The organism is Streptomyces sp. NPDC058246 (assembly GCF_042881985.1).
GTDB lineage: Bacteria > Actinomycetota > Actinomycetes > Streptomycetales > Streptomycetaceae > Streptomyces.
Map to the genome: position 1 here is coordinate 56,599 of NZ_JBHVWZ010000003.1, position 444,231 is coordinate 500,829.

Below are 444,231 nucleotides of genomic sequence, written 5' to 3' on the forward strand. Positions count from 1 at the left end.
GGCGGAGGTGACCTCGGTCATGCCCTCGCGATAGACGTCGTCGAGGCGCACGCGCGTGTGGAAGGAGATTCCGGCGAGGATCGCGGCCTTGGCGGCGGCGTCGAAGCCCTCGACGTCGGCGGTCGGGTCGGCCTCGGCGTAGCCCAGGGCGGTGGCCTCGTCGAGGGCCTCCTGGTAGCCGGCCCCCGTGGAGTCCATCTTGTCGAGGATGAAGTTCGTCGTTCCGTTGACGATGCCCATCACGCGGTTGATCTTGTCGCCGGCGAGCGACTCGCGCAGCGGCCGGATCAACGGGATGGCACCGGCGACGGCGGCCTCGTAATAGAGGTCCCTGTTGTTCTCTTCCGCTGCCGCGTGCAGAGCGGCGCCGTCCTGGGCGAGGAGTGCCTTGTTGGCGGAGACGACGGAGGCGCCGTGCTCGAAGGCGGTGGTGATGAGCGTACGGGCGGGTTCGATGCCGCCGATGACCTCGACGACGACATCGAGGTCCCCGCGTTTGACGAGCGCGGTGGCGTCGGTCGTGACGAGGGCGGGGTCGATGCCTTCGCGCACCTTGGAGGGCCGCCGGACCGCGACCCCCGCCAGCTCCACCGGGGCTCCGATGCGCGCGGCGAGGTCGTCGGCGTGCGTCGTCATGATGCGCGCCACCTCTGAGCCGACAACCCCACAGCCCAGCAGCGCCACCTTCAGCGGACGCGTACGCATCATCCGACCTCGTTTCCTCATACCGTCTTCGGTTGCACCAGTCTCACTCACCGGACGGGAGTTTCTATCCTTTGTCCGGATCGTGAGACGTTTATTTCATTTTCGCCGGGGTGGAAGACAGGAGATCTTCCACCCCTTTCTTTGAGGCGCTTAAGGCGCTGAGGCGCTGAGGGCCGTCCTGGCCTAAGGCGCTGAGGCGCTTAGAGCCTTCTTGGCCTTCTTGGCTTGGCCTTCTTGGCCTCTCGGGTTACCCGACGTCCAGGCGGAGCAGGTCCTCCTCGGTCTCACGGCGGACGATCACCCGGGCCTCGCCGCCGTTGACGGCGACGACCGGCGGGCGGAGGGCGTGGTTGTAGTTGCTGGCCATGGACCGGCAGTACGCGCCGGTGGCGGGGACGGCGATGAGGTCGCCGGGGGCCAGGTCGGAGGGGAGGAAGGCGTCCTTCACGACGATGTCGCCGCTCTCGCAGTGCTTGCCGACCACCCGGACGAGCATGGGCTCGGCGTCGCTGCTCCGCGACACGAGAGCGACGCTGTACTCGGCGTCGTACAGCGCGGTACGGATGTTGTCGGACATGCCCCCGTCGACGGAGACGTACGTCCGCAGCCCGTCGAGCGGCTTGATGGTCCCCACCTCGTAGAGCGTGAAGGCGGTCGGTCCGACGATGGCGCGCCCGGGCTCGACGGAAATCCGAGGCGTCCGCAGCTTGGCGGCCTCGCACTCCCGCGTGACGATCTCGCTCAGCGCCTTGGCGATCTCGTGCGGCTCGCGCGGATCGTCGTCACTCGTGTACGCGATGCCGAGGCCGCCGCCGAGGTCGATCTCGGGCAGCTCGACCCCGTGCTCGTCGCGCACGGCGGCGAGCAGGGCCACCACCCGCCGTGCGGCGACCTCGAATCCGGCCATGTCGAAGATCTGCGATCCGATGTGCGAGTGGATCCCCACGAGCTCGAGCCCGTCGAGGGCGAGCGCACGGCGCACCGCCTCCGCCGCCTGCCCGTCGGCCAGCGCGATTCCGAACTTCTGGTCCTCATGAGCGGTGGCGATGAACTCGTGCGTGTGAGCCTCGACGCCGACGGTGACGCGGATCTGCACGCGCTGCCGCTTGCCGAAGGACTGGGCGATGTGGGCGACGCGCACGATCTCCTGGAAGGAGTCGAGGACGATGCGCCCGACGCCGGCCTCGATGGCCGTACGAATCTCGGTCTCGGACTTGTTGTTGCCGTGGAAGGCGATGCGGTCGGCGGGCATGCCGGCGGAGAGGGCGGTGGCGAGCTCACCACCGGAGCACACATCGAGGTTGAGGCCCTCTTCGTGCAGCCAGCGCACGACGGCCCGCGACAGGAACGCCTTTCCTGCGTAGAAGACATCGGCGTCGTGCCCGAAGGCGGTGCGCCAGGCACGGGCGCGCTCGCGGAAGTCGGCCTCGTCGATGAAGTAGGCGGGAGTACCGAACTCCTCGGCAAGCCGCGTCACTTCCATCCCGCCCACGCTGACGACGCCGTGTTCGTCACGGGTGACGGTGTGCGCCCAGACCTTCGGGTCGAGGGCGTTGAGGTCGGCGGGCGGGGCGCTGTAGTGGCCCTCCGGGAGGACATCGGCGTGACGGGGCCCGGCGGGGTGTGCGGAACGGCTCATGTCTGTGTGGGCTTTCTGCTGTGTCAGAGATAGTCGGGTGCGCTGATGCCGAGCAGGGACAGGCCGCCGGCCAGCACCGTCCCGGCGGCTTCGGCGAGCGCGAGCCGGGCGCGGTGGGCGGCCGAGGGTTTCTCGTCGCCGCGCGGCAGCACGGTGTGCTGGAAGCCGAGCAGTGCGTCGGCGGTACCGACGAGGTGCCGGGCGAGCCGGTCGGGGGCGCGGTGGGTGGCGGCGAGGCGCAGGACGTGGGGGTACTCAGCGAGGGCGGCGAGGAGGTCGCCCTCGGGGTGTCCGTCGCTGGGACCGTGCAGGTTGCTGGGGTCGCGCATGTCGCTGGGGTCGCGTACGTCACTGGGACGGCGCGCGGCACTGGGACTGAGCGTGTCACTCGGACGGCGCACGGTACTGGGACCGAGCCTGTCACTCGGACGGCGCACGGTACTGGGACCGTGCAAGTCACTGGGGCCACGCAAGTCACTCGGACCGCGCACGTCACTGGGGTCGCTGTCCTGCCCGAGTGCGGCGGCGTTGCGGCTGAGGGCACGGGTGCGGGCGTGGGCGTACCGGACGCGGAAGAGAGGGTTGCTCTCGCGCTGGACGAGGTGGTCGGCGGTGATCCGGGGCCGGTCATGGGGGGCTGGGTGCAGCAGGGCCCAGCGGGCGGCGTCGGGGCCGAGCGGGGCGGGATCCTCCGGCGCCGGTACGGGCCGCAGGTTCACCGGCTCGGCGTGCCGCACCTCGGCGCGGCCGCCCTGGGTGGCGACGATCCGTACGAGCGCATCCGCGATGACCTCGGCACGGGCGTCGTACGGCACCCGCAGCTCGACGACCTGCCCGGCGAGGGTGTCACTGTGCCCGTACCGCGGACCTCGCGTGAGGACGTCTCGTACGAGGGCGGCGGACGCCCCGCCTCCGAGGCGGATGTTCAGGAACCCGGGCCCGGTGATCGCGACGTCGGCGACACCGACGGCGCCGCTGAGGTGCGGCCGCAGGATCTCGGCGACCTCCCTCGGGGGCAGCCCGGCCGGTCGCGCGAGCTGGAGCGCGATGTTCGTGGCGTAGTCCCCACACCCACCCGGCCCCGGCAACGTAACCACGGCCCGTGCGGGCACGGCCACACTCAGCTCTCCCCCGTCGACAGCACGACGCACCGCGCTCAGCACGGTACGGGAGAGCTCGACGGGGGTCACGGGACAAGCCTAGGGGAGGAGGGGGGTGGGCAGGCGAGTCGGTTTGGGGCGGGGTCCGGGATGTGGGACGGGGGTGGGGGGACCGGGCTGGTCCTGCTCACCGACGGCCGCGGTCGTCGCTTCAGTGACCGTCAGTGCCGGCCGATTGCCGTACCCGTCGCCTCAGTGACCGCCAGAATCGGCAGTACCGGCCGACTGCTGTACCCCTCGCTTCAGTGACCGGCGCGCCCGGCGCGCTCAGCTTCTTCGGCCCCGGCCGCGGCCCCGGCGGTGGGGCCGAAGCCACCCTCGGTCCCGAAGCCACCCTCGGTCCCGAAGCCACCCTCGGTCCCGAAGGCAGCATCCTCGAGCGACGGCGAGCCGCCGTCGCCACCCTCCCCAGCGCTCCCGCGGCCCCGCCGCTCCATCAACTGCCGCACGAGCCGCACAAGTTCCGCTGGCTCGAAGGGTTTGGCAAGAAAGGCGTCGACACCCACGTCGAGCCCGCTCTCGACCTCGTACTGCGTGCACGCGCTCACGATGGCGAGCGGAAGATTGCGGGTACGCGGATCGGCACGGAGGCGAGCGGCGGTCCGCAGCCCGTCGAGCCGGGGCATCACCACATCGAGAGTGACCACATCGGGCCGCACCTGATGCACGATGTCCAGGCATTCGGCACCGTCGGCCGCGGTCACGACCTCGAGACCCTCCAGTTCGAGGTTGACCCTGATCAGCTGCCGGATGACCTTGTTGTCGTCCACAACAAGCACCCGACCGGACGCGCCTGGCACAACTCGAGAGTAGGTCCGGACCGGCCACCGCGTCCGGGTTTTCCCGACTTCCACCCTGCGCGGGGGTGACGCCCAGGGACCGCCCGGGCCCCCTCTTCCCCCCTGCCACGCCACGGCCCGCTCCCCGAAAAACCCCCACCACCCCGCCCCTCGAAACCCCTCCCCTCCCCTGCCAAAACCCGTGGCAATCACCCCCGAAAGAGCTGGTAGGGTTCTACCCGTCGCCGCACACACCGCGGCCGACACGCCCCCGTAGCTCAGGGGATAGAGCAACGGCCTCCGGAGCCGTGTGCGCAGGTTCGAATCCTGCCGGGGGCACTCGCCGATAACCAGCACAGATCATGCGCTGACCAGGGCGGATGCCGACATGAAAGAGCGGGACCCAGTCTCATTGGGTCCCGCTCTTTGTCGTTGTATCGCGCTGATCGCGATAGACCTGCGCTAGAGTCCACGCCTACGCAGCGCTACCGGACGTCGCACGCCGGAGGGCACTCGAATCGGTCGATCACGCATGACAAGAAGAGTCGAGCCCTCCTTGTGACTGGTGCGGACCCGCCTAGCCGCCGCGCGGATCTCGGTCTGGGTCATCGATGACGTCGTATGAGCGGCTGTATTCCAGATCATCGACCCCAAGCTGGTTCGCCGCGGCGATGGTGCGTTCCATGCATCGTTCAAGCTCAGCATCAACGTGGTAGATGTCTAGCTTGCGCGAGGAAATACACCTGCGGGTGAACCGCCTGCCCTGGTAGGCGCCCGCCCAAAATTCGGCCAGGTCAATTGAGCCATCATCCTTTAGCAGCACTGCGAGCGAGACATGACGGTGAGGCTCACCATCCTTACCGACGCGATGCCAAGTCCATTGGGTGGAACCGTGATTCTCGGCCGCTGCACTCGTGAGGCCATAGTCATGCTTCTTCAGCAGATCAACCGGAAGGGCGTTGCCTACGGTCTGAATTGTCTCCGCCATCTCACGATCTTCGGGGAGCAGGTCCTCGGTCACGATATCTCCAAGTCGTAGCCCGGGTTTGCGATGGCGTCGAACGGAAATCCAAGCGGAAGCACGTACTCAATCCCAAAGCCGCCCGCTATGGACCTTGGCCCCAATATCGGCCTACTGATCTTTTTCGGGTCGAGAATCAGCACATGCCGCCTCTCCAGCCAAGGCCACTTCAGCGCCAACCACCGGGATGCCTCTTCCGGCGTGTAAGGGGTCAAAGTGACAAACTGCTTCCGCTTGGTGCCGCTACCAAACGTACCCTTCTGATCGTCGCGTATATATCGCAACAGGCACCTCTGGCCGAACTCCTCGACGACATCCGGGATTTCTCTAAGCTTGTCGTCAGGAACTAGCTCGGATTCAATTTTTCCCGCCAGCATCTTGGCGTCCAGGATCGTGGCCGTTCGACTGCACGTCTGCATGGCCCCTCCTCGCGGTCAGGGCCTTCAGTGTGTCGCAGTATGCACACACGAGCCACCGGAGGGTAGGGCATGGATCACACGATCCCGCTGGGCCCCACTTTCAAGAGTTGCCAAGCATCCGTCAGAAAGCTGCAGGAGCACCCGCATTGCCTCAAATGAATCTCGCTACGGAACCTGGGGAAGTGATCCGCCGACCATGATCACATTCGAGAGTTGACCACCCTATTGGCCGAGCCGATCACCGAACCAAACAAAACCCTGCTCCGTCGCTGGCAGGCCCCGGCAGGGGCGCTCCCAGCGAGGGAGCGTTTGCATGCACCAATGAAGCCCAGTGCCCTCAGTCGGGCCAGTCAAGCTCTCTCTCAATCTTCGAGTTCATAAGTTCTTCCTGGCCGTAGATGCACCCCTCGTAGACTCGGTGGATCACCTCGGGCGAGTTCCCAACCCTGCGAGCAACCTCGGCCACGGGCACGCCGGCGTTCAGCCACGTCGTGATGCAGGTGTGTCGCAGGTCGTACGGCCGCCCCCCGAGGATGGACGCCTGAAGGTCCGGCGGGAGCGCGTACTCCCGAGCGTCCCGCCACACGCGCCAATAGGTACTGCTGCCCACAAGACCGCCCCGCTCGTTCGTGAAGAGCCGCCCGTCCTTGGCCGTGCCGAACTCCTTCAGGTGGGCGCGGAGCATGGCCACGAGCGGCGGGGGGATCGGGACCGGTCGGTCTTCCTTGGCCTCCCTCGACTTCAGGCCGCGCTTGTCGTGACGCTCTCCGCTGTCTGTCCACTGCTTGCCCGACACGGGGTGTGTGTCGTGAAGCGTCAGAACACCCCACCCCTTCTCCGGGAGGAAGCAATCAGCCTTCCTGAGGCCCACAGCCTCACTCGGGCGGAGCCCCGCGAAGTACATGACCGCATAGAAGCCCACCAGGCGCCGACCTTTCTTGCGGTCCCATGTCCCAACGTACGAGACCGAGGCGAGGAGTTGACCAGCCTGCGTCTTATTCACAAGAACGCGAGGGTCCACGCGGTCTGATGAAGAACTCTTCACCTTCTTGATAGCGGTGAGCGGGTTCTCCGTCAGAAGCTTGCGCTCGATGGCGTATTCAACTGCAGTGTTGAGCGCGCGCCGACGGCGACGGGAGGTTTCCCCCGCCGCTGGGGTGCCGTCCAGTTTGAAGGAGATCCGATACTGAACATCGCGAAGAATCTTCGGGTCTTCCAGCGAGGAGACGAGAAGCGATTTCTTGGATATCCACCCGTAGGCGTCTTCAAGTTCCTCCGGCCGGTCAAGTTCGGCGTTCTTGGGAATGACCGACCACCGGAAGGCGAGACGCAGCTCTTCCGGTGACGGCATTTTCTGTTCCTGCTCCACCAGCGCCAGCGTCACCGCGGCGAGCCCGTCGGCGATGCCCTCGCGGGTCTTGGCCGCGGCGGTCGGCCAGCGCATAGCCATGTACTCGCGACAGAACGCGAACCAGGGCAGTTCCTCACGGGCTTGCTCCGCACTGGCCTTGGCCCGTACCTCGGATTCAGGCAGACCGTCCGTGATGCGGAACGCCTCGCCACGGCGCATTGCCTGCCACAGATCAGATCTACGGCTATCTGCGAGAGCCATCGTGGCGAAGGTGGCGCTACAGACCTTTCCTCCGACTTTCCAACGGAGTTGGTAGGGACGGGTCTTGCTCTGCGCCTTGGACACCTTCCACAGGCGGACATCGAGCGAAAACCCGTCCGTAGCCGAGCGGTTGTTCTGCTCGGCCCCACTGTCGGTGTCCTTCGTCACGCGCTCTCCTCCAGCGTCTGGAGCCACCGACTCAGTTCGGACCGCCGGATTCGCACCGCGCCGTTCGGGAGCTTGATGGACTTCGGGCCCTTCTTGTACTGCCGCCAGCGGTAGAACGTTGCTCGCGGTACGCCTATCTCTTCGATCACTTCGGGGATGGTGAGCATCTCGTCGCGGGGCTTGGCCACGACTCCTCCTTGGGCGAGAGGGCAAGGGAAGGTGGTGGGACCAGCCGAGAGCCGCCACAGAAACCACGGAATACACAGAAACCCTGGATTGCGGGTCTGACCTGCGGCGATGCCGCATGGTGCGGGCTGCCACAGAAATCGCGGAAAGCTCCACAGAAATAGGCGGCCGGACCGGTGCGGCCGGTGCCCGGGCTATTTCTGTGGCTTCTCGGTTCGTTTCTGTGGCAGCGCACCACGGGCCTCTGACAGGGCCGTCTGTGCTGGTCAGGGGCTTGTCGGGGGTATTTCTGTGATTCTGTGGTTTCTGTGGCGGGGGTCAGGCGGTCTGGTCGGTCAGGCGGGGGTGGACCAGGTAGCGGGGGGAGGGCGGCCGGCCGCGTCCTCCGGTGCGATGGACGGCTTGGGCGCGCACGTAACCGTGGTCTTCCAACAGGGCCAACACCGGGTCCAAGTCGTTGGCGGTGCGGAACTCGGAGCGGGAGAGCTTGACCATCAGGTCGCGCTTGCTGACCTCTCGCCACCCGTGGGTGCGCAGAGCTTCCAGCACGGTGCGGGCCCGCTCGGCGATGCGGTCGGCGCCCATGGAGTCGAACGCGGCGAGGCTGTGGCTGATGAAGTACTCGGCCAGCGCGATCGCGTCGCGCATGGTCGCTTCCGCCACGGGCACGGTGTGCCCTTTGGTGAGGTGTTCGGCGAGGTGGAGCAGGGCGGCCATGCGGGCGGTGGCGCCGACCAGCTTTCCGCCCCAGTCGCCGATCTGGCCCATGATGCCGCCGCGGGCTTCCAGCATCGGTTCCACCCGCGCCTGAAAGGCGGTGAGGGTGGCGACCGCTTCGGGGGTGAGCTGGATGAGGGCGGGGTCGGTCCACTCGGCGAGGAACAGCGTCAGGTCCAGGACGTGGCGCCGGTAGGTCTCCATCACCTGGTCGGGAATGGGGTTCGGCTCGATTTTGCGGCGGCCGACCAGCGACTCAGGGACCGAGTAGAGGAACCTGCCGAGCAGGCCGCGGCCCTTGAACCCGTCTTGACGTCCGATGTCGTCCAAGACCTGCGGCTGCACGCACAACCCCATGGTGAGGGCGGGGTGTTCGATGTATTCCTCGCGGGTCTGCCGGTCGACCTTGAGGCGGTCTCCGGCGTGGCCTTTGAGGAAGACGCCCATGTTGGGCTTGCCGCTGTAGCGTCCGGCGATGATGTCGAAGATGTCGCCCTCAGCGGACATGACGGCGATCCGGCCGCCCTGCTCCGCCATCCGTGAGGTGACGGTTTCGGCGGTGGTGTCGTCGGCGAGCAACTGAGGTTTGGCAGGCACGCTGACGCTGTCCGCGGTCTGCGCCAAGGCGATCGCCGTGGAGACCAGTTCATCCCGCTCGTCCGCGCTCGCGGATGCCGCCTTGGCGGTGGCCTTGTCGGCAGCCTCCTTGGCAAGCCGGGCGGTCATCTCGGCTTCCACGATGGCCGGTTGGGTCAGCGTGCGCAGTTGCTGTTCGGCCTCGTACAGCGGGTCGGTGAGCAGGCCAAACACGGCGGACTTCCGGTTGGCGGGGGGCAGCGAGACGACGACGTAGAGGTTGGTGGGCTCGCGCCAGTGCCCGCGCACCTGCACCACTGCCCTGCCGCCGGCCGCGGTGGCGAGCACGGACAGGGCGATGCATCCGGCGAGGTCGACGGGGGTCTGTGTCTCCTCGGCGACCGCGGCCACGAACTCCCGCAGCCACCCCGGAAGGGAGGCGGTGGGGAAGGGGTCGAGCTTGCGGGGTCCGGCGAGGGGAACGGGGTCCTCCCACACGGGTGCGGGCGGCTCGTCGAGGGTGGGCAGTCCGGCCCACAGGTCGGTGCTGTCCACAGGCTGTGTGGTCATGAGACTGCCCTCCCTTCGGTGGGAACGCCGGTCTGCGGGTCAGTACCAAGTGCAGTGCGGACGCCTTCGGCGACGTACCTTCGGCCGCCTACGATGGCCCGTGGCGCGGTCTGCGTGGCGTTCTGAGGCTGTTTCAGGGGATTGAAGGGCTTATAGGTCATTCGGCACCCCTCTCGGCCGCGCTGAGGCCGTTGATGACCGCGCGGCGGGCATAGCTCTCGGGGACTCCGACCGAGATGGCGGCGGCCACGATCTCTTCCCCGATCACGTCCAATCCGCACGGACCGGGGCACGCGGTGTGCTGTGCGGCGAGGAACCGGGCCGCGCCGAACGCCTGTGACCCCGCGCCGGATTCGACGCGGGAGCGCACGAGGGTGAGGCCCCGTTCCAGGCCGATGCGGACGTAGCCCTCGGTGTGACGACACCCGGTGGCAACCGTCCGGTCCCACGCGGCGCGCTCGGGGAGAGAAGAGACCACCTCCCCGCGGGCGGGGGTGGTCTCTTCCCTCACCACCAGGGCGCGGACGGCCGCCGGCAGGTTCGCCATGCGGCCGGTGCCGGGACCGAGCCAACGGGCGTAGGACATGAGCGACTTGATGTCCACGCCCGGACGGACCGCGTTGTGCGAGCCCATCACCCCGAGGTAGATCCAGTGCTCCCCGCGCGTCGTCGGCACGGTCCGCGTTGCGGGCAGCGCTATGCGCGCCCAAGCAATGGCCGCCGCGTTGTCGAGGTCCACCACAGTCAGCCCGACCCCTCCGGGGTGGTAGCCGACGGCAGCAGCCTGCCGCCACGCAGGGGCCCACGTGCGGGAGGCGATGACGCGGGTGTCGGTGGTGGCAGCGGCCCATGCGTGACACACGTCGGGGCACTGGCAGGGGCCTGCGCGCTTCATATTCGGCCGCCCCCCGCAGGCGTTCTTGGCGCACGCACGGCAGTTGCCGAACGGCACCTTGCCGTCCCGCAGGGGCAACACCGGTACGGCGGCCGTGGCCAGTTGCAGCGCGGCTTGCAGGTGGGTGTTCGTGGTGCTCATGCCGCGGTCCCCCACATCTCCGTGGTGGCGAGGTAGGCGCGGCCGATGAACTCGGTGTAAGCGGGCGGGATGGCCTCGGTCAGCTCCTCGCGCACGTCGGTCCACGTGATGCCCATCGCGGCCTGAAGCTCCGGGACGGACGGCTTGCCCCCACCGCTGCCGTACGCGGCGACGTACGGGCCGTGGAAGTACTCGCCGTGCCGCCACCCGCGCACCCGCCCCCGGTGCGGGACGTGCGCTGGCTGCTCGGTGGTCCAGCCGCCCAACTCGAAGTTGCGGTGACGGATGACCCCGAGCGCGAACATCTCGCCGCACAGGGTGAGATCCTTGCGGATCTCGGCACGGCCGTTGGGCTGTTCGATCACGTACGGCAGGCCGGTCTTGTCGAGTAGGTCGCGAGTGGGCGCCACCAGGTCGACGTGGGTGCGGCCCCATCCCTGGGAAGCGTTGGTGCCCACAGTCAGGGCGCATCCGTGCTGGCACGGCGGGGACGCGTGGACGAACACGTACTGCTCGATCTCGCCGGAGGAGATCAGGGCGGCGAGGTAGTCGAGGGCGTCGCCCTGGTGGCACGGGAAGGGGTAGTTCGGCCGGTGGGCGATGTCGCAGCCGTCCACGGCGAACCCGGCACGGGTGTAGCCCGTGGCGGCACCGCCAGCGCAGGAGAAGAGGTCCAGCAGGCGCGGCCGGAGACGGTCTCGCCTGATGGGGGTGGGTTGGGTCATGCTGGGGGTCTCCTGTTTCTGTCGAAGGGACGGAGAACCGGGGCGGTCGCGGTCTTTGGCGAGAGGCGACCGCCCCAGCCACAGCTACTGCTCGGCGGCGAGCGAGTGCGTGTACTGCTGGCGGACGTAGGTGCGCGGTTCGTAGAACGGGCCCGGCTGGTCCATGTCCAGCAGGAACACGGCCGCCGCGTCGGCGGCCGCGCTGGCATCGCCGTACGGGACGTCGGGCTCGTCCAAAAGCGCGATGCGGTCCAGCAAGGCTGCCTTGCGCAGGTAGAAGTCACGCCCCAGCTCGGTGAAGCACTCGGTGGCGGCGAGGGTGCGCGCCACCCAGCCAATCTCGCTGTTGATGCTGGGTGCGTTGGCGTACGCCTGCTCGGCGGTGGGCCAGGACTCGGCCGGCTCGGCGTCGGTGGGCTTGTACTCGGCGCGGGCGTAGAGGCGGTTCCGCTTGCGGTCGCGGGTGGGGTAGACGCTCACGGTGCCGACCGTGAAGGTGCGGTCCAGTGCGGCGACGATCGGTTCGGTTTCGGCGGGGTCGCAGATGACACGGATCTCGAACACGGTTCTCCCATCGGGGCGTTCAGCCGTTGAAGTGGTTGCGCTTGAAGACGGCCTTGCGGATGTGGAAGGTGTTGCCGCCGCTGTGGCCGCTCGCGCTGAAGACCTGCACGGCGATCCAGCCGCCGAAGATGACGGCGGCGAGGATGATGAGCTGGTGGATGAGCGCGGCGAGGGCGGCGATGAAGGTGGTGAGCAGGACCAGGCCGCCGCACACGGCGCCGAACCCGACGCCTCCGAGGGCGATGTTCACGGCCGTGCGCGAGACGGCCGGCTTGGTCGCGACCGGTTCGGGCTTGGCGGGCTCGATGGCGTAGCCGGTGACGACGCGTCCGTCCGGCAGGACGACGCTCGTCACGGCCGGGATGCTGCTGGGCTGCACGACCGCGAGCGGCGCCGTGCGGGCGGCGGGGGTGATCGGGGTGGGGACGTGGACTTCCACGGCCGCCGGCGCGTGCCCGTTGCGGCCGTAGGTGCTGGGTTCGTTCACGGGCTGTCTCCCTAGTTCCCGAGGGCGGACAGGGCGTCGGCGGACGCCTGCACGAGGTTGTGGATGGGCTCGTACGCGCCGGTCCCGGCGGCGAAGAACCCGAAGAGGAACAGCACGATGGCCGCGCCTCCCCCGGCGGACTTGGTCTTGACGGCGAGGGCGGACGCGGCGCCGAACAGCAGCACGGCGGAGATGCTCAGAACCATCAGGAGTCCTCCGGACGGGCGAGGTTGGCGAACAGGGCGCGCATGTCGGCAAGTGCGCGGTGCAGGTCGGTGAGGCTGACCGGATCGGTTCGGAACCGGTCCCGGACGTCAGCGAAGGGAAGGAAGTCGCTCGTCTCGTCGCGGCAGACGATGACGGGCGGCCGGCGGTGCTCGGGGCTGTGGGGCATGGGTGCTCTCCCGGGGTCAGTCGGCGGTGCCGGAGTGGTAGATGCGGGCCCAGCGGTTGTAGAGCCAGCGGCCGACGCGGATGCGCTTGCCGGTGGCCTTGCAGCGGCGGCAGTCCTTGCCGCGCTTCTGGCGGCCCTTGCGGTCGGTCTTCATCTGGAAGCCCCAGCCGTTGCACTTGCGGCAGTTGCCGAACGGCGAGGCAGCACACACAGCGACGTAACACAGCGTTACGCCAAGCACGAGTGTGATAGCGAGCAGGGCAGGGGTCATGACGGGCCCTCCGGGGCGGCTTTCAGGGTTTCCGCAGGTGGGCCGCTATGCGCTAGCGACCTGATCAGGGCTGGTTTGGGGCGCTAAGCGAGCTGCTAACGCTAGCGGGGTGTGCCGCTAGCGCTAGCGGCCCAAGAGGTCAGCCCGCGTCCCGCTTTCCGTCACGCTCCGCAATCGCTGCGGTGATGTGGGAGCGGTCGACACCGCGCCGGTTGACGACCTTTCCGTCCACCCGGCGGCCCACCTGGATCGTGGACAGACCCCGCGGCTTCAGCGCGGCGGCGAGGGTCTCGGGCTCCCATCCGTCGTAGACCTCGGGGCGCAGTTCGGCGAGCCGTGCAACGACGGTCTCAGACCACACCTTGGTCTCCTTGACGGGGATGACGGCGAGGATGTCGGCGAGCAGGTCGTACGCGCTCGCCACGGTCTCCGGCTCTTCCCCGAGCGCGTGCCCGGAGAGCAGTCCGGCCTTCTCGCGCGCCGTGCGGGCGCGGGCGGCGATGCTGTCGGCGCCGGGGCCGTCCACGTAGACCGAGCCGACGATCCGGGCGTCGGAGCCTTCACCGATGAAGTAGTGAATGCCCTTGTCACCCCAGCTGAACATGGTCGCGCGGACGCCCCGCTTGTAGGCGGACGTGCCGAGGACCATGTCGTTCTCCAGCTGGCCCATGACCTTCAGGCACCAGCGCGCCGACGCGTTCGCGGAAATCCCGGTCGGGAGTGCCTTGGCGTCGGGGCGCTGGGTGGCGAGCAGGAGCACGATGCCGGTGGCCGGACCGCGCTTGACCAGGTCGGTTGCGATCTCCTCGAACTCGTCCTTGTGCTTGGGGTGCTCGAAGAGCACCTGGCACTCGTCCACCCCGATCACGATGGGATGCAGACCCAGGGAGCGCTTGTCGGCGAGTTCGCTGGTCACCTTCGACTCCGGGCAGATGTCCCGCGGAAGCGAGCGGATCATCTTGGTACGCCGGCGCAGTTCCTCGCGCAGCGCCCGGAAGTCGTTGAGCGCGTACTCGATGGCGTCGTCATCGTCGCCCGCAGCGTGCCGGTGCGAGACGGCGTTGCCGACCGGGTCCAGGTCGCCGGTGCCCTTCATGTCGTAGGTGTGCAGTTCCGCCCGCGGGTCCAGCGCAGCGATGAGCAGCAGGAGGCGGAGCAGGAAGGTTTTGCCCATGCGCGGGATGGCGCCGATGATGCCCGCGATGTACATCAGGGTGACCTCGACCCAGCGTCCGCGCTGGTCGGTGCCGTAGGCGACGGGCTTGAACAGGTTGACGCTGCCGCTGGTCAGCAGCGGCCACTTGGGCTTGCGGGAGGTCGACATGTCCTGATCGCCGACCCACAGCACCAGGTGCCCGGTGTGCTCGCTCGGCACTGCCTCGGGCCATACGCAGCCCAGCGGCCGGCGCAGACCGGAGGCGAGCCGGTCGCGCCGCTCGATGACGTCCGTGACCGTGACGCCGTAGGGGAGGTTGCCCTCCGCACGCCAGCCCGGACCGTCGCGGGTGATCGGGGCGGTGAATTCGAAGCCGTCGCGGCCCTTGCCCTGTGCCTGGTTGATGGCGGGGATGCCGAGCGAGCCGAGCGCGCGCAGCACGATGTCACTGGTGAGCTTGACGGCCTTGGGGAGCTCCACCGCGCGGTGAATGACCGGGGCGTCCGCCTTGCGGCCTGCGGACCCGAGCGCCATGACGACCGCGCCGACCGACAGGGCCTGAAGCCAGTCGGGGGCCAGGACATAGATGGCGAGCGCGGAGCCGAGCCCGATGAACATCGCGAGCACGGCAACCAGCGTCCGCAGTCGGACCCGTCCGTCGCGCTGTCGCGACAGCTTCAGGTACTCGGCAGCATCCTCGCGCCGCACCGCCGCCAAGCGGACCGGCTCGCCCTCGCGATCCGCCACCCACCGCATGGTGGCGCCCACGAACTTCGCAGCACCGGACGGCGCCTGAAGCGTGAGCCGTGCGGCGTAGACCGGGGAGCGAAGCGCGTGATAGCCGGCCGAGTGGGCGTAGTGGCGGGCCACCCATCCGGTTGCGGTCTTCAGTTCCGCCACGGACTTCAGCCACAGCGGAACGACCGGACGGCGCTGCGCGGCGAGCAGCCGACCGAGGTAGCCCGGACCGGCCGCCTTGGCGGTCGGAAGGTCGACCAACCGGCGGGCGGTCGGGTCGCCCGACTCGTCATCCGACCGACCGTTGTTGGTGTCGGCCGACGGGTCGGAGTCGGGTCGGGCGGTCGGGTCGGCCGACTCGCCGCGGGCCGACCGTGCCTTGTCGAGGTCGACTACCTCGCCGCCGGAGTCGGCGGCCATGTCGGCTTCGAGGCGGTGGAAGAGTTCATTCTCATCGTCGGGGTGCTTCACTGAAGGTTCCTTCCAATGGGAGGCAGGGCGGGGTCCGGCCGACGCTGTAGGAGGTGGGCGGACGGACCCCGCACGGCAGTGCTACGGGGGGTGGCATGGGGAAATCTGAGGTCACGACGCGGCAGTGCGAGTGGTGCGGCAAGCCGGTACAGCAGCCAGAAAGCCGCTGGCGAAGGCGGCGTTTTTGCAGCAAGGAACACCGCCGCAGGAACCGCATCATGGAGGCTGTCTGGGAGTTCCTGGACATCTGGTAGGTCAAGCGGCGCGCTGTTCCTCGGGGTAGGCGCAGGGCACGCACATGCCGAGCGAGGTGGGGATGGCGTATCCCGCATCCGTGCGGCAGACCGGGCAGGTACGGCGGGCGCGCATCGCCTTGGCGAGCGCGGCCCGCTTGCCGGGCGTCATCGGCCGCACGGGCTTGGCGCGGTCGACGCGGTAGAGATAGGCGACCAGCGGACCGCGCCGGTAGCGCGGGCGCAGCACCTGAGCCGCGATCGGCTGACCGCCCGGGCGTAAGCCGCGGGCGCGCAGTTGGCGGCGCGTGGCGAGCCCGTCGGGGGCGTAGCGCCACGGGTAGGTGGGGATGCCGTACTGGCTGCCGGTCGGGTCGTAGCACTTGCCGAATGCCGCGGGCATCAGGCGGCCTCAGCCTCGGACTCCTCGCCCTCCGCGTCGTCGACGGACTGCAGCGGGCGGCCCTCGGCGCGCTCGGACTTCAACGCGTCGCGCAGCGTGCGGGCGTTGGTTGCCGAGCAGTGCACTTCGGTGCGGATGCGGTCCGCAGTCAACTCGACGTCCGACCACTGTCCGGTGACCGTGCGCGCCTCGGTCAGCAGCTCCTCGAAGGTGCGCTGTGCCTTGACCTTTCCCTTGGCAGGGGTCCGGCGGCGCGGACGCGGCTTGGCGTCGGCCGGGGGCGCCGGCGTGTCCACCGGGGGCGGGGCGAGGGTGGTCTCTTCGGTGGCGGGGGCAAGGTCGCCCATGCGCAGCATCACGCGTTCGCGGCGCGGGGTCTTGGACCGCCACTTGCGGCCGTACTGCTCACGCAGATCCGCGCGAGCCAACTGCCGCTCCTTCTCCCGCGCCAGTGCCTCGCTGTAGGAGGTGACTTCCCACAGCGTCATGCGGCGCCACAGCGCGAAGGTGGAGGGGAAGGCGAGCAGCCAGCGGGAGAACCGGATCTTCTCCATACGGCGGCCGGTGGCTGCGCCGATGCGCACGGCGTAGATGTGCGCGCCGATCTCGGAAAAGACCACCCACAGCAGCGGCATGGTGCCGTGAGCGACCTTGGCCGACAGGGAGTGTCCGGCCGCGATGTTCAACCCGCACGTGATCAGCGTGAGCGCCCAGGGCACGAACCGCACCCACGCGAGCGCCATATCCATGCGGATCAGCAGCAGGTTGGCGACGGTGAACACCGGGATGGCCACGTCGATACCGACCGGCAGCATCCACGGCGAGGCAAAGCCCCAACTCGCCGCGGCAGCAGAGACCGCGTCGAAGGAGGAGATCAGTCCCAGCGCACCGACCGCGGCGGCGGCGAGCGCGCCGATTCCGGCGAGTCCCAGTTCCGGGCGGGTCAGCGGCGGCACTCCGGACGCGGGTGGCTCGGGGGTGGTGGTCATGCTGCTGCCTCCATCCGGCTGGACGTGCCGGGGCGACCGGCGCGGCGATTGTTGACGGTCCCTGCCTGGGGGGTGAGGTCCAGAGCGGTCAGCCAGTCGGCGCCGGAGTTCTTGGCCGCGTACATCTGCTCATCGGCCAACCGCAGCAGCGTGGACAAGTCCACGTCGTCGGCGCGGGGGTCGTAGGCGACCGCGCCAACGGAGGCGCCCACCGTGAGGGGGTGGCCGTCGACGGTGACCGGCTGCTCGATGGCGCGGGTCAACTCGCCCAACGTCCACGACAGATCAGCGCGACTGAAGACGCGAGCCACCGCGGCGAACTCGTCACCCCCCAGGCGCACCACGGTGCCCCCGTTGATGTCGGCCCATTCCGCGAGCCGCCGACCGGTGGCCGCAATGACCGCGTCGCCGGCAGCGTGCCCGTAGGTGTCGTTGATCTCCTTGAACCTGTCGAGGTCAACGACGTAGACCGCGCTGGGACCGCCCGCCAACACCTTCATGGCGCGCTCCGCGAACGCGTCGCGGGTGAACAGACCGGTCAGCGGGTCACGTCGGGCGGTCTCGATACGGCGGCGCAGGCGCAGCGCGTGCAGTGACCATCCGGCCGCCATCGGCACGCCAGCCGCAGCGGCAAACAGCAGCTCACTCATGCCGCAGCCCCCTTGCGCGCCGCACGCTGGCGGGCGGGGCGGACCAAGGGAACGACGTCGAACAGGTCCGGGTTCTCCTCGATGACCTGCGCCGCGATGCGGACCAGGTCGTCGGGAAAGTTCGGGTTGTCGGCGAGGATGTCGCGCGCCGCGTCCTCGCGGGCGGTGCGCTCTTCGTCCGTCTCTCCCTCGACCCCGAGCCACAGCTCAACCGGGGTACCGAGCGCGAGTTCCGCGAAGTCAGCGGCAGAGATGGCCTGTTGGTGGCCGATGTACGTGCGCATGGCAGTTCTCCTGACATCGAAGGGATGCCGGGGCGGTCGCGGTCTTTGGCGAGAGGCGACCACCCCGGAAAGACAAGCCCCGCACCGCAGATGCGGTCGTGGGCGGTACGGGTCAGACGGTGGCGATGATGAGCGCGGCGACCAGGAGCCACAGGTGGTGGAAGGACTGGTCAAGTGCGTAGGCGCCGGTACCGATGTGCGGGTTGTCGTTGTGGCCGGCGCGCGGGGTGCCGAGCCGGTAGAACTCGCCTTTGCCGGTGACCTTGGCCAGCCATGCGAGCGTGCTGCGCCGGTCGGCCCACCAGTGCGTGACCGCGTCGATGCCGAGTCCGGCGACCGTGCCGAGCAGCGACAGGCGCAGGTTCAGCAGCCAGGCGACCGGCAGCAAGACAGCGACCTTGGTGGCGGTCAGGGTGGCGACGTGCCGGGCGTCAGCAAGACGGCCGACCCAGCCGGGGCGGCCTTTGTGCGCAGACTGGTGAGAGGTCTGCACCCAGTGGTCGCCCACGCTGTGAGCGACGTACAGGGCAACGAACCCGGCGGCGAACGTGGCAGCGTCCACGGCGGTCACCGGCTCTCGTCGCGGGACTGGACGAGCTGAATGGCCAGCCGGGCGAAGTGGGCAACGGCGTCGAAGTCGGCGAACGTCACGCCGTAGGTCTCGGCCGTCTGAAGCATGCCGTGCAGGATCGAAGCGGCATCGGCCGTCTGAGCGGCCGTCGGCCGGTGACCGGGGGCGAACTCCATGGCGGCCGACCCGATGCGGTGGGCGATGTTGTCGAGGTCGCTTTGATTCACGGTTCTTCTCCTGGTGTCGAGGGACATGAAGTCGAAGCGGTCGCGGTCCTTGGCGAGAGGCGACCGCCTCGCGGAGCGTGGCGGCGGAGTCAGAGACGATCCCGGCTCCCCTCAGCGCTGCTCGTACGAGACGAGCAGCGGAGGCAACCGGCCGCCGCGCCAGAGCGCGGCGGCGAGGTGAGGTGGTGCGTTGTCTCCTTCATCGCGACCGCGCTCCCGTGTCAGGTAGAGCTGTCCGGCCTCGAAGTAGGCCTATGGAGACGTGACCTTGCGGTCTAAGCCCTCCGGTTAATGCCAAGGCGCCGGGTCGCCTCCCCCCGTCCGATGCGGGGCTCCTGGTCGTGCGCCCGTTCCGGTCGCTGACGCGACCAGAACGAGAGGAACATGTATCACGTGTTCCTCATCTTGCAGAGGGAGGTTCGCCCCGTCAAGCCCTTCGGCTGATGGAGGTCTGCGAGACCCTCGCGCTCGATGTACCTACAGACTGGCGTCGGCGGCGACGACGTTCGACTTCGCGGTTGCGCGGCTCAAGTCGTTCTTAGCTACCGTGAAGTCGAACCAAGTCGTCCCAGGAAGTCGGAGGTTGGCATGGCGAACGAGCGACTGCGCGGCGCGATAGTGGACTTGGGCCTGACGCTCGATGAGGTCGCCGAACGACTCGGGGTCGCGGCCAAGACGGTTGAGCGATGGATCAACGAACCTGAGCGCAAGCCATACCGCCGCTTCCAGTTCGCAACAGCATCGCTGTTGAGGTGCGAGGTGTCGTACCTGTGGCCCGACGAGCGCACGTCAGCTGAGGTCGCGGCCGCTGGCAACGCGGAGTTGGTCAGGCTCTATCCGCACCGGTCCGTCGTGATGCAAAACCTCTGGACGAACCTCTACTCCAAGGCGACCCGTCAGTTTGACCTGTTGGTGTACTCCGGGTTCTGGCTCACGGAAGACGCGTCGTTCCACCGCATCGTGAAAGAGAAGTCAGCCGACGGAGTGCCCATCCGCTTCATCCTGGGAGAGCCCTCGTCGCCGGCCGTGGCGGTGCGCGGCGAGGACGAAGGGATCGGCGGGGCGATGGCAGGCAAGATCCGGAACGCCCTCATCAACTACGGCCCGCTCTTCGGTCTCCCCGGGGTGGAGTTCCGCTTGCACAGTACGACCCTCTACAACTCCATCTACCGGGCCGACGACGAGATGCTGGCCAACGGGCACCTCTACGGCGTCGGCGCCTACATGGCCCCCGTGCTGCACCTGCAACGCGTGCCCGGCGGTGAACTCTTCGACGCCTACGCTGAGAGTGTTGAGAAGGTCTGGGAATCGGCGCGCCCGATCTCTTCACCTGCCGATTGGGAAGGCACTGCCTGATGAGCCGCATCGACTACTTCCGCGACCCGAACGCCCCTCACGCCAACTCGGTGGTGCCCTCGGTCACTGCGGTCGTCCGAGACGACGCGGGGCGGTTGCTGCTTATCCACAAGACGGACAACGATCTGTGGGCATTGCCCGGCGGTGGCCACGACATCGGCGAGCGCATCGGCGACACGGCCGTCCGTGAGGTCGCGGAAGAGACCGGCATCGACGTTGAAGTAGACAGCATCGTGGGGCTCTACACCGACCCTGACCACGTGCTGGCGTACGACGACGGAGAGGTCCGGCAACAGTTCTCCATCTGCTTCCGGGCCCACCCCATCGGCGGTTCCCTGCGTACGAGCAGCGAGTCAAAAGAGGTCCGCTGGGTTGAACCAGCGGACCTTGACGGGCTGGACATTCACCCGTCGATGATGCTGCGCATCCGCCACGGTCTCGACGACTCGCGGCGAGAGCCCTACATCGGCTGATCGTCGGCAGAGACCTCCTCCAAGCGGCCCTCAACACGCTTCGCCGCTGCATGGATCTCGGGGGCCGCGCGCTGAATGAACCGCCCGACGATCGTGTCCGGACCGTACCGCTGCACGATCTCGTCCAGCCTCTCAGCCGACGTGGTCTGCGTCCCGTCGGGTGTCGTCGTCATGTCGCAGTACAGCAGCGCGTCGACCAGGTCCGGCCGCTCAAGCTCGAACTCCCCCTCAAGCTCCTGCCTCAGTCCGCGCTCCTCGGCTTCCAGCAGGGCGCAAGAGTGGTGAGCCACGAGACGAACGACCCGCTCGTCTGCCTTTTCCTGGTCTCGGAGGAACCGCGCACCGTCCAGCGGGTGAAAGCCGGTGGTCGCGATCGCCGGCGAGTACCCGATGTCATGCAGCACCGCGGCAGCTTCCAGCAACTCGGCATCGTCGCCCATGATCGGGCCCAAGGAGCGAGCCCGCTTGGCAACCCCCAACGAGTGCGCCCACCGACGCGGGAGCGGATCGGACAGCAACGATTCAGAGAGCGAGTACGCCCGCTCAGTCATTCCCATGGCGGCCAAGACTACGGCCGGACGGTGGGCGTCGGGAGAGCGCGCACGGTTCGCCCCTTGCCATGAACTGTGGCGAGCAGGCCGTTTCCCTCCATCTGGGCAAGGACACGACGCACAGCGGTACGAGAGGCCCCGAACCTCTCGCAGAGCTTCGCTTCGGACGGGTATGTATCGCCCACTGAGAGCGAGTCTTCCGTGATCACATCAGTCATCCGTTCCGCGAGAGATCGACGGTCGCCCCCACGAGCGACGCGCCACCCGATCCCAGGAGCAGACTCAACAACACCGTCGGCTTCAAGAACCTTGAGGGCGCGGCGGATCGTGTTGCGGGAGACCCCATGCGAGCGCATCAGGTCGGCCTCTGACGGCAGGGTGTCGGTGCCCTCCCCCTCTTGGACCTCGTTCCGCAGCGCCTCCGCAATGACCAAGTAGGTTCCGCGCGGACTGGCCTCCGACACTTCAGCTCCTCTCGCGTCGCTCCGTCGCTCGATGCCAAGGGTCCCACGACTGCGTTGCTAGTGGCGGGGGCCGTCGTTCTTGGCTTGCTGGACTAAGCAGATCACTCATCAGCTGAGGCGATGACCCTCACTTGCCCTTCTCCTGGGTGTCGAACAGTTGAGACCGTCGGGTGACGATAGTCGAACTTAATCCGCGCGAAGTTTCCTTGGTAGTCGTCAGGCAGTTCATTATCAGAGATAATGATTTGCACCGCGCCAGGAGCCTCGTTTACTCCCTTGAGGAGCCGTTTGTAGATGGCCGCACACGTTTCAGTTGCCGTGTTGAGCGCCAAACGTGGTCCGTCAATCATCAGGAGCGACGGGTAACAAGTATCGGTTTCACGCGCCACAGTAATCAACGACGTCCAGTAGGCAATCTGCGTTGCGGTCATGGAGCCGCCGCCGCTCATCAAGGTTTTAGTGAAGACCTTTCCGTTAATCAGTGGCAGGTAGTTCTCTCTATCGAACCCGGCGGATTCCACGGTGGCGATCTTAAGACTTGTAACGGTGCTACGAAACTCTTCCTCGATTCGAGTGAGGACCGACTCCTTATGTGCAGCTAGAGCTGCCCTGCGAACCGCGATGTTCGCCTTTAGGCGCTCTTGCTCTGAGCGATGATTCTTCACCTCTCGTTCAATATCCGCCACGCGGTCCCACTGCTGCAGGGCTACCTCGAAATTCTCCTGTCGAGTTCGCGCGGTAGCCATACGGTCCGATGCATCACTGAATGCCTGAAGCCGGGGCGTAACCCGCTGCGACGTTCGCGTTTCGAGGGTTTCAGTCAGATTTTTGACCAAAGTGTCCCGGTCCACAACCGCCCGCTGTGCCTTCTCCAGTTGCTGCTCTGTCGCCTCAAACTGGGCATCCATTTCGTCCAACTGAAGCTCAAGTTGTCGAAGCTCGTAACTGTCTGCCGCCTGCTCAGGCGAGACAGGATCTGGCTGCAGGCAAAGCCGGCACTGATCCTCTGCCACAGGCCTATTTTTCAGCGACTGCATGCACCGCGGGCAGACTGAAAACTCGATATTCGCCAGCCTGGCTCCGGCGTCGCGCATCCGCTCAAGTCGCGCATGGTCAGCTTTGACACGGCGTTGTTCGAGGGCGATTTCTTCCCGCTCACGGGTCAGGTCTTGAACTGCAGCGCGAGCCTCGGCCAAGGTTCTCTCAGCATCCGTGAGTAGATCCCGGTACACCTGTGTTTGCCGGTCGATTACCGGATCAAGTTCTTCTCGGAGCGAGTTCAATTTTTCCTGCGCGCGCTCTTGCTCCGCAACAGCTTCTTCGAGACTTTGCTCCACCTCCTCCCTAGTGCTCGTGTTGCTGTCGCGCAGAAACGTCAGGATTGCCTCCAGGTTTGCAGCCTCAGCATCGATTTTCCCATTTAGGACGTTTACAGATGACTGCATAGCCAGAATTTCTGGATCCGTCAATTTGAACAGGAGCTCAAAGACCGCCTTCCTCTTCGGGTCATAGTATCCGTCCCGACTATCGGCGATATCCCTATTAACAGCGTACTGCGGAACGTAGACATACTTGAAGATGTCGCCAAATGTCACACGATTTCCAGGCCTACTGCTCTTACTCTTCTGTGCTGCGGCACGAATATCGTCGGGAAGACCCAACTTGCCCAACAGGAAACTATTGAAGCTTAGCTCTCCATCAGTGACGGAATGGTCAGGAAGTCGCTCCCCCGTTCCCATGTCTAGGATGCGTACATTCTTGCTCTTTGCCGCATCCAGGCTGCGCATGATGAGGAACTGCTCGTCACCGATGCTTACATCAATGGCTACATCGTTGACCGCGTCAGTGGCAACCGTCGCGAGACGGGCATCACCAGCTGCGAACCCATACTTGATGAGTTCAAGCAGGGTTGTCTTGCCAACGCCCGTCGGCCCTTCGAGCACGGTGAGATCAGATGCGAACTCGTGCCGCACCTCACCCTCAGTGGTGTGCAATGTAACTGCGTTAAGGCGGAAGTTAATTGTCACCTGATTACCTGCCGATGCGGACGATCCATCAACGATTCCAGCCTTCGATAGATAAGTTCTTTGATGGCGTTTCCAGTCATACCGGATGAGGCATCGGCGATTGCCTCGCTACGCTCGCTCAGTGCTTTCCAGCCGAGTGTCCTACTCATCTCGTCTGCGAGGCGCCTCCCCTCCTTAGTGGTGGCGAGGGCCACACTCCCCTTCCTCCCTCTGGCATACCGCAGGAGTCCGCGTCCAACCAAGGCCCCGATAACCGCGTAGTAGCGGTCGTCCCAGGGGCCGTACTTGTAACGCACCATAGGTGCTTCAACCTCTGTAGGAGTTTCGATGTCCTCCCGAGAGAGATTCAGCCGAGGATCGGATTCCGATAATCCGTCGAGCACCTGCGAGGCTAGTGCTGGATACCTAAGAAGGAAGTCCAACTTTGCCAGCTTCGTCAAGCCGTCGAGTTTGCGTGAATGCCCGGAGGATTTGGTCACGGCGTCTACCAGCAAGAGAATGCGCGCCTGATGGTAAGCCAGGTCTTCTCTGAGCAGTTCCCGTTCTAGGTCCTCGTATGCGATGCTCATGCGGCGCTCCCACGGTTTTCCTCGCGGAGCCGACGGATCTCGCCTTCTACATCGAAACGGTCGCTGAACCAAACTTGGCAGGCGTTCGTCAGATCACTGATGCCACCAAGTAGGAGATCAGCATCCATCCCGACAGGAAGATTTTCTTGCGGGATGCCGTCTAGCAAATCTTGGATGGAGTTCCAAAAATCTGGACCCCATTCACTGTTCGAGCGTACAAGTGGAGTATCCGCCCTGTCGCTTACCCGAAGAAGGAGCCGGCGCAACTTGTCGCGCTCGGCCATCGCAGTGGGATCTCCGGTCAGACGGCCACGCCAATAGCGATGGTAATCCTTCCTGAGCTGTTCACTGCGCTCGATACTGTTGTCTGAGCAGTTCCCTTTCTGCATCTTGACTGCCGCTCGACTCAACCTAATGGGGGAACCGAGTGATTCGTAGGCGGCTGGGTTGGCTACCGCTGTCATGACAGCTATGTCAATATCGTGCATCGTGACGATGCGAGTCGCCAACTCTCGCTCTCTGTCTGCCGATGTAGGCGGACCAGAACCATTAGCGAAAGACAGCACCGGAGAAATGGTTGCTTCAGTCCTGGGGCCAGCAGCACGCATCCGCGTGAAGAAAAGCCCGTAAACAGCATTCCAAACGGCTTCACATGGAACATCGTATCCAAGATGTTCAATGACAGGCTTCGCAAACTTGGTTGGAGCCGCAAACCCAATATCAGCCCGTCGCGTTAGGCTGTGGTGAATCTTTAGCATGGAGAGAAAGCGAGCGACTTGCTGTCGCTGTTTTTCCTCTGCCACTTCACCTTCGCTGCCTTTGACCCAGTCGTCGGGTAGGTGCTTTCCACTGTGGGTGTGGATGGCTGAATGAAGCTTTGCAACAGACGGCAGGTAATCGTTGTGAAGAATCACCTCACGCCCTGTCTGTCGCACCTCTCGCAATGTGTTCGTCGCCGCTTCGAGATCCTGTGGGTCTCCGCTAGCAATTCCGCCAGTCGTTGTCAGCCTGCAAGTCGGCTTTTCTTGCAGAGCACGCCAGCGGAGGAAGAGATGCGCGAGGCCTCCGTCATCAGCGAGCTGGTTGACTGTGCGATAAGCGTCTACAGATGGGTCTCGGTGCTTGGCAGAGACGAGCTCTGCGGCATCACCGTCAAGTGCTACCCAGTCTTCGTGGTACTCGCAGAGAATGCGCCTACCTTCGTCATCCCGGAGGCGCTTATCAGGGCCCAAAGCGTCAAGATACATCTGCAAGCCATCCGCGGCGGCCATAGATGCTTGCCAGTCGTAGCGATCGAGTGTGTTGGCCCCGGCGTCATCGGGTTGCGGCACCGTTACAACTAGCTCAGCGGCCGTCAGCTCCGGTTGTTCAGACAACGTGCCCCCACCCTGTCTCGCTCTGAACCGTTCGTAGATCTTGGCACGAGAGCCCCGCATGCGCAGCAGTGCTGACATAGCGGCTCAAGGCTGTCTGGCACGCGGTCTGCCAGTTCTACGGCGCGCTCCCCTGTGCCCGAGCCGCGCTCAGCAGGGGCAGCGTCAAGGATTGACACAAGTCAGCCGCTGCCGTCTGCCTCGCTACCGCGGCCCGGACTAGCCTTTCGCTTAGGGCCTACTTGCCAGGGCCGGTCTGCGAGAAGGCGGACATCAGCAGGTACTCCTTACCGCCGTCGCTGGTCGGCAGGTGAAGCTTGGGCGGCTCCTGTGAGGTCGCAAACAGCTGCACCTGCTGCGGGCAGATCTGGGCGAAGTCGCATCCACCGCACTTCCGTGCCGAGGCGCGCTGAGGGAAATCTCCTGCCATGATTCGGTCCACCGCCCAGTCCACGTTGGCAACCGCCGCGTCGATGGCGTCGCTGTCGACGGGAACCGACACCCGCCGGCCGTCCTTGAGAAGGTGTACGGCGCCGGTTCGGGCGTGCATCCCGTACACCTGGACAGCGCCACGTGCATAGAGCTGAACCTGCAGGGAGAGGTCCTCCCAGTGGAGGTCGGGGTTGTTGATCGGCTCGGGGCCCCCCTCCATGGTCTTGAAGTCGATCACTGACGCTTCGCTGATCTGGTCCGAGTCGTCAAGACTGAGGAGCAGGTCGATGGCCCCGGAAATGACCGCTCGATTCACAGGCACCTCAAAGGGAAGCTCTACCTGCCGCTTCCGCTCGAAGTCCTTTGAGTACTGGTCGACGTATCCAGCCACGATGTTCGCCGAACTCTGCTTCGCCCGCTCAAAGGCGCCTGGTCGGTTCACCGGATCCTGGCTCGGGGCGACGTGCTTGAGGTGGAAGAGGTCTTCGGCCACGGTCTTCGCCTCGACAGAGCTAGGCGCTTGGTCCTTGTAGAGCTGGTGAACTTTGCCCACTGCCGCATGGACCGCGCGTCCAAAGCCGAAGAGCTCCGTGATTGGCGGGGCGAACCCATGCACCACGCTCAGCTTGTATGCATGGGGGCAGCGCATGTAGGTGTGAATCTGGGAGTACGTGGTGGGCAACACGGACTCGTCGCCTCGCCTGGACGGAACGGCGGGCGAGGGCATCACCCGCGGTGGGGCGGCCGGGTCGAGAAGATCGCGACGGATTTCGGGATGCGTCAGAATGGCCGCGTACGGGGAGACCTTCTTCGCCTGCGAACCTCCGGGCATCCACTCTGACCCCGTGACGTAAAGGAAGCGTTCGGCGCGGGTGATGGCCGTGTAGAACAGCCGGGCCTCACTGGGCCGTTCCGTCTTGTAGCTGCCCTTGCTGAGCGCCTCCTGCACCAGCGGAGCTGGAATCCACCCCTCGTATGAGCGCTTCCTCCCGGGAAAGCGATCGCCCGTGACATCCACCACGAAGACGACTGGAAACTCCAGGCCCTTTGCCCTGTGGACCGTGGAGACCGTCACTGCGTCCGGTCGGGCCATCATCTGATTGTCGGTCTCGTAGCCCTTGCCGGCCACGTTATCCAGGAAGTTCAGAAGCTCTCCGAACCGGGCCTTGCCATCGACTGAGAGGTACACCGACTCGAAGTCTGTGAGGATCTTGCTGAAGGTGCCCAGATCCGACATGACGCCGTCGCCGAACCCACTGACGGCGATGCCAAAGGCCTCCAACAGGTCGTGTAGCAGCTGCTGGGGGAAGAGTCGTTGCCGGGGGACCCCCGGTGCGACTGGAGCGTGAATGCGGCGACCCCAGTCGGCGAAGACCTGCCTGCTCCGGCCTAGATCGGCGCAGGGGAATGCAGCGCTCAAGCCGGCGTTGAAGAGTCCGTCCACTTGTGTACGGTCTGGGTTCCCGTGACGCAGTAGCTTGAAGGCGGCGAGCACGGCTGCGGGCTGGGCCCGGTCGAAGAGCTGGCCTCCTGCATTGAGGGCGTACTCGATGCCCCGGGTTTCGAGGGCGCTGATGAACGCGGTGTGGCGTTTGGTCCCGTCGGTCTCGGACATGTTCGTCGACCGCATGAGAATCGCGAAGTCGGCGGGGGTCAGACCGCGCACGGTCCCGTCTGGCTCCTCGTAGCGAGTCCCGAGGAGTTCCTTGATCCGGTCACCAACGAAGGCCGCCTCCTCCATCCGTGTAGAGAACCGCAACACGCCGAACTCACGTGGGTCGCGGTCCACAGCGGCGGTCAGTTGCTTCTGCAGCCGGGTGGCGCCCAACTCCTGCCCGGCGAACGTGCTGGCGGCCTCGACGATGGCCGACGTGGACCGGAAGTTGGTGAGCAGCGGGTGCACAGCTGCATTCGGGTAACGCTGGTCGAACTCCTGGATGTTCGTGATGTCCGCACCACGCCATCCGTAAATCGCTTGATCATCGTCACCCACCACAAAGAGGGTGTCCGACTCTCGGTGCATCAGCTCGATCAGACGCTCCTGCACGACGTTCACGTCCTGGTACTCATCCACGAGGACGTGCTGGAGAGGGGCAAGCGCCTGTACCGCCCCGGCTTCCTTACCCTCAAGCGCCTCGACCACGAGGCGCTGCATCAGCGAGAAGTCGATGAAGTTGTCGCTCTCCATCTGTGCCCGAAGACGCTCCAAGGCGTCGCCCAGCACAGCGTCTTCGGCACCAATCTGCGCGGGATCGAGCAGTTCGTCGTTCATCATCGTCCAGGCACTACTGACCTGCTTGAGCGTCTCGAAGTATCCACGCGGCGTGCCCTTCTTAGTGCTGTGCTGTGCGCGCAGTGGGTGCAGGTTGAGCTTGGGGTAGCGAGACATTAGGTACATCTGAAGCTGCATGGCGTCGAGGACGTCGAACTGCCGGTACTTGGCATCCATGTCACCGAGAACGCGACGGCACCAAGCGTGGATGGTGCCGATGTACATGCCGCCCACCAAGAGCGGGTCCAGGCCGCACACCCTGAGCGCCTGCGCCACCCGGTCCTTGATTGTCTCGGCTGCCTTGTCGGAGAAAGTGAAGGCAACCAGCGATTCTGGGAGTGCCCCAGAGGCCACGAGGAAGGCTACTCGGGCAGCAAGCGTTCGCGACTTACCAGACCCAGCGCCAGCCAGCGCGAGAATCTCAGGGCTTGTCGCAATGGCCGCGGGGAGCTGATCTGGGGTCAGCCACCCGCTCAGCGCCTGCTTGACGTTCAACGGGAACTCCACTGTTCGGACGGGTCGTTGCGTCTGAACACCCTGTCAGGTGGGTCTGACATCGGAGGCGGGTTCGTGGAGACTTCGTGAGTACCGCCGCGATGTTCCGTCGCCAGCTTCCGTGCTCCGATACGGCCACACCGGGCGCTGAAGCGAGCAGGGCGCGCGTCCATCGCACACTCAGCGGCCCACGGCCGCGGGGCCCGTCCAAGGCCTCCGCGCACGGTATGCGATAGAGATTGCCCCCACTCCGGGACAGTCGCAGGGAACGCACAGGTCAGGGCCGGTCTCCCCGATCTTCAGGGCATGTCCTCCGGAGCCGCTGCACTACAGCAGCGAAGTACGGCAGCCACCGCAAGGCCACGCGAGCTTTCGTTGCTTGGGCGTCAGCCCCCGAGCGGCCGATATGACGGACCGCTGAGCGTGACAGTGTCGGAGCGGGGGTCGCTCATGTGCATCCGGCGTCGTTTTTCGGCCGCAGGCCCGGATCGCGGACCATCGCGGTGATCTCGGCGGCGGCACGCTCAGCACGGCCTGGGCGGCGCAGTCGTCGCTCCAGCGGCGGGAAGCCGACACTGCCGACGGGGGCGTCGTCAACGTTGGTGCGGCAACGGACGATCAGCTCACCTTCGGGGGTGTAGACAGCGCGGATGACATCCGCCCACGGGAGGTGGGCAGTACGCCACAGGCCGCGAACGTGCAGTCCATTGGAGTCGGCGGTGATCCGCCAGATCATCATCCGGAGGCAGACGCTCACCCAGTACAAACCACCTAGCGACCAGATGGGCAGCTGCCACCACGTAGGGGAATCCGTGAAGAGCGTCCCCAGCAGCATGATGGCCACGACGAGGAGCGCCGCTCCGACGGAGCGCGCCACCGGGCCTGCCTGCCACCGGACCGGTCCCGTGGTCGGGGTCATCGTGGCGAGGGCGTCTTGGACGCGGGCCTCAGCGGCCCGGCGGTGTGCGGCCGTGCGTGCTGTGCCGGGACGGTGTACCCCGGGCTTGCCCGTGCCGTCGGGAGAACCGTGCCGTATCGGGGACGCGGTCCCCTCGACGAGCCACTGCCCCGACTCCGTTGCGCTCGCCAGAATCAACTCACCTCCCTCGCGAGGTGCACCGTAGAGCAGGGCTTGGCGCAGTGCCGTGCGGGTGCGGGTGTGGGGCTCGTAGCTCAGCACCGGACGCAGGGTGGCGGTGTCGTCGGCGGCGAATATCTCCGTACGCCCCTGATCGTGACGGGTCAGGACGCGCAATACCGGGACCGGGGCGCGGTGCAGCGCCACCGCCCGGCGGCGGGAGAGCAGGCCCGAGCCAAGCACGGTGACACCGAGCCCGGCGAGGACGAGTGCCAGCGCCTGACGGCCGGTGCGGTCGCCGTAGGGCTCAGTGGCGAGCCGCATCCAATCGCCGTGCATCAGCACCGGCACGCTACTACCGACCCGATAGCTGCCCTGCGCGTCGAACCTGTGTCGTGTGTTATCGGAGAGGCGGACGGTGACGGTGTAGTCGTCAGTGTTGTAGGCCACGACTCGGGCGTTCTCCGACGTGGCGGTACGAGCCAGGCGGTCGTCTGCCCAGTCGTCCACGACGACGGTCGTAATCAGGGCACCGGCCACCGCGCACAGGATCGCCCCCGCAATGCCGCGGACCAGGCCCCGGCGCCAAGGGCGGACGTCGTCCGTCGCCGGGGCAGGCACCGTGATGCCGCCGGCCGCGTCGAGCACGAGCGAGCGTTGGCGGCCGCGCGCCCGCAGCCGCGCCACGACGGCCGCCCAGCCCCAGCACAGCCCCGCCACAACGACGGCGTCCGCGATCTTCTCGGCCGGCCCACCCAGCCAAATATCGGGATTGCTCATCCAGATCAGCAGCAACGGAGCGGATACGAGCGCGAGTTCCGGTAGCACAAACAACCACACCAGGTGCGGCAGGAAGAGCATCGATCCGGCCGCATCGAGCCAGTCCGCCCCACAAGGCGCTGCCACCGTGCACATCGAGTCGGGCGAGAAGATCACCGCCGCCATGGCCACCGCCACCAGCAGCACCACAGCCGGCCCCACCGGCCGCGCCCACGCGGGCACCCGGACGTCCGCCCACCGCCTGGCATCGGCGGACACCCAGGGGCGAGCGGGAACATCCGCATACGGCACTGAACTCGTCGTCACCCGCGCATTATTCGTCACGGTTGTATGCCCCCTGCGCCTGGGGCCACCCCGAGTAGTACGCCCGGTGGCGAGCGCCGATCGATACTGCCGTTGGTCTCAGTTCCGGTCTCATTCACTGACGATCGCGAGTGTTCGCGACCGTTCGCCGCTCCCACGCGCTCCTCACGCGCGGACGGGCGGCACGTCGGGGGCTGTCGCCCCAGGACAGCCACACTGGACGAGTCCGGCCCAAGTTGCTTGGGGACAAGGCAGTCTCTGGCCCACGGCGCCCAGAGTCTTTGTCCGCACGTGGGAATGGGCCAGCACAGCGTCCAGTCGTGGGCTCGCTGCGACACAGCTCCGACACAGTGTGTGTATCCGTACCACAAGGGACTGGCTCCCGCGCAGGTCAGGCGGGGCGCGAGGCTCGATCGGCGCAATCACTCCGGAATCACGAACAGCCGCGAACTCGCTGCCGAGAAGAAGCATCGCTACAGCTCTGAGCCAGCCGCTCAGGAGTATCAGGCACGTCTGCGCGCGGTCAGCCAAGAGAAGCCCGGCTTCCTGCCTCAGTAGCGAACTCAGGTGGCTGAGTACGCTAGGTGGCCGCCGCGCACCCCAGTTGGCCCATCCGGTGCTGCCGACGGTTCCCGCTCCTTGGTCGAACACCAGGCGCAATATCCATATCCTCCGGCCATGAGATTCTTCCGACCGCGCGCCAAGCGGACGACTGAACCCCCTGTGTCGCGGGCCATGGCCCTGTACAGGGCCGGGCGCTACGCAGAGGCGGTGACCGAGGCCCGTGCCGTGGCCCGGTCGCTGCCACACGATGACACGTACGCCCCGCTGGCATGGAGCATCGTCGCAAACGCGACGGGCGCCCAGGGCCGCGACGCCGACGCTCTCGCCATATACGACGAAGTGCTGCCGGCCGTCGGAAAGACTTTCGGAGCTGATCACTGGCAGACCCTGAAACTGCGCTCCGACCGTGCCCAGACGCTGGCCAAGCTCGGTCGGTACGCCGAGTGTGAGGCAGAGTGTGCGGCCGTCGCCAAGACCGCGAGCGGCGGTACAGGGGAGTTGCAAAATGTAGTAAGGGCCGCCAGTAACGGGCTGGTCTTCGCGCTCAGCGCGCAGGAGCGCCACCCGGAGGCCGAGGCACACGCCCGCGAGATCCTGGCCGCCTATCCTGAACCGGACCGGCTGACTCTGGCATTGCGGCTCGGCCTGGCACGCAGCCTCAACGGTCAAGCCCGCCACGAGGAGGCCCTCGTCGAGGCGCAGGGCGCCCGTGAGCTGTGCCGCAGCCTGCCCGCGGAAGAGATCCGCCCGGAGACGGGCGCCATCGAGCTGGCCGTGGCCACCGCCCTCGTGGGGCTACGCCGCGGCGCCGAAGCTCGCCTTCAGGCCGCAGCTGTTCACGATGCCTGTCTGGCCTCATTCGGCCCGGACCATCACCGCACAGTCGAGGCTCAGGCCCTGCTCGACCGAATCGACGGCGCCTGATCGGACGGGCACCGCGACTCCGAACAGGGGTGTCCCCGGTGTCCGACTGTCCGGTTATGGCCCTCATCTGCACAAACAGCCCGGACAGCTCAGGGTGGCGGTGTCAGGGCTGTCCGGTCACAGACGGGCTGTAACACCCACGGGGGTGTTACAGCCCGTCGGCGGAGCCGACCTCTTCAATGGGCGCAGGAGCCAGAGGCGACTTCCGACTTCGCACTATCTGCGATACACGAGGGCACCAGACGCCTCCGGAGATCAAGGAACCCGCTGATCAGAGCCGATTCGCAAGCCGAACTCTGATTGTGCTCCGGAGCCGTGTGCGCAGGTTCGAATCCTGCCGGGGGCACTCACATACCACCTACCAAAATTGGTACGTGACCAGGGCGGATGCCGACGTGAGAGAGCGGGAGTCAGTCTCACTGACTCCCGCTCTTTCTCGTTGTCTCTCGGTATTCGCGACACACCTCCGACACACCATGGGTACCGTCGCCCTGAGGTGCGAGCGGGTGCCAATGCGAGCGATCAGGGAAATGGATGGCTCAGACGACGGGGCGGCCGCTACGGTCTGCGTATGGACGAAGCCCTCTCGTTCGGCAGTTTCCTTGAGGGTGCGCAGAAGAATGCTCACAGGGCCATGGCGGATCATGCCCGCGGCGAGTATCCACGATGCTGTCTCGCTGACGGCGATCGCCGGCCAGGGGCAAGGCGGAAGCCTCGACCCGCTCCCCTAACGACACGTTGATGGCGCCAGCCAGCTGGTGGTCGTTCTGAAGCTCTGTTTCGAGAAGGACGTCGCCCCCCTCTTCGGCTGACCTTGACAGTCCGCCGTGGCCACGAGCCATGAGAGGACCTTGAGCGATAAAAACCCGACAAGGTCCATTGCTGTCCGAAACTGATCGTTGGCGGCGTGATCATGTCGTGATTCGGTGGCCCGGAATGACAGGCCCGATCAGCAAAGTGACATGGGGGGAACTTTGCGCAGCATAAATAAGAGACCTCTGGGAGTGATTGCGGCGTTAGTGGTCGCGCTACTTTCTCCCGGCACCGCTCACGCCGACAACAGCGTCTTCGAAACAGTCGATAGGCGCGGTGGCAGATGCAGGACGGGCGAGAGGAAGTGACGTTCAGCGAGAACTCCGCAGTCAGCCGTCAGACTTCCAGAAGCTTCCCGTAGTGAATCAGGCGTCCTCAGAGTCTGACTGCGCTGAGACGAGGCGCAATCTCGAGGCGCTCAGGGAAGCGGGACAGAGGCGGGCCGTTTGCGTCGAGTGGCAGACGCCGCAAGAGATGGCGAAGACGCAGGGAGTGTCACGTGCGTCTGCGGCAGGTGTCGTGTGGTGTGGAACGCAGGCGCGGAACCAGGTGTACGTGACCCGCTATTCTATTTGCTCGATACGCGGCGTCGTCATCGTCCTTATGGACACGACCAGACACGACCACGGGCATGATCTTCGGGAAGGCCTACGGCACCGTAGAGCAGGAGATCGATACGCAGAACGCGATCCCCGATTTCTTCGAGTACATGAACTTTAGTCTCACAAGTGCCGACGTCGGGACTTCCGGGATGACAGTGCAGGTGGACTCGACTTGCTCGCTCGACTCTAGCTGCAAGGAGACCTCGGGGCCTTGGACCACACCTCGACCGATTACGGTCGGTGGCTCGATCGACGGCGGCATCACGCGTTCGTGGACCGGGGCCCAGACACATGGGGCCGAAAAGGCCTTCCTCATCAGCTACGAGCTGACCGTCAATGTCGGAGGGCTTAGTGGCTCTACTAGCTGGGGAGGCGATGGCGAGCCTGGCGACGGTCAGTACTGGGTGCGCTGCGACTTCAAGGTAAGCGCCCGTGCAGGTTGCGTCGCCTCAGCATTCACCCCCACCTTCGAGGTGAGCAAGCAATACTCGGAGGCTCGCCAGTACATCGGCATGGTCCAAGCGAGCATGTCTACCCATCCGGGCTGGGAAGGTCGCGGTCAGCCGCTACACCGTGAGTCGAACGAGGCAGAGGCGACGAAGAACCGCAACGTCGTCTGCGACAACACGTTCACCGCCAACAGGAGCACCCCTCCGCCGGCGCAGTGTGATGAGTGGCCGTTCGCCAAATCGAAGGAGAGCGGCAGGCAGCTTGGGGTCAGAACTGGAACGGAGTGTCAGCAGTACTTTGTCGGCTCTGAGACCATCGACGGCAAGGTGCACCTGTATCTCTCATGGCCTGGAATGAACCAGGGAAAGATGCCTCCCGCGGCGGCAAAGTGTGCCCGCGCTAGCATGCCGAAGGACCAGAATGAGGGCGTGGGCGGCGATCTCGGGCGGTTCACGACAGAGCAGCGTCTCCTTGGGAAGGACCCATACTGGGTAAATGCTGGACAGCCCGTAAACGCTGGATAGCCTAGCAAGCGCACCGCTGCGCGGTTCGGCCCGTGATTCTGCGGGCCGGGTCGTGCTTTTCCAGGTAATCGATCGAGGTGGCCCATGAGCACTGAGATATTTCCGAACACACAGCTTTACGGCGCAGGGTATTGCGTCATTTTCGCGCGGGAAATTTCCCCGGTCGAGCTGCTTTCCAGGGTGTCGGAAGGTCAGATTGATCCAATCTACTTGAGTAGGCTCGATGCAGAGGCCATCAAGGCGTTCGGAGAGGAAATCGACGAAGAGGATGTTCCTGATCTGGATTTTGATGCGCTGCAAAGCAGTGGCATGCTTGTTAGCGGCGGGCCACTCTTGCGTGCCGGTGCCCACAATGACTGGGCATTCGTTGTCGAATCCGAAGGCCCATACCTCGCAAAAGAGGGAATTCTGAAGTCTGCATCCCGCGGCACTGTTGCTCTCTCTGTGCAGCTGAGTGAGACAACGGCTGCATGGATCTCGTATGCGGAAAATGGTGAGATCCTCTCGTCCTTCGATCCACTCTTCCCCGAGAATGACTACGGGAAGGAACCGTCTACCCTTGAGGAACTCACCGGATACCGGGAAGCCATCAGCGGCGGGGACCGTGCGGAATCCTACGAAAACGCCCTTCGGAAGATTCAAGAGGCACTGCAATGCGCAGTACCTCAGGAAGCAGATGCTGCTCGCCTACTAGCGGTTCGTATCGCTGGTGGATACTGAACAGGGAGGCCTGCGTCAGTTCCAGACCCAGTTGTCATATGCCGCCGATGCGCGCTTAGAAGCCATCTCATTTGGATGACTCACTCTCGCAACCTTGAGGCTGTAGCACCATCTTCTGCGAGTATCTGAGCAATCTGCGCGTTGGCAGCTGCCTCATGGCCGTCGATGCAGCCGTGGTATCGGCGATGGATAACCTCAGGAGAATTGCCTACGCGGCGGGCAACTTCCGCGATTGGGACCCCTGCGTTCAGTCACCGCGTGATGCACGCATGCCGCAGGTCGTACGGGCGTCCGGCGAGCGGCGATTCGACACGACCCGGCGGGAGGGCGTACTCCCGTGCTTCCTCCCACACTCGCCAGTACGTGGATGAGCCGACGACTGCCCCTCGCTCGTTCCCGAACACCCGCCCCCTCCTTGGCAGTCCCGAACTCGTCCAGGTGCGCTCGGAGGATGGCGACAAGGACCGGCGGAATGGGAACCGGGCGGTCCACGGCTGCCTCTCGCGCTTTCAAGCCCCGGCGGTCGTGCCGCTCCCCCGAGTCCGTCCACTGCTTGCCAGAGACGGGACGCGTCTCACGCAGCGTCAGCGTTCCCCAACCTTCTTCGGGCAGGTGGCAGTCCGACAGACGGAGCCCGACCGCCTCAGAGGGCCGGAGGCCCGCGTAGTAGAGCACCGCGTAGAACGCGACCAGGCGCCGACCACGGTTGCGCCCCGATGACCCGACGTACGAGACAGCGGTGAGCAATTGCCGCCCCTGTACGGCGTTCACGAGAACGCGCCTGTCCACCACATTGTCCGAGCCCATGCGCTTCCTGCGGGCCCGCTGGAGTGGATTCTCCGCGAGCTCCCCGAGGTCCACCGCATGTTCGAGGGCGGTGTTCAGCGCGCGGCGCCGCCGCTTGTACGTCTCGCCTGCCGCGCGGATGCCGTCAAGCCTGTAGCTGAGGCGGTACTGCACATCCTCAATTACCACCGCGTCGGCCAGGTCGAGGACCGGGCGGTCCGACGTCGTCAGCCACTCGTATGCGGCCCTTAACTCCGCCGGCGGCTCCTCCCCCGCGTTCGCGGGCACGATGCCCCATCGGAACGCGAGCCGGAAGTCCGTGTCTTGCGGAATGCCCTCTCCACGCTGGACCATGGCGAGGGCTACGGCCGCGAGCCCGTCCGCCATGCTCTCGCGCGACTTGGCCCCGCTGGTGCGCCACCGGCCTGCGATGTACTTCCGGCAGAACTCGCACCATCGCAACGGCGGCTTAGCGTCCCGATCGCCGATCTCGGGATCGTCGGCTTGGCGTCTTTTGCTTCGGCAGGACCTGCACGTGCCCGGAACTGTGGCTTCCATCATGGCGAATGTGATCTTGTCCTGGTGAGATCGCCGGATGCTCGGTTTCCTCCTCCGTCTCCTGCCGTTCTGGGTCCGCGAGCCCCTGCTCATCGCGATCGGATCTGTCCTCGGCGTACGCATCATGTATCTCGCCGTCCGCGATCACGATCGGGGTGCGGCCGGTCTCGGCGTGGTGTTCCTCGTGTTCACCGCCATACGCGTCTACGTGGTGATCCGGGCCCTGCGCGCACGCCGGAACCCGAGCCCGACAGCCTCCGCAGACGGGGCGGCAGTCGATGCTGCCGCCCAGCCCCAGCCCCAGCCCCAGCCCCAGCCCCAGCCCCAGCCCCAGGCCGGAACCGGACCGCATCCCAGCCCGGGCACTCCGGAGAAGGAGCACAACGCATGGAGCCAGGCCGTCGCGGCCGTGGCCGTGTTCGGGGCACTCGCGGCCGCGCTCTGGTTGGCCCCACGCTTCATGCCGTCCGACGCCAACGTCCCGCAGCCCGCCTCGTGTTCGGGCGGAGCACACGAGGAGCTTCCGAAGGCCTACAAGGGCACGCCCCGGCCTGTGACCGGTGAAGAGCTGTGCAAGGCGCTCAACCGGCCAGACCTGGCCAAGCTCCTTGGAACGCCTGGAGAGACCGCGACCACTGCTTCCAGCACCAACAACACCGCTCCTCTGACTGATGGGAAGGTGGCCGCACCGGAGGCCGAGGTCACGTTCGACACGTACACCGTGAATGTCTCGGCCACTTACAACCACCTGTCGACCGACCAGTACGTGAAGCTGATGAAGTTCGGGGATGAGAAGGACATCAAGACGCTTACGGTTCTCGGTCGGCCCGCGGTCCTCTCCTCGGATCACACCATGAAGCTCGAGATCAATCTCGGGAGTGGCGGATCCGGCGGACCGGTCGAAGAAGGCCCCCTGGCCAGGACGCTGACCATGGCCCTGGACCGTAATGACCGAGGCGGCTACTGCGACATCACCGTGTGGAGCACGTCCGGAGCCCTCCCGAACGACAGCGCTCTCCTCAACATCGCCGAGAAGGTTCTTCCGAGGATCCCCGAACGACCTGTCCGATGAGACGCCGAAGACATCTCGGCGAAAAGATCGGTCCAGTCGCGCCGCAGGCGACGGCATCAGTCTTGTGACGGGATACGTGCCGCAATCTCCTCGGCTCAGCGCCCGGCCGACGGCCAAGGGGCACTGCCAGTCCCAACCTGCGGTGACCTGCAGCCGAGTGACTGGTCAGACGAGCCCAGCCATGGCCGCCGCGGACGAGTGTCGACCGGAGAGGCACCCGCCTCGCGGCGCAGCGCGCGGTCCGGATTCACCGCGTGCGGATATCCGACGGACACCAGCGTCGGCAGGTCGGTCGCCGAAGCGCTGCGCGTAGCAGCGCGCGAGGTCGTACCCCTCGGAGGCGGCCAGTTCCTTGGTCGTCTCCGCCTTCGTCGGTCCGTAGGCGTAGTACTCCACCTCGCGGGTGATGCAGCCGTCCTCGCCCACGATCATGCGCGTCGCCACCACGCGGTCCGTGCCGAGCAGCTCGCGGATCGGCTCCACCACCTCGCCCGACGTGGACACGATCACGACATCGCGTCCGGCCGCGTGGTGCTCCTCGATGAGGGACGCCGCTTCGTCGTAGATGATCGGGTCGATCAGGTCGTGCAGCGTCTCGGCGACGAACTCCTTGACCTGCCGGACGATCCAGCCGCGGCACAGCGCGAAGGCTCGCGGCGGGTGGCGGAACCTGTGCAGGAGCGCGAAGGCGGCTTCGACGACCCGGCCGGCGATGGACACCCCCGGGCTGGTGCCGTGCTCGGTTGCGCGGCGGGCGGTGACCGGCCGGATGCCCAGGTGCCGTAGTCGGCGGCGGTAGGTGCCGTAGGCGCGGGCGTGGGCTCTGACTCTGTAACGTCACGCCAATGCCAGGAGGGACTGCAGGACGGCGCCCACGTCGCGGCTTGTGTGGTCCGTCGGCTTGTCTCTCACGTTGTCTGGGGGACCGGATGGGATGCCGCCTTGCTGGACGCTATGGCCACCCGCTCAGCTAGTGGCCGGTGCCGCGAGGCGGCTCGGACGGCGGCGAGCGCTAACGGGAACGGCGTCGGAACACGCCGGTGGATGACCCTGCGTGAAGGATGGGTGCCCGCTTCGTAGCATGAGCCGATGATCACGTCCGGTGGAGAGCGCCCCCAGCAGCGGCGCGAGCGGCAGAAGGCGGTGCGCCGTCACCGCCTGTTCGCCCTCGGCCTGGTCGGGACCGGTGTGGTGGTCGGTCTGGCGGTCGTTGCGGCGTTCGTGTTCCGCGCCGGCTCCGAAAGCGCAGCCTCCGTGGGTTCCGAGGGCGCAGCCTCCATCGGCTCCTCCCATGCCGCCCTACGGGCGACCGGGATCCCGGCGTCCGGTGCACCAGCGGCGCCGCGCCCTACAGGCAACGTGCGGATCGCTGCCGTGGGGGACATCGTGATGGGCTCGCTGCCGGACGACCTGCCGCCGGATGGCGGCGCCTCATTCTTCGACCCGGTCGACGACCTGCTCACCGGTGATGTGGTGCTCGGGAACCTGGAGGGCACTCTCACCACCGGCGGCCCCAGCAAGTGCGAGGACAACGACAGCCCGAACTGCTTCGCGTTCCACGCCCCGCCGTCGTACGGCCGCTGGTTCAAGAAGGCCGGGTTCACGGTCATGAACGTGGCGAATAATCATATCGACGACTTCGGGGCGGAGGGACGGCGCGAGACGTTCGCCGCCCTGCGCTCCGTGAACCTGCCGTTCACCGGCCGCCTGGGCCAGATCACCATCCAGCGGGTAGGCGGCATCCGGGTCGCACTGATCGGGTTCGCTCCCGACCGAGGGGCGAACGACCTCACGAACATCCCCGCCGCAAAGCGACTCACCGCCCGCGCCGCGACGATGGCGGACATCGTGGTCGTGACGATGCACGCCGGCGCGGAGGGCTCGGACCGCACCCACGTAGAGCCCGGCACCGAGTACTTCCTCGGCGAGGACCGCGGCGACAGTTACCGCTTCAGCCGTGCGGTGATCGACGCCGGCGCCGACCTCGTCGTGGGCAGCGGCCCGCACGTGATGCGGGGAATGGAGTTCTACAAGGGCCGACTGATCGCCTACAGCCTGGGCAACTTCACCGGCTACAAGGTGCTCAGCCTCGGCGGCACACTCTCGACCAGCGGCGTGCTGCAAGTCACCCTCCGCGCCGACGGCACCTACGCGTCCGGGCGCCTGCGCCCGACACAGATCGTGGAGCCCGGCACGCCGGAGCCGGGCGGCGAGGCGATCGATCTCGTCTCCGGCGTGTCGGAGGAGGACTTCGGCTCGCACGCCGCCCACATCTCGGCGGACGGGACGATCCGGCGCCCGTAGTCGGGTGCCGTGGACGGCTGCCTCGCCGAGCCCGGCCTGAGCATCAGAACGTGAACATCAGAACGTGAGCATCAGAACGCTCGACGTCTCAGTGCCGATGTGGCGGCACGCATACGAGCCGCAGGGCCCAATGGCTGCTGGACCTTATCGATGGCTCGGCCCCGATATAGAATCGAATTGTGCGCGGTGAGCAGGGCGAGAACCTTTACGACGTCTCCCTGAAGGACTGACGCGCCCGCGAAGTGGTGAACCACTGCCGCTGACGCAGGCCCTGGCGTCCGCCGGGAACTCCGGCTCTGATGAGGGCCGCGCAAGGAGTTCGTATGACCAGTCCACACGAGATCGATCCGCGCGCATTCGACGATCCGCGCAACGTCTTTCCGACCGACGAAGAGTTCTATGCGAGCGGGCGCCCGGCCCACCCCGTACTGCCGGAGGACCGGCCCCGGGGAGGCGGGCCCGCGACGCCGCTGAAGCAGCGGGGAACATGGGCGACCGTCGCGCTCATCGCCGGCATCATCCTGCTGGTCCTCATCGGGATCGCGTTGTTCCCGTGAGTGATCGAAAGGAACGAAAGGCATCGATGATCATCCAGGGCCATCGACAGTCTCGCTAGCCGTCACTAGTCGTCGCAGGTCATTAGCCATGGATGGTCATCGGTAGTCATCGGTAGTCATCGAGAGTGACTCAGAGCCACCGTCTTCTTCATGAATGAGGTGGTGCGTATCTCGCCACGCAGGACGCGCTCACAACTACTCACAGGACACGCTTCACCACTACTCATGGCCGATCATGATGGCCGATCATGACGCGAGCCCCGGATCGCTCCTGGGCTCGCGTTCCCTTTGTTGAGTTGTTGGAGATCCGGCGCATTCTCCGCCGTGAGCCGTGACAACCAAGGCTGACCTCTGGCATCAAAGGGGAGGCACACCAGCGCCCCCGCGGCGCGCACGACGCCCGCAGTTCGCATCGACGAGGAGTCGCCATGGTCAGCGCAGTCGCCGCAGTGACGGCGGTCAGCAGCACCGATGACATTCGTGCGCGGGCGGAGGCCGCTCTGGCGCGCTGTGGGGTCGAGCTCGCCGCGGTCAAGGGGGACGGCCTCGGCGCTCGTACGCCCATCACGGGCGCGGAGTTGTTCCGGTTGCGCGCCGACACCCCCGAGAGTGTCGATCGAGCCGTCGAGGCTGCGCACGACGCGTTCCTCACGTGGCGGATCACCCCGGCTCCGGTACGGGGTGCGCTGGTCAAACGGTTCGGGGAACTGCTGGCCGAGCACAAGGCGTACCTCGCCGATCTGGTCACCGTCGAGGCCGGCAAGATCCGGTCCGAGGCGCTTGGCGAGGTGCGGGAGATGATTGATGTCTGCGACTTCGCGGTGGGGCTGTCGCGGCAGTTGTACGGGCGCACGATGCCCTCCGAGCGTCCCGGGCACCGGCTGATGGAGACCTGGCATCCGCTGGGCGTGGTCGGTGTGATCTCCGCCTTCAACTTCCCCGTCGCCGTGTGGGCCTGGAACACCGCGGTGGCTCTGGTCTGCGGCGACACCGTGGTCTGGAAGCCGTCCGAGCTCACCCCGCTCACCGCGCTGGCCTGTGCCGCCCTCCTCGACCGCGCCATCGCCGAGAGCGGCGCCCCCGCCCACCTCAACCAGGTCGTGCTCGGTGCGGCGGAGACGGGCGAGCGGCTGGTGGACTCACCGCTGGTGCCGTTGGTCAGCGCGACCGGTTCGACGCGGATGGGGCGGGCGGTGGGGCCCCGGGTGGCCGCCCGGTTCGGCCGCAGCATCCTGGAACTCGGCGGGAACAACGCGGCCGTCGTGACCCCCTCCGCGGACCTCGATCTCACCGTGAACGCCGCCGTGTTCGCCGCCGCGGGCACGGCGGGGCAGCGGTGCACCACGCTGCGCAGGCTGATCGTGCACGCCGACGTCGCCGATGCGGTCGTGGCGCGGCTCACCGCCGCCTATGGGCGGCTCCCGATCGGAGACCCGTTCCAGGAGTCGACCCTTGTCGGGCCGCTCGTGAACGAGGGTGCGTACATGAGGATGCGGGGTGCCCTCGAGCGCGCGGTCGAGGAGGGCGGCACCCTGTGCGTCGGCGGCGAACGGGAGTTCGCGGACGCGGTACCGGGCGGTTACTACGTCCGGCCTGCCCTCGTACGGATGCCCGCGCAGACCGGCGTCGTCCGCGAGGAGACCTTCGCGCCCATCCTGTACGTCCTCACCTACCGCGACCTCGACGAGGCGATCCGGCTGCACAACGACGTACCGCAGGGGCTGTCGGCCGGGATCTTCACCGGCGACCAGAGCGAGGCCGAGCGGTTCCTGGCCGCCGACGGCGCGGACTGCGGGATCGTCAACGTCAACATCGGGACGTCGGGAGCGGAGATCGGCGGGGCGTTCGGCGGCGAGAAGGAGACCGGCGGTGGGCGTGAGTCCGGTTCCGACGCCTGGCGGGCGTACATGCGCCGGGCCACCAACACCGTGAACTACTCGGGGCGGGTGGCGCTGGCGCAGGGGGTGGACTTCTCGCAGTAGCCCAGCAACCCAACAATCGCCGATAGCCCGGCAACCCCCCAGTAACTCAGTAGCTCCGTAGGTCCGTAGCTCCGTAGCTCCGTAGCTCCGTAGCTCAACGGTGGGCAGCGAACGGGTCGGCGTCAGGGACGGCCCGTTCGGACCGTCCCTGATTGCGTGTCAGCAGACTTCCGTGTCAGCAGGCTTCAGTGGGTCACGCCTTCGCCGCGGACGTCTCCGGCGCGGCGTCCGGCGCTCCGGCCGGCGCGGTGTCCGGCGTCTGCGCGGTGGCGTTCGCCGGGCGGACCGGGATGAAGGAGGCGACGGCGGCCGCCACGAGGCCCACGCCGCAGCCGATCAGCATGGCGACGCGGAAGCCGTTCTCGGACGGCAGGGAGTAGGGGCCGAACCTGGTGGTCATCTGGGCCAGGACCACGCCGATCACGGCGGCGGACACCGAGCTGCCGATGGAGCGCATCAGCGTGTTGAAGCTGTTGGCCGAGGCGGTCTCGGACTGGGGTACCGCGCCCATGATGAGGGCCGGCATCGCCCCGTAGGCGAAACCGACACCCGAGCTGCCGACGATGGTCACGACCAGCAGGCTCCAGGGGGAACCGGAGCTGATCAGCGGCAGGGCGATGCCGTAGCCGAGGGCGATGACGAGGGCGCCGACGATGAGGGTGACCTTGGGTCCCTTCGCGGCCGACAGCTTGGCGCCGACCGGCGAGATCAGCATCATCATGAGGCCCGCCGGGGCCATCCACAGGCCCATGGCCAGCATGGACTCGCCCAGTCCGTAGCCGGTGGCCTCGGGCAGCTGGAGCAGTTGGGGTACGACGAGCGACTGGGCGTACATCGCGAAGCCGACCAGGATCGAGGCCGCGTTCGTCATCAGCACCTGCGGGCGGCCGGTCACCCGGAGGTCGACCAGCGGGTCGGTGATCCGCCGCTCCCACCAGCCCCACGCCAGCAGTACTAGGACGGCGGCCGCGAACAGGCCCAGCGTGGTGCCGCTGCCCCAGCCCCAGTCGGCGCCCTTGGAGACGGCGAGCAGCAGACAGACCAGCGCGGTGCCGAGACCCAGCGCGCCGAGCAGGTCGAAGCCGCTCGACGCGGGGTTCGCGCGGTCCGCGGGAACGAAGATCCAGATCAGCGTGGCGACTGCGAGGCTCAGCACGGCGACCACCCAGAACAGCACCCGCCAGCTGGCGTTCTCGGCGATCGCCGCGGAGAACGGCAGGCCGAGCGCGCCGCCCACGCCCATGGAGGCGCTCATCAACGCGATGGACGCGCCCAGCTTCTCCGCCGGCACCACGTCGCGCAGCAGGCTGATGCCGAGGGGCACCACGCCCATGCCCATGCCCTGCAGTCCGCGTCCGGCGATCATCGGGATCACCGAGGAGGACAGCGCGCAGACCACCGAGCCGAGGACGAGCGGGACCAGGGAGGCCAGCAGCACGCGCTTCTTGCCGTACATGTCCCCGAGGCGGCCGGCGACCGGTGTCATCACCGCGGCGGCCAGCAGCGTGGCGGTGATGACCCACGAGGCGTTCGAGGCGCTGGTGTCGAGCAGGGCCGGCAGTTCGCCGATCAGTGGCACGACCAGCGTCTGCGTGATCGCGGCCACGATGCCCGCGAAGGCGAGGATGCCGACGACCCGGCCGGGTCCGGGGCCGCTCCTGGGCTCGGTATCGGTCGCGGGCTTGGAACTGTCCACAGGTACTCCCTCGTACGGTCAGGGCGACATGCATCACGCACGCGACGCGCATCGGCACGCGACCGCGCATCAGGCACGCGACGCGCATCGGGCGCTCGTGCGGCGCCCAGTCGTGTGCGGCGACCACTCGCGTACAGCGCCCACGCGCGTGCAGCGCCCGCACCGCGATGTGCGTCTCACCACCCGCCACCCGCCACCCGCCACCGGCCACCCGCGATGTGCATTCGCCACTCGATGTGCATAAACCACGTGATGTGCATCCACCACCTGATGTGCATCATGCACATCCATTGCATCATACATACGCGTGGTATATCTACAGGTAGGTGGCCTCCCTGAGAAGGAGTGCGGGAGGCCGGCCAGGAGCCGAAGGAAGCACGCGTGGACAAGCCCCTTGATCAGATCGAATTCGAGACCATGCTGCTCGGGCGGTACATGCACCTGCTGACACCGCGCCTGCGGAACGGCGACCGGCGGCTCGACCGCAGCGCCTACCTGCTGCTCAGCCGTATCCAGGTGGACGGCCCGATGTCCATCGGTCAGCTCAGCGAGGCCTTCGGCCTGGACACCTCCACGCTCAACCGGCAGACCGCCGCCATGCTGCGGGCCGGGATCGTCGAGCGCATCCCCGACCCCGAGGGCGGTATCGCCCGCAAGTTCGCCATCACCTCCGAGGGCGAACGCCGGCTGGCCGCCGACCGCTCCGAGAACCTGACCGGCCTGGAGAAGGTGATGGAGGACTGGACACCGGGCGAGGTGGCCGAGTTCGCCGCGTACCTGGGCCGTCTGAACCGCGACATCGAGCGCCTGGACGGGCGCCCGTGGCCGCGCCGCCAGGCCTGAGAACACCGCCTTCGATATCCCTTTTCCCGAGCGGGAATTGGGAGACGCTTTCCGTGACATTGCGCACTCATCGGGGGGAAACCTAGGCAACTGGTGATTTGTCGTCGACAGTTGAGCCTGGCATTCCCCCCACCCCCATGCACCGAAGGCTCATGCCCCATGCGCAATTCGTCCGACGTCCCCGTACAGCCCCACGCCGTCACCGTCGCCGAAGTGATTCCGGGTGATCTTCTCGCCCTCTCGGAACAGGACGTGGCGGAAGACAAGTGGTACGTGGTGATGCACACACTTCCTGAGACTCCGCACACCATTCGAATGACCTTGCGACCGCCACTCGGCGGAATGGATCACGACGAGGTATTCGAGCGCGGCCATCAGGTGACCGTGGGCTGCCGGCGCATGGATGTCGCCGGAATTCCCGAGGTCGCCCCCGCCGATCTGGCGAGCGTCGAATTCCGCGACGGCGACCGCGTCACCTCGCTGCGGGCCGTCGACCCCCAGGCCGTCGAGGAGTTGTACACCCGCCGTTGGGGCCGCTGGCACCGCGACCTGGAGAGCCGGGCCGAGGAGACCGTCTCGGACGCCGGGCTGCGCGAGCGGGTCGCGCATGCCGTGGAGGAGGGGCATGTCGTACGGCATCTGCCGCGGCCGCGTCGTACGGCCGTCCCCGCCGCACCCCGACGGGTCGTCGTCACCGGGCTCGGAGCCGTCAGCCCGCTCGGCGTGGGAGTGGACGAGCTCTGGCAGGGGCTGGTGGAGGGCCGCTGCGGGATACGGGAGTTGGACGGCGAGGAGTTCGCCGACCTGCCCGTACGGGTCGCGGGCAGCGTGCCCGTCAATCCCACCGAACTGCTGCCGAGGCAGCAGGCGCGGCGGATGAACCGGTCCGCGCAGTTCGCCGTGCTCGCCGCGCGCGAGGCGTGGCGCGACGGCGGGTTCGACGTGGCCGGTACGGCCGAGAGCGGGCTCGACCCCGAGCGGGTCGGCGTCAGCGTCGGCGCCATCCTCGGCGACGCCTCCGTGCTCGTCGGCGGCGACCGGAAGCTGCGGGACAAGGGACCGCGCGCGGTCTCCCCTCTGACCACCCCGATGACCGTGCCCTCGCAGGCCGCCTCCCAGGTGTCGCTCGCGCTGCGGATCACCGGCGAGGCGCGCACCGTGACCAGCGCCTGCGCCTCCGGCACCGAGGCCATCGGACAGGCCATCGACCGCATCCGGTACGGGCGGGTCGACGTGGCCCTCGCCGGCGGTGCGGAGGCCGTGGTCACCCCGGCGATCATGGCGGCGTTCGCCGCGATGCGCGCGCTGTCCACGCATGAACTCGGGTCCACCAGTCCGTCGCGGCCCTTCGCCAAGGACCGAGACGGCTTCGTGAACGGCGAGGGAGCGGGCTTTCTGCTGCTGGAGTCGGAGGAGCACGCGCGGGCCCGCGGGGCCCGTATCTACTGCGAGGCCGCCGGCTGGGGTCTGTCCGCCGACGCCCACCACATGGCCGCGCCCGACCCCTCCGGCAGCGGAGTCGCGCTCGCGCTGCGGCGGGCGGTACGGGACGCGGGCGCCCACGTCGTGGACGTCGTGCACGTCAACGCCCACGCCACCGCCACCACCGACGGCGACCTCGCCGAGGCGCGCGCCCTGCGCGCCGTGCTCGGTGACGACGTCCCGGTGACCGCGCTCAAGGGCCATCTCGGCCATCTCCAGGGCGCGGCGGGTGGCGTCGAGGCCGTCGCGACGGTGCTCACCCTCCACCACGGGCTCATCCCGCCCACCATCGGCTGCGACGACCAGGACGACGCCATCGCCCTCGACGTGGTCACCAAGACCCCGCGCCCACTGCCTGCCGTGGGCGACCTGGCCCTCAGCAATTCCTTCGGATTCGGCGGCCACAATGCGGTGTTGGCGTTGCGTCGGACTGCTTGAGGGGGGCGGCTCGCGCGGGGCGCAGGGTACGGGCTCGCGCGAGGTACGGGCTCGCGCGGGGCGCGAGGTACGAGTTCGCGCGGGGCGCGAGGTACGAGTTCGCGCTGTGGCTCGTGCGGTGGCGCGGGGGTGCACCCCGGACACGGGGGGCGTGCCGGACACGGGAGCTCGCCCGGCGCGGGGGCCTGCCATGCGAAGCGCTGCCCCTCGCACGGCGTGCGGATAGTCGCAGCGGGGGCGGCGCCTGACGTACGAGGTGCCGCCTCACTTCGCACGACGCCGCGGGCGCGCCGGGGGTGCGTGGGGAGCCGCCTGATGGACGAGGTGGCACCCACGCATGCGGGTGCCGTCCGACATACGGCGCCCCCTCCCGCACGAGGTCGCCCGCGAGCTACAGGACCGCCTTTCGCGCGGGGTTGCTCGCAAGATACGGAACCACCTCGTGCACGAGGCCCCGCCGGACGACGTACGAGTTGCCGCCGGCGCGTCGGGTCGCCGCCCGGCGTACGTGGTACCGACTCCCCCACGGGGTTGCCCCCGAGATACGGGACCGCCTCCCCCACGGGCCTGCCCCGAGATACAGGAAAGGACCACCTCCCGGACGGGGTTGCCCCCAAGACACGGGACCACCCCCGCACGGGGGTTGCCCCCGCCGTACAGGTGCCGTCTCGCGGGCGAGGTGGCGGCCGTGCGGGGGATGTCCTTCGGTGCGGGTGGGGCGCCGGTGCGTGTGGTGGTCAGGCGGACGCTCGTTTGCGGGGGGCTGCCTTCTTTGCGGGAGTCTTCTTCGCGGCCGTCTTCTTCGTCGTCTGCTTGGTGGCCGTGCTCGCGGCCGGCTGCTTGGTGGCCGACTTCTTTGTCGTGGTCTTCTTCGCGGCGGTCTTCTTGGCCGCCGCGGACTTCTTCGCGGTGGACGTCGACTTCTTGCCGCCGACCTCCTTGGGGGCCGTACGGGCGGACTTGCGGGCGGCCGTACGGCGGGCCGGAAGGGGCGTCACCTCGGCGGCTCCGCCGCTTTCCTCCGCGGCTCCGCCGGTTTCCTCGCCGCGGGACTCCTTGGCGTCGCGCACGCTCTTCTCCAGCGCGGCCATCAGGTCGAGCACCTTGCCGCCGGCCCGCTCCCCCGCGGGGGCGGCGGGTGCCTCGACGCCGGAGGCCTTGGCGGCGATGAGTTCCTCGACGGCCTCGCGGTAGTCGTCGTGCAGGTCGGTGAGGTCGACCTCGCCGAGGGTGTCCATCAGGGCGTCCGCCAGGTCCAGTTCCTTCTCGCGGACGGTGACGCTCGTGTCCGGGGCGACCTCGTCCGTGGCGCGGATCTCGTCCGGCCACAGCAGCCCGTGCAGGGCGATGACGTCGTCGACCACGCGCAGCATGCCGAGCCGCTCCCGCCCGCGCAGCGCGAACTTCGCGACGGCGACCTTCTGGCTGCGCTTCAGGGCCTCGCGCAGCAGGACGTACGGCTTGGCGGCGGGGACACCGTTCGCGGAGAGGTAGTACGCCGTGTCCATCTGGAGCGGGTCGATCCGGTCGTCCGGCACGAAGCCCACGATCTCGATGGTCCGTGCGGTCGGGATCGGCAGCGAGGCCAGGTCCTCGTCCGTGATCGGGATCAGCGTGCCGTCCGCGTCCTCGTACGCCTTGCCGATCTCGGCGGTCGTGACCTCGCGGTCCTCCAGTTCGCAGACCTTGCGGTAGCGGATGCGGCCGAGGTCGTCGAGGTGGACCTGGCGGAAGGAGATCGTGTGGCTCTCCGTGGCGTTCACGAGCTTGATGGGGATGCTGACCAGGCCGAAGGAGATGGCGCCGTTCCATATGGATCGCACGTGCAGCACCCTTCCGATCGCTCTGCGGGGTCCGATTCCGACCCAGTACCTCGATACCGGTACCGATATCCGATATCTGCCGGTTTCATGGGATTCTCATCGTATGACGCCGATCACGGAGGTGGAGGGGCGAAGGCTCGCGCTCAGCAATCTGGAGAAGGTGATCTATCCGGCCACCGGCTTCACCAAGGGTGAGATGCTGCACTACTACGCGACGGTGGCCGACGCGCTCCTCGCGCACCTCTGCGACCGGCCCGTCTCCTTCCTCCGCTACCCGGACGGCCCGGACGGGCAGCTCTTCTTCGCCAAGAACGTGCCGCCCGGTACGCCCAGCTGGGTCAGGACGGCGGAGGTCCCCCGATCGGAGGGGCCCGCACGGATGGTCCTGGTGCAGGACCTGGCCTCACTGATGTGGGCGGCGAACCTCGTCACCGAGTTCCACACACCACAGTGGACGATCGACGCGCCCGGAGTCGCCGACCGGATTGTCTTCGATCTCGATCCCGGGGCGCCCGCGACGGTCGTCGAGTGCTGCGAGGTCGCGCTGTGGCTGCGGGAGCGGCTGGCCGGGGACGGGATCGAGGCGTACGCGAAGACGTCCGGGGCGAAGGGGTTGCATCTGCTGGCCGCCGTGGAGGCGACTCCGTCGGGGGAGGTCAGCTCGTACGCGAAGGAGCTTGCCGTGGAGGCCGAGCGGGAGATGCCCGGGCGGGTGACGCACCGGATGACCAAGAGTGTCCGGGGCGGGAAGGTGTTCGTCGACTTCAGTCAGAACGCGGCGCGGAAGACGACGGCCACGCCGTACACGTTGCGGGCGCGGCCCGAGCCCGCCGTGTCCACGCCGGTGACCTGGGACGAGGTCGCCGCCTGCCGTCGCCCGGGGCAACTCCTCTTCCTCGCGCCGGACATCGCTCCCCGCCTCCAGCGGTACGGAGATCTGCTGGCGCCGTTGTTCGATCGCGGGGGGCCGCTGCCGTGATGCCGTGCGGGTGGGTGGGCAGACGGGGGCCCTTCGCCCCCTCCGCCCCTACCCTCACCCTCCCTCCGCCCTTACCCTCACCCTCCCGCCAAGCTCTCGCCCCTCCCCCAGGCTCTCGACCCTCCCCATAGCTCTCGCGCCTCCCCCAAGCTCTCGGCCCTCCACAAGCGCGCGGCTTCGCTCGAGCAGGGGCACCCCCATCGCCCCTAGGGGCTCCGTTACACCCGGGACCACGTACGGCGGTCCCGGGCCATGGCGTGGAGGGCCTCGATGTCCGCTGGTTTCAGGGTGCCGCCGAGGCGGGCGAGGGAGGCGAGGTCGGTGTCCTGGAGGACGCGGACCTCGCGTGGGGGTGACAGGACGTCGAGGTGCGCCGGTTCGGTCACCGCGAGGACCGGACGGACCTCGGCGGTGAGGGCGTACGACGCCCGGTCGGCGTCGGCACGGACCCGGCGCAGCAGCGGCTGCGGTTCATGACGGCCGACCGTGACCATCGGATCGGTCACGAGAACCCGCTGCTTGCGGGCGTACAGCGCGCACACGGAGAAGAGGCCCCCGGGGCCGATGATCAGGTGATGGATGCGGTCCCCGCCGGGGAGCGGGAGCGAGTGGAGCGTGTGCCAGCCCGCGCCCTCCAGCTGGTCGAGGGCCTCGCCGACCGCCTGCTCGGCGGCGAGTGCGCGACGCCGCGGGTCCGGACGCAACCGGTGCGCCGGGCCCGGATCGCGGTCGAGGGCGATCATCAGCGCCTCGCCAGGCCGGTTCGGCGCCAGGTCGTCGTCCGGGTGGAGACTGAGGCGCGCCAGCTCCGCCGGTGTCGGGACGGGCGGCGGTCCCACCGTCACCGGGCCCGTCAGGAACGGGCCGAGGACATCGAGCACGTCCTCGCGCCGGTCCTCGCTGAGCAGATGGACGCGGGCCGCCTCGCGGTCGTACCAGGCGACGTTCCTCCCGTCCGCCAGACAGACGTACAGCCGCTCCTGACCGTGGCGCCAGGTCGGTATGACGCGCAGTCCGTTCATGCATCATCACCCCTGACCATGGGAACAGGCGGGGTGCTCCAGGGGCAAGAACCCGGATACCTTTGGGAGGAGTTGGGGGACTTGGGGATTGGGTGGGAGGCGCCCGTTGCTCAATCGCAGGAGACCACCCGATGTGCCGGCCCCGGACAGCCCGTGGAGCGAGATCGTCCCCGGCCTGTGGATGGGCGGACACGCCTTCGCGGGCCGCTCCGGGCAGGCCGAGTTCGCCGTCGTACGCGACGAGTTCGACCTGGTCCTGACGCTGTTGCGGCTGCCGGGACACGGGCCGGACCCGGGCGTGGAACACCATGTGTGGCCCATTCCGGACGGCCCTCTCGACGGTACGCAACTGGCGGGGGTGATGCGACTCGCACGGGCCGCCGACGACGCCCTGGAGGACGGCCGCCGGGTGCTCGTACGGTGCTATCACGGGTACAACCGTTCGGGTCTGGTCGTCGCGCACGCGCTCGTCCTCGCGGGTCACTCCACCGAGGACGCGATACGGCTGATACGGACCCGGCGCTCCCCCTGGGCCCTGCACAACGAGCTGTTCGTGGAGTACCTGCGGGCGGGGCTGGCCACGGCCCGCCTCCTCGAGGAACTCGCGGAGCCGTAGAGCGACCGAGCTTCCGGAGGAAGCACCGCCCCCGCCCCCGCCCCCGCCGTACCGCCCGCCTCGCCGTGGCCGCCGCGCCGGCCACGCTGCCCGGCGTCGGTCCGGTCGCCTGCGGCGGGGACACTGTCGAGGTGCCGCGCGTGGACGGGTCCACGGCGGTCTTCACGGTCCGCGAGACCAGCAGGTGAACAAAAAGGACTTCCCTACGAATAATGTGTACGGGCGACCGACCGTCCGGAGCTGCGCCTGATCACCAGTGGCGGGCCCCCGGTGGCCCGTCATCGCGCCGACAACATCATTCTTCACGCCGACCTCGTGCAGTAGCGCCTGCGGACCGGGGGCGGCCCGGACGCAGGAGTGCAGTGACCGCCAGCCGCCCCAGCCGCCGCGCGCGTGCGCTCGGCGCCGCCGTCGTCGCCGTCCTGGCGGCGGCCCTGGCAGGCTGCGGCGACAGCGGCGACCTGCGCGCCGCTGGGGCCACGCCCACCGCCATCGGCCCGACCAGGCTGTGGCCCCAGCTGCCGCCCGCCTCGACGCCCGCCCTCGACTACGGCGAGGCGGACACCGAGACCGTCAAGGGCATCCAGTCGCCGGGCGACGACATCCACCGGGTGGATCCGGTCGCCGTCGTACGCGCCGAAGTGGCCGCGCATCCGAAGGACTACACCGGTCCCCACGCCATGTACGCGGAAACGGTCCAGCAGCTCAAGGAGTGCGGCAAGAAGGGCGCGCTCGGCAGGAAGTGCCCGATCCTCCAGGCGTACTACCGCGATCTCACCGGCGACGGGAAGGACGACCTGGTGCTCGGCATCCGCTTCCCGGCGGACCAGCTGGCGGTGCGCGTGTACACGTTCATGCATCACAGGCTGGTGCAGGTCATGGGCACCTCGGACAGTGTGGTCAGCGTGGAGCTGGCGGGCCGTGACGTGATCATCCGCTCGCCCTCGACCCTGCCGGGATACGAGTTCCGTACGGTGTGGACCTGGGACCCGCACCAGAACGCGATGCTGGCGACGCGCGACGAGATCCTCCGCGTCGGCACCGCCTCGCACCCGCCGACACCGGCGCCGTCCCCCTCGCTCTCGCTCTCCTCGACCTTGGTCCCGTCACCGTCGCTCTCCCCGACGCTGCCGCCGTCGCCGTCCCTCTCCCCGTCCGCGAGTGGCTCATGAGGCGGACCTTCCGGCGCCTGCCCCACTGGACCGCCACCCTGACCTGGAAGGCGGCCGCCTTCATCACGGTGATGTGCTGCGGCCTGGCCGCGCTCCTCGGCGTCCTCGTGCATGTCTCGGTGACCGACCAGACCGTCGGCGAGGCACGCGGGCGCGCGCTCGACCGGCTCGCCGAGGTGACGACGGAGTACGAGGCCGGAAACCGGCTGCCGCCGGGCGCGGGCGTCGATCTGCCCGGGCTGCCGGCCCCGCTGCGCGAGCTGGCGGCGGACGGGAAGCGCGGCACGATGGTCGGCGACCAGGGCGCGCCCCCCACGATGTGGGCGGCCGGCCCCACGGACGACGGGCGCGCGCTCGCCGTCCAGTACGACTACGCGCAGGGCGCCCACACCATCGACGCCCTGGACCGGGCGATCGTGTGGTCGTCGGCGCTGGCGATCGGCGCGACGCTGCTGGTGGGCACGTTCGCGGTGACCCGGGTGACCCGACGGCTGCACGCGACGGCGCAGGTGGCGCGGCGGATCAGCGCGGGCGCCCTGGACGCCCGCGTCAACGACCCCCGCGCGCAGGACCCGACGCGCCCCCAGGACGAGGTGGCCGCGGTCGCCGGGGCCCTCGACACCATGGCCTCCTCGCTGCAGAGCAAGCTGCTGAGCGAGCAGCGGTTCACCGCGGACGTGGCGCACGAGCTGCGCACCCCGCTGACCGGGCTGCACGCGGCGGCCGAGCTGCTGCCGCCGGGGCGCCCGACCGAGCTGGTGCGCGACCGGGTGGCCGCACTGCGCACGCTCACCGAGGACCTGTTGGAGATCTCCCGGCTGGACGCCCGGAGCGAGCGCCTCGAGCTGGACTCGGAGGCGCTGGCGCCGCTGGCCGAGCGGGTGGTGCGGGCGTCGGGGACCGCCACCGACGTCCGGGTCGTACGGGACGTGCGGGTGGAGACCGACCGGCGCCGGCTGGAGCGGGTGCTCGGGAATCTGGTGGCGAACGCGCACAAGCACGGGGTGGGGCCGGTGGTGCTGACGGTCGACGGGCCGGTCGTCACCGTGCGGGACCACGGCGACGGCTATCCGGAGTACCTCGTGGAACACGGGCCGCAGCGCTTTCGCACGGAGGGCGGTTCGAAGGGGCACGGGCTCGGACTGACCATCGCGCTCGGCCAGTCGGAGGTACTGGGCGCACGGCTCTCGTTCGCCAACGCGCCCGAGGGCGGCGCGGTGGCGACTCTGACGCTCCCTCATCCCGACCGTTCCGAAGGACCGTCCGGAGCAATCTGAAGGACCGTCCGGACGGCCATGAGCTGCTCCGCCTCCCCGATGGCTCAGTGCGACCTGCGCGCGCCTGCCCCGGCTCCTAATGTGGCGATAAGTCAGGTTCGCCCCCTTCTTGGAGGAGCCCCCCATGTCCCTGCGATCCACCTGCGCGCGTCTCGGTATAGCTCTCACCGCCGGCAGCCTCGTCGCATTCGCCGGCTCCACGCCTGCCCTGGCCGGCGGTGACTCGAATGCCAATGCCGGCGGCGGCTCCAGCGTTCCGCTGGTCGGGGTGGGGATTGGCGGCGTCAACAACGGCTTCGGTCTCAACAACGGCTTCGGCCTCAACAACGGCCTCGGCTTCAACAATGGCCTCGGCTTCAACAATGGGTTCAACAACGGCTTCGGCTTCAACAACGGGTTCAATAACGGCTTCGGCTTCAACAACGGGCCCAACAACGGGCGCCCCTTCAACAACGGATTCAACAACGGATTCGACAACAGACGCGGCCTCAACAACGGATTCGGCAACGGGCGCGGCCCGGACAACGGGCGCGTCTCCGAGAATGGACGCGGCCCGGACAACGGGCGCGGCTTCGAAAACGGGCGCGGCCCGGACAACGGGCGCGGCTTCGAAAACGGGCGCGGCCCGGACAACGGGCGCGGCTTCGAGAACGGGCGCGACTTCGACGACCGATTCGAGAACGGGCGCGACTTCGAGGACGAATTCGAGGACGGGCACGACTTCGACAACGGATTCGACGACGGATTCGACGACGGGCGCGGTGAGGGCGATTCCGAGGATGCCCGCACGACCAGGGGCACAGTCACCCGCGAAGGCGGCCTGGCCCTGCGCAGCCGTCCGGATCGCGGCAGCCGGCTGGTCCGTGTCGCGCGACGCGGCGAGACCGTCCGCATCCTCTGCAAGGCCTCGGGCGAGTCGGTGAACGGCAACCACATCTGGTACCTGCTGCGCGACGGCACCTCGGCCTGGGGCCCCGCACGCTCCATCGACACCCTCGGCGAGACGCCCCGCTGGTGCTGAGACCGCAGGCACCGGCCCGCTGGAGCCGGCTCCGCACAAGGTGTACCGCAACAGCCCGTTTATCACTAGATAACGGGACATCAGGTTCCCCGCTTGCTACGTTCCGGACATGATGCAGCCCGGAATGCCCGGAACGACGCTGGCGGCGGACCCGTCCCCGCCCGCTGTTCGCCTCCCCAGGCGCCGTGGCATCGAGTTCACCCTCATCGTCGTCGCCGTCCTGCTCTGCGTGTACGGCTACTGCGCTGTCGGTGTCGCGAAGAACGGCACCGTCCCGCCCGGCGCCGCCGGTTACGGCGCCGGGCTCGGCGTGCTCGCGCTGTGCGCGCATCTCGCGGTGCGGATGCGGGCCCCGTACGCCGATCCGCTGCTGCTGCCCATCGCCGTACTCCTCAACGGCCTGGGTCTGGTGCTGATCTACCGGCTCGACCTGGAGACCCCGGGCGCCCGGGCGGCTCCCACCCAGCTCATCTGGTCGACGCTCGGTGTCGCCCTCTTCATCGCCGCCGTCCTGTTCCTGCGCGACCACCGCGTCCTCCAGCGCTACACCTACGTCTCCGTCGTCACCGCCCTGGCGCTGCTGGTCCTGCCGATCGCCTTCCCGTCCGTGAACGGCGCCCGCATCTGGATCCGGATCGCCGGGTTCTCCATCCAGCCGGGCGAGTTCGCGAAGGTGCTCCTCGCGGTCTTCTTCGCCGGGTATCTGGCCGCGAACCGCAGCGCGCTGGCGTACGCGGGCCGCCAGATCTGGAGGTTCAAGCGGCTCCAGCTGCCCACCGGCCGGGTGCTCGGCCCGATCGTCACCGTCTGGCTGCTGAGTGTGCTGGTGCTGGTCCTGGAGCGGGACCTGGGGACCTCGCTGCTGTTCTTCGGCCTGTTCGTGATCCTGCTGTACGTCGCCACGGGACGCACCGGATGGATCGCGGTCGGGTTGCTGCTGGCCTGTGTGGGGGCCATGGCCGTCGGCTGGCTCGAACCGCACGTGCACAGCCGGGTGCAGGACTGGCTGCACCCCTTCGCGTCGATCGACGCGGGCCAGGGGCCGAACCAGATCGCCCAGTCCCTCTTCGCCTTCGCCGCGGGCGGGATGCTCGGCACCGGCCTCGGGCTCGGCCATTCGATCCTCATCGGCTTCGCCGCCAAGTCGGACTTCATTCTGGCGACGGCGGGCGAGGAGCTCGGCCTGGTCGGTCTGTCGGCGGTCTTCCTGCTCTACGCCCTCCTCGTGGAGCGCGGCTACCGGGCGGGCCTCGCCCTGCGCGACCCCTTCGGACGGCTCCTCGCGATCGGCCTCGCGTCGATCGTGGCGCTCCAGGTCTTCGTGATCGCGGGCGGGGTGACCGGCCTGATCCCGCTGACCGGCATGGCGATGCCCTTCCTCGCGCAGGGCGGCTCCTCGGTCGTCACCAACTGGATCATCGTGGCGCTGCTGATCCGCATCAGCGACTCGGCACGCAGCCAGTACGACGGGACGGCGGCGCCGTGAAGTACCCACTGGACGGCGGGGCCGTGACCGTCCGGGAGGTGGTCTCGAGGTGACCAAGTACATCCGCAGGGCCGCCGGTCTGTGCGCCCTGCTGCTGGTGGCCCTCCTGGTCAACGCCGCCCGCGTCCAGGTCTTCGAGGCCGGGTCGTACGACGACAACTCCGCCAACCGCCGCCGGACGATCGCCCGTTACGAGCAGCCGCGCGGCGACATCGTCGTCGACGGCAAGCCGGTCACCGGCTCCCAGGACTCGGGTGAGCAGCTCCGCTATGAACGGACGTACCGCGACGGCCCGTTGTACGCGCCCGTCACCGGCTTCGCCTCACAGCTGTACGGCACGACGTTCCTGGAGAACGCCGAGGACTCCATCCTCTCCGGCACTGACCCGATGCTCGCCCCGCTCCCCCTGTGGAACGACATCACGCGCGCCCAGAACCCCGGCGGCAAGGTCGTCACCACGCTCAACGAGGCCGCGCAGCGGGCGGCGTACGAGGGACTCGGCTCGCGGCGGGGCGCGGTCGCCGCGATCGAACCGGCCACGGGGAAGATCCTGGCGCTGGTCTCCACACCTTCGTACGACCCCGCGGAGCTGTCCGGGACGGGCTCCGCGGTGACGCGGGCGTGGGCGCGGCTGAACGGGGCGGCCGACAAGCCGATGCTCAACCGGGCGATCCGGCAGACGTATCCGCCGGGGTCGACGTTCAAGGTGGTGACGGCCGCGGCGGCGCTGGAGGCGGGCGTGGTGAAGGACGTGGACACGCCGACCACCTCCCCGGACCCCTATCGGCTGCCCGGCACCACGACCTCGCTCACGAACGAGATCGAGGGCTGCGAGGACGCGTCACTGCGGTACGCCTTCGAGTGGTCCTGCAACACGGTCTTCGCGAAGCTGGGCGTGGACGTGGGGCTTTCCGACATGGCGAACACGGCGGCGAACTTCGGCTTCAACGACCGGAAGCTGAGGATCCCCTACTCGGTCGCGCCCAGCAACTTCGACCTGCGGCTCGACAAGGCGCAGCTGGCCCTCTCCTGCATCGGGCAGTTCAACACCCGGGCGACTCCCCTCCAGATGGCGATGATCTCGGCGGCCGTGGCGGGCGGGGGCTCGGTCAAGACGCCGTACCTGGTGGAGAGGACGACGTCGAAGGGCGGTGCCACGCTGTACACACACGGTCCGAGCACCCTCCACCAGGCGATGAACCCGACGACCGCGCTGCGCATGCGCGAGCTGATGGCCGACGTCGTGACCGAGGGCACCGGCACGAGGGCGGCCATCCCCGGGGCCACCGTCGGCGGCAAGACCGGCACCGCGCAGCACGGCGTCGACAACTCCGCTCTGCCGTACGCCTGGTTCATCTCCTGGGCCCAGGCCGACGACTCGATGGAACCGGCGGTCGCCGTCGCGGTCGTCGTCGAGGACGCGGCGGCCCGGCGCGGCGACATCAGCGGGGGAGGCGACGCGGCCCCGATCGCGAAGGCGGTCATGGAGGCGGTGCTCGGCTCCTGAGGCGCCCGGTGCGTGAGACGGGGGATGTGGGAGTCCGGCCGGCCGACCTATCGTTCGGTCATGACTCAGCCCGTAGCCGCGTACGAACTCGCCCAGGTCAACATCGCCCGTCTCAAAGCCCCGTTGGACTCCCCTCGGCTGAAGGACTTCGTCGAGGCCCTCGACCCCGTGAACGCCGTCGCGGACGCGGCCGACGGATTCGTCTGGCGCCTCCAGAGCGACTCCGGCAACGCGACCGACGTCCCGGTCTTCGGCGACGACTGGCTGATCGTCAACATGTCCACCTGGCGCGACACGAACGCACTGACGGCCTTCATGTACCAGGGGCGCCACCGGGAGCTGCTGGCCCGCCGGCGCGAGTGGTTCGAACGCCTGGAGGAGGCGATGACGGTGCTGTGGTGGGTCCCGGCAGGGCACCGGCCGTCAGTGGCGGAGGCGGAGGGACGGCTCCTGCACCTGCGGGCGAACGGGCCGACGCCGTACGCCTTCACCCTGCGGACGTCGTTCCCTGCGCAGGGTGGGCTGCCGGTCGCCGGGCCGGTCGCCGGGTCCGGCGCGCACGCGGCCGAGGATCTGGGGTGCCCGGTCTAGGTTCCAGGCCGCGCTTCCGGGCACGGCCTCGCGGCGCCTCAGCCACTCCTGCGGCACGCCTTCCGAGGCGCGGTGGTGAAGGGCACGTCGGCGGCGCGTACGGGTCCCTCGCGTACCGCGCTGTCCGGGGTCAGTGCCGCCACCGCGTCCAGGGTCGGCTCCCGCCGGGCGGAGAGCGCGGCCGCCACGGCCACGGCGACCGCGCCGGCGATGCCCTCCGGGTGGGCAGTGACCTGGGCCGCGACGGGACGTCCGTACGGACTCGGACGCAGTGAAGGCATGGACACGCCAGCACGCTACTGCCCAGGGGTGAGCCTCACGGCTCCTCCGCGGCGCCCGCCTCGGCGAGCCCCAGGACCTCTCTGCGGCGCCCGCCTCTGCGAGCCCCAGGCCCCCTCCGCGGCGCCCGCCTCTGCGAGCCCCAGGCCCCCTCCGCGGCGCCCGCCTCTGCGAGCCTCAGGACCCCTCCGTGGCGCCCTTCTCGGCGAGCTCAGGACCCCTCCGTGGCGCCCTTCTCGATCGCGTCCCGCACCTCGGCGACCCGCTCCTGTTCCTCCGTCGCGAACCGCTCCGCGTCGAGCTGTTCCGCGATCTCCTCGTCCTGGGCCATCAGGAGGTCGAGGTTGGAATTGCCCATGTCGAAGACGCCCATGTCGACGTAGGCCTGCTGGAGGCGTTTGCCCCAGAGGCCGATGTCCTTGACGCAGGGGACGATGCGGCTGAAGAGCAACTGGCGGAAGAGGGAGAGGAATTCGGACTGTTCGCTGAATTCCTCGGCCTCCGCCTTCGGGATGCCGAAGTTCTCCAGCACCTCGACGCCGCGCAGCCGGTCCCGCATCAAGTAACAGCCCTCGATGACGAATTCCTCGCGTTCGCGGAGTTCGGCGTCGGAGAGCTGCTTGTAGTAGTCACGCAGGGCCATGCGGCCGAAAGCGACGTGCCGCGCCTCGTCCTGCATCACATACGCCAGGATCTGTTTCGGGAGCGGCTTGTCGGTGGTGTCCCTGATCATGCCGAAGGCCGCCAGGGCCAGGCCCTCGATCAGGACCTGCATGCCCAGGTACGGCATGTCCCAGCGCGAGTCGCGGAGGGTGTCGCCGAGGAGGGACTGGAGGTTGTCGTTGATCGGGTAGAGCATGCCGATCTTCTCGTGCAGGAAGCGCCCGTAGATCTCCGCGTGCCGGGCCTCGTCCATCGTCTGGGTGGCCGAGTAGAACTTCGCGTCGAGGTCGGGGACCGATTCGACGATGCGCGCCGCGCAGATCATGGCGCCCTGCTCGCCGTGCAGGAACTGGCTGAACTGCCAGGAGGCGTAGTGCTTGCGCAGTTCCCCCTTGTCCCGGTCGGTCATCTTCGCCCAGTACGGCGTCCCGTAGAGGGTCATCGCCTCGTCGGGGGTGCCGAGCGCGTCGTACGGGTCCACTTCGAGGCCCCAGTCGATGCGCTTCTGGCCGTCCCACTGCTTGTCCTTGCCCTTCTGGTACAGGGCGAGCAGCCGGTCACGACCGTCGTCGTACTCCCAGCTGAAGCGTGCCGCCCCCGAGGCCGGCACCTGCCAGTGGGGGTCTCCGGAATCCATGGCGTACAGCTCATGCGTCGGCATACCTCGCAGGCTCACACGGGGTAGACGCGTCGTCAACAAGTCGGACGCAGGGGATTGACGGGCTTGCTGACAAGCAGTCTCATAAGTGGTGACCGCCGGTAACCCCTGGAGTAATCCCGTACGACGAGGTGGGAACAGCCATGACGACGGTGACGGAAGCGGATGTGCTCCGCGACGCGCTCGGTCTGCTCAAGGACCGGGAGCAGGTGGCCGAGCGGCTGCTCGACTCTTCCGCCAGGCACTCCTTCGATCCGGACAAGGAGCTGGACTGGGAGGCGCCCTTCGAGGAGGGCAAGTGGTTCTGGCCGCCGGAGCTGGTGTCGCTCTACGACACCCCGCTGTGGCGCCGGATGGGCGAGGAACAGCGGATCGCGCTGTCGCAGCACGAGGCCGCGGCGCTCGCGTCGCTGGGCATCTGGTTCGAGATCATCCTGATGCAGCTGCTGGTGCGGCACATCTACGACAAGGCGGCGACCAGCGCGCATGTGCGGTACGCGCTGACCGAGATCGAGGACGAGTGCCGGCACTCGAAGATGTTCGCCCGGCTGATCTCGAAGGGTGACACGCCGTATTACCCGGTGAGCCGGGTGCACCTGAATCTCGGCCGGCTCTTCAAGACCATCTCGACCACCCCGGGCTCCTTCACGGCCACGCTGCTCGGCGAGGAGATCCTCGACTGGATGCAGCGGCTGACGTTCCCGGACGAGCGGGTGCAGACCCTCATCCGGGGAGTCACCCGCATCCACGTGGTGGAGGAGGCCCGGCATGTGCGGTACGCGCGGGAGGAGCTGCGGCGGCAGATGGTGACGGCACCGCGCTGGTCCCAGGAGTTCACCCGGATCACGTCGGGCGAGTTCGCGCGCGTCTTCTCCGTCGCGTTCGTCAACCCCGAGGTCTACACGAACGTCGGGCTCGACAAGCGAGAGGCACTGGCGCAGGCCAAGGCGAGTGGGCATCGGCGGGAGGTCATGCAGACCGGGGCGAAGCGGTTGACCGACTTCCTCGACGAGATCGGGGTGCTGCGGGGGGCCGGACGGCGGCTGTGGAAGGCGTCGGGGTTGCTGGCCTGACGTTCCGGGCGGGGTGGGGTGGGGCCGGGCGGGGTGGGGTTTCTCGCCCCCCGGACCGCCCGCTTTCGGCCCGGACGGCCTCCTCCTCGAACGCCGGACGGGCTGAAACACCAGCCCGGCTACGCTGCCCACATGACCTCCGCCGCTCCCACCCCCGCCTACCGCCGGCTCAGCGTCGAGGAGCGGCGCAGTCAGCTGCTCGAAGCGGCGCTGTCACTCTTCGCGCACCGTATGCCCGAGGAGGTCTCGCTGGACGACGTGGCGGAGGCGGCGGGGGTGTCGCGGCCGCTGGTGTACCGGTACTTCCCGGGCGGCAAGCAGCAGCTGTACGAGGCTGCCCTGCGGTCCGCGGCGCAGGAGCTGGAGCACTGCTTCGCGGAGCCCCCCGAGGGCCCACTCACCCAGCGGCTGTCCCGCGCCCTCGACCGGTACCTCGCCTTCGTCGACCAGCACGACGCCGGCTTCAGCGCCCTGCTGCAGGGCGGGAGCGTCGTCGAGACGTCCCGGACGACGGCCATAGTGGACGGGGTGCGGCGGGCCGCCGCCGAGCACATTCTCGATCATCTGGCGGTCGACGATCCCGGGCCCCGGCTGCGGATGACCGTACGGATGTGGATCACCGCCGTCGAGGCCGCTTCGCTGATCTGGCTGGACGAGGACAAGGAACCGCCGCTGGAGGAGCTGCGGGACTGGCTCGTCGAGCAGTTCGTGGCGGCGCTCGTGGCGAGCGCGGGACGGGATCCGCGGGCCGCGGCGGTGGTGCGGGCCGCGCTCGCGCTGGAGACGCCGGACGGCATCGTGGGGACCCTGGTCCGCCGTGTGCTGCCCGTTGTCGGGGACGCGGCGCACCTGCTGTGACACTGGTCCGGTGAAGAGCGAAGACACCCCCTTTGTCGGCGGCCCCCTGGACGGACGCGTGCTGCCCGTCCTGCTCGGGCTCACCGGGCATCCGCCGAAGACGTACCGGATCCCGCTGCCCGACCCTGAGGGCGGTCCGCCCACCGTCCTCGTCTACCGGCGCGTTCAGGCGAGCCGCAGCATGGGGGTCCCCCCGCGCGAGCGAAGCCGAGCGTGGGGGAGGCTCGGGCTGCACCAGGGGTGGAAGTACGAGTACGACCCCGAGGGGAAGCCGGACAGCGGCCTGAAGTGGCCCTGGTCCAAGACCGACGCCCCACGCGACGCCACGCCGGACTCCCGCCCCGACGAGTGACCTTCTTGGGCCGAACCGGTCAGTCGGCGCGCGCTCGGCGTGCGCCCGCCCGATCCTGCCGGTGCGAGGTGGACGGACCACCCCGACACCGGAGGTGATGACGTGTCAGGAAGCCTTCTGCGTCTGGTCTGTACGGCGGCGGTGGCGGCCGGGGCGCTGCTCGCGCCGTCGCCCGCGGCAGCCGTCCCGGATCCGGGCCCGACAACCGGTGCGGCGGCCGGTGCGGGTGGCGCGGCGGCCGTCGGCGACCCCGGACAGCGGTCCGTCGCCGCGTTGCTGACGGATCTTCAGAAGCTGTACCGGGACGCCGAGAGCGCCACCGAGAAGTACAACGCGACCGCCGAGAAGCTCGAGAAGCAGCGCGCCGACGTCGCCCGGCTCGACGCCCGCCTCACCCAGGCCCGCCTCTCCCTGCGCGACAGCCGCGGCGCCGCGGGGCGGCTCGCCCGGCAGCAGTACCAGAACAGCGGCGAGATCTCCTCGTACGTACGCGTGCTCCTCGCCCGTGATCCACAGCACGCCCTCGACGAAGGGCACGTGATCGGGCAGCTGTCGCAGGAGCGCGCCGAGACCGTGGAACGGGTGGCCGGGACCGAGCGGAGGACCGACTCGCTCGCCCGGGCGGCCCGCAGCGCACTCGACGGTCAACTCGCCCTCGCCGCACAGCAGAAGAAGCAGCGCGACGACGTACGCAAGCGGCTCGCGGATGTCGAGGAGTTGCTCGCCTCGCTGACCGTCGACCAGCTCGCCGAACTGGACCGGTTCGAGAAGTCGGGGGCGGCGAAGGCGCAGCAGCAGTTCATGGCCTCGGGCGCGCTCAGCAGCGAGCGGCCGCCCTCGCGGGAGGGCGAGGAGGCACTGCGGTACGCCGTCGGGCAGATCGGGAAGCCGTACCAGTGGGGCGCGGAGGGCCCGAAGTCGTACGACTGCTCGGGCCTCACCTCACAGGCCTGGCAGCGCGCCGGACAGCCGATCCCCCGCACCAGCCAGGAACAGTGGGCCCAGCTCCCTCGCATCCCCCTGAGCAAGCTCCGCCCCGGCGACCTGGTGATCTACTTCCCCGAGGCCACCCATGTCGCCCTGTATCTGGGCGACGGAATGGTGGTCCAGGCCCCGAGACCGGGAACGAAGATCAAGGTCTCCCCCATCGCCGCGAACCCGCTGCTGGGCGCGGTGCGACCGGATCCCGGAGAGAAGCCGCTGCGAAGCTACACACCGCCGAAGCTCCCCGAGGGAGCGCCCCTTTAGGCGCGCGGGCCGGGGGCATCGAGCGGATCCTCCGCGTGGGTGCGATCCGCCTGTCGCTTTCTTCGGCGACACCCGGACCACTCCGGCCGCAAATTCAACGTCCAATTGTACTGTTATCGCCCATGAAGACCTGGATGCCGTTGTCCGCCGTGCCTCGGCTTGCCGGTGCGGCGGTCTTCGGAGTGGCGGTGGGCGTGGCCGTGGGCTTCCTTTCCGATGTCCCGCTGGGTGTTCTCGCGGGGATCGCCGCCGCCGAGACGGTCTTTGTCGTGGCGGGTCTGAAGGTGTTGTGGCCCATGGACGCGACCGCCACTCACCGCAATGCCCAGCGCGAGGACTTCCGCCCCCTCACCGAGGAAATCATCGTCGTCACGGCCGCGGTGTTCGCGCTGCTCAGCATTGTCGTCCTGCTGCTTCGCGGGAAATCCGCGGAGGGTCACGCGGCGGCCGCGACAGCGCTCGCGGGCGTGTTCATGGGCTGGGCATCACTGCACCTGATGTACTCCACCCGCTACGCCTACCTTTTTTACGCCAAGCCGGCCGGCGGCATCGACTTCAACTCCGCACGCCCGCCCGCGTACGCCGACTTCCTCTACTTCAGCTACAACCTCGGCATGACCTACCAAGTCTCCGACACCAGCGTCTCAAGCGCACGCATCCGTACGGTGGTGCTCCGGCACTGCCTGCTGTCCTATGTCTTCAGCACCAGCTTCCTGGCCACCACGATCAACCTGGTGACCGGAATCGTCAGCAGCTGACCGCCTCGCTCTTGAATACTCCCGGCTGCGGGCTAGCCGGACGGTGACGGGGGAAGGTCGTTGAGGAAGTTCACGGACGGGACATGGAAAAGGGAGCCGGTGACTGCCGTCGAGAAGTCGAGGATCCGGTCGTGGATCCCGGGACGGTCGCCGAGGAACATGTTGCGCAGCATCCGTTCGGTGACCGCGGGCGTGCGCGCGTAGCCGATGAAATAGGTGCCGAACTCCCTTTTGCCGATCGTGCCGAACGGCATGTTCTCCCGCACGATCTTCTGCTCGTTGCCGTCCTTGTCCGTGATGACGTTGAGGGCGACATGAGAATCCGGGGGCTTGACGTCGTCGGGCATTTCGATGTTCGCCAGCTTGCTCCGGCCGATGGCGTTCTCCTGCTGCTGTGTGGTCAGCGCGTTCCAGGCCGCGAGATCGTGGAGGTACTTCTGGACGATCACGTAGCTACCGCCCTTGAAGGGCTCGTCCTCTGCGCCGACGAACACCGCGTCGACGGCCACCTGTTGTCCGGGGTTCTCGCTGCCATCGACGAAACCCAGCAGGTCGCGCTCGTCGAAGTACTTGAAGCCATGCACTTCGTCGACCATGGTGACCGCTCCGGCAAGCCGCTCGGCGATCACCCGGGCCAGTTCGAAGCAGAGGTCCATCTCGTGGGCGCGCAGATGGAAGAGGACATCCCCTGGCGTCGACGGAGCCCTGTGGCCGGCGCCTTCCAACGGCACGAAGGGATGCAGGTCACGAGGGCGCGGACCGGCGAACAGCCGGTCCCAGGCGTGGGAGCCGACGCCGACGACGCAGCTGAGCTCGGCGTAAGGGGCCCGGTAGCCCACCGATCGCAGCAGACCCGCCACGTCTTCGAGCAGGTCACGGACGGTGGCCTCGCCGCCGGGGTCGATCGTGCCCACGAGGAAGACGGCGGTCCTGGCCGGCGGGGCGATCACGCACTGCGACTCGATCACGAAGCCTGCCTCCTGCCTGTCGCGACGGCGACGTACGCCTGCCGGTCTGTCGCCGAGCGCCTCGCTCGCACCCGGGGTGGTCCCGTCACTTCCAGTGTGCGACGAAACTCCCTCGACGGCTTCCTCGCCGTTCCCTACGACATCCCGCGCGGCTGCGCGGCCGGCTACATGCCGGAGATGAACGTCCTGTGCGCGATTGGCGACTACAGCGTCCAGAGCGACCAGGCGCTCATGAAGCACGTCAAGGTGACCATCACCTGCGCCGCCTGAGCAGGGCGGGGCGCGCCGGCTCCGGGACGGAGCCGACGTGCCGAGGCGGCCGCCCCCACTGGACAGCGGAGACGGCCGCCTCGTCGCTCTTCGGCGACGGCAACGGCGACGGCGACAGCGACAGCGGCGACGACGGGTCGGATCGCCGGCGGTCGCGTTACGCTCCGGCCACCGAAGCCAGGTACGCCTCCGTCTTCTCGGGCTCGAAGAAGAAGTTCTCGAAGTCGGCCGGGTCGTTGAAGCCGTTGGCGAACCGGTCCGCCACCGAGGGGAGCTGCCCCGCGGCCCCGATCAGGTTGAGAACGTGCTCCGGCGGAGCGCCGAGCATCGCGTTGGTCCACTTGGTGACGTGCTGCGCCGTCTCCCAGTACCGGTCGAACGTGGCCTGCATCCACTCCTCGTCGAAGGGCTTGTCGCCCTGTTCGAGGATGGCGGCGAGGTAGGCGGCCGCGCACTTGGCGGCCGAGTTGGAGCCCTGCCCGGTGATCGGGTCGTTCGCCACGACCACGTCGGCGACGCCGAGGACCAGGCCGCCGCCGGGGAGACGGCCGATCGGGTTGCGGACGGTGGGGGCGTACCGCCCCGACAAGGTGCCCTGCGCGTCGGTCAGTTCGACCTTCGTGGCCCGCGCGTACTCCCACGGCGTGAACCGCTCCATGAGTTCCAGGGTCAGGGAGAGGTGTTCGTCCGGGTCCTTGACGCCGTTGAAGACGTCGAGCGGGCCGCCGGGTATGCCCTCCCAGAACAGGATGTCCGCGCGGCCCGAGGTGGTCAGGGTCGGCATGATGAACAGCTCGCCGACACCCGGTACCAGGTTGCAGCGGACCGCGTCGTACTCCGGGTGCTCGGGGCGGGGACCGAGGCCGTGCACATACGCGACCGCGAGGGCGCGCTGCGGCTCGCTGTACGGGGAGCGGGAGGCGTCGCGGCCGAACATGGAGACCAGCTCGCCCTTGCCCGCCGACACCAGTACCAGGTCGTACGTACGGGAGAAGTAGTCGAGGTCGGAGACCGCGGCGCCGTGGATGACCAGTTGGCCGCCGCGCTGCGCGAACGTCTCCATCCAGCCGGCCATCTTCACCCGCTGGTCGACCGACTGCGCGTACCCCCCGAGCTTGCCCACCCAGTCGATCGCGCGCTGCGAGGGGCCCGGGTCGAAGGAGCCGGGGGCGGCGACCGAGACGCCGAGTCCTTCGATCTTCGGGGCCTGGGACTCCCAGAAGTTCAGCTGGAGATCGCGCTCGTGCTGGAGGGCCGTGTCGAACATGCACTGCGTCGACATGACACGGCCGGTACGGATCTCGTCCGCCGTCCGGTTCGACATCAGGGTGACCTCGTACCCGTGCGACTGGAGTCCGAGGGCGAGCTGGAGTCCGGACTGGCCGGCTCCCACGACGAGTATCTTCCGCATGCGCGTCCTAACTCTGCGTACGTCTTATTCGGGGCTCACGTCGAGCGCGTGCCCCACCAGCGCGAGCAGGGTCTCGACAACCGAGATCCGGCGCCTGGCGTCCATGATCATGACAGGTATGTGCGTGGGCACCGTGAGGGCCTCGCGCACGTCCTCGGGCTCGAACCGCTCGCTGCCGTCGAAGTGGTTGACGGCGACGACGTACGGCAGTCCGCAGCTCTCGAAGTAGTCGAGGGCCGGGAAGCAGTCCGACAGACGGCGGGTGTCGGCGAGGACCACCGCGCCGATCGCGCCGCGCACCAGGTCGTCCCACATGAACCAGAACCGCTGCTGCCCCGGCGTACCGAAGAGGTAGAGCACCAGGTCGTCGTCGAGCGTGATGCGGCCGAAGTCCATGGCCACGGTGGTGGTCAGCTTCTCCGGCGTGCCCGTGAGGTCGTCGGTGTCCTCGCTGGCCTGCGTCATCAGCGCCTCCGTCTGGAGGGGCGTGATCTCCGAGACCGCGGTGACCAGCGTGGTCTTGCCCACGCCGAAGCCGCCGGCCACCACGATCTTCGTCGCGATCGGGGCCCGGGTGCGGTCCGTCTGCCAGGCCTGGAGGTTTTCGTCCGCGTCCGGCGCGGCGATGACGTCAGAGACGACGGAGTCCACTCAGCACCCTTTCCAGCAGAGCGCGGTCCGGCTGTCCCGGGCCGTGACCTGTTCCGTACACACGGATCTTCCCCTGGTCCGCCAGGTCGCTCAGGAGGACGCGGACCACGCCGAGCGGCATCCTGAGCAGGGCGGCGACCTCGGCCACCGTACGCATCCGGCGGCAGAGTTCGACGATGGCCCGCATCTCGGGCATGACCCGGTTGGAGAGCGACCCGTTGGTCAGCTCCCTGCGCTCCTCGGGGGCTTCGAGCGCCGCCACGAACGTCTCGACGAGCAGTACGTGCCCGAAGCGGGTGCGGCCGCCGGTGAGCGAGTAGGGGCGTACGCGGGCGGGCTTGCGGTCGCCGCCGCGGACGGGAAGCCTGACCGGCACACTCGACGTGCCAGACGTGTTCGGCGTGCTCATCGGGCGCTCCCCGTGGACTCGGACTCAAGCGATTTTCGTAGCTCGCTACGGAGTTCGGGGGTCAGCACATGTCCGGCGCGGCCGACGAAGAGCGCCATGTGGTACGCCACCACGCTCATGTCGCAGTCCGGGGAGCCGTGCACGCCGAGCAGTGAGCCGTCGCTGATCGACATGACGAAGAGACTGCCCTCGTCCATCGCGACCATCGTCTGCTTGACGTTGCCGCCGTCCATCAGCTTGGCGGCGCCGATGGTGAGGCTGCCGATGCCGGAGACGATGGTGGCGAGGTCGGCCGCCGACCCCTTGGGGCCGGTGGGGTGCTCCTCCCGGGCCGTCCGTGCCTCCGCGTTCCGGCCGGGGTCGGAGGAGAGCAGCAGCAGGCCGTCGGAGGAGACGACCGCGACCGACAGGAGGCCCGGCACCTCCTCGACGAGATTCGTCAGCAGCCAGTGCAGGTTACGGGCTTCACTGCTCAGGCCGAAGGTACTGGGCGCGGTCAACTGCTTGCCTCCTCGACTGTGCCCCCCGATGCTTCTACGTCCTGTGCGTTGCCCGTGTGCGCGGTGGTCGGGTGCGCGGTGGGCGTCTGTGGCGCGTCCAGCTCGGCCGTCTGTTCGGCGATCTCCGCCTCCACGTCGCGGCGGCCCTCCTTCGCGCCCCGGTGGAATCCGCCGAGCCTGCGGCGCAGGGCGTCGGCGTCCACACCGCCCGTGCGCTGTTTCGGAGCCGGCGCGGGCGCGGATATCCTCGGCGTCCGCTTGGGCAGGCCCTTGTCGGTGAGCCGGGGGCGCTCGTCCGGGACGCGTTCGTGGCTGTCGGGGCCGATGGCGTACGGGTCGGTGCTGGCCTGAGCGGGAAGGACCACTTCCGGAGCGGGCTCGGGAACAGTCCCCGGGGCAGGCTCGGGAACGGCCTCCGAGGCACGCTCGGGAAGGACCGCGTCCGAAGCAGGCTCGGGAACGGTCTCTTCCTGAGTGGGTTCGGGAACCGTCTCGTCCGAGGGGGCCGGTTCGGCCGCGAGGTCCGGGAGCAGGAGCTCCATGGTGGTCTCGGGGGCCGACTCGGGGCCGGGCTTCAGCTCGGGCCCGGGCGTGAGCTCGGACCCGGACGCGAACTCGGACCGGGGCGTGAGCTCCGGCTCTCGCGTGGACTCGGCCTCGGGCGTCAGCTCGCGCTCCAGCTCGGGCGTCGACTCGGCCTCGGGCTTCAGCTCGGGCCCAGGCTTCAGCTCGGCCTCGGGCGTGGACGCGGCCTCGGGCTCGGCCTCGGGCGTCAGCTCGGGCTCGGCCTCGGGCGCCGGAGCTGCCGCCTCCGGTTCCGTCGGAGGCCCGGAAGCCTCCCGTACCGCCTCCTCAGCCGCCGCGATCAGCGGATCCGCGTCCGCCGCGGGCTCCGCCGCCCTGAGGGCCGAACGGCCACGCAGAACATTGGAGTTGGCCTCGGCGTCCGCGCCGGCCAGCGTCACCGAGGACGCGCCGCCGACATGCCGGGTGGCCGTCGGGACCGTGGCCGCGGGCGCGGCGGCGAGCAGCGTCTTCGGGAGGACGACCACGGCGGCGACACCGCCCTGCTTCTGCTCGCGCAGCTGCACCCGTACTCCGTGCCGGTGTGCGAGCCGGGCCACCACGTAGAGGCCGAGCCCGAGACCCTCGCCGCTCTCCAGGTCCGCGTGATCCTCGGGGTCGAAGCCCGAGAGGCGGGAGTTGAGCTGCTTCATCCGCTCGTCGGTCATGCCGATGCCCTCGTCCTGCACGGAGAGCATCACCTCGCCGTTCTCCAGGAGCCAGCCGGAGACCTCGATGGGGAGATCGGGCGGCGAGAACGAGGAAGCGTTCTCCAGGAGTTCGGCGACCAGGTGCGAGATGTCGTCGGCGGCGAACCCGGCGAGGTGCGCGTGCGGCGGCAGCGCGGCGATGCGGACCCGCTCGTACCGCTCGATCTCGCTGACCGCGGCCCGTACGACGTCGACGAGCGGGACGGGACCGGCGTGGTGCTGGACGTGTTCGGCGCCCGCGAGGACCAGCAGGTTCTCGCTGTGACGCCGCATGACGGTCGCGAAGTGGTCGAGCTTGAAGAGCGTGGCGAGCCGGTCGGGGTCCTGCTCGCGCTCCTCCAGGCCCTCGATGACGCCGAGTTGGCGCTCGACGAGGCCGAGCGTGCGCAGCGCCAGGTTCACGAAGGTGCTGTGGATACTGCCGCGCACCTGCTCCAAATGGGCGCTGGCGTCGGCGAGTTCGGTGCGCAGCCGGTCGCGCTCGTCGGCCATCAGCCGGCGCTGCCCGATGAGGTGCTTGCGGTCGCCTTCGAGGGTGGCGAGCCGCTCGTGGAGCGCGGCGGCGTGCGCGTGCAGTGCGTTGACGGAGCGGACGACCTGGGCGAACTCGTCGTTACGGCCGGTGAACCTGACCGGTTCCTCGGCGCCCGGGTCGGCGGCGAGCCGGGCCGATCCGATCCGCAGCACAGCCAGCGGGCGGGTGAGGCCCCGGGCCATGCCCATGGAGACGCCGACCGCGACGAGGAGCAGCGCGCCGATGAGGGCGATCCGGATCTCCAGCGCGGTGACGTCGTCGTCCCGCAGCTGTTCGAGATCCTTGGTGCGGTGGTCGTTGAGGGAGGCCTCGGCGCCGCGCATCAGCTCGACCCGGGCCGACAGGGCGGCGTCGAGCTTCTTGGTGCTGGTGCCGAGTTCACTGTCGGAGAGCGTCGGCTGGTCGGTGAGGCTCGCGAGGTACTTGTCGGCGCTGCCGGCCTCGGGTCCGGTGACCGTGGAGTCGTACGAGTCCACGGCGGCCTTGGGCGCGCTCTCGCGGAAGTCGGCGAGCGCCGCGTCCGAGCGGAGCCGGGCCTGCTGGGCGGCGGCGGTGAGCGCGTCCCGCTGCTTGGTGTCGGCGTTCGACGAGGTGCTGCTGGTCGTCGGCAGACCGGTGACCGGGTTGATGGTGGTCTGGGTGGTGCGCGGGATGGCGAGGGCGGCGAGCAGCAGGCCGCGGGCGGCGGCGGACTGCTGGACCGCGGAGTCCAGCTCGGCGAGGGCGTGTGCGCCGGAGCCCGCGCGGGGCGGCAGCCGGTCGGCCAGGTCCTCGGCGAGGGCGTGGAGTTCGGTGATGGCGGCGGAGTACGCCTGGTGCGTTTCGAGAGCGGTGCTCTTTCCGGTGAGCGCGGCTCTGCGCAGGGAGGCGATGGAGTCGAGATCCTTCAGCAGCGAGGCGGGGGCGTCCTCGTCCGCCCGCAGCTCCTCGGCCTCCCGGTCGACGCGGGCGCTGCGCTGCTCGGCGGGCGCCTTGGCCTTGGGACGTCCCGCGGCGATGTACGCGGTGACCTCGTCCCGCTCGTCGGCCAGTGAGTGCGCGAGGGTCAGCGCCTGCTGGGTCCGCTCCGCGAGCGTCACCAGGTTCTGGGAGTCGTTCAGCTGTTCCGAGGCGGCCAGCACCGTCGGGGTGCCGGCGCCGGCGATGGCGGCCGCGACGACCGCGACGGCGACGATCAGCCGGTTGCGTACGTGGGTGGGGCGGCCCCTGCCCGCGGAACCGGTGGCGTCGCCGATGGGACCTCCCGTGGTGGAGGCCGTCTGCTTGCCTGTGCGCCTCGGCCTCGTCTTCTGCACCGGTGCTCGCATTCTGACTCGTGTACCCATGGGCCCGGGTGACGTCCCGTCAACGGGGCGTCGACCGTCCCTCAAGCTTTCGACTTCGCTCCACCAGGGGGACCCCCCTATCGGCTCCCGACCCTCCCAGTGCCGGTGGGCAGTGGTCCCGCATCGTCTGGCCCGCCACCCGAAGGAGTGAACCCCGGACGGGAGTTGGCGGGCAAGTTCCGCCGGCTCGTGCGACGGCCCTGTGCGGTGGGCCGGTTGGACGTCGGCGACGCGCTTTGGCAGTATTCGCCGCCACGCTTCACCGGAGCCGATCATTCCATGCCAAACCCGGCGCCTGAGCTGCTGGTCCGCACTACTTCGGCGACCGATGCCAGCCTTTCGTGGACCTTGTGAAGGGCTCGTGCAGACTGGCGGGATGCGCACTGAACTCGTCTCGGAGCCCGGCGACCCGGACCGCCCCAATGAGGACTTCGCATCGGTCGGCCTTCCCGCCTCAGGACAAGGGGGTTCACTCGTCGTCCTGGACGGCGTGACACCCCCTCGGGGCGACTACGGCTGCCTGCACTCCGTCGCCTGGTTCTCCGCACACCTCGGCGGAGCCCTGACCGAACTGTCCCTTTCCCGCCGGGATCTGACGCTGACGGAGATCCTTTCCCACGCGATCGCGCGCACCGCGGACACCCACGCCGACACCTGTGACCTTTCTCACCCGCGCACACCCCAGGCAACCGTGGTCCTCGCGAGGTGGTCCGCGGCCGAGGTCGAGTACCTGGTCCTCTCGGACTCGGTCCTGCTGGTGGAGTACCCCACGGGCGAGGTGACGGCCCTCCTGGACGACCGCCTCTCCCGCCTCCCCCGCTCCGCCCTCGCCACGGACGCCGTCGTCGACGCGACCGTCCGCAACAAGGAGGGCGGCTTCTTCACGGCGGCCGCGGATCCCTCGGTGGCCTCCCGGGCGGTGACGGGCATACTGCCGCGCGTCGAGGTCCGCGCCCTCGCCGCCCTCACGGACGGCGCCACCCGCTGGGTGGAGAAGTTCCAGGAGGGCGACTGGAGCGGCCTGTTCACCCTCGTACGGAAGGAGGGCCCCCAGGCCCTCGTCGCCCGCGTACGGGCCCTGGAGCGCGCGGACGCAAAGGAGCGGCTGCATCTGCGGCGCAGCAAGACGCACGACGACGCGACGGTCGTGTACGTGGAGGTGTGAGGGCTCCGGCCGGGGCCGCCGAACCGGGTGTACCGGGACCGGGGACTTGGTGCGCGGGATGTGCGACCCACGCGGCCGATGGGCGTGCGGCCACACACGCGGCGTGCGCGGCCACGCATGCGGCGGGCGCGGCTACACATGCGGCAATGCGGCGGGCGCGGCCACACCCGGCCGGCGGGTGCGGCCGATGCGGCGTGCGCAGCTACGCATGGGCGGCGTACGGGGCTGCACCCGCGGCGTGTGCGGCTACTTCTCCATGCCGCGGTTCAGCTCGTGCAGCAGCCGGGCCAGTTCCGCGACCTCGTCCGGGTCCCAGTGGGCGAGTTGCCGCACATAGCGGGCACGACGTGCCTCGCGCACCCGGGTGACACGGCTGCGGCCCTCGTCGGTGAGGTGGACGAGCCAGGCGCGCCCGTCGGCCGGGTCGGGTTCGCGGGCCACCAGGCCCAACTCCTCCAGGGCGCGCAGCTGGCGGGACATCGTGGCCTTCCCGACGCCGATGTAGGCGGCGAGCTCCGTGGCACGCTGACGGCCGTACTCCTCCAGGCGTACGAGGAGGCCGTACGCGGCGGACTCCAGGTCCGGATGGACCTCGCGGGCCATCTCGCCCTGGTTGGCGCGGGCGCGACGCAGGAACACGGTCAACTCGCGTTCCAGGGAAAGGAACTCCCGGTCCCCCGGGCCGTGCGCGGCGGGCCGGTCCACACCACGTCCCGACGCGTCGGATCCGACCGGACGCCCCCCGCCGTTTCCGTCCTCGTGCACGTCAGCACCCCTGACTCGGTTTCCCGATCCTGAAAGTTTCCGCCAAAAATCGCCATTACCGCAGCTCCGCCAGTATTTCGCAGGCGTAGACCAACGGCAGCCTCCGACCCCTCTTCCCACGCCGTCGTCTACGTGCGTAGCTTCTTTACCAGGCAATTACTGGCATGCGCACGCCGACGAAGGTCGACGAGGACCTGACCACCCCCCACCACGGCGCGCATGCCCGCGTATTCCCCCCACCGAGCCCCATCGAGCCCGCCGGAGCCCCACCGAGCCCCACAGCGCTCCGCCGAGCCCGCCGACCCCGTCGGAGGCACGCAATGCCCGTGCACAGATCCGGAACGGCCCACCGCCTGCGCCCGCTAGCGGTAGGAATCCTGCTCGCCGCCTTCTCGCTCCTGTCCACCCTCCCCTCCTCGGCTGCCGACACCCCCGCTCGCGGCTCCGCCCGCATGGGCATGGGTGTCATCGCCCACGACGGCCAGGACGGCACCCCCTCCAGCGGTGACGCCACGCAGACCGAAGGCGTGGACGTCTCCGGCTATCAGGGCAATGTCGCCTGGTCGACGCTGTGGAGCAGCGGAGTCAGGTGGGCCTACACCAAGGCGACCGAGGGGACGTACTACATGAATCCCTACTTCGCCCAGCAGTACAACGGCTCATACAACGTCGGCATGATCCGCGGCGCGTACCACTTCGCGACGCCCGACACGACGACCGGCGCCACCCAGGCGAACTACTTCGTGGACCACGGCGGCGGCTGGTCGAAGGACGGCAAGACGCTGCCGGGCGCGCTCGACATCGAGTGGAACCCGTACGGCGCGGCCTGTTACGGCAAGACGCAGAGCGCGATGGTCAGCTGGATCAGCAGCTTCCTCAACCAGTACAAGGCGCGCACCGGCCGCGATGCCGTGATCTACACGGCGACCAGCTGGTGGAGCGACTGCACCGGTAACTACGGCGGCTTCGCGGCCGCCAACCCGCTGTGGATCGCGCGGTACGCCTCCGACCCAGGCACCCTGCCGGCCGGCTGGGGCTACTACACCATGTGGCAGTACACGTCGTCCGGACCGACGGTCGGCGACCACGACAAGTTCAACGGCGCCCTGGACCGGGTGCAGGCACTCGCCAACGGCTGACAGGCCCGTTCCCTACGGCCGACGACTGACCGGGTACGAAACGGACACCCGGACACCCGGACACACGGATACGGCGAAGGCCCGGGCCTCCCTCACGGGACCCAGGCCTTCGCTTCTTCCGGTAGGCGTCCGTCACGCCGCCACCGGAACCTCCGGCGTCGCGCCGTTCGTCGCCGGCGACAGCGCCAGCTCCAGGACCTGGCGGACGTCCGTGACGGCGTGGACGTCGAGCTTCTCCAGGACCTCGGCCGGGACGTCGTCCAGGTCGGCCTCGTTCCGCTTCGGGATGATGACCGTCGCGACACCCGCCCGGTGCGCGGCGAGCAGCTTCTGCTTCACCCCGCCGATGGGCAGGACACGACCGGTCAGCGAGACCTCACCGGTCATCGCCACGTCCGTGCGGACCAGCCGGCCGGACAGCAGCGAGGCCAGCGCCGTCGTCATCGTGACGCCCGCGCTCGGGCCGTCCTTGGGGACCGCGCCCGCCGGGAAGTGGATGTGCACACCCCGGTCCTTCAGGTCGCCGACCGGCAGTTCGAGCTCCGCGCCGTGCGACCGCAGGAAGCTCAGCGCGATCTGCGCCGACTCCTTCATGACGTCGCCCAGCTGACCCGTCAGGGTCAGGCCCGCCGCGCCCGTCTCCGGGTCGGCCAGCGACGCCTCCACGTAGAGGACGTCGCCGCCCGCGCCGGTGACCGCGAGGCCGGTGGCGACACCGGGCACCGCCGTACGGCGCTCGGCCGGGTCCTGGGCGGACTCGGGCACATGGTGCGGCCGGCCGATGAGCCCGCGCAGGTCAGCCTCGCCCACCGTGAACGGCAGCTCCTGCCGGCCCAGTTCGTGCTGGGCCGCGACCTTGCGGAGCAGCCGCGCGACGGCCCGCTCCAGGTTGCGGACGCCGGCTTCCCGGGTGTACTCGCCGGCGAGCTTGCGCAGCGCGCTCTCGTCCAGCGTGACCTCGTCGGGCTGCAGACCGGCCCGCTCCAGCTGGCGCGGGAGCAGGTGGTCACGCGCGATGACGACCTTCTCGTCCTCGGTGTAGCCGTCGAGGCGGACCAGCTCCATACGGTCGAGCAGGGCCTCCGGGATGGCTTCCAGGACGTTCGCCGTCGCGAGGAACACGACGTCGCTGAGGTCGAGTTCGACCTCCAGGTAGTGGTCGCGGAAGGTGTGGTTCTGCGCCGGGTCGAGGACTTCGAGCAGGGCCGCGGCCGGGTCGCCCCGGAAGTCGGAGCCCACCTTGTCGATCTCGTCGAGCAGGACCACCGGGTTCATGGACCCGGCCTCCTTGATGGCGCGGACGATCCGGCCGGGCAGCGCGCCGACGTACGTACGCCGGTGGCCCCGGATCTCGGCCTCGTCCCGCACGCCGCCGAGGGCGACGCGGACGAACTTGCGGCCCATGGCGTGCGCGACGGACTCACCGAGCGAGGTCTTGCCGACACCGGGCGGACCGACCAGCGCGAGCACGGCACCGCCGCGCCGCCCGCCGACCACACCGAGCCCGCGCTCGGAGCGCCGCTTGCGCACCGCGAGGTACTCGGTGATCCGCTCCTTCACGTCTTCAAGACCGGCGTGCTCGGCGTCGAGGATCGCCTGGGCGCCGCGGATGTCGTACTCGTCCTCGGTCCGCTCGTTCCACGGCAGCTCCAGGACGGTGTCGAGCCAGGTCCGGATCCAGCTGCCCTCGGGCGACTGGTCACTGGACCGCTCCAGCTTCTCGACCTCCTTGAGCGCGGCCTCGCGGACCTTCTCGGGGAGGTCCGCGGCCTCGACACGGGCCCGGTAGTCGTCGGACTCCTCCGCGTCCGAGGACTCGCCGTTCAGCTCGCGCAGTTCCTTGCGCACGGCCTCCAGCTGGCGCCGCAGCAGGAACTCGCGCTGCTGCTTGTCGACGCCTTCCTGGACGTCCTTGGCGATGGACTCGGCGACATCCTGCTCGGCGAGGTGCTCGCGGAGCAGCTCGGTGGCGAGCTTCAGCCGGGCGACCGGGTCTGCGGTCTCCAGCAGCTCCACCTTCTGTTCGATGGAAAGGAACGGTGAGTAACCGGAATTGTCGGCAAGGGCGGAAACGTCATCAATCTGCTGTACGCGGTCCACGACCTGCCAGGCGCCGCGCTTGCGCAGCCAGCTGGTGGCCAGGGCCTTGTATTCCTTCATAAGGTCGGCGACTCGACCGGGCAGCGGGTCGGGCAGGGTCTCGTCGACCCGGGTGCCCTCGACCCACAGTGCGGCACCGGGACCGGTGGTCCCCGCGCCGACCTTCACGCGCCCACGCCCGCGGATCAGCGCGCCCGGGTCGCCGTCGGCCAGCCGGCCGACCTGCTCGACGGTGCCGAGCACACCGGTGCCCGCGTACGTCCCGTCGATGCGTGGCACCAGCAAGACCTGCGGCTTGCCCGGCGTCGAACGGGCGGCGGCCTGGGCGGCCTCCACCGCGGCGCGTACATCGGTGTCGTTCAGGTCCAGCGGAACCACCATCCCGGGCAGCACGACCTCGTCGTCGAGTGGCAGCACGGGCAGGGTGAGCGGTGTGGACGTCGAAGCCATGATCTCCCCTTCGGCAGTCAAGTTGAGCTATGCCGACTCAATGCTTGCGGGGCTCGGATTGTTCCCAGGGATCCGTTCGCTCTCAGCGATCACCTCCGCGAGTGCCGCACCCGCGAGCGCGGGCCGCGGCCCTCGGTCGGGAATGAACGCCGCGCAGGCCCCGGGCGTCCCAGGAGCGGCGTCGGATTCGACGCCACTTCACCGTCGGCCTCCGGGGGGCACACCATGCGACCCGCTCGATCCGTCAAACCCTTCGTCGTCAAACCCTTCGTCGTGCTCGGCCTGGTCGCCGTCGCGGCCACCGCATGCGGTGCCGGAACGACGCCGGGCGGCGGCAAGGTCCGTGACAGCGGCCGCGGCGCCGACCAGGGCCGCGCCCGTCAGGTCGCCGCCGCCTGGGAGGGATCCGAGGCGGCTCGGGTGTGGCGAGATGGCTACCACCCCCTCGGCGATCCCGTTCAGCTGCCCGAAGGGGCCTTCCACGACGACGCCGACAAGCGCGCGTACCTCACCCAGAACTTCGAACTGCGCGGGTCTCTTCCCGACGCGCCGCAGAAGAAGGCGAGGATCCGGTGGCCGGGCGGCGACTCGCTCACCTCCGCGCGAGCGGCGTACGAGCAGCTCGACCGCGGGAACGCCGGTCCCGCCCTCACCGTGACCGGTGCCCGGCTCGGCGACATGACCCTGCTGACCAGTCGGGGGCCGGCGAAGGTCCCGGCCTGGCACTTCACGGTCGAGGGCTACGACACCCCGCTCAAGCGCGTCGCGGTCGCCCCCTCGAAACTCCCCGCGCCCCCGGTCAAGGCCGTATCGCGGCAGACGGACGAGTTGGGGCCGCTCGCCGGGCCGGCCACGGTGGCGGACGACAACCGGACGGTCACCCTGCGCGCCGGGCACGGATCATGTGACGACGGGCCGGCCGTCGACGTGCTGGAGACCGGGGGCAGCGTGGTGTTCTCCGCCTCGATCCGCGGCGTGTCCGACGGCCCCTGTACGGCGGACCTGCGCATAGAGAAGGTGACGGTGAAACTCGACCGCCCGGTCGGCGACCGCATGCTCCTCGACGCGTTCACGGGCAGGCCCGTGCCCTACGAGCAGCCCGGCTCCGCCTCACCGTCCCGGAGCTGACCACGCCGTGCCGCAGACCGCCGCCACGCCTCGGCCAGGGCACGCGACCGGACTCAGGAGCAGCGACTCGGCATGCCGGAGCCGGCCGGGCGACTCGCGGCGGCCCGGCCCGGCCGGCCGCGGGATGCGCCGCGCGCCGCCTGCCGGCGTCGCACCAGCGGCCAGGTCGAGACCCCGAGCGCCAGGGACATCAGGTGCCCCCAGTCGGTCATCGGATCGGTGAAGGTGAGGAGGTCGCCGACGAGCATCGTGCCGAAGCCGACCAGCAGCGGCCAGCGCAGCCAGGGCGTCAGCAGTCCCGCGAGCGCGCCGACGCTGGCGGCGACGCCGAAGCTGATGCCGTAGTCGAGGCGGTGCAGGGAAGTGTCGGGCAGGTCCCCGGCCAGCACCGAGAGGCCGACGGGCACCTCGGTGGCCAGCGTGGCGACGACATGGCCGAGCAGGAAGACACCGGCCGCCCGCAGGCCGCCTATCCGCCGCTCCAGCGCGGTGAGGACGAGGAGGAACCCGACCGCGTACGGCGAGGTGATGCCGCCGGCGATCCACAGCGCGCTGGCGATCAGCACCAGCACCGGGTGCCGCACGAGGTGTGCGACATCCGTGCTGGAGCCCTGGTGCAGCGCGTGCACGACCGAGGGATCGGCATGCTCGGCGATGACCGACGTGACGGCCAGGACAGCCGCGTAACCGAAGGTGAAGGGGGTCCCGGCAGGACTGGGGAACAGCCGCCAGGGGCGCAGGACACGCAGGTGGCGGAGGGCGAGGGCAAGAACACCGGAGCCTGAGCCGCTCGCGGCACCCCGGCCGGCGACAGGCACGGTGCCCGGCTCGGGCATCGCGCCCGGTTCGGGGGCCCCGGCCGGAGCCAGTACCGCCCCGGCCGGAAGAGGCGCAGCCGCGGAGCCGCTCCGCTGTCTCGGCATCCCCTCCAACAAGGGCGCACCCGGCTGCGGGTCCGCGAGCGTGGCGTCAGCCCGCGCGGTGGTGCTCCGATCCACGGTGAGGCGCTCCTTCCGTCGCGCCCCACACTTCGTGCCCCACGCGCCGCTGTCTATGACCGACGCCACGCGAGAGCCGATTCACAGCAACTTCCAAGGTGTTTCACGCGTCCGGGGGAAGACCCCGCCCCTCGGCCGTGATCGAGCGCAGCAGCCGGTCGGCGTACGCCCGGAAGCGTCCAACCATGTCGAAGCCCTGCGGATCGAGCACCCACTGGACCTGGAGTCCGTCCATGACGGCGGCGGTCTCCTGCGCGACGGCCACGATGTCGGTGCCGGGCTTGAGCTCCCCGCCCTCGACGGCACGCCGCAGCGGTCCGGACATGTGCTCGACGAGGTCCGCGTACCGCCGGGTGAAGTACGCGTGCGCCGGGTGCCCATCGTCGCCCCCGCGTTCCTCGCTATCGGCGGCGGCGGCAACTACGGCGCGCTGTTCCTCTTCGGCGCGGTCGCCGCCGTACTGGGCGCGTTCGCCGTCCAGTTCATCCGCTCGGTCAGGTAGCCCCCGTACAAAGGAAGCAAGGAAGCCGGGATGACCACTCCCACGTACCGCGATCCGCACCGCCCCGTCGACGAGCGCGTCGAGGACCTGCTCGCCCGCATGACCCTGGAGGGGAAGGCGGGCCAGCTCTTCCACTCCATGCTCGGCATGAACGCCGACGGCACCTTCGCCACCGAGGGCCCGTTCGTGCACGCCGCCACCCCCGAGCTGATCGAGGGCAAGGGGCTGACCCACTTCAACACCATCGGGCAGTACGGGGTCCGGGAGATGGCCCAGTGGGTCAACCGGATCCAGGAGCTCGCGGCGGGCACCCGTCTGGGCATCCCCGTCACCCTCTCCACCGACCCGATCCACGCGTTCACCGACAACCCGGGCGCCTCCTTCGACTCCGGTGCCTTCTCGGCCTGGCCCGAACCGCTCGGCCTGGCCGCGATCGGCGACCCGGAGCTGGTGGAGCGGTTCGGCGACACGGTCCGCCGCGAGTATCTGGCGGTCGGCTTCCGGGTCGCCCTGCACCCGCAGATCGACCTCGCGACCGAGCCGCGCTGGTCCCGCCAGAGCGGCACGTTCGGCTCGTCAGCCGATGTCACGAGCGAGCTGGTGCGGGCGTACGTACGCGGTCTCCAGGGCGCGAAGCTCGGCCCCGACTCGGTCGCCGCCATGGTCAAGCACTTCCCCGGCGGCGGCCCGCAGAAGGACGGCGAGGACCCGCATTTCGCGCACGGCAAGGAACAGGTCTACCCGGGCGGGATGCGCGACTACCACCTCGCGCCGTTCAAGGCGGCCATCGAGGCCGGCTGCTCGCAGATGATGCCGTACTACGGACAGCCGGTCGGCACCGACTGGGAGGAGGTCGGCTCCGGCTTCAACCGCGACGTCCTCACCGGCCTCCTGCGCGGCCGGCTCGGCTTCGACGGCATCATCTGCACCGACGGGGGCCTGCTCAACGAGGCGCCCGTCCTCGGCGAGCTGTTCCCGGCCCGCGCCTGGGGCGCCGAGCACCTGTCCGTCGCCGAACGGGCGGCGAAGGCACTGGACGCGGGCAGCGACCAGTTCGGCGGCGAGCAGTGCCCCGAGGTGATCGTGGAACTGGTGCGCTCGGGCCGGATCACCGAGGCGCGGATCGACGCGTCGGTACGTCGGCTGCTGCGCGGGAAGTTCGTGCTCGGCCTCTTCGAGAACCCCTGCGTCGACCCCGGCCGGGCCGAAGAGATCGTCGGCGCGAGCGAGTTCACCGCGCTCGGCGAGGCCGCCCAGCGCCGCTCCCTCACCGTCTTGACCAACCAGGACCTGCTTCCGCTCCAGGGCCGCCCGAATCTGTACCTGCGGGGCGTCAGCGAGCGGGCGGCGCGGCGTACGGCAACGTGGTCGCCGACCCCGCCGACGCGGATCTGGCCGTGCTGCGGCTGCGGACCCCGTACGAGGAGCGGCCCGGGCTCTTCGAGTCCTTCTTCCACTCCGGTTCGCTCGCCTTCCCCGAGGACGAGTTGAAGGAGATCCTGCGGCTGCTCGACAGCACGCCCACGCTGGTGTGCGTCCATCTGGAGCGACCCGCCGTGCTCCCGAGATCGCCGCGAAGGCGGCCGCCCTGGTCGCCGACTACGGCGCCTCGGACGCCGCCCTGCTGGAGGTCGCCTTCGGCCGGGCGCGGGCCGAGGGACGCCTGCCCTTCGAACTGCCGCGCTCCATGACGGCGGTGGCGGCCTCCCGGCCGGACGTGCCCGACGACACGGAGGACCCGGTGTTCCCGTACGGGCACGGAGTGGCGCTCCAGGGCTGAACGGGACGGCATCCAGGGATCAATTCGGCCACCCGTCCTGGTGAAACTGCCAGGATGGGGGTCATGACTGCTTCGTACGACACCCCCGTGGTCATCGACCGCCGGGAAGGCCCGTACGGCGAGGTCGTGCTGCGGCGGCACGGCGCGCTGCTCCAGATCATCGCCAACGGGTGCTTCCTGATGGACACCTCCGACGGCCGCTCGGAGCGGCTGCTCGTCGACGCCGCCTACGACGCGCTGGACGGGCGCCCGGCACCGAGCGTGCTGATCGGCGGCCTCGGCGTCGGTTTCTCACTCGCGCACGCCGCCGCCGACCCGCGCTGGGGACGCATCACCGTCGTCGAGCGCGAGCCGGCCGTCGTCGGATGGCACCGCGACGGGCCCCTGGCCGAGCTCTCCGCTTCGGCCCTCGCGGACCCGCGGACCCACATCGTGGAAACCGACTTGCTCGCCCACGTCAATGAGACATCCGCCACGTACGACGCGCTGTGTCTCGACATCGACAACGGGCCCGGCTGGACCGTCACCGAGAGCAATGAAGGCCTCTACTCGATGGCCGGACTGACAAGCTGCGCAAGGGCGTTGAGGCCCGGCGGGGTGCTCGCGGTGTGGTCCGCGCAGCCCTCTCCGGAATTTGAAGGAACCTTGTGGAATGCCGGGTTCCAGCGGGTGCGTACCGAAGAGATCCCGGTTGCCCGGGGCGTTCCGGACGTCGTACACCTCGCGGTGAGGCCTGGATAGCCGCGGCACGGTGCCTGCCCGTACCCTGCTTCCCTGACGCAGATCATTCAAGCGTCAAGGGCAGTCATGGGATCACCCCACGGATTCCGGAAAGCACACCTCAGGGGCGGGCGATGGAGCAGACACACACCTCCCAGAACGGCACGGCCGCGACGCCGGGCGCTCAGCGCCGGGTCTTGGTGGTCGAGGACGACCCGACGATCGTCGACGCCATCGCGGCCCGCCTGCGCGCGGAGGGATTCCTGGTGCAAACCGCGGGCGACGGTCCGGCCGCCGTCGACACCGCCGAGGCCTGGCAGCCCGACCTGCTGATCCTCGACATCATGCTGCCCGGTTTCGACGGCCTGGAGGTCTGCCGCCGCGTGCAGGCCCAGCGCCCGGTGCCGGTGCTGATGCTCACCGCCCGCGACGACGAGACGGACATGCTGGTCGGGCTCGGCGTCGGCGCCGACGACTACATGACGAAGCCGTTCTCCATGCGCGAGCTGGCCGCCCGCGTGCACGTCCTGCTGCGCCGGGTCGAGCGCGCCGTCGTGGCCGCTTCGACGCCGCGCAGCGGCATCCTGCGCCTCGGCGAGCTGGAGATCGACCACGCGCAGCGCCGGGTGAGGGTGCGCTCGGAGGACGTGCATCTGACGCCCACCGAATTCGACCTGCTGGTCTGCCTCGCGAACACCCCGCGTGCCGTACTCTCGCGCGAGCAGCTGCTCGCCGAGGTGTGGGACTGGGCGGACGCGTCCGGGACCCGGACCGTGGACAGCCATATCAAGGCGCTGCGCCGGAAGATCGGCGCGGAGCGGATCCGTACGGTCCACGGTGTGGGCTACGCGCTGGAGACCCCGACTCCCTGAGCCGGGCCTGCCGGTGCCGGGCCTTCGCCGGGAGCTTCGTGAGCTGCGCCTTGGAAGCTTTCGTGGACGGCACCTTCGTGAGGGGGCTGATGTGATGAGCGGGCTCGGGGAGCGCGGCGTCGGCGGGCGTGGATTCGCGGAGCGCGGCGTCGGCTCGCGGGGCTCCGCAGAGCGCGGCACCGGCTCACGGGGTTCCGGGGAGGAGCGTCGCGGCGCGAGCCCCTGGGGTGGCGTCCGGCCCTTCTCGATCAAGACGAAGCTCGGCTTCCTGGTCGTCGTCTCGGTCCTCATCACCACCGGTCTGCTGATGATCGCGGTGCGCACCGAGACCGAGCTGCGCTTCATCACGGTCTTCTCGATGATCGCGACACTCCTGATAACGCAGTTCGTGGCGCATTCGCTCACCGCCCCGCTGGGCGAGATGAACGCGGTGGCCCGCTCCATCTCGCACGGCGACTACACACGCCGGGTGAGCGACAGCCGGCGCGACGAACTGGGCGACCTGGCCGGGACGATCAACCTCATGGCCGACGAGCTGGAGGCCCAGGACCGCCAGCGCAAGGAACTCGTGGCGAATGTGTCGCACGAGCTGCGCACCCCCATCGCCGGCCTGCGCGCCGTCCTGGAGAACGTCGTGGACGGCGTCTCCGCCGCCGACCCCGAGACGATGCGTACGGCCCTGAAGCAGACGGAGCGGCTCGGCCGGCTGGTGGAGACGCTCCTGGACCTGTCCAGGCTGGACAACGGCGTCGTACCGCTGCGCAAGCGTCGTTTCGAGGTCTGGCCGTACCTGTCGGGGGTGCTCAAGGAGGCCAACATGGTCGCCTCCGCGCGCGCGGGCATCGCCTCGGGCTCCGGCAGCCACACCCGCACCGACGTCCATCTGCACCTCGACGTGTCCCCGCCGGAGCTGACCGCGCACGCGGACCCGGAGCGGATCCACCAGGTCGTCGCCAATCTCATCGACAACGCGGTCAAGCACAGCCCGCCGCACGGCCGGGTCACGGTGAAGGCGCGACGGGGCGACTACCCGGAGTCGCTGGCCCTGGAGGTCCTGGACGAGGGGCCCGGCATTCCGAAGTCGGAGTGGCACCGGGTCTTCGAGCGGTTCAACCGGGGCGGGGTGCCCTCGCCGCACGGTCCGGGCAGCGACGGCGGTACGGGTCTGGGCCTGGCCATCGCGCGCTGGGCGGTCGATCTGCACGGCGGCCGGATCGCGGTGGCCGAATCCCAGCGGGGTTGCCGGATCCAGGTCACCCTTCCGGGGCTTCCCTCTCTGCCAAGTTGACGTAAAGTTCGAACCGGAGCCACAAGATCCACGCGTGTCGCCACTGACGGACACGTGTGATCAGGCAGAGGGCCGCGTGCGTCGTGCCGCGACCCCGCCCGCGCATACCCGTTCCGGCCGCTCCCGATGCAAAACCACGCTTGTTTCCCGCCATTTCCACAGCCGAAACACGGTTTCCGATGTGATGTGCGCGACGTTGGACAGGCCCGACCTGACCTTCCCGGCGCGGGAGGCGTAGCCTTTATTCCCGCTGTCCATCACCTTGTGAAGCGGAAGAGGGCGGTTGCCGCCGTGTCGCCACAGTCCCCCAGTAACTCGAGCATCTCGACCGAGGACCAAGCCGGGAAGAACCCCGCCGCCGCCTTCGGTCCCAATGAGTGGCTCGTCGACGAGATCTATCAGCAGTACCTCCAGGACCCGAATTCGGTAGACCGAGCCTGGTGGGACTTCTTCGCCGATTACAAGCCGGGGGCGGCTGCCGCCTCGGCTCCGGCGGGTACTGCGGCCGCGGGGGCCGCAGAGACCACCACGGCGGCCCAGGCCGCTCCAGCAGCCCCTGCCGCGCCCGCGGCGCCCGCAGCCCCGGCTCAGGCCGCTCCCGCGGCTCCTGCGGCTCCTGCCGCCGCGGCGCCCGCTCCGGCCGCCGCGCCCGCGGCGAAGCCCGCTGCCGCCCCGGCTCCCGCGAAGGCCGCTCCGGCCGCCGCCAAGCCGAAGGCCGCGTCGGCCACCGAGTCCCCGGAGAGCCCCGAGTTCTTCCCGCTGCGCGGCCCCGCCGCCGCGGTCGCGAAGAACATGAACGCCTCCCTGGAGCTGCCCACGGCCACGTCCGTGCGCGCGGTCCCGGTGAAGCTGCTCTTCGACAACCGCATCGTCATCAACAACCACCTGAAGCGCGCCCGGGGCGGGAAGATCTCCTTCACCCACCTCATCGGCTACGCGATGGTGCAGGCCATCAAGGCCATGCCCTCGATGAACTGGCACTACGCGGAGAAGGACGGGAAGCCCACCCTCGTCAAGCCGCCGCACATCAACTTCGGCCTCGCCATCGACCTGGTGAAGCCCAACGGCGACCGCCAGCTGGTCGTCGCGGGCATCAAGAAGGCCGAGACGCTGAACTTCTTCGAGTTCTGGCAGGCCTACGAGGACATCGTCCGCCGCGCCCGTGACGGCAAGCTGACGATGGACGACTTCTCCGGTGTCACGGTCTCGCTGACCAACCCCGGCGGCCTCGGCACCGTCCACTCGGTTCCCCGCCTGATGCCCGGCCAGTCGGTCATCATGGGCGTCGGCTCCATGGACTACCCGGCGGAGTTCCAGGGCACCTCCCAGGACACCCTGAACAAGCTCGGCATCTCGAAGGTCATGACGCTCACGTCGACCTACGACCACCGGGTGATCCAGGGCGCCGCCTCCGGCGAGTTCCTGCGGATCGTGGCGAACCTCCTCCTCGGCGAGAGCGGCTTCTTCGACGAGATCTTCGAGTCGCTGCGGATTCCGTACGAGCCGGTCCGCTGGCTCAAGGACATCGACGCGAGCCACGACGACGACGTCACCAAGGCCGCCCGCGTCTTCGAGCTGATCCACTCCTACCGGGTCCGCGGCCACGTCATGGCCGACACCGACCCGCTGGAGTACCGCCAGCGCAAGCACCCCGACCTGGACATCACCGAGCACGGGCTCACGCTGTGGGACCTGGAGCGCGAGTTCGCGGTCGGCGGCTTCTCCGGCAAGTCGATGATGAAGCTGCGCGACATCCTCGGCGTGCTGCGCGACTCGTACTGCCGCACCACCGGCATCGAGTTCATGCACATCCAGGACCCGAAGCAGCGCAAGTGGATCCAGGACCGTGTGGAGCGCCCGCACTCCAAGCCGGAGCGCGAGGAGCAGCTGCGCATCCTGCGCCGGCTGAACGCGGCGGAGGCCTTCGAGACCTTCCTGCAGACGAAGTACGTCGGCCAGAAGCGCTTCTCGCTGGAGGGCGGCGAGTCGGTCATCCCGCTGCTCGACGCCGTCATCGACAGCGCCGCCGAGTCCCGTCTCGACGAGGTCGTCATCGGCATGGCCCACCGCGGCCGCCTGAACGTCCTCGCGAACATCGTCGGCAAGTCGTACGCGCAGATCTTCCGCGAGTTCGAGGGCAACCTCGACCCGAAGTCGATGCACGGCTCCGGCGACGTGAAGTACCACCTGGGCGCCCAGGGCACCTTCACCGGCCTGGACGGCGAGCAGATCAAGGTCTCGCTGGCCGCCAACCCGTCCCACCTGGAGACGGTCGACCCGATCATCGAGGGCATCGTCCGCGCCAAGCAGGACATCATCAACAAGGGCGGCACGGACTTCACGGTCCTGCCGGTCGCCCTGCACGGTGACGCGGCCTTCGCGGGCCAGGGTGTGGTCGCCGAGACGCTCAACATGTCGCAGCTGCGCGGCTACCGCACGGGCGGCACGGTCCACATCGTCATCAACAACCAGGTCGGCTTCACGGCGGCTCCGGAGTCCTCCCGCTCGTCGATGTACGCGACGGACGTGGCGAGGATGATCGAGGCCCCGATCTTCCACGTGAACGGCGACGACCCCGAGGCCGTCGTCCGCGTCGCCCGCCTGGCCTTCGAGTTCCGCCAGGCGTTCAACAAGGACGTCGTCATCGACCTGATCTGCTACCGCCGCCGCGGACACAACGAGTCCGACAACCCGGCGTTCACGCAGCCGCTGATGTACGACCTGATCGACAAGAAGCGCTCGGTGCGCAAGCTCTACACCGAGTCCCTGATCGGCCGCGGCGACATCACCCTCGAAGAGGCCGAGCAGGCGCTCCAGGACTTCCAGGGCCAGCTGGAGAAGGTCTTCACCGAGGTCCGCGAGGCCGTCTCGCAGGCCCCCGAGGCCCCCGCCCCGGAGGAGCAGGCCGAGTTCCCGGTCGCCGTGCCCACCGCGGTCTCCCAGGAGGTCGTGAAGCGGATCGCCGAGTCCCAGGTCAACATCCCCGACCACGTCACCGTGCACCCGCGTCTGCTGCCCCAGCTGCAGCGCCGCGCGGCGATGATCGAGGACGACACGATCGACTGGGGCATGGGCGAGACCCTCGCCGTCGGCTCGCTGCTGCTCGAAGGCACTCCTGTCCGCCTCTCCGGCCAGGACTCCCGCCGCGGCACCTTCGGCCAGCGCCACGCGGTGCTGATCGACCGGGTCACGGGCGAGGACTTCACCCCGCTCCAGTACCTCTCGGACGACCAGGCCCGCCTGAACGTCTACGACTCGCTGCTCTCCGAGTACGCGGTCATGGGCTTCGAGTACGGCTACTCGCTGGCCCGCCCGGACGCGCTGGTCATGTGGGAGGCGCAGTTCGGCGACTTCGTCAACGGCGCGCAGACCGTCGTCGACGAGTACATCTCGGCGGCCGAGCAGAAGTGGGGCCAGACGTCCGGCGTCACGCTCCTGCTCCCGCACGGCTACGAGGGCCAGGGCCCGGACCACTCCTCGGCCCGCATCGAGCGCTTCCTCCAGCTGTGCGCGCAGAACAACATGACGGTCGCCCAGCCGACGCTCCCGTCGAACTACTTCCACCTGCTGCGGTGGCAGGTGCACAACCCGCACCACAAGCCGCTGGTGGTCTTCACCCCGAAGTCGATGCTGCGCCTCAAGGCCGCCGCGTCGAAGACGGAGGAGTTCACGACGGGTGAGTTCCGCCCGGTCATCGGCGACGAGTCGGTCGACCCGGCCGCCGTCCGCAAGGTCGTCTTCTGCGCCGGCAAGCTGTACTACGACCTGGAGGCCGAGCGGAAGAAGCGCGGCGTCACGGACACGGCGATCATCCGCATCGAGCGCCTGTACCCGCTGCCGGGTGCCGAGCTCCAGGCGGAGGTCAACAAGTACCCGAACGCCGACAAGTACCTGTGGGCCCAGGAAGAGCCGGCGAACCAAGGCGCCTGGCCCTTCATCGCCCTCAACCTGATCGACCACCTCGACCTCGCGGTCGGCGCCGACGTCCCCCACGGCGAACGCCTGCGCCGCATCTCGCGCCCGCACTCCTCGTCCCCCGCCGTCGGTTCCGCCAAGCGGCACCAGGCGGAGCAGGAGCAGCTGGTGCGGGAGGTGTTCGAGGCGTAGGTCTCGGCGGGCGGTCGCGTACGACAGTCTCCTGTACGACGTCGGAGGCCCGGTTCCCCTTTGAGGGGCCGGGCCTTCGGCGTGTGCGGGAGGGCGGGGGGCCGCTCGGGTTCAGGTCGTGAGGGGTTCGAAGTCCCAGTAGGGGCGTTCACGGGATCGGGCGGCGCGGGTGCGGGGATGGTCGGAGCCGAGCGTCGCCACCAGGTCGTCGAGGGCGGCCTCCTCCAGCCGCTCGGCCTCCCTGCGGTCGCCGGTGGCCCGGAGGTCGGCGGCGAGGGCGATTCGGGCGGACAGCGTCAACGGATGTACGGCACCGAGGACTTCGTCGGCCTCGGCCCTGGCTGCCGTGTCCAGGCTCATCGCGAGAGCAGCCGCGCTATCACCGGCGAGGGCAGCCGCGGCGGAGGCGTTGAGAGCACAGCCGAGCGCCCAGGGGTGGCCGGGCCCCACCGCCCGCTCCATGTCGGCATGTGCTCGGTCGGCCAGGAACCGGGCTTCGTCCCGTTCGCCGACGGCCTGGAGGACGAGGGCCTGGTTGGCGTGGACGCCGGCGACGTACGGGTGGGCACGGCCGAGCATGCGCTCGTAACGGGCGACGATCGGCTCACCGATCTCCCGCGCCCGGTCGAGGTCCCCGTACTCCCGCGCGAAACAGCTGTAGGAGGCGGCGAACATCAGGCACAGCGGGTCGTCCTCGCCGACCACCCTCTCGCCGCGTTCCAGGACCGAGGCGAACCGGGTCCATGCCTCCCGGTACTCCCCGGCCTGATAACGGCACAGGGCCAGGTTGTACTCGGCGTGCAGGGTCTGCGGGTGGTCGGGGCCCAGCTGCGTGTGGTGGCGTGCCACGCCGGCGGCCTGGACCGAGGCGGCGTCCCGCGGGTGGCCGAGCAGGCGCAGATCGGTCGCGTAGTGGATCTCGGAGAGCAGCGTCCACGGGTGACGGGAGCCCAGAACACGGTCGCGGGCATGCAGGACGGTCCGGTCCGTGTCCCGTGCGCGCCGGTAGTCGCCGAGCAGCCGCAGCGACATCGCCAGGTTGTTCCGCGCCGCGAGAACAGCCGGGTCGTTCGCATCGCCCATGAGCTCCTCGTAGGCGTCGTAGATCTCCTGCGAGAGTCCGTGGGCCTCCTGGTAGCGGCCCAGCGCCCGCAGGTCTGCGGCGAGGCCGCTCGCGGCGCGCAGGTACAGACGTCGGCGGTCCCGGCGACCGGTGGCGGAGTGCCGCTCGGCCGCGGCGCGGCTGACGGCCTCGCTGTGCCGGTAGTCGCCGACCGCACGCAGCAGGTTGGCGTAGTGGTGTCCGAGGTCCCACAGGGCCGGATGGCCGGAGTCGAGGAGCTCCTCCCAGACGGGGATGGTCTGTTCGGCGAGGCGAAGGCCGGTGCCGTACTCGCCGGCGAGGTAGAGGTGGCGCAGGCAGTCGAGGACGAGGTTCTGCACGGCCGGGTCGGTGTCATGCAGCGCGTCGGCGTACTCCAGGTGCGGGACGATCCCGGCGTAGGCGGGCCATGTCTCCGGGTCGCCGGGCCTGCCCGGGGCGGCTGCGGCGAGCGCGGCGCGGGCCGCGGCGGCGTACTCCCGGGCGTCGTCCTCGGGGATGTTCTGGCGGACGATCTGGTGCACCATGCGGTGCAGGTACACGGCCGCCCCGCCGGATTCCAGGCGGATCACCGAGTACTGCGCCAGCCGCTGGAGCGCCCTGTCCCACGACTCCTGATGCCCCATCAACCGGCTCAGGGATTCGGGCCGTTGCGGGGTCGCCGGCATGCTCCTGAGGAGTCGTACGGGAATGGAGCCCGGCGAGAAGAACGTGCACAGGCAGAGGAGGTCGACGGATTCGGGGTCCGTCTCGCGCAGCCTGTTCAGCAGGATCGCCCAGGCGGTGGGGAAGCTGAGCGGGAAGTCCTCGGAGACCGTGACCGCGTCGTACTCGCCGCCGCTTTCCAGCTCGGCGATGTACTCGCCCACGGACATGTCGGAGTCGCTCAGCCAGGCGGCCGTCTGAGCGAGTGCGAGCGGCAGGTCGCCCAGCGCCTCGGCCAGTCGGTCCGCCTCGGCTGCGGTGAGGCGGGGTGCGCGGCGGCGGATGAGGGCGACGGATTCGGCACGCTCGTAGAGCGGGACTTCGAGCAGTGCGGCATCGTGCCGCTCCCAGTCGGCGTTGCGGGTCGTGATCAGAACATGGCCGGTTCCGCTCGGTACCACGTCGGCGACGAATTCCGGGTCGTCGGCGCCGTCCAGGACGAGCAGCCAGCGCCGGTACGGCACGCCCCGGCGCAGCGCCAGGTGCACCGCGCGGATGCGTTCGCTGACCTCCTGGCCGGTGCTCAGCCCCAGCGCCGGGGCCAGTTGGGCGAGACCCTCCCGGTAGGTGGCGCGTTGATCGGCGCTGACCCACCACACGACGTCGTACGCGGTCCCGAACCGGTATACGTACTCGGTGGCCAGCTGGGTCTTGCCGACGCCCGGCATGCCGCGCAGCGCGGCCATGCCGGGTCCCGTGCCATGGAGCAGCCGGTCCACCTGTGCGAGCAGCGCTTCGCGGCCGGTGAATCGGGTGTTGCGGCGCGGCACCCCGCCCCATACCTCGGGGGCGTCCATCGGGAAGCGGGGACGTGAGCGGCCGGAGTCCGCCGGCAGGGGCGCTGTCGGCAGGCCGAGCCGGCGCAGCAGCCGTCGTTCGGCCTCCTCGGCGTCCAGGCCGGACAGATCGGCGGGCCGGAGGACCACGGTCGCGGACGGCAGGGGGGACGAGGTGATACTGACGGCCACGAAGCGGTCGGCGTTAGGGACGACAACCTCGCGCAGCCCCTCGTTCCAGTCGTCGTGGCTGTGCGGACCCACCTGGAAGTACCCCTCGCTGAGGACCAGGAGTACGGGGCCCGGCGCCGAGAGGAGGTCGCGCAGCAGGTCCCCCGCGGAGATGTCCTTCGGCGGGTCCCGGCGCACCAGCGCGACGGATCGGCCGCGCCGCTCCAGGCGGTCCGTGATCCACGCCGCCCAGGCCCGGTCGCGGCCGGCGAAGCTGATGGTGACGGTCTGACCGGTGACGGTCCGACCGGTGGCGGTCCGACCGGTGGCGGTCTGACCGGTGGCGGTCCGACCGTCACCCCGCTCGGGGGCAGGCATCGGCGGGGTCGCGTGGGTGGAACGCGGCTCCGGCGGTCGCGGCCTCGGCGGGGCGGGGAGCGAGGCCCGGCTCCGTACCACCTCCGCGAGCTGCGCCGCCGGTGCCCGCCCCGGTTCCCGTTCCCTGATCTCCGAGCGCAGTTCGGCCTTTCGGACGGGCACCCCCCACTGGTTGCTGACCGTCAGCCACAGCGCGGCGGGCCCGGAAATGGTGCCCGTGGTGACGCGGAAGGAGGCGGGGCCGTAGGTGCCGCCGAATCGGTGCAGGACGACGCTGGGTTCGTCGAGGGCCGTACAGACGAAGTGCGGGGAGCCGTCGAGGGCCACGGTGAAGGTGAACTCCTCGTCGGGGTAAGGCCATTCGGGCTCGCCACCGTCCGGCGCCAGCGGTCCGCGCAGATCGACCGTGACGAGATAGTCGCAGTCCGTCTCGGCGCGGTGCGGCCAGGCGACGACCGGTTCGATGAAGAGGGGTGCCTCCTCCGCCACAGGGGCCGCCTCCGCCGCGAAGCGTTCGTCGGGGGACGTCATCGCGTTCCCCCCTCCTCGGCGTTGCGGGGTTCCCGGGCCGCGAGCCGCAGCGTGGTCAGCGGGTGACCGTAGTAGTGGAACATGAACGCGTACAGCAGCCTCAGGACCCGTTTCTGGCCCAGCTTGTCGACCTTGCCGTCGTCGTCGCGGATCGGCGGGACGGCGGAGGGCGCGCCGAACTCCTCGGCCGCGCGGGCCCGGAAGGCCAGCAGGGTCCGGGTGACGGGGCTGTGCGGGTGCTCGGCCACCTGCTCGACGAGACCGCGTACCAGGGCGCGGGCCTCCTCGTCGCCGACCTGGCCCACGGTCACGATGCAGCCGCCGGCCCCTTTTCGCAGGAAGAGTTCGGCGAAGCCGCGCAGGGCCTGCTCTCCCTGAGCTCGGTTGAGGACGGCTCGCCCGGAGTGGCAGGCATTGAGGCACACCAGGGAGCGGTCGGTGCGCAGGGTGTCCATGGCCTGGCCGTCCAGTTCGGCCCAGGTGCGGTTACCGAGGGTGAGGCGCGGGACGCTGTCGCCGTAGGTGCCGTGGCAGCCCATGTAGACGAGGCCGGTGGGCTCGCCAGGGGTGTCGAGGTCCTGGAGGAACGCCGTCATTTTGGCGTGAAGTTGGTGGGCGTAGGGGTGGAAGACCCGCCCGTCGTCGGCCATTTCGTGGTGGAGGTAGCCGAGCACCCGCCCCCGGCAGTCCGTCGTCCCGCGCGGCAGGTCGTGGCCGCTGTCGTGCACGGTCGTCCACCGGGCCGTCACGACCTGCGCGCCCAGCCAGGCTTCGTGGAAGCCGCGCGCGGCGTCGGCGGGCAGCAGGAAGAGCTCCCAGGGGAGTTCGTAGCCCGTGTCGTCCCACACGAGGAGCCGCAGGGCGGCGCCGTGCCTGGCTCGGATGTCGTTGAACCAGGAGCCGAGTTCACGCTGGTTGCGCGACCACAGATGGATGCCGTGCAGGATGTCGGCGGGGTACTCGCCGTCACGGCGGGCATTGCCGAGTCCGACCCCCGGAGCGCGCAGGCGCGGGGACTCGGCCGCGCTGCGGACCTTGAGGTCGCCGCACCAGCCGGTCACCCGGTAGGCGTCGTGCCCCGCGCTGTCCTGGGCACGGACGACGTACAACAGGGCGTCGCCGTCCTGGAGACGCTGATACGGGTGGGCGGCGGCGCCTCCGACCCCGGACGCGGCCTCGCGCGGCCGTCGCAGGTTGCGCAGCGAGGCGGGGGCGCGGCGGGCCGCCTCCTTCAGGCCGGGCAGCGACGCCCGGCGCACCATGGGTCCTGTCCCGGACAGCCACCGGGCGCCGTACTGCGCCTCACCCCCCATGGCCGTCCCGTCCCTCGACGACGGTGGCGCCGAGCGTCTCGGCGAGCGCGAACGGCAGGTCCCCGTACGGCCTTCGGGCCGCGTCGACAACCGCCACGTGCAGCCTGCCGCGGTCCAGGGCGGCGATCGAAGCGGCCGCGGTGAGGCCGTCCTCGATGCCCTGCGCGGCCACGGGTCCGTGCAGACGGCCGGTGTGGCTGGCCCGCAGCGGAATGTTGCCCCGTCCGTCGGTCACCACGACCAGCCAGGCCTCCGCGAGGGCGCTGCCCTGCCTGCGGAACGCCTGCCGCAGCACCTGTCCTGCCTGTTCGATGCCGTGGGCGAGCGGTGTGGCCCGCCCCTTGGGCCGGTACAGGGCGGCGAGGACACGTGGATCGAGCACACTGCGCGCGCCGAACGACTCGGACCGCAATTCGTCCGCCGCGTCGGCGCCGCCGACCGCGATGACATGGACGGCGGCCCGCGCGGTGTAGGCCCATTGGAGAAACGGGGTGAGGGCGTCCTGCCAGTCCCAGTCGCCGCGGCACGTGTGGTCGAGGAGGAGGGTGAGCAGGCGCTCGGGGGCGGGTGCGCGGATATTGCTGTGCAGGTCGACGGGTGCGACGGCGAACTCCGTGTTGCCCCGGACCCGTTGGTGCACGGCTGCTTCCCGCACGGTGCGGACGATCGCGATGTCCCGCAGGTCGCGGGCCCGCCGGGTGCCCACGACGGTTCCGCGCGCCGAGGCGGGCCCGGAGCGCCGCTGCCAGGGGTTGCGCAGCGGCATGAACTCGCGCAGGGCCACGGCCTCGTCCTCCGGGTACGGCATGCCGAGGGTGGCTCCCGGCGCGGGGCCGACGCCTTCGGCGGGCCCGGAGGCGAGCAGCGGCAGCTCCTCCTCCGTGCGGCGCCGCTTGGCGGGCCGGCCCCCGCCGCGGCCGGTGTCGCCGGGGCGCGGCGGCGGAGGGGGCGAGAGGGCGGGCGGCTCGCCGTCCGCACGGTCGGGGGGCGGCGCCGGATCGGTCACGCGCAGTCCGATGAGCCGCGCCGCCTCCTCGCAGTGCCGGACCGTCACCTCCCGCTGCCCGGCGAGGGTGGCGAGCGCCCGCGCGAGCCGCGCGAGGGCCAGGCTTCTGCGCGGGTCCGCTCCGGGCCCGAGGATCTGCTGGACACGGGTGACGGCCTCGTACGTGGTGGTGGCGAACGTGCCGTCGGGCAGCGGCGGCCCGACGAGGAGCTCCTCGGGGACCGTACGCAGCCCGGGCACGGCGAGCCGGACCGCGAACCGGTCCAGGAGGTGCGGGGTCACCCGCCCCGCGTCCTCGGAGCGGCACACCGCGAGCCATCGGCCCCGTGGCCGGTGGTGCACAAGGCGCAGTCCCGGCTGTTCGACGGAGAGGACGTCGGCGCCGAGGAGCTGCACGGCCGCCCGCATCCCGGCGACGCTGAGATTCGCCAGGTCCGCGACGACGGCCAGGGGCGGTGGCCCCGCACGGTCGACGAGGGGGCCGGGTTCGACGGTGAACGCGAGCCCGTCCCGGTGCTGTTCGAGTCGTGAGCTGCTCCACAGCTCCTCCTCGCGGGTGGCCGCGCCGAGCGGGATCCGGACGGCGGGCGGGCCTGCCGGGCCACCGAGGACCGCCGCGAAGAGCCGGGAGACGGATTCGATCAGGCGTGGCTCCAGGTCGAAGAGGAGCACCCCGGCGAGGGCCGGGTCGAGAGCCGCGCACCGGAAGGCGCGCTCCAACCGCCGTGCGTCGTCGAGCGGTTCGGGGTCCGGGGTCGCGTCGGTCATGAGGCCGGCTCAACCCGCGTCGAAGAGGTCCTTGATCCGGGCATGGTCGTCGGGTCCCCAATCGAACGTCCCGCCGTGTGCCGCCTCGGGCCTGCGATGGCGCAGCGCGAGGGGCAGGGCCCGGAGAAGATGGCGCTGCTCGACCCGGGGGACGCCGTCCAGGGCGGCGAGGGCGCGGGCGGCCTGGGTGGCGACGATCTCGCCACGCTGTCCGACGGCGTCGAGCTGCCCGGCCGCTTCGGCGCACCGGCGCAGCACGCCGTCGGGGACCTCGACCTGCGAGAAGCGCTCGCGGGCGGCTTGGAGACGGTCACGGACGGCGGCGTTGTGCCGTTCGGCCTCGTCCAGCCACTCGGACGTGTCCCGGGTCCGCTCCTCCTCGAAGGCGAGGACGGTACGGATCATGCGGTGGCGGGCGTCGGTGTCCAGGTCCGCGGCGGTGACCATGAGCCCGAACCGGTCGAGCAGCTGTGGCCGCAGTCCGCCCTCTTCGGGGTTCATGGTGCCGACGAGTCCGAAGGAGAGCTGCTTGGCGCTGGCGAGCCCCTCACGCTGCACGGACAGCACGCCGGTCGAGGCGACGTCGAGAATGATGTTGACGACGTGGTCGTCGAGAAGGTTCACCTCGTCGACGTAGAGCAGGCCCTTGTCGTCCGCCTCCTCCAGGAGCCCGGGCTGTTTGCGGGTCTGTCCGCGCATCAGGGCGTCGAGCTGCCAGCCTCCGACGACACGGTCGTCGGTCGCGTTGATGGGCAGGGTGACCGGCAACTCCCCGTACATCATCAGGGCGAAGGCGCGGACGATCGTGGACTTGGCCGTGCCGCGCTGCCCCGCGATGAGGACGCCCCCGATGCGGGGCGCCACATGGTTGAGCTCCAGGGCCAGCTTCAGATCGTCCTGTCCCACGACACGGCTGTACGGGAGGATCCACGCCCCCTGCGGTGTGCGGCTCACGAGGCGGCTCCGGGCGCGCTCCCGGCCGCGTCCGAAGTGCCGGAGGTCTGCCAGCGGAAGGTGATCTGGAGCTGGGCCTCGGCCCCGCTCTTGACCAGCGCCGCCACTCCCGCGTCGACCTTGATGGAGAGCTGCATCTCGATCTCGTCGGGCCTCAGGCCCTCTTCCAGCTCCTCGAACCGCCGTACGGCCTGTGCGGCGCACCGGCGCGCCAGGTCCAGTCCGTCGGTGTAGGCGTCGCGGGCGACCTCGACGACACGTCGGGCGGCTCCTTCCCTGGTGTTCTCGTCTCCGTAGACGAGGTCCAGGCCGTCGGGGACGGTCGGATCCAGGTCCGTGTCGACTTCGACCGGGATGGGTCCGTCCGCCCCCTCCGGGGCAGGCCCCACTAAGATCACCACGCGTCCCCCTGGTTCAACTCTCTTGTCCTGCACGGCTGTTGAGAGAGACCTGGGTCATTCCCCGGCGCGCGGAGGGTTATGCGCACCGGGGCGGGCGTCCCGGGGATCAGGTCGACAGGGGTTCGAAGTCCCAGTAGGGACGGTTGCGGGAGCGGGCCGAGATGGTGTGGACGTGCCGGGGGCCCAGCGTGGCGTCCAGGTCGGAGAGGGCTTCCTGTTCCGTCTTCTCGGCCTGGCGGCGGTCCCGGACGGCCCGTAGGTCGGCGGCGAGGGCGATGCGGGCGGAGAGCGTCAGCGGGTGGGTGCGGCCGAGGGTCTCGGTGGCCCGGGTGACCGACTCCTGGCTGAGCGCGGCGGCCGACTCCGGGTCGCCGACGAGGTTGCGCAGGGCGGCGGCGTTGATGGCGCAGCCCAGCGTCCAGGGGTGGTTCTCCCCGACCGCCGCGGTCATGTCGGCCAGCGCCTGTTCGATGACCACGTGGGCCTGGTCCCGTTCGCCGACACTGCGCAGCACCAGGGCGTGGTTGGCGCGGACACCGGCGATGAAGGGGTGTCCCTCGGCGAGCATCACCTCGTAGCGGGCGACGACGGATTCGCCGAGCTCCCGCGCCTGGTCGATGTCGCCGTGCTCACGCGTGAAACAGCTGGTGGTGGCGGCGAACCTCAGGGTCTGCGGGTCGGTCTCCCCCAGGACGCGCTCACAGCGCTCCAGCACCCGGGCGAGCAGCGTGCCCGCCGCGGCGCGGTCTCCGCTGCGGTAGTGGCACAGGGCCAGGTTGTGTTCGGCCTCCAGGGTCTGCGGCGCGTCGGCCCCCATGACGAGACGGTGCTCACGCACGTTCCTGGCCTGGATCGACTCGGCCTCGGTGTAGCGGCCGAGGAGACGCAGATCCGTCGCGTAGGACCACTCGGAACTCAGCGCCCACGGATGCCGTGCCCGCAGCAGCAGTCTGCGTGACTCCAGAGTCCGCCGGTCGATGTCCAGTGCCTCCTCGTAGCGGCCGAGCAGCCGCAGCGACACCGCAAGGTTGTTCTGGGCTCCCAGCGTGCGCGAGTCCTGTTCGCCGAGGAGGTCGCGGTAGGTCACGACGAGTTGCCGGGAGCGATCCAGCGCCTCGTCGTAGCGGGCGAGGCCGCGCAGATCGGCGGCGAGTCCACCGACCGCGCGCGAATAGTCCAGATCCTGCTCACCACGCTGTTCCCGCAAATGCTCCACCGCGGCCCGCTCGATGGTCTCGGTGCGTTGGTAGTCGCCGACCGCGCGCAGCAGGTTGGCGTAGTGGTGGGTCAGTTCCCAGATCCTGGGGTGGTTCTCGCCGAGCAGCGCCCGCCAGGCCTTCAGTGCGCGTTCGCCGAGCTTGATGCCCGAGCGGTACTCGCCCGAAATGTACATGTAGCGCAGGCAGTTGAAGACCAGCGTCTGCACCGCCGGGTCCTTGCTCTTCAGGACGTCCGCGTACTTCAGGTGCGGAACGATCTCCGCGTAACCGCTCCACAGCCGGGTGTCCGTGGGCCGCCGGGGATCGGCCGCCGCCAGCGCCCGGCGGACCACGTCGATGAACTCCCGGCGGTCCTCGTCCGGCATGTCCTTGTGGACGATCTGGTGGACCATGCGGTGGAGGTAGAGGGACTCACCCGAGGACACGGTCTCGTCGGTGGCCGTCTCGTGGGACTCCAGGCGGACGACGGAGTACTGGCGGAGCTGGTTGATCGCCTTGTTCCACAGCAGCGGGTCGTTCAGGAGGCCGGCGATCTGTTCGGGCAGTTCGTCGTGCGGCATCTCCTTCAGGAGGCGTACGGGGATGAAGCCGGGCGCGAAGAAGGTGCACAGGCGGAGCAGGTCGACGGATTCCGGGACGGTGTCGCGGAGTTTGTTCAGCAGTATCGACCAGGCGGTCTGGAAGGCGACCGGGAAGTCGCTGGAGATCTTGACGACGTCCTGGTCGATGCCGCCCTCCAGCAGGGCGATGTACTGCTCGACGGAGAGGTCGGAGTCGTTGAGCCAGCCGGCCGTCTGGTCGAGCAGCAGGGGCAGGTCTTCCAGGGCCTCGGCGAGTTGGTCGGCCTCGGGCTCGTTGAGGCGGGGCGCCCGGCGGCGGATGAAGGCGACCGACTCGTCGCGGTCGTACACCGGCACTTCCAGCAGTTTGCTGTTGTGCTCGCTCCACTCGGGGTTGCGGGAGGTGATCAGGACGTGGCCGGGGCCGGTGGGCACCAGGTCCCAGATCTGGTCCGGCTCGTCCGCGCCGTCCAGGATCAGCAGCCAGCGGGCGTACGGGTCGCCGCGCCGCAACGCCTCGCGCACGGCACGGATGCGCTCGCCGTACTCGGCGCCCGTGGACAGGCCCAACTGCGGGGCGAGTTCGGCCAGTCGGCGCCGGTAGTTGACCCGTTTCTCGGCGTTGACCCACCACACGACGTCGTATTCGGAACCGAACCGGTACACGTACTCGGCCGCCAGTTGCGTCTTGCCGACGCCCGACATGCCGTGCAGGGTGACCACGCCCGCGCCCGGCTCGGCGCCCTGCAACAGGTGGTAGGCGTCGTTCAGGAGCGGTTCGCGGCCGGTGAAGCGGGTGTTGCGGCGGGGCACGCCGCCCCAGACCTCGGGCATCGACGCCGGGAAGCGGGGGCCGAGGCGGACGCCCTCGGTCGACTCCGGCAGGGGTTCGGCGGGCAGGTCGAGGCGGTCCAGCACACGCCGTTCGGCCTCGTCGGCGCCCATGTTGGTCAGCTCGACCGCGGCGAGCACCGCGGCGGCGCTGGGTACCTGGGCCGTGGTGACCGAGACGGCCGCGAAACGCGCCGGGTCGGGGCCGACGACCTCGCGCAGCGCGGTGTTCCACTCGTCGTGGGTGCGCGGGCCCAGCTGGAAGTACCACTCACTGACGACGATCAGGATCCGGCCCTGGGCGAGCTTCAGGTCGCGCAGCAGGTCCACGAGCGGTACTTCGGCCGGGGAATCCCAGCGCTGGTACACGACGCGATGGCCACGCCGCTCCAGACGGTCCCCGATCCAGGCCGCCCAGGCCCGGTTGAAACCGGCGAAGCTGATCGTGACGGTCTGCTTCGCGGCCCCCCTCTCGGTTGGCCCGACCGGCGTACGAGCTCCAGACATGCAGCGGCCTCCCCGCGCGAGATTTTAGAACCTGTGCGAGGTCCGGCGATAGGCACCGACACGTACCAGTCCCTTTGCTCCTCGGTTCCCTTTCGACTCCAATCGACGATCTTGGCGCACCGACCGTCCCGCGTCCGGGAACCGGGAACTTTCACCGGGGGCATGACTCATTCGGACGGCGCATGGCGCTGCGTCCACAGCGCACGGGCCGCCCGTACGTACGCCTCCGCGCGCGCAGCCTGTCCGCGCGGCGCCGGATGTTCGGCCAGCCGTTCGTACACCGCGACCATCTGGTCGACGAACCGGCGCCCCTGCGCGGTGAGATCGCCCGATCCGACGAGGGTCGGCAGGACGGCCCCGACCTGCTCCCGGTAGCGCGCGTGCTGGGCCCAGGCGGACTCCCGGCGGGCCGGGTGCGGGGTGGCGAGCGCGCAGCGCTGGAAGAAGTCCGCCAGCGCGAGGTGCGAGTACGCGCCGTGCAACAGGCCGTCGTACGGGCGCGGGTCGGGACGCCACGGCGCGAAGTGGCGTGCCTTCGGGCCAGCGTGGTGGAGCGTCAGCATGTCGCTGAGCGCGGCCAGTTTGGTGTGCTGGAGCTCGTGCACCAGCGTTGCCGCGAAGGTGGTGGCGGTGGGCGGGGTGCTGCTGAGGAGAGCGCCGAAGGCCTCGCGCCGGGTGCCGCTGCAACTTCCGCCGGGCACCGAACCGGGCGGCGCGGACAGCGGCACCAGGCAGCGCAGCAACGCGACCGCCTCCGTGACACGGTGCTCGCCGCCGAGCCGGAGCACGGACGCGATGCCCGACCAGGACTGGAGCCAGCGTTTGCGCTCCGCGTCGTCCAGGGTGACGGGTCCGCTGAGATCGTGGTGGCGGGGTCCGCCGCGCGCAGTGCGGTACGGGTCGAGGTCGTCCAGGGGTACGGGCCCGGAGCCGGGCAGCAGACCGGGCAGCGCGTGCGCCGGGGCCCAGGCGGCGGAATCGGACCACGCGCCTACACCGCCGCTCTGCAGCCGTACGACGATGTCCTTCTCGCCGGGCCGGCGCAGGGTCAGGCTCTGCCGGCGGTGCACGACGTCGACCGGGGTGTCCCCGGGCGCGGCCGTGCGCAGGGCGCCGAGCGAGGGCAGCGTCAGCACGCCGTCGCGGGCGGTCAGCCGTACGGCGTAGGGCACCCCGGCGCGGGCGGCGGCCACCGCGGCGAGCGCCCCGAAATAGGCGAGGTCGCGGCCCAGTTCCCGCGCGTCCCGCTCGCCGCGCGGTCCCGCCGCCGCTCCGAGTCCGCGCAGACAGTGCCGGGCCCAGGGACCGATGAAGGGGTTCAGCAGGAGGGCGCGTACGGGCGGGAGAGGGGGGCCGACGAGCGTGAGCCCACTCCCTGGCACGGGCGTCGAGCCGCCCCGGCCCTCGACGGGCTCCCGCGCCTCGACGCGCCCGTACGCGGCTGACGCCGACGCGCCGCCCTGGCCGCCCTGACCGCCCGCGGGCGCGAGCCCCCAGCCGTCTCCGTACACCTGCGCTGCCGACCCGACGTGGACGCCGGTGCCGGTCTCGATGCCGGTGCCGGTGCCTTCCGGATATGTGGGCGCCGCGGCACGGCCGTACAGGGCCGCCGCCGGAGCGGCACCGGAGCCTTCCCGATAGGTGGGCGCCGCGGCACCGCCGTACAGGGCCGCCGCCGGACCGGCACCGGTGTCGCCCGTGGGCGTCGGCGCCGTACCCGGCCGGTACGTCCGAGCCGTGGCCCGGACGGCCGTGTCCACCCGGTCCGCCTCCTCCACCAGCGCCCAGGCCTCGCGCAGCCGCACCCGTACCGCCGCGGAGCACACCGCCGGATCGGCGCTCTCCACGGCGTCGAGTACCGCGCGGAGCAGCAGGAGACGACGGGTGTGCTGGTCGCGCAGGAGAAGGCTCAGGGTCTCGGGGCCGCCTTCGGTGCGGCCGAGTTCGGTCAGAGCCTGGTCCGTGACCGGCGGGAGGATCATGGGGTGCCTCCTTCGCAAGAGGCCGGTGTGGGGGCGGGGACGGGGGCGGGGACAGCGGTGGCCCCGGCGAGACGCTCCGCCACATGGTGGATGAAGCGCTGGAGGTCGGCGCAGTAGACGGAGGGGTTGGCGAAGCCGTGTCCGGCGCGGTAGCGGTGGGCGTAGTGGCCGCCGCCGCAGACGGAGAGCAGCGGGCAGCCGCGGCAGCGCTCGGCCAGCGACGCCGCGCCCGCCTGCCGGGCCGCGACGCCGGGGTGGCCGAGGGCCTCGTCGAAGCCGTGCCGGAAGACGTCGAGGCCGGTCTCCGCCGCCCCCTCGTAACAGGACTTCAGGGAGTCGACCTGCTCGATCGAGCCGTCGGTCTCGACGACCACGGCGTCGAAGGGTGCCAGGCCCAGCGACTCGGTGGCGGCCGGCAGTCCGAACAGCAGTGCGACGCACTCCTCGAAGAGCCGTACCCGGGTCTCCCGCCGTCCCGCCCCCCACCAGCGGTCGAAGACGGCGCACAGCCAGTCCCCGTACGGCACGCCGCCGGCGTCCCAGTGGGGCGGCGGCGCCGACCAGTTGCCGTGCGGCAGCAGCAGGTCGAGGGCCGGTGGCCGCAGGGCGAGCAGGGACTCGTACAGCTCGACCGGGTCGGTCGTGGGGTCCACGACCGTGAGGATCCCGGCGTACGCCTCGGGGAAGCGGTCGGCGATCAGGCGCGCGCCGCGCGCGGCGGCCGGCCAGGACGGGCGCCCCGCGTGGTCGAGGCGCAGCGTGTTGTGGGCGGGCAGACCGCCGTCGAGGCTGATGCCGACGCGGATGCCGTGCCGGGCGAGCACGGCGAGCCGCGCTTCGGTGAGCAGGGTGGCGTTGGTCTGGACGGTGGCATGGACCGTGCAGGTGTCCGGGACCCGTTCGCGTACGAGATCGGTGAAGCGGGCGAGTGTGTCGGCGCCCGCGAGCAACGGCTCCCCGCCGTGCAGGACCAGGGAGAGTGCCGTCATGGCGTGGGCGCGCGCGTGTTCGCCGATCCGCGTCGCGGTCCGGGCCAGCACCTCGGGCGGGGCGGCGGCGGGGCGGGAGCGCCAGGAGCGGTCGGGGCCCTCGTAGAGGTAGCAGTAGCGGCAGGCGAGGTTGCAGCGGCCGTGCGTCTTGACGATGAACTGCCGGAAGGGGAACGGCGGTTCGAGTGGTACCGGCGCGGCTGCGGACCGTGGGAGCCGCAGCGGGATCGCGGAGGTCACCTCTCCAGACACTCCGGCACCCCCATGCTGTACGGCCCGCGATCCCACGGTACGGCCCGCGTCACGGCCCCCTGCCCGTACGGGGCGGCATTCCCTGGCGGGGGCCGGACGCAAACGCGACACGATCGAACTTGTCCGGTTCAGCCACAGCCCGGACCGGAATTGACGCCCATTGAGCGAAGACCGACCGTTTCAAGGTCGCTCCGTCCACGCGTCGGCTCCGCCCCTCAGAAGGCGTTGTTGAACCCCCAGAGCATCTCGCTCGGCCGCCCGGCCCGTTCCCTCAGTTCCTCCAGGACCTCGGTGAGCACAGGGTGTTGAATCGTCCTGAGGTCGGCGAGGTCCAGCTCCAGCAGATCCGGCAGATCCGGCAGGTCCGGCACGTCCACCCGGCCTGTCGGGCGCTGCGCATGCGGCGCGTCCGGCACGTCCTGCGCGTCCGGCAGCAGCCCTGTGGCATCCGTCGGCTCCGGCAGCCGCCCCGTGGCGACGTCGGATTCCAGTGCGTCGTCCCGTACACCCATGGTCTCCCCCTGTTCCTTCACTCCGCCCCGGCGACCGCCGGCGGGCGCTCCCTCACTCCAGCTCGGCCAGCCGCTGTGCCGTCTGCCGGGCCGTCGGCTCACCCATGCGCACGGCGCCGTCCGGCAGCCTGGACCACTCGGTCCGGGCGGCCCGGTAGGCCTCGCGTGCGGCACGCGGGCGCGCCGCCGCCTCGTAGGACATACCCCGCCAGTGCTGCGCCTGCGCACCCAGCGCCACGGCCTCCTCGCGCCGGCGGTCCGTCTCCGCCTCCTCCTCGGCGTCGCGCGCCGATTCGGCCGCGGCGCGGAAGGCGTCGACCGCCTCGTCGAGCCGCGCGGGCCGGCCGAGGCTCTGGTACGCCTCGAACTGCGCCTGCCCCAGCTCCAGCCAGCAGCGCGCCGCCATCAGCGGCTCCCCCGCCTCCAGCGCCGCGAGCCCGAAGAGGTGCTCGGCCTCCCGCAGATCCACCCGGTCGCCGCGGGCGCGGTAGCGCAGCATCAGGGCGCGGCCGAGCAGCAGCAGGCGGTACGCCAGCTCCCGGCTGCCGGCGGGGGTTTCGGTACGGCAGTCACGCAGCACCAGGATGGCCTCGGACAGCGACTCGCGCGTACCGGGGCCGGCCGTCGGCACCGCCCTGCGCAGCAGCACTTCGCCCCATTCGGCGAGGACGTCCGCGTGCGCGGGGGCGTCGCGGGGCACCCCACGGGCGGCCTGCTTGAACCGCTCGGCGGCGTCCTGGAGTTCATGCGGGTCGCCCGACTCGGCGTAGTGCGCCACCTTGATCCGTCCGGCGCGCACCAACAGCTCGGCGCGCAAGCCCTGTTCACGGGTGAGCCCGAGGGCCTCGTCGACGTACCTCTGGGCCTCGTCCAGTGGGCCGCCCGACCTCAGCAGCGCGTCGACGAGGTCGAGCAGGATGCGCACGCGGGACGGCTCGCCGGCGGCGGGAAGCGGGGGCTCCGGACCGGTTTCCAGTGCGGCGCGCAGGGAGTGCGCGCCCTGCTCGGCGTACAGCCGGGCCTGTTCGTCGTCGGCGGTGGCGCTCGACAGGCGCAGCAGGACCCGGCCGTGCGCCAAGGGGAGTTCGGGTGGGCGGTTGCGGCTGTCGGGCCACGCGTCGGCGAACGCCTCCAGCATGCCGACCGCGCCCTGGAGCAGCGCGCTGTCGCCGCCGAGGCGCCACTGGGCCTCCAGCGCCCGCACCCGCTCCAGGGTGAGCGACAGGGCTTCCCGGTCGTCCAGTTCGGGCGCGGCACAGGCCACCGCGTACTCGCGGTCGGCGCGCCGCAGCAGGTCGAGCGCGCCGCGCCGGTCGCCGCGCCGCCTGCGGTCGGTGGCTGCGGCATGCAACACCCGTGCCAGTACGGCCCGTTCGCGCAGAGCACGCGGGTGCGTCACGGCCCGCTCGGCGGCCCCCTCCGCCTCGCGCAGCAGCTCGACGCCGCCCTGCACCTCCCACAGCCGCAGCAGGCAGTTGGCGTACTCGGCCCACAGCTGCGGGTCGGTTCCGGCGGGCCGTCCGTGCTCGGTGGCGCCGCGCAGCAGCTGCACGGCGTCGATGAGGTCCTGCACCATGCCGTCCGTGTCGAACTGCCCGACCAGGGAGCGGGCCCGGACCACCGCCGCGTGCGTCGGCCGCCCGTCGGGAAGGTCCGTGCGGCCCCGGTCGGCGACGAGCGCGAACTGCTCCGGCAGCGGCATGAAACGCTCCAGGACACGCGCGGCGACCTCGGCGAAGGGCTGCGGGACCAACGTGGCACCGCCGTTGTCGCCGTTCTCACCGGGGTATCCGGCACCGGGCGCGTACGGCCGTCCGATACCGCCCCCACCCCCGCCCTCCCCCTCGCCGAGCTGGGCGAGGGCCAGAGCCGGGAAGTTGGGGCCCCCCTTGCCGAAGCGGTACTCGATGTACTCCGAGCAGTGCTTGAGCACCAGCATGGCCTCGTCGCGGCCCAGCGGCGACAGCAGCGCCTCCTGCACGCCGGGCGCGAACTCGTACCACTGGGCGCCGTCCGCCCCGTAATCCTCCGCCTTCGCGCGTGAGACCAGGCCGCTGAGCAGGACCTCGGCCAGTTCGGACGGTCCGGAGTCGGGCAGCATGGTGCGCTGCACGAGCTGCATCACGGGCAGGCACAGGGGCGCCGCCGCCAGATAGCCGGCCAGGCGTCCGGCGGCCTTGGAGGCGTTGGAGCGGAACCGGCTGACCAGTTCGAGCGCGGACAGCCGGCGTCCGGGGCGGCCGGCCCGGGCGGCCGGATGGTCGTGGCGCACCCAGCCCACCGCTCCGGCCACGGGCCCCGCGCCGGCCCCGGACAGCAGCCGCGCCCAGGCGCCGAGCGCGGCGGGTTCCGGAGGCAGTACGGGCACCGCGAGCGCGCCGGATCGGGCCTCCGGCGGGGTGCCGGTCGGCAGCCGGACCTTCAGCGTGGCCGCGCCCGCGAGCGCCTCGCCACGCGTCAGCTCGCCGTACGACACCGGAAGCCGGGTGCGGTTCCACATGCGCTGCGGCAGCGGCTGGAGTACGGCGGCGGGGCCCAGCCGGGACAGATGGTGCAGCAGCCGGTGGGCGTGGCCGCTGTGCCACAGCGGGCCCGCGCAGTCACTGACCAGGAGAGTGATCCGGCGGCCCGTGGGATCGCTCAGCCGGTCGGCGGAGTGCAGCGGGGCCGCGCTCGGCTCGGGGCTGCGGCTGACGGCGGGCTCGCCGTCCGGGCCCTGGTGCAGATGGCTGACCTCGATGTCCCAGAAGGCGCCCAACTGGCCGAAGACCTGCTCCAGTTCGGTGAACATCCGGTCCCACACCCGCATCGACGACGAGGCGTCCATCACCAGCTGGAGCGCCGCGTCGGCCCGGGTCACCCCACGGAACACCGGCAGGACCAGGCCGCCCGCCCGGGCGCTCAGCTCCGCGGTCGCCGTCTCGTCGAGGGTGGTGCGCAGCGGCGGTGCGGCGGTCCGGTAGCCCTGCAACGGCCGTAACGCGCGCTGGAGTTCGAGCGGGGCCGGGAACGCGGGGGCGGCGGGCACCCCGATCGGCAGCACCGTCGCACGGCCCTGCCCGTACCCCCGCGGCGAGCCGTCCCGCGGCACCGGGTACAGCGTGACCCGCCGCTGGTCGGCTCCCCCGCCACTGGGCGGCTCGGGCCGGTCGTCCGGCCGCACCTGAGCGGTGCCGGCCGGGTTCTCGCGGTCCGGGACCGGATCGCGCCCGGCCCCGGGCGGGAGGCCCCGGCGCGCGCCCGGGTCCTCCGGCGGCTCGACCGCGTCCGTCGGGCGCGCCCAGCGGGCCAGCCACAGGCTGTCGCACAGCTGCTCGGCGTCGGGGTCGAGCCCGATCCGCCGCATCCGGGCGATGAGTTCGGCGATCGGGTCGCCGCCGGGCAGGGCGGTGTCCCTCGGCTCACCGGGGGTGTCGGGACCGTGGCGCGCGGAGGCGTCGGGCATCAGCGCGTCACCTCGGGCGGTCGAGTCGCTGGATGAGCAGGTCCGCGAGACGGTCGCGACTGGGCGGGGTGGCCGCGTCGGTGAGGTAGATGGCGTTCAACAGCTGGTCGGCGGCGACCAGTTCGCTGCGCGAGCGCTCCAGGAAGTGCCCGATGAGATCGTCCCCGGCGCGCGCGGCCTCGTCGCCGAGATGGGCGCGTACGAAGGTGGCGAGCCGCTTGTGGTCCGGGCGGCCCAGTTCGAGGTGGATGCAGCGGCGCATCAGCGGGGCCGGGAAGTCGCGCTCCCCGTTGCTGGTGAGCACCACGAAGGGGAAGGCACGGCAGCGCACCCGGCCGTCGCGCACCCGCGCCTTGGTGCCGTCGGCGGTGAGCACCTCGGCCTCCCCGCCGGGCAGCCGGTCGGCGACGCGCTCCAGCTCCGGAATCGCGAACTCACCCTCCTCCAGAACGTTGAGGAGGTCGTTCGGCAGGTCGATGTCGCTCTTGTCGAGCTCGTCGATGAGCAGCACGCGCGGGGTGTCGGACGGCAGCAGCGCGGTACCGAGGGGGCCGAGGCGGATGTAGCTGCCGATGCCCTCGACGGAGCCGGGGGCGCCGGGAGTGGCGGGATCGGCGCCCTGGGGAGCGGCGATCTGCACGTCCTGGAGCCGGGCGATCGCGTCGTAGTGGTAGAGCCCGTCCTGGAGCGTGGAGCGGCTGACGATCGGCCAGCGCAGCACATTGCCCAGGCCCAGTTCGTACGCCACCGAGTGCGCGAGCGTGCTCTTGCCCGCGCCCGGGCTGCCGGTGACGAGCAGGGGGCGGCGCAGATAGAGCGCCGCGTTGATCATTTCGAGTTCCTCGGCGCCCGGCCGGTGCAGCTCGGCCAGATGCCGGTGCGCGCCCAGCCTGCGGTCCTCGGAACCGTCCGACTCACCGTTCCTCCCGGCCGCGTCCCGGCCGGCGAAATCGCGCCAGGGGGGCGGGGCCGGAAGGCGGCCTATGCCGTCGTGCGGTTCACCGGCGCCTCGGTAGATGAGCCACTCGCTGGATTCGGTCATTGCCCAGTCCTCGTCGTCACTCGTCCACCACGGCAGCCGTCGAACGTGCATCACCGTATCGACCCTCGGGAGGCCTCGTAAGGGCCCGGAAGGGGCTCCTGACGGGGACCTGGCACGGCGTCACACCGGGCCGTACGGTCAGGGTGATCATCGCGCCTCCGAGTCGTGCGGTCGTGGCGGTCGGGGGGTCGGCGGGCGTCCGAGTCGTACGGTCGCGGCGGTCGCGGCGGTCGCGGGGCGTCCACGCCGTACGGTCGCGGCGGTCGTGGCGCGTCCACGCCGTACGGTCGCGGCGGTCGGCGCGCCCCCAAGTCGTACGGTCACGGCGCCTCCAAAAGGTCCCCGGTCCCGGGAAGGGGCCGGTGCGGATCGTCGTAGAACAGGGCAATTCCATCGGCCCAGAAGGTCTCCGGCCGGCCCGCGTGCAGGCCGGCGCGCAGCGCGTGCACGAGCTCGGGGAGCCGGTCGGCGCTGCCCGCGCCCGCCACGGTGTCGCCCGCCCCGCGGTGGAACTCACCGCAGACCGCGTCGGGTTGGCCCCGCCAGCGCCGCCACAGCGCGACGCCGTAGCCGCCGTGCACGATCCGTACGAGCGCCACCGGGTCGTCCTCGAAGCGGTGGTCGCCGTAGCGGCAGAGCACCGGGACCGTGCGGTGCGGCAGTCCGCGCAGAGACTCCGTGGGCGGGACGGGTACCCGCAACCCGTCCTCGCAGTCCACGACTTCGGCCCGCGCCGCGCGCGCGTGGATCCACCGCCAGCGGGCCTCGCGCTCGCGCCGCTCCTCGTCGTCGAAGTCGTCGAAGTCGTCGAAGTTTTCGGAGCCGCCCGAGCCGCCTGGGTTGCCGGAGTTGCCCAGGCCGCCTGGGTTGCCGGAGTCGCCGGAGTCGCCGGAGCCGAGGGGTTCCGCGGAGCCTTCGGGGCCCGCGGGGGCGGTGAGGTCGTCAAGGCCGTCGACGGGGGGCTGCTCGGCGAGGTCGAACGAGGCGTCCCCGTCGCTCAGTTGGTCCCGGTCGGCACAGCGCACGACGACGGGCCGGTGCGCGCCGAGCGGCGGCTCGCCGGGGCCGAGCCGCCATTCGTCGACGGCGAGACCGAGCAGCAGATGGGGCAGCGCGACCTGGAGGACGGCGGGCCGCCCGGGTTCGTCGCACTGGCGGAAGGCCTCCGCGAGAGGTCCCGCCACAGCGGCGGGGAGGTCGGCCAGGAGGGTGTGTTCCGCGTCGCGCAGGCGCATCACCTCTCCGGTCGGATGGCTCACGGAGACCCGCCAGTCGCAGCGGTCCGGTTGCCAGGGCAGCTGCACCAGTTCGAGCAGGGCGAAGGGGCGGGGCGCACGGTCGGCGGCGTGCGCCGTCCGTGCCTCCGGCGGCGACGGCTCACGGTGCGGCAACCGGAGGCTCTCGATCCACTGCTGCCCGAGGCGATGACGGTACGCGGGTCCCAGGCCGCCTTCCGCGATCTTCCGCAACGACTCCCACAGCGCCCGCTCCGCCTGCTGCGTACCCGGCGTGACGAAGGGGCGTTCGGCGGTCGCGACCCGCATCAGGTAGTCGAAGACGAGTTCCAGCGCGCCGCCCCGGCGCGAGCTCTCGTACAGCGCCCCGAGACCGTCGCGCCAGCCGCGCGGCGCCGGGTGCGGGATCGCGGCCTGACCGCCGAGGAGGGGTTCGAGGATGTCCAGCAGTCCGCGGGTGCTGACCGGAGGCGGGAGATCGGCGAGCCTGCCGAGCAACTGGGCCCGCTCGTCCGGGCTCAGCGCACGGCCCGGCCGGGCGCCGAGCTGGTTCTGGACGTCGGCCCAGGTGCTGCGGTCGGAGTCGGGATGGCGCTGCCGGTCCCGGTGATAGCGGTCGTGGGCGTGGAAGACGGCCTGGTAGAGATCGTCGTGCTCGGCCCCCAGCCCACCGGCCGGGACCGGCAGGGCACGCAACTGCTCCACACCGGTGCAGGTGCCGCCGAGCCCCCGGTCCGCCTGCGCCTTCAGGACGCCGACGACCTCTCCGCGTACGGGGTCGACCACCGGGCCGCCCGAGACGCCGGGTGGCAGCACGTCGCCGCCCAGCCGGATCTGCTCGTCGTCCGACCAGCCGCCGAGGGTGCCCTGCACCGTGCAGGTCCCGTTCAGCCGGCGCAGCTCCCCGCCGACCACGGACCAGCCGGAGTAGTAGACGACCGCCTCTCCGTAGTACGCCGCCGGTCGCTCGGTGAGATACGCGCAGTCGTGGTCCACGGGCTCGCGCAGCCGCACCAACGCGAGGTCGGGGGCCGGCCAGCCGCCGCGTACGGGAAGCTCGACCTGGTCCGGGAGCGCCGTCGCCACCTCGCCGGCGACGGCGGACGTACCGCGGCCCGGCCCTGTCTCGTAGACCACGGTCACCTCGCCCCCCTCCCCGCTCCGTGCCACATGCGCACAGGTCAGAACCCAGTTCGGAGCGACGAAGAAGCCGCTCCCGAGGAACGTGCCGGGTTCGTCCTGGGCATACCCGGCCCCCGCGCGATGGATGCGCACCGTGGCCGCCATGACGAGATCACGCAGCGCACGGTGAGCGTTCCCGGGCCCGCCCGGTGCGCCCGGGGCGTGCCCGTCCGTCATACCCCGCCTCCGACGGAGGCAGCAGCGTCCCCACCGTGCGCCGGGGCGCCGGGGGACGCGCCGTCGTGCGTGCCGGTCGCCGGATCCGGCTGACCAGTGCCGCCCCCGCCGTGCGGAGCGACCGCCGAACCCGGCTGACCAGAGCCGCCCCCTTGCGCAGCCGCCGACGTATCCGGCCGGCCGGTGCCGCCCCCGCCGTGCGCAGCCGCCGACGTATCCGGCCGGCCGGTGCCGCCCGTGCCCCCGGCGGCCGGGGGTGCCGCGTCGAGGTCCGGTGGGCCGCCGTTCCAGGTGAGGGTCACCGTGATGCCGGCCTTGGCCTCGCCGTCGGCGAGGAGACCGACCACCTTGCCGGCCTTGGCCGTCAATTCGATGCCGAATTCGACGCTGACCTCGTCGGGCCGTACGGCGCGCAGCGGGTCGGCCAGCGAGCGAGCGACGCCGACGATCACCGACCGCAGGCTCTCGACCTGCGCCTCCACCCGCTCGCCGAACCCCGTGTCCGTGTACGACAGCTCGCCGGAGAGCGCCTCCAGCTCCTCGGCCCCCGAGATCCGCGCCCACACCGGCGTCCCGTCCGGCATCTCGACCCGTGCGATCCGGGTCACTGCGTCACCCATGGCATCCCCCGTTCCCCCACGCCCCCGTGGTACCGCCGACCTTGCAGGCTAGCCGCAGGGGGGCGTCCACGACAGAGGACCTCCGGCCGCCATGCGCCCCGCCTATCCTTTTCCCAGCGTTCCACTTCACTTTCACCGACGGAGCACCATCCATGTACTTCACCGACCGCGGCATCGAGGAACTTGAGAAGCGGCGCGGCGAGGAAGAGGTCACCTTCGAGTGGCTCGCCGAGCAACTGCGTACGTTCGTCGACCTCAACCCGGACTTCGAAGTGCCGGTGGAGCGGCTGGCGACGTGGCTGGCGCGCCTGGACGACGACGAGGACGACGACGAGTAGGACGAGGACGGCAGGACGGCAAGGACTGCGAGGACGGCGACGCACAGGACGGGCGGAGTAGATCGCCGCCTCCCTGAGCGAGTCGGTCGAAGGTCCTGTGCGAGCCAGTCGAAGTCGAAGGCCCTGTGCGAGCCAGAAGGTCCTGTGCGAGTCAGTCGAAGGCGCGCAGATGGTCGTACGCCAGCCCGAGGGCACCGTGCAGCGTCAGGAGCGCGCCGGCCACGATCCACCCGCCACTGCGCCGACGTACGCCCCAAGCGGTGAGCGGGAGACCGGCGGCCAGCTCGGCCGCGGCGAGGGCACCGGCCTTCGGGCCGCGGAGCCAGGACTCCGGGCCGCCGCCCTCCACGGCGTCGAGTTCGGCGCGGACCGAGGCACGCCAGCCGGTCCACTCGATCTGCTCGGCACCGGGCTGGATCCGGGCGACCTCACGGAGCCGGTCCGCGGGCTCCCCCGGGTTGAGGCCGGCCGGAAGCATCACCCCCGCGCGCGTGAGGACCGCGAGCAGCCCCCGCATGCGCGCGCGTGCGTCCGCCCCGGGCTCGGGCTTCGTCAGCTGCTCCAAGGGCTGTATGTCCAGCACGGGGTCGAGACCGAGCCGCGCGGCGAAGGTGCGCATCGCCTCGTCCTCCCCGACCGGGGTGCCGTTGGCCAGCCAGTCGTACCCCACGGTGCGCCGGAAACCCGAGGCCAGGGTGTAACCGCTGTGCTCGGCGTCCCACCAGAGGGCGAGGACGGGCCAGGGGGCGCCGACGGCGAGGGCCGTGGCCCACCCGGTGAGCACGCGGTCGACGGGTTCCGCGCCCTGCCGCCAGGCCTTGCCCTCGGGAACCAGCACGCTCCACTCGGCACCGGCCCCGGTGAGCAGCATGTGCTCGCGGAGCAGCTGGGCGGCGGGACCGACCGACTCGGGGTGCGCCCGGCACAGGAGCAGGGCGCCGGGAGCCGTGACCGAAGCACCGCCGGACGCAGTCGACATAGTCACACTTTAGGGCGATTTGCTCACATCAATCCCTCGATGATCCCCAGAACGGGTGTCTTGACTTTCCGTATCCGCGATATATCGTGAATGGCGGAAGACGCGATATGGCGCGTCGAGTTCGGACTCGAGTCGAGGGTCCGGTCCGGTCGAGGAGGTCTGCACCATGTCCGAGTGGTCCGTCGCCGAGCCCAGGAAGCTCACCTTCGACGACCCCGTCACGACCCTGCACGTACGCGTCGTCAACGGAACTGTGAACGTCGTGGGCACCGACGAGGGTTCCGCCCGGCTGGAGGTCTCCGCCCTGGAGGGCCCCCCGCTCCAGGTGACCCAGGAGGACGGCACCCTCACGGTGGCGTACGAGGACCTGCCCTGGAAGGGCTTCCTCAAGTGGCTGGACCGCAAGGGCTGGCGGCGGGAGGTGGTGGTCTCGCTGGCCGTGCCCACCGGCACCCGGGTCGAGGTGGGCGTGGTCGGCGCGGCCGCCGTGGTCTCCGGTATGGATGCCCGCGTGGAGGTTAAGGGCGTCACGGGCGACACGACCCTCGTCCGCGTCGCCGGTCCGGTCCGGGTGGACACGGTGTCGGGGAATCTGGAGGCCCAGGCCGTCACCGGCGACCTCCGCTTCAACTCCGTCTCCGGCGACCTGACCGTCGTCGAGGGCTCGGGCTCCTCCGTGCGGGCCGACTCGGTGAGCGGCTCGATGATCGTGGACCTCGACCCCACGGGCACTCCGACGGACGTCCGACTGACGAACGTCTCCGGGGAGATCGCCATCCGGCTCCCGCACCCGGCGGACGCGGAGGTGGAGGCCAACACCGCGAGCGGCACCGTCTCCAGCGCCTTCGAGGACCTCCGGGTGACCGGTCAGTGGGGCGCCAAGAAGATCACCGGCCGACTGGGTGCGGGCAACGGAAGGCTGAAAGCGATGACCGCCTCCGGCTCCATCGCCCTGCTGCGCAGGCCCCCGACGGACGACGAGCCGTACGGCGACGCTCCTGAACCGCCCGCCGCACCCCCGGCCGAGAGTTCTCCCGAGGCCCCGACCGACAAGAAGGTGCTCTGAGATGGCCCCCGTCTTCGCCCACGGCCGCCTTCGCCTCTACCTCCTCAAGCTGCTGGACGAGGCGCCGCGCCACGGGTACGAGGTGATCCGGCTCCTGGAAGAGCGCTTCCAGGGCCTGTACGCGCCCTCGGCGGGCACCGTCTACCCCCGGCTGGCCAAGCTGGAGGCCGAGGGACTCGTCACCCACACCACCGAGGGCGGCCGCAAGGTGTACGCGATCACGGACGCGGGCCGCGCCGAACTCGCCGACCGCAGCGGTGAACTGGCCGACCTGGAGCTGGAGATCCGCGAGTCGGTGGCCGAGCTCGCGGCGGAGATCCGTGCCGACGTACGGGGCGCGGCGGGCGACCTGCGCCGCGAGATGCGCGCGGCGGCCACGGAGGCCCGGCGGGGCCCCAAGGCCGGCACCGGCGCGAAGGAACACGAGGCCGCCCCGGGCGAGTTCGACGGCCTCGGCGACTACCGCGACAAGGAGTCGTGGCGGGCGGCGAAGGAGGAGATGCGGCGCGTCCGGCAGGAGTGGAAGGAGCAGGCCCGCCGCGCGAAGGACGAGAGCCGCCGGGCCCGCGACGAGGCCCAGCGCGCCCGCCGCCAGGCCAAGGAGGCCCAGGAGCGGGCCCGCGCCCAGGCCCAGGAGGAAATGCAGCGCATGGCCAGGCGGGTCCAGGACCAGGTGCAGGACCACTTCGCACGGGGCGACTGGCCGACGGGCGTCCGCGAGGGACTGACCGAACTCGCCAAGGAATTCGGCGACTTCGGAAAGAACTTTGGCAAGGACCTGGGCAAGGACTTCGGCTTCGGCCGCACCGACCAGGCCACGGATCCGGCCGCCCGGCCGGAGTACACGGTCACCCCCGAGGACTTCCCCGCCGACTATGAACCCTCCTGGGCCCACGATGACTCCACCGGCCACCCCGCCCGCGACCTCGACCGCCTCCTGGACCGCTTCCGCGACGACATCCGCGACACGGCCCGCGACCACGGCGTCACAGAAGACCAACTACGCGAAGCCCGCCACCACTTGTCCACAGCAGCGGCCCACATCGGCGCGACGCTCCGAAGGAGCTGATTCCAGCCCGTCCGAGGAGTGAGGACGCGGCCGTTGAGGCCGAAAGCGGGGCGTGGGGGGGCGGCAGGCCCCGGGGACGATGGGGGTTCCCCCTGCTCGGGCGAAGCCGAGGGCTCGGGGGAGGGTAGGCAGGGAGGGCGCGAAACACTGCGCACCCCGGGCACCTCACCCAGCCTCGGCCACGCCCCCGCCTCTCTCCCCGTCCCCGGCCCCAGCCCCGTACAGCACCCGAGTCACCGCCTCGTACGTCACCCCGTGATCGGTCAGCACCTCCGCGGCCACACCACCCCGCACGGTGAACGCCAGGAGCAGATGCTCGTCACCGATATGCCGGTCCCGACGGGCGACGGCGACCCGAAGGGCCTGGGTCAGCACGTCCTTGGCGCCCTGGGCAAAGGGCCGGCGCTTGGACCGGCGAGCACTCCCGCCCCGACTGCCCGCCTCCAACGCCCCTTGCCCGTGCGCCTCTTCCACCCGGGAGACGATCTCGGACAGATCGATACCGAGCCCGGAGAGGGCATCCACATCGGCGCGGGAGAGCCCACCGCGCCGCCGCGCCTCGGCGAGGTCCCGCTCCACCGACTCCCGTCGGCCGGCCAGTCCGAGCGAGGCGAGGGCGAACGAACCCCGGCTGCCCTCCCGGTCGAGGAGGGCGAGCAGCAGGTGCTCCGCCTCCACGGTGTCGGCGCCCGCCCGCTCGGACCGGAGCACCGCTCCCTCGACAACCGCCCGCGCGTCCTTCGTGAACCGCTCGAACATCACTGCCTCCCGTACTTCTTGTGCACGGCCTGCCTGCTCACTCCGAGTTCCGCGGCGATCTCCTGCCACGACCAGCCCTGATTGCGCGCACTGCGCACCTGCACCGCTTCCAACTGCTCCAGCAGTCTCCGCAGCGCGGAGACGGCCCGCAGCCCGATCCGCGGATCGCGATCACCCGCGCGCTCGGCCAGATCCGTTGCTTCGGTCATGATGTCAACTTACGTTGACAGAGCAGCCCTTGTCAACCACGGTTGACACGCGAGACGAGGCGAGACGCCGCGGGGGACGCCGCAGGACGCGGCGAGACGGCACGCCATGACACGACGACACGGCAACGGCCGGCCCGGAAACCCGGACCGGCCGTGAGAGCGGAAGGAAGGAAAGGTCAGCCGTTGGTGAGCACGATCTTCCCGAACTGGTCGCCCGACTCCAGCCGTTCGAACCCCTCTCGGGCCCGGTCGAGGGGAAGCACCTCGTCGATGACGGGCCGTACACCGGTGGCGGCGCAGAAGGACAACAGGTCCTCCAACTCGTCCTTGGTGCCCATGGTGGAGCCGACGACCTTCAGCTCCAGGAAGAAGACGCGGGTCAGTTCGGCGTGTGCGGGCCGGTCACCACTGGTCGCGCCCGAGATGACCAGCGTGCCCCCGGGCCGCAGGGACTTGATGGAGTGCGACCAGGTGGCGGCCCCCACCGTCTCGATGACCGCGTCGACCCGCTGCGGCAGCCGCGCCCCCGACTCGAGGGCCTCCACGGCACCCAGCTCGACGGCCCGCTTCCGCTTGGCCTCGTCGCGGCTGGTGGCGAACACCCGCAGCCCGGCGGCCTTCCCGAGCACGATCGCGGCGGTGGCCACGCCACCGCCCGCACCCTGTACGAGGACCGAGTCACCGGGGCGCACCCCGGCGTTGGTGAAGAGCATCCGGTACGCGGTCAGCCAGGCGGTGGGCAGACAGGCCGCCTCCTCGAAGGACAGCTCCTTGGGCTTGGGCAGCACATTCCACGTCGGTACGGAGACCTGCTCGGCGAAGGTGCCCGGGTAGCGCTCGGTGAGAATGGACCGGGGCTCCTTGGGGCCGACCCCGTGCCCGCTCTGGCCGATGACGGAGTGCAGCACCACCTCGTTCCCGTCCTCGTCGATTCCCGCGGCGTCGCAGCCGAGGATCATCGGGAGCTTGTCCTCGGCGAGGCCGACTCCGCGGAGGGACCACAGGTCGTGGTGGTTGAGCGAGGCGGCCCGTACGTTCACGGTCGTCCAGCCCGGCCTCTGCTCCGGGGCCGGGCGCTCCCCCAATTCCAGGCCGTTCAGCGGCTGGTCACGGTCGATTCGGGCGGCATAGGCAGCGAACATGACCTTGACGATAGGCGTCACCCTCCACCGGCGGAACCAGGTCCCCCTGTGACACGCGTCCCGCACCCCGGTGCCGGGGCCCTTCCCGCACCCCGGTGCCGGAGCCTTCCCGCATCCCGGGCCGGGGCCGGGGGCCCTCAGCCTCAACCCGTCCGGCATTCGAGGACGAGGCCGTCCAGGCCGAAGCATGGAATCTCGGGGCGACAGCCCCCTCCCCCTCCCCCCAAGAACCCCCGACCACCCACCCACACAAAAAACGGCCCCGCCGGGCAACCACCCGGCGGGGCCGCAACACTCACACCGCGTCAGCGGCGGGCAACCCCCTCGGCCCGGGCAGCCGCGGCCACCGCCGCGGTCACCGCAGGAGCCACCCGCTCGTCGAACGGCGAGGGAATCACGTAGTCGGCGGCGAGATCGTCCCCGACGACCGCGGCCAGCGCGTCGGCGGCCGCGATCTTCATCCCCTCGGTGATCCGAGACGCCCGCACCTGCAGCGCGCCCGCGAAGATCCCGGGGAACGCCAGCACGTTGTTGATCTGGTTCGGGAAGTCGGACCGCCCGGTCGCGACGACGGCCGCGTACTTGTGGGCGATGTCGGGGTGCACCTCGGGGTTCGGGTTGGCCATCGCGAAGACGAAGGCGCCCTCCGCCATCGAAGCCACCGCGGGCTCCGGCACCGTACCCCCGGAGACCCCGATGAAGACGTCCGCGCCCGCGAGAGCCGACTCCAGCGACCCCGAGAGGCCGGCCTTGTTGGTGATCTCCGCGAGCTCGCGCTTGACGTCCGTCAGGTCGTCGCGGTCCTTGGACACGACGCCCTTGCGGTCCGTGACGGCGACATCCCCGAGCCCCGCCTCCAGCAGGAACTTGGCGATGGCGACCCCGGCCGCACCGGCGCCGGAGATGACCGCGCGCAGGTCGCCCAGCGACCGCCCGGTCAGCTTCGCCGCGTTGCGCAGCGCCGCAAGCGTCACGACCGCGGTGCCGTGCTGGTCGTCATGGAAGACGGGAATGTCCAGGCGCTCCTGGAGCTTCCGCTCGATCTCGAAGCACCGCGGCGCCGAGATGTCCTCCAGGTTGACGCCACCGAAGGACGGCGCCAGCCGGGCAACGGTCTCGACGATCTCGTCGACACCCGTGCAGTCGAGCGCGATCGGCACCGCGTCGACGCCGCCGAACTGCTTGAACAGGATGGCCTTGCCCTCCATGACCGGAAGGGAGGCCTCGGGGCCGATGTCCCCCAGCCCCAGAACGGCCGTCCCATCCGTCACCACAGCCACGACGGACGACTTCCATGTGTAGTCGTGGACGAGCTCGGGCTGCTCGGCGATGGCGCTGCACACCTTCGCCACGCCGGGCGTGTACGCCAGGGACAGGTCGTCCTTGTCACGGACGGGCACGGTGGCCTGCACGGCCATCTTGCCGCCGCGGTGCAGCGCGAATGCCGGGTCGAAGGAATCGAGGGGCTCGCCCCCGGCTTCCTGATCCGTACTGCTGTCGCTGCGAGGATTGACGATCTCCGCTGCCACTTTGTTTTACCCCTTAAGTCTTCATTGTTTGAGGGTGACCACTCCTGGTTGAGGGGTGGGCGGGCACCGCGCAAGCCCTGCCGCCGTGGTTGCGTACGGGCGGATGCGCGACGGGCGCGCCGCACACGCGCCCTGAGCCCCGGATGAGGGGTGTAAAGAACCTTCTTACCGGACGGATGGTGCCGACGACGAGTCCATAACGCGAAGGTCACACGCCGGTGACATGACTCATAGCCGAATATATGGACAAGTCCACGACTTGCCCTCATGTCACCGCAAGCGCGGAGTAGCGACCGCCCGCATCGTGAGATGCGCCGAAGATCTTCCGGCCGGAGGGGGTGATTCCCGCATAAGGTCCGGCCTTGATGTACCGGCCCCTAGCGGTTCGGGGGTCACCCGTTATCCGATTTTGACATAGCGGGCCCCCTGAACAGAGCAATCCGAATGGCAGGATGCCGTCATCACAGGAGGTCGCAACACCCGAAGGTGTGTGTTCTCGTCGACCTATCGGTACTCCCTCATCCGCCGGAGGAACCCAACATGACCGCAGGCTCCACCCGTCGTACCACCGCCGCGAAGTCCAGGACAGCAGCGGTCGGCGCGATCGCGGTCGCAGGCGCCCTGATCCTCACCGGCTGCGGTGACCAGACGAACAGCGGAGGTGGCGGGTCCAGCACGACCGCCAAGTCCAACAGCGCCCCGCTCTTCTCCAAGCTGCCGAAGAAGATCCAGGACGCGGGCGTCATCAAGGTCGGCACGAACGCCGAGTACGCCCCCATGGAGTCCACCGAGGGTGGCAAGATCGTCGGCGTCGACCCCGACCTGGCCGACGCCCTCGGCAAGCAGCTCGGCGTGAAGTTCCAGTTCACCTCCGGCTCCTTCGACGGCCTGATCACGGCCGTCAACTCCGGCCGCTACGACATCGCGATGTCGTCCATCACGGACAACAAGCAGCGCCAGGAGGGCCTGGACGACAAGGGCAAGAAGCTCGGCGAGGGCGTCGACTTCGTCGACTACTTCACGGCCGGTACGGCCATCTACGTGAAGAAGGGCAACCCCCAGGGCGTCAAGGGCATCGAGGACCTCTGCGGCAAGACGGCCGCCGTGCAGCGGGGCACCACGTACGAGACGGCCCTGCAGGACCAGTCCAAGAAGTGCAAGGACGCGGGCAAGAAGGCCATCAACATCGAGTCGTTCGACAACGACACCGAGGCCCAGACCCGCGTGAAGTCCGGCGGCGCCGTGGCCGGCATCAACGACTACCCGGTGGCGGTCGACCTGGCCAACAAGGCCGACGGCGGCAAGGCCTTCGAAGTGATCAACAAGCAGTACGACGCCGGCCCGTTCGGCATCGTCCTGAGCAAGAAGAACACCGAACTCCGTGACGTACTGAAGGAAGCCGTCGACGCGATCATCAAGGACGGCTCGTACCAGAAGGTGCTGGAGAAGTGGGGCGCCCAGACCGGCGCGATCGAGCAGTCCGCGATCAACGGCGGCAAGTAAGCCGAGCGCACCACTGAAGGGCAGTCACGTGACTGACAATCTCGACAAGTCCCCCGCGGACGCCCCGCCCTCGGGCGGCACGGTGTCCAAGAGCGGGGCATCCGGGCCGTCCCCGGAATCCATCAAGGCGATCCCCGTCCGGCACTACGGCCGGTGGGTCAGCGGCGTCATCGTCGTCGCGCTGCTGGTGGCGCTCGGCTACGCGTTCTCGCAGGGCGACATCCAGTGGCACACGGTCAGCGACCAGCTCTTCGTGTCCAGTGTCGTCCAGGGCGCCGGCCGCACGCTGCTGATCAGCGTGCTCGCCATGATCGTGGGTGTGGTGCTGGGCATCGTCCTCGCGGTGATGCGGCTCTCGAAGAACCCGGTGACCAGCACGGTCGCCTGGCTGTACATCTGGTTCTTCCGCGGCACGCCGGTCTACGTCCAGCTGCTGCTGTGGTTCAACCTGGCGCTGATCTTCCCCATCCTGAATCTCGGTCCGATCTACAAGAACGAGATGACGGACGTCATGACTCCGTTCATGTGCGCCCTGCTGGGTCTCGGTCTGAACGAGGCCGCGTACATGGCCGAGATCTGCCGCGCCGGCCTGCTGGCCGTCGACGAGGGGCAGACGGAGGCCGCGCACGCCCTGGGCATGAGCCACACCAAGACGCTGCGCCGGATCGTGATCCCGCAGGCGATGCGCGTCATCGTGCCGCCGACCGGCAACGAGTTCATCAACATGCTGAAGACCTCGTCGCTGGTGTACGCGGTCACGTACAACGAGCTGCTGCGTTCCACCTCGGCGATCGGCTCCACGTCGTACGCCGTGATGGAGATGCTCTTCGTCGCCTCCATCTGGTACCTGGCCATGACCAGTGTGTTCAGCGTCTTCCAGTACTACCTGGAGCGCTACTACGCACGCGGTTCCAGCCGCAGCCTGCCTCCGACCGTCTTCGAGAAGATCAAGGCGAACTTGCTTTCGCTGGGCAGCGAAAGGGCCAAGGGATGACCGCGATGGTGAAGGCCGAGGGCGTCCACAAGTCCTTCGGTCTGGTAGAGGTCCTCAAGGGCATCGACCTGGAGGTGAACTCCGGCGAGGTGTTCTGCCTGATCGGCCCGTCCGGCTCCGGCAAGTCGACCTTCCTCCGGTGCATCAACCACCTGGAGAAGATCAACGCCGGCCGCCTGTACGTCGACGGCGACCTGGTCGGCTATCGCCAGAAGGGCGACAAGCTGTACGAGCTCAAGGACAGCGAAGTCGCCCTGAAGCGCCGGGACATCGGCATGGTCTTCCAGCGCTTCAACCTGTTCCCGCACCTGACGGCTGTGGAGAACGTCATGGAGGCGCCGATCCAGGTCAAGGGCGCGAAGAAGTCGGAAGCCCAGCACCGTGCGATGGAGCTGCTCGAACGCGTCGGCCTGGCCGACAAGGCGCGCAACTACCCCTCGCAGCTGTCCGGCGGTCAGCAGCAGCGCGTGGCGATCGCCCGCGCGCTGGCCATGGACCCGAAGCTGATGCTCTTCGACGAGCCGACCTCGGCGCTCGACCCGGAGCTGGTCGGTGACGTCCTCGACGTCATGCGCGACCTCGCCGAGTCGGGTATGACGATGGTCGTCGTCACCCACGAGATGGGCTTCGCCCGCGAGGTCGGCGACTCGCTGGTCTTCATGGACGGCGGTGTGGTGGTCGAGTCCGGCCACCCCCGCGACGTTCTGACGGACCCGCAGCACGAGCGCACGAAGTCGTTCCTGTCCAAGGTGCTCTAGCCGCACCCGAGCGGGAACGCGAAGCGAGGAAGGGGCGGTACGGGTCTCCCGTACCGCCCCTTCCGCATGTCCTGCCGGGGGCCTACTTGACCGCGAGCACCAGCGCGTCCGACGGTGAGCGCCACACCGGCCGGGCCTCGCCGAAGCCGGCCTCGCGCAGCACGCGCGCGTGCCAGTCGGCGGACGGGGTGTCGCCGTCGGCGTGCTCGCCGTAGATCTCGAAGCGGCGGGCGGTGGGCGCGGCGAGGACGGGGTCCTGGGCGGCCAGCTCCCACCATTCGGCCCAGTCGAGGGCGCCGTTCTTCTTGGCCTGATCCATACGGGTGTGCCGCTGGGCCCGCTCGGCCGCGTTGATCCGGGGCGTCGTCTCGTCGATCATGTGGTCGGCGTTCATGAAGACACCGCCGTCGCGGACGAGTCCCGCGATCTGACCGTAGAGGGCCGCGAGGGGTTCGCTGTGCAGCCAGTGCAGGGCCGTGGCGGTCAGGACGGCGTCGTACGAGTCGTACGGCAGCAGCGTGGGCCACCGCGGGTCCTTGAGGTCCGCCGTGACGAAGGAGACCCGGTCGTCGGCCGCGAAGGTGCCCTCGGCGATGGTGAGCAGCGCGGGGTCGAGGTCGACGCCGGTGCTGGTGGCGTTCGGGAGACGGGCGAGCAGCCGGGCCGTGATGGTGCCGGTGCCGCAGGCCAGGTCGAGGACGCGCGGCGCGGGCCCGGCCAGGGCCTCGACCATGTCGAGCATCACCCGGAAGCGTTCTTCGCGGTCCGGCATGTACCACTCCTGCTGCCGGTCCCAGCTCTCCTGCCAGGCACGCCAGTCGGTTCCGCTGCTGACGGTCGCCATGTAAGCCCCTTACTTCGCTCACCTACGTAATACCCTGGAAGCACGATCATCTCTTACCTGACCGCAGGCACGACGATAGAACGCCCTCCGTAAGGACTACAAGTGGAACTGGCCTATTACTCGGATTACGCCGTCCGTCTCGTCAACAGCGAGGAGCCGGCCCGGGGCAAGGACTCGCTGACCTCGGTCGAGGCCGTCCGCGACCTCTTCGAAGGGAACTCCTCGGCGGCCCGCCGCGCCACGGACGCGGACGTCACCCGCTTCCGCTCGGTACGGGGGCGGCTGCGCGCGGTCTTCGAGGCGGCGGACGGCGGCGACGAGACCCTCGCCGTGGACCTGCTGAACTCACTGCTCCTGGAGTTCCCGGTGAGCCCGCAGATCTCCGGGCACGACTACCGGGACGACGCCGGCCACCCGCTGTGGCACATGCACCTGGCCGAGCACCCGTCCAACGCGACATCGGGCTACGCGGCGATCGCGGCGATGGGCCTGGCGTTCCACCTGACGGAGTACGGCGTCGACCGTTTGGGCCTGTGCGAGGCCGCGCCCTGCCGCAACGCCTATCTGGACACCTCGACGAACCGCTCCCGGCGCTACTGCTCGGACCGCTGTGCGACCCGCGCCAACGTGGCGGCCTACCGCGCCCGCAAGCGCCTGGAGGCGGACCGGTCGGACAACACGGGCCTGGCGGCCCCGAGCACCCAGCGGACGACGGCGACCGGCGACCGCTGACCGCCCTTCAGGGGCCGGTAGCGGAACCGCACCTTCCCGAGGACGAGTTCCTCGGGCACGGTCCCGTAGTCCGTGCTGTCGCCCCCCGCGAACGCGTTGTCCCCCAGCACCCACCAGCCCCCCTCCCGCCGCTCCGCGACACGCTTGACGACCAGCAGGTCCTGCTGGAACGGATGACGCAGGACGACGACGTCACCGGGACCGACCCTGGCCCCCCACTGCACGACGAGCCGATCCCCGTGCTGGAGCGTGGGAACCATGGACGCTCCCGTCACCTCGGCCGCCCCGAACGGCAGGAGCGCCCTCCCCTGCTCGGTCTCCTGCGACAGTTCCGGCATCACCGCCACCTCCCCGGTCCTATCCTCCACCAGTCCCAGTTTCACCCTGGACTTTTGTCCTAAGCCCATGGGGGCACTCGCGAAAACCCGTCTCCTACGGAGTAATGTCCCACCTGAGAAGACGATCACGAGGAAGGACAGCTCAATGCTCTCCCGCCTGTTTGCCCCCAAGGTCAAGGTCAGCGCACACTGCGACCTGCCCTGCGGTGTCTACGACCCGGCCCAGGCCCGCATCGAGGCGGAGTCGGTGAAGGCCGTCCAGGAAAAGATGGCCGGCAACGACGACCCGCACTTCCAGGCTCGCGCCACCGTCATCAAGGAGCAGCGCGCCGAGCTCGCCAAGCACCATGTGTCGGTGCTCTGGAGCGACTACTTCAAGCCCCCGCACTTCGAGAAGTACCCGGAGCTGCACCAGCTGGTCAACGACACCCTGAAGGCCCTCTCGGCCGCCAAGGCGTCCACCGACCCGGCGACGGGCCAGAAGGCGCTGGACTACATCGCCCAGATCGACAAGATCTTCTGGGAGACCAAGAAGGCCTGACACTCCGTCAGCCTCCGTGGACCGGCGATCGGTGCACCATCGCAGGTCCCTGGGCACCCCGAAGGGGCCCGGCCGACTCACCGGCCGGGCCCCTTCGGCAGTTCCTCTCCCAGCTCCGGGGCGCACCCCGGCCCGACGTGGCCGAAGCGCACGCGCAGCTGCGCGGGCGGCCGGAGTTCCTTCAAGAGCCGGCGACCTTCTGCTACGACGGTGACCCTCCGCTACGCCGGTGACCGGCCGCCCAGATGATTCCGCCACGCTCGAGCAGGGCGTGAACGAACGGCGAGGAGATCCGCACATGCTTGCGTCCTGGTACGACGGACAAGGCCCGGCGGCAGACGTGCTCCGGGTGGGTGAGCTCCCCGATCCGGAGCCCGGCCCCGGCGAGGTTCGCGTCCGCGTCACCGTCTCGGGCGTCAACCCCGGCGACACCAAGAAGCGAGGGGGCTGGCTCGGCTCGTCGATGCCGTACCCGCGGGTGATCCCGCACAGCGACGCCGCGGGAGTGGTCGACGCCGTGGGCGACGGGGTCGACGGACGCCGCGTCGGGCAGCGGGTCTGGGTGTACGGCGCCCAGTCCTACCGGCCCTTCGGCACCGCGGCCCAGTACACCGTCGTACCCGGCCATCAGGCCGTCCGCCTGCCCGACCACCTCACCGAGGACCTCGGTGCGAGCCTCGGCATCCCCGGGATCACCGCCCACCGCACGGTCTTCGCCGACGGCTCGGTCGACGGAAAGCTCGTCCTCGTGCACGGCGTCCTCGGCGGGGTCGGCTCCCTGGCCGCCCAGCTCGCGCGCTGGGCCGGTGCCACCGTGCTCGCCACCGTCCGCCGCGGTGCCGACCTCGACCGCGTCGACCCGGCCGTCGTCTCCCACGCCGTGGCCCTGGACCAGGAGAACCCGGCGGCGGCGATCCGCGGGTACGCGCCCCAGGGCGTCGACCGGATCATCGAGGTGGCCCTGTCCGACAACGCCGACCTCGACAACGCCGTCGCCGCCGACGACGCCGTCATCGCCGCCTACGCCACCGGCGCCGCCCGCACCGAAATCCCCTTCTGGCCGCTGCTGTTCCGCAACGTCACCCTGCGGCTGCTCGGCAGCGACGACTTCCCGGCCGAGGCCAAGCGGCAGGCCGCTCGCGATCTGACCTCCGCGGCCGCCGTCGGCGAGCTCACCGTCGACGTCGGCGACCGCTACCCGCTGGAGGACATCGCCCGGGCCCACGACCGCGTCGATGCGGGAGGCCGCGGTCGCGTCCTGGTCACCGTCCCCCGCTGACCGGAAGGTCGGCTCGGCGGTCATTCGAGCAGGTCGGCGAGCGCCGGTGCCGTGGTGTGCGGGACGAGGGACCGCTCGGTGTCGGTGCCCCGTGCCATCCTGAGGGGGTGACCGACAGCAGAGCCCTGGAGGACCTGGTCCGGCTGCGCCAGGCCCGCGACCGGATGGACCGTGAGTTCGCGGACCCACTGGACATGGCCACGCTCGCGCGCAGCGCGCTGATGTCGCCGGGGCACTTCCAGCGGAGCTTCCGCGCGGCCTTCGGCGAGACTCCGTACACCTATCTCATGACCCGCAGGATCGAGCGGGCCAAGGCGCTGCTGCGCCGGGGCGACCTGACGGTCACCGAGGTCTGCTTCGCCGTGGGGTGTACGTCGCTGGGCTCGTTCAGCTCCCGCTTCACGGAGCTGGTCGGCGAGACCCCGAGCGCGTACCGGGCCCGCCCGCACGATCACGGCGCCCCCATCCCGTCCTGCGTCACCCGCCACCTGACCCGCCCGCCCCGTCACCCGAACCCGGAGGCGGAGCCGGGAACGCGGCTCTAGCGTGGGGGCCATGGACGTAAAACTCTCCCAATGCTTCATCGCCGTGGACGACCACGACAAGGCGATCGCCTTCTACCGGGACGTGCTGGGCCTGGAGGTCCGCAACGACGTCGGGTTCGAGGGGATGCGCTGGGTCACGGTCGGCTCGCCGCTCCAGCCGGACGTGGAGATCGTCCTGGAGCCCCCCGCGGCGAACCCGGACGCCTCCCCCGCGGACAAGCAGGCCATGGCCGAACTGCTGGCCAAGGGCATGCTGCGCGGCGTCATCTTCTCCACCGCCGACTGCGACGCCCTCTACGACCGCGTCCGCGCCTCCGGCGCCGAAGTCCTCCAGGAACCCACGGACCAGCCCTACGGCCTCCGCGACTGCGCCTTCCGAGACCCCGCGGGCAACCTCCTGCGCTTCACCGAACGGTCCCACTGAAAACCCCGTTGCGCGGGCCGATCCGGCGGGAGACGGTACGAGCCGTACCGACCGTCTGACAGGGAGCGGCCCGATGAGCGAACCGATCCGGTGGACCTGTGCCTTTGTCGATCGTCCGATGAAGGAGTTCGGGACGGCCACCGACTTCTGGACCGCGATCACCGCGACGCGTCTGTCCGAACCCCGTGGCGACCAGGGCGAGTTCGTGACCCTGCTGCACGACGGCGCCGACGCGGCCGTGAAGGCGCAGGGCGTCGAGGCGGGCGACGGCGGCGCGCATCTCGACCTCGCCGTCGAGGACGTACGGGCGCTGGTGGAATCGGCGCTGCGGCTCGGCGCCGAGGTCGCCGCCGACCACGAGACGTGGGCCGTGCTGCGGTCACCCGGCGGACAGTTGTTCTGCGCGGTCCCGTGGCGCGGCGAGTCGAGACGTCCCCCGGTGGTCGAGGTGCCGGGCGGCGGCGCGACGAGCCGGCTCGACCAGGTGACCATCGACCTCGCGCCAAACGTGTACGACGCCGAGATCACCTTCTGGAGCGAGCTCACCGGCTGGGCGTCCCACCCCGGCGCACTCCCGGAGTTCCACCTGGTCCAGCCCCCCGCCACGCTCCCCTTCCGCATCCTCCTGCAACGCCTCGGCACCGGCCGTCCCACCTCGGCCCACCTCGACATCGCCTGCTCGGACATCGAGACGGTCCGGGCCCGGCACGAAGACCTGGGTGCGCATCTTGTGGGCCGGGGAGCACGCTGGGCGGTGATGCGGGACCCCGCGGGCGGCACGTACTGCCTGACACCGCGCGATCCCGGGACGGGGAGCCTTCCTGGCTGACATTTCAGCTCCTGGCGGTCACGCCGCGTCCCACGCCTCCACGTCCACGACTGCCTCCACCGGGATCGGCCCGTACACGTGCGGGAACTCCTCGCCTCCGGGCTTCATCGCCTCGTAGCGGAGCGGCGCCCCGAGCCGTTCGGGGTCGATGACGAGGACCACCAGGTCGTCGGGGCCGGTGTAGGAGCCGTACAAGAAGGAGGCCACGCCCGGGAGTTGGTGGCGCAGGGAACAGTGGATGAAGCCCTCCTCCTGGAGGGTGCGGCCACGGGTGGACATCTCGTACGCTCCGGAGGCGCGGGCCGCGTCCCACAGGGAGCGCTCGGTGATGTGCAACAGGGGTTCTGACATGCCGCAAGCCTAAGGAACGCAACGCCGCCGGCAACGCCACGGCATCGGCATCGGCATCGGCTGCCGAATCGGCAAGGCTGCGGAATCGGAATCGGGATCGGCATCGGCGCGGCTTCAGCGACGCCACGGCCAGTGACCCTGGGGCTCCAGTGACGCTACGGCTCCAGTCTTGCCGCCCGCGCCCGCAGATAACGTTGCTCCGGAAGGCTGAGGGTCTTGCGGGCCGCCGCTTCGTACGCGGCCCGCGCCGCCGCCGGGTCGCCCGCGCGTTCCAGCAGATGGCCGCGGACCGCGTCCAGCCGGTGCCCGGCCGCCAACTCGTCCTGCAGCAGGTCGAGTTCGGTCAGACCGGCGCTCGGCCCGTGCACCATGGCCACCGCCACGGCCCGGTTGAGGTGTTCGACGGGCCCCGGGACCCGGCGCACCAGCACGTCGTACAGGCCGAGGATCTCGCGCCAGTCCGTCGCCTCCGGGGACGCGGCCTCGTCGTGCACGGCGGCGATGGCGGCCCGCAGCTGGTAGGGCCCGGCGCTCTGCCGCGACAGCGACAGCGCCTCGGTCACCAGCGCCGCGCCCTCCTCGATCGCCGCCTTGTCCCACCGGCCGCGGTCCTGCTCGTCGAGCGGCACCAGTTCGCCGTGCGGGCCGGTCCGCGCGGTGCGCCGGGCGTCGGTCAGCAGCATCAGCGCCAGCAGGCCCGTCACCTCGCGGTCAGCGGGCAGCAGCCGGTGCACCGTTCGCGTCAACCGGATGGCCTCGCCCGCGAGTTCGGCCCGCTGGAGCACCGCCCCGGACGTCGCCGTGTAGCCCTCGTTGAAGATCAGGTACAGCGTGTGGAGGACGGCGGGCAGCCGCTCCCCCCAGTGGTCCGGGCGTCCGAAACGGACCCCCTTCAGCCGTTGCTTGGCCCGGCTGATCCGCTGGGCCATCGTCGCCTCGGGCACGAGATACGCGCGGGCGATCTCCGCGGTGGTCAGACCGCCGACAGCGCGCAGGGTGAGCGCGATCTGTGCGGGCGCGGTCAGGTCCGGATGGCAGCAGAGGAAGAGGAGGGACAGCGTGTCGTCCTCCGACGGGGCACGGCCGGCCCCGGGCGGCGGCGCCGTGAACGCGTCCCGTGGCGTCAGCGCCGCCGCCCGCTCCTCCCGCAGCCGCCGCGCCTCCTCCGCGCGCAGGGCGTCGACCAGCCGCCGCGAGGCGACCTTGATCAGCCACCCGCGCGCGTTGTCGGGCACCCCTTTCAGCGCCCACTGCCCGGCCGCCGCGAGCAGCGCCTCCTGTACGGCGTCCTCGGCGGCGTCGAAATGCCCGTACCGGCGTACGAGCGCGCCGAGGACCTGCGGCGCGTGCCGGCGCAGCAGATCCTCGACCTCACGCGTACCACTCGTCACGACTCATCCGACTCGACTCATCCGGCTCATCCGACTCGACTCGTACGACGCCGTACGACTCGTACGACTCGTGCCGCTCACTCCGGTCAGATGTCCCCGGCACCGTCCAGGATGGGCCGGATGACCACCGGATAGTTCGTGGCGCCCGCCGGGCCGGGGCACCGGGTCACGCGCTCGGCGATCTCGGTGACCCGCTCGAGGCTCTGGCACTCCAGGACCCAGTAGCCGGCCATCACTTCCTTGGTCTCGCCGTACGGCCCGTCGGTGATCACGGCCTTGCCGTCCGGCCCGGCGGTGACCAGCCGGGCCTGCGCGGGCTCGGCCAGCCCCTGCCCGTCGATCAGCTCACCGGTCTCGGACAGGTCGTCGTTGATCGCGCCCATGTAGGCGTACATGGCCTGCAGTTCCTGCCCGCTCCAGGCCGGGGCCTGCGCGGACTCCTTGCCGCGCATCCCCTCGTAGTCGGCCTGGGTGCCCTGCACCATCACCAGGTATTTCATGAGTCCGCTCCTTCGGCTCCCGCCGCCCACGGTGGGCGACTCCACAGGAGACGTCGGAGCCGGCCCGTCGTTCTCTACACGGCCGCGCGCATTCGGCCGGGATTTCTCCGCAACCGGTGGTCAGGATTTCTCCCCGACCCGCTCCCCGGGCTCGCCGGGCGCACCGTGCGTGCCGTGCGGGTCGTGCGCGCTGTGTGTGCCGGGCGTGCCGTGCGTGCCGTGCGACTGCGCCGTGGACTCTCCGACGTACGCCTCACACTTCGGATTCCGGCAGGGCCCGGGTCCCCAGTGGGGGACCCATGCGCCCAGGGTCTTGTGCCGCCGTACGACCGTGGCGACCGGCTGCCCGCATTCGGGACATACATGCTCATCGGTGCCCATGCCTTCAGGGTAGGGCGGCGAGGCGTCCACCGCTCCCCGCTGGACTGGACGGGCTTCAGCGCTTCCCGGCGGTGGATCACGGACGCTTTCGGCTGTACGTCCTCACGAGCACCCCGTTCTTTCCTCACGAGCACCCCGTTCTTGAAGACCCGCACCCCGTCGAGCGCGAACTGGGCGACGTCGAACCCGGAGCCGAACATCGGCATGCCGGAACCCAGCACCACGGGGTAGGTCTTGATGACGAGCTCGGGAGAGGGCGGCCTCAGGTCGGAACAATCGGAACCAGAGGAACGCACAAACGCGGCATCCGGGCGGGCATCGCCGTCCCCCGCGGGCCGGCGGGCGCGCGGCCGGACCGCACGTCGTCGCGGGCACCGGTCAGCGGGATGACCCGGACGAAAGGACCTAGGCTTCCCGCCCGGTCCGGGGCTCGCGCCACATGGGCCACATCCGCGGCCCGTCCGGCAGTTCGAGGGGACGCCCGACGTCGTCGAAGCCGAGGCGCTCGTACAGCTTGCGGCTGCGGGCGCTGCTCGCCTCCAGGTACGCGGGCAGCCCCTCGCGGTCGCAGCGGTCCAGGACCGACTGGATGAGCGCGGCGCCGAGCCCCTCGCCCTGCCGCTCCGGCGCCACGGCGATCATCCACAGGTACTCGTGCGCGCGGCCCGCCGGGTGAATGTCCGCCGTCAGCCGGCCGATCAGCTCGACGCGCTCGTTCTCCGGATCGACAGCCTCGCGCAAGTGCGCGGGCCCCTCCTCGTCGGCGTGCTCATCGGCCGTTACCGACAGCCACAGCGCGCATGCGGCGCCGTCCTCCACAAGATCGACCCGCCCCTCGGCGAGCGTGACGTCGAGGAAGGCAGCCATCAGCTTGTGGTGCGTGGCCCGCCGGTGCGCCTCATCCGGAAAGACCCACCCACTGACGGGATCCCCCTGAAAGGCCTCGTCCAGCAACCGCACGACCAGCCCGCGGTCCCCCTCACCGGCCGCCCGGATCACCACACCCATGTCCCCACCCCTTCACCCCAACTGACGCTGATCATACGGCGATTGCGCCACACCCTCAGCCCGTCCGGCACGCTTCAGCCCGTCCGGCCCCCTCAGCCCGTCCGGCGTTTGAGGACAAGGCCGTTCAGGCCGAAAAGCAGGGGAGCCTGGGGGCGGCGGCCCCCGGATACGGGACGGGCAGGGGCGGAGGGGGCGAAAAAAGGCGAGCCCCGCACACCGTGGGGATGTGCGGGACCCGCCGGCCGGAGCCCGGCCCCGTACGGAGGTCAGGTGCCGTACGGAACCAGGACGCCGGGGTCTTCCCCGGAAGATCCGGGTGCCGGGCTAGGTGCTGCGTCGCGTCACGAACTCCGCCAGCGCGAGCAGCCCACCCGCCGCCTCCGGATCCGGCACCGCCCGAGCCAGCTCATGCATCGCCCGGGCCATCCGATCGGCCGCCTGGACCTGCGCCCAGTCCCGCCCACCCGCCCGCTCGACGGCGAGCACCGTGCGCTCCAGCTCCCCGGTGTCCCCCTGTTCGTAGGGCACTCCGTACAACTCGGCGAGTTCGGTCGCCGCCGGGGTGCCCGAGGCGAGCGCGGCGACCACGGGCAGGGACTTCTTGCGGGCGATGAGATCCGCCCCAACCGGCTTGCCGGTGCGGCTCGGGTCCCCCCAGATCCCGATCACGTCGTCGATCAGCTGGAACGCGAGCCCGGCCTCCCGGCCGAACGCGTCCAACGCCTCGACGTCCTCGTCGTCCGCCCCCGCGTAGAGCGCCCCGAGCGCACAGGCGCAGCCGAGCAGCGCGCCCGTCTTCGCCTCGGCCATGGCGAGGCACTCGTCGAGGGTGACCTCTCCGGGGCCGCGTTTCTCCATGGACGTGTCCGCGTGCTGTCCCGCGCACAGCTCGACGACGCAGGACGCGAGCCGGGCGGCGGCGGCCGAGGACGCCGGGTGCGGATCCTCGGCGAGCAGCCGCTGGGCCAGCGCCTGGAGGGCGTCCCCGGCGAGGATCGCGTCGGCGTCGCCGAACACGGTCCACGCGGTGGGGCGGTGTCTGCGGGTGGTGTCCCGGTCCATGACGTCGTCGTGCAGCAGGCTGAAGTTGTGGATCAACTCCACGGCGGCGGCCGCCCGTACGGCCGTGGCGTGCTCTCCGCCGAGCGCCCCGGCCGCGGTCAGGACGAGCGCGGGGCGGATCGCCTTGCCCGCGTTGCCCGCCGCCGGAGTGCCGTCCGCGTGCTCCCAGCCGAAGTGGTAGAGCGCGATCCGGCGCATCGAGCCGGGCAGCGAATCGATGGCCCTGCGCAGTTCGGGGTCGACGGACGCCCGGACGCACTCCAGGATGGCCGCCGCTTCCCGCCCTCCCCCGCTCTCGGCTTCGCCCGAGCGGGGTGACCCCCACCGCGAGCTCGGCGGACCCTGCCGCTCGCTGGGCTCCATGGGCCTCCCGATGGGGCTCCGCCTTTCCAGGATCTCGGTCGGGCTCCGCTTCGTCTCCGTCATGAACCCACCCGTGAAGTCGCCGCCCACCCGTGAAATCACCCGGGAACTCCCCTCGGTGTACCCGCCCCGAAGGGCGGGAACACGGCGACCGCCGGCGCGCGGAAGATCACCGCCAGCGGCCGATCTCGACGTTCTCCAGGATTCCGAGGGCGTCCGGCACGAGCACCGCGGCCGAGTAGTACGCCGTCACCAGGTAGGAGATGATCGCCTGCTCGCTGATGCCCATGAAGCGCACCGACAGGCTCGGCTCGATCTCGTCCGGGATGCCCGCCTGCTGGAGCCCGATCACGCCCTGCTCGGCCTCGCCGGTACGCATGGCGATGATCGAGGTCGTGCGGGTGTCGCTGACCGGGATCTTGTTGCACGGGAAGAGGGGCACCCCGCGCCAGGTCGGGATGCGGTTGCCCGCGATCTCGATGCTCTCGGGGACGAGACCGCGCTTGTTGCACTCGCGGCCGAACGCCGAGATCGCGCGCGGGTGGGCGAGGAACAGCTTGGTGCCGCGCCGGCGGCTGAGCAGTTCGTCCAGGTCGTCGGGGCTGGGCACGCCGTCGTGCGGTTGCAGCCGCTGGTCGTATTCGCAGTTGTTGAGCAGTCCGAACTCCCGGTTGTTGATGAGCTCGTGCTCCTGGCGCTCCTTCAACGCCTCCACGGTGAGCCGGAGTTGCTGTTCCGTCTGGTTCATCGGCTGGTTGTAGAGGTCGGCCACGCGTGTGTGCAGGCGCAGTACGGTCTGGGCGATGCTCAGTTCGTACTCGCGCGGCGAGGCCTCGTAATCGACGAAGGTGCCGGGGATGTCCGGCTCTCCGGTGTGGCCGGCCGCGAGGTCGATCTCCTTCTCGCCGTACTTGTTGGTGCGCTGGGACGGAATGGCGCGCAGCTGCTGGAGGTGCGTGCGCAGCGACTCGGAGCGCTCCGCGACCTGTTCGAGGTCCTGGCGGGGCAGCGTGAGCACGGTGCACGCGGTGACCGCGCGGGCCGTGTACTCCCAGATGGCCTCCGGGTCGATGAGCGCCTGCTCCCCGAAGTACGCGCCGTCGGCGAGGACACCGAGCACCGCGTCGTCCCCATAGGGACCCGTGCCGATCTTCTCGACCCTGCCGTGCGCGAGCAGGAACACCTCGTCGGACTGGCTGCCGAACGAGGCGAGCACCTGCCCTGGCGCGAACTCCCGCTGCTGGCAGCGCTGAGCGAGCTCTCCGAGTACCTCCTGATCCTCGTACGACCGCAGTACGGACAGCTCGCCGAGTTCCGCGGGGATGACCTGGACACGGTCACCGGTCTTCACGAACGTCACGCGGCCGTCGCCCACGGAGTAGCTGAGCCGGCGGTTCACGCGGTACGTGCCACCCTGCACGTTCACCCACGGAAGCATGCGCAGCAGCCAGCGGGAGCTGATCTCCTGCATCTGGGGTGCGGACTTGGTGGTGGTGGCCAGGTTCCGCGCGGCGGATGTGCCGAGACTCTGCTGCGGCCTGCTCTGCTCGGCGCGGACCTCTTCGCCTACCGACATGAAAATTGCCCTCCCGGTCGTGCACTGATCTGCGGGGATCACCCTTCCATCACGGAGCGTGCCGGTGCTATTACACGAATGAGCGGGAATGGATCAGGTGGGGAATGGGCACACATGGGAATTCTGTCCAGGGAACTCCAAGATCCGGCCAACCGTTTGACCCCACGACGGACAACGACAGGAGACGGCAGTGGCAGGCTTCCTGGACCGTGCCAAAGAACAGGCGCAGCGCGGCCTCACACAGGGCAAGCAGAAGATCGACGAGGTGCAGGCGCAGCGAGCCGGCGGCGACCTCCTCAAGAAACTCGGCGCGGCGTACTACGCGGAGCGGCGCGGCAGCGGCTCCCCCGAGGCGACCCGACAGGCCCTGCAGGCCTTGGAGAACCACATAGCCACACACGGGGACGCGTTCCTGCGGGCCTGACCGATTCGCCCCCTCCTCCCCCATACGGCCCCTCCTGGCCCCCTTCCGTACGACCCCTCCCGTGCGACTCCTCCTGACCGGTTCCTCCAGACCTGTCCGGATCGGCTCGCACGCTGTGCGAACGAGTAGGCCCGGCCGCCCCGTTACGGGTACAAGCTGCGTTACGAGACGGCTACGCAAGGTGGTCGACGTGCAGCGCGAAGGAGGCGGTCATGGCCCCACCCTTGTCCGCGGGCAGTTTCCTGGACCGGCTCAGGGAGGAAGGCGTCACCGTCGTCGAGGTCGGCGACTGGGAGCATCACAACCGCAATCACAAGGGCCCCTGGGGTCCGGTGTACGGGGTGATGATCCACCACTCGGTGACCTCGGGCAGCGAGGCAACGGTCGCCATCTGCCGCGAGGGCTACGCGACCCTGCCCGGCCCGCTGTGCCACGGCGTCATCACCAAGGACGGCGTCCTCCATCTCGTCGGCTACGGCCGGGCCAATCACGCGGGCCTGGGCGACGACGAGGTCCTGCGCGCCGTCATCGCCGAGAAGGCGCTGCCGCCGGACAACGAGGCGAACACCGACGGCAACCGCCACTTCTACGGCTTCGAGTGCGAGAACCTCGGGGACGGCAAGGACCCGTGGCCCGAGGCCCAGCTGGAGACGATCGAGAAGGTCGCCGCCGCGATCTGCCGCCATCACGGCTGGACGGAACGCTCGGTCATCGGCCACCTGGAGTGGCAGCCGGGCAAGGTGGATCCAAGAGGCTTCACGATGGCCGCCCTGCGGGAGCGCGTCCGCGACCGTCTGAAGTGACGAGCGGCCACGGGTGGCGGGCGGCGCATGCGCACCCGTGCCCGGCGGCGCGCCCGCCCGGTGTCCGGCGGCGCACCCGCACCCATGTCCGGCGGCGGACGTATGTCCGACAATGGAGGGGTGACCAGCCCCGATGTGCCCGACGTCCCCGGAGCGCTCGGCCCGGCCGGCCTGCGGGCGCGACTTCCGTCGCCGCTGCGGGAGGCCGTGGACGAGCGCTTCGCGCGCCACGGCGTCCGGCTGCTGCTCAAGCGGGACGATCTGATCCACCCGGAGCTGATCGGCAACAAGTGGCGGAAGCTGACCCCGAACCTGGAGGCGGCGGCGGGCCGCACGGTGGTCACCTTCGGCGGGGCGTACTCGAACCATCTGCGCGCCACCGCCGCCGCGGGCCGCATCCTCGGTCTGCCCACCCTGGGCGTGATCCGCGGCCAGGAGCTGGCCGACCGCCCGCTCAACCCCTCGCTCGCCCGGTGCGCGGCGGACGGCATGCGCCTGCACTTCGTCGACAGAGCGACGTACCGCCGCAAGACCGACCCGCGGACGCTGGCCGGCATCCTGCGCGCGGCAGCCGTCGAGGACGCGTACGTGGTGCCCGAGGGCGGCAGCAACTCCCTTGCCGTACGCGGTTGTCAGGAGCTGGGCGCGGAGCTGCGCGGCCACGCGGACGTCGTCGCCCTCGCCTGCGGTACCGGCGGCACCCTCGCCGGTCTGGCCGCAGGTCTCGCCCCCGGCCAGCGCGCCCTCGGCATCCCCGTCCTCAGGGGCGGCTTTCTGGGCGGCGACATACAGGCCCTCCAGCAAGCCGCCTTCGGCGCGCGCCGCGGCACCTGGTCCCTCGACGACCGCTTTCACTTCGGCGGCTACGCCCGCACCACCCCCGAGCTCGACGCCTTCGCCGAGGACTTCGCGCACCGCCACGGTCTGCCAGTGGAAGGTCTCTATGTCGCCAAGATGCTGTACGGACTTGTCGCCCTCGCCCAGGAGGGCACGTTCCCGCGCGGGACGACGGTGGCGGCCGTCATCACCGGAGCACCCTTCGTCTCACGGAGCGGCTAGGGTCGGGGGACGCCAACAGGGGCGGCACAGAGGGGAGGCCGTGTGTTAGCGGCCCAGCGGATTTCCAGCCGGAACGCCCGTTTCCAGCAGTGGGAGTCCTTCCTCACCAACCGGAACAAGCGCACCCGGGCCAGGCAGTTCCTGGTACAGGGAGTCCGGCCGATCTCCCTGGCCGTGGAGCACGGCTGGACCGTGCGCACGCTGATCTACGACGCCCAGCGCCCCCTGTCCCGGTGGGCGGAGAACCTGCTCGGCACGGCGAAGGCCGAACGCGTGGCGATGGCCCCCGGTCTGCTGGCCGACCTGGGCGAGAAGACCGAGGACGCACCCGAGGTCGTGGCGGTCGTGGACATGCCCGATGACGATCTCGCCCGCATCACCGTGGGCGACGACTTCCTCGGCGTCGCCTTCGACCGGCCGACGAGCCCCGGCAACATCGGGAGCATCATCCGCTCCGCCGACGCCTTCGGCGCGCACGGGCTGATCGTCGCGGGCCACGCGGCCGACGTGTACGACCCGAAGACCGTACGGGCCAGTACGGGGTCGCTGTTCGCCGTGCCCTCCGTCCGGGTTCCGGCACACCGTGACGTCGTCGCGTGGACGCGGGCCGAGCGCGCCCAGGGCACTCCCGTCGTGATCGTCGGCACCGATGAACACGGTGACTGCGATGTCTTCGACTTCGACTTCACCGGGCCCACGCTGCTCGTGATCGGCAACGAGACCTCGGGGCTCAGCAACGCCTGGCGCGAGGCGTGCGATCACCTGGTGCGCATCCCGATGGGCGGCGCCGCGAGCTCGCTGAACGCGGCCAACGCGGCGACCGCCGTGCTGTACGAGATCTCCCGCCAGCGCATCGCCGCCCACCGTCATGCGACGAACCGTCACACGATCCACCGTCAGGCCGCCTCCCGGTAGGCCGCCGCCTCCTCCAGGTCGAGTCGGCGCAGCAGGGTCCGGAGCATCTCGTCGTCGATGTAGCGCAGGTCCCGGAGCCGCACGAAGACCTCGCGCTCGGCGCCGATCATCTCGCGGGACAGCCGCCGGTAGGTGTCGTCCGCGGTCTCGCCGGACACCGGGTTGACGGCCCCCAGGCGCTCCCATACGGCGTTGCGGCGCCGCTCCAGGACGGAGCGCAGGCGGTCGGCGAGCGGCGGCGGCAGGGCGTTGCGCTCGTCGGCGAGGAGCTCGTCGAGGCGTCGTTCGGCGGCCCGGGAGGCCTGCGCCTGGGCGTTCGCCTCGGCGAGCGTCTCGGCCTGCGGGTCGCGCCTGGGCAGCTTCAGGAGACGGATCAGCGGGGGCAGCGTCAGCCCCTGCACGACCAGGGTGCCGATGACCGTCGTGAAGGTCAGGAAGAGGATCAGATTGCGATCGGGAAAGTCCCCGCCGCCGTGCACGGTAAGAGGGATGGAGAAGGCGATGGCGAGCGACACCACGCCCCGCATACCGGCCCAGCCGACGATGAACGGCGCCTTCCAGGTGGGGTTCTCCTCCCGCTCCCGGACCCGCGCCGACAGCAGTCGCGGCAGAAAGGTCGCCGGGTACACCCACACGTACCGGGAGACCACCACGACGAGGAAGACGGCCACCGCGTACCAGGCGGCGTCCGTGACCTTGTAGTGGCCGAGTCCCTTGAGGACGACCGGCAGTTGCAGCCCGATCAGCGCGAACACGGCGGACTCCAGGATGAAGGCGACCATCTTCCACACCGCCTCCTCCTGGAGCCGGGTCGCGAAGTCCACCTCCCAGGAGCGGTGTCCGAGGTAGAGCGCGACGACGACCACCGCGAGCACCCCGGAGGCGTGCACCTGCTCGGCGATCCCGTACGCGACGAAGGGGATCAGCAAGGAGAGGGTGTTCTGGAGCAGCGCCTCCTTCAGGTGGGTGCGCAGCCAGTGGAGGGGGAGCATCAGGACGAGCCCGACGGCGACGCCGCCGACCGCCGCGAGCAGGAACTCTCGGACCCCTCCCGCCCAGGTCGCGCCCTCGCCGACCGCCGCGGCGAGCGCCACCTTGTAGGCGGTGATCGCGGTCGCGTCGTTCACCAGGGACTCGCCCTGGAGGATGGTGGTGAGCCGCGAGGGCAGCCCCACCCGCCGCGCGACCGCCGTGGCCGCGACGGCGTCCGGCGGCGCCACCACCGCCCCGAGCACCAGCGCCGCGGGCAGCGGCAGGCTCGGCACGATCAGATAGGCGGCCCAGCCGACCACGAGGGTCGCGAACAGGACGTACCCGACCGACAGCAGCGCGACGGGTCGCAGTTGCGCGCGCAGATCGAGGTACGAGCTGTCGGCCGCCGCCGTGTACAGCAGCGGGGGCAGCAGCAGCGGGAGGACGACCTCGGGGTCCAGTTCGTAAGGGGGCACGCCGGGGACGTACGAGAGCAGCAGACCCACCGTGACGAGCAGCAGCGGTGCGGGGACCGGAGTACGGCGGGCCGCCGCGGCGACCGCCGCACTGCCCGCGACCAGCAACAGCAGTGGCAAAATGTGCATCGTCTTGCGCCCGCCCTCGTTTTCGCGCGGCTACCCGCACACCCGACGTAACCTGGCAATCATGAAACAGTGCACGCACGCCGACGCGCTGCCGCACCCCGAGCCCGCCCCGCTCAGCGAGACCTGCCTGGAGTGCCTGGCCGCCGGCACGCACCCGGTGCAGCTTCGCCTGTGCCTGGACTGCGGGCACCTCGGTTGCTGCGACTCCTCGCCACTACGGCACGCGACGCAGCACTACAAGGACACCGGACATCCGATCATGCGCACCTTCGAGCCCGGGGAGAACTGGCGTTGGTGCTTCGTCGACCACGTACTCGTATGACGCGTCGATCACGTAGTCGTGCGACCCTCGATCCGGACGGTTCGACGGTCTGACGCCTGGGTACGTCAACCCGGCGCGCGCTCTTCCGATTTGGGCCCCGCAGACCCCTAGCCACTGTCCGTACTCATAGGCTTACTATGAGTGACAGCAAGGGACGGGGTCCCCAGGACAGGAAACTTGGGAGCGCGGTAGCGTCACCGCTGAACCACGTAGCGCGTTACCCGGGGGGCGACCCTCGGCCCCGAGAGAGCTCGAAAGAGCTTGTACCACCATGGAGGTGAGGGTGTCCCAGATCGCAGGCGAGCCCGCGACCAAGGACTTCGTGGAAGTCCGGCTGCCGGCCGCGGGTGCCTACCTGTCGGTGCTGCGCACGGCCACGGCCGGGCTCGCGGCCCGTTTGGACTTCACCCTCGACGAGATCGAGGACCTGCGCATCGCGGTGGACGAGGCCTGCGCGATCCTGCTCCAGCAGGCCGTTCCCGGCTCGGTGCTCAGCTGTGTCTTCCGGCTCATCGACGACTCTCTGGAGGTCACGGTCTCGGCCCCGACCACGGACGGTCACGCCCCTTCCCGGGACACTTTCGCCTGGACCGTCCTGTCGGCTCTCGCCGGCAAGGTCGACTCGACCGTCGCCGAGGACAAGACCGTTTCGATCAGCCTCCACAAACAGCGCGGCGCGGGACCCGGGCCGGCGTGAGGAACGGGGACGGGCCGGTGCGGGACGAAGAGCGCGGCACACGGGAGCTTCCCGCCGAGCGTGTCGACGGCCTCGGCGGGCCGCGGCGCATGACGGACGGCGTCGACGGCATCCCCGAGCAGGCCCGGCCGCACCCGGAGGACGACAGGGCGTCCGGAGCCGAGCCGGCCGCCTCCGACCGACAACGGGATGCGGAGGGTGCCGCGCTGAGCACGTCCTCGGAAGGGCGGCGGCTGGTGACGGGCGGGACTATGAGCGAGCACGAGCAGCAGAGCGAGCACGCGCAGAACGAGCACGAGCAGCAGAACGAGCACGAGCGGCAGAGCGAGCACGAGCAACACGACAAACCAGGGGTGCAGAGCGTGCAGGGCGCGCAGCACGGGCCGAGCGCCCAGCACATCCAGCACGACCCCCAGGACCGCAGTGGGGCCCGGGCGATGTTCATCGAGCTGCGCAAGCTGAAGGAGGGCAGCGCCGAGTACGCGGAGCTGCGCAACCAGCTGGTCCGCATGCACCTCCCGCTCGTCGAGCACCTCGCGCGCCGCTTCCGCAACCGCGGCGAGCCGCTGGACGACCTCACACAGGTCGCCACCATCGGCCTGATCAAGTCGGTCGACCGCTTCGACCCGGAGCGCGGCGTCGAGTTCTCGACGTACGCGACCCCGACGGTGGTCGGCGAGATCAAGCGGCACTTCCGCGACAAGGGCTGGGCGGTGCGGGTGCCGCGCCGGCTCCAGGAGCTGCGGCTCGCGCTCACCACGGCGACCGCGGAGCTCTCGCAGCTGCACGGCCGCTCCCCCACGGTCCACGAGCTGGCCGAGAAGCTGGCCATCTCGGAGGAGGAGGTCCTGGAGGGCCTGGAGTCCGCCAACGCGTACTCCACGCTGTCCCTGGACGTCCCCGACACGGACGACGAGTCCCCGGCCGTCGCCGACACCCTGGGCGCCGAGGACGAGGCGCTCGAGGGCGTCGAGTACCGGGAATCGCTGAAGCCGCTGCTCGAAGACCTCCCGCCGCGCGAGAAGCGGATCCTGCTGCTGCGCTTCTTCGGCAACATGACGCAGTCGCAGATCGCGCAGGAGGTCGGCATCTCGCAGATGCACGTGTCCCGGCTGCTGGCGCGCACGCTGGCCCAGCTCCGGGAGAAGCTCCTCGTGGAGGAGTGAGACCGGTTACTTCTGGTCTTGTACGTCCCCGCCGGGCCCTCGGATTCCGAGGGCCCGCGTCGTCGCCGGGTTCACGAGCAGCACCAGCGCCGCAACGGCGACGACCGCCAGGGCGATGCCTCCGGGGATCGCGACGCTGTCGGCCTGGAGCAGGTTGTAGGCCACGGGCAGCGCCATGATCTGGGTGATGACGGCCGGTCCCCGGCTCCAGCCGCGGCGCAGCAGCAGTCCGCGGGCGGCCAGCAGCGGCAGCAGCGCGAGCACGATCAACGTGATACCGCCGGTGACGGCCTGCTGCCGGTCGTCGGGGTTGCCGGTGACCCCGAGGACGAGCACGTACACGCCGCCCGCGACCAGGGCGAGCCCCTCCAGCGCGGCCAGTGCCGCCGCGGCGGTCAGCCGTCCGGGGCGGGGTTCTGCGGTGGGGGCGTCGGGGGTGGGGTTCTGCTCAGGGCTCACCCCTGAAGGGTAGCCTTCGGCCCCCGACCACCGACCGCGCCGGGGGCGCCGGGGCGCCGCCGTTGCCGCCCCGGGCGGCCGCGCCCACTTCACCGGCGCGCACTCGCCTCACCGAGCGACCGGACTCACTTCACCGGGTGGTCAGACTCACGTCCCCATCTCTTACCCGATCCCTACCTCGGTCTGGGATGAGTACCACCCAGTAGGTACGCTGCATCGCATGCGTGCACTTCTCGTGGTCAATCCGGCAGCAACCACCACAAGCGCGCGCACACGTGACGTACTGCTGCACGCGCTCGCCAGCGAGATGAAGCTGGAGGCGGTCACCACCGAGTACCGCGGGCACGCCCGGGACCTCGGCCGGCAGGCCGCCGAGAAGGGCATCGATCTCGTCGTGGCCCTCGGCGGCGACGGCACGGTCAACGAGGTCGTGAACGGTCTGCTGCACGAGGGCCCCGATCCGGAGCGGCTGCCCCGCCTCGCCGTGGTCCCCGGCGGCTCCACCAACGTCTTCGCCCGCGCCCTGGGTCTGCCCAACGACGCGGTGGAGGCCACCGGCGCCCTGCTGGACGCGCTGCGCGAGGACCGGGAACGGGCGATCGGGCTGGGCCTGGCCGCGGGCACTCCCGGTACCGAGGACGAGGCCGTGCCCTCCCGCTGGTTCACCTTCTGCGCCGGACTCGGCTTCGACGCGGGCGTGGTCGGCCGGGTGGAGCAGCAGCGCGAGCGCGGCCGACGCTCCACGCATGCGCTGTATCTGCGCCAAGTGGTACGTCAATTTTTGGACGAACCTCACCGCCGGCACGGAACGATCACACTGGAGCGCCCGGGGCAGGACCCGGTCACCGATCTGGTCCTGTCCATAATCTGCAACACCTCGCCCTGGACGTTTCTCGGCAATCGTCCGGTGTACGCGTCGCCTAAGGCATCGTTCGATACCGGGCTCGACGTACTCGCTCTCAGCCGCATGTCGACGACCTCGGTTGCCCGGTATGCCACCCAGTTGCTCACTTCGTCCCCCGAGCGTGGACCCCATGGCAAGCACGTGGCATCGCTGCACGATCTGACGGACTTCACCTTGCATTCGAAGGTGCCGTTGCCCCTTCAGATGGACGGCGACCACCTAGGGCTGCGCACCAGCGTGACGTTCACAGGCGTACGCCGTGCACTGCGTGTGATTGTGTGAGCGGAAGGGGCCAAAGTCCTTTCACTCGAACGTTTAGGCCAGGATCCACCCCATGGAAGTACGGCTGTGACCTAGTCGACACCGAGGAATCAAAAAAAACTTTCCAGAAGGGGTTGTATCCGCCGCTGAGGTTTGCGAGTCTCTACGTGGCGCTCGGGACGGCCCGCAACATCGGCCACCACAGAGAGCCAGAACCCCTCCTCACATCAAGGACCACGCCAGTCCGTCTGGTAGTCGGCCCTTCACTTGTTGAGGGATTCGTGAAAGCGTTCACATTCACAAGCAATCTGCATGTAATACCAAGGAGAGGTAGCAGCCATGGACTGGCGTCACAACGCCGTTTGCCGCGAGGAAGACCCCGAGCTCTTCTTCCCCATCGGCAACACCGGTCCTGCGCTGCTGCAGATCGAGGAAGCCAAGGCCGTCTGCCGCCGCTGCCCCGTCATGGAGCAGTGCCTGCAGTGGGCGCTCGAGTCCGGCCAGGACTCCGGCGTCTGGGGTGGCCTCAGCGAGGACGAGCGCCGTGCCATGAAGCGTCGCGCCGCCCGCAACCGAGCCCGTCAGGCCTCCGCCTGACGCCCCACCCCGCACGAGCCTGAGCTTGGCGGCGCGTACAGCGAGTACGCATCTCCCGCCCCCGAGCCGCAGCGCGCAGTACCCCCGATGCGCATAGCACGAGCTATCAGCCCCGGACCACCAGTGGTCCGGGGCTCATTGCTGTTTGCGTCCGCGTGGATTGCTTGCGCGATGCGGCAGTTGTGGACGCCGACTCCCGGTACGTCGGCGCCGACTACTTGTGCGCCCGTACCGGGATGTCCAGGATCACCTGCGTACCGCGCTCCGGAGCCGCGACCATGTCGAACGTGCCACCCAACTCCCCCTCCACCAGCGTCCGTACGATCTGCAGGCCGAGATTGCCCGAGCGGTGCGGGTCGAAGCCCTCGGGGAGACCGACCCCGTCGTCCTGGACGGTGACCAGAAGGCGGGCGTCCTTGGTGGTGCCGCCGCGGACCGCCGAGACCTCGACCGTGCCGCGGTCGCCCTCGCGGAAGCCGTGCTCCAGGGCGTTCTGCAGGATCTCCGTGAGGACCATGGAGAGCGGGGTGGCGACCTCGGCGTCCAGGATCCCGAAGCGCCCGGTGCGCCGGCCGGTGACCTTGCCGGGCGAGATCTCCGCGACCATGGCGAGCACCCGGTCGGCGATCTCGTCGAACTCCACCCGCTCGTCCAGGTTCTGAGAGAGCGTCTCGTGCACGATCGCGATCGAACCGACCCGGCGCACGGCCTCCTCCAGGGCCTCCCGGCCGCGCTCGGAGTCGATGCGCCGGGCCTGGAGGCGCAGCAGCGCCGCCACCGTCTGGAGATTGTTCTTCACCCGGTGATGAATCTCCCGGATGGTCGCGTCCTTGGTGATCAACTCACGCTCACGGCGCCGCAGTTCGGTGACATCGCGGAGCAGGACGAGGGAACCGACGCGGGTGCCCTTGGGCTTGAGCGGGATCGCGCGCAGCTGGATCACACCGTCGCCGCTCTCGATCTCGAACTCGCGGGGAGCCCAGCCGCTGGCGACCTTGGCCAGCGCCTCGTCCACGGGGCCGCGGGACGGGGCGAGTTCGGCGGTGGTCACTCCGAGGTTGTGGCCCACCAGGTCGGCGGCCAGGCCGAGGCGGTGGTACGCCGACAGCGCGTTCGGAGAGGCGTACTGGACGATGCCCTCCGCGTCGAGGCGGATCAGTCCGTCGCCCACCCGCGGCGAGGCGTCCATGTCGACCTGCTGGTCCGGGAACGGGAAGGAGCCGGCGGCGATCATCTGGGCGAGGTCCGAGGCGCTCTGGAGGTACGTCAGCTCCAGGCGGCTCGGGGTGCGCACGGTGAGCAGATTGGTGTTGCGGGCGATGACGCCGAGGACGCGGCCCTCGCGTCGTACCGGAATGGACTCGACCCGGACCGGAACCTCCTCGCGCCATTCCGGGTCGCCCTCACGCACGATCCGGCCCTCGTCGAGCGCGGCGTCCAGCATGGGGCGCCGGCCGCGCGGGACGAGGTGGCCGACCATGTCGTCCTGATACGAGGTGGGGCCCGTGTTGGGCCGCATCTGGGCGACGGAGACGTAACGGGTGCCGTCGCGCGTGGGGACCCACAGGACGAGGTCGGCGAAGGAGAGGTCGGAGAGCAGCTGCCACTCCGAGACCAGCAGGTGCAGCCACTCGAGATCGGAGTCACCGAGAGCGGTGTGCTGGCGTACGAGGTCGTTCATGGAGGGCACGTGTGCGAGCGTACCCGGCGGATACGACAGGCCTCGAAATCAGCTGCTCGCACGGGCTCCGCGGGGACTCGCGCGGGCCCGGAAGACACCCGCGGGCCGCGGCGCCTGGGAGGGACCCTCAACCCTCCCGGCACCGCAGCCCGGAGCAACAACGGCCGCGGGGTGTGCGGTCCCGGTCGGCCGAAGAGAGGAGCCGGAGCAGTCAGGGCAGAGAGCGCCGGTTCCTCGGTCCGCCTTCCTGTGCGGGGAAGACGGAGGCTTGTTCAGTTGAACCCGTGCGTACGTCGTGTGATGTCGTACGTACGTTGTCCCGCCAAGCATTGTGGACTAGACCATGCTCCTGCGTCCATGCGCCATCTGTCCATGCCTCGACGGATGTTTGTTGTTGTCCGCTTATCCAACATGCAACGGCATCCACCACGCAGACTAACCCGCTTCGGTTCATGAACGGGCGGGATTGGCGGATGAGCCGGGTCCGATGAGCCCTTGACGACCGCCGGCCCGGTTCACGGCCGGGGCCAGACGGCCATGGCGAGTTCGGCGAGGGCCTCCAGTTCCTGCTGGGTGGCGCCGTCGCGGGCCTGCTGGGACATGCCCTGGACGATCGCTCCGGTGTGCCGGGCCAGAGCCGCCGCGTCGGTGCCGGCGGGCAGCTCGCCCGCGGCGATCCCCGCTTTTATACGACTCTCGAAGGCGGCGATGTTGGCGTTGCGCCGCTCGCGCAGGGACTCCTCGACCTCCGGCGAGGTGCAGTTGGTGGCCGCGTGGATGACCAGACAGCCCTGCGGGTGGCCCGGGTCGGTGTACTCGGCCGCGGCCTCGCGCAGCAGCCGCTCGACCGCGCCACGGGCCGTGGGCTCCTCTGACAGCGCCCGATCGCCGAACGAGCCGTACTTCACGCCGTACACGCGGACCACCTCGTCGAACAGCGACCGCTTGTCGCCGAACGCCGCGTACAGGCTCGGGGCGCCGATGCCCATCACGCGGGTGAGGTCGGAGACGGAGGTCGCCTCGTACCCGTGCTCCCAGAACGCCAGGATCGCCTTCTCCAGGGCGGTCTCGCGGTCGAAGGAACGGGGGCGCCCGCGCTGCTTGGCCACGGTCGCGCCGGCGGCCCTGCGTGCGGCGGCCCCCAGCTCTGTTTCCGGCTCCGCTCCCGGCTCTGTTTCCGGCTCCGCTCCCGGCTCTGTTTCCGGGTCGGTCCCCGGGTCGGTCCCCGGGCCGGTCTGCTGCCTGCCCGCCTGCCTGTTCACCATGGGGTGGATTTTATAGCGGGTGCTAGAGAAATGTCGGTGGGCTGTTGTACGGTTTTTTCTGTAGCGACCGCTAGCGAAATATGAAGGGGGCGCCGACATGGGCGTGCTCACGGGCAGGACGGCACTGGTCACGGGTGGCGGCAGGGGGATCGGGCGGGGCATCGCCGAGCGGCTCGGCAGGGACGGCGCGCGGGTGGCCGTGCACTACGGCGGCAATGCGGCGGCGGCGAAGGACACGGTCGACGCGATCGAGGCGGCGGGAGGATCGGCCTTCGCGATCGGGGTGGAGCTGGGGGTGCCGGGCGACGCCGAGGCCCTGTGGGAGGCCTTCGACCGGCACGCGGACGGGCTGGACATCCTGGTGAACAACGCGGGGATCGGCACGTCGCGGTCGCTGGAGGAGATCTACGAGGCGGAGTACGACAAGGTGTTCGCCGTGAACGTGCGGGCGCCCCACTTCATCGTCAAGCACGGCCTCGCCCGCCTGCGCGACGGCGGACGCGTCATCAACATCTCCTCGGGCCTGGCCCGCAACGCCGTGATGCCGGACAAGATGGCGTACGCGATGACCAAGGGTGCGCTGGACGTCTTCACCCGGGATCTGTCCAAGGTGCTGGGCCCCCGCGGGATCACCGTGAACTCGGTGGCGCCGGGCATCATCGACACCGACAACACCGCCGAGCTCCTGCACGGGACCGAGGAAGGGTGGGCGCAGGCCTCGGCGATATCGGCGCTGGGCCGGGTGGGGATGCCGGCCGACGTGGCGGACGTGGTGGCGTTCCTGGCGTCGGACGACGGGCGATGGATCACCGGGAGTTGGGTGGACGCGACGGGAGGTTCGCTGCTGTAACGGGGGGGCCGCCAACGCTGGGCCACCGCGCTCCAGGGCCTGGACCGACCGGGCGGGCCCGCGCCTCAGCGGGTCTCCGTCACCTTGACGAGGGCGTGCGGTGCGTCCGGGCCGGGGCCGCCGTCCTTGCCGTCGGTGACGACCGCGATGCGTAGGGCGTTCGGGACGACGAGAGGGTGACGCTCTGCTAGATTGGTCTATACCACATGCCCTTCGGGTTCCAGTTGAGTCCCCTGAATCCCCTGAGTCCCCTCTCCAGATCGGCAGGCCCAGCGTGGAAGTTGTCATCGTCCCGGACGCCAAGGCGGGCGGCGAGTTGATCGCCGAGGCCATGGCGGAGCTGCTCCGGCGCAAGCCCGACGCCCTGCTCGGCGTGGCCACCGGTTCGACTCCGCTGCCCATCTACCAGGCGCTGGCTGCCAAGGTCGGCTCCGGTGCCGTGGATGCCTCCGGCGCGCGGATCGCGCAGCTCGACGAGTACGTGGGGCTGCCGGCCGAGCATCCCGAGTCGTACCGTTCCGTGCTGCGGCGCGAGGTGCTCGAACCGCTGGGCCTCGGTATGGACGCCTTCATGGGACCGGACGGCACCGCGGAGGACGTGCAGGCCGCCTGCGCGGCGTACGACAAGGCGCTGGCGCAGGCCGGTGGGGTCGATCTCCAGCTGCTCGGGATCGGGACGGACGGGCACATCGGGTTCAACGAACCGTGCTCCTCGCTCGCCTCGCGCACCCGGATCAAGACGCTGACCGAGCAGACCCGCGTCGACAACGCGCGGTTCTTCGAGGGTGATATCGAGCAGGTGCCGCACCACGTCATCACCCAGGGCATCGGCACGATCCTGGAGGCGCGGCATCTGGTGCTGCTCGCGACGGGTGAGGGCAAGGCGGACGCCGTTGCCGCGACTGTGGAGGGGCCGGTTGCCGCGGTGTGTCCGGCCTCCGCGCTGCAGCTCCACCCGCACGCGACCGTCGTCGTCGACGAGGCCGCCGCCGGCAAGTTGAAGCTCGCGGACTACTTCCGGCACACGTTCGCCAACAAGCCTGACTGGCAGGGGATTTAGGTCGGCCGGAGACAACCGGAGGCGCCGGGTGCCCCTTCTTGGGTGCCCGGCGCCTCGCTCGGTTCCGGCCCGCGGTCGCTGAGCGGATGCCGCCCGGTGGGCTGGTGTGTGCGCACCCTCTCCCCTGCGCTCTGGCCCCCCGCGCTCTCGGCTTCGCTCGAGCAGGGGACCCCCGTCGCCCTGCGGAACGCCTGCCCCAGACCACGGCATGTCCACACGGCACCGCACCCGTCGCAAGCGCATCCGTGGCCGGCGCCTCCGTGCCGTCGGCCACGGATGTCACACGCCCGCGATGACCTCCGCCGCCGCCCGGCCGCAGACGCGGGCCGCGCCGTGGGTGGTGATGTGGAGGGCGCCGCGGGGTGGGGACTGGGGGACGCCCATCTCGACGACGATCGTGTCGGGGCGTTCCCGCAGCAGGGCGTCGAGGGCCGAGGCCATCCAGGGGTGCCGGTGTTCGTCGCGTACGACGGCGACGACCCGGCGGGGGCCCGCGGCGGCGAGGGCCGAGGCGCCCGCGTTCTCGCCGGTGAAGCTGCCGGTCTCGGTGCCGGGGAGCAGGCGCGCCAGTTCGGCCGCCACGCCCCAGGGGGTCTCGTCGCCGACGGCGATGTTCGCGACGGGGGTGAAGGCGGCGACGTACGGGGCTTCGCCCACCGGGTCGTACGACGGCCCGTACGTCACCGTCATGGCGCGCCGGGCGGCGACGAGCCCCACGTCGGTCCGCTCCTCGCCCGCGTCCTCGGGGGCTGCCGCGGCCGTCCAGCGAGCCAGCGCCCGTACCCGGTGCGCCGCGTCCGCGAGTCGCTCCTCGGGCAGTTCACCGGCGCGGACGGCGGAGACGAGGGCGTCGCGCAGGCGGCGCACCGTGTCGTCGTCCGCCAGCCCCCCGCCCACGCAGATCGCGTCGGCGCCGGCGGCGATGGCGAGGACGCTGCCGCGTTCGATGCCGTAGGTCGCGGCGATGGCCTGCATCTCCATGCCGTCGGTGACGATGAGGCCGTCGTAGCCGAGTTCCTCGCGCAGCAGGCCCGTGAGGATGCGGCGGGAGAGGGTGGCCGGGCGCTCGGAGTCCAGCGCCGGGACGAGGATGTGCGCGCTCATCACGGCGCGGCTTCCCGCGGCGATCGCGGCCCGGAACGGGGCGAGTTCGCGCGACTGGAGTACCGACTCCTCGGCGTCGATGCGCGGCAGCGCGTGGTGCGAGTCGACCGCCGTGTCGCCGTGCCCCGGGAAGTGCTTGGTGCAGGCGGCGACGCCGGCGGACTGGAGCCCGGTGACGTAGGCGGCCGTGTGCCGGGCCACCAGGTCGGTGTCGGCGCCGAAGGACCGTACGCCGATGACCGGGTTCGCGGGGTTCGAGTTCACGTCGGCGGACGGAGCCCAGTTGAGGTTCACTCCGCAGGCGGCCAGGCGGCGGCCGAGTTCGAAAGCGACCTCCTGTGTGAGCGATACGTCGTCGACGGCGCCCAGCGCGTGGTTCCCCGGGAACGAGGACCCCGTGCGCACCTCCAGGCGCGTGACGTCACCTCCCTCCTCGTCGATCGCGACGAGCACGTCGTCGCGTTCGGCGCGCAACTGGGCGGTCAGGGCGGCCAGTTGCGCGGGCGAGGCGATGTTGCGGCCGAACAGGCCGACCGAGGCGAGGCCTTCACCGAGGCGGCGGAGCAGCCAGTCGGGGGCCGTGGTCCCGGTGAAGCCGGGTTGGAGGACGGTGAGCGCGTCGCGCGTGATGGTGTCCGTACCACTGGCGAAAGTCGTCATCGGGTGGCGTTATCCCTTCACGGCGCCCGCGGTCAGCCCCGCGGCCATCTTGCGCTGGACGATGAGGAACAGGGCGACGATCGGCACGGCCATCATGGTGGCGCCGGCCATCATCGGGGCGTACTCGGTGCCGTGCAGGGTGGTGAAGTTGCCGAGCCAGACGGTGGCGGTCTGGTTCTTCTGGCTCATGAGCATCAGGGCGTAGAGGTATTCGTTCCACGCCTGGATGAAGCCGTAGACGGAGGTGGCGACCAGGCCGGGGGCGAGGAGCGGGAAGACCACGCGGATGAAGGCGCTGGTGCGGCTGCAGCCGTCGACCATCGCCGCCTCCTCCAGCTCCTTCGGGATGTTGACGATGAAGCCGCGCAGCGTCCACACCGTGAAGGGGAGGATGAAGGTGAGGTACGTGATGATCAGGCCCGTGAGCTTGTCGTACTGCCCCAGGTCGTTGAGCAGCAGGAAGACCGGGATGATCATGGCCACCAGCGGGACCATCTGGACCGCGAGGATGCCGACGATCACGATCTTGCGGCCGCGGAAGGCGAAGCGGGAGATGGCGAGCGCGGCGAGCATCCCGACGACGATCCCGATCACGACCACCGACAGGGACACGATCAGGCTGCGGCCGACGGGACCCCAGAAGTCCGAGATGTCCAGGGCGCGACGGAAGTTGTCGAGCGTCAGGCCGGTGGGGAACAGGCTCGGGTCCGGGTCGATGGCGTCCTTGGCCGGCTTGAACGCCGTGTTCAGCATCCAGTAGACGGGGAAGCCCGCGGTGACGAAGACGAGCAGGCCGAGCGCGTTCCAGCCGAGCTTGGACCTGCGGCGTCCCGAGGGCGCGCTCCCGGCCGAGGACGTACGCCCCGACGTGGCGATGGCGCTCATTCGACCTCTCCGATCTTGAGCATCTGACGCATGTAGACGGCGACCACGCCCAGCAGGAGGAGCACGGTCAGCAGGGCGATCGCCGAGCCCTGCGCGTAGTCGTTGACCACGAACGCGCGGTCGTACGAGTACGTGGTGAGCAGTTGGAACTCGGCCTCCGGGTGGCCGCCGCGCATCACGAAGACCTGCGGGAAGACGCCCATGTCCCAGATGACCGAGAGCGTCGTCAGCATCACGACGATGGGCTTGAGGACCGGCAGCGTGACGTAGCGGAAGACCGCCCAGGCGCCCGCGCCGTCGAGGCGGGCCGCCTCCTCCAGCTCCTTCGGCACCTGGGTGAGTCCCGCGCTGAGCGTGATGACGACGAACGGCACCGCGCCCCAGATCACCAGGAGCATGATCACGGCCAGCCCCTGGGGGCCGCTGGCGAACCAGTTGTGGCCGATCATGTCGACGCCTGGCAACTTGCTGAGCAGCGCGTTGAAGACGCCGTAGTCGGAGTCGAAGAGCCACTTGAAGACGGTGGTGGCCACGATGATGGGCATGCCCCAGCTGGCCACCAGCACGATGTTGATGAGCATCTTCACCCAGCCGGAGACGCGCTGGAGGAGCAGCGCGATCAGCATGCCGATGACCATCGTGAAGATGACGGAACCGGCCGCGAAGATGATCGTCCGGACGACCACCGCCCAGAACTCGCTGTCCCCGAGCACCTTGCTGAAGTTGTCGAAGCCGACCGACTCGGGGGGCTGGAAGCCCCAGAGCTGGGACTGCCCGAACTTCTGGAAGGAGAGCGTGACCAGGCGGACGAGCGGATAGCCGAGGACCAGCGCGAGGATCAGCAGGCAGGGCGCGAGCAGCGCCCACGGGGCGGCCGCGCCGCCCGCGGTCCGCTTTCTGCGCGGCGCCTCCGGGACGGCCGGTGGCGGCGCCTGCCGCGGTGGCGGCACCTTTGCGGGGGTGGTCGTGTCTGCGGCACTCATCGCGCGCTCCTCAGCGGTCCCTCAGGTCGTACGAAGGCGAAACCCCGCACCAGCGGGCCGTACGGGGCGCAGGTCCCGCCCCGGCCGGGTGGTACGGACAGCAGGGCCCCGCCGACGACGGGGCCCTGCTCTCAGGTCACTTGGTGTTGATGACCTTGTCGATCGCGGCGTCCGCGTCCTTCGCGGCGGCCTCGACCGACTTCTTGCCGGTGCCGATGTTCTGCAGCATGGTCTGGAGGACCTGGGCCTTCTCGACCTGACCCCAGCCCGGCGCCATCGGGACGAACCAGTTGGACTCGGCCGCGGTGGCCGGGACCGCCGTCGCCGGGTCGTTCTTCAGGGTCGCGAGGTCGGTCTTGTTGTTGGGCAGGTTGCCCTTGGCGATCAGACCCTTCTGCCCCTTGGCACCCGTGAGGGCGTTGATCCACTCGGCGGCGACGCCCTGCGCCTTCGACTTCACCGGCACGGCGAGGTCGGAGCCGCCGAGGAAGACGGGGAGGTTCTTGCCGGACGGGCCGGGCACCACGAAGTTCTCGAGGTTGCCCTTGAGCTTGCCGGTCTTGTCGTTCTTCGGGTCCTCGGAGGTCGCGCCCTCCCAGGCCGCGCCGAAGATCATGGCGGACTTGCCCTGGCCGTAGACGATGTAACGGTCGGACTCGTCCTTGGTCTTGTCGCCGTGCATGTACTTGTCGACGACGTTCTTGAACTCGGTGAGGCCCTTGATGGACTCGGGCGAGGAGAGGTTGGCCTTCCACTGGCCGCCCTCCTCCTTGGCGATGGAGCCGCCGGCGTCGTACACGAAGGACATCGCGGCGTACCAGTCACGGGTGGGCTGGTACCAGGCGCTGAACTTGCTGCCCTCCTTCTTCTGGATCTTGTCCAGGTCGGAGGTGAGCTCCGCGTACGTCTTCGGGGTGGACTTGACGCCCACCGAAGCGGCGACGTCCTTGCGCCAGTTGCCGACGCGGCCACCGGCGTAGTACGGCACGCCATAGGTCTTGCCGTCGTAGGTGACGGAGGCCTTGAGGCCGTCCAGCCACTGGTCCGAGTTCTCGAACTTCGACGTGTCGAGAGGAGCGAAGGCGCCCTTGACCATGTAGCCGAGCATCTCGGTGTTGCCCATCTCGACCACGTCGGGAGCCTTGTCGGTGGCGAGGACCGCGTCGAGCTTGGTGTTCTTGTCCGGCCAGCCGTAGTACTCGTGGTTGATCTTGATGCCGGGGTGCTTCGCCTTGACCGCCGCGTCGGCGGCCTTGACCAGTTCGGGCCAGTTGTTCTGCGCGTCGACCGTGAGCCAGACCGTCAGCTCCTTGGCGTCCGCGCCCTTGCCCGACCCCCCGGACTTGTCGTCACTGCTCCCGCACGCCGCGATGGAGACCATCATGCCCGCGATACCGATCGCGGCTATCAGCTTGCGCTTCACGCCACCCTCCTCAGGGATGCCACAAACCCCCCTGGCTCCCCGCGGTGACATACGACGTGTACCGCCCGTGGGGCCGGGACTGGACCAATGGTGTAGACCAGTAGGGGGGAGCTTGGCCTAGACCTAGAGGGGTGTCAAGGAGTTCGCATGCCCTCCGACCGTCCGTTATGGGACCTACATATGCAGGGACCTTTAAGTAGGTAACCGGCATAATCCGCGGCGCCGTTCACGCGCTCCCGGGTGGACCACTTCAGCGCGGTGGACTAGACCAACGCGTACGCCGACGGTATATAGAGGGGATCACGGAGCGTACGAGGGAGCTCGCACAGAACGTGCGGGGGACACTCGTACACGAAGCCGTGCCACGATGTGAGCCGTGGCCGATGGGATGTCGGTCGCTTCGGCATCCGGAGCCGGAAAGGCAGCGCATGAGTACCGACGTCAGCAGTGCGGAGAACGAGGGTGGGGCGACCATCCGTACCGCGCGCGTCCCCAAGTACTACCGCCTGAAGAAGCATCTGCTCGACATGACGGAGACGCTGCCGCCCGGCACACCGGTACCGCCCGAGCGCACCCTCGCCGCCGAGTTCGACACCTCGCGCACCACCGTGCGGCAGGCCCTCCAGGAGCTGGTCGTCGAGGGCCGCCTGGAGCGCATCCAGGGCAAGGGCACCTTCGTGGCCAAGCCCAAGGTCTCCCAGGCGCTGCAACTCACCTCGTACACCGAGGACATGCGCGCCCAGGGCCTGGAGCCCACCTCGCAGCTCCTCGACATCGGCTACATCACCGCCGACGAGACCCTCGCCGGGCTGCTCGACATCTCGGCCGGCGGCCGGGTGCTGCGCATCGAGCGGCTGCGGCTGGCGAGCGGTGAGCCGATGGCCATCGAGACGACGCACCTGTCCGCGAAGCGCTTCCCCGCCCTGCGCAGGTCGCTCGTCAAGTACACCTCCCTCTACACCGCCCTTGCCGAGGTGTACGACGTCCATCTCGCCGAGGCCGAGGAGACCATCGAGACCTCGCTGGCCACCCCGCGCGAGGCCGGACTGCTCGGCACCGACGTCGGCCTGCCCATGCTGATGCTCTCCCGGCACTCGCTGGACAAGCAGGGCGAGCCGGTGGAGTGGGTGCGGTCGGTGTACCGGGGCGACCGGTACAAGTTCGTGGCGCGGCTCAAGCGCCCGCAGGAATAAGCCACTTGGGCTAGTGCGAGTCCCATAGTTGCTCTACGTTCCTCCCGTCACCGCATGGACGGGAGGACGAACGGTGCGTACCGGCAAGCCTCGAACCATCGTCATCTGGACCCTCGTCGCCCTGGTCGGCGCGGCGGGCTGGTCCGTGCTCGCGCTCTCCCGGGGCGAGAACGTGTCGGCGGCCTGGATGGTCGCCGCCGCGCTCGGCTCGTACGCGATCGCCTATCGCTTCTACGCGAAGTTCATCGCGTACAAGGTGCTCAAGGTCGACAAGACCCGGGCCACCCCGGCGGAGCGGCTGAACAACGGCATCGACTTCCATCCGACGGACCGGCGCGTGCTGCTCGGCCATCATTTCGCGGCGATCGCGGGCGCGGGCCCGCTGGTCGGCCCGGTGCTGGCCGCGCAGATGGGCTATCTGCCCGGCACCGTCTGGATCATCGCCGGCGTGATCTTCGCGGGCGCTGTCCAGGACATGGCGGTCCTGTTCTTCTCCACCCGCCGGGACGGGCGCTCGCTCGGGCAGATGGCCCGCGAGGAGATCGGGCCGTTCGGCGGGGCCGCGGCTCTCCTCGCCGCCTTCGCCATCATGATCATCCTGCTCGGTGTGCTCGCGCTGGTGATCGTGAACGCGCTGGCGCAGTCGCCGTGGGGCACCTTCTCCATCGGGATGACGATTCCGATCGCCCTGCTGATGGGCTTCTATCTGCGCGTGCTGCGCCCGGGCCGGATCACCGAGGTCTCGCTGATCGGCGTGGCCCTGCTGCTGCTCGCCCTGGTCGCAGGGCGCTGGGTCGCCGAGTCCTCCTGGGCCGACACCTTCACCCTCGCCCCCTCCACCCTGGTCGTCTGGCTGGTGGCGTACGGCTTCATCGCCTCGATCCTGCCGGTGTGGATGCTGCTCGCCCCCCGCGACTACCTCTCCACCTTCATGAAGATCGGCACGATCGCGCTGCTGGCACTCGGCGTGGTCATCGCGCTGCCGACGCTGAAGATGGACCCGGTCACCGACTTCGCCCGGCAGGGCAACGGGCCGGTCTTCGCCGGCTCGCTCTTCCCGTTCGTCTTCATCACCATCGCGTGCGGCGCGCTGTCCGGCTTCCACTCGCTCATATCGAGCGGCACGACGCCCAAGATGATGCAGAAGGAGACGCAGGTCCGGATGATCGGATACGGCTCCATGCTGATGGAGTCGTCGGTCGCGATCATGGCTCTCGTCGCCGCCTGCGTCATCGACCCCGGCCTGTACTTCGCCATGAACGCACCCGCCGGTGTCATCGGCACCACCGTGGAATCGGCCTCGCACGCGGTCGCGAACCTCGGGTACACCATCTCCCCGGCGGACCTCGCGAAGGCCGCGCACCAGGTCCAGGAGCAGAGCCTGCTCTCCCGCACCGGCGGCGCGCCCACCCTCGCGGTCGGTGTCTCGGAGATCTTCTCGAAAGTCACCGGCGGCAGCCTGCGCGCCTTCTGGTACCACTTCGCGATCATGTTCGAGGCGCTGTTCATCCTGACCGCGCTCGACGCGGGCACCCGCGTGGGCCGGTTCATGCTCCAGGACACGCTGGGGAACGTCTACCGGCCCTTCAAGAACGTGAGTTGGAAGCCCGGCCTGGTCATCACCAGCGCGATCGTGACCGGACTGTGGGGCTACTTCCTGTGGGTCGGCGTCCATGAACCGCTCGGCGGCATCAACCAGCTCTTCCCGATCTTCGGCATCTCCAACCAGCTGCTCGCGGCGGTCGCCCTCGCCGTCTGCACCACCCTGCTGGTGAAGTCCGGGCGCCTCAAGTGGGCCTGGATCACCGGGATTCCACTCGTCTGGGACGCCACGGTGACGCTCACGGCCAGCTATCAGAAGGTGTTCTCCAGCGATCCGAAGGTGGGCTTCTTCCAGCAGCGGTCGGTGTACCAGGACGGCATCGACGCCGGAAAGGTCCTGCCGCCCGCCAAGAGCATGGACGACATGCACACCGTGGTCACCAACTCCACGGTGGACGGCGTACTTTCGGCCGTTCTCGCGGTCCTCGTCGTCGTGGTGATCGTGGACGCGGCGCGGGTCTGCGTCCGGCACATCCGCCGCCCCGCGCTGTCCACGCTCAGCGAGGCGCCGTACGTGGAGTCGAAGATCGTCGCTCCGGCCGGGCTGATCCCGACCGAGGAGGAGAAGGCGGAGGAGCGCGATGCGGTCGGCGCTGCGCCGGACAGCTAGGGGAATCCGCTGGTACGTAAGGGAGTTGACGGACGAATCCGCGTACGACCGCTATGTCGCGCACGTACGGAATGACGATCCGGGCGCTCCCGTACCCTCGCGCCGGGAGTTCGAGCGGGCGCGTGCGGACCGTCAGGAGGAGGACCCGCGCCAGGGGTTCCGCTGCTGCTGACGGCGCCTTTCGCGGACACACGAACCCTCCACATCCGCTATCCGGACGGGGGTTCCATAAAGCGGAACCGTCGCCTAGATTGCCTGCGCGTTACACAGGTGATCAGTGAGGGGACGGAGCCGTCATATGTCAGATGTGCCTGAAGTGAAGCCACCGGTGGTGACACCGGTTCGCGTCGTGATCGCCCTCTGTCTGATCGCGCCCTTCGTGGCGATGCTGTGGGTCGGCTCGTACGCCAAGACCGACCCGACCTTCATCGGCATCCCGTTCTTCTACTGGTACCAGATGCTGTGGGTGCTCATCTCGACCGCCCTCACGATGACCGCGTACAAGCTGTGGCAGCGCGACCAGCGTGCCCGTGCAGGGGGTGCGTCCAAGTGAAGGACGGCGTGAACGGAGTCGCCCTCGGCGTCTTCATCTTCTTCTTCCTGGCCGTCACGGTCATGGGCTTCCTGGCCGCACGCTGGCGCAAGGCGGACGACGAGCAGAGCCTCGACGAGTGGGGCCTGGGCGGACGGTCGTTCGGCACCTGGGTCACCTGGTTCCTGCTCGGCGGCGACCTCTACACGGCGTACACCTTCGTCGCCGTACCGGCCGCCATCTACGCGGCGGGCGCGGCCGGCTTCTTCGCGGTGCCGTACACGATCCTGGTCTACCCGCTGATCTTCACCTTCCTGCCCCGCCTGTGGTCGGTCTCCCACAAGCACGGGTACGTGACGACCTCGGACTTCGTGCGCGGTCGCTTCGGCTCGAAGGGCCTGTCGCTGGCGGTGGCCGTCACCGGCATCCTCGCCACCATGCCGTACATCGCGCTCCAGCTGGTCGGCATCCAGGCCGTGCTGGACGTCATGGGCGTGGGCGGCGGCGAGAACACCAACTGGTTCGTCAAGGACCTGCCGCTGCTCATCGCCTTCGGTGTGCTGGCCGCGTACACCTACTCCTCGGGTCTGCGCGCCCCGGCCATGATCGCGTTCGTGAAGGACACCCTGATCTACATCGTGATCGCGGTGGCCATCATCTACATCCCGATCAAGCTGGGCGGCTTCGACGAGATCTTCAAGGCGGCGGGCGACAAGTACACGGCGGCCGGCGCGGGCGGGGTCGTGCCCGCCGAGGCGGGCCAGTGGACGTACGCCACCCTCGCGCTCGGCTCGGCGCTCGCGCTGTTCATGTACCCGCACTCGATCACGGCGACGCTGTCCAGCCGCAGCCGTGAGGTGATCCGCCGCAACACCACGATCCTGCCCCTGTACTCGCTGATGCTGGGACTGCTCGCGCTGCTCGGGTTCATGGCGATCGCGGCCGGGGTGAAGGTGCAGAACGGCCAGCTGGCGATTCCGCAGCTCTTCGAGAACATGTTCCCGAACTGGTTCGCGGGCGTGGCCTTCGCCGCGATCGGCATCGGAGCGCTCGTCCCCGCGGCCATCATGTCCATCGCGGCGGCGAACCTCTTCACCCGCAACATCTACCGGGACTTCATCAAGCCGGACGCGACCCCGCAGCAGGAGACCAAGGTCTCCAAGATCGTGTCGCTGCTGGTGAAGGTGGGCGCGCTGGTCTTCGTCCTGACGATGGACAAGACGGTCGCGATCAACTTCCAGCTGCTCGGCGGCATCTGGATCCTGCAGACCTTCCCGGCCCTGGTCGGCGGCCTGTTCACCCGCTGGTTCCACCGCTGGGCGCTCCTGGGGGGCTGGGCCGTCGGCATGCTCTACGGCACGCTCGCCGCGTACGGGGTCGCCTCCCCGACGCAGAAGCACTTCGGCGGCAGCTCGAAGGAGATCCCCGGCATCGGGGAGATCGGCTACATCGGTCTGACGGCGTTCGTACTGAACGTGGTCGTGACCGTCGTCCTCACCTTCGCCCTCCGGGCGTTCAAGGCGCCGGAGGGCATCGACGAGACGTCCCCGGAGGACTACACGGCGGACGCGGGGGACCCGGGCGTCGCGGTGGAACTGCAGGTCACGGGGCACTGATTCCGGCCCGGTCCACGATCCGCGGCGCCCTCTCGATCGGCGGGCGCCGCGGACTTTTCTCCGGGGCGCGTGTTCACTGCGCTCTCGGAGTCGGAGTCGGAGTTGGAGCCGGAACGGAGCCGGAACGGAGCCGCTGGATCGTAGCCGGGGAAAAATCTCCCCGCCCGTGTCCGCCGGTCCCGCAGACTGACTCCATGGACATCGTCATCCGGCCGGCGAGGCCCGAGGAGTACGAGCGCGTCGGCGAGATCACCGCGCAGGCCTATATCGGGGACGGGCTGCTGGACTTCGGGGAGAGCGACGAGTACCTGGGCGAGTTGCGGGACGTGGCGAAGCGGGCCGCCGCGGCGGAGGTCCTCGTCGCCGTCGGCCGGGACCGCTCGACAGGCGACGCGACCATCGGCCGCGCGATGACCGTCGGCCGCGCGACGAGCGACGCCACCGTCGGCAGCGCGTCAGGCCGCGAACCGGGCGCCGCGGCCGTCGACCCCGAACCCGACGGCGCAACCGTCGACCACGAACCCGGCCACGCAACCGTCGGCCCCGAACCCGGCCACGCGACCGAATCCGACGACGCGACCCCCGACCCCGCATCCGCATCCGCATCCGCACCCGGCCCCGGACCCGACCCGGACCCGAGGACGTAAGCGTCGACCGTGTGCTCGACCGCGTGCTCGGCGGCGTGACCTTCGTGCCGGACGGCGGCCCCATGGCGGATATCGCGCGGCCCGGTGAGGCGGAGATCCGGATGCTCGCCGTCGCGCCCGACGCCCGCGGCCGGGGTGCCGGCGAAGCCCTCGTACGCGCCTGCGTCGACCGGGCGCGGGCCACGGAGGGCTGCGTACGCGTCGTGCTGTCCACCCAGCGCACCATGCACACCGCCCACCGCATCTACCAGCGCCTCGGCTTCACCCGCGCCCCCGAGCGCGACTGGAACCCGATCCCGCACCTCGACGACATCCTGCTGCTCACCTACGAGTTGACGCTCCGGCACACTCCGTAGCGCTCTCCGGCACCGACGCGACACAACATGTGGGGGTGCTCCCGCAACCCGGCACAAGATGTATGCTCATGCTCGCTGTCGCCGCAGGGGAATCCGGTGCGAATCCGGAACTGTCCCGCAACGGTGTACTTGTGCGTGTTCGCGTACCCGCTGACACGTACGGGCTTCAGTCCGAGGACCTGCCGACAGCGCGCCCCGGCCACCCGGCCCGGGTGCCGACGACGTCCGGGCCTCGTGGAATGGGCTGGTGGACGCGACGTACCGCTGCCCGAATGCGTGCGCTCGTGTGCTCCGCGCTCTCCTCAAGGCCCCGTGCCGAGCGAGGGAGAGCCCCCAGTGACCATCGCGCCAGCCGATCCGGCTTCAGCTGCCGTTTCCGCGAAGCAGGCCCCGGTGGAGACCGACGGTCCCGGTACCGCGCTGCTGCGGACCCTGACCGACCTCACCGCCGACCTCCCCGACGCCGACCCCGGCCGGGTCGCCGCGGCCGCGCTGCGCGGCCGGTCCGCCCGGGCCGACGAGGCGGAGCTGCGCGAACTGGCCACGGAGGCGGCCGCGGGCCTCATCTCCGAGGACCCCGCCTACTCGAAGCTGGCCGCCCGGCTGCTGACGGTCAGCATCGCGGCCGAGGCCGCCTCACAGGGCGTCACCTCGTTCTCCGAGTCGGTCACCGTCGGCCACCGCGAGGGCCTCATCGCGGACCGCACGGCCGAGTTCGTACGGCTGCACACGGCCCGCCTCGACGCGCTGATCGCCGCCTCCTTCGCCGAGGGCGCCGACGACCGCTTCGGCTACTTCGGCCTGCGCACGCTGCACAGCCGTTATCTGCTCCGGCACCCGATCACCCGTCGTGTGATCGAGACCCCGCAGCACTTCATGCTGCGGGTCGCGTGCGGCCTCGCCGAGGACGACACCCGGCGGGCGCTGGACGAAGTCACGGACCTCTACCGGCTCATGAGCCGCCTCGACTACCTGCCCTCGTCCCCCACGCTCTTCAACTCCGGTACGCGGCACCCCCAGATGTCGTCCTGCTACCTCCTCGACTCCCCGCTGGACGAGCTGGACTCCATCTACGACCGCTACCACCAGGTCGCCCGGCTCTCGAAGCACGCGGGCGGCATCGGCCTCTCGTACTCCCGGATCCGTTCGCGCGGTTCGCTGATCCGGGGTACCAACGGGCACTCCAACGGCATCGTCCCGTTCCTGAAGACGCTCGACGCCTCGGTCGCCGCGGTGAACCAGGGCGGCCGGCGCAAGGGCGCCGCCGCGGTCTACCTGGAGACCTGGCACTCCGACATCGAGGAGTTCCTGGAGCTGCGCGACAACACCGGTGAGGACGCCCGCCGTACGCACAACCTGAACCTCGCGCACTGGATCCCGGACGAGTTCATGCGCCGGGTGAACGAGGACGGCGTCTGGTCGCTGTTCTCGCCGTCCGACGTGCCGGAGCTGGTCGACCTGTGGGGCGACGCGTTCGACGCCGCGTACCGCAAGGCGGAGGAGGCGGGCCTCGCGAAGAAGTCCATCCCGGCCCGCGACCTGTACGGCCGCATGATGCGCACCCTCGCGCAGACCGGCAACGGCTGGATGACCTTCAAGGACGCCGCCAACCGCACCGCCAACCAGACGGCGGAGCCGGGCCACACCGTCCACTCCTCGAACCTGTGCACCGAGATCCTGGAGGTCACGGACGACGGGGAGACGGCGGTCTGCAACCTGGGGTCCGTCAACCTCGGCGCCTTCGTCGTCAACGGCGACATCGACTGGGAGCGGCTGGACGCCACCGTCCGCACCGCCGTCACCTTCCTCGACCGGGTCGTCGACATCAACTTCTACCCGACCGAGCAGGCCGGCCGCTCCAACGCCAAGTGGCGCCCGGTGGGCCTCGGCGCGATGGGCCTCCAGGACGTCTTCTTCAAGCTGCGTCTGCCCTTCGACTCGCCGGGGGCCCGCGCGCTCTCCACCCGGATCGCCGAACGCATCATGCTCGCCGCGTACGAGGCCTCGGCCGACCTCGCCGAGCGCAACGGCCCGCTCCCGGCCTGGGAGAAGACCCGTACGGCCCGTGGCGTCCTGCACCCCGACCACTTCGACGTGGAGCTGACCTGGCCGGAGCGCTGGGCGGCCCTGCGGGAACGTATCGCCGCGGTCGGCATGCGCAACTCGCTGCTGCTCGCCATCGCGCCCACCGCCACCATCGCGTCGATCGCGGGCGTGTACGAGTGCATCGAGCCGCAGGTGTCGAACCTCTTCAAGCGCGAGACGCTCTCCGGCGAGTTCCTCCAGGTCAACTCCTACCTGGTGGACGAGCTGAAGCAGCTCGGCGTGTGGGACGCGCAGACCCGGGAGGCGCTGCGCGAGTCCAACGGCTCGGTGCAGGGCTTCACCTGGGTCCCGCAGGACGTCCGCGACCTGTACCGCACGGCGTGGGAGATCCCGCAGCGCGGCCTGATCGACATGGCCGCCGCCCGCACCCCGTTCCTGGACCAGGCCCAGTCCCTGAACCTGTTCCTGGAGACGCCGACCATCGGCAAACTCTCCTCGATGTACGCCTACGCCTGGAAGTCGGGCCTGAAGACGACGTACTACCTGCGCTCCCGCCCGGCGACCCGGATCGCCCGCGCAGCACAGGCGCAAGCACCGGCGCAGACGCCCATCCCCGTGCAGGCGACTCCCGACGAAGACGCCGTCGCCTGCTCCCTTGAGAACCCCGAGTCCTGCGAGGCCTGCCAGTAATGTCCACCCCGAACACCGAGAAGGCCGTGGCCGACAAGAACCTGCTCGACCCGGGCTTCGAACTCACCCTCCGCCCCATGCGCTACCCGGACTTCTACGAGCGCTACCGGGACGCGATCAAGAACACCTGGACCGTCGAGGAGGTCGACCTCCACTCGGACGTCTCCGACCTGGCGAAGCTGACGCCTTCCGAGCAGCACCTGATCGGCCGGCTTGTCGCGTTCTTCGCGACGGGCGACTCGATCGTGGCGAACAACCTGGTGCTGACGCTCTACAAGCACATCAACTCCCCCGAGGCGCGGCTGTACTTGTCGCGGCAGCTCTTCGAGGAGGCCGTGCACGTCCAGTTCTATCTGACGCTGCTCGACACCTACCTCCCCGACCCGGAGGACAGGGCGGCGGCCTTCGACGCCGTGGAGAACATCCCCTCCATCCGCGAGAAGGCCGGGTTCTGCTTCAAGTGGATCAACGAGGTGGAGAAGCTGGACCGCCTCGAGATTAAGGCCGACCGGCGTCGCTTCCTGCTCAACCTCATCTGCTTCGCCGCGTGCATCGAGGGCCTCTTCTTCTACGGCGCCTTCGCGTACGTCTACTGGTTCCGCAGCCGGGGTCTCCTGCACGGCCTCGCCACCGGCACCAACTGGGTGTTCCGCGACGAGACCATGCACATGTCCTTCGCCTTCGAGGTGGTCGACACCGTCCGCAAGGAGGAGCCGGAGCTCTTCGACGACGAGCTTCAGCGGCAGGTGACCGACATGCTGCGGGAGGCCGTCGAGGCCGAGCTGCAGTTCGCGCGCGACCTGTGCGGCGACGGACTGCCGGGCATGAACACCGAGTCGATGCGGCAGTACCTGGAGTGCGTCGCCGACCAGCGCCTCCAGCGGCTGGGCTTCGCGCCGGTGTACGGCTCCGAGAACCCCTTCTCCTTCATGGAGTTGCAGGGTGTCCAGGAGCTGACCAACTTCTTCGAGCGGCGGCCGTCGGCGTACCAGGTGGCGGTGGAGGGCTCGGTCGACCTCGACGAGGACTTCTGACGAGGACTTCCAGCGAGGACTTCCAGCGAGGACGGTTGTGACGAGGAGGGTTCTGACGATGCGTCACGGATGACATCTCAGGAATGACGTACCCGGAATGACGTCTCAGAAGTGACGTACCGGTGATGCCGGGCCGCGAGCGCGGCCCGGCATCGCCGCGTCTCGTCCATGGACCGTCCATGGGCCGTCCATGGACCCCCTATGGAGCGGCAAAGTTCTTCGGGCACGCCTGTTCCCGCGTCATCGGACGGGACTACGTTCTGGCCGTCCCGCCACGTCACGCACATGCGGCATGACAGGACGCCTAATTTGGCATGCCCATGACGTATACCCGCGCGGCGACACTACGCGCGTCACGGGCCCGCCACGCAACGCCGAGAAGCCCCACTTCCGGCTGTGGAGCCGCGTACGGCCCTACCCAGGCCCGCGCGGCACCGGCCTCAAACCGATGGAGGCAGCACCCCATGCGTGAGACACGTTCCCCCCGGAGACTGCGAAGACTTCTGACCGCCGCCGTACCCGCTCTCACCCTCACCGTCGCCGGTCTCATGGCGGCCCCCGCCGCCGGGGCCCAGACGGCACCGGCCGCCGGTCACTCCTCCCGCGTCACCCAGAACGCGAAGGCCCTGACCGACCCGGCCGCACAGGCCGTGCACTCCACGGGCAAGGCCGGCCAGAAGGTGCCCACCACGCACCTGTGCGGCGCTCCGACGCCCGGTCACGCCGCCTGCTTCGCCCAGCGCCGCACCGACATCAGGCAGAAGCTGGCCGCCGCGATATCCCCGAACGCCGCCGCCGCGGTGTCGGGCCTGAGCCCGGCCAACCTGCACAGCGCGTACAACCTGCCCTCGACGGGTGGCTCGGGCCTGACGGTCGCGGTGGTCGACGCCTACAACGACCCCAACGCCGAGTCGGACCTGGCCACCTACCGCTCCCAGTTCGGCCTGTCCGCCTGTACCAAGGCCAACGGCTGCTTCAAGCAGGTCAGCCAGACCGGCTCGACCACCTCGCTGCCGACGAACGACACCGGCTGGGCGGGCGAGGAAGCGCTCGACATCGACATGGTCAGCGCCGTCTGCCCGAACTGCAACATCATCCTCGTCGAGGCCAACTCCGCGACCGACTCCGACCTCGGCACTGCGGAGAACGAAGCCGTCGCGCTGGGCGCGAAGTTCGTCTCCAACAGCTGGGGCGGCTCCGAGTCCTCCTCGCAGACCACCGAGGACACCCAGTACTTCAAGCACCCGGGCGTCGCCATCACCGTCTCCTCAGGTGACTCCGGCTACGGCGCCGAGTACCCGGCCACGTCCCAGTACGTGACCGCCGTCGGCGGCACCGCGCTGTCGACGTCCTCCACCTCCCGCGGCTGGAGCGAGTCGGTCTGGAAGACCAGCAGCACCGAGGGCACGGGCTCGGGCTGCTCCGCGTACGACGCGAAGCCGAGCTGGCAGACCGACACGGGCTGCGGCAAGCGCATGGAGGCCGACGTCTCCGCCGTCGCCGACCCCGCGACCGGCGTGGCCGTGTACGACACCTACGGCGGCTCCGGCTGGGCGGTCTACGGCGGTACGAGTGCCTCCGCACCGATCATCGCGGGCGTCTACGCGCTGGCCGGCACCCCGGGCTCCAGCGACTACCCGGCGAAGTACCCGTACTCCCACACCTCGAACCTGTACGACGTCACCAGCGGCAACAACGGCTCCTGCTCGACCTCGTACTTCTGCACCGCGGCCACCGGCTACGACGGCCCGACCGGCTGGGGCACCCCCAACGGCACCACCGCCTTCACGTCCGGCACCAGCACCGGCAACACGGTGACCGTCACCAACCCGGGCAGCCAGTCCACCGCGACCGGCAGCGCGGTCAGCCTGCAGATCTCGGCGAGTGACAGCGCGGGCGCGACCCTCACCTACAGCGCGAGCGGTCTGCCGACCGGGCTGTCGATCAGCAGCTCGACCGGCAAGATCACCGGCACCGCGAGCAGCGCGGGCACCTACAGCGTCACCGTGACCGCGACCGACAGCACGGGCGCCTCCGGCTCGGCCTCCTTCACCTGGACCGTCAGCACCTCCGGCGGCGGCACCTGCACCCCGGCGCAGCTGCTCGGCAACCCGGGTTTCGAGTCGGGCAACACGACCTGGACCGCGAGCAGCGGCGTCATCACCAACTCCAGCGGTGAGGCGGCGCACGCCGGTTCGTACAAGGCCTGGCTGGACGGCTACGGCTCGACGCACACCGACACGCTCTCCCAGTCGGTGACGATCCCGTCCGGCTGCAAGGCCAGTTTCACCTTCTACCTGCACATCGACACGGCGGAGACGACCACCAGCAGCCAGTACGACAAGCTGACGGTCACCGCCGGATCGACCACTCTGGCGACCTACTCCAACCTCAACAAGGCCACCGGGTACGCCCAGAAGACCTTCGACCTGTCCTCGTTCGCCGGCTCGACCGTCACGCTGAAGTTCAGCGGCGTCGAGGACTCCTCCCTCCAGACCAGCTTCGTCGTCGACGACACCGCCGTGACGACCAGCTGACTTACGCGGGCCCTGGCCGCCGTCGCGGCCAGGGCCCTTTTCCTGCCCCGATGGGGATTCGGCCAGGGCCTTCCCGCTCCGATGGGGATTCGGCCAGGGCCTTGCCGCTCCGATGGGGACACGGCCAGGGCCTTCCCGCTCCCATGGGGATCCTGATGCGGGGGTGACACGTCCAAGCTGCAAGGAGGTCACCCCATGCACCGAACGACCCATCACCGGACCGTCGCCCTGGCGGCGCTGACCCTTCTCCTCGCGGCGGGCTGCGGCACACAGAGCGGCGACGGCGCGGGCGGCAGCGGCACCGTGTCGCCGTCCCCCACGACGAGCCACCCGGGCTGCGCCGCGGCCAAGGCGGAGCTGGGCGCCGCCGACACCGGCCACACGTTCTGCCTGACGACGGGTGACGTGATCCGTATCAACCTGGACGGCACCACCAGCAGGCCCTGGGCGCCCGTCAAGCTCGGCGGCAGCGGCCTCGAGGCCACCAACAGCGGTGTCGTCCTCCAGGCGGGCGACGCCTCCTCCGCCTTCAAGGCGGTCTCGGCCGGAACCACGCAGCTCACCTCGTCGCGCCCGCTGTGCCCCAGCGACCCGGCGCGGGTCTCGTGCAAGGGCCTTCAGGAGTGGACGGTCACGGTGGTGGTGACGAAGGCGTGAGAGCGCGTGGGGCCCTCGGCGTCCGAGGCTTTCGACGGCTGCTCGCGGGAGGCGCGGGCCGTCCTGAGCTGACGGTCGACGCGCCGCTCGTGCGCCAGGCCGACCAGTGACGGGAAGGCCACGACCGCGAAGATCCCAAGGACGGTCAGGAGGCCGACGAGGTTGTCCATGAGTGTGTTCATGGACACCACTGTCGCGCCGATTGCTCCTTACCGTCAGTGGCAGGACTGCCGCACACCCTCGAATTACTGCCACTGACGAGGCACACTGGACGGCATGCTGACGAACGTGGCCGCAGTCCTGCTCGACGGTGTGCATCCCTTCGAACTCGGTGTCGTCTGCGAGGTCTTCGGCCTCGACCGCAGCGACGAGGGCCTTCCCGTGTACGACTTCGCGATCGCCTCGGCCGAGGGGCCGACGCTCGGCACCCATGTCTCCGGGTTCACGGTCTCCACGCCGCACGGCCTCGACCGGCTCGACGCCGCCGACCTGGTCGTCGTCCCGGCCGGCGACACCTATGCCGTGCGCGGATATCCGCCCGAGCTGCTCGACGCGCTGCGCCGGACCGTCGAGCGTGGCGCCCGGGTGCTCAGCGTCTGCTCCGGCGCCTTCGTGCTGGGCGCGGCCGGGCTTCTGGACGGGCGGCGCTGCGCGGTGCACTGGCACCACGCGGAGGCGCTCGCCCGGCAGTATCCGCGCGCGATCGTCGAGCCGGACGTGCTGTACGTGGACGCGGACCCGGTGATCACCTCGGCGGGCACCGCCGCCGGGATCGACGCCTGTCTCCACCTTTTGCGCAAGGAGCACGGGCCGGAGGTGGCCAACGCCGTCGCCCGCCGCATGGTGGTACCGCCGCACCGCGACGGCGGCCAGGCCCAGTACATCGAACGCCCGCTGCCCCGGTCCCGGTGCGACACGGTCGGCGAGGTGCTGGTGTGGATGCAGCGGCACCTCGACGAGGAGGTGACCGTCGAACAGCTCGCGGCCCGCGCCCATATGTCCCCGCGCACCTTCGCGCGCCGCTTCCAGCAGGAGACGGGAACCACGCCGTACCGCTGGATCCTGCGCCAACGGGTGCTGCTGGCACAGGAGTTGCTGGAAGGCACGGACGAGACGATGGACGCGATCGCGGACCGCACCGGGTTCGGCAACGCGGCGGCGCTGCGCCATCAGTTCGTACGGAGTCTGGGGACGACCCCGCAGGCGTACCGGCGCACGTTCAGGGGCCCGCAGGCGGCCTGAACGTGCGCCAGTAGGCGCGCGGGATCAGCGCGGCTCGGCCTTCAGCAGCAGCTTGTGCGGCCGCAGGGTGATGCCGACGCGGGTCGCGTCGTTGGAGCCGGACACCTGCCGGAAGCGCCAGCGGGATGCCACGGTCGCGGTGATCAGGCTCAGCTGGGCCATCGAGAAGTGGTCACTCGGGCACTTCCGGTTGCCCACGCTGAACGGGCGCATCGCGTACTTCGGTATGTCCTTGGACCGTTCCGGAAGCCAGCGGTCGGGATCGAAAACCAGGTGCTCCTGGTACGACCGGGGATCGTGCTGGATCGCGTACGGGCTGTAGACGATGTCGGCTCCGGCCGGAATGCGATAGCCGCCCAGCTCGGTTTCGGTCACCGCGCGCCGCGTCAATATCCATACGGCGGGACGCAAACGCATCGTCTCGACGACGAGATTGTTCGTGTGCGACAGCTTCCGGACGTCGCCGAATCCGACGGGCCGGTCGCCGGCGACGGATTCGACCTCCTTGCTCACCTTGTCCGCCTGTTCCGGGTGTTCGGTGAGTACTTGCAGGAGCCACATGATCGTGGACGCGATGGTTTCGCTGCCGGGGGTGAGTATCGCAACGACCTGGTCGTGGATCTCCTGTTCGTCGATGGGGTCGCCGTTGTCGTCCTTCGCTGCCAGCAATGCTGTCAGCAAATCGTCCGGCTTTTGACCAGATGCCCGCCGCTCGTCGATGATCTCGTCGACGAGGTCATGCAAATCGGCCAATGCGCGGTCGAATTCGCGGTTCGCCGGAAGCGGCAGCCGATAGAGCGGTCCCGCCGGGATCACCATGCGCCGGTACATCCCGCGGAACACGGCGCCGAGCGCGATGCTCAGCCGCTCGGCGCGCTCGTCCATGAACTGGCCGCGCAGCAGACAGCGGGCCGCGATGCGCACGGCGACCCGGAACGACTCCGAGGTGCAGTCGATCGTCTCGCCCGGCACCATCCGCTCCGCGAACGACCGGGCCTCCTCCTCCATGATCGGCCCGTACTCGTGGATGATGTCGGCCCGGAACGCGGGCTGGATCGTCCGCCGTTGACGCCGGTGCTGCGGCCCGTTGGCCGTGGCGACCCCCTTCTTGCCGAGCAGCCCTTCGAGGGACTCCCACAGCGGGCCGCCGATCTCGTAGTCGGGGTTGAGCGCCAGCGCCCCGGTGAGTTCGGGGGTGGTGACGGCGTACACCGTCTTCGGGCCCAGTTTCAGCCGGACGACGTCGCCGTGGTCGCGCAGCTGGGCCAGGAAGCCCAGTGGGTCGCGGACCAGTTTCCAGCCGTGGCCGAGGCCCGGCACACCGCCTCCCGCGAGGGGCGGGGCGGACAGTTCGAGTGCCTGGGGTATCGCAGGCCGTACTGACTCGACGGTCATTTCTCACCTGCCGCTTCATTGTTGACGTACGGGGGTGTGGAGCGGTCGTCCCAGCTGTCGACCATGTACCGGCCCGACTCGTGGTGGAACCAGTACACGGAGCTGAACCAGTTCCGCATATTGCCGAGACATGCCTTCACGGCGATGCTGCGTTCTTTGCCCCGCACGGTCCCGTCCGCGAGGGTTTCCGCGAGGTATAAGACGTCCTTTTCGGTGACGAGGAATTCATTGATGCATTCCTCGACCCGCCGCCGTATTTCTGTCACGGCCTCTTCGAGTGTCAGCCCCTCGTGGTGAATGAGGCTGATTCCGAGATTGTGGACTTCATCGCCCGCGATTTCCTTGGGGAGCGAACACAGGTCGTTGTACCAGGCCGCGAATTCCTGGCTGAGCAGTGCCGCCCGCTGATATGCGGGGTGTTTCCGCACCACGGTGGGGAGTTCACATCCCGCGCTGGGTTCCAGGAGGTCGGTCCAGATCCAGTGTGCGAACGTGAGCCGACGGAGTTCGAGATATTCCGCGACCGTGGGCACGGTGCCCGAGACGCGGTTGCGGAACTCGCTGTCGTACGCCTCGATCACCGCGTGGAAGTGGAGCGCGAACCGCTCGTTCCACTTCTTGCCGAGGAACGAGTACAGCCGCACCATGCTGTCCGCGAACCCCGCGACCAGCGGGTCCTGGTGGTGCAGATGGTCCCTGGGTGAATCGAGGGCCGCGTGCAGCCGGAACCTGAGCCTCCGCCAGGCGTCCTTACGGCCGTGGATGACGTCACGGTCATGACGGTCGTCCCAGACGAAGAACCATGCGCTGTAGTCGGCTATCGCCTGCATGACCTCGTCGGGAGCACCGATGTAGTAGCCCGCCATGAGGTCCGTGTAGCACAAGCCGTCGGCATATTCCTCGACCTTGTCCGCCGGCATGAGCCGCTTTTCGAGGAGCCAGGTCCTGGTGTTCTCCTGGAGCCTCGGCCAATACGGGTGCAGTTGACGGGGAAACTCTGCCTCGATCACCGGGAGAGAGAGCGCCGGTGGAACCGCGACCGCTGTTGGTGTCGATGAAGTGCTCTGTGAGAAAGCATGCACGGACAAACCCCTCTCAGCCGCCTGTTGGCGCTACACCCCTCCCGCCGTGCCGGGCGTGCGCCGTTGCGTATCCCCGCACTTCCCATTCAGCACCACAACTGACCGTTCTGGGAACGGATTTGCTCCACTCGCTACCTCAAGGTGCCGAGAATCTCCCCTTGTGTGACTGAATCTGGATCACTACGGGAGCACAAGGGATCGAACGTGCGACGTACACACGAACGGCGCCTGGTCAGGAGGGTCCCTGACCAGGCGCCGTCGGCGCGGGCTCACAAGTGATCGTGAGCCCCAACTGTCGTTTTTTGACTCAGTCGTTGGCGACCACGGGGTAGCGGGGCTCGTTCTCGGCCATCTGCCGCAGCGCGTCCTTGCGCTCGCGCTTGGAGAGCCGGTCGATGTACAGGTATCCGTACAGGTGGTCCGTCTCGTGCTGGAGGCAGCGGGCGAAGTAGCCGGTGCCGCGCACCTTGATCGGGTTGCCCTTCTCGTCCTGCCCGGTGACCTCGGCGTAGTCGGGGCGGGCCAGCGGCGCGTACGCGGTCGGCACCGAGAGGCAGCCCTCGTTGCTGTCGTCCAGACGGCGCTGCTCTGCCGGCAGCTCGACCAGCACGGGGTTGCAGACGACACCGACGTGCCGCTTGCCCTCGTCGTCCATGCAGTCGTAGACGAAGACCTTCAGGTCGACGCCGATCTGATTGGCGGCCAGGCCCACGCCCTCCGCGGTGCGCTGGCTGGCGAACATGTCGGCCACCAGCTGGTCCAGCTCGCCGCCGAACTCGGTGACGTCCTTGCACTCCTTGTGCAGCACCGGGTTCCCGACGACCGTGATCGGCCGCGAGGTGCCGCGCTCGCGGAAGGCCGCCTCGCGCTCCTCGCAGTCCTCGGTGTCGATGACGAAGCCCTCGTCGTCCACGGGGAGCACGCCCGCGTGCTGCTGATCGGTGTCCTGCTGCGCCATGACCGACGTATGCCTTCCTGGAATCCATGAGTGTGGTGCCCATACAGCCTACGGGGGCTGCGGGACCGCTCAGCAGGCCTCCGCGCTAACAGACCTCTTCGAGGTCCCGCCAGTCCCTGGAGTCAGGGCTGTCCGCGACCCAGCCGTCGAGCAGGCCGCGCACCAGAGAGGCCGGCGCGGCGATCCCGCACTCCCGCTCGGGCACCCACAACTGCCCGTCCGTGCGGTGGCCGAGCGGCCCCGGATGGCCGGGCTCGCTGTGGTCGTGCGGGTCGAGGTGCTCGCCGTCACCCTCGTCGGAGGGCATCCGCGACTCGGAGCACATCCGGCACAGCAGCCGTACGGACGACGACCAGTCCTCGGCGGCGAAGCCGGCGTCGGCCGCGAGCTGCTCCAGGGCGTCCCGGTCGTCCTCGGTGGCCGCCTCGAGGAGGACCACCCAGGTGGGCACAGGTGACGGCGCCCACAGCTCGATCTCGTCGAAGACGGGGTAGGCGTGCCCGGCCGCGGTGGTCCGCTCGCCGTGCGGGACCCCGTCGTGCAGCACGACCTCGCCCCAGCGGCGCCCGGAGGACGGCAGCGGAATGGACAGCACCTCGATGCGGGCGGGGTCGAGCCTGCGCCCCCACACCACCTCGGCCTCGCCCTCGGGAGACAGCCGTACGGCCGCACTGCCCAGGTCCATGCCCACGGGCTCACCGGAGACGGCGGCGCCGCCCGGCACCCGCAGCCCGTACGCCTGCCAGGCGCGCCGGGCCAGCGGCCAGTCCTGGAGCGCGGTGGCCGCGATGCCCACGTTCCACCAGTCAGGTGCTCCGGCCTCCCGGTCGAGCAGCGCGACGGCCCTGAGACCCGCCGCGCGGGCCTGCTCCCAGTCGTGCCGGAACTTGTGCAGCAGGGCCAGGTTGAACCAGGACTCGGACAGCCACGGCTCCAGGTCCGCCGCGCGCGTCAGCAGCGCTCCCGCGTCCTCGTACCGGCCGTCGCCGATCAGCGTGAACGCACGGTCGGTGGCCTGCCGCCATGAGGCGGAGGGCCGGTGTCGTCCCTTGCCGAAGATCCTCACGATTCCCGCCTGCCAGTTCCTTGCGATTCCCGCCTGCCGGTCCTTTGAAGAGTCCCTTGAAGACAGTGCAGCCACGAGCCGGCCCGTGCCCCCGAACACCCTCTCCCTGGCATCCAACCACGGACGGTCGGACGGGCGCTCATTACCCATGGGTTACCCAGCCGAAGGCAAGGTCAGACCGGGCCGCGACAGGACCCTGGCCAGGGACTCCACGACCTCTGGCTGATAGTCGCGGGCCGTCCCCAGCCGCAGCCGCTCCAGGGCGGTCAGCGGCCCTCCCGGGCCTGCTTCCCTGGCCATCTCCTCGTATGCGTTCACGACCCGCACGATCCGCGCGGTGACCGGCTGCTCCCGGTACGGGTCGGCCTGCCGCTCCACCACCACGGCCACCTCGGCGTCCACCCCGGTCTGACGGACGACGGCGCCGCCGAGGAGCGCTATCCGGCGCTGCTCGTCGGCGGAGAGCGGGGAGGTGGCCCCGGCGGGGACGGGATCGACCAGGCTCAGCTGTCCGATGTCGTGCATGAGGGCCGCGTACTCCAGGACGGTCAGATCGGGCTCCGACAGGCCCAGCTCCCGACCGACCTCCCCGCTGAGGACGGCCACCCGCCGGGCATGGCCCGCGGGGGTGTACCCGGCGATCTCGGTCGCCCGTGCGAGGGAGGCGATGGTCTGCCGGTAGGTGACCCGCACGGCCGCGTACCGCCGGAAGGACAGCTGCGTGAGAAGCAGGGGCAGTGAGAACACGGGCAGCGCCCAGAGCCCGACCACCGCCACGGCGAGCGACATCACGGCCCCGGTCGCGCACACGGCCGACCCGATCCCGAGCAGTGCCCGCAGTTCGTCCCGCAGCAGCGGCCCGAACGGCCACCGGGTCCGCGCGTGCGCCATCGCCGCTGCGAGCACCGCGTCGCACAGCGCGGTGAGCATCAGCAGCGTCACCACCAGCAGCGCGTACGCCGGACCGCCCCACTCCTGGAACCTGCCCTGGTTGTAGAGGGGCTGGAAGCAGACGGCGGCGAACGCGACGGTCAGCACCCGTCGGGTGAGGTGGTCGACGGTCGGTCCCCGTCCGCCGGCCACGTGCGGCACGCATCCCAGCAGCGCGGCCGCGGCGACGACGGCGACGACCTGCAGAACCCCGTGGTGCGTGGGCTGCCCGGCGCTCTCCCCGAGCAACGCGTAGGACAGCGCCCCGGCGGCGCCGAGCGGCGCCGACTCCCGCTCCTCGGCACCACTCCAACGGGTGAGCTCGCCGAGAGCGATGAGGAGCCCGAAGGCAAGGGCGGTCCCACGCTCGTCGAGGCCGTGCCAGAGGGTGTCGGCGAGGGCGAGGAGGGTGAGGAGAAGGGTGAAGGCACGGACGGAGGTGAGGATTCCGGGTGCCCTCGCGGCCAATCGGAAACGGGCGGAGCGAGCGGGTAACCCTCGCGGCGAAGCGGCGCTGCTCATGTCGGACGCCCTTCCAGCCGACCGGGAAGGGGCGGAGCGGGCGGGTAGACCTCGTCGCGAGGCGGCGTACAGCTGTCCGCCGTGACGGCGGGACGCCACCCCCACCGCGACAAGGCCCGCGCCAGCGCCCGCACCATCCCGGGATCGAACTGGGCCCCGGCACACCGCTCCAGCTCCTCCAGCGCGGCGGGCACCGGCCGAGCCCGCCGGTAGGACCGCGTGGACGTCATCGCGTCGAACGCGTCGGCCACGGCCACCACCCGGGCGAACTCCGGGATCTGCCGCCCCACCAGCCCGTACGGATATCCGCTCCCGTCCAGCCGCTCGTGGTGATGGAGGATCGCCGACCGGGCCTCCCCGAGGAATCCGATCCCCCGCACCATCTCGTGCCCGTACTCGGGATGCAGCTCGATGACCCGCCGCTCCTCGGGGGTCAGCGGGCCGTCCTTGCGCAACAGCCGCGTGGGGACGCCCAGTTTGCCCACGTCGTGCAGAATCCCGGCGAAGCGCAGCACTTCGACGCGCTCGTCGTCCATGCCCAGTTCCCGGGCGATCATCATGGACGCCTGCCCGACCCGCTCGCTGTGCCCGCGGGTGTATCCGTCCTTGATGTCGACGGCCTGGACGAGCGCGCGAATGGTGGCCTGGTGGGCGGCCCGCTCCCGGTGGTACTGCGCGAACACCCAGCAGGACACGTACATCGGCAACAGCACGAGCAGCGCGGCGACGGGCCCGTAGGGGCTCCGCCACAGCACCGCCATCATCAGGCCGGCCAGCCCGTGCACGGCGACGGGAGCGAGGGAGCGCGCGAAGAGCCCGCGCCAGGCGCTCCGCACCGGCACCCGCTCGGCGAGCGCCAGGATCCCGCCGTCGAGGACGGCCAGCACCAGGCAGAACGTCAGCACGGCGGCCCCGGCGGGCAGCAGCGCGTACGGAAAGTGCGGCGCGACCACCGCGTTCCGGCCGTCCAGCGCCCAGTGCACCCGGGAGGCCGCCCAGATCGCGACGGCGAGCTGAGCCGCACGCCAGACCCTGCGCAGTCGGCGCGGCCGCTGTTCGACCCGGGTGAGCAGGGCCCCGGGCAGGGCGACGAGCGCGGCGGCGGGGGGCGGCAGCAGAAAGGCCCCGGCGAGCAGCACGGGGAGGAAGGTGCCCATACCCCTGGGGGCGTCACCGACGTCCCGGCCGGGGGCGCCCGCTCCCCTGGGCCCACGGGGCAGCGTGATCCGTTCGCACCCTGCGTACAGCACGGCGAGCAGTGCGACCACCCACCACGGAACGCGGAGGTGCGGCAGGGGAGCCAGACAGGCGAGGGCCCCGAGAACGACACAGGCCACGTACACCCGGGCCCCGGCCGGCACCGACCCCATCTCCTCGTCCCCTCCCCGACATCAGGCTCCGGAGCCTAGGACGGCGGGGGCGGCACGGGGACGGGTATGGCCGAATCCGCGGGGTCAGAGCCCGCGGATTAGCACGTTCGGGTGATAAGCGGACGATCCGCAACCGGAGTTGGGGAGCCCCGCGCCGGCTTCAGGACTCGTGTGCCGTAGCCGTCACGTCATGCTCCGGCACGACCTGTCCGGAGCGGATCAGATCGATGCGGCCCATGACCTTGGCGCGCAGATCCGTGGGCACGTCGTCCTGCCCGCAGCAGCGCTTGACCAGCTTCTTCACGGCCTGCTCCAGGCCGTACTTCTCCAGGCACGGGGAGCACTCCTCGAAGTGCACCTCGAACTTGGTGCAGTCCGCGTCCGGCATCTCATGGTCGAGGAACTCGTAGAGGTGGTCGAGTACCTCACTGCAATCCGTCTCGTGCGGCTCTCCGCAGCTCATGAGCCCGAGCCTTTCGCTTCGTTCGACTCTCCGGCGCCGGCCGGAACCAGCCCGCGGTCACGCGCGTAGTCCTCGAGCATGCCGCGCAGTTGGCGACGTCCACGGTGGAGCCGGGACATCACCGTACCGATGGGTGTCCCCATGATGTCCGCGATCTCCTTGTACGCAAAGCCCTCGACGTCCGCGAGATAGACGGCGATGCGGAATTCCTCGGGGATCGCCTGCAGCGCAGCCTTCACGTCCGAGTCAGGCAGGTGGTCGAGCGCCTGCGACTCGGCGGAGCGCAGACCCGTCGACATGTGCGACTCGGCACGCGCCAGCTGCCAGTCCTCGATCTCCTCGGCCGCGCTGCGCTGGGGTTCGCGCTGCTTCTTGCGGTACGAGTTGATGAAGGTGTTGGTGAGAATGCGGTACAGCCACGCCTTGAGGTTGGTGCCCTCGCGGAACTGGTGGAAGGACGCGTACGCCTTCGCGTACGTCTCCTGCACCAGGTCCTCGGCGTCGGCCGGGTTGCGCGTCATGCGCAGGGCGGCCGAGTACATCTGGTCGAGGAATTCGAGCGCGTCCCGCTCGAAGCGCGCGGTGCGCTCGGCGGACGACTCCGTGCTCGTGCCCTGGCCCTCGGGCTGCTCCGCCTGGCCGTGTTCGGTCCCTGCGTCGGTCCCAGTGACCGGACCCACCTCCTCCAGCGTTGTCGTGAGACCGAGACCGGTCCCACTGGAATCGGAGGATAGACGAACATCCGGTCCACCCGCCGCCCGAATAGGGGCGTTCTTGGCCGCGTGCAGCACCGTCCAGTCCAGGTCAGCGCGGCTACTGCGGCTCGGGCAGATGGTCGAACCCATGCGGCGGACTTCCTCTCGTACGAACGGTCCAGCACGCTCCGTGCTGTCTGCTCGGCACAACAGATGTCCGTCACTCCACATTCCCGGGTGTCACCCGAGTGACGCGGTCCACTTCACGACACCGTCGGTGATGATCGTCAGGGCCTCGTCCTGCCCGATCGGGGCCCTTTTCGGAACGGCGAAGCCATGATCGCCGTACGGCACCTCGATCAGTTCGTACGCCCCCTTCGGGAACTCCTCCGGCTTCCCGAACGGATCATTGCCTCCCTGTACGACCAGCGTAGGCACCCCGGCCCCGAGCAGCTCGTCGGCGCGGGACTTCTCGGGCTTACCGGGCAGATGCAAGGGAAAGCTGAGCGCGAGGACGGCGACGGCACCGAGTTCGCCGGCGGTCCGGCAGGCGACCCGCGCCCCGGCACTCCGCCCGCCCGACACCACCGGCAGCCCGGGCTTCACCAGCGCGGGCCACACCCCCCGCCAGCCCACGTCCAGGGTCTTCGGCGCGGGCGCCACCTTCTTCCCGGCCACCCGCCAGGGCTGCTCGACGAGAGCGACACTCACGCCGTGACCGGGCATCACCGCCGCCAGCGCCTGAAGATCCCGCGCCTCTACACCGCCCCCGGCCCCATGACCGACGGCAAGGACAAGCCGCGCCTTCTCGGCGGCGTGCCAGGTGACACGGGCGCTCCCCGCGTCGGTTTCGACTGTCTCGGTGTGCGTCACACAACCATGGTGTCGCAGCCGTCGCGGCTGTGGGCCATCGCGCCCCTGGGGCGGCACGGATGGGTACAGGACACCCCGAACCGTGCCGGGCACGCGCCCCACCCCGACTTCAGGCCCCACGCCTACGGCGACCCGCACCCTCAGAACAGCGTCCCCGCCTCCGGCCCCTCCAGCTCCTTCAGAAGCTCCGGCCCGTTGTTACGGACGTTGCTGACCGCCGTGGAGACGGGGTACGCCCGCATCAGTCCGGCAGGGGGCGCCACAAGCAGCCCACGGAGGTCGTCGACGTCCGTGCGGGAGGGATCGAGCCACGCGTCCCACCGGTCCGGTGTCAGCATCAGCGGCATCCGAGGATGAATGTCCGCCAAGGCATGCGGCCCCTCCGCCGGCGCCACCGCGAGCGGCGACGTCTCCGCCTCGGTCGTGATCACCGAGCACGTCACCCACCACGCCCCCGGATGATCGTCGGGCAGCGTCCGGTCCCGCCAGAACTCGTACAGGCCGGCCATCGCGAAGACCGAACCGTCCGCAGGCGTCACGAAGTACGGCTGCTTGCGCGGCCGCTTCTTCTTGCCCTCGACCTCCAGATCGCGCTCGTCGGCCCCGGTGACCCACTCGTAATAGCCGTCGGCGGGGATGATGCAGCGCCGGGTGGAGAAGGCCCGGCGGTACGAGGGCTTCTCGTGCACGGTCTCGGCTCGGGCGTTGATCATCCGGGCGCCGCCCTCGGGCGTCTTGGCCCAGGACGGGACGAGCCCCCACTTGAGCGTGCGCAGCTGGCGAACCGGCTTCGGGCTGTCCGCGTCCTTGAGGGGGCGGTCGAGGACGGCGTAGACCTCTTTGGTCGGGGCCACGTTGTAGTCGGGAGCCAAGGTCTCTTCGGGCTCCCACTTCTCGACCTCAAAGATTCCTGCGAGATCCTCGGGCCCACGACTCGCTGCATACCGTCCGCACATACGTGCCACACTGCCAGATTCCGCGACCACAGAGGGAGCCACCGACGACAATGGGCAGCACCGCATCCACCTCGCTGGCGAGCCTCTGGGACCAGGTCTCCGGCACTCAGCCGGACCCCGACCTGTGGGTGGTGATCGCCACCATGGTCGCCGCGCTCGCGGTGATCGTCCCGCACGGCGTCTGGCGCGTCTCCCGCAACGCCATCACCATCGCGCACGAGGGCGGCCACGGCCTGGTCGCCCTGCTCACCGGTCGCAGCCTCAGTGGCATACGGCTGCACTCGGACACCAGCGGCCTCACCGTCAGCCGTGGCAAGCCCACCGGCCTCGGCATGATCCTCACCGCCGCCGCGGGCTACACCGCTCCCCCGCTGCTCGGCCTGGGCGGCGCGGCCCTCCTCGGCGCGGGCCGCATCACCCTGCTGCTGTGGCTGGCCACGGCCCTGCTCATCGTGATGCTGGTGATGATCCGCAACGCGTACGGGGCACTCACCGTGATCGTCACCGGCGGCATCTTCCTCTTGGTCTCCTGGCTCGCCGGTCCCCAGGTGCAGGCGGCGTTCGCGTACGCCGTGGTGTGGTTCCTGCTGCTCGGAGGCGTCCGCCCGGCCTTCGAACTCCAGGCCAAGCGGATGCGGGGCGGCGCGGGCGACTCGGACGCGGACCAGCTGTCGCGCCTGACGCACGTACCGGCGGGGCTGTGGCTGTTCCTGTTCCACGCGGTGTCACTGTGTTCGCTGCTCGGTGGGGGCAGGTGGCTCCTGGACGTCTGAGGCGCCCCGCACAGGAACGCCCCGAAGGGGCGCGGGGCTGCGGCACACGCGGCTACGCCGCGCAGCCGCGACCAGCCGCACGCGACCAGCCACGACGGACCGGCGACCAGGAAACGCCCCCCGTTCCGCGACCAGCCACAACGGACGGGCGGTCAGGAGATGCCGCCGGTCCCCGACCAGACACAACGGACACGCGACAGGAAACGCCCCCAGTCCCCGACCAGCCACAACGGACCAGCGGACAGGAAACGCCCCGGTTCCCCCACCAGCCACAACGGACCAGCGGACAGGAAACGCCCCGGTTCCCCCACCAGCCACAACGGACCAGCGGACAGGAAACGCCCCCGTTCCCCCACCAGCCACAACGGACCCGCGCCCAGGAAACGCCCCCGTTCCCTGTCCGGACACAGCGGAGCGAGCCGCCGAGCGAACCCCCACTAAAGTGGGGCCCATGACCGCGAACCCCGCCCACACCGCCCTCTGGCCCGCCCCGCACGCGAGCGGAGCCGTCGACGCGACGGTCCACGTGCCGGGTTCCAAGTCGGTCACCAACCGGGCCCTCGTGCTGGCCGCCCTGGCCTCCGAGCCCGGCTGGCTGCGCCGCCCGCTGCGTTCCCGCGACACGCTGCTGATGGCGGGCGCGCTGCGCGCGATGGGCGTGGGCATCGAGGAGACCGTGGCGTCCAGCTCCACGGTCGCGGTGGGCCCGGACGCCTCCGGCGAGGCCTGGCGGGTCATCCCCTCGGGTCTGCACGGCCCGGCCACGGTCGACGTCGGCAACGCCGGCACCGTGATGCGCTTCCTGCCCCCGGTCGCCGCGCTCGCCGACGGCCCCATCCGCTTCGACGGCGACCCGCGGTCGTACGAGCGCCCCCTGAACGGCGTGATCGACGCGCTGCGTCTGCTCGGCGCCCGGATCGACGACGACGGCCGGGGCGCGCTGCCGCTGACCGTGCACGGCGGCGGTGCCCTGGACGGCGGCCCGGTGGAGATCGACGCGTCCTCCTCGTCCCAGTTCGTGAGCGCCCTCCTCCTGTCCGGACCGCGCTTCAACCAGGGGGTGGAGGTCCGCCACATCGGCTCCACCCTTCCCTCCATGCCGCACATCCGGATGACGGTCGACATGCTGCGCGCGGTCGGCGCCCAGGTGGACACCCCGGAGTCGGGCGGCGAGCCGAACGTCTGGCGGGTCACACCGGGCGCCCTGCTCGGCCGCGACCTGATCATCGAGCCGGACCTGTCGAACGCGCAGCCGTTCCTGGCGGCGGCCCTGGTGACCGGCGGCACGGTCGTCGTCCCCGACTGGCCCGCGCGCACCACCCAGCCCGGTGACAAGCTGCGGGAGATCTTCACCGAGATGGGCGGTTCCTGCGAACTGACCGACAGCGGACTGGAGTTCACCGGTTCGGGTGCGATCCACGGCATCGACGTGGACCTCGGCGAGGTCGGTGAGCTGACCCCCGGCATCGCGGCCGTCGCGGCGCTCGCCGACTCCCCGTCCACCCTGCGCGGCGTGGCCCACCTGCGCCTGCACGAGACGGACCGGCTGGCCGCGCTCACCAAGGAGATCAACGAGCTCGGCGGCGACGTCACCGAGACCGCCGACGGCCTGCACATCCGCCCGCGCCGGCTGCACGGCGGGATCTTCCACACGTACGACGACCACCGCATGGCCACCGCCGGCGCGATCATCGGCCTGGCGGTGGAGGGCGTACAGATCGAGAACGTGGCGACGACGGCGAAGACGCTGCCGGACTTCCCGGACATGTGGGCCGGAATGCTCGGGAACTGACGGGCGGACCGGGATCATGCGCCGTTACGGCAAGCACACCGACGAGGACGACATCCGCCAGCGCCCCAACCGCAAGGGCAACCGTCCGCGTACGAACATCCGCCCCAAGCACGAGGAGGCGGTCGAGGGCATGGTCCTCACCGTCGACCGGGGCCGTCTGACCTGCCTGGTCGACGACCGCGTCGTGATGGCGATGAAGGCCCGCGAACTGGGCCGCAAGGCAGCCGTGGTCGGCGACCGGGTGGCCATCATCGGGGACCTGAGCGGCAAGAAGGACACCCTCGCCCGCATCGTCCGCATCGAGCCACGCACCTCCGTGCTGCGCCGCACGGCCGACGACGACGATCCGTACGAGCGCGTGGTCGTCGCCAACGCCGACCAGCTCGCCATCGTCACCGCGCTCGCCGATCCCGAGCCGCGCCCTCGCCTGATCGACCGCTGCCTGGTCGCCGCGTACGACGGCGGCCTCAGCCCGCTCCTCGTCCTCACCAAGTCGGACCTGGCCCCGCCCGACGAACTCCTGGAGATGTACGGGGCGTTGGGCGTCCCCTACGTCGTGACCAGCCGCGAGGAGCTGGAGAGCGGCGAGGCGGTGGAGCGCGTACGCAAGCAGCTGGACGGCAAGATCACGGCGTTCGTCGGGCACTCGGGCGTCGGCAAGACGACGCTGGTCAACGCGCTGGTCTCGCTGGACAGGCGGCGCAGCACCGGAGTCGTCAACGCCGTCACCGGGCGCGGCCGGCACACCACCACGTCGGCGCGCGCGATCCCGCTGCCCGAAGAGGCCGGCTGGGTCGTGGACACCCCGGGCGTCCGCTCCTTCGGCCTGCACCACGTGGACCCGTCCCGTGTCATCAAGGCCTTCCCGGACCTGGAGCCCGGCACCGAGGGCTGCCCGCGCGCGTGCAGTCACGACGAGCCGGACTGCGCGCTCGACCAGTGGGTGGCGGACGGTCACGCGGACCCCGCCCGCCTCTACTCCCTGCGCAGGCTGCTCGCGACGCGGGAGCGGCACGAGGGCGACTGACACCGACTGTCTCCGCCTGACCTCCGCGTTGTTTGCGTCCGCCGCCTGTCGGTAAATGCATAATCGCACCAAGCCGGACCGAGGCCAGAGGCAAAAGACCAGAGCCAGACGAAGCAGTCGACGTGCGGACGCGGGAGGACAAGACATGGCGTGGCTGCTGGTCGTTGTGGCGGGACTGCTCGAAACCGGCTTCGCCGTCTGTCTGAAACTCTCGCACGGCTTCACCAGACTCTGGCCGACGGTCGCGTTCTGCGTCTTCGCGCTCGGCAGCTTCGGTCTGCTGACCCTCTCCCTGAAGAAGCTCGACGTCGGCCCGGCGTACGCCGTGTGGACCGGCATCGGCGCGGCCGGCACCGCCATCTACGGCATGATCTTCCTCGGCGACCTGGTGTCGACGCTCAAGATCGTCTCGATCAGCTTCGTCATCATGGGCGTCATCGGGCTGCAGCTGTCGGGTTCCGCCCACTGAGTCCGCTGGACACGGCTGGACTCGGCACGCCGACGCCGCATCAGATCACCTCCCGTACCTGCGGGAAGTGGCACGCCGCCCCGTCCCCTTCGAGGACGGGCACGTCATGGACGCACCGCTTGCGCTCGCCGTCCGCGAGTTCGGCGTACAGCGGGCAGCGCGCCCGGAACGGGCACCCCTCGTGCCGCTCGGTCGGACTCGGCTGGTCCCCGGCTGGCGAGGGTCTCCCCGCGCCGGATGTCGAGGTCGACGCCGTCGACGGCGTACACACTGCCGACCCGCCGCTTGAAGACGCCACCCTTGAGGAGCGGGAAGGTCTTGGTGAGCCCGCGCACCTTCAACACCGGCTCGCCGGGGGGAAGTTCGGCACGGGGCCGGGCGTCGTCCAGCCGGGGCACGGCGCCGAGCAGCTTCCGGGTGTACGGCTCCCGGGGGTGGCCGAAGACGTCGACGGCCGCCCCCGACTCCACCACCTTGCCCTCGTACATGACCGCCACCCGGTCGGCCGTCCCCGCGATCGGAAGATCCCGGTCACCGGAGCCGCCTTCAGGATCTCCTCGTACGACAAGACGGCCCAGACGATCACCGCGGTCCCCGACCCGAACTGGTGGGGTACGAAGCCCAAGCTGGACTCGATCGTCTTCCGCGCCCTGGACTACACGGCCTGGACGGACGCGTACCTCAACAAGGAGATCGACTACGCCTCCGCGATCCTCCCCGAGGACTACAAGCGGCTCGCGAAGGCCGTCGGCACGGACATCCGCACCGGCGCCCGCTGGGACGAGGTGCACATCACGCTGAACGGCGCTCGCGGCCCGCTCAAGGACCTCCGGGTCCGCCAGGCGATCCAGCACGCCATCGACCGCAAGGCCGTCGCCACCGCCTTCGGCAAGGACCTCCCGGACCAACTGAAGACGTACGGCAGCCACTTCTTCATGCCCAACCAGGCCGGCTACCAGGACAACTCCGGGAAGTACGGCACGTACGACACCGCCGCGGCCGGCAAGCTCCTCGACGAGGCCGGCTGGAAGCTGAAGGGCGACACACGCGCGAAGGACGGCAAGCAGCTCGCCCTCACCTACACCCTCAGCGCGGGCAGCACCTCCGCCCAGGAGGACCAGGCCGAACTGATCCAGGCGCAGCTCGCGGCGGTGGGCATCACGATCTCGATCAAAAAGGTCCCGTCGAACGACTACTTCTCCAAGTACGTCACCATCGGCAACTTCGACCTCGTCAGCTTCCGCTGGGTCGACCAGGTCTTCCGCTCCGAGGCGTACCCGATCTACCGCCAGGCCGCGGGCAAGAACCTGTACGAGAACTACGGTTCGGTCGGCTCACCGGAGATCGACGCCCTCCTCAAGCAGGCGGGCGAGATCACCGACCCGACCGAGCAGGCCAAGCTCTACAACCAGGCCGACACCAAGATCTGGGCCCTCGGCCACTCCATCCCGCTCTATCAGCGGCCCCAGGTCCTCGCCGTCCGCTCGAACCTCGCCAACTACGGCGCGGGCGGGCTCGCCGACGACGCCTTCACGAAGGTCGGCTGGCTGAAGAAGTGAGGCGGTGAGTTCAGACGCTTCAGACGCCCCAAACGCCTCAGACACCGAGCCGGCGGGGCGGGGGCAGCGCGGCCTTCACCAGGTCCGTGACCCCGCCCTCACTCGGCGGCGCCGCCACACAGGACAGCGCCAGACGGACGACGAGCTCGCAGGAACGGGCCAGTTCCGCCCCGTCCGCCGTGGACGGGGCGAGCGAGGCCACCGCCCGGTCGCGCACCAGTGCCACGAAGTCGGCAGGCGACGGCAACGGCCCGTCGGCCCGCCGCTGCGCGGGCACCGCGGACGAGGACGGCACCGGCGAGAGCGTCGGCGACGGCAGCCGCTCGCTCCAGCAGCCGGTCAGCATCGCACGTACCAGCGCATTGCTGCGCGCCGCCGAAGCGGTCCACTCGGCGGTCGCGACCAGCCGCTCCCGCGCGTCGGCGTGCGCGGCGAGCGCCCGCTCGACCCCCGCGATATAGGCGTCGGCCTCCCGCCGCACCAGGGCCCGCGCAAGCCCCTCTTTACTCCCGAACTCGTTGTAGAGCGTCTGGCGTGACACTCCGGCCACGGCGGCCACATCGACCATCCGCACCGCAGACCACGCCCGACGCGCAAGCGCCGTATAGGCGGCGTCCAAGAGGGATTCCCGCGCTGCAGGCATCATCGCCTCCCTGGGCGAGCGACTCTGCAGCTCAGATTTGACGCGCACAGAGTCACTGTCAAGGGTTCGCGGCGTCACGGAGGGGCGTACGCCGGGCCGCGCGCGCGGCCCGGCCGCCCCGAACCGGCCCCGCGAACGTGTCCAGGATGATCCCGAGGCCGGCGGCCCGTGAACGCGTCCGGGACGATCCCGAGGCCGTGCGCCGCGAGCACGCGGTCAGGACGATCCCGAGGCCGTGCGCCCCGCGAACGTGCCCTGGATGATCCCGAGGCCGTGCGCCCCGCGAACGTGTCCAGGATGATCCCGAGGCCGTGTGGCCGTGGCGTGAGCCGGGCAGATACGGTTCACTCATGCCCGACTATCGCGATGACCTGCGCCTCGCCCATGTCCTGGCGGACGCCGCCGACGCCGCGACGATGGCCCGGTTCAAGGCACTCGACCTCAAGGTCGAGACCAAGCCGGACATGACGCCGGTGAGCGAGGCGGACAAGGCCGCCGAGGAACTCATCCGCGGCCAGCTCCAGCGAGCGCGCCCCCGCGACGCGATCCTCGGCGAGGAGTACGGCATCGAGGGCACGGGCCCCCGCCGCTGGGTCATCGACCCGATCGACGGCACCAAGAACTACGTACGCGGCGTCCCCGTCTGGGCCACGCTCATCTCCCTGATGGAGGCGAGCGAGGGCGGCTACCAGCCGGTCGTCGGCGTCGTCTCCGCCCCCGCGCTGGGCCGCCGCTGGTGGGCCTCGAAGGGGCACGGCGCGTTCACCGGACGCAGCCTCTCCTCCGCGTCCCGCCTCCAGGTCTCCCGTGTCTCGCGGATGGCCGACGCGTCGTTCGCGTACTCGTCGCTCTCCGGGTGGGAGGACCAGGGCCGCCTCGACGGCTTCCTCGACCTCACGAAGGCCGTCTGGCGCACCCGCGGATACGGCGACTTCTGGCCGTACATGATGGTCGCCGAGGGCTCGGTCGACATCTGCGCGGAGCCCGAGCTCTCGCTCTGGGACATGGCGGCGAACGCGATCGTCGTGACCGAGGCGGGTGGCTCCTTCACCGGCCTCGACGGCCGCCCGGGCCCGCACAGCGGCAACGCGGCCGCGTCGAACGGCATCCTCCACGACGAGATGCTGGGTTATCTCAACCAGCGGTACTGAGGGCAGCGGTACCGAGCGCGAAACGCGGCTCGGTCTCAGCGCCGAGCGGGTCGTACGCGTTCACCGCCGAGCGGGTCGTACGTGCTCACCGCTGTGCGGGTCGTCCTGCGTACTCAACGCTGAACGCGACCTACTCGGCACTGAGCGACGTTTGATCAGTACTGACCGCGACGAGACCGGCAACTGATCGCGACGAGACCGACACCGATCGCGACGAACCGCACAGGGGCCTCGTGAGCACCCCCCACTGACCTGCGGCTCCTGAGTAACCCCCGCACGCCCCCGAAGTCACCGCACGCGCCCCCTTGTTGACTCTCCCTTTAACTGCGACCCTGAAAGTCCCCCCACTTGTGAACTTGTGAATCGCTTCTCTTGGCGCTTCACCAAGGAGGTGGCTCCAGCCCATGCTCGTCCGCGACGCCATGAGCACGGTGGTCCTCACCATCGGCCCGGCACACACCCTCCGCCAGGCGGCCTGCCTGATGTCCACGCGCCGCGTAGGCGCGGCCGTCGTCTACGACGAAGACTCGTCGGGGCTCGGCATCCTCACCGAACGCGACATCCTCAACTCACTCGCCCTGGGCCAGAACCCCGACACCGAGACAGCAGGCACCCACACGACCACCGACGTCGTCTTCGCCGCCCCCGCCTGGACCCTGGAGGAGGCCGCGACGGCGATGTCGCACGGTGGCTTCCGCCACCTGATCGTGCTCGACGGAAGCGGCCCGGTCGGCATCGTCTCGGTCCGCGACATCATCCGCTGCTGGGCACCGGTGCGGCAGCACGTACCGGCCTGAGCACGCCGGCCGGCCTGGTCACGCCAGGCAGTCCGAGCACGCCGGACTACCGGACCATCTGAGCACGCAAGCGGGCCGGAATCCCGAGGGATCCCGGCCCGCCACCTACGACAAGCGTTCCAGCGTTCCGGTGCCGGATGTCAGCCGCGCAGGGCCTGGACCGCGGCCTCCAGCCGCTTGCCGAAGTCACCGTCCGCCTGGCGGAAGTTGTTGATCGCGCGGTCGGCGATGTCATCGCGAGAGACCTTCGCGATGAAGCCCGCCAGGTTGTCGATCAGACGCCCCTGCTCGTCCTCGGACATCAGGCGGTAGAGGTTGCCGGCCTGCACGAAGTCGTTGTCCTCGGCGTGGACCGGCGCCGCGGTGTCGCCGGTGACACCGGTGACCGGGATCGGCTGCCACAACGGCCGGTCCGTCTGGAACGGGCCACCGAAGCTGTTCGGCTCGTAGTTCTTGGCGCCCTTGTGGCGGCCGTCGTACAGGAAGCCGTCCCGTGAGTTGGTGCGCGCCTCGGTGGCGTGCGGGCGGTTCACCGGCAGATGGTCGGCGTTGATGCCGACGCGGTAGCGGTGCGCGTCCCCGTAGGCGAAGAGCCGGCCCTGCAGCATCTTGTCGGGCGAGGGTCCGATACCCGGCACGAAGTGCGCCGGCGAGAAGACGGACTGCTCGACCTCGGCGAAGACGTTCTCCGGGTTGCGGTTGAGCTCCAGCTTGCCGATCTCGATCGGCGGGTAGTCCTCGTGCGGCCACACCTTGGTGAGGTCGAACGGGTTGAAGCGGTAGTTCGCCGCCTCGGCCGCCGGCATGATCTGCACCTGCACGGTCCAGGACGGGAAGTCGCCCCGGTCGATGGCCTCGCGGAGGTCACGCTGGTGGCTGTCCGGGTCCTCACCGGCGAGGACGTTGGCCTCGGCCTGGGTGAGGTTCTTGATGCCCTGGTCGGTCTTGAAGTGGTACTTGACCCAGAAGACCTCGCCGGCCTCGTTGTTCCACTGGTACGTGTGCGAGCCGTACCCGTTCATGTGGCGGTACGAGGCGGGGATGCCGCGGTCGCCGAAGAGCCAGGTCACCTGGTGCGTGGACTCGGGCGACAGCCCCCAGAAGTCCCACACGTTGTCGGCTTCCTGCGAGCCGGTGTACGGGTCGCGCTTCTGCGTGTGGATGAAGTCGGGGAACTTGATGGCGTCCTTGATGAAGAACACCGGGGTGTTGTTGCCGACGAGGTCGTAGTTGCCCTCTTCGGTGTAGAACTTCAGCGCCCAGCCACGGGGGTCACGGACGGCGTCCGCGGAACCGAGGTTGCCGGCCACGGTCGAGAACCGCAGGAAGGTCTCGGTCTGCTTGCCGACCTCGGAGAGGAAGGTGGCGCGCGTGTACTTCGTGACATCGGCGGTGACCGTGAAGGTGCCGTAGGCGCCCGCGCCACGGGCGTGCACGACGCGCTCCGGAATGCGCTCACGGTTGAAGTGGGCGAGCTTCTCGAGAAGCAGCTGATCCTGAACGAGCACCGGGCCGCCGACGCCCGCGGTCTCGCTGTTCTGATTGTCGGCAACCGGCGCGCCGGCCTCCGTCGTAAGCGGTCCCTGCGTCACGTGCGCCTCCTGCGTCATTCGTGCAAGTCCTGTCCTCGGCCAATGCCGAACTCGATCCTACAATGGACTTTGTCTAAGTCAAGTACAGCTCCAAAGTCACACCCATTCGGGATCTGGTCCCCTTGCTGTTAGGCTGGTCTGTATGAGTGACCTGTTGGAACGACTGCGCGGACGCGGATGGCGCATGACCGCACAGCGGCGTGTCGTGGCCGAGGTCCTCGACGGCGAGCACGTCCATCTGACGGCCGACGAGGTGCATGCGAGGGCCGTGGCCAAGCTGCCCGAGATCTCCCGGGCGACCGTCTACAACACGCTGGGTGAGCTGGTCTCGCTCGGCGAGGTGCTGGAAGTGGCGACGGACAAGCGCGCCAAGCGGTACGACCCGAACGCGCACCGCCCGCACCACCACCTGGTCTGCGCCCAGTGCGGCGCGATCCGCGACGTCCATCCGAACGGCAACCCGCTGGCCGACCTCCCCGACTCGGAGCGCTTCGGCTTCGCGGTCAAGGACGTAGAGGTCACCTACCGAGGCGTCTGCCCGAACTGCGCAGCAGCGTAAGACGCGGGCGCGGGAACCACGAGAAAGCTCCGGCATCCGAAGATGCCGGGGCTTTTCACTGCCGCCGCCGGCTCCGTCCGCACACCGACACTGCCGGTGCCACTGCCACTGCCACTGGCACCGGCACCGGCACCGGCACCGGCACCGAACATGCCGAAGGCCCGGATCCATGATCAGGATCCGGGCCTTCGGTTTCAGTAGCGGGGACAGGATTTGAACCTGCGACCTCTGGGTTATGAGCCCAGCGAGCTACCGAGCTGCTCCACCCCGCGTCGACAAACTGAACACTACGTCAACCGTGCCGACCAGCGCAAATCCCTTGAAGCCCGTCCAGTGACGCCCGTCCGGCACCTGAGGACGAGGCAGCCAGGCCGGCACGGGGGCCCGGGGGCGGAGCCCCCAGACACGGGACGGGAAGGGGCGGAGGGGGCGAACAACCCCAGCCCCGACCCCGACCTCAGCTCAGCCCGGCCAGCCAACCTCAGCTCAGCCCCGACCTCAGCCCGGCTCAGCCCCGACCAACCTCAGCCCGGCTCAGCCCAGCTCAACCCCGCCCCGCACCCAGCGCAGAGCAATCGTCACGCCGACAGCTCCTCCCGCAAGGCATCCCGCAGCCGAGCGGCCCGCTCAGCCACCTCGGCAGGCCCGAGCGATACGGCCCGGTCAGCCCATCGCTGCCCCTCCGCCAGCTCCCCCCGCCGCGCGTACACCAGCGCCAGCCGAAGCGCCGCACGCCCGTGCCCCGCGTCCGCGGCCCGCGTCCACCACAGCGCGGCCTCGGGCTCGCTCCCCTCCCGAGCCAGCAGCAGCCCGAGGTTGAACGCCCCGTTCCGGGACCCGGCCTCCGCCGCCTCCCGGTACCACCGGGCAGCCTCCACGACATCGCCCCGCGCGGCGGCGAGCATTCCGACCCGCACCTGCGCCCGCCGGTGCCCCTGGGACGCCGCCCGCTCGTACCACTCCTCGCACTCGCTCTTCTCCTGTGCGGGCTCCCCCAGCTCATGCGCGGGCGCCGGCGGCCGGCGCGCGTCGAGCACAGCGGCGAGCCGGTAGGCGGCCTCAGCGCTGCCACCCCCCGCCGCGCACCGCAGATGCCGCTCGGCCGCCGCCTCGTCCCCCTCCCGCAGCAGCGCGATGGCCACCTGGAGGGCCGCTTCGGTGTGCCCGTCGGCGGCGGCACGCTCGTACCACCGCAGCGCGGCCGCGTCGTCCTCCTCGGTCCCGCGTCCGGCGTGCAGGATCCCGAGGTTGAACGCGGCGTCGACGCTCCCGGCCTCCGCGGCCTTGGAGAACCACGGCTCGGCCCCGGCCGAGTCCCCGACCTGAAGCAGCAGAATGGCCAGCGCGTTCGCCGCCTCCCGGTGCCCCGCGTACGCGGCCCGCCGGTACCACTGCTCAGCCTGCGCGGTCCGCCCCTGCTCGGCACAGAGCAGCCCGAGGTTGTACGCCCCGTTCACATCGCCCGCGTCCATCGCGGCCCGGTACCAGCGCTCGGCGGTCTGCGTCTCACCGCGCTCGGCGTGCAGCGCCCCCAGCGCGTTGGCGGCGTTGCCGTCACCGTGCTGGGCGGCCCGCAGCCACCACACGGCCGCGCTCTCCGTGTCCCCCGCGTCCCGCAGCAGGAACCCGAGCGCGCACGCGGCCCGCGCCTCGCCGTCCTTGGCGGACGTCAGATACCAGCGGCCGGCCTCCTTGAGGTGGCCGCGCTTCTCCAGGATCGCCCCGAGGTGCAGCGCGGCCCGCCGGTGCCCGCGTGCGGCGGCCTGCCGGTACCACTGCTCGGCCTCTTCACCGGCGGCGCCGATGACACCCATGACACCGTTGTCGGCACCGGTCGGCCCCGCGTCCGCGGCCTTGCGATCAAGCGTCCGCGCCAGTCGGTAGGCGGCCTCGCGGTGCCCGCGCTCGGCGGCGGCCCGCATCCACTGCTCGGCGCCCACGTCACTGCGGTGCTCCAGCAGATCGGCGAGCGCGTACGCGCCGAGGGCGTGCCCCTGCTCGGCGGACTGGCGCAGCCAGTACTCGGCGGCCGGTTCGTCGCCGCGCTCACGGTGGTGCCGTCCGAGCGCGTGCGCGGCGGCCGCGGAGCCCGCGACGGCGGCGATCCGCCACCACCCGGCGGCCTCGTCGGGGTAACCGCGCTGGTGCAGGAGGACACCCAGATTGTTGGCGGCGGCGCGGTCACCGGCGGCGGTGGCCGCGCGCAGCTGGGGCTCGGCTCCGTCGAGATCGCCGCGGCGCAGCAGCATGGCGCCGAGGACGCTCATCGCCTCGACGTCGCCGGCTTCGGCGGCGAGCCGCTGGCGTGCTTCCTCGGCAGCCTCGCCGGTTTCGTCCCGGTCGGAAGGCTGCGTGAGATCCGCAGGCTGCACAAAGTCGGCAGGCTGCGCAAACCGCCCTGTATCCAACAGAGTTGCCTTGTCCCCCATAACGTCCATCGTCGCACCACCTGCAACCTGGGTACACCTGGTATACCGCAGTCAGTGAGGTCACTTCAGCGTTTTGTCGACATGCCCACAGAGAGACAAGTCAAACACAGATCACCCAACTCCCCCCGCATGAAACAGCACTTCACATGAGTCGCCAGGTCACCAAGGGTGGCTCGGCGCGTCGTTCGCACATGCCGAAGGCCCGGATCCTTGATCAGGATCCGGGCCTTCGACTTCAGTAGCGGGGACAGGATTTGAACCTGCGACCTCTGGGTTATGAGCCCAGCGAGCTACCGAGCTGCTCCACCCCGCGCCGTTGTGTTGCAACCGTACCACGGCGCGGGATGGCTCCTGACTCAGCCGCCGCCGGAGCTCTTGTCGCTGGACTTGCTGTTGCCGCTGCCACCGTTTCCGCTGGTCTTGCCGGCCTTGGCCTGCGCGTCCTCGGCCCGCTTCAGCGCGTCCTCAAGATCCTTCTGCGCCTGGCCGTACGCCTTCCAGTCGCCCTTCTTCAGGGCTTCCTGTCCCTGATCGAAGGCCTTCTGGGCGTCGGTCAGCGCCTCTTGGACCGTCGGGTTGCTCGACGTGGGTGGATTCTTCGTGCCCTCGTCGGCCGGCGGGCTGGTCGAACTGGTCGTCCCGAAGACCTTGTTGAGCGCCTCGTCGAGCGTGCTCTCGAAGGCCGTACTGCCGCCGTAGGTGACCAACACCTTGCGCAGGAGTGGGTACTTGAGGTCACCACCGCGTACGTAGACGGGCTCCACGTAGAGCAGTCCTCCGTCGAGGGGAACCGTCAGCAGATTGCCGTACTCGACCTTGGAGTCGCCTCTCTCCAGCAGGCTGATCGATTCGGCGATGGACGGCTCGGAGTTGAACTGGCTGGCCACCCGTTTGGGTCCGTCGATGGTCTTGCCCGTCGGCAGCTTCAGAATGGTGATCTTGCCGTAGTCGCTCGTGCCCGCCTCGGCGTTGACGGACATGAAGGCGCTGAGGTTGTCCCGGCCGTTCGGCGTCATCGTCGTCGTCAGCGAGAAGACCTGGGACGTCTCGCCCGGCAGCTTCATGCTCAGGTAGTACGGCGGCACTGCGTCGCCCGACTTGTTGGTCGGGTCGTCCGGGATCTGCCACACCTCACTGCCGCTGAGGAACGTCTGGGCGTCCTTCACGTGATAGCGGGTGAGCAGCTCGCGCTGGACCTTGAACAGGTCCTGCGGGTACCGCAGATGGGCCATCAGCGCCGGTGAGATCGAGCTCTTGGACTTCACCGTGTTCGGGAACGCCTTCATCCAGGTCTTCAGGACCGGGTCCTTGGTGTCCCACTGGTAGAGCTTGACCTCACCGGTGTACGCGTCGACGGTCGCCTTCACCGAGTTGCGGATGTAGTTGACCTGGTTCTGCTGGGCCACCACCGCGCGCTGGTTGTTGTTGGCGGTCAACGAGTCGGCCGTCGTGTCGCCCAGGGTCGTACGGGAGGCGTACGGATAGCCGTTGGTGGTGGTGTAGGCGTCGACGATCCACTGGATCTTCCCGTCGACCACGGCCGGGTAGGCGTCGCCGTCGATGGTGAGCCAGGGGGCCACCGCCTCGACCCGCTCCTTGGGGGTGCGGTTGTAGAGGATCCGCGAGCCCTCCCCGATCGCGCCGGAGTACAGGATCTGCGGCTCGCCGAACGCCACCGCGTACGCGGCCCGGTTGATCGGGCTGGAGAGGCTGATCCCGCTGTTGCCCTTGTAGCTGGTGGTCTTCTCACCGCTGTCGTCGGAGTAGTCGATCTCCTTCTGGGGACCGCCGACGATCGAGTACTGGGTGGTCTTCTCGCCGTAGTAGATCTGCTGCTGGTACGTGCCCAGGTCGCCCTTGGACGGCAGGTTGTACTCGGTGAAGACCGGGCGTCCCTCGCTGTCGGCCGTGGTGCCCTTGGCCGCGACGACGCCGTATCCGTGTGTGTAGCGGAAGTGGTCGTTGATCCAGTTGTTCTTCGGAATGCCGGCGAGGTTCAGCTCGCGCAGTCCGATGACCGTGTCCTGGTCCTTGCCGTCCTTGGTGTAGCGGTCGACGTCCAGGTTCGACGGGAAGCCGTAGTAGTTCCGCACCTGCTGGAGCTGCTGGAAGGTCGGCGACACGACGTTCGGGTCCATCAGCCGGATGCTCGCGGCGGTGTCGGCGTCGTCGCGCAGCTTGGTCTTGTCCGTGGTGTCGCTCGTGCCCGAGTAGTCCGTCACGTCGGTGCCGTCGATCCCGTACGCCTCGCGGGTCGCCTTGAGGTTCTTCTCGACGTACGGCGCTTCCTTGGCCTGCTCGTTCGGCTGGACCTGGAACTTCTGGACGATCGCCGGGTACAGACCGCCGATGAGGATCGCCGAGAGCACCATCAGGCCGAAGCCGATGACGGGCAGCTGCCAGGTGCGCCGCCACAGGGTGGCGAAGAAGAGCAGCGCGCAGATGACGGCGATGCAGAACAGGATCGTCTTGGCCGGCAGATACGCGTTCGCGTCGACATACCTGAGGCCCGTCCAGTTGCCGGTCGCCTTGAAGTCACTGGACTTCACCGCGAGTCCGTACCGGTCGAGCCAGTAGGCGACCGCCTTCAGCGCGACGAAGATGCCGAGGAGCACGGAGAGATGACCGGTGGCCGCCCCGGTGGCGCGCGCCCCGGGGCTGGTGATCCGCAGTCCGCCGTACAGGTAGTGGGTGAGCGCGGCGGCGATCAGCGAGAGCACGGCGGCGGCGAAGCCGAAGCCGAGCAGGAACCGGTACCAGGGCAGATCGAAGGCGTAGAAGGCGACGTCGAGGTGGAATTGGGGGTCCTTCTGGTGGAAGGGCACCCCGTTCACCCACATCAGCCATGTGCGCCACTGGCCGGAGGCGGACGCGCCGGCGATCAGCCCGACCAGGGAGGTGATGCCGAACAGCAGCCACCTCTTGTAGGGCGCGATGCCCATCCGGTACCGGTCGAGGCTCTGCTGCTCCATCGACATGGCGCTCAGCGGCGGGCGGAGCCGGTGCGCCAGCCAGATGTTCACGCCGACCGCCGCCGCCATCAGCAGACCGAAGACGAAGAAGAGCCCGATCTTGGTCCAGAGTGTGGTGGTGAACACGGACGAGTAGTGAACCGACCGGTACCAAAGCCAGTCCGTCCAGAACCCCGCGAACATGACGAAGGCCATGGCCAGCACGGCCAGCACGCCCAGTGTCATGAGCAGGGTCCGGACCCGCCGGGACGGTCGGCCCACTCTGATCCGTGGCCCCGTCGGGCCTCCGCCGCGGTCCGGCATCTGGAAAGCCAAGGTGCGCACCTCGAAGTTCGCTGTTGATCCGTCAGGTCCCCGTGATGGTGGACCGTCCGTAAGGCTCCGTGATCGTGGAGCCTCATCTATGCAACTTACTCACGCTTTACTCGGTTCCCGGTTCCGGGTACGAACGAGGCAGGATTGTGACCATGTCCAACACTCCCATGGCAGCGAGCCCGCTCACCCGGGCCGTACTCGAGATCGACGAGTACGCCTCCGGCCTCGGCTGGGACCAGCCCGCTCGCCTCTTCGCCCTCGTAGACACCGCACGGCTGCGGGCCCAGGAACCGGGCCTCGCCGCCCAGCTCGGCCTGCAGGACGAGCAGGAGACCACCGGTCTCACCCCCATCGAGCAGGACGAGATCCCTGCAGACAAGCCGCTGGACGAGTTCCTCGGCACCATCGCCTGGCCCGACGCCGTGGTCGGCTGCGCGCTCACCGTGGAGCGGCTGATGCTGCCGCCGTCCGCGGAGGCCTCCGTCCCGGAGGGCCTGAGCGACAAGAAGCTCGCGCGGTGGGTCGCCGAGCATCCGGACCGCCAGGAGGTCCGGATGACGGTCGGCGTGCTGCGCGACGGCACCCGCGACTCGGCGCTGCGCCTGCGCGAGAAGGACGCGCCGACCGAGGTGCTCACGGGGTCGGAGCTGGTGCCGGGCCTGGCGGAGGCGCTGTCGGCGACGTTCGCGGACTGACTTCTGCGGCTACGTCGAGGGGGGCGCGCCCGTTTTCGGACGCGCCCCCCTCGACGTGCGAGCGGCTCGGCTCAGCCTAGGACGTGCACTTCGGCAGATCGGCCGTCTTGCCGGCGCTGATGTCCTTGAGGGCGCTCATCGCGTCGTCGATGGTGTCGACCTTGACGAGCGTGAGGCCCTTGGGGGTGTCCTTGGCGGCGGCGGAGCAGTTGTCCTTGGGCGTCAGGAAGTACTGGGCGCCCTTCTCGCGCGCGCCGACGGTCTTCATCTCGATGCCGCCGATCGGGCCGACCTTGCCACTGTCGTCGATCGTGCCGGTTCCGGCCACGAAGTGGCCGCCGGTGAGGTTCCCCGGCGTGAGCTTGTCCACGATGCCGAGCGCGAACATCAGGCCGGCGCTCGGTCCGCCGACGTCGGCGAGCTTGATGTCGATGCCGAACGGGAACGTGTGGTCGGTCCCGGCCGAGATCCCGACGATCGCCCGGTCCGTACCGCCGTCGCTGGACTTCGTCGTGGTGATCGCGACGTCCTTGGTGGCGGTCGCCGTCTTGTTCTCCTTCTCGGCGGCGGCCTGGTCCTTGGCGGGCACGATCGTGAAGACGACCTTGTCGCCCGGCTTGTGCTTGGTGACCAGCTTCGCGACGTCGCCGGGCGCCTTCACCGTCGTACCGTCGACGGCCTTGATGACGTCTCCGGCGTGCAGCCTGCCCTCGGCCGGGGAGCCCTTGAGGACGGTGGAGACGATCACCCAGGACTTCACCGGGATGTTCAGCTCCTTCAGAGCGGCCACTTTCGCGCTCTCCTGGGACTGGCTGAACTCCTCGGCGTTCTCCTGCGTCGACTGCTGTTCGGTCTTGCCGTCCGGGTAGAGGGTGTCGTGCGGCACGACCTTGTTGTCGTGCGCGAGCCATCCGTACACGGCCTCTACGAGGTTCATGTTGTAGTCGGCACTGGTGACCCGGACCGTGGTCATGTTCAGGTGGCCGGTGGTCGGATACGTCTTGTGCCCGGAGATCTGCAGCACCGGCTCGCCGTCGTGCTCGCCCAGCGTGTTCACCGTGGGACCCGGTGACATCTCCGAGTACGGCACTTTGATGAACACTCCCGCGCACAGAAGCGCGATCAGGATCAGAGTGGAGGCGAGCATCGTCGCGGTGCGGCGTGGCATGGAACGACAGTACGGGACGGTGCTGTCAGCGCACCGTCCGGGCCGTCCGTACGGGGGCCCACGGGCCGTGCGCGCAGGTCGGAGGGATGCCTCGGCTCGGGACCGTAGCGCGGGAGAATCGGACGGCGTCGAACACGAGGGTCAGACGGGGTCGAACACGGAGCTCAGACGGCCTCGAACACGTTGGCTCAGTCGGCGTCGGACACGGAGCTCAGACGGCCTCGAACACGGTGACTAGGTCAGCGTCGGACGCGGAGCTCAGACGGCGTCGGAGGGGGACTTCTCCCTGTCCGTGGGTCGCCTTTCCATGGACTCGGACCTCTCCATGGCTTCGCGGAAGCGGGTGTACCCCGCGAGCTCCACGCCGTCTCCCGCCGCCTTGCGATTCCGGCCGGCCCAACTGCCCCACAGCCCTGCACCGATCGCGGCGATAAGCGGAATCAGCAACCAGGCGAGCGCCGCCATGTCGACCTCCCAACCCCAAGAGCGACCGCAACTGACTGATCAGCAGATTAACCATCCGCAGTGTTAACGCTCACGGCAGGGCCCCGGTTACGCAACCGGAGGCCAGGTGAGAGGTTGGTTAACCCTCAAGGCCCAATGCCCGGCGGATTCCTCAGGCCGAAAGACGGGCCGGACCCTCACACCGAATGCCCGGTCGACCGACCAGCACACCGAAGACCTGGTCGGCCCTCACACCGAAGACGTGGTCGGCCTCAACAGGCTCCGACCCACTCCTCCGAACCGTCGGAGAACTTCTGATGCTTCCAGATGGGCACTTCGTGCTTGAGATCGTCGATGAGCTTGCGACACGCCTCGAAGGCCTCACCACGGTGCGGACACGAGACCGCGACGACCACAGCGAGGTCCCCGATACCAAGGTCACCGACACGGTGAACGGCGGCCAGCGCCCGCACCGGATAGTCGGCGACCACCTTCTCGGCGATCCGCCGCATCTCCGCCTCGGCACTGGGGTGGCACGAATACCCCAGCTCGTCGACGTCGGCACCACCGTCATGATTTCGCACGGTCCCGACGAACAGCGCCGTCCCTCCGGAGGCGTCGTCCCCCACGGCCTTGAAGACCTCGTCCAGGGACAACGGCGTCTCACGGATGGCGATCAACTTGATCGCGTCCTGCGCCGCCTGCTCACCGGGATGGTCGTTCATGGGTGCCATGCCCCCATCGTGCCCCACACCACTGACAACAAGAAATAGACCATTCCCCCGGCACACGCGCGTGCAGCTTTGGAGCCTCCTACAGCCGGCAGCCGCCCGGCGCTTGAGGACGAGGCCGTCCCGGCCGAACCGGGGGACTTGGGAGCGGCGTCCCCAGACCGGGACGAGTAGGGGCGGAGCGGGCGAAAAGGCCGCGGTGCACACCGGCGCCGGGTGCCCGGGAACAGGGGGCGGCCCGGCAACGCCCCCCCCGAACGGGCGCCGGCCCTGGCAAGGCTCTGGCAAAGACGCTCAGATCCGACGCCGCGCCTTCCGCGCCCGCCGCACCACGGCAGCCGCACCCAACAGAGCGACCGTCGCCCCCGCGGCTCCCGCCGCGGTCGCGTCCTTGCGCCCCAACCGCCGCCCCACGACCGTACGCCGCCCGGCGACCTCCTCCAGCAGCTCCGCGAGAACCTCCTCGTTGGTCCACTGCGGCCGCCACCCGGCGTCGTGCAGCCGGCTCCCGCTCACCACCCAGGGGTACATCGTGTACGCCAGATCCCCGGCGGGCGAAGGAGTGAGCCCAATCCGGTGCAGCCGAGCGGCCGCCCCCAGGGCGACGGTGGACGGCAGCTCCATCCGCCGAATCCCGCTCAGCTCCTCGACCTCCTCCTGCTCCAGCCACCCGTCGCATCCGACGGCCAGCTCCCCCTCCACCTTCTCCACGACGGCGTACTCCAGAGCACTGCACAGATCCTCGACGTGGCAGAACTGCCAGGCGGGCCGGGACCCCGCCACCACCAGCAGCCGCGGGGACTCGAAATACCTGGTCAGAGCCGTGTCGGTACCGCCGACCAGCACAGCGGGCCGGACAACGGTGACATTGAGTCCCGGATGCGCACGCGGCGCCCGCCGGGCGAGCCGCTCGATCTCCAGGAGGTCACCGACCCCCGTGGCCTCGGCCGTCGCCCGCAATTCGGCGTCTTCGGAGAGGGGCAGTTCGTTGTCGGGCAACGCCCCGTAGACCATCGCCGAGGTGCACAGCACGACCCGGTGCACCCCGGCCGCGGCGGCGGCCGTGAGCACGGTCTGCGTCCCCCGGACGTTGTACGCCGTGCGGGCCGCCGCGTCCGTCTCCAGATCCAGGTCGAGCGCGAGATGCACCACGACGTCGGCGCCGCGCAGCTTCTCGGCGATCGCCGGATCCCGTACGTCGAGGATGTGCCACTGGGCGCCCGCGCACTCGCCCCGCCGCTCGTCGATGGCGATGACCTGCTTGACCGCCTCGGACGCGGCGAGCCGCTCGGTGAGCAACGCGCCCACGCCGGACGCGGCGCCCGTGACCGCGACGACGGGCCCGCGCAGGGGCGAGCTGGTTGAGTGGTTTCGCGCTGCGCGAACCTGCGGATCTGGGGAACTCACCGGGCGTCTCCAGCGGTTGTCTTCAGTAACGGACGCCCGTGAGGCGTACGTACCAGGTGGCATCCATCCTGCCGCAGGCCAAGTGTCGGCGAAGCACCGAGGCCCGATCGGGCTGTGGTGTCTACGCTGGTGGTGTTGTCGGGCAGTCGCCGTCGGAACGAACCGGCGGCCTTACCAGCCGAGGAATCCCGTGAGTGACACCCCATTCGGATTCGGCCTTCCGCCGGAGGAGCCGGAGAACGGCGACGAGGGCAAGAAGAAGGACCAGGAGAGCGGCGGTGGTCAGGGACCGTTCGGTTTCGGGCTGCCCGGCGCCGGTGGTCCCGGAGCCGACAATCCGCTCGCAGCCATGTTCGGTTCCATGAACCCCAATGACCTGGGCGCCGCCTTCCAGCAGCTGGGCCAGATGCTCTCGTACGAGGGCGGCCCGGTGAACTGGGACATGGCCAAGCAGATCGCCCGCCAGACGGTCTCCCAGGGCACGTCTGACGGCACCAAGGACGCGAGTGTCGGCCCCGCCGATCGCACCGCGGTCCAGGAGGCCGTGCGCCTGGCCGACCTGTGGCTGGACGACGCGACGTCGCTGCCGTCCGGCGCCGGCTCCGCCGTGGCCTGGAGCCGCGCGGAGTGGGTCGAGGCGACCCTGCCTGTGTGGAAGGAGCTCGTCGACCCGGTCGCCGAGCGCGTCGGCGCGGCCATGGGCGACGTCCTGCCGGAGGAGATGCAGGCCATGGCGGGCCCGCTCATCGGCATGATGCGCTCCATGGGCGGCGCCATGTTCGGCACCCAGATCGGACAGGCCGTGGGTGTGCTCGCGGGCGAGGTCGTCGGTTCGAGCGACATCGGCCTGCCGCTCGGCCCGGCCGGCAAGGCCGCGCTGCTGCCGCTGAACATCGAGTCGTTCGGCAAGGACCTGGGCATTCCCCAGGAGGAGGTGCGGCTCTACCTCGCCCTGCGCGAGGCCGCCCACCAGCGCCTCTTCGCGCATGTGCCGTGGCTGCGCTCGCATCTGTTCGGCGCGGTGGAGGGCTACGCGCGCGGGATCAAGGTCGACACGGCGAAGCTGGAGGACGTGGTCGGCCAGTTCGACCCACAGAACCCCGAGGAGCTGCAGCAGGCGCTCCAGCAGGGCATGTTCCAGCCGGAGGACACCCCGGAGCAGAAGGCCGCGCTGGCCCGCCTGGAGACGGCGCTCGCGCTCGTCGAGGGCTGGGTGGACGCGGTCGTGCACTCGGCGGCCAAGCCGCGTCTGGCGTCCGCGGACGCGCTGCGCGAGACGCTGCGCCGCCGTCGTGCCACAGGCGGTCCCGCCGAACAGACCTTCGCCACGCTGATCGGTCTGGAGCTGCGCCCGCGTCGGCTGCGGGACGCCTCGCGCCTGTGGGCCTCGCTCACCGACGCGCACGGTGTGGACGGTCGTGACGGTCTGTGGGCCCACCCGGACATGCTGCCCACCGCGTCCGACCTGGACGACCCGGACGGCTTCGTGCACCGCGAGCAGCTGGACTTCTCCGAGATCGACAAGATGCTCGGCGAGGCGGCGGGCGGCTCCGCCGAGAAGCCGAACCTGACGAAGGACGACGCCCCCAAGGACGACGACAAGGGCGACGACGCCGAGTGACCCTCCACGACGACGCGGTCCTCGTACTGAAGAGCTACGAGGACCAGGAAGAGCTGCGCCAGGCGTATCTGGACCACCTCCAGGCGCACCCGGACGGCACATGGAAGGCGTGCCACTCGGGGCACATCACGGCGAGCGCCCTGGTGATCGACCCCGAGCGCGGACGGGTGCTGCTGACGCTCCACAAGAAGCTGCGCATGTGGCTTCAGATGGGCGGCCACTGCGAGCCTGACGACGCGACCCTGGCGGAAGCGGCCCTCCGGGAAGGCACCGAGGAATCGGGCATCCCGGGGCTGACCTTGCTGTCCGGCGGTCCGGTGCGCCTCGACCGGCATCACACACCGTGCGCCTGGCACTTCGACGTGCAGTACGCGGCGCTCGCCCCGGCCGGGGCAGTCGAAGCCATCAGCGACGAGTCGCTGGACCTGCGCTGGTTCGCGTACGACGAGGTGGCGGACGTAGCCGACGCCTCGGTCGTACGACTCATGGAAGCGACCCGCGCACGGCTGTGAACGTGTAAGGGGCGACCGCCGCAGCGGTCGCCCCTTACGTTTGCGTCCTGGACCGTCACCCGGTCAGCTCCAGACGTTGCCCTGGTTCTGCGCATGCGCGCCGTGCTGGCCCATGCCGTACTGGGCGCGCAGGCCCTGGCCGATGACGGCGTTCTGCGGGGGCAGCAGTTCGCTGGGCTGGACGAGCGCGTAGCCGTTGCCCATGAAGCTGAGTTCCCAGCCCTCACCGGTGTTGCCGCGGCGCCGCCACACCCCGGAGGAGTGGGTCTGGGCCTGCATCTGCACGCGCAGGCTGGTGGACCACGCGACGATCGCGTCGGCGTCGCAGTTGACGTACCGGTCGGGCGTGACCTGCATCATCAGCGGCATCCCGGAGGTCATCAGCGCCACCTTGCCGCGCCCGGTGATGTTGAGCTGGTACTTGCCGGAGCCGGAGATGCCGTACTGGCTGTCGACGGCGATGACCTCATGATGCAGCGCGGAGTCCATCGCGAGGACGTAACTGCTGTCGACGGTGAGGCCGTCCTGGTCCACGTCGACGACGTGGACATGCTGGGCGAGGTTGGCCAGGTAGACCGTCCCCTGCCCGTGACAGCGCATCAGGTCGAGACCCTCGCCGGTGTAGGCACGCGCGCGGTGCTGGCTGGTGTTCTGGTACTCGGCGTCGAACTCGACCAGCCCCTGGTACGCGACCATGGTGCCCTTGCGGGCGAGGATGTCGTCGTGACCCTCGAGGACCACGCGCAGCATCTGCGAGTTCTGCAGGCTGTAGCGCTCCTGCGTCTGCTGTTCGTTGTAGCCGAAAAGCGGGCTCTGCATGGTGTCGTACTCCCCCTCAGCCCCGGACTCGGATGCGGTCGGTGCTGTCCTCGCTGGGCTGGACGACGACGATGCCCTGCCCGGAGAACGCCATCTGGTACGCCTCGCCGCTGCCGCGTCCGATCAGCGACTGTGCCTTGAAGCTGCGCTTGCCCTTCACCTTGAGGTTCGGCGACCAGGCGACGAGCGCGTCCGGGTCGACGTACGTCTCGTCCTCACCGCCGCCGCAGTCGACGACGATCGGCTTGCCCCGTGAGGTCAGCGCCACCCAGCCCTGGCCGGAGATCTTGGTGTTCCACAGACCCTGCCCGGCGAACTTGGCAAGCCCCTTCACCCGCTCGACGCCCCAGGTGAGGTGGGCGTCGAAGGCGAGCAGGTTGGTCGCGTTGACGGAGATCGCGTCCCCGTTGAGGTTGATGACGACGACGTTCGCCCCGTAGTCGGCGAGGTAGAGCAGGCCGTCACCTGAGCACTTCATCAGGGGCGCGCCCTCGCCGGTGACCCAGTCGCGCGCGATCTGGCGTACGGCGGGCGGATTGGGCTCGTACTGGACGAACCCTTCGTAGGCGACCATCGACCCCACGCGCGCGAGGAGGTCGTTTCCGGTCTGCATGGCGACCTTCAGCATGTGGTTGCCGTGGTTCTCCATGCGGGCGGTGACGGGTGCCGGGGCGAAGCCCGCGAGTGGCTGGTTCATGACGGGCTCCCTCAGACCTCGTACGGCTGAACGACGATGAAATTGCCGGGCGCGGCGCGGAACTGGAGGTTCACGCTCTCTCCGGTGTCGCCCGGGTAGGCGTTCCGGCGCATCCGCACCTGGCTGGAGACGATCACCTGTGCGGCCGCGGACCAGGCGACGACGGCGTTGCAGTCAGCGAACGTGGTGGGCGTCACCGGCAGTACGACGGGGGCACCGTGGGTCTTCACGACGATCGTGCCGGTCCCCTGGAACTGCATCGTGAACAGCGCGCCCCCGGGGATGCCGTGCCCCTCGATCCGGCGCACCTCGTACTGGAGCGACTCGTCGAAGGCGAGCACGTTCTCCGCGGAGACACAGATCGCGTCGCCCTGGAGCTCGATGGGGTGCACATGGGTGGCGTTCTCCGCGAGGAACACCTGGCCCTGGCCGCTGCAGCGCATCAGCTGCATCTCCTGGCCGGTCGCGTTGCCCACGATCCGGCCGGCGAAGCCCGCGCCCTTGTAACTGAAGTCGACCTTGCCCTGGTAGAGCACCATGCTGCCCTGGCGGGCCAGCACGGGCTGGCCGCCGATGCCGAGGTCGACGCGGATGAGCTTCTTGTTCTGCTGCGTCCAACGCTGACCGGTGGGCGTCTCCTTGAAGGCCCCCAACGCGGCGGCCACACCGGCACCCCCCTGCGGGGCGCCCTGCGGTGCGCCGTACGGCGAGGGCGCGGCGGGCTGCCCCGGGTACTGCCCGGGCGCCTGGCCGTACGGCGGCTGCTGACCGTATCCGGGGGGCGCGGTCGGCGCCTGCTGCCCGTAACCGGGAGGCGCGCTCGGCGCCTGCTGGCCATAACCGGGCGGCATCGGAGCTGTCTGGCCGGGAGGCTGCTGGCCGTACCCGGGCGGCGGACCGGGCGGGCCGGGCGGGCCGGGCGGCTGCGCGTACGGCGCGGGGCCCGGCGGGTGGACGGTGCCGCCCGGTGGAGTGTGCAGCGGCGCGACGATGGTCGGCGCGGCGTGTACCGAGGGCGCGGCGGGGGCCGGGGCGGGCGGCGGCGTGGCTCCGGGAGGCGGCGCGAAGCCCTGCGCGGCGGGCTGCGGAGCGGGGGCCGGGGCGGGAGCGTGGGCCGGGGCACCGAACGCGGGCGGCGCGGTTGCCTGGGCCGGCGGGGCGAAGGACGGTGCGCCGGCGGCCTGCGGCTGCTGCGCGGCGGGCTCCTCCTCGGCGACCTCGCCACCGAAGTACTTCAGCAGCGCGTCGAGGCCGCCGTCGAAGCCCTGTCCCACAGCGGCGAACCGCCAGACGTCCTTCAGGTAGAAGTCGCCCAGCATCACGGCACGTTCCGTGGAGAACTCCGCGCCGCTGAACGAGTACCGGGCCACCTCCTCGCCACCCGCGACGATCCTGAGGTAACCGGGAGCGATCTGCGACATCTGCCCGGCGCCGTCGATGGTCGCCGTGAACGACAGCTTGTGGATCTGTGCCGGAATCCGGTCGAGCGTGACACGGAAGGACTCCGTGTCACCCGACTGGGCACCGAGGAGCTGAACGGACTCCTCCGGAGTCTTCGGCTGGTTGAAGAAGACGAAGTACCGGTCGTCCGACAGCCGTTCGTCGGCGTCCAGACCGAAGCAACTGATGTCGAAGGTCAGTCCGGGGCCGGTGATCTGCACGCCTACGTACAGATCGGTGCCCGCGGTGAGGTCACTGATCTTGGCCTTGTGGCCGCGTTGGAATTCCCTGGCCATGCGTAACGACCGTCCCCCATCCCGAATGCGATTGCGTCGCGTCAGGCTAACGGCAAACTCTGGGAGTGGACGAAGCCGGTACAGACCCGGTACACAATCGCTCTGAGGAGGACGGAACGCCGCTACTCGTCGCGCCCGGCGGGCAGATGGGGCAAGCGGTCGGCGGCGACGACCCCTTCGAGGTAGCCGCGGGCACGTTCGGTCCGCGGATACGCCTCCAGCAGCCGCCAGAAGCGCGGCCCGTGTCCGGGCACCAACAGGTGGGCGAGTTCATGGACGAGTACGTAGTCGACCACGTACTCCGGCATGCCCTGCAACCGGTGCGACAGACGGATGCTGCCCTCGGACGGCGTGCACGAGCCCCAGCGCGTGTTCTGGTTCGTGACCCAGCGCACCGATGTGGGCCGGGCCCGGCCGTCGAAGTACTGGTCCGAAAGCCGCTCCGCACGCTCGGCAAGCTCGGCGTCGCCGAGCACCCTCTTGCTCTCCTGGGCGGCCAGTTTGTCGAGCATGACGGTCACCCAGCGCTGCTCCTCCGCCTCGGACATCCGGGCGGGGATGAGCACGACGGTGCGATCGCCCTCGCGGTACGCGGAGACCGTTCTGCGCCGTCGCGCGCTCCTGCGAACCTCGATCGCGCTCGCCCCCGAGCCGCTTGGCGGCGGGCTCGTCGTACTGCGCAGTGGTTTTCCGGCGCGGTGCAGTGGGTCGGCGGGCACGCCCCGACGTTACCCGCTGCACATGGGGGAAGTCCCGCCCCCGGGACGGTTCGATGCCGATCCGCACTCCGTGCGCTTGATTTGTACGACGAACGGTGCAGCCTGTGGACAACTTTCGGCACGGATCGGCCGGGACGGGCATGCTGGCATTCGATCGGCGGTGCGGGACGCACACCCGCCGACACACGGGGACGTTCTACGGGCTACGGGGGCACGTCATGCATCCGATGGTGAAACCCGCGCTGCGGCGCGGCTGGCGGGATCTCAACACCGTGCAGTTCGGGATGGCGCCCGCGCACGCGATGGTGCTGGGCCCGATGGACACGGCGACGGGCAGCTTCCTGGACCTGCTCGACGGGACTCGCGGGATGCCACTTCTGCGCAAGGAGGGCCGCGAGATGGGACTGCCCGACGGTCATGTCGACGCGCTGGTGGAGCGGCTGGCCCGGTCGGGCCTGCTGGACGACACGACCGGAGGTGGCCCGGCTGCGGACGCGTTGCGCGAGAAGAAGGAGGTCCTGGACCGGCTGCGCCCCGACCTCGCCTCACTCTCCCTCGTCGCGCCCGCGCCGGGCGCCGCCATCGAGCGCCTGGCCGCCCGCCGCTCACTGCACGTGCAGGTGCGGGGCGCCGGCCGGGTGGGAGTCGTCCTGGCCGCGCTGCTCGCGGGCGCGGGTGTCGGCGAGGTCGAGGTGCGCGACGTCGGCTGCGTCGAGCCGTGGGACGTGGCACCGGGCGGGCTGCCCGTCGAGTCCATCGGTGAGCGCCGCGCGGAGGCCGCCCGCCGGGCGGTGCGCCGAGCGGCCCCGGACCGCCCGCCTCGGACATCCTCGAAAGCGAAGGAGAAGGAGAAAGAGAGGCAGAAGGTGCGGGAGAAAGGGGCGGAGGAGGTGCGGGGACTGTCTCTGGTGATCCTCACTCCGCGGGACGGCGTCGCCGTCCACGCACCCGATCCGGCCGCGGCCGAGAGCCTGATCGCCTCAGGGACACCGCATCTCTACGCGGGAGTGGTCGAGGGAACCGGTGTCGTCGGGCCACTGGTCCTGCCCGGCGACACCGGCTGCGCGGGCTGCCTGGACCAGGGGCGCGTCGACCGGGATCCGACCTGGCCGCGTCTGGTCGCACAGTGGCGCTCCGGGCAACAGCGTCGGGTATCGGCATGCGACCTCACGCTGGCGGCCGGCGTCGCCGGAGTGGCCGCGGGCCATGCGCTCGCCTTCCTGGACGGTGTACTGCCCTCCAGCGCCGGGGCACGCTGGGAGGCGTCGGTACCGGGATTCGACTGGCACGCGAGGCCGGTCTGGTCGCATCCGGCATGCCCATGCGGCGCCGCGGAGAGAGCTAAGGGGGAGCGCGCCTCGGACGACGGCGAGCCGCACGAGACAATGGCCGGGCAACAGTCGTACGCGGCACGGCTGTCTGGGACTTGGAGGGCTCATGTCTGATCTTCCCCGGAAGGCGGTCACCCGTACCGCCAAACTCGCCGCGCTACCACTCGGCTTCGCCGGGCGGGCGACGTGGGGACTCGGTAAACGGATCGGCGGGAAGTCCGCGGAGATCGTGGGCCGCGAGCTGCAGCAACGCACGGCGGAGCAGCTGTTCAAGGTCCTCGGCGAGCTCAAGGGCGGCGCGATGAAATTCGGGCAGGCGATGTCCGTCTTCGAGTCGGCGCTGCCCGAGGAGGTCGCGGGGCCCTATCGCGCGGCACTGACGAAGCTGCAGGAAGCGGCACCTCCCATGCCGACGCGCACCGTTCACTCCGTGCTGGAGGAGCGGCTGGGCGAGGACTGGTCCGAGCTGTTCCTGGAGTTCGAGGACAAGCCTTCTGCGGCGGCCTCGATCGGCCAGGTGCACCGGGCGGTGTGGCACGACGGGCGCGACGTCGCCGTGAAGGTCCAGTACCCCGGGGCGGGCGAGGCCCTGCTGTCCGATCTGACCCAGCTCAGCCGATTCGCCAGACTCCTCGGCCCCCTGATCCCGGGCATGGACATCAAGCCGCTCATCGCGGAACTGCGCGACCGAGTGTCCGAGGAGCTCGACTACGGACTGGAGGCACAGGCTCAGACGGCCCACGCGGAGGAGTTCGCGGGCGACCCGGATGTCGTCGTACCGGCGGTGGTCCACCAGTGCGACCAGGTCCTGGTGACCGAGTGGATCGACGGGACGCCCTTGTCCGAAGTGATCACCGGAGGCACCCAGGAGCAGCGAGACCGTGCCGGACAGCTGCTGGCCCGTTTCCTGTTCTCGGGTCCCGCCCGCACCGGCCTGCTGCACGCCGATCCGCACCCGGGCAACTTCCGCCTCCTGCCGGACGAGAAGAACGGCTGGCGACTGGGCGTCCTGGACTTCGGCACGGTCGACCGCCTGCCGGGCGGACTGCCCCTGCCGATCGGCGACTCCCTGCGTATGACCCTGGACGGCGATGCCGAGGCGGTCTACGAGCTGCTCTGTACGGAGGGCTTCGTCAAGGAGTCCATAGACCTCGAACCCGACGCGGTCCTTGACTACCTCGTGCCGATCATCGAGCCCGCCCAGGCCGACGAGTTCACCTTCACCCGGAGCTGGATGCGCAGCCAGGCCGCCCGAGTGGCCGACCCGCGCTCCCCCGCCTACCAGCTGGGCAAGCAGCTCAACCTGCCCCCGTCGTACCTGCTGATACACCGCGTGACCCTGAGCACCATCGGTGTCCTGTGCCAACTGGGCGCGACGGTGCGGCTGCGGGACGAACTGGAGGAGTGGCTGCCGGGATTCCTGCCGGACGAGGAACTGCCGGACGAGGAACTGCTGGACGAGGAGGAGTCGGTGGTGGAGGCGTGAGCGGGCGGGCCTGCCGGCCTACCACCACGCCGAGTCCAGGCGGCCCTCGATCGCTCTGAGGTGGGTGCGGGCGCAGCTGTCGCAGAAGTAGTGGCGGTTGCCGTTCTCCATGGAACAGGTCCAGGTCGGCCGAGGGTCGTCGGCCGGAGTGCCGCAGCGGGCGCACACGATGTGCTGGGCCTCGATGCGCTGGGCCTCCTCCGCGCCGGACCGCGGTACGGAGCCGGTGTGGTCACTGTCCCCGGAAAGACTCGTCACTCCGCGACGATATCCCCGTCGTCCGCGGTTCGCCCGGCACAACGCACCGCGGGGGCCGGTCCGTTCGGACCGACCCCCGCGTGGATTCACTGGCTGGTAGTGCCGCGACTGCCGTCGGCTACTGCATGACCGCCATGGCCAGCGCGCGCCGGGCTCGCATCGAGGCGCGCTCGGCCCGACGCTGCATCCGGCGGGCGGTCGCCAGGCGCACGGCCCGGCGTTCCCGCTCGGCCTCGTGCAGTCGCTCGTGCATATGCGCACGAGCCAGGGCTTCTGGGATGAGTTGCATCTCTCGGGTCCTGTTCTGACGCGAGTCGTTCGCGCCGGTGGTGGTGAAGTCTGGGATCGCGGAGCCTGCGGGCTCGCTGGTGGACGGCTTCATCGGGGCCTGCTTCTTGGGGTCGTTCGTCAGGGGGCGGTCGATCGTTCCTCGGATGTTCATGCCGCAACCGGGTTCTTGCGCGGGCGGCCACGCGGCCGCTTGCGGGCCACGACGACACCCTGGACGAAGAGCTCGCCACCCCAGACGCCCCAGGGCTCACGCCGCTCCTTGGCGCCGGCGAGGCAGGCCTCGATCAGCGGGCAGGTGCGGCAGAGGGACTTGGCGTACTCGACATCGGCCGGCGACTCGGCGAAGAAGACCTCCGGGTCGTAGGAGCGGCAGGGGACGGGTACGCCGAGGTTCTCGATGGCGTCGTCGAGCGCGGTGAGCGCAGTGAGCGGAATCAAGGTGGAGTCCTCCGTGAGGCCGGGCGGGGGGATCGTTTCGGAAGGCGGTACGGACGGGGCGTGCGCTTCGAGTTGCACGGTTCGTCTTCCTCGTCTGGTCGTGCCGGCCGGTTGGCCGGTTGGCGGCTGGTACCGGGTTCTTTTCTTGTCCCGAGGCCCCTTCGCTCTGCCGTCCCCGGTCGGGGACAAACAGAAGGGCCGCGGATCCCGGGTGGGGTTCCGCGGCCCTGAAGGCGCCGGCCTGATCGAGGATCAGGCTGGATCACTCCAGGGTTCAGGCCCACGGAAGGCCCACATCGTGTGGTGGTGCTGCGTCGTCTGCTTCAGGGCTCCGGCACCGGCTGCCGCAGAGGCATAGGCCTGTGCCTCTGCCACTACTGCTGCTTCCAGTGCCTCGATCGGTCGCTCATTGCGCTCACGGATGGGAAGACCCGCGAGAGACACGGAGGACGCCGGACGGACGGCAGGAATGCCGGACAGACCGGTGCCCAGGTTCGAGACGCCGAGCAGGCACGTGGAGACGACCGAGCGATCGGTCATTTTGACGGCGTTGATGGAGCTGGCGTTGATGCTGATCACTGGAATCGCCTCCTCTCGGCGTCTAGGGGGACCGGGGTCAACCAGTCCGACGGTTATTAAGTACAGCACGGAACCAGGGCCTTGGAGAAGGCCGCCGTTTCCGTGCTTAGAACCTATGGGGATCGCTGGGGCATGCGCAAACTATTTTCTCGACGAGTTTGTATCAGTCGCCTTCGTCGTCTCCTCCAAGCTCCTGGCCTGCGCAGATGGCCAGAACAGCGGTTCCGAAACGGTTGAGCTTGCGTACGCCGACGCCGGGGATCCGTGCGAGCTCGCGCTCGTCCTCGGGCACGGTCTCGGCGATCGCCATCAGTGTCTTGTCGGTGAAGACGCAGAACGCGGGCTGCCCACTGCGCTGCGCCTGCACCGCCCGCCACTCGCGCAACCGCTCGTAGAGGCCCTCGTCCATGTCGGAGGGGCAGGCCTCACAGCGCATCAGCTTCATCTCGCCGGCGTCGGTGAGGGTGCGGCCGCAGACCCGGCAGCGGGCCGGGGTGCGACTCGTCCGTCGTACGAGGGTGCCGCCGCTGCTTCCGATGCCGCGCTCGATGCCTCCCGCACCCCCTCCGCCACCGCGGCCCGCGGTGGCGACGGAGCCGGGGCGCAGCCCGTCGAGGAAGCGGCTGGGCCGGCGGTTGGGTCTGCCGCCCGGTGAGCGGGACAGCGCCCAGGAGACGCAGAGGTGCTCTCTGGCGCGGGTGACACCGACATAGAGGAGGCGGCGCTCCTCCTCGATCTGCTCGTCGGTCTTTGCGTAGGTGATCGGCATCATCCCCTCGGCGACACCGACCAGGAAGACGACGTCCCACTCCAGTCCCTTGGCGGAGTGCAGCGAGGCGAGGGTGACGCCTTGGACGGTCGGGGCGTGCTGGGCGCTCGCCCGCTCGTCGAGTTCGGCCACCAGGTCGCCGAGGGTGGCCCCCGCCTTGGCGGCGGCGAAATCCTGGGCGAGGTTCGCCAGGGCGGCCAGCGACTCCCAGCGTTCCCTGACGGCGCCGGAGCCGGCCGGGGGCCGGCTGGTCCACCCTTCGCCGGACAGCACGGCGCGGACCTGGGAGGGCAGGTCGACGGTGTCGTCGAGCAGCGAGTCGTTCCCCCCGAAGCGGGCCGCGGCGCGCAGGGCGGCGCCGGCCTTGCGCACCTCGGGGCGGTCGAAGAACCGCTCGGCGCCGCGCAGTTGGTAGGGCACTCCGGCGTCGGCGAGGGCCTGTTCGTAGATCTCGGACTGGGAGTTCGTGCGGAAGAGGATCGCGATCTCGGCCGCGGGGACGCCGGTGGCGATGAGGTCGCGGATGCGTCGGGCGGCGCCCTCGGCCTCGGCGGGCTCGTCCGTGTACTCGGCGTAGACGGGCTCGGGGCCCGGGCCGCGTTGGGAGATCAGCTCCAGGCGGTGCTCGGCGGCCCGGCCACGGGCCTGGGCGAGCAGACCGTTGGCGAGGTGGACGACTTGGGGCGAGGAGCGGTAGTCGCGGACGAGCTTGACGACCGTGGCTCCGGGGTGGCGGGTGCGGAAGTCGAGAAGGTGGTCGGGAGTTGCACCGGTGAACGAATAGATCGTCTGGCTGGCGTCACCGACGACGCACAGGCTGTCGCGCTCACCGAGCCACAGCTCGAGGAGGCGCTGCTGCAGAGGGCTGACGTCCTGGTACTCGTCGACCACGAAGTGCTGGTACTGGGAGCGGACCTGCTCGGCGATGTCGTGCCGGTCCTGGAGGATGGCGACCGTCAGCAGTAGCACGTCCTCGAAGTCGATGACCGCGCGGTCGCGCTTGAGGTCCTCGTACGTCCCGTACACCTGGGCGATCTCGGCCGGGTCGCGGGGGGCTTCGCGGCCGGCCTTGGCGGCGGCGGCCGCGTAGTCGGCGGGGATGGTCTGGGTGACCTTGCACCACTCGATCTCGCCGGTGACATCCCGCAGTTCGCCGCGGTCGAGGCGGATGCGGCAGGCCGCCGCCGCGTCGGCGACGAGCTGGACCTTGCGGTCGATGATCCGGGGCAGGCTGCCACCGACCGCTTTCGGCCAGAAGTACTGGAGCTGGCGCAGCGCGGCGGAGTGGAAGGTGCGGGCCTGGACGCCCCCGGCGCCGAGCTGGCGGAGACGGCCGCGCATCTCGCCCGCGGCACGGTTGGTGAAGGTGACGGCCAGCACACTGGAGGGCTGGAGGATCCCCGCGCGCACCCCGTACGCGATGCGGTGGGTGATCGCCCGCGTCTTGCCCGTGCCGGCGCCTGCCAGCACGCACACCGCACCGTGCAGGGCGGTGGCGACCTCGCGCTGCTCGGGGTCGAGCCCGTCGAGCACCGCGTCGGCCGTGTCCGGAACCTGCGGGAAGAGGGTGGAGTGCGTTGCTGTTGTCACCCCGCCATGCTGCCAGGTCGCCCGGGGCGGATGAGCCGGTTGTCCACAGGGAGGCACCCGCAGTCGCACTAATGCGGCAGGTGTCACGTCCCGCTGATGCGGCAGGCGTCACGTCCCGCTCATGCGGCACGCGTCACGTCTCGCCCGGCACTCGGGTACCCCCTACGGGAATGGCAGCCAGGTCACATACGTTGCATTCCCAGCGACCACGCACCCCGAAGCCGTGAAGGAGCGCAAACGACATGCAGGACACTGTGACGATGTACAGCACCACGTGGTGTGGCTACTGCCGTCGGCTGAAGAGCCAGATGGACCGCGAGGGCATCGCGTACACCGAGATCAACATCGAGCAGGACCCGCAGTCGGCGGCGTTCGTGGAGAAGGCGAACGGCGGAAACCAGACGGTCCCCACCGTTCTCTTCCCCGACGGTTCGACGCTCACCAACCCTTCGCTGGCGCAGGTCAAGCAGAAGATCGGCGTCTGAGCGACGTCAGGCGGCAGCCCCGCGTATCGGCAGGGGCTTGCCGTACCAGAGCTCGATGAGGCGGGCCGCGATCGAGATTCCGTAGGGAGGCAGCACCTCCCCGGACTCGAAGGCGGCCCGCAGGTCTTCCCGGGAGAACCAGCGGGCCTCGTGGATTTCCTCCCCGTCGACGTTGATCTCGTACGAGGTGGCGCGGGCCATGAAGCCCAGCATGAGGCTGGAGGGGAAAGGCCAGGGCTGGCTGGCAATGTACTCGACCTCACCGACCGTGACGCCCGCCTCCTCGAAGACCTCCCGGCGCACGGAGTGCTCGATGGACTCGCCGGGCTCGACGAAGCCGGCGAGCGTGGAGAAGCGGCCCTCGGGCCAGTGCACCTGGCGGCCGAGCAGGATGCGGTCCTCGTCGTCCGTGACGGCCATGATCACGGCCGGGTCGGTGCGCGGGTAGTGCTCGGCGCCGCAGGCGGGGCAGCGGCGGATGTGGCCGGCCGCCGCGATGACCGTGCGCTCGCCACAGCGCGAGCAGAAGCGGTGCAGCCGCTGCCAGTTCTCCAGGGCGACCGCGTGCACCATCAGTCCCGCGTCGCGGGGTGAAAGCAGCAGCCCGGCCTCGCGCAGGCCCGCGGGGCGCGCCGACTGGTCGATCCGGCCAGGAAGGGCGTCCTTCTGAAGTGCGAAATAGCTCACACCGTCGTCGTCCGTGCCCAGGAAGTAGCGGTGCGCCTCCGTGAGGGGGGCCTCGAAGGAGGGGGTCATCACGAGTTCGGTGGTGCCGTCCGCCGTCTCGTCGATGAGCACCTGACCGCCGGAGACCACGAAGACACGGGTGGTGGGGTGGCTCCAGGCCGCCGCGAGCCAGGCCTCGTCGAGCCGGTGGTGGGCGGCCCGGTCGATGCCGCTCGGGGCGGTGAGCGAGAGGGGACGGTCGGCGCTGTGGTCGGTCCAGGTGGTCACGGGTGCTTCCAACTCCCCCGGTGGAACGGTTATTTCGGCGGGCGGTTCAGCAGGACGTACGGCGGTGCGGCTGTGCGGGGCGCTCTTCAGGGCGGGGATCGCCTTCTTCGGGGATGACCTTTTCAGTGTGCCTCGCGCCAGTTCTCGGCCAGATCGCCCCACAGGTAGGCGGTAGTTTCGACGCCCTTCATGAGGAGATCGAGTTCGACCTTCTCGTTGGGGGCGTGCCAGCCGTCGGAGGGGACGGAGATGCCCAGGAAGAGCACGGGGGCGCCGAGCACCTCCTGGAGGTCGGCCGCGGGCCCCGAGCCGCCCTCCCGGGTGAAGCGGATGGGCTGCTCGAAGGCGCGGCCCATGGCGCGCGCGACGGACTGCAGGGCCGGGTGGTCCAGGGGCGTCAGGCACGGGCGGGTGGCCGCGCTGAAGGTGATCTCGTGCCGGATGCCCGCGGGCAGCTGCTCGGCCGCCCAGGCCCGTACGACCTTCTCGATGTGGTCCGGATCCTGTCCGGCGACCAGCCGGAAGGAGAGCTTCACCATGGCCGAGGACGGAATGATCGTCTTGCTGCCGGGGCCCTGGTAGCCGCCGCCGATGCCGTTGACCTCGGCGGTCGGGCGGGCCCAGATGCGCTCCAGGGTGGTGTGTCCGGCCTCTCCGTAGGTGGCCGTCGACTTGGCCGTACGCAGCCACCGCTCCTCGTCGAAGGGCAGCTCGGCGAAGAGCGCGCGCTCCTGGTCGGTGAGTTCGGTGATGCCTTCGTAGAAGCCGGGCACGGCCACGCGCGCGTGCTCGTCGTGCAGGGCCGCGACGAGTCGGGCCGCCGCGGTCGCCGGGTTGGGCACGGCGCCGCCGAAGGAGCCGGAGTGGATGTCCTGGTCGGGGCCGTGCAGCTCGATCTCGCACTCGGCGAGGCCGCGCATGCCGGTGCACACCGTGGGGGTGTCCTCGGACCACATGCCGGTGTCGGAGACGATCACGGCATCGGCGGCCAGCCGCTGCGCCCGCCCTTCGACGAGGTCACGGAAGTGCGGTGAGCCGGACTCCTCCTCGCCCTCGATCAGCAGCTTGAGGTGTACGGCCGGGGCGGTGCGCCCGGTGGCGGCGAGGTGGGCGCGGACGCCGAGTGTGTGAAAGAACACCTGGCCCTTGTCGTCCGCCGCCCCGCGCGCGTGGAGACGGTTTCCGCGGATCACCGGCTCGAACGGCTCGGTGTCCCAGCCGTCCTCGAGGGCGGCGGGCTGCACGTCGTGGTGCCCGTAGACGAGGACCGTGGGGGCTCCGGGGTCCTCGGAGGGCCACTCGGCGAAGACCGCCGGGGCGCCCGCCGTCGTCCAGACCTCCGTCGTCGGGAAACCGGTCTCCTGGAGCTTGGCGGCAAGCCATTCGGCGCTGCGCGCCACGTCCGAAGCATGGTCGGGCTGAGCCGACACCGAGGGGATGCGCAGCCATTCCGCGAGGTCGTCGAGGAAGGCCGTGCGGTGGTTCTGGATGTACGTACGGACGGTGCTGACGGCGTTGTCAACGGGCTTGCTCATGCTGACGAGCCTATCCGCCCACGGAGGCGTGTTCGTCCGGCGGTTCCCCGGGAGCCTCTTCCTGTGGGCCTGCTGGGTCCTCCGTGAGCAGCCGCTCCAGTGCGGCACGCCCCGGGAGGTGGTCCGGCCGGACCACCTCGCCGCTGCGGACGTACAGGAACGCGGCCTTGACGGACTCCAGGGGCACGCCCTGCTGCTCGGCCCAGGCGAGGCGGTAGAGCGCGAGCTGGAGGGGATCGGCGGTGCGGCCCCGGCTGGTCTTCCAGTCGACGATCTCGTACGTCGTCCCGTCGCCGTCGCCCTCTCTGTAGACGGCGTCGATGCGGCCGCGCACGACGCGTCCCGCGACAGCGAGCTGGAAGGGCGCCTCGACGCGGTAGGGGGTGCGGTGCGCGTACGGAGTGCGTTCGAAGGCGTCCTTGAGGGCCTCCAGGTCGCGCTCGTCGGCGATCTCGGCCTCGCTGCCGGGCAGCTCCTCCGGCTCCATCATGGGCAGCCGCAGCTCCTCGAAGCGGGACTCGACCCAGGCGTGGAAGCGGGTGCCCCGGCGTGCGGCGGGCTGCGGGGGCCGCGGCATCGGGCGTGCCAGCTCCTGCGCGAAGCCGTCCGGGTCGGCGGCCAGGCGCAGCAGCTGCGAGGCGGTGAGCGATGCGGGCAGAGGTACGTCCGTGACGCTCGCGCGGGCGCGCAGGAGCTCGCCGGTCAGCGCGTCCAGGTCGCGGTCCCAGGAAGCGAGCGTGCGGGCTTCCTCGGGGGTGAGGTCGGCTTCGGCGGGATGCCGGCGGGCATGCGGGATCGGCAGCCCTCGCGGGTCGCCGTCCGGTCCCCCGGCGAGCGGCACGCGCGCGTGATGCGTCGGTACGGGGCGGGTGGGCCGCTCCGTGGTCCACGCCTCCCAGTCGGAGCCGGCGTCGTGGGGGAAGCCGGGCAAGGCGTCATCGGCGTCGGCGAAGTGGGGTGACTCGGCGTCGACGGGAAGGGCGGCCGACTCGGCCTCCGGGGGAAGGGCGGCCGACTGGGCGTCGTCCGGGAAGAAACCCTCCTCCTCGTAGGGCGGTTCGTCGTCCTCCGGGGGAGGTGGCCATTCCGGGTCGTCGAACGAGGCCGGGTCGTGCGTGGCCGCGGGCCGACCGCCCTCGGCCGCCGAGTGAGCCTCCTCGTGCGACGCCACCCGCTCCAGGTGGGCGAGCACGGTCTCCGCGGCTGCCCGGCGGCGGGCGAGTGCCGCGTCGTCGAGCGGGAGCGGCCAGGCGTGGTCGGCTGCCGCCTCCCGCAGGGCGGGGTTCTCCTCGTCCTCCGCCGGCTCGTCCGCCCAGACCTCGATCTCCCCGTGTCCGGACGCGCAGTGCTCGTACAAGGCGTGCAGGAAGTCCGAGGGGCCGCGTCGCTTCTTCTGGGAGGGTCCCCACCAGTGACCGGAGCCGAGCAGCAGCGAGCGGGGGCGGGTGAAGGTGACGTAGCCGAGGCGGAGTTCCTCGGTGTGCTGGTGGTCCTTCATGGCCTCGTGGAAGGCCTTGATGCCCTTGGCGTCCCAGGCGTCGATGTCGGGCAGCGTGTCGGCGTCGCCGCGCAGCTCGTGCGGCAGGACCTTGCCCTGGGCGGTCCATTTCTCCCGGCCCTGGCTGCTGGGGAAGGTTCCGGTGACGAGGCCGGGGACCGCGACGACGTCCCACTCCAGGCCCTTGGACTTGTGCGCGGTCAGCACCTTGACGGTGTTCTCGCCGCCCGGGAGGGCGTTGTCGAGGCCCTTCTCGTACTGCGCGGCGGTGCGCAGGAAGCCGAGAAAGGCCAGCAGCGTCGCCTCGCCGTCGCCCGCGGCGAAGGACGCGGCGATGTCCAGGAAGTTCGAGAGCGTCTCCCGGCGGCGGGCGGCCAGCGCGTGCGGGGACGCGGAGAGCTCCACCTCCAGGCCGGTGACGGCGAGCACCCGGTGCAGGACGTCCATCAGCGGGTCGGCGAGCGAGCGGCGCAGGTCGCGCAGTTCGGCGGCGAGCCGCGCGAACCGCACGCGCGCGTCCGGCGAGAAGGGCAGCCCGTCGTCGTCCCCTTCGGCCTCGATGGGCATCTCCAGGAACGTGTCGAGCGCGTCCGCGAGCGATATCACCTCGGCCGGGTCGGCCCCTTCGACGGCCGCCGCCAGCCTGCGGTCCGGGTCGTCGTCGGCGCCCGCGCGCGCGTGGGACACGAGCAGGCGGGCGCGCCGCCCCAGGAGGGCGAGGTCGCGCGGGCCGATCCGCCAGCGCGGGCCGGTGAGGAGGCGGACGAGCGAGGCGTTCGCCCCCGGGTCCTGGAGCACCTCGCAGACAGCGACGAGGTCGGCGACCTCGGGGAGGTGCAGCAGCCCGGACAGTCCGACCACTTCGACGGGGATGTCGCGGGCGACGAGGGCGCCCTGGATCTCGGCGAAGTCGGTGGCCGTACGGCACAGGACCGCGATCTCTCCGGGCGCCTTCCCGGTGCGTACGAGATGGGCGATCGAGTCGGCGAGCCAGTCGATCTCCTCGGCGTGGGTGCGCAGCAGCGCGCAGCGGACCACACCGTCGCGCTCGGCTCCGGGAGCGGGGCGGAGGGCCTCCACGCCCGCGTGCATGGCGCGCAGGGGCTCCGCGAGGCCATTGGCGAGGTCCAGGAGACGGCCGCCGCTGCGGCGGTTCTCGCTGAGTGCCTGGCGGGTCGCGGGGCGGCCGTCGGGGTGCGCGAAGTGCTCGGGGAAGTCGTCGAGGTTGGCGACGGAGGCGCCGCGCCAGCCGTAGATCGCCTGGCAGGGGTCGCCGACCGCGGTCACGGGGTGGCCTGTTCCGCCGCCGAACAGCCCGGCGAGCAGGACGCGTTGGGCCACCGAGGTGTCCTGGTACTCGTCCAGCAGGACCACGCGGAACTCGTCGCGCAGGATCTCGCCGACCTCGGGCCGGGTGCGGGCGAGGGTGGCCGAGAGGGCGATCTGGTCGCCGAAGTCGAGGAGGTCGCGCTCGCGCTTGGCCGCGCGATAGCGGCCCACCAGCTCGGCGAGTTCACGCCGGGCCGCGGCCGCCTCGGGGACCTTGCGCAGGTCGGCGTTGGTGAGTCTGGCGCCCTCCAGGGAGCGCAGCAGCTCCGCGTCGTACGCGCGCAGGTCCTCGGGGCGTACGAGGTGTTCGGCGAGCTCGGAGTCGAGCGTGAGGAGGTCGCCGACGAGGTCGGGGAAGGAGCGGGTCAGCGCCGGGTACGTCCCTGGTGCCTCGCGCAGGACGCGCGCGGCGAGCTGGTAGCGGGTGGCGTCCGCGAGCAGACGGGACGTCGGTTCGAGCCCGATGCGCAGCCCGTGGTCGGTCAGCAGGCGGCCCGCGAAGGCGTGGTACGTCGAGATGACGGGCTCACCCGGCGGGTTGTCGGGGTCGATGACGTCCGGGTCGGTGACACCCGCGTTGATGAGGGCCCTGCGGACGCGCTCGGCGAGTTCGCCCGCCGCCTTGTTGGTGAACGTCAGGCCCAGGACCTGCTCGGGGGCGACCTGACCGGTGCCGACCAGCCACACCACGCGCGCCGCCATCACCGTCGTCTTGCCCGAACCGGCTCCGGCCACGATCACCTGCGGGGCGGGCGGTGCGGTGATGCAGGCCGTCTGCTCCGGGGTGAACGGGATGCCGAGGAGCTCCTTGAGCTGCTCGGGATCGGTGATACGGGCGGGCACGTCAGAGAGGCTAGCGGCGCCCACTGACAGTGGGGGCCACTTCGGCCGCCGGGGCGGAAGAACCGCTGGTCAGCACACGTGGTGCCGTACATCACTCGATTCCGTTGCGCCCCTTGGGCTTCTCACTCGCCCAGTCGTGGCGCCCCGTGGGCGTCTCGCTCGCCCCGCCGTGGCACCCCGTGGGCGTCTCATCCGCCCCCGTGCTACCCCCTGGGGGTGTTACTCGACAACGTGCCGCCCCTCCGGCCGGGCGCTGCACGATGCCCGGAAAGCGCAGTGCGTGCAGTGTTGTCCCGTGGTCGGCGAGAACCGCTCGTCGAGAACCTTGCCGGCGGCGGTGGCGAGCAGGTCGCCGACCCACTCGCCCTCCAGGGGCCCCTGGGCCTGCACCTTGGGGAGGGTCTCGCCGCCGTTCTTCTTGGCGGCGCCCTGACGCAGCTGGACGAGTTCGGCGCCGCCCGGTTCGGGGCGTACGCCGTCGAAGGCCTCGTCGACGGCACCCTCGCGGACGGCGAGCTGGTAGACGGCGAGCTGCGGGTGGTGTGTCACCTCGGCGGCGCTCGGCGCCTGCTTGCCTGTCTTGAAGTCGACCACGTAGGCGCGGCCTTCGGTGTCCGCCTCGACGCGGTCCATGGAGCCGCGGATGCGTACTTCGTAGGAGCCCGCTTCGAGGGTCACGTCGAAGTCGTGCTCGCTGGCCACCGGCGTGCGTCCGGTGCGGTCCATGACGTGCCACTTCAGGAAGCGTTCGAGCGCCACGCGCGCGTGCTCCTTCTCCTGCGCCGACTTCCAGGGCGCGTCGAAGGCGAGCGCGTTCCACACGGAGTCGAGGCGCTCCATCAGGACGGCGAGGTCGGCGGGAGTGTGCCCGGACGCGACCTCGTCGGCGAGGACGTGCACCACGTTGCCGAAGCCCTGGGCGGCCGTCGCGGGCGCGTCGGCCTTCACCTCGCGGCCCAGGAACCACTGCAGGGCGCAGGTGTTGGCGAGCTGGTCGAGGGCGCTTCCGGAGAGCACGACGGGCTGGTCGCGGTCGCGCAGCGGGACTTTGCTCTCCGTCGGCTCGTACATGCCCCACCAGCGGTAGGGGTGCGCGGAGGGGACCAGGGGGCGGCCGTCCTCGTCGGCGAGCGCGGCGAGGCGGGCGAGTCGGCGGGCCGCGGCCTGCCGGAGGGGTTCCGAGACACGCGGGTCGACGGTCGTGGCGCGCAGCTCGGCGACCAGCGCGGCGACGGACAGGGGGCGGCGCGGGCGGCCCGTCACGTCCTTGGGCTCGACGCCCAGTTCGGTGAGGAAGCGTGAGGGCTGGTCGCCGTCGTCGGCTGGGGCCTTCACGGCGGTGACGACCAGGCGTTCACGCGCGCGCGTGGCGGCCACGTAGAACAAGCGGCGCTCTTCGGAGAGGAGCGCGCCGGGTGTGAGGGGTTCGGCGAGCCCGTCGCGCCCGATGCGGTCCGCCTCCAGCAGGGAGCCGCGGCGACGCAGATCCGGCCACAGGCCCTCCTGGACCCCCGCGACGACGACGAGGCGCCACTCCAGGCCCTTGGAACGGTGCGCGGTCATCAGACGTACGGCGTCGGGCCGTACGGCCCTGCGGGTGAGCGTGTCGGCCGCGATGTCCTCGGCGTCGATCTCCTCCAGGAAGTTGAGGGCGCCACGGCCTCCGGTGCGCTCCTCGGCGCGGGCCGCGGTCGCGAACAGCGCGCACACCGCGTCGAGGTCACGGTCGGCGTTGCGCCCGGCCGCGCCGCCGCGTCGTGCGGCCCGCTCCAGGCGCTGCGGCCACGGTGTGCCCTCCCACAGGTCCCAGAGCGCCTCCTCGGCCGTCCCGCCGCCCGCGAGCCGCTCCCGTGCCGTGCGCAGCAGCGCGCCGAGACGCTGGGCGCCTCGGGCGTACGCCGGGTCGTGTGCGACGAGCCGCTCCGGCTCGGCCAGCGCGCGGGCGAGCAGGTCGTCGGACGGCGGCGGTACGAGGTTGCCGGCGGCGCGCTCCTCCTCGCGCAGCGCGCGGCCCAGCCGCCGCAGGTCGGCGGCGTCCATGCTCGCCAGGGGCGAGGCGAGCAGGGTGAGGGCGGTCTCGGTGTCGAGCCAGGGAGCCTGTTCCGCGGGCGTTTCGGAGGCGGTGCCCTCTTCGGGGTCCTCGGCACTGGCAGTTACACCTGCACGGGCACTGGCACTGGCACCGGCACCGGCACCGGCACCGGCACCGGCACCGGCACCGGCACCGGCACCGGCACTGATATCAGCACCGGCACGGGCACCAGCACCAGCGGGATGGGCTCCGGCGCCGTCACCCTCGCCTCCGCCGTCACCCTCACCTCTGCCCTCGCCTTCGCCCTCCGCCGATACGGCCGGTTCGACATCGAAGTCCTCCCCCAGCTCCGCCTGTGCCACCGCCCGCAGTGCGGTCAGCAGCGGTGCGACCGCCGGCTCGTGCCGCAGCGGCAGATCGTCGCCGTCGATGTCGAGTGGCACCCCCGCCGCGGTGAGCGACCGCCGGATCGTCGGAATCGTGCGGGAACCCGCGCGCACCAGGACGGCCATGTCGCCCCACGGCACGCCGTCCTCCAGATGGGCGCGGCGCAGGATGTCCGCGATGTTGTCGAGCTCCGTGCCGGACGTCGGATACGTGTAGGCCTCGACACGGCCCCCGTCCCGTACCGCCGACAGCTCGCGGTGGGCCCGCACCTTCTCCGCGGGGAGGCGGGTCAGCGGCATGCGCTGGGTGAGCAGGCGCGTGGCGGCCAGCAGGGCGGCTCCCGAGCGGCGGGACGTCCGAAGGACCTCGACGGGCGCCGGGCGGCCGTCCGCGCGCGGAAAGGCGTCGGGGAACTCCAGGATGCCGTTCACATCGGCACCCCGGAATGCGTAGATCGACTGGTCGGGGTCGCCGAAGGCGACGAGGGTGCGCCCGCCGCCCGCGAGGGTGCGCAGCAGCCGCACCTGTGCGGGATCGGTGTCCTGGTACTCGTCCACGTAGACGGCGTCGTACTGGGCGGCGAGGCGCTCGGCGACCTCGGGGCGCCGGGCGAGCAGCACCGCGCGGTGGACCAGTTCCGCGTAGTCGAGCACTCCTTGCAGGTCGAGCACGTCGAGGTACTCGGCCAGGAAGGCCGCCGCCGCGCCCCAGTCGGGGCGGCCGATGCGCCGGGCGAAGGCGTCCAGGGCCTTGGGGGTCAGCCCCAGTTCACGGCTGCGGGCCAGGACCGCGCGGACCTCGTCGGCGAAGCCGCGGGTGGTCAGGCAGGCGCGCAGTTCGTCCGGCCAGCGCACATGGGCGAGACCGAGCCGCTCCAGGTCGGGCTGACCCGCGAGCAGCTCGCGCACCGCCACGTCCTGTTCGGGTCCGGACAGCAGCCGCAGCGGCTCCACGAACAGGTCGCTGTCCTGGTGGGCGCGGACCAGCGCGTAGCAGAACGAGTGGAAGGTGGTGGCCTGGGGGGCGCGGGCGGCGCCTATACGCAGCGCCATGCGGTCGCGCAGTTCGACGGCCGCCTTCCTGCTGAACGTCAGCACCAGGATCCGCTCCGGGTCGCCGTCCCGTGCGATGCGGGCGGCCACGGACTCGACGAGCGTTGTCGTCTTGCCGGTGCCCGGACCTGCGAGAACGAGCAACGGACCGGTCCCGTGGTCAACCACCGCGCGCTGCCCCGCGTCCAAACGAGGGGGATCCACCCGGGCCGGCGGGGTACGCACCAGTCGGTACGCGCCGCGGGTCCCCTGACGCACCTGGGGGTGCGTCAGGCGCCTGGTGGAAGAAGAGGAGCTCACGTGGTTCGCCGGTCCTGGTGGTTGTGCGGTTTGTCACTGTCGGCGCCGAGCGCCGTCATCGAGGGGTGGTGGTCGGGCGACGGGCGGGAGGACCGCCGCGTGTGGAGAGTGGTGGTCACGGGGTGACAGGGATGCGCGCCGACGACGCTACGCCGGTGACCTTCATGGAAGGAGGGCTTCCCCTTCTTCCCTCAGGCCACGTGCGTCCCCCGCTCCACGAACGTACGGCATGTCACGGATGTGCCTCGTTTCCCTCGTACGGGCCACAGGTTCCCCTTCCGCCCGCCCGATGGCGGAAGCTGTCAGGTGTGACCTTCCGCGCGCTCGCCGTCCCATCGCGCTCGTCTCATGTCGACGCGCGGCAGATGCCCCTCGGAGGCTCGGCTCGCCTCCTTCAGAGGCGTGCCCTCGTCTCGGTAGTGGGCCAGCGCCGCCAGTTCGTGGCCCGGGAGCAGCACGCCGTCCACGCGCATGACGCGCCACCATGGAACCGCCCCTCCGTAGAGGGCCATGACGCGGCCCACCTGGCGGGGGCCACCTTCCTCCAGCCATTCGGCGACGTCGCCGTACGTCATGACGCGTCCGGGCGGGATCAGCTCGGCGACCTCAAGGACCCGCTCCGCGTACTCCGGCAGGGCGGCCGCCGGAAGGTTCTCCTCGCTCATCCGCCCCATCCTGCCCCACCCCACCGACAACGTGACGCGGTGCCGACTGTGCGTATCCCTCGCCCCGCTGCGACGCTTGGTGCAGACTGTGCGCCCCCGCATTTGCACCCTGATGCCCCCGTGTGTCGGTCGGGCATGCCACCATCGTGCGGGCGGTGACTGGTGATACGAGATCAAGAAGAGACTATGAGGCAGCAGGGCGTGCACCCCGAAGACGCGGAGGGCACCTCCGAAGCCTCGTCACGCCCGGACACCGACGGAGTCGACAAGAAGGACGCGGACGAGAAGACGAGCGGCTCCGCGACCGGGGCAGCCGAAGAGCCCGCTCCTGAGACGCACGGGTCGGCCCCAAAGCCGCACGAAATCGAGAAGCAGCAGGTCAAGTCGGACGAAGACTGCGCCGACGAAGCCCACGCAGACGAGGTCGAGGGCGACGAACCACTGCTCCCCGCGCGCGTGCACCGTCCGTCCGACCTGATGCGACTCATGGTCGGCGTCCTCGCGATCGCCGTACTCCTCGCCATCGCCGCGTTCGCGCACGGCACCACTTCCGGGCTCGAACAGGACATCAACAAGGGCACGGGGCAGGCACCCGATCTGCTGATCAAGATCGCGGGTCTGGCGTCGAGCATCGCGATCCTCCTGGTGCCCGTCGCCTTCGCCATCGAGCGGCTGATCAAGCGGGACGGGCTGCGTATCGCCGACGGCGTCCTCGCCGCGGTCCTGGCGCACGGGGTGACACTGGCCACGGACCTCTGGGTCGCGAAGGCCGCCCCGGACTCCATCCAGGAGGCCCTCACCCAGCCCTCGCCGGGTGACATCCACGCCCTCACCGACCCCGTGCACGGGTATCTCGCCCCGGTCATCGCGTACATGACGGCCGTCGGCATGTCCCGCAGACCGCGCTGGCGCGCGGTGCTGTGGGTGGTGCTGCTCCTCGACGCCTTCTCCATGCTCGTCACCGGCTACACGACGCCGTTCTCGATCATCCTGACGGTGCTGATCGGCTGGACCGTCGCATACGGGACCCTCTACGCGGTCGGCTCACCGAACGTACGGCCCACCGGGCGGACGCTGATGGCGGGCCTGCGGCATGTCGGCTTCCACCCGGTGAGCGCGGCCCGCGAGGAGGCGCCCGAGGCCACGGAGAACGGCGACCGCGGCCGACGCTACTTCGTCACCCTGGAGGACGGCCCGCCCCTGGACGTCACGGTCGTCGACCGCGAGCAGCAGGCGCAGGGCTTCTTCTACCGCGTGTGGCGCCGGCTGACGCTGCGTGGCATCACCACACGCCGTAGCCTCCAGTCGCTGCGCCAGGCACTGGAGCAGGAAGCGCTCCTCGCGTACGCGGCCATCGCGGCCGGGGCCAACGCGCCCAAGCTGATCGCGACCTCCGAGCTCGGTCCGGACGCCGTGATGCTCGTCTACGAGCACACCGGTGGCCGCACCATCGACTCACTGCCCGACGAACTCATCACCGACGCTCTGCTGCGTGACACCTGGCACCAGGTGCAGGCGCTGCAGTCCCGGCGCATCGCGCACCGCAGGCTCGCGGGCGACGCGATTGTGGTGGATCGTTCCGGCACGGTGATCCTCACCGATCTGCGCGGCGGCGAGATCGCGGCCGGCGATCTGCTGCTGCGCATGGACATCGCCCAACTGGTCACCACCCTCGGACTGCGCGTCGGCGCGGAACGCGCGGTGGCGTCGGCGGTCGGTGTGCTCGGCCCGGACGCGGTCGCCGACTGTCTGCCGATGCTCCAGCCGATCGCGCTGTCGCGCTCCACGCGCGCGACGCTGCGGAAACTGGCCCGGGAGCGCGCCGAGCGCGAGCGCAACGCCGTCCTGGATGCCTCCCGGCAGGACAAGCTCGCCCGCGCCGAGGAAGCCGAGGAAGACCACACCGGGGTCGTACTGGAAAAGCCCGGCAAGAAAGCCGTACGTGCCGAGCAGCGGGCCGAGAAGCGGGCGATCGGCGAGGCTCTGGACGAGGCGCGCGAGGAGGACCTGCTCACCCAGATCCGCCACCAGGTGCTGCTGATCCGACCGCAGGCGCCGGTCGAACCGGCCCGCCTGGAGCGCATCCGGCCGCGCACCCTGATCAGTTTCATCGCCGGCGCGATCGGCGCGTACTTCCTGCTGACGCAGCTCACCCACATCGAGTTCGGAACTCTCTTCTCCAGCGCCGAGTGGGGCTGGGTCGCCGCGGCGGTGCTGTTCTCGGCGGTGAGCTATTTCGCGGCGGCGATGAGCCTGCTCGGCTTCGTGCCCGAGCGGGTGCCGTTCCTGCGGACCGTCGCGGCGCAGGTCGCCGGCTCGTTCGTGAAGATCGTGGCGCCCGCCGCGGTCGGCGGTGTCGCCCTCAACACGCGCTTCCTGCAACGCGCCGGCGTGCGCCCGGGGCTCGCGGTGGCGAGCGTCGGCGCGTCACAGTTGTTCGGGCTCGGCTGCCACATCCTGATGCTGCTGTCCTTCGGCTATCTGACCGGCACCGAGAAGACGCCCTCCCTGTCGCCGTCCCGCACGGTCATCGCGGGTCTGCTGACCGTCGCGGTGCTGGTCCTCGTGGTGACGTCGGTGCCGTTCCTGCGCAAATTCATCGTCACGCGCGTGAGGTCGCTGTTCGCGGGCGTCGTGCCGCGCATGCTCGATGTGCTGCAGCGGCCGCAGAAGCTCGTCACCGGCATCGGCGGCATGCTGCTGCTGACCGCCTGCTTCGTGATGTGCCTGGACGCGTCGATCCGTGCGTTCGGCCACGAGGAGACCACCACGCTCAGCCTCGCCAGCGTCGCCGTCGTCTTCCTCGCCGGTAACGCGCTCGGCTCCGCCGCGCCGACCCCCGGCGGTGTCGGCGCGGTCGAGGCGAGCCTCACCCTCGGTCTGATCGCCGTCGGGCTCCCCAAGGAGGTCGCGGCACCCGCGGTACTGCTGTACCGGCTGCTGACCCTGTGGCTACCGGTGCTGCCGGGGTGGCTGTTCTTCAACCATCTGACCCGCAAGGGCGCGCTCTAGCTTCGCGCGCGGGGCGGCCTCTCGTACGAGCACGGTGCGTTCTGGGCCCACGTACAAACCCTCTCGTACGAGAAGAGCCGGGGCGCGCTCCAGAGCCGCCCACGAGCTCTCTCGTACGAGCGCCTGGGCGCCCGGCCGGTCCCGGCTGCCCCGTACCGGCCGGACGCACCGGGGCGCACCGGGTCGCCCCCTCACCCGCACGGCTCGCGCCCCGAGCGCCCCGCCCCGCGCGACCGCAGGATGGGGAACATGCCGAACCGTCCCTCCCTGCACGCCGCTGCCCTCACCGTCACGGCCGTCCTGCTGTCCTCCTTGATGGCGGGGTGCAGCGACGGCTCCAAAGGCGAGGATCTGACGGCACAGAAGCTGACCTGGAAGGACTGCCCGGCACCCTCCGAGTCCGAGGGCGGAGGCAACGCTCCCTCACCCCTGCCGGGCGGTGCGGAGTGGAAGTGCGCCACTCTGAAGGCGCCCCTCGACTGGGCCAAGCCCAAGGGCGACACGATCGGGCTCGCGCTGATCCGGGCCACGACGAGCGGCGACCAGAGCAAACGCATCGGCTCGCTCATCTTCAACTTCGGCGGCCCCGGCGGCTCGGGCGTCACCACACTGCCCGCCTTCGGCCAGGACTACGCCACCCTGCGCACCCGCTACGACCTGGTGAGCTTCGACCCGCGCGGGGTCGGCCGCAGCGCGGGCGTGAAGTGCGAGAACGACCAGCAGCTCGACGAGTACTTCCAGCAGGACGCCACCCCGGACGACGCCGCCGAGCGGCAGAAGCTCCTGGAGAACACCAAGGCGTTCAACGAGGCCTGCGAGAAGAACTCCGGCAAGATCCTCCCCCGTGTGCGGACCACCGACGCGGCCCGCGACATGGACCTGATGCGGCAGGTGCTCGGCGACCACAAGCTGCACTACTTCGGCATCTCGTACGGCACCGAACTGGGCGGCGTCTACGCCCATTTGTTCCCCAAGAACGTGGGACGCGCCGTCTTCGACGCGGTCGTCGACCCGACGCAGAACCCCGAACAGAGCTCACTCGGGCAGGCCCAGGGGTTCCAGCTCGCGCTCGACAACTTCGCCGCCGACTGCACCTCGAAAACCGACCCCTGCCCGATCGGCGACACCCCACAGGACGTCAAGGACCGCATCGCCAAACTCCTGAAGGGCCTCGACAGCAAGCCGATCCCCGGCGTCTTCCCCCGCGAGCTCACCCAGACCGCCGCGACCAACGGCATCGCGCAGGCCCTGTACTCCAAGGACTTCTGGGAGTACCTGACGGAGGGCCTTCAACAGGCGTACGAGGGTGACGGCAAGGTGCTGATGCTGCTGTCGGACTCGATGAACGGGCGCAGCGAGAACGGCCAGTACAGCAACATCACCGCAGCGAACGTCTCCATCAATTGCGCGGACGAAAAACCGCGCTACACCGCGAACTTCGTGGAGTCGAAGCTTCCGCAGTTCCGGGCCGCCTCTCCGCTGTTCGGCGACTATCTGGCCTGGGGCATGATCAGCTGCACCGACTGGCCCGTGGCGGGCGCCGCCGACCACCCGGACGTGAGTGCCCCCGGTGCGGCGCCGATCGTCGTGGTCGGCAACACCGGCGACCCGGCCACACCGTACGAGGGCGCGAAGAAGATGGTGGACGCGCTGGGCAAGGGAGTCGGCGTCGAGCTGACGTACAAGGGCCAGGGACACGGGGCCTACGACAGCAAGAACAAGTGCGTGCAGGGCGCCGTGAACGGCTATCTGCTGGAGGGGACCGTGCCGTCGGCCGGTACGGTCTGCTCCTAGAAACGGAGCCGTCTGCTCCTGGAAACGGGGCCGCCAGCTCGTATGGACGGGGCCGTCAGCCCGCAGATATGGGACCGTTCATTCCGGGAAAGCTGCAGGTCAAACGGTTATCCACAGGGCTCGACGGCGGCTGAGCCCTGACGCCTAATATGGCCTGCATGTGATCCGCGACTTCGGGCGGATCACGGGCGAGGGGGAAGCTCATGACGCGTTTCGCACGGTGGACGGCCGCGGCGGCCGCCACGTTGCTGGTGGCCGGCTGTAGCAGCGGCTTGTCCGGGGACGGCAAGGGCGAGGGGAAGAACAGCGATACACCCTCCGCCGCGTCCTCCTCCGGCGCCACGTCCTCCTCCGGCGCCGGCTCGGGGTTGCCCGCCTCACTCACCTCGCAGCGGCTCGACTGGGGCCGATGCAAGGGGACTTCGGACTCACCCGCGCCGGGCGGCGGCTGGCAGTGCGCGACGCTGAAGGTGCCGCTGGACTACGCGAAGCCCGAGGGCGAGACGATCGGCCTCGCGCTCATCCGCTCGAAGGCGACCGGCGGCCAGAGCAAGCGCATCGGGTCTCTCCTGTTCAACTTCGGCGGCCCCGGCGGCTCGGGCGTCTCCACGATGCCCGCGTACGCGAGCGTCGTCGGCCCGCTCCACGAGCGGTACGACCTGGTCAGCTGGGACCCTCGCGGTGTCGCCACCAGCGAGGGCGTGCGCTGCCGCAGCGACAAAGCGATCCAGGCCTCCGAGTCGGTGGACGCCACACCCGACGACGCGGCTGAGGAGGCGGCCTACTTCAAGGACGCCGCCGACTTCGGCAAGGGCTGCGAGAAGGCGGCCGGAAAGCTGCTGTCCCACGTCTCGACGACGGACACGGCCCGCGACATGGACCTGATGCGCCAAGTCCTCGGCGACCGGAAGACGCACTACTTCGGCATCTCGTACGGCACTGAACTGGGCGGGGTGTACGCCCACTTGTTCCCCCAGAACGTGGGGCGCCTGGTGCTGGACGCCGTCGTCGACCCGAGCGCCGACACCGTGGGCCACGCCAAGAACCAGACCCTGGGCTTCCAGCGCGCACTGGACGACTACCTCAAGTCCACCGGCCAGGACCCGAAGCAGGGCTCCCAGAAAATCGTGGACCTGCTGAACCGGATCGACGCGAAGCCGCTGCCGACGGCCGGCGGCCGCAAGCTCACCCAGACACTCGCGCTCACCGGCATCGTCCTGCCGCTGTACAGCAGGGAGAGCTGGCCCCGCCTGACCAGCGCCCTCAAGGCGGCCGAGGACGGGGACGGTTCGGACCTGCTGGACCTCGCCGACGGCTACAACGACCGTGACTCCTCGGGGCATTACGGCACGACGACGCATTCCCAACGGGTCATATCGTGCTTGGACGACAAGCAGCGGCCGACGCCCGAGGAGATGAAGAAGCTGCTGCCCGAGTTCGAGAAGATCTCGCCCGTCTTCGGGGACTTCATGGGCTGGGACACGGCGGGCTGGTGCCACGACTGGCCGGTGGCCGGTCAGTACGACAACCCGGAGGTCGGCGCGCCGGGAGCCCAGCCCATCCTGGTGGTCGGCAACACCGGCGACCCGGCGACGCCGTACGAGGGCGCCCGCAAGATGGCCGACGAGCTGGGCAAGGGCGTCGGAGTCGAGCTCACCTGGAAGGGCGAGGGCCATGGGGCGTACGGGAGTGGGAGCGACTGCGTCGACTCGACCGTGAACAGCTACCTGCTGGAGGGGACGGTGCCGAAGGACGGCAAGGTCTGCGCCTCGTAGACGTCAGAGGGCAAGGTCTGCGCGTCGTGGACCTCATCGGCGGCGCCCCGGGAGGCCGGGGCCGACCACGTCAGCCCCGGCCTCCCGGGGCAACGGAAAGGGGCCCGGCACACGAAGTGCCGAGCCCCTCCACCGAAGAAGGCGTACGCCTGGTCGACCGGCGAGTCCGGTCAGTACACCGGCTTGTCCGGCTCGATCTGGTTGACCCAGCCGATCACGCCGCCGCCGACGTGGACCGCGTCCGAGAAGCCCGCGGACTTCAGGACGGCGAGGACCTCCGCACTGCGGACACCCGTCTTGCAGTGCAGGACGATCTTCTTGTCCTGCGGGAGGGTCTCCAGGGCGGTGCCCATGAGGAACTCGTTCTTCGGGATCAGCTTGGCGCCGGGGATCGAGACGATCTCGTACTCGTTGATCTCCCGGACATCGATGATCTCGATGTTCTCGCCGTCGTCGATCCACTCCTTGAGCTGCTTGGGAGTGATCGTCGAGCCCGCGGCCGCCTCCTGGGCCTCCTCGGAGACGACGCCGCAGAAGGCCTCGTAGTCGATGAGCTCGGTGACGGTGGGGTTCTCGCCGCAGACGGCGCAGTCGGGGTCCTTGCGGACCTTGACCTGGCGGTACTGCATCTCCAGGGCGTCGTAGATCATCAGGCGGCCGACCAGCGGCTCGCCGACGCCGGTGAGGACCTTGATCGCCTCGGTGACCTGGATGGAGCCGATGGACGCGCACAGCACGCCCAGGACGCCGCCCTCGGCGCAGGAGGGGACCATGCCCGGCGGCGGGGGCTCCGGGTAGAGGCAGCGGTAGCAGGGGCCGTGCTCGGACCAGAAGACGGAGGCCTGTCCGTCGAAGCGGTAGATCGAGCCCCACACGTACGGCTTGTTGAGGAGCACGCACGCGTCGTTGACCAGGTAGCGGGTCGCGAAGTTGTCCGTGCCGTCGACGATCAGGTCGTACTGGCTGAAGATGTCCATCACGTTCTCGGCCTCGAGCCGCTCTTCGTGAAGGATCACGTTCACGTACGGGTTGATGCCCAGCACGGAGTCGCGCGCCGACTCGGCCTTGGAGCGGCCGATGTCCGCCTGGCTGTGGATGATCTGGCGCTGCAGGTTCGACTCGTCGACCTCGTCGAACTCCACGATGCCGAGCGTGCCCACGCCCGCGGCGGCCAGGTACATCAGCGCCGGCGATCCGAGGCCGCCGGCGCCCACACAGAGCACCTTGGCGTTCTTCAGCCGCTTCTGCCCGTCCATGCCCACGTCGGGGATGATCAGGTGGCGGGAGTACCTGCGGACCTCATCTACGGTGAGCTCGGCAGCGGGCTCAACCAGGGGTGGCAGCGACACGGGGACTCCGTTGGTCGGTCAATCACTACAGTTGTTCTCCCCGTAACACTGCCACGCCCTTCTTCATTCCGAGACACCCGTTCCGATCCGCGAGACGATTTCGTCCCAGTAACCGGGCATCGTCTCCCAGGGATCGGCCCGTCCGCCCTGGTCGGTGCGGTTGGTGAAGTAGATCGTCGAGGCGCCCTGCCAGCGGGCGATGCGCAGTGCCTCGTCCAGATGGCCGCGCGGGACACTGTGGACGAAGTGGCAGAAGCGTTCGGGCGGATAGTCGGCCGTCCATTCGGCCACCTGCGACCAGCGGTAGTCGCTCCAGGGGCCGGCGAAGGTCACCAACTGATCGGCGTTCTCGGCATACCCGGGGTGAGGGTGGCCGCCATGTCCCAGCACGATGTGCGCGCCGTCGCGGAGCGCGCGCAGCGTGGTGACCGTGCGGCGGACCTCCGGGAGCGCGGCGCGCTCGGTGGGGCAGCGGTCCAGGAGGAAGCCGTCGACCAGGTACCAGTCGAGATACCGGTGGGCGTCGGAGATCAGTTCGCCGAAGCCGCGTGCGCCGTAGGTGGTGTCCAGGCGCCCGAGGACGCGGACCCCCGCGTTGCGCAGCCGTCCGGCGGCCTCCAGACAGTGCGGGTCGGGGCGCGTGCCGGGACCGTTGGCCACGTTCAGGACGACCCAGTGCAAGGGGGTGCCGGGGCGGGTGAGCTCGCCCCACTCCGCGGGAGCGACGAGGGGGTGCGCATAGCCGGGAATGCCGAAGCCGGTCCTTAAGTCCGTGCTCGCGGTGCCGGCTGCGGTGCTGGTCAGATGCGGCATGCCGCCTCCATCCAGATGTCGGCGAGGGATTCCTCGAGGTTGATCCGGGGCCGCCAGCCGAGCCGGTCGCGTGCGGTGCGCACGTCGGCCTGCTGCCAGCTGCCGCAGCCGTCCGGATAGGGGTAAGCGGCCGGGGACGCGTGGTCCGGTTCGAGGCGGGGATGGCCGATGACCGGCCTCATCGGTCCGGGTGGGCCGTCGAGTTCGTGCAGGGCGCCGCCGTAGCCGGCCACCCGGGCGAGGACGGCGGCGGCGTCTCGGAGGCGTACGGCACGGCCCGAGCCGATGTTGATCACGCCTTGCGCGGCGGAGAGCGAGGCGGCGTGGACGGCGCGGGCGACGTCGCGGACGTCGATGAAGTCGCGTTGGACGCCGAGGCCGCCGAGTTTGAGTTCACCGTCGCCGGACTGCATGGCGCGACGCAGGGCCTCGGCGAGGCGGCCGAGCGGGGATCCGGCGGGCGTGCCGGGGCCCGCGGGCGAGAAGACGCGGAGCACGACGGCGTCCAGGCCGGAGCCCAGCACCAGTTCGGTCGCGGCGAGCTTGCTGACGCCGTACGGGCCGCCCGGGCGCGGCACGGCGTCCTCGGCGGTGGAGGAGCCGGGCTGGCTGGGCCCGTACTCGGCGCCGCAACCGATCTGGACGAGCCGTGCCCCGCAGCCGCTTCGGCGCAGGGCCTCGCAGACGGTGGCGACGGCGACGGTGTTGTGCCGGGCCAGTTCGCGGGCGCCGCCGCGGGTGGCGCCCGCGCAGTTGATGACGACGCCGGGGTGCACCGCGTCGAGGAAGCGGGTGAGCGCGCCGGGGCTGCCCGAGGCGAGGTCGAACCGTACATCGGCGTCGTCGCCCCGGCCGAGTGCGGTGAGCTGCACGGCCGGATCGGCGAGCAGTCTGTCGGCGACGAATCGGCCGAGGTATCCGTTGGCTCCGATCAGCAGGACCCTCATCGGGCGGCTCCCGGGGCGGATTCTCCGGTTCGGGAGGTGATCATCTGGAGTTCTCCTTCGAGGTGATGCCGTAGGTCGGGGATGAGGGCCCGCGGTGTCGGCCCCGCGGGAGTAAGGGGCCCGTGCCAGGGGTCCTGCCCCTGGCGCCGGGTGCGGCTCGAGATGGCGGTGGGGCGCCGCGGGCCGGGGCTCGGGGCGCGGTTCACGTCTCCCCACAAGGCAGGGAGTGGGCCGAGGCCCGGGTCAGGGTGCGCGTCGCGTGGACGAGGAGGACGAGGGCGGCCGCGCCGCACGCCAGGGCCGGGACGGCGCCCGCTCCCCAGGCGTCGGCGAGGCTCTCGACGGGGGTGGCCAGGAACGAACAGCCGGGGAGGCGGCCCGCGAAGACCGTGGCGAGGGCGGTCGCCTCGGCCGCTCCCGCGACGGCGAGCACGACGGCCGGGGCGTGGGTGAAGCCGCGCGCGGTCAGTAGCCGAGCGAGCAGGAGGAGCGCGCCGAGGGAACCGGCACCGGCGTACGCGGCGGGCTCGCCCAGCGCCGTCCCGCACAGCGCGAGCAGCCCGCCGAGGGCGCACAGGAACAGCCCGAACGCCGCGAGGAGCAGGGGCTGCGCAGAGGCGGCGAACTCCTCCAGGCCACGGCTCGCGGTCAGCTTGCGGCGGGCTCGTATGGCGAAGAGCTGGGCGCACCAGGCGGCCGGAGCGCAGGCCAGGGCGAGAGCCAGCACGGGGGCGGTGGCCAGGGGCCAGGGGCCGTCGGGGCCACCGTCGAGGCCGGCGCTCAGCAGTCCGTCGCCGAGGAGGGTGTATGCGACGAGCCAGCACGTCCACGCGCGCGTGGCGGCGCTCGTGGTGCGGTGGCCGGTGCTCAGGGGGCCGCGACGGAGAGCGACGCGCAGGCCGAGCGAGACGGCGAGGGCGCCGCCCGCGGCGACCGCGAGGCGCGGCTGTCCGTCGGTGAAACGCAGCCCGACCACGGCGGCGGCGCAGAGGGCGCCCGGCAACAGGGCGAGCGCCGCCCAGTCGGCGCGCGCGCCGGGGCGCGCGGAAGTCACCGGGCGGGGTGCCGGCTCCCCGTCGCGCGGCACGCGCGCGTACATCTCCTCGGCGAGCGAGAACACGTCACGGTGCCGGAAGCGCGCGGCGGTCCGGTCGGTCACCCCGTGTGCCTCCAGGCTCGCCGCGATCTCCAACGGGTCCACGGCCCGCTCGCAGAGCTCGCGGTGTCGGTGCATCAGGGCTTTCACGGGGTCCACGGCACCCCGTCGGCCGGAGGAGCCGGAAGAACCAGAGGAGCCAGAGGAGCCAGAAGCACCGGAGGTGCCAAAAGAACCGGGGGTGGAAGAACTGGAGGTGCCGCTGGAGCCGTCGGGCAGGCGCGCGCCACCCCCAGCGCGGCCTGCACCACCAGTACGGCTTGCGCCGCCGGAGCCGCCGGAGCCGCATGCGCGGCCCGCGCCGCCTCCCCGGTATCCCCTTTCTCCCTCGCCGAACGAATCACCCTCGCCGCCGTACGAGCCACGCGCGTCACCCGTACCAACCGCGCCGCCCACATCACCCGCGCCGGCGCGCACGCCGCCCGTTTCGGCGCTCGCCTCTCGGTACGTGGCCCCGGGCCCACTGAAGCTGTCGTACCCCTCCGGCGCCTCCCCTTCGGACACGCCGTGCGCCTGTACGTCCATCTCCCCGACCCCCGTCACAAGCCACTCGTCCGACCGCTCGTCCCAGGCGCCAGGGCTGCTGGGTCTCCCCGGCCGGTCCAGTTCTCCGAGTTCGCTCATCACGCGCCCTCCCCCGCGGGAACGGAAAGCGTGGCCCGTACGGGCGCCCCGGCCGCCCAGCGCGGACGGCCCGTGGCCATGAGACGGGTCTCGGTCCAGCGACCGGGTACATGGGCCTCCGCTGGGACTCCGAAGGGCAACGGCTCCCCCTCGTCGTCGACGACCACCCGCCGTACCGGAGAGTGCGAGACGATCTCCAGGTAAATGCCGTGAAATGCCGCGATGTTCTGCTCGACGGTGAAGAGTTCGAGGGCGCGTGCGCGGGAGGCCGCGCCCAGGCGCTCACGGCGCTCGGGGTCGCGCAGCAGCGCCACGCACGCCTCGGCGAGCGCCCGCGGATTGCGCGGCGGTACGACAAGGCCCGTACCGCCGATGACTTCGACGACCGCGCCCACGTCCGTGGAGACGGTGGCGCGGCCGCAGAACATGGCCTCCACGAGACTGATCGGGAAGCCCTCGACGACGCTGGACAGGACGATCACCGCTCCGGAGGCGTACGCCTCCGCGAGGCTCGGGACCTCGGGGCCGCCGATCTCCTCGAAGGACACCGGGTTGTCCCCGACCGCGTGCACGCCCTCCGCCTCGTCGGGAAAGAGTTGGGCGGCCAGTGCCTTGCAGTGGGCGAGATAGGTCGCGCCCTCCGGGCCGTCTGCGGGCGCGCCGATGATCCGCAGCCGGGTCTTCGGTTCGTCCTTGCGGATCTCCGCGAAGGAGTGCAGCAGCGAGATCAGGTCCTTGGCCGGTTCGATGCGTCCGACCCACACGAGCGTGTCCGGGTCCGCGCACCCGCTGCCCTCGGCGCTCTCCCCCACCTCCGCGAAACGGGACGCCTCCATGCCGGGGTAGACGGTGCGCAGCTTGGCGCGGTCGGCGCCGCAGCGCTCCTGCCAGCGGCGGGCGTGTGTGTTGCCGGGTGTGATGAGCGCGGCCGCGCGGTAGACCTCGGAGGCGAGCCTGCCGTGGAAGGCGGCGAGCAGCGCCCGTACGGCGGGAGCCTCCTCGATGGACGCGGACGCCAGGTAGTGCGCCCGCAGCTGTACGCCGTACTCCGTGACCAGCAGCGGGACCCCGGAGAAGTGCCGGGCGAGCAGGCCGGGCAGCGCCGCCGCGCCGCCGGCCGCGGCGTGGCACAGGTCGACCGAGTCGAGGCCGTCGTCCTCGTACCAGTCCAGGGAGAGGGGACGCAGCGCGCGCTCGACGTGGGCGGCGACGGCGAGCAGGTCGGGTACGCGCGCGGTACGGGCGGCACGGAGTGCGCCCGGCGCGCGGCAGGCGCGTTCGAGGGCGCGCACGGCGCCCTCGGAGCGCAGCGCGCCGACCAGGCCGCCCTCGTCCCGGGCGAGTTCGGCGAGCCCGTACAGCGCACTGCCGAAACGGTCCGCCTCAACACCGTCGGAGGCCGCCGCACCCTCACGGGCCCCGGGACCCCCCATGGCCCCCGAACCGCCGGAAGTCCCCGCGCCGCCGGCAGTCCCCGACCCGCCGGAAGCACTCGCGCCGCCGTCGCGGCCGCCGGGCCCCTCGCACATCGCCGCGGCCAGTTCCCCGTACGCGTCCGCGAACCGTCGCCGGGCTCTCCGGCCGTACACCACGCCGTCGTCACCGGCCGTCCACAGCGGTGCCGTCCGTACCCGGCTGACCTGGGGTGGCAGCTGGATCCAGCCCTCGTCCTCCTGCCGCTGGCTGCGGCTGAGCGCGTAGATGTCGAACTCGTGCTGCCCAAGCCCGCGCACGAGCCGGTCGCACCAGAGTCTGGCGTCACCGCTCACATACGGATAGCCACCCTCTGTAAGCAGTCCGATGCGCACGAGTACACCCCCGATCTCCCGTATGGGGAGCCGCCGTTGACCCGGCGGCTCGCAGCGGGACGAACGTATGCGGACAAGGCGGTGGCGCGACGGACGGTTGTCCATCACGCCACCAAAAGGGGTGAACGCTCGTAACTTTCCCGCGCAGGTCGCGTTCTGTCGCGCTAAGGGATCAAGCAGTTACGTTTCGTTAGGCTCTGGGCATCCGTAGGCCGGGGCTGTCCGTAGGCCGGGGCTTTCATGGCCCCGGCCTACCGGCGTACCCGCACCGCTCACACCGCGGCCAGCTCCCGCCGGGCGGTTCGGCGCTGTGCCGCGACCTTCGGGTCGAGCGCGGGTACGGCGGCCAGCAGCTGCTTCGTGTAGGGATCCCGGGGGGATTCGTACACCTCGTCCGCGGGTCCGTACTCGACGATCCGGCCACGGCGCATCACGGCCACCCGGTCGCTGACCTGGCGTACGACCGCGAGATCGTGCGCCACGAACACCAGCGCCAGGCCGAGTTCCCGCTGCAACTCGCCGAGCAGGGCGACCACCTGGGCCTGGGTGGTGACGTCGAGCGCGGAGACCGGCTCGTCGCATACGATGACGCGCGGTTCCGCGGCGAGCGCCCGCGCGATGCCGACGCGTTGGCGCTGTCCGCCGCTGAACTCGTGCGGGTAGCGGTCGTAGTGCGCCGCTTCGAGCCCCACGCGCTCCAGCAACTCCCGTACGCGCCCCCGAACGCGCCTCTCGTCCCGTTCCCCGCGCGCCCGCAGCGGGTCGGCGATGGACTCGCCCACGCTCCGGCGGGGGTTGAGGGAGGAGACCGGGTCCTGGAAGACCATCTGCACGGAGGGGCTCACGCCGGAGTGCGCGCGCCCTTCGTACCGGACCGCGCCGGTCGTGGGCTCCGTGAGCCCCACGAGCATCCGGCCCAGTGTCGTCTTCCCGCTGCCGCTCTCACCCACGATGCCGAGGGTCTCGCCGCGGTGAATCGCCAGTGACACGTCGTCGACGGCCGCGATCCGCCGCTTGCCACGGCCGAATTCGCGGCAAAGGCCTACCGCTTCGAGGACGACCTCCTCCGACCCGGATCCAGCGGTGGTACGCGCCGCGTTCACGCGCGGCACCGCACCCAGCAGTTTCTGCGTGTACGTCTCCCGGGGCGCCCCGAGGACCGCGCCTACCGGTCCGTGCTCGACCGCGCGGCCGTGGCGCATGACGAGGATCTCGTCCACGCTCTCCGCGGCGACTCCGACGTCGTGGGTGACCAGCAGCAGGCCCATCCCGGTCTCCTCGCGCAGGGTGTGCAGCAGGTCGAGGATCTGGGCCTGGACGGTCACGTCGAGGGCGGTGGTCGGCTCGTCGGCGATCAGCAGGTCGGGTTCGCAGGCCAGGGCCATGGCGATGAGGGCGCGTTGGCGCATGCCGCCGCTGAACTCGTGCGGGCGCGCGCGGGACTTGCGTACCGCATCGGGAATCCCGACGCGGTCGAGTACCTCGACGGCACGCGCGCGTGCCGCTCGCCGGGACGCCCTCACATGCACCCGGTAGGCCTCGGCGATCTGGTCGCCGACCGCGTAGTACGGGTCGAGGGACGACAGCGGGTCCTGGAAGACCATGGCAGCCTTTCCGCCGCGCAGCCGCCGCAGTTCGTCGTCGGACGCCGTCTGTACGTCCACGCCGGCCACCCGCACCGCACCACCCACGCGCGCTCCGGTGCCCCGGTGCAGGGCCAGCAGGGCGGACGCCACGGTGGACTTGCCGGAGCCGGACTCGCCGACCAGACCGAGCGCGGCGCCCTTCTCCAGCCGGAAGGAGAGGCCGTCGACGGCGCGCAGGTCGCCGAACTCGACCGACAGATCCGTCACTTCGACCAGACTCATGCGAGCACCACCCGTCGGTCGGCCACCGCGTACAGCACGTCCGCGACGGCGTTGGCGAGGACCACGAAGAAGCCGATGACCAGCACCATGCCGACGACCACCGGCAGGTCGACGACGTTCACCGCGTGCACCAGTTCCTGTCCGATGCCGGGCAGTCCGAAGAGCGTCTCGGTGAGCACCGCGCCGCCGACGGCCGAGCCGACGTTGTTGGCGTTCAGTGCGATGACCGGCGCGAGCGCCCCGCGCAACGCGTGCCGGCGGATGATCGCCCGCTCGCCGACGCCGTACGCCCGGAAGGTCCGGATGTGATCCTCGGCGAGCGTCTCCAGCATGGACGCCCTGGTCAGCCGGGCGAACGCGGCGGCCTCGACGAGGGCGAGCGACAGCCAGGGCAGCAGCAGGTTCCAGGCCCACTGCTCGGGGTCGTCGGTGAACTTGACGTACTGCGGGAACGGCAGCAGTTGCAGCTGTCCGCAGACGATGATCATCAGGATCAGGCCGATCACGAAGACGGGAGTGGCCACGCCCGTGAGCGTGATGCCGGTCAGCAGGCGCTCGCTCAACCGGCCGCGCCGCCATGCGGAGAGCACGCCGGTGCCGACACCGAGGATCAGCCACAGCACCATCGAGCCGAGCACCAGCGACAGGCTGACCGGCAGCTTCGTCAGGATCAGCTGGGTGACCTGCTGGTCGGTCTGGTACGACAGCCCGAGGCAGGGCGCCGAGCAGTGCTCCGTCGACGTACCCGTGGAGTAGTCCTGACCGACGAGGATGCCCTGGAAGAAGTGCCAGTAGCGCACGTACAGCGGGTCGTCGAGGTGCAGTTGCTGGGCGACCTGGTGGACCTGGACGGGCGAGCAGCGCGGGCCGCAGGTGATCTGAGCGACGTTGCCGGGAGTGGCGTAGAAGACGAGGTAGACGATCACCGAGATGGCGAAGAGGGTGACGACGGTGCCGAGGGCGCGGCGCAGCACGAAGCCGGCGAAGCCGTTCATCCCTTGACCTCCTTCGTCGCGCTCGCGTCCACAGCCGACGCGCCGGGACCGGCGCCCGCGTCCACCGCCGTCACTCCGGCGCCCGCTCCCCCGCCCGCGCCCGCGCTGGCGCCCGCTCCCGCGCCAGCGCTCGCGTCCGCCTTCGTCTCGCGCCTGCGCCCCGTGCCGACGCGCAGGCGCGAGGCCGCGCGCGGGTCGAGTGCGGTACGCACGCCGTCGCCGAGGACGGTCAGGGCGAGGACGGTGACGAACAGCGCACCCGCGGGCAGCAGCAGGTACTGCGGCGCCGCCTGGTACCAGACGTCGGCGGCGGTGAGCATCTGTCCCCAGGACGGCGTCGGCGGCTTCACACCGACCCCGAGGAACGACAGGGCGGCCTCGATGCTGATGTTCTGCGGCACGAGGAGGGCGGAGTAGGTGATGACGGGCGCGGCAAGGCCGGGCAGCAGCTCGCGGCGGGCGATGCGCCAGATGCCCCAGCCGCTGAGCCGGGCGGCGGAGACGTAGTCGAGCCCCTTCAGGGTGAGCGTCTGGGCGCGCACGATCTTCGCGATGTTGCCCCAGGCGATCAGGCCGATGACCATGGCGACCAGAACGGGCCGCGGAAAGCTGCTGGGCACGATGGCAAGCAGCGCCAAAGACATGATCATCAGCGGCATCGCGACGATGATGTCGGTGGCACGGCTCAACAGTTGATCAACCCATCGGTTGCCCAGCCCGGCCGCGACACCGACGACGAACCCGATGAAGACCTGCACCAGCGTCGCCGCCAGCGCGACACCCAGGGAGACCCGGGCGCCGTACACAAGGCGTGCGAAGAGGTCGCGCCCGGTCTGCGGTTCGACGCCGAGCCAGTGATCGCCACTGATGCCGCCGAGCGATCCCACGGGGACGCCGCCACGCGCCGAGTGGATCAACGAGGGGTGGTACGTGGTCGGGTCCTGGCCCTCGATCGCCGTGAGCAGCGGTGCGGCGAGCGCGATCAGGACGAGCAGTGCGACGATCCCCGCCGCGACGAGGGCGGCGCGCTGCGCACGCAGCCGCCGCCAGAACTGACGAGCCCCCGAGGCCCCCGGGACGGATGTGTCCGTCCCGGGGGCCTGGGAGGCGACAAGTGCCTCACTCACGGGGCTACTTCACCGCGACCTGGGAGATGTCCAGCACGCCGGTCCAGTCGCTGATCACGACGTTCTTGACCGCGCTGCCGTACAGCCGCTTGTAGACGGGGTGGAACAGCGGGACGGTCAGGGCCTGCTCGCCGATCTTCTTGTCCAGTGCACCCCAGCGCTGGGCAGCCTCGTCAAGATTCGTCAACTTGTTGATCGCGTCAATCTCGTCATTGACGGACTTGTCGTTGAGGAGGCCGGTGTTGAAGTTGGCGCCGCCCTTGACGATCTGCCGGCCGTCGAAGATCGGGGCCAGGAAAGGACCACCGGAGGGCCAGTCGGCGCCCCAGTGGGCGAGGAAGAAGCCAGGCTCGGTCTTGACGCTGTGGATCTTGTCCTTGTAGTCGTTGATCTCCAGACCCTGGAGCTTGACGGTGAACCCGGCCTTCTTGAGCGCGTCCTGGATGGCGGTCGCGATCTCCGGGCTGGTCTCGAAGTCCTTTTCGTTGGAGTGGGTGAGCGTGATGGTGAGCCCGTTCGGGTAACCGGCCTCCTTCAGCAGCTCCTTGGCCTTGGCCGGGTTGCCGGACTTACCCGCCGGGAAGTGGTCGTACGGCGTGTAGCCGAAGGACTTCTGGTTCGGCAGGTAGGTGGTCGCGGCCTCGGCCAGCGACGAGCCGCCGGCTGCGTTGATCACGGACGTGCGGTCGATGGCGTACGAGATCGCCTGCCGCACCTTCGGATTGTCGAACGGCTTCACCTTCGGGTTGAAGGCGATGTAGTCGGTGTAGCCGAAGTGGCCGGTGCCGACGCGTGAGGCCAGTTCCTTGTCGCCCGTCACCTTGGCGAGTTCGGCGGGCCCGAGGTTGGTGTCCGTCGTGACGGCGGCGGCGTCCGCTCCCTGGGACGCGGAGAGCCGCTGGTTGATCACCGACGAGTCCAGACCCGACCGTACATCGATCTTGTCCGGGTAGGCCTTGCGCTCGGCGTCGGTCGACGCGGACCAGTACGTGTTGCGCTCCAGGGTGAGCCGCTCGCCGTCGTTCTCGTTCTTGACGACCTTGTACGGGCCCGAGGAGATCGGGTGCTCCTCGTACTTGGTGCCCTTGTCCTTGGCCTTCGGGACGGGCGCGAACTGCGTCTGCGTGGCGAGGTAGGGGAACTCACCCTCGGGCTTGTTCAGGTGGAAGACGATGGTCAGGTCGTCCGGGGTCTCGATCGAGTCGAGGCCCTTCTTGTCCTTGTAGGGCCCCTGGTAGTCGGCGCCGCCGATCAGCCAGTCCCTCAGGTAGGGGGCACCGCCGGAGAGTTCGGCCGCGAAGGAGCGCTCGATGCCGTACTTGATGTCGGCGGAGGTGATCGGCGTGCCGTCCTCGTACTTCAGGCCCTTCTTCAGGGTGTACGTCCACACGGTCGCGTCCTTGCTGGGGCGGCCGGTGTCCGTGGCGAGGTCGGGGACGACCTTGGCGCCCGCGGCCCCGTCCTCGCGGTTGCGCGTGGTGAGCGTACGGAAGACGAGCGAGGGGACGTTGCCGCCGCCGGAGGTGTAGAGGCGCGCCGGGTCGAAGTCCTCCAGCGGGCTGGAGTTCAGGACGGTGAGCGCGCCGCCCTTCCGCGGCTTGGAGTCGCCACCGGAGCTCTTGGCATCGTTGTCCTTCGGCCCGCAGGCGGCGGCACCCGCTGCCACGACCAGGCTGACGGACACCGCGGCCACGCGGCGCGCTATGAGGGACGGTTGACGCATCGGAAGACGACCTCTCGGATGGTGAGACGGATTGACGCAGAGTGAGACGACGAAGAAAAGAGTTCACCCAAGGCGTCAGGCGTCGGCATCCGACCGGACCGGAAGAGGCACGGGCGCACGGACGGAATGGTCACGGGCGCACGACAACAAAACGGGAGGAAAGCGACGCACTCGCCAGGGGCGGGCGTCAGCGACAGTGAATGTCGGCCACGCAGAGCGCGGTCACGCCGATGAGCGCCAGCTCAATGGCGGCGCGAGCGGAGACGTGACGAGGCGACATGCGGAGAAATATGAACGAACTTTTGCCGCATGTCAACGTGACCTGTGGGGACCCTGTCAACTCTCGGGATACGGCCAGGGGTTGGCCCGGCAGTGGATCCCGTCGTGGTCGAGGAACTTGGTCTGCTGCTGCATGACGGGGGCGAGTTCGCCGTCCTTGTCGCAGGTGACGTGCCCGTATCCGAGCCGGTGGCCGACCTCGTGGTTGATCAACATCTGCCGGTACGCGTGAATTCTGTCACCGTAGGTCGTGGAGCCCTGCGCCCAGCGGTACGCGTTGATCATGACGCGATCGGTCGACGCCGAGTCGCACGACACGTTGTCCTCTGTCGTGTCGAGCCCCGACTTGGCACACCATGTGGCGGTGGTGCCCGGGGTCGCCAGCGTGATCACGAAGTCGGGCTTCCCGGACGAGATCCGCTCGAAGGTACGGCCGCCGTTGTGGGCCCAGCTCCGGTCGTCGTTCAGGGTCTTCTGCACGGCCTGCGCGAAGAGCTGCGCGTCGAGCCCCATCCCCTGCTCCACGTCGACGCGGTAGGTGTACTTGCGTCCCTTGCCCGGCGCCTTGTCGAAGCCGAGCACCGCGTCGAACTTCCCCGACCCGGCGAGCGTCGCGCCGAGGGCGTACCGCTTGCCCATCTTCTGGTCGTACGTCAGTGTCGTCGCGGTCGTCGCGGTGGGGGTCCCCGACTGGGCCGGCCGGCCGTCTCCGCGCGAGGCGGAGTCGTGGGTCTCGCGACCACTGCCGCCTGCCGACCGCGCGCTCGCGTCGGCGTCCTGCCGTCCGGTGACGACCTGCCCGGCCACGACGACGGCCAGCACCGTGGTCACGGCTGCCGCCGCGATCCCGGTGAACGCCCGCCCCTTGCCGCCCTTGCCCTTCGCCGGCTCCTCGCTCTCCGGCAACGGCGTCTCGTCGGTCCCCGGGGCGACGCGTTCGCGATGCGGTGCGGTGCCGCCGGGCGCGGTGCCGCGAGGCGCGAAGACGTCGTCGTCCTCGTCGAGGTCGAAGGCGTCGACATAGGCCTGCCGGGGGCCGCCCTGCGCGGGCTCCCGCCGCTGCCGCGGGATCCGGGGCCCGGGAGGCACGGGTGCACCCGCAGGCGCGCCCTGCGGCACACCACCGGACCTCGACTCACCCCAGCCACCGCCCGCTTCACGCTGCTCGGGGTGCCCACCGCGCACCCGGGGAACACCGCCGACAGGAGTCCCGTCAGGAAAGCGCGGCACACCGCCGGCAGGCGTCCCGTCAGGAAAGCGCGGCACACCGCCAGCAGGCGTGCCGTCAGCAAAACGCGGCACACCATGCGCCGGAGTCCCCTCAGCCATACGCGGGATACCGTGCGCCGGAGTCCCATCGGGATAGCGCGGCACCCCCCGAGGCGGAGTCACGCCCGCCGGCGGATACGGACCCAGGGCGCCGGGAGGCGGAGTCGCCCCCCGGTGAACGAAGCCGGGGCCAGAACCCGCCCCCGGTACAGGACCGGAGCCCCCACCCAGTACGGGACCGGAGCCCCCACCCGGTACGCGGCCAGAACCCGCCCCCGGCACGGGGCCGGGGCCCCTGCCCGGCGCCGGGATCCTCACTTCTTCCGGTTCCGGCACCGCACTCGGTGCCGGAACCACGGGTATCTCCGAGGTGTCGGTCTTGCCGGCCCGCCCCCGACGGCTGTGTCGTCCCACGCCCCGCCTCAGCTCCCCGCGCCCGTGGCGGTGGCCGGCGACGTCAACCCGTCCGTGTCCGCGAGGAGTTCGCGGAACGCCGTAGCCACCGTCTCCGGGTACTCCATCATCGCGACATGCCCCGCCTCCGGCAGCGAGAGCAGCCGGCAGTCGCGGAAGGCGCGGACCGCACGCTGGGCCATGCGGTAGCCGACGAGCTGGTCGCGGCCGCCGTAGACGAGGAGCGTCGGCGCGAGCACCCGCTCGGCCTGACGCCACAGCCCGTGCTGGCCGCCCAGCGTGTACGCGTTCACGAGACCGCGCGCGGAACGCGTCATGGCGTCCCAGAAGTAAGGAAGGGCGAGCCGTCGCTCCATCTCCTCGACCGCCTCGCGGAACCCGTCGGGCGTCACCATGCCGGGATCGCCGTAACAGAGCGCCATGACGCCACGGACGCGCTGCTCGGCGTTCCAGTCCTTGGTGAGCCTGGTGAACAGCCGTGCCACACCGGGCACCGAGAGCAGCGCGGTCGGCCACGCGGTGCGCTGCGCCCGGAGCTCCGGCAGCGCGGGCGAGATCAGCGTGAGCGTGCGGACGAGATCCGGTCGTACGGCCGCGACACGCGTCGAGACGGCTCCACCGAGCGAGTTCCCGAACAGGTGTACGGGACCGCGCTCGGCCGCGTCGAGATAACGGATGACCGCGCGCGCGTGGCCCGTGACCGAGTAGTTGCCGTCGTCCGGCGGTGGCGAGTCCCCGAAGCCCGGCAGGTCGAGGGCCTCGCTGTCCACGAGACCGTCGAGCAGCGACATCAGCGCCGACCAGTTCTGTGAAGAACCGCCCAGGCCATGCACGTACAAGGCGGGCGGCACTCCCTCACGCGCGGGCGGTCTCGATCGCACGGTCAGCGTGACCCCCGGCAGTCCGACCGATCGCAGCCGCTCCCCCGGCGCGACCCGGACGGTCCCGACCCTGGGCGTGACGGTGGAGGCCAGCGCGGAGGGCAGCTCGGTCGAAGACATGCGGCAATGTTACGAGACGATCACGCAGTGGTTCATGTGTTCGCGGTCACAGATGGTACGCGGATGGCATAGCGCCGCGATCGGGTGTCTCCTAGGCTTCAAACGAGGGCACTCGGTACGTACCCAGGAGCACTCGGTACGTACAAGAGGGGCGCTCTCGTAACCCTCGGGAAGAGGAACCATGACAGTCGACCCGGCAGACCCCGAGACCTTCGACGACCAGTTCCGGGAAATCCTCGACACGGAGGCCCCGGAGGCCGATGCCGCCGAGCAGTTCACCGAACTGGACCCCGCGGAGGACGTCGACCCGGAACCCCCCGGCGACCCCCTCAACGCCAATGAGGCGGACCTCGCCGAGCAGGCCAGGGTCGTACGACTGAACGAGGACGACTACAGGTGACGGGACGCCGCTGATCAGGGCCGTCGGACGGCATGGCGTCCGCCTCGCCCCTATTCGGCACGCTTCGCGCCGCTATCGCCCGCGTCCGGTCCGTGAAATTCTGCGCTCGCACCGCGCACACCAGGGTTACCGAAAAGTACGATGGCCGCGCGGCGCACACCGCATGTGGACAATTTTGGGAGGCGGCGTGACAGCCATCGAGCAGACAGAGGCGGCACGCCCGCGGGGCACTCGCCTGCCGCGCCGTGCCCGACGCAACCAGCTCCTCGGCGCCGCCCAGGAAGTATTCGTTGCGCAGGGGTATCACTCGGCCGCCATGGACGACATCGCCGAGCGCGCGGGCGTCAGCAAGCCGGTCCTCTACCAGCACTTCCCGGGCAAGCTCGACCTGTACCTCGCCCTGCTCGACCAGCACTGCGAGTCCCTGCTGCAGTCCGTTCGTACGGCGCTCGCGTCGACCACGGACAACAAGCTGCGCGTCCGCGCGACGATGGACGCCTACTTCGCGTACGTCGAGGACGACGGCGGCGCCTTCCGGCTGGTCTTCGAGTCGGACCTGACCAACGAGCCCGCGGTCCGCGAGCGCGTCGACAAGGTGACGCACGAGTGCGCGGAGGCGATCTGCGAGGTGATCGCGGAGGACACCGGTCTCTCGCGCGCCGAATCGATGCTCCTCGCCTCCGGCCTCGGCGGCCTCGCCCAGGTGGTGGCCCGCTCCTGGCTGCACAGCGACCGCAGCGTCCCACGCGACCAGGCGGTCCAGCTGCTGACCTCACTGGCCTGGCGCGGCATCGCCGGCTTCCCGCTGCACGGCACCGATCACCACTGACGTACGACCGATCACCATTGGCGTACGACCGATCACCACTGACGTACAAGGGTCACGTCACCACTGCCGTACAGGGTCACGTCACCGAGACGTACGAGGGTCGCGCCACGGACGTACCGCTGACCGCCACTTTGTTCCCACCCATTGTTCGCTCCTGGCGTTCTCGGGCGGAGCGTGTACGTCCCCTCACCGGGCTAATGTGTGCTGCGTACGGCGCGGAAACACGCGCACATCACTGACCGTCGGAGGGACAAAGCCGTGGAGGTCAAGATCGGCGTGCAGCACGCGCCCCGCGAGATCGTTCTGGAGAGCGGTCAGACCCCGGAAGAGGTCGAGCGCGCGGTGTCCGAGGCGCTGGCCGGCAAGTCGCAGCTGCTCAGCCTCGTGGACGACCACGGCCGCAAGGTCCTGGTTCCGGCCGACCGCCTGGCGTACGTGGAGCTCGGCGAGCCCACGCAGCGCAAGGTGGGATTCAGCGCGCTGTAGAGCGGCTGTGCGGTGCGGTGCGGCTGCTGCAGGGCGATCGCTGTGAAGCGATTGCCGTGAAGACAGCGGAAGGGGCCCGGTGGCACTGCCACCGGGCCCCTTCGCATGCTCGGCCGCACGCACCCGGCGTACACAGCCACACGCCCCCGCCGCACGCAGCCGCACGCCCCCGCGGTACACAGCCGCACGCCCCCGTCGTACGACGTACGCAGCCGCCCCCCGTACACAGATGGACCACAGATCGATCACAGAGGAGGATTGCATTCCGCACGTCAGGGGTAGGACCGGCTACGACCGATTTGCCCCGGCCGTGCGGGAGGGACCCCCACCATGTTCTTGGAAGCGCTCGGCTCCGCGATCCTCGGTCTCGCCTTGGCGTGGGCGGCGGTTCACCGCCTGCCCCACCGGCTGCCGGCGCGCAGCCTGGTCCTGTCGACCGGACTGGCCGGAGCCCTGTTCGGTGCCTTCCTGACACACACCGCGCTGGGCTCCGGTCACTTCCTGGTCATCCTCCTCGGGGCCGCCGCGGTCTCCGCGGCGCTGCTGTCGCTGCTGCTCCGCCCGGAGGAGCGGTTTCGCCGCCGCTCGGCGACGGCGTAACCCGTTCCGCAGTTCGCGCGACTAGGGGCCCCAGGGGGCTCACACTCAGGGAACTCAGGGAACCCAGGGAACTCAGGGGTCTTGGGGCCGCCTTCCGGCAGCCCCGCGGTCAGGCCGCCAGCCCCAACGCGGCCATCCGCTTGGTGTGCGCCTCGGTGATCCGCGAGAACATCCGGCCGACCTCCGCGAGATCGAAGCCGTCCGCCACGCCGCCCACGAGCATCGTCGACAGGGCGTCGCGGTCGGCGACCACGCGCTGCGACTGGGACAGGGCCTCGCCCATCAGGCGGCGCGCCCACAGCGCCAGCCGGCCGCCCACGCGAGGGTCGGCGTCGATCGCGGCGCGCACCTTCTCGATGGCGAAGCTGGCGTGCCCGGTGTCGTCGAGGACGGCGAGGACGAGCCCGCGCGTGTCGGAGTCGAGCCGCGCGGCGACCTCCCGGTAGAAGTCACTGGCGATCGAGTCGCCGACGTACGCCTTGACGAGCCCCTCCAGCCAGTCCGAGGGCGCCGTCTGCCGGTGGAAGCCGTCGAGGGCGGCGACGAAGGGGTCCATCGCCTGCGTCGGCTCGGCGCCGACCGCGGAGAGCCGGTCCCGCAACTGCTCGAAGTGGTGGAACTCGGCGGACGCCATCTTCGCCAGCTCCGCCTTGTCGCTGAGCGTCGGCGCCAGCTTGGCGTCCTCCGCGAGCCGCTCGAACGCCGCGAGCTCGCCGTACGCGAGCGCTCCGAGGAGATCCACGACCGCGGCGCGGTACTGGGGGTCGGCGGAGGCCGTGTCCCAGTCCTGCGCGGCGACTCCGGTGGCCGCGGGAGCGGTGTCGGCGGCGGCTTCGGCGGGGGTGTCAGCGGCGTTGTCAGGCGTCGTCATGAAGCGCACAATAGCCCGCTCGTCGCAAGACGGAAGTCCCTGGTCAACCAGTGTGACGACGAGTACGTGACCAAACCGGCCATCGCATATGCGCGAATCCGGGGTATGGTGGTAATGCGCCCGGCGAGTATGTGCCGGGCCGCACGAATGAGGATGCCCGGTCGGTGGCCCGATCGGCTCCGACCTGACAGCCCTCCTCGTCCGTACGGCACATTGCGTATGGACGATACGGAGGGACCCTCAGCGGTACGAGCGCTCGAGCGTCGGCAGTGGTCCCATGCCACCCGGCCCGCCCGTCAAGAGCGGCCGATGTCCCCGGCACGGTCCCGACACGACCCCCGCGCTCGCCTCGCACCGCGTACACAGAAGAGGCAGCACCCTGACTACGACTTTCCGAGGTCTCGGGATCCTTCCCGAGACGGCCGAAGCCCTTGAGGCCGTCGGCATCATCAGTCCCTTTCCCATCCAGGAGATGACGCTCCCCGTTGCCCTGTCCGGCAGCGACGTCATCGGCCAGGCCAAGACCGGCACCGGCAAGACGCTGGGCTTCGGCCTCCCGCTCCTGGAGCGCGTCACCGTCCCGGCGGACGTCGAGGCGGGCCGGGCCAAGCCCGAGCAGCTCACCGACGCCCCGCAGGCCCTCGTCGTCGTCCCGACGCGCGAGCTGTGCACCCAGGTGACGAACGACCTGCTGACCGCGGGCAAGGTCCGCAACGTACGCGTTCTCGCCATTTACGGCGGCCGGGCGTACGAGCCGCAGGTCGAGGCCCTCAAGAAGGGCGTCGATGTCATCGTCGGCACCCCCGGGCGGCTGCTGGACCTCGCGGGCCAGAAGAAGCTCAACCTCAAGCACATCAAGGCGCTCGTCCTCGACGAGGCCGACGAGATGCTCGACCTGGGCTTCCTGCCCGACGTCGAGAAGATCATGAACATGCTGCCGGCCCGCCGTCAGACGATGCTGTTCTCGGCGACGATGCCCGGCGCCGTCATCGGTCTGGCCCGCCGCTACATGTCACAGCCCACGCACATCCGCGCCACCGCGCCGGACGACGAGGGCGCGACGGTCCGCAACACCGCGCAGTTCGTCTACCGCGCGCACAACATGGACAAGCCCGAACTCGTCGCCCGCATACTGCAGGCCGACGGCCGGGGCCTGGCCATGGTCTTCTGCCGCACCAAGCGCACCGCGGCCGACCTCGCCGACCAGCTCCAGCAGCGCGGCTTCGCCTCCGGCGCGGTCCACGGCGACCTCGGCCAGGGTGCCCGCGAGCAGGCGCTGCGCGCCTTCCGCAACGGCAAGGTCGACGTCCTCGTCTGCACCGACGTCGCCGCCCGCGGCATCGACGTCGAGGGTGTCACCCACGTCATCAACTACCAGTCCCCCGAGGACGAGAAGACGTACCTGCACCGCATCGGCCGTACGGGCCGCGCGGGCGCGTCCGGTACGGCGATCACGCTCGTCGACTGGGACGACATCCCGCGCTGGCAGCTGATCAACAAGGCGCTGGACCTCGGCTTCGGCGACCCGCCGGAGACGTACTCCACCTCCCCGCACCTCTTCGAGGAGCTGGGCATCCCGGCCGGCACCAAGGGTGTCCTGCCGCGTTCCGAGCGCACCCGCGCCGGGCTCTCGGCCGAGGAGGTCGAGGATCTCGGCGAGACCGGTGGCCGTGGGCCGCGCGGCCGCGGTGGCCGCTCGTCGGCGCCCGCCGCCTCGTCCGCGCCGTCCGCCGAGCGCGAGCGCCCTGCGCGCACGCCGCGTCGTCGCCGTCGTACGCGCAACGGGACGCCGCTGGAAGAGACCAGTGGTGCGTCCACGCCTGTCGCTACGCCCGCGTCTTCGTCCACGTCCGCGGCTCCCGCCTCGGCTCCGGAGGTGACCGAGTCCGCCTCCGCCGGGGGCAACGAGGTCGTCGAGCCCCGCACGCCGCGGCGTCGTCGCCGTACGCGCGGTGGGGCGGGATCGGAGGCGGCCGCCATCGTGGAGCCCTCGGTGACCGAGGCCGCGGAGGCCGCGGAGGCCGCTGTGGTGACGGCCGAGGGTGTCGTCGACGAGCCGGCGGCTGCCAAGCCGCGTCGGCGTCGGACCCGGAAGACCGCGGAGGTCCTGGAGTCCCCTGAGGTGACCGTGACGACGACCGAGGCCGTGGTCGAAAGCGTCGCCGCGGAGGTCGTCGAGGCTCCGGCCAAGCCTGCGCGTCGTCGGACCCGCAAGGTCGCAGAGGTCGCCGAGGCCGCCGAAGCTGTCGCCGACACGGTCGAGGCCGTGGCGGAGGCGCCGGCCAAGCCGCGGCGGACCCGCAAGACCGCCGCTGCCGTCGTCGAACCGGCCGAGGGCGCCGAAGCCGCTGAGGCCAAGCCCGTGCGTCGGCGGACCCGCAAGGCCGTCGCCGATGCCGAGATCCCGGCTCAGACGGCTGCCGATGACGCCGAGGCCAAGCCTGTGCGTCGCCGGACCCGTAAGGCCGCGGTGGCTGCCGTGGAGCCCACGGAGGGCTGATTCCCGCGCGATGGCCCGGTCCCACCTTTCGGTGGGGCCGGGCCATTCCTTTTGCGCCCCCTCCGTCCCCGCTTGTCCCCCTAAGGGGCGAAGCCCAGCACAGGACGGGCAGAGGGCGGAAGGGGCGAAAACCCCCAACGGGCCTCCGCCCCGATACCCTCAACTCATGAGTAGGCCCTACACCTTCGTCCCGCCCGCCGGAGTCCGTGCCTACCGGCTGCCCACCGCACGGGGCGAGTTCGCCGTGCTCGACGCCGCCGCGCAGGGTCAGCCCAGGGGAACCGCGCTCCTGCTGCCGGGATTCACCGGAAGCAAGGAAGACTTCATCGCGCTGCACGAGCCCTTGGCGGCCGCGGGGTACCGGACGGTCGCCGTGGACGGACGGGGGCAGTACGAGACCGAGGGGCCGAAGGACGACGAAGCGCCCTACGCGCAGGCGGAGTTGGCACGTGACGTGCTCGCCCAGGCCGCCGCCCTCGACACGCCCCTGCACCTCGTGGGCCACTCTCTCGGCGGCCAGATCGCCCGCGCCGCGGTGCTGCTCGACCCGTCACCGTTCGTCTCGCTGACGCTGATGGCCTCGGGCCCGGCCCAGATCTCCGTCTCCCAGCAGCAGCGCGTGAAGCTGCTGCGGGACGCGCTCGCCGTGATGACCATGGCCGAGGTGTGGGAGGCGATGCGGTCGATGGAACCACCGGAGGAGACCGACGCCGGCGACCTGGACGCGGGGCTCGACGACCTCGACGACCTGCGGCGCCGCTGGCTGGCCAACAGCCCCGCCCAGCTCATCGCCACGGGCCGCCAGCTGTGCGCCGAACCCGACCGCGTCGACGAGTTGGCCGCCCTCGCGCTGCCCACGCATGTGCTCTCCGGCGAGTTCGACGACACCTGGCCGGTGGCCCTGCTGGACGAGATGGCCGTACGGCTCAACGCCCGGCGCACGATCGTACGGGGAGCGGAACACTCGCCCAACGCGGATCGGCCGCTGGAAACGGCTCGCGCCTTCGCCGACTTCTGGGACCACGTGGGCGACTAGCGGGCACCTGCCGTGCACCCACCCACCGGTCCCCGCCGCGCATCCGCTCCGCCCCAGGGTTCACACAGCCGCACCCAGGACCGCCAGTACTGCCAGCACCTCACCCGGTAGCGCCAGCACTGCTGGTACGGCTGGTACGGCTAGTACTGCGCCTGCAAGTGCTCCCAGAAGCCGTCCCGCAGCGCGCGGCGCAGATCCGCCTGCCCCCGTAGGGAGTACTGGAGAAGCCCCTCGGCCTCGACCAGCAGGTCCTGGTCGACCGAGCCGGGGAGGTAGGGGTGCCCGGGCAGCAGTTCCACGAGCGATTCCCGGCCCCGCGCGGCGAGCCACTTCGCGGCGACCTGCGCGCCCACGAAGCGCACATCCTCCCGGGTGGGCCGGGCCGCCGCCATCGCGTCGTACACGAGGCCGGTCCGCCGTGACACGTACGGCTTGAAGAAGTCGAGGTCGAAGGTCCGCTGGCTGTCGACCTCCCACAGCAGCGGCTCCGCCTGGTTACGGCCCTCGGGTGCCTCGATCCCCCAGAGGTGGACCCGGGCCCCGTACCCCTGCGCCGCCTCGACCGCCGAGACCAGGTCCTCGTCGCCGCCGAGCAGCGCGGCGTCGCTGATGGCGCGGTGCCGGGCCAGGGACTCCAGGTCCGACCGGATGAGTGAGTCGACGCCTTTTTGCTGGTTGTTGGCGTTGAGGTTGCCCAACCGCACCTTCACGTCCGGGAGTTCGGCGATCGCCTGCTGTTCCGCGGTGTGGATGCGGCGGCGGGCGCCGTCGTACCAGTAGACGCGCAGCAGCCTGCTGTCCGCGAAGATGGTGCGCGCCCGGTCGATGAGTGCTTCGATGAGACCCTCGGTGTCCAGCTCGAAGGAGCGGCGGTCCTCGGTCCCGGCGACCAGCCGTCCCGCCGCCGCATACAGATATCCGGCGTCGACGAAGATCGCGTGGGTCGAGGGCGTCTTCGCCACCTCGGCGAGCATGCGCTGCAGCAGCTCGTTCGTGCGGTCGATGCGGGCGCCGAGCGCCGCGAGGTCGTCGTTCATCGCCTCTATTGTCCCGGCGGTCACGCTGCGAACACAACTGGCCCCGTTCAGTCTCCGCCACCCTGGCCGACCCGGCGCCACACTGCTTACCAGTCGGTAATTAGGTTCTCGAAAAATTTCCTTAGCGTAGGGAATGTTTGTAACACGCACCCCGTTGAATACGTACGGAAGCGGGTGCACAGACGCCTCGCGCCACACACAAGTAGTTCTCCGCAGGAGGATGACCAGACGAAGGGAGAAGCCCATGCGCTTCGAAATCATGCGACTCGACGATGTCGACGGCACGCCCGTGGACAGCACTGTCGTAGACGCCGCCTCCGTCAATCGGATCGTTCAGCAGGCCGCCGCCATCGGGCAGCGACTGTGGATCCGCCCGGCCGACTCGTCCGCTTCGTAACACCGCGGACGCATTTCAGACTTCAGAGCCCCGCACGGCAACCGATGCCGTGCGGGGCTCTGCGCGTGTGCGAGGGGCGGATCAGCTCCCGTGGATCACCTGCGTGACGCCGTTGATGATCTGCTGCACGGCGATCGCGGAGAGCATCATGCCCGCGAGGCGGGTGACCAGGACGACACCGCCGTCCTTGATGACGCGGATGATCAGCAGCGAGTAGCGCATGACCAGCCAGAGCACGACATGGATGGCGAGGATCGCGGCCCACACGGACACCTGCGTGGCGACCGAGTCGGCCTTCTGCACCGCCAGGATCACGGACACGATCGCGCCGGGACCCGCGAGCAGCGGCATGCCCAGCGGTACGAGGGCGACGTTCACGTCCTTGGTCTGCTTCGGCTCGTCGGTCTTGCCGGTCAGCAGGTCGAGGGCGATCAGCAGGAGCAGCAGGCCGCCGGCGATCATCAGCGCGGGCACGGACACGTGCAGGTAGTTCAGGATCTGATGCCCGAGCAGCCCGAAGACCGCGATCACGCCTCCCGCCACACAGACGGCCTGGAAGGCCATCCGCTTCTGCACCTTGGCGGGGCGTCCGGCGGTGAGCGCCAGGAAGATCGGGGTGATCCCGGGGGGATCCATGATGACGAAAAGGGTGAGGAAGAGGGAGCCGAAGACGGCGACGTCGAACACGGTGAGCCTTGCGAGGGTGGTGAGAGCAGCAGGACGACAGCGGGTGCCGCTACCGCTGTGGGCAGGCGTTCCGCGGGGCGGAACAGATATTCCGCGCGGCGAAACAGATGGGCACAGGCGACAGCGCCCGATGCCTGAAAACAGGTCAGAGACGAGAAGCGTGAGCCTCAGGCTCCGCCGGCCCCCGGCACCGGAAAGGCGCCAGTAGCCCGCCGAGTGATCTCCCCGTACACCTCGGGATCCGTGGTGTACTCCCCGAGCACGCACGTCTTACGACTGCCGTGGTAGTCGGACGACCCCGTGGCGAGCAACCCGAGCTCGCCCGCGAGCCCGCGCAACCGCGCCCGGGTCGCCGGCTCGTGGTCCATGTGGTCGACCTCGATGCCGTCGAGACCGGCGGCGGCGAGTTCCGCTATGGCGGATTCCGGGACCGTACGCCCCCTCTTGGCGGCGGCCGGGTGCGCGAAGACGGCGACGCCGCCCGCGCTCTTGATCAGCCGGATCGCCTCGAACGGGTCGGTCTCGTGCTTGGGGACATAGGCGCGGCCGCCATCGGCCAGCCACTCCTCGGTGAAGGCGTCGGAGACGCTGTCCACGACCCCGAGCTCGACCAGCGCGGACGCGACGTGCGGCCGGCCCACGGAGCCGTCGCCGGCGATGCGCGCCACCTGCTCCCAGGTGATCGGCACGCCGAGCTCCTGAAGCCTGGCGATCATGCCTTGGGCGCGCGGTACGCGGTCGTCCCGCACCAGCTCGCGCTCGGCGAGCAGCTCGGGCTCCTCGGGGTCGAACAGGTAGGCCAGCAGGTGCATGCTGATGCCGTCGATACGGCAGGAGAGCTCGGCGCCGGTGACGAGGGTGAGCCCCTCGGGCAGTGCGGCGACCGCCTCGGCGTGTCCGCGGGTGGTGTCGTGGTCGGTCAGCGCGACGACGTCCAGACCGGCGGCGTGAGCGTTGCGCACCAGCTCGGCCGGGGCGTCCGTACCGTCGGAAGCGGTGGAGTGGGTGTGCAGATCGATGCGCACGACGTGACTCCAGGCGGGTGACGGGACGGGTGGGGTCGCTCAAGGATAACGGGAATCCGAGGGCCCCCTGTCACACCCACTCCAGAGGAGCGCCCCCTACGAGATCCCTGTGCGGGACCTTCGCGCCAGGCCCTGGCACGCCGCCACGCCTGGCCTTGCGGGCCAACACGCCAGGCCTTGTGGGCCAACACGCCAAGCCTTGTACGCCGCCACACCAGCGCCTCACGTGTCGCCGCACCAGGCCTTACACGCCGCACCGCGCCGCACTCGACCTCACGTGCCTCCGCGCCTGCCGTGACACGCCTCCCGCCCTGCGGGCAACCCTCTGCGGGCACCCCTCGGCGCACACGCCTACGGTTCGAGAATCCGCGGCGACAACGCCCCGCACGGCAGCAGGTCCACCTCGGCTCCCGCATCCCGGAGATCCGTCAGCACCAGCTCGTCGTACATCAGCAGCCCCGACTGCTCGGGCCACACCACCGCCCACAGCCACAGTCCGAGTGCCTCGCCCGCGAAGACGGCGCGGTCGTCGGGGGCGCCGGCGACGTGCCAGAGCGGGGTCGGGCGGCCGGCCGCGAGGACCTTCGCCTGGGGCGGTTTCTCGACGCTCATGTACGGGCCGGGGTCCGGCCCGTCGATCCCCGCGTACCGCGCGCCGAGGCCGACGCCGAGCTCCTCGGCGATGAGCAGCAGCTCCCCCATGCCGCCGAGCGGCCCGGGACCCGAACAGGCGACGGCGGTCGCACGGCCGCCGCTGCGGTCGTCCCCGGCGAACGTCGCACCGGTGAACAGCCAGCCGACCGGCAGCGGCCACGGCATCCACACCGGTACCCGGGCGTGGTGCACCACCACACCTAGGGCCTCGACGCTGGGCGGGATCACGGGCTGCAGCGGATGCACGGACCCGTGCACATCACACTGCCAGGAGTCGGCAAAGAGGCCGGGAGCCCTGACCCGGCCACCACACTTCGGGCAACTGGGTTCGCCCCTCATAGGGCCCAACGGTCCTCCCCGTCCTTCGCCGCGTCAAGGACGATCACCCGTCCGGCGTGTGCCTGTCATGTCGGAATTCCGCTCGAAAAGTAGATGCAGCTTGCATTAATTAGCCCACCTAACTTATTATGTGTATACGTCAACGATCTCGGTCGTGCACAGCAGTCGCGCAGTGAGGAGCGAGCATGAGCAACAGCACGGGAGGTCCCGCAGCGGGGGACACGTTCGACGCGGGTGCGGGCGGCATCCTGCGTCAGCCGAAGGCCGTCTGGGCTACCGCGGGTGCGTCCGTCGTCGCCTTCATGGGGATCGGGCTCGTCGATCCGATCCTGCCGTCCATCGCCAAGGGCCTGGACGCCACGGCCGGCCAGGTCTCACTGCTCTTCACCTCGTACTTCCTGATCACCGCCGTCGCGATGCTGGTGACGGGCTTCGTCTCCAGCCGCATCGGCGGCAAGAAGACCCTGCTGCTCGGCCTCGCGCTCGTGGTGGTCTTCGCGGGGCTCGCGGGCACCTCCGGATCGGTCGGCGAACTGGTCGGCTTCCGGGCCGGCTGGGGCCTCGGCAACGCGCTTTTCGTGTCCACCGCCCTGGCCGTCATCGTCGGCGCGGCCGCGGGCGGCAGCGCCGCGGCGATCCTGCTGTACGAGTCCGCGCTGGGGCTCGGCATGGCGTGCGGCCCCCTGCTGGGCGCGCTGCTCGGCAACGCCAGCTGGCGCTACCCGTTCTTCGGCACCGCGTTCCTGATGGCGGTCGGCTTCCTGTGCATCACCGCGTTCCTCAAGGAGCAGCCGAAGCCCGCGAAGAAGACCTCACTGCTCGACCCGATCAGGGCACTCGGCCACGGCGGTCTCGCCTCGGCGGCCGTCTCGGCGTTCTTCTACAACTACACGTTCTTCACCGTGCTGGCCTTCACCCCGTTCGTGCTGAACATGACCCCGTACAAGTCCGGCGCCGTGTTCTTCTGCTGGGGCCTGCTGCTCGCCGTCTTCTCGGTGATCGTGGCACCGCGCATGCAGCGGCGGTTCGGCTCGCTGAAGGTGCTCGGCGGCTCGCTGGTCCTGCTCGCCGTCGACGTGCTCGTCCTCGGATACGGCAACCACACCGCGGCCGTCGTCTGCACGATCCTGTCCGGCGCCTTCATCGGCGTGAACAACACCGTCTACACGGAGCTGGCGCTCGGGGTCTCCGACGCGCCCCGCCCGGTGGCGAGCGCGGGCTACAACTTCGTGCGCTGGTTCGCGGCGGCCGCCGCTCCCTACTTCGCGCCGAAGATCGAGGAGTGGAGCGACATCCACATCCCGTTCCTGGTGGCCGCCGTCACGGCGGTGGTCGGGGCCGCGGTGGTCTTCGTACGGCGAGCCGCGCTCACCCACGAGGCCGCGGAACTCCAGCCGAGGCACGCCACCGAGGACAGCGTCACGGTCTTCGCCAACTGACCGTCGGAGACCGGAACTGAGTCAGCCTCAGACGGCCGGAAAAGGACCGCTCAATCCAACGGGACGGACTTGCGCACAGGATCACGCAGGTCCGTGCCGCCGTTCAGCCAGCGCTCCTGGAGGGCGCCCGCGCCGTGCACGCGCTTCCACGCGGCCTCGTTGGGCGTCATCGGGAGCAGTGGCAGGAAACGTACGGGATCGGCGGGCGCGTCCAGCTCCAGGTCCTCCACCAGGCCGCCGGACTCCGCGACCAGGACGGAGCTGAACGGTGCGCCGGGCCACAGGGGTTCACCCACGTCGAGCGAGGCACCCGGCGCCACGACCAGGCCCTCCACCTGCGGGGACGCGGCGAGCACGGCGAGGGGGCGGAGCACCTTGTCGGTGTCGGCGCCGCCCGGGCGGACGGACAGGATCAGCTCGGCGCGCGGACCCTTCACCGGGTCGGCGAGGACCGCCGTGGGGTCCGCCATCGGCTGGGCGGACATGCCGAGCGTCGCGTAGCGGACGATGTCGCCCTCTGTGAAGCGCAGGACTTCGATGCGATCGGTGCCGAGGAAGGTGACCGCGGCGCGCGCGTCGGGTTCGCCCAGCGCAGAGCGCAAACGGGCCTCGACCAGAGGAAGAACATCAGCCATGCGCCGAGCATAGGCCGCGTCAATTCCGAAGGAGAGCACCGGACCCCGCGGTCAACAACGGGCAAAGCGGCGCCTTGACGCATCGGTGCGCTGATAGTCTTGGCCGCTGGTCGGGGCAGCACGCAGAAGCGTCGCTCTCGAGCTCCGACGCACTGACACTGATCTGACTCCCCTGTGGCGGGAGACAGACTCCCCTTCGGGGGATGGATCGTCCCCCACGGGGGACCGGCCGGAGGAGGTGGGGCTGCAATGGACCGAAGTCGACCGTGCAGTACCACCCGCTCTTCCGGTCGCTGAGTTCCGTAGCTGGTTCCGCTGGTTTCCCAGCTCTGCTGGCTGCTGCCTCCCGCAAACGTGTGCATACGTGTCAGCGTTGTCCCGGTGCACCACGGAAGAGCGCTTCGTTTCCGCCTGATCTGTCTGATCTGAATCAGTAGCGAAGCTGCCACCGCGACGGTGCGGTGCTCCCCGCTTTGTGGACGTGCCAAACATCCGCAGTCAGGACGTCCCCATTCCGGGTAGTTTCAACCGTCGCCGGCCGCCTCCGTTGCGAAGGAGCCTGCCATGTCGATGATCCGTGACCTGCGAGCCGCGGTCCGCCCCCGTCCCTCGCTGCGCAAGGACAGTGGCTCGTACGACACCACCCGCGACCCCGCGACCCCGTCCGCCGTGGTCGACTGCGCCGTCTACCGCGACGGCGCCCGCGTCGAGACCCGCGAGCCGCTCACCCCGCAGGAGGCGATGCGCCAGGTGCACCGCGACGGCGGCTTCGTGTGGATCGGTCTGCACGAGCCGACCGAGGCCGAATTCGCCGGTATCGCCCGCGTGTTCGGGCTGCATCCACTGGCCGTCGAGGACGCCGTGCAGGCCCATCAGCGCCCCAAGCTGGAGCGCTACGACGACTCCCTCTTCACCGTCTTCAAGACGATCCACTACGTCGAGCACGACCAACTGACCGCCACCAGCGAGGTGGTGGAGACCGGCGAGGTGATGTGCTTCACCGGCCGGGACTTCTTCATCACCGTCCGGCACGGCGGGCAGGGCTCGCTGCGGGCGCTGCGGCACCGGCTCCAGGACGACCCCGAGCTGCTCGCCAAGGGCCCCTCCGCCGTGCTGCACGCGATCGCCGACCACGTCGTCGACGGCTACATCGCGGTCGCGGACGCGGTGCAGGACGACATCGACGAGGTCGAGACCGAGGTGTTCTCGCCGGGCCGCAAGGGCACGCCGCGCGGTACGGACGCCGGCCAGATCTACCAACTCAAGCGCGAGGTGCTGGAGTTCAAGCGGGCGGTGTCGCCGCTGCTGCGCCCCATGCAGCTGCTGAGCGAGCGGCCGATGCGGCTGATCGACCCCGACATCCAGAAGTACTTCCGTGACGTGGCCGACCACCTCGCCCGCGTGCAGGAGCAGGTCCTCGGCTTCGACGAGCTGCTCAACTCGATCCTCCAGGCCAACCTCGCCCAGGCCTCCGTCGCGCAGAACGAGGACATGCGCAAGATCACGTCCTGGGCCGCGATCATCGCCGTACCGACGATGGTCTGTGGCGTCTACGGCATGAACTTCGACCACATGCCCGAGCTGCACTGGAAGTACGGCTACCCGCTGACGCTCGGCGTCACGGTCGGCATCTGCCTCTCGATCCACCGCATCCTCAAGCGCAACGGCTGGCTCTGAGGCCCTTTGATCCTCAAGCGCAACGGTCGGCTCTGAGGTCCCTTGCTCCTCAAGCGCAACGGTCGGCTCTGAGGCCCCCGATCCCCAAGCGCAACGGTCGGCTCTGAGGCCCCCGCCCGCTCCTGGATAGTCTTGGCCCATGACGGAACAGCTGCTCCAACGGGCCCTCGTCGAGGAGGCCACCAAGAAGTCCGGGCTGATCTGGGTGCGGAGCGGCGGCCCGGCGGCGCCCCAGGGCCACGAGATGCCCACCCGGGCGCTGTGGCACGTGTGGCACGACGGCGCGGCGTGTCTGGTCGGCGACGGGCCCGGCGAGCAGCCGCTGCCGGGTCTGGCCGACGGGGGCGACGCGGTCGTCACCGTACGCAGCAAGGACAAGGGCGGCCGTCTCGTCTCCTGGTCCGCGAAGGTCGTGGAGCTGCCCCCCGGCTCCCCGGAGTGGGAGGCGGCCGTCGGCGAGCTCAAGGGCAAGCGCCTGAACGCCCCCGACGGCGAGGCCATGCCGGAGCGCTGGGCCCGCGAGTGCCGGGTGCTGCGCCTGGAGCCCTCGGGCGCCACCGCCGAGCTGTCCGACGGCTCGCTGGCCGCGCCGCCGCTGCCGAGCCCGGCGACGACGCGCCAACCGATCCCGGCCGGCCTGCCGCGCCTCCTCCTCAAGAAGAAGCGCAAGCGGCGCCAGGGTTGAGAGCCGCGAGGCCTAAGAAGTGGGCAGCTGCTTCCCGTAGTCCACGGTCTCGTTCTTGGCGGGCTCCTCCAGCGCGAAGTCCTTGCCCCAGTCGGTGAGCCGGAGGGTCCCGGCGTTGCCCGCGCGGACCAGCAGGAGGGGGTACGGGGTTCCCTTCAGGGAGACGTCGAGGGTGCCGCCGGAGCCCTTGTCGCCGGTGATGCGGATGGTGCGGACGCCGGACTGCTCGTGATGGCCGTCCGTGGCGAGAGTGCCGTGCAGGGCGAGCAGGCTTTCGAGGAGGACGTCCTTGTCGGTGAAGCCGCTGAAGCGCTTGTAGGCGGGGTCGCCGGTCGGCACCTTCACGTACATGCCCTCCAGCTTCTTGGCGGCGGCCGTGTCGGCGGAGGTGCTGTCGCTCTTGCCGCCCTGATGGGTCCAGAACTCGGCGTCGGCCTTCAGGAAGAGGTGCTCGCCGACCCGCAGCAGCCTGAAACTCGCCCCCTTCGAGGTGACGGAGCCGGTGCCGCCGTCGGCCTTGAGGCGCATGTCGAGGGTGTACGTGGTCCCGTTGGACACCACGGTCCCGGAGAGCCGTACGGTGTCCGCGGCCTCGGCCGCCTTCTTCGTCTTCGTCTGGATGGTGGCGGCGGGCAGCTTGCCCACCCCGTTCGTGCCCGCGTCCGGGTCCTCGCTACCGCACCCCGTCAACCCCGTCCCCGTCACGACCAGGGCGCACATCGCGCTCACCACTGCGGCCCTGTGGGTACGGCCCTGGGGAATTGCAGTCACAGGTGGGGCTGCCTTTCGTGCGGGGGTCCTCAAACGGCGTACGGCAGCGTACCGGTGCCGCCCGGGCCCGGCGGAAGCAGTCCGTCCGGACCGCTCACCAGGGCGTATCCGACCGGGACGGGCTAGCCTGAAGCCCACCCGAGCGGACAGGACGGGACAGAACGCGCGTACGGACCGTGCGCGGCGACGTCGTACGGAGTGCGCGTACGCGGACCCGCGCGCGAACACGGAGAGCGCGTACGCAGACCGCGTGCGCGGGCATGGAGAGCGCGTACGCAGACGCGTGCGCGGGCACGGAGAGCGCGTACGCGGCCGCGTACGCAGACAAGGAGGCGCGGGCATGGCCGCAGGCGCCCCCCGGATCTTCGTCTCGCACCTAGCCGGTGTCGCCGTCTTCGACCCGAACGGCGACCAGGTGGGCCGGGTGCGGGATCTCGTCGCCATGCTGCGCGTCGGACGGCGGCCGCCCCGGCTGCTCGGCCTGGTCGTCGAACTGTCCACGCGGCGGCGCATCTTCCTGCCCATGACCCGGGTGACCGGCATCGAGTCGGGCCAGGTCATCACCACCGGCGTGCTCAACGTGCGCCGCTTCGAGCAGCGGCCCACCGAACGGCTCGTCTTCGGCGAACTGCTCGACCGGCGTCTGCACCTCGTCGGGACCGGCGAGGAGGTGACCGTGCTCGACGTGTCGATCCAGCAGCTGCCGGCCCGCAGGGACTGGGAGATCGACCGGGTGTACGTCCGCAAGGGCCGCAGTGGCGCCTTCCGGCGCGCCAAGGGCGAGACGCTGACCGTCGAGTGGTCCTCCGTCACCGGGTTCTCGCTGGACGAGCACGGGCAGGGCGCGGAGAGCCTGCTCGCCACCTTCGAGCAGTTGCGCCCGGCCGACCTCGCCAATGTCCTGCACCACCTGTCCCCCAAGCGGCGCGGTGAGGTCGCGGCCGCGCTCGACGACGACCGGCTCGCCGACGTCCTCGAAGAACTCCCCGAGGACGACCAGATCGAGATCCTCGGCAAGCTCAAGGAGGAGCGCGCGGCCGACGTGCTGGAGGCGATGGACCCCGACGACGCGGCCGACCTGCTCGCCGAACTGCCCACCGAGGACGTGGAGCGGCTGCTGACGCTGATGCGGCCCGACGACGCGGCGGACGTGCGGCGCCTGATGGCGTACGCGGAGCGGACCGCGGGCGGTCTGATGACGACCGAGCCCATCGTGCTGCGGCCCGACGCGACGGTCGCCGACGCGCTCGCCCGGGTCCGCAACCCCGACCTCTCCCCCGCGCTCGCCGCCCAGGTGTACGTGTGCCGCCCCCCGGACGAGACGCCGACCGGCAAGTACCTGGGCGCCGTCCACTTCCAGCGGCTCCTGCGCGACCCGCCCTACACCCTGGTCAGCTCGATCATCGACGACGATCTGCAACCGCTGGACCCGGACGCCGCGCTGCCCGTCGTCGCCGGGTTCTTCGCGACGTACGACATGGTCGCGGCGCCCGTCGTCGACGAGAGCGGGTCGCTGCTCGGCGCGGTGACCGTGGACGACGTACTGGACCACATGCTGCCCGAGGACTGGCGCGAGACGGAGTTCCACCTCGAGGACGAGGAGGAACCCCATGCCACCTGAGCGCGATCCCCGCGAACGCCCTCCCTCCGGGGCGACCGCCACCACCCGGCCGCGCACCCGGCTGGACCAGCCGAAGCCACCTCGGCGCAGACTGCTGCCCGAGTGGGACCCGGAGGCCTTCGGACGGCTCTCGGAGCGCATCGCCCGCTTCCTCGGCACCGGACGGTTCATCGTCTGGATGACGGTCGTCATCATCCTGTGGGTGGTGTGGAACGTCTCCGTGCCGCGCGACCTGCGCTTCGACAACTACCCGTTCATCTTCCTGACCCTGATGCTCTCGCTCCAGGCCTCCTACGCCGCCCCGCTGATCCTGCTCGCGCAGAACCGTCAGGACGACCGCGACCGGGTCAACCTCGAACAGGACCGCAAGCAGAACGAGCGGTCCATCGCGGACACCGAATACCTCACCCGCGAGATCGCCGCGCTGCGCATGGGCCTCGGCGAGGTCGCCACCCGCGACTGGATCCGCTCCGAACTGGAGGACCTGGTCAAGGAGCTGGAGGAGCGGCGGGTGGGCGGCCATGTCGTATTCCCGGCGGAACGGTCGCAGGGACGTGACGTAGAAGACCGGTGACGGGGCTTTCCGGGCCCCGGGCCCGTCGCCGTACCATCATGCTTATGGCTACGGAAGACGCGGTGCGCGAAGCACTGGCGACGGTGAACGACCCCGAGATCCAGCGACCCATCACCGAGCTGGGGATGGTCAAATCGGTGGAGATCGGTACGGATGGTGCGGTCGCGGTCACCGTCTATCTGACCGTCTCCGGCTGCCCGATGCGCGAGACCATCACGAAGAACGTGACGGAGGCGGTCTCGGCGGTCGAGGGCGTCACGCGCGTCGACGTGACCCTGGACGTGATGAGCGACGAGCAGCGCCGTGAGCTGGCGTCCGCGCTGCGCGGCGGCCAGGCCGAGCGCGAGGTGCCCTTCGCGAAGCCGGGCTCGCTGACGCGCGTGTACGCGGTCGCCTCCGGCAAGGGCGGCGTCGGCAAGTCCTCGGTGACGGTGAACCTGGCTGCGGCGATGGCGGCCGACGGCCTCAAGGTCGGCGTCGTGGACGCCGACATCTACGGCCACTCGGTGCCGCGCATGCTGGGCGCCGACGGGAAGCCGACCCAGGTCGAGAACATGATCATGCCGCCGTCCGCGCACGGCGTGAAGGTCATCTCGATCGGCATGTTCACCCCGGGCAACGCTCCTGTCGTCTGGCGCGGCCCGATGCTTCACCGCGCCCTCCAGCAGTTCCTGGCGGACGTGTTCTGGGGCGACCTGGACGTCCTCCTCCTCGACCTCCCGCCGGGCACGGGCGACATCGCCATCTCGGTGGCCCAGCTGGTCCCGAACGCGGAGATCCTGGTCGTCACCACCCCGCAGCAGGCGGCCGCCGAGGTCGCCGAGCGGGCCGGCTCCATCGCCGTCCAGACCCACCAGAAGATCGTCGGCGTGGTCGAGAACATGTCCGGCCTGCCCTGCCCGCACTGCGGGGAGATGGTCGACGTCTTCGGCACGGGCGGCGGCCAGACGGTCGCCGACGGCCTGACCCGGACCACCGGCGCCACGGTCCCCGTCCTCGGCTCCATCCCGATCGACGTCCGCCTCCGCGAGGGCGGCGACGAGGGCAAGCCGGTCGTCCTCACGGACCCCGACTCCGCGGCCGGCTCCGCCCTGCGCGCGATCGCGGGCAAGCTCGGCGGCCGCCAGCGCGGCCTGTCGGGCATGTCGCTGGGAATCACGCCGAGGAACAAGTTCTGAGGCTCTCCTAAGGTCTCGCACGAGGAAGGGGGCGCCGTCGATCAAGACGGCGCCCCCTTCCTCGTGACCCGCCGGCTAGGCGTACGCCCCGATGTCCTTGATCATGGCGAACCCCAACCCGTACGCGCTCATCCCCCGCCCGTACGCCCCCACATGCACGCCCTCCTGGGTGGACCCCGCGAGGACCCAACCGAACTCGGACTCGCGGTAGTGGAAGGGCGTCGGAACCCCGTCCACGGGGAGGGACAGCGTGGACCAGTCGGAGCCGTCGAGGTCGTCCGCGAGGACCCACGCCGTCTCGGTCTGCTGGTCCAGCCAGTCGTCCCGCAGGGTGTGGTCCATCTGACCGGGCCAGGTGAAGGACAGCAGCCCCACACCGGCCAGCCAGGCCGCGGAGGAGACCGAAGTGGCCTCCAGCAGGCCCGTACCGTCCGCACTGCGCCGTACGGGGCTGGCCGCGACGGTGACCACCACCGCGAACCGCTCCTTGTCCTCGGTCGAGTCACCCCGCACGACGGGCTCGTCGCCGTGCCCGATCGAACCGTGCTCGACGGCACCGTCCGCCGAGGTACCCACCTGCATCAGCCAGCGCGGCCCCGTGAAGGCCTCGTCGAGGCCGTACCACGGGAAGGGCGCCAGCAGGTAGCCGTCGACCGTACGCCGGGCGGAGGGGACCTGTTGCCCGCCCTCCGCGGCCGGTGCCTGCGCGCCTACCCGACTTGTCGTCTCCATCTGCCGGACGCCTCCTTGCTCTCGTCGGACCGGGCGGCCCGCCCCCCTCGGGCGTCCTCAGCAGTCCGCACAACAACTGGGCAGCATAGCCACACCGCTCCGAGCAGCAGCGAAAGCGCCCGGCGCGTGGGGCGCGAAAGCGTCGTTTTCTGCCCGCGCGGGACGCGTGCTCAGCGCATGCTCCGGCGTACGTCTCACGCCTTCGGCGCATGCGCCGACCGCCGCGTACGCCGGCTGCCGCGTACGCTCGTTACCGTCGAACGACCGGCACCGTCGAACGACGATCACCGTCGTACGACCGTCCTCGTCCGCGTACGGCTCAGGTGGCGTCGGCGTCGTAGGGCGGGCGCTCGTCCGGGTCGAGCTTCTCGCGCTTCTTCGTCATGTCGACGGAGCCGCCGGCCGAACCACTGGAGGCGGACGACGAGGATTCGGACTCTCGGCTGTGGACCGCGTCCGTGACCTCGGCCATCTCCTTCTTCAGGTCGAAGCCGTTACGGATCTCCTTGAGCCCCAGCTCGTCGTTGTCCAGCTGCTTGCGGATGAACGTCTTGGGGTTGAGGTCCTCGAACTCGAAGTCCTTGAACTCCGGGCCGAGTTCCTCGCGAATGTCCGCCTTGGCGCTCTCCGAGAACTCGCGGATCTTGCGGATGGTGCGCGTGACGTCCTGGATCATCTTCGGGAGCTTCTCCGGGCCGAAGACGAGCACGGCGAGGACAACGAGCGTCACCAGCTCGAGTGGTCCTATGTCATTGAACACCTGAAGCTCCTTGCGATGTCCTCGGTCCTCGGCCCTCGGCGGGTCTTCCGTGGTCCAGGCCGGGTCCACGGTACCCGGCGATCCTGTCCGTCCGGAACTGTGCCGGGGCTTCCGGGTTCATGTACACGGCGGGTTTTCCGCGTTGTTTGCCGTTCGGAGCTGGCGCGTTGTGTCCGGCTGTGAACTTCATGTCAGGCGGCGCCGGTCCTCCGCCGGCCCCTGCCGACCGGCTCAGTCGCCGTCGGCGGACCCGAGGACCAGAGTGACCTTCTTCTCCGCGCCGCCCCGCCGGAGGGTCAGCCGGAGTCGGTCGCCGGGGCGGTGCGCGCGGGTCTTCACGATGAGTTCCTCACCGGAGTGGACGCGCTGCCCGTCGACCTCGGTGATGACATCGCCCGCCTTGATGCCCGCGTCGGCGCCGGGGCCGTGGGAGGTGACCGGCGGACCTCCGCCGGTCCCCTTCGTGCCGACCCGGGCGCCGTCGCCGGCGTAGTTCATGTCGAGTGTGACTCCGATCACGGGGTGGGTGGCCTTGCCGGTGTTGATGAGCTCCTCGGCGACGCGCTTGCCCTGGTTGATCGGGATGGCGAAACCGAGCCCTATGGAACCGGCCTGGCCGCTCTCCAGGTCGGAGCCGCTGTCGGCGGAGCGGATGGCGCTGTTGATGCCGATCACGCGGGCCTTGGAGTCGAGGAGGGGTCCCCCGGAGTTGCCGGGGTTGATCGGCGCGTCGGTCTGCAGGGCGTCGACATAGGAGACATCACTCCCGTCGCCCTTCTCCCCGCCCGCCGTGATGGGCCGCTCCTTGGCGCTGATGATGCCGGAGGTGACGGTGTTGGCGAGGTCGAAGGGGGCGCCGATGGCGACGACGGGGTCGCCCACCTGGACGTTGTCGGAGTTGCCCAGCGGCATGGGGTCGAGTCCACCGACGCCGGAGACCTTGACGACGGCGAGGTCGTAACCGCTGTCGTGGCCGACGACCTTGGCCCTGGCTGTCTCGCCGCTGCTGAACGTCACGGTTATCTCGCCGCTGCCGCCTGCCGGTTCGATGACGTGGTTGTTGGTGAGGATGTGCCCCTGGCCGTCGAGCACGAAGCCGGTGCCTGTGCCCTCCTCCTGGGACCCGCGCACATGCAGGGTGACGACGCTGGGCAGTGCGTGAGCGGCGATCCCCGCCACGCTGTCCGGGGCCCGCCCCGGCGCCTCCTTCGCCGCCTGCGGCAGCTCGACGTCCGCCATCCCCCCGTTCCGCTCCAGGTACGCCCCGACGGCCCCGCCCACGCCCCCGGACACGATCGCCAGTACGACGGCCCCGAGCACCAGTGACTTCTTCGCCCGCCCGCGCCGCTGACTCGCGGTCGCCACGGCCGCACCGTTCTGCTGAAGTGGCCCCGGGGCGGCCCAGGGGTCGTAGTTCTGCCAGGGGGTGGGGGGCTGGGCGCCCTGCGGGGGAGCTTCGTGAGGGGCACCCGCGCTGCCGTTGACCGGAGCCTCGAAGGCCGTGCCCGGGGCCGGCGTGCCCAGGGGTATGTGCGCGTCCTGGGACGGCGTGCCCGCAGGTACGTGTGTCCCGTGGCCCGGCGTGCCCGCCGGTGCGTGCGTCCCGTGGGCCGGCGCACCCGCCGAGGGGTGTGCTCCGTGGGGTGGCTCCTCGGGCGGCAACGCGTTCGCCGGGGCGGGGGCGCCATGGGCCGACGTACCCCCCGGGGCGGGGGCACCATGGGCCGACATACCCCCCGGGACAGAGGCCCCCTGGGCCGACGGGCTCGCCGGGACGTGCGTCCCCTGCGCGGGTGTGGCCGCCGGGTGCTGGACCGGCGGGGCGGGCGCCCAGGGGCCGGGCTGCCCATAGGGCGGAGTGCCGTAGGGGTCGGGGTCGTGCAGGGGCTTGGGACGGTCCGCGGGGACACCGGAACGGGTGCCCGTCGCGCCCTGGGCCACGTCTGGGGCCGCCATGACCTGCACAGCGGGCTCCCCGACCTGCCCCGCGACCTCGGCGATCTCGGCGCCTTCGGCGATCTCGGGGACCTCGGCGACCTGGACGGGAGTCTCTCCGCCCTGCCCGGGAGCATCCGCAGCCTGCGAGAGATCTGCCCCGGCCTCCGTGGGGACCGTCGGCACGCTCGCCCGCTGAACCGGCGCCGGCCGCTCCAGCTCGAAGTCGCCGTCAGGGCCGGTCCCGGAGCCACCCGCGGCGGCAGCCACCGCGGGCCGCTCCAGCTCGAAGTCACCTCCGGAGTCGCCGGTGCCGCCGACCGGGTGCCCCTCACCGCCAGGTGTACGGACGTCGGTGTCGCCCCCAGGCCCGTCGGCGTCCTCGGACGAGCCCACCCCGGCATCCCCCAAGGGGACCGGTCGGGGTCGGCTCCACCACTTCGCCTTCGTGGGCTTCCCCTCGTTCATGCTCTCCCCACACCTGGCCCGCGGCACAACTCGCCGACGGTCACCGCAGATTGTCGACTCCGCGTCCGGGATCCCTCCTGCGGACGCGGCCCACCCTGGATTCAACCAGGTTCGCGGGCCGCCGCGCAGCGGGCGGGGTCAGCGGACGATACGGGAGGAGGGGGAGCTCGGGGTGGGGGTGGCGGAGGAAGAGGGGGACGAGGGGGACGGAGTGGCCGCGGGAGCGGCCAGCAGGCCCGGGGTCATGAAGTCCGGGGCCGCGGACCACGAGGTCAGCATGAGCGGCTGGGCATCGGTGAGCGGGCGTATCAGCGGGGACATCGCGGCGGCACCGGCGACCACCGGGGTCGTCAGGGTGTGCATGACGTCCTGCGCGCGGCCCGGAGCGGGGACTCCGGGCAGCAGCGGCGCGGACACCGCGGTCGACGCCACCGGACCGGCGCCCAGCGCCCGCTCGCCCTGGGCGAGCAGCGGCCCGACGGACCGGCGACGCTGCGTCTCGGGAGCCGCCGCGGCCCCCGTGCCCTGCGAGCGCATGGGCGTCACATTGCTTCCGGTCCCGGAACCGCCGCGCGCGTCCGCACTGGTGTCGGTCGGCACACCGGTCGACACCCCGCCGAGCGCGACCGCGGCCAACGAGACCGCGCCGGCGGCGGCGAACGCGAACCGCAGTCCGCGCGAGGCGGATCGCTCGGCCTCGTGACGGCTGACGTCATGGATGCGGAAGCCGCGCCCCGCGGAGGGGGGCAGCACATCGGCGTGCGGCCCGGCCGGGACGTACCCGAAGGGTTCGCCCCTCACTCCGAAGAGTCCGGTGACGCCGGAGGTCCGGTCGGCTCCGGGGAGTGCGCCGCCGAATCCTCCCCTGCCCAGTCGCGAGCCACCGTCGTCGGAGTCACCTCCCCCGGGAAGCCCCTGGAGGCGTGCCAGGAAGCTCTCGGAGGGCGGCGGCGGGGCCACTTCCGCGAAGACGTTCTTCAGTCGGCGCTGGGCGTCCGCCTCGGCCTTGCACTTCGCACAGGTGGCGAGGTGGGCCAGGACGCGCTCGCGCGACTCATGACCGAGCTCTCCGTCGACGAGGGCGGAGAGTCGGTCGCCGAGGTGCTGCTCAGCGGGCGTAGGACGGGATCCACTCACGCGGTCGCGCCCCCTCCCCCCAGCACGGGCACGCGGGCCGCGAACGAGCGGCGCTCGGCGCGGGCCTCGGGAGACCGGTGGGCGAGGGCCTTGCGCAGCTGGGAGCGGCCGCGGTGGATCCGGGAGCGGACCGTGCCGAGCTTGACGCCCAGGGTCGCGGCGATCTCCTCGTACGACAGTCCTTCGATGTCGCACAGGACGACGGCGGCACGGAACTCGGGCGCGAGGGTGTCGAGGGCCTGCTGGACGTCGGCGTCGAAGTGCGCGTCGTTGAAGACCTGCTGCGGGGACGGCTCGCGGCTGGGCAGGCGCTCGGCCGCGTCGTCGCCGAGGGCGTCGAAGCGGATGCGCTGCTTGCGGCGCACCATGTCCAGGAAGAGGTTCGTGGTGATGCGGTGCAGCCAGCCCTCGAAGGTGCCGGGCGTGTAGGTCGACAGCGAGCGGAAGACGCGGACGAAGACTTCCTGGGTGAGGTCCTCGGCGTCGTGCTGGTTGCCCGTGAGGCGGTAGGCGAGGCGGTAGACCCGTCCGCTGTGCGTGCTGACGATCTCCTCCCAGGTGGGCGGAGTCCACGCCTGTGACTCCGCGTCGGTGGTGAACGTCGCGGTCTGCGCAGGGGCAGCAGCGTGGAACTTGTCAGCGATGTCGGTCACGGATTTCGGCTCACCCGCCGATCTGAGTAGGCGCCGCAGCACCCCTCCCCGATCCACAGGCGCAGCCGCACCTCCCCTGTCGGCTCTGGTGGTGTCCAGTGGAGCCCCTACCCTAGCCACCTCGCCCGTTAGCTCCGGATAAGCGGTTTTACGAGAAATTGATACGCGCTCATATGGCTGCGTCAGCACGTGTCCGGCACCCCGCTCCGCGTCCCGCTCCGTGTCCTGATCCATCCGCTTCCCCCCGGTCTGTTTCCCCACCCCTCTAAACGCCCGGTCCCATCTGCGGGTTCCCGGCCCCAACGGATACAGTCACGCCCAGGCAACCACGGGGACAGGAGAGGGTCATTACCGGCAACCGGCAGACGAGCTGGGCGTTCGCCGACGCCTTTGTCGCCGAGGACGAGGCGCTGCGCTGGGCCCGCGACCGGGCCCGCGAGGCAGGGCTGCGCTCGGTGTCGCCCGGCACGGGCGCCGCGCTGCGGTTGCTCGCCGCCACCGTGGACGCGAAAGCGGTGGCGGAGATCGGGACCGGGACCGGCGTCTCCGGGATTCATCTGCTGCACGGCATGCGGCCGGACGGGGTACTGACCACCGTCGATCCCGAGCCGGAGCGCCAGCAGTTCGCCCGTCAGGCCTTCCGCGCGGCCGGTTTCGCCAGCAACCGCGCCCGCTTCATCCCCGGCCGCGCGCTGGACGTGCTGCCTCGGCTCGCGGACGCCGGCTACGACCTCGTCTTCTGCGACGGCGACCGTCTCGAATGCCTGGACTATCTCGCTGAATCGTTGCGCCTGCTGCGGCCGGGCGGGCTCGTCGTCTTCGAGGGCGTCTTCGCGGACGGCCGCACGGTGGACTCGGGACCGCAGCCCGCCGAGGTCGGCCGGCTGCGCGAACTGCTGCGCGCGGTGCGCGAGAGCCAGGACCTGGTGCCCTCCCTGCTGCCGGTGGGCGACGGCCTGCTGTGCGCGGTCAAGCGCTGACCGAGGGGCGTTCCGCACCGGCTCTCACGCGTTCAGACCCCAGCCTTTACGTGTCTGACCTGCACACATACCAAAGGGGTACGTCGATGACGTACCCCTGGAAAACCACCGCCCCGGCACCGATTACGATGCCGGGGCGGCTGAAAAGGTATGGTCGCGTTCCGCGTCAGCCGACGACCTTCTTGAGGGCGTCGCCGAGCGCGTCGGCCTCGTCAGGGGTCAGCTCGACGACGAGCCGACCGCCGCCTTCGAGCGGAACGCGCATGACGATGCCCCGCCCCTCCTTGGTCACCTCGAGCGGGCCATCGCCCGTCCGCGGCTTCATGGCCGCCATGCTCGTTCCCCTTCCTGAAACCAGCTCATCGTCGCCGACGGCCCCCTTGAAGGGCACGCACGTCCCCTCATAGGACACACGTCACCGGCATCGAACACATTGCTTCCAGGCCATTATCCCGCATCTCAGGACCCGATGACCAACATCAGTCGGCATCGCTTGCGCAACGCGCTTGAGCAAAACCACTCAATTCGGCGATGTGACTGCGATACTGCGCCGCCGCATGGACTTCCATGGCACGGAATTCTTTGACGCAGCTCACATGTCCGGTCCGGTCCCCGGACGGTGATCTCCGCCATGCTGTCATCTGACACAGGACGTACTGACCGGTACGTCGGAGCCGCGACACCGGAGGGGACCCACCATGGCCGACACCGTGCTCTACGAGGTGAGCGACGGACTTGCGACGATCACGCTGAACCGCCCCGAGGCGATGAACGCGATGAACATCGAGACCAAGGTCGCCTTCCGGGACGCGGCACAGGCGGCCGCGGCGGACGGGGACGTACGGGCGATCCTGCTGACCGCCGCCGGTGACCGGGCGTTCTGTGTCGGCCAGGACCTCAAGGAACACATCGGTCTGCTGGCCGCCGACAAGCAGTCTTCCGGGCGGACGATGAGCACCGTGCGCGAGCACTACAACCCCATCGTGCGAGCGCTGACCGGTGCGGCGAAGCCGGTCGTCGCCGCGGTGAACGGCGTCGCGGCCGGGGCGGGCTTCGGCTTCGCCCTCGCCGCCGACTACCGGATCGTCGCCGACACGGCAGCCTTCAACACGTCCTTCGCCGGGGTCGCGCTGACCGCCGACTCGGGGATCTCCTGGACGCTGCCCCGGGTCATCGGGGCCGGGCGCGCCGCCGATCTGCTGCTCTTCCCGCGCAGCATCACCGCGCAGGAGGCGTACGAGCTGGGGATCGCGAACCGGCTGGTGCCCTCGGGCGAGTTGCGCGCCGAGGCGGAGAAGGTGGCCCGCGGGCTGGCCTCGGGGCCGACGGTCGCGTACGCCGCCCTCAAGGAGTCCCTCGCGTATGGGTTCTCCCACTCCCTGGACGAGACCTTGGAGAAGGAGGACGAGCTGCAGTCGCGGGCGGGGGACTCGGAGGATCACACCATCGCCGTGCAGGCTTTCGTGAACAAGGAGAAGCCGAAGTACCTGGGGCGGTGACGCTCCGCCGGATTCGGCGGCCGTAGGCCGGTGGGAGACCGCGGGCCGACTTTGGCCCGGCCCCCGGTTCCCCGCCCCTTACGGGGCACTCCTCCGGGCCGTGCAGTCCGACAAGTGGTCGTTGACCAGGCCGCACGCCTGCATCAGCGCGTACGCCGTCGTCGGGCCGACGAAGCGGATGCCGCGCTTCTTCAGCGTCTTGGAGAGAGCCGTCGACTCGTCGGTGACCGCCGGGACGTCGGCCAGTCTCTTCGGGGCCGGCCGGGTGGCCGGGTCGGGCGCGAAGGACCAGATCAGCTCGTCCAGCTCGCCCGGTGCCCAGTCGGCCAGCACGCGCGCGTTGGCGACCGTCGCCTCGATCTTGGCGCGGTTGCGGATGATGCCCGGGTCGGCGAGCAGGCGCTCCTTGTCGGCGTCCGTGTAGGCCGCCACCGAGGCGATCTTGAAGTCGGCGAAGGCGGCGCGGAAGCCGGGGCGGCGGCGCAGGATGGTGATCCAGGACAGGCCGGACTGGAAGGCCTCCAGGCACAGCCGCTCGTACAGCGCGTCGTCGCCGTGGACCGGGCGGCCCCACTCCTCGTCGTGGTACGCCACGTAGTCCTCGGTCGACAGGGCCCAGGGGCAGCGCAGCGCGCCGTCCGGGCCCGCGAGGGCGTCGGTCACTGGGAGTCCTCCCCGTCGTCGTGCTTGCGCAGCGAGGGGGTGGCGCTCGCGCGGGCGCCGGCGAGCGCGGACTCCAGGTCGGCGATCCGGGCGTCCCGCTCGGCGAGCTCGGCGCCGAGACGGCCGAGCGCGTCGTCGACGTCGGCCATGCGATAGCCCCGTACGGCGACGGGGAGGCGCAGTGCCTCCACATCCATGCGGCTCACCGGTCGGTCGTACGGCAGCGGGTCCGCGAGGCGCTCGGGGACGGCCTCGGGAAGGGGGGCGCTCTCGCCGCCGCCCACCACGGAGAGTGTCACCGCGGCGACCACGACGGCGAGCGCGACGACCAGGAACAAGAACATGAACATCGCTGAGGTCCCCACGCTCTGGTGCCGACGCGGAGCGCGTCGGCGCGGATAGTGATGAAGCGGATAGTGCTGAAGCGGACAGTGGTGAAGCGGGTGGTGGTGAAGCTGGTGGTGAAGCCAAAAGTGTCTGGGTCCGATCGTGCCATGGGACGCTGACAGTTAAGGTCGCAGGCGGCTTATCGGCGGGACTTACTGGGAGAGGTCATAGGGGATGCTCAGGCTGGGCAGGCGGGAATTCGACCCGCACGAGCCGGTGATCATGGCGATCGTGAACCGGACCCCGGACTCCTTCTACGACCAAGGAGCCACCTTCCGCGACGAGCCGGCGCTCGCTCGCGTGGAGCAGGCGGTGGCGGAGGGTGCCGCCATCGTCGACATCGGCGGGGTCAAGGCCGGCCCGGGCGACGAGGTGTCCGCCGAGGAGGAGGCGCGCCGGACGGTCGGTTTCGTCGCCGAGGTGCGGCGGCGCTTCCCCGACGTGATCATCAGCGTCGACACCTGGCGGCACGAGGTCGGTGCGGCGGTCTGCGAGGCGGGCGCGGATCTGCTCAACGACGCGTGGGGCGGGGTCGATCCGCGGCTGGCGGAGGTCGCGGCGCGGTATCGGGTGGGGCTGGTGTGTACGCATGCGGGGGGCGCCGAGCCGCGGACACGTCCGCATCGGATCGCGTACGACGACGTCATGGCCGACATCCTGCGGGTGACCCTCGGGCTCGCCGAGCGGGCGGTGTCGCTGGGGGTGCCGCGGGAGTCCGTGTTGATCGACCCCGGGCACGACTTCGGGAAGAACACGCGGCACAGTCTGGAGGCGACGCGGCGGCTGGGCGAGATGGTGTCCACGGGGTGGCCCGTGCTGGTGTCCCTCTCCAACAAGGACTTCGTGGGCGAGACGCTGGACAAGCCGCTGAAGGAGCGGGTGGTGGGGACGCTGGCGACGACCGCCGTCTCGGCGTGGCTGGGGGCGCAGGTGTACCGCGTCCACGAGGTCGCGGAGACCCGCCAGGTCCTGGACATGGTGGCGTCCATCGCGGGGCATCGACCGCCCGCTGTGGCCCGGAGGGGGCTGGCGTAACCAACTGGCGCATGGGTTTTTCCCCGCGGGGGTTTCACCCCCGCCGCCCCTGCCCTCCCCCCGGGCCGGCTTCGCTCGGCTTTCGCTCGAACAGGGGGACCCCCGTCGTCATCATGGGGCTGAGCCCCCGGACGACGATGGGGCCCCCTGAGAGATTGCGCGGTCCCCCGCGCCCTTGTTCAGGGCGCGGGGAGATCCAACCCGCCTACCGGCCCGCCTCCTTCGAGACCAGGGCCACCGCCTCCTCCACCTCGTCGGTCAGGTGGAACAGGAGGAGGTCCTTCTCGGAGGCCTTGCCCTGGGCGATCAGGGTGTTCTTGAGCCAGTCGACGAGACCGCCCCAGTACGCCGTGCCGAACAGGACGATGGGGAAGCGGGTGACCTTCTGGGTCTGGACGAGGGTGAGCGCCTCGAAGAGTTCGTCGAGGGTGCCGAGACCACCGGGCAGGACCACGAAGCCCTGCGCGTACTTGACGAACATCATCTTCCGGACGAAGAAGTACCGGAAGTTCAGGCCGATGTCGACGTACTGGTTCAGGCCTTGCTCGAAGGGGAGCTCGATGCCGAGGCCGACGGAGATGCCCTTCGCCTCGCAGGCGCCCTTGTTGGCGGCTTCCATCGCGCCGGGGCCGCCTCCCGTGATCACGGCGAAGCCGGCCTCCACCAGCCCGCGCCCGAGGGCGACCCCCGCCTCGTACTCGGGCGAGTCCACCGGCGTACGGGCCGAGCCGAACACACTGATCGCGGGCGGGAGTTCGGCCAGCGTGCCGAAGCCTTCGATGAACTCCGACTGGATGCGCAGGACCCGCCAGGGGTCGGTGTGCACCCAGTCGGAGGGGCCGCCCGCGTCGAGGAGCCGCTGGTCGGTGGTGCTCGCCTGTACCTGGTCCCGCCTGCGCAGCACCGGGCCCAGCCGCTGCTCCTCCGGTGGCCGCTTCTTGCCCTCGGGGTTGCCAGTAGCCATGTGCGCTCCCTCCGCTTGCAGGTGTTCCACCCCAGCGTAGGTCTACGCGGGTTACGGAGGGGGGACGTGAGGATGTCCGCCCTGAACCGCCACGCGATACGGCTCAGCCGGTCAGCCAGGCGCGCAGCCGCTCCTCGCCCGCCAGGATCTTCGCCGTCTCCACCCGCTCGTCACGCTTGTGCGCCAAGTGCGGGTTGCCCGGGCCGTAGTTGACCGCCGGGATGCCGAGCCCGCTGAAGCGGGAGACGTCCGTCCAGCCGTACTTGGGCAGCGGGGTGCCGCCGACCGCGTCGATGAAGGCGGCGGCCGCCGGGTGGGAGAGGCCGGGGAGCGCGCCGCCGCTGTGGTCCTCGACGACGAACTCCTCGACACCGCAGTCGGCGAACACCTCACGGACGTGGGCGATCGCCTCCTCCCCGGTGCGGTCGGGCGCGTAGCGGAAGTTGACGGTCACGACGCACTCGTCGGGGATGACGTTGCCGGCGACGCCGCCCGAGATGCCCACCGCGTTCAGGCCCTCGCGGTATTCGAGGCCGTCGATGACGGGGTAGCGCGGCTGGTACTCGGCCAGCCTGGCCAGGATGGGGGCCGCCGCGTGGATCGCGTTCGAGCCCATCCAGCCGCGGGCTGAGTGGGCGCGCTCGCCCTTCGTCTTCAGCAGCACCCGCAGCGTGCCCTGGCAGCCGCCCTCGACCTGGCCGTCCGAGGGCTCCAGGAGGATCGCGAAGTCGCCCTCCAGCCACTCGGGGTGGGCGTCGGCCACATGCTTCAGCCCGTTCAGGTGGGCGGCGACCTCTTCGTTGTCGTAGAAGACGAAGGTGAGGTCGCGGTTGGGGGCGGGGACCGTGGCCGCGATACGGAGCTGGACGGCCACGCCCGACTTCATGTCGCAGGTGCCGCAGCCCCACAGCACCCCGTCCTCGTCGAGCCGGGAGGGGACGTTGTCGGCGATGGGGACCGTGTCGATGTGGCCGGCGAGGATGACGCGCTCGGCGCGGCCCAGGTTCGTCCGCGCCACGACGTTGTTGCCGTACCGGTCGACCGTCAGATGCGGCAGAGCGCGCAGGGCGCCCTCGACGGCGTCCGCGAGCGGCTTCTCGCTGCCGCTCTCCGAGGGGAAGTCGACGAGCCGCGCGGTGAGCTCGGCGGCGTCCAGGGTGAGGTCAAGGGGTGTGTCGGCCATGCCGTCGACCCTAGCGCCCCGGGGCGCCTGGGCCCGTCCGTGACGGGATGCGTACGGCCCGCACGGGCGGCGGCCCCCGGGCGGCACGAGCAGCCGACCCCCGGCGGCACGAGCAGCCGACCCCGCGGGTGGCAGAGGCGCTCGGCCACGGGCGGCACGGGCTCGTCCCCGGCGGGGCTCTTGTTGTCCACAGCCCCACACTCCGCCGACAGACGGCTCCAGTACCTTGTACGACGTGTCAGAGCCGTCCCCCACTCCCACCCGGCGCGGCCGCCTCCTCCGTTTCGGAGGGGCCGTCGTGGTCCTGCTCGCGCTCGCGGGCTATCTCACCGTGCAGTACCTCACCGGAGGCACGGGTGCGCCGAGATGCAAGGTCGTCTCGGGCAAGGGCGACGGGGCGTCGTACGAGTTCACCCCCGAGCAGGCGGTGAACGCGGCGACGATCTCGGCGGTCGGCACCACCCGAGGCATGCCCGAGCGCGCCGTGACCATCGCCCTCGCGACCGCCCTCCAGGAGTCGGGGCTGCGCAACATCCAGCACGGCGACCGCGACTCGCTCGGCCTGTTCCAGCAGCGGCCCTCGCAGGGCTGGGGGACGACGAAGCAGATCATGGACCCGACGTATGCGGCGGGGGTGTTCTACGAGCACCTGGCCAAGGTGCCCGGCTATTCGCGGCTCCCCCTCACCGTCGCCGCGCAGCGCGTGCAGCGCAGCGGCTACCCGCAGGCGTACGCGAAGCACGAGCCGGACGCCACGCTGCTCGCCGCGGCCCTGACCGGCCGTGCGGCGGCCACGCTGACCTGCGAGGGGCGCCCCGCCGCGACCCCGGCCGGCGGCGCGGACTCGGTGCGGGCCGCGCTCGTACGCGACTTCGGGCGCGACGTGCTTCAGGAAGCCGGGGCCGACGTGGCGTCCGCAGGTGCGTCCGCCTCGCCCACGGCCTCCGCCGACGCGTCCGCCTCGCCCGCCACCGCGGGCGCCGGGAGCCGGACCGTGACCGTCCCCGTGCGCGAGGAGGCCACCTCCGGGACCAGTGCCCAGCAGCGCGGCTGGGAGCTGGCGCACTGGGCCGTGGCCAACTCTTCCACGCTGCACATCGAACGGGTGTCGTACGCGGGGCGGGAGTGGACGGCCGGAGACACCGACAGCGCGTGGCGTAGCGCCGACGCGAAGGGGGGCCCGGCCGCGGGGAAGTCCGCCGCCGAGGTCCACATCGTCACTGGACAGTAGTGCGAGCCCTCCCCCCTCGGAGGGACCCGCGCCGCCCGGTGTCGACGATGTGCGCAGGTTTTCGCGCACTCACTCCCGCATCCGCCAAATCCCTTGAGAACAAAGGGCCGTAAGGATTCAGCAGACTTTCCGACCGGGTGTTTTTTGCCCGTTTTTATCCGCAGCTGATAATGCGACGCATTACCAACTCTTTACGTCGGGCCACCGCAACCTTCGCGGGCTTCGAGCGGTAGTCACTGCGTCTACGCAACGGAACGATCACCGGCAGCCAGCCGGCTGCAACTCCCGGGGCGCAGTCGGATACTTCACCGTTTCCTCCCGTCTAAGGAGCATCATGTCCCTCCCCCTGACCCGCCGGATCGCCCGTGCCGCGCTGCTCGTCGCAGCGGGAGCGGCAGCCGGGGTCGGTGCGGCCGGCTCCGCCAGCGCTGCGGCCGAACTGCCGGCCACCCCCGACCTCGGCGGCCTGACCGCCCTGGACGGGGCGAGCGTCGGCAACACCGTCGACGGTGCGGCTCAGAACGTCACCGGGCTGGCCGGCGACACCGGCAGCAAGGCGGTCAAGAAGGCCGTGCCCTCCGCGGGCAAGACCGGTGGGAAGGTCGCCAAGACGGCGACGCCGGCCGCCCAGAGGGTGGCCGGGGGTGTGGCGGGGCAGGCCGGGGGTCTGCTCGGTGACACCGCGAAGACCGCCACCGGGGCTGGGCTTCCGACGGACTCCGTGACCAAGGGGGGGCTGCCCACGGAGCAGCTGCCGCTGAAGGGTCTGCCGCTCGGCTAGTCGCCGGTGCTGTACGGGCGAGGGGTCCAGGGAGTTTCCCTGGACCCCTCGCCCATGCTGTTTGAACGTGCGGGTCGCGAGGAGGGCTGGTCGCGCTGTCTCCCGGAGCCCCTTACGGGGCGCTCAGGCGCTCTACCGCTGCCGCTACGCGTTCGTCCGTGGCTGTCAGGGCCACGCGTACGAAGTGGTTGCCCGCTTCGCCGTAGAAGTCGCCGGGGGCGACGAGGATGCCCAGGTCGGCCAGGTGGGCCACGGTGGCCCAGCAGGACTCGTCCCGGGTGGCCCAGAGGTAGAGGCTGGCCTCGCTGTGTTCGATGCGGAAGCCGTGGGCGAGCAGGGCGTCGCGGAGGGCCGTGCGGCGGGCGGCGTAGCGCTCGCGCTGTTCGCGGACGTGGGTGTCGTCCGACAGGGCGGCGACCACCGCGGCCTGAGTCGGCGCGGACGTCATCATGCCGCCGTGCTTGCGGATCTGGAGCAGGTCGCCGAGGACCGCGGGGTCGCCCGCGAGGAACGCGGCGCGGTAGCCGGCCAGGTTCGAGCGCTTCGAGAGGGAGTGGACCGAGACGATCCCCTCGTACGAGCCGCCGCACACGTCAGGGTGCAGCACCGAGACCGGGTCGGCCTCCCAGCCCAGCTCGATGTAGCACTCGTCGGAGAAGACGAGGATGCCGTGCTCACGGGCCCAGGCGACGATCCGGGTCAGCTCGTCCTTCGACAGCACCTTGCCGGTGGGGTTCGAGGGCGAGTTGAGCCACAGGAGCTTCAGGCCCTTCGGGTCCAGCTGCGTGGGGTCGTCGTAGACCTCGTAGTCCGCGCGGGCCAGGCGGGCGCCGACCTCGTACGTCGGGTAGGCCAGCCGCGGGTAGGCGACCTTGTCGCCGGGGCCGAGGCCCAGCTGGGTGGGGAGCCAGGCGACCAGTTCCTTGGAGCCGACCACCGGGAGTACGTGGTGGTGGGTGACGTCGCGTGCGCCGAGCCGTCGCTGTACCCAGCCCGTGACCGCGTCCCGCAGTTCGGGCGTACCCCACACCGTGGGATAGCCCGGCGAGTCCGCGGCCGCGACCAGAGCTTTCTGGATCAGCTCGGGCACCGGGTCGACCGGGGTGCCGACGGACAGGTCGACGATGCCGCCCGGGTGAGCGGCGGCCGTCGCCTTGTAGGGCTCCAGCTTGTCCCAGGGGAAGGTGGGAAGCCGGTCGGAGACTGCGGACACGGGATCTGGCTCACTTTCTCTGTACTCGCCGGTACGGCAAACGCCTCGGTCCCGTACGGCAGCGATCAAGGTGATCAGGCCGTACGGGACCGAGGCGGCGCGTGTGCGGGCCGCTTACTGGTTCTGCGGCGGCAGCGCTGCGATGAAGGGGTGGTCGCGCTCGATCAGGCCGAGCTTGCTGGCACCGCCGGGCGAGCCGAGCTCGTCGAAGAACTCGACGTTCGCCTTGTAGTAGTCCTTCCACTCTTCGGGAGTGTCGTCCTCGTAGAAGATCGCCTCGACCGGGCACACCGGCTCACAGGCTCCACAGTCGACGCATTCGTCCGGGTGGATGTACAAGGACCGGGAGCCCTCGTAGATGCAGTCGACCGGGCACTCCTCGATGCACGCCTTGTCCTTGACGTCGACACAAGGCTGCGCGATGACGTAGGTCACGCTGTCGTTCCTCCTCGATAGGGCGCTGGCGGGCCTCCATAGGCTCCGCCGCCTGGCGCGCGGGAGCGCGGCGTCGTCGATGCCCGCCCCTAGTATCTCCGTTCTTGGGCATGATCCGAACAGGAGGGGTGAACTGACCTGTGGAAATCTCTGCGGCCGGCCGCCTTGAGGTCCGTATCACCGCTGCTGACGTGGGAAAACGTGTCTCTGTTCGGCAGCAGATCGAAGATGCCCGCGAGGGTGAGTTGTTCACCGACACGGTTGGCGTTCTCACATCATGGGACGACGGTGTGCTGCTGATCACACGACGGACCGGCGAACGTGTCCGGATTGCGGAATCCGCGCTGGTCGCGGGCAAGGTCGTGCCGGCCGCTCCGGCGCGTCGGCGGGGCCCCGCGGCCTCGTACGAGGAGCTGGCACGGGTCGCGGCGCGGGCCTGGCTGCCGGTGCAGAGCGAGCGCCTCGGGGAGTGGGAGCTGCGTGCGGCCTCCGGATTCACCCGGCGCGCCAACTCCGTCCTGCCGCTCGGGGATCCCGGCGTGCCGCTGGACGAGGCGCTGACGTACGTACGGGACTGGTACGCCGCCCGTGACCTGCCCGCGTACATCCAGACCGCGACCGGCGCCGAGGGCACGCAGGAGCCGCTGTGCGCCGAGCTGGAGGCGCGTGGCTGGGCGCGTGAGGTGACGGCCGAGCTGTGGATCGGCTCGCTCGCGCCGATCGCGGACCGGGAGGCACCGGAGGTCGTGCTCTCCCGCGAGGCGGACGACGCGTGGCTGGGCCGGTACCAGCGCAAGGGACTGAGCGAGGTGGCCCTGAAGGTGCTGGGCAGCGGCCCCTCGGTGTGGTTCGCGACGGTGCCCGGCCCGGAGGGGGAGCCTCCGGCCGCGATCGGACGCTGCGTGGTCGACGGCCGCTGGGCCGGTTTCGCCGCCGTCGAGGTCGCCCCCGCCGCCCGCCGCCAGGGCCTCGCCACCGCCGTCATGGCCTCCCTGGCCCGCCAGGCCCTGGCGGAGGGCGCCTCGGCCGCCTGGCTCCAGGTGGAGACGGAGAACGCCGAGGCACGGGCAATGTACGCGGGGATGGGCTTTGGGGTGCATCACACGTATCACCACTACCGCTGGGCAGCGGGCCCGGGTGACGGGAGCGGTAACGCCGACGGGGGCAGCACCGACGCGGGCAGCGCCAACGCAGGCAGCGCCGACGCAGGCAGCACCGACGCAGGCAGCACCGACGCAGGCAGCACCGGCACGGGCAGCACCGGCACGGGCAGCACCGGCACGGGCAGCGCCGACACGGGCAGCGCCGACACGGGCAGCACCAACGCAGGCAGCACCAACGCGGGCAGCACCGGCACGGGCAGCACCGACACGGGGAGGGGCAACGCAGCGAAGGCCGGAGGCAGTGGTGCCGGGAGCGGGGGTGCGGAGGCGGGCGTCGCCGGGCGGTCGGGCGGGCAAGCGCTCGGCCGGCTCATCGGTGGGACGGGCGGACCGGCCGGTCCCACCAGTGAGCGCGACGGCAGGTCGGCCGGCTCCCGTCGTGGGGAGAGTGGCCCTTTCGGGGGCGACGGCTCGTATCGGTCGGTGTGAGGGGGCACGAGGCAGTCATGCGTGGTCCTCAGCCACCGGAGCCGGAGCGGGCCGCCGAGGTGCGGCGGCAGTTCGCCGATGAGGCGCGGGCCGAGCGGCCCGACCTCGCGGTGCTGTGTCTGCTGCTGGGGGCCGCGGCGGACGGGACGCTGGACGAGGCCGGGATGGACGCGGCGCAGATCGAGCTGGACCGGCTGGCGGGGCAGGTGCCGTTCCGCCCGGGCGGCCCGCGGTCCTGGGCGGTCGCGCTCGCGGAACTGCTCGGCGGGCGCTGCGGCTTCCGTGGCTCGCCGGCCGACTACCAGCGGCTGGAGTCCTCGCTGCTGCACGAGGTGCTGCTGCGGCGGCGGCGCGGGTTGCCCATCCTGCTCTCCGTGGTGTGGATGGAGGTCGCGCGGCGAGCCGGCGCGCCGGTGTACGGGGTCGCCCTGCCCGGGCATTTCGTCGTCGGCTTCGGGCCGGCCGAGGAGCAGGTGCTGGTCGACCCCTTCGACGGCGGGCGCGTGCTCACCGGCTCGGACGCGGAACTGCTCGTCGCGGGCGCGACCGGCGCCCCGCTCGACCCGTCGATGCTCTCCCCCGCCGACCCGCTCGACGTCGTCCTGCGCATTCTGAACAACATCCGCGCCTGGGCGGCCGCCCGCCCCGAGCGCTCGGATGTGGCGCTGTGGGCCATCGAGCTGTCCCTGCTGCTGCCCTCGCATCCGGCCCGGCTGCGCTATGAGCGGGCCCAACTCCTTGTCCACCGGGGCGACTTCCTCGGCGGTGCCGCCGAACTCGACGCGTATGCGGAGGTGGTGGGCGCCGTGGACGAGCCCGCGGCGGACCGTGTGCGGCAGCAGGCCCGGGCCGCGAGGGCGCGGCTCAACTGACCCGTCTCGCGGGGCGATCGCAGTCCACCCCAGCCCCTGCAAGATTGCGCAGTTCCGCGCGCCCCCGGGGGGCTACAGCCAGCCTTTCTCCCGTGCCGTGCGGACTGCCTCCGCGCGGTTGCGGACGGCCAGTTTCTGTATGGCTGTGGAGAGGTAGTTGCGGACGGTGCCCTGGGACAGGTGCAGGGCGGTGGCCAGCTCCGCGTTGGTGGAGCCGTCGGCCGCCGCGCGCAGTACCTCGCGTTCGCGGTCGGTCAGGGGGTTGGCGCCCCCAGCGAGGGCGGCGGCAGCGAGGGTGGGGTCGATGACCCGCTCGCCGGCCAGGACCTTCCGTACGGCTTCGGCCAGTTGGGCCGCCGGCGCGTCCTTGACGAGGAAGGCGTCGGCGCCGGCCTCCATCGCGCTGCGCAGATAGCCCGGGCGGCCGAAGGTCGTCAGGATGACCAGCTTCAGGGCGGGGAGCGCCTTGTGGACTTCGGCCGCCGCCTCGATGCCCGTCTGCCCCGGCATCTCGATGTCGAGCAGCGCGACGTCGACGTCGTGTTCACGCGCCGCGGCCAGTACCTCGTCGCCGCGCGCCACCTGGGCGACCACCTCGATGTCGGGTTCGAGGCTCAGCAGGGCGGCCAGCGCCTCGCGGACCATCGACTGGTCCTCGGCGAGCAGGACCTTGATCGTGCGGCTCATGCCCCGGATCCTACGGGGTGATCCGCGGCGTCGGCCGGGGCTCCCGTCGATACCCGGGCGACCAGCCGGAACCCGCGCTTCACCCGCCCGGCCTCCAGTGTTCCGCCCGTCTTCTCCAAACGCTCGGTGAGCCCCGTCAGACCGTTGCCGGCGGTGCCCCCCGCCGAGCCACCCGAACCGTCGTCCTCCACGGACAGTTCGAGCACCGGGCCGTCCAGTGTCTGGCGGTGTACGAGCTCCACCACGCAGCGCCGGGCCCCGCTGTGCCGTACGACATTGGTGATCGCCTCGCGCAGTGCCCAGGCGAGTGCCGACTCGCTCTCCTCGGGGACGCCGGTGAGGTCCGGTTCGGCCGGCAGCTCGGCGGTGACCCCCGCCGCGGTCAACGCGACCTGCGCGCCCGCGAGTTCGCCGGACAGCCGGGGCCGCCGGTACCCGGTCACCGCCTCCCGTACGTCGACGAGGGCCTGGCGGCTGACCTGTTCGATGTCCGCGACCTGCTGGGCCGCCTTGTCGGGGTGGTCGGGGAGCATGCGTCCCGCCAGCTCACTCTTCAGCGTGATCAAGGAGAGCGAGTGGCCCAGCAGGTCGTGCAGGTCTCTGGCCAGCCGCAGGCGCTCCTCGTTGGCGGCGAGTTGGGCGACGGTCGCGCGGGCCTCGCGCAGTGCGATGGTCGTCCGGACCAGCTCGCGTACGCCCGTCATCGCGAACCCGCCGAGGAACGCCGGGATGAGGAGCCCCGCGAGATACGCCTTGCCGCCCGGGACGATCAGGGCGAGCGTCGTCAGCGCCGCGGCCACGGCCGGGATGGTCAGGCGTGCCAGCTGCAGCGGGAGCGCCGCACCGGACGCGATCGCGACGTACACGAACAGGACGAGCCATTCCCGTCCCAGGGTGAGGGAGAGGACGGCCGCCTGGGTCCCGAGGACCGCCAGCGAGCCGAGGACCAGGCCGTTGGTCTCGCCGCGGCCCGTGCGGAAGAGCAGCACGCCGTACCACGCGACGAAGGCCGCCAGGCCGATCCAGCCGAGGACGACGACACCGGTGCTGTGCCCACCGTGCACCAGGTCGCTGACCGGCGCGCTCAGATAGACGAGCCAAATGCCGGTCCACAGGGCCTTGACCATCTTCTGCTTGCGGTTCTGCGGGCGCTGCCCGATGCCGACGCTGCTCACGCCTTCAGCGTGTCCTTCCGGTACAGCCAAGCCGCGCCGCCCGCGAACAGGACGAAGGAGACGGCGAGGATGGCGAGGTCCTTCGCATGCGGGGCGTCGCCCAGTTCGATGGCCTGCCCGAGGGCAGCGTACGCGTGTGTGGGCAGCCACTTCGCTATGGACTGCAACCAGTCGGGGAAGGTCGCGGTCGGCATCCACAGGCCGCCGAGGATCGACAGACCGAAGTAGACGATCATCGTGATCGGACGGACCGCGTCACCGCTGGCCAGATAGCCGATGGCGACGCCGAGCGCGGCGAAGACGAGGCTGCCGGCCCAGATGGCGCCGGTGAGCGCGAGCCACTGCCAGGCGTCCAGGCGTACATGCTTCACGGCTGCCGCGACCACGAAGACGATCACGATCGAGGGCAGGCTGATCACCGCGGCGCTGGCGGTCTTCGCCAGCACATAGCCGCGCCCCGGCAGCGTGGTGAGCCTCAACTGCCGTACCCAGCCGCTCTCCCGCTCCTTGGCGATGCGCTCGCTGTTTCCCATCAGGACGGCGGTCAGGGCCCCGAAGGAGGCCATCGAGACCATGAAGAAGGTCGGGAGGGTGAGCCCGGTGCCGTCCACCTCGGTCGTGCTGTCGGCGCTGCCCGCGATCAGCAGGAAGAGGGCCGAGGGGTAGATCACCGAGAAGAACAGAAACTTGCGGTTGCGCAGGGCGCGGGTGATCTCCAGCTTGATGAGGCTGTTCACTTCGACTTCGCCTCCTCGGCGACGGTGTTGGCCTCTTCGGCGGCGGTGTTGGCCTCTTCGGCCGCGGTGATGGCGACGAAGGCCTGCTCGAGCCCGAGCCCGGCCACTTCGAGATTGCGGGGGTAGAGGCCGAGCCCGTACAGCGCGTGTACGGTCGCGTCGGCGTCGGACGACTGGATGCGGACGGTCTGGCCCGACACGTCCACGGAGGTCAGGAAGGGCAGCGCGCGCAGCGGGGCCTCGTCGATCGGGCCGTGAAGGTCGAAGGAGACCCGGCGGGCGCCGGCCTTCGCCTTGATCTCGGCGGCGGTGCCGTCGGCCAGCAGGCGCCCCCGGTGCAGGACCAGGACGCGGTCCGCGATCGCGTCGGCCTCCTCCAGGTAGTGCGTGGCGAACAGGACCGTACGCCCTTGGTCGGCCTGCTCGCGCATGGTGGCCCAGAAGGCCTGGCGGGCGGAGACGTCCATGCCGGTGGTGGGTTCGTCGAGGACGATCAGGTCGCTGTCACCGGCCGTGGCGAGGGCGAAGCGGACCCTCTGCGCCTGACCGCCGGAGAGCTTGTTGACCTTGCGGTCGGCGATCTGGGTGATGCCGGCGCGGGCCAGCACATCGGTGGCGCGGAACGGCTTGGGGTGCAGGTCGCAGGCGAGCTTCACCAGCTCGCCGACCGTGACCTCGTCCATCAGGCCGCCGCTCTGCAGCATGGCGCCCACCCGGCCGCCGATGATCGCCTCGCGCGGGCTGGTGCCGAACACCCGGACCGCGCCGCTGTCGGCGTGCTTGAGGCCGAGGAGCAGATCCAGCGTGGTGGACTTGCCCGCGCCGTTGGGGCCCAGCAGGGCGACGGTCTCGCCCGGGTGCAGATCGAGCGTCAGCCCGTCCACGGCCCGCACGCTCCCATAGCTCTTGGTCACCGATTCGAACCCGACCACCGATGTGGTGGCCGCCGCAGTCGTTGTCATGTGATCCATCGTGGCGGCGGAGGGGGTCGCGTCGGCAGTGCGGTGTGTCCTCAGTCGCGGATGACAGATGTCATACCCACCGCCGCGCCCTGAGGACGAAAGGGCGTCCGGCCGCGGAAACCATGGCGAGACGACGTAAGGGCGCCCCGCCGCGGAAACCATGGCGAGACGACGAAAGGGCACCCGCCGCGGACGCGGAAACCCCGGCAAGACGACGAAAGGGCACCCGGCCGCGGAAACCACGGCCGGATGCCCTCCGGAGAGCGAAGCGCGAGCGCGCCCGCTAGTTGGGGTTGGTGGGGATGGTGACGATGCGCTCGGCAGCCGTCTTCCCGAGCAGTGCCTGCCCGAGAGCCGAGGCCACGTCCTCCGGGCTCACGGCCTTCTTGCTGCCGTCGCCCTTGGTGATCGTGACCCCGTTGAAGGCACCGCCGTACAGCTCTTTGAGCACCTTCAGGTCGTAGTGCTGGACGAGCTTGCCGTTGACCGCCTGCACGCTCAGGAACTTCCAGATGGACTTCTGCGGGCTGAACGAGATGGTGTGGACGGCGTCCGTGCGGACCGTGACGTTCGCGGACATCGCCGGCTTCGCGAACTTGGTCATCATCCGGTCGACCTCGGCGTTCGCGACCGTCGGCCGGCGGGTCTTGGTGGCGACCTTGACCGGGGTGGTCGTGCCGGTCTCCACCTGGGCGCGGTAGGCGTCCTCGACGGCCTGGGTCGAGGAGGCGACGTCGATGCCCTTGCCCTCCTTGCCGTACACGGCGACGGCCTTGCCCGGCTCGAACTTGATCGTGCCGTCGCTCGCCGACCCGGACCCGCCCGCGGCGCGCTCCAGGGCCGCCTGCAGTTTCTCCTCGTCGACCGGCATCACGGGCTCGACGACGCGTTCCTGGCCGAACAGCGAGCCGATCACCGAGACGGGGTTGTAGTCACTGCCCGCGGCGGCGCGGACGGTGGCCTGGCTGTCGAGCTGGAGCCCGGCCTGGTCCGGCTTGAGCGAGACCGTGTCGCCGTCGACCGACAGCTGGAGCGCCTTGTTCGTATGGGCGCCGAAGGCGTCGTCGAGCTTCTTGGCGGCCTCGTCCCGGGTGCCGCCGCCGATGTCGACGCCGAGCACGGTGGTGCCCTTGGGCACGTCCGAGTGGTTCATGAGCAGCCCGGCACCGTAGGCGCCACCGCCGATGACGACCACGCCGGCAACCAGCAGCTTCAGCTTGCTGCGGCCGCCCTTCTTCTTCGCCGGCTTCGACGAGGCGGCCGGCTGCTGGACCGGCTCGGGCAGCTTCGGCGGGGTGTGCGGCAGCGGGCCGTCGGTGTGCGCGCCCGGCCCGAACGGGGAGTTCTGGGCGGACGGCACGACGGGGATGCCGCTGGTCAGGGTGTGCCCGGAGACATTGTCGCCGGGGCCGCCGTAGCCACCGGCACCCGGGTCGGGCGCGGGCTTCTGCGGGGTGAGGATCGCGGTGTCGTCGCTCAGACCACCACTGAGACCGCCGCGCGGGGTGACGCCCGGAGCGCCGCCGGGAGCACCGGGGGCGCCGCCCCCGGGGTATCCCATGCCCGGCCCTGCGGCCAGGCTGCCCGGTGCCGCGCCCGGACCGGTCGGCGGCACCAGCGGGCCGTCTCCGGTGACCGGACCGCCGGTCGGGCCCGCGGGGCCGCGCTGCCCGCCCTGACCGCCTTCGGCGAAGTACGGAAGGTCGTCGCGGCGCGGTTCGCCCCCGTTGCCGGATCCGCCGGGCGGACCGGCGTGCGATCCGACGGCCGGGAAGGACCCGGTGTTGCCCAGCGCCGCGGAGACGTCGAAGGATCCGGTGCCACCGCCGTGGCCGGGCGCCACGGGTCCGGCGCCGGTGGCACCGGGCAGCCCGGCACCGTTCGTACCGCCACCGCCCGCACCGGGGCGGGGCGCGTTCGGGCCCCCGGTCCGGGCGCCGCCCGGACCGGCGCCGTTCCCGGAGCTCGGGCGCGCGCCGCCGCCCGGGGCGCCGGGGCGTCCGCCCTGCGCCCCCGAGGAGCCGGCCGCACCGGCCGCGCTCGCGGGGCCCGAACCGCCCGGCAGGCCCGCACCATTGGTGGCGCCGCCTCCCGGCCCGCCCTTGGGCGCACCGGACTTGCGCGGCGCGAACCAGTCGCTCGTCTTCTCCTCGGCCCCGGCGGGACCGTCCGCGGACGGGGACGGGGCCGTCGCGGTGGGTGCGGCCATGGTGGTGGACGCGCTCATGGGCGAACTCACGCCCAGCGGCGGCTCCGCGCCGGTGCCGACGCCGTCGGCGCCCTCGGCGGGCGACTCGGTGTCCGCGACCGGCGTACGGACGACGACGGGCGGGATGGGCCGCGATCCGGGGATGTTGATCCGGATCCGTGTCGTCAGCGTGGTCTCGGTCTTGCGCTCCTCCGGCGGGTTGCCGGTGGCCGAACGGCCGGCGTCGACACCGCTTTCGGAAGCCGCGGGGGTCCCGTACGGCGGCGTCCCCGACGGGTACGCGGCTCCACCGCGCCCGTTGGGCCCGGAGGACGAACTGTCAGTTTCACGACTCAAGGCAGGTTCTCCCGGTTGGCTCCGCCGCCCGTTTCCTCGACCTCATCTCGGGCAGCTCGGCGGCGCGCACCACCATACTGGCCGTGTCCCTCGCGCAAACCTCGCCCGCGAAGGAAACCCCCACGGGACCCCCACCTGTTGGATACGGCGAAGTGGTACGTCACTTGCCAAGTCGGACTCCTGAGCGGTCCGGTTGCCGCCCCTGGCCGAGGGTGGCGCACATCACAGCGACGGCCATACCGCCGAGCAGGAAGAGGTAGGAGCCGAGTCCCGCGCCGAAGAGGAAGTCCCCTTCAGGGCGACTGGCGGTGAGCAGGACGACGGCGACCATCCAGCCGACCGCGGGCGAGACCGCCCCGGCCCGGGAGTCCGTCGCCAGCCCGCCGCCCAGGAAAAGCCCGGCCGCGCCCGCCAGCGCGAGCAGCAACCCGCCCGGGAACCAGGCGGATTGCATCAGCGCCCCGGCGGCCCCGACCACCGCGCCCAGCAGGAAGAGTCCCAGGTAGGTGGCGATCCGCCCGGCCGAGGGCGGCGCCAACGGCTCGGCGAGCATGCTCCCCCGCTGCCCCGACGTACTCATCGCGCACCCACCCCTCGAAAAGTCGTACGCATGGCGCACCCACCCGTCGCAGGGCCGTATTCGTCGGCCACCCGCCCTCGCGGAGTCGCACTCATCACATGCCCGCCTCTCCGGCTCCTGGGATGCCCGCGAACAGGTCCGTCTCGCGTCCTACGGGTCGTTCGCCGCGCACCAACTCGTAGTACTCGGTGGTGAAGAGGGGCTGGGCCAGCTCGTTCGAGAGGATGAACCAGGACCCGTCCACCGTGATCTGGGTGGCGTGCGCCCGCATCGCGGCGGCCTTGGCGGCGGCGTACGCGGTGCCGTCGATCTCGGTGGTGATCACCGAGTCGTCGACCACGCCCGGTACGTCGTCGACGGCGGCGGACCGGCTGAACGGCAGCTCCGGGAGCATCTCCCGCAGCCGCGCGAACGCCTCCTCGGCGACCGGGCGCGGCACCCGGTTCCAGTAGATCTTGGAGATCCGCCAGGACTCGCCGAGATCCGGGCGGAAGGCGGCCTCCTCGGCCAGCTCGGCCGCACGCATGGCGACGCGGTGGGCCTGGATGTGGTCGGGATGCCCATAACCCCCATCGGGGTCATAGGTGACGAGCACGTGGGGTCGTACCTCGCGGATCACTTCTACGAGGTGTTCGGCGGCCTCGTCGAGGTCGGCGGACCAGAAGGCGCCCGTGCGGTGGTTCTGCTCGACGCCCATCATCCCGGAGTCCCGGAAGCGTCCGGGGCCGCCGAGGAAGCGGTGATCGGTGACGCCCAGCTCCTTCATGGCGGCGGCCAGCTCGCCGATCCGGTGCGGGCCGAGACCGCCCTCGCGGTCGGGCGCGAGGTACCCGAGCTCCGGCGGAATGACCTCGCCCTCCTCGCCGAGAGTGCAGGTCACCAGCGTCACCTGGGCGCCCTCGGCCACGTACTTGGCCATGGTCGCGCCATTGTTGATCGACTCGTCGTCCGGGTGCGCGTGCACCAGGAGCAGACGCCGGTCGGGCAGTTCCGTCATGGAGCCACCCTACGAGGTGACAGCCCTCCCCTCACCGGCTCCCCAGCCGCCTGTCACTCCTCGTCGTCGAGCACGTGGGCGATTGCGAGCGTTTCTTTCCACTCTGGCGAGGAAGTCGGCCGGAGCGGTACGAGCGGCTTCCTCCGCGCCGAAGGCGTACTCCCACTTCCAGCTCACGCGCGGACTGCCTTCATGGCCTCGTCCAGGACGGAGGTCAGTTTTCGCAGGGCCTCCTGGGCGGTGGCCGGATCTTCGTGTTCCAGACGGCTCTTCGCACGGGAGTAACGGGCGGACAGATCCGGGCGGCGCGCGATTTCGATGTCCCTGGCCCAGGTCAGGACCCAGCTCTGCACGGGGCTGACTGACTGCCACTCGACCGCCTTGGCGAATGCCTCGTCCTTCTTGGCCTGCATCTCGCCCAGACGGCCCGGGTCGACGACGGCGAGGGCCGCCCTCAGGGCGTCAGGGGTGTGCTCGGGACGGGGGATCAGCTCGTGTCCGTGATCAGACTGGGTGCTCATCGTCCTCCTGGGGATGCCCCCGCCAGGGTATCGAGCCGGGGCGGCAGCCGAGCCGGCCTCGGGAGGAGGCAGGAAGCGCGTCGGCGGAGGTTCCGTCCACGGGTGGGGAGCTGACCATGGTGGGGCCCGGAGCCTTTCGTGTCGCGGAGCCGGTGATCTGAACAGGCGTGTGTGTCAGGCGGCCGCGGGAACGTCCACCCGACAGTCACGGCAGCGGCCGGGGGCGGGTGCGCGGAAGGCGCGGTCACAGCCGTCGCAGGTCTGGAGCGGGTGCCGGGTGTCCGGCGGTGGGGTGGGTGCGCGGAATGGGGGTGGGGGCGGCAGCTGGGTGGTGAGGCGATGAGCCAGGAGGGCTGCGGGCCGTCGTAGCCCCTCGGGCGGGAGGTCGGCGGTGAGCGCCCGTCGTACGGCGATGGCGCTGACGTCTCGCTCCAGCCAGGCGGCTACGCCAGGGGCGAGGTGGGCCGTGTCGCAGGCGGAGAGGAGGAGGCGGGGGTCGTGACGGCGGAGGTCCGCGAGGAGGTCGGCAGCGGCCTGGAGGAGGGCGGGGGCGGGGTACGCGGGGCGCGGGACGGCGAGGAGGGGCTTGCGGGGTGCGCGTTGCGTCAGCCGCGTCGGCTGCATCGGCTGCGTCGGCTGCATCGGCTGCGTCGGCTGCGTCGGCTGCGTCGGCTGCGTCGGGGATACCGGGCCGTGGTCGACAGCTGCCTGGCGGTGGTGGCCGGGCTGGTTGCAGGAGATCGTGCGGGTGACGATGCGACCGCCGGGGATGCGCTGACGTTCACGGCGCAGGTAGCCGTGGGCCTCCAGTTCGCGCAGGGCAGCGGCGATACGGGTCGCGCCCTCGGGGAAGCGGGCCGCGAGGGTCTTGATGTCGACGCGGGCGCCTGCGGGGAGGGACTGGATGTGGACGGCCAGTCCGATGGCGAGGCCCGACAACTCCGGGTGCTGGGCGAGGTGGTTGCCGATCACCGTGAAGCGGGTGGCGTGGCGGGCGTTGTCGTGAGTGAGGCCGCCGTGGCCGGTGTCTCGGGAGTCTCCGGAGCGGGGATGGCGCCGGTTCGGGTGTTTGTCGGCGGCATGCCGGGACTGGGCGCGCGGAGGCACGCTAAGGTCTTGCGTATCCATCAGGAAGGTCCGATCTTCCTCGGTGGTCAGGCCCTCGCACTGGGATTGCAGTCCCGGCGAGGGCCGTCGCCTGTCTGCGGTTGTGTTGTGTCGCGCCGAGCGTAGGGCAGGCAAGGGGCCGGAAATCCAGCCGAGTTGGTGATGTTCACTCGCGCGAGTGAGGGGCATGCCGACGTGCGCGGGAGGGTGGGGTGGGGCTTGGTGGGGGCCTTTCACCCTCGTGGTTCTTTGGGAAGAGCGCCCCTGGCACCGGAGCACGGGCGACCGGGTTCCGGTGGGAGAGCACGAGGTTCAGTTCCGCCCAGACCGTCTTGCGTGGGCGTGGGCGTGGGCGTGGGCGTGGGCGTGGGCGTGCGTGGGCGTGGGCGTGGTCCCTGGGTCACGCCCCGCTGGTCGGCGAGCGCCTCGACGAGGACGAGACCCCGGCCGGACTCACCGTCGGGGTCCAACGGGATTCACCAGGCGCGGAGTTGCTCGGTGGCGAGCAGGCGGGCGAGGCGGACGAGCCGGGGTGGGAAGTGGACTGGACCCGGCCCGGCTACTCGACCTCGGGCTCCGGGCGGTCGTCTCCCGGAGCCGGCGTTCGGCGCGGCTCAGAACTTGATGCTGCCGATCATGCCCGCGATGTTGGTGGTCAGCTCGCTGATCGTGGGAGCGACCGTGGAGGAGGCGAGGTAGAACCCGAGCAGCATGCACACGATGGCGTGCCCGCCCTTCAGTCCTGACTTCTTGATCAGAAGAAAGACGATGATCGCCAGCAGCACCACCGCCGAAATCGAGAGTGCCACGGCGGCTCACCTCCAAAGATCCCAGGGACATGGGGGGTCGGACATGGGGGTCGGTAAATCCATACAGCGGGCAGCAGGTTGATACCCACACAGCGCTAGTGATCATAACTATCCGTACGCGCGCATCGATCGGCGCACGGCCGCACAAGGGGGCGCATGGCCAATATGGTCGAGGCATGACGACCGAGCCTCTTTCCTTCCCGCGCCGGTACGCGCGCACGCAGCGGTTCACCTCCGGCGCGCCGCGCGCGTTCACCGTGTCTCCCGACGGTTCCCGCGTGGTGTTCCTGCGGTCCCCGTCCGGTACGGACCGGGCGAATCAGCTGTGGGTTCTCGATGTGGCCGAGGCGGCGGAACGGGTGGCGGCCGATCCGGCGGCACTGCTCGGGGGCGCCACGGAGCACCTGTCGGCCGAGGAGCAGGCACGCCGCGAGCGCAGCCGCGAGGGCGGCGCCGGGATCGTCGGCTATGCCACCGACACTGCGGTCGAGTTGGCCTCTTTCACCTTGTCAGGGCGGCTTTTCACGGCCGAGCTGCGGGCCGGCACGGCACGGGAACTCCGTGTCCCGGGACCGGTGATCGACCCGCGCCCCTCGCCCGACGGGCGGCTTGTCGCGTACGTCTCCAAGGGCGCCCTGCGCGTGGTCGGCGCCGAGGGCGAGGACGACCGGGCGCTCGCGCAGGCCGAATCGGAGTCGGTTTCCTATGGATTGGCTGAGTTCATCGCGGCCGAGGAGATGGGGCGTTCGCGGGGCTTCTGGTGGTCGCCGGAGGGGGACCGGCTGCTCGTCGCGCGCGTCGACGACACGCCCGTACAGCGCTGGTGGATCTCCGATCCGGCGCATCCGGAGAACGATCCGCAGCGGGTCGCGTATCCGGTGGCGGGCAGCGCCAACGCGGAGGTACGGCTCTTCGTCATCGGCCTCGACGGGGCGCGCACGGAGGTCGTCTGGGATCGCGCGCACTATCCGTATCTGGCGCATGTGCACTGGTCAGCGGCGGGGGCGCCGCTGATCCTGGTGCAGGCGCGGGACCAGCGCAGCCAGCTGTTCCTGGCCGTGGCGCCGGACACCGGGGCGACCCGGATGGTGCACGCGGACGAAGATCCACAATGGCTGGATCTTTTCGCCGGCGTTCCCTGCTGGAGCCCCGGCGGACAGCTCGTACGGATCGCCGACGAGGGCGGCGCGCGCGTACTGGAGTTCGGTGAACGGCCCCTGACCGGACCGCAGTTGCACGTGCGGGCGGTGCTCGACGTCTCGGACGACGACGTGCTCGTCTCGGCGTCGGCGGGCGAGGCAGCGGCCGCCCCGGAAACGGGCGAAGTGCATGTGTACCGCGTCAACGAGCTCGGCGTGGAGCGCGTATCGCAGGAGCCCGGCGTGCACTCGGCGGTGCGCGCCGGGGGCGTGACCGTTCTCGTCTCCTCGGTGCTCGACCAGCCCGGCGCCAAGGTGCGGGTGCTGCGCGGGGAAAAGCGACTGGCGACGATCCCCTCGTACGCCGAAAATCCTGGTTTGTCCCCGCGCGTGACTCTGACACAGGGGGGCGCACGGAAAATCCCATGCGCCGTGCTTATGCCTACGGACTACGACGGGGACACTCCCCTGCCGGTCCTCATGGATCCCTACGGCGGTCCGCACGGCCCGCGCGTGCTCGCCGCACACAACGCGCACCTGAGCTCGCAGTGGTTCGCCGATCAGGGTTTCGCGGTGGTCGTCGCCGACGGCCGGGGGACCCCCGGCCGCTCCCCCGCCTGGGAGAAGGCGGTCCGCGACGATTTCACGCTCTCCCTCGACGACCAGGTCGACGCGCTCCAGGGGCTCGCCAAGACCTTCCCCCTCGACCTGTCCCGGGTGGCGATCCGCGGCTGGTCGTACGGCGGCTGGCTCGCGGGCCTCGCCGTGCTGCGCCGCCCCGATGTCTTCCACGCGGGCATCGCGGGCGCTCCGGTCGCGGACTGGCGGCTGTACGACACCCACTACACGGAGCGATATCTGGGCGATCCGACGGCGAACCCCGAGGCGTACGCGAAGAGTTCGCTGATCACCGGCGAGGGGCTCTCCGCGGCCGCCGAGCCGCACCGGCCGCTGATGATCGTGCACGGCCTCGCGGACGACAACGTGGTGGTGGCGCACGCCCTGCGGCTCTCCTCGGCCCTGCTGGCCGCCGGCCGCCCGCACGAGGTGCTCCCGCTGTCGGGCGTCACGCACATGACCCCGCAGGAACAGGTCGCCGAGAACCTGCTGCTGCTCCAGGTGGACTTCCTTCGGCGCTCGCTGGGACTCGCGTAGCCGGTACGGCAACGGACCGGGGCGACATGGCGCGCCCCGGTCCGTTTACGGCACCCGCACGGCCGTACGTTGTTCAGATTGACGCGTCCGTATATCGAGACCGGGTCGGCCGAGTTGCCTGCGTGTAAACGCAGTTGGTGCATCTATGTACGACTATGTCCCCCGGGCATCGTGATCGTCCGACGGCTCCTGAGGCGGTGCGGCGCGCTGCTCCTCCGGCGGAACAACCTGCTTCTCCTCCGCGAAGTGGCAGGCCGAGTCGTGCGCCGCCGGGCCCTCGGTGAGCCGGAATTCGGCGGGCACCGCGAGCAGCGGCACCTCCAGCGCGCAGCGCTCCCGCGCCTTCCAGCAGCGGGTGCGGAAGCGGCACCCGGACGGGATGTTGGCCGGGGACGGCACATCCCCGGCGAGGATGATCCGCTCCCGGTGTTCGCGGGCCTCGGGGTCGGGCACGGGCACGGCGGAGAGCAGGGCCTGGGTGTAGGGGTGCGTCGGATGGTCGTAGATCTCGGCGTCCTTGCCGGTCTCCACGATCCGCCCCAGGTACATCACACCGACCCGGTCGGAGATGTGCCGCACGATCGAGAGGTCGTGCGCGATGAAGACGTAACTGAGGTCGAACTCGTCCTGGAGTCTGTCGAGCAAGTTGATCACCTGCGCCTGCACGGACACGTCGAGCGCGGAGACCGGCTCGTCGGCCACGATGATCTCGGGGCGCAGCGCCAACCCCCGTGCGATGCCGATGCGTTGGCGCTGGCCGCCGGAGAACTGGTGCGGATAGCGGTTGATGTACTCGGGGTTGAGTCCGACCACGTCCAGCAGGTCCTGAACCCGCCTGCGCCGGTCGCCCTTCGGCGCCACCTCGGGGTGGATCTCGTACGGCTCTCCGATGATGTCGCCGACGGTCATCCGCGGGTTGAGCGAGGTGTACGGGTCCTGGAAGACCATCTGGATGTTGCGGCGCACGGCCTTGAGCGCCTTGCCGGAAAGACGGGTGATGTCCTCGCCCTTGTACGTGATCGTCCCGGCCGTCGGCTTCTCCAGGTTGACCAGCATCTTGGCGACCGTCGACTTGCCGCAGCCGGACTCGCCGACGATGCCGAGGGTCTCGCCCCGGCCGAGGTGGAAGTCGACGCCGTCGACGGCCCGGACCGTGCCGACCTGCTTCTTGAAGAGGATGCCCTGGGTGAGCGGGTAGTGCTTGACCAGCCCGCTGACCTCGAGGAGCGCCTCAGGCATCGGGTCCCCCAGCGTCACTTGAGCCGTCAAGGCACTCCCGCCAGAAGAAGCAGGCGCTCCCGCGGACCCCGTCCGCGCCGTCCACCTCCGCGAGCGGCGGCACCTCGGTCCGGCAGATGTCCTGGGCCATCGGGCAGCGCGGGTTGAAGGCGCAGCCGGGCGGGATGTGCATCAGGTTCGGCGGCAGGCCCTTGATGGCGTAGAGCTCCCGGCCCTTCTGGTCCAGGCGCGGGATCGACTCCAACAGGCCCTTGGTGTACGGGTGTGCGGGCGCCTTGTAGATGTCGTGGACCGGCGCCGACTCGACGATCCGGCCCGCGTACATCACCGCGATCCTGTCGGCGACGTCCGCGACCACGCCGAGGTCGTGGGTGATGAGGATCAGCCCCATCTGGAGCTCGCGCTGCAACTCGGCGAGCAGGTCCATGACCTGGGCCTGGACGGTGACGTCGAGCGCGGTGGTCGGTTCGTCGGCGATGATCAGCGCGGGTTCCAGGGCCAGCGCCATGGCGATCATGATCCGCTGGCGCATACCGCCGGAGAACTGGTGCGGAAAGTCGCGCACCCGGTCGGCGGCGGCCGGGATGCGCACCCGGTCCATCAGCTCGATCGCCTTGGCGCGGGCGTCCTTGCGGGACATCCCGCGGTGCACGGTGAACATCTCGCCGAGCTGGTCGCCGACGCTGAGCACGGGGTTGAGGGAGGACAGCGCGTCCTGGAAGATCATCGCCATCTCGGCGCCGCGGACCTTGCGCCGCTCGTCCTCCTTGAGCTTCAGCAGGTCCCTTCCCCGGAAGAGGATCTCACCGCCGGTGATCTTTCCGGGCGGCATGTCGAGGATGCCCATGACGGCCTGCGCGGTCACCGACTTGCCGGAGCCGGACTCGCCGAGCACGGCGAGCGTCTCGCCCTCGTCCACGCTGTAGGTGACACCATTGACGGCCTGGGCGACCCCGTCCCGCGTCCTGAACTCCACGTGGAGATCGCGCACTTCGAGCAGCACGGCCGTCACCTCAGCTTCGGGTCGAGGGCGTCGCGCACCGCGTCGCCGAGCATGATGAACGCGAGCACGGTGATCGCGAGGGCTCCGGCGGGCCACAGCAGCATGTGCGGGGCCTGCCGGATGTACGCCGAGGCCGAGGAGATGTCGATGCCCCAGCTGACCGTCGGGGGCTTCAGACCGACGCCGAGATAGGAGAGTGTCGCCTCCAGGGAGATGTACGTACCGAGCGCGATGGTCGCCACCACGATCACCGGCGCGACCGCGTTGGGTGTGATGTGCCGCAACAGCAGTCGCAGGTTCGAGGCGCCGAGCGCCCGGGCCGCCTGCACGTAGTCGTTCTGCTTGATGGTGATGACGGAGCCGCGCGCGATACGGGAGATCTGCGGCCAGCCGAGCAGCACCATGAACCCGATGACCGGCCAGACCGTCGTACTGGTCACCACCGAGAGAAGGACCAGACCGCCGAGGACGACGGGGATCGCGAAGAAGATGTCGGTGATCCGGGACAGGAACGAGTCCCACACCCCGCCGAAGAACCCGGCGAGCCCGCCGAGCACCGAGCCGAGGACCGCGACGCCGAGCGTGGCGCAGACACCGACGGAGATGGAGACGCGCGTCCCGTACACCGTCCGCGTGTAGACGTCGCAGCCCTGCCCGTCGAAGCCGAAGGGATGTCCGGGCTGAGAGCCCTCCTGGGCCTTGGCGAGGTCGCACTGGAGCGGGTTCCCGGAAGCGATCAGCGAGGGCCACAGCGAGATGACCACCAGGAAGAGGATGACGAGCCCGGAGATGATGAAGACGGGATTGCGCCGCAGGTCGCGCCAGGCGTCGGACCAGAGCGAACGCGGCTTCTCCTGGGGGCCGGCGCCTTCCGGGCCCCCAGGGGCCCGTCCGCCGGAGGCGGCTGACGGAGACTGCTCGAGGGTCGCCGCCTCGCTGGTGGCGAGGTCCATGGCGCCGCCCATACCGGTCGCGGCGATGGCGCCGTCTCGCTCGTAGGGCTCCTCAGGCATAGCGGATCCTCGGGTCGAGTACGGCGTAGAGGAGGTCGACGAGCAGATTGGCGACCAGGAAGACGATCACGAGGACGGTCACGAAGCCGACCACGGTCTGGGTGTTCTGCCGGAGGATGCCTTGGTAGAGCTGGAAGCCGACGCCGTGGATGTTGAAGATCCGCTCGGTGATGATCGCGCCGCCCATCAGCGCGCCGATGTCGGTGCCGATGAAGGTGACCACCGGGATCAGCGAGTTGCGCAGCAGATGCCGGGTGATCACCCGGTGCCGGGGCAGGCCCTTGGCGACGGCCGTACGGACGTAGTCGGACCGCTTGTTCTCCGCGATGGAGGTCCGGGTCAGCCGGGTCACGTAGGCGAGCGAGACGGAGGCCAGCACCAGGCCCGGCACGATCAGTTCGCCGAAGGCGGCGTCCGAGGACACGGACGGTTTGATCCAGCCCCACTCGACGCCGAGCAGCAGCTGGAGCACCAGACCGGTGACGAAGACCGGCACCGAGATGACGACGAGGGTGATCAGCAGGACGCCGGTGTCGATGGGCCGGCCCCGGCGCAGGCCGGTGACGACGCCGAGCGTGATGCCGACGACGATCTCGAAGAGGATCGCGACGATCGTCAGCCGGATGGTGACCGGGAAGGACGCGGCCATCAGCTCGGTGACCTTCTGTCCGTTGAAGGCCGTGCCGAAGTCACCGGTGAAGACATGGCCCATGTACGTCAGGTATTGCTGCCAGACGGGCTTGTCGAGGCCGAACTCCTTGCGCAGCTGGGCGGCCGTCGCCGGGTCGCACTGCTTGTCGCCGCACAGGCCCGCGACGGGGTCGCCCATCACGTTGACCATCAGGAAGATCAGCAGTGTGGCGCCGATGAAGACCGGGATCATCTGCAGCAGACGCCGGATCACATACCGTCCCATGGGGCCTCCGGAGGTGGTGGGACAGGCGTCCTGGAACGGCTGCCCCCGCGGCTCAGCTGACCTTGATCTCGTTGTAGACGGGCACGCTGAACTGGTTGAGCGCCACGTGGGAGATCTTGTCCGAGTAGCCGGCGCTGCCGTTCTGGTACCAGAGCGGAATGGCGGCCATGTTGTCCCGTACGACCCCTTCGGCCTGCTGGAAGAGCTTGACGGCCTTGGCCCGGTCGGTCTCGGCGTTCGCCTGGTCGACGAGCTTGTCGAAGTCCTTGTCGGACCACTTGCCGTCGTTGGAGGAGGCGTTGGTGTAGTAGAGCGGCTGGAGGAAGTTCTGGATGAGCGGGTAGTCCATCTGCCACCCGGCCCGGAACGGGCCCGGCATCTTGTGCCGGCCGATCTGGGTGCGGAAGTCGGCGAAGGTGCCGATCGGGTTGCCGACGCAGGCCTTGTCGTTGCCGAGCGCGTTGTTGATGGAGTTGCAGACGGCGTCGACCCACTCCTTGTGGGAGCCGGTGTCCGCGTTGTACGAGAGCTTGAGCTGTCCGCCGGGCAGGCCGCCGCCCTCCTGGATCAGCTTCTTCGCCTGGGCCGGGTCGTAGGTGCAGGAGGCGCCGCACAGCCCCTTCTGGAAGCCGCCGTCCGTGCCGAGCACCGGTGAGGTCCAGTCGCCGGCCGGGGTGCGGGTGTTCTGGAAGATCGTGTTGGTGATCTGGTCGCGGTTGATCGCCATGGACAGGCCCTTGCGGACCTTCTCCGACCCGCTCTTGTCCCAGTTCTTGTCGTAGAACGGGAAAGCGAGCGTCTGGATGATTCCGGCCGGTGTGTTGATGTACCGGTCGCCGAGGTCGCTCTTCACGTTCTTGAGCTGAGAGGCGGGCACGTCGTCGACGAGGTCGAGGTTGCCGGCCATCAGGTCGGTGTAGGCGGTGTTGTTGTCGGTGTAGACCTTGAGGTCCACCCCGGCGTTCTGGGCCTTGTCCGTGCCCGGGTAGCCGTCCCACTTCCGCAGGGACATCACCGAGCCCTTGGTGTAGGAGTCGATGGTGTACGGGCCGTTCCCGACCGGCTTCTTCACCCAGCCCGCGTGGTCGCTGAAGAACGCCTTGGGCAGTGGTGAGAAGGCGGCGTAGCCGAGGGTGTCGGGGAACGTCGAGAACTTCTGGTTGAGCTTGACGGTGAAGGTGTCGGTGCCGGTCACCTTGAGCCCGGAGAGGGTGTCGGCGCTCTGGCCGCCCGAGTCCGGGTGGACCTTGTCGTAGCCCTCGATGTACCCGAAGAAGTACGCGTTCTTCTGGTTGTTCTTCAGGCTCGCCCCGTAGTTCCACGCGTCGACGAAGGACTGCGCGGTGACGGCCTCGCCGTTGCTGAACTTCCAGCCGCCCTTGACGGTGATGGTGAAGTTCTGCGAGTCCGTCGTGTCGATCTTGTCGGCCAGCATGTCCTCGGCCGCGCCGGTCTTGGCGTCGTACCGCTTCAGGCCGCGGAAGACCATGTCGAGGACCTTGCCGCCCTGCACCTCGTTGGTGTTGGCCGGTTCCAGCGGGTTCTGCGGGTCTCCCCACGAGGAGGAGACGATCCCGGAGCCGTTGCCGCCACCGCCGCCGCTCCCTTGGCCCCCGCAGGCGGTCGCCGCGAGGGCTGTCGCCGCCGCGCACGCGACCCATGTGGCGGGCCTGGCTCCACGCATGGCGTGCCTCCTCAAGTGCGCTGTGCCGCCGGCGCCGCGGCGCTGTCCCCTTACCGGCCAATATCGACCGGTAATGGGCACAGCGCACATTCAGCCCACCCGTACGGGGAGTGGGGCATCCGGATGCGCCCTGAGGGTCCCGCGTCCGTCAGTCCGCCCGGGCCACCAACTCCACCTCGAAGCCGTCCGCGTTCTCCAGATACGCGGCGCGGTGGCCCGGGCCCCCCGCGTACGGGTACCGGTCCGGGAAAAGAGGGGACCAGCCGTGCCCGGGCGCCTCGGCGACGAGCCGGTCGAGTTCGGTCCGGTCCGCGACGTGGAAGGCGAGATGGTTCAGGCCGGGACGCAGGCGGTCGTGGGGGCCCTCCCGCAGCGCGGGGGACTGCTCGACGACCAGATAGGTCTCGCCGCTGCGCCAGCTGCGGCCGTGGGGCCATTCCTGGTACGGCTCGCAGCCCAGGCGCTCCAGCAGCCAGCCCCAGGACCGGACCGCGCGTGCCAGGTCCGGCACCCACAGCTCGACGTGATGCAGCATCTCCCACTCCCCCGTTCGTCGGCCGAGCCCTCACAAAAAGCCGGTTCCCGGCACCGCGGTGGCGGTGCCGGGAACCGGCCGGGTCCTCAGGCGCACGGCTCAGGCCGCGTGCACGACGTCCTTCTCCTCGGCGAAGTGGCACGCCGACTCGTGGGCCGCCGGCGAGTCCACGCTGACGAAGACCTCGGGCACCGCGAGGATCGGGGTCTCCTGAGAGCACTTGTCCTGCGCCTTCCAGCAACGGGTGCGGAAGCTGCAGCCGGACGGCGGGTTGGCCGGGGACGGCACGTCACCGGTCAGGATGATCCGCTCGCGGCGCTCACGGGCCTCCGGGTCCGGCACGGGCACGGCCGACAGCAGCGCCTGGGTGTAGGGGTGCGTCGGGTGCTCGTAGATCTGCTCGTCGGTGCCGATCTCGGCCATCTTGCCGAGGTACATCACGCCGACCCGGTCCGAGATGTGCCGGACGATGGACAGGTCGTGCGCGATGAAGAGGTAGGAGAGGTTGAACTCGTCCTGCAGTCGCTCCATCAGGTTGATGACCTGTGCCTGCACCGACACGTCGAGGGCCGACACCGGCTCGTCGCAGATGATGATCTCGGGGTTGAGCGCGAGACCGCGGGCGATGCCGATGCGCTGGCGCTGACCGCCCGAGAACTGGTGCGGGTAGCGGTTGATGTACTCGGGGTTGAGGCCGACCACGTCCAGCAGGTCCTGGACCTTGCGCCGCCGGTCGCCCTTCGGTGCCACCTCGGGGTGGATGTCGAAGGGCTCCCCGATGATGTCGCCCACCGTCATACGCGGGTTGAGCGAGGTGTACGGGTCCTGGAAGACCATCTGGATGTTGCGGCGCACGGCCTTCAGGGCCCGTCCGGACAGCTTGGTGATGTCCTGGCCCTTGTAGAAGATCTCGCCCGCGGTGGCCCGCTCCAGGTTCATCAGGAGCTTGGCCACGGTGGACTTGCCGCAGCCGGACTCGCCCACGATGCCCAGCGTCTCGCCCTGGTGCAGGTCGAACGAGACACCGTCGACGGCCTTCACGGCGCCGATCTGCCGCTTGAACAGGATGCCCTGGGTGAGCGGGAAGTGCTTCACCAGGTTGCGCACCTGAAGGATCGGCTCGCCCCGGTCCACCGGCGCCTCGATCGCGGCGACCGCCTCCGTCTCGGAGTGGGCGTCGACGACCTCCACGTCGGAGACGTTCGGGGTGGCCTCCTGCTCGTCGTTCTTGCTGAGCTCAGCCATGGATCGTCTCCTTCCAGAAGTGGCAGGCCGAACCGCGGCCGACCAGCTCGGTGCCGTCCTGCTCACTCACCGGGAGCAGCCCCGGCACCTCGGTGCGGCAGATGTCCTGGGCCTTGGGGCAGCGCGGGTTGAAGGCGCAACCGGTCGGAATGCGCAGCAGGTTGGGCGGCAGACCCTTGATCGCGTACAGCTCCTGGCCCTTCTGGTCCAGGCGCGGGATCGAGTCCAGCAGTCCCCTCGTGTACGGGTGCGCCGGGCGCTTGTACAGCTCGTGGACCGGGGCGCGCTCCACGATCCGGCCCGCGTACATCACCGCGATCTTGTCCGCGACGTCGGCGACGACGCCGAGGTCGTGGGTGATCAGGATCAGACCCATGTTGTACTCGCGCTGAAGGTCCGCCAGCAGGTCCATGACCTGCGCCTGGACCGTCACGTCGAGCGCCGTGGTGGGCTCGTCGGCGATGATCAGGTCCGGCTCCAGGGCGAGCGCCATCGCGATCATGATGCGCTGGCGCATACCGCCCGAGAACTGGTGCGGGTAGTCGTTCACGCGGGCCGCGGCGGCCGGGATGTTCACCCGGTCCATCAGCTCGATCGCCTTGGCCTTGGCCTCCTTCTTGGAGAGGCCCTGGTGCACCCGGAACATCTCGCCGAGCTGGTAGCCGACGGTCAGGACCGGGTTGAGCGAGCTGAGCGCGTCCTGGAAGATCATGGCGATCTTCTGGCCGCGGATCTTGCGGCGCTCCTCGCCGGACATCTTGAGCATGTCCTGGCCGCGGAAGAGGATCTCGCCCTGCGGGATCCTCGCCGGCGGCATGTCGAGGATGCCCATGATCGCCTGCGCGGTCACGGACTTGCCGGAGCCGGACTCGCCGAGCACGGCGAGCGTCTCGCCCGCGCTGACGCTGTAGTTGACGCCGTTGACCGCCTTGGCCACGCCCTCGCGGGTGTGGAACTCGACGTGCAGGTCACGCACTTCGAGCAGCGGCCCGTCGTCGGCGCCGCCCTCACGCGGGGCGGGCACCGGGACGGAGTCTTCGATGATGGTCACGTAACGCCTCCCTCAGCGCAGCTTCGGGTCGAGGGCGTTGCGGACCGCCTCACCGAGCATGATGAACGCCAGCACCGTGATGCTGAGCATGATCGACGGGTACAGCATGATCCACTGCGCCACGCGGATCTGGTTGCCGCCGTCCGAGATGTCGTTGCCCCAGGACACGCCGTTGAGGCCGAGACCCAGGAAGGACAGGGTCGCCTCGGCGGAGATGTAGACACCGAGCGAGATGGTGGAGACGACGATCACGGGGGCGAGAGTGTTCGGCAGGATGTGCCGGAACATGATCCGCGGGGTGCCCGCGCCCAGTGCCTGGGCGGCGTGCACGTAGTCGGACTGCTTGGTGGTGATCACCGCGCCGCGCATCACACGGGCGATCTGCGTCCAGCCGAAGGCACCCAGCGCCGCGATGACGACCCAGGTCGTGCGGTCCGGGAAGGAGGTCAGCACGACCATGGTGGCGAGCAGGAACGGGATACCGAAGAACACGTCCGTCAGCCGCGACAGGACCGAGTCGACGATGCCGCCGAAGTAACCGGCGATCATGCCCACCAGACCGCCCAGCAGCGTCACCACGAAGGTGGTGCCGAAGCCGACGGCCACGGAGGCCCGGGTGCCGTAGATGACACGCGCGTAGACACTGCGGCCCTGCTGGTCGTAGCCCAGCCAGTCCGCGGAGAAGACATGGCCCAGCTTCGGCTTCTGCAGGAAGTGCTTGGCCAGGTCGCCCTTGACCGGGTCGGTGTCGGTGAACAGCCCCGGGAAGAAGGTGATCGTCAGCAGGATGAGGATCAGCACCGCCGAGACACCGAAGATCCAGCTGTGCCGGAGGTCGTTCCAGGCATCGCCCCACAGGCTGCGGGACTTCTCCGGCTTGCCCGGCTGAGGGGCGACTTCGGCGACGACGGTCGCGTTCAGCGCGTCGACGGCAGCGGTGGTCACAGGGGTGTCAGGCATAGCGAATCCTCGGGTCCAGGACCGCGTACAGCAGGTCGACGAGCAGGCTGGCGAGGAGGTAGACCAGCACCAGGATGGTCACCAGACCGACGAGCGTGGTGCCTTCGCGGCGCACGATGGACTGGTAGATCGTGCCGCCGATGCCCTGGATGTTGAACAGGCCCTCGGTGACGACGGCTCCGCCCATCAGCGCGCCGATGTCGGTTCCCAGGTAAGTGATCACGGGGATCAGCGAGTTGCGCATGAGGTGGACGCCCACCACACGGCTCCTGGGCAGACCCTTCGCGACGGCCGTACGGATGTAGTCGGCGCGCATGTTCTCGGCGACCGAGGTACGGGTGAGCCGGGTCACATAGGCCAGTGAGGCGGTCGCGAGGACGAACGCCGGCATCAGCAACTCGTTGTAGTTCGTGGAGTCGTTCACGTTCGGCGGCAGCCAGTTGAGCTGGAAGGCGAAGACCACCTTCAGGATGAAGCCGAGGACGAACACCGGGACCGAGATCAGCAGCAGCGAGACCAGCAGGATCGCGTTGTCCGCGAACCGCCCGGCGCGCATGCCCGCCCAGACGCCGAGGGCGATGCCCAGGACCACCTCGATGGCGAAGGACAGCGAGGCCAGGCGGAGGGTCACCGGGAACGCCTCACCGAGCACGTCCGTGACGGGGCGGCCGCTCGCGATCTGCGTGCCGAAGTCGAAGTGAAGGATCATGTCCTTCATGTAGTGGTAGTACTGCACCAGGATCGGCTGGTCCAGGCCGTACTGATGTCTCAGTGAGGCGATCACGGCGGGGCTTCCGCCCTTGTCGCCGAACAGGCCTCGCACGGGGTCGCCGGGCAGGGCGTAGACCATCAGAAAGATCAGCAGGGTCGTCCCGATGAAGACCGGGATCATCTGGAGCAGTCGTCGTGCGACGTAGCGCCCCATCGTGCCTCCATGTAGTTACTACGGCGACAGCCGACGGGCCCTTTCCCCGCGCACCCCTGAACGATGCGTACGGAAAGGGCCCCCCGGCCGCTGCCGTCCCCCCGGGTGCGGCGCACGAGGCGGCGCCGCACCCGGGATCACGGGCTGATTGCGGTTACTTCTTGACCTGAACGCCGGTCAGGATCGGGTCGCCGTCCTGGGCGTACGCGACGCCGGTGACCTTGTCCGAGTAGCCCGCGTTGACCTTGTAGTACCAGAGCGGAATGCTCGGCATGTAGTTGACGAGCTGCTTCTCGATCTCCTGGTACTTCTTCTCGGAGTCCGCGAGGGAGCTGGCGGTGTCGGCAGCGTCGATCTCGGAGTCGATCTTCTTGTTCGAGAAGCCGCTCTGGTTGCCGTCCGACTTGCTGCCGAACAGGTCACGGATGAAGTTGGCGTTCATCGGGAAGTCCAGCACCCAGCCACTGCGGTACATGGACTTGACCTGCTGGGCGTCACGCGCGTTGAGGTCGGCCTGGAAGTCGGCCTTGGAGTCGCCGGTGCACTTGACACCGGTGGCGTTGGTGATCGAGTTGCAGACCGCCTCCACCCACTCCTTGTGGCCACCGTCCGCGTTGTACTGGATGGAGATGGCGTTGCCCGGAACGCCACCACCCTCCTTGATGAGCGCCTTGGCCTTGGTCGGGTTGTACGTGAAGACGTCGCCGCCGGCGTTCGGCGTGTAGCCGAGGACGCCCTTGGCGACCCAGCCGGTGGCGGGCTCACGGGTGCCCTGGAGCACCGTCTTGGTGATGGTGTTGCGGTCGATCGCCATCGACAGGCCCTGCAGGACCTTCGGGTCGATGTCCTTCCACTGCTTGGTGTAAAAGGCCGGCGTGATGGTCTGGATCGCCGAGTACGCCTTGTCCACGGCACGGCTGCCGAGGTCCGCCTTGTAGACCGGCAGGTCCTTCGGGGCGATCTGGCGCAGGACGTCGACGTTGCCCGACTTCAGGTCCTCGTAGGCCGTCTCCAGGCTGGTGTAGTTCTTGAAGACCACACCGCCGTTCTTGGCCTTGTCCGGACCCTGGTAGCCGTCGAACTTGGTGACTTCGATCTGCTTCTTGTGCTGCCAGCTGACGAACTTGTACGGGCCGTTGCCGATCGGGTGCTCGCCCGCGGCCTTCGGGTCCTTGTAGAAGGACTCCGGCAGCGGCGAGAAGACCTCGTAGCCGAGCTTGTAGACGTAGTACGGGATCGCCTTGGTGAGCGTGATGGTGAAGGTGTTGTCGTCGACCACCTTCAGGCCGGACATGCTCGTGGCCTTCGGCTTGCCCTTCGCCGGGGCGACGTCGTCGTAGCCCGCGATGTCGGAGAACCAGAAGCTGTTGGTCTGCTTGTTCGCCGGGGCCGCGGCCCAGTTCCACGCCTTGACGTAGGAGTCGGCGGTCACCGGGGTCCCGTCGTGGAACTTCCAGCCCGACTTCAGCTTGACCGTGTAGGTCTTGTTGTCCTTCGTGTCCACCGACTTGGCGTTCACGTAGACGATGTTGCCCTTCTCGTCGTAGCTCACGAGCTGCGAGAAGAGGGACTTGACGACGATACTGCCGTTGGACTCCATGGTGTTGGCCGGCTGCAGCGGGTTCTGCGGCTCGCCCACCTCGACCGAGAACTTACCGGCCGGGTCGATGGCGGCCTTACTGCCGCTGCCCTTGTCGCCACCGCCACCACCACAGGCGGTCGCTCCCAGCGCCACAACCGCGGCTATCGCGACCCACTTGGCGCTCTTGGCACCGCGCATGGGTTCCTCCTCATGAGTCCATTGGTTCACCGCAAAAGGGAGCACTAGTCACACTGCCGACACTTCGGACGGAGAAAGTGCTGGTGCCCCCTGCGCTCGCGAGCCGACGCCACCTGAAGGCGTTTGGCCCGTTGAGTCCGAGCTCTACGCGCCTAACTATCTGCCATGGGCCAGAGCCCGACCACACTCACAAGGTCTCGGTTCGATCACACCTGTCGCCCACTTCTTCCAAAATCCGGACAAAGGGTTTGCTGAAAGATCCCTGCGAAACGGACTTGTTACACATCTATCGGGTCCGACTGTCCGCATTGCGGACGCAAGGGGTGGGAAAACCAGTTGCGGCTACCGTGAGCGCCGTGCGGGGGTCCCGTCGGCGTGCCCACCAGGCCCGGACCCGCGGGGGCGGCGACTGCCCCTCACACGGTCAACGTACTTGCACCGCAGAGCCGTTCGGCGATCGAGCGCCTACGCCCCTGACGGTGCGACAACGACACCGGGGCGTGCTGCGCGGCCGGGCTCCATGTGCAGTGCAGGGTAGTGCGATTCAGCCAACTTGGACGACTGCTCCTGCGTAATCAAGGGTTTTCCCTATCCTCTCGGCCGCGCCCGCACAAACAGAACGGGCACCCCGCGAATGCGAGGTGCCCGAAACGGCTGTGGAACGGTGAGGTCAGCCGTGCTTGGCGCGGCTGGCGGTGCGACCGCGCTCCTTCTGGTCGAGGACGACCTTGCGGATGCGCACGGCCTCCGGGGTCACCTCGACGCACTCGTCGTCGCGGCAGAACTCGAGGGACTGCTCCAGGGAGAGCTTGCGCGGCGGGACGATCGCCTCGAAGGAGTCGGCCGAGGACGACCGCATGTTCGTGAGCTTCTTCTCCTTGGTGATGTTCACGTCCATGTCGTCGGCACGCGAGTTCTCGCCGACGATCATGCCCTCGTACACCTCGGTGCCGGGGTCGGTGAACAGCACACCGCGCTCCTGGAGGTTCGTCATCGCGAAGGCGGTGACGGCGCCGGCGCGGTCGGCGACCAGCGAGCCGTTGTTACGGGTCGTCAGCGTGCCGAACCACGGCTCGTGGCCCTCGTGGATGGAGTGGGCGATGCCCGTGCCGCGCGTGCCGGTCAGGAACTCGGTCCGGAAGCCGATGAGGCCGCGGGAGGGAACGACGAACTCCAGACGGACCCAGCCCGAGCCGTGGTTCGACATGTTGTCCATGCGGCCCTTGCGGACGCCCATGAGCTGCGTGACCGCGCCCATGTGCTCCTCGGGGACGTCGATCGTCATGCGCTCGACCGGCTCGTGGACCTTGCCGTCGATCACCTGGGTGACCACCTGCGGCTTGCCGATGGTCAGCTCGAAGCCCTCGCGGCGCATCTGCTCGACCAGGATGGCGAGCGCGAGCTCACCACGGCCCTGGACCTCCCAGGCGTCCGGGCGCTCGGTGTCGAGCACGCGGAGGGAGACGTTACCGACCAGCTCGCGGTCGAGACGGTCCTTGACCTGGCGGGCGGTGACCTTGCGGTCCTTGACCGCGGCCTTGGCGTCCGCGCCCTTGCCGGTGCCACCACGGCCGACCAGCGGCGAGGTGTTCGTACCGATCGTCATCGAGATCGCCGGCTCGTCCACCGTGATCAGCGGCAGCGCGATCGGGTTCTCGGGGTCGGCAAGGGTCTCGCCGATCATGATCTCCGGGATACCGGCGACGGCGCAGATGTCACCGGGGCCCGCCACCTCGGCGGGCTTGCGGGTGAGCGCCTCGGTCATCAGCAGCTCGGTGATGCGGACGTTGGACATCGTGCCGTCGCGCTTGATCCACGTGACGGTCTGGCCCTTGCGCAGCTCGCCCTGCTCGACGCGGAGCAGCGCGATACGGCCGAGGAAGTTGTCGGCGTCCAGGTTGGTGACGTGCGCCTGGAGCGGGGCGGACTCGTCGTACGACGGCGCCGGGACGGACTCCAGGATCGTGGTGAAGAACGGCTCCAGGCTGTCGCTGTCCTGCGGGACCGTGCCGTCCTCCGGCTTGGTCAGCGAGGCGACGCCGTCACGCGCGCACGCGTAGACGATCGGGAACTCGATCTGGTCCTCGTCGGCGTCGAGGTCGAGGAAGAGGTCGTACGCCTCGTTCACGACCTCGTCGATGCGCGAGTCGGGGCGGTCCGTCTTGTTGATGCACAGGATGACGGGCAGGCGGGCCTGCAGCGCCTTGCGCAGCACGAAGCGGGTCTGGGGCAGCGGGCCCTCGGAGGCGTCGACGAGGAGGACGACCGCGTCCACCATCGACAGACCGCGCTCGACCTCGCCGCCGAAGTCGGCGTGGCCCGGGGTGTCGATGATGTTGATGGTGATGGCCTCACCACCATCCTTCGGGTGGTACTTCACGGCCGTGTTCTTGGCCAGGATCGTGATGCCCTTCTCACGCTCCAGGTCGTTCGAGTCCATCATGCGGTCGTCGAGCGACTCGGCGGCGTGCGCGGCGAAGGCACCGGCCTGCTTGAGCATGGCGTCGACCAGAGTGGTCTTGCCGTGGTCGACGTGGGCGACGATGGCAACGTTGCGGATGTCGTGGCGCGTGGCCATATTGAGGCGCTTCTCCCGGAGTGAGTGGACGGCCTGCGCGTACGTCAGTGCTACGCGGACCCTGCCGGGCTGGACACGCCACGGCCTTACCCCATGGTACGTGGCCCAGCCGGACCCGACCTCCGCAGCCCCGGACGGCCGCCGCGGCCGCGATCATGCCCGCCCCGCCGCCGGCCGTCGTCGTAGCAGGTCAGTGCTGCGACGGGGTCGCCGAAGGCTTGGCGCCCTTCTTCAGGAAGCCCATGTCCTCGTAGACCGGGGTCTGGAAGCCGAAGGAGCCGGTGTTGGCGAGGTTGGCGCGGGCGGCGGTGAGCTGAGGGCGCTGGTAGAGGGGAATGGAGCCGGCGGCGGCCCAGATCCGGGCGTCTGCCTTGCGCATCAGCGCCCGCGCCTCGTCCTCGTCCAGCTCGGCGATAGCCTGATCGAACAGTTGATCGACCTGGTCGGTCCCGACGCGCGTGTAGTTCTGCTCGACGGTCAGCGAGCCGTCCGCCCCCGGCACCGGCTTCGCGTAGATCGGCCGTGCGTCGGTGGCGGGGAAGGCGGACGCGGGCCAGGAGTACAGCGCCAGGTCGTACTGACCCGAGGCAATGTGGTCCTTGAAGTAACTGTCGTCCGAGACCTTGGACACCTCGGTACGGATGCCGATGCGCTGCAGCATCTGCGAGATGCGGTCGGCGACGGCGCGCAGCGGCTCGGAGCCGGGCCCCGAGGGCAGCACGAAGCGGAGCGTCAGCGGCTTGCCGTCCTTGGCGAGCGCCGCGGCGGCCGCCGCCGCACCCGCGGGCGCGGCCGTGCCCTTGGGCGCGTACGCCCCCGACGCCCCGCCGTGCTTGACGAACTGCTTCCCGTCCAGGTGCTTGCCGGCCTGCTCGTCCGCGTGCTTCTGCTGCTCCTTGTGCGGATCGGAGTGCTTCTCGGAGTGCTTCTCCGAGTGGTCCCTGGGGTCCTTCTTCTCCCGGTCGGCGTCGGAGGGCTTGTTGTCCTCGCCGACGATGTACGTCCCGTCGTCGTCGGAGTCCTCGGACGCCTTCTTGCCCTTGGACCCGGCCGCCTTCTCCGTCTTCTTCTGTTCCTTGACCGGCCCTCCGGGCACCCATCCGGCGTCGGCGAGCAGCGCCTGCGCCTCGGCGGTGTCCTGGCCGCCGAGGGCGCCGCTGCCGTCGGCGTAGGCCTGCTGGCCGGCGAGGGCGAGGTGGCTGCCGACCGGCTCGGCGGGCAGGCCCAGCGGCTTGAGCACCACCTGGGCGAGTTCCTGGCGGTTGAGGGCGCGGGCCACGGCGCGGCGCACGCGCTCGTCGGCGAGCGGGCCCTCGGAGCCGTTGAGGGCGAGCTGGGTGAAGGCGGGTTCCAGGGACTTGCGGACCACGAAAGCGCCCAGCGCGGACTGCTGGTCGGGGACGCCCGCGGGCGCCTTGCTCCCCTTCTTCTCGCGCGCCTGCTTCTTGTCGTCGGCGGCCGCGCCGTCGGAGCCGTGCGCGGCGGCCGAGGAGGGCGATGCCGTTGCGGGAGTGGCCGAAGCACTGGCGCCCTGGAGCGGGGTGCTGCCCTTGTCGCGGGCCGCGAGCGTGATCCGCTCGGCCTCGGGGGGGTCGATCTCGGCCAGGTCGAGCCGGTCGGCGGCGAGCGCGGCGGCGCGCTGGTCGCGGGGGACGGCCAGCAGATCGATCTCGGCCAGCTTGGTGGGGCGGCCCCACCAGCGCGGGTTGCGGGTGAGGACGACCTCGCCGCTCTTGTGGTCCACCGTCTGCAGCGCGAAGGGCCCGGCGGTGACCTTCAGCTTCCGTCTCGCCCCGTCGTTGAAGGTGTCCGGGGTGCCCATGACGTCCTTCGGGTACAGCGGCGAGAACAGCGACTTCCAGTCGGCGTACGGACGGCTGAAGGTGACCCTGACCTCCAGGTCGTTCTTGCCGCGTTCGATCTTCTCGATACGGTCGTAGCCGGCGTTGCGGGCCGTCCAGTACGCGGAGTCCTTGCCGGACAGGGCGCGCCACTGGGCGGCGAAGTCGGCGGCGCCGATCTCGCGGCCGTCGCTCCAGACCGCCTGCTGGTTGAGCTTGTAGAGCACGACCTGCTTGGGCTCGCTCTCGATGACCTTCGCGGACTCCAGGAAGTCGTGGTTCTCCTGCGGGCGGCCGTTCGCGTCGAGCCGGAACATCGACGGCAGTACGGCACCGGCGACGCGGGACGTCGCGGCGTCGGCGTCCGCCTGGAACGTGTTCAGCGTCTCCGGTACGGCGTCCACCGCCCAGCGCAGGGTGCCGCCGTCGGCGATCAGGTCACGGGACGCGGGCGCGATGTCCTGCGCGGCGAGGGGCTTGCTCGCCTCCTCGTCGGCGCTGCAGGCGGAGAGGGCGGGTACCGCGAGCGCGCCCGCGGTGAGGAACGCGACCGAGCGCATCACCGCGCGCAGTCCGACGCCGTCGTGGGACATCACTGGTACCTCCGGGTCACCGCTCCGCTAGGGGGCGGGGTCGGCTCTGATCACGTTTGGCGGTATATGGAGCTGATCAGATGTATGCGCCCACTGAAGGGGAGCGGTGTCGTCTCCGGGCGGCGACACGGCGGGGTGGCCGCGAACCCCACCCGTGCGGCGCAATGCCCCCGGCGGCGGGGGCCGCTCTCCTGAGCTTTTTGCCCCCTCCGGCGGCCGGGGCCGCTCTCCGGAGTTTCTTCGCCCCCTCCGCCCCTACCCGTCCCTTGTTCCTGGGGGCTGCCGCCCCCAGACCCCCGCCTTCGGCCTGAACGGCCTCGTCCTCAAACGCCGGACGGGCTGAAACGGCCTGAGCGGGATCGTCCTCAAACGCCGGACGGGCTGAAACGGCCTGAGCGGGCTCGTCCTCGGACGCCGGACGGGCTGAAACGGCCTGAGCGGGCTCGTGCTCAAACGCCGGACGGGCTGTGTCACCCGCGTGCGAGGGGCGCGTTCTCGGTCGTGCGAGCCCCCAATCCGTGCACACGGGTTCCCACCGGTAGGTGTGACGCGCAACACTCGCAGGCGCATGAACGTTGCCGCCTTGGACCACAGCGTCCGCGGAAGTGAGGGCAAGTCATGTCCGTGCACGACGATCTGACATCAGTCCAGCGCTGCCTCGACGACCTGCACAGGTCGCTGGGCCGCCTGGAGCAGCAGATGGGCGGCGGCGGCCTGGAGATACGCCGGGTGCGTACCGACGCAGACCACCTGCGCGAGAGCGTCGCGCTGCTGCGCGAGGCCGCCCCAGGCCTGGCGGGGACACGCCGGCCCGACCTGGTCTCCATCCCCGACACCCCCTACGACAGCTCCCTGTGGACGGACTCGGACGACGAGGGACTCGGCGCCCGCGACCGCCACGCCCCCTGAACCCGACCGGAGTCATGAGTTGGCCACTGGTACGGAACCCCATCTGAACAGCGGCGGCGTACGCACCGGTACGCGCGCCGCGATCGCCGCCCCGCATCTGCGGACGGACCGCTGGTGGCTGGCGCCCGCCGTCACGGCGGCCGGGCTGCTGGCCTTCGTCGTGTACTCGACGTGGCGGGCCTTCGCGGACACGGACTACTACGCGGCGCCGTACGTCTCGCCGTTCTACTCGCCCTGTCTGGCGGAGCGGTGCAGAACCATGCACGCCGGACCGAACGCGGACCTCTTCGGGAGCTGGTGGGGCATCTCCCCCGCCATCATCATCCTGATCTTCCCGCTCGGCTTCCGGCTGACCTGCTACTACTACCGCAAGGCCTACTATCGCGGCTTCTGGGCGAGCCCGCCCGCCTGCGCGGTCGCCGAGCCGCACAAGAAGTACACGGGTGAGACCCGCTTCCCGCTGGTGCTCCAGAACATCCACCGGTACTTCTTCTACGCGGCGATCGTCGTCGCCGGGATTCTCACGTACGACACCGTGCTGTCCTTCCGCGACGAGCACTACCGGTGGGGCCATATGGGGCTCGGCACCCTGGTCTTCCTGGTCAACATCACGCTGATCTGGGCGTACACCCTCTCCTGCCACTCCTGCCGGCACATCGTCGGCGGGAAGCTGAAGCACTTCTCCAAGCACCCGGTGCGGTACCGGATGTGGCAGTGGGTCGGCAGGCTGAACGCCCGTCACATGCTGCTCGCCTGGGCGTCCTTGGTGAGCGTGGCACTCGCCGACTTCTACGTGTACCTGGTCGCGTCCGGCGCCTTCGCCGATCCGCGCTTCTTCTGAGTGAGTGGGGCCTTCTGATGTCCGTGGTCGATCGGCAGGAGTGGGACGTCGTCGTGGTCGGGGCCGGGGGCGCCGGACTGCGTGCCGCCATCGAGGCGCGGGAGCGCGGCGCCCGTACGGCCGTGATCTGCAAGTCGCTGTTCGGCAAGGCGCACACCGTGATGGCCGAGGGCGGCATCGCGGCCGCCATGGGCAACGTCAACTCCGGCGACAACTGGCAGGTCCACTTCCGCGACACCATGCGCGGCGGGAAGTTCCTCAACCAGTGGCGGATGGCCGAGCTGCACGCCCGCGAAGCACCCGACCGGGTATGGGAGTTGGAGACCTGGGGCGCCCTCTTCGACCGCACGAAGGACGGGCGGATTTCGCAGCGCAACTTCGGCGGTCACGAGTATCCGCGGCTCGCGCACGTGGGCGACCGGACCGGGCTCGAGCTCATCCGGACCCTCCAGCAGAAGATCGTCTCCCTCCAGCAGGAGGACATGAAGGAGACGGGCGGCTACGAGTCCCGGCTGAAGGTGTATCAGGAGTGCACCGTCACACGGGTCTTGAAGGACGACGGCGGCCGCGTCTGCGGGGTCTTCTGCTACGAGCGCGAGTCCGGGCGCTTCTTCGTGCTCGAAGCGCCCTCTGTCGTCATCGCCACCGGCGGCATCGGCAAGTCCTTCAAGGTGACGTCGAACTCGTGGGAGTACACCGGTGACGGGCACGCGCTCGCGCTCCTTGCCGGGGCGCCGCTGCTGAACATGGAGTTCGTGCAGTTCCATCCGACGGGCATGGTCTGGCCGCCGTCGGTGAAGGGGATCCTGGTCACCGAGTCCGTGCGGGGTGACGGCGGGGTGCTCAGGAACTCCGAGGGCAAACGGTTCATGTTCGACTACATCCCGGACGTCTTCAAGGAGAAGTACGCGCAGTCCGAGGAGGAGGGCGACCGCTGGTACGAGGACCCGGACCACAACCGGCGTCCCCCCGAACTGCTGCCCCGCGACGAGGTGGCGCGGGCCATCAACTCCGAGGTGAAGGCGGGACGCGGTTCGCCGCACGGCGGTGTCTTCCTGGACGTGTCCACGCGGATGCCCGCCGATGTCATCCGGCGCCGGCTCCCCTCCATGTACCACCAGTTCAAGGAGCTGGCGGACGTCGACATCACGGCGGAGGCGATGGAGGTCGGCCCGACCTGTCACTACGTGATGGGCGGCATCGCGGTCGACTCGGACACGGCGGCGGCACGCGGCGTACCGGGTCTCTTCGCGGCCGGTGAGGTCGCGGGCGGCATGCACGGCTCCAACAGGCTCGGCGGCAACTCCCTCTCCGACCTGCTGGTCTTCGGGCGGCGGGCCGGGCTGCACGCGGCCGAGTACGCGGCCGGCCTCGCCGAGGACCGCCCCGCCGTGGAAGAGATCCAGGTCGACACGGCGGCGGCCGAGGCACTCCGGCCCTTCTCCGCGGAGGGTCCGGAACCGGGCGCGGAGAACGGGCGCCCGCCCGAGAACCCGTACACCCTCCACCAGGAACTCCAGCAGGCCATGAACGACCTGGTCGGCATCATCCGCCGCGAGGCGGAGATGGAACAGGCCCTGGAAAAGCTTGCGGACCTGCGCGTACGGGCACGCAGGGCGGGAGTCGAAGGCCACCGGCAGTTCAACCCCGGCTGGCACCTCGCCCTCGACCTGCGCAACATGCTGCTGGTCAGCGAATGCGTGGCACGGGCGGCCCTGGAGCGTACGGAATCGCGCGGCGGCCACACCCGTGAGGACCACCCCACGATGGAGCGGGCCTGGCGCCGTATCAACCTGCTGTGCCAACTGACCGACCCGACAGGCGGCTTGGCGGCCACCGACCCCGTCGCGGGCCAGATCGACCTCGTACGAGAGACCACCGAACCCATCCGCCCCGACCTGCTCGCCCTCTTCGAGAAGGAGGAGCTGGTCAAGTACCTCGCCGAAGAGGAGCTGTACGAGTGAGCAGCTATGAGGCCCGCTTCAAGGTGTGGCGCGGGGATGTGAAGGGCGGCGGCCTGGAGGACTTCAAGGTCGAGGTGAACGACGGCGAGGTGGTGCTCGACATCGTCCACCGCCTCCAGGCGACGCAGGCGCCCGACCTGGCCGTGCGCTGGAACTGCAAGGCGGGCAAGTGCGGTTCGTGTTCGGCGGAGATCAACGGGCGGCCCCGGCTGATGTGCATGACGCGGATGTCGGTGTTCACGCGGGAGGAGACGATCACCGTCACTCCGCTGCGCGCCTTCCCGGTCGTACGGGATCTCGTCACGGACGTCGGCTTCAACTACGCGAAGGCGCGCGAGGTACCAGCCTTCGTGCCGCCCGCCGGTCTGGGGCCCGGGGAGTACCGGATGCAGCAGGAGGACGTCGACCGCTCGCAGGAGTTCCGCAAATGCATCGAGTGCTTCCTGTGCCAGGACACCTGCCATGTCGTCCGCGATCACGAGGAGAACAAGCCGGCCTTCGCGGGCCCGCGTTTCCTGATGCGGGTGGCGGAGCTGGACATGCACCCCCTGGACGCCGCCGCCGAGTCCGGCCTCGACCGCAAGCGCACCGCCCAGGAGGAGCACGGCCTCGGCTACTGCAACATCACCAAGTGCTGCACGGAGGTCTGCCCGGAAGGCATTCACATCACGGACAACGCGCTGATCCCCTTGAAGGAAAGGGCCGTTGACCGCAAGTACGACCCGCTGGTGTGGCTGGGGTCGAAGATCAGGAGGCGGGAGAGCTAGGGGTATCAGGGGGGCGGGAGAGCCAGGAGGATGGAGTGAGGAGGATCAGGAGGCGGGAGAGCCAGGAGGAGTGGAGGGGCCGCGGCGGCGGTCGCGGCTGGCGCGGAGCCCCAGCACACAGCTGGTGATCAGTCCGGCGCCGCTCACCAGGGCGCCGGCGAACTGGAGGGGGCCGGGGCCCAGCACGGCCAGGGTCAGCGACTGCAGCGCGACGGACGCCGTCAGCAGCAGGAGCGCTCGGCCCCACAGCCGGGGCCGGACGACCTGGCCCCGCGCCCGCACCCACCTCGGCAGCCGGCCGTCACGTACGGCGGCCGTTCCGACGGCGGCGGCCAGGCCGAGGGCCACGCCCTCGGCCAGCCCCAGCCCGAAGCGCCAGTCGGCCGTCATCGCTCGTCCGCCGTCATCGCCGTTCTCTCCGTCATCGCTCGTCTCTTCGTCATCGCTCGTCCGCCGGTGTCCGCGGGACCGGGCGGCCGGGACGGCGGGACGCGATCTGGAAGGCCGAGCCGAACAGGGCGACGGCCGTGCCGGTGAGCGCGTAGGGCGCCATGCCGATGTCGGGGCCGTGGAGCGGGCCGAGGAACAGGAACAGCGCCAGGCCCACGGCGCTCAGCACCGCCCCGTACCCCCACAGGGCCGGCCGCAGGACGGAGCCGCTGCCGAGCGGTGGCAGCCGGCCCGTCGTGATCGCGGCGACACCTGCTCCCGCCAGTGCGAGCAGAGCCCCCACGCCCGCCACCGCCATGTACGAGTAGTGCATCAGTCCCCCACTCCCGAGGCGTGCCGGGAACGGCATGCCGTGCTCAGATGATGGCACGCCCTCCCCCGCTCCGGCCCGGGTGCCGTCATCGGACCCAGCCCTCCCGATAGGCGGTCCAGTCCGCTTCCATGGCGGCGAAGTCGACGTACAGCGCGACGCCGAAACGCTCGCGGGTGCGGTCCGTGCGGGAGAGGCCGAGGCGGGTGCCGCGCACGGCCGCCGCGACCGTCTCCGCGGATGCGTAGTGGCCCCCTGCGGTCTCGTGGAAGAACGGCAGACCCATCCCCCGTGTCCGTCGCCCGGGCTTCCGGCACCCGCCCCGGTATCCCCGCGCTGCCCCCGGAGGCGGAATGCGTGCGCCCTGTTTCCATCCCCCGTGCCCCTCCCGTACGGCCCCGTATCCCCCGTACCTTGGGCGGCCCCATCTCGGCGCACGCCCGGTCGCGTCGGCGTGCGCGGGGTCATACGCTCCCAAATGTGACGTCGCCCCAGAGCCGGAACCGGTCGCGCCGAGCCACGTCCCACATAGCCGTGCGGGTGGCGCATGTCGTGCTCGGCGGGCTGGTGGCGGTGGGGTGGCTGGTGCTGCCGCTGGCGGGGATGGGGGCCCGGGACCCGATGACCGTGGCGCGCGTCGACGAGACGGTGGCGGCGGCCAAGCACACCACCGCCGACCCCGGCCAGGGCGGGACGTCCGCCGGGGATCTCGCGCTGCCCGTCGTCGCGGTGGGCGCCGCGGTGGTACTGGCGGCGTACGCGTCCGTGCGACGGACGCGCCGGGCGAGGACGCGTACGACACCGGGCGGCTCCGGCCCGCGCGTCGAACCGGTCCACGAACTCGACCGGCGGACCGGGACGTCACTGGTCGAGATCGACGACTGCGTTCGGACCAGTGCCGAGGAACTCGGTTGTGTCGCCGCCCAGTTCGGCCAGGCGGCGGTCAAGCCGTACGCGGATGCCCTGGCGTACGCGAAGTCCGAACTCGCGGCGGCCTTCCGGCTGCGGCAGCGGCTCGACGAGGCGGCCCCGCAGGACGCCCGGGGCATGCTGGAGGAGATCGTCCTGCGCTGCACGGAGGCGGGACGGCGGCTGGACTCGGAGGCGGCCGGCTTCGACCTGCTGCGCGCCCTGGAACGGAACACGGCCGCCGCACTGGACCACGCGGAGACCCGTTTCCGGGAGCTCGCCGCGCGCGCCCCGGCCACCGAGACGACCCTCGGCGACCTGCACAAGCGGTACGCGCCCTCCGCGTCCTTCCCGGTCGCGGGCCACGTCGAACACGCCAAGGACCGCCTCGTGTTCGCCACCTTCCATCTCAACCGGGCTCGGCAGGCCCTCGACCGGGGCGCCGACGGAGAGGCGGCCGCGTGTCTGCGCGCGGCGGAAGCCGCCGTGGACCAGGCCGGCGTCTTCATGGAGGGCGTCGACCGGCTCGCGGCCGAACTGGTCTCCGCCGCCGAGCGGTTGCCCACCGCACTGGCCGGAGTGGAGACCGACCTCGCCGAGGCCCACCGGCTGTCGGCGGCGGAACGCGTCGGTGAGCTGCCCGGCCATGTCGCGCACGCCGAGTCGCTGCTCGCCGGCGTGCGCCGGGACATGGCCGGCGGGCCGCACGACCCCCTGGACGTCCTGCGCCGCGTCGCCGAGGCGGGGGCGGTGCTCGCCGACGCGCAGGGCGGTTCCCCCTCCGACGAGCGTGCCCGTGAACTCCTCGACCAGGCCCTGCTTCCGACCCGCAGTGCTCTCGCCGTCGCGACGGGTTTCGTCACGACGCATCGCGGGGCGGTGGGCAGTGCTGCCCGCACGCGGCTGGCGGAGGCCGGACGCCGGCTCGACCTCTGCGAGATGGGGCCGGCCGACGCGCTCGCCCGGCAGGGGCGGGAGCTGGCCGAGCGGGATGTACGGACGTACGGGCATCCGTCCGGGGAGGACGAGGGGGCGGGCGGTGCCCTGCTGGGCGGGATCCTCCTGCCGGGCGGCGCCGCCGCGAGCTTCGGCGGGCCCCGAACGCGGGGGCGACGGGCGCTGCCGCCCGACTGAGGACTCCTTCGCCCCGGATACGGGACGGGTGGAGGCAGCCCCCGGATACAGGACGGGGGGCAGCCCCCGGGTACGGAACGGGCGGGGGTAGCGGGGCGGGCAAGGCCATCCCTCAGAGCAGGCTCACCTTCAGAGCAGGCTCACCTTCAGAACAGACTCACCTTCAGAACAGACTCACCCTCAGAACAGGCTCACCCTCAGAAGAGACTCAGCAAAGCCTCCGCCGGGTCCGTCAGGCCCGTCTCCCCGTCCGGCAGCGGGAGTTCGAACCAGACCGTCTTCCCCCGGGGGGTCCGGCGCGACCCCCAGGCCGCGGACAGCAGCCCGACGAGCTGCAACCCCCGGCCGCCCTCGTCCGTGTCACGGGCACGACGCCGCCGCGGCTGGACGAGCCCCGCGTCCCACACCTCGCACACAAGCGTCCGGTCAAGCAGCAGCCGCAGCCTGATCTCGCCCTCCCCGTACCGCAGCGCATTGGTCACCAGCTCGCTGACCAGGAGCTCGGCCGTGTCGACGAGGGGTCCAAGTCCCCAGGACACCAGCTGCGTACGGGCGTATTCGCGGGCACGTCCCACGCTGCGCGGCTCCCGCGGCAGCGTCCAGTCGCCGACGGATTCCGCGGGCAGCCCCTGGACTCGTGCCATCAGCAGCGCGATGTCGTCCTCGCCGTGGTGGGTGTCGAGGGTGCTCAGGACGTGGTCGCAGACGTCCTCCAGCGGGCTGGAGGGGTCCGTGAGGGCGCCGACGAAGGCCTGCAGGCCCTCGTCGAGGGGATGGTCGCGCGATTCGACCAGTCCATCCGTGTAGAGCGCCAACAGCGCACCTTCGGGTAGTTCGACCTCCACCTCCTCGAAGGGCTCGCCGCCCACCCCGAGCGGCATCCCGGGCGGCACGTCGAGCATCAGCGCGCTCTCGCCGGGCTCGACCAGCACGGGCGGCAGATGGCCCGCGTTGGCGAAGGTGCACCGGCGCGTCACGGAGTCGTAGACGGCGTACACGCAGGTCGCGAGGTACACCTCGGAGAGGTCGGCGTCGCGGGGCTGGCGGGCCGTGCGGGTGGCCTGCTGGACCCCGCCGGGTGTGCCGAGGCCGCGCGCGATCTCGTCCAGGGCGGAGAGGACTTCGGCCGGTTCCAGGTCCAGGAGCGCCAAGGTCCGTACGGCCGTGCGGAGTTCCCCCATCGCCACCGCGGCGCGCAGGCCACGCCCCATCACGTCCCCCACCACCAACGCCGTGCGGTGGCCGGGCAGTTCGATGACGTCGAACCAGTCGCCGCCGACCTCGGTGGCGGCGTTTCCGGGGAGGTAGCGGCAGGCGATGTCCAGGCCGGAGGCCTCCGGGTCGCCCGGCGGCAGCAGGGACCGCTGCAGGATCAGCGCGCGCTCGTGCTCTCGGCGGTACAGGCGCGCGTTGTCGATACAGACTGCGGCGCGCGCGGCCAGCTCCACCGCGAGCGCCCGGTCGCGTTCCCCGAACGGCTCGCTGCCCTTCGTACGGGAGAACTGGGCGAGCCCGACGACGGTGTCGTGGGCGACCATCGGGACCGCGAGGGTGGACTGTATGAGGCCACCCTCTTCGGCGGGGATGTGCTGGGGGCGGGCGGTGCGCAGGGCGTCCGCGCAGGGCGAGTTGAAGGGGTAGTGGTGGACCGCGCCCACGGCGACCGGTGCCGGTCCGCCGACGAAGGGCGCGTCGGAGACGGCGCTGGCGAACGCGACGCGGCGGAGCTCGGCGCTGCCGTCGGCCAGGCCCGGCGGGGTCTCGTCGCCGGCCAGCAGGCCCTGGTACAGGTCCACCGTCGCCAGATCGCAGAAGCCGGGGACGACGACGTCGAGGAGTTCGCGGGCGGTGGTCTCCAGGTCGAGGGAGTTGCCGATACGGGCCCCTGCCTCGTTCAGAAGGGCGAGATTGCGCCGCGCGGCGGCGGCCTCGCGGGCGGCGGCGCGGCGGGCCGTGATGTCGGTTCCGAGCCACGCGATGCCGATGGGGCGGCCGCTTCCGCTGTGCACGCGGTAGAGGTTGATGGACCAGTGGCGACGCTCGTCGGAGCCGGGCGCATGGCCCGTGACGTGCATGTCCGTGATGGAGTCGCCGGTTTCCAGGACGCGCCGCAGCGTCGCCGAGACCCGCTCGGCCTCCGCACGCGGCAGATAGTCGTGGACGCCCTTGCCCCGGTGGTCCTCGACGCTGCCGCCGAATGTCGAGGCGAACCGCTGGTTGGCGCGGCGGACCCGCAGTTCCGTGTCGATCAGCAGGAAGCCGAACGGAGATTGACCGAAAATCGCCTGCGAGGCGGCGAGGTCCGTCTCGATCCGGCGCAGTGTGCGGACGTCCACGACGATGCATACGGCGGCCCGCTCGCCGTCCTCCGTGGTGGTGGGCATCACATAGACCTCGGCGAGCCCCTCGGTGCCTTCCCCGCCCTCACCGCCCTCGCCGCCCTCCTCGGGCGCGGGCATCCGGAAGGGAACCACACCGGTCCACTCCCGGCCGTCCAGGATCTCCGCCATCTTGCGCTGCCCGAACTCACGCCGGTCGGGGGCGACGAACGCCTCGATGGGGTCCATGCCGACAGCACGCTCGGAGGAGATGCCGAAGAGCTGCTCGGCCCGCAGACTCCACTGGTCGACGAGCCCGTCGGCGCCGATGGAGAACGAGGCGACCTTGATGTAGTCGTAGATCGAACCGGGCGGACTGCTCTGCCACATCGCGTCGCCCGCCGCCTCACCGGCCATGCCGTCGGCGATGCCGCCCGTCGCCCCGCCCACGGCGGACTCGCCCAGGGCCTCAGCCCTCGCGCCGTCCGACGGGTCCTCGGACTCCGCGCCCTTCGCTGGTATCTCGCTCACGCGAACCGTCCCCTCCAGCTCACCGCGTCCGGCACCGGTCACCGGGGGCGGCTGCCCGCAGTATCCAGCACTACGGCGCCGCACAACACGGTGTTCACGATCACAGCACGGTCCCGATGGTTTTTGGACCGGCCGCGACATACTTCCAGTCTTCTAACCAGGTGGCACCCCGTCGAACCAAAGAGTTCGGCTGCCGCCAGTGGCCTGAACCAATCGGTTAATGCGTGCGGTACCTCAACCCGGCACCGCCAGCTCGAACCAGACCGTCTTTCCGGTGTCTCCGGGGCGTGTGCCCCAGCGTCTGGACGAGCTGGCCACCAGCTGGAGTCCACGCCCGCTTTCGGCGTCGGCGTCGGGGGCGCGTTCGCGGGGCGGGTCCGGCAGCGGGTCGGAGACCTCCACCAGCAGGGCGCCCGACAGCCTGACGGGACGTACCAGCCGTACGCCGATGGGGCCGGTGGCGTGCCGCAGGGAGTTCGTCACCAGCTCGCTGACCAGCAGCGCGGCGATGTCACCGAGGGAATCCAACTCCCAGCTGCGCAGCTGTCCCCGGACGACGGCGCGGGCAGTACGGACGGCACCTGGCTCCGCGGGAAAAGTCCACTCGGCGCAGTCGCCTTCGGTGTCGATCAAGCCGATCACTTCCCAGACCAGGAACCCACCCATGCCCGGTTTCGGGGGGTTAATGGGCACATACCCGATATCCGGGGCGCCTTACCGCTCACGATGGCGCACTGTGGCACGAACGGCGTACGCACCCCCCGAACCCGGCGCACCCCTCCACCTCGCAGGGCTTCCCTGCGCCCCGCAGCGCTTCGCCACACCCACAAGGCTTTCCCTGCGCCCCGCAAGGCTTCCTCACGCCCCGAGGGCTCCCCCCTCCCGGACACGTTCGCGGGCGGGACCTCCTGGAGCGGGGCCCTACGCCCCCGCGTCCAGCCTCAGCAGCGCGCCCTTCACCGCCGGTACGTCCTGGTCCAGCCAGTCCACGTCCCAGACCTCACCAGGGGTCAGCCAGCGCAGTTCGTCGTGGTCCTCCAGGGGCTGCGGCTCCCCGGAGATCAGCCGGGCGGTCCACACCCGCAGCACATACCCCCGCTTCAAGGGCCATTCACCGGGGACCCGCTCCAGCGGCTCCGCCTCGACGCCGAGTTCCTCACGCAGCTCTCGTACGAGGGCGTGCTCAGGAGTCTCGCCCGGTTCGACCTTGCCGCCCGGGAGCTCCCAGCGCCCGGCCAGCTCGGGAGGCGCGCTGCGGCGGGCGGCGAGCAGCCGGCCGTCGCTCATCAGGGCGGCTCCGACCACCACGATCCGTTCCGTCATGCGCCGGAGCCTACGGGACCGCTGCGGGACCACCTCGGACGGCCGACAGCCCGGCATCGGGCCTCCGCCTGTCCGGATGTCAGCGCGTCACCGGGCCCCCGCCCGCCCTGATGTCAGCGCGTCACCGGGCCCCCGCCTGCCCTGATGTCAGCGCGTCACCGGGCCCCCGTGCGCCCGATCACCTGGTTCCGTTCTGCGCGATCCGCTCGACCCAGTAGAGCTGCTTGTGCCCGCGGTCGTCGAGGCTGTCCGCGATCTTCTGCGCCTCGGCCCGGGTGGCGTACCTGCCCACGCGGTAGCGATTGCCGTTGTCGTCCTGCCGTATGACGAGCCAGGGAAGAGTGATCGTGCCGTCGTTCATCCCGCCCCTCCACTTCCCGCCCCGGGCCCCCGTCGTACCGCGCTCTCTAAGGAAACCGCAATCCGCATATGCCCGAGCCTACGCCTAACCTTCACGCAGCGAATACGGCTTTTCACAAAGAGGTACGCAAGAGGTACGCAAAGGGGTGCGCAACCAGCCAGGACCGGAGGCTCCCCACGCCGTCGAACGCGCTGTCGACCGCCCTCCGTGCGCCCCGCAAGCAGCGCGAAGTCCGGCGCGGACAGGGGACTTGAGAACGGCCAGATTCCAACCGGGCTTCGGGGCCCGCTACTTCACCGGCAGGTGATACGCGATCCGGTACCGGTCCGCCGGCACGACGACGTCGGCCGTCTCGACCGGCCGCCCCGACGCGTAGAAGGTGCGCTGGATGACGACGACGACATGGCCGGGGACGCCGCCCAGCGCGAGGAGTTCCTCGGCGAGGCCCGGTCGCGCGCCCACCTCCTCGGTGACGTTGTCCACGATCACGTCGATGGCCGCCATGCGCTCGACGACGCCCATGCCGCCGAGCGGGCCCTCCTCGGGGAGCATGACCGGCGTACGGCCGGTGACGGCGAGGGGCTCCCAGGAGGTGGAGAGCATCATCGCCTCGCCACCGTCCCGGTAGACGTACTGCGTGCACATCACGCGGTCGCCGGGGCGCAGGGACAGGCGTTCGGCGATCGCGCCGCTCGCCTCGACCTGCCGGCTGTGGGACTCCCAGGTGCCACGCGCGGACGCGTCGGCCTGCTCCTGACGGAACGGGGTCGCGCCGCTGTCCGGGCGATACCCGGAACGGGCCACCCGGCGCGGCACCGGCCGCTCCCGTACATACGTGCCCGACCCGGAGCGGCCCTCGACGAGCCCCTCCGCCATCAGCACCTTTCGGGCCTCCAGGGCGACCGTGTCCGAGACGCCGTACTCCTGGCGGATGCGGGCCTGTGAGGGGAGGCGGGTGTGCGGTGGCAGCGAACCGTCGACGATCTTCTTGCGGAGATCACCCGCGACGCGCAGGTACGCCGGCTGCTCACCGAAAGTCACTGGCCGCTCCCATCAGGTTGTACAGACAGCAACAGCGTGGCAACCGTGGGTTGTGCCATGCAAGCAAAGGCCAAAGAATCACTCGATGTGATGACTTGCGGCCCCCCAAGGCTTTACGCAGGCACTTTCTCCCCGCTATAGCCGCCGTCACACCTCGATACCGGTGTCGCCTCCTCCGGATTCCTGTCCGCCGTCGTTCCCGTCGGACGACGGCGGGGTGACGGCGAGACCCAGAGCCTTGCGGGTGGTGACCGTCTTCTTGGGATCGATCAGCTTCATGCCCTTCTCGTAGTGGGTATAGAAGGTGTCCGCGTCCGACGCGACCGCCGCCTTCACCCACTCCTTCCGGGACAGGTCGATGTCCTTGACCAGGACATCGACCCGCCGGCGGACAGCGGGGTCGAACGCGTGGCCGCGCAGCACGGCCGCCTGCGACGTGAGCGCGTCCGACATCCTGGTCGCCCACTTCTTGTGGCCGGCCAGATCGTCCTCGACGTAATCCGCGTCGGGCGCCGAGCCCATCGCCCTGTTGATGATCCGCGCCGCCCGCAGATAGGCGAGCTGGTCCGCTCCGAGCGTGGTCTCGTCCTTGCGCAGCGAACCCGTCAGGCTGCCCTTCTCGTCGGTGTTCCCGAACATGCAGGTGATCTCTCGGTCGCCGAGGCGCCAGCTCTGCCGGGTCGGCGTGAAGTAGTACACGTCGACATTGCCCGGGACGGCCCAGGCGTCCATCGCGTAGGTGTCCTGGAGCGCGTAGCACTTGGTGTCGGCGGCGTCGGTGATCGCGCTGTCCCCCGGGTAACCTCCGCCCCTCATCTTGAAGTCCGCGAACACCTCGGCGTCGTGCCTGCCCTCGCACGACACCTTGTCGACGTCGTACGCCATGCCCTCCAGGGCGCCGCCCGGTGCGTCGAAGCACTCGCCCTTCTTGAGCGAGAAGGTGGCGCCCCCGCCGCCCGAGTCGTTCGCCGCGTCCCGGAAACCGTCCCAGAAGTCGCGGGCACCGCCGGTGGCGACCATGACCGCGAGCAGCACGATGCCGATCGACGACATGACCATGCCGCCCACCGCCATCCCCTTGCCCCGCTCGCCGCGCCTCTTGATCTGCGCGAGCGCGACGATCCCGAGCACCAGGCCCACGGCGGGCAGAAAACAGAGGATCCCGAGCACGAGCGCGGAGATCGCGAACCCGTTGACGGGCGCCGGGCGGTTGTACGGGGAGTAGCCCTGGCCCCAGGGCTGGTACGGCCCCGGATAGGGGGTCTGCTGGAACGGGTACGCGCCCGGCTGCGTCCCCGGAATCCCCGGGATCCCGGGCGGCGGCAACCCCGGCGTCCCCGGCGGCGACCCTGGAGGCGGGTACTGGCCCTCGGGCTGCTGGGGCCCGGGCGGCGGGGGTATGGCCACGAGTACCTTGCTCCTAGTCCAGGGAGGGAGAACCTACGTGCGACTGCCATGAGGCTGCGCGCATCGTAAGCGCCCCACGGCGGGGCGCGATGAGGGTCCCCCCTGATCGAGATCGAGCGGAGCCGAGATCTCGGGAGAGCGGGTCATGAACCCGGTGATTCGGACGGCCGAGGGCCGAGGGTCGACGGCCTGACGGCTCGTCGGATGGACGTGACGTCCGTGGCGTCCGTGACGTCCGTGGTGTCCGTGGTGTCCGTGGCGTCCGTGGCCGCGTCGCGCGTCTTGTCCTCGCGGCCGGCCGGGTCACGGACCCGGAGCCGTACCGCGAGGAGAAGACGGGCTACTGACCCTCGGTCAGAACTGGAGCGCCCAGGAGTCGATCTTCCCGGTGTCGAGCGCCGCGTTGTCGCTCACGCGGAGCTTCCAGGTGCCGTTGGCGGCCTCGGAGGAGGCGTTCACGGTGTACGTGGTGTTGATGTTGTCGGTGCTTCCGCCGGTGCCGTACGACTTCAGCGTGTACGCCGACCCGTCGGGGGCGATCAGTTGCACCTGCAGATCACCGATATACGTGTGAACGATGTTCACAGGCACACTGAGTGACGACGGCGCGTTCCCCGAGACCCCGCTCACGGTGACCGGCGACTCGACCGTGGAGTTGTCGTTGATCGCGTAGTCCGTGGTGTTCTCGAAGCGCGGTCCGGGCGGAGTCACCGTGCCGGCGCCGACCTGGAGCAGGCGGTTAGGCGAGCCGGTGCCGGGGCTGGTGACGACTCCGGTCGAGGCCGCGGCGACCAGGCCCGAGGCGACCTGTGCGGGCGTGGAGCCGGGGTGGTCGGCGAGATAGACCGCCGCCGCGCCCGTCACGTGCGGCGTCGCCATCGACGTACCGGAGATGGTGTTGGTGGCTGTGTCGCTGGTGTTCCACGAAGACGTGATCGAGGAGCCCGGGGCGAAGATGTCCAGGACGGACCCGTAGTTGGAGTAGCTGGCGCGGGCGTCGCTGCTGGTGGTCGCGCCGACCGTGATGGCCTCGCTGACACGGGCGGGCGAGTAGTTGGAGGCGTTCGCGTTGTCGTTGCCGGCCGCGACCGCGAAGGTGACGCCGGAGGCGATGGCGTTGCGGACGGCCGTGTCGAGGGCGCTGTCCGCACCGCCGCCGAGCGACATGTTGGCGACGGACGGCCCGCTGTGGTTCTGGGTCACCCAGTCGATGCCCGCGACGACCTGGGCGGTCGTGCCCGAGCCCGAGTTGTTGAGCACCCGGACAGCGACGATCTTGGCCTTCTTGGCGACGCCGTACGCGTTGCCGGCCACCGTGCCCGCCACATGCGTGCCGTGGCCGTTGCCGTCCTGCGCGGTGTTGTCGTTGTCGACGGCGTCATAGCCGTACGAGGCACGGCCGCCGAAGTCGCTGTGCGTGATGCGTACGCCGGTGTCGACGATGTACGCGGTCACGCCCTGCCCGGCCGAGTCCGGGTAGGTGTACTTGCTGTCCAGGGGCAGGCTCTTCTGGTCGATGCGGTCCAGGCCCCAGGAGGGCGGGTTGGTCTGGGTCGCGTCGATGTGGAAGGTGCGGTTCTGGACGACGGAGGTGACGGCGGGGTCCGCGGCGAACCGTTTCGCCTCGGCCGCCGTGGCCTCGATCGCGTAACCGTTGAGGGCCTTCTTGTACGTACGCGCGATCGTGGCGCCGTACTCCTTGGCCAGGGCCTTGCCCTTGGCGGACGTGGACTTCGCGACATGCGCGTCGAGAGTCACGATGTAGCTGTTCGCGACCGCGTTGGACGCGCCGGCGTACTGGATGTGGCCCACACGCTGGGGCGCGGCACTCGCGGCGCCGGCGGGGAGCGCGGAGACGACGCCGAGGACGAGGGCCGCCGTGGCTGTGCCGGCCAGTCTTCGCCGGGCATGGCGGGCAGGACGGACAGCAGGTATCTCTGCCATCTGAGGGATCCTTCTCATTCGGTGGTGCGCTGGTGGGGATGGTGCACGAACCGAGAGATCGACGGACAGGTTCCTGTCCAGCGGCCGGGTGCGAGCCGTTCGCCCGCCACTCGGCTGTGAGAATCCTGTGCGTCAGCCGAAAGATTGAGGCCTCCAAAGGAATTGCACAAGGGCCCTGCGAGGCCGTAACACGGGTGCCATCCGCCAGCCATGACGCAACGTCACCAACCGGCACCTTTAACCTGCGCACATGACACCCTTGCCGGATTGTTTCTGCCCCGTGGACGGCACCCGCGTCCCGGCCGGCTCGCTCGCCTGGTGCTGTCCGGTCTGCCGCGGCCCGCTCGATCTGGACTTCGCACCGACGCCCGCCACCCTCAAGTCCCTCGCCGGACGGGTGAATTCGCTGTGGCGGTACGCCGAGTGCCTGCCGTTGGCGGCCCCGACCATCAGCCTGGGAGAAGGCCGCACCCCGCTGGTCCCGCTCCGCGACGGCATCGCGGCGAAGCTCGACTTCCTGATGCCGACGCTGTCGTTCAAGGACCGCGGGGCGGTGCTGCTGGCCGAGCTGGCGCTGCGGCTGAAGCCCCGGCAGGTGCTCGCGGACAGCAGCGGCAACGCGGGGACGGCGATCGCCGCGTACTGCGCACGCGCCGCGCTGCCCTGCACGGTGTACGTCCCCGAGGGCACGTCGCCGAAGAAGCTGGAGCAGATCGAGGCGCACGGGGCGCGGCTGCGGGTGGTCGAGGGCGACCGTGAGGCGGCGGCGCGGGCGGCGCGCGAGGCCGCGGACGAGGAAGGTGTCTTCTACGCCTCGCACGTCCTCAACCCGTACTTCCTGCACGGCACGAAGACCTACGTCCACGAACTCTGGGAGGACCTGGGCGGACGCCTCCCCGACGTCCTGGTCGTCCCCGTCGGCAACGGCACGCTGCTGCTCGGCGCCGCCCTCGCCGTCGCCGAACTGCACTCCGCCGGCTTCATCGATCGCCGCCCCGCCCTGTACGCCGTCCAGTCGGCCGCGGTGGCTCCGCTGGCCCACGCCTGGTCCGAGGGCGCGGACGACCTCGTCGGCGTCACGCCCATGGCGCCCACCTTCGCCGAGGGCATCGCGATCCCCCGGCCGGCGCGGGCGCGGCAGATTCTGCGGGCGGTACGGGATTCCGGGGGCACCTTTCTGACGGTGACAGAGGACCAGATCCGGCACGCGCAGGCCGACTTGGCCTCACAGGGGTTGTATGTGGAGTCGACGGGAGTGGCTTGCTGGGCGGCTGTTCGGGAGGGCGCGCTCGGGGAGCGGTCGGGGGTGGTGCCGTTGTGCGGGGCGGGCGTGAAGACGGGGCTGGCGCGGGGGTAGGGACGGAGGAGGGCGGAAGCGGCGGAGGAGGGCGGGAGCGGCTGGGGAGGGCGGGAGCGGCGGAGGCGAGGAGGGGGGCGGCGCTGCGGAGGGCGGGAGCGGTGGAGGGCGGGGGCGGGAGCGGCGGGCGCGAAGAAACTCAGCACCCGCACCGGCGCGCGTACCCGTCTCCGCCGGAGCGCCGTCGCACGATCGCATCGTGATCGCCCGCCTCCGCAGCGCCGCCCGCCTCCGCAGCGACGCCCCCCTCCGCGGTGCGGCCCGCCTCCGCGGTGCCGCCCGCCTCCGCAGCGCCGCCCGCCTCCGCAGCGCCGCCCCCATCCTCGCCTCCGCCCTGCTCCTCGCCTCCGCCCTGCTCCTCACCGCCGCCCTGCTCCTCACCGCCGCCTTGCTCCTCCCCGTCGCCCCGGCGGTCGCCGCGTCCGGGCCCCCGGGCTGCGGCGACGGCGATCCCACCTGGTCGCCCACCGCGACCAGGATCGACGCCACGGGGACGTACCACCCCTACGTCGGCAACGGCTACGTCGGCACCCGAGTCCCACCCACCGGCGCGGGCTACGCGGCCCCCGGCGAGAAGACGGGCTGGCCGCTCTACACACCCCGCTACGACGGCGCCTTCGTGTCGGGCCTCTACGCCCGGGGCCCGGAGAACACGGCCGGCCGCGAGGCCCTCGCCGCGCTGCCGACGTGGACAAGCCTCGACATCCGGGTCGGCGACGAGACGTACGGCAGCCGCAGCCGGATCTCCCACTACCGCCAGACCCTCTCCCTGCGCTGCGGTGACGTCCGCACCACCCTGACCTGGACGACCGCCGACGGCCGCCGCACCGACCTGACGTACGACGTCCTCGCCTCCCGGGACACCCCGCACACCGGTGCCGTACGCCTGCGTCTGACCCCGCACTGGGACGGCGAACTCACCGTCACCGACCGCATCGACGGCCGGGGCGCCCGCCGGGTCACACAGACGGACGCGGGCCGCGTCGGCGACCGCACGGTGGGCGTGGCGTTCCGCACGGACGGCACGAAGGTGGACGGCGCGCTGGCCTCCACCCTGGACGCGCCCGGGACACCCCGAGACGCCCACCCGAGCGACACACTGAGTGCCCGTCAGTCGTCGGCCTTCCAGGTGCGCGCCGGACGTGGCTACGACGTCACCAAGTACGTCGGCATCGACACCGCTCTCACCGCACCCGACCCCCGCAAGGCCGCCCGTACGGCCTCCCTGCGCGCAGCGGAGCGCGGCTGGCAGGCGCTCATGGCGGCGCACACCGCGGCCTGGCGCGCGCTGTGGAGCGCGGACATCGAGGTGCCGGGGCGTCCTGACATCCAGTTGTGGGCGCGTTCGGCGCAGTACGGGCTGCTGACCGCCCTCCGGCCCGGCGCCCGTGACAGCGTCGCGCCCGCCGGTCTGACCAGCGACAACTACGGGGGCATGGTCTTCTGGGACGCCGAGACGTGGATGTTCCCGTCGCTGCTCGCCACCCGCCCCGAACTCGCCCGCCCAGTCGTCGAATACCGCTTCCGCACCCGGGCGGCGGCGGCCGACAACGCCCGCATGACCGCCGTCCAGGGCCTCTTCTACCCCTGGACGAGCGCGAGCCTCGGCCGGCTGTGGACCGAGTGCCAGAGCTGGAACCCGCCGCACTGTCTCACCCAGAACCACCTCCAGGGCGACATCGCCCTCGCCGCCTGGCAGTACTACCTCGCCACCGGGGACCGGGACTGGCTCCGCACGCACGGCCGGCCGCTCCTCAACGGCCTCGCGGAGTACTGGATTTCGCGGGTGACGAAGAATCCCGACGGTACGTACTCCATCAAGGGGGTCGCCGGCCCGGACGAGTACAGCAACGGCGTCGACGACGGGGTGTACACCAACGGGGCCGCGGCGACCGCCCTGCGCGCGGCGACCCGTGCCGCGGTGGTCCTGGGCGCCCCCGCCGACCCCCACTGGGCGGCCGTCGCGGGCAGGTTGCGCATGCCCTACGACCCGAAGCGCAAGCTCTTCCTCCAGTACGCGGGCTACGGCGGGCCCCTGATCAAGCAGGCGGACGCGGTCCTGCTGATCTACCCCCTGGAGTGGCCGATGCCCACCGGCGCCGCCTCCGCGACCCTCGAGTACTACACCGGGCGCACCGATCCGGACGGCCCGGCCATGACCGACTCCGTGCACGCGATCGACGCGGCCGCGATCGGCGAGCCGGGCTGCGCCACGTACACCTTCCTGCAGCGCGCCTACCGGCCCTTCTCCCGGGGCCCGTTCGCCCTCTTCTCGGAGGCCCGCGGCGACAAGGCTGGCGCGGGCGACGCCCTCGCGGGTTCCCCCGCCCAGGACTTCCTCACCGGCAAGGGCGGCTTCCTGCAGATCTTCACCCACGGTCTGACGGGTCTGCGGCTCCGCGAGGACGCCCTGCACCTCGACCCCCTGCTGCCGCCCCAACTGGCGGACGGCGGCGTACGGTTGTCCGGGCTCCGGTGGCGCGGACGGACGTACGACCTCCACATCGGGCCCACGACCACCACCGTCCACCTGCGATCCGGCGCCCCCTTCGCCCTGGAGACCCCCGCGGGGCGTGTCATGCTCACCGACACCGCCACCCTCAGGACCCGGCGCCCCGACCTGACCCCGACCGCCGACCTCGCCCGCTGCCGGGCGGTGACCGCCACCTCGTCGGAGCCTGGCCTCTACCCGGAGGCCGCCGTGGACGGCAACCGCGCGACGGCCTGGTCACCTACGAGCGAGCGCGCCTCCCTGACGGTCGACCTGGGCCGGAGGGCGGGTCGGAACGGTCGCGCCGACGTGGACGACACGGCCGGTGTCGGCCACGGTCGAGGTCTCGACGGACCGGCGTGACTGGCATGCGCCCAACGGCGCGGCGGCCCGGTTCGTACGCGTCGGCGTCGTGGGAGCGGCGGCCCTCACCGAACTCGACGTACGGCGCTGATCAGGCCCTGGGCCGGCCCACTTCGAAGAGCGATCGGGCCCGGGGACGACAGCCCTTTTCGAGGGGCGATCGGGCCTCAGGGTGGTCCCGTTCGAGGAGCGATCAGGTCTGAGGGCGTTCCTTTTCGAGGAGCGCCACACATCGGCCGAGCAGTCCGACCAGTGCCGTGCGCTCCTCGTCCGTGAACTCGGCGGCGAGGGCGCGCTCGACCCGTACCGCACGGGCGTCGGCGTCGGCCATGACGGCCCGGCCCTCGGCGGTCAGCCGGGTCTCCAGGACGTTCTTGTGCCACTCGTGGGGGGTGCGCTCGATGAGACCGCGGTCCTGGAGGTTCTTCAGGACCGTGTTCATGGTCGGGGGCGTGACCACGCAGAGCCGGGCGAGGGCGGCGGCCGAGATGCCGGGGTTGGCGCTGAGGTGGAGCAGTGCGGAGTACTGAGCGACGGTCACGCCCGCCGGTCTGAGGACCGCGGTCTTGGTCGCGTTGAGAGCCTGCTCGGCCCGCTTGAGGTGGGAGCCGAGGCGCTCGGACACGGGCATGGACGTCATCTGCGCATGGTAGCCGCGCAGGGAACGTAAATACATTGACGAGGATTAGAGCTCTAACTTAGATTCGTACACGTTGCACGTCGAAGAGAACATGCCGATGAGAAGCCGACCGAGAGGCACCGTCGTGTCCCGTTCGATCCAGCGCCGCACCTTTCTGACCGGCGCCGCCGCCCTGGCCGTCGCGGCGACCGCCGCGGGCGCACCACCCGCAACCGCCGCACCCCGCGCCTCCGCCGCAGCTACCTCCACCGCAGTCTCCGCAGCTACCTCCACAGCTGCCTCCACCGCTGTCTCCACCGCCTTTGAGCTCCCTGACGACCGCGCCTACCCCGAGGGCATCGCGGCGGACCCGCGCACGGGCGACCTGTACGTGGGCTCGTACACCACCGGCGCCGTCTACCGGGCGACACCCGGCCGCCGTACGGCCGAGGTCTTCCTGCCCGCGGGCGCGGACGGCCGGAGCACCGCCAACGGTCTGAAGGTCGACAGGGCCGGCCGCCTCTGGGTGACCGACTCGACGTCCGGGGTCGACGTCTACGACCTGCGCACGCGCGCCCTGCTGGCCCGCTTCGACGTCCCCGGGGACGCGCCGCGCTTCGTCAACGACCTGGCGGTCAGGGCGGACGGCACCGTGTATCTGACGGACAGTGTGCGGGAGGTCGTCTACCGGGTGACACCCGCGCAGCTGGCGGCGGCCCGAGGTGGTCGCGCCACGCTCACCACCGCCTACGACCTGAGCGGCGTCGTGGCCCCGCACCCGTCCGGTGCGTACACCCTGAACGGCATCGCCGCCCAGGACGGTTACCTGCTCACCGTCGACATGACCGCGGGCGCCCTCTACCGGGTGGACCTCGCGACCGGTGACATACGCCAAGTCGCGCTGTCCGGCGGTGACTTGGTGAACGGCGACGGTCTGGAGCTGGTCGGCGGCAGGCTGTGGGCCGCCCTCAACGGGACCAACACCGTCACCCGTTGGCGCCTGTCGGCAAACGGCACCGCGGCCCGTCTGGAGAAGAGCGTCACGGACGCGGCACTCCAGATCCCGACCACACTCGTCCGCCGGAACGGCCGGACCCTCGTCGTCCGCTCCCAGTTCGACAAGGGCGGCCCGATGGGGCCCGGGACCCCCGAGACGCCGTTCACGGTGGCGTGGGTGCACGGGATCTGACGCACCCCGGGCCCGTGTTCAGCCCTGGGCGGCCGGGCGGCGCTCTTCGGCCAGCCGCTGCTGTTCCTCCTCCACGATGCGGCGGGCGAGCCCTCCGTCCGAGACGTCGACCGCGTCCGGGGTCGCCTCCGCCGTGTCGCTGCGGCGGGCGTAGGCGTCGAAGAGGCGGTCCTTGTTCCGCAGGATGCGCAGCAGCCGGTCGTCCACGCTGTCCGGGGCGAGCAGGCGGTGCACCTGGACCGGGCGGACCTGGCCCATGCGGTGGGCGCGGGCCACGGCCTGGTGCTCCAGGGTCGGTTTGACCTGGGGCTCGCAGAGGATGACCACGGACGCCGCCTGGAGATTGAGGCCGATGCCACCGGCCTCGATCTGGCAGAGCAGCACCGCGTGTCCGTCGGCCGCCGTGAACTCGTCGACGAGACGCTGGCGGTGGGCGGCGGGGACGGATCCCGATATCGGCCCGAACACGCCGTTGCCCGTGCCCCTGCCCTTCCCCTCGCCGTTGCCCGTGCCCTTTCCCTCGCCGTTGCCCTCGCTCAAGGCCTGTCGAACGGGGATTTCCAAGGCTTCCTGGACCGTGCCGAGCACATCGCGGAAGTACGAGAACACGACCACCTTCAGCCCGTTCTCGGCCGCCTCAAACACCAGCTCGCGCAGACGCTGGAGCTTCGCGGACTTCTCCGCGTCGGCGTACCCGGCCCGGCGCATCGCCATGAAGTTCCCCGCCTCGACCGCCTCGCGGTAGGCCTCCTGGTCGGCCGCGCTGAACTCCTCCCACTCGTCGACCTGGAGCAGCGCGGGGAGTTCGGTGAGGACGTCCCGCTGGTTACGGCGCAGATAGGCGGGGGCGACGGAGGTGCGGAAGGCGTGCGGACCGGCGGCCGCGCTGCTGTTGTGGATCCGTGGCAGCAGCTCGGGGCGGAGGTAGCGGACGAGGCTGCGGAACTCCTCGACACGGTTCTCCATCGGCGTACCCGTGAGGAACAGGACGCGGTCGCAGCGGTCGGTCCAGGCCGCGACCGCCTTGGAGCGGCGGGCTTCGGGGTTCTTCACGTAGTGCGCCTCGTCGACGACGAGCAGCGCGGGGGCGGCCCCGCCGGGGTGGGCCGGCAGGGTGTGCAGGACGTCGAAGGTGGTGATCGCGACGCCGCCGCGCTCCCGCCACTCGGCGTACGCGTCCTGCCGGTCGGCGCCGTGCACCGGCAGGGCCCGCAGGGTGCTGCGGGCGCGGATCTCGCGGGTCCAGTTGATCAGCACGCTGGCCGGGCACACCACCAGGAAGTGGCCATGCCCCTCGGCCGCGAGGTGGGCGAGCACCGCGATGGCCTGGACGGTCTTGCCGAGCCCCATCTCGTCGCCGAGCACGACCCGGCGCTGGGCCAGGGCGAACCGGGCGCCGAAGGACTGGTAGCCGCGCAACGATACCCGGCGGTGGGTGTCGTCGAGGGTCTGCCCGTGGACCCGCTCGGCGACCTCCGACGGCAGGAAGCCCTCGGCGGCCTCGACGTCCGCGGTGTCCTTGTGCTCACTGACCTCGGCGAGCTGGCTGTAGTACTCCGTGGAGCGCAGCTCGAAGTCGACCCACGCCTCGATGTCGGAGGCCGGTTCGCGCAGCAGGTCCGTGGAGGCCTGCGCGAGCAGCAGTCGTACGTCCCTGGTGGCCGCGTCGGCGGTCAGCTCGCGGATCCCGGTGACCGCCGCGAACGCGCTCCGCCGCCGGCGCCGTGGGGTCACCGCCAGGCGCAGCCATCCCGTGGCCGGACGCGCCGCCGGCAGCAGCGCGCCGAGCCGCTCGTCGAGCTGCCGGGCGGCGTCCACCGCGCGGCGCAGCTCGGGGCCCGCCTCGACGAGTCTGCGCAACGCGACGACCAGGGCGGTGGTCCGGGGTTCCGGATGGTCCACGTCGATGCGTACGGAGACGGTCTCCTCGACCGCGCGGGCGATCTGACGCGCGGCGGCGAGCGCCTGGTCGGCGGTCTGGGCACCGACACCGGGGATCTGCCGCAGCTCGTAACGGCTCGCCTCGTACACCGCGCGCACGGAGCCGAGCCCGGCCGCCTCGATGGCGCCGAGGCGCAGCCGCCCCTCGGTGACGTCCTTCAGCCGTGCGACCGGGATGGACTCCAGTTCTTTGGCGACGAGTTCGGCGTGGAGCGGCGCCAATGCCGTACGCACCGCTTCGAGGGCGCGGGCGTGATCGGTGAGCACCAATCGCGCGTCCTCGTGCAGCCGCGCGGCCTGGGCGAGCAGGGCCCGCGCCTTCCGCCCGACGAGCGCGTCTTCCGTGCCCGGCCCGCCTCCGAGCACCCGGGCCGATGGGTCCACCGCCTCCTCGACTCCCGCCATGACACCCCCTCATGTGCCGCCCGTACCGCCCGCGCCGGCCGGGCAACCGGTGCTACCCGTGCCGTCCCTGCCACGCCGTCCCTGCCATCCGTACCGATGCGCGCATCCTTCCACGCGGCACTGACAGTCGGCGTCGAGGACGACCGCTGCCCCCGTACCCCACCGGCGCCGGGCACACGAACGGGGACCAGGGACCCGAACGGGGACCGGGGACCCGAGGCGCCCGCAGGTCGAACGGGTCGTCGACGTCGAGGCCGGGGCCTGGGGGCCGGGGCCGGGCATGGTCACGGTGGTCCTCAGGCACCTCGTTCGATCTGCGTGAGGATGGACGGCAGCGCGACGTCCGGCGCCAGGCCGTGGCCGGGCACACCGCGTTCGATGAGCTGCCCCGCGGTGATGCCCTGCCGCGCGGCCGCCGTCACCAGCGCGGTGTCGAGCTGCTTGCGAAGGGCCCGGTGCCTGATCCGGGACCGCAGCCGCCACAGGGCCTCCAGGGCGGCCGGATCGTCCACCTCGGCCAGGGCGTTGATCGTCGCGCCCGCGAGCTTGAGGTCCTCCGCCACGTCGCTTCCGGGTCCGCCGGTGCGCAGGGCCAGGGCATCGAGGTACGGCACCGCGGCCGGCCCGGCGGTCAGCGCGGCCGTCCAGACGATGCCGCATGCCAGGTCCCCGTCGTTCTGGTGGACGAGGTAGTGGTGAGGGAAGTCTCCGAGGAGCCAGCCCCTGTGCGGACCGTGTCCCCTGCTGCACTCCGGCTCGCCCTCGGCCAGCGCCCGCAGGACCTCGGCCACGAGGTTCCGCCCCGACACCGCGTCCGTGAGCGCGAGGCTCGTCCGCCGCCAGCGTTGCGGGGGACGCGGCCCCGACAGGCTCGCCAGGTGCCGTACGAACTCGGCCAGTTCCGGCGTCGGGCCGGTGTTCGCCCGCTCGCGCAGAGCCCCGGCCCAGGCGGCGTACGCGGGGATCAGGCCCTCGGGGATGTGCGCCTCGTCCACGCTCGCGAGCAGCGCACGGAGCCGCTTGGTGAGCGGTCCGCGCAGGCGCGCGTCGAACTGGGAGTCCATGACTTCCGCGTGGGCGTGCCGCAGCCGGGGCGCGACCGCACGGCGGCCGTCGGCGCCGAGCCGCTCGGCGGCGTTCAGCGCCAACCCCAGCGATATGGCGAACTGGTAGCCCATGTCGTACTCGGTGACACGGAGCAGCATCACCGCGACCTCGTCGGGCGTCCAGCCGCGCACCCGCGAGATCAGAGCCTTGATCTGGGAGTCGTACTCCCAAAAGCCCGTGTCGTCGAAGCAGGTGGCCAGCATGAGGCACAGGACCGCGGCCCGGCCCTCCTCGTCCGGGAGGGCCGCGAGCCACCCGTCGATCTCGTCCCAGGTCGCCGCACTCGCCGCCTGGAACCCCTCGTAGTCCTGCCCCGGCTCCCAACCCGGCTGAGCGCGCTGCCGTTCCAGAAGGCCGACAAGCGGGCGCACACGGCCGACGGCAGCGCAACGCACATCGTCGAGCGGGTCGTTCCTACGGGATGCGGCCACCAGGGCGTCGTAGAACATGGCCGGGATGATGGCAGACCGGACTGACAGGACGACCGGAGACTGCGACGCCCCTGCGGCTCCGGCTCTTGGCTCCGGAGGGCCGGGTGAGCTGTTCCTGTTCACGAGTGCGCCGCGAGCACCAAGAAACCATCGTCAGATCGGTTGTGGGGTAGCTCTCAGTTTGATCGTGAGGAGGAGTGGAACCAGCCTTCCGCTCCAGCATCCAGCATCCTCCGCCTTCCCCTCTGCCTCACAGGAAACACACAGGTGACCTATGGGCTGCGCGCCTGGTCTGCGCATTCCGGATCACCGCCACTGCCGAAGTCGTTTTCGCGCCAGGCCCGGCGTAGCTCCCTCTTTTGCCCTTGACCGCCATGTTCATGCTGTGGCTAGGGTTGTCGGGCCGCGGATGAATGGATCAGACCAATCCATGCTCCAGCGGCTGGTTTTACGCGCCGGGGAGCGTGTCCGCTTGATCATGCCCCTTTCCCGGATGCGTTCTCTTCGTTCAAGAAGGGGGAAGCTCTTTGCGTCTTGCGCGATCCGCCGCCGCTACCGCTGCCGCCGTAGCTCTCGCCGTCGGCGTTCTCGCCACCGCACCGCCCGCCGCCGCCACTCCGACCTCGTACGTCAGCGACGCGTGCAGTTCGTCCGGGAACAAGTACTGTTTCCGCCTCCACTACAACTCGCGGTCGTCCCAGACGTGGGTGTCGCACAGTTCGTGCTTCATGGCCAACAAGTCGGTCCCGAACGCGTGGGGTTATTCGCCCAACGGAGGGGCCTCGGTCGTCCGCTATGTTTTCGGCTTCTTCACGTCGGCGTGCTACGACGGCGGGGGCACGGGAGACGCCATTTACCACAAGGCGGCATCCGGATCCAACGACGACCCGTCGCACTCGTACCACGTGTTCTCCGATACGAACTACTACGGGTATTCGACCTATTTCCCCCGCAAGGACGGCATCGCCCACAACCTCGAGTCGAACGTCAAGAACAAGAACGAGTCCCAGCGGAGGAACTGATGGGCAGTGGGAATTCGTTACGTGCATTGATGGCCGCTGCCACGTGTGTCACGGTCACCGCGACCGCTGCCTACGCCAGCGCCGCACACACCGCCGGCGGCGACCGAAGCCGCCCCGCGGCGGCTCAGAGCCGGAGTGCGCCGTCCGCCGTGTGGCCGAAGAAGGTCCCTGACCGGGGCCTCGTGAAGGGCAAACGGCTGCCGCTTGAGACCTACATGCTGTCCTCCCCCGACATCGCCGACATCGAGGACGCACGCTCGGCGGTCGAGTCGGCGTGCATGAAGGAGCACGGGCTCACCTTTAACCCGCCCTCCGCCCGCAGCACTGTTCCGGTGGGCTTCAACGCGGCGAACATGGAACGCCGCTACGGCCTCACCGACCCGGATGCGGCCCGCACCCACGGCTACCAGCTGCCCTCCGAGCTGACACCCGAACAAGAGCAGGAGGAGGCGGACGCGGAGGAGAAGGCGGAGGGCCGCACCGAGGTATGGGACGACATGCTGGCCGGCGCGTGCATCCCCGAGGCGAACCAGAAGATCGGCATCATCAACCCCACCGATCCCGTCGGCGACCTGTCCGCCCAGTCGTTCGAGGCGACGAAGAATCAGGCCACGGTGGCGAAGACCATCACCGCATGGTCGGCGTGCATGAACGACCACGGGCATAAGGCGCGGTCTCCACTCGACGCCGCGGGTGCCTTCCCCCAGGCGCGGTCCGCCACGCCCGCACGGGCGGAGGTGGCAGCGGCCGTCGCGGACGTCGGCTGCAAGAAGTCCACGCAACTCGTCGACATCTGGTACAAGGCGGAGGTTGCCTACCAGAAGAAGCAGATCGCCTCCCACAAGAAGGAGTTGGAGGCGGCCAAGGTCCGCAACACCAAGCTGATCGGCAACGCTCGCGCCGTTCTCGCCAGGACAAGCAACCGCTGAAGGGCTTGTCAGCCCCGTAGTCGACCATCCCGCGCTCGTGTTCAGCCCGACCGGGGGCGCGACGGTTTGTGAGGACCCCCATGCCCAGCAGAAGAACCCTCCTCGGTTGGCTGGTGATCGTCGTTCTCGTCCTCGGCGCAGCGGCCTGGTACATCGAGGACCAGGTCAACGCCGATGCCGGCGCGAAGCCCGCCGTTGAGACAGCGGAGATCGAGGTCACCGGGTCCGGCCTCGAGTACGACCACGGACACATGGCGGCGGTGGCCGAGTACGTCATCCACAACACCAGTCCCGGCCCCTTGGACTACACCGTGACCTTCGGCTTCGGCCGCATGGACGACTCCGGCGGCATGGAGGCGACGAAGACCGTCACGCAACACGTCGAGGCCACTCGCAGCTACACCGGCAAGGTCAGCGTGCCGTGGGCCAAGGCGAATTCGTTCGAAGGCGTTCGCGTCCTCGACACGCAACGGGAGTAACCGGCCGGTCCCTTCTCAAGCCCCGCCGCGTGCCCTGACTTCCTGTACCAGGGGGCGGGTCGAGCCATGCCCTGCCACATGGCGTACGGAAAACCCATCACAAGAAATCGGGGAACTTCTCACTTGAGACTCAGAAGACGACCACACATACCCCTGGCCGCCCTGGTGGCGTGTGCCGCGCTGACCAGTGGCCTGCTGCAGGTCGCGCCGGCCTCCGCCCATCCTGGCCACAGCGACGGCGAACAGGCCTCCGCGCCCGCGGCGACGGGTGGGGTGAAGAACCCGGACCAGAGGCTCGGGAAGGGGTGGAAGTCCTCCACCGACCGAGCCGTCACCTCCGCCGCCGACACAGCGGGGTTCAGGATCCTCGTCGCCGACAGCGCCAAGGCCTACGCCTGGCAGACCCAGGCCACCCTGGCGGAGCCCGGTATTCCGGCCGATTCGTGGATCGGCAACCAGTGCGTCATGGACCGCGACCATGCCGCCGTCGTGTATGCGCCACGTGCGTACACGAACAAGCCCGATCTGATGCAGGGCGGCGCGTTCACCGCAATCGTCGACCTCCACACCGGCCAGGTGACGAAGCTGGCGTTCACGGCGTCGCTCGCCTATTTCGACCCGTCCTGCAACCCGCAGACCCACACCGCCACGTTCTCCGCGTACCGCGACGACAAGACGCGTCTGGTCACCGTCGACACGCGCGGGAAGACCGTGGCTGATGCCGCCGCCGTCGGCCAGATCACCTCCGGGGTTCCCGTCGAGGACGGCGCGGTCGGGGCACGCGGCCATCACCTCGTGCACATCGACAAGTCGGGGACGGTGAGGGATCTCGCGGCCACGAACGGTGTGCCGTACGAGATCCGGCCCTCCGGCAAGGGGCGGGCGGCGTTCCTCGATCCCGGCAGGACCACGGCGCAGGTGAAGCTGTGGCGCGGCCGCGGCAAACCGGCTGTCGCCGCCTCGGGCAGACTCGGCGACCTGTCGTTGAAGCAGGGTGAGGCGCACCGGGTGTTCCTCACCGGCCACCCGGACGGGCAACGGCACACGAACGGTACCGGTGTCACCGTGCTGAACGCCCCCGCGGAAGCGGATGTGTCCACCCTCGGGCGCCTGGCCGTCGACACGGTGCTCACGCCCGGCGTGAAGGCGGGCCTCGCCCGTATCAACAACGCGGGTAAGGGGTTCACCAAGGCCGAGCCCGCCCCGGCGCAGGCTCGCACCCACGGGAACGGCGGTGCAGCGGAGCCGGTGATCGTCACCAGCACCGCGACGGCCACCGGGCAGAAGGTCTCCCAGTCCGTCACCCGGGCTGGCACCAGGCGGGGCGACCAGGCCCTGTCCCCGTCCCTCTCCGCCAGCACCTCCACGGCGCACACCTCGCGGGCCGCGGCAGGCTCCGGCGTCTCCCACAACCCGGTCGACACCGACCGCTGGTGTTCGGTCCCCCGCAACGATGTCAACGCGCAGGCCCTTCAGCCGACCCCGAACCAGGTCGAGTGGGCGATCGACCTGGCCGTCCGCGGTGAACTGCGCGCCAAGTGGGTCAACCAGGGTGGATGGCGCTCCCAGACCGGCCTGGGCACCATCGACCCCCAGGGGATGTTTCCGCCGCCCACGCTGAAGGGCGGCGGACGCATCCCCGCCCAGGTAATGCTCGGCGTCCTCGCCCAGGAGTCGAACTTGTGGCAGGCCGAACCTGGTGTGATCCCCGGCCAGATGGGCAGCCCGCTCGCCGCCACCGCCGGTTTCTACGGCCACAAGGGCAGCGACCCGGCCGACTACTGGAAGATCCACTGGGACAAGTCGGACTGCGGCTACGGCGTCGGGCAGGTCACCGACGGCATGCGCCTGGCCGGGCACGAGAAGCCCGGCGAGACCAGCCTGCCTCCGGCCACGCAGAAGGCCGTCGCGCTGGACTACTCGGTGAACGTCGCCGCGTCCATGTACATCCTGGCCGACAAGTGGAACGAGCTCCACACCAGCGGGCAGACCATCACGGTCAACAACGACGACCCTTCCAGGCCGGAGAACTGGTTCGCCGAGCTGTGGAACTACAACCTCGGCTTCAACCGGGTGTCGGACGCGTCGAAGAACAACGGGCATTGGGGTCTGGGCTGGTACAACAACCCGGCCAACCCCTTCTACCCAGCGTCTCGGCTGCCGTTCATGGACACCTCCGTGGACCCGAACGCCAGCCGTGACGCCGCCCATCCGCAGGACTGGCCGTATGAGGAGAAGGTGATGGGCTGGTCCGCCTGGTCCATCGACACCGGCCACTCCTACTCGACCGATGGACGGCAGGACTGGCCCGGAGAGTCCGGGTTCTCCTCCGCCGGTTTCCGTCCCTCCTGGTGGGTCGACGCGGGGCAGCGCAGCAAGATCAAGCCTCCGCTGGACGCGTTCTGCAACACAGCCAACCACTGCAGCGTCTCCAGCCCGCCGGATTGCCCCGACGCCGCGTGCTACCAGCAGTACTGGTGGAACGGCTCCAATGTGACGTGGAAGAAGGACTGCGCCACCACCTGCGGCCACGAGGACATAAAATACGCCACGCTCCGGGCCGAGCCCGGACGGGGATACCGGCTCCAGTACGGCACCCCCGTCTGCTCCGGGGCACCGTCGGGATCCCTGGTCGTGGAGTCCGATCCGGCGGGCACCGACACCTGGAGCGACTGCGGCAAGACCAAGACGGACGGTAGCTTCGAGTTCACCTTCCGCCCCGACTCCGACGGCCAGTACGAGGCCAAGGGAGACCTGTTCCAGATCGGCGGCGGCTACCAGGGCCACTTCTGGTACGCCCACGAACGCGACAAGGACCATCTCGGCGGACCGACAGGCCCCTTGACCGTCCTCGGCACCTGGAGGCTGAACAGGGCCGTGGCCGAGAAGCAGGCCAAGGTCTACGTGCACATCCCGGACACCGGGGCGCAGACGAAGCAGGCCGTGTATGAGATCGACACCGCCGAAGGCATCGTGAAGAAGACGATCGACCAGAGCGCCAACGAGTCCCACTCCTGGGTGTCCCTGGGCGCCTACCGCTTCAACGACAAGACACCCCAGGTCAGGCTCTCCAACACCACCGGCTCGGGCACCGCGGACAAGGACATCGCCTGGGACGCGGCCGCCTTCGTGCCCGGCGACTACGGCATACCCGACGCCGGGGTCGGTGGCCTCGTCCTCCCGGACGCCGACGACAACGCCGAGGACGTCGACTTCGTCGACGACGACAAGGAGAAGCAGCCCAACCCCGACGGTGTCATCACCACACCCCTGCCCGGCCTGATACGGAGCGCCGAAGGGGGCAAGGCACAGCACTGCGTGACGAAGGACGGCCTGCGGGAGTGCGTCACCAACACGACCGCAGTCGACCCTTCCCTGTTCGCCCGCGCTCCTCGGCTCGCTCCCGGGGTCGCCGGACCGAACGGGACCCTGGTCACCTGGTGCGGCACCGATCCCTCCGTCAGCGGCTACACGCTCGAACGGCGCGAGGCCTGCCTGATGTTCGCCGTGCTGATCAGCGTCGACCGGGTCGACAACGGCAAGGTCACGCACATCGGCGATGCGACGTTCCTCGTCCGCCATGAGACGAAGCTGGCCAACAGCTACAAGAACACGATGCGCGAGATCCTCGCCGTCAGTGCCCTGACGATCGATTCCACCCTGGGAACCGTATCGCTGGACTCCTGGAATTCGGACTGCGCACCGAACTGCAAGGTCGAATACTCGTCCTCCTGGGATGGCTCCACGACGTGGACAGGGCTGCCCGACCACCACTGGGCGGCGGCAAGCAAGACGACCACCTGGACGAAGCCGGACGAGGGAACGGAGCAGACCTTCGACCGGAAGTTCTGGCTGGACTTCAAGCCGTCCGCCGCGACCGGGTCACTGAAGATCACCCAGCCGACCGTCACTTACTTCAGCCAGGTCAGGTGCGACAACTCGGTGTACGTCAACAACTCGACGGGTTGTGTGTTCGAGAAGCACATCCCGAAGTTCACCCTCAACACCGCGAAGTACCCGGTCGCCGCCGCCTACTACTGGCTGCTGCGGGAACAGCTGCCCTCTCATCCGGGCAGCGAGAAGGAGAAGAAGCCGCTGCACCGGGAGATCGACGATTCCGTGCGCAGGTCGAACCGGAACACGATCTGTCCCACGTCATGGCAGACGAACAGCAAGGCCACACCGGAGATCACCAAGCCGGGCACGTCGGGCGTGGACTGCGACGAGTTCCCGTTCGCCGCCACCAAGGAAAGCGGCGGCCGGTTCGTTCAGAATGGCGAGGAATGCGTCCAGCTGTACGCCCAGAAGAGCACCGACGGCAAGTGGCGCCTGTACTACGACGAGCGGTATCCCGACCCCACATGGAAGGAGTTGTGCGGTCGCGCATCCATGTCGGCCAAGCAGAACCAGGGCCTCGGCGGCCGGCTGGGGAACTTCTACTCGAAGGCGCGGGTCGCGGACGATGACGCGTTCTACATCGAAGCGCCGGGACTGGAGGGGTGCGCCATCGGTGAGGTGTGTGAGGTCCGCCCGTAGCTGATACGACGGACCGAGAAGAGGCCGGCGAGGATATCCGACTCGTCGGCCCCTTCTGCATGTCGGCGCCTAGCGGACGATCTCCCAGTCGAGAGCGCCGTCAAGGACTCTCGACACGTATGCCACCGTTCCCAACGTGATCGGCCGCGCCGTCTCCAGCGCTTCGATCACGGAGGTGAACATGGCGCTCACGCTGGGCCACACCACAGCACTCGGGTCCACAGCGTCCGGCTCGATCCTGCGTACAGCCCCGTGCGTCGGCCCTCGCCGGTGGTCGACGATCAAGTCGTGTCCGGATTCCGTCGAGGATGCGAACGGGACCCACCGGATGTGGCAGGTGGTGGGAGCCGGTACGAGTCCCAGGTCCTCGGTCGAGTAGACAGTCGTTCCGTCACCGATGATGTCGAGTTCGTGCCCGTCCTCGACGGTGAACCAGTGAATCTCGCCCTCGTCCTCCTCGTCGAGGCTCCACGCGACCTTCCGTTCCATCTCGCGCTGGCCGGCATTCATCCCATCGGCGGTGTTCGGGGCATAGCCGCCCGGCAGAAGGAACCCGGCAAAGGAGGAGCCGGTCGCGGCTGTGACTCCGTCGTGCCGCTTCAGCCAGGTGACGACGTCGGGGTGCAGCTCGATCAAGTACTCACCGATCTTGCTGATGTCACCTTGCGAGGCAGGGGGGTTCAGTGCCGCGTGGTCGGCCGGCGCGTTCGCTTCGAGCCAGGCGTCGAGCCGTTCCAGAACGCGGGGGAGATGGTCATCGGTCATGCCGACGAGCCTATGGCCGGCCGCCACCGAAACGGTGGCCTCCGGCACATCAACCAGAGGCGCAAGACGCGGACGAGCCATGGGGGCTGAACTGCACCAAGGTTCGTAGAGTCCGGTGATCTTGCTCCAGGCGGACTGCGGAGCTCGGGACCGGCTCCGCCAGCAGCCGCGTTCGCACTCGGCAGGTGGCATGTAATCGAGGGTCGAGTGGAGCCGTTCCCTGTCTTGAGGCTACCGCGGAGGACGACAGTGAATGGTCAGCACCGAGTTCGAACAACCGGCATCGTCACCCGCATTCACCGCTGAGATCTCATGCCGCCTTCACCGGGGCCGCCCTGCGTCGGGGCGTGGTGGTTGTGGCGTACTTCTCAAGCGGCCATGGCGCGAGTCCCGTTCCGTCGGCCTCCGATCAGCAGTGCGACCCGGCAGGTGTTCGGGCCGGTATCCAGCCCTCGGCCAGGGAGCGCAGCTAGCCAACTCATGGGATAGATCACGCCACTTCGCCCCATACCGCGTTGCGCCTGCAACTGGTGACGCGAGAGGATGTTCGACGCGCTGTGAGTCGTGCGTGACGCACGGGTACACCGGGGCGATCAGGTAGTGGCGATACACAACACACTTACGGGGGCGGGTGGATGAAGTTCGACATGGGGTCGTCGACCCTGGCGGATCTCGGCAAGAGCACGGTCGGGTCGACCGAGGACCTGGGCACGCTGATCCGGTGGCTGGTGCAGGCGGCGGAGCCGCTGGAGGGGAAGTTCAACGGCGCGGGCAAGGCCGCGTTCGACTCCTTCAAGTCCCACACGGACGAGATAACCAACGCGTTGAACGGGTCGCTCGGCGCGATCCTGGGCGGCCAGTCCGGCATGGACACCGCGTTCGGCTCCGGTGACCTGGAGCAGGAGGACAACGCCCACCAGAACATGGGCCAGTCCAACTTCGACGCGGCCCGCTTCGGCGTCCGATAGCAAACACGCAGGGGGACTTGACCATGGGTCAGAACCAGGACCGCCGCTCGTACGACACCGGCGCCTCCAGCGAGGTGCAGGGCAGCCTCCAGGGCATCATCGGCCAGCTGGAACGCGTCCTCGGCGACCGCGACCGAGCGGTGCAGGCCGCGATGGCCGACTTCACCGCCGACGGCGTCGCCGACGAGTACCACGGCAAGGAAAAGCGCTGGAACCACGCCGCCAACGAGGTCCGCGACATCATCCGCCTCGTCCGCACCACGCTGGAACAGAACGACGGGACCGCGCAGTCGACCATGGCCAAGGCGCGCGCCGCGGTCGACAACATCGGCTGAGTCCAGCAGCTACGGGGCACTGAACCGCGGCGGCGAGCTGCGGTTTGACGTACGGGAATACGGGGGCTTTACGTGACGGCTTGGGATATCTCCCCTTCGGGGGTGCAGGGCGTCCTCACCAACACCGCTACGGCAGCCGAGGGACTGTCGAACACCGGCAAGGCGCTCGAGAAGACCGTGCCGAGTGCCGCGAAGTCGGCGGGCACCATCGAGAAGGGCGGCGTGGAGAAGAGCGGCACCCAAGGGCCGGTGGCCGCTGCGCTGGGTGAGTTCTTCAACGCGTACCAGAAGGACCTGATGTACGTGGCGGAACGTACATCGGACTCGATGACCGGGGCGGCCACAGCCACCAATTACTACGTCACGGGCGACCTGGAGATGGCCGCGAAAGCCCAGCAGGAGGCCCTCAAGGAGCCCAAGATCGACCTGCCCGGGGCAGGCGGGAAGCAGGGCACGAAGTGAGCGGCCCGGATCTGATAGACCCTGCAGAGATTCCTCAGTTCACCGGTGACATCGAACAGCTGGGCCTGGACGCGGTGACCCTGGGCGCCGAGGCGTCCATCTTCCGGCTGTCCGGGGCGAACGTGCACTCCACATTCCAGGGGCTGTCGGCGTTCTACGCGGCCCCGGAAGCGGACCAGTTGTTCGCCACCACTGCACCCGTGGCCACCAAGTCGGACGCATTCGCGGATGACTTGGAGAAGGTGGGCGCTGCTTTGAGCGCCTACGAAGACGAGATCCGTCCGCTGGTGACCAAGCTCAAGAGCCTCAAGGAGCGGGCCACTACATTTCGGGCGCACATCGCGGGCGACGACCACTGGCGCGAGGACGACGACAACGTCTCGCTCAACAACGACCTGGTGCACGACGTCAACACCACCACAGCGGCCTTCTGGCAGGCCGAGGTCACCTGCCACAACAAGATCACCGCGCTGGTCGGCGGCACCACCCTGATCATCGAGGACGGCGCCGCCAAGCGATGGCTGAACCGGGACCAGTCCCTGTACGGCTTCACCGCCGATGTACTCGAGCAATCCCAGGACCTGCCCTGGGGCAAGACGGTCGAGAAGGAGCGCCACGGGCTGGACTGGCTCGGTCACGAGATGGCCGAGTTCGGCAAGGGCTTCGTCATCGACGGCGTGTGGGGCACCATCAAGGGCCTCGGCACGCTCGTCGGTGTCGACGGCCTGGACGCCATGGGCAAAGCCTGGGACGGGCTGGGCAAGCTGGCCACCGGCGTCCTCATCAGCGCCACCCCGCTCGGCTACGCCTACTGGATGCTCCCCGACGACAAGCTCCCCACCTATCTGCAGGAGTCCCGCGACACGGTCATCGAGACCGGCAAGGCGCTGGTCGCCTACGACCAGTGGGGCACAAACCCGGCACGCGCCTCCGGTGCCGTCACCTTCAACGTGCTGACCACCGTCTTCACCGGAGGTGCGGGAGCCGCGGCCAAGGGCGGCGCCGCGGCCCGTACGGTCGCCTTCCTCGGCAAGGCCGGCAAACTCGTCGACCCGATCACGTACATCGGAAAGGCCGCCAAGTTCGGCACGGTCAAGGTCGCCGACCTGTTCACCAGCCTGAAGGGCATCCGCGCCGGCGCGTACACCGACATCATCACTGGCGCAGGCAAGGTCCAGCCCGACGGCAGCATCCTCAAGGCCGCCGCCGACGTTCCGGTCGTGGTCGGAAACCACATCGAGTGGCCCGACGGCTCCCGGCTCAATCTCGACGACGGTTCTGTCATCAAGGCGGACGGCACCAAGGCAGCAGCCCACGTCGAGCTGTCGGCCGCCGACCGAACCATGCTCGAAAACAGCCTCGCCCACCGCGATGCGCCCCTGGTCGCCGCGCACGGCGGTGGCGATGACATCGGAGCTGTCGGGCGGACGGGAGACGCTGTGCCCGGCGGGGCGAACAGCCTTCCCCGCGAATCGGGCAGCCATGCACCTGGCGCCGCCGCTCATGATTCGGGACACGTTCCGTCCGCAGGCCACGAATCATCTGCCGACTCGGCACGCGGCGCCACCCCCTCCCACGGCGAGGGGCCGACCGGTGGCGGCATGGACAGCCCCACCAGTGGGCATAGCCACGAACCTACAAGTGCCGGCCACGACGGACCGACAGGCAGCGGGGATCAGGACCCACCGCACGCCGGACACACAGGGCCCGCCGGTACGCCGCGCACCCCCATCGACGAGATTGCCCCGGAGCGGTACAGCAGGGGAACGGGGACTGCGGGTTCGCCCTCCGAGCCGATGCGGCCCGAGCAGGAACCAGGACTCATCGAGGAGCTCAGCCGAGCAAAGATATCCCCGCAGGACCAGGCTCGTGTGATCCGCACCCTGAGCAAGGAGCCGTTCGGTGCCGATGTCGCGGACCTGATTTCTCGTGGGCATCTGAGCGGGGTAAAGAACTACGACGAGATCCTCAAGATGTGCAAGCAGGGCGCCAGCAAGTCCAACAAGAGCATGGTTCCTGCCGCCTACATGGCTTTGAACCAGGCAACAGAACTGCAGAGTCGCGGTTTCTCCCATCTCGCGTTCGAGCTCAAGGACGATGCGACCGGGCTCGATCTGGACGTCACCACGCTCCACTCCGACGGGACACCGCATTACGGCTACCAACTCAAGGACGTCGACAACATCGAGGGGATCAAGAGCGCGACCAAGAAGGCTGCCACCCAGCTCAAAGGCGGTACGGCCGATGCGAAGATCGCCATCTTGGATGTACATCAATCGATTGCAGATCTCAACGCTAAGATGTTCAAGGAAGCTGAGTTTCAGGCCAGGAGAGCAGGGGCCACGTTCCACCTGCGCTTCATTGACGGATCCGTCACTGTTCCGCCCAACGGCCCCGTTTTCCCGTAAGGAATCTCCATGTCGACTCTTATGCGCGCTCCGCGTGAATGCGGCTCCTGGTTCTGGGACCTCGACGAAGTAGCCCCCCCTGGCCTGGAATCCGCACTGGCGGTGGCGGCGAGAATGTCAGAGATCCTCAGAAAGCATGAACTCCTGACACCGCACAGGCTCGAATACGACTGGTATGTACTCGACTCTGGTGGCATCGACATCACGACCAGTCTGGCGTTGACCGTTCCGCTTGGGGACCCTCGTCTCCCGGACCGAGTACTCAACAGTCGGCCTTCGGGATTCCCGAACGCCGAGGTCGATGACATTCACATCGTGGGGTCGGGGACCTGGATCGACGCCGAAGGAAACAGCCATCGCGAGCCTCGGTTGGTCGACCTGTCGGTCTCCCCCGCCCCTGTGGGCCTATCTGCCGAGCTTGCCGTCCACCACGACATCTGGGGCTGGTTCGACTTCGCGGGCCGACCCCACCCAGATGTGTACCAACACAATGCTCCGCGGCTGGCGGCGGCTTTGCAGGACCTCAATTCAATGCTGGGGGCGAAGGGCGAACCAGGCGAAGTCACATACTTCGGTTTTGCGACAGAACTCGGTATCGGGACTCCCGACGCGCTCGACGACGGTTCCGGCCCCGACGTCACGGACAAGCTCTGAATGAAGACACAGTCAATGCCGACGAAGATCTCTCGCCCGCCCTACCAGGGCAGTGCCGACCCAGAGGGGCACCTGGGAAGGGCCGATGCCCGCACGATCGAGCAGATCCAGTGCCTTGAAACGGCCCCTGAGATGTTCGGGCTGTCCTTCAGCGGCGTCTTGGGCAGGGCTCAACTCCACTGCCTCTACGACCCCACCGCAAACAAGAGCGGGACCTGGGAGGCATGGGTCGCGGCCATGCAAGTCGGCTCCGCGCTCTTCGCCTCGGCGACCGCGCCCGAAGGGACGACGGTCGAGTGCATGATCGCCCACAAGAAGCGGACGATCCCCGCCTGCGGGGTGAAGCACTTCGTGGACGCCGGGACGTGGCTGGAGGCGTTCTGGCTGGCGGTCATCTGCCGGGACCAGGCCCGCATGACACAGCTCTGCAACGTCCCGATCGAGCTGCTGCGCGCCTCAGGTGCGGTGTTCGAGGAGTACATCTACCACTGGGTGGACGCGCTCCAGACGTACTGGCTGGAGCGCCCCGGCCTGGGCGAGAAGCTCGTCGCCGCGTTCGACGGGACCGACCCCGACACGCTTCGGTTCATCGACCGCGAGATGATGCTCAAGGTCCTGTATCCGCCGCTCAACCTCTTCTACCGTTTCATCAGCCAGGACCCGGCCAAGTTCAACGAGGCGCTCGTGCAGGCCGTTCAGCTGCACAAGGAGTACTGGACGGCACAAGAGGAGCACGAGAGCCTCACCAGTGACGTCGCGCTCGCCCCCCTGGCCATCGCATGCCTCGCCTACGACGCCGGACGTCCCATCGAGGTGGAGTCCGAGTACCTGCCCGAGAACCTTCTCGACCGCAGCTGGCTCGGCGAGTTCGAGACGTGACATGACGGCTCAGGACTACGACAGCCAACTGCTGGAGTCGGTGTCGGTACGCCGTCGGCGGCTGCGGGATGCCCTGCTGTTCGGGGCGCAGCGCCAGCGGCGGTCGGTGGACGAGCGGCTGGGGAAGGTGTTCGCCGGGATCGTGATCGCGGCCGTGTTGTGCGCTGGGTGCGTGGGGTGGTCGTTCGTGTCGCATCGAGTGATCGGGAAGAGCCCGTACGGGAGGTCTACCCAGCCCTCGCTCGGGCCTTCCCCGCTGCCGTCTTCACCCTCCGTAACTCCTTCGTCTCGGTGATAGGTTCGAACGCGTGATAGCTGCGGGGGCCATGAGTCGTACGACGACCGGTGGGCGTACGGCGTTGAGCCGGGTCACTCTGGTCGGGGAGCGGCGGCGGGTCGACCTCGTACTGCCGTCCCAGGAGCCGGTCGGACTGCTCCTGCCGGAAGTCATGCGGCTGTTGGACGACCAGGTGGCAGGCAGCCCCGAGCTGCGGCATCTCGTGACCGCGGACGGTTCCGCGCTCGCGCACGACAGCACGTTGGAGTCGGCTGGTGTCCCGGACGGCGCCGTGCTGCGGCTGGTGCGGGCGGAGGATGCACCCTCGGCGCCCGTGGTGCATGACGTCACCGATGAGGTGGCCGAGGATCTGGATGTACGCGCCTGGCGGTGGCGGCCGGCCTCGCGGCGAATCGTGGCAGGGCTTGCGACCATTGGATGGGCGGCAGTCGGTGGGCTCTTCGCCCGGGCCGAGTGCGGGCACACGGTCGTCGGCGGAGTGCTGCTCGCCGTCGCCGCGGTGTCGGCGCTCGCCGGCGCTCTACTCGGGCGCGCTGGGCAGCGCGGTCTGGCCACCACCCTGATCGCCGTCGCCGGGGTGCTGGGTGTACTCGGCGCGTGGACGCTGGCCGATGCGCACGCCTGGTCGGGCTCGGTGCGGCTGGCGGGCGCGGCCGGGGCTGTCGTCGTGATGCTCGTGCTGCTCGGCTGGTTCACGCCCTTGGGGCGCGGGGGGCTGGTCGGCGCCGTGGCCGTAACCGGATGCACCCTGTGCTGGCAGGCCGCCATAGCGCTGCAGTCGGGTGCGGGGACGGCGGCCGAGCAGGCCCGCGCCGGGGCACTCGTCGTGGTCGTCTCGGTGGTGGTGCTGGGTGTGCTGCCGCGGCTGGCACTGATGGCCTCAGGGCTGTCCGGTCTCGACGACCGGCGGTCGAGTGGTGTCTCGGTCAGCAGGTATCAGGTGTCCGCGGCCCTCGCCGCCACGCATCGGGGGCTGGCGCTCGCCACGATCACGGTGGCCGTTTCGGCGGCCACGGCGGGCGTGCTCGCGCTGCGGTCCCCGTCGGCGTGGACGGTGCTGCTGGCCGCCGTCACGACCGCGGTGCTCGCGCTGCGGGCGCGCGCCTTCCCGCTGGTCGCCGAGGTCGTGGCACTCCTTGCTGCAGGAGCCGTGCTCGCCGTGCAACTCATCTCGGTGTGGCTGGAGCGTTCGACCGCAGCGGGGCCGCTGGCTGTGCTCACTGTGCTGGCGGCGGGGCCGTTGGCGGTGCTTGCGGTGCAGCCGGCCGAGCATGTGCGCGTGCGGCTGCGACGCGTGGGGGACGTACTCGAGTCCGTCGGTGTGATCGCCCTGTTCCCGCTGCTCCTCGGGGTGTTCGGCGTGTACGGGCGACTGCTCGACACCTTCGTCTAGGGGGCGGATATGGCGCAGGAAGGGGACTGGCAGCGGGACGTGCTGCGCGAGTTGGGGCAGCCCGATGGCCTGGCCCGCCCGGCGGAGCCCCCGCTGCGACTCGTACACCCCGCTCCCGCTCCTCCCGCCGATCCGCGTCTCGGCCTTGCCGGCGCGGCATCGGGGCAGCACCTGGATCCCCCGGCGCGACCTCCGAGCTCCGCCCCCGATCCGCGGCCCGCGGTGCGCACTCCGCGAGACCTCCGCCTACCCATGCCCACCCCGGAATCCGTCCCCACCCTCGATCCGCGCCTCTCCCACGCCCTGGGCAGCCCCCAGCACGGCGACTCTATGGCCCGGCGCACAGGCCGCTCGATACGCAAGCTCACCGCGTCGGCAGCGCAGGATGTGGCCGAACAGACACGGATCGCACGGGAGTTGCAGCAGCCGGTCACCACGGGACGGGTGATCGCAGTGACGTCGATCCGGGGCGGAGTGGGCAAGTCGACCGTCTCCGCCCTGCTGGGCCGAACCTTCAACCACTACCGACACGATCCGGTGCTCACGCTGGAGGCCGATGCCGCACTCGGCACCCTCCCCGTGCGGATGGGCGCGGAGTCGGTGCGCTGGTCCTGCGCCGATCTGGCACAGATACTCACCCCGGCGATGCAACTCACCGATGTCACCGGCTACCTGGTTCCCGTGACCGACGGCGGCTGGCTGCTGCCCGCGAGTCAAGGACACGTCGGCGCCCCGCTGGACATACGCACCTACCGCACCGTCACGCTGGCACTGCGGCGCTATTTCGCGGTGACGGTCGTGGACTGCGAGTGCCTGCCCGGCGAGGTGGCGCGTACTGCCATGGACACCGCCCACGCCCGTGTCGTGGTCGCTCCGACGACCGCCGAGGGCGTCAACGGCACGCGCCTGGTCCTGGACTGGCTGGCCCAGCTGCCGCACTCGGCCCTGGCCTCGACCGTAGTCGCCCTCACCGCTAACTCACCCGACCTGATCCTCGACGGGAAGGCAGCTGCCGCGCACCTGCGGGAGACGGGAGTCACCGTCGTGCCCCTCCCTTACGACCGTCATCTTGCCGGAGGCGGCCCGATACGTACCGAGATGCTCGGTGAGGACACTCGCGACGCCACGGTCCGGCTCGCCGCGGAGGCGATGCAGCGTGCGGTGAGGGTTCGATGACCCCAAGTCAGGCTTCAGGACCCGTACGAGAAAGGGTCCGTCCGTGACCCAGCGCCTCATCCACCGGCCCGCGCGCTCCACCCGCCCCCTCGCCCCCGCCCAGCCGCGCACGATCGAGCCGCCGCCGAACCTGCCCGAGGGCAAGCTGGGAAACGCGGCGACCGCGCTGCTGCCCATGGCCGGTGTCATGGGCTCGGTCGTGATGATGACCATCATCCGCAACAGCCAGTTCGCAGCCCTCGGCGCGATCGTGCTGGTCTTCGCGCTGCTCGGTGCGGTGGCACTGTTCCTGTCCCAGCGGGGCAAGGCGCAGCGCACCCGGCGCACCCAGCGCGAGCGGTACTTGGAGTATCTGGAGGAACTCCGCGAGGAGTTGGGCACGGGCGAGCGGGAGCTGCGCCGACAGTCGCGAGTCCTCAACCCTCCGCCGGAGGCCCTGTACGACCTCGTACGCGATCCGGCGCGCCTGTGGGAGCGGCGCCGCCAGGACGCGGACTTCCTGCGGGTACGGGTCGGCACGGGCGATGTCCCGGTGCAGGAGCTGGTGGTCGGCCAGAACAGCGCGGGCGGGGTCCTGACCCCGCCGGACCCCTTCATGCTCAACGAGGCCCGTGCCCTGCAGAACCGGTTCGCCACGGCGACGGACTTCCCGCTCACCGTGCCGCTGGACCGGGCGGGCAACGTCAGCGTCGTCGGGGACCGCGAGGGAGTACTGCGGGTCGCCCGCGCGCTGCTGATCCAGACCGCGGTTACGCACGCCCCCAACGATGTCGCCGTCGCACTCGGCATACCCGGCGAGCAACTGGCCGAATGGGAGTGGGCCAAGTGGCTGCCCCACGTGCTCGATCCGTCCGAGCACGACGGGCCGGTCGCCGCCCGCCGGATCGCCCCGAGCCTCGCCCAGTTGGCGGCGCTGTGCCGGCATGATCTGCGGCAGCGTGCCTCGTACGCGGCGGAGGTGCGGCGCGGGCTGTCGGACCGAGGCGCGCTGCGGCTGACCGGTCGACTGCTGGTCGTCAGCGACGAGTACGGCGAAACATCCGCCGAGCTGCCTCGCCCGGACCCGGCAGTTGACCTGCCGGACATGGGCATCACCGTGCTGCACCTGCTGGAGCAGCAGGTGCACGAGCCGGACCAGGTGACCGTCCGCATCACCGTCGACGGCGACCGGATCGCTGTGGAGGATCTGCGGTCGGCACCCGTCGCCCACGGAACGTCGGACGCGGTCAGCACCCCGGGCGCCGAAGGGATCGCCCGACTGCTGGCCCCGCTCAGGTTGTCGGCGGAGTCCGCATCCGAGGGCACCCCGATCTCCGGGCCGGTGGACTTCCCCGGCCTGCTGGGCATTCAGGACCCGGCCGCGCTCGACATATCCCGGCTCTGGGCGCCGCGCAGTGAACGTGAATTCCTCCGCGTCCCCATCGGCCTGACGGACCGCCACGAGCCGGTGCTGCTGGACCTGAAGGAGTCCTCCGAGCTGGGCATGGGCCCGCACGGGCTGTGTGTGGGGGCGACCGGCTCCGGCAAGAGCGAGCTGCTGCGCACTCTCGTCCTCGCGCTCACCGCTACCCACTCTCCCGAGGACCTGGCTCTGGTCCTGGTGGACTACAAGGGCGGCGCCACCTTCGCCCCGTTCACCGACCTCCCGCACGTGGCCGGTGTGATCACGAACCTGGAGAACCAGGCCGGACTCGTCGAACGCGTCCACAGCAGCCTCGCCGGCGAGGTCAAGCGCCGTCAGCAGGTGCTGAAGGACGCGGGCAATGTCGCCGACATCGGGCACTACGCAGCCCTGCGCGCCGCCCATCGCCCCGACCTGGAACCGCTGCCGCACCTGTTCGTCGTCATCGACGAGTTCGGCGAACTGATCACCGCCAAGCCGGACTTCATCGACCTGTTCCTGTCCATCGGCCGCATCGGCCGCTCTATCGGCGTCCATCTGCTGCTGTCCAGTCAGCGCATCGAGGGCGGCAAACTCAAGGGCCTGGACACCTATCTCTCGTACCGCCTCGGACTGCGTACCTTCTCCGCCGACGAGTCGCGCACCGTACTGGACACCACCGACGCCTTCCATCTGCCGCCGCTGCCGGGATTCGGCTATCTGAAGGTCGACACCTCGACGTACGAGCGTTTCAAGGCGGGCTACGTCTCCGGCGCCTACCGCGGCCCGGCCCTGCTGGAGGACGCGGGCGACGAGCCGCTCGCCTGGCCGTATCCCACCTTCAACACGCTCGACGCACCCCACGGCGAGGCCGCGGAGGAACCCGCCGCCGCCAAGCGCGAGAGCGGACCGACCGTCATGTCGGTCATGGTTGACCAACTAGCCACCGCCGCACCGCCAGTGCGCCGAATTTGGCTTCCGCCGCTGCCCAACGCCGTCACGCTGGACGCCGCCGCAGGGCCGATACAGGTGTCGGAGCGCGGGCTGCACCTCGCCGGGCGGGCGGAAGCGATGCAGGTTCCGCTGGGCATTCTCGATGATCCGGCCACGCAGTGGCAGGGCCGGTGGCTGCTGGATCTCACAGTCGCCGGCGGCCACGCTGCGGTGATCGGCGGCCCGCAGTCGGGCAAGACCACTCTCCTGCGAACCCTCGCGCTGTCGCTGGCCACGGCCCACACCCCGTACGACGTCGCCGTCTACGGCCTCGACCTGGTCGGCGGCGGCCTGTCCGCACTGGCCGGTCTGCCGCACGTAGGCGGTATCGCTGGACGCGCCGACCACGAGCGGGCCGCCCGGACCGTCGCCGAGGTCCGCACCATGCTCGCCGAACGCGAGGAACTCTTCCGCGCGCACGGCATCGACTCCGTCGATCAGTTGCGCCGCCTGCGTGCCCAGGGCAAGCTGCCGCAGCTCGGCTCGACCGACATCGTGCTGCTCATCGACGGATTCGGCGCGCTGCGCGACGAGTTCGCCGAACTCGACGACACCGTGGCCGACCTCCTCAAGCGTGGCGGCGGCTATGGCATCCACATCGTCGCCGGGATGCTGCGCTGGAACGACGTGCGCATCGCCACCCAGTCCATGTTCGGTACCCGCGTCGAGCTGCGCCTGAACGACCCGGCCGACTCCTCCATCGACCGCAAACTGTCCCAGACGCTCTCCCCCGACACCCCGGGCCGTGTCCTGACCGACGGCAAGCTGTTCGCGCAGGTCGCACTGCCCCGCATCGACGCATCCCCGTCTACGGGCGACCTCGGCCCGGCGCTGGAAGAGGCCGCACGGACGATCCGGGCGACCTGGCACGGTGAACTCGCGGCCCCTGTACGGGTGCTGCCGACCCGACTGCCCGCAGCGCAACTGCCGTCCCTCGTCACCGAGCCCCGCCGTGTGCCGCTCGGCGTCGACCAGGACGCGCTGGCCCCAGCCCTGCTCGATCTGTTCGGAAGCGACCAGCACCTGCTGATCCTGGGCGACAACGAGTGCGGCAAGACCAATCTGCTGAAACTGATAACCCGCCAACTCATCGACCGGTACGGCGACGAGGAACTGGTCTTCGGCGTCTTCGACCCACGCCGGGGCCTGCGCGGTACGGTCCCCGAGCCCTACCGCGGCGGCTACGCCCACAACGCCAAACTCGCCGCGGCCCTCGCCACCGGCATCGCGACCGAGCTGGAAAAGCGCCTGCCGGAGACGGCGGACCCCGACTCGACCGGTACGGAGCCCACGTTCACCGGGCCGCGGATCGTGATCCTGATCGACGACTACGACATCCTCACCACCGCAGGCCAGCAGCCCCTGGCCCCCTTCCTGCCGTACATCTCCTCAGCCCAGGACATCGGCCTGCACTTCGTCGTCGCCCGCCGCGTCGCCGGGTCCTCCCGCGCCCTGTACGAACCACTGCTGACCACCCTGCGCGAGACCGGCACCACCGCCCTCCTCATGACCGGCGACCGCACCGAGGGCCAGCTCTTCCCCGGCCTGTACGCTTCCGCACAACCGCCCGGCCGCGGCACCCTCATCCGCCGTGGCCGCCACCACCAGCTCATCCAGACCGCCCTGACCGACGAAGAGATCGAGCAGTAGTGACCAAGGACGTCATCGCCCTCACCCCGAAGATGCCCGACGCCTGGGCCCTGCTGGCCGGGCTGTATGCCAGCGGGCCCGGGTCGGACGTTTCGGCGGCGGCCGACGGCGCGGTCATCCAGCTGTGCGGGCCCGGCGGACGTCCCCTCGTGTCCGTCGAGGCGCCGGTACTCGTACAGGTGCCGGGCGAGGCCCTCCGTCTCCTCGGCAGTGATGTGCCCGTGCCGTTCTGGTGGACCGAGGCCCGCGCCTCCACCGCGGTCCCCGAGGCCGAGCGCCTCGCCGGATCCGTGTGCGGGCGACTCAACGCGCTGCTGGGCGGCACTACTTGGCCGCCCGAAGCGGCCACCACCGAGGTCGTCGACACCAACGCCGTACCGGCACCCAGTGCCGGTGAACCCGCCGTGGACGTGCTGACCGACAGCACCGCCGTCGTCCTGATCGACCGGCCCGTGGTCGCGCTGACCTCCTGGCTCTCGGACGTCCTGCGCGTCACGTCCGCGGCCGGCCGCGCCCTGCAGATCGTCACCCCGCCCCACGTACGACTGAGCCTGCCCGCCCGCACCACACTCGCCCACGTCCCCAACCGCTGGGTCGTCCAGGACCGGGACTGCGGCTACTACGACGGACTGTCCGGTGCCGCACTGCGCTGGCAGAACGGCACCTTCGCGCCCGACCTCACCGCGGACGGCAAACCGACCGTGGCCGAGACGTTCGCCGACGTCACTCCGTCCACCGAACGCCAACTCATCGTGGCGTTCCGCACCCTGCATCCCGCGGACGAGTACCTGCTCCTCGGCCGCGCACTGGAAACGGCCTGGAAGACCCTGACCGGAGCCCCACCCGCCGGCTGGGGCACGGCGGAGCCTGTCAACCTGCCTTGGTCCCCACGCCAGTTGACCGACCTCGCCCGCGACCGAGCTCCTCAGCCGACACACGTGATCGCAGTCGGCCACCCCGACCGCCCGGCGATGGCCACCACGCGCGTGACCCGCACGGCGACCGGCGTGGAGGAGGACATCAAACTCACCCTCGGCTACGGCGAGAACGAAACCCCGCCACTCGAAGCGATCGAAGCCCTTGCCGAGACGCTGGTCACCGACCACGGCCTCGCCACGATGCTCACGTCCCTGCGCCCGGCCCGCCGCGACCTCACCACGCCCCCGCGCCTGGAGGCCCCGCCCATCCCCCACTCCTTCACCCTGGGCCCCGACGACGTACGCACCATCGGGCTCGCCCACGCACGCCGGCCACCCATCAACGTCCGACCGGCTCAACTGGGCCCCGAGGCCAAGCCCGCGTTGCTCTACCCCCTCGGTGACGGGATCAGCCCCCAAGCCTGGACCACCCTTCAGCAACTCGCAGCCCACCTCAAGGCTGCTCCAGGAACAACAAAATGACGGATCCGACGACCCGAAGAAGAGCGGAGCGAGCGCCGAGGCCGGTCGGCAAAAGCCGAGTTCGAGCCAGTCCGCCACACGGACCGTGATCGAGCGGGCAACCGGCTCCTGGGAGACCATCCTCAACACACCGTCCGGCAACACCCTCAAGACCCTGACCGTCTCCGACGGCGACGTCACGGCCAAGGGCAGCAAGCTCGACTGCACCGGCACGCTCAAGCCTGGAAAGACAGACGGTAAGGAGACTCCGACCCTGACCTTGTCGTGCAAGAGCGGCAGCGACGGCGGCCGAGGCAAAGGCACCCTCCACATGAGGGGCGAGGACGCCCTCGCCCTTGACTGGAAGGGCCCCGAAGGCGGCTCGGGCGGCCCCGTCGACAGCTTCCGCAGAACCAGCAGCTGAGGCAGTCGGCGCTACGCCCACCCCCTTCGAGGGATATCGCCGCGTAGCCACCTACTCAGGTGAAGCGATCAACGCCTGCCGAGATCGCTCCTCGGGAGGGGCACACGACAGACCTGCGGTTCGGTGGACGGACGGTCCCGGCGCGGCTTGCGAAACGCCGTGCGGCTGGGGTGCTCGTCCTCGCCTGCGTGGCCGCTTGTTGTGCGGTCTAGGTCCTCCTCGGTGTCGGCAGCCGTCCCTCCCCCGAGAGCTGGACGCCGCCCACCGCCGAGTCTCTTCGCGCCGACGAGTTCCTGGCCTCCCGGTTCGCAACCGGTGAACCTCATCTGGCCCTGGTGGCGACCTCTTCCGGGTCGGTCGACGGGCCCGCGCGGAACTCGGTTTCGTTCCGTCGATCCCACTGGCCGAGGGAATTGCCGCCACCCTCAAGGGCTGAGCGCTCCGGCGGCGCGAGGCCGTCCGGAGAGCCCCTACGCGTCACAGTGCCGCGCGCCATTTCAGGGCCGGGAGCGCCTCATGCGGCGGGCCAGGAGGACGGCTCCCGTACCGGCGATCAACGAGCCGACGGCGATCCCGGTGAGCGCGGTCTCGGCCCGGGCGTCTTGGGTGGTGCCGGAGGCGGCCAGCGCAGGCCGGGCGGAACCGGCCGCCGTGGCGGCTTGGACGAGGAGGTCGGTGACCGCGTCGGGGTGGGAGACCATGGCCACGTGGGAGGAGTCGATCTCCACCGTGTGGGAACCCGCGCGTTTCGCCTCGAAGCGTTCCTGGTCGGGATTGATGGCTTTGTCCTGCTTCGCGACGAGGAACCACGACGGGATGTGCTTCCAGGCGGCCACCTTGGCCGTCTCCGAGAGCGCAGTCGTCGCCGCGGGTCGTTGGGTGGCCGCCATGACCCTCGTGGTGCTTTCCGGCAGGTCGGCGGCGAAGACCGGGTGGATCCTGTCGGGCTTGAGGTACAGGTCCGTCCCGCTGACGCCGCCGGCCCGGTAGGGAACGGACTTCGTGGCGGTGCCGAGTTCGCTGGGGAACTTGGCCCCCAGGGACATTCCGCTCTCGCCCACGTCGAGCATCAGTGCCGATACGTACACCAGGGACTTCACCCGAGGGTTGCCCTCGGCGGCCGTGCTGATCACGGCGCCGCCGTAGGAGTGACCCGCCAGCACGAGCGGGCCCTTGACGCTGTCCAGCACGGAGGCGATGTAGGTGGAGTCGCTGTACAGCCCGCGCAGCGGGTTGGCGGGAGCGATGACGGTGTAGCCACGGCTTTCGAGCCGTTCGACCACCCCGTTCCAGCTGGAGGCGTCCGCGAACGCCCCGTGCACCAGCACGATGGTGGGTTTGGTCGTGGTCGTGGTCGTGCCGACGTCCGCGGCGACGGGGGCCGCAAGGGCCGTGCACATGGCCACGGCGCACCCGGCCGCCATGACGTGTGCGCGACGTATTCGGCGCCGTGAACCGAGGACCGGAGATGCGGCCATGCCGTTCTCGCTTTCCGTGAGATCCATGACACGGAGTGTTCACGCGTCCGCACCGGCAGGCTCGGCGAGCACTCCAACCGGGTGATTTCAGTGGGCCCTGAGAGTGAACGCCGGAGGCGACGGGTGTCCGGAACCTACGTCGCACCCCGTGCGCATTCCGATGACCGCCCAACGCCACACGCAAGCACTGGCCCGACTGGCGGCGGACCTGAGGAGTGAATCGCGCCGACGGGGGCGACGCGGACTGGGGCCGTGCCCTGGCCCACCATGCACTGCGGGATCCGATGCAGAGAACCGCTGCCACCCGCCAACTCGCCCCCGAGCGGGTCCCTTTCACCGCGACCCTGCGTTCCGCTCGCCGTGTGTTCAGCGCCCTCCAGCCCCGATCCAGCCGGCACGCGGAGAACGACGAACCTTCCGGCCCCGCCGAGGCACGCTTCCTCACCGCCGAAGACGTGCTGGACGGGCGCCCCGCAGCTGGCATCGGGCCCGCCCCCGAGGATCCCGTGCGCTGTCCGCCCGTGCGTGAAGGCGACATCCTGCTGCCGACCGTCGCCCGTGAGATGCAGGCCCGTGTCGCCACCGACGCGGATGCGGGGGTGTTCCCGACGGCGGGCCTCCACCACCTGCGGGTCACCGATCGGGAACTCGTCGACCCCTGGTACCTAGCCAGCTATCTCTCCAGCGCCGAACAAAGGGAGATCACACCGCCACGAGCCGGACGCGATCGCCGCAGAGCTTGGTCATGTCGTCGATATCGGAGGTCAACATGACCACGGGGCGGTGCTGTCGCAGCGCGGCCTCGGCGACCGCCGCGTCGATCGCGTACTTGCGCCCGTGCAAGCCGGCATTCATCAGCAGCTTCGAGGCCGCCCTCGCCTCCTCGTCGCCCACCGGAACTACGCGCAGCCCGGAGAGCATCCAGTTCAGGCGAGACTTGTTCGTACGCGCGTGGACAGCCTCAATGATGGTGAGCGCACTGATCACGACCTCCATGCCGCGCGAGCGTGCCTCAGCGACCAGAGCCACCACCTGCTCGTCGTCGGCGAGCAGCTTTGAGAGCCCTTCGCTGTCGAGGACCAGAGTTCCCTCGTGACTCAGCCTGCGGCGGGCCACTCGGCCTCCTCGGCGAACACCTCGTCGAAGACCTGCCGCGCCCGCTGACGAGCCTGCTCAGAGACCGGCCCCTTGCGGCTCTCGTAGTCCGCCAAGTACTCGTCAAGGACCTGGCCGCGCAACTCACGCTCGACCGCCCCGGCAATGAACGCGGAGAACTCCCGCTTGCCCACCCGCGCCCGGATCGCCTCTGCGGTCCCCTCCGGCAGCGACAGGCTCACCCGCGTCGCCGGCCCTTCCCCGATGCTGTACGTCGTCTCACCCATGCCTCGAGTGTGTCAAACGAGTAGGAAAAGTGCCACGGTCGGTGCCGCCCGCAAGCGCCGAACAGTGCACGTCCCAGTACGGGCGTTCTCATCCCATCCCAGCACCATCCCAGCACGGGAAAAAACAAAGGGCCCGACTCCGAAGAGTCGGACCCCTCCTGACCTGCATATGTGCCAGATCAGCGTCAGCCGCTACACATTGAACCGGAACTCCACCACATCGCCGTCCTGCATGACGTAGTCCTTGCCCTCCATGCGGGCCTTGCCCTTGGCGCGGGACTCGGCGACCGAGCCGGTCTCGACGAGGTCGGCGAAGGAGATGACCTCGGCCTTGATGAAGCCCTTCTGGAAGTCGGTGTGGATGACTCCGGCGGCCTCGGGGGCGGTGGCGCCCTTCTTGATGGTCCAGGCGCGGGATTCCTTGGGGCCTGCCGTCAGGTAGGTCTGGAGGCCGAGGGTGTTGAAACCGACGCGGGCCAGGGTGGTCAGGCCGGGCTCCTCGGCGCCCACCGACTCCAGGAGCTCCATCGCGTCCTCCTCGTCGAGCTCGGCGAGGTCCGCCTCCAGCTTGGCGTTGAGGAAGATCGCCTCGGCGGGGGCGACCAGGGCGCGCTGTTCGTTCTTGAAGTCCTCGTCGGTCAGCTCGTCCTCGTCGACGTTGAAGACGTACAGGAACGGCTTGGTGGTGAGCAGGTGCAGGTCGTGCAGCAGCTCCTCGTTGCCGGAGCCCTGGACGATGCCCTGCGAGAAGAGGGTGTCGCCCTTCTCCAGGATCTCCTTCGCCGCCTCGACCGCCGCGACCTTGGGAGCGATGTCCTTCTTGATGCGCGACTCCTTCTGGAGGCGCGGCAGGACCTTCTCGATCGTCTGGAGGTCGGCGAGGATCAGCTCGGTGTTGATCGTCTCGATGTCGTCCTTGGGCGAGACCTTGCCGTCGACGTGCACGACGTTCTCGTCCCTGAAGGCTCGGATGACCTGGCAGATCGCGTCGGACTCACGGATGTTCGCGAGGAACTTGTTGCCCAGGCCCTCACCCTCCGAGGCGCCCTTCACGATGCCCGCGATGTCGACGAAGTCGACGGTCGCCGGGAGGACGCGCTGCGAGGAGAAGATCTCGGCCAATTTGGTGAGGCGCGGGTCGGGGACGCCGACCACGCCCACGTTCGGCTCGATCGTGGCGAACGGGTAGTTGGCCGCGAGCACGTCGTTCTTGGTCAGGGCGTTGAACAGGGTCGACTTGCCGACATTCGGCAGACCGACGATTCCGATCGTGAGCGACACGTTGCGACTTCCCGTACGTGAGGATGGGCGAGGGGCCCTCGGAGAGCGCGGGCCGATCCACCAGTCTACGGCGTGCCCGGGCGCGCCCCGGCGACGTATCGAACGCTTGGCCAAGCTCTGCCCAACGGCGCTTCTTCAGCTCGTCTGCGCTTGTCCTCGCTTGTCTTCGGCTTGTCCTGCGGCTCGTCTTCTGGCTGGTCTTCGGCGTGTCTGAGGGGCTATTCCACACATAAACCGACCTAAGTTGGTCCGGTGGAGCAACACAGGACGCGTCCCCCTCAGTACCGACCGCGACGCGGCATGCCCGTTCCCGCGCAGGGCGGCCGGCGCGTGGGCGCCGATGTGCGGCGGGGTGCCCCGGCGGCACGGCGGCCCGCGCCGCCGCTGGTCCGGGCGGCGCGGCGGATGCCGAATCCCCGGCTCACCGGGCTGGGCAGCGGGCTGTTCTGCGGGGCGTCCATGTTCGCGCTCGCCTGTCTGGACCAGTTGCTGTTCGGGGCGTCGCTGGTGGTGTACGGGGTGCTGTTCCTGCCGGTGTGCGCGCTGACGGCGGTGTGGGTGCGGCGGGGTGACCTGGTGACCGTGCCCGTGGTCGTACCGATCGCGTTCGCCTTCGGGCTGCTGCCGGTCGCCGACAGCAGCGGGGGCGGCGTCGCGGGCCGCGCGATGGGGCTGATCACCGCGCTCGCCCTCCAGGCGGGCTGGCTGTACGGGGGGACGCTGATCGCCGGTCTGATCGTGACCGTCCGCAAGCTCCGCCTGATGGCCCGTCGAGCGGCCCAGCGCCGAGCCGCAGCCGCCGCTTCCCGACGCCCCCTCCCACCCGCCCGTCCCTCTCGCCCGACGGGATAACGGGATAGCCGGACCCGAAACACTCGGGCCAGGCCAAGCCGGCGCCCCAGGGACGTAGCGGGACCCAAGGAACACAGGGACCCACGGCAGACAGGGACCGACCGCAAACAGGGCCCCAGGCAAACCAGGGCCCAGGAAAGCCCGAGCCCAGAAGTGGGCCCGCGCCCCCGTGGCAAGGATTACGTCGCGGACTTCGCCGCACGCATCGCCGCTCCCACGATCCCCGCGTTGTTCTGGAGCTGGGCCGGGACGATCTCCGCCTTGATGTCCTGGATGAGGGGGAGGAATTTGTCGGCCTTGCGGCTGACGCCGCCGCCGATGATGAAGAGTTCCGGGGAGAAGAGCATCTCGACATGGGCGAGGTACTTCTGGACGCGGTTGGCCCAGCGCTCCCAGGACAGCTCGTGGTCCTCCTTGGCCTTGGTGGAGGCGCGCTTCTCGGCCTCGTGGCCGCCCAGCTCCAGATGGCCCAGCTCCGTGTTGGGGACCAGGTCGCCGTCGATGAAGAGGGCGCTGCCGATGCCCGTGCCGAAGGTGAGGAGGATGACCGTGCCCTGACGGTCGCGCCCGGCACCGAACTGCATCTCGGCGACGCCCGCAGCGTCCGCGTCGTTCAGCACGGTCACCGGGAGGCCGCCCAGCCGCTCGCCCAGCAGAGCGCGCGCGTCGGTGTCGATCCAGTTCTTGTCGACATTGGCCGCCGTCCGGATGGTGGCACCGCCGGTGACCACTCCGGGGAAGGTGATGCCGACCGCCCCCGTCCAGCCGAAGTGGCCGACGACCTCCTTCACGCCGTCGGCCACCGCGTCGGGCGTCGCCGGATGCGGAGTGAGCACTTTGTAGCGCTCCTGGGCCAGGTCCCCGCGATCCAGGTCCACGGGGGCACCCTTGATCCCGGATCCGCCAATGTCCACGCCGAAGATCTGCATGGCCCTACGTTACGTCGTACGACGGACAGTCACTCAGCGGACTGAGCGGTAGCCGTCCGCTGCTCGACCAGCGCGGCCGCCTCCGCCCGCAGGTCACGGCGGAGTTCCTTCGGCAGCGAGAAGGTGATGGACTCCTCGGCCGCCTTGACGAGCTCCACGTCCTCGAAACCGCGCCGCGACAGGAACTCCAGGACCTGCTCGACCAGGATCTCCGGGACGGACGCGCCCGAGGTGACGCCGACCGTCGTCGCTCCCTCCAGCCACGCCTCGTCGATCTCGTCGGCGAAGTCCACGAGGTACGCCTCGCGCGCACCCGCGAGCTTGGCGACCTCGACGAGCCGCTTGGAGTTGGAGGAGTTGCGGGATCCGACCACGATCACCAGGTCGGCCTCCGCACCCATCTGCTTCACGGCGAGCTGACGGTTCTGTGTGGCGTAGCAGATGTCGTCGCTCGGCGGGGAGATCAGCTGCGGGAACTTCTCCTTCAGCGCGTCGACCGTCTCCATGGTCTCGTCGACCGACAGCGTGGTCTGGGAGAGCCAGACCACCTTGGACGGGTCGCGGACCTCGACCTTGGCGACGTCCTCGGGGCCGTCGACCAGGGTGATGTGGTCGGGCGCCTCGCCGGAGGTGCCGATGACCTCCTCGTGGCCCTCGTGGCCGATGAGGAGGATGTCGAAGTCCTCGTTCGCGAAGCGGACGGCTTCCTTGTGGACCTTGGTGACCAGCGGGCAGGTCGCGTCGATGGTGGCGAGCTTGCCGGCGGCGGCCTCGTCATGGACGACCGGGGCGACCCCGTGCGCCGAGAACATGACGATGGAGCCCTCGGGGACCTCCGCCGTCTGCTCGACGAAGATCGCCCCCTTCTTCTCCAGGGTCTGCACGACGTACTTGTTGTGAACGATCTCGTGACGGACATAGATCGGGGCCCCGTACTGCTCAAGGGCCTTCTCGACGGCGATCACGGCGCGGTCCACGCCCGCGCAGTAGCCCCGGGGGGCGGCGAGCAGGACACGGCGGCCAGGCGAAGCAGTCATGCACCCCATCGTAAGGCCGCGCTCGGCGGGTCAAAGATCGCCTCCTTGGGGAGACTGAGGGGGAGCTGGGAGGGGTGGGGCCCCGCGCGACCCCCGGGAGGCACGATGTCCGACACGGAGCCCGCGACAGACGCCGCGGGCACGACCGCCGGCTCCGCCGAGGAGCACTCGCTGCGGCGCAGCCTCGGCTTCCGGGACCTGGTCGTCTACGGGCTGCTGTTCATCGCCCCGATGGCGCCGGTCGGTGTCTTCGGGACCCTCGACGCCAAGTCGCACGGGGCGGTGGCGCTGGTCTATGTCGTCGCCACGGTCGCGATGGCGTTCACCGCGTTCAGCTACGCGCAGATGGTCCGCGTGGTCCCTCAGGCGGGTTCGGTGTTCGCCTACGCGCGCGTGGGGCTCGGAAACGAGGCCGGCTTCGTCGCCGGGTGGATGGCGATGCTGGACTACCTGCTCATCCCGGCGGTCGCCTACCTCTTCTCCGGGATCGCGATGAACTCCCTGGTCCCGGGGGTCTCCCGGTGGGTGTGGACGACGCTGGCCGTGGTCGTCACGACCCTGCTGAACCTGTGGGGCGTACGGGCGGCGGCCCGAGTCGGCTTCCTGGTGCTCGCGATGGAGATCGTGGTCCTCCTTGTCTTCGTCGTCTCGGCCCTCGTCATGCTGGCGCGCGACGGGGCTCACCGCGGCTGGCTGTCCCCGCTGTCCGGCGACGGCTCGCAGGGCGCGTTCGCCCTGTCGGCGGTGATCGGCGCCGTGTCGATCGCGGTGCTGTCGTATCTGGGGTTCGACGCGATCGCCTCCTTCGCGGAGGAGGTCACCGGGGGTTCGGAGAAGGTGGCCCGGGCGGTGCTGTTCTGTCTGGCGCTCGCGGGTGTGCTGTTCGTTGTCCAGAGCTATCTGGTGGCGCTCCTCGAGCCGCTGTCGTCCGCGCGGCTGGCCGCGGATCCCGGCAGGCAGGGGTCGGCCTTCTACGACGCCGTGGACTCCTCGGTCGGCCCCTGGCTGCACAATCTGGTGGCCGTCAGCAAGGCGATCGGGGCGGCGTTCGCCGCGCTCGCCGGGCAGGCCGCGGCCGGGCGGCTGGTGTTCGCGATGGCCCGCGACCGGCGGCTGCCGCGGGCGCTGTCGCGGACCGACTCCGGGGTGCCGCGGGCGGCGCTGCTGTGCGCGGCGGTCATCACGTTGGTCGCCGCGGTGTGGGCGGCGCGGCGGGACGACGGTCTCGACAAGCTGGTGTCGGTGGTCGACATCGGTGCGCTGACCGCGTTCACGCTGCTGCACGCGAGCGTGGTCGGGTGGTTCGCCGTACGGCGTCGGGGTGGGCCGGTGGTGTGGTGGCGGCACGTCCTGATCCCCGTCCTCGGCGCCGCGATCACCCTCGCGGTGATCGTGGAGGCGTCGGGAACGGCCCAGGTCGTGGGCGCGATCTGGCTGGTGGTGGGGCTGGTGGTGCTGTTCGCACAGCGGGGGCGCGTCACCCCTGCCCGCTAGCCGACCTGCGTTCGGGCCGGCCGGGCAGGTTTTCGCCCCCGCTGCCCTCCGCGTCCCCTACCTGGGGACTGCCGTCCCGAGACCCCCGCATCGGCCTGAACAGCCCCGTCCTCAAACGCCGGACGGGCTGAAAGCTCCCGCTGTCAGCCCCGGCCGTTACGCTCGGGCGCATGGCTCTCAACACGTCCGCGGACGCCCCGCTGCCCGTCGGTGAGGTGTCGCGGCTCATCGGCGGATGGATCGACCGGCTCGGCGCGGTGTGGGTCGAGGGGCAGATCACCCAGTTGTCGCGGCGGCCGGGCGCGGGTGTGGTCTTTCTGACGCTGCGCGATCCGTCGTACGACATCTCGGTGAGCGTGACCTGCTACCGGCAGGTGTTCGACGCGGTCGCGGACGTGGTGAGCGAGGGCGCCCGTGTCGTCGTCCTCGCGAAGCCCGAGTGGTACGCGCCGCGGGGCCAGCTGTCGCTGCGGGCCACCGAGATCAAGCCGGTGGGGGTCGGTGAACTGCTCGCCCGGCTGGAGCAGTTGAAGAAGTCGCTGGCGAGTGAGGGGCTGTTCGCGGCCGAGCGCAAGAAGACGCTGCCGTTCCTGCCGCAGCTCGTCGGGCTGGTGTGCGGGCGGGCGTCGGCGGCCGAGCGCGATGTGCTGGAGAACGCGCGGCACCGCTGGCCGGCCGTCCGCTTCGAGGTCCGTAACGTCGCCGTGCAGGGCGTGCACGCCGTGCCGCAGGTCGTGCAGGCGGTGAAGGACCTGGACGCGCTGGACGACGTCGACGTGATCATCGTGGCGCGCGGCGGCGGCAGCGTGGAGGACCTGCTGCCGTTCTCCGACGAGCAGCTCGTACGGGCCGTGGCGGCATGCCGTACGCCCGTCGTGTCGGCCATCGGGCACGAACCCGACAACCCGCTGCTCGACCACGTGGCCGACCTGCGCGCGTCCACCCCGACCGACGCCGCCAAGAAGGTCGTACCGGACGTCGGCGAGGAGTACGAGCGGGTGCGGTTCCTGCGGGACCGGGCGCGGCGCAGCGTGCGGTCCTTCATCGAGCGGGAGGAGCGGGGCCTCGCGCACGCGCTGGCCCGGCCCTCGATAGAGGATCCGCACCGGATGGTCGACGAGCGGGCGGACCAGGTCGCCGCCCTGCTGGACCGCGGTCGCCGCACCCTCGGGCACCTCCTCGACCGCGCCGACTCGGAGCTGACGCACACCCACGCGCGCGTGGTCGCCCTCTCCCCCGCCGCGACCCTCCAGCGGGGGTACGCGGTGCTGCAGAAGGCCGACGGCCATGTGGTCCGGGGTCCGGACGAGGTGACGGCGGGCGACGAGCTGCGGGCGCGGGTCGCCGAGGGTGAATTCACGGTTCGAGTCGATGCATAGGGTGGGCGCATGACCAGCAAGGTGGACGAGGCGCTCGGGTACGAGCAGGCGCGGGACGAGCTGATCGAGGTCGTACGCCGCTTGGAGGCGGGCGGCACGACCCTGGAGGAGTCCCTCGCGCTGTGGGAGCGGGGCGAGGAGCTGGCTAAGGTGTGCCGGCGCTGGCTGGAGGGCGCGCGGGCGCGTCTGGACGCGGCGCTGGCCGAGGAGGACGAGGGCGAGGGCGAGGGCGGCTCGGCCGACTCCGATTAGAGCCCGGGCACCGGTTAGAGCCGGGCACCGTTAGAGCCCCGGGCACCGATTAGCGCCCGGCACCGGTTAGGACCCGGCCCCGGTTAGAGCCCGGGCACCGGTCTGCTCGCGCGGGCGGAGCCGGGCCACTACAGTCCTTGAAAGTTGAAGTATGTGTGAAGTGGATCACGTAGGCGCGGTTTTGGTTGAAGCTTAAACCTTCCTGTCGTACTGTCGAGACCGCAAGCCGGTCCCCCGGATCCCCGCTCGTCCCGAGAAGGTTTCACCATGTCCCTCGTTCTTGACCCCACCGCCCAGGACCTGCTCTTCCGCGAGGCCCGCACCGCGAACTCGTTCACCGACGAGCCGGTGACCGACGAGCAGGTGCAGGCCATCTACGACCTGGTCAAGTACGGCCCGACCGCCTTCAACCAGTCCCCGCTGCGCATCACCCTGGTCCGTTCCGCCGAGGCCCGCGAGCGCCTGGTGCAGCACATGGCCGAGGGCAACCAGCCGAAGACGGCCACCGCCCCGCTCGTCGCGATCCTCTCCGCGGACAACGAGTTCCACGAGGAGCTGCCGGCCCTCTTCCCGCACTTCCCGGCCGCCAAGGACGTCTTCTTCGCGGAGCGCCCGGCCCGTGAGGGTGCCGCCGCCCTGAACGCCGCGCTCCAGGCCGCGTACTTCATCATCGGCGTCCGCGCCGCCGGCCTCGCCGCCGGCCCGATGACCGGTCTCGACTTCGCGGGCGTCCAGAAGGAGTTCCTGGACGACGACCACACCCCGCTGATGGTCGTCAACATCGGCAAGCCGGGCGACGAGGCCTGGTTCCCGCGCTCCCCGCGCCTGGAGTTCGACCAGGTGGTCACGACCGTCTGACCCGCACACCCGCGAGTCCGACCCCCGCACGTACGAGAAGGGCCCCCGTCAATGACGCCGGGGGCCCTTCTCGTGCACACCAACGCGTGAGCGCGCCAGGACCGTACGGACGCGTGAGCGCCGCGACCGTACGGACGCGTGAGCGCGCTACGACGTCTTCAGCGCCTCGGCCATCTTCGTCAGCTGGGCGAACGACGCCGTGCCGGTCACCACCGTCGTGGAGCCCTTGGCCTTCAGCACGAGGGCGTCGTAGCGGCCCCCGGTGTAGCGCTGCCACGTCTGGTCGCCGATGTGCTGGGTGTCCTTGGTCGCGTTGGCGCCCTGACTGGCCGTGTCGATGAAGACGGCCGGCTTCTGAGTGGACTGCTCGACCGCCACGTACTGACCGTCGGGGTCGTGGAAGCCCAGGTGCCAGGCGTCGAATTCCGAGCCGTCGTACCGCACCGACGTGGCCTTCCACGCCTGGGGCAGACCCTCGGGCGCCGCCACGGGATAGCTCGCCGCGCGGCGCGCCGTGAGCAGCTCGACACGGTAGTCGACACGCTTGAGCGGAGGCTTGGAGTCGTCATGCGGGATGAAGATGTAGATGACGCCCGCCATGAGCCCGATGAGGCCCAGGGAGAGAATCATGTCCCGGACCGACTGCTTACCTTTCATACCTGCCACGTACCTATCGTCGCAGGTGCCCTGGCCTGCTCATCCGTGGGGCCCCCTGCTCATTTTGTCGGCCTGGCGATAGAGTCGGGACACACCCTCATCCGGCCGTCGTCGTATCAGAAAGGTGCGCTCCGATGACCGAGCATCATCTGCCGTCCGAACTCGAGGTCCCTTCCGAGGCCCCCGACCGAAATCTCGCCCTGGAACTGGTCCGGGTCACCGAGGCCGCCGCGATGGCCGCGGGCCGCTGGGTCGGCCGCGGCGACAAGAACGGCGCCGACGGCGCCGCCGTACGGGCCATGCGGACCCTCGTCTCCACCGTCTCGATGAACGGCGTCGTCGTCATCGGTGAGGGTGAGAAGGACGAGGCTCCGATGCTCTACAACGGAGAGCGCGTCGGTGACGGGACCGGCCCCGAGTGCGACATCGCCGTCGACCCGATCGACGGGACCACGCTCACCGCCAAGGGCATGACGAACGCGATCGCGGTGCTCGCCGCCGCCGACCGCGGCACCATGTTCGACCCGTCCGCGGTCTTCTACATGGACAAGCTGGTGACCGGCCCGGAGGCCGCCGACTTCGTCGACATCAACGCACCCGTCTCCGTGAACATCCGGCGGGTCGCCAAGGCCAAGCGCTCCACGCCCGAGGACGTCACCGTCGTCATCCTCGACCGGCCGCGCCACGACGGGATCATCAAGGAGATCCGGGAGACCGGCGCGCGCATCAAGCTGATCTCCGACGGCGATGTCGCCGGCTCGATCCTGGCCCTGCGCGAGGGCACCGGCATCGACCTGCTGCTCGGCATCGGCGGCACGCCCGAGGGCATCATCTCGGCCTGTGCCGTCAAGTGCCTCGGCGGCACCATCCAGGGCAAGCTGTGGCCCAAGGACGACGAGGAGCGGCAGCGGGCGATCGACGCCGGTCACGACCTCGACCGCGTGCTGACCACGAGTGACCTGGTCTCCGGCGAGAACGTGTTCTTCGTCGCGACCGGCATCACCGACGGTGAGCTGCTGCGCGGAGTGCGGTACCGCGCCGAGACCGCGACGACCGAGTCGATCGTGATGCGGTCCAAGTCCGGTACGGTGCGGCAGATCCGGTCCGAGCACCGGCTCAGCAAGCTGCGGGCGTACAGCGCGATCGACTTCGACCGCGCGAAGTAGCTCCGCCGGGTCCGCCGGGTAACTGCGGACCCGGCCCAGCTGCGGGAAAGGGGCGCCCCCTGTGCGGAGGGGGCGCCCCTTTCCCGTGCGTTCCGGTCAGCCGGCCGCCGCTATCGTGCCCCGTGCGGCCTTCTTCAGTTCCAGTTCGCGGCGGCGCCTGCGGGCGAGCACCACGCGGCGTTCGGCGGCGGTGAGGCCGCCCCAGACTCCGTACGGCTCGGGTTGCAGCAGCGCGTGCTCGCGGCACTCGACCATGACCGGGCAGCGGGCACAGACGCGCTTCGCCGCCTCCTCACGGGACAGCCGGGCGGCCGTGGGTTCCTTGGAGGGGGCGAAGAACAGGCCGGCTTCGTCTCGTCGGCACACCGCCTCGGTGTGCCATGGGGCCTCCTGTTCCCTGTCCCGCACTGGCGCCCGCTGGGCCGGAACGGCAGCTACCTGCAGGGACTGATGCGGCGGTTGCAGCACGGTCTACTCCTGACGACGGCTTCGCGAGCGTGCCGGGCACCGCGGAAAGTTCCACAGCGCCCTCCAAGAGACGATGCAGCAAGGCCTACCCGCTGTGCGCGCGCCTATGCACTGTGTTCCGAAGCCCTGGAATTCTCGTGCGCCGCCGGGCTCGTACAACTGGACCAATTCGCCGGCAGGGCCGCCGAATTCACAAGCGTCAATGGTCCAGGTGTTTGCGCAAACTCCGGTCCACCCGGTCGGACACGCGCTCGGTCACCCGGCCCGTCACCCGGTCGAGAATGTCCGCGATCAGCTTGCCCCGCTTGGGCCTTGCCTCGACATTGCCCAGCACCGACAGCCCGTCGACATAGACGACCGGCGCGTGGGGGTCGCCCGAATCCAGTGTGTCCACCTCGAAGTTGCCGAGGACCGCGCCGCCGCTGCCGCGCAGCGAGACGTTCTCCGGGACGCGGATCTCCACGCTGCCGAAGACCGAGATGGCCTTGATCACGACGTGCTGGTACTCGAAGATCGCCTCGCTGAGGTCTATCTCGACGCTGCCGAAGACGGAGTACGCGTGGATGCGGCGTCCGGCGCGCCAGCGGCCCTTGCGGACAGCGGCGCTGAAGACCGCCACCACGTTCTCGTCGGCCTCCACGGGGATGGCGTCCGCGGCGGGGCGGCGGGGCACGGAGGTGTAGGCGGAGGTCGCGCGGCCGGTGTGGGCGGCGGGCAGGTCCCGTACGAACTGGTCGAGTTCGCCGACCGTCTTGGTGGCCAGCACCCCCTCCACCCGCTCGGCGTGCTCCTCCGCGGTCAGGCGCCCCTCGGCGAGGGCCTCGCGCAGGATGTCGGCGATCCGGTCGCGGTCGGCGTCGGAGGCGCGCAGCTCGGTCGGCGCCGCCGCCGTGGTCGTCGCGGTCGGCTTCGCCGGCGTGGGCGCGGTCGGGTCGGGGCGCTTCTGAAGGTCCACGGCAGCAGCGTACCCAAACGCGATAGATCGCGACTACCCCTTCGCCCGACCTGTGGAAAACCCGTCCAGCACACCAACTGAGCCTTACCTCACAGGCTCGGTGTCCGTGGCAGGTTCTACGCTGGTGGGCGCTGCCAATGGAGGCACGCCGCTGTCTGTCGAGTGAGGAATGGGCGAGATGCCTGAGTTCGCGTACACCGATCTGCTCCCCCAGGGAGAGGACACCACCCCCTACCGGTTGGTGACCTCCGAGGGTGTCTCCACCTTCGAGGCCGACGGGCGGACGTTCCTCAAGGTCGAGCCGGAGGCGCTGCGCAAGCTCGCCGAAGAGGCCATCCACGACATCCAGCACTACCTGCGGCCCGCTCACCTGGCACAGCTGCGGCGCATCATCGACGACCCCGAGGCGTCGAACAACGACAAGTTCGTCGCGCTGGACCTGCTGAAGAACGCGAACATCGCGGCCGCGGGCGTCCTGCCCATGTGCCAGGACACCGGCACCGCGATCGTCATGGGCAAGCGCGGACAGAACGTGCTCACGGAGGGCGGCGACGAGGCGGCCCTCTCGCGCGGCATCTACGACGCGTACCTGAACCTGAACCTGCGCTACTCGCAGATGGCTCCGCTCACCATGTGGGAGGAGAAGAACACCGGCTCGAACCTGCCCGCCCAGATCGAGCTGTACGCGACGGACGGCGGCGCCTACAAGTTCCTCTTCATGGCCAAGGGCGGCGGCTCGGCGAACAAGAGCTTCCTGTACCAGGAGACGAAGGCCGTTCTGAACGAGGCCTCCATGATGAAGTTCCTGGAGGAGAAGATCCGTTCGCTCGGCACGGCCGCCTGCCCGCCGTACCACCTGGCGATCGTCGTCGGCGGTACGAGCGCGGAGTACGCCCTGAAGACCGCGAAGTACGCCTCCGCGCACTACCTGGACGAGATCCCGGCAGAGGGCTCCGAGCTGGGCCACGGCTTCCGGGACAAGGAGCTGGAGGAGAAGGTCTTCGAGCTCACGCAGAAGATCGGCATCGGCGCGCAGTTCGGCGGCAAGTACTTCTGCCACGACGTGCGGGTCGTGCGCCTGCCGCGGCACGGCGCGTCCTGCCCCGTCGCGATCGCCGTGTCCTGCTCCGCCGACCGCCAGGCCGTCGCGAAGATCACCGCCGAGGGCGTCTTCCTGGAGCAGCTGGAGACGGACCCGGCGCGCTTCCTGCCGGAGACCACGGACGAGCACCTCGACGAGTCGGGTGACGTGGTGAGGATCGACCTCAACCAGCCGATGGACGACATCCTGGCCGAGCTGACCAAGTACCCGGTCAAGACCCGGCTCTCGCTCTCCGGCCCGCTCGTGGTGGCGCGCGACATCGCGCACGCCAAGATCAAGGAGCGGCTGGACGCGGGCGAGGAGATGCCGCAGTACCTGAAGGACCACCCGGTGTACTACGCCGGTCCGGCCAAGACGCCCGAGGGGTACGCGTCCGGCTCCTTCGGCCCGACGACGGCCGGCCGCATGGACTCCTACGTGGAGCAGTTCCAGGCGGCGGGCGGCTCCAAGGTGATGCTGGCCAAGGGCAACCGCAGCAAGCAGGTCACGGACGCGTGCGACGCGCACGGCGGCTTCTACCTGGGCTCGATCGGCGGACCGGCGGCCCGGCTCGCCCAGGACTGCATCAAGAAGGTCGAGGTCGTCGAGTACGAGGAGCTCGGCATGGAGGCCGTCTGGAAGATCGAGGTCGAGGACTTCCCGGCCTTCGTCGTGGTCGACGACAAGGGCAACGACTTCTTCCAGAACCCCGCCCCCGAGCCGACGTTCACCCACATCCCGGTCCGGGGCCCCGGGCTGGCCTAGGGCCTGTCCGGCCGGCCCAGGGCCTGTCCGGCTGGTAATGCCGGACAAGCCCTGGCGTCCCGGGACGCCGTACGGCGTCGACTCGCCGATGGATGCTGTCCCACTTCGTCCCAGGAACATGTGGGACAGCATCTTTGCGAGCTTTGCCGGAAAAGCTCCGTGCTGACTGGATCACAGCCTGTGATCCGCAGGTCAACTCGGAGGGAAATCCCATGATTCGACGCACCCTGCGCAACGGCCTCGTGGCCGCGGTCGCGGCCGTCGCCGTCTTCCCGGTGACAGCCGTCGCCTCCGCCGCTCCGGCAGAGGTCACGGCGGTCGCCCCCGCCGCCCTGGCAGCGCACGTGCCCAGCTGGGCCACCCCGGTCTCGACGCCGAGCTGGTACCCGACGATCCCGCAGTCCGCGCTTCCGGGCCACCCCGGCGCGCGGCACATCCTGCCGAAGACGCCGAAGCACCACGCCCGGCGCCACGTGGCGACCCACGTACGCCACCACGTGGCGGCCCCTGCCTGGCGGCACACCAGGACGCACGCCCGGCGGCACGTCGTCAGGCACACCCGGCACCACCTCGCGAGCCACACCTGGGGCCGCGTGACCACCCACCACCTGCGGCTGAACGTCCGGTCCGGACCTGGCACCGGCTACCGGGTGATCGGCTCGCGGCCCATCGGCCACGTCATGGGCATCACCTGCAAGAAGCGGGGCTCCAGCGTCCAGGGCAACCGGCGCTGGTACAAGCTGGCCCACCACAAGGGCTACGTCTCCGCCCGCTACGTGCACAACCGCAGCGCCGTCCGCTGGTGCTGACGGGCTCGCCGCCGCACCGCTTCTGACAGCCGGCACCTCCTGACGGGGCCAGGTGCGCCCCGACGCCCAGGGCGACGGGCACCACCCCGTCAGGAGGTGCCACCGGACGTACGACCGGTCGGATCAGCCGATCACACCGCCCCCCGATGGCGTAACGGCAGGTCAACACCCCTTCATATTCCGGCGATCGTGGTGTGGCGCGGCGCCGCCCACGGGAACGCATCAGGGCGGTCACCCCCGGCACGGCGAGGGAGCACGATGGAAAGCCATGTGACGGTCAAGAGGCAGCCGAGTCAGCCGCTGCCCGACCCGTCGGACGACGCGGGGCAGCTGCTGGTGGAGCGGCTCCGCATCCTCAAGCAGCGGACGGGGCTGAGTCTGGCCGCACTGGCCACCGCCACCCCGTTCAGCAAGTCGACCTGGCACCGCTATCTGAACGGCGACCAGTTCCCGCCGCGGGCGGCGGTCGAGGCGCTCGGCCGGCTCGCCGACGCCGACCCCGGTGCCCTGCTCTCCCTGTGGGACGCGGCCGCCCGGGAGCAGTCCAGGTCGGCGTCCACCGTGCCGCCGCAGCCGCCGGCCCCGGCCGCACCTGTACGGGGCCGCCGCCTGCGTCCCTCGAGTCGCGCCCTGGTCACACTCGCCGCGATGGCCGCCACGGTGGCGGTCACCGCGGGGGCCGCGGACGTCCTCGACCACGACGAGGCGGCGGTGTTCCACGCGACCACCTCCTGCCGGGGCAGGAGCTGTGAAGGGCAGTTCCCGACCGCCGAGACCTGCGGCCGGGACGCGCGTACGGAGAGCGTCGTCGCGCAGGCCGCCCAGGTGGTGCTGCTGCGTTTCTCGCCGTCCTGCGCCACGGTCTGGTCCGAGCTGCACACCAGGACCGGCGGTGCGCGGGAGATCTCGATCAGGGCGGGCCTGGACGAGCTGTCGGCCACCTACCAGGGCGACAAGGCGGACGGATACAGCAGCCCGATGCTGGCCGCGTCGAGCCCGCGCGGCGCGCAGGCGTGCGCCACGGTGGGCGGAAAGCCCGCGTGCACCGGCCTGTTCGGCGTTCCGCGCCCCTGACTTCCCGTGGGAGGAGGCACAGGACACTCCGTTGCCGTCGTCTGTCGCGGGAACACGGGACATGTCCGCGATGCTGTCTCCACTGGAGGTGATCGGCGATGGCCGATGAGCAGGCAGAAGTCCCGTACCGGATCGAGCACGACTCCATGGGTGAGGTCCGGGTGCCGGCGGACGCGAAGTGGCGGGCCCAGACCCAGCGAGCCGTGGAGAACTTCCCGATCTCGGGACAGCATCTGGAGCGCGCCCACATCGAGGCCCTCGCCCGGATCAAGGCGGCGGCCGCGAAGGTGAACGGCGAGCTGGGGGTGATCGACAAGGACATCGCGGAGGCGATCCACGAGGCGGCCGGCGAGGTCGCCGAGGGCCGTTGGGACGCGCACTTCCCCGTCGACGTCTTCCAGACCGGATCCGGCACGTCCTCCAACATGAACACCAACGAGGTCATCGCCACGCTCGCGACCGAGCGGCTCGGCAGGGACGTCCACCCCAACGACCATGTGAACGCCTCGCAGTCGTCGAACGACGTCTTCCCCTCCTCGCTGCACATCGCCGCGACCGCCGCCGTCACCCGGGACCTCATCCCCGCGCTCGAGCACCTCGCCGCCTCGCTCGCGCGGAAGTCCGAGGAGTTCTCCGACGTCGTGAAGTCGGGGCGTACGCACCTCATGGACGCGACGCCGGTGACGCTGGGCCAGGAGTTCGGCGGGTACGCGGCCCAGATGCGGTACGGCGTGGAGCGGCTGCACGCCTCGCTGCCCCGGCTCGCCGAACTGCCGCTCGGCGGAACGGCCGTGGGGACCGGCATCAACACCCCGCCCGGGTTCTCGGCCGCCGTCATCGAGGAGGTGGCCGAGGCGACCGGGCTGCCCCTCACCGAGGCCCGCGACCACTTCGAGGCGCAGGGTGCGCGCGACGGCGTCGTGGAGACCAGCGGGCAGCTCAGGACCATCGCGGTCGGCCTGACGAAGATCGCGAACGACCTGCGGTGGATGGCGTCCGGGCCGCGCACCGGGCTGGCCGAGATCAGTCTTCCGGATCTCCAGCCGGGGTCCTCGATCATGCCGGGGAAGGTGAATCCCGTCATCCCCGAGGCCGTGCTGATGGTCGCCGCCCAGGTGATCGGGAACGACGCCACCGTCGCCACGGCCGGAGCGGCCGGGAACTTCGAGCTCAACGTCATGCTGCCGGTCATCGCGAAGAACGTCCTGGAGTCGATCCGGCTGCTGGCCAACGTCTCCCGGCTGCTCGCCGACCGGACCGTCGACGGGATCGTCGCGCACCGCGAACGGGCCCGCGAGTACGCCGAGTCGTCCCCGGCCGTGGTCACCCCGCTCAACAAGTACATCGGCTACGAGGAGGCCGCCAAGGTCGCCAAGAAGGCGCTGGCGGAGCGCAAGACCATCCGTCAGGTCGTCCTTGAATCGGGGTACGTGGACCGGGGCGACCTGACGCTCGAACAACTGGACGAGGCGCTGGATGTCCTGCGGATGACGCATCCGTAACGGGCTCCGCCCCTCGAAAAACGCCTGATGACGGCTCCGTAACGGCATGGGGCCGGTGGTGCGAACCGTGACGCGCACCGCAGCGTCGTATGCCCGGGGCACCTAATATCTGGTCATGGCAGACGGTGGAGCGGTGAGAGACGTGGAAACGGGCGGGTCGACGGCGCACTGGGCCCCCGGGAGTCACATCCTGTGGCGGTACCGGGAGAACGCCGGCGAGCGCTTCCACATCTGCCGTCCCGTGACCGTCGTACGCGACGACGACGAGCTGCTCGCGGTGTGGCTGGCTCCGGGCACGGAGTGTGTGAAGCCGGTGCTCGCCGACGGGACGCCGGTGCACGGGGAGCCGCTGGAGTCGCGCTACACCAAGCCGCGCGCGGTGCGGCGCGGCCGCTGGTTCGGCACCGGGGTACTGAAGTTGGCGCGGCCCGGCGCCCCCTGGTCGGTGTGGCTCTTCTGGGAGCCGGGCTGGCGTTTCAAGAACTGGTACGTGAATCTTGAGGCGCCGCTGGCCCGTTGGGAGGGCGGGGTCGACTCCGAGGATCACTTCCTGGACATCTCCGTGCATCCGGACCGCAGTTGGCGCTGGCTCGACGAGGACGAGTTCGCGATGGCGCAGCGGGCCGGTCTGATGGACGCCCAACTCGCCGCCCGGGTAAGGGAAGCGGGGTGGTCCGCGGTGGAGACGATCCGCGCCTGGGGCGCGCCGTACTCGGACGGCTGGCAGCACTGGCGCCCGGATCCGTCCTGGCCGATTCCCGCCTTGCCGGATGACTGGGACCGTACGCCCGCGTACGTGTCCTCATGAGACCCTTGATGCGCCCCCGTGGTACAACCGTAGGATCGTCCTCCGCAAGGGCACACAGCAGCAACTCCCGCAGCATGCGCTGGGCTTGACCATACGTCACCGAGGGGCGGCAGGACGTGAGCGAGGGGTACGAGGGGCACGGCGGCGCGGCGCGCAGACGGCCGGACGGGCCGTGCGGGCTCGCCGCGGCATCCGCGCCGACGACGGTGTTCCTGGCGGCGCGGGCCGTACCCGGCCCTGACGACGCGCAGATTCCGTTCCTGGGGCGCACATTCCGGGTATCGGGGCTGCGGGACGAACTGCGCGCACGGCGCGCAGCCCCGGACGGATGGATTCGACACGCGTGACGGAGCACCCCACCTCGCACGAGCGCCGCCAGCCCGGCGCCGGCCGGCCGCCCTCCCCCGCGGACCCCCGCGGGGCGCTCCTGCGTACCCCGGAGCAGCCGACTGTGCCGCCAGGCGCCGCCGCGTTACCCGTTCAGGCCCGCTCCGGCGACGTACCGAACGGTTCAGGTACGGCGGTCCCGTGCGGCAAGCACGGCCCCACCGGCGGTCAGGTCTCCGCCGGCACCGGCATGCCCGCGTCCGCCGGATCCGCCGCGTCCTCCCCGGGCACCGGCGCGTCCACCCCGCCGCCCGGCTCCTCCGGACCGGGCGCCGAGCACTCCCAGCCGTCGGCCGCCGAGTCCGATCCGCACCGCCCGCGCCCCGCTCCCGAGAGCATCCCGGCCCAGCCGGCCGCCGATCAGGACCGGACCTCGCGCAGCCCGGGCGGCAAGGAGCGGCGTACCGGCCAGGGCCTGCCGCAGGGCGGCCCGATGCCGATGCGGCGCGACGGGGACCGGCTGCGTTTCGTGGGCGCGGCGACCCGCAGGATCGCCCGGGGCATCGACCTCGACGAGATCGTGATGGGCCTGTGCCGGGCCACCGTGCCGACCTTCTCGGACGCGATCCTCGTCTATCTGCGCGATCCGCTGCCGGTCGGCGACGAGCGGCCCACCGGGCCCCTCGTGCTGCGGCTGCGGCGCACCGACCGGATTCCCGAGGACCGGGACACCGAGGGCGGCTTTCTGCCCGCGCTGCGGCCCGAGCCGAGCGAGTTGCAGGCGATGACCGCCGAGCTGTGCGAGGTGCGTCCCGGCGGTGCCCTCGCCGAGGTGCTGCGCGGTGTACGGCCCGTCTTCGCGGACGCGCCCGCCGCCCGGGCCGCGCTGCCCGAGCTGCTCGGCGAGGACCTGTTCGTGCCGAGCGGGCAGCGCGCCATCCTGGCGCCGTTGCGCGGTCGCCGCCGGGTGATCGGCGCGGCGCTGTTCCTGCGCCGCCCGGAGCGCCTCGCCTTCGAGGCCGACGATCTGCTGGTCGCCGCCCAGCTCGCCACGCACAGCGCGCTCGGCATCGACAAGGCGGTGCTGTACGGCCGTGAGGCGTACATCGCCGACGAGCTGCAGCGCACCATGCTGCCCGAGACGCTGCCGCGCCCCACCGGCGTACGGCTCGCCAGCCGGTATCTCCCGGCCGCCGAGACCGCGCGCGTCGGCGGCGACTGGTACGACGCGATCCCGCTGCCGGGCAGCCGCGTCGCCCTCGTCGTGGGTGACGTCATGGGCCACTCCATGACATCGGCGGCCATCATGGGCCAGCTGCGGACGACCGCGCAGACCCTCGCCGGGCTCGATCTGCCGCCGCAGGAGGTGCTGCACCACCTCGACGAGCAGGCCCAGCGGCTCGGCACCGACCGCATGGCGACCTGCCTGTACGCCGTCTACGACCCGGTGGCACACCGCATCACCATCGCCAACGCGGGTCATCCACCGCCGGTGCTGCTGCACCTGGGCGGCCGGGCCGAGGTGCTGCGGGTGCCGCCGGGCGCCCCCATCGGTGTGGGCGGGGTGGATTTCGAGGCGGTGGAGCTGGACGCGCCCGCGGGCGCCACGCTCCTGCTGTACACGGACGGTCTGGTCGAGTCCCGCCTGCGGGACGTGTGGACCGGGATAGAGCAGCTGCGGGAGCGGCTCGCGGCCACCGCGCAGCTGACCGGGCCCGACCATCCGCCGCCACTCGAAGCGCTCTGCGACGAGGTGCTCGACATGCTCGGACCGGGCGACCGGGACGACGACATCGCGCTGCTCGCCGCCCGCTTCGACGGGATCGCGCCGAGCGACGTCGCGTACTGGTTCCTGGAGCCGGAGGACGCGGCCCCGGGGCGGGCCCGCCGACTGGCCCGGAGCGCGCTGTCCCGCTGGGGCCTGGAGGACATGACCGACTCCGTGGAGCTGCTGGTCAGCGAGGTCGTGACGAACGCCGTGCGCTACGCGTCACGGCCGGTGACGCTGCGGCTGCTGCGGACCGACGTGCTGCGCTGCGAGGTCGGTGACGACGTGCCGCAGCTGCCGCGGCTGCGGCAGGCGCGCGCCACGGACGAGGGCGGCCGCGGGCTCTACCTGGTGAACAAACTGGCCAGACGGTGGGGCGCGACCCGGCTGAGCACCGGAAAGGTGGTCTGGTTCGAGTTGAACCGGGGCTGAGGGGGTACGCGGTCCGCCTCACCCCGGCCGGCTCGACTCGGATGCGAACCGGATACGTACCGGTTTTGGACCCAGTCCAAATGTTGCCGACATCCCGTCGGCGGAGTTGACTGCTGGAGTGAGCGAAGCGACCTAAAACACCCTCTTTCGACGGGAGGACGCTCGTGACGCAGGCACCCCAGAAGGCTCCGTACACCACGAACAACGTCGGAATTCCGGTGGAGAGCGACGAACACTCGCTCACCGTCGGCCCCGACGGCCCGATCCTGCTCCAGGACCACTACCTCATCGAGAAGATGGCCCAGTTCAACCGGGAGCGGGTCCCCGAGCGGGTGGTGCACGCCAAGGGCAGTGGCGCGTACGGATTCTTCGAAGTCACCAACGACGTCAGCCAGTTCACCAAGGCTGACCTGTTCCAGCCGGGCAAGCGCACGGAGATGCTGGCCCGTTTCTCCACCGTCGCCGGCGAGCAGGGTTCGCCCGACACCTGGCGCGACCCCCGCGGTTTCGCGCTGAAGTTCTACACCGAGCACGGCAACTACGACATGGTGGGCAACAACACCCCGGTCTTCTTCGTCCGTGACACGATCAAGTTCCAGGACTTCATCCGCTCGCAGAAGCGCCACCCGGTCACCGGGCTGCGCAGCAACGACATGCAGTGGGACTTCTGGACGCTCTCGCCGGAGTCGGCGCACCAGGTGACCTGGCTGATGGGCGACCGGGGCATCCCGAAGACGTACCGCAACATGAACGGCTACAGCTCCCACACCTACATGTGGATCAACGGCGCCGGTGAGCGGTTCTGGGTGAAGTACCACTTCAAGACCGACCAGGGCATCGAGTTCCTCACCCAGCAGGAGGCCGACGAGCTCGCCGGTTTCGACGCGGACAAGCACCGCCGGGACCTGTTCGAGTCGATCGAGTCGGGGAACGCGCCGACCTGGACCCTCAAGGTCCAGATCATGCCGTTCGAGGACGCGGCGGACTACCGTTTCAACCCGTTCGACCTGACCAAGGTCTGGCCGCACGGGGACTACCCGCTGATCGACGTAGGCCGGATGACCCTCGACAGGAACCCCGAGGACTACTTCATCCACATCGAGCAGGCCGCCTTCGAGCCCTCGAACCTGGTCCCGGGCATCGGCCCCTCACCGGACAAGATGCTGCTGGGCCGGCTGTTCTCGTACCCGGACACCCACCGGTACCGGATCGGCCCCAACTACGCGCAGCTGCCGCCCAACCGGCCGCACGCCCCGGTGAACTCGTACGCCAAGGACGGCCCGATGCGCTATGTGCCGTCGAACGCGGCGAGGCCGTACGCGCCCAACTCCTACGGCGGTCCCGCCGCCGACTACGAGCGCTTCGGCGACCCGGCGAGCTGGGCGGTCACCGGTGAGCTGGTGCGGGAGGCGACCAAGCCGCACCGCGAGGACGACGACTGGATCCAGCCGGGCACGATGGTCCGCCAGGTCCTCGACGACGCGGCCCGCGACCGTCTGGTCTCGAACGTCACCGGACACCTGAAGGCCGACGTGTCCCGCCCGGTCCTGGACCGCGCGCTCCAGTACTGGCGCAACATCGACAAGGAGATCGGCGACCGGATCGCGCACAACGTCAACGGAGGCTGAGCAGCGGAACCAGAGCAGGGTGCCCGGGGCGAGACGGCTCGCCCCGGGCACCCTGCCGCTGTGTCACTACCGCCGTACCGGCCCTGCTACTGACCGTTCGGATTCAGCGGATCGTTCGGGATCTTGTCGGTCGGGGTCGCCGTCGTAGTGGTCGGCCTCGTGGTGGTCGGGGTGCTGCTCGTCGGCGGCTCGGACGTCGGGGTCGGCGGGCTGCTGCTCGTCGGCGGCTCGGACGTCGGCGGCTCGGTGGTCGGCGACGACGTGGGGGTGGACGAAGGCGTCCATGTGGGCGTGGGCGTCTCGGTGGGCTGCACCGCGGCCCCCGACGTGGTGTTCAGGTCGAACTTGCTGACCTTGCCCATCGCGTCGAAGGTGTACGCCGCCCAGATCTGCGCCGGGAAGCCACCGCCGTTGACACGGCCGTTCTCCGCGACCAGGCCCGTGGCGCCCTTCATGGAGACCTGCTTGCCCGCGTTGGGCGTGCCGATCGCGCCCTCGCCGAACAGGCCTACCGAGGTGACCAGGTTCGGCGTGTAGCCGGTGAACCAGGCCGACTTGTTGTTGTCGGACGTACCCGTCTTGCCGGCGACCTGCTGACCGTCACGGGCCGGGTTGTCCCGCACCGCGACGCGGGCCGTACCGTCGTCGACCACACCGGTCAGCACCGAGGTGACCGTGTCAGCGGCCTCCTCGCTGATGACCTGGCCGCCGATCGGGTCGGGCAGTTTGACCGTACGGTCCTTGTGCTCGACCTTGGCGATGATGGCCGGGGTGACCTTCTTGCCGTGGTTGTCGAGCGTGGCGTACACGCCCGCCATCTCCAGCGGGCTCGCGCCCATGGAGCCGAGGGTCTGCGCGGGCACCGCCTGAAGGCCCTTGGTGTCCATGCCGAGGTTGCCGGCGACCTTCAGCACCTCGTCCATCCCGACGTCGACGCCCATCTGCGCGAAGACGGAGTTGATGGACTTGTTCGTCGCGGTCTGGACGGTGACGTTGCCGTAGCTGCGCTCGTCCTCGTTCGGCGGGGCGAAGCCGATGTCACTGCCCACGACCGGGCGCCGGTTCGTACCGTCGTAGATCGTGTTCGCCGTGATCGGTTTGCCGCTCTGCGTCTTGGCCTGCTCGTCCAGGGCCGCCGCGAGGATCAGCGGCTTGAAGGTCGACGCGACCTGGTAGTCACGGCGGGTCGCGTTGTTGTAGTAGTGCTTGAAGTAGTCCTTGCCGCCGTACATCGCGAGGACTCTGCCGGTCCTGGGGTCGACGGACACGGCACCGGCCTGGATGTCGGCGTCGACCTTGCGCTTCTTGGGGTCCAGCTTGCTGGTCAGCTGCGCCTTGACCGTCTTCTCGAGCAGCGCCTGCTTCTTCTTGTCGACGTTGAGCGTGATGGTCCAGCCGCCCGCGTCGATCATGGCGTGGGCGTCGTTCGAGTCGGCCGCCGTGCCCTGGGAGACGAGCTGTTTGGCCAGCTCGTCCTCGGCCGCCTTCACCAGGTAACCGGTCTGGCCCTCCATGCCGGGCGCACCCTGGGGGTCCTTGGGCGTGGGGAACTTCATGGTCTTGCGCTCGGCCGGGTCCAGCCAGCCCTGCTCGACCATGTTGTCGAGGGTGTAGTTCCAGCGGGCCTTGACGAGCCTCTTGCCGGTGTCCGTGGCGTTCGCCCAGTCGTACTGGCTCGGGGCCTGGAGCAGCGAGGCGAGATACGCGCCCTGCTCGACCGAGAGTTCGCTCGCGTCGACGCGGTAATAGGCCTGCGCGGCGGCCTGGATGCCGTACGCGTTGCGGCCGTAGTAGCTGGTGTTGATGTAGCCCGCGAGAATGTCGTCCTTGGACTTCTGGCGGTCCACCTTCAACGAGATGACCAGTTCCTTCAGCTTGCGCGTGACGGTCTGGTCCTGGTTGAGGTAGTAGTTCTTGACGTACTGCTGGGTGATCGTCGAACCACCCTGCTTGCCCTTGCCGGAGAGGGTGTTGATCAGGCCTCGGGCGGTGCCCTTGAGGTCGACACCCGAGTCCTTGTAGAACGTTTTGTTCTCGGCGGCGACGAAGGTCTTCTGGACGCCCTTGGGCACCTGGGACAGGTCGACGATCTCGCGGTTGACCTCGCCCTTGCGCCCGAGCACCTTGCCATCGCTGTACTTGTATATGTTGCTCTGCTGCTTCGCGGCCGCGTTGCCCTGGGGTACGGACACGACCATGTAGAGCACGATGAAGCCGCCCATGCCGAGCAGGCAGAGGCCGAAGAACGTACCGAGGATCGTCTTCCAGTTGACGAACCGGCGTATACCGGTGCGGCGGGACTTCTTCCCCGTGCGGCCGGCCTTGCCCTCGGTCGAAGCACCGGCGGACGCGTTGGCCGTCGTTGCGGACGACGCGCCGGCCGTCGTCCCGGACGAGCGCTTGGGCGCTGCGCGGCGGCCCCGTGCCTGCCGCGCTCGTCTCTCTTCCGCTCGTCCCATGGGTCGATCCGCTCCGCTTCACTCTCGTGTGTCACACAGGTTCATCGCTCAGGTCAGCTCAGAAAGCTAACACCGCGCGATATGACAAAGGGCTGCCGATCCGGTCTTTTCCGGACGTGACAATCAGCACGCCGTGCGCACCGGTCCCAACGAAACCGACGACCGAGAGGGGTGGAAGGTTGCCGGGCGGGGTAAAGTGATATCACTTAGCTAGACCAAAGCTAAGTGGCAGAACGATCGAAACGGGGGACCACCTATGTCCACGCACGACACGCGCGACGGGCACGACGCACACGACTCCTCACCCACCGCCGACCTGCCGGAGATGCCCGCTCCGCGCGTCCGCGAGTTCGCCGCGCACAGCATCGGCGGCGGACTCGCGCTGCTGCTCGGACTGTTGGGGCTGCTGCTGGGCGCCGGGCTGATCGCGGGCGGGACCACCGTCACGGCCACGGGCGCCAAGGCCGCGCTGATCATCGTCGGCGTCCTGGTCGGCATCGCCGCGTTCTTCGCGATGTGCGGGCTGAACACCGTGGCGCCGGGCGAGGCCCGCGTCGTGCAGCTCTTCGGGCGCTACCGGGGGACGATCCGCCAGGACGGGCTGCGCTGGGTCAACCCGCTCACGTCCAGGGCCAAGATCTCGACGCGGGTACGCAACCACGAGACCGCCGTCCTCAAGGTCAACGACGCGTACGGCAACCCGATCGAGCTCGCCGCGGTCGTGGTGTGGAAGGTCCAGGACACCGCGCAGGCCACCTTCGAGGTGGACAACTTCCTGAAGTTCGTCGCCACCCAGACCGAGGCGGCCGTGCGGCACATCGCCATCGAGTACCCCTACGACGCCCACGACGAGGACGGTCTGTCGCTGCGCGGAAACGCCGAGGAGGTCACCGAGAAGCTCGCCGTCGAGCTGCACGCGCGCGTGAAGGCCGCCGGGGTGCAGATCATCGAGTCGCGCTTCACGCATCTCGCGTACGCTCCCGAGATCGCCTCCGCGATGCTCCAGCGCCAGCAGGCCGGAGCGGTCGTCGCGGCCCGGCGGCAGATCGTGGACGGTGCGGTCGGGATGGTCGAGGCGGCGATCGCCCGGATCACCGAGCGGGACATCGTCGAGCTGGACTCGGAGCGGAAGGCGGCGATGGTGTCGAACCTGATGGTGGTGCTGTGCGGGGACCGTGCGGCGCAGCCGGTCCTGAACACCGGGTCCCTCTACCAGTGACGGCTCCTTCGGAGGGAACGCAGTGACGGCTCCTTCGGAGGGAACGCCCCCCTCCCCCTCTTCCCGGCGGCAGCCGCAGCAGCGCAAGCAGGTGCTGCTGCGGCTGGATCCGCAGGTGTACGAGGCGTTGGCCCGCTGGGCGGGGGACGAGTTGCGCTCCGCGAACGCGCAGATCGAGTTCCTGCTGCGACGCGCTCTCGCCGAGGCGGGCCGCCTGCCCGGCGGTGCTGGGCCGATCCCTCGGCGGGGGCGGCCGCCGGCTTCCGGCGACCCGGAGCCCTAGCCACCCGGGGCTCCGCCCCACACCCCGTTCGCGCAGTTCCCCGCGCCCTGTTCAGGGGCGCGGGGAACTGCGCGATCTTTTCGGGGCTGGTGACGGAACCGTGACAATCGGGCCTGACCTGCGGATCCGTACACCACACCATGATCTATTCGTGGCGTGTATACGCGAGGTGTATACGCCGTGTGTAGAGTGCTCCGCATGTCCATCGGTCACACTCTTCTAGGGCTCCTGGAGTCCGGCCCCCGGCACGGTTACGACCTCAAGCGGGCCTTCGACGAGAAGTTCGGTCACGATCGGCCGCTGCACTACGGCCAGGTCTACTCGACGATGTCGCGACTGCTCAAGAACGGGCTCGTCGAGGTCGACGGGATAGAGGCCGGCGGCGGCCCCGAGCGCAAGCGGTACGCGATCACCGAGGCGGGGATCACCGACGTACAGCGGTGGCTCGCGACGCCGGAGAAGCCCGAGCCGTATCTCCAGTCGACCCTCTACACCAAGGTCGTCCTCGCGCTGCTCACGCACCGCAACGCGAGCGAGATCCTCGACACGCAGCGCTCGGAGCACCTGCGCATGATGCGCATCCTGACCGACCGCAAGCGCAAGGGCGACCTCGCGGACCAGCTGATCTGCGACCACGCCCTCTTCCACCTGGAGGCCGATCTGCGGTGGCTGGAGCTCACCGCGGCGCGTCTCGACAAGCTCGCCGAGGCGGTGACGACCCGATGACTCCTCCCCCCGGCTCCCTGCTCGCCGCGTCGGAGCTTCGCAAGACCTATGGACCGACCACCGCGCTGGACGGCGCCGAGTTCTCCATTCACCCCGGCGAGGTCGTCGCCGTGATGGGTCCCTCCGGCTCCGGCAAGTCCACGCTGCTGCACTGCCTCGCCGGGATCGTGCCGCCCGACGCGGGCTCGATCACGTACAACGGCCGGGAGATGGCCGGTATGAGCGACGCCCAGCGCAGTGCGCTGCGGCGGAGCGAGTTCGGGTTCGTGTTCCAGTTCGGGCAGCTCGTGCCCGAGTTGACCTGCGTCGAGAACGTCGCGCTGCCGCTGCGGCTGAACGGCACCGGGCGCAAGGACGCCGAGCGCGCCGCCCTGTCCTGGATGGAGCAGCTGGAGGTCGACGACCTCAAGAGCAAGCGGCCCGGTGAGGTCTCCGGTGGTCAGGGGCAGCGCGTGGCCGTGGCCCGTTCGCTGGTCACCAACCCGCGTGTGCTGTTCGCGGACGAGCCGACCGGCGCGCTCGACTCGCTCAACGGCGAGCGTGTGATGCAGCTGCTGACCGACGCGGCGCGTTCCACCAACGCCGCCGTCGTGCTCGTCACGCACGAGGCACGGGTGGCCGCGTACTCGGACCGCGAGATCGTCGTACGCGACGGGAAGTCCCGGGACATGGAGCGGATCGTATGAGCGTCCGCCCTTCACCCGCGGGAACCCCGCCCGAGGCGCCTCGCACCGCCGCCACCGTCCTGCCGCAGTGGGCCCGTGACTTCGGCATGGGCGCCAAGTTCGCGGTGACGGGCGGCCGGGAGGCCTGGGTGCGTGTGCTGCTCACGGCCGTCGGGGTCGGTCTCGGGGTGTCGCTGCTGCTGCTCACCACGGCGATACCGAGCGCGCTGGCCTCCCGGCACGATCGCGAACGGGACCGCAACGACGTGACGTACCAGTCCGTCGTGCAGAAGAAGTCGGACCGCACGCTGCTCATCGGCATCACGGACACCACCTTCCACGACCTGGACGTACGGGGACGGGTGCTGCAACCCGAGGGGGCGCGGGCGCCGCTGCCGCCGGGGGTGAAGAAGTTCCCCGCGGTCGGCGACATGCTCGTCTCGCCCGCCCTCGACCGGCTGCTCAAGTCCTCCGACGGCAAGCTGCTGCGTGAGCGGCTGCCCTACCGCGTCACCGGGACGATCGCCGACGTCGGTCTCGTCGATCCGCACGAACTCGCCTTCTACGCGGGGACGAAGGACCTGACGGCGACCACACACACGACCGGCCGGGTCGAGCGCATCGACTCGTTCGGGTCCAGCGGCCAGTCCGGCGAGACGATGGACCCGGTCCTGCTCCTGCTGGTGCTGATCGTCTTCGTGGTGCTGCTGATGCCGGTCGGCGTCTTCATCGCCGCGGCCGTGCGCTTCGGCGGCGAGCGGCGCGACCGACGCCTGGCGGCGCTCAGGCTGGTCGGCGCGGACGGGCGGATGACCCGGCGGATCGCGGCCGGTGAGGCGCTGGCCGGAGCCCTGGTAGGGCTGCTGCTGGGCGCCGGGTTCTTCCTGATCGGGCGTCAGCTCGCGGGCATGATCTCGGTGTTCAGGATGAGCGTGTTCCCCAGTGACCTCAATCCGGCGCCCGCCCTGGTGGCACTGGTCGCCGTGGCCGTCCCCGCCGCCGCGGTCGCGGTGACGCTCTTCGCGCTGCGCGGTGTCGTCATCGAGCCGCTCGGCGTGGTCCGCACGGCCCGGCCCTCGCGGCGCCGCCTGTGGTGGCGGCTGCTGCTGCCGCTGGCCGGTCTCGCGATGCTCTACCCGATGATCGGGCAGGGGCGCAGCAACGGGAACTTCAACGAGTACCTGGTCATCGGCGGCGTCATGCTGCTGCTCGTCGGCATCACCGCGCTGCTGCCCTGGGTCGTCGAGGCGGTCGTCAACCGGCTGGACTCCGGTGGCGTCGCCTGGCAACTGGCCATCCGCAGGCTTCAGTTGAGCAGCGGCAGCGCGGCCCGCATGGTCAACGGCATCGCGGTGGCGGTGGCCGGCGCGATCGCCCTGCAGATGCTGTTCGCCGGGGTCGACGGCGACTACACCAAGGCCAGCAGGAACGACCTCTCGCGTGCGCAGATGTCGATCCGGGTGCCGGACAAGGTCCCGATGAGCGAGGCCGTCCGGCAGTTGTCCGCGACCAGGGGAGTCACGCGCACGACGGCGCTGAGCACCGGTCAGGTGGGCGACGGGAGGAACGAGCCCGAGCACCAGGCGACCGTGACCGTCGGCGACTGCGCCGCGCTGCGCGAGGCGGCCAAGCTGCCCTCCTGCAAGGACGGCGATGTCTTCGCCGTGGAGAACGCCCAGTGGGACACGTACACGTCGAGCCTGGACAAGGTCGGCAACAAGCTCTACATCGACCCGTCCTACGGCGCCTCCAACAAGGGCAAGGAGGTCGCCTGGACGGTGCCGGAGGGCATCAGGACGGCGGACTCGCGCGAGGATCCGTCGGGCGACGAGCGCGGGGGCTTCCTCTTCACGCCCGGCGCCCTGCCCGCGAAGGCCGCGTCGACCGTGTACGGGTCGGTCTATCTCCAGCTCGACGAGTCGGTGCCGGAGGTCCGTGAGCTCGTACGCAACAGCGCGGCGAAGCTCGACCCGCTCGCGGACCCCGAGAACTGGACGGCCACGACGCAGTCCCAGAAGTTCACGTCCATCCGCACCGGCCTGTTCGTCGGCGCGACCTGCGTGCTGATCCTCATCGGCGCGAGCCTGCTGGTCTCCCAGCTGGAGCAGTTGCGCGAGCGCAAGAAGCTGCTGTCGTCGCTGGTCGCCTTCGGCACCCGGCGCCGCACGCTGAGCCTGTCCGTGCTGTGGCAGACCGCGATCCCGATCGCGCTGGGCCTGCTGCTGGCGTCGATCGTCGGCCTGACGCTGGGCGCGGTCCTGCTGAAGATGACCGCCACACCGGTCGGCGTGGACTGGGCGAGCGTACTGTCGATGACCGGCATCGGCGCGGGCGTCGTGGTGCTGGTGACGCTGCTCAGCCTGCCGCCGCTGATCCGCCTGATGCGGCCGGACGGGCTGCGCACGGAGTAGCAGGCCCCGAGGAGTCCGTCACAGGACTCGTACGGGCAAGGGCCGCAGCGCTTCGCGGAGCGCTGCGGCCAGTTCCTCGTACTCGGCGCCGCGCGCCGCGCCCGCCCGCATCGCGAGGGCGATACGCCGGGTCGGCGCCGGATCCGCGAAGTACCCGGTGAGGAGCTGGTTGCTGCGGGTCGTCTCCACCTTGACGGCGGTGCGCGGCAGCAGGGTCACGCCGAGGCCGCCGGCAACGAGTTGGACGAGGGTGGACAGACCGGCGGCGGTGGTGGTGACGGGCGCGTCCGCGCGGCCCGCCTCGCGGCAGATGTCGAGGGCCTGGTCGCGCAGACAGTGCCCCTCGTCGAGCAGCAGGAGATTGAGTTCGCGCAGGGCCTCGCGGGGGATGCCCTCCCGGCCGCCGAGCCAGTGGTCCAGCGGGGTCACGAGCACGAAGTCCTCGTCGAACAGCGGCAGTTCGGTGACGGTGGGCACACCGAGCGGCACGGCGAGGAGCAGCAGATCGAGCCGTCCGACGGCCAGCCCCTCCAGCAGACTGGCCGTCTGCTCCTCGTGCACCTGGAGGTCGAGGTCCGGGTAGCGGTCGTGGACGAGCTTGAGGACGGTGGGCAGGAGGTAGGGCGCGACGGTGGGAATCACGCCGAGACGAAGGGCTCCGGTGAACGGAGCCCGTACCGCCTCCGCCTCCTCCAGCAGCGCACCGACTTCCTCCAGCACCGCCTTGGTGCGTACGGCGAGACGCTCGCCGGCGGGCGAGAGCAGCACCTTGCGGGTCGTCCGCTCCAGCAGGGTCACCCCGAGCGTCTCCTCCAGGGCGGAGACCGCACCCGACAGCGCGGGCTGGCTCATACCGATCGCGCCCGCCGCGTCACGGAAGTGCAGATGCTCGGCCACGGCGGCGAAGGCGCGCAGTTGGGCGAGGGTGGGCTGGCGCCGCCCGTTCCCCTTGGAACTCGCCTTGCCACCCAGGGGGCCTGCCATGGCCGTACCTCTTACTCATAGTCACTGATAGTCGTAGCCGATCAACGCGACCAAGTGTAGCTATTTCCCTAATCAATGCAGCTTGTGCCAACATCAAGTTCGTCCAACCCATGGAAAAGGCCCCCAAAAAGGGCGTTTCCTCGCTGCAAGGAGAGCGTGTGCTCACTGTCGGTGACAAGTTCCCCGAGTTCGATCTGACCGCCTGTGTCTCGCTGGAGAAGGGCGCGGAGTTCGAGCAGATCAACCACAAGACCTACGAGGGCAAGTGGAAGATCATCTTTGCGTGGCCCAAGGACTTCACCTTCGTGTGCCCGACCGAGATCGCCGCTTTCGGCAAGCTGAACGACGAGTTCGCCGACCGTGACGCCCAGGTGCTCGGCTTCTCCGGCGACTCGGAGTTCGTGCACCACGCCTGGCGCAAGGACCACGACGACCTGCGTGACCTGCCCTTCCCGATGATGGCCGACTCCAAGCACGAGCTCATGCGTGACCTCGGCATCGAGGGCGAGGACGGCTTCGCCAAGCGCGCGGTCTTCATCGTCGACCAGAACAACGAGATCCAGTTCTCCATGGTGACCGCCGGCTCCGTCGGCCGTAACCCCAAGGAGGTCCTGCGGGTCCTGGACGCCCTGCAGACCGACGAGCTCTGCCCGTGCAACTGGACCAAGGGCGAGAACACCCTCGACCCGGTGGCGCTCCTGGCGGGTGAGTAACCCTCCATGGCCCTCGACGAACTGAAGTCCGCCCTGCCGGACTACGCCAAGGACCTGCGCCTCAACCTCGGCTCGGTCATCGGCAACTCCGAACTCCCGCAGCAGCAGCTGTGGGGCACGGTGCTGGCGTGCGCGATCGCGTCCCGCTCGCCGCGGGTGCTGCGCGAGCTGGAGCCCGAGGCGAAGGCTCAGCTCTCCCCGGAGGCGTACACCGCCGCCAAGTCGGCCGCTGCCGTCATGGCGATGAACAACGTCTTCTACCGCACGCGGCACCTGCTCTCCGACCCGGAGTACGGGACGCTGCGCGCCGGTCTGCGGATGAACGTCATCGGCAACCCCGGTGTGGAGAAGGTCGACTTCGAGCTGTGGTCGCTGGCCGTCTCCGCGGTGAACGGGTGCGGGCAGTGTCTCGACTCCCACGAGCAGGTGCTCCGCAAGGCGGGCGTCGACCGGGAGACGATCCAGGAGGCGTTCAAGATCGCGGCGGTCGTCCAGGCGGTGGGCGTCACGCTGGACTCCGAGGCGGTCCTCGCGGAGTAGGCTCCGCGGACTGTCCTTCTTGGGCCCCGTTCACCTCATTTCCGGGTGGGCGGGGCCTTGGGTTTTTCGCCCCCTCCGCCCCTGCCCGTCCCGTATCCGGGGGCTGCCGCCCCCAGGCCCCCGCCAAAAGATTGCGCAGTTCCCCGCGCCCCTGGGCAGGGCGCGGGGAGCTACGGTGTCGGCCGGTGAGCCGGCGAGGCGTCCAGGGCTGTGGCGCCGCGGGGCTCCGGGGAGTGGCGCAGTCCGGCGGCCTCGCGGGCGTACGAACGCAGGTACACCACCACCGTGTTGGTGACCGCGACCAGCGGAACCGCCACCACCGCGCCGCCGATCCCGGCGACCATCCCGCCCGCGGCGACGGACAACACCACCGCCAGGGGGTGGACCCGTACCGCCCGCCCGAGAATGAACGGCTGCAGGATGTGGCCTTCGATCTGCTGGACGGCGAGGACCACGACCAGCGTCATCACCGCAGTGAACACGCCCTGCGTCACCAGCGCGACCACCACCGCCAACGCCCCGGAAATCACCGCACCCACCAGCGGAATGAACGCCCCGAGGAAGATGAAGACGGCCAGCGGCACGGCCATGGGGACCTTGAGGAAGTAGATGCCCAGGCCGATGAAGATCGCGTCGATCAGGGCCACTATCACCGTGCCCCGGACGTACGCCGTCAGCGTCCGCCACGCCCTCGGGCCCGCGCCCGCGACACCCTGCCGGGCGGCGGCCGGGACGAGCTTGAGCGTCCATTCCCAGATCCGCTTGCCGTCGTAGAGCAGGAAGAGGGTCGAGAACATGGTCAGGAGGATGCCGGTCAGCGCTTCGATGATGACCGTCACGCCCTGGAGGCCCGCCGACGTGATCTGATCCGTGTTCGCGCCGATCGCGTCCCGCAGGTTCTTGGCGATCTGGTTGATCTGCTTGTCCGTCACATGGAACGGGCTGTGGAGGAGCCACTTGCGCAACTCGTCGATGCCGTCCTGGATTTGGCCGGAGAGATTGTCGATGTTCTCCTGGACCTGCCAGACCACGAACCAGCCGACCAGTCCCATGATGACGAAGCCGAGGATCGCGGTGAGCGCGGTGGCGAGCCCGCGCGGCACCCCGTGACGTGTCAGCCGGCCCACCGTCGGCTGCAGCAGCGCGGTGATGAGCAGCGCGGCCACGAAGGCCAGGACCACGAGCTGTACGGCGCTGATGACCCGCATCAACACCCATAGCGTGCCCGCGAGTACGAGCAGCCGCCAGCCGGCCTCGGCGGCGACCCGCACACCCCACGGCACGGCGAGCGCGGGATCGGGTCGCTGGGCCTCCACGACGGGCAGGTACACGGCGGGTGGTGCGGACACCTCCTCGGGGGGATGCTCCGGGCGGCGGCGCTGGGGACGGCTCTTGGGACGGCTCTTGGGACGGTGTTCGGAACCGTCGTCGGGACGGCTGTCATCCGGACGGCTGTCATCGGGGCGGCCGTCGTCGGGACCGCCGTCGGCCGGAGGCCCGGATACGTCGGTGTCCCCGGCCGCGGCCTGCGCCGCCGAGCCCCACGGTGACCCGTCATGGCGCGGATCGAGCGCGCGCTCGGAGTCGAGGGAGCCCTGGGACTCCTTCTCCACCTCGGCGCGGCGCTCGTCCAGCCGCTCCCCCAGCTCGGTCAGTCCGGCGCCGAGCCGACTGAGCCACCCTGGCACTCTCGACATGATCCGTCCTCTTCCCCCGTTGCCCCCCCACCACTCCCCCCTGGAGTCGTCGGTTCCGACCGTACATGGCCGAAGCCCCTCACCCTAGGACGGGGAGGGGCTTCGGAAGGTTGAGCGGCCGGTACGGGACGAGGGGCTCAGTACCAGCTGTTGGCCTGCCAGAAGGACCAGGCCTCGCACGGGCTGCCGTAGCGGCTGTCCATGTAGTTGAGGCCCCACTTGATCTGGGTGGCCGGGTTCGTCTGCCAGTCGGCGCCGACGGACGACATCTTGGAGCCGGGCAGGGCCTGGAAGAGACCGTAGGCACCGGAGGAGGCGTTGACCGCCCGGTAGTTCCAGCTGGACTCGTGGTCCACGATGTTGCTGAAGCACTGGAACTGGCCGCTCGGCACCATCTGGCGCGCCATCGCCTGGATCTGCGCGGTGGTGTACGAGGCCTGGACGGAGAAGCTGGAGGCGTCACGCGTCGCGGAGCGGCTGGCCGCTTCCTGCGCCGCCTTGCGCGCCTTGGCTTCCTTCTCGGCCTTCTCGGCGGCCTTCTGCTTCGCGACCGCGTCCTCGGCTGCCTGCTTGCGGGCAGCTTCCTCCGCGTCCTTCTTGGCGCTCGCGTCCGCGGCGATGGCCTGTGCGTCGGCCTGCTGCGTCAGGGACGCGGTCTGCACCTGGGCCTGCTGGCCCGCAGGTATGTCCGCGAGGAGGGTCGAGTCACTTGCCGTCGCCTCGGCATCGTTCGGCTGGGCGGTGCTGCCCGAGGCAACTCCGACGACGCTTCCGACAGCGGTGACCGCGGTGGCCGAGGCCACTGCGAATCCCCGGACCGAAATCCGGCTCACACGGTTTCCTTCCAGCATCGCCCGCTTAGGTGACCCTCGCGGACGCAATCGTGCCCCTTGGCGCTGGCCTCCCAACTGCGGGGTCACGGGAGGCGCGGGCCCGGTGGGCAACTCCCCGAAGAGGAGCGCCGCGTGGTGCTCGGGCGGCATACGACGGCTCTATGGAGTTCTGAGGTTCCTGTGGTGCCGTACCGCTGGGGGTACAGGTGTGTCGTATGCGGGGCCTGACAGGAGTGAGACTCTGCCGTAACCCGACGCCGCAAGGCAATTCTCCGTTGCGTGTGAAAGCTCACACCTTGTTTGCCTCAGCTGTTTTACGGAAACGAGGGCGCAGCAAGACGCCGCCCGGCTAGGCTCTTCGCCTTTGCCGGACGGCGCCAACTACCGTGTATCCGCCACCCTTTGACCAGGTGGGGCGAGCGGTGTCAGATCTGACCTTCCTCCAGCATTTCGGTCACAAGGGCAGCAATCTGGGACCTCTCGGACCGGTTGAGCGTCACGTGCGCGAAGAGCGGATGGCCCTTCAACTTCTCCACGACGGCGACCACTCCGTCATATCGGCCGACGCGCAGATTGTCCCTTTGTGCCACGTCATGGGTGAGAACCACCCGTGAATTGGCGCCGATTCGGGACAGAACGGTCAGCAGCACATTCCGTTCCAGCGACTGGGCCTCGTCCACGATCACGAACGCGTCGTGGAGGGAACGGCCGCGGATGTGGGTGAGCGGCAGAACCTCCAGCATGCCGCGCGAGGTGACCTCTTCGATCACCTCACGGCTGGTGACCGCGGAGAGCGTGTCGAAGACCGCCTGCGCCCAGGGGCTCATCTTCTCGGACTCGGAGCCGGGCAGATAGCCGAGCTCCTGCCCGCCCACCGCGTACAGCGGCCGGAAGACCATCACCTTCTGGTGCTGGCGGCGCTCCAGGACGGCCTCCAGGCCCGCGCAGAGCGCGAGCGCGGACTTGCCGGTGCCGGCCCGGCCGCCCATCGACACGATCCCGATGTCCGGGTCGAGGAGAAGGTCCAGCGCGATACGTTGCTCGGCGCTCCTCCCCTTGATGCCGAACGCCTCCCGATCGCCGCGTACGAGGCGGACGTTGCCCTCGGACGTCACGCGTCCCAGTGCCTTGCCGCGCTCGGACTGGATCGTCAGGCCCGTGTGCACCGGCAGGTCGGCCGCCTCGGGGACGTAGGCGTGGCCCACGTCGAAGAGGACGTCCACCTGCTCGCCCGCGAGGGTCAGCTCGGACATTCCGGTCCAGCCGGAGGAGCCCGTGATGGCCAGCTCGGCGCGGTACTCCTCGGCGAGGAGTCCGACGGACGAGGCCTTGATCCTCAGCGGCAGGTCTTTCGACACGACCGTGACGTCGTACCCCTCGGCCTGCAGATTGCGGGCGACCGCGAGAATCCGGGAGTCGTTGTCCCCCAGCCGGTAGCCGCTGGGCAGCACACTGGGGTCCGAGTGATTGAGCTCGACGCGTACGGTCCCGCCGAGGTCCCCGATCGGGATGGGAGAGTCGAGGCGGCCGTGCCGCACCCGGAACTCGTCGAGCAGGCGCAGGGCCTGCCGGGCGAAGTAGCCGAGTTCGGGATGGTGCCGCTTGGCCTCCAGCTCCGTGACCACGACGATCGGAAGCACGACCTCGTGCTCGTCGAAGCGGCTCAGGGCATTCGGGTCGGCCAGCAGGACGCTGGTGTCGAGAACATAGGTGCGCCGGTCTGGCTTGTGGCGCTTTGCGCTGGTCACCACGGAAGGACGTACCCCCTCGGAAGAGGTCGGGGAGCGACGGAGAGGAGCTGGACCGGTTCCGGCCGCATTGCGCGGGCCGAGAACCGGCCCTCCGTCTCGTCCGCACTGACCGCACGGTCGGGCTGGTGCAAAGGGCCTCCCGGGCGGACGGCCCCGTGCCGTCCGCTGAGATCCGACACCCGTGGTTCGGGCATCGACCTGGAAGGCTTATGCCCTCGAACACGCCACGCCATGCCACGGCATATGACGGCGCGCTCGTTAACTCCTGGTGACGTACGGTCCCGCGGTACCGGTGAGGCGGTGCCGGGCGCCGGTCGGGGGCCCGGAGGCGCCGCCGCGGTCAGCCTCCGTAGCGGCGGTGTCGCGCCGCGTAGTCACGCAGGGCGCGCAGGAAGTCCACCTTGCGGAAGGCCGGCCAGAAGACCTCGCAGAAGTAGTACTCCGAGTGGGCCGTCTGCCAGAGCATGAATCCGGACAGCCGCTGCTCGCCGCTGGTGCGGATCACCAGGTCGGGGTCGGGCTGGGCGCCGGTGTAGAGGTGCTTGCCGATGAGGTCGATGTCGACGGAATCGGCCAGCTCCTCGATCGTGGTGCCCTTGTCGTGGGCGTCCAGAAGCATCGAGCGGACGGCGTCGGCGATCTCCTGGCGGCCGCCGTAGCCGATGGCGACGTTGACGAGTATCCCGTCGACGTGCGCGGTGGACTCCTCGGCCTCCTTGAGCACCGTCTGCATCCCCGCGGGCAGCAGGTCGGGCGTGCCCACGTGGTGCACACGCCAGCGGCCGTCGGCGGCGAGGGTGCGGACGACGCCCTCGATGATGCCGAGCAGCGGGCCGAGCTCCTCCTGCGGGCGGTCGAAGTTGTCCGTGGACAACAGCCACAGGGTGACGACCTCGACATCGGTCTCGGAGCACCAGCCGAGGAACTCCTCGATCTTGTCGGCACCGGCCCGGTGGCCCTGGGCCGTGGTGGAGCCCGCGGCCTTCGCCCAGCGCCGGTTGCCGTCCATGATGACCCCGATGTGCTTGGGCACCTGGTCGTGGTCGAGGTGGCCTTCCACCCTGCGTGCATAGAACCTGACCAGCAGACGGCGCAGGTTGTCGCGCAAGGTCACGTGTTGTCAGCCCCTCCGTGCGGGATCGGACAGGCGCGAGCGAGCACAGTCCCTGTCCGTATGGCGGTCCCCCGGGGCGAAGCCTACCCCCGGAAAACTGGGGCGTTGCCATGGGGTGTCGGCGCTCTCCCGTAGCGTCGTATGCATGAACGACATCTCTGTATACCGCGCCGCAACGGATCGGTACGACGCGATGGAATACCGGCGTACGGGCCGTAGTGGCCTCAAACTGCCCGCCGTCTCGCTCGGCCTGTGGCACAACTTCGGTGACGACCGCTCGCTCGAATCCCAGCGCGCGATCCTGCGCCGCGCCTTCGACCTGGGCGTCACCCACTTCGACCTGGCGAACAACTACGGGCCGCCGCCCGGCTCCGCCGAGCTCAACTTCGGCAAGCTGCTGGAGCAGGACTTCGCGCCGTACCGCGACGAGCTGATCCTGTCGACCAAGGCGGGCTACCTCATGCACCCCGGGCCGTACGGCGAGTGGGGCTCCCGCAAGTACCTGCTGTCCTCCCTGGACGCCTCGCTGAAGCGGATGGGCGTCGACTACGTGGACATCTTCTACTCGCACCGCTTCGATCCGAACACCCCGCTGGAGGAGACGATGGGCGCGCTCGCGTCCGCGGTCCAGCAGGGCAAGGCGCTGTACGTCGGCGTGTCGTCGTACACCAGCGAGCAGACCGCCGAGGCGGCCCGGATCCTCACCGAGATGGGGGTCCGTCCGATCATCCACCAGCCCTCGTACTCGATGATCAACCGCTGGACCGAGGACGACGGCCTGCTCGACACGCTCGAGGACGCCGGCATGGGCTGCATCTCCTTCGCCCCGCTGGCGCAGGGCCTGCTGACGGGCAAGTACCTCAATGGCGTCCCCGAGGGCTCGCGCGCCTCGCAGGGCAAGTCCCTGGACCCGGGCCTGGCGTCCGACGCCGACGTCGTACGACGCCTGAACGGGCTGAACGACATCGCGGCCCGCCGCGGCCAGTCCCTCGCCCAGCTCGCCCTCACCTGGGTGCTGCGCGACGAGCGGATGACGTCCGCGCTCATCGGCGCGTCCAGCGTGCGGCAGCTGGAGGAGAACCTGGCGGCGCTGGCGGCCCCGAAGCTCACGGACGAGGAGCAGAAGGAGATCGACACGTTCGCGGTGTCGACGCCCGGGACGAACATCTGGGCCGGGCGGAGCTGAGAGCAGGACCGGCGGCGCGGGCACCGATCGACGCTGACGGCTGAGGCGGTCGGCACCCGCGCTGAGGCGGTCGACGCTGATAGCTGAGGCGGTCGGCACCCGCGGCCGAGGACGGTCGTCGAGTCGGTCGGCGGTCGGCGCTCAGTCACCGGGCCGGGGCCCGCGGGGCCGGGGGGCGCACGGGGGCGCCCGTCGGGCGGGCCGGGTGCGGGCAGAAAAAACGGGCCGGTCCGTGGGGGGGAGACGGACCGGCCCGAGGGGGGGTTTCCACCATAACCCTTCGTAAGTGATGCTGCGTGCATCGGCGTGCCACAACTACTCTCCGAAACCGGCCGACGACGCCATGGTGGGCCCGGAAGCCCGGATTCAGGGCGGGATCATGGCCGAATCACAGCGGATTCCAAGGGAATCGCGGAGGATCCGGAGAGATCCGATGGGTTTGCGCCCGGTTGTGTTTCCTCCGCCGACTTCTCCCGACGTACTCCAGGTGGGTGACGCGCGTGGCGTACATCCGCTTGACGCCGCCGCTAACTTCGCAGCCATGGCCACCTTCACCACGCCGGAGACGCCCGAGCCGGTGCCGCTGGAAGTCGCCCGGTCGGCGCGCGAACGGCGGCGTGGGCTGCTCGGGCGCGACGGGATCGACGGCGCGCTGCTGCTGGGTCCGGCGAGTTCGGTGCACACGCTGGGGATGCGGTTCGCCATCGACGTCGCCTATCTGGACCGGAAGTCGCGGGTCCTGGCCGTGCGGACGATGCGGCCGGGCCGGGTGGGGCTGCCCCGGGCGCGGGCCCGGCGGGTCCTGGAGGCGGAGGCCGGGGCGATGGAGCGGTGGGGCGTTCGGCGCGGGGTGCGGGTCGCGGTCCAGGACAACTGACGTGACGTCAGCGAGGGGACGCAGCACCGCGCAGCCCCCTCCACTGCGCGGTGCCACACGCGCAGCTTTGCTCACGCGAATTACCTTGGTCTGAACTTACGTGAGGCGAACATCCGAGGCGAGCCACGCTCGATAACGATGTGGGAACCCTGTGGAGATGTGCGCCGTGACGCCCGGTCCGCATCCGTGCCCGTCCGCGATCCGGACGCCCATCTCACACCGAGTGGGCTTCATTGGGGTGTTTTCGGTCAATCAGCTCACGCATGTGTCGATCACCCCATTCGCCCAGTGGCAGCAGGGCGGTGTTGAGCGTCTCCCCGAGGTCGGTCGGCGAGTACTCGACCTTGGGCGGCACCTCCCCGATCACATTCGGCAGGGTGGCGCGTCATCACATGCGACAGGTGGCGCGTACGAGGTCGCCACGCACAGCGGCCAGGGTCTGACCTATTTCCGCTCTAGCGTCGTCCCATGACCTTGAGGATCACATGGGACGAGGCAAGCGCTCGGCGAATGGAACGGCAGTTCCTGGCCGTTCCCGCGCCGGCCGGGACTCCGGTCGCCGAGGTGGTCGGCGCGATGCTCGGCGCACACGCGCAGGTGCTCTCGGCGGCCGAAGTGTCGGTGGGGGTACGGGCGGAGGGGGTGACAAGGGCGGACGTACGCGCGGCGCTGTGGGAGGCGGACCGTCCGCTGGTGAAGACATACGGCCCCCGGGGAACCGTGCATCTGCTCCCGTCGGCCGAACTGCCCTTCTGGACGGCGGCGTTGACGGCGATCCCCGCCAACCCGAGCCAGTCCGCCGATGTGCGGCTCACCGCGGCGCAGGCGGACGAGGTCGTCGCGGCGATCGGGGATGCCCTGGGCGGCAGGTGCCTGACCATCGACGAGCTGGGCGACGAGGTCGTGGCGCGCACCGGGCCGTGGGCCGGGGAACTGGTGATGCCCGCGTTCCAGGGCATGTGGCCGCGCTGGCGGCAGGTGATGCACCGGGCGGGCCAGCGGGGCGCGCTGTGCTTCGCCCCGAACCGGGGCCGCAAGGTGACGTACACCCGCCCGCCGCGTTTCGAGCCGCTCGCCCCCGACGAGGCCACAGCCTCCGAGAGGGGGCTCGCCCTGCTCGTACGGCGCTATCTGCGCGCCTACGGACCGGCGACGGCGCCGCACTTCGCCAAGTGGGCTGCTGCGCCGCGCGGTTGGGCTCTGAGCCTGTTCACTTCGCTGGCGCAGGCGGGGGAGATCGAGGAGGTCGACTTCGCCGGCGCCCCGGCGTGGGTGGCGGCGGGCGACACGGAGTTCCCGGGGGCGCCCCTGCGCGGGGTGCGGCTGCTCCCGTACTTCGACGCGTACGGCATTGCCGCGCAGCCGCGTGAGGTGCTGTTCCCCGGCACGGCGTACGAGCGGGCCCTCGCGGGCGGACAGGCCGGGAACTACCCGGTGCTGCTCGTCGACGGCGTGGTCGCCGGGGTCTGGCACCAGCGGCGCCGAGGACGTCGTACGACGGTCACGGTGGAGCCGCTGGGCCGGCTGACGGCACGGCAGGAACGCGAGCTGGCGGGGCAGGTGGAGCGGGTGGGTGAGGTGCTGGAGGCGAAGCCGGAGTTGGTCGTGGGGAGGGTTACGGTGGGAGGCCATGCGTGACCTCTGTGGCCCGGGCTGGGGTGGCATTGAGGCGGGGCGCTGGGGTGGCTTTCAGGCGGGCTGGGGTGGCTTTCAGGCGGGGGGCATGAGTGGCCTTCAGGTGCGGGGCTTGCGCGGCTTCCCGCCCGGGGCCCCGCCACGACACTCGCGCCCGGGGCCTGCCTGGAGTTTCAGGTGCGGGGCCTGCGCGGAGTTCAGGTGCGCGGCCTGCGTGGAGTTCAGGCGCGGGGCCTGCGTGGCCTTCACGTGCGGGGCTGGCGTGGCCCTCGCGCCCAGGGACCGCCACGACACTCGCGCCCGGAACCGTGTGGCCCTCTCACGGCCAGTGCCTGCGTGACCCTCGGCTCGGAACCCGCATGGCCGGCCCTCACGCCCGCGGCTTGCGTGCCTCGATCAGGAAGCGGGCGCTGTGGGCCACGAAGGGGCCCTTCGTCTCGATCTGCTCGTGCAGCGCGCGGAGTTGGGGCCGGTACTGGTCGACGGTGAAGCCGGGGACCATCCAGATCACCTTGCGCAGGAAGTGCACGACGGCTCCGATGTCGTAGAACTCCATGCGCAGCCGCTCCGCGCGCAGGTCGACGACGTCGAGCCCGGCAGCCTCGGCGGCGGCGCGGGCGGAGTCCGGATGCCGGCCCTTCCTGACCTCTTCGGGCTGCGGCCCGAGAAAGTACTCGACCACCTCGAAGACGCTCGCCGGTCCGACCTGCTGGGAGAAGTACGTGCCGCCCGGCCGCAGGACGCGCGCGATCTCGTCCCAGTACGTCCGTACCGGGTGCCGGCTGGTGACCAGGTCGAAGGCCTCGTCCGCGAAGGGCAGCGGCGCGTCCTCCGGGGAGGCGACGACCACGGCGCCGCGCGGGTGGAGCAGGGCGGTGGCCCTGGCGACGTTCGGCGGCCAGCCCTCGGTGGCGACGGTGAGCGGGGGCAGCGTCGGGGCGGCGGCGAGGACCTCACCACCGCCGGTCTGGATGTCGAGCGCGGCGGACGCGCGGGCCAGCCGCTCGCCCATCGACCGCGCGTATCCCCAGGACGGCCGTTCCTCGGTGGCCCGGCCCTCGAACCAGGAGAAGTCCCAGCCGTCGACGGAGGCGGCCTCGGCCTGGGCGACGAGGTCTTCGAAGGAGCGGGGGGTACGGGGAGGGCGAGGGGCGGCGGTCACGGCGGGGATCCTCTCAACGGTCGCGCGAGGACGCGAGGGAATTTCGTTCGCCGGGCGTCGTCGGGCGTCGGGCGTCGGGCGTCGGGCGTCGACGGGCGTTGTCAGTGGCCGCTGCTACGTTCCGGGCATGACGTCGAATCCAGGGGCCGTCCGGGTGCCGTACACCGGGGGCGAGAAGGAAAGTCTGCACGCGAGCCTGAACCGGCATCGGGACGCCGTGCTGTGGAAGCTGGACGGCCTCGACGACGAACAGGTCCGACGCGGGATGACTCCGTCGGGCACGAACCTGCTCGGCTTGGTGAAGCACCTCGCGTCCGTCGAGTACGGCTGGTTCTGCTCGACCTTCGGCCGCGAGGTCGAGCCGCTGTGGTTCGACCCGTTCTCCGAGGAGGACATGGCGGCGGGACAGGGCGAGACGACCGCCCAGATCATCGACTTCTACGCCCGCGCCCGCGCCGCCGCCGACCGCACTATCTCCGAGCTGTCGCTCGACGACCTGGGCACGTCGTGGAACGGCACGACGGTCTCGCTCCGTTGGGTCCTGATCCGCATGGTCGAGGAGTCCGCCCGTCACGCGGGTCACATGGACATCGTGCGGGAGCTGATCGACGGGGGGACGGGAGATCACCGGCCGGGTTGATCGGGGCGCTGAGGCGGCTGCCGACCCCGAAGGCCTCCCCCGCCAGGCCTGGGCGAGGTCTGGGCCAGGCCTGGGCGAGGTCTGGGGGAAGACGCCAGGGCGCGGGGAGGACGGGGGTGCTCATGCCTGGAGTACGAGGAGCGCGTGCTCGTCGTCGCCGTGGCGTACCGTCCCCGCGTGCTGGAAGCCGTGTCTCTCCAGGAGGCGGACGGAGGCGGTGTTGCCGGTGAAGGGGTCGGCGTACAGGGGCCGGTTCTTCTCGCCGCGCAGGAAGAGGCCGAGGGCCCGGGTGCCGATGCCACGGCCCCAGTAGGGGCTGCCGAACCAGTACCCGATGTAGCGCCGCTGCCCCTCCCACCAGGCGACGATTGAGCCGGCCGGTTCGCCGTCGACGGTGACCGTCTGGACGAAGACGCTGCCGTCGCCGAGGATCTTCGTGCTCCAGTGAGTCATGAAGGCCTCCCGCTCCCGCGAGGGGAACCGCGAGCGCCGCACCGCCTCCGCGTCCAGCTGCTGCTCGTAGAACGTCTCCAGATCGGCTTCGGCCACGTCTCTCAGTCGTACGTCTTCTTCACCCATGCTCAGTGAGTGTGGCACCGCCCACTGACAACGACCGCCTGCCAGAGGATCAGGGGATCGGTGGGTCAGGAGATCTGGAGCTCAGGGATCTGGAGCTCAGGGGACGAGTGGGCGGACTTCCTCGGCCACGAACCGTACGAAACCCTCGGGATCGGGTTCATCGGCGGTGGGCTGGAGGATGACGGCGTCGGCCCCGGCGTCCGCGAGGCGCTGGACGGCCTTGGCGACGGCGCCGGCGTCGCCCGCGACCCCGCGCTCCGGTTCGGGGTTCTCTCCCTCGGCCTCGATCTCGGCGCGCAGCCGGGCGGCGGCGTCCGGTCCGGTGGCGGTGCGGAGGTAGACGACCACCCGGTGCCGGCCGGTCCTGCCCGCCACCACCCGCCCCTCATCGATGAGTTGACGTGCCTGTCGTACCCCCTCGGGCGTGGTCGAGGCGGTGAGGATGGTGCCGTCGGCGGCCTCGCCGGAGAGCCGGAGCGTACGGGGACCGGTGGCGCCGGCGAGGATCTCGGGCGCCCCGGCCGGCGGCCAGTCAAGGGCGACACCGTCGAGCTTCACGTAGCGCCCATCGGCGGTCACCCGCTCCCCGCGCAGCAGCGCGCGCAACGCGTCGAGGTGCTCGCGCAGCAGCGTCAGCGGCGACTCGGCCCTGGCCCCGACCTGCCCCATCCAGTCCTGCACGCCGTGCCCGACGCCGACGACGGCGCGCCCCGGGAACAGCCGGTGCAGGGTGGCTGCCTCCATCGCGGTGACGGCGACGTTCCGCAGCGGGACGGGGAGCAGCCCCACTCCGACACGCACGCGCTCGGTCCAGGCGAGCGCGGCCGCGGCGGCGGAGATCCCCCCTTCGAGGAAGCAGTCCTCCCACAGCCACAGTTCCTCAAGACCCACGTCGTCCGCCAGGCGCGCGATGACACGGAGTCGCTCGGGAGGCAGTTGAGGCCGGAACACAGCACCGAGAGCAGTCATTAGGCTTTCCTACCGACGCCGCACTCCCCGGAAACTCCTTTACACGGCACCGTCATCGGCTTGCTCGCGCTCATGGCGCAGGAGTACGACACCGTTGCCGAAGGCCCGGGTCTCGACCAGCCGGAGCCGTGTGAGGGCGTCCGCCTCCGGGAACAGGGGCTTGCCACGCCCGATGAGCACCGGATAGACGTCGCTGGTTTCAGCTTGCGTTGGAGCTGGAGGTCGCGCCCCTCGGGAACGTCACCTCCACGCGGCGGTTCTTGCGGCGGCCCTGTTCCGAGGTGTTGTCCGCGATCGGGTAGTCCTCGCTGTAGCCGCGTACCTCGAAGGTGACGTCCGTCGAGCCGAGGGCTGCGGCCAGTTGGTCGTGGACCGCTTCCGCGCGCCTCTTGGAGAGGGTCAGGCCGTGGGCGTACGAGCCGAGGTTGTCGGTGAAGCCGAAGACTCTGACGGTCGTGGCGTTCTGGGCCTTGATCTCATCCGCGATCGCCTGGATACGGGAACGGGCGTCCGGGTTCAGTTTCGAGCTGTCCTTCGGGAACAGCACCTCCGCCTGCAGCGCGAACGTCACGTCCGAATTGGTGTCCTCCCGGCGCTCCTCGCCACCGAGGTCCTCCACGACGGACTTGATGTCCAGGACCTTCGCCGGGGCGAGGGTGGCGCCGTCGGCGAGCTTGAGACCGGGGCTGTTCGCGTCCACCTCGGGGGGTGGAGACGTGGTGACGCTGCCCGGCGGCGCGCTCGGATCACCGTCGTCCGCGTACGCGGGGCCCGGGAGGCCGAGGGTGACCAGCACGGCGAGAGCCGTGAGCGTCGTGGCGGTGGTTCGGGGTGGGAGGGCCATGGGTCACTCGCCATCGGTGAGTTCGATGGAGGCGGGAGGCATGGAGCCGACTTGGAAGTCGACGGTGGTGGTGCCGGCGGGTGGGGCGGGGAATTGGGCGAACCACTGAGCCATCGCGCCCTGGCGCACACCTCCGGTGAACTGGGTGCACAGGCAGCGGCCCGAGGTGTCCCGGAGGATGAGGTACTTCTTCTTGCCCTTTTGGTCGATCAGGCTGGCGCCCGCGATCGATCCACCGTTCTTGGCCAATTCACTTTCGTCGCCGCGCCATTCAGCTGCCACCCAAAGGGCGCTCGTGTTGTTCGTGACCGTCCCCTCGACCGTCACGAAGCCTCCCGAGTCTCGCTTGGCCGAGGTGACCGCGAGCACCAAGCCGTTCTCACCCTTGACCTCGGCGAGTACCGGGGCCGATTCGGGCGCTTTCGATGCCTTGCCGTCTCCGCTGCTCGTAGTCGCGGAAGCCGACGGTGACGAAGCCCCCTTGTCGGACTTTCCGCTCCCTCCCCCGCCGCAGCCGGCCACCGCGAGGAGCAGACCAGTCGTGATCGCCACCGCGTTCGCCGCCCTGCGGCCCTTCGTGGTGTGCCGAAAGTCCATCGGTACGGCTTCCTCTCACTCGGCCAGATGCACAGAGAACAGCACAGACGCGTCCGGAAGGTCGACCGGATCAAAATTCTCGGGGTCGATGTTCACGATCTCGCCGTCGCAGTTCAGCTCAACGGGCTTCTTGGGATCCGCAGCCGGATCAAAATCACAGCGCGGCTGGATGACAGCGACAGCATGGGCCTGCGCTCGTTTGTTCTCCGTGCCGGGAATGATCGAGTCACCGACCGTGTAATTGGTCTGGATGTCGACCCGGTAGCCGGGATAGCCGTCCAGAACTCTGGGCTGGGCTCCGCCCTGGACGGTGGAGTCGTTCTCGGCAGCAAGCTGTTGAGCAGCAGCCGTGGCCCCCGCATCCTCCGGGTCCTGCCCGCCGGCGAGCCAGTCCAGCCAGTTGTCGTCCTGGCCGACAGCCTGCCCCAAGCGATCTATCAACTCGCCCCGGGCATCCTGCGCGGCCGCCAACGCCGCAGCGTCCGCCGCAGATTGAGCTCCATTGCGGGCGGACGCTGCTTGGGCGAAGGCGAAGAAGGCGAACGCGGCGAAGAGCAGAATCCCCGTCAGCCAGATGTAGATCGGGAGAGTCTGCCCTCGGTCGCTCAGGAAAGGTTCGAGGGTCAGCCGCCGCCGATGACGTTGTTGACCGCGTTCATGATCGCTCCTGAAATGGCACCATCCAGGCCCAGTCCGTCGATCATCGTAAAGATCCCCGCAATGATGATCATCAGGCCCGCATACTCCACGAACCCCGCCCCCGCGTCCCGTTCGTGTCCCCGCATTCGGGAGACGACGGTTCGTGTCCAGTTGCTGAACCTGTTCATCGTCACGGCCCTCCCAGTCGACGACACCACCAACCTGAGCACCGTACGTGAGAACACGCCTACTCCGAGTGGGTCCAGGGGCCCAACTTGCGGTGGGTGGGGTCATCGGGGCCAGCCCTCTCGGGCCGTGCCCAGCCAGTGGGCTATCGCTTCGCTGCGTGAGGAACTGTGCAGCTTTGCGAAGATGCGGTTGATGTGGTTCTTGACGGTCTTCTCGCTGATGAAGCAGGTGGCGGCGATTTGGCGGTTGTTCATGCCGGCCGCGATGAGGTCCATCACCTCCACCTCCCTTGAACTCAGGCCGAAGTCGGGGCGGTCGGGGGCGCGCCGGTGGAGTCCCGTCGCGGGTACGGGGCGAGCCATTGACGACTGTGCCACAGATGATTGCAGATGCGAAGTCACTTCGTTCGGTTCGTGGGAAACTCCGAGTGAATTCGGTGAAGGTGAAGGCAAGAGCGGGACGGTGGGGGGGCCGGCGCGCAGCTCGCGTACCGCCGTGATCAGTTCGGCTGCCGTGAAGTCGCCGTGGACCAGGTAGCCGGACGCGCCTCGGCGCAGGGCTTCCGCCACGACCTCGGGTTCACGGCTGTATGTCAGCATCATCACGGGCGCCAGGAGGGCCAGTTGGGGCAGGGCGGTCAGGCCGTCCGTGCCGGGCATGCGGACGTCGAGGAGCACGACGTCCGGGGTGAGCGTGGTGGCGGACGCGAGGGCCTCTTCGCCGTCCGCTGCCGAGGCGACCACCTCTATGTCGGGGTGGGTGTTCAGCAACGCGGTCAGGCCGGCCCGGACCACCGGGTTGTCGTCGGCCACGAGGACGCGCAGGGGTGGGCCGGGAAGTGCCTGGTCAGGCATGTGCGGCCTCCTCTTGGGGAGTGTGGGGAGCGGAGAGGGTACGGCAGGCTGCTGCCGCCGAGAGCGGGAGGGTCAGGTGGACCTCCGCTCCGCCCTGCGGGGAGCGGGTCAGGGCGATGCTGCCGCCCAGACAGGCGGCTCGTTCCGTCATGCCGAGCAGACCGAAGTGGCCGGTTCTCGTCAGGTGGTCGAGGGTGAGGGGGGCCGGGAGGCCCGCCCCGTCGTCCTGCACCCGTAGCGCGAACTCGGCTTCGGAGATTTCGAGTTCGACCGTGACACGGCTCGCGCCCGCGTGGCGGTGGGCGTTCTCCAGGGCCTCGGACACGATCGCCAGGACGTGATGGGACGCGGTGCGCGGCAGGAGCGGGCGGCCGCCGCGGTGGCGTAGTGCTGTGGCGAGGTGGGTGCGGGTCTCGAAGTCCGCGGTGCGGGCCTGAAGTTCGGTCAGGACGTCGGTGTCCGGGGTCGCGAGGTCGGTGTGCCGGCGCAGGTCCGTGAGGAGGGAGCGGGACTCCGACGCCGCCCGGCGCGCGGCGTCCGCCACGGTGGTCGCCTGGTGTTTGAGCGTCTGCGGATCCGCGTCGTCCGCCGAGGCCGCCAGCGCCTCCGCCGCCAAGGCCAGGCCGTGGAGAGTTTTGGCCACCGAGTCGTGCATCTCACGGGCCAGACGGGCCCGTTCGGCTTCCACCGCTTCCGCCACGGCCAGCCGGGATGTCGCCTCGGACAGCGCCTGGCTGGCCGTGCCGAAGCGGAACATCAGGTTGCGGAGGGTGACGCCGATGATGCCGGCGCCGATGCAGAAACCGGCGATGAGGAGGGTGTTGGCGCCGGCTCCTGGATGGTGTTCCCACGCCCGGAACACCGTCAGCAGGACCACGAGTTGTAGGCCCGTGAAGATGCCCGATCCGCGCCAGCCGTAGAGGAGTCCCGCCAGCAGGGGGGTGCAGACCGTCGCGTAGGCGAGGGGTGAGGCCGGGGACGCCGTCAGGAGCAGGATGGCTCCGAAGGTGAGGTCCACCGCCATGAGGGTGGGGTGGGCGAGGAGACGGGGGCCCAGGCGGTCCCAGTCCCTGAGCATGGCGTACGAGCCCATGACGCCGAGGACCGCCGCCGCCAGCACCGCGTAGCGGGGTGGGCCGTTCGTCGCGTTCGTCATCGCGAAGGGGGCGCCTATCGCGAGTGTCGCGAGGCGGACGGCGAAGGCCTGGCGGCAGAGGGCCTGGAGGGCGTTGAGTTGGAGGCGGATGCCGCCGGGAGCCGGGGCGTCGTCCGCCAGGTAACCGGCGTCGCCCTTGGGCCAACCTGTGTTCGTCCCTGTTTCCTGGTGCCCGGCGTCCGGCGTCCGGCCTTCGCCGGTACCGGCCCGTTGTCCCAAGTGCCCCGCGTCCGGCGTCCGGCCTTCGCTGGTACCGGCCCGTTGTCCCAAGCGCCCGGCGTCCGGGCTCCCGTCGGGGTGGGTTTGCTTGCCGGCGCCGACAGGGTGCCGCTCTCTTTGGGACGGGTGCCGCCCCAGCGGCACGATTGCCCACAGCGTGGTCGGCTTCATCCTCATCGCCCCAAGATCGAGCCGAAGTTGGTGCCCGAGCCCAGGAACATCCCGGTGGCGATCAGGATCATCGTCGCCGGGAGCATGAAGACGAGGGTCACCATCGTGGCCTTGGGGATGGTCTTGGCGGCGCGGCGCCGGGCGTTCTGGGCGTCGGTGCGGCGCATGTCCGTGGCGAGTTGGATCAAGGTTTCCGCGATGGGGGAACCCAGCTCCTCGCCCTGTTGCAGTGCCGATACGAACTGGGCGACCTGCTCGGACGAGTTGCGTTTGCGCAGTTCGTCGAAGGCCTGGCGGCGGCTGACGCCCATGTCCATCTGGCGGAGCGTGATGCGCAGTTCGTCCGCCCAGGGGCCCTCGTACTTCTCCGCGACCCGGTCCAGCGCCTGACGGAAGCCCAGGCCCGCCGAGACCACGACCGCCAGTACGTCCAGGAAGTCGGGCAGGGTGCGGTCGATGACCTCCTTGCGTTCGCGGACGGCCTGCCAGATGAGGGCGTCGGCGGCGACGAGCCCGAAGGCCAAGGCCAGGGCGGCGAAGAGGAGCTGGCCGTTGGAGAAGAAGATGAAGGCCAGTACGACGCCGAAGATGCCGTACACCGCGCGCCGGGCGGCGTAGCGGTTCAGCGTCAGGCCACCGGGGTTGCCCGCCATGTCGATGCGGCGGCGCTTGGCGTCGACGCGGCGGGGGCCCATCAGGCGCAGGACCGTGGGCGCGAACCGCATGCCGAGGCGGTCGACGGCCGAGTCCGCCTTGGAGACACGGGTGCCGCCCACCTCCAGGGCGAGCGCGAGGTCGCCGGGGAGTTTGGCGTCGGCGCGGATCATGCGGATGCCCAGGAGGACGCCCGCGACGGCCGCGCCCATCAGGACGGCGAGCAGCAACGGCAGCAACGTAACCCCCTCCCTCAAACTTCGATCTTGCCGAGACGGCGGATGACGAAGAAGCCGACGGTGTAGAGGCCGAGGGCCACCAGAACCAGGACCTGGCCGAGTGGGGAGCCGGTGACGCGGGCCAGCGCGCCCTCGTTCGAGGAGTTGATCAGCACCAGGGAGCCGATGCCCAGGAACGGGACCGTGAAGGCCGTCGCGTTCACCTCGGAGAGCATCGTGCGGACCTCGCGGCGGGTTTCCTTGCGGTCCTCCAGGGTCTGGGTGAGGTTGCGCAGGGAGCTGACGACCGAGCCGCCCGCCTTGTTGGCGAGGACGAGGGTCGTGACGAGGACGATGAGCTCGCGGGAGGGGAGGCGTTCGGAGAGTTCGCTGAGCGCGTCGTCGACCGTTCTGCCCATGGTCAACTGGTCTGCCACATGCGCGAGTTCCTCGCCCGCCGGGGCCTCCAGCTCCTCCGCCGCCATGGCGAGGGCCGTGCGCAGGGCGAGTCCCGCCGCGGTCGCGTTCGCCAGTAGGCGTGCCACGTCCGGGAGTTGGCTGATGAAGGCCTCGATGCGTTTCTGGCGCTGCCAGTTGAGGAAGATGGCCGCGCTCCAGACGCCGATGACGGCGGCGATCGGGCCGAAGAAGGGGGCGAGTGCGGCGGCCGCGATCAGCCACAGGGCCGCGACCACCGCCGCGACGTACGTGAAGAACTCCCCTGCCGTGAGGTCGAGTCCCGTCGCCGAAAGGCGCAGATGGATCGTGCGGCCGAGGCGGGTGCGGCGCAGCCGGCGGTCGACGCTCGCGAAACGGCGTACGCGGCCCGCCGCCGTGCGCAGCGGGCCGCCGCCGGAGAGACGGTCGACCAGGGCCTGGCGCTGAGCACGCCCCGAGGCGTACGTGTGTACGCCCGCGACGGCGAGTGTGCCGCCGAGGACGGTGGCGCCGAGGGCGAGGAGGGCGGGGTTGTTCATGACTCGCTCCTCTCGGTCACGGGGGGCAACTCGGTCATGCGGACCGACTCGGTCAGGCGGACCAGCTCGGTCAGGCGGACCAACTCGGTCATGCGGACCGACTCGGTCGTGGGGACCAGCTCGGTCAGGCGGACCAACTCGGTCGTGGGGACCAGCTCGGTCATGCGGACCGACTCGGTCACGGCGATCGACTCCGTCACGGCGATCAACTCCGTCACGGCGATCGACTCGGTCACAGGGATCGACGCAGTCGTGGGGATCGACCGGCTCATCCGATGGCCTGCCTCGTGTCGAGTACGTCGATGGCCTCCGCGACGCCGAAGGCGGGCGGCAGCGGTTCGTTGGCGACGTACAGCTTCTCCGCGATCTGGCGGGGCAGCGGAAGGTGTTCGAAGTGGCCGCGGACGACGCGGTCGGGGCCGACGGGGCGGGGGACGAAGCGGGTGACGGGCGCGATACGGAACTGTTCGCGGCCGTGCGAGACGAGCAGCGCGATCTCGGTGACCTTGCGGGAGCCGTCGGCGTGCCGGGCCAGCTGGACGACGACCTCGACCGCGGAGTTGATCTGGTCCTTCAGGGCCTCGAAGGGGATCTGGACCTCGGACATCGAGCCGAGGGTCTGCAGGCGCATGAGGGCGTCCTCGGCGGAGTTCGCGTGGACGGTGGCGAGGGAGCCGTCGTGGCCGGTCGACATGGCCTGGAGCATGTCGAGGGTCTCGCCGCCGCGGACCTCACCGACGATGATGCGGTCGGGGCGCATGCGCAGGGAGTTGCGGACCAGGTCGCGGATGGTGATCTGGCCCTTGCCCTCCACGTTCGGGGGGCGGGATTCGAGGCGGATGACGTGCTCCTGCTGGAGCTGGAGTTCCGCCGAGTCCTCGATGGTGATGATGCGTTCGTGGGACGGGATCAGGCCGGAGAGGGCGTTGAGGAGGGTCGTCTTCCCGCTGCCGGTGCCGCCGCTGACGATGACGTTGAAGCGGGCCCGGACGAACGCCGCTAGGAGCATGAGCATCTGCTCGTCGAGCGAGCCGAGGCCGATCAGCTCCGGGAGGGTGTACGCGCGCGGGAAGCGGCGGATGGTGAGGGTCGGGCCGGTCAGGGCGAGCGGCGGGATGATGACGTTGACGCGCTCGCCGGTGGGGAGGCGGGCGTCGACCATCGGGTTCGACTCGTCGACACGGCGGTTGACCGTCGAGACGATGCGTTCGATGGTCTGCATGAGCTGCTCGTTGGACGCGAAGCGGAGCGGGAGCTGCTCGACTCGGCCGGCCCGCTCCACGAAGATGGAATCGGGCCCGTTGACCATGATCTCGGTGATCGACGCGTCGGCGAGGAGCGGTTCGAGGACGCCCAGGCCGAGGGCCTCGTCGACGACTCTGCGGATCAGCTGCGAGCGTTCCGCGGAGGAGAGGACCGGGCCCTCCCGGCTGATGATGTGGCCGAGGACCCGCTCCAGGCGTACCCGCCGCTCGGCCGCCGCCAGGCTCGACATCTCGGCGAGGTCGATCTCTTCGAGCAGCTTGGCGCGGTAGACGGCGACGAGGTGTCCGTCCTCACGGGCGGGTCCCCCTTCGTCGGGGGCGGCGATACGGGAACGCAGGCTCATGTCTTCGGCTCCTCTCGGTCAGTCGTCGGTGGGCATGGTGGCGTGGCGTACCACGGTCACATCGGCGAAGAGGGGGATGACGTTCGGGACGGTCACCGTGACCGTCGCGGTGGTGACATCGGGACCCTCCGGAGCCGACACGTCCGGGCTGAGCCATCCGCTCACCGCGGCCTGTCCGGCCGCCGCACCGTCGCCACCCTGCGAGGCGACCCGCGCGGCGGCCCGCGCCCCGGTGCCGGCCTGGTTGATGCCGTAGCCGATGAGGCCGAGCTGAATCGCGGCCATCCCGATGACGAGCAGGATCGGCAGGAACCCGGCGAACTCCAGGATGGACACGCCCCGGTCGTCGCGGAGACTGCGGGTATCGGGCAGCCCGCGGCTATCACTGAGCCCGCCGCTATCACGGAGACTGCGGGTCGCGCGCAGCCCGCGGGCATCGCGCACCCCGCGGCTTTCGCGCACCCCGCGCTTGAGGAGGGTCCTCATCCGCCGTCCCCCTCCAACGCCGCCCCCGCGCTCCCGTTCACATGCCACCCCGCGTCGAAGCCCGGGAAGAAGAGCGGCACGTCGACCTTGACGGTGGCCTTCATGACCGGGCCCGCAGGACCGCAGGAGATCTGCGCCCCGCTCCAGGCGCCCGGCAGATGCTTGCTCCCGGCCGCCTCGCACGCACCCTCGTACGCGCCGGGAGTCACCGCGTTCGCCGCCGTAGCCGCCCGCGCCGCCTCGTCCGCCGCGTTTCCGGCCAGCGAGTACGAGTAGCCGTAGAGCACGCACTGCCACAGGATCGTCATCACGACGAGCAGCAGGGGGAACATCCCGGCGAATTCGAGGGTCACGGCGCCCCGGTCGCCGCCTTTGCGCCGGAGGGTCAGGGCACCACGGTCCGGCGCGGCCTTGCGGCGCCGGCCGCCGCCCCCGCCCTCCTGGGCGACCACCAGCCCCAGCTCGCCCGCCAGCGCCCACAGCGCCTGTTTCACGGTCGAGCGGGCGTCCAGGTCCTGGAGGCGGCCCGCGTCGACCACCGGCTGGAGTTCCTTGAAGGCGGCGGGGACCGTGGAGCGGGCGACCTTGGTGCCGGTGACGCGTTCGACGAGGGAGGGCTGGATCTCCGTACCCCGCGCGAAACGGTTCACGACCGTCGTGGTCTCCTCCGCCTTGCGGATCTGGAGGCGGTCCCACATGCGGACCATGCGTTTGGCGGCGCGGACGGCGACGACGTCCGGGGTGACGAGGAGCAGGGCCTGGTCGGCCATCTCCACGGCGGCCGCGGTGGCCGCGTTCATCTGGGATCCGCAGTCGACGACCACCACGTCGTGGCGGGAGCGCAGCGCGGCCAGCACCTGGCGGGTCACCCGGTCGGTGACCTCCTCGCCGCGTTCGCCCTCGGCGGGGGCGAGCAGCAGGCCGATGCCGCTGTCGTGGGTGTAGATCGCGTCCTGGAGGACGCGTGGGTTGATGTCGCTGATGGCGGCGAGGTCGGCCACCGACCGGCGGAACTGCACGTCCAGGTACGACGCCACGTCCCCGGACTGGAGGTCGAGGTCGAGCAGGGTCACGTCGCGGCCGGACGCCCGTGCCGCCAGGGCGAGCTGGACCGCGGCCACCGTCGCGCCCACGCCGCCCTTCGCGCCGGTCACCGTGACGACGGTGCCGCCGGGTCCCGCGTACAGCTCGGGCGTACCGCTGTGGAGATGGCGGCGCATGCCGGCGGACCACGTGGCGGCGGCCTGGACGCGTTCGGCCAGGGCGTCGTAGCCGAGCGGCAGGCCGATGATGCCGCGGGCGCCGGAGTCCATGGCGGCGGTGAGGACGCCGGTGCCGGCGTCGGCGGTGATGAGGATGACGCCGACCGCCGGGAAGCGCATCACGAGGTCGCGGATCACCTCCAACGCCGGTACAGGGCCTATCCGTTCGTGGACCAGGACGACTTCCGGAAGCTCGTCGAGGGACTCGGCGGCCAGCCGCGCCAGGGTGTCGAGGAGCGCCGTCGTGTCGGGGACGGGCGGGGCCGGTTCGGCGTCGGCGAGCTGGCTCAGCAGGGTGGTGAGCGCGCGGGCCGAGTCGATGTCCCCGACGGCGGGGAGGATGCGGATGGTCATGGACGGCACCTTCGACGGCTTTCATGACGTTCACGTCGTGCCCGCCTTGTACGACGGGTCCCAGCGGGAGCGGTCGTCATGCGCGGCCTCCTACTTGTCCTCGTCGAGGGTGTACGTACGGTCGCCGGGCGCGACGGCCGCGTCGGAGCCGCCGGCGAGCAGGGCGAGCCGGACGTGTTCGGCGAACGACTCGGCGTACGCGACGCGTTGGGCGTCGGCGGTGTCGAGCGCGAAGGTGATGGGGACGGCCTGGGTGGCGCTGTTGCGTCGGTCGGAGCTGGACTGGCCGGGGTCGAGCGCGGTGAGTTTGCCGACGTCGATGACGCGGGCATTCTCGACGATCACCTTGGACTGGTCGGTGCCCTTGTTGTTCACGGCCTTGAAGGTGGCGTAGATATTGACTCGCGAGCCGGGGTTGATCTTGCCCGCGACGCCGGTCGCCGCGTCGATCATGATCGCGATCTCCTGCTGGCCCGCCTCCAGCCGGGGCCGGTCCACGATCATGTCGGTCTGCAGCAGGGAGCCCTTCTCCAGCTGGGTGACCGCGATCTTGCCGCGGATCTGGGAGAGGCTGGTGACGGCCGTGGAGGACAGCCAGCGCTTGGGCATCGAGACCTTCTCGAACTGGTCGGCCGACAGCTCCTTGTAGGGCGCGATGTCGCCCTTCAGCCGGTACGCCGCCACCTCCGGGCCGACCTTGGAGTTCACGTCACGGATCACCGAGAGCACTCCGGCGAAGGCGCCCAGGGCGCACAGGGCCGAGAGGACCAGCAGGATGACGCCGCGGCGCTGGCGCGAGTTCACTGAATCTCACCTCGTAGTGGCGTGCCGGGGACTTGGCCGAGCTGTTCTTCCTGCCGGGGGTGCGGGGGTTGTCCCCCGGGGTGACGCAGCATGACGCGGACAACCTCGATCGTGGGGCGGGGACGGGCGGGGCCGAGCGGTCGTGCCTGGTGTTGTCGAGTGGTACCTACGTGGCGCCCCGGGGCAGGGCGCGTACCGAAGAGGCTGCCCGGACAGCGGTGGCCGGAAGCTCCTGCGCGGGTGGCGGTGGCAGCGGTGCGGCACAGAACCCGCAGCGGTCACCGATGAGTTCGAGGCCGCACCAGTGGCACTCCTCGCGCCGGACGGACGAGACGAGCTGGTAGAGCACGGAGACGTCGTACAGCCCCGCGGCGAACTCGACGAGCCGTGGGGTGCCCCACCAGCGCGCCGACTCCTCCGGGAGCGGGACGGCCGCGACGCCCTGCACGCGCCAGCCGGGCGCGAGCGTGCCGGTGACCCAGTCGGAGGGGTGCTGACCCGCGGCGACGAGCAGCCGGGTGCCGAACTCGGGCCCGGGCAGCTCCTCCTGGCCGACCCTGACGAGCTGCACTCGCGGATTGGCCAGTACGGCGAACTGGGCGCCCGGCACCCAGGACTTGGCGTGGGACTTCAGGGACACCGGGACCCGGTCGAGCCTCGAGACCGAGCCGAGCAGCGCACCGGCGTAGATGTAGTGGGCGAGCAGGCGGGCGGAGGAGGCGAGCACTCCGGGGCTGAAGTCGCAGACCGACAGCTGCCGCAACTGCTGGGCCAGCAGGGCGAGTCCGAGCGGCGGCAGGTCGATGCCGAGCAGTGCGATGCGGTCGCTCTCCAGGACGGAGCGGACGGTGTGCAGCCGCTGGGTGACCGTGCCTTCGGCCGAGGTCGGATAGAGCGAGATGACGTACCCGTGCTGCTCGATGAGCGCGTGCATTCCGGTGAGGGAGGACTCGAGGGTGTCGAGCGGCTGGACGACTGCGGGCGGGGTCTGCCGGTCGTGCGGTGGGAGCACCAGATCGGGACTGGTGACGGCTATCGCGGTCGGCACGCTGCACACACCCCGTTCACTGCGGCGGGCCGTTCGCTGCGGCGGAGTGGTCAACCACCGCCTCGGATCGCCCCTGTTTCGCCTTGGATCGCCCCTGTTTCGCCAGGGACCGTCACAGATGGCCACAGGCCGTCACTGTGACGTCCTCTTGCATCAGCACCATATCCACGGCATGCCCCCCTCAACACCGACTTCCCGAGATCAACTCACTGAAGGTGGGGCCATGATCAACGGAGAGTGAGACGAATATGCCACAACTCAGCGCCGCAGTACGGCGATTGAGGAGCTCCAGGGGCCGCGAGGTCTTGACAACCGAATTGGTCTGGACCAACTTGTACCACCAACGGTGGCCACCGTTCCGTATCCCCTCCCCCACCCCACCTCTCCCCCGGAGGACCAGTGGACCGCGTCATACGTATGCCCGGACGGAGATGGGCGGGAGCTCTCGCCGCCGCCGTCACCGCCTCCGTCCTCACCCTCACCGGACTCGCCACCGAAGCCTCGGCCGCGGACATCAACAACGCCAAGAACGGCGGCTACGAGTCGGGGCTGAGCAACTGGACCTGCTCCGCGAACAGCGGCACGACCGTCTCCTCGCCGGTACACGGCGGCTCGGCCGCGCTCAAGGGCACGCCCGCCGGGCAGGACAACGCCCAGTGCACCCAGAGCGTCGCGGTCAAGCCCAACTCGACGTACACGCTGAGCGCCTGGGTGCAGGGCGGCTACACCTACCTCGGCGCGACCGGCACCGGGACGACGGACGTGTCGACGTGGACACCCGACTCCTCCTCCTGGAAGCAGCTGACGACCACCTTCACCACCGGCTCGTCCACGACCTCGGTGACGGTGTACACGCACGGCTGGTACGGCCAGGCCGCGTACTACGCGGACGACCTGTCGGTGTACGGCCCCGACGGCGGCGGTGGCGGTGACCCGGCCCCGACGGTCCCGGCGACACCGGCCGGCCTGGCGGTCTCCTCCACGACCTCCTCGTCCGTCTCGCTGTCCTGGAACACGGTGTCGGGCGCCACCGGCTACAACGTCTACCAGGGCGGTACGAAGGTCCAGGCGGTGACCGGAACCTCGGCGACCGTCTCCGGACTCGCCGCGTCGACCTCGTACTCCTTCCAGGTCACGGCGACGAACTCGGCCGGTGAGTCGGCGAAGTCGTCGACGGTGACCGGGACGACGAGCGCGTCCTCGGGCGGCGGCGGGGGCGGCACGGTGCCGAAGCACGCCGTCACGGGCTACTGGCAGAACTTCAACAACGGCGCCACGGTCCAGAAGATCTCCGCCGTGCAGTCGCAGTACGACATCATCGCGGTCGCCTTCGCGGACGCCACCGGCACCCCTGGCGCGGTGAGCTTCACGCTCGACTCGGCCGGTCTCGGCGGCTACACCGTCGACCAGTTCAAGGCGGACATCAAGGCCAAGCAGGCCGCGGGCAAGAAGGTCATCATCTCCATCGGCGGCCAGAACGGCACGGTGTCGATCAACGACTCGGCGTCCGCCACGAACTTCGCCAACTCCGTCTACTCCCTGATGCAGACGTACGGCTTCGACGGCGTCGACATCGACCTGGAGAACGGCCTCAACGCGACGTACATGTCGCAGGCCCTGCGGACACTGTCCTCCAAGGCCGGCTCCTCCCTGGTCATCACCATGGCCCCGCAGACGATCGACATGCAGTCCACCTCGAACGCCTACTTCCAGACGGCCCTGAACATCAAGGACATCCTGACCGTCGTCAACATGCAGTACTACAACAGCGGTTCGATGCTCGGCTGCGACGGCAAGGTGTACTCGCAGGGCTCGGTCGACTTCCTGACGGCGCTCGCCTGCATCCAGCTGCAGGGCGGTCTCGCCCCGTCCCAGGTGGGCCTCGGCCTCCCCGCCTCCACCAGCGGCGCCGGCAGCGGCTACGTCTCCCCGACGATCGTCAACAACGCCCTCGACTGCCTCACCAAGGCCACCAACTGCGGCTCCTTCAAGCCGTCCAAGACCTACCCGGACCTGCGCGGCGCGATGACCTGGTCGACGAACTGGGACGCGTCGGCGGGCAGCGCGTGGTCGAACGCGGTGGGACCGCACGTGCACGCGCTCGGCTGACGGTATCCACCCGCTGAAACCCCTGACCCCGACCCCGGACGGACGCCTCGCACGCGCCGGCCGGGGTCACCGGGGCGGCCGGGGTCACCGGGTCACCGGTCACCGGTCACCGGGTGTCAGAAGAACTCCGACCACGGCTGGTCCCAGATCTGTTTCACGCACAGGACCAGGAAGAGGAGTCCGGCGACGGCCAGCATGGAGTTGCTCAGGAGGCCGTTGCGCCATTCCCCGGGGGTGCGGGAGGAGTTGAGGAGCCAGATCAGGGTGAGGGCGAGGAAGGGGAGGAAGGCCGCGCCCAGGACGCCGTACAGGATGATCAGGCGGAAGGGCTGCCCCTGGAAGAGAAGGACGATCGGGGGGAAGGTCAGCCAGAGGAGGTACGCCCGGAAGGGCCAGGACTTCTCCCGCTCGCCGGAGGCGACCTCCTCCCCGGTCGTCGCCGCCCGCTTGCGGTAGCGCTCCACGAAGTCCGCGAACATCAGGCTCACGCCGTGCCAGACACCGATCAGCGAGGTGAAGGAGGTCGCGAAGAAGCCGATCAGGAAGAACTTGGCGGTCGCCGTGCCGTACTCCGCCTCCAGGATGCCGCCGAGCTGGATCAGACCCTGGTCGCCGCTCGCGATGGCCACGTTCGCGGAGTGCAGGAGCTCCGCGCCGACGAAGAGCATCGCGACGACGAAGATGCCGGTGGTGGCGTACGCGACCCGGTTGTCGAGCCGCATCACCTTCATCCAGCCCGTGTTCGTCCAGCCCTTCGCGTTGACCCAGTAGCCGTACGCGGCCAGGGTGATGGTGCCGCCGACCCCGCCGATCAGTCCGAGAGTGTTGAGGATCGAGTCCTTCTCGTCGGGCAGCACGGGGAGGAGGCCCGCGAAGGCGTGGCCGAGGTTCGGCGTGACGCGGATCGCCAGGTAGACCGTGACCACGAACATCACGCCGACCAGCACGGTCATGACCTTCTCGAAGACCTCGTACTTGTTGAACCAGACGAAGACCAGGCCGACCAGGCCGCAGATGACCGCCCACGGCTTGATGGACCAGTCGGCCGGGAACACGTCGGGGAACAGCGCCTGGAGCGGCAGCGCGCTCGACGACATCGCCGCCGCGCCGTAGACGAAGCCCCAGACGACCGCGTAGACGACGAAGAAGTACGTCGTCCAGCGGCCGAGGCTCGCCCAGCCGTCGAAGAGGGTGCGTCCGGTGGACAGATGCCAGCGGCCGGCCGCCTCGGCCAGCGAGATCTTGACCACGCAGCCGATCACGGCGGCCCAGAGCAGGGTGTAGCCGAAGTTGCTGCCCGCGATGAGCGTCGCGACGAGGTCTCCGGCGCCGACGCCCGTCGCGGCGACGACGATGCCGGGGCCGATGTACTTCCAACTGGACTTGTGGGGGCGGGAGATGGTCTCCCCTGACGCGGACGTCCCGGACTGCCCGGATTTCCCAGTGGTCTCCGTCATGCGATTCAAGAAAGCGTAAAGGGCACGAGCGCACAAGGGAGCGTGGGCCGATCACCACGCGACGCACACATGGACAGGCCGGTTTCCGGCCGATTTCACGCCACCGGCTCTTTGTCGTCTCTTGACCTGCTCATGCCATGGCCTCACCATGAGCGCCACACCCGCACCTGGCACGTCGCCATGAACCACCCCCGCTCCACTCCCCACATTCCGGAGATCCCGGAATTCCTGGAGAAACAAGGAGACTTCATGCGACTTCGCATACGCGGCAGCGGCACTAGCGGCACGGGCAGAGGCGGGCGGCGCTCCGCGGCCCTCGCCGTGCTCGCGGCCCTCGCCCTCGCGGCACCCCTCACCGCCACCGCCACCGACGCCACCGCGAGCGCGACGAAGGCCCCCGCGCCCTCGTCCGACGACATCCGCCAGTACGAGATCCACCAGAGCACAACCCCCGTGACCCGTACGGCGATCCAGCGGTCCGGCGTGACCGTGGACGAGGCCGACGAGGAGACCGTCGTCGTCTCGGGGCGCGCGGACCAGATCAAGAAGCTGCGCCGACTGGGCTACGAGGTCTCCCTGCTGGGCGCGGCGCCGAACCGGTCGAGCGGCGCCGACGACATACGGGTCCTGGACTTCCCGACGGCGGACTCGAAGTACCACAACTACGCCGAGATGAACACGGAGATCGACCAGCGGCTCGCGGCGTACCCGAGCATCATGAGCAAGAAGGTGATCGGCAAGTCGTACCAGGGCCGGGACATCGTCGCCATCAAGGTCAGCGACAACGTGGCGACCGACGAGAACGAGCCCGAGGTCCTCTTCACCTTCCACCAGCACGCCCGCGAGCACCTGACGGTGGAGATGGCGCTGTATCTGCTGCGCGAGCTCGGGGCCGGATACGGCAGCGACTCACGCGTCACCAACATGGTGAACAGCCGGGAGATCTGGATCGTCCCCGACCTCAACCCGGACGGCGGCGAGTACGACATCGCGACCGGTTCGTACCGCTCGTGGCGCAAGAACCGGCAGCCCAACTCCGGTTCTTCGTACGTCGGTACCGACCTGAACCGCAACTGGAACTACAAGTGGGGCTGCTGCGGCGGCTCGTCCGGGTCCACCTCCTCCGAGACCTACCGTGGCGCGTCCGCCGAGTCGGCGCCCGAGGTGAAGGTGGTCGCCGACTTCGTCCGCGGCCGGGTCGTCGGTGGCAAGCAGCAGATCACCGCCGGGATCGACTTCCACACGTACAGCGAACTGGTGCTGTGGCCCTTCGGGTACACGTACTCCGACACCACGACCGGTATGACGGCGGACGACTACAACGCCTTCAAGACCGTCGGGCAGAAGATGGCCGCCAGCAACGGCTACACGGCCGAGCAGTCCAGCGACCTGTACATCACGGACGGCTCGATCGACGACTATCTCTGGGGCACCCAGAAGATCTTCTCGTACACCTTCGAGATGTATCCGACGTCCAGTTCCGGGGGTGGCTTCTACCCGCCCGACGAGGTCATCGAGCGGGAGACGTCCCGGAACCGGGACGCGGTGCTCCAGCTTCTCGAGAACGCGGACTGCATGTACCGGTCGATCGGGAAGGCCGCGCAGTACTGCTCGTGACGAGGGAGTGAGGCTGTCGGGGAACTGCGGGCCGGCCGTGGCCGGTCACGCAGTTCCCCGCGCCGCTCAAGAAGCGCTTTCCTCTTCAGGGGCGCTCTTCTCCTCGGAGGCGCCCTTCGCTTCAGAGGCGCCCTCGTCTTCGGAGGCGCCCTTCGCTTCAGAGGCGCCCTCGTCTTCGGAGGCGCTCTTCACTTCAGGGGCACTCTCGTCTTCGGAGGCGCCCTCGTCTTCGGGGGCGCTCTTCACTTCGGAGGCGCCCTTCGCTTCGGGGGCGCCTTCCTCTGCCGTGTCCTCGTCGCCGCCCTCTTCGAAGTACGCGTCCAGCACCTCGTCCAGCGCGGTGTCCCACTCCTTGTGCTGGGACTTCGCCTTCGCCTCGATCTCGACCGGATACCAGCGGCGGTCAGGAGTGTGCACCGTGATGGTGAACCGCTTGCCGAAGCGCGGCGCCTCCGTCTCCACGGCGCCGATCTCGTCCCAGCGGAACTCGCACTCCTGATCGTCCAGACGCAGTCGTACGCCCCTGTGGTCGGCCGTGATCGAGGCGCGCCGGTCCGAGGCCTCGAAGACGGGCCCCTCGGGGTCGACCTCGCCCTCGCCCTCGGATTCGGCTTCGGATTCGGCTTCGGTGTCCTCGTCGGAAGCCTCCTGCTCGGAAGCGGCCCCGTCGAAGGCCGCCTCGTCGGGGGCCGCTTCGTCGGGGGTCGCCTCCTCGGCCTCCCCCACCGCGTCCTCCGGCTCCGCCGGGGCCGGCGACGTCAGCCCGGGGATGTACGCCGGATCGACCGCGGCGGCGGGGACTACGGGGACGACGGGAACGTCCACGGGATGGCTGCTCGAACCTATGCGCTGCTCCACAGCGGGCAGTATGGTCGACGATCCTGTGTCGCGAAAACCCAGCCCCCACATAGCTGCACGGCTGTTACACGAAGACGCTCAGCACCGCCGCCACCGCGAAGCCCGCCACCGACAGCACGGACTCCAGGACCGTCCAGGACTTGAGGGTGTCGCGCTCGCTGATGCCGAAGTACTTGGCGACCATCCAGAAGCCGCCGTCGTTGACGTGCGAGGCGAAGATGGAGCCCGCCGAGATCGCCATGATGACGAGCGCGACGAAGGCCTGGGAGTGGTGGCCCTCGGCGAGCAGGGGCGCCACGATGCCGGCCGTGGTGACGATCGCGACCGTCGCCGAGCCCTGGGCGACGCGCAGCACGACGGAGATCAGATACGCGAGGACGATCACCGGGAGGCCGACGTCGTTGAAGGTGTCGGAGAGGGCCTGGGCCACACCGCTCGCCTTCAGTACGGCGCCGAAGATGCCGCCCGCGCCGACCACCAGCAGGATGTTGCCGACCGGCTTGAGCGAGGAGGTCGACACCGTCTCAAGGGACTTGCGGGACCAGCCGCGCCGGATGCCGAGCAGGTAGTACGCGAGGAGCAGCGCGATCGTCAGTGCCACGAAGGGGCTGCCGAAGAACTCGATGACCGAGCGGCCGGTGGAGGGGTCGAGGGCGATCGAGGAGAAGGTGGCCGCGAGGATCAGCACCAGCGGCGTACCGATGATGCCGAGCACCGTGCCGAGCGGCACCGGCTTCTCGCGCGGTTCGACACCGGACGCCCGCTGCTCCTCGATGACGGCCAGCCTGGCCTCGGCCGCCGCCTCGACCATGTCCTGCGGTACGGCGACGAAGATGCGCTTGCCGATCCAGGCGGAGAAGACCCAGGCGGCCAGTACGGCGGGGATGCCGCAGACGATGCCCATGAGGATGACCCAGCCGAGCTGGACGTGCAGGAGACCGGCGGCGGCGACCGGCCCGGGGTGCGGCGGCAGGAAGGCGTGGGTCATCGACAGACCGGCCAGCAGCGGCATGCAGTAGAGCAGGATCGACTTGCCGGAGCGCTTGGCGGCGGCGTAGACGATCGGCGCGAGGACGAAGATGCCGACGTCGAAGAAGACCGGGATGCCGAAGATCAGGCCGGTCAGACCCATGGCCAGCGGGGCCCGCTTCTCACCGAAGAGGTTGAGCAGCCGGGACGCCAACACCTCGGCGCCGCCGCTGACTTCGAGGATCGCCCCGAGCATCGTGCCGAGTCCGATGATGATCGCGACATGACCGAGGATGCCGCCCATGCCGGACTCGATGACCGACACCGCCGTGGACCGCTGGACCGTGCCGAAGAGCTCCGTGACCGAGAGTCCGGCCGCGAGGCCGACGGTTATGGAGACGGCGAGCAGCGCCACGAACGGCTGGAGTCTGACCTTGATGATCAGGAAGAGGAGGAGCGCGATACCGAGGGCGGCGACCGTGAGCAGTCCGGCGGTGCCGTCGAGGAGGAGGAGCAGACCGCCGGTGTGCGGTGGGGTCTCCGGGGTGGCCGGGGCGGCGGCCGCGAGCGGATACGACGAGGACATCGGGGGGCCTCTGTTTCGTAGATGCATGGTCCGGGGGGTGGGGGGTGTCCCCCGTCCGGCACAGCCGGGCAGGGGGTATCGCGGTACGGCGCCGCGTGGGATGACGGGCGCCGCACCGTGATGACGTACGGGGTGCGGGAGTTGTGGTGATCCGCGCCGTGATGACGTACCGGGTGCGGGAGTTGAGGGAGCCGCACCGTGATGACGTACCGGGCGCGGAAGTTGAGGGATCCGCACCGTGATGACGTACGGGGTGCGGGAGTTGAGGGAGGAGCGTCAGCTCACCGGGCGGGGCGGGGCGGGCCTCAGCCGAGTACGGCGAGCGCGTCGATCTCGACGAGGAGGCCGGCCGGCAGACCGACGTACACGGTGGTGCGGGCGGCGGGGGGCGCGGTGAGGCCCTGCTCCTCGAAGTACTGGTTGTAGATCTGGTTCATCTCGGCGAAGTGGTCGACGTCCGTGAGGTAGACGCGGATCATCATCGCGTCGTCCCAGCTCGCGCCGCCCTCCTCCAGGATGGCCTGGACGTTGGCGAGGGTCTGGAGGGTCTGCTCGCGCAGGGTCGGGCCGGCGGGCGTGGGCGGCTTGCCCTCCTCGGCGGGCAGGAAGCCGACCTGTCCGGCGACCTGGAGGATGTTCCCCTTCTTGACGCCGTGCGAGAACTTGGCGGGCGGGGTGGTGTGGGTCTTGGGGGTGAGGGCGATCTTCTCGGTCATGAGCTGGCTTCCTTGAGGGGGGCGTTGCCGGAGTACTCCCGGCTGATGGCGTCCGCCGTACGGCGCACCAGCGGGAGCAGCGTGAGGAGTTCATCGGCGGTGACGACGACGTTGGGCGCGGAGACCGACATGGCGGCGGCGACGCGTCCGTCGGCGCCGCGGATGGGGGCGGCGACGCAGTTGATGGACTCCTCGTGGCCACCGAGGTCGGTGGCCCAGCCCTGTTCCCGCACCGTCGCCAGTTCCTTGAGGAAAGCGGGCGCGTTGGGGATCGAACGGGCCGTGTACATGGGGTAGTCGAGCTTCTCCGCGAGGACGCGGCGCTCGGCATCGGGCAGGTCGGCGAGGAGCAGCTTGGCGACTGCGGCGACGGTGATGGCGACGGGCTTGCCGATCCGGGAGTACATCCGCACCGGGTACCGGCTCTCCACCTTGTCGATGTAGAGGACCTCGTCGTCCTCGTACACGGCGAGGTGGACGGTGTGCCCGCACTGCTCGTTGAGCCGTACGAGATGGGGGTGGGCGATCTCCCGGATGTCCAGGTTCTCCACGGCCTCCTGGGCGAGGGCGAAGAGGCGGGCGCCGAGGCGGTAGCGCTGGTCGGACTGGCGGTAGACGAGCCCGTGCTCGTGGAGGGTGCGCAGGAGGCGGAGCGCGGTGGACTTGTGGACGCCGAGGCGGTCGGCGACCTGGCCCAGATCGGCGGGCCCCTCGGCGAGCAGCGGCAGGATGCTCAGCGCTCGGTCGACGGTCTGGCTCATGGGGTTCGTACCTCCTCCTCGGCCCGTGTGTCGGCTTCGGTCCAGCCGGGGCCGAGACGAAGTGTCTCCCACCCGCCGTCGTCCAGAGCGGCCAGCCGGTCGGCGTGGTCGCGGGCGGGCGGGGCGGCGAGGTCACCGGGGACGGTGAGGGCGGCGGCGGCCATGAGGTGGCCGTGCCGCAGCCGGTCCCTGGCCGGGAGCCCCCGCAGGGTGGCGGAGAGGAACCCGGCGGCGAAGGCGTCCCCGGCCCCGACGGCCGCGACGACGTCGACGCGCAGGGCGGGTACGGACGTGACGGTCTCCGTGACGTCGTCGCACAGGTCCACCCCACCGGTCGTCCGCTCGAAGACCACCGCCCCGCCCTTGCCCTGCTTGACCACCACGACGTCCGGCTCCGGCAGCGCGTCGCGGATCGCCCGCGCCCCGCGCAGTCCCCAGGCCTCCCGCGCCTCGTCGTCCCCGACGAACACGATGTCGGCGCCGCGCGCGAGGTCGAGCAGGACGCGTGGACCGTCGGCGTCGCGCCACAGCCCGAGGCGGTGGTTGACGTCGAAGGAGACCAGCGGGCGCCCGGGCCGACGCGCGGTGAGCTGCCGCATCAGGCCGAGGCAGTCCCCGGACAGCGCGGCCGTGATGCCGGACAGGTGCAGCACGCGGCACGCGCGGACGGCGGCCAGGTCCACGGTGTCCACCGCCATCGCGGAGGCGGCGGATCCGGCCCGGTAGTACGCGACCTCGTGGGCGTCGGTCGCCCGGTCGCCCGCCGTGCGGAAGTAGATGCCCGTCGGGCGCGCGGGATCCCGTCGTACGGCCGAGGTGTCCACGCCGTACGCGGCGATCGCCTCGACGAGGTGGTCGCCGAACCCGTCGGCGCCGACCCGGCCGACCCACCGCGCGGTGTGTCCGGCCGAGGCGAGCGCGCACGCCACGTTCGACTCCGCGCCCCCGATCCCCCGCTCGAACGACGGTACGTCGGCGAGGCGGCCCGGGCGGGACGGCAGGAACGTGACCATGGACTCGCCGAGCGCGACCACGTCGACGGTGCCGGCGTCGTGGGGCGCGGCACCTGCGGGTCCGTTGGGGGGCACGATGACTGGGGCTCCTCGCTCTCGCGGCCGACGGCGCTCGGTGCACCGTTGACCCTGCGTTGGCTGGGATGTTAGACAGCGGTGAGCGGCATACGCAATGACCATTGCACACCGCGCAACGACAGAGCGGCAAGGCATCCTGACATCGCCCCGCCGCACCACCCCGCACGTCGCTCACCGCACCAACCCCACTCGCCGCCCGCACGCACCCGCACCGCACCGCACACCTCACACCTCACACCTCAGCAAGGAGGCCCCCATGGGCGCCGACACCGCCGCCGCACCGCTGGCCGCACTCGCGGCGGACCGCGTCGACCACCGCTTCAAGGGCCTCCCGCCGGACGCCGAGGGCCTGACCGTCGGCGAGCTGGCCGCGCAGCGCCGCAACCTCTTCACGGACGGCTTCACCACCCCCGTCCTCGCCCTCTCCGCCGAGCGCCTGACCCACAACCTCGCGCTCATGGAGACGTACGCGGCCCGCCACGGCCTCGCCTTCGCCCCGCACGGCAAGACCTCGATGGCGCCGCAGCTGTTCTGGCAGCAGATCGAGCACGGCGCCTGGGGCATCACGCTGGCGGTCCCCCACCAGGTGCGCGTGGCGCGGCGGTTCGGGATCGACCGGATCTTCCTCGCGAACGAGCTCGTCGACGCGGCGGCGCTGCGCTGGATCGCCGCCGAGCTGGCGGCGGACGCCGACTTCCGCCTCATCTGCTACGTCGACTCGGTGCGCGGCGTCGAGCTGATGGACGCCGCGCTGCGCGGGACGCCCCGCCCCCTGGACGTCGTCGTGGAACTCGCCGCCGGTGAGGGCGCCCGCACCGGCGTCCGTACGGAGGCGGAGTGCGCGGCGGTCGCGGACGCGGTGGCCGCGACGAAGACGCTCCGCCTGGTCGGCGTGGCGGGCTACGAGGGCGAGGTCCCGCGGGCCGACCCCGAGCGCGTGCACGCCTGGCTGCACCGGCTGACCGCGCTGGCGGCCGAGTTCGACAAGGCGGGCCGCTTCACGGGGCTCGAGGAGATCGTCGTGAGCGCCGGCGGCAGCGCCTGGTTCGACGCGGTCGCCGACGTCTTCGCGGAGATCCCCGAACTCTCCCTCCCCGTCCTGAAGTTGCTGCGCTCCGGGGCGTACGTCTCGCACGACGACGGCCATTACCGCAAGCTGACCCCCTTCACCCGCGTCCCGGAGGAGGGCGCCCTGCACCCCGCCTTCCGCCTGTGGTCCCAGGTCGTCTCCCGGCCCTCCCCCGAGCAGGCCTTCTCCAACGCCGGCAAGCGGGACGCGGCGTACGACCTGGATCTGCCGGAGGCGCAGGCAGTGCGCCGTGCGGGTGCCGAACGCCCCGCCACCGGCATCACCGTCACCGGCCTCTCCGACCAGCACGCCTGGCTCCGCACCGCCCCGGAGGCGGATCTCCGGGTCGGCGACTGGCTCGGCATGGGCCTGTCCCACCCGTGCACGTCCTTCGACAAGTGGCAGCTGATTCCGCTGGTGGAGGAGGACGGCACGGTCGTCGACTACGTCCGCACGTTCTTCTAGGAGGCCGCCGTGAGGGAACTCGTCATCCGGGACGCCGACGTCGTGGACGGCACCGGCGCGCCGTCCTACCGCGCCGATGTGGTCGTCGACGACGGCAGGATCGTCTCGATCGTCAAGGAGGCCGCGGCGGCGGGCTGCCAACGCCCCACGGCCCGCCGGGAGCTGGACGCCGAGGGGCTGGTCCTCGCCCCCGGTTTCATCGACATGCACGCCCACAGCGACCTCGCGCTGCTGCGGGATCCCGACCACAGCGCGAAGGCCGCGCAGGGGGTGACGCTCGAAGTCATCGGCCAGGACGGCCTGTCGTACGCGCCGGTGGACGACCGTACGCTCGCCGAGGTCCGCAGGGCGATCACCGGCTGGAACGGGTACGGGGACGACATCGACTTCGACTGGCGGTCGGTCGGTGAGTACCTGGACCGCCTGGATCGCGGGATCGCCGTGAACGCGGCGTACCTCGTCCCGCAGGGCACCGTCCGCATGCTCGCCGTCGGCTGGGAGGACCGCGAGGCGACGCCCCGGGAGCTGGACCGGATGCGGCAGTTGGTCGCCGAGGGCATGGAACAGGGCGCCGTCGGCATGTCCTCCGGGCTCACCTACACCCCCGGCATGTACGCCAAGGACGCCGAACTCACCGAGCTGTGCCGGGTGGTCGCCGCGTACGGCGGCTACTACTGCCCGCACCACCGCTCCTACGGGGTGGGCGCCCTGGAGGCGTACGAGGAGATGGTGGCCCTCACCCGCGAGGCCGGCTGCCCGCTCCACCTCGCCCACGCCACCATGAACTTCGGCGTGAACGAAGGCAGGGCGCCCGAGCTCCTCGCCCTCATCGACAAGGCGCTTACCGAGGGCACGGACATCAGCCTCGACACGTACCCCTACACCCCCGGCTGTACGACCCTGGTGGCGATGCTGCCGAGTTGGGCGAGCGAGGGCGGCCCCGAGGCGATCCTCGCCCGGCTCGCGGACGACGCGACGGCCGAACGCATCCGGCACCACATGGAGGTCGTCGGCGCGGACGGCTGCCACGGCGTGCCCATCGAGTGGGACACCATCGAGATCTCGGGGGTCACCGAGCCGGGCCTCGCGCCGTATGTGGGCCGCACGGTCCGGCAGTCCGCCGACGACCACGGCGAGGCGCCCTGGGCCACCGCCCGCCGTCTCCTGCGCGACGACCGGCTCGGCTCCACGATCCTCCAGCACGTCGGACACGAGGAGAACGTCCGCGCGATCATGCGCCACCCCGTGCACACCGGCGGCTCGGACGGCATCCTGCGCGGCGACAAGCCGCACCCGCGCGCGTACGGCACCTTCCCGCACTATCTCGGCCGGTACGTACGGGAGTTGGGCGTCCTCTCGCTGGAGGAGTGCGTCGCGCACCTCACCGGCCGGCCCGCGGCCCGGCTGCGGCTGCCCGACCGCGGAATCGTCCGCGAGGGTCACCGCGCCGACCTGGTCCTCTTCGACCCGGCCACGGTCGCCGCGGGCTCGACCTTCGAGGCCCCGCGCACGCTTCCGGTCGGTATCCCGTACGTCCTCGTCGACGGCCGGTTCGTCATCGAGGACGGGCGCAGGACGGACGTACTGGCCGGACGGGCGGTCCGCCGGCACGTCACCGGTTGACCGCCCGCCCCGTACGGCCTACGGCTTGGGCAGGGTGCACCCGGTGGCGTTCAGGTTGAGCTTGTTGCCGGTCCCGAAGCACGGGACGATCTGGTAGGTCTCCTCGGCGTAGTTGATGCCCTGGTGGATGGTGACGTTGCCGTTCGCGTCGACCTCGCAGGGGTTGTTCACCGTGCAGGTCTCGCCGTCCTCGTTGCCCGTGTTGTTGACGGCGACGACCTTGCCGGTGGCGTTGTCGATGACCGGCGAACCCGACGTACCGCCGATGGTGTTGCAGGCGGAGGTGTAACGGACCGAGTCCTTCCAGGTCCAGTCACCCTCCTTGAGGCGGTAGACGAACCCGTCGATGTTGCAGCTGTAGGTCCGCTTCCAGTAGCCGGAGACGACCTTGATGGCGGTGCCGGCGACCGGGTGCGTGTTGCTCAGCGTGAGTGCGCTGATCCCGTACGAGCTCTTGATCTGCGCGTAGGTGCGGGTGAGCTGGTAGATCGTGATGTCCGTGTCGGTCATCGTCGAGTACGCGACCTTGGCGGCGCGCAGCGTCGCGACCCCGGTGCCCGCGGAGTTGAGCAGGGTGAAGGAGCGGGTGGAGGCCTGGTCGACGATCACCTCGCCGGGGTCCGGGAAGCCGGTCTCCAGGCAGTGGCCGTTGGAGAGCACGAGCGCGGGGTCGGTGTCCGCGGAGTTCGGCATGCGGATGACCGAGCCGGAACAGTTGCTGAGCGCGACGGTGCCGGCGAAGTCCACGGCCTGGACGGCCGGTTGAGCCTTGGGCGCCTGCGTGGTGGACGACGCCCGCTCGGCCGGCGCCGATGCGGACGCGGGCGCGGGTGCGGACGCGGGTGCCGCGACCGCGGGTGTCACGCCCGCCCCGGCGATCACCAGGGCGAACAGCGTGGCGACGAGAGGCTTTCTCATGTGGGGGTCCCCTCTTGCGACATGGGCGGCCGAAGGTTTTCCGGCCACCTGTTGATTTGTCATGCGCATTGTGAGGGGAGGGGGGTTGAGGGGCAAGGAGTTGTTTCAGGCCTGACGGTCGGCTTGTTCGTATGCCAAGTCGACGCAGCGCGCGAGCGTCTCCCCGCTCGTGGCGACCACCGCACCGAGCTCCAGCGCCCGGACCTCGCGGTTCGGGGTGATGCGGCTGGTGAAGAACACGGCGGGCCCTTCGTAGCGTTCACGCTCCCGCCAGCCCTGCAGGTCGGTGAGGCCCGCGTCGCGGTCGAGCCCGCGCTGGACGTCGGAGATCAGCAGGTCGATACGGGTGACGCCGAGGACGTGCTCGGCGCGATCCCGGTCCGTGGCGATCCAGACCTTGGCGCCCTGCGATTCCAGGCGCCCGACGAACACGTCGTTGCGCTCGGGGTGGTCGTCGATCCACAGCACCTGCATCCCGGCGTACGGGGCGGCGGTGCGCGGCGTTCCCACCGTTCCCGGCACCGCAGGCACCTCCGGGCGGGTCTCGGCGAGCGGCGGGGCACCCTGTTGCAACTGCACCACCAGATCGTCCAGTTCCGCCAGTCCCATCAGTTCCTCGATGAGCCGGACGAAGTTCTGGTCGAGCGCCAACTCCGGGAACCCGGTGGGCAGATACGCCTCCAGCTGGGCGAGGAGAGTGCCCCAGTCCTCGGGCTGCGCCAGAGCCGGTGCGCCGAAGTCGTACGCCGTCAGACAGCTCACCGTGGTCGTCCAGGCGTCCTCGGGCGGCCGGGCGAACGGCTGGCTCAGCACCCGCCGCGCCGTGCGGTAGCGGAGGAACTCGCGAGCCGCGTGCACATCGGCTCCGTCGCGTGCGAGCAGCGTGCGGTAGAAGTCGGGGTAGAGCTGCTGGAGCAGCAGGATGCGGATCACCGCCTCCGAACCGAACGGCTGCCACACAGGATTGAGGGCACACTCCAGGCCGAACCCGTTGATGATCCGCTTGACCCGGCGCGGGTTCCGCGAGGAGCGGTCGGCGATCAGCTCGACCAGGCTCTCGCCGAGCAGGTCCTGGATGCCGGAGCGTTCGGCACAGTGGCCGACGTACTCCTTGACCCCGTCGACTCCCGGCACCGGTACCCGGTAGCTCGTCTGGAAGATCTTCTCCATGAACGCGGACCCGGCCGGAGACAGGTCCCGCAGCAGCCCGCTCGGGCCGAGCGCGGAGCGGTCGCACCCGATGACGAAGGCCAGCCCCGGCACGTCCAGGTACACCTTCACCGCTTCGCACACCGCGAGGACCGTCTCCTCGGAGCAGCGGTCGAGGTCGTCGATGAAGACGACGAGCATCCGGCGGGTCTCGTACGGCGTCGAGTCCGCCCACTCCGCGGTGAGGTCCCGCAGAGCGTCCCGCATGGCGTTGCGGGACCGGGCGTCGACGGACAGGTCCCGCCAGAGCCGGTCGACCAGGGCGGCGACGCCGAGCGGCCCGGAGACGAGGGTCAGCGCCGCGCGCAGGGCGCCGATCAGGGCCCGCTGTTCCGACACCCGGTGCAGCGCCCGCCGCAGCACCCGCCGGTCGAACCGCATCAGGACGGACTTGATCAGGCCTTCGAGGGCGTCGGCGCCGGTCGAGGTCCAGGCGTTGTACCAGACGGTGTGGACGCCCTCCCGCGTCCGCAGCTCCGCGTCGACCAGCCGCATCAGACTGCTCTTGCCCATGCCCCACCCGGCGTCCACCGCCAGGGTGAAGGGGGTCGCGCCCCGCGAGTCGTGCAGCAGCTTGGCGAGCTCCCGCGCGGCCCGGCCCGTGCCCAGGAGATCCTCCGCCGGCCCCGCCACCGGCTCGTCGTTCAACAGCGAGAATTCCATGCCCTGCCTCCCCCTCGCGGCAGGGCCAACCTACTAGGACCGGCGGCTACTTGGGCCTCTTGGTGGCTCCTTGACCGTGGCCGTTGGAGTTGCCCGGACCGCCCGCCCCCGCGGTGGAGGTGGCCGTGGCGGTCGTGGACGCGGGGGAGGTCGCGGGGGCCGTGGACGCGGGGGCCCGGGAGGCGCTCGCGGACGTGGACGCGCCCGGGGAGGCGGTGCCCGCGCTCGCCGCCGGCCGGGACGGTCCGGAGGACGCCGTCGGCGACGGGCCCGCCGAGGACGCACCCCTCGTCGCGGCGGCGCCCTCCGTGGCTGCGCTGGACCGCGCGGCGGGTTCCGAGGGCCCGGCCGTCCGCCCCGCCGTACCGCCCGTCCCCTCGCCCGGCCCGGAGTCGAGGGCTCCCGAGATCACGACCGCGAGGACCACGACGCACACCGCCCCGGCGGCCATGGCCACCCGGCGCAGCAGCCGCGCACGCCGGCGGCGCGCGAGCCGCTCACGGCGTCCCGCCGGATCACCGGGGGCGGAGGGCCGACCGGAGGCGGACGGCCGCACGACGGTGTCGTCGCCGTCTCCGTCTCCGTGGGCCTCAGGGCCGCCGGTGTCGCCGTCTCCGTGGGCCTCCCGGCCGCCGGCGTCATCCTCCCCGTACCGCTTCTGCCAGCCGTGCGCCTCCGCCGGATCCGCGTACGCCTCATAGGCCGGGGGCGCCTCGCCGTCGCTCCGCGGGAGGTACACCCTCGGCGGGGCGTCGGGGTCGCCGGTCTGCCAGGACATGGGCGCGCATTGTAGGGAGCGCGGGGGCTCACGGCGTAGCGGGCGGACAAACCCGATCAAACAGCCACGTCTCACGTGGTGGAAAACACGCCCCGCGATGCGTTACGCGGCCGTAAGCTCACGGACATGCAGGTGATCCAGTCGACGAAGCTCGCCAACGTCTGTTACGAGATCCGGGGCCCGGTGCTCGAGGAGGCGATGCGGCTGGAAGCCGCGGGTCACCGGATTCTCAAGCTGAACACCGGCAATCCGGCCGCCTTCGGCTTCGAGTGCCCGCCCGAGATCCTGGAGGACATCCTCCGCAACGTCTCCTCCGCGCACGGCTACGGCGACGCCAAGGGCCTGCTCGCCGCGCGCCGCGCCGTGGTCATGCACAACCAGACCCTCGGCATCGAGACGGACGTCGAGCACGTCTTCATCGGCAACGGCGTCTCCGAGCTGATCGTGATGGCCATGCAGGGCCTGCTGGACGACGGCGACGAGGTGCTGGTCCCCGCGCCGGACTACCCGCTGTGGACCGCCGCGGTCTCGCTCTCCGGCGGTACGGCGGTGCACTACCGCTGCGACGAGCAGTCCGACTGGATGCCCGACCTCGCCGACGTGGAGCGCAAGGTCACCGACCGCACCAAGGCGATCGTCATCATCAACCCGAACAACCCGACGGGCGCGGTCTACGACGAGGCGATGATCCGGGGGCTCACGGACATCGCCCGGCGCCACAACCTCCTCGTCTGCTCCGACGAGATCTACGACAAGATCCTGTACGACGGCGCCACGCACACGCCGACCGCCGCGGTCGCCCCCGATCTGCTCACCCTCACCTTCAACGGCATGTCGAAGGCGTACCGGGTGGCCGGCTACCGGGTGGGCTGGATGTCGATCTCCGGCCCGCGCGCGCACGCGGACTCCTACATCGAGGGCCTGACGATCCTCGCGAACATGCGGCTGTGCGCGAACATGCCGGGCCAGCACGGCGTGGTCGCCGCGCTGAGCGGGCGTCAGACGATCAACGACCTGGTGCTGCCCGGCGGCCGGCTGAAGGAACAGCGGGACGTCGCGTACGACCTGCTCACCCAGATCCCGGGCGTGACCTGTGTGAAGCCGAAGGGCGCGCTGTATCTGTTCCCCCGCCTGGACCCACAGGTCTTCAAGATCAAGGACGACCGGGTGATGGTCCTCGATCTGCTGCGCCGCGAGAAGATCATGGTCGTCCAGGGCACGGGCTTCAACTGGCCCGAGGCGGACCACTTCCGGGTGGTCACGCTGCCGACGGTCGGGGACCTGACCGACGCGGTGACCCGGATCGGGAACTTCCTGGACGGCTACAGCCAGCCGTGACGCTCACGCTGTGTGCTTGCCGTGACCGATTTTGCGACCTGGCTCAACTTTAGACGAAATCCAAGCTAGGATGGTTTCCTGTCAGCGCACAGGAGGCCATCCCATGTACGAACCGATCCGCACCAAGTCGGTCCACACGATGGCCGGCGCCGCGCCCTCCGACTTCCCCCACCGCTCGCGCGAGGAGGAGCTGGACATCCAGCTCGCCGGTCACCTCGCGGCGCTGCTCGCGGTGACGGACGAGATCCGCGCGCTCGCACCGTCCGCCGGCCTGAACGCGGCCGCCGAGCGGCTCGCCGGGCAGGTCTCCCGGCTCCGCGACGGCGCGACTCCCGTGCGGTCCTCGCCGTCCCCCGCCGCACACGAGCCGCGCCTCGCCGCGCTCCACCACCGTGCGCACGCCCTCGCCGGGCGCGCTCTCGTCGTCGCGGCGTCCCGCGCGGACACGGCCGCCGCGATTCTGGCGGCCGAGCGGATGGACGCCCACGCGTCGGCCGCCGCCGCGACTGCGGCGTCCGCCGCAGAGTCGGCCACCTCCACCGCAGAGCCCGCCGCCGAGCCCCGCGAGCTCGCGTCCCGCTGAGCCCTCGGGCTCCCCTTTACGGCCCCGGTCCGCGTGCACCCGCAGCGACGCGCGGACCGGGAGCCATACACCGCGTGCTCACAGGGTCGTCGCGATGAGGACCAGGATGATCAGCAGCACGACCAGCACCGCGGCCTTGAGCACCGTGTGCTGCGCGCCGGGCGCCTCCTGCTCCTGCTGCCATCCGGGCCTCTGAACTGTCTGGGGCACCGGCCGCGGTGTCGTGGGCGGGTTGAACACGTCGTGGCCGGTGACCGACGCCCGGGCGCACCAGGGGCAGGCCGTGAGGTGGGAGCCGTACGCGTGCAACGGCCGGCCGGGGCACCGTCGTACCCGGGAACGCTCCTGGTCCAGCGCCCTCAGCCAGGCCTCCGCCGAAGGCCGCGCGGCGGGGTCCACCACGCCGGGCCCGAACGCCGCGCGCGCCAACGCGAGCAGGCCGGGCGGCAGCACGGAGGGGTCGATGGTGCCGCGCGGGATGACGACCAGCTCGGGGCGTACGACGTAGGAGCAGCTGGCGGCGATGTTGTCCTTGACGGTGGACTCGGAGGCGCTGTCGTGCGGGACGCCGCCGAAGGGGTGGTTGCCGGCCGTGAGGAGCTGGTAGACGAGGACGGCGAGGGCGAAGTCGTCGGTGGCACGGGTGGCGGGGCCGCCGGCCTGGCGCTCGGGGGACGAGTAGTCGGTGGTGTGCATCAGGCAGGGGAAGAGTTCCCCGGTCACGGGGTCGTTGAAGGCGATGGAGTCGCAGTCGAGGAACGTGACGAAGCCGTTGGCGTCGACGACGACGTTGCTGCTGGAGAAGTCGCCGATGACGAGGTTGTCGTAGTGCATGCGGGCGGTCATGAAGGCGAGGTTCCAGGCGACGCCGAGCAGGAAGCGCCAGTCGGCCCGGTCGGGGAAGAGCTTCAGGCGCTGGGCGCGGGTGAACAGGCCGATCAGCTGGACGTGTTGGGGCTCGCCGAAGCGGCGCATGGCGTAGCCGAGGAACTCGCCCCGCGGGCCGCGGGCGAGGGCGGTGGGCCAGGCCAGTTCGGGCGGCTGGGTGGCGTCGGTGGGGCGGGCGGCGAGCGGCGACATGGTCAGCATCCGCACCAGCCGTCGCTCCTGCTCCGGGCCGGGCGGTTCGCGGTAGAGCTTGACGACGGTCCCGTGGTCGCCGACGACCGGGAAGACGGCCGCCTGGCCGCCGCCCTTGAGCGGCAGCTCGGCGAGGACGACGGGCTTTCCGTCCAGGAACACCGTGCGGCCGCTCATGGCCGCGCCTTGCGCACGGCCCGCAGCAGAGTCTTGTCGTCGGCGTTCAGGGCGGTGAGGCGGTCCGACCTGAGCAGGGTGGCGAGGCCCTCGTGGGCGCTGTCGGTCACGGGTCCGGGAGCGTCGAGGGAGCGGAACACGGCGTCGGCGAAGGAGGTGTTCGGGGACAGCGCGCCGCCCCCGGAGCGGTTGAGCGCGGCCTGCACGAGTCCGTCGGTGGACAGCAGGACGCCGTCGATCCCGTCGTCGACGACGCAGTCGGTGTGCACCCAGCGGGCCGCGTCCGGCGAGGTGAGGAACACCGTCTCGTTGCTGTACTCGCTGGCCGCCTTGGCCTGCGGCAGCAGATGGAACTGCCGCTCCCCGTCCTCCGTACCGGCTCGCAGGACGACGAAGCCGTCGCCCACGGTGAGATGGCCGAGCCAGCCCGGCGCGAGCACCACGACGGTCAGGGTGGTGGCGAAGTCGGCGGCGTCGGCGCCGGTGGCGTCCAGGAACCTCTTGCTGACGTCGTGGAAGGCGTCCTCGAGCAGCTCGTGCACGGCCGCACCGGGCCCCCGGTCCGCCGCCGCGGCCGCCCGGCGCGCGAACTGCTCCACCGCCAGCTCCACCGCCAGCCGCGAGCCCTCCTCGGAGCGCGGCCTGCTGCCCGCGCCGTCCGCGACGGCGAGGACGGCCACGGACGCGGACGCCGTGTACGCGCAGGCGTCCTGGCAGGGCAGGCCCTGACGGCGGTGCCGGTAGCCCTCGACGCTCATGCCGTGGATCCGCCACGGCGACTCGCGCTTCTCCGCCCCGGCCATGGGTCAGGATTCCCAGGCCGGGCGCTGGGTCTTGAACTGGCTGAAGATCTTCTCGAAGACCTCGTCGCCCGCGCCCTTCTGCTCGGCGTTCGCGCTCGCGGACATCATCTGGAGCAGTTCGCGGAACGGGAACCCCTGCAGGCGGGCGTTGAACTTCGGCGCGAACGCCTGGAGCACCTGCTCGCCCCGGTCGGTGATGCCGCCGACCCCGATCGCGTACAGCCGGAAGCGGCGGGCCCGCTGTTCCTCGGCCAGGACCGGGATCAACCGGTGCCAGGAGTCGGTGAGATGGCCGGTCGCGTCGGTCGGCAGTCCGTCGGTGACCAGACAGATCTGCGGCCGGTAGTACTGGAGTCCGGAGGCGCGCAGCTCGGCCTTGCGGGCCGCCAAGATGTGCATCGACAGCTCCAGCGCCTCCGTCATCAGGGTCACCCCGGCGGCGGTGAGCTGCGGCGGCCGGAACGTGTGGGCGGGCACGAAGGGACTCACCGGGGCACGCGGGGCGAGGAGTTGGGGGCCGCGCCATGCGGCGACGCCCTGGCCGCCGAAGGTGACGACGGCGACCTCGACGCTGTAGCTGAGGCTGACGTCGTCGTGCAGCTCCCGGGTCCACTCCAGGAGCGCGTTGTTGAGCGTCTGGATGGGCGCTCCGGCCATCGAGCTGGAGGTGTCGAGGCAGAGGACGAGCGGCAGGCGCTGCGCGTTGTTCTCGAACTCGATGTCGGCGTACTCCGCCGGCAGCGTGGGCGGGTATTCGCTGTGCATCTGTGTGTCTCCTGGTCTCAGGGCGGGGACCGCTGTCCGGGCGGGTGCCCTTGCGCGGAGCCGGACGCCGTTGTCCTGGCGCCGGGGGTCGGTGACTTGACGCCGGGTGCCGGTGACTTGACGCCGGGTGTCGGTGACTTGACGCCGGGTGCCGGTGGCTCAGGGCCGGCCGCCCTTGGCGTGCCGTCCGGTGGTCGGCGGGAAGGCGTACAGCACGTCGGAGTCCCGCTCCCGGGCGTCGGTGACGTCGACGAGTCCGCCGGGGGCGGGCGGCGGCCGTCCGGGCTCGGCCCACACCGCCCGGTACAGCACGTGGTCCAGCTCGACATAGCCCTGCGGGTGCAGTTCGGTGCGGACGACGGCGGCCTTGGCGGGGCCCGGGACGTTCCCGACCCGGCGCCCGTGCCGGGGGGTCGGCGTGATCCGAAGACGGGTGGTGCTCTCGTCGGGCGTACGGGTGTGCGCGGCGGTGCCGCCACCGGACACGGCGCCCACGCCCGGCGCGGCGAGGGCCCGGCGGGACAGGGTGCCCACCGCGCGGGAGGAGCGGCGGATCAGGAAGAGGAGGAGGGCGAGCAGGAGGAGCAGCAGGACGCAGAGGGCGGCGAGGATCGTGGTGGTGGTGTCCATGCCCGAGGTGTGGGGCTTCGGGTCCCCGGCCTTCTTGGTGGTGGTTCTGGACGGGGAGGGCGAGGCGGGGGGCGGCCCGGCGTGGGTGGCGATGGAGTAGGCCTTCAGAGGGCCGTAGAGGCCAGGGGCGGCCCCGGTCAGGTCGTTGCCCTTCAGCGGGCCGTCGGTGAGCCGTGTGCACAGGTCGCTGACGTTCTTCACCTGGCAGGCACCGGCGGCCTTCAGCTCCGGCAGGGCGTCTTTCGGCAGCGGATCGATCGTGGCGTCCGGCGCCACCCAGCCGGTGTCCGCCAGCAGAAGCAGTGCCGTGCCACCCGGGCCCGTGCTGTGCCGCGCCGGAACCTCGACCACGAGGTGCCTGCGGTTGTTCCACACCGTCTTCTCGAAGGCCTTGCGGTCCGGCGCCGTGCCGTCGAACGGCACCGCGCCGTCCAGGGTGACCAGGACGGTGCCCTTGTCGATGCCGTCGGACCAGCACCGCAGCCGGGCCGCGAAGTCCTGGTCGCACGCGGCGTCGGCCGAAGCCGGCGCCCCCGCCTGCACCAGCGCGACCAGCGTCCCGAAAAGCACGGTGAAATACAGCGAACGCCGCATGGGAATCCCCCCGTGGCCTGAAAGGCACACCCCCGTGGCCCTGAAAGGCACCCGCCCATAGTGGCGGCAACCGGCGTGCGCCCGGAAGAGGTCGGGGCACACGACGGTTTTCACTTCTACAACTTGAATACCTGATGGCAGCGGGTGAACATCTGTCGCGCCCGTTCCACCCAATCACTGGCCAAAGCATCGAAATCCGTTTGCGTCATACGGCAGGTCAGCGGGAGATCGCAGACCCCCGCGAGACAGGGCCGCGGACCCCGTACGTCCCACACGGACAGCATGGGATTCAGCTGTTCGGTATTCCACGCGTTCGACGCCGCCGCGGCGACGGCCAGTTGATCCTGGCGCAGGAAGTGGCCGTCGGTCGCAAAGGCGACCAGGAGCCTCTTGGTGGTCATGAATCTCACCGTGACCATCCGTCCCGTTTCCTGGAGATCGAATTGCATGGACAGGGAAACGGTGTCGGTCACGGTGTGGTAATTCCGCCGCGTCACCCAGTTCTGCACCAACTGCCGCCAATGGGTGCCGACTTCAAGGGTCTCCTGGCTTCGGCCGGGAAGGGACTCAGGCGCCGCCACGGCCCACCGCCTCGGCGACCATCGCGTCGGTCAGGCCCGCGTCCAGCAGCGCCTGGGCGTGCAGCAGCAGACAGGAGGGCACGGACACACTCGTCCCTTGCCTGCGTCGGCCGGCCAGGTCGCGGGTGCGCACCTTGATGCTGTGGGCCACGGTGGGCGGCGGCCAGGACGCCGACTTCGGCGTCCGCTCCAGCAACTCGGTGAGCAGGACGTCCAGTGGGGGCCGGTCCTCGGGCCGCTTGGCCAGACAGCGCGCGATCAGCTCCCGCAGAGACGCGGGTACGCCGTCGAGTTCGGGCTCGGCGAGGGCGACCCGGTAGCGCACCGCCTCCCCGCTGCCGTGCGGCGGGCGGCCCGTCAGCGCGTACACCAGCACCCCGCCGAGCGAGAAGACGTCGCTCGGCGGGCCCACCGGCGCCCCCTTGATCTGCTCGGGCGACATGAAGGGCGGGGTGCCGACGACGACTCCGACCTGGGTGAGCCCGGGGGCGCCGTCGACGCGGGAGATCCCGAAGTCGATGACGCGGGGCCCGTCGGAGGCGAGGAGGACGTTGGCCGGTTTCAGGTCCCGGTGCACCACACGGGCGCCGTGGATGGCCTGGAGCGCCTCGACCAGGCCGGCGCCGAGCCGTCGTACCTGCGGCTCGGGGAGCGGGCCGTCCGTGCGGACGGCCTCGGCGAGCGAGGGGCCGGGCACGTACATCGTGGCCAGCCAGGGCAGTTCGGCCTGGGTGTCGGCGTCGATCACGGCGGCGGTGTACGCGCCGCTGACCACGCGGGCGGCGGCGACCTCGCGCGTGAAGCGCTCGCGGAACTCGGCCTCCGCCGCGAGTTCCGGTCGGACCACCTTCACCGCGACCTCGCGGCCGGCCGGTGAACGGCCGAGGTACACCCATCCCATTCCGCCGGAGCCGAGTCGTCCGACGATGCGGTACGGCCCTATCTTCAGGGGGTCGCTGACCGGTGTGCGCACCCCGCTCACCTCATTTCGGGGTTCGTTGCAGGATGTCCCGAGTGTCCCGCGAAACGCCGCGCCCGGCAGAGGTGATGACGGAAATGGGGGGCGGGATTACGTTCGAGGCGCGAGGGTCTGAGAGTTTTTCGCCCCCGCCGCCCCTGCCCGTCCCGTACCTGGGGCTCCGCCCCAGACCCCGTTCGCGCAGTTCCCCGCGCCCCTGTCCAGGGG

389 protein-coding genes, 4 tRNA genes, 9 pseudogenes and 1 riboswitch (1 of these 403 only partly in view) are annotated in these 444,231 nt (G+C 70.1%); of the genes and pseudogenes, 166 read left to right on the forward strand and 236 right to left on the reverse strand.

Translation table 11 applies throughout. The annotated features are described in order from the left end of the window. From ACFVXA_RS05220 to ACFVXA_RS05235, 4 genes are all read right to left on the reverse strand, one after another. Positions 1-705 carry the 5' portion of a homoserine dehydrogenase gene (locus tag ACFVXA_RS05220; RefSeq protein WP_362024431.1) on the reverse strand. Its footprint begins 585 nt before the window's first position, so 705 of the gene's 1,290 nt are visible here — the first part of the coding sequence; it begins with the start codon at positions 703-705; the stop codon falls past the left edge of the window. Positions 706-952: 247 nt separating this feature from the next. Then, entirely contained in the window at positions 953-2,344 is a 1,392-nt protein-coding gene (gene lysA, locus ACFVXA_RS05225) for a diaminopimelate decarboxylase (protein ID WP_390023871.1), read from the reverse strand. Positions 2,345-2,367: 23 nt separating this feature from the next. Beyond that, complete coding sequence (nrtL, locus tag ACFVXA_RS05230; RefSeq protein WP_390023873.1) at positions 2,368-3,534, reverse strand: ArgS-related anticodon-binding protein NrtL; 1,167 nt, start codon at positions 3,532-3,534, stop codon at positions 2,368-2,370. A 212-nt stretch (positions 3,535-3,746) separates the two neighbouring features. After that, positions 3,747-4,358 (reverse strand): response regulator, encoded by a 612-nt coding sequence (locus ACFVXA_RS05235; RefSeq protein WP_390023875.1) that lies wholly within the window; start codon positions 4,356-4,358, stop codon positions 3,747-3,749. 192 nt (positions 4,359-4,550) lie between these two features. On the opposite strand from ACFVXA_RS05235, the gene ACFVXA_RS05240 reads away from it, so the two are divergent. Beyond that, a tRNA-Arg gene (locus ACFVXA_RS05240) sits at positions 4,551-4,622 on the forward strand. 238 nt (positions 4,623-4,860) lie between these two features. Here ACFVXA_RS05240 and ACFVXA_RS05245 read toward each other — a convergent pair. The 19 genes from ACFVXA_RS05245 to ACFVXA_RS05335 form a co-directional block, all read right to left on the reverse strand. Continuing rightward, a complete protein-coding gene (locus ACFVXA_RS05245; protein WP_383746442.1) occupies positions 4,861-5,304 on the reverse strand; it encodes a hypothetical protein in 444 nt (147 codons plus the stop codon). Next, positions 5,301-5,723 (reverse strand): hypothetical protein, encoded by a 423-nt coding sequence (locus ACFVXA_RS05250; protein WP_383746444.1) that lies wholly within the window; start codon positions 5,721-5,723, stop codon positions 5,301-5,303. The genes ACFVXA_RS05245 and ACFVXA_RS05250 overlap by 4 nt, the downstream gene beginning before the upstream one ends. A 337-nt stretch (positions 5,724-6,060) precedes the next feature. Further along, positions 6,061-7,503, reverse strand: coding sequence for a tyrosine-type recombinase/integrase (locus tag ACFVXA_RS05255; RefSeq protein WP_383746446.1), 1,443 nt, complete (start codon positions 7,501-7,503; stop codon positions 6,061-6,063). Next, positions 7,500-7,691, reverse strand: a complete 192-nt coding sequence (locus ACFVXA_RS05260; protein ID WP_101400676.1) for an AlpA family transcriptional regulator — start codon at positions 7,689-7,691, stop codon at positions 7,500-7,502. The genes ACFVXA_RS05255 and ACFVXA_RS05260 overlap by 4 nt, the downstream gene beginning before the upstream one ends. Before the next feature lie 316 nt (positions 7,692-8,007). Beyond that, positions 8,008-9,552 carry a YfjI family protein gene (locus tag ACFVXA_RS05265; protein WP_383746448.1) on the reverse strand — a complete coding sequence of 515 codons (1,545 nt, stop codon included), beginning with the start codon at positions 9,550-9,552 and terminating at the stop codon, positions 8,008-8,010. 157 nt (positions 9,553-9,709) lie between these two features. Next, the gene (locus tag ACFVXA_RS05270; protein ID WP_383746450.1) at positions 9,710-10,588 is read right to left on the reverse strand and encodes a bifunctional DNA primase/polymerase; all 879 of its coding nucleotides are present in this window, start codon (positions 10,586-10,588) and stop codon (positions 9,710-9,712) included. Then, the gene (locus tag ACFVXA_RS05275) at positions 10,585-11,313 is read right to left on the reverse strand and encodes a DNA methylase (protein ID WP_383746452.1); all 729 of its coding nucleotides are present in this window, start codon (positions 11,311-11,313) and stop codon (positions 10,585-10,587) included. Before ACFVXA_RS05275 ends, ACFVXA_RS05270 begins: the two co-directional genes overlap by 4 nt. Before the next feature lie 84 nt (positions 11,314-11,397). After that, entirely contained in the window at positions 11,398-11,877 is a 480-nt protein-coding gene (locus tag ACFVXA_RS05280; RefSeq protein ID WP_383746454.1) for a hypothetical protein, read from the reverse strand. A 19-nt stretch (positions 11,878-11,896) separates the two neighbouring features. Further along, complete coding sequence (locus tag ACFVXA_RS05285) at positions 11,897-12,364, reverse strand: hypothetical protein (protein ID WP_383746456.1); 468 nt, start codon at positions 12,362-12,364, stop codon at positions 11,897-11,899. An 11-nt stretch (positions 12,365-12,375) separates the two neighbouring features. Then, positions 12,376-12,570 (reverse strand): hypothetical protein, encoded by a 195-nt coding sequence (locus ACFVXA_RS05290; protein WP_383746458.1) that lies wholly within the window; start codon positions 12,568-12,570, stop codon positions 12,376-12,378. After that, positions 12,570-12,758 carry a hypothetical protein gene (locus ACFVXA_RS05295; protein ID WP_383746460.1) on the reverse strand — a complete coding sequence of 63 codons (189 nt, stop codon included), beginning with the start codon at positions 12,756-12,758 and terminating at the stop codon, positions 12,570-12,572. The genes ACFVXA_RS05290 and ACFVXA_RS05295 overlap by 1 nt, the downstream gene beginning before the upstream one ends. Before the next feature lie 16 nt (positions 12,759-12,774). Further along, positions 12,775-13,029 (reverse strand): hypothetical protein, encoded by a 255-nt coding sequence (locus tag ACFVXA_RS05300; protein WP_383746462.1) that lies wholly within the window; start codon positions 13,027-13,029, stop codon positions 12,775-12,777. Positions 13,030-13,168: 139 nt separating this feature from the next. Further along, the gene (locus ACFVXA_RS05305; RefSeq protein ID WP_383746463.1) at positions 13,169-15,394 is read right to left on the reverse strand and encodes a cell division protein FtsK; all 2,226 of its coding nucleotides are present in this window, start codon (positions 15,392-15,394) and stop codon (positions 13,169-13,171) included. Between the two features lie 255 nt (positions 15,395-15,649). Then, entirely contained in the window at positions 15,650-16,030 is a 381-nt protein-coding gene (locus ACFVXA_RS05310; RefSeq protein WP_383746465.1) for an RRQRL motif-containing zinc-binding protein, read from the reverse strand. Next, the gene (locus ACFVXA_RS05315; RefSeq protein ID WP_383746467.1) at positions 16,030-17,019 is read right to left on the reverse strand and encodes a DUF2637 domain-containing protein; all 990 of its coding nucleotides are present in this window, start codon (positions 17,017-17,019) and stop codon (positions 16,030-16,032) included. Before ACFVXA_RS05315 ends, ACFVXA_RS05310 begins: the two co-directional genes overlap by 1 nt. After that, positions 17,016-17,669 (reverse strand): GGDEF domain-containing protein, encoded by a 654-nt coding sequence (locus ACFVXA_RS05320; RefSeq protein ID WP_383746469.1) that lies wholly within the window; start codon positions 17,667-17,669, stop codon positions 17,016-17,018. The genes ACFVXA_RS05315 and ACFVXA_RS05320 overlap by 4 nt, the downstream gene beginning before the upstream one ends. Next, a complete protein-coding gene (locus tag ACFVXA_RS05325; protein WP_383746471.1) occupies positions 17,666-17,953 on the reverse strand; it encodes a hypothetical protein in 288 nt (95 codons plus the stop codon). The genes ACFVXA_RS05320 and ACFVXA_RS05325 overlap by 4 nt, the downstream gene beginning before the upstream one ends. A 112-nt stretch (positions 17,954-18,065) precedes the next feature. Further along, a complete protein-coding gene (locus ACFVXA_RS05330) occupies positions 18,066-18,515 on the reverse strand; it encodes a transcriptional regulator (protein ID WP_383746520.1) in 450 nt (149 codons plus the stop codon). A 5-nt stretch (positions 18,516-18,520) separates the two neighbouring features. Beyond that, positions 18,521-18,751, reverse strand: a complete 231-nt coding sequence (locus ACFVXA_RS05335) for a hypothetical protein (protein ID WP_383746473.1) — start codon at positions 18,749-18,751, stop codon at positions 18,521-18,523. A gap of 588 nt (positions 18,752-19,339) precedes the next feature. Here ACFVXA_RS05335 and ACFVXA_RS05340 point away from each other — a divergent pair. Together ACFVXA_RS05340 and ACFVXA_RS05345 are read left to right on the forward strand one after the other, a co-directional pair. Further along, positions 19,340-20,107 (forward strand): helix-turn-helix domain-containing protein, encoded by a 768-nt coding sequence (locus tag ACFVXA_RS05340; RefSeq protein ID WP_383746475.1) that lies wholly within the window; start codon positions 19,340-19,342, stop codon positions 20,105-20,107. Beyond that, positions 20,107-20,580 (forward strand): NUDIX domain-containing protein, encoded by a 474-nt coding sequence (locus ACFVXA_RS05345; RefSeq protein ID WP_383746477.1) that lies wholly within the window; start codon positions 20,107-20,109, stop codon positions 20,578-20,580. Before ACFVXA_RS05340 ends, ACFVXA_RS05345 begins: the two co-directional genes overlap by 1 nt. On the opposite strand, the gene ACFVXA_RS05350 is transcribed toward ACFVXA_RS05345, so the two are convergent. The 7 genes from ACFVXA_RS05350 to ACFVXA_RS05380 form a co-directional block, all read right to left on the reverse strand. Further along, the gene (locus tag ACFVXA_RS05350; protein ID WP_383746479.1) at positions 20,568-21,137 is read right to left on the reverse strand and encodes an HD domain-containing protein; all 570 of its coding nucleotides are present in this window, start codon (positions 21,135-21,137) and stop codon (positions 20,568-20,570) included. The genes ACFVXA_RS05345 and ACFVXA_RS05350 overlap by 13 nt on opposite strands. A gap of 11 nt (positions 21,138-21,148) precedes the next feature. Beyond that, complete coding sequence (locus ACFVXA_RS05355; RefSeq protein WP_383746481.1) at positions 21,149-21,595, reverse strand: GntR family transcriptional regulator; 447 nt, start codon at positions 21,593-21,595, stop codon at positions 21,149-21,151. Positions 21,596-21,696: 101 nt separating this feature from the next. Continuing rightward, positions 21,697-23,622, reverse strand: a complete 1,926-nt coding sequence (locus ACFVXA_RS05360; protein WP_383746483.1) for a hypothetical protein — start codon at positions 23,620-23,622, stop codon at positions 21,697-21,699. Beyond that, positions 23,619-24,191: a hypothetical protein gene (locus ACFVXA_RS05365; RefSeq protein WP_383746484.1), complete on the reverse strand. Its 573-nt coding sequence runs from the start codon at positions 24,189-24,191 to the stop codon at positions 23,619-23,621. Before ACFVXA_RS05365 ends, ACFVXA_RS05360 begins: the two co-directional genes overlap by 4 nt. Further along, the gene (locus ACFVXA_RS05370; RefSeq protein ID WP_383746486.1) at positions 24,188-25,567 is read right to left on the reverse strand and encodes a hypothetical protein; all 1,380 of its coding nucleotides are present in this window, start codon (positions 25,565-25,567) and stop codon (positions 24,188-24,190) included. The genes ACFVXA_RS05365 and ACFVXA_RS05370 overlap by 4 nt, the downstream gene beginning before the upstream one ends. Before the next feature lie 235 nt (positions 25,568-25,802). Further along, entirely contained in the window at positions 25,803-28,763 is a 2,961-nt protein-coding gene (locus ACFVXA_RS05375) for an ATP-dependent helicase (protein ID WP_383746487.1), read from the reverse strand. 448 nt (positions 28,764-29,211) lie between these two features. Further along, a complete protein-coding gene (locus tag ACFVXA_RS05380; RefSeq protein ID WP_390023886.1) occupies positions 29,212-30,927 on the reverse strand; it encodes a hypothetical protein in 1,716 nt (571 codons plus the stop codon). A 768-nt stretch (positions 30,928-31,695) separates the two neighbouring features. Here ACFVXA_RS05380 and ACFVXA_RS05385 point away from each other — a divergent pair. From ACFVXA_RS05385 to ACFVXA_RS05405, 5 genes are all read left to right on the forward strand, one after another. Beyond that, a complete protein-coding gene (locus ACFVXA_RS05385; protein WP_390023888.1) occupies positions 31,696-32,412 on the forward strand; it encodes a tetratricopeptide repeat protein in 717 nt (238 codons plus the stop codon). Positions 32,413-32,656: 244 nt separating this feature from the next. After that, positions 32,657-32,758: transfer RNA gene (locus ACFVXA_RS05390), tRNA-OTHER, on the forward strand. A gap of 1,098 nt (positions 32,759-33,856) precedes the next feature. Beyond that, a complete protein-coding gene (locus ACFVXA_RS05395; RefSeq protein ID WP_390023890.1) occupies positions 33,857-34,801 on the forward strand; it encodes a hypothetical protein in 945 nt (314 codons plus the stop codon). 84 nt (positions 34,802-34,885) lie between these two features. Continuing rightward, positions 34,886-35,521 (forward strand): DUF6461 domain-containing protein, encoded by a 636-nt coding sequence (locus ACFVXA_RS05400; RefSeq protein WP_390023892.1) that lies wholly within the window; start codon positions 34,886-34,888, stop codon positions 35,519-35,521. A 1,381-nt stretch (positions 35,522-36,902) separates the two neighbouring features. Further along, entirely contained in the window at positions 36,903-37,937 is a 1,035-nt protein-coding gene (locus ACFVXA_RS05405; protein ID WP_390023894.1) for a DUF6215 domain-containing protein, read from the forward strand. A 95-nt stretch (positions 37,938-38,032) separates the two neighbouring features. Here ACFVXA_RS05405 and ACFVXA_RS05410 read toward each other — a convergent pair. Continuing rightward, positions 38,033-38,582, reverse strand: a pseudogene (locus ACFVXA_RS05410) (HAD family hydrolase); the annotation flags it as partial. Between the two features lie 444 nt (positions 38,583-39,026). Here ACFVXA_RS05410 and ACFVXA_RS05415 point away from each other — a divergent pair. The 3 genes from ACFVXA_RS05415 (at position 39,027) to ACFVXA_RS05425 (ending at position 42,780) form a co-directional block, all read left to right on the forward strand. Then, positions 39,027-40,241 carry a CapA family protein gene (locus tag ACFVXA_RS05415; protein ID WP_383737757.1) on the forward strand — a complete coding sequence of 405 codons (1,215 nt, stop codon included), beginning with the start codon at positions 39,027-39,029 and terminating at the stop codon, positions 40,239-40,241. A gap of 323 nt (positions 40,242-40,564) precedes the next feature. Continuing rightward, positions 40,565-40,798 carry a hypothetical protein gene (locus tag ACFVXA_RS05420; protein WP_362024316.1) on the forward strand — a complete coding sequence of 78 codons (234 nt, stop codon included), beginning with the start codon at positions 40,565-40,567 and terminating at the stop codon, positions 40,796-40,798. A 428-nt stretch (positions 40,799-41,226) separates the two neighbouring features. Beyond that, the gene (locus ACFVXA_RS05425) at positions 41,227-42,780 is read left to right on the forward strand and encodes an aldehyde dehydrogenase family protein (protein ID WP_383737755.1); all 1,554 of its coding nucleotides are present in this window, start codon (positions 41,227-41,229) and stop codon (positions 42,778-42,780) included. Positions 42,781-42,973: 193 nt separating this feature from the next. Here the strand turns inward: ACFVXA_RS05425 and ACFVXA_RS05430 are convergent, their stop codons facing one another. Then, a complete protein-coding gene (locus ACFVXA_RS05430; protein ID WP_390023897.1) occupies positions 42,974-44,476 on the reverse strand; it encodes an MFS transporter in 1,503 nt (500 codons plus the stop codon). Between the two features lie 381 nt (positions 44,477-44,857). Between ACFVXA_RS05430 and ACFVXA_RS05435 the strand changes: the two genes are divergently transcribed. Then, positions 44,858-45,319: a MarR family winged helix-turn-helix transcriptional regulator gene (locus ACFVXA_RS05435; protein ID WP_389512496.1), complete on the forward strand. Its 462-nt coding sequence runs from the start codon at positions 44,858-44,860 to the stop codon at positions 45,317-45,319. Positions 45,320-45,478: 159 nt separating this feature from the next. Then, the gene (locus ACFVXA_RS05440; RefSeq protein WP_390023899.1) at positions 45,479-47,239 is read left to right on the forward strand and encodes a beta-ketoacyl-[acyl-carrier-protein] synthase family protein; all 1,761 of its coding nucleotides are present in this window, start codon (positions 45,479-45,481) and stop codon (positions 47,237-47,239) included. A 737-nt stretch (positions 47,240-47,976) separates the two neighbouring features. Here the strand turns inward: ACFVXA_RS05440 and ACFVXA_RS05445 are convergent. Further along, a complete protein-coding gene (locus ACFVXA_RS05445; RefSeq protein ID WP_389512493.1) occupies positions 47,977-49,071 on the reverse strand; it encodes a Ku protein in 1,095 nt (364 codons plus the stop codon). 94 nt (positions 49,072-49,165) lie between these two features. Between ACFVXA_RS05445 and ligD the strand changes: the two genes are divergently transcribed. Continuing rightward, on the forward strand, positions 49,166-50,041 hold the full coding sequence (gene ligD, locus ACFVXA_RS05450) for a non-homologous end-joining DNA ligase (protein WP_390023901.1): 876 nt from the start codon (positions 49,166-49,168) through the stop codon (positions 50,039-50,041). A gap of 218 nt (positions 50,042-50,259) precedes the next feature. Here the strand turns inward: ligD and ACFVXA_RS05455 are convergent, their stop codons facing one another. Beyond that, positions 50,260-51,063, reverse strand: a complete 804-nt coding sequence (locus ACFVXA_RS05455; RefSeq protein ID WP_389512489.1) for a nuclease-related domain-containing protein — start codon at positions 51,061-51,063, stop codon at positions 50,260-50,262. A 133-nt stretch (positions 51,064-51,196) separates the two neighbouring features. On the opposite strand from ACFVXA_RS05455, the gene ACFVXA_RS05460 reads away from it, so the two are divergent. The 8 genes from ACFVXA_RS05460 to ACFVXA_RS05495 all read left to right on the forward strand — a co-directional run bounded on the left by ACFVXA_RS05460 (position 51,197) and on the right by ACFVXA_RS05495 (position 58,733). Continuing rightward, positions 51,197-51,679, forward strand: coding sequence for a dual specificity protein phosphatase family protein (locus ACFVXA_RS05460; protein WP_362024340.1), 483 nt, complete (start codon positions 51,197-51,199; stop codon positions 51,677-51,679). 65 nt (positions 51,680-51,744) lie between these two features. After that, positions 51,745-51,867 carry a hypothetical protein gene (locus tag ACFVXA_RS05465; protein WP_383902153.1) on the forward strand — a complete coding sequence of 41 codons (123 nt, stop codon included), beginning with the start codon at positions 51,745-51,747 and terminating at the stop codon, positions 51,865-51,867. 174 nt (positions 51,868-52,041) lie between these two features. Beyond that, positions 52,042-52,851, forward strand: coding sequence for a hypothetical protein (locus ACFVXA_RS05470; RefSeq protein WP_362024343.1), 810 nt, complete (start codon positions 52,042-52,044; stop codon positions 52,849-52,851). After that, a complete protein-coding gene (locus tag ACFVXA_RS05475) occupies positions 52,848-54,128 on the forward strand; it encodes an ATP-binding protein (protein WP_389464797.1) in 1,281 nt (426 codons plus the stop codon). The genes ACFVXA_RS05470 and ACFVXA_RS05475 overlap by 4 nt, the downstream gene beginning before the upstream one ends. Positions 54,129-54,237: 109 nt before the next feature. Further along, positions 54,238-55,149, forward strand: a complete 912-nt coding sequence (locus ACFVXA_RS05480; RefSeq protein ID WP_390023903.1) for an SH3 domain-containing protein — start codon at positions 54,238-54,240, stop codon at positions 55,147-55,149. Positions 55,150-55,258: 109 nt separating this feature from the next. After that, positions 55,259-56,635, forward strand: coding sequence for an FtsW/RodA/SpoVE family cell cycle protein (locus ACFVXA_RS05485; protein WP_362024353.1), 1,377 nt, complete (start codon positions 55,259-55,261; stop codon positions 56,633-56,635). 49 nt (positions 56,636-56,684) lie between these two features. Further along, positions 56,685-58,142, forward strand: coding sequence for a penicillin-binding transpeptidase domain-containing protein (locus tag ACFVXA_RS05490; protein ID WP_390023905.1), 1,458 nt, complete (start codon positions 56,685-56,687; stop codon positions 58,140-58,142). Positions 58,143-58,202: 60 nt separating this feature from the next. After that, complete coding sequence (locus ACFVXA_RS05495; protein WP_389745090.1) at positions 58,203-58,733, forward strand: DUF3291 domain-containing protein; 531 nt, start codon at positions 58,203-58,205, stop codon at positions 58,731-58,733. A 56-nt stretch (positions 58,734-58,789) separates the two neighbouring features. On the opposite strand, the pseudogene ACFVXA_RS05500 reads toward ACFVXA_RS05495, so the two are convergent. Both ACFVXA_RS05500 and ACFVXA_RS05505 read right to left on the reverse strand, forming a co-directional pair. After that, a pseudogene (locus tag ACFVXA_RS05500) lies at positions 58,790-58,978 on the reverse strand (ADP-ribosylglycohydrolase family protein); the annotation flags it as partial. A 245-nt stretch (positions 58,979-59,223) separates the two neighbouring features. Further along, a complete protein-coding gene (locus ACFVXA_RS05505) occupies positions 59,224-60,336 on the reverse strand; it encodes a ferritin-like domain-containing protein (protein WP_362024365.1) in 1,113 nt (370 codons plus the stop codon). A 140-nt stretch (positions 60,337-60,476) separates the two neighbouring features. Between ACFVXA_RS05505 and ACFVXA_RS05510 the strand changes: the two genes are divergently transcribed. The 5 genes from ACFVXA_RS05510 (at position 60,477) to ACFVXA_RS05530 (ending at position 64,622) form a co-directional block, all read left to right on the forward strand. Next, the gene (locus tag ACFVXA_RS05510) at positions 60,477-61,406 is read left to right on the forward strand and encodes a diiron oxygenase (RefSeq protein ID WP_383737721.1); all 930 of its coding nucleotides are present in this window, start codon (positions 60,477-60,479) and stop codon (positions 61,404-61,406) included. 132 nt (positions 61,407-61,538) lie between these two features. After that, complete coding sequence (locus tag ACFVXA_RS05515; protein ID WP_362024370.1) at positions 61,539-62,264, forward strand: TetR/AcrR family transcriptional regulator; 726 nt, start codon at positions 61,539-61,541, stop codon at positions 62,262-62,264. 10 nt (positions 62,265-62,274) lie between these two features. After that, positions 62,275-62,616, forward strand: a complete 342-nt coding sequence (locus tag ACFVXA_RS05520) for a hypothetical protein (RefSeq protein ID WP_362024373.1) — start codon at positions 62,275-62,277, stop codon at positions 62,614-62,616. 102 nt (positions 62,617-62,718) lie between these two features. Then, entirely contained in the window at positions 62,719-63,864 is a 1,146-nt protein-coding gene (locus tag ACFVXA_RS05525) for an NlpC/P60 family protein (RefSeq protein ID WP_389512478.1), read from the forward strand. Positions 63,865-63,986: 122 nt separating this feature from the next. After that, complete coding sequence (locus tag ACFVXA_RS05530) at positions 63,987-64,622, forward strand: DUF1345 domain-containing protein (protein ID WP_383737712.1); 636 nt, start codon at positions 63,987-63,989, stop codon at positions 64,620-64,622. Positions 64,623-64,654: 32 nt separating this feature from the next. On the opposite strand, the gene ACFVXA_RS05535 is transcribed toward ACFVXA_RS05530, so the two are convergent. Continuing rightward, positions 64,655-65,590 (reverse strand): Dyp-type peroxidase, encoded by a 936-nt coding sequence (locus tag ACFVXA_RS05535; protein ID WP_383902138.1) that lies wholly within the window; start codon positions 65,588-65,590, stop codon positions 64,655-64,657. 96 nt (positions 65,591-65,686) lie between these two features. Between ACFVXA_RS05535 and ACFVXA_RS05540 the strand changes: the two genes are divergently transcribed. Next, complete coding sequence (locus ACFVXA_RS05540) at positions 65,687-65,860, forward strand: hypothetical protein (protein ID WP_383737832.1); 174 nt, start codon at positions 65,687-65,689, stop codon at positions 65,858-65,860. A 157-nt stretch (positions 65,861-66,017) separates the two neighbouring features. Here the strand turns inward: ACFVXA_RS05540 and ACFVXA_RS05545 are convergent, their stop codons facing one another. From ACFVXA_RS05545 to ACFVXA_RS05565, 5 genes are read right to left on the reverse strand one after another with little or no spacing between them, the layout of a single operon-like run. Further along, positions 66,018-67,271 (reverse strand): styrene monooxygenase/indole monooxygenase family protein, encoded by a 1,254-nt coding sequence (locus ACFVXA_RS05545; protein ID WP_362024385.1) that lies wholly within the window; start codon positions 67,269-67,271, stop codon positions 66,018-66,020. A gap of 24 nt (positions 67,272-67,295) precedes the next feature. Then, complete coding sequence (locus ACFVXA_RS05550) at positions 67,296-67,922, reverse strand: ATP/GTP-binding protein (protein ID WP_362024388.1); 627 nt, start codon at positions 67,920-67,922, stop codon at positions 67,296-67,298. After that, the gene (locus ACFVXA_RS05555) at positions 67,903-68,331 is read right to left on the reverse strand and encodes a DUF742 domain-containing protein (RefSeq protein ID WP_362024390.1); all 429 of its coding nucleotides are present in this window, start codon (positions 68,329-68,331) and stop codon (positions 67,903-67,905) included. The genes ACFVXA_RS05550 and ACFVXA_RS05555 overlap by 20 nt, the downstream gene beginning before the upstream one ends. Next, positions 68,328-68,831: a roadblock/LC7 domain-containing protein gene (locus ACFVXA_RS05560; RefSeq protein ID WP_390023908.1), complete on the reverse strand. Its 504-nt coding sequence runs from the start codon at positions 68,829-68,831 to the stop codon at positions 68,328-68,330. The genes ACFVXA_RS05555 and ACFVXA_RS05560 overlap by 4 nt, the downstream gene beginning before the upstream one ends. Further along, on the reverse strand, positions 68,828-71,947 hold the full coding sequence (locus tag ACFVXA_RS05565; RefSeq protein ID WP_390023910.1) for a nitrate- and nitrite sensing domain-containing protein: 3,120 nt from the start codon (positions 71,945-71,947) through the stop codon (positions 68,828-68,830). Before ACFVXA_RS05565 ends, ACFVXA_RS05560 begins: the two co-directional genes overlap by 4 nt. A 394-nt stretch (positions 71,948-72,341) precedes the next feature. Here ACFVXA_RS05565 and ACFVXA_RS05570 point away from each other — a divergent pair, with 394 nt between their 5' ends. Beyond that, complete coding sequence (locus ACFVXA_RS05570; protein WP_383737699.1) at positions 72,342-73,130, forward strand: protein phosphatase 2C domain-containing protein; 789 nt, start codon at positions 72,342-72,344, stop codon at positions 73,128-73,130. A gap of 246 nt (positions 73,131-73,376) precedes the next feature. On the opposite strand, the gene ACFVXA_RS05575 is transcribed toward ACFVXA_RS05570, so the two are convergent. Next, positions 73,377-73,895 (reverse strand): MarR family transcriptional regulator, encoded by a 519-nt coding sequence (locus ACFVXA_RS05575; RefSeq protein WP_362024402.1) that lies wholly within the window; start codon positions 73,893-73,895, stop codon positions 73,377-73,379. Between the two features lie 320 nt (positions 73,896-74,215). Here ACFVXA_RS05575 and ACFVXA_RS05580 point away from each other — a divergent pair, with 320 nt between their 5' ends. Further along, the gene (locus tag ACFVXA_RS05580) at positions 74,216-75,034 is read left to right on the forward strand and encodes a lysozyme (protein WP_390023912.1); all 819 of its coding nucleotides are present in this window, start codon (positions 74,216-74,218) and stop codon (positions 75,032-75,034) included. A gap of 132 nt (positions 75,035-75,166) precedes the next feature. Here ACFVXA_RS05580 and lon read toward each other — a convergent pair whose 3' ends face one another. Continuing rightward, complete coding sequence (lon, locus tag ACFVXA_RS05585; protein ID WP_383902129.1) at positions 75,167-77,584, reverse strand: endopeptidase La; 2,418 nt, start codon at positions 77,582-77,584, stop codon at positions 75,167-75,169. Positions 77,585-77,809: 225 nt separating this feature from the next. Between lon and ACFVXA_RS05590 the strand changes: the two genes are divergently transcribed. Beyond that, positions 77,810-78,712 (forward strand): hypothetical protein, encoded by a 903-nt coding sequence (locus ACFVXA_RS05590; RefSeq protein WP_390023914.1) that lies wholly within the window; start codon positions 77,810-77,812, stop codon positions 78,710-78,712. A 53-nt stretch (positions 78,713-78,765) separates the two neighbouring features. Here ACFVXA_RS05590 and ACFVXA_RS05595 read toward each other — a convergent pair whose 3' ends face one another. After that, positions 78,766-79,710, reverse strand: coding sequence for a rhomboid-like protein (locus ACFVXA_RS05595; protein WP_383737687.1), 945 nt, complete (start codon positions 79,708-79,710; stop codon positions 78,766-78,768). A gap of 103 nt (positions 79,711-79,813) precedes the next feature. Next, on the reverse strand, positions 79,814-80,035 hold the full coding sequence (locus ACFVXA_RS05600; RefSeq protein WP_383737684.1) for a TetR family transcriptional regulator C-terminal domain-containing protein: 222 nt from the start codon (positions 80,033-80,035) through the stop codon (positions 79,814-79,816). A 39-nt stretch (positions 80,036-80,074) separates the two neighbouring features. On the opposite strand from ACFVXA_RS05600, the gene ACFVXA_RS05605 reads away from it, so the two are divergent. The 7 genes from ACFVXA_RS05605 (at position 80,075) to ACFVXA_RS05635 (ending at position 88,979) form a co-directional block, all read left to right on the forward strand. Beyond that, on the forward strand, positions 80,075-80,212 hold the full coding sequence (locus ACFVXA_RS05605) for a hypothetical protein (RefSeq protein WP_389933493.1): 138 nt from the start codon (positions 80,075-80,077) through the stop codon (positions 80,210-80,212). Positions 80,213-80,242: 30 nt separating this feature from the next. Then, positions 80,243-81,703, forward strand: a complete 1,461-nt coding sequence (locus tag ACFVXA_RS05610) for a glycoside hydrolase family 3 protein (protein WP_390023916.1) — start codon at positions 80,243-80,245, stop codon at positions 81,701-81,703. 40 nt (positions 81,704-81,743) lie between these two features. Beyond that, positions 81,744-81,992: a hypothetical protein gene (locus ACFVXA_RS05615; RefSeq protein ID WP_390023918.1), complete on the forward strand. Its 249-nt coding sequence runs from the start codon at positions 81,744-81,746 to the stop codon at positions 81,990-81,992. 63 nt (positions 81,993-82,055) lie between these two features. Beyond that, entirely contained in the window at positions 82,056-82,733 is a 678-nt protein-coding gene (locus ACFVXA_RS05620) for a spermidine synthase (protein WP_362024420.1), read from the forward strand. Positions 82,734-82,846: 113 nt separating this feature from the next. Beyond that, positions 82,847-83,584: a response regulator transcription factor gene (locus ACFVXA_RS05625; protein ID WP_028802127.1), complete on the forward strand. Its 738-nt coding sequence runs from the start codon at positions 82,847-82,849 to the stop codon at positions 83,582-83,584. A 94-nt stretch (positions 83,585-83,678) separates the two neighbouring features. Further along, positions 83,679-84,872, forward strand: coding sequence for a HAMP domain-containing sensor histidine kinase (locus tag ACFVXA_RS05630; RefSeq protein WP_362024423.1), 1,194 nt, complete (start codon positions 83,679-83,681; stop codon positions 84,870-84,872). Positions 84,873-85,163: 291 nt separating this feature from the next. After that, entirely contained in the window at positions 85,164-88,979 is a 3,816-nt protein-coding gene (locus ACFVXA_RS05635) for a multifunctional oxoglutarate decarboxylase/oxoglutarate dehydrogenase thiamine pyrophosphate-binding subunit/dihydrolipoyllysine-residue succinyltransferase subunit (RefSeq protein WP_390023920.1), read from the forward strand. Positions 88,980-89,090: 111 nt separating this feature from the next. Here the strand turns inward: ACFVXA_RS05635 and fxsT (ACFVXA_RS05640) are convergent, their stop codons facing one another. From fxsT (ACFVXA_RS05640) to ACFVXA_RS05700, 13 genes are all read right to left on the reverse strand, one after another. Next, a complete protein-coding gene (gene fxsT, locus ACFVXA_RS05640; protein WP_390023922.1) occupies positions 89,091-92,642 on the reverse strand; it encodes an FxSxx-COOH system tetratricopeptide repeat protein in 3,552 nt (1,183 codons plus the stop codon). Next, a complete protein-coding gene (locus ACFVXA_RS05645; RefSeq protein WP_390023924.1) occupies positions 92,639-93,955 on the reverse strand; it encodes a CHAT domain-containing protein in 1,317 nt (438 codons plus the stop codon). Before ACFVXA_RS05645 ends, fxsT (ACFVXA_RS05640) begins: the two co-directional genes overlap by 4 nt. Beyond that, on the reverse strand, positions 93,945-95,729 hold the full coding sequence (locus ACFVXA_RS05650) for a magnesium chelatase (protein WP_389512463.1): 1,785 nt from the start codon (positions 95,727-95,729) through the stop codon (positions 93,945-93,947). Before ACFVXA_RS05650 ends, ACFVXA_RS05645 begins: the two co-directional genes overlap by 11 nt. A gap of 9 nt (positions 95,730-95,738) precedes the next feature. Continuing rightward, complete coding sequence (locus tag ACFVXA_RS05655) at positions 95,739-96,683, reverse strand: AAA family ATPase (protein ID WP_389752013.1); 945 nt, start codon at positions 96,681-96,683, stop codon at positions 95,739-95,741. After that, positions 96,680-97,084 carry a CU044_2847 family protein gene (locus ACFVXA_RS05660; protein ID WP_362027499.1) on the reverse strand — a complete coding sequence of 135 codons (405 nt, stop codon included), beginning with the start codon at positions 97,082-97,084 and terminating at the stop codon, positions 96,680-96,682. Before ACFVXA_RS05660 ends, ACFVXA_RS05655 begins: the two co-directional genes overlap by 4 nt. Before the next feature lie 106 nt (positions 97,085-97,190). Continuing rightward, entirely contained in the window at positions 97,191-100,202 is a 3,012-nt protein-coding gene (fxsT, locus tag ACFVXA_RS05665) for an FxSxx-COOH system tetratricopeptide repeat protein (protein WP_390023926.1), read from the reverse strand. A gap of 167 nt (positions 100,203-100,369) precedes the next feature. Then, a complete protein-coding gene (locus ACFVXA_RS05670; RefSeq protein ID WP_390023928.1) occupies positions 100,370-102,184 on the reverse strand; it encodes an aKG-HExxH-type peptide beta-hydroxylase in 1,815 nt (604 codons plus the stop codon). Further along, entirely contained in the window at positions 102,181-103,401 is a 1,221-nt protein-coding gene (locus tag ACFVXA_RS05675) for an FxsB family cyclophane-forming radical SAM/SPASM peptide maturase (protein ID WP_390024107.1), read from the reverse strand. The genes ACFVXA_RS05670 and ACFVXA_RS05675 overlap by 4 nt, the downstream gene beginning before the upstream one ends. 239 nt (positions 103,402-103,640) lie before the next feature. Continuing rightward, positions 103,641-103,937, reverse strand: coding sequence for an FxSxx-COOH cyclophane-containing RiPP peptide (gene fxsA, locus ACFVXA_RS05680; protein ID WP_390023930.1), 297 nt, complete (start codon positions 103,935-103,937; stop codon positions 103,641-103,643). A 52-nt stretch (positions 103,938-103,989) separates the two neighbouring features. Further along, positions 103,990-107,382 (reverse strand): SAV_2336 N-terminal domain-related protein, encoded by a 3,393-nt coding sequence (locus tag ACFVXA_RS05685; protein ID WP_390023933.1) that lies wholly within the window; start codon positions 107,380-107,382, stop codon positions 103,990-103,992. 7 nt (positions 107,383-107,389) lie between these two features. Further along, positions 107,390-108,424 (reverse strand): AAA family ATPase, encoded by a 1,035-nt coding sequence (locus ACFVXA_RS05690; protein WP_383737658.1) that lies wholly within the window; start codon positions 108,422-108,424, stop codon positions 107,390-107,392. Positions 108,425-108,744: 320 nt separating this feature from the next. Continuing rightward, complete coding sequence (locus ACFVXA_RS05695) at positions 108,745-111,018, reverse strand: trypsin-like peptidase domain-containing protein (protein ID WP_390023935.1); 2,274 nt, start codon at positions 111,016-111,018, stop codon at positions 108,745-108,747. Further along, a complete protein-coding gene (locus tag ACFVXA_RS05700; protein WP_390023937.1) occupies positions 111,015-111,638 on the reverse strand; it encodes a CU044_2847 family protein in 624 nt (207 codons plus the stop codon). The genes ACFVXA_RS05695 and ACFVXA_RS05700 overlap by 4 nt, the downstream gene beginning before the upstream one ends. Positions 111,639-111,790: 152 nt before the next feature. On the opposite strand from ACFVXA_RS05700, the gene ACFVXA_RS05705 reads away from it, so the two are divergent. Next, entirely contained in the window at positions 111,791-111,976 is a 186-nt protein-coding gene (locus tag ACFVXA_RS05705) for a DUF6104 family protein (protein ID WP_024761804.1), read from the forward strand. A gap of 151 nt (positions 111,977-112,127) precedes the next feature. Here ACFVXA_RS05705 and ACFVXA_RS05710 read toward each other — a convergent pair whose 3' ends face one another. After that, entirely contained in the window at positions 112,128-112,955 is an 828-nt protein-coding gene (locus tag ACFVXA_RS05710; RefSeq protein ID WP_390023939.1) for a hypothetical protein, read from the reverse strand. Positions 112,956-113,121: 166 nt separating this feature from the next. Between ACFVXA_RS05710 and ACFVXA_RS05715 the strand changes: the two genes are divergently transcribed. Together ACFVXA_RS05715 and ACFVXA_RS05720 are read left to right on the forward strand one after the other, a co-directional pair. Next, a complete protein-coding gene (locus ACFVXA_RS05715) occupies positions 113,122-114,021 on the forward strand; it encodes a DUF4097 domain-containing protein (protein WP_384018904.1) in 900 nt (299 codons plus the stop codon). Between the two features lies 1 nt (position 114,022). Further along, on the forward strand, positions 114,023-115,090 hold the full coding sequence (locus tag ACFVXA_RS05720) for a helix-turn-helix transcriptional regulator (protein ID WP_389745042.1): 1,068 nt from the start codon (positions 114,023-114,025) through the stop codon (positions 115,088-115,090). A 165-nt stretch (positions 115,091-115,255) separates the two neighbouring features. On the opposite strand, the gene ACFVXA_RS05725 is transcribed toward ACFVXA_RS05720, so the two are convergent. From ACFVXA_RS05725 to ACFVXA_RS05740, 4 genes are all read right to left on the reverse strand, one after another. Next, on the reverse strand, positions 115,256-115,849 hold the full coding sequence (locus ACFVXA_RS05725) for a Clp protease N-terminal domain-containing protein (protein ID WP_390023941.1): 594 nt from the start codon (positions 115,847-115,849) through the stop codon (positions 115,256-115,258). Further along, positions 115,849-116,058, reverse strand: a complete 210-nt coding sequence (locus ACFVXA_RS05730) for a helix-turn-helix domain-containing protein (protein WP_010984411.1) — start codon at positions 116,056-116,058, stop codon at positions 115,849-115,851. The genes ACFVXA_RS05725 and ACFVXA_RS05730 overlap by 1 nt, the downstream gene beginning before the upstream one ends. A gap of 176 nt (positions 116,059-116,234) precedes the next feature. After that, entirely contained in the window at positions 116,235-117,200 is a 966-nt protein-coding gene (locus ACFVXA_RS05735; protein ID WP_390023943.1) for a zinc-binding dehydrogenase, read from the reverse strand. Positions 117,201-117,505: 305 nt separating this feature from the next. Beyond that, positions 117,506-118,729, reverse strand: a complete 1,224-nt coding sequence (locus ACFVXA_RS05740; RefSeq protein ID WP_362027469.1) for an NADP-dependent malic enzyme — start codon at positions 118,727-118,729, stop codon at positions 117,506-117,508. 540 nt (positions 118,730-119,269) lie between these two features. Here ACFVXA_RS05740 and ACFVXA_RS05745 point away from each other — a divergent pair. From ACFVXA_RS05745 to ACFVXA_RS05755, 3 genes are read left to right on the forward strand one after another with little or no spacing between them, the layout of a single operon-like run. Continuing rightward, positions 119,270-120,232: an ABC transporter substrate-binding protein gene (locus tag ACFVXA_RS05745; RefSeq protein ID WP_362027466.1), complete on the forward strand. Its 963-nt coding sequence runs from the start codon at positions 119,270-119,272 to the stop codon at positions 120,230-120,232. 28 nt (positions 120,233-120,260) lie between these two features. Beyond that, positions 120,261-121,226 (forward strand): amino acid ABC transporter permease, encoded by a 966-nt coding sequence (locus ACFVXA_RS05750; RefSeq protein ID WP_390023945.1) that lies wholly within the window; start codon positions 120,261-120,263, stop codon positions 121,224-121,226. Beyond that, positions 121,223-121,984 carry an amino acid ABC transporter ATP-binding protein gene (locus ACFVXA_RS05755; protein WP_362027460.1) on the forward strand — a complete coding sequence of 254 codons (762 nt, stop codon included), beginning with the start codon at positions 121,223-121,225 and terminating at the stop codon, positions 121,982-121,984. The genes ACFVXA_RS05750 and ACFVXA_RS05755 overlap by 4 nt, the downstream gene beginning before the upstream one ends. A gap of 82 nt (positions 121,985-122,066) precedes the next feature. Here the strand turns inward: ACFVXA_RS05755 and ACFVXA_RS05760 are convergent, their stop codons facing one another. After that, positions 122,067-122,828 carry a class I SAM-dependent methyltransferase gene (locus ACFVXA_RS05760; protein WP_362027457.1) on the reverse strand — a complete coding sequence of 254 codons (762 nt, stop codon included), beginning with the start codon at positions 122,826-122,828 and terminating at the stop codon, positions 122,067-122,069. Positions 122,829-122,930: 102 nt separating this feature from the next. Between ACFVXA_RS05760 and ACFVXA_RS05765 the strand changes: the two genes are divergently transcribed. Then, the gene (locus ACFVXA_RS05765) at positions 122,931-123,560 is read left to right on the forward strand and encodes a CGNR zinc finger domain-containing protein (protein WP_362027454.1); all 630 of its coding nucleotides are present in this window, start codon (positions 122,931-122,933) and stop codon (positions 123,558-123,560) included. Here ACFVXA_RS05765 and sodX read toward each other — a convergent pair. After that, positions 123,464-123,898 (reverse strand): nickel-type superoxide dismutase maturation protease, encoded by a 435-nt coding sequence (sodX, locus tag ACFVXA_RS05770; protein ID WP_362027534.1) that lies wholly within the window; start codon positions 123,896-123,898, stop codon positions 123,464-123,466. The genes ACFVXA_RS05765 and sodX overlap by 97 nt on opposite strands. A gap of 145 nt (positions 123,899-124,043) precedes the next feature. On the opposite strand from sodX, the gene sodN reads away from it, so the two are divergent. From sodN to ACFVXA_RS05795, 5 genes are all read left to right on the forward strand, one after another. Next, positions 124,044-124,439, forward strand: coding sequence for a superoxide dismutase, Ni (gene sodN / locus ACFVXA_RS05775; RefSeq protein ID WP_004983535.1), 396 nt, complete (start codon positions 124,044-124,046; stop codon positions 124,437-124,439). Positions 124,440-124,737: 298 nt separating this feature from the next. Further along, the gene (locus ACFVXA_RS05780; protein WP_389751995.1) at positions 124,738-125,718 is read left to right on the forward strand and encodes an NADPH:quinone reductase; all 981 of its coding nucleotides are present in this window, start codon (positions 124,738-124,740) and stop codon (positions 125,716-125,718) included. 164 nt (positions 125,719-125,882) lie between these two features. Further along, positions 125,883-126,263, forward strand: coding sequence for a helix-turn-helix transcriptional regulator (locus tag ACFVXA_RS05785; RefSeq protein ID WP_362027531.1), 381 nt, complete (start codon positions 125,883-125,885; stop codon positions 126,261-126,263). 10 nt (positions 126,264-126,273) lie between these two features. After that, positions 126,274-126,687, forward strand: a complete 414-nt coding sequence (locus ACFVXA_RS05790) for a VOC family protein (protein WP_362027450.1) — start codon at positions 126,274-126,276, stop codon at positions 126,685-126,687. Positions 126,688-126,760: 73 nt separating this feature from the next. Next, positions 126,761-127,516, forward strand: a complete 756-nt coding sequence (locus ACFVXA_RS05795; protein ID WP_390023947.1) for a VOC family protein — start codon at positions 126,761-126,763, stop codon at positions 127,514-127,516. Positions 127,517-127,534: 18 nt separating this feature from the next. Here ACFVXA_RS05795 and ACFVXA_RS05800 read toward each other — a convergent pair whose 3' ends face one another. The 8 genes and pseudogenes from ACFVXA_RS05800 to ACFVXA_RS05835 all read right to left on the reverse strand — a co-directional run bounded on the left by ACFVXA_RS05800 (position 127,535) and on the right by ACFVXA_RS05835 (position 134,148). After that, positions 127,535-127,867 carry a DUF952 domain-containing protein gene (locus tag ACFVXA_RS05800; RefSeq protein ID WP_362027444.1) on the reverse strand — a complete coding sequence of 111 codons (333 nt, stop codon included), beginning with the start codon at positions 127,865-127,867 and terminating at the stop codon, positions 127,535-127,537. A 155-nt stretch (positions 127,868-128,022) separates the two neighbouring features. After that, a complete protein-coding gene (locus tag ACFVXA_RS05805) occupies positions 128,023-129,258 on the reverse strand; it encodes an RNA polymerase sigma factor (RefSeq protein ID WP_390023949.1) in 1,236 nt (411 codons plus the stop codon). A gap of 86 nt (positions 129,259-129,344) precedes the next feature. Further along, positions 129,345-129,758 carry a YciI family protein gene (locus tag ACFVXA_RS05810; protein WP_362027438.1) on the reverse strand — a complete coding sequence of 138 codons (414 nt, stop codon included), beginning with the start codon at positions 129,756-129,758 and terminating at the stop codon, positions 129,345-129,347. A 120-nt stretch (positions 129,759-129,878) separates the two neighbouring features. After that, the gene (locus ACFVXA_RS05815; protein WP_362027435.1) at positions 129,879-130,139 is read right to left on the reverse strand and encodes a hypothetical protein; all 261 of its coding nucleotides are present in this window, start codon (positions 130,137-130,139) and stop codon (positions 129,879-129,881) included. A 119-nt stretch (positions 130,140-130,258) separates the two neighbouring features. Continuing rightward, positions 130,259-130,387, reverse strand: a pseudogene (locus ACFVXA_RS05820) (dihydrofolate reductase); the annotation flags it as partial. A gap of 157 nt (positions 130,388-130,544) precedes the next feature. Next, a complete protein-coding gene (locus ACFVXA_RS05825; RefSeq protein ID WP_362027432.1) occupies positions 130,545-131,147 on the reverse strand; it encodes a GNAT family N-acetyltransferase in 603 nt (200 codons plus the stop codon). A gap of 324 nt (positions 131,148-131,471) precedes the next feature. Continuing rightward, complete coding sequence (locus ACFVXA_RS05830; protein WP_390023951.1) at positions 131,472-132,635, reverse strand: family 2 encapsulin nanocompartment cargo protein polyprenyl transferase; 1,164 nt, start codon at positions 132,633-132,635, stop codon at positions 131,472-131,474. Positions 132,636-132,741: 106 nt separating this feature from the next. Continuing rightward, positions 132,742-134,148, reverse strand: a complete 1,407-nt coding sequence (locus ACFVXA_RS05835) for a family 2B encapsulin nanocompartment shell protein (RefSeq protein ID WP_362027429.1) — start codon at positions 134,146-134,148, stop codon at positions 132,742-132,744. A gap of 190 nt (positions 134,149-134,338) precedes the next feature. Here ACFVXA_RS05835 and ACFVXA_RS05840 point away from each other — a divergent pair, with 190 nt between their 5' ends. The 4 genes from ACFVXA_RS05840 (at position 134,339) to ACFVXA_RS05855 (ending at position 137,349) form a co-directional block, all read left to right on the forward strand. Continuing rightward, on the forward strand, positions 134,339-134,572 hold the full coding sequence (locus ACFVXA_RS05840; protein ID WP_383737617.1) for a hypothetical protein: 234 nt from the start codon (positions 134,339-134,341) through the stop codon (positions 134,570-134,572). Positions 134,573-134,784: 212 nt separating this feature from the next. Continuing rightward, a complete protein-coding gene (locus tag ACFVXA_RS05845; RefSeq protein ID WP_383737614.1) occupies positions 134,785-135,375 on the forward strand; it encodes an N-acetylmuramoyl-L-alanine amidase in 591 nt (196 codons plus the stop codon). 102 nt (positions 135,376-135,477) lie between these two features. Continuing rightward, complete coding sequence (locus tag ACFVXA_RS05850) at positions 135,478-136,434, forward strand: 1-aminocyclopropane-1-carboxylate deaminase/D-cysteine desulfhydrase (protein WP_390024109.1); 957 nt, start codon at positions 135,478-135,480, stop codon at positions 136,432-136,434. A gap of 42 nt (positions 136,435-136,476) precedes the next feature. Next, positions 136,477-137,349 (forward strand): RNA methyltransferase, encoded by an 873-nt coding sequence (locus ACFVXA_RS05855; RefSeq protein ID WP_383737611.1) that lies wholly within the window; start codon positions 136,477-136,479, stop codon positions 137,347-137,349. Here the strand turns inward: ACFVXA_RS05855 and ACFVXA_RS05860 are convergent. Next, entirely contained in the window at positions 137,331-138,926 is a 1,596-nt protein-coding gene (locus tag ACFVXA_RS05860; RefSeq protein ID WP_362027417.1) for a Na+/H+ antiporter, read from the reverse strand. The two genes, ACFVXA_RS05855 and ACFVXA_RS05860, sit on opposite strands and share 19 nt — an antisense overlap. A 61-nt stretch (positions 138,927-138,987) precedes the next feature. Between ACFVXA_RS05860 and ACFVXA_RS05865 the strand changes: the two genes are divergently transcribed. The 3 genes from ACFVXA_RS05865 (at position 138,988) to ACFVXA_RS05875 (ending at position 141,111) form a co-directional block, all read left to right on the forward strand. Beyond that, on the forward strand, positions 138,988-139,248 hold the full coding sequence (locus ACFVXA_RS05865) for a UBP-type zinc finger domain-containing protein (RefSeq protein ID WP_362027414.1): 261 nt from the start codon (positions 138,988-138,990) through the stop codon (positions 139,246-139,248). A gap of 283 nt (positions 139,249-139,531) precedes the next feature. Beyond that, the gene (locus ACFVXA_RS05870) at positions 139,532-139,945 is read left to right on the forward strand and encodes an anti-sigma regulatory factor (protein ID WP_362027411.1); all 414 of its coding nucleotides are present in this window, start codon (positions 139,532-139,534) and stop codon (positions 139,943-139,945) included. Next, positions 139,942-141,111 carry an RNA polymerase sigma factor SigF gene (locus ACFVXA_RS05875; protein ID WP_362027408.1) on the forward strand — a complete coding sequence of 390 codons (1,170 nt, stop codon included), beginning with the start codon at positions 139,942-139,944 and terminating at the stop codon, positions 141,109-141,111. The genes ACFVXA_RS05870 and ACFVXA_RS05875 overlap by 4 nt, the downstream gene beginning before the upstream one ends. A 6-nt stretch (positions 141,112-141,117) precedes the next feature. On the opposite strand, the gene ACFVXA_RS05880 is transcribed toward ACFVXA_RS05875, so the two are convergent. Beyond that, positions 141,118-141,570, reverse strand: a complete 453-nt coding sequence (locus tag ACFVXA_RS05880; RefSeq protein WP_384400570.1) for a hypothetical protein — start codon at positions 141,568-141,570, stop codon at positions 141,118-141,120. A gap of 220 nt (positions 141,571-141,790) precedes the next feature. Here ACFVXA_RS05880 and ACFVXA_RS05885 point away from each other — a divergent pair, with 220 nt between their 5' ends. Beyond that, entirely contained in the window at positions 141,791-142,756 is a 966-nt protein-coding gene (locus ACFVXA_RS05885) for a diacylglycerol kinase family protein (protein ID WP_362027402.1), read from the forward strand. A gap of 318 nt (positions 142,757-143,074) precedes the next feature. After that, entirely contained in the window at positions 143,075-143,332 is a 258-nt protein-coding gene (locus ACFVXA_RS05890) for a WhiB family transcriptional regulator (RefSeq protein WP_016639615.1), read from the forward strand. 214 nt (positions 143,333-143,546) lie between these two features. Here ACFVXA_RS05890 and ACFVXA_RS05895 read toward each other — a convergent pair whose 3' ends face one another. After that, positions 143,547-145,013, reverse strand: coding sequence for a PAS domain-containing sensor histidine kinase (locus ACFVXA_RS05895; RefSeq protein ID WP_362027522.1), 1,467 nt, complete (start codon positions 145,011-145,013; stop codon positions 143,547-143,549). Positions 145,014-145,528: 515 nt separating this feature from the next. After that, on the reverse strand, positions 145,529-146,278 hold the full coding sequence (locus ACFVXA_RS05900; RefSeq protein WP_390023954.1) for a TetR/AcrR family transcriptional regulator: 750 nt from the start codon (positions 146,276-146,278) through the stop codon (positions 145,529-145,531). 97 nt (positions 146,279-146,375) lie between these two features. On the opposite strand from ACFVXA_RS05900, the gene ACFVXA_RS05905 reads away from it, so the two are divergent. Both ACFVXA_RS05905 and nagB read left to right on the forward strand, forming a co-directional pair. Beyond that, positions 146,376-147,128: an SDR family oxidoreductase gene (locus ACFVXA_RS05905; protein WP_390023956.1), complete on the forward strand. Its 753-nt coding sequence runs from the start codon at positions 146,376-146,378 to the stop codon at positions 147,126-147,128. Positions 147,129-147,402: 274 nt separating this feature from the next. Next, positions 147,403-148,188, forward strand: a complete 786-nt coding sequence (gene nagB, locus ACFVXA_RS05910) for a glucosamine-6-phosphate deaminase (RefSeq protein ID WP_362027392.1) — start codon at positions 147,403-147,405, stop codon at positions 148,186-148,188. A 279-nt stretch (positions 148,189-148,467) separates the two neighbouring features. Here the strand turns inward: nagB and ACFVXA_RS05915 are convergent, their stop codons facing one another. The 4 genes from ACFVXA_RS05915 to ACFVXA_RS05930 all read right to left on the reverse strand — a co-directional run bounded on the left by ACFVXA_RS05915 (position 148,468) and on the right by ACFVXA_RS05930 (position 153,243). Beyond that, on the reverse strand, positions 148,468-149,952 hold the full coding sequence (locus tag ACFVXA_RS05915; protein ID WP_390023958.1) for a glycoside hydrolase family 3 protein: 1,485 nt from the start codon (positions 149,950-149,952) through the stop codon (positions 148,468-148,470). A 9-nt stretch (positions 149,953-149,961) separates the two neighbouring features. Beyond that, positions 149,962-150,837 (reverse strand): carbohydrate ABC transporter permease, encoded by an 876-nt coding sequence (locus tag ACFVXA_RS05920; RefSeq protein WP_383902052.1) that lies wholly within the window; start codon positions 150,835-150,837, stop codon positions 149,962-149,964. Beyond that, positions 150,834-151,820, reverse strand: a complete 987-nt coding sequence (locus ACFVXA_RS05925) for a carbohydrate ABC transporter permease (protein WP_383902050.1) — start codon at positions 151,818-151,820, stop codon at positions 150,834-150,836. Before ACFVXA_RS05925 ends, ACFVXA_RS05920 begins: the two co-directional genes overlap by 4 nt. 136 nt (positions 151,821-151,956) lie before the next feature. Then, complete coding sequence (locus ACFVXA_RS05930; protein ID WP_362027380.1) at positions 151,957-153,243, reverse strand: extracellular solute-binding protein; 1,287 nt, start codon at positions 153,241-153,243, stop codon at positions 151,957-151,959. Positions 153,244-153,671: 428 nt separating this feature from the next. Between ACFVXA_RS05930 and ACFVXA_RS05935 the strand changes: the two genes are divergently transcribed. The 11 genes and pseudogenes from ACFVXA_RS05935 to ACFVXA_RS05985 all read left to right on the forward strand — a co-directional run bounded on the left by ACFVXA_RS05935 (position 153,672) and on the right by ACFVXA_RS05985 (position 166,763). Next, positions 153,672-154,436: a GntR family transcriptional regulator gene (locus ACFVXA_RS05935; protein ID WP_383737590.1), complete on the forward strand. Its 765-nt coding sequence runs from the start codon at positions 153,672-153,674 to the stop codon at positions 154,434-154,436. 73 nt (positions 154,437-154,509) lie between these two features. Next, positions 154,510-156,648 (forward strand): carbon starvation CstA family protein, encoded by a 2,139-nt coding sequence (locus tag ACFVXA_RS05940; protein ID WP_390023961.1) that lies wholly within the window; start codon positions 154,510-154,512, stop codon positions 156,646-156,648. After that, positions 156,620-156,820: a CstA-like transporter-associated (seleno)protein gene (locus tag ACFVXA_RS05945; RefSeq protein ID WP_390023963.1), complete on the forward strand. Its 201-nt coding sequence runs from the start codon at positions 156,620-156,622 to the stop codon at positions 156,818-156,820. Before ACFVXA_RS05940 ends, ACFVXA_RS05945 begins: the two co-directional genes overlap by 29 nt. A gap of 126 nt (positions 156,821-156,946) precedes the next feature. Continuing rightward, positions 156,947-157,201 (forward strand): DUF3311 domain-containing protein, encoded by a 255-nt coding sequence (locus tag ACFVXA_RS05950; protein ID WP_362027368.1) that lies wholly within the window; start codon positions 156,947-156,949, stop codon positions 157,199-157,201. After that, positions 157,198-158,796: a monocarboxylate uptake permease MctP gene (gene mctP / locus ACFVXA_RS05955; RefSeq protein WP_389745026.1), complete on the forward strand. Its 1,599-nt coding sequence runs from the start codon at positions 157,198-157,200 to the stop codon at positions 158,794-158,796. The genes ACFVXA_RS05950 and mctP overlap by 4 nt, the downstream gene beginning before the upstream one ends. A gap of 194 nt (positions 158,797-158,990) precedes the next feature. Continuing rightward, positions 158,991-159,172, forward strand: a pseudogene (locus ACFVXA_RS05960) (GNAT family N-acetyltransferase); the annotation flags it as partial. Between the two features lie 294 nt (positions 159,173-159,466). After that, positions 159,467-159,799 (forward strand): annotated as a pseudogene (locus ACFVXA_RS05965) (GNAT family N-acetyltransferase); the annotation flags it as partial. Positions 159,800-159,886: 87 nt separating this feature from the next. Next, positions 159,887-159,979, forward strand: a riboswitch (cobalamin riboswitch). Positions 159,980-160,135: 156 nt separating this feature from the next. Continuing rightward, positions 160,136-162,535: a ribonucleoside-diphosphate reductase subunit alpha gene (locus ACFVXA_RS05970; RefSeq protein ID WP_362027362.1), complete on the forward strand. Its 2,400-nt coding sequence runs from the start codon at positions 160,136-160,138 to the stop codon at positions 162,533-162,535. Next, the gene (locus tag ACFVXA_RS05975) at positions 162,535-163,569 is read left to right on the forward strand and encodes a ribonucleotide-diphosphate reductase subunit beta (protein ID WP_390023965.1); all 1,035 of its coding nucleotides are present in this window, start codon (positions 162,535-162,537) and stop codon (positions 163,567-163,569) included. The genes ACFVXA_RS05970 and ACFVXA_RS05975 overlap by 1 nt, the downstream gene beginning before the upstream one ends. Before the next feature lie 464 nt (positions 163,570-164,033). Then, positions 164,034-166,106 carry a putative Ig domain-containing protein gene (locus ACFVXA_RS05980; RefSeq protein WP_383737579.1) on the forward strand — a complete coding sequence of 691 codons (2,073 nt, stop codon included), beginning with the start codon at positions 164,034-164,036 and terminating at the stop codon, positions 166,104-166,106. 195 nt (positions 166,107-166,301) lie between these two features. Beyond that, complete coding sequence (locus ACFVXA_RS05985; protein ID WP_389512417.1) at positions 166,302-166,763, forward strand: hypothetical protein; 462 nt, start codon at positions 166,302-166,304, stop codon at positions 166,761-166,763. On the opposite strand, the gene ACFVXA_RS05990 is transcribed toward ACFVXA_RS05985, so the two are convergent. Beyond that, positions 166,724-166,945: a hypothetical protein gene (locus ACFVXA_RS05990; RefSeq protein WP_383737573.1), complete on the reverse strand. Its 222-nt coding sequence runs from the start codon at positions 166,943-166,945 to the stop codon at positions 166,724-166,726. The two genes, ACFVXA_RS05985 and ACFVXA_RS05990, sit on opposite strands and share 40 nt — an antisense overlap. A 94-nt stretch (positions 166,946-167,039) precedes the next feature. On the opposite strand from ACFVXA_RS05990, the gene ACFVXA_RS05995 reads away from it, so the two are divergent. Then, a complete protein-coding gene (locus ACFVXA_RS05995) occupies positions 167,040-168,005 on the forward strand; it encodes a helix-turn-helix domain-containing protein (RefSeq protein WP_362027347.1) in 966 nt (321 codons plus the stop codon). A gap of 24 nt (positions 168,006-168,029) precedes the next feature. Here the strand turns inward: ACFVXA_RS05995 and ACFVXA_RS06000 are convergent, their stop codons facing one another. The 10 genes from ACFVXA_RS06000 to ACFVXA_RS06045 all read right to left on the reverse strand — a co-directional run bounded on the left by ACFVXA_RS06000 (position 168,030) and on the right by ACFVXA_RS06045 (position 178,315). Continuing rightward, on the reverse strand, positions 168,030-169,400 hold the full coding sequence (locus ACFVXA_RS06000) for a cytochrome P450 (RefSeq protein ID WP_362027344.1): 1,371 nt from the start codon (positions 169,398-169,400) through the stop codon (positions 168,030-168,032). After that, positions 169,397-170,482: an epi-isozizaene synthase gene (cyc1, locus tag ACFVXA_RS06005; RefSeq protein ID WP_390023967.1), complete on the reverse strand. Its 1,086-nt coding sequence runs from the start codon at positions 170,480-170,482 to the stop codon at positions 169,397-169,399. The genes ACFVXA_RS06000 and cyc1 overlap by 4 nt, the downstream gene beginning before the upstream one ends. Positions 170,483-170,789: 307 nt before the next feature. Further along, complete coding sequence (gene def / locus ACFVXA_RS06010) at positions 170,790-171,440, reverse strand: peptide deformylase (RefSeq protein WP_383902036.1); 651 nt, start codon at positions 171,438-171,440, stop codon at positions 170,790-170,792. Between the two features lie 85 nt (positions 171,441-171,525). Continuing rightward, the gene (locus tag ACFVXA_RS06015) at positions 171,526-172,506 is read right to left on the reverse strand and encodes a hypothetical protein (protein WP_362027335.1); all 981 of its coding nucleotides are present in this window, start codon (positions 172,504-172,506) and stop codon (positions 171,526-171,528) included. A 153-nt stretch (positions 172,507-172,659) separates the two neighbouring features. Continuing rightward, a complete protein-coding gene (locus ACFVXA_RS06020; RefSeq protein ID WP_383902033.1) occupies positions 172,660-173,958 on the reverse strand; it encodes an HD-GYP domain-containing protein in 1,299 nt (432 codons plus the stop codon). Continuing rightward, positions 173,955-175,328, reverse strand: coding sequence for an HD-GYP domain-containing protein (locus ACFVXA_RS06025; protein ID WP_362027332.1), 1,374 nt, complete (start codon positions 175,326-175,328; stop codon positions 173,955-173,957). Before ACFVXA_RS06025 ends, ACFVXA_RS06020 begins: the two co-directional genes overlap by 4 nt. A 160-nt stretch (positions 175,329-175,488) precedes the next feature. Further along, a complete protein-coding gene (rsrA, locus tag ACFVXA_RS06030; RefSeq protein WP_362027329.1) occupies positions 175,489-175,791 on the reverse strand; it encodes a mycothiol system anti-sigma-R factor in 303 nt (100 codons plus the stop codon). Then, complete coding sequence (gene sigR / locus ACFVXA_RS06035; protein ID WP_028802044.1) at positions 175,788-176,471, reverse strand: RNA polymerase sigma factor SigR; 684 nt, start codon at positions 176,469-176,471, stop codon at positions 175,788-175,790. Before sigR ends, rsrA begins: the two co-directional genes overlap by 4 nt. A 255-nt stretch (positions 176,472-176,726) precedes the next feature. Next, complete coding sequence (locus ACFVXA_RS06040; RefSeq protein ID WP_390023969.1) at positions 176,727-177,359, reverse strand: alpha/beta family hydrolase; 633 nt, start codon at positions 177,357-177,359, stop codon at positions 176,727-176,729. A 140-nt stretch (positions 177,360-177,499) separates the two neighbouring features. Then, positions 177,500-178,315, reverse strand: coding sequence for an SOS response-associated peptidase (locus tag ACFVXA_RS06045; protein ID WP_383902030.1), 816 nt, complete (start codon positions 178,313-178,315; stop codon positions 177,500-177,502). A gap of 50 nt (positions 178,316-178,365) precedes the next feature. Here ACFVXA_RS06045 and ACFVXA_RS06050 point away from each other — a divergent pair, with 50 nt between their 5' ends. From ACFVXA_RS06050 to ACFVXA_RS06065, 4 genes are all read left to right on the forward strand, one after another. Next, the gene (locus tag ACFVXA_RS06050; protein WP_362027319.1) at positions 178,366-179,088 is read left to right on the forward strand and encodes a M50 family metallopeptidase; all 723 of its coding nucleotides are present in this window, start codon (positions 178,366-178,368) and stop codon (positions 179,086-179,088) included. A gap of 451 nt (positions 179,089-179,539) precedes the next feature. Then, complete coding sequence (aroA, locus tag ACFVXA_RS06055) at positions 179,540-180,880, forward strand: 3-phosphoshikimate 1-carboxyvinyltransferase (protein WP_362027316.1); 1,341 nt, start codon at positions 179,540-179,542, stop codon at positions 180,878-180,880. 16 nt (positions 180,881-180,896) lie between these two features. Next, complete coding sequence (rsgA, locus tag ACFVXA_RS06060) at positions 180,897-181,907, forward strand: ribosome small subunit-dependent GTPase A (RefSeq protein WP_362027313.1); 1,011 nt, start codon at positions 180,897-180,899, stop codon at positions 181,905-181,907. A gap of 145 nt (positions 181,908-182,052) precedes the next feature. Next, entirely contained in the window at positions 182,053-182,376 is a 324-nt protein-coding gene (locus ACFVXA_RS06065) for a multidrug efflux SMR transporter (RefSeq protein WP_362027310.1), read from the forward strand. Between the two features lie 104 nt (positions 182,377-182,480). On the opposite strand, the gene ACFVXA_RS06070 is transcribed toward ACFVXA_RS06065, so the two are convergent. Continuing rightward, complete coding sequence (locus tag ACFVXA_RS06070; protein WP_390023972.1) at positions 182,481-182,864, reverse strand: hypothetical protein; 384 nt, start codon at positions 182,862-182,864, stop codon at positions 182,481-182,483. On the opposite strand from ACFVXA_RS06070, the gene ACFVXA_RS06075 reads away from it, so the two are divergent. After that, entirely contained in the window at positions 182,811-183,935 is a 1,125-nt protein-coding gene (locus ACFVXA_RS06075) for an ABC transporter family substrate-binding protein (protein ID WP_390023974.1), read from the forward strand. The genes ACFVXA_RS06070 and ACFVXA_RS06075 overlap by 54 nt on opposite strands. A gap of 37 nt (positions 183,936-183,972) precedes the next feature. Here ACFVXA_RS06075 and ACFVXA_RS06080 read toward each other — a convergent pair whose 3' ends face one another. Continuing rightward, the gene (locus ACFVXA_RS06080) at positions 183,973-184,578 is read right to left on the reverse strand and encodes a TetR/AcrR family transcriptional regulator (protein ID WP_383737814.1); all 606 of its coding nucleotides are present in this window, start codon (positions 184,576-184,578) and stop codon (positions 183,973-183,975) included. 350 nt (positions 184,579-184,928) lie between these two features. Between ACFVXA_RS06080 and hisN the strand changes: the two genes are divergently transcribed. Beyond that, positions 184,929-185,729 carry a histidinol-phosphatase gene (hisN, locus tag ACFVXA_RS06085; RefSeq protein WP_362027298.1) on the forward strand — a complete coding sequence of 267 codons (801 nt, stop codon included), beginning with the start codon at positions 184,929-184,931 and terminating at the stop codon, positions 185,727-185,729. A 404-nt stretch (positions 185,730-186,133) separates the two neighbouring features. Then, positions 186,134-186,526, forward strand: a complete 393-nt coding sequence (locus ACFVXA_RS06090) for a CBS domain-containing protein (RefSeq protein ID WP_362027295.1) — start codon at positions 186,134-186,136, stop codon at positions 186,524-186,526. A 140-nt stretch (positions 186,527-186,666) separates the two neighbouring features. Here the strand turns inward: ACFVXA_RS06090 and ACFVXA_RS06095 are convergent, their stop codons facing one another. Next, positions 186,667-188,118 carry a catalase gene (locus ACFVXA_RS06095; RefSeq protein ID WP_389464680.1) on the reverse strand — a complete coding sequence of 484 codons (1,452 nt, stop codon included), beginning with the start codon at positions 188,116-188,118 and terminating at the stop codon, positions 186,667-186,669. A 142-nt stretch (positions 188,119-188,260) separates the two neighbouring features. Between ACFVXA_RS06095 and ACFVXA_RS06100 the strand changes: the two genes are divergently transcribed. Then, positions 188,261-188,677 carry a Fur family transcriptional regulator gene (locus tag ACFVXA_RS06100; RefSeq protein ID WP_362027289.1) on the forward strand — a complete coding sequence of 139 codons (417 nt, stop codon included), beginning with the start codon at positions 188,261-188,263 and terminating at the stop codon, positions 188,675-188,677. 198 nt (positions 188,678-188,875) lie between these two features. Here the strand turns inward: ACFVXA_RS06100 and ACFVXA_RS06105 are convergent. The 4 genes from ACFVXA_RS06105 to ACFVXA_RS06120 all read right to left on the reverse strand — a co-directional run bounded on the left by ACFVXA_RS06105 (position 188,876) and on the right by ACFVXA_RS06120 (position 194,381). Further along, positions 188,876-188,949 (reverse strand) — tRNA-Met (locus ACFVXA_RS06105). A gap of 306 nt (positions 188,950-189,255) precedes the next feature. After that, positions 189,256-191,115, reverse strand: a complete 1,860-nt coding sequence (locus tag ACFVXA_RS06110; RefSeq protein WP_383737548.1) for a sel1 repeat family protein — start codon at positions 191,113-191,115, stop codon at positions 189,256-189,258. Positions 191,116-191,345: 230 nt separating this feature from the next. After that, positions 191,346-191,419 (reverse strand) — tRNA-Met (locus ACFVXA_RS06115). A gap of 43 nt (positions 191,420-191,462) precedes the next feature. Beyond that, positions 191,463-194,381, reverse strand: a complete 2,919-nt coding sequence (locus ACFVXA_RS06120; RefSeq protein WP_362027516.1) for a UPF0182 family protein — start codon at positions 194,379-194,381, stop codon at positions 191,463-191,465. Between the two features lie 164 nt (positions 194,382-194,545). Here ACFVXA_RS06120 and ACFVXA_RS06125 point away from each other — a divergent pair, with 164 nt between their 5' ends. Next, entirely contained in the window at positions 194,546-195,088 is a 543-nt protein-coding gene (locus ACFVXA_RS06125; protein ID WP_362027283.1) for a PPA1309 family protein, read from the forward strand. A 76-nt stretch (positions 195,089-195,164) separates the two neighbouring features. On the opposite strand, the gene ACFVXA_RS06130 is transcribed toward ACFVXA_RS06125, so the two are convergent. From ACFVXA_RS06130 to ACFVXA_RS06145, 4 genes are all read right to left on the reverse strand, one after another. Continuing rightward, on the reverse strand, positions 195,165-196,256 hold the full coding sequence (locus ACFVXA_RS06130) for a PDZ domain-containing protein (RefSeq protein ID WP_362027280.1): 1,092 nt from the start codon (positions 196,254-196,256) through the stop codon (positions 195,165-195,167). A 258-nt stretch (positions 196,257-196,514) separates the two neighbouring features. Next, positions 196,515-196,721 (reverse strand): hypothetical protein, encoded by a 207-nt coding sequence (locus tag ACFVXA_RS06135; RefSeq protein ID WP_362027543.1) that lies wholly within the window; start codon positions 196,719-196,721, stop codon positions 196,515-196,517. 251 nt (positions 196,722-196,972) lie between these two features. Further along, positions 196,973-197,434 carry a molybdenum cofactor biosynthesis protein MoaE gene (locus ACFVXA_RS06140; protein WP_362027277.1) on the reverse strand — a complete coding sequence of 154 codons (462 nt, stop codon included), beginning with the start codon at positions 197,432-197,434 and terminating at the stop codon, positions 196,973-196,975. Positions 197,435-197,725: 291 nt separating this feature from the next. Further along, positions 197,726-198,838, reverse strand: coding sequence for an SDR family oxidoreductase (locus ACFVXA_RS06145; protein ID WP_362027274.1), 1,113 nt, complete (start codon positions 198,836-198,838; stop codon positions 197,726-197,728). 190 nt (positions 198,839-199,028) lie between these two features. On the opposite strand from ACFVXA_RS06145, the gene ACFVXA_RS06150 reads away from it, so the two are divergent. Both ACFVXA_RS06150 and ACFVXA_RS06155 read left to right on the forward strand, forming a co-directional pair. Continuing rightward, complete coding sequence (locus ACFVXA_RS06150; protein ID WP_362027271.1) at positions 199,029-200,459, forward strand: zinc-dependent metalloprotease; 1,431 nt, start codon at positions 199,029-199,031, stop codon at positions 200,457-200,459. Beyond that, the gene (locus ACFVXA_RS06155) at positions 200,456-200,971 is read left to right on the forward strand and encodes an NUDIX hydrolase (RefSeq protein WP_383737540.1); all 516 of its coding nucleotides are present in this window, start codon (positions 200,456-200,458) and stop codon (positions 200,969-200,971) included. The genes ACFVXA_RS06150 and ACFVXA_RS06155 overlap by 4 nt, the downstream gene beginning before the upstream one ends. A 63-nt stretch (positions 200,972-201,034) precedes the next feature. Here ACFVXA_RS06155 and ACFVXA_RS06160 read toward each other — a convergent pair whose 3' ends face one another. From ACFVXA_RS06160 to ACFVXA_RS06175, 4 genes are all read right to left on the reverse strand, one after another. Then, positions 201,035-201,790: an AIM24 family protein gene (locus ACFVXA_RS06160; RefSeq protein ID WP_383902015.1), complete on the reverse strand. Its 756-nt coding sequence runs from the start codon at positions 201,788-201,790 to the stop codon at positions 201,035-201,037. Positions 201,791-201,806: 16 nt separating this feature from the next. Continuing rightward, entirely contained in the window at positions 201,807-202,487 is a 681-nt protein-coding gene (locus ACFVXA_RS06165; RefSeq protein ID WP_362027262.1) for an AIM24 family protein, read from the reverse strand. 11 nt (positions 202,488-202,498) lie between these two features. Continuing rightward, positions 202,499-204,223 carry a TerD family protein gene (locus ACFVXA_RS06170; protein ID WP_389513538.1) on the reverse strand — a complete coding sequence of 575 codons (1,725 nt, stop codon included), beginning with the start codon at positions 204,221-204,223 and terminating at the stop codon, positions 202,499-202,501. 122 nt (positions 204,224-204,345) lie between these two features. Next, positions 204,346-204,942, reverse strand: a complete 597-nt coding sequence (locus ACFVXA_RS06175) for a M48 family metallopeptidase (RefSeq protein ID WP_362032937.1) — start codon at positions 204,940-204,942, stop codon at positions 204,346-204,348. 218 nt (positions 204,943-205,160) lie between these two features. Here ACFVXA_RS06175 and ACFVXA_RS06180 point away from each other — a divergent pair, with 218 nt between their 5' ends. Beyond that, the gene (locus ACFVXA_RS06180) at positions 205,161-206,387 is read left to right on the forward strand and encodes a TOMM precursor leader peptide-binding protein (protein ID WP_390023976.1); all 1,227 of its coding nucleotides are present in this window, start codon (positions 205,161-205,163) and stop codon (positions 206,385-206,387) included. Beyond that, a complete protein-coding gene (locus tag ACFVXA_RS06185; RefSeq protein WP_362032943.1) occupies positions 206,380-207,759 on the forward strand; it encodes an AarF/ABC1/UbiB kinase family protein in 1,380 nt (459 codons plus the stop codon). The genes ACFVXA_RS06180 and ACFVXA_RS06185 overlap by 8 nt, the downstream gene beginning before the upstream one ends. A gap of 18 nt (positions 207,760-207,777) precedes the next feature. Here ACFVXA_RS06185 and ACFVXA_RS06190 read toward each other — a convergent pair whose 3' ends face one another. The 5 genes from ACFVXA_RS06190 to ACFVXA_RS06210 all read right to left on the reverse strand — a co-directional run bounded on the left by ACFVXA_RS06190 (position 207,778) and on the right by ACFVXA_RS06210 (position 211,741). Next, positions 207,778-208,017 carry a hypothetical protein gene (locus tag ACFVXA_RS06190; protein ID WP_383902005.1) on the reverse strand — a complete coding sequence of 80 codons (240 nt, stop codon included), beginning with the start codon at positions 208,015-208,017 and terminating at the stop codon, positions 207,778-207,780. 118 nt (positions 208,018-208,135) lie between these two features. Next, a complete protein-coding gene (locus ACFVXA_RS06195) occupies positions 208,136-208,459 on the reverse strand; it encodes a hypothetical protein (RefSeq protein WP_362032946.1) in 324 nt (107 codons plus the stop codon). Next, on the reverse strand, positions 208,456-208,824 hold the full coding sequence (locus ACFVXA_RS06200; RefSeq protein ID WP_054228178.1) for a WhiB family transcriptional regulator: 369 nt from the start codon (positions 208,822-208,824) through the stop codon (positions 208,456-208,458). Before ACFVXA_RS06200 ends, ACFVXA_RS06195 begins: the two co-directional genes overlap by 4 nt. 174 nt (positions 208,825-208,998) lie before the next feature. After that, positions 208,999-209,325 carry a hypothetical protein gene (locus tag ACFVXA_RS06205; RefSeq protein ID WP_390023978.1) on the reverse strand — a complete coding sequence of 109 codons (327 nt, stop codon included), beginning with the start codon at positions 209,323-209,325 and terminating at the stop codon, positions 208,999-209,001. A 163-nt stretch (positions 209,326-209,488) separates the two neighbouring features. After that, positions 209,489-211,741 carry an ATP-dependent DNA helicase UvrD2 gene (locus ACFVXA_RS06210; protein WP_390023980.1) on the reverse strand — a complete coding sequence of 751 codons (2,253 nt, stop codon included), beginning with the start codon at positions 211,739-211,741 and terminating at the stop codon, positions 209,489-209,491. A 185-nt stretch (positions 211,742-211,926) separates the two neighbouring features. On the opposite strand from ACFVXA_RS06210, the gene ACFVXA_RS06215 reads away from it, so the two are divergent. Further along, a complete protein-coding gene (locus tag ACFVXA_RS06215) occupies positions 211,927-212,169 on the forward strand; it encodes a mycoredoxin (RefSeq protein ID WP_362032955.1) in 243 nt (80 codons plus the stop codon). A gap of 6 nt (positions 212,170-212,175) precedes the next feature. Here ACFVXA_RS06215 and nudC read toward each other — a convergent pair whose 3' ends face one another. From nudC to ACFVXA_RS06245, 6 genes are all read right to left on the reverse strand, one after another. Beyond that, a complete protein-coding gene (gene nudC, locus ACFVXA_RS06220) occupies positions 212,176-213,123 on the reverse strand; it encodes an NAD(+) diphosphatase (RefSeq protein WP_384018964.1) in 948 nt (315 codons plus the stop codon). A gap of 122 nt (positions 213,124-213,245) precedes the next feature. Beyond that, positions 213,246-214,658, reverse strand: coding sequence for a dipeptidase (locus ACFVXA_RS06225; protein ID WP_384018967.1), 1,413 nt, complete (start codon positions 214,656-214,658; stop codon positions 213,246-213,248). 10 nt (positions 214,659-214,668) lie between these two features. Further along, positions 214,669-218,328 carry a UvrD-helicase domain-containing protein gene (locus ACFVXA_RS06230; protein WP_389513541.1) on the reverse strand — a complete coding sequence of 1,220 codons (3,660 nt, stop codon included), beginning with the start codon at positions 218,326-218,328 and terminating at the stop codon, positions 214,669-214,671. Between the two features lie 219 nt (positions 218,329-218,547). Then, a complete protein-coding gene (locus tag ACFVXA_RS06235) occupies positions 218,548-222,099 on the reverse strand; it encodes an ATP-dependent helicase (protein WP_390023982.1) in 3,552 nt (1,183 codons plus the stop codon). Then, positions 222,096-222,218, reverse strand: coding sequence for a hypothetical protein (locus ACFVXA_RS06240; protein ID WP_362032969.1), 123 nt, complete (start codon positions 222,216-222,218; stop codon positions 222,096-222,098). Before ACFVXA_RS06240 ends, ACFVXA_RS06235 begins: the two co-directional genes overlap by 4 nt. Before the next feature lie 183 nt (positions 222,219-222,401). Next, positions 222,402-222,764, reverse strand: coding sequence for an MGMT family protein (locus tag ACFVXA_RS06245; protein ID WP_390023984.1), 363 nt, complete (start codon positions 222,762-222,764; stop codon positions 222,402-222,404). A 186-nt stretch (positions 222,765-222,950) separates the two neighbouring features. Between ACFVXA_RS06245 and ACFVXA_RS06250 the strand changes: the two genes are divergently transcribed. The 3 genes from ACFVXA_RS06250 to ACFVXA_RS06260 all read left to right on the forward strand — a co-directional run bounded on the left by ACFVXA_RS06250 (position 222,951) and on the right by ACFVXA_RS06260 (position 229,345). Then, positions 222,951-225,776 carry a YbhN family protein gene (locus tag ACFVXA_RS06250; RefSeq protein WP_390023986.1) on the forward strand — a complete coding sequence of 942 codons (2,826 nt, stop codon included), beginning with the start codon at positions 222,951-222,953 and terminating at the stop codon, positions 225,774-225,776. A gap of 249 nt (positions 225,777-226,025) precedes the next feature. Then, the gene (locus ACFVXA_RS06255) at positions 226,026-227,570 is read left to right on the forward strand and encodes an alpha/beta hydrolase (RefSeq protein ID WP_384018982.1); all 1,545 of its coding nucleotides are present in this window, start codon (positions 226,026-226,028) and stop codon (positions 227,568-227,570) included. A 203-nt stretch (positions 227,571-227,773) separates the two neighbouring features. Beyond that, positions 227,774-229,345 (forward strand): alpha/beta hydrolase, encoded by a 1,572-nt coding sequence (locus ACFVXA_RS06260; RefSeq protein WP_390023988.1) that lies wholly within the window; start codon positions 227,774-227,776, stop codon positions 229,343-229,345. Between the two features lie 170 nt (positions 229,346-229,515). On the opposite strand, the gene moeZ is transcribed toward ACFVXA_RS06260, so the two are convergent. From moeZ to ACFVXA_RS06320, 12 genes are all read right to left on the reverse strand, one after another. Then, entirely contained in the window at positions 229,516-230,694 is a 1,179-nt protein-coding gene (moeZ, locus tag ACFVXA_RS06265) for an adenylyltransferase/sulfurtransferase MoeZ (RefSeq protein ID WP_362032983.1), read from the reverse strand. Positions 230,695-230,757: 63 nt separating this feature from the next. Continuing rightward, entirely contained in the window at positions 230,758-231,507 is a 750-nt protein-coding gene (locus ACFVXA_RS06270) for a spherulation-specific family 4 protein (RefSeq protein ID WP_389513270.1), read from the reverse strand. After that, the gene (locus tag ACFVXA_RS06275) at positions 231,495-232,454 is read right to left on the reverse strand and encodes an NAD-dependent epimerase/dehydratase (protein WP_362032989.1); all 960 of its coding nucleotides are present in this window, start codon (positions 232,452-232,454) and stop codon (positions 231,495-231,497) included. Before ACFVXA_RS06275 ends, ACFVXA_RS06270 begins: the two co-directional genes overlap by 13 nt. Before the next feature lie 202 nt (positions 232,455-232,656). Then, positions 232,657-233,688 carry a hypothetical protein gene (locus ACFVXA_RS06280; protein ID WP_390024111.1) on the reverse strand — a complete coding sequence of 344 codons (1,032 nt, stop codon included), beginning with the start codon at positions 233,686-233,688 and terminating at the stop codon, positions 232,657-232,659. A gap of 545 nt (positions 233,689-234,233) precedes the next feature. Next, entirely contained in the window at positions 234,234-236,042 is a 1,809-nt protein-coding gene (locus ACFVXA_RS06285; protein ID WP_389939511.1) for a DUF3492 domain-containing protein, read from the reverse strand. 272 nt (positions 236,043-236,314) lie between these two features. Next, a complete protein-coding gene (locus ACFVXA_RS06290) occupies positions 236,315-237,910 on the reverse strand; it encodes a dipeptide ABC transporter ATP-binding protein (protein WP_390023990.1) in 1,596 nt (531 codons plus the stop codon). Next, on the reverse strand, positions 237,907-238,905 hold the full coding sequence (locus tag ACFVXA_RS06295; protein WP_384402105.1) for an ABC transporter permease: 999 nt from the start codon (positions 238,903-238,905) through the stop codon (positions 237,907-237,909). Before ACFVXA_RS06295 ends, ACFVXA_RS06290 begins: the two co-directional genes overlap by 4 nt. Further along, positions 238,902-240,032: an ABC transporter permease gene (locus ACFVXA_RS06300; protein ID WP_390023992.1), complete on the reverse strand. Its 1,131-nt coding sequence runs from the start codon at positions 240,030-240,032 to the stop codon at positions 238,902-238,904. The genes ACFVXA_RS06295 and ACFVXA_RS06300 overlap by 4 nt, the downstream gene beginning before the upstream one ends. A 4-nt stretch (positions 240,033-240,036) precedes the next feature. After that, on the reverse strand, positions 240,037-241,755 hold the full coding sequence (locus ACFVXA_RS06305; RefSeq protein WP_390023994.1) for an ABC transporter substrate-binding protein: 1,719 nt from the start codon (positions 241,753-241,755) through the stop codon (positions 240,037-240,039). A 187-nt stretch (positions 241,756-241,942) separates the two neighbouring features. After that, positions 241,943-242,035: an Ms4533A family Cys-rich leader peptide gene (locus ACFVXA_RS06310; RefSeq protein ID WP_324608112.1), complete on the reverse strand. Its 93-nt coding sequence runs from the start codon at positions 242,033-242,035 to the stop codon at positions 241,943-241,945. Positions 242,036-242,091: 56 nt separating this feature from the next. Beyond that, positions 242,092-243,717 carry a DUF3152 domain-containing protein gene (locus ACFVXA_RS06315; RefSeq protein ID WP_390023996.1) on the reverse strand — a complete coding sequence of 542 codons (1,626 nt, stop codon included), beginning with the start codon at positions 243,715-243,717 and terminating at the stop codon, positions 242,092-242,094. An 8-nt stretch (positions 243,718-243,725) separates the two neighbouring features. Further along, positions 243,726-244,718, reverse strand: coding sequence for an alpha/beta fold hydrolase (locus ACFVXA_RS06320; protein WP_390023998.1), 993 nt, complete (start codon positions 244,716-244,718; stop codon positions 243,726-243,728). Positions 244,719-244,899: 181 nt separating this feature from the next. Between ACFVXA_RS06320 and ACFVXA_RS06325 the strand changes: the two genes are divergently transcribed. The 4 genes from ACFVXA_RS06325 to ACFVXA_RS06340 all read left to right on the forward strand — a co-directional run bounded on the left by ACFVXA_RS06325 (position 244,900) and on the right by ACFVXA_RS06340 (position 247,033). Further along, positions 244,900-245,118, forward strand: coding sequence for a hypothetical protein (locus ACFVXA_RS06325; protein ID WP_362031945.1), 219 nt, complete (start codon positions 244,900-244,902; stop codon positions 245,116-245,118). Positions 245,119-245,305: 187 nt separating this feature from the next. Continuing rightward, positions 245,306-245,947: a TetR/AcrR family transcriptional regulator gene (locus tag ACFVXA_RS06330; protein WP_362031943.1), complete on the forward strand. Its 642-nt coding sequence runs from the start codon at positions 245,306-245,308 to the stop codon at positions 245,945-245,947. 258 nt (positions 245,948-246,205) lie between these two features. Further along, complete coding sequence (locus ACFVXA_RS06335; protein WP_028801993.1) at positions 246,206-246,433, forward strand: DUF3107 domain-containing protein; 228 nt, start codon at positions 246,206-246,208, stop codon at positions 246,431-246,433. Positions 246,434-246,763: 330 nt separating this feature from the next. Beyond that, a complete protein-coding gene (locus tag ACFVXA_RS06340) occupies positions 246,764-247,033 on the forward strand; it encodes a hypothetical protein (RefSeq protein ID WP_362031940.1) in 270 nt (89 codons plus the stop codon). 109 nt (positions 247,034-247,142) lie between these two features. On the opposite strand, the gene ACFVXA_RS06345 is transcribed toward ACFVXA_RS06340, so the two are convergent. Next, positions 247,143-247,904: a ferritin-like fold-containing protein gene (locus ACFVXA_RS06345; protein ID WP_362031938.1), complete on the reverse strand. Its 762-nt coding sequence runs from the start codon at positions 247,902-247,904 to the stop codon at positions 247,143-247,145. A 472-nt stretch (positions 247,905-248,376) separates the two neighbouring features. Between ACFVXA_RS06345 and ACFVXA_RS06350 the strand changes: the two genes are divergently transcribed. Beyond that, positions 248,377-250,404, forward strand: a complete 2,028-nt coding sequence (locus ACFVXA_RS06350) for a DEAD/DEAH box helicase (RefSeq protein ID WP_390024000.1) — start codon at positions 248,377-248,379, stop codon at positions 250,402-250,404. 166 nt (positions 250,405-250,570) lie between these two features. After that, positions 250,571-251,440: an alpha/beta hydrolase gene (locus tag ACFVXA_RS06355; protein WP_362031934.1), complete on the forward strand. Its 870-nt coding sequence runs from the start codon at positions 250,571-250,573 to the stop codon at positions 251,438-251,440. A 140-nt stretch (positions 251,441-251,580) separates the two neighbouring features. Here ACFVXA_RS06355 and ACFVXA_RS06360 read toward each other — a convergent pair whose 3' ends face one another. Further along, positions 251,581-252,477 (reverse strand): NYN domain-containing protein, encoded by an 897-nt coding sequence (locus tag ACFVXA_RS06360; RefSeq protein ID WP_362031932.1) that lies wholly within the window; start codon positions 252,475-252,477, stop codon positions 251,581-251,583. Between the two features lie 244 nt (positions 252,478-252,721). Between ACFVXA_RS06360 and ACFVXA_RS06365 the strand changes: the two genes are divergently transcribed. Further along, a complete protein-coding gene (locus ACFVXA_RS06365; RefSeq protein ID WP_105968294.1) occupies positions 252,722-252,874 on the forward strand; it encodes a hypothetical protein in 153 nt (50 codons plus the stop codon). An 81-nt stretch (positions 252,875-252,955) separates the two neighbouring features. Here ACFVXA_RS06365 and ACFVXA_RS06370 read toward each other — a convergent pair whose 3' ends face one another. The 3 genes from ACFVXA_RS06370 to ACFVXA_RS06380 all read right to left on the reverse strand — a co-directional run bounded on the left by ACFVXA_RS06370 (position 252,956) and on the right by ACFVXA_RS06380 (position 255,579). Beyond that, a complete protein-coding gene (locus ACFVXA_RS06370) occupies positions 252,956-253,561 on the reverse strand; it encodes a MarC family protein (RefSeq protein ID WP_362031929.1) in 606 nt (201 codons plus the stop codon). 167 nt (positions 253,562-253,728) lie between these two features. Then, positions 253,729-254,586, reverse strand: coding sequence for a PHP domain-containing protein (locus ACFVXA_RS06375; RefSeq protein ID WP_390024003.1), 858 nt, complete (start codon positions 254,584-254,586; stop codon positions 253,729-253,731). A gap of 351 nt (positions 254,587-254,937) precedes the next feature. After that, on the reverse strand, positions 254,938-255,579 hold the full coding sequence (locus tag ACFVXA_RS06380; RefSeq protein WP_362031925.1) for a DUF6758 family protein: 642 nt from the start codon (positions 255,577-255,579) through the stop codon (positions 254,938-254,940). Positions 255,580-255,764: 185 nt separating this feature from the next. On the opposite strand from ACFVXA_RS06380, the gene ACFVXA_RS06385 reads away from it, so the two are divergent. Beyond that, on the forward strand, positions 255,765-257,018 hold the full coding sequence (locus ACFVXA_RS06385; protein WP_389753500.1) for an MFS transporter: 1,254 nt from the start codon (positions 255,765-255,767) through the stop codon (positions 257,016-257,018). A 50-nt stretch (positions 257,019-257,068) separates the two neighbouring features. Here the strand turns inward: ACFVXA_RS06385 and ACFVXA_RS06390 are convergent, their stop codons facing one another. After that, complete coding sequence (locus ACFVXA_RS06390) at positions 257,069-257,653, reverse strand: suppressor of fused domain protein (protein WP_383901943.1); 585 nt, start codon at positions 257,651-257,653, stop codon at positions 257,069-257,071. A 564-nt stretch (positions 257,654-258,217) separates the two neighbouring features. Here ACFVXA_RS06390 and ACFVXA_RS06395 point away from each other — a divergent pair. Further along, a complete protein-coding gene (locus ACFVXA_RS06395; RefSeq protein ID WP_362031919.1) occupies positions 258,218-259,330 on the forward strand; it encodes a magnesium and cobalt transport protein CorA in 1,113 nt (370 codons plus the stop codon). A 139-nt stretch (positions 259,331-259,469) separates the two neighbouring features. Then, a complete protein-coding gene (locus ACFVXA_RS06400; protein WP_389753498.1) occupies positions 259,470-260,015 on the forward strand; it encodes a hypothetical protein in 546 nt (181 codons plus the stop codon). Positions 260,016-260,027: 12 nt separating this feature from the next. On the opposite strand, the gene ACFVXA_RS06405 is transcribed toward ACFVXA_RS06400, so the two are convergent. Then, entirely contained in the window at positions 260,028-260,786 is a 759-nt protein-coding gene (locus ACFVXA_RS06405; protein WP_383742252.1) for a hypothetical protein, read from the reverse strand. Positions 260,787-261,126: 340 nt separating this feature from the next. Here ACFVXA_RS06405 and ACFVXA_RS06410 point away from each other — a divergent pair, with 340 nt between their 5' ends. Genes ACFVXA_RS06410 through ACFVXA_RS06420 form a run of 3 tightly spaced genes read left to right on the forward strand, consistent with a single transcriptional unit; the run spans position 261,127 to position 264,159 of the window. Beyond that, positions 261,127-262,407 carry a magnesium transporter MgtE N-terminal domain-containing protein gene (locus tag ACFVXA_RS06410; protein WP_362031913.1) on the forward strand — a complete coding sequence of 427 codons (1,281 nt, stop codon included), beginning with the start codon at positions 261,127-261,129 and terminating at the stop codon, positions 262,405-262,407. Then, the gene (locus tag ACFVXA_RS06415) at positions 262,397-262,981 is read left to right on the forward strand and encodes a DUF1003 domain-containing protein (RefSeq protein WP_362031911.1); all 585 of its coding nucleotides are present in this window, start codon (positions 262,397-262,399) and stop codon (positions 262,979-262,981) included. Before ACFVXA_RS06410 ends, ACFVXA_RS06415 begins: the two co-directional genes overlap by 11 nt. A 44-nt stretch (positions 262,982-263,025) precedes the next feature. Then, positions 263,026-264,159, forward strand: coding sequence for an Mrp/NBP35 family ATP-binding protein (locus ACFVXA_RS06420; RefSeq protein ID WP_362031909.1), 1,134 nt, complete (start codon positions 263,026-263,028; stop codon positions 264,157-264,159). A 75-nt stretch (positions 264,160-264,234) separates the two neighbouring features. Here the strand turns inward: ACFVXA_RS06420 and ACFVXA_RS06425 are convergent, their stop codons facing one another. From ACFVXA_RS06425 to sigE, 5 genes are all read right to left on the reverse strand, one after another. After that, positions 264,235-264,891: a hypothetical protein gene (locus ACFVXA_RS06425; protein ID WP_362031907.1), complete on the reverse strand. Its 657-nt coding sequence runs from the start codon at positions 264,889-264,891 to the stop codon at positions 264,235-264,237. Positions 264,892-265,210: 319 nt separating this feature from the next. Then, complete coding sequence (locus tag ACFVXA_RS06430; protein ID WP_362031905.1) at positions 265,211-265,651, reverse strand: sec-independent translocase; 441 nt, start codon at positions 265,649-265,651, stop codon at positions 265,211-265,213. 231 nt (positions 265,652-265,882) lie between these two features. Continuing rightward, positions 265,883-268,054: a trypsin-like peptidase domain-containing protein gene (locus ACFVXA_RS06435; RefSeq protein ID WP_390024005.1), complete on the reverse strand. Its 2,172-nt coding sequence runs from the start codon at positions 268,052-268,054 to the stop codon at positions 265,883-265,885. A 138-nt stretch (positions 268,055-268,192) separates the two neighbouring features. After that, a complete protein-coding gene (locus tag ACFVXA_RS06440; RefSeq protein ID WP_384023591.1) occupies positions 268,193-269,191 on the reverse strand; it encodes an anti-sigma factor family protein in 999 nt (332 codons plus the stop codon). After that, a complete protein-coding gene (gene sigE / locus ACFVXA_RS06445; RefSeq protein WP_362031899.1) occupies positions 269,188-269,886 on the reverse strand; it encodes an RNA polymerase sigma factor SigE in 699 nt (232 codons plus the stop codon). The genes ACFVXA_RS06440 and sigE overlap by 4 nt, the downstream gene beginning before the upstream one ends. Positions 269,887-270,125: 239 nt before the next feature. Here sigE and ACFVXA_RS06450 point away from each other — a divergent pair, with 239 nt between their 5' ends. Beyond that, on the forward strand, positions 270,126-270,824 hold the full coding sequence (locus ACFVXA_RS06450; RefSeq protein ID WP_308429374.1) for an O-methyltransferase: 699 nt from the start codon (positions 270,126-270,128) through the stop codon (positions 270,822-270,824). 166 nt (positions 270,825-270,990) lie between these two features. Here the strand turns inward: ACFVXA_RS06450 and ACFVXA_RS06455 are convergent, their stop codons facing one another. Beyond that, positions 270,991-271,158, reverse strand: coding sequence for a DUF3117 domain-containing protein (locus ACFVXA_RS06455; RefSeq protein WP_003966491.1), 168 nt, complete (start codon positions 271,156-271,158; stop codon positions 270,991-270,993). Positions 271,159-271,522: 364 nt separating this feature from the next. On the opposite strand from ACFVXA_RS06455, the gene ACFVXA_RS06460 reads away from it, so the two are divergent. Next, on the forward strand, positions 271,523-272,323 hold the full coding sequence (locus ACFVXA_RS06460) for an enoyl-CoA hydratase/isomerase family protein (RefSeq protein WP_384402127.1): 801 nt from the start codon (positions 271,523-271,525) through the stop codon (positions 272,321-272,323). Positions 272,324-272,401: 78 nt separating this feature from the next. Here ACFVXA_RS06460 and ACFVXA_RS06465 read toward each other — a convergent pair whose 3' ends face one another. Next, on the reverse strand, positions 272,402-272,986 hold the full coding sequence (locus ACFVXA_RS06465; protein WP_383742268.1) for a DNA-3-methyladenine glycosylase I: 585 nt from the start codon (positions 272,984-272,986) through the stop codon (positions 272,402-272,404). Further along, positions 272,983-273,336 carry a DivIVA domain-containing protein gene (locus ACFVXA_RS06470; RefSeq protein WP_362031893.1) on the reverse strand — a complete coding sequence of 118 codons (354 nt, stop codon included), beginning with the start codon at positions 273,334-273,336 and terminating at the stop codon, positions 272,983-272,985. Before ACFVXA_RS06470 ends, ACFVXA_RS06465 begins: the two co-directional genes overlap by 4 nt. A gap of 211 nt (positions 273,337-273,547) precedes the next feature. On the opposite strand from ACFVXA_RS06470, the gene folP reads away from it, so the two are divergent. After that, a complete protein-coding gene (gene folP, locus ACFVXA_RS06475) occupies positions 273,548-274,408 on the forward strand; it encodes a dihydropteroate synthase (RefSeq protein ID WP_362031891.1) in 861 nt (286 codons plus the stop codon). A 205-nt stretch (positions 274,409-274,613) separates the two neighbouring features. On the opposite strand, the gene ACFVXA_RS06480 is transcribed toward folP, so the two are convergent. After that, positions 274,614-275,372 carry a TIGR00730 family Rossman fold protein gene (locus tag ACFVXA_RS06480; protein WP_362031889.1) on the reverse strand — a complete coding sequence of 253 codons (759 nt, stop codon included), beginning with the start codon at positions 275,370-275,372 and terminating at the stop codon, positions 274,614-274,616. Between the two features lie 103 nt (positions 275,373-275,475). Further along, positions 275,476-276,555, reverse strand: coding sequence for a succinyl-diaminopimelate desuccinylase (gene dapE, locus ACFVXA_RS06485; RefSeq protein WP_383901926.1), 1,080 nt, complete (start codon positions 276,553-276,555; stop codon positions 275,476-275,478). A 235-nt stretch (positions 276,556-276,790) separates the two neighbouring features. On the opposite strand from dapE, the gene ACFVXA_RS06490 reads away from it, so the two are divergent. After that, positions 276,791-277,786 carry a heavy metal transporter gene (locus tag ACFVXA_RS06490; RefSeq protein WP_390024007.1) on the forward strand — a complete coding sequence of 332 codons (996 nt, stop codon included), beginning with the start codon at positions 276,791-276,793 and terminating at the stop codon, positions 277,784-277,786. A gap of 334 nt (positions 277,787-278,120) precedes the next feature. Then, positions 278,121-278,567: an ATP-binding protein gene (locus ACFVXA_RS06495; RefSeq protein ID WP_362031883.1), complete on the forward strand. Its 447-nt coding sequence runs from the start codon at positions 278,121-278,123 to the stop codon at positions 278,565-278,567. 112 nt (positions 278,568-278,679) lie between these two features. Here ACFVXA_RS06495 and ACFVXA_RS06500 read toward each other — a convergent pair whose 3' ends face one another. Both ACFVXA_RS06500 and fdxA read right to left on the reverse strand, forming a co-directional pair. Continuing rightward, a complete protein-coding gene (locus ACFVXA_RS06500) occupies positions 278,680-279,780 on the reverse strand; it encodes a bifunctional succinyldiaminopimelate transaminase/glutamate-prephenate aminotransferase (RefSeq protein ID WP_390024009.1) in 1,101 nt (366 codons plus the stop codon). A gap of 114 nt (positions 279,781-279,894) precedes the next feature. After that, on the reverse strand, positions 279,895-280,215 hold the full coding sequence (fdxA, locus tag ACFVXA_RS06505) for a ferredoxin (RefSeq protein ID WP_018089397.1): 321 nt from the start codon (positions 280,213-280,215) through the stop codon (positions 279,895-279,897). A 140-nt stretch (positions 280,216-280,355) separates the two neighbouring features. Here fdxA and ACFVXA_RS06510 point away from each other — a divergent pair. Beyond that, positions 280,356-281,363, forward strand: a pseudogene (locus ACFVXA_RS06510) (GNAT family N-acetyltransferase); the annotation flags it as partial. A 461-nt stretch (positions 281,364-281,824) separates the two neighbouring features. Then, a complete protein-coding gene (locus tag ACFVXA_RS06515) occupies positions 281,825-282,679 on the forward strand; it encodes a transglutaminase-like domain-containing protein (RefSeq protein WP_362031878.1) in 855 nt (284 codons plus the stop codon). Positions 282,680-282,751: 72 nt separating this feature from the next. Here ACFVXA_RS06515 and ACFVXA_RS06520 read toward each other — a convergent pair whose 3' ends face one another. The 10 genes from ACFVXA_RS06520 to ACFVXA_RS06565 all read right to left on the reverse strand — a co-directional run bounded on the left by ACFVXA_RS06520 (position 282,752) and on the right by ACFVXA_RS06565 (position 292,799). Further along, positions 282,752-283,366 carry a response regulator transcription factor gene (locus ACFVXA_RS06520; RefSeq protein ID WP_362031876.1) on the reverse strand — a complete coding sequence of 205 codons (615 nt, stop codon included), beginning with the start codon at positions 283,364-283,366 and terminating at the stop codon, positions 282,752-282,754. After that, complete coding sequence (locus tag ACFVXA_RS06525; protein ID WP_390024011.1) at positions 283,363-284,541, reverse strand: sensor histidine kinase; 1,179 nt, start codon at positions 284,539-284,541, stop codon at positions 283,363-283,365. Before ACFVXA_RS06525 ends, ACFVXA_RS06520 begins: the two co-directional genes overlap by 4 nt. After that, on the reverse strand, positions 284,538-285,278 hold the full coding sequence (locus ACFVXA_RS06530; protein ID WP_383901918.1) for an ABC transporter permease: 741 nt from the start codon (positions 285,276-285,278) through the stop codon (positions 284,538-284,540). Before ACFVXA_RS06530 ends, ACFVXA_RS06525 begins: the two co-directional genes overlap by 4 nt. Next, positions 285,275-286,240, reverse strand: a complete 966-nt coding sequence (locus tag ACFVXA_RS06535) for an ABC transporter ATP-binding protein (RefSeq protein ID WP_362031870.1) — start codon at positions 286,238-286,240, stop codon at positions 285,275-285,277. Before ACFVXA_RS06535 ends, ACFVXA_RS06530 begins: the two co-directional genes overlap by 4 nt. 283 nt (positions 286,241-286,523) lie before the next feature. Continuing rightward, entirely contained in the window at positions 286,524-288,785 is a 2,262-nt protein-coding gene (locus ACFVXA_RS06540) for a hypothetical protein (RefSeq protein WP_390024013.1), read from the reverse strand. Positions 288,786-288,945: 160 nt separating this feature from the next. Continuing rightward, entirely contained in the window at positions 288,946-289,365 is a 420-nt protein-coding gene (locus ACFVXA_RS06545) for a DUF6113 family protein (RefSeq protein WP_390024015.1), read from the reverse strand. Between the two features lie 94 nt (positions 289,366-289,459). Continuing rightward, complete coding sequence (mshB, locus tag ACFVXA_RS06550; protein ID WP_390024017.1) at positions 289,460-290,362, reverse strand: N-acetyl-1-D-myo-inositol-2-amino-2-deoxy-alpha-D-glucopyranoside deacetylase; 903 nt, start codon at positions 290,360-290,362, stop codon at positions 289,460-289,462. Positions 290,363-290,535: 173 nt separating this feature from the next. Then, positions 290,536-290,883 (reverse strand): hypothetical protein, encoded by a 348-nt coding sequence (locus ACFVXA_RS06555; RefSeq protein ID WP_390024019.1) that lies wholly within the window; start codon positions 290,881-290,883, stop codon positions 290,536-290,538. A gap of 174 nt (positions 290,884-291,057) precedes the next feature. Then, positions 291,058-292,011, reverse strand: coding sequence for a helix-turn-helix domain-containing protein (locus tag ACFVXA_RS06560; protein ID WP_390024021.1), 954 nt, complete (start codon positions 292,009-292,011; stop codon positions 291,058-291,060). A 593-nt stretch (positions 292,012-292,604) separates the two neighbouring features. After that, positions 292,605-292,799 carry a hypothetical protein gene (locus ACFVXA_RS06565; RefSeq protein WP_362029502.1) on the reverse strand — a complete coding sequence of 65 codons (195 nt, stop codon included), beginning with the start codon at positions 292,797-292,799 and terminating at the stop codon, positions 292,605-292,607. A gap of 176 nt (positions 292,800-292,975) precedes the next feature. On the opposite strand from ACFVXA_RS06565, the gene ACFVXA_RS06570 reads away from it, so the two are divergent. Beyond that, entirely contained in the window at positions 292,976-295,093 is a 2,118-nt protein-coding gene (locus ACFVXA_RS06570) for a prolyl oligopeptidase family serine peptidase (protein ID WP_390024023.1), read from the forward strand. A 153-nt stretch (positions 295,094-295,246) separates the two neighbouring features. Here the strand turns inward: ACFVXA_RS06570 and ACFVXA_RS06575 are convergent, their stop codons facing one another. The 13 genes from ACFVXA_RS06575 to ACFVXA_RS06635 all read right to left on the reverse strand — a co-directional run bounded on the left by ACFVXA_RS06575 (position 295,247) and on the right by ACFVXA_RS06635 (position 312,456). Then, entirely contained in the window at positions 295,247-296,332 is a 1,086-nt protein-coding gene (locus ACFVXA_RS06575) for an ABC transporter ATP-binding protein (protein WP_383901905.1), read from the reverse strand. Further along, positions 296,325-297,335, reverse strand: coding sequence for an ABC transporter ATP-binding protein (locus ACFVXA_RS06580; RefSeq protein ID WP_362029493.1), 1,011 nt, complete (start codon positions 297,333-297,335; stop codon positions 296,325-296,327). The genes ACFVXA_RS06575 and ACFVXA_RS06580 overlap by 8 nt, the downstream gene beginning before the upstream one ends. Before the next feature lie 5 nt (positions 297,336-297,340). Continuing rightward, positions 297,341-298,348 carry an ABC transporter permease gene (locus ACFVXA_RS06585; protein WP_362029491.1) on the reverse strand — a complete coding sequence of 336 codons (1,008 nt, stop codon included), beginning with the start codon at positions 298,346-298,348 and terminating at the stop codon, positions 297,341-297,343. Then, complete coding sequence (locus tag ACFVXA_RS06590; RefSeq protein WP_362029488.1) at positions 298,341-299,264, reverse strand: ABC transporter permease; 924 nt, start codon at positions 299,262-299,264, stop codon at positions 298,341-298,343. Before ACFVXA_RS06590 ends, ACFVXA_RS06585 begins: the two co-directional genes overlap by 8 nt. Positions 299,265-299,316: 52 nt before the next feature. Further along, positions 299,317-300,948: an ABC transporter substrate-binding protein gene (locus ACFVXA_RS06595; RefSeq protein ID WP_383742323.1), complete on the reverse strand. Its 1,632-nt coding sequence runs from the start codon at positions 300,946-300,948 to the stop codon at positions 299,317-299,319. 148 nt (positions 300,949-301,096) lie between these two features. Next, on the reverse strand, positions 301,097-301,483 hold the full coding sequence (locus tag ACFVXA_RS06600) for a VOC family protein (RefSeq protein ID WP_383901893.1): 387 nt from the start codon (positions 301,481-301,483) through the stop codon (positions 301,097-301,099). Between the two features lie 99 nt (positions 301,484-301,582). After that, entirely contained in the window at positions 301,583-302,728 is a 1,146-nt protein-coding gene (locus tag ACFVXA_RS06605; protein WP_389747139.1) for an ABC transporter ATP-binding protein, read from the reverse strand. Continuing rightward, the gene (locus ACFVXA_RS06610) at positions 302,721-303,779 is read right to left on the reverse strand and encodes an ABC transporter ATP-binding protein (RefSeq protein ID WP_362029479.1); all 1,059 of its coding nucleotides are present in this window, start codon (positions 303,777-303,779) and stop codon (positions 302,721-302,723) included. The genes ACFVXA_RS06605 and ACFVXA_RS06610 overlap by 8 nt, the downstream gene beginning before the upstream one ends. A 12-nt stretch (positions 303,780-303,791) precedes the next feature. Further along, a complete protein-coding gene (locus ACFVXA_RS06615; RefSeq protein WP_383912037.1) occupies positions 303,792-304,739 on the reverse strand; it encodes an ABC transporter permease in 948 nt (315 codons plus the stop codon). Then, a complete protein-coding gene (locus ACFVXA_RS06620) occupies positions 304,732-305,664 on the reverse strand; it encodes an ABC transporter permease (protein ID WP_362029473.1) in 933 nt (310 codons plus the stop codon). The genes ACFVXA_RS06615 and ACFVXA_RS06620 overlap by 8 nt, the downstream gene beginning before the upstream one ends. A 154-nt stretch (positions 305,665-305,818) precedes the next feature. Next, a complete protein-coding gene (locus tag ACFVXA_RS06625; RefSeq protein ID WP_362029471.1) occupies positions 305,819-307,444 on the reverse strand; it encodes an ABC transporter substrate-binding protein in 1,626 nt (541 codons plus the stop codon). Positions 307,445-308,114: 670 nt separating this feature from the next. Then, positions 308,115-310,022 carry a translational GTPase TypA gene (gene typA / locus ACFVXA_RS06630; RefSeq protein ID WP_362029468.1) on the reverse strand — a complete coding sequence of 636 codons (1,908 nt, stop codon included), beginning with the start codon at positions 310,020-310,022 and terminating at the stop codon, positions 308,115-308,117. A 190-nt stretch (positions 310,023-310,212) separates the two neighbouring features. Further along, on the reverse strand, positions 310,213-312,456 hold the full coding sequence (locus ACFVXA_RS06635; protein ID WP_390024026.1) for an ABC transporter family substrate-binding protein: 2,244 nt from the start codon (positions 312,454-312,456) through the stop codon (positions 310,213-310,215). A gap of 618 nt (positions 312,457-313,074) precedes the next feature. Here ACFVXA_RS06635 and ACFVXA_RS06640 point away from each other — a divergent pair. From ACFVXA_RS06640 to ACFVXA_RS06655, 4 genes are read left to right on the forward strand one after another with little or no spacing between them, the layout of a single operon-like run. Then, a complete protein-coding gene (locus tag ACFVXA_RS06640; protein WP_383742334.1) occupies positions 313,075-313,365 on the forward strand; it encodes a hypothetical protein in 291 nt (96 codons plus the stop codon). Between the two features lie 19 nt (positions 313,366-313,384). Then, complete coding sequence (locus tag ACFVXA_RS06645; protein ID WP_362029459.1) at positions 313,385-314,206, forward strand: hypothetical protein; 822 nt, start codon at positions 313,385-313,387, stop codon at positions 314,204-314,206. Between the two features lie 17 nt (positions 314,207-314,223). Continuing rightward, the gene (locus tag ACFVXA_RS06650; protein ID WP_390024028.1) at positions 314,224-316,170 is read left to right on the forward strand and encodes a fumarate reductase/succinate dehydrogenase flavoprotein subunit; all 1,947 of its coding nucleotides are present in this window, start codon (positions 314,224-314,226) and stop codon (positions 316,168-316,170) included. Further along, a complete protein-coding gene (locus ACFVXA_RS06655) occupies positions 316,167-316,937 on the forward strand; it encodes a succinate dehydrogenase/fumarate reductase iron-sulfur subunit (RefSeq protein ID WP_362029453.1) in 771 nt (256 codons plus the stop codon). Before ACFVXA_RS06650 ends, ACFVXA_RS06655 begins: the two co-directional genes overlap by 4 nt. A gap of 45 nt (positions 316,938-316,982) precedes the next feature. Here ACFVXA_RS06655 and ACFVXA_RS06660 read toward each other — a convergent pair whose 3' ends face one another. The 3 genes and pseudogenes from ACFVXA_RS06660 to ACFVXA_RS06670 all read right to left on the reverse strand — a co-directional run. After that, complete coding sequence (locus tag ACFVXA_RS06660) at positions 316,983-317,327, reverse strand: hypothetical protein (protein WP_390024030.1); 345 nt, start codon at positions 317,325-317,327, stop codon at positions 316,983-316,985. Positions 317,328-317,376: 49 nt separating this feature from the next. Beyond that, positions 317,377-317,757, reverse strand: a complete 381-nt coding sequence (locus tag ACFVXA_RS06665) for a hypothetical protein (protein ID WP_390024032.1) — start codon at positions 317,755-317,757, stop codon at positions 317,377-317,379. Between the two features lie 28 nt (positions 317,758-317,785). Next, positions 317,786-317,983: pseudogene (locus tag ACFVXA_RS06670) on the reverse strand (hypothetical protein); the annotation flags it as partial. A 194-nt stretch (positions 317,984-318,177) separates the two neighbouring features. Here ACFVXA_RS06670 and ACFVXA_RS06675 point away from each other — a divergent pair. Continuing rightward, the gene (locus ACFVXA_RS06675; protein ID WP_384018331.1) at positions 318,178-319,740 is read left to right on the forward strand and encodes a hypothetical protein; all 1,563 of its coding nucleotides are present in this window, start codon (positions 318,178-318,180) and stop codon (positions 319,738-319,740) included. 197 nt (positions 319,741-319,937) lie between these two features. Here the strand turns inward: ACFVXA_RS06675 and ACFVXA_RS06680 are convergent, their stop codons facing one another. The 7 genes from ACFVXA_RS06680 to ACFVXA_RS06710 form a co-directional block, all read right to left on the reverse strand. After that, on the reverse strand, positions 319,938-322,589 hold the full coding sequence (locus ACFVXA_RS06680; protein WP_390024034.1) for a SpoIIE family protein phosphatase: 2,652 nt from the start codon (positions 322,587-322,589) through the stop codon (positions 319,938-319,940). 234 nt (positions 322,590-322,823) lie between these two features. Further along, positions 322,824-323,255 carry an ATP-binding protein gene (locus tag ACFVXA_RS06685; RefSeq protein WP_362029439.1) on the reverse strand — a complete coding sequence of 144 codons (432 nt, stop codon included), beginning with the start codon at positions 323,253-323,255 and terminating at the stop codon, positions 322,824-322,826. Positions 323,256-323,510: 255 nt separating this feature from the next. Continuing rightward, the gene (locus tag ACFVXA_RS06690; protein ID WP_362029436.1) at positions 323,511-323,912 is read right to left on the reverse strand and encodes a (deoxy)nucleoside triphosphate pyrophosphohydrolase; all 402 of its coding nucleotides are present in this window, start codon (positions 323,910-323,912) and stop codon (positions 323,511-323,513) included. 178 nt (positions 323,913-324,090) lie between these two features. After that, the gene (locus tag ACFVXA_RS06695; RefSeq protein ID WP_362029432.1) at positions 324,091-324,273 is read right to left on the reverse strand and encodes an SPOR domain-containing protein; all 183 of its coding nucleotides are present in this window, start codon (positions 324,271-324,273) and stop codon (positions 324,091-324,093) included. A 288-nt stretch (positions 324,274-324,561) separates the two neighbouring features. Beyond that, complete coding sequence (locus ACFVXA_RS06700) at positions 324,562-325,314, reverse strand: GntR family transcriptional regulator (RefSeq protein ID WP_362029429.1); 753 nt, start codon at positions 325,312-325,314, stop codon at positions 324,562-324,564. 147 nt (positions 325,315-325,461) lie between these two features. Further along, positions 325,462-326,721, reverse strand: coding sequence for a DUF4190 domain-containing protein (locus ACFVXA_RS06705; protein WP_390024036.1), 1,260 nt, complete (start codon positions 326,719-326,721; stop codon positions 325,462-325,464). 354 nt (positions 326,722-327,075) lie between these two features. After that, positions 327,076-328,665 carry a S8 family serine peptidase gene (locus ACFVXA_RS06710; RefSeq protein WP_390024038.1) on the reverse strand — a complete coding sequence of 530 codons (1,590 nt, stop codon included), beginning with the start codon at positions 328,663-328,665 and terminating at the stop codon, positions 327,076-327,078. Positions 328,666-328,915: 250 nt separating this feature from the next. Between ACFVXA_RS06710 and ACFVXA_RS06715 the strand changes: the two genes are divergently transcribed. Further along, positions 328,916-330,022 (forward strand): pyridoxal-phosphate dependent enzyme, encoded by a 1,107-nt coding sequence (locus ACFVXA_RS06715; RefSeq protein ID WP_390024040.1) that lies wholly within the window; start codon positions 328,916-328,918, stop codon positions 330,020-330,022. A gap of 334 nt (positions 330,023-330,356) precedes the next feature. Further along, positions 330,357-332,967: pseudogene (locus ACFVXA_RS06720) on the forward strand (glycosyl hydrolase family 65 protein). A gap of 102 nt (positions 332,968-333,069) precedes the next feature. Here the strand turns inward: ACFVXA_RS06720 and ACFVXA_RS06725 are convergent. Further along, complete coding sequence (locus tag ACFVXA_RS06725; RefSeq protein ID WP_362029417.1) at positions 333,070-333,516, reverse strand: MarR family transcriptional regulator; 447 nt, start codon at positions 333,514-333,516, stop codon at positions 333,070-333,072. 124 nt (positions 333,517-333,640) lie between these two features. Here ACFVXA_RS06725 and ACFVXA_RS06730 point away from each other — a divergent pair, with 124 nt between their 5' ends. Continuing rightward, on the forward strand, positions 333,641-334,684 hold the full coding sequence (locus ACFVXA_RS06730; protein ID WP_390024042.1) for an SMP-30/gluconolactonase/LRE family protein: 1,044 nt from the start codon (positions 333,641-333,643) through the stop codon (positions 334,682-334,684). A gap of 18 nt (positions 334,685-334,702) precedes the next feature. Here ACFVXA_RS06730 and ACFVXA_RS06735 read toward each other — a convergent pair whose 3' ends face one another. Beyond that, on the reverse strand, positions 334,703-337,030 hold the full coding sequence (locus tag ACFVXA_RS06735; protein ID WP_390024044.1) for a DEAD/DEAH box helicase: 2,328 nt from the start codon (positions 337,028-337,030) through the stop codon (positions 334,703-334,705). A gap of 296 nt (positions 337,031-337,326) precedes the next feature. Continuing rightward, positions 337,327-338,586, reverse strand: a complete 1,260-nt coding sequence (locus ACFVXA_RS06740) for a hypothetical protein (RefSeq protein ID WP_390024046.1) — start codon at positions 338,584-338,586, stop codon at positions 337,327-337,329. A 509-nt stretch (positions 338,587-339,095) separates the two neighbouring features. Here ACFVXA_RS06740 and ACFVXA_RS06745 point away from each other — a divergent pair. The 4 genes from ACFVXA_RS06745 (at position 339,096) to ACFVXA_RS06760 (ending at position 345,534) form a co-directional block, all read left to right on the forward strand. Continuing rightward, entirely contained in the window at positions 339,096-339,590 is a 495-nt protein-coding gene (locus ACFVXA_RS06745; RefSeq protein ID WP_362029405.1) for a hypothetical protein, read from the forward strand. Between the two features lie 29 nt (positions 339,591-339,619). Beyond that, the gene (locus ACFVXA_RS06750; RefSeq protein ID WP_390024047.1) at positions 339,620-340,519 is read left to right on the forward strand and encodes a hypothetical protein; all 900 of its coding nucleotides are present in this window, start codon (positions 339,620-339,622) and stop codon (positions 340,517-340,519) included. 80 nt (positions 340,520-340,599) lie between these two features. After that, the gene (locus ACFVXA_RS06755; RefSeq protein WP_390024049.1) at positions 340,600-340,998 is read left to right on the forward strand and encodes a hypothetical protein; all 399 of its coding nucleotides are present in this window, start codon (positions 340,600-340,602) and stop codon (positions 340,996-340,998) included. Between the two features lie 123 nt (positions 340,999-341,121). After that, on the forward strand, positions 341,122-345,534 hold the full coding sequence (locus ACFVXA_RS06760; protein ID WP_390024051.1) for a Tat pathway signal protein: 4,413 nt from the start codon (positions 341,122-341,124) through the stop codon (positions 345,532-345,534). 69 nt (positions 345,535-345,603) lie between these two features. On the opposite strand, the gene ACFVXA_RS06765 is transcribed toward ACFVXA_RS06760, so the two are convergent. After that, on the reverse strand, positions 345,604-346,299 hold the full coding sequence (locus ACFVXA_RS06765; protein WP_390024053.1) for a hypothetical protein: 696 nt from the start codon (positions 346,297-346,299) through the stop codon (positions 345,604-345,606). Between the two features lie 635 nt (positions 346,300-346,934). Between ACFVXA_RS06765 and ACFVXA_RS06770 the strand changes: the two genes are divergently transcribed. From ACFVXA_RS06770 to ACFVXA_RS06825, 12 genes are all read left to right on the forward strand, one after another. Continuing rightward, entirely contained in the window at positions 346,935-347,267 is a 333-nt protein-coding gene (locus tag ACFVXA_RS06770) for a hypothetical protein (protein WP_384018368.1), read from the forward strand. A 23-nt stretch (positions 347,268-347,290) separates the two neighbouring features. Then, positions 347,291-347,602: a pore-forming ESAT-6 family protein gene (locus tag ACFVXA_RS06775; RefSeq protein WP_383910587.1), complete on the forward strand. Its 312-nt coding sequence runs from the start codon at positions 347,291-347,293 to the stop codon at positions 347,600-347,602. 72 nt (positions 347,603-347,674) lie between these two features. Continuing rightward, complete coding sequence (locus ACFVXA_RS06780; RefSeq protein WP_384018371.1) at positions 347,675-348,064, forward strand: DUF6507 family protein; 390 nt, start codon at positions 347,675-347,677, stop codon at positions 348,062-348,064. A 74-nt stretch (positions 348,065-348,138) separates the two neighbouring features. Next, positions 348,139-350,472, forward strand: a complete 2,334-nt coding sequence (locus ACFVXA_RS06785) for a hypothetical protein (protein ID WP_390024055.1) — start codon at positions 348,139-348,141, stop codon at positions 350,470-350,472. A 9-nt stretch (positions 350,473-350,481) separates the two neighbouring features. Next, positions 350,482-351,126: a hypothetical protein gene (locus ACFVXA_RS06790; protein WP_384018377.1), complete on the forward strand. Its 645-nt coding sequence runs from the start codon at positions 350,482-350,484 to the stop codon at positions 351,124-351,126. Then, positions 351,127-352,005 carry an immunity 49 family protein gene (locus ACFVXA_RS06795; RefSeq protein ID WP_384018380.1) on the forward strand — a complete coding sequence of 293 codons (879 nt, stop codon included), beginning with the start codon at positions 351,127-351,129 and terminating at the stop codon, positions 352,003-352,005. It abuts the gene before it with no gap. Between the two features lies 1 nt (position 352,006). Beyond that, complete coding sequence (locus ACFVXA_RS06800) at positions 352,007-352,300, forward strand: hypothetical protein (RefSeq protein WP_384018383.1); 294 nt, start codon at positions 352,007-352,009, stop codon at positions 352,298-352,300. Positions 352,301-352,331: 31 nt separating this feature from the next. Next, positions 352,332-353,696 (forward strand): type VII secretion integral membrane protein EccD, encoded by a 1,365-nt coding sequence (gene eccD / locus ACFVXA_RS06805; RefSeq protein ID WP_384018386.1) that lies wholly within the window; start codon positions 352,332-352,334, stop codon positions 353,694-353,696. 252 nt (positions 353,697-353,948) lie between these two features. Beyond that, positions 353,949-354,872 (forward strand): type VII secretion protein, encoded by a 924-nt coding sequence (locus tag ACFVXA_RS06810; RefSeq protein WP_384018389.1) that lies wholly within the window; start codon positions 353,949-353,951, stop codon positions 354,870-354,872. Positions 354,873-354,915: 43 nt separating this feature from the next. After that, the gene (gene eccCa / locus ACFVXA_RS06815) at positions 354,916-358,896 is read left to right on the forward strand and encodes a type VII secretion protein EccCa (protein ID WP_384018391.1); all 3,981 of its coding nucleotides are present in this window, start codon (positions 354,916-354,918) and stop codon (positions 358,894-358,896) included. Then, on the forward strand, positions 358,896-360,296 hold the full coding sequence (locus ACFVXA_RS06820) for a DUF6177 family protein (RefSeq protein ID WP_389747107.1): 1,401 nt from the start codon (positions 358,896-358,898) through the stop codon (positions 360,294-360,296). The genes eccCa and ACFVXA_RS06820 overlap by 1 nt, the downstream gene beginning before the upstream one ends. 85 nt (positions 360,297-360,381) lie before the next feature. Next, entirely contained in the window at positions 360,382-360,699 is a 318-nt protein-coding gene (locus ACFVXA_RS06825; RefSeq protein WP_390024057.1) for a hypothetical protein, read from the forward strand. 497 nt (positions 360,700-361,196) lie between these two features. Here ACFVXA_RS06825 and ACFVXA_RS06830 read toward each other — a convergent pair whose 3' ends face one another. The 4 genes from ACFVXA_RS06830 to ychF form a co-directional block, all read right to left on the reverse strand. Then, entirely contained in the window at positions 361,197-362,204 is a 1,008-nt protein-coding gene (locus ACFVXA_RS06830) for an alpha/beta fold hydrolase (RefSeq protein WP_390024059.1), read from the reverse strand. A gap of 675 nt (positions 362,205-362,879) precedes the next feature. Next, complete coding sequence (locus ACFVXA_RS06835) at positions 362,880-363,293, reverse strand: DNA-binding protein (protein ID WP_390024061.1); 414 nt, start codon at positions 363,291-363,293, stop codon at positions 362,880-362,882. Further along, positions 363,275-363,559, reverse strand: a complete 285-nt coding sequence (locus ACFVXA_RS06840) for a hypothetical protein (protein WP_362029385.1) — start codon at positions 363,557-363,559, stop codon at positions 363,275-363,277. Before ACFVXA_RS06840 ends, ACFVXA_RS06835 begins: the two co-directional genes overlap by 19 nt. Positions 363,560-363,751: 192 nt before the next feature. Further along, complete coding sequence (ychF, locus tag ACFVXA_RS06845; RefSeq protein ID WP_362029382.1) at positions 363,752-364,840, reverse strand: redox-regulated ATPase YchF; 1,089 nt, start codon at positions 364,838-364,840, stop codon at positions 363,752-363,754. Between the two features lie 252 nt (positions 364,841-365,092). Between ychF and ACFVXA_RS06850 the strand changes: the two genes are divergently transcribed. Beyond that, on the forward strand, positions 365,093-365,692 hold the full coding sequence (locus ACFVXA_RS06850; protein WP_390024063.1) for a DUF6542 domain-containing protein: 600 nt from the start codon (positions 365,093-365,095) through the stop codon (positions 365,690-365,692). Between the two features lie 179 nt (positions 365,693-365,871). Here the strand turns inward: ACFVXA_RS06850 and ppgK are convergent, their stop codons facing one another. Together ppgK and ACFVXA_RS06860 are read right to left on the reverse strand one after the other, a co-directional pair. Then, positions 365,872-366,621, reverse strand: coding sequence for a polyphosphate--glucose phosphotransferase (gene ppgK, locus ACFVXA_RS06855; RefSeq protein ID WP_362029377.1), 750 nt, complete (start codon positions 366,619-366,621; stop codon positions 365,872-365,874). A 29-nt stretch (positions 366,622-366,650) separates the two neighbouring features. Then, the gene (locus ACFVXA_RS06860) at positions 366,651-367,667 is read right to left on the reverse strand and encodes a 4-hydroxy-3-methylbut-2-enyl diphosphate reductase (protein WP_362029374.1); all 1,017 of its coding nucleotides are present in this window, start codon (positions 367,665-367,667) and stop codon (positions 366,651-366,653) included. Positions 367,668-367,763: 96 nt separating this feature from the next. Here ACFVXA_RS06860 and ACFVXA_RS06865 point away from each other — a divergent pair, with 96 nt between their 5' ends. From ACFVXA_RS06865 to ACFVXA_RS06880, 4 genes are all read left to right on the forward strand, one after another. Continuing rightward, entirely contained in the window at positions 367,764-369,152 is a 1,389-nt protein-coding gene (locus tag ACFVXA_RS06865; RefSeq protein ID WP_389939337.1) for an APC family permease, read from the forward strand. A 170-nt stretch (positions 369,153-369,322) separates the two neighbouring features. After that, entirely contained in the window at positions 369,323-370,531 is a 1,209-nt protein-coding gene (xseA, locus tag ACFVXA_RS06870; protein WP_362029369.1) for an exodeoxyribonuclease VII large subunit, read from the forward strand. Positions 370,532-370,540: 9 nt separating this feature from the next. After that, on the forward strand, positions 370,541-370,783 hold the full coding sequence (locus tag ACFVXA_RS06875; protein ID WP_383910547.1) for an exodeoxyribonuclease VII small subunit: 243 nt from the start codon (positions 370,541-370,543) through the stop codon (positions 370,781-370,783). A gap of 267 nt (positions 370,784-371,050) precedes the next feature. After that, entirely contained in the window at positions 371,051-371,641 is a 591-nt protein-coding gene (locus tag ACFVXA_RS06880; protein WP_362029363.1) for a malonic semialdehyde reductase, read from the forward strand. Between the two features lie 147 nt (positions 371,642-371,788). Here the strand turns inward: ACFVXA_RS06880 and ACFVXA_RS06885 are convergent, their stop codons facing one another. Then, positions 371,789-372,307, reverse strand: a complete 519-nt coding sequence (locus tag ACFVXA_RS06885; protein ID WP_362029360.1) for a DUF4245 domain-containing protein — start codon at positions 372,305-372,307, stop codon at positions 371,789-371,791. Between the two features lie 125 nt (positions 372,308-372,432). Between ACFVXA_RS06885 and glpX the strand changes: the two genes are divergently transcribed. Beyond that, positions 372,433-373,464: a class II fructose-bisphosphatase gene (glpX, locus tag ACFVXA_RS06890; RefSeq protein WP_362029357.1), complete on the forward strand. Its 1,032-nt coding sequence runs from the start codon at positions 372,433-372,435 to the stop codon at positions 373,462-373,464. Positions 373,465-373,560: 96 nt separating this feature from the next. On the opposite strand, the gene ACFVXA_RS06895 is transcribed toward glpX, so the two are convergent. Beyond that, complete coding sequence (locus ACFVXA_RS06895; protein WP_389939335.1) at positions 373,561-373,932, reverse strand: WhiB family transcriptional regulator; 372 nt, start codon at positions 373,930-373,932, stop codon at positions 373,561-373,563. Between the two features lie 199 nt (positions 373,933-374,131). Beyond that, on the reverse strand, positions 374,132-374,887 hold the full coding sequence (locus ACFVXA_RS06900) for a DUF1707 domain-containing protein (RefSeq protein ID WP_362029353.1): 756 nt from the start codon (positions 374,885-374,887) through the stop codon (positions 374,132-374,134). A gap of 178 nt (positions 374,888-375,065) precedes the next feature. Here ACFVXA_RS06900 and ACFVXA_RS06905 point away from each other — a divergent pair, with 178 nt between their 5' ends. The 8 genes from ACFVXA_RS06905 (at position 375,066) to ACFVXA_RS06940 (ending at position 385,081) form a co-directional block, all read left to right on the forward strand. Then, complete coding sequence (locus tag ACFVXA_RS06905) at positions 375,066-376,733, forward strand: fumarate hydratase (protein WP_362029350.1); 1,668 nt, start codon at positions 375,066-375,068, stop codon at positions 376,731-376,733. 212 nt (positions 376,734-376,945) lie between these two features. After that, positions 376,946-377,542: an SH3 domain-containing protein gene (locus tag ACFVXA_RS06910; protein WP_390024065.1), complete on the forward strand. Its 597-nt coding sequence runs from the start codon at positions 376,946-376,948 to the stop codon at positions 377,540-377,542. A 258-nt stretch (positions 377,543-377,800) separates the two neighbouring features. Further along, a complete protein-coding gene (locus ACFVXA_RS06915; protein WP_362029344.1) occupies positions 377,801-378,616 on the forward strand; it encodes a DUF2690 domain-containing protein in 816 nt (271 codons plus the stop codon). A 98-nt stretch (positions 378,617-378,714) separates the two neighbouring features. Further along, on the forward strand, positions 378,715-380,118 hold the full coding sequence (locus ACFVXA_RS06920) for a class II fumarate hydratase (protein WP_362029341.1): 1,404 nt from the start codon (positions 378,715-378,717) through the stop codon (positions 380,116-380,118). Between the two features lie 115 nt (positions 380,119-380,233). After that, positions 380,234-380,926, forward strand: a complete 693-nt coding sequence (locus ACFVXA_RS06925) for a DUF402 domain-containing protein (protein WP_390024067.1) — start codon at positions 380,234-380,236, stop codon at positions 380,924-380,926. 116 nt (positions 380,927-381,042) lie between these two features. Beyond that, on the forward strand, positions 381,043-381,273 hold the full coding sequence (locus tag ACFVXA_RS06930) for a hypothetical protein (protein ID WP_383748080.1): 231 nt from the start codon (positions 381,043-381,045) through the stop codon (positions 381,271-381,273). Beyond that, a complete protein-coding gene (locus tag ACFVXA_RS06935) occupies positions 381,255-383,453 on the forward strand; it encodes a SpoIIE family protein phosphatase (protein ID WP_390024069.1) in 2,199 nt (732 codons plus the stop codon). Before ACFVXA_RS06930 ends, ACFVXA_RS06935 begins: the two co-directional genes overlap by 19 nt. Positions 383,454-383,617: 164 nt before the next feature. Then, positions 383,618-385,081, forward strand: a complete 1,464-nt coding sequence (locus tag ACFVXA_RS06940; protein WP_383748076.1) for a catalase — start codon at positions 383,618-383,620, stop codon at positions 385,079-385,081. A gap of 86 nt (positions 385,082-385,167) precedes the next feature. On the opposite strand, the gene ACFVXA_RS06945 is transcribed toward ACFVXA_RS06940, so the two are convergent. Beyond that, complete coding sequence (locus ACFVXA_RS06945; RefSeq protein ID WP_384026871.1) at positions 385,168-387,540, reverse strand: transglycosylase domain-containing protein; 2,373 nt, start codon at positions 387,538-387,540, stop codon at positions 385,168-385,170. 256 nt (positions 387,541-387,796) lie between these two features. Between ACFVXA_RS06945 and ACFVXA_RS06950 the strand changes: the two genes are divergently transcribed. The 5 genes from ACFVXA_RS06950 to ACFVXA_RS06970 all read left to right on the forward strand — a co-directional run bounded on the left by ACFVXA_RS06950 (position 387,797) and on the right by ACFVXA_RS06970 (position 392,844). Next, complete coding sequence (locus tag ACFVXA_RS06950) at positions 387,797-388,759, forward strand: SPFH domain-containing protein (RefSeq protein ID WP_383910532.1); 963 nt, start codon at positions 387,797-387,799, stop codon at positions 388,757-388,759. A gap of 22 nt (positions 388,760-388,781) precedes the next feature. Next, a complete protein-coding gene (locus ACFVXA_RS06955; RefSeq protein ID WP_362029321.1) occupies positions 388,782-389,042 on the forward strand; it encodes a hypothetical protein in 261 nt (86 codons plus the stop codon). A 198-nt stretch (positions 389,043-389,240) separates the two neighbouring features. Further along, positions 389,241-389,768, forward strand: a complete 528-nt coding sequence (locus ACFVXA_RS06960; RefSeq protein ID WP_362031506.1) for a PadR family transcriptional regulator — start codon at positions 389,241-389,243, stop codon at positions 389,766-389,768. Next, on the forward strand, positions 389,765-390,454 hold the full coding sequence (locus tag ACFVXA_RS06965) for an ABC transporter ATP-binding protein (protein WP_362031508.1): 690 nt from the start codon (positions 389,765-389,767) through the stop codon (positions 390,452-390,454). Before ACFVXA_RS06960 ends, ACFVXA_RS06965 begins: the two co-directional genes overlap by 4 nt. 86 nt (positions 390,455-390,540) lie before the next feature. Then, positions 390,541-392,844 carry an ABC transporter permease gene (locus ACFVXA_RS06970; RefSeq protein ID WP_390024113.1) on the forward strand — a complete coding sequence of 768 codons (2,304 nt, stop codon included), beginning with the start codon at positions 390,541-390,543 and terminating at the stop codon, positions 392,842-392,844. An 18-nt stretch (positions 392,845-392,862) separates the two neighbouring features. Here the strand turns inward: ACFVXA_RS06970 and ACFVXA_RS06975 are convergent, their stop codons facing one another. Then, positions 392,863-393,828 (reverse strand): LysR substrate-binding domain-containing protein, encoded by a 966-nt coding sequence (locus ACFVXA_RS06975; RefSeq protein WP_362031510.1) that lies wholly within the window; start codon positions 393,826-393,828, stop codon positions 392,863-392,865. A gap of 158 nt (positions 393,829-393,986) precedes the next feature. Between ACFVXA_RS06975 and ACFVXA_RS06980 the strand changes: the two genes are divergently transcribed. Together ACFVXA_RS06980 and ACFVXA_RS06985 are read left to right on the forward strand one after the other, a co-directional pair. After that, entirely contained in the window at positions 393,987-394,541 is a 555-nt protein-coding gene (locus tag ACFVXA_RS06980) for a peroxiredoxin (RefSeq protein WP_362031512.1), read from the forward strand. Positions 394,542-394,547: 6 nt separating this feature from the next. After that, complete coding sequence (locus ACFVXA_RS06985) at positions 394,548-395,081, forward strand: alkyl hydroperoxide reductase (protein ID WP_362031514.1); 534 nt, start codon at positions 394,548-394,550, stop codon at positions 395,079-395,081. 170 nt (positions 395,082-395,251) lie between these two features. On the opposite strand, the gene ACFVXA_RS06990 is transcribed toward ACFVXA_RS06985, so the two are convergent. The 4 genes from ACFVXA_RS06990 to ACFVXA_RS07005 form a co-directional block, all read right to left on the reverse strand. After that, positions 395,252-396,778 carry an AI-2E family transporter gene (locus tag ACFVXA_RS06990; RefSeq protein ID WP_383910266.1) on the reverse strand — a complete coding sequence of 509 codons (1,527 nt, stop codon included), beginning with the start codon at positions 396,776-396,778 and terminating at the stop codon, positions 395,252-395,254. Between the two features lie 137 nt (positions 396,779-396,915). Beyond that, on the reverse strand, positions 396,916-397,611 hold the full coding sequence (locus tag ACFVXA_RS06995) for a lytic transglycosylase domain-containing protein (protein WP_362031518.1): 696 nt from the start codon (positions 397,609-397,611) through the stop codon (positions 396,916-396,918). A 425-nt stretch (positions 397,612-398,036) separates the two neighbouring features. Beyond that, a complete protein-coding gene (locus ACFVXA_RS07000; RefSeq protein ID WP_383746424.1) occupies positions 398,037-399,362 on the reverse strand; it encodes a PhoH family protein in 1,326 nt (441 codons plus the stop codon). A 340-nt stretch (positions 399,363-399,702) separates the two neighbouring features. Next, positions 399,703-400,476 (reverse strand): isoprenyl transferase, encoded by a 774-nt coding sequence (locus ACFVXA_RS07005; protein ID WP_362031522.1) that lies wholly within the window; start codon positions 400,474-400,476, stop codon positions 399,703-399,705. 145 nt (positions 400,477-400,621) lie between these two features. Between ACFVXA_RS07005 and mgrA the strand changes: the two genes are divergently transcribed. After that, positions 400,622-401,662, forward strand: a complete 1,041-nt coding sequence (mgrA, locus tag ACFVXA_RS07010) for an L-glyceraldehyde 3-phosphate reductase (protein WP_362031524.1) — start codon at positions 400,622-400,624, stop codon at positions 401,660-401,662. A 541-nt stretch (positions 401,663-402,203) separates the two neighbouring features. Continuing rightward, positions 402,204-402,539 carry a DUF192 domain-containing protein gene (locus ACFVXA_RS07015; RefSeq protein WP_362031526.1) on the forward strand — a complete coding sequence of 112 codons (336 nt, stop codon included), beginning with the start codon at positions 402,204-402,206 and terminating at the stop codon, positions 402,537-402,539. 214 nt (positions 402,540-402,753) lie between these two features. On the opposite strand, the gene ACFVXA_RS07020 is transcribed toward ACFVXA_RS07015, so the two are convergent. Beyond that, positions 402,754-402,906, reverse strand: a complete 153-nt coding sequence (locus ACFVXA_RS07020; RefSeq protein WP_383746422.1) for a winged helix-turn-helix transcriptional regulator — start codon at positions 402,904-402,906, stop codon at positions 402,754-402,756. A gap of 101 nt (positions 402,907-403,007) precedes the next feature. On the opposite strand from ACFVXA_RS07020, the gene ACFVXA_RS07025 reads away from it, so the two are divergent. After that, positions 403,008-404,177, forward strand: a complete 1,170-nt coding sequence (locus ACFVXA_RS07025) for a winged helix DNA-binding domain-containing protein (RefSeq protein WP_383910269.1) — start codon at positions 403,008-403,010, stop codon at positions 404,175-404,177. 367 nt (positions 404,178-404,544) lie between these two features. On the opposite strand, the gene ACFVXA_RS07030 is transcribed toward ACFVXA_RS07025, so the two are convergent. After that, a complete protein-coding gene (locus ACFVXA_RS07030) occupies positions 404,545-405,336 on the reverse strand; it encodes a class I SAM-dependent methyltransferase (RefSeq protein ID WP_390024072.1) in 792 nt (263 codons plus the stop codon). A 127-nt stretch (positions 405,337-405,463) separates the two neighbouring features. Between ACFVXA_RS07030 and ACFVXA_RS07035 the strand changes: the two genes are divergently transcribed. Continuing rightward, a complete protein-coding gene (locus ACFVXA_RS07035) occupies positions 405,464-405,976 on the forward strand; it encodes a DinB family protein (RefSeq protein WP_384024883.1) in 513 nt (170 codons plus the stop codon). Between the two features lie 120 nt (positions 405,977-406,096). Here the strand turns inward: ACFVXA_RS07035 and ACFVXA_RS07040 are convergent, their stop codons facing one another. From ACFVXA_RS07040 to ACFVXA_RS07120, 17 genes and pseudogenes are all read right to left on the reverse strand, one after another. After that, entirely contained in the window at positions 406,097-406,555 is a 459-nt protein-coding gene (locus tag ACFVXA_RS07040) for a GNAT family N-acetyltransferase (protein WP_390024074.1), read from the reverse strand. Between the two features lie 96 nt (positions 406,556-406,651). Next, a complete protein-coding gene (locus ACFVXA_RS07045; protein ID WP_390024076.1) occupies positions 406,652-407,524 on the reverse strand; it encodes an LLM class flavin-dependent oxidoreductase in 873 nt (290 codons plus the stop codon). Between the two features lie 39 nt (positions 407,525-407,563). After that, a pseudogene (locus tag ACFVXA_RS07050) lies at positions 407,564-407,713 on the reverse strand (dihydrofolate reductase); the annotation flags it as partial. Between the two features lie 10 nt (positions 407,714-407,723). Continuing rightward, positions 407,724-408,368, reverse strand: coding sequence for an OmpA family protein (locus tag ACFVXA_RS07055; protein WP_390024078.1), 645 nt, complete (start codon positions 408,366-408,368; stop codon positions 407,724-407,726). A 3-nt stretch (positions 408,369-408,371) separates the two neighbouring features. After that, a complete protein-coding gene (locus ACFVXA_RS07060) occupies positions 408,372-408,965 on the reverse strand; it encodes a hypothetical protein (RefSeq protein WP_390024080.1) in 594 nt (197 codons plus the stop codon). A gap of 15 nt (positions 408,966-408,980) precedes the next feature. Then, complete coding sequence (locus ACFVXA_RS07065) at positions 408,981-409,592, reverse strand: pilus assembly protein TadG-related protein (RefSeq protein ID WP_390024115.1); 612 nt, start codon at positions 409,590-409,592, stop codon at positions 408,981-408,983. Continuing rightward, positions 409,589-409,798, reverse strand: a complete 210-nt coding sequence (locus ACFVXA_RS07070; RefSeq protein ID WP_390024117.1) for a hypothetical protein — start codon at positions 409,796-409,798, stop codon at positions 409,589-409,591. Before ACFVXA_RS07070 ends, ACFVXA_RS07065 begins: the two co-directional genes overlap by 4 nt. A gap of 96 nt (positions 409,799-409,894) precedes the next feature. After that, on the reverse strand, positions 409,895-410,647 hold the full coding sequence (locus ACFVXA_RS07075; protein ID WP_390024082.1) for a response regulator: 753 nt from the start codon (positions 410,645-410,647) through the stop codon (positions 409,895-409,897). Further along, entirely contained in the window at positions 410,640-412,022 is a 1,383-nt protein-coding gene (locus ACFVXA_RS07080) for a sensor histidine kinase (RefSeq protein ID WP_390024084.1), read from the reverse strand. Before ACFVXA_RS07080 ends, ACFVXA_RS07075 begins: the two co-directional genes overlap by 8 nt. A gap of 173 nt (positions 412,023-412,195) precedes the next feature. Further along, positions 412,196-413,086 (reverse strand): DUF5936 domain-containing protein, encoded by an 891-nt coding sequence (locus ACFVXA_RS07085; protein ID WP_383746404.1) that lies wholly within the window; start codon positions 413,084-413,086, stop codon positions 412,196-412,198. A 14-nt stretch (positions 413,087-413,100) separates the two neighbouring features. Beyond that, the gene (locus ACFVXA_RS07090) at positions 413,101-414,042 is read right to left on the reverse strand and encodes a type II secretion system F family protein (protein ID WP_383746403.1); all 942 of its coding nucleotides are present in this window, start codon (positions 414,040-414,042) and stop codon (positions 413,101-413,103) included. Next, complete coding sequence (locus ACFVXA_RS07095) at positions 414,039-414,314, reverse strand: hypothetical protein (protein WP_390024086.1); 276 nt, start codon at positions 414,312-414,314, stop codon at positions 414,039-414,041. Before ACFVXA_RS07095 ends, ACFVXA_RS07090 begins: the two co-directional genes overlap by 4 nt. Then, positions 414,311-415,651 (reverse strand): CpaF family protein, encoded by a 1,341-nt coding sequence (locus ACFVXA_RS07100; RefSeq protein WP_362031548.1) that lies wholly within the window; start codon positions 415,649-415,651, stop codon positions 414,311-414,313. The genes ACFVXA_RS07095 and ACFVXA_RS07100 overlap by 4 nt, the downstream gene beginning before the upstream one ends. 18 nt (positions 415,652-415,669) lie before the next feature. Continuing rightward, positions 415,670-416,137 (reverse strand): TadE/TadG family type IV pilus assembly protein, encoded by a 468-nt coding sequence (locus tag ACFVXA_RS07105; RefSeq protein WP_390024088.1) that lies wholly within the window; start codon positions 416,135-416,137, stop codon positions 415,670-415,672. After that, positions 416,134-417,753: a CpaE family protein gene (locus ACFVXA_RS07110; RefSeq protein ID WP_390024090.1), complete on the reverse strand. Its 1,620-nt coding sequence runs from the start codon at positions 417,751-417,753 to the stop codon at positions 416,134-416,136. Before ACFVXA_RS07110 ends, ACFVXA_RS07105 begins: the two co-directional genes overlap by 4 nt. Positions 417,754-417,843: 90 nt before the next feature. Beyond that, positions 417,844-418,557: a Flp pilus assembly protein CpaB gene (cpaB, locus tag ACFVXA_RS07115; RefSeq protein WP_383910288.1), complete on the reverse strand. Its 714-nt coding sequence runs from the start codon at positions 418,555-418,557 to the stop codon at positions 417,844-417,846. A gap of 166 nt (positions 418,558-418,723) precedes the next feature. After that, positions 418,724-419,605, reverse strand: coding sequence for a hypothetical protein (locus tag ACFVXA_RS07120; RefSeq protein WP_390024092.1), 882 nt, complete (start codon positions 419,603-419,605; stop codon positions 418,724-418,726). A 417-nt stretch (positions 419,606-420,022) separates the two neighbouring features. Between ACFVXA_RS07120 and ACFVXA_RS07125 the strand changes: the two genes are divergently transcribed. Then, positions 420,023-421,714, forward strand: a complete 1,692-nt coding sequence (locus ACFVXA_RS07125; protein ID WP_389938363.1) for a chitinase — start codon at positions 420,023-420,025, stop codon at positions 421,712-421,714. Between the two features lie 116 nt (positions 421,715-421,830). On the opposite strand, the gene ACFVXA_RS07130 is transcribed toward ACFVXA_RS07125, so the two are convergent. After that, positions 421,831-423,171 (reverse strand): Nramp family divalent metal transporter, encoded by a 1,341-nt coding sequence (locus tag ACFVXA_RS07130; RefSeq protein WP_384403282.1) that lies wholly within the window; start codon positions 423,169-423,171, stop codon positions 421,831-421,833. 249 nt (positions 423,172-423,420) lie between these two features. Between ACFVXA_RS07130 and ACFVXA_RS07135 the strand changes: the two genes are divergently transcribed. Beyond that, positions 423,421-424,788, forward strand: a complete 1,368-nt coding sequence (locus ACFVXA_RS07135; RefSeq protein WP_390024094.1) for a M14 family metallopeptidase — start codon at positions 423,421-423,423, stop codon at positions 424,786-424,788. 66 nt (positions 424,789-424,854) lie between these two features. On the opposite strand, the gene ACFVXA_RS07140 is transcribed toward ACFVXA_RS07135, so the two are convergent. The 5 genes from ACFVXA_RS07140 to ACFVXA_RS07160 all read right to left on the reverse strand — a co-directional run bounded on the left by ACFVXA_RS07140 (position 424,855) and on the right by ACFVXA_RS07160 (position 429,766). Continuing rightward, complete coding sequence (locus tag ACFVXA_RS07140) at positions 424,855-425,646, reverse strand: hypothetical protein (protein WP_390024096.1); 792 nt, start codon at positions 425,644-425,646, stop codon at positions 424,855-424,857. Between the two features lie 64 nt (positions 425,647-425,710). After that, positions 425,711-427,201, reverse strand: a complete 1,491-nt coding sequence (locus tag ACFVXA_RS07145) for a gluconate:H+ symporter (RefSeq protein WP_362031566.1) — start codon at positions 427,199-427,201, stop codon at positions 425,711-425,713. 305 nt (positions 427,202-427,506) lie between these two features. Continuing rightward, positions 427,507-427,917 carry a RidA family protein gene (locus tag ACFVXA_RS07150; RefSeq protein ID WP_362031568.1) on the reverse strand — a complete coding sequence of 137 codons (411 nt, stop codon included), beginning with the start codon at positions 427,915-427,917 and terminating at the stop codon, positions 427,507-427,509. Then, entirely contained in the window at positions 427,914-428,678 is a 765-nt protein-coding gene (locus tag ACFVXA_RS07155; protein ID WP_362031570.1) for an IclR family transcriptional regulator, read from the reverse strand. Before ACFVXA_RS07155 ends, ACFVXA_RS07150 begins: the two co-directional genes overlap by 4 nt. Next, positions 428,675-429,766 carry a sugar kinase gene (locus ACFVXA_RS07160; RefSeq protein WP_384403269.1) on the reverse strand — a complete coding sequence of 364 codons (1,092 nt, stop codon included), beginning with the start codon at positions 429,764-429,766 and terminating at the stop codon, positions 428,675-428,677. The genes ACFVXA_RS07155 and ACFVXA_RS07160 overlap by 4 nt, the downstream gene beginning before the upstream one ends. Before the next feature lie 259 nt (positions 429,767-430,025). Here ACFVXA_RS07160 and ACFVXA_RS07165 point away from each other — a divergent pair, with 259 nt between their 5' ends. Both ACFVXA_RS07165 and ACFVXA_RS07170 read left to right on the forward strand, forming a co-directional pair. Continuing rightward, positions 430,026-431,303: an amino acid deaminase gene (locus ACFVXA_RS07165; protein ID WP_390024098.1), complete on the forward strand. Its 1,278-nt coding sequence runs from the start codon at positions 430,026-430,028 to the stop codon at positions 431,301-431,303. A gap of 9 nt (positions 431,304-431,312) precedes the next feature. Next, on the forward strand, positions 431,313-432,926 hold the full coding sequence (locus tag ACFVXA_RS07170) for an amidohydrolase family protein (RefSeq protein WP_390024100.1): 1,614 nt from the start codon (positions 431,313-431,315) through the stop codon (positions 432,924-432,926). Between the two features lie 18 nt (positions 432,927-432,944). Here ACFVXA_RS07170 and ACFVXA_RS07175 read toward each other — a convergent pair whose 3' ends face one another. From ACFVXA_RS07175 to ACFVXA_RS07185, 3 genes are all read right to left on the reverse strand, one after another. Beyond that, positions 432,945-433,844: a serine protease gene (locus ACFVXA_RS07175; RefSeq protein ID WP_383746379.1), complete on the reverse strand. Its 900-nt coding sequence runs from the start codon at positions 433,842-433,844 to the stop codon at positions 432,945-432,947. A gap of 105 nt (positions 433,845-433,949) precedes the next feature. Continuing rightward, on the reverse strand, positions 433,950-435,716 hold the full coding sequence (locus ACFVXA_RS07180; RefSeq protein ID WP_362031580.1) for a P-loop NTPase fold protein: 1,767 nt from the start codon (positions 435,714-435,716) through the stop codon (positions 433,950-433,952). A 46-nt stretch (positions 435,717-435,762) separates the two neighbouring features. Further along, positions 435,763-436,494 carry a hypothetical protein gene (locus tag ACFVXA_RS07185; RefSeq protein WP_383910308.1) on the reverse strand — a complete coding sequence of 244 codons (732 nt, stop codon included), beginning with the start codon at positions 436,492-436,494 and terminating at the stop codon, positions 435,763-435,765. A 126-nt stretch (positions 436,495-436,620) separates the two neighbouring features. On the opposite strand from ACFVXA_RS07185, the gene ACFVXA_RS07190 reads away from it, so the two are divergent. Together ACFVXA_RS07190 and ACFVXA_RS07195 are read left to right on the forward strand one after the other, a co-directional pair. Beyond that, entirely contained in the window at positions 436,621-437,832 is a 1,212-nt protein-coding gene (locus ACFVXA_RS07190) for a pyridoxal phosphate-dependent aminotransferase (protein WP_362031584.1), read from the forward strand. A 103-nt stretch (positions 437,833-437,935) separates the two neighbouring features. Continuing rightward, a complete protein-coding gene (locus ACFVXA_RS07195; protein WP_383910310.1) occupies positions 437,936-438,415 on the forward strand; it encodes a hypothetical protein in 480 nt (159 codons plus the stop codon). A gap of 78 nt (positions 438,416-438,493) precedes the next feature. Here ACFVXA_RS07195 and ACFVXA_RS07200 read toward each other — a convergent pair whose 3' ends face one another. The 6 genes from ACFVXA_RS07200 to ACFVXA_RS07225 all read right to left on the reverse strand — a co-directional run bounded on the left by ACFVXA_RS07200 (position 438,494) and on the right by ACFVXA_RS07225 (position 444,018). Then, a complete protein-coding gene (locus tag ACFVXA_RS07200) occupies positions 438,494-439,672 on the reverse strand; it encodes a hypothetical protein (protein WP_383910313.1) in 1,179 nt (392 codons plus the stop codon). Continuing rightward, positions 439,669-440,475, reverse strand: coding sequence for a PP2C family serine/threonine-protein phosphatase (locus ACFVXA_RS07205; protein WP_383746371.1), 807 nt, complete (start codon positions 440,473-440,475; stop codon positions 439,669-439,671). Before ACFVXA_RS07205 ends, ACFVXA_RS07200 begins: the two co-directional genes overlap by 4 nt. A gap of 3 nt (positions 440,476-440,478) precedes the next feature. After that, on the reverse strand, positions 440,479-441,240 hold the full coding sequence (locus tag ACFVXA_RS07210) for a hypothetical protein (protein ID WP_383910315.1): 762 nt from the start codon (positions 441,238-441,240) through the stop codon (positions 440,479-440,481). A 159-nt stretch (positions 441,241-441,399) separates the two neighbouring features. Beyond that, a complete protein-coding gene (locus ACFVXA_RS07215; RefSeq protein WP_383746367.1) occupies positions 441,400-442,464 on the reverse strand; it encodes a hypothetical protein in 1,065 nt (354 codons plus the stop codon). A 116-nt stretch (positions 442,465-442,580) separates the two neighbouring features. Further along, a complete protein-coding gene (locus tag ACFVXA_RS07220; protein WP_390024104.1) occupies positions 442,581-443,045 on the reverse strand; it encodes a hypothetical protein in 465 nt (154 codons plus the stop codon). Further along, a complete protein-coding gene (locus ACFVXA_RS07225; RefSeq protein ID WP_383746364.1) occupies positions 443,032-444,018 on the reverse strand; it encodes a serine/threonine-protein kinase in 987 nt (328 codons plus the stop codon). The genes ACFVXA_RS07220 and ACFVXA_RS07225 overlap by 14 nt, the downstream gene beginning before the upstream one ends. Positions 444,019-444,231 lie beyond the last annotated feature (213 nt).

What these genes read in the sequence shown, in the direction of transcription:
- lysA (WP_390023871.1), bottom strand. Translation starts at nt 2,344, where the DNA reads ATGAGCCGTTCCGCACACCCCGCCGGGCCCCGTCACGCCGATGTCCTC.
- ACFVXA_RS05250 (WP_383746444.1), bottom strand. Translation starts at nt 5,723, where the DNA reads ATGCAGACGTGCAGTCGAACGGCCACGATCCTGGACGCCAAGATGCTG.
- ACFVXA_RS05265 (WP_383746448.1), bottom strand. Translation starts at nt 9,552, where the DNA reads ATGACCACACAGCCTGTGGACAGCACCGACCTGTGGGCCGGACTGCCC.
- ACFVXA_RS05270 (WP_383746450.1), bottom strand. Translation starts at nt 10,588, where the DNA reads ATGAGCACCACGAACACCCACCTGCAAGCCGCGCTGCAACTGGCCACG.
- ACFVXA_RS05275 (WP_383746452.1), bottom strand. Translation starts at nt 11,313, where the DNA reads ATGACCCAACCCACCCCCATCAGGCGAGACCGTCTCCGGCCGCGCCTG.
- ACFVXA_RS05290 (WP_383746458.1), bottom strand. Translation starts at nt 12,570, where the DNA reads ATGGTTCTGAGCATCTCCGCCGTGCTGCTGTTCGGCGCCGCGTCCGCC.
- ACFVXA_RS05295 (WP_383746460.1), bottom strand. Translation starts at nt 12,758, where the DNA reads ATGCCCCACAGCCCCGAGCACCGCCGGCCGCCCGTCATCGTCTGCCGC.
- ACFVXA_RS05300 (WP_383746462.1), bottom strand. Translation starts at nt 13,029, where the DNA reads ATGACCCCTGCCCTGCTCGCTATCACACTCGTGCTTGGCGTAACGCTG.
- ACFVXA_RS05310 (WP_383746465.1), bottom strand. Translation starts at nt 16,030, where the DNA reads ATGCCCGCGGCATTCGGCAAGTGCTACGACCCGACCGGCAGCCAGTAC.
- ACFVXA_RS05315 (WP_383746467.1), bottom strand. Translation starts at nt 17,019, where the DNA reads ATGACCACCACCCCCGAGCCACCCGCGTCCGGAGTGCCGCCGCTGACC.
- ACFVXA_RS05320 (WP_383746469.1), bottom strand. Translation starts at nt 17,669, where the DNA reads ATGAGTGAGCTGCTGTTTGCCGCTGCGGCTGGCGTGCCGATGGCGGCC.
- ACFVXA_RS05325 (WP_383746471.1), bottom strand. Translation starts at nt 17,953, where the DNA reads ATGCGCACGTACATCGGCCACCAACAGGCCATCTCTGCCGCTGACTTC.
- ACFVXA_RS05340 (WP_383746475.1), top strand. Translation starts at nt 19,340, where the DNA reads ATGGCGAACGAGCGACTGCGCGGCGCGATAGTGGACTTGGGCCTGACG.
- ACFVXA_RS05345 (WP_383746477.1), top strand. Translation starts at nt 20,107, where the DNA reads ATGAGCCGCATCGACTACTTCCGCGACCCGAACGCCCCTCACGCCAAC.
- ACFVXA_RS05350 (WP_383746479.1), bottom strand. Translation starts at nt 21,137, where the DNA reads ATGGGAATGACTGAGCGGGCGTACTCGCTCTCTGAATCGTTGCTGTCC.
- ACFVXA_RS05365 (WP_383746484.1), bottom strand. Translation starts at nt 24,191, where the DNA reads ATGAGCATCGCATACGAGGACCTAGAACGGGAACTGCTCAGAGAAGAC.
- ACFVXA_RS05395 (WP_390023890.1), top strand. Translation starts at nt 33,857, where the DNA reads ATGATCTTCGGGAAGGCCTACGGCACCGTAGAGCAGGAGATCGATACG.
- ACFVXA_RS05400 (WP_390023892.1), top strand. Translation starts at nt 34,886, where the DNA reads ATGAGCACTGAGATATTTCCGAACACACAGCTTTACGGCGCAGGGTAT.
- ACFVXA_RS05405 (WP_390023894.1), top strand. Translation starts at nt 36,903, where the DNA reads ATGCTCGGTTTCCTCCTCCGTCTCCTGCCGTTCTGGGTCCGCGAGCCC.
- ACFVXA_RS05415 (WP_383737757.1), top strand. Translation starts at nt 39,027, where the DNA reads ATGATCACGTCCGGTGGAGAGCGCCCCCAGCAGCGGCGCGAGCGGCAG.
- ACFVXA_RS05420 (WP_362024316.1), top strand. Translation starts at nt 40,565, where the DNA reads ATGACCAGTCCACACGAGATCGATCCGCGCGCATTCGACGATCCGCGC.
- ACFVXA_RS05425 (WP_383737755.1), top strand. Translation starts at nt 41,227, where the DNA reads ATGGTCAGCGCAGTCGCCGCAGTGACGGCGGTCAGCAGCACCGATGAC.
- ACFVXA_RS05440 (WP_390023899.1), top strand. Translation starts at nt 45,479, where the DNA reads ATGCGCAATTCGTCCGACGTCCCCGTACAGCCCCACGCCGTCACCGTC.
- ligD (WP_390023901.1), top strand. Translation starts at nt 49,166, where the DNA reads ATGACGCCGATCACGGAGGTGGAGGGGCGAAGGCTCGCGCTCAGCAAT.
- ACFVXA_RS05455 (WP_389512489.1), bottom strand. Translation starts at nt 51,063, where the DNA reads ATGAACGGACTGCGCGTCATACCGACCTGGCGCCACGGTCAGGAGCGG.
- ACFVXA_RS05475 (WP_389464797.1), top strand. Translation starts at nt 52,848, where the DNA reads ATGAGGCGGACCTTCCGGCGCCTGCCCCACTGGACCGCCACCCTGACC.
- ACFVXA_RS05485 (WP_362024353.1), top strand. Translation starts at nt 55,259, where the DNA reads ATGATGCAGCCCGGAATGCCCGGAACGACGCTGGCGGCGGACCCGTCC.
- ACFVXA_RS05495 (WP_389745090.1), top strand. Translation starts at nt 58,203, where the DNA reads ATGACTCAGCCCGTAGCCGCGTACGAACTCGCCCAGGTCAACATCGCC.
- ACFVXA_RS05505 (WP_362024365.1), bottom strand. Translation starts at nt 60,336, where the DNA reads ATGCCGACGCATGAGCTGTACGCCATGGATTCCGGAGACCCCCACTGG.
- ACFVXA_RS05510 (WP_383737721.1), top strand. Translation starts at nt 60,477, where the DNA reads ATGACGACGGTGACGGAAGCGGATGTGCTCCGCGACGCGCTCGGTCTG.
- ACFVXA_RS05515 (WP_362024370.1), top strand. Translation starts at nt 61,539, where the DNA reads ATGACCTCCGCCGCTCCCACCCCCGCCTACCGCCGGCTCAGCGTCGAG.
- ACFVXA_RS05530 (WP_383737712.1), top strand. Translation starts at nt 63,987, where the DNA reads ATGAAGACCTGGATGCCGTTGTCCGCCGTGCCTCGGCTTGCCGGTGCG.
- ACFVXA_RS05545 (WP_362024385.1), bottom strand. Translation starts at nt 67,271, where the DNA reads ATGCGGAAGATACTCGTCGTGGGAGCCGGCCAGTCCGGACTCCAGCTC.
- ACFVXA_RS05555 (WP_362024390.1), bottom strand. Translation starts at nt 68,331, where the DNA reads ATGAGCACGCCGAACACGTCTGGCACGTCGAGTGTGCCGGTCAGGCTT.
- ACFVXA_RS05565 (WP_390023910.1), bottom strand. Translation starts at nt 71,947, where the DNA reads ATGCGAGCACCGGTGCAGAAGACGAGGCCGAGGCGCACAGGCAAGCAG.
- ACFVXA_RS05570 (WP_383737699.1), top strand. Translation starts at nt 72,342, where the DNA reads ATGCGCACTGAACTCGTCTCGGAGCCCGGCGACCCGGACCGCCCCAAT.
- ACFVXA_RS05580 (WP_390023912.1), top strand. Translation starts at nt 74,216, where the DNA reads ATGCCCGTGCACAGATCCGGAACGGCCCACCGCCTGCGCCCGCTAGCG.
- lon (WP_383902129.1), bottom strand. Translation starts at nt 77,584, where the DNA reads ATGGCTTCGACGTCCACACCGCTCACCCTGCCCGTGCTGCCACTCGAC.
- ACFVXA_RS05590 (WP_390023914.1), top strand. Translation starts at nt 77,810, where the DNA reads ATGCGACCCGCTCGATCCGTCAAACCCTTCGTCGTCAAACCCTTCGTC.
- ACFVXA_RS05600 (WP_383737684.1), bottom strand. Translation starts at nt 80,035, where the DNA reads ATGTCCGGACCGCTGCGGCGTGCCGTCGAGGGCGGGGAGCTCAAGCCC.
- ACFVXA_RS05610 (WP_390023916.1), top strand. Translation starts at nt 80,243, where the DNA reads ATGACCACTCCCACGTACCGCGATCCGCACCGCCCCGTCGACGAGCGC.
- ACFVXA_RS05620 (WP_362024420.1), top strand. Translation starts at nt 82,056, where the DNA reads ATGACTGCTTCGTACGACACCCCCGTGGTCATCGACCGCCGGGAAGGC.
- ACFVXA_RS05625 (WP_028802127.1), top strand. Translation starts at nt 82,847, where the DNA reads ATGGAGCAGACACACACCTCCCAGAACGGCACGGCCGCGACGCCGGGC.
- ACFVXA_RS05630 (WP_362024423.1), top strand. Translation starts at nt 83,679, where the DNA reads ATGAGCGGGCTCGGGGAGCGCGGCGTCGGCGGGCGTGGATTCGCGGAG.
- fxsT (WP_390023922.1), bottom strand. Translation starts at nt 92,642, where the DNA reads ATGACGTCCCCCGACGAACGCTTCGCGGCGGAGGCGGCCCCTGTGGCG.
- ACFVXA_RS05645 (WP_390023924.1), bottom strand. Translation starts at nt 93,955, where the DNA reads ATGGGGGGTGAGGCGCAGTACGGCGCCCGGTGGCTGTCCGGGACAGGA.
- ACFVXA_RS05650 (WP_389512463.1), bottom strand. Translation starts at nt 95,729, where the DNA reads ATGACCGACGCGACCCCGGACCCCGAACCGCTCGACGACGCACGGCGG.
- fxsT (WP_390023926.1), bottom strand. Translation starts at nt 100,202, where the DNA reads ATGTCTGGAGCTCGTACGCCGGTCGGGCCAACCGAGAGGGGGGCCGCG.
- ACFVXA_RS05670 (WP_390023928.1), bottom strand. Translation starts at nt 102,184, where the DNA reads ATGATCCTCCCGCCGGTCACGGACCAGGCTCTGACCGAACTCGGCCGC.
- fxsA (WP_390023930.1), bottom strand. Translation starts at nt 103,937, where the DNA reads ATGGGTGTACGGGACGACGCACTGGAATCCGACGTCGCCACGGGGCGG.
- ACFVXA_RS05685 (WP_390023933.1), bottom strand. Translation starts at nt 107,382, where the DNA reads ATGCCCGACGCCTCCGCGCGCCACGGTCCCGACACCCCCGGTGAGCCG.
- ACFVXA_RS05690 (WP_383737658.1), bottom strand. Translation starts at nt 108,424, where the DNA reads ATGACCGAATCCAGCGAGTGGCTCATCTACCGAGGCGCCGGTGAACCG.
- ACFVXA_RS05695 (WP_390023935.1), bottom strand. Translation starts at nt 111,018, where the DNA reads ATGACGGACGGGCACGCCCCGGGCGCACCGGGCGGGCCCGGGAACGCT.
- ACFVXA_RS05700 (WP_390023937.1), bottom strand. Translation starts at nt 111,638, where the DNA reads ATGGGTGACGCAGTGACCCGGATCGCACGGGTCGAGATGCCGGACGGG.
- ACFVXA_RS05705 (WP_024761804.1), top strand. Translation starts at nt 111,791, where the DNA reads ATGTACTTCACCGACCGCGGCATCGAGGAACTTGAGAAGCGGCGCGGC.
- ACFVXA_RS05710 (WP_390023939.1), bottom strand. Translation starts at nt 112,955, where the DNA reads ATGTCGACTGCGTCCGGCGGTGCTTCGGTCACGGCTCCCGGCGCCCTG.
- ACFVXA_RS05715 (WP_384018904.1), top strand. Translation starts at nt 113,122, where the DNA reads ATGTCCGAGTGGTCCGTCGCCGAGCCCAGGAAGCTCACCTTCGACGAC.
- ACFVXA_RS05720 (WP_389745042.1), top strand. Translation starts at nt 114,023, where the DNA reads ATGGCCCCCGTCTTCGCCCACGGCCGCCTTCGCCTCTACCTCCTCAAG.
- ACFVXA_RS05725 (WP_390023941.1), bottom strand. Translation starts at nt 115,849, where the DNA reads ATGTTCGAGCGGTTCACGAAGGACGCGCGGGCGGTTGTCGAGGGAGCG.
- ACFVXA_RS05730 (WP_010984411.1), bottom strand. Translation starts at nt 116,058, where the DNA reads ATGACCGAAGCAACGGATCTGGCCGAGCGCGCGGGTGATCGCGATCCG.
- ACFVXA_RS05735 (WP_390023943.1), bottom strand. Translation starts at nt 117,200, where the DNA reads ATGTTCGCTGCCTATGCCGCCCGAATCGACCGTGACCAGCCGCTGAAC.
- ACFVXA_RS05745 (WP_362027466.1), top strand. Translation starts at nt 119,270, where the DNA reads ATGACCGCAGGCTCCACCCGTCGTACCACCGCCGCGAAGTCCAGGACA.
- ACFVXA_RS05755 (WP_362027460.1), top strand. Translation starts at nt 121,223, where the DNA reads ATGACCGCGATGGTGAAGGCCGAGGGCGTCCACAAGTCCTTCGGTCTG.
- ACFVXA_RS05760 (WP_362027457.1), bottom strand. Translation starts at nt 122,828, where the DNA reads ATGGCGACCGTCAGCAGCGGAACCGACTGGCGTGCCTGGCAGGAGAGC.
- sodX (WP_362027534.1), bottom strand. Translation starts at nt 123,898, where the DNA reads ATGCCGGAACTGTCGCAGGAGACCGAGCAGGGGAGGGCGCTCCTGCCG.
- sodN (WP_004983535.1), top strand. Translation starts at nt 124,044, where the DNA reads ATGCTCTCCCGCCTGTTTGCCCCCAAGGTCAAGGTCAGCGCACACTGC.
- ACFVXA_RS05780 (WP_389751995.1), top strand. Translation starts at nt 124,738, where the DNA reads ATGCTTGCGTCCTGGTACGACGGACAAGGCCCGGCGGCAGACGTGCTC.
- ACFVXA_RS05785 (WP_362027531.1), top strand. Translation starts at nt 125,883, where the DNA reads ATGGACCGTGAGTTCGCGGACCCACTGGACATGGCCACGCTCGCGCGC.
- ACFVXA_RS05790 (WP_362027450.1), top strand. Translation starts at nt 126,274, where the DNA reads ATGGACGTAAAACTCTCCCAATGCTTCATCGCCGTGGACGACCACGAC.
- ACFVXA_RS05795 (WP_390023947.1), top strand. Translation starts at nt 126,761, where the DNA reads ATGAGCGAACCGATCCGGTGGACCTGTGCCTTTGTCGATCGTCCGATG.
- ACFVXA_RS05800 (WP_362027444.1), bottom strand. Translation starts at nt 127,867, where the DNA reads ATGTCAGAACCCCTGTTGCACATCACCGAGCGCTCCCTGTGGGACGCG.
- ACFVXA_RS05810 (WP_362027438.1), bottom strand. Translation starts at nt 129,758, where the DNA reads ATGAAATACCTGGTGATGGTGCAGGGCACCCAGGCCGACTACGAGGGG.
- ACFVXA_RS05815 (WP_362027435.1), bottom strand. Translation starts at nt 130,139, where the DNA reads ATGGGCACCGATGAGCATGTATGTCCCGAATGCGGGCAGCCGGTCGCC.
- ACFVXA_RS05825 (WP_362027432.1), bottom strand. Translation starts at nt 131,147, where the DNA reads ATGGGTGTGGTGATCCGGGCGGCCGGTGAGGGGGACCGCGGGCTGGTC.
- ACFVXA_RS05830 (WP_390023951.1), bottom strand. Translation starts at nt 132,635, where the DNA reads ATGACGGAGACGAAGCGGAGCCCGACCGAGATCCTGGAAAGGCGGAGC.
- ACFVXA_RS05835 (WP_362027429.1), bottom strand. Translation starts at nt 134,148, where the DNA reads ATGTCGGTAGGCGAAGAGGTCCGCGCCGAGCAGAGCAGGCCGCAGCAG.
- ACFVXA_RS05845 (WP_383737614.1), top strand. Translation starts at nt 134,785, where the DNA reads ATGGCCCCACCCTTGTCCGCGGGCAGTTTCCTGGACCGGCTCAGGGAG.
- ACFVXA_RS05850 (WP_390024109.1), top strand. Translation starts at nt 135,478, where the DNA reads ATGTCCGACAATGGAGGGGTGACCAGCCCCGATGTGCCCGACGTCCCC.
- ACFVXA_RS05860 (WP_362027417.1), bottom strand. Translation starts at nt 138,926, where the DNA reads ATGCACATTTTGCCACTGCTGTTGCTGGTCGCGGGCAGTGCGGCGGTC.
- ACFVXA_RS05865 (WP_362027414.1), top strand. Translation starts at nt 138,988, where the DNA reads ATGAAACAGTGCACGCACGCCGACGCGCTGCCGCACCCCGAGCCCGCC.
- ACFVXA_RS05885 (WP_362027402.1), top strand. Translation starts at nt 141,791, where the DNA reads ATGCGTGCACTTCTCGTGGTCAATCCGGCAGCAACCACCACAAGCGCG.
- ACFVXA_RS05890 (WP_016639615.1), top strand. Translation starts at nt 143,075, where the DNA reads ATGGACTGGCGTCACAACGCCGTTTGCCGCGAGGAAGACCCCGAGCTC.
- ACFVXA_RS05895 (WP_362027522.1), bottom strand. Translation starts at nt 145,013, where the DNA reads ATGAACGACCTCGTACGCCAGCACACCGCTCTCGGTGACTCCGATCTC.
- ACFVXA_RS05900 (WP_390023954.1), bottom strand. Translation starts at nt 146,278, where the DNA reads ATGGTGAACAGGCAGGCGGGCAGGCAGCAGACCGGCCCGGGGACCGAC.
- ACFVXA_RS05905 (WP_390023956.1), top strand. Translation starts at nt 146,376, where the DNA reads ATGGGCGTGCTCACGGGCAGGACGGCACTGGTCACGGGTGGCGGCAGG.
- ACFVXA_RS05915 (WP_390023958.1), bottom strand. Translation starts at nt 149,952, where the DNA reads ATGACGACTTTCGCCAGTGGTACGGACACCATCACGCGCGACGCGCTC.
- ACFVXA_RS05920 (WP_383902052.1), bottom strand. Translation starts at nt 150,837, where the DNA reads ATGAGCGCCATCGCCACGTCGGGGCGTACGTCCTCGGCCGGGAGCGCG.
- ACFVXA_RS05925 (WP_383902050.1), bottom strand. Translation starts at nt 151,820, where the DNA reads ATGAGTGCCGCAGACACGACCACCCCCGCAAAGGTGCCGCCACCGCGG.
- ACFVXA_RS05935 (WP_383737590.1), top strand. Translation starts at nt 153,672, where the DNA reads ATGAGTACCGACGTCAGCAGTGCGGAGAACGAGGGTGGGGCGACCATC.
- ACFVXA_RS05945 (WP_390023963.1), top strand. Translation starts at nt 156,620, where the DNA reads ATGCGGTCGGCGCTGCGCCGGACAGCTAGGGGAATCCGCTGGTACGTA.
- ACFVXA_RS05950 (WP_362027368.1), top strand. Translation starts at nt 156,947, where the DNA reads ATGTCAGATGTGCCTGAAGTGAAGCCACCGGTGGTGACACCGGTTCGC.
- ACFVXA_RS05975 (WP_390023965.1), top strand. Translation starts at nt 162,535, where the DNA reads ATGTCCACCCCGAACACCGAGAAGGCCGTGGCCGACAAGAACCTGCTC.
- ACFVXA_RS05980 (WP_383737579.1), top strand. Translation starts at nt 164,034, where the DNA reads ATGCGTGAGACACGTTCCCCCCGGAGACTGCGAAGACTTCTGACCGCC.
- ACFVXA_RS05985 (WP_389512417.1), top strand. Translation starts at nt 166,302, where the DNA reads ATGCACCGAACGACCCATCACCGGACCGTCGCCCTGGCGGCGCTGACC.
- ACFVXA_RS05990 (WP_383737573.1), bottom strand. Translation starts at nt 166,945, where the DNA reads ATGAACACACTCATGGACAACCTCGTCGGCCTCCTGACCGTCCTTGGG.
- ACFVXA_RS05995 (WP_362027347.1), top strand. Translation starts at nt 167,040, where the DNA reads ATGCTGACGAACGTGGCCGCAGTCCTGCTCGACGGTGTGCATCCCTTC.
- ACFVXA_RS06000 (WP_362027344.1), bottom strand. Translation starts at nt 169,400, where the DNA reads ATGACCGTCGAGTCAGTACGGCCTGCGATACCCCAGGCACTCGAACTG.
- def (WP_383902036.1), bottom strand. Translation starts at nt 171,440, where the DNA reads ATGGCGCAGCAGGACACCGATCAGCAGCACGCGGGCGTGCTCCCCGTG.
- ACFVXA_RS06020 (WP_383902033.1), bottom strand. Translation starts at nt 173,958, where the DNA reads ATGAGCAGCGCCGCTTCGCCGCGAGGGTTACCCGCTCGCTCCGCCCGT.
- ACFVXA_RS06025 (WP_362027332.1), bottom strand. Translation starts at nt 175,328, where the DNA reads ATGGGGTCGGTGCCGGCCGGGGCCCGGGTGTACGTGGCCTGTGTCGTT.
- rsrA (WP_362027329.1), bottom strand. Translation starts at nt 175,791, where the DNA reads ATGAGCTGCGGAGAGCCGCACGAGACGGATTGCAGTGAGGTACTCGAC.
- ACFVXA_RS06045 (WP_383902030.1), bottom strand. Translation starts at nt 178,315, where the DNA reads ATGTGCGGACGGTATGCAGCGAGTCGTGGGCCCGAGGATCTCGCAGGA.
- ACFVXA_RS06050 (WP_362027319.1), top strand. Translation starts at nt 178,366, where the DNA reads ATGGGCAGCACCGCATCCACCTCGCTGGCGAGCCTCTGGGACCAGGTC.
- aroA (WP_362027316.1), top strand. Translation starts at nt 179,540, where the DNA reads ATGACCGCGAACCCCGCCCACACCGCCCTCTGGCCCGCCCCGCACGCG.
- rsgA (WP_362027313.1), top strand. Translation starts at nt 180,897, where the DNA reads ATGCGCCGTTACGGCAAGCACACCGACGAGGACGACATCCGCCAGCGC.
- ACFVXA_RS06065 (WP_362027310.1), top strand. Translation starts at nt 182,053, where the DNA reads ATGGCGTGGCTGCTGGTCGTTGTGGCGGGACTGCTCGAAACCGGCTTC.
- ACFVXA_RS06070 (WP_390023972.1), bottom strand. Translation starts at nt 182,864, where the DNA reads ATGTACGAGGGCAAGGTGGTGGAGTCGGGGGCGGCCGTCGACGTCTTC.
- ACFVXA_RS06080 (WP_383737814.1), bottom strand. Translation starts at nt 184,578, where the DNA reads ATGCCTGCAGCGCGGGAATCCCTCTTGGACGCCGCCTATACGGCGCTT.
- hisN (WP_362027298.1), top strand. Translation starts at nt 184,929, where the DNA reads ATGCCCGACTATCGCGATGACCTGCGCCTCGCCCATGTCCTGGCGGAC.
- ACFVXA_RS06090 (WP_362027295.1), top strand. Translation starts at nt 186,134, where the DNA reads ATGCTCGTCCGCGACGCCATGAGCACGGTGGTCCTCACCATCGGCCCG.
- ACFVXA_RS06100 (WP_362027289.1), top strand. Translation starts at nt 188,261, where the DNA reads ATGAGTGACCTGTTGGAACGACTGCGCGGACGCGGATGGCGCATGACC.
- ACFVXA_RS06110 (WP_383737548.1), bottom strand. Translation starts at nt 191,115, where the DNA reads ATGGACGTTATGGGGGACAAGGCAACTCTGTTGGATACAGGGCGGTTT.
- ACFVXA_RS06120 (WP_362027516.1), bottom strand. Translation starts at nt 194,381, where the DNA reads ATGCCGGACCGCGGCGGAGGCCCGACGGGGCCACGGATCAGAGTGGGC.
- ACFVXA_RS06125 (WP_362027283.1), top strand. Translation starts at nt 194,546, where the DNA reads ATGTCCAACACTCCCATGGCAGCGAGCCCGCTCACCCGGGCCGTACTC.
- ACFVXA_RS06130 (WP_362027280.1), bottom strand. Translation starts at nt 196,256, where the DNA reads ATGCCACGCCGCACCGCGACGATGCTCGCCTCCACTCTGATCCTGATC.
- ACFVXA_RS06135 (WP_362027543.1), bottom strand. Translation starts at nt 196,721, where the DNA reads ATGGCGGCGCTCGCCTGGTTGCTGATTCCGCTTATCGCCGCGATCGGT.
- ACFVXA_RS06140 (WP_362027277.1), bottom strand. Translation starts at nt 197,434, where the DNA reads ATGGCACCCATGAACGACCATCCCGGTGAGCAGGCGGCGCAGGACGCG.
- ACFVXA_RS06160 (WP_383902015.1), bottom strand. Translation starts at nt 201,790, where the DNA reads ATGCAGAGCCCGCTTTTCGGCTACAACGAACAGCAGACGCAGGAGCGC.
- ACFVXA_RS06165 (WP_362027262.1), bottom strand. Translation starts at nt 202,487, where the DNA reads ATGAACCAGCCACTCGCGGGCTTCGCCCCGGCACCCGTCACCGCCCGC.
- ACFVXA_RS06170 (WP_389513538.1), bottom strand. Translation starts at nt 204,223, where the DNA reads ATGGCCAGGGAATTCCAACGCGGCCACAAGGCCAAGATCAGTGACCTC.
- ACFVXA_RS06180 (WP_390023976.1), top strand. Translation starts at nt 205,161, where the DNA reads ATGCATCCGATGGTGAAACCCGCGCTGCGGCGCGGCTGGCGGGATCTC.
- ACFVXA_RS06185 (WP_362032943.1), top strand. Translation starts at nt 206,380, where the DNA reads ATGTCTGATCTTCCCCGGAAGGCGGTCACCCGTACCGCCAAACTCGCC.
- ACFVXA_RS06195 (WP_362032946.1), bottom strand. Translation starts at nt 208,459, where the DNA reads ATGAACATCCGAGGAACGATCGACCGCCCCCTGACGAACGACCCCAAG.
- ACFVXA_RS06215 (WP_362032955.1), top strand. Translation starts at nt 211,927, where the DNA reads ATGCAGGACACTGTGACGATGTACAGCACCACGTGGTGTGGCTACTGC.
- ACFVXA_RS06225 (WP_384018967.1), bottom strand. Translation starts at nt 214,658, where the DNA reads ATGAGCAAGCCCGTTGACAACGCCGTCAGCACCGTCCGTACGTACATC.
- ACFVXA_RS06245 (WP_390023984.1), bottom strand. Translation starts at nt 222,764, where the DNA reads ATGAGCGAGGAGAACCTTCCGGCGGCCGCCCTGCCGGAGTACGCGGAG.
- ACFVXA_RS06250 (WP_390023986.1), top strand. Translation starts at nt 222,951, where the DNA reads ATGAGGCAGCAGGGCGTGCACCCCGAAGACGCGGAGGGCACCTCCGAA.
- ACFVXA_RS06255 (WP_384018982.1), top strand. Translation starts at nt 226,026, where the DNA reads ATGCCGAACCGTCCCTCCCTGCACGCCGCTGCCCTCACCGTCACGGCC.
- ACFVXA_RS06260 (WP_390023988.1), top strand. Translation starts at nt 227,774, where the DNA reads ATGACGCGTTTCGCACGGTGGACGGCCGCGGCGGCCGCCACGTTGCTG.
- ACFVXA_RS06270 (WP_389513270.1), bottom strand. Translation starts at nt 231,507, where the DNA reads ATGCCGCATCTGACCAGCACCGCAGCCGGCACCGCGAGCACGGACTTA.
- ACFVXA_RS06275 (WP_362032989.1), bottom strand. Translation starts at nt 232,454, where the DNA reads ATGAGGGTCCTGCTGATCGGAGCCAACGGATACCTCGGCCGATTCGTC.
- ACFVXA_RS06280 (WP_390024111.1), bottom strand. Translation starts at nt 233,688, where the DNA reads ATGCACCGACACCGCGAGCTCTGCGAGCGGGCCGTGGACCCGTTGGAG.
- ACFVXA_RS06290 (WP_390023990.1), bottom strand. Translation starts at nt 237,910, where the DNA reads ATGAGTCTGGTCGAAGTGACGGATCTGTCGGTCGAGTTCGGCGACCTG.
- ACFVXA_RS06295 (WP_384402105.1), bottom strand. Translation starts at nt 238,905, where the DNA reads ATGAACGGCTTCGCCGGCTTCGTGCTGCGCCGCGCCCTCGGCACCGTC.
- ACFVXA_RS06305 (WP_390023994.1), bottom strand. Translation starts at nt 241,755, where the DNA reads ATGCGTCAACCGTCCCTCATAGCGCGCCGCGTGGCCGCGGTGTCCGTC.
- ACFVXA_RS06310 (WP_324608112.1), bottom strand. Translation starts at nt 242,035, where the DNA reads ATGTCGCCTCGTCACGTCTCCGCTCGCGCCGCCATTGAGCTGGCGCTC.
- ACFVXA_RS06320 (WP_390023998.1), bottom strand. Translation starts at nt 244,718, where the DNA reads ATGTCTTCGACCGAGCTGCCCTCCGCGCTGGCCTCCACCGTCACGCCC.
- ACFVXA_RS06325 (WP_362031945.1), top strand. Translation starts at nt 244,900, where the DNA reads ATGACAGTCGACCCGGCAGACCCCGAGACCTTCGACGACCAGTTCCGG.
- ACFVXA_RS06340 (WP_362031940.1), top strand. Translation starts at nt 246,764, where the DNA reads ATGTTCTTGGAAGCGCTCGGCTCCGCGATCCTCGGTCTCGCCTTGGCG.
- ACFVXA_RS06345 (WP_362031938.1), bottom strand. Translation starts at nt 247,904, where the DNA reads ATGACGACGCCTGACAACGCCGCTGACACCCCCGCCGAAGCCGCCGCC.
- ACFVXA_RS06350 (WP_390024000.1), top strand. Translation starts at nt 248,377, where the DNA reads ATGACGCTCCCCGTTGCCCTGTCCGGCAGCGACGTCATCGGCCAGGCC.
- ACFVXA_RS06355 (WP_362031934.1), top strand. Translation starts at nt 250,571, where the DNA reads ATGAGTAGGCCCTACACCTTCGTCCCGCCCGCCGGAGTCCGTGCCTAC.
- ACFVXA_RS06360 (WP_362031932.1), bottom strand. Translation starts at nt 252,477, where the DNA reads ATGAACGACGACCTCGCGGCGCTCGGCGCCCGCATCGACCGCACGAAC.
- ACFVXA_RS06365 (WP_105968294.1), top strand. Translation starts at nt 252,722, where the DNA reads ATGCGCTTCGAAATCATGCGACTCGACGATGTCGACGGCACGCCCGTG.
- ACFVXA_RS06380 (WP_362031925.1), bottom strand. Translation starts at nt 255,579, where the DNA reads ATGAGGGGCGAACCCAGTTGCCCGAAGTGTGGTGGCCGGGTCAGGGCT.
- ACFVXA_RS06385 (WP_389753500.1), top strand. Translation starts at nt 255,765, where the DNA reads ATGAGCAACAGCACGGGAGGTCCCGCAGCGGGGGACACGTTCGACGCG.
- ACFVXA_RS06390 (WP_383901943.1), bottom strand. Translation starts at nt 257,653, where the DNA reads ATGGCTGATGTTCTTCCTCTGGTCGAGGCCCGTTTGCGCTCTGCGCTG.
- ACFVXA_RS06395 (WP_362031919.1), top strand. Translation starts at nt 258,218, where the DNA reads ATGTCGATGATCCGTGACCTGCGAGCCGCGGTCCGCCCCCGTCCCTCG.
- ACFVXA_RS06400 (WP_389753498.1), top strand. Translation starts at nt 259,470, where the DNA reads ATGACGGAACAGCTGCTCCAACGGGCCCTCGTCGAGGAGGCCACCAAG.
- ACFVXA_RS06410 (WP_362031913.1), top strand. Translation starts at nt 261,127, where the DNA reads ATGGCCGCAGGCGCCCCCCGGATCTTCGTCTCGCACCTAGCCGGTGTC.
- ACFVXA_RS06415 (WP_362031911.1), top strand. Translation starts at nt 262,397, where the DNA reads ATGCCACCTGAGCGCGATCCCCGCGAACGCCCTCCCTCCGGGGCGACC.
- ACFVXA_RS06420 (WP_362031909.1), top strand. Translation starts at nt 263,026, where the DNA reads ATGGCTACGGAAGACGCGGTGCGCGAAGCACTGGCGACGGTGAACGAC.
- ACFVXA_RS06425 (WP_362031907.1), bottom strand. Translation starts at nt 264,891, where the DNA reads ATGGAGACGACAAGTCGGGTAGGCGCGCAGGCACCGGCCGCGGAGGGC.
- ACFVXA_RS06435 (WP_390024005.1), bottom strand. Translation starts at nt 268,054, where the DNA reads ATGAACGAGGGGAAGCCCACGAAGGCGAAGTGGTGGAGCCGACCCCGA.
- ACFVXA_RS06455 (WP_003966491.1), bottom strand. Translation starts at nt 271,158, where the DNA reads ATGGCGGCCATGAAGCCGCGGACGGGCGATGGCCCGCTCGAGGTGACC.
- ACFVXA_RS06460 (WP_384402127.1), top strand. Translation starts at nt 271,523, where the DNA reads ATGGCCGACACCGTGCTCTACGAGGTGAGCGACGGACTTGCGACGATC.
- ACFVXA_RS06470 (WP_362031893.1), bottom strand. Translation starts at nt 273,336, where the DNA reads ATGTTCATGTTCTTGTTCCTGGTCGTCGCGCTCGCCGTCGTGGTCGCC.
- folP (WP_362031891.1), top strand. Translation starts at nt 273,548, where the DNA reads ATGCTCAGGCTGGGCAGGCGGGAATTCGACCCGCACGAGCCGGTGATC.
- ACFVXA_RS06480 (WP_362031889.1), bottom strand. Translation starts at nt 275,372, where the DNA reads ATGGCTACTGGCAACCCCGAGGGCAAGAAGCGGCCACCGGAGGAGCAG.
- dapE (WP_383901926.1), bottom strand. Translation starts at nt 276,555, where the DNA reads ATGGCCGACACACCCCTTGACCTCACCCTGGACGCCGCCGAGCTCACC.
- ACFVXA_RS06495 (WP_362031883.1), top strand. Translation starts at nt 278,121, where the DNA reads ATGTCCCTCCCCCTGACCCGCCGGATCGCCCGTGCCGCGCTGCTCGTC.
- ACFVXA_RS06515 (WP_362031878.1), top strand. Translation starts at nt 281,825, where the DNA reads ATGCGTGGTCCTCAGCCACCGGAGCCGGAGCGGGCCGCCGAGGTGCGG.
- ACFVXA_RS06520 (WP_362031876.1), bottom strand. Translation starts at nt 283,366, where the DNA reads ATGAGCCGCACGATCAAGGTCCTGCTCGCCGAGGACCAGTCGATGGTC.
- ACFVXA_RS06535 (WP_362031870.1), bottom strand. Translation starts at nt 286,240, where the DNA reads ATGACAACGACTGCGGCGGCCACCACATCGGTGGTCGGGTTCGAATCG.
- ACFVXA_RS06545 (WP_390024015.1), bottom strand. Translation starts at nt 289,365, where the DNA reads ATGAGTACGTCGGGGCAGCGGGGGAGCATGCTCGCCGAGCCGTTGGCG.
- mshB (WP_390024017.1), bottom strand. Translation starts at nt 290,362, where the DNA reads ATGACGGAACTGCCCGACCGGCGTCTGCTCCTGGTGCACGCGCACCCG.
- ACFVXA_RS06555 (WP_390024019.1), bottom strand. Translation starts at nt 290,883, where the DNA reads ATGAGCACCCAGTCTGATCACGGACACGAGCTGATCCCCCGTCCCGAG.
- ACFVXA_RS06560 (WP_390024021.1), bottom strand. Translation starts at nt 292,011, where the DNA reads ATGGATACGCAAGACCTTAGCGTGCCTCCGCGCGCCCAGTCCCGGCAT.
- ACFVXA_RS06570 (WP_390024023.1), top strand. Translation starts at nt 292,976, where the DNA reads ATGACGACCGAGCCTCTTTCCTTCCCGCGCCGGTACGCGCGCACGCAG.
- ACFVXA_RS06575 (WP_383901905.1), bottom strand. Translation starts at nt 296,332, where the DNA reads ATGCCTGAGGCGCTCCTCGAGGTCAGCGGGCTGGTCAAGCACTACCCG.
- ACFVXA_RS06585 (WP_362029491.1), bottom strand. Translation starts at nt 298,348, where the DNA reads ATGCCTGAGGAGCCCTACGAGCGAGACGGCGCCATCGCCGCGACCGGT.
- ACFVXA_RS06590 (WP_362029488.1), bottom strand. Translation starts at nt 299,264, where the DNA reads ATGGGACGGTATGTGATCCGGCGTCTGCTGCAGATGATCCCGGTCTTC.
- ACFVXA_RS06595 (WP_383742323.1), bottom strand. Translation starts at nt 300,948, where the DNA reads ATGCGTGGAGCCAGGCCCGCCACATGGGTCGCGTGCGCGGCGGCGACA.
- ACFVXA_RS06600 (WP_383901893.1), bottom strand. Translation starts at nt 301,483, where the DNA reads ATGCTGCATCACGTCGAGCTGTGGGTGCCGGACCTGGCACGCGCGGTC.
- ACFVXA_RS06605 (WP_389747139.1), bottom strand. Translation starts at nt 302,728, where the DNA reads ATGGCTGAGCTCAGCAAGAACGACGAGCAGGAGGCCACCCCGAACGTC.
- ACFVXA_RS06615 (WP_383912037.1), bottom strand. Translation starts at nt 304,739, where the DNA reads ATGCCTGACACCCCTGTGACCACCGCTGCCGTCGACGCGCTGAACGCG.
- ACFVXA_RS06620 (WP_362029473.1), bottom strand. Translation starts at nt 305,664, where the DNA reads ATGGGGCGCTACGTCGCACGACGACTGCTCCAGATGATCCCGGTCTTC.
- ACFVXA_RS06625 (WP_362029471.1), bottom strand. Translation starts at nt 307,444, where the DNA reads ATGCGCGGTGCCAAGAGCGCCAAGTGGGTCGCGATAGCCGCGGTTGTG.
- typA (WP_362029468.1), bottom strand. Translation starts at nt 310,022, where the DNA reads ATGGCCACGCGCCACGACATCCGCAACGTTGCCATCGTCGCCCACGTC.
- ACFVXA_RS06635 (WP_390024026.1), bottom strand. Translation starts at nt 312,456, where the DNA reads ATGTCCCACGACGGCGTCGGACTGCGCGCGGTGATGCGCTCGGTCGCG.
- ACFVXA_RS06640 (WP_383742334.1), top strand. Translation starts at nt 313,075, where the DNA reads ATGTCCGTGCACGACGATCTGACATCAGTCCAGCGCTGCCTCGACGAC.
- ACFVXA_RS06650 (WP_390024028.1), top strand. Translation starts at nt 314,224, where the DNA reads ATGTCCGTGGTCGATCGGCAGGAGTGGGACGTCGTCGTGGTCGGGGCC.
- ACFVXA_RS06660 (WP_390024030.1), bottom strand. Translation starts at nt 317,327, where the DNA reads ATGACGGCCGACTGGCGCTTCGGGCTGGGGCTGGCCGAGGGCGTGGCC.
- ACFVXA_RS06685 (WP_362029439.1), bottom strand. Translation starts at nt 323,255, where the DNA reads ATGGGTGGGTTCCTGGTCTGGGAAGTGATCGGCTTGATCGACACCGAA.
- ACFVXA_RS06690 (WP_362029436.1), bottom strand. Translation starts at nt 323,912, where the DNA reads ATGACGGAACGGATCGTGGTGGTCGGAGCCGCCCTGATGAGCGACGGC.
- ACFVXA_RS06695 (WP_362029432.1), bottom strand. Translation starts at nt 324,273, where the DNA reads ATGAACGACGGCACGATCACTCTTCCCTGGCTCGTCATACGGCAGGAC.
- ACFVXA_RS06710 (WP_390024038.1), bottom strand. Translation starts at nt 328,665, where the DNA reads ATGGCAGAGATACCTGCTGTCCGTCCTGCCCGCCATGCCCGGCGAAGA.
- ACFVXA_RS06715 (WP_390024040.1), top strand. Translation starts at nt 328,916, where the DNA reads ATGACACCCTTGCCGGATTGTTTCTGCCCCGTGGACGGCACCCGCGTC.
- ACFVXA_RS06725 (WP_362029417.1), bottom strand. Translation starts at nt 333,516, where the DNA reads ATGACGTCCATGCCCGTGTCCGAGCGCCTCGGCTCCCACCTCAAGCGG.
- ACFVXA_RS06735 (WP_390024044.1), bottom strand. Translation starts at nt 337,030, where the DNA reads ATGGCGGGAGTCGAGGAGGCGGTGGACCCATCGGCCCGGGTGCTCGGA.
- ACFVXA_RS06740 (WP_390024046.1), bottom strand. Translation starts at nt 338,586, where the DNA reads ATGTTCTACGACGCCCTGGTGGCCGCATCCCGTAGGAACGACCCGCTC.
- ACFVXA_RS06750 (WP_390024047.1), top strand. Translation starts at nt 339,620, where the DNA reads ATGGCCGCTGCCACGTGTGTCACGGTCACCGCGACCGCTGCCTACGCC.
- ACFVXA_RS06755 (WP_390024049.1), top strand. Translation starts at nt 340,600, where the DNA reads ATGCCCAGCAGAAGAACCCTCCTCGGTTGGCTGGTGATCGTCGTTCTC.
- ACFVXA_RS06765 (WP_390024053.1), bottom strand. Translation starts at nt 346,299, where the DNA reads ATGACCGATGACCATCTCCCCCGCGTTCTGGAACGGCTCGACGCCTGG.
- ACFVXA_RS06770 (WP_384018368.1), top strand. Translation starts at nt 346,935, where the DNA reads ATGAAGTTCGACATGGGGTCGTCGACCCTGGCGGATCTCGGCAAGAGC.
- ACFVXA_RS06775 (WP_383910587.1), top strand. Translation starts at nt 347,291, where the DNA reads ATGGGTCAGAACCAGGACCGCCGCTCGTACGACACCGGCGCCTCCAGC.
- ACFVXA_RS06790 (WP_384018377.1), top strand. Translation starts at nt 350,482, where the DNA reads ATGTCGACTCTTATGCGCGCTCCGCGTGAATGCGGCTCCTGGTTCTGG.
- ACFVXA_RS06795 (WP_384018380.1), top strand. Translation starts at nt 351,127, where the DNA reads ATGAAGACACAGTCAATGCCGACGAAGATCTCTCGCCCGCCCTACCAG.
- ACFVXA_RS06800 (WP_384018383.1), top strand. Translation starts at nt 352,007, where the DNA reads ATGACGGCTCAGGACTACGACAGCCAACTGCTGGAGTCGGTGTCGGTA.
- eccD (WP_384018386.1), top strand. Translation starts at nt 352,332, where the DNA reads ATGAGTCGTACGACGACCGGTGGGCGTACGGCGTTGAGCCGGGTCACT.
- ACFVXA_RS06810 (WP_384018389.1), top strand. Translation starts at nt 353,949, where the DNA reads ATGCCCACCCCGGAATCCGTCCCCACCCTCGATCCGCGCCTCTCCCAC.
- ACFVXA_RS06830 (WP_390024059.1), bottom strand. Translation starts at nt 362,204, where the DNA reads ATGGATCTCACGGAAAGCGAGAACGGCATGGCCGCATCTCCGGTCCTC.
- ACFVXA_RS06840 (WP_362029385.1), bottom strand. Translation starts at nt 363,559, where the DNA reads ATGGGTGAGACGACGTACAGCATCGGGGAAGGGCCGGCGACGCGGGTG.
- ppgK (WP_362029377.1), bottom strand. Translation starts at nt 366,621, where the DNA reads ATGCAGATCTTCGGCGTGGACATTGGCGGATCCGGGATCAAGGGTGCC.
- ACFVXA_RS06860 (WP_362029374.1), bottom strand. Translation starts at nt 367,667, where the DNA reads ATGGGGTGCATGACTGCTTCGCCTGGCCGCCGTGTCCTGCTCGCCGCC.
- ACFVXA_RS06865 (WP_389939337.1), top strand. Translation starts at nt 367,764, where the DNA reads ATGTCCGACACGGAGCCCGCGACAGACGCCGCGGGCACGACCGCCGGC.
- xseA (WP_362029369.1), top strand. Translation starts at nt 369,323, where the DNA reads ATGGCTCTCAACACGTCCGCGGACGCCCCGCTGCCCGTCGGTGAGGTG.
- ACFVXA_RS06875 (WP_383910547.1), top strand. Translation starts at nt 370,541, where the DNA reads ATGACCAGCAAGGTGGACGAGGCGCTCGGGTACGAGCAGGCGCGGGAC.
- ACFVXA_RS06880 (WP_362029363.1), top strand. Translation starts at nt 371,051, where the DNA reads ATGTCCCTCGTTCTTGACCCCACCGCCCAGGACCTGCTCTTCCGCGAG.
- glpX (WP_362029357.1), top strand. Translation starts at nt 372,433, where the DNA reads ATGACCGAGCATCATCTGCCGTCCGAACTCGAGGTCCCTTCCGAGGCC.
- ACFVXA_RS06905 (WP_362029350.1), top strand. Translation starts at nt 375,066, where the DNA reads ATGCCTGAGTTCGCGTACACCGATCTGCTCCCCCAGGGAGAGGACACC.
- ACFVXA_RS06910 (WP_390024065.1), top strand. Translation starts at nt 376,946, where the DNA reads ATGATTCGACGCACCCTGCGCAACGGCCTCGTGGCCGCGGTCGCGGCC.
- ACFVXA_RS06915 (WP_362029344.1), top strand. Translation starts at nt 377,801, where the DNA reads ATGGAAAGCCATGTGACGGTCAAGAGGCAGCCGAGTCAGCCGCTGCCC.
- ACFVXA_RS06920 (WP_362029341.1), top strand. Translation starts at nt 378,715, where the DNA reads ATGGCCGATGAGCAGGCAGAAGTCCCGTACCGGATCGAGCACGACTCC.
- ACFVXA_RS06925 (WP_390024067.1), top strand. Translation starts at nt 380,234, where the DNA reads ATGGCAGACGGTGGAGCGGTGAGAGACGTGGAAACGGGCGGGTCGACG.
- ACFVXA_RS06935 (WP_390024069.1), top strand. Translation starts at nt 381,255, where the DNA reads ATGGATTCGACACGCGTGACGGAGCACCCCACCTCGCACGAGCGCCGC.
- ACFVXA_RS06945 (WP_384026871.1), bottom strand. Translation starts at nt 387,540, where the DNA reads ATGGGACGAGCGGAAGAGAGACGAGCGCGGCAGGCACGGGGCCGCCGC.
- ACFVXA_RS06950 (WP_383910532.1), top strand. Translation starts at nt 387,797, where the DNA reads ATGTCCACGCACGACACGCGCGACGGGCACGACGCACACGACTCCTCA.
- ACFVXA_RS06960 (WP_362031506.1), top strand. Translation starts at nt 389,241, where the DNA reads ATGTCCATCGGTCACACTCTTCTAGGGCTCCTGGAGTCCGGCCCCCGG.
- ACFVXA_RS06965 (WP_362031508.1), top strand. Translation starts at nt 389,765, where the DNA reads ATGACTCCTCCCCCCGGCTCCCTGCTCGCCGCGTCGGAGCTTCGCAAG.
- ACFVXA_RS06970 (WP_390024113.1), top strand. Translation starts at nt 390,541, where the DNA reads ATGGGCGCCAAGTTCGCGGTGACGGGCGGCCGGGAGGCCTGGGTGCGT.
- ACFVXA_RS06975 (WP_362031510.1), bottom strand. Translation starts at nt 393,828, where the DNA reads ATGGCAGGCCCCCTGGGTGGCAAGGCGAGTTCCAAGGGGAACGGGCGG.
- ACFVXA_RS06985 (WP_362031514.1), top strand. Translation starts at nt 394,548, where the DNA reads ATGGCCCTCGACGAACTGAAGTCCGCCCTGCCGGACTACGCCAAGGAC.
- ACFVXA_RS06990 (WP_383910266.1), bottom strand. Translation starts at nt 396,778, where the DNA reads ATGTCGAGAGTGCCAGGGTGGCTCAGTCGGCTCGGCGCCGGACTGACC.
- mgrA (WP_362031524.1), top strand. Translation starts at nt 400,622, where the DNA reads ATGAACGACATCTCTGTATACCGCGCCGCAACGGATCGGTACGACGCG.
- ACFVXA_RS07015 (WP_362031526.1), top strand. Translation starts at nt 402,204, where the DNA reads ATGGCCACCTTCACCACGCCGGAGACGCCCGAGCCGGTGCCGCTGGAA.
- ACFVXA_RS07025 (WP_383910269.1), top strand. Translation starts at nt 403,008, where the DNA reads ATGACCTTGAGGATCACATGGGACGAGGCAAGCGCTCGGCGAATGGAA.
- ACFVXA_RS07035 (WP_384024883.1), top strand. Translation starts at nt 405,464, where the DNA reads ATGACGTCGAATCCAGGGGCCGTCCGGGTGCCGTACACCGGGGGCGAG.
- ACFVXA_RS07040 (WP_390024074.1), bottom strand. Translation starts at nt 406,555, where the DNA reads ATGGGTGAAGAAGACGTACGACTGAGAGACGTGGCCGAAGCCGATCTG.
- ACFVXA_RS07045 (WP_390024076.1), bottom strand. Translation starts at nt 407,524, where the DNA reads ATGACTGCTCTCGGTGCTGTGTTCCGGCCTCAACTGCCTCCCGAGCGA.
- ACFVXA_RS07055 (WP_390024078.1), bottom strand. Translation starts at nt 408,368, where the DNA reads ATGGCCCTCCCACCCCGAACCACCGCCACGACGCTCACGGCTCTCGCC.
- ACFVXA_RS07060 (WP_390024080.1), bottom strand. Translation starts at nt 408,965, where the DNA reads ATGGACTTTCGGCACACCACGAAGGGCCGCAGGGCGGCGAACGCGGTG.
- ACFVXA_RS07075 (WP_390024082.1), bottom strand. Translation starts at nt 410,647, where the DNA reads ATGCCTGACCAGGCACTTCCCGGCCCACCCCTGCGCGTCCTCGTGGCC.
- ACFVXA_RS07090 (WP_383746403.1), bottom strand. Translation starts at nt 414,042, where the DNA reads ATGAACAACCCCGCCCTCCTCGCCCTCGGCGCCACCGTCCTCGGCGGC.
- ACFVXA_RS07095 (WP_390024086.1), bottom strand. Translation starts at nt 414,314, where the DNA reads ATGAGCCGGTCGATCCCCACGACTGCGTCGATCCCTGTGACCGAGTCG.
- ACFVXA_RS07100 (WP_362031548.1), bottom strand. Translation starts at nt 415,651, where the DNA reads ATGAGCCTGCGTTCCCGTATCGCCGCCCCCGACGAAGGGGGACCCGCC.
- ACFVXA_RS07105 (WP_390024088.1), bottom strand. Translation starts at nt 416,137, where the DNA reads ATGAGGACCCTCCTCAAGCGCGGGGTGCGCGAAAGCCGCGGGGTGCGC.
- ACFVXA_RS07110 (WP_390024090.1), bottom strand. Translation starts at nt 417,753, where the DNA reads ATGACCATCCGCATCCTCCCCGCCGTCGGGGACATCGACTCGGCCCGC.
- ACFVXA_RS07125 (WP_389938363.1), top strand. Translation starts at nt 420,023, where the DNA reads ATGCCCGGACGGAGATGGGCGGGAGCTCTCGCCGCCGCCGTCACCGCC.
- ACFVXA_RS07130 (WP_384403282.1), bottom strand. Translation starts at nt 423,171, where the DNA reads ATGACGGAGACCACTGGGAAATCCGGGCAGTCCGGGACGTCCGCGTCA.
- ACFVXA_RS07135 (WP_390024094.1), top strand. Translation starts at nt 423,421, where the DNA reads ATGCGACTTCGCATACGCGGCAGCGGCACTAGCGGCACGGGCAGAGGC.
- ACFVXA_RS07145 (WP_362031566.1), bottom strand. Translation starts at nt 427,201, where the DNA reads ATGTCCTCGTCGTATCCGCTCGCGGCCGCCGCCCCGGCCACCCCGGAG.
- ACFVXA_RS07150 (WP_362031568.1), bottom strand. Translation starts at nt 427,917, where the DNA reads ATGACCGAGAAGATCGCCCTCACCCCCAAGACCCACACCACCCCGCCC.
- ACFVXA_RS07155 (WP_362031570.1), bottom strand. Translation starts at nt 428,678, where the DNA reads ATGAGCCAGACCGTCGACCGAGCGCTGAGCATCCTGCCGCTGCTCGCC.
- ACFVXA_RS07165 (WP_390024098.1), top strand. Translation starts at nt 430,026, where the DNA reads ATGGGCGCCGACACCGCCGCCGCACCGCTGGCCGCACTCGCGGCGGAC.
- ACFVXA_RS07175 (WP_383746379.1), bottom strand. Translation starts at nt 433,844, where the DNA reads ATGAGAAAGCCTCTCGTCGCCACGCTGTTCGCCCTGGTGATCGCCGGG.
- ACFVXA_RS07180 (WP_362031580.1), bottom strand. Translation starts at nt 435,716, where the DNA reads ATGGAATTCTCGCTGTTGAACGACGAGCCGGTGGCGGGGCCGGCGGAG.
- ACFVXA_RS07185 (WP_383910308.1), bottom strand. Translation starts at nt 436,494, where the DNA reads ATGTCCTGGCAGACCGGCGACCCCGACGCCCCGCCGAGGGTGTACCTC.
- ACFVXA_RS07190 (WP_362031584.1), top strand. Translation starts at nt 436,621, where the DNA reads ATGCAGGTGATCCAGTCGACGAAGCTCGCCAACGTCTGTTACGAGATC.
- ACFVXA_RS07195 (WP_383910310.1), top strand. Translation starts at nt 437,936, where the DNA reads ATGTACGAACCGATCCGCACCAAGTCGGTCCACACGATGGCCGGCGCC.
- ACFVXA_RS07200 (WP_383910313.1), bottom strand. Translation starts at nt 439,672, where the DNA reads ATGAGCGGCCGCACGGTGTTCCTGGACGGAAAGCCCGTCGTCCTCGCC.
- ACFVXA_RS07205 (WP_383746371.1), bottom strand. Translation starts at nt 440,475, where the DNA reads ATGGCCGGGGCGGAGAAGCGCGAGTCGCCGTGGCGGATCCACGGCATG.
- ACFVXA_RS07210 (WP_383910315.1), bottom strand. Translation starts at nt 441,240, where the DNA reads ATGCACAGCGAATACCCGCCCACGCTGCCGGCGGAGTACGCCGACATC.
- ACFVXA_RS07215 (WP_383746367.1), bottom strand. Translation starts at nt 442,464, where the DNA reads ATGCGGCGTTCGCTGTATTTCACCGTGCTTTTCGGGACGCTGGTCGCG.